This is a genomic window from Streptomyces sp. NBC_00203, from assembly GCF_045206325.1.
Classification (GTDB): domain Bacteria; phylum Actinomycetota; class Actinomycetes; order Streptomycetales; family Streptomycetaceae; genus Streptomyces; species Streptomyces lutosisoli.
In genome coordinates, this window is record NZ_CP108126.1 from 1,486,951 (window position 1) to 1,938,947 (window position 451,997).

At 70.2% G+C, this 451,997-nt stretch carries 405 protein-coding genes, 7 tRNA genes, 3 rRNA genes, 6 pseudogenes and 3 riboswitches (2 of these 424 only partly in view); of the genes and pseudogenes, 175 read left to right on the top strand and 246 right to left on the bottom strand.

Annotated features, from left to right (window positions below):
- Nucleotides 1-414, bottom strand: partial view of an FAD-dependent monooxygenase gene (locus tag OG975_RS06915; RefSeq protein WP_406328178.1) — the 5' end (the start) only. Its footprint begins 1,179 nt before the window's first position; only the first 414 of its 1,593 coding nucleotides appear in the window; its start codon is at nt 412-414; its stop codon lies off the left edge, out of view.
- A gap of 196 nt (nt 415-610) precedes the next feature.
- Between OG975_RS06915 and OG975_RS06920 the strand changes: the two genes are divergently transcribed.
- The 3 genes from OG975_RS06920 to OG975_RS06930 all read left to right on the top strand — a co-directional run bounded on the left by OG975_RS06920 (nt 611) and on the right by OG975_RS06930 (nt 3,521).
- Entirely contained in the window at nt 611-1,717 is a 1,107-nt protein-coding gene (locus tag OG975_RS06920) for a serine hydrolase domain-containing protein (protein ID WP_406328179.1), read from the top strand.
- Between the two features lie 136 nt (nt 1,718-1,853).
- The gene (locus tag OG975_RS06925; RefSeq protein WP_406328180.1) at nt 1,854-2,210 is read left to right on the top strand and encodes a DUF779 domain-containing protein; all 357 of its coding nucleotides are present in this window, start codon (nt 1,854-1,856) and stop codon (nt 2,208-2,210) included.
- 75 nt (nt 2,211-2,285) lie between these two features.
- A complete protein-coding gene (locus tag OG975_RS06930; protein ID WP_406328182.1) occupies nt 2,286-3,521 on the top strand; it encodes a phosphodiester glycosidase family protein in 1,236 nt (411 codons plus the stop codon).
- A gap of 18 nt (nt 3,522-3,539) precedes the next feature.
- Here the strand turns inward: OG975_RS06930 and OG975_RS06935 are convergent, their stop codons facing one another.
- The 6 genes from OG975_RS06935 to OG975_RS06960 form a co-directional block, all read right to left on the bottom strand.
- On the bottom strand, nt 3,540-3,734 hold the full coding sequence (locus tag OG975_RS06935) for a hypothetical protein (RefSeq protein ID WP_327426967.1): 195 nt from the start codon (nt 3,732-3,734) through the stop codon (nt 3,540-3,542).
- 124 nt (nt 3,735-3,858) lie between these two features.
- Complete coding sequence (locus tag OG975_RS06940; protein ID WP_406328183.1) at nt 3,859-4,722, bottom strand: phosphatidylinositol-specific phospholipase C/glycerophosphodiester phosphodiesterase family protein; 864 nt, start codon at nt 4,720-4,722, stop codon at nt 3,859-3,861.
- A 194-nt stretch (nt 4,723-4,916) separates the two neighbouring features.
- On the bottom strand, nt 4,917-6,002 hold the full coding sequence (locus OG975_RS06945) for an acyl-CoA dehydrogenase family protein (RefSeq protein WP_406328184.1): 1,086 nt from the start codon (nt 6,000-6,002) through the stop codon (nt 4,917-4,919).
- Nucleotides 5,999-7,180, bottom strand: a complete 1,182-nt coding sequence (locus OG975_RS06950; RefSeq protein WP_406328186.1) for an acyl-CoA dehydrogenase family protein — start codon at nt 7,178-7,180, stop codon at nt 5,999-6,001. The genes OG975_RS06945 and OG975_RS06950 overlap by 4 nt, the downstream gene beginning before the upstream one ends.
- Nucleotides 7,177-8,154, bottom strand: coding sequence for an NADPH:quinone oxidoreductase family protein (locus OG975_RS06955; RefSeq protein WP_406328189.1), 978 nt, complete (start codon nt 8,152-8,154; stop codon nt 7,177-7,179). Before OG975_RS06955 ends, OG975_RS06950 begins: the two co-directional genes overlap by 4 nt.
- A 93-nt stretch (nt 8,155-8,247) precedes the next feature.
- Nucleotides 8,248-8,844, bottom strand: a complete 597-nt coding sequence (locus OG975_RS06960; protein WP_406328191.1) for a helix-turn-helix domain-containing protein — start codon at nt 8,842-8,844, stop codon at nt 8,248-8,250.
- Between the two features lie 104 nt (nt 8,845-8,948).
- Here OG975_RS06960 and OG975_RS06965 point away from each other — a divergent pair, with 104 nt between their 5' ends.
- The 5 genes from OG975_RS06965 to OG975_RS06985 all read left to right on the top strand — a co-directional run bounded on the left by OG975_RS06965 (nt 8,949) and on the right by OG975_RS06985 (nt 13,711).
- A complete protein-coding gene (locus OG975_RS06965) occupies nt 8,949-9,893 on the top strand; it encodes an NAD(P)/FAD-dependent oxidoreductase (protein ID WP_406328192.1) in 945 nt (314 codons plus the stop codon).
- Nucleotides 9,894-9,966: 73 nt separating this feature from the next.
- Nucleotides 9,967-11,505 carry an ATP-dependent DNA ligase gene (locus OG975_RS06970; protein ID WP_406328194.1) on the top strand — a complete coding sequence of 513 codons (1,539 nt, stop codon included), beginning with the start codon at nt 9,967-9,969 and terminating at the stop codon, nt 11,503-11,505.
- A complete protein-coding gene (locus tag OG975_RS06975; RefSeq protein ID WP_406328196.1) occupies nt 11,502-11,966 on the top strand; it encodes an NUDIX domain-containing protein in 465 nt (154 codons plus the stop codon). Before OG975_RS06970 ends, OG975_RS06975 begins: the two co-directional genes overlap by 4 nt.
- 76 nt (nt 11,967-12,042) lie before the next feature.
- Nucleotides 12,043-13,437, top strand: a complete 1,395-nt coding sequence (locus OG975_RS06980; protein ID WP_406328197.1) for an NADP-dependent succinic semialdehyde dehydrogenase — start codon at nt 12,043-12,045, stop codon at nt 13,435-13,437.
- 25 nt (nt 13,438-13,462) lie between these two features.
- Nucleotides 13,463-13,711: a DUF6213 family protein gene (locus tag OG975_RS06985; RefSeq protein WP_406328199.1), complete on the top strand. Its 249-nt coding sequence runs from the start codon at nt 13,463-13,465 to the stop codon at nt 13,709-13,711.
- On the opposite strand, the gene OG975_RS06990 is transcribed toward OG975_RS06985, so the two are convergent.
- Nucleotides 13,708-14,382, bottom strand: a complete 675-nt coding sequence (locus tag OG975_RS06990) for a transcriptional regulator (RefSeq protein ID WP_406328200.1) — start codon at nt 14,380-14,382, stop codon at nt 13,708-13,710. The genes OG975_RS06985 and OG975_RS06990 overlap by 4 nt on opposite strands.
- A gap of 198 nt (nt 14,383-14,580) precedes the next feature.
- Here OG975_RS06990 and OG975_RS06995 point away from each other — a divergent pair.
- The 3 genes and pseudogenes from OG975_RS06995 to OG975_RS07005 all read left to right on the top strand — a co-directional run.
- Nucleotides 14,581-15,660, top strand: a pseudogene (locus tag OG975_RS06995) (type III polyketide synthase); the annotation flags it as partial.
- Complete coding sequence (locus OG975_RS07000; RefSeq protein ID WP_406328201.1) at nt 15,657-16,871, top strand: cytochrome P450; 1,215 nt, start codon at nt 15,657-15,659, stop codon at nt 16,869-16,871. The pseudogene OG975_RS06995 and the gene OG975_RS07000, both read left to right, overlap by 4 nt.
- Before the next feature lie 7 nt (nt 16,872-16,878).
- On the top strand, nt 16,879-17,400 hold the full coding sequence (locus OG975_RS07005) for a cupin domain-containing protein (RefSeq protein ID WP_406328203.1): 522 nt from the start codon (nt 16,879-16,881) through the stop codon (nt 17,398-17,400).
- Between the two features lie 98 nt (nt 17,401-17,498).
- Here the strand turns inward: OG975_RS07005 and OG975_RS07010 are convergent, their stop codons facing one another.
- The gene (locus tag OG975_RS07010) at nt 17,499-18,728 is read right to left on the bottom strand and encodes an acyl-CoA dehydrogenase family protein (protein ID WP_406328205.1); all 1,230 of its coding nucleotides are present in this window, start codon (nt 18,726-18,728) and stop codon (nt 17,499-17,501) included.
- Between the two features lie 169 nt (nt 18,729-18,897).
- On the opposite strand from OG975_RS07010, the gene OG975_RS07015 reads away from it, so the two are divergent.
- On the top strand, nt 18,898-19,542 hold the full coding sequence (locus OG975_RS07015) for a TetR family transcriptional regulator (protein ID WP_406328207.1): 645 nt from the start codon (nt 18,898-18,900) through the stop codon (nt 19,540-19,542).
- Nucleotides 19,543-19,686: 144 nt separating this feature from the next.
- Here OG975_RS07015 and def read toward each other — a convergent pair whose 3' ends face one another.
- The gene (def, locus tag OG975_RS07020) at nt 19,687-20,226 is read right to left on the bottom strand and encodes a peptide deformylase (RefSeq protein WP_406328208.1); all 540 of its coding nucleotides are present in this window, start codon (nt 20,224-20,226) and stop codon (nt 19,687-19,689) included.
- Nucleotides 20,227-20,380: 154 nt separating this feature from the next.
- On the opposite strand from def, the gene OG975_RS07025 reads away from it, so the two are divergent.
- The 7 genes from OG975_RS07025 (at nt 20,381) to OG975_RS07055 (ending at nt 28,851) form a co-directional block, all read left to right on the top strand.
- Entirely contained in the window at nt 20,381-21,619 is a 1,239-nt protein-coding gene (locus OG975_RS07025; protein WP_327426985.1) for a MurT ligase domain-containing protein, read from the top strand.
- Between the two features lie 19 nt (nt 21,620-21,638).
- The gene (locus OG975_RS07030; RefSeq protein ID WP_327426986.1) at nt 21,639-22,367 is read left to right on the top strand and encodes a glutamine amidotransferase; all 729 of its coding nucleotides are present in this window, start codon (nt 21,639-21,641) and stop codon (nt 22,365-22,367) included.
- A 189-nt stretch (nt 22,368-22,556) separates the two neighbouring features.
- Nucleotides 22,557-23,582 (top strand): 6-phosphofructokinase, encoded by a 1,026-nt coding sequence (locus OG975_RS07035; protein ID WP_381253791.1) that lies wholly within the window; start codon nt 22,557-22,559, stop codon nt 23,580-23,582.
- Nucleotides 23,583-23,737: 155 nt separating this feature from the next.
- A complete protein-coding gene (locus tag OG975_RS07040) occupies nt 23,738-24,691 on the top strand; it encodes a cytochrome c oxidase assembly protein (RefSeq protein WP_406328209.1) in 954 nt (317 codons plus the stop codon).
- A 278-nt stretch (nt 24,692-24,969) separates the two neighbouring features.
- Nucleotides 24,970-26,445: a DUF6777 domain-containing protein gene (locus OG975_RS07045; RefSeq protein ID WP_406328210.1), complete on the top strand. Its 1,476-nt coding sequence runs from the start codon at nt 24,970-24,972 to the stop codon at nt 26,443-26,445.
- A gap of 39 nt (nt 26,446-26,484) precedes the next feature.
- Nucleotides 26,485-28,599 carry a protein kinase domain-containing protein gene (locus OG975_RS07050; protein ID WP_406328211.1) on the top strand — a complete coding sequence of 705 codons (2,115 nt, stop codon included), beginning with the start codon at nt 26,485-26,487 and terminating at the stop codon, nt 28,597-28,599.
- A gap of 93 nt (nt 28,600-28,692) precedes the next feature.
- Nucleotides 28,693-28,851, top strand: coding sequence for a hypothetical protein (locus tag OG975_RS07055; protein WP_406328213.1), 159 nt, complete (start codon nt 28,693-28,695; stop codon nt 28,849-28,851).
- Between the two features lie 13 nt (nt 28,852-28,864).
- Here the strand turns inward: OG975_RS07055 and OG975_RS07060 are convergent, their stop codons facing one another.
- Genes OG975_RS07060 through OG975_RS07075 form a run of 4 tightly spaced genes read right to left on the bottom strand, consistent with a single transcriptional unit; the run spans nt 28,865 to nt 32,981 of the window.
- A complete protein-coding gene (locus OG975_RS07060) occupies nt 28,865-30,070 on the bottom strand; it encodes a sensor histidine kinase (protein ID WP_406328214.1) in 1,206 nt (401 codons plus the stop codon).
- Nucleotides 30,067-31,809: a cation acetate symporter gene (locus tag OG975_RS07065; RefSeq protein ID WP_406328215.1), complete on the bottom strand. Its 1,743-nt coding sequence runs from the start codon at nt 31,807-31,809 to the stop codon at nt 30,067-30,069. The genes OG975_RS07060 and OG975_RS07065 overlap by 4 nt, the downstream gene beginning before the upstream one ends.
- A 45-nt stretch (nt 31,810-31,854) precedes the next feature.
- Nucleotides 31,855-32,214, bottom strand: a complete 360-nt coding sequence (locus OG975_RS07070) for a hypothetical protein (RefSeq protein ID WP_406328216.1) — start codon at nt 32,212-32,214, stop codon at nt 31,855-31,857.
- A gap of 11 nt (nt 32,215-32,225) precedes the next feature.
- Complete coding sequence (locus OG975_RS07075) at nt 32,226-32,981, bottom strand: LytR/AlgR family response regulator transcription factor (protein WP_406328218.1); 756 nt, start codon at nt 32,979-32,981, stop codon at nt 32,226-32,228.
- 120 nt (nt 32,982-33,101) lie between these two features.
- On the opposite strand from OG975_RS07075, the gene OG975_RS07080 reads away from it, so the two are divergent.
- The 4 genes from OG975_RS07080 to OG975_RS07095 all read left to right on the top strand — a co-directional run bounded on the left by OG975_RS07080 (nt 33,102) and on the right by OG975_RS07095 (nt 36,748).
- Nucleotides 33,102-33,605, top strand: coding sequence for an Lrp/AsnC family transcriptional regulator (locus OG975_RS07080; RefSeq protein ID WP_327426996.1), 504 nt, complete (start codon nt 33,102-33,104; stop codon nt 33,603-33,605).
- A 124-nt stretch (nt 33,606-33,729) separates the two neighbouring features.
- Entirely contained in the window at nt 33,730-34,551 is an 822-nt protein-coding gene (gene ddaH, locus OG975_RS07085; RefSeq protein WP_406328219.1) for a dimethylargininase, read from the top strand.
- Nucleotides 34,548-35,786 carry an ornithine--oxo-acid transaminase gene (gene rocD / locus OG975_RS07090; RefSeq protein WP_406328220.1) on the top strand — a complete coding sequence of 413 codons (1,239 nt, stop codon included), beginning with the start codon at nt 34,548-34,550 and terminating at the stop codon, nt 35,784-35,786. The genes ddaH and rocD overlap by 4 nt, the downstream gene beginning before the upstream one ends.
- A 236-nt stretch (nt 35,787-36,022) precedes the next feature.
- The gene (locus OG975_RS07095; protein WP_406328222.1) at nt 36,023-36,748 is read left to right on the top strand and encodes a lysophospholipid acyltransferase family protein; all 726 of its coding nucleotides are present in this window, start codon (nt 36,023-36,025) and stop codon (nt 36,746-36,748) included.
- 82 nt (nt 36,749-36,830) lie between these two features.
- On the opposite strand, the gene OG975_RS07100 is transcribed toward OG975_RS07095, so the two are convergent.
- The 8 genes from OG975_RS07100 to OG975_RS07135 all read right to left on the bottom strand — a co-directional run bounded on the left by OG975_RS07100 (nt 36,831) and on the right by OG975_RS07135 (nt 44,150).
- Nucleotides 36,831-38,426 carry an alpha/beta hydrolase gene (locus tag OG975_RS07100; RefSeq protein ID WP_406328223.1) on the bottom strand — a complete coding sequence of 532 codons (1,596 nt, stop codon included), beginning with the start codon at nt 38,424-38,426 and terminating at the stop codon, nt 36,831-36,833.
- A gap of 138 nt (nt 38,427-38,564) precedes the next feature.
- Entirely contained in the window at nt 38,565-39,323 is a 759-nt protein-coding gene (locus OG975_RS07105) for an urease accessory protein UreD (RefSeq protein WP_406328225.1), read from the bottom strand.
- Nucleotides 39,320-40,003 carry an urease accessory protein UreG gene (gene ureG, locus OG975_RS07110; protein ID WP_327427005.1) on the bottom strand — a complete coding sequence of 228 codons (684 nt, stop codon included), beginning with the start codon at nt 40,001-40,003 and terminating at the stop codon, nt 39,320-39,322. The genes OG975_RS07105 and ureG overlap by 4 nt, the downstream gene beginning before the upstream one ends.
- Before the next feature lie 367 nt (nt 40,004-40,370).
- Entirely contained in the window at nt 40,371-41,045 is a 675-nt protein-coding gene (locus OG975_RS07115) for an urease accessory protein UreF (RefSeq protein WP_406328226.1), read from the bottom strand.
- Nucleotides 41,045-42,766: an urease subunit alpha gene (locus OG975_RS07120; RefSeq protein WP_406328227.1), complete on the bottom strand. Its 1,722-nt coding sequence runs from the start codon at nt 42,764-42,766 to the stop codon at nt 41,045-41,047. The genes OG975_RS07115 and OG975_RS07120 overlap by 1 nt, the downstream gene beginning before the upstream one ends.
- Nucleotides 42,759-43,070, bottom strand: coding sequence for an urease subunit beta (locus OG975_RS07125; protein ID WP_054228979.1), 312 nt, complete (start codon nt 43,068-43,070; stop codon nt 42,759-42,761). The genes OG975_RS07120 and OG975_RS07125 overlap by 8 nt, the downstream gene beginning before the upstream one ends.
- Nucleotides 43,071-43,086: 16 nt before the next feature.
- Complete coding sequence (locus OG975_RS07130; RefSeq protein ID WP_121416835.1) at nt 43,087-43,389, bottom strand: urease subunit gamma; 303 nt, start codon at nt 43,387-43,389, stop codon at nt 43,087-43,089.
- A gap of 125 nt (nt 43,390-43,514) precedes the next feature.
- Nucleotides 43,515-44,150, bottom strand: a complete 636-nt coding sequence (locus OG975_RS07135; RefSeq protein WP_406328228.1) for a TetR/AcrR family transcriptional regulator — start codon at nt 44,148-44,150, stop codon at nt 43,515-43,517.
- Between the two features lie 186 nt (nt 44,151-44,336).
- Here OG975_RS07135 and OG975_RS07140 point away from each other — a divergent pair, with 186 nt between their 5' ends.
- On the top strand, nt 44,337-45,302 hold the full coding sequence (locus OG975_RS07140) for an ABC transporter permease (RefSeq protein ID WP_406336180.1): 966 nt from the start codon (nt 44,337-44,339) through the stop codon (nt 45,300-45,302).
- Between the two features lie 120 nt (nt 45,303-45,422).
- Here OG975_RS07140 and OG975_RS07145 read toward each other — a convergent pair whose 3' ends face one another.
- Nucleotides 45,423-45,701: a type II toxin-antitoxin system Phd/YefM family antitoxin gene (locus OG975_RS07145; protein WP_406328229.1), complete on the bottom strand. Its 279-nt coding sequence runs from the start codon at nt 45,699-45,701 to the stop codon at nt 45,423-45,425.
- A 113-nt stretch (nt 45,702-45,814) separates the two neighbouring features.
- On the opposite strand from OG975_RS07145, the gene OG975_RS07150 reads away from it, so the two are divergent.
- From OG975_RS07150 to OG975_RS07170, 5 genes are all read left to right on the top strand, one after another.
- Nucleotides 45,815-46,174, top strand: coding sequence for a twin-arginine translocation signal domain-containing protein (locus OG975_RS07150; RefSeq protein ID WP_406328230.1), 360 nt, complete (start codon nt 45,815-45,817; stop codon nt 46,172-46,174).
- Nucleotides 46,175-46,325: 151 nt separating this feature from the next.
- A complete protein-coding gene (locus OG975_RS07155) occupies nt 46,326-46,961 on the top strand; it encodes an ATP-dependent Clp protease proteolytic subunit (RefSeq protein WP_406328232.1) in 636 nt (211 codons plus the stop codon).
- A gap of 7 nt (nt 46,962-46,968) precedes the next feature.
- Complete coding sequence (locus OG975_RS07160) at nt 46,969-47,274, top strand: hypothetical protein (RefSeq protein WP_369256331.1); 306 nt, start codon at nt 46,969-46,971, stop codon at nt 47,272-47,274.
- A 347-nt stretch (nt 47,275-47,621) separates the two neighbouring features.
- A riboswitch (cyclic di-AMP (ydaO/yuaA leader) is annotated at nt 47,622-47,808 on the top strand.
- A gap of 3 nt (nt 47,809-47,811) precedes the next feature.
- Complete coding sequence (locus tag OG975_RS07165) at nt 47,812-48,285, top strand: C40 family peptidase (protein ID WP_406328234.1); 474 nt, start codon at nt 47,812-47,814, stop codon at nt 48,283-48,285.
- Nucleotides 48,286-48,365: 80 nt separating this feature from the next.
- Nucleotides 48,366-48,884 carry a DUF6328 family protein gene (locus OG975_RS07170; protein WP_406328235.1) on the top strand — a complete coding sequence of 173 codons (519 nt, stop codon included), beginning with the start codon at nt 48,366-48,368 and terminating at the stop codon, nt 48,882-48,884.
- 108 nt (nt 48,885-48,992) lie between these two features.
- Here the strand turns inward: OG975_RS07170 and OG975_RS07175 are convergent, their stop codons facing one another.
- Nucleotides 48,993-49,451, bottom strand: a complete 459-nt coding sequence (locus OG975_RS07175) for an ATP-binding protein (protein WP_381253854.1) — start codon at nt 49,449-49,451, stop codon at nt 48,993-48,995.
- 212 nt (nt 49,452-49,663) lie between these two features.
- Between OG975_RS07175 and OG975_RS07180 the strand changes: the two genes are divergently transcribed.
- Together OG975_RS07180 and OG975_RS07185 are read left to right on the top strand one after the other, a co-directional pair.
- Nucleotides 49,664-50,521, top strand: a complete 858-nt coding sequence (locus OG975_RS07180) for a helix-turn-helix domain-containing protein (protein ID WP_406328236.1) — start codon at nt 49,664-49,666, stop codon at nt 50,519-50,521.
- A 12-nt stretch (nt 50,522-50,533) separates the two neighbouring features.
- Nucleotides 50,534-50,758, top strand: coding sequence for a DUF397 domain-containing protein (locus tag OG975_RS07185; RefSeq protein ID WP_327427017.1), 225 nt, complete (start codon nt 50,534-50,536; stop codon nt 50,756-50,758).
- 12 nt (nt 50,759-50,770) lie between these two features.
- Here OG975_RS07185 and OG975_RS07190 read toward each other — a convergent pair whose 3' ends face one another.
- Nucleotides 50,771-51,895 carry an 8-amino-7-oxononanoate synthase gene (locus OG975_RS07190; RefSeq protein WP_381253861.1) on the bottom strand — a complete coding sequence of 375 codons (1,125 nt, stop codon included), beginning with the start codon at nt 51,893-51,895 and terminating at the stop codon, nt 50,771-50,773.
- Between the two features lie 161 nt (nt 51,896-52,056).
- On the opposite strand from OG975_RS07190, the gene bioB reads away from it, so the two are divergent.
- From bioB to bioD, 3 genes are read left to right on the top strand one after another with little or no spacing between them, the layout of a single operon-like run.
- Nucleotides 52,057-53,310 (top strand): biotin synthase BioB, encoded by a 1,254-nt coding sequence (gene bioB / locus OG975_RS07195; RefSeq protein ID WP_406328238.1) that lies wholly within the window; start codon nt 52,057-52,059, stop codon nt 53,308-53,310.
- Nucleotides 53,303-54,601, top strand: a complete 1,299-nt coding sequence (locus OG975_RS07200; protein WP_406328239.1) for an adenosylmethionine--8-amino-7-oxononanoate transaminase — start codon at nt 53,303-53,305, stop codon at nt 54,599-54,601. The genes bioB and OG975_RS07200 overlap by 8 nt, the downstream gene beginning before the upstream one ends.
- Before the next feature lies 1 nt (nt 54,602).
- The gene (gene bioD / locus OG975_RS07205) at nt 54,603-55,319 is read left to right on the top strand and encodes a dethiobiotin synthase (RefSeq protein WP_406328240.1); all 717 of its coding nucleotides are present in this window, start codon (nt 54,603-54,605) and stop codon (nt 55,317-55,319) included.
- A 112-nt stretch (nt 55,320-55,431) separates the two neighbouring features.
- Here bioD and OG975_RS07210 read toward each other — a convergent pair whose 3' ends face one another.
- Complete coding sequence (locus OG975_RS07210; protein ID WP_406336181.1) at nt 55,432-57,648, bottom strand: LuxR C-terminal-related transcriptional regulator; 2,217 nt, start codon at nt 57,646-57,648, stop codon at nt 55,432-55,434.
- Nucleotides 57,649-57,765: 117 nt separating this feature from the next.
- On the opposite strand from OG975_RS07210, the gene OG975_RS07215 reads away from it, so the two are divergent.
- Together OG975_RS07215 and OG975_RS07220 are read left to right on the top strand one after the other, a co-directional pair.
- Entirely contained in the window at nt 57,766-58,452 is a 687-nt protein-coding gene (locus OG975_RS07215; RefSeq protein WP_406328242.1) for an esterase/lipase family protein, read from the top strand.
- 79 nt (nt 58,453-58,531) lie between these two features.
- The gene (locus tag OG975_RS07220) at nt 58,532-59,218 is read left to right on the top strand and encodes a class I SAM-dependent methyltransferase (protein ID WP_406336183.1); all 687 of its coding nucleotides are present in this window, start codon (nt 58,532-58,534) and stop codon (nt 59,216-59,218) included.
- On the opposite strand, the gene OG975_RS07225 is transcribed toward OG975_RS07220, so the two are convergent.
- Together OG975_RS07225 and OG975_RS07230 are read right to left on the bottom strand one after the other, a co-directional pair.
- Nucleotides 59,219-59,593 carry a fic family toxin-antitoxin system, toxin component gene (locus OG975_RS07225; protein WP_327427024.1) on the bottom strand — a complete coding sequence of 125 codons (375 nt, stop codon included), beginning with the start codon at nt 59,591-59,593 and terminating at the stop codon, nt 59,219-59,221.
- Between the two features lie 4 nt (nt 59,594-59,597).
- Complete coding sequence (locus OG975_RS07230) at nt 59,598-59,837, bottom strand: toxin-antitoxin system HicB family antitoxin (RefSeq protein WP_327427025.1); 240 nt, start codon at nt 59,835-59,837, stop codon at nt 59,598-59,600.
- Between the two features lie 218 nt (nt 59,838-60,055).
- Here OG975_RS07230 and OG975_RS07235 point away from each other — a divergent pair, with 218 nt between their 5' ends.
- The 14 genes from OG975_RS07235 to mug all read left to right on the top strand — a co-directional run bounded on the left by OG975_RS07235 (nt 60,056) and on the right by mug (nt 74,667).
- A complete protein-coding gene (locus OG975_RS07235; RefSeq protein WP_406328243.1) occupies nt 60,056-60,937 on the top strand; it encodes an ABC transporter ATP-binding protein in 882 nt (293 codons plus the stop codon).
- Nucleotides 60,938-60,944: 7 nt separating this feature from the next.
- Nucleotides 60,945-63,512, top strand: coding sequence for an ABC transporter permease (locus OG975_RS07240; RefSeq protein WP_406328245.1), 2,568 nt, complete (start codon nt 60,945-60,947; stop codon nt 63,510-63,512).
- Nucleotides 63,513-63,592: 80 nt separating this feature from the next.
- A complete protein-coding gene (locus OG975_RS07245; RefSeq protein ID WP_406328247.1) occupies nt 63,593-64,483 on the top strand; it encodes an LLM class F420-dependent oxidoreductase in 891 nt (296 codons plus the stop codon).
- Nucleotides 64,484-64,561: 78 nt separating this feature from the next.
- On the top strand, nt 64,562-64,987 hold the full coding sequence (locus OG975_RS07250; RefSeq protein ID WP_406328249.1) for a GNAT family N-acetyltransferase: 426 nt from the start codon (nt 64,562-64,564) through the stop codon (nt 64,985-64,987).
- Nucleotides 64,988-65,147: 160 nt separating this feature from the next.
- A complete protein-coding gene (locus OG975_RS07255) occupies nt 65,148-66,491 on the top strand; it encodes a hemolysin family protein (RefSeq protein WP_406328250.1) in 1,344 nt (447 codons plus the stop codon).
- The gene (locus OG975_RS07260; RefSeq protein ID WP_406328252.1) at nt 66,488-67,501 is read left to right on the top strand and encodes a hemolysin family protein; all 1,014 of its coding nucleotides are present in this window, start codon (nt 66,488-66,490) and stop codon (nt 67,499-67,501) included. Before OG975_RS07255 ends, OG975_RS07260 begins: the two co-directional genes overlap by 4 nt.
- 153 nt (nt 67,502-67,654) lie before the next feature.
- The gene (locus tag OG975_RS07265) at nt 67,655-68,437 is read left to right on the top strand and encodes an SGNH/GDSL hydrolase family protein (protein WP_406328253.1); all 783 of its coding nucleotides are present in this window, start codon (nt 67,655-67,657) and stop codon (nt 68,435-68,437) included.
- Nucleotides 68,438-68,496: 59 nt separating this feature from the next.
- Nucleotides 68,497-68,835, top strand: coding sequence for a DUF4326 domain-containing protein (locus OG975_RS07270; protein WP_406328254.1), 339 nt, complete (start codon nt 68,497-68,499; stop codon nt 68,833-68,835).
- Between the two features lie 102 nt (nt 68,836-68,937).
- Nucleotides 68,938-69,570, top strand: coding sequence for a hypothetical protein (locus tag OG975_RS07275; RefSeq protein WP_406328255.1), 633 nt, complete (start codon nt 68,938-68,940; stop codon nt 69,568-69,570).
- 100 nt (nt 69,571-69,670) lie between these two features.
- Nucleotides 69,671-69,910 carry a ferredoxin gene (locus OG975_RS07280; RefSeq protein WP_406328257.1) on the top strand — a complete coding sequence of 80 codons (240 nt, stop codon included), beginning with the start codon at nt 69,671-69,673 and terminating at the stop codon, nt 69,908-69,910.
- The gene (locus OG975_RS07285; RefSeq protein ID WP_406328258.1) at nt 69,900-71,294 is read left to right on the top strand and encodes an NAD(P)/FAD-dependent oxidoreductase; all 1,395 of its coding nucleotides are present in this window, start codon (nt 69,900-69,902) and stop codon (nt 71,292-71,294) included. Before OG975_RS07280 ends, OG975_RS07285 begins: the two co-directional genes overlap by 11 nt.
- A 24-nt stretch (nt 71,295-71,318) precedes the next feature.
- Nucleotides 71,319-72,554 (top strand): cytochrome P450, encoded by a 1,236-nt coding sequence (locus tag OG975_RS07290; protein WP_406328259.1) that lies wholly within the window; start codon nt 71,319-71,321, stop codon nt 72,552-72,554.
- 125 nt (nt 72,555-72,679) lie between these two features.
- Entirely contained in the window at nt 72,680-74,122 is a 1,443-nt protein-coding gene (purB, locus tag OG975_RS07295) for an adenylosuccinate lyase (RefSeq protein WP_406328261.1), read from the top strand.
- Nucleotides 74,123-74,166: 44 nt separating this feature from the next.
- The gene (mug, locus tag OG975_RS07300; protein ID WP_330302975.1) at nt 74,167-74,667 is read left to right on the top strand and encodes a G/U mismatch-specific DNA glycosylase; all 501 of its coding nucleotides are present in this window, start codon (nt 74,167-74,169) and stop codon (nt 74,665-74,667) included.
- Between the two features lies 1 nt (nt 74,668).
- On the opposite strand, the gene OG975_RS07305 is transcribed toward mug, so the two are convergent.
- The 3 genes from OG975_RS07305 to OG975_RS07315 form a co-directional block, all read right to left on the bottom strand.
- Nucleotides 74,669-75,112 carry a hypothetical protein gene (locus OG975_RS07305; RefSeq protein ID WP_406328263.1) on the bottom strand — a complete coding sequence of 148 codons (444 nt, stop codon included), beginning with the start codon at nt 75,110-75,112 and terminating at the stop codon, nt 74,669-74,671.
- Between the two features lie 118 nt (nt 75,113-75,230).
- Nucleotides 75,231-75,956 carry an ABC transporter permease subunit gene (locus tag OG975_RS07310; RefSeq protein WP_406328264.1) on the bottom strand — a complete coding sequence of 242 codons (726 nt, stop codon included), beginning with the start codon at nt 75,954-75,956 and terminating at the stop codon, nt 75,231-75,233.
- 2 nt (nt 75,957-75,958) lie between these two features.
- Nucleotides 75,959-76,894 carry an ABC transporter ATP-binding protein gene (locus OG975_RS07315; RefSeq protein ID WP_406328265.1) on the bottom strand — a complete coding sequence of 312 codons (936 nt, stop codon included), beginning with the start codon at nt 76,892-76,894 and terminating at the stop codon, nt 75,959-75,961.
- 107 nt (nt 76,895-77,001) lie between these two features.
- On the opposite strand from OG975_RS07315, the gene OG975_RS07320 reads away from it, so the two are divergent.
- The 3 genes from OG975_RS07320 (at nt 77,002) to OG975_RS07330 (ending at nt 80,131) form a co-directional block, all read left to right on the top strand.
- A complete protein-coding gene (locus tag OG975_RS07320; protein WP_406328267.1) occupies nt 77,002-78,168 on the top strand; it encodes a sensor histidine kinase in 1,167 nt (388 codons plus the stop codon).
- A gap of 14 nt (nt 78,169-78,182) precedes the next feature.
- Nucleotides 78,183-78,851 carry a response regulator transcription factor gene (locus tag OG975_RS07325; RefSeq protein ID WP_327427044.1) on the top strand — a complete coding sequence of 223 codons (669 nt, stop codon included), beginning with the start codon at nt 78,183-78,185 and terminating at the stop codon, nt 78,849-78,851.
- A 122-nt stretch (nt 78,852-78,973) separates the two neighbouring features.
- Entirely contained in the window at nt 78,974-80,131 is a 1,158-nt protein-coding gene (locus tag OG975_RS07330; RefSeq protein WP_406328268.1) for an ROK family transcriptional regulator, read from the top strand.
- Nucleotides 80,132-80,215: 84 nt separating this feature from the next.
- Here the strand turns inward: OG975_RS07330 and OG975_RS07335 are convergent, their stop codons facing one another.
- The 3 genes from OG975_RS07335 to OG975_RS07345 all read right to left on the bottom strand — a co-directional run bounded on the left by OG975_RS07335 (nt 80,216) and on the right by OG975_RS07345 (nt 83,471).
- Complete coding sequence (locus OG975_RS07335) at nt 80,216-80,977, bottom strand: GntR family transcriptional regulator (protein WP_406328269.1); 762 nt, start codon at nt 80,975-80,977, stop codon at nt 80,216-80,218.
- 255 nt (nt 80,978-81,232) lie between these two features.
- Nucleotides 81,233-82,381 carry an IS30 family transposase gene (locus tag OG975_RS07340; protein ID WP_406336184.1) on the bottom strand — a complete coding sequence of 383 codons (1,149 nt, stop codon included), beginning with the start codon at nt 82,379-82,381 and terminating at the stop codon, nt 81,233-81,235.
- Between the two features lie 205 nt (nt 82,382-82,586).
- Complete coding sequence (locus OG975_RS07345) at nt 82,587-83,471, bottom strand: RNA polymerase sigma-70 factor (RefSeq protein ID WP_406328270.1); 885 nt, start codon at nt 83,469-83,471, stop codon at nt 82,587-82,589.
- A 113-nt stretch (nt 83,472-83,584) separates the two neighbouring features.
- Between OG975_RS07345 and OG975_RS07350 the strand changes: the two genes are divergently transcribed.
- Together OG975_RS07350 and OG975_RS07355 are read left to right on the top strand one after the other, a co-directional pair.
- Complete coding sequence (locus tag OG975_RS07350) at nt 83,585-84,238, top strand: NADPH-dependent F420 reductase (protein ID WP_406328272.1); 654 nt, start codon at nt 83,585-83,587, stop codon at nt 84,236-84,238.
- A 180-nt stretch (nt 84,239-84,418) separates the two neighbouring features.
- Nucleotides 84,419-85,249: an alpha/beta fold hydrolase gene (locus OG975_RS07355; RefSeq protein WP_406328273.1), complete on the top strand. Its 831-nt coding sequence runs from the start codon at nt 84,419-84,421 to the stop codon at nt 85,247-85,249.
- A 93-nt stretch (nt 85,250-85,342) separates the two neighbouring features.
- On the opposite strand, the pseudogene OG975_RS07360 reads toward OG975_RS07355, so the two are convergent.
- Nucleotides 85,343-86,242 (bottom strand): annotated as a pseudogene (locus OG975_RS07360) (DMT family transporter); the annotation flags it as partial.
- Here OG975_RS07360 and OG975_RS07365 point away from each other — a divergent pair.
- From OG975_RS07365 to OG975_RS07385, 5 genes are all read left to right on the top strand, one after another.
- Nucleotides 86,179-87,630, top strand: a complete 1,452-nt coding sequence (locus OG975_RS07365; RefSeq protein WP_406328274.1) for a PLP-dependent aminotransferase family protein — start codon at nt 86,179-86,181, stop codon at nt 87,628-87,630. The pseudogene OG975_RS07360 and the gene OG975_RS07365 sit on opposite strands and share 64 nt — an antisense overlap.
- Before the next feature lie 157 nt (nt 87,631-87,787).
- The gene (locus OG975_RS07370) at nt 87,788-89,383 is read left to right on the top strand and encodes an alkaline phosphatase D family protein (RefSeq protein ID WP_406328275.1); all 1,596 of its coding nucleotides are present in this window, start codon (nt 87,788-87,790) and stop codon (nt 89,381-89,383) included.
- Between the two features lie 215 nt (nt 89,384-89,598).
- Nucleotides 89,599-91,005, top strand: a complete 1,407-nt coding sequence (locus OG975_RS07375; protein ID WP_406328276.1) for an SWIM zinc finger family protein — start codon at nt 89,599-89,601, stop codon at nt 91,003-91,005.
- Nucleotides 91,002-93,647: a DUF6493 family protein gene (locus OG975_RS07380; protein ID WP_406328277.1), complete on the top strand. Its 2,646-nt coding sequence runs from the start codon at nt 91,002-91,004 to the stop codon at nt 93,645-93,647. The genes OG975_RS07375 and OG975_RS07380 overlap by 4 nt, the downstream gene beginning before the upstream one ends.
- 148 nt (nt 93,648-93,795) lie before the next feature.
- Nucleotides 93,796-95,217, top strand: a complete 1,422-nt coding sequence (locus OG975_RS07385) for a GNAT family N-acetyltransferase (RefSeq protein ID WP_406328278.1) — start codon at nt 93,796-93,798, stop codon at nt 95,215-95,217.
- Nucleotides 95,218-95,333: 116 nt separating this feature from the next.
- On the opposite strand, the gene OG975_RS07390 is transcribed toward OG975_RS07385, so the two are convergent.
- Nucleotides 95,334-96,458: a trans-sulfuration enzyme family protein gene (locus tag OG975_RS07390; RefSeq protein WP_406336186.1), complete on the bottom strand. Its 1,125-nt coding sequence runs from the start codon at nt 96,456-96,458 to the stop codon at nt 95,334-95,336.
- Nucleotides 96,459-96,602: 144 nt separating this feature from the next.
- Between OG975_RS07390 and OG975_RS07395 the strand changes: the two genes are divergently transcribed.
- Together OG975_RS07395 and OG975_RS07400 are read left to right on the top strand one after the other, a co-directional pair.
- On the top strand, nt 96,603-97,154 hold the full coding sequence (locus OG975_RS07395; protein WP_406328279.1) for an Lrp/AsnC family transcriptional regulator: 552 nt from the start codon (nt 96,603-96,605) through the stop codon (nt 97,152-97,154).
- Between the two features lie 32 nt (nt 97,155-97,186).
- Nucleotides 97,187-98,878 (top strand): DUF885 domain-containing protein, encoded by a 1,692-nt coding sequence (locus tag OG975_RS07400; RefSeq protein WP_406328280.1) that lies wholly within the window; start codon nt 97,187-97,189, stop codon nt 98,876-98,878.
- A gap of 107 nt (nt 98,879-98,985) precedes the next feature.
- Here OG975_RS07400 and OG975_RS07405 read toward each other — a convergent pair whose 3' ends face one another.
- Nucleotides 98,986-99,501, bottom strand: coding sequence for an immunity 21 family protein (locus tag OG975_RS07405; RefSeq protein ID WP_327427057.1), 516 nt, complete (start codon nt 99,499-99,501; stop codon nt 98,986-98,988).
- Nucleotides 99,502-99,602: 101 nt separating this feature from the next.
- Entirely contained in the window at nt 99,603-100,109 is a 507-nt protein-coding gene (locus OG975_RS07410; protein WP_406328282.1) for a rhodanese-like domain-containing protein, read from the bottom strand.
- A 183-nt stretch (nt 100,110-100,292) separates the two neighbouring features.
- Between OG975_RS07410 and OG975_RS07415 the strand changes: the two genes are divergently transcribed.
- Complete coding sequence (locus tag OG975_RS07415; protein ID WP_330302995.1) at nt 100,293-100,739, top strand: Lrp/AsnC family transcriptional regulator; 447 nt, start codon at nt 100,293-100,295, stop codon at nt 100,737-100,739.
- A gap of 97 nt (nt 100,740-100,836) precedes the next feature.
- Here the strand turns inward: OG975_RS07415 and OG975_RS07420 are convergent, their stop codons facing one another.
- The 3 genes from OG975_RS07420 to OG975_RS07430 form a co-directional block, all read right to left on the bottom strand.
- Nucleotides 100,837-103,839: an AAA family ATPase gene (locus tag OG975_RS07420; protein WP_406328284.1), complete on the bottom strand. Its 3,003-nt coding sequence runs from the start codon at nt 103,837-103,839 to the stop codon at nt 100,837-100,839.
- A 76-nt stretch (nt 103,840-103,915) separates the two neighbouring features.
- A complete protein-coding gene (locus OG975_RS07425; RefSeq protein ID WP_406328285.1) occupies nt 103,916-105,079 on the bottom strand; it encodes an exonuclease SbcCD subunit D in 1,164 nt (387 codons plus the stop codon).
- A 166-nt stretch (nt 105,080-105,245) separates the two neighbouring features.
- A complete protein-coding gene (locus tag OG975_RS07430) occupies nt 105,246-105,872 on the bottom strand; it encodes a YigZ family protein (RefSeq protein WP_406328286.1) in 627 nt (208 codons plus the stop codon).
- Between the two features lie 209 nt (nt 105,873-106,081).
- Between OG975_RS07430 and OG975_RS07435 the strand changes: the two genes are divergently transcribed.
- The gene (locus tag OG975_RS07435) at nt 106,082-108,073 is read left to right on the top strand and encodes an amino acid transporter (protein ID WP_406328287.1); all 1,992 of its coding nucleotides are present in this window, start codon (nt 106,082-106,084) and stop codon (nt 108,071-108,073) included.
- Nucleotides 108,074-108,106: 33 nt separating this feature from the next.
- On the opposite strand, the gene OG975_RS07440 is transcribed toward OG975_RS07435, so the two are convergent.
- Together OG975_RS07440 and OG975_RS07445 are read right to left on the bottom strand one after the other, a co-directional pair.
- Nucleotides 108,107-108,649: a SixA phosphatase family protein gene (locus tag OG975_RS07440; RefSeq protein ID WP_406328288.1), complete on the bottom strand. Its 543-nt coding sequence runs from the start codon at nt 108,647-108,649 to the stop codon at nt 108,107-108,109.
- Nucleotides 108,646-109,371 (bottom strand): hypothetical protein, encoded by a 726-nt coding sequence (locus OG975_RS07445; RefSeq protein WP_406328289.1) that lies wholly within the window; start codon nt 109,369-109,371, stop codon nt 108,646-108,648. The genes OG975_RS07440 and OG975_RS07445 overlap by 4 nt, the downstream gene beginning before the upstream one ends.
- Nucleotides 109,372-109,626: 255 nt before the next feature.
- On the opposite strand from OG975_RS07445, the gene OG975_RS07450 reads away from it, so the two are divergent.
- The 3 genes from OG975_RS07450 to OG975_RS07460 all read left to right on the top strand — a co-directional run bounded on the left by OG975_RS07450 (nt 109,627) and on the right by OG975_RS07460 (nt 112,423).
- Nucleotides 109,627-111,456 carry a TIGR03767 family metallophosphoesterase gene (locus OG975_RS07450; protein ID WP_406328290.1) on the top strand — a complete coding sequence of 610 codons (1,830 nt, stop codon included), beginning with the start codon at nt 109,627-109,629 and terminating at the stop codon, nt 111,454-111,456.
- Between the two features lie 53 nt (nt 111,457-111,509).
- Complete coding sequence (locus OG975_RS07455) at nt 111,510-111,917, top strand: CoA-binding protein (RefSeq protein ID WP_406328291.1); 408 nt, start codon at nt 111,510-111,512, stop codon at nt 111,915-111,917.
- Between the two features lie 65 nt (nt 111,918-111,982).
- Complete coding sequence (locus tag OG975_RS07460) at nt 111,983-112,423, top strand: GNAT family N-acetyltransferase (protein WP_406328292.1); 441 nt, start codon at nt 111,983-111,985, stop codon at nt 112,421-112,423.
- Between the two features lie 47 nt (nt 112,424-112,470).
- Here the strand turns inward: OG975_RS07460 and OG975_RS07465 are convergent, their stop codons facing one another.
- On the bottom strand, nt 112,471-113,319 hold the full coding sequence (locus OG975_RS07465; RefSeq protein WP_406328293.1) for an alpha/beta fold hydrolase: 849 nt from the start codon (nt 113,317-113,319) through the stop codon (nt 112,471-112,473).
- Nucleotides 113,320-113,494: 175 nt separating this feature from the next.
- Here OG975_RS07465 and ppk2 point away from each other — a divergent pair, with 175 nt between their 5' ends.
- Nucleotides 113,495-114,379 (top strand): polyphosphate kinase 2, encoded by an 885-nt coding sequence (gene ppk2, locus OG975_RS07470; RefSeq protein ID WP_406328294.1) that lies wholly within the window; start codon nt 113,495-113,497, stop codon nt 114,377-114,379.
- A 42-nt stretch (nt 114,380-114,421) separates the two neighbouring features.
- Here ppk2 and OG975_RS07475 read toward each other — a convergent pair whose 3' ends face one another.
- Complete coding sequence (locus OG975_RS07475) at nt 114,422-114,781, bottom strand: metalloregulator ArsR/SmtB family transcription factor (protein ID WP_327427070.1); 360 nt, start codon at nt 114,779-114,781, stop codon at nt 114,422-114,424.
- 62 nt (nt 114,782-114,843) lie between these two features.
- Here OG975_RS07475 and OG975_RS07480 point away from each other — a divergent pair, with 62 nt between their 5' ends.
- Nucleotides 114,844-116,019: a cation diffusion facilitator family transporter gene (locus tag OG975_RS07480; protein WP_406328295.1), complete on the top strand. Its 1,176-nt coding sequence runs from the start codon at nt 114,844-114,846 to the stop codon at nt 116,017-116,019.
- An 84-nt stretch (nt 116,020-116,103) separates the two neighbouring features.
- Here OG975_RS07480 and OG975_RS07485 read toward each other — a convergent pair whose 3' ends face one another.
- Together OG975_RS07485 and OG975_RS07490 are read right to left on the bottom strand one after the other, a co-directional pair.
- On the bottom strand, nt 116,104-116,661 hold the full coding sequence (locus tag OG975_RS07485) for a YbaK/EbsC family protein (protein ID WP_406328296.1): 558 nt from the start codon (nt 116,659-116,661) through the stop codon (nt 116,104-116,106).
- A 43-nt stretch (nt 116,662-116,704) separates the two neighbouring features.
- Nucleotides 116,705-117,277, bottom strand: coding sequence for a helix-turn-helix domain-containing protein (locus OG975_RS07490; protein WP_406328297.1), 573 nt, complete (start codon nt 117,275-117,277; stop codon nt 116,705-116,707).
- A gap of 93 nt (nt 117,278-117,370) precedes the next feature.
- Here OG975_RS07490 and OG975_RS07495 point away from each other — a divergent pair, with 93 nt between their 5' ends.
- Nucleotides 117,371-118,228 carry an EamA family transporter gene (locus OG975_RS07495; RefSeq protein WP_406328298.1) on the top strand — a complete coding sequence of 286 codons (858 nt, stop codon included), beginning with the start codon at nt 117,371-117,373 and terminating at the stop codon, nt 118,226-118,228.
- Nucleotide 118,229: 1 nt separating this feature from the next.
- Here the strand turns inward: OG975_RS07495 and OG975_RS07500 are convergent, their stop codons facing one another.
- Nucleotides 118,230-119,069 (bottom strand): acyltransferase, encoded by an 840-nt coding sequence (locus OG975_RS07500; protein WP_406336187.1) that lies wholly within the window; start codon nt 119,067-119,069, stop codon nt 118,230-118,232.
- A 94-nt stretch (nt 119,070-119,163) separates the two neighbouring features.
- Here OG975_RS07500 and OG975_RS07505 point away from each other — a divergent pair, with 94 nt between their 5' ends.
- Nucleotides 119,164-119,691 (top strand): gamma carbonic anhydrase family protein, encoded by a 528-nt coding sequence (locus tag OG975_RS07505; RefSeq protein ID WP_406328299.1) that lies wholly within the window; start codon nt 119,164-119,166, stop codon nt 119,689-119,691.
- A 90-nt stretch (nt 119,692-119,781) separates the two neighbouring features.
- Here the strand turns inward: OG975_RS07505 and OG975_RS07510 are convergent, their stop codons facing one another.
- The 4 genes from OG975_RS07510 to OG975_RS07525 form a co-directional block, all read right to left on the bottom strand.
- Entirely contained in the window at nt 119,782-120,432 is a 651-nt protein-coding gene (locus tag OG975_RS07510) for a DedA family protein (RefSeq protein ID WP_406328300.1), read from the bottom strand.
- Nucleotides 120,433-120,541: 109 nt separating this feature from the next.
- Complete coding sequence (locus tag OG975_RS07515) at nt 120,542-122,116, bottom strand: carboxylesterase/lipase family protein (RefSeq protein ID WP_406328301.1); 1,575 nt, start codon at nt 122,114-122,116, stop codon at nt 120,542-120,544.
- Nucleotides 122,113-124,581: a beta-glucosidase gene (locus OG975_RS07520; RefSeq protein WP_406328302.1), complete on the bottom strand. Its 2,469-nt coding sequence runs from the start codon at nt 124,579-124,581 to the stop codon at nt 122,113-122,115. Before OG975_RS07520 ends, OG975_RS07515 begins: the two co-directional genes overlap by 4 nt.
- Nucleotides 124,582-125,031: 450 nt before the next feature.
- Nucleotides 125,032-125,469 (bottom strand): DUF4442 domain-containing protein, encoded by a 438-nt coding sequence (locus OG975_RS07525; RefSeq protein WP_406336189.1) that lies wholly within the window; start codon nt 125,467-125,469, stop codon nt 125,032-125,034.
- Nucleotides 125,470-125,554: 85 nt separating this feature from the next.
- Between OG975_RS07525 and OG975_RS07530 the strand changes: the two genes are divergently transcribed.
- The 4 genes from OG975_RS07530 (at nt 125,555) to OG975_RS07545 (ending at nt 130,134) form a co-directional block, all read left to right on the top strand.
- A complete protein-coding gene (locus OG975_RS07530) occupies nt 125,555-126,544 on the top strand; it encodes a hypothetical protein (RefSeq protein WP_406328304.1) in 990 nt (329 codons plus the stop codon).
- Nucleotides 126,545-126,609: 65 nt separating this feature from the next.
- Nucleotides 126,610-127,647, top strand: a complete 1,038-nt coding sequence (locus tag OG975_RS07535; protein ID WP_406328305.1) for a hypothetical protein — start codon at nt 126,610-126,612, stop codon at nt 127,645-127,647.
- Nucleotides 127,648-127,723: 76 nt separating this feature from the next.
- Nucleotides 127,724-128,761 (top strand): hypothetical protein, encoded by a 1,038-nt coding sequence (locus tag OG975_RS07540; RefSeq protein ID WP_406328306.1) that lies wholly within the window; start codon nt 127,724-127,726, stop codon nt 128,759-128,761.
- Between the two features lie 251 nt (nt 128,762-129,012).
- A complete protein-coding gene (locus OG975_RS07545; protein ID WP_406328307.1) occupies nt 129,013-130,134 on the top strand; it encodes an MFS transporter in 1,122 nt (373 codons plus the stop codon).
- Between the two features lie 140 nt (nt 130,135-130,274).
- On the opposite strand, the gene fxsT is transcribed toward OG975_RS07545, so the two are convergent.
- The gene (fxsT, locus tag OG975_RS07550; RefSeq protein ID WP_406336190.1) at nt 130,275-132,653 is read right to left on the bottom strand and encodes an FxSxx-COOH system tetratricopeptide repeat protein; all 2,379 of its coding nucleotides are present in this window, start codon (nt 132,651-132,653) and stop codon (nt 130,275-130,277) included.
- Between the two features lie 1,570 nt (nt 132,654-134,223).
- On the opposite strand from fxsT, the gene OG975_RS07555 reads away from it, so the two are divergent.
- The gene (locus OG975_RS07555) at nt 134,224-134,679 is read left to right on the top strand and encodes a TRADD-N-associated membrane domain-containing protein (RefSeq protein WP_406328308.1); all 456 of its coding nucleotides are present in this window, start codon (nt 134,224-134,226) and stop codon (nt 134,677-134,679) included.
- Between the two features lie 376 nt (nt 134,680-135,055).
- Here OG975_RS07555 and OG975_RS07560 read toward each other — a convergent pair whose 3' ends face one another.
- The 4 genes and pseudogenes from OG975_RS07560 to OG975_RS07575 form a co-directional block, all read right to left on the bottom strand.
- Nucleotides 135,056-135,553 carry a hypothetical protein gene (locus OG975_RS07560; RefSeq protein WP_406328309.1) on the bottom strand — a complete coding sequence of 166 codons (498 nt, stop codon included), beginning with the start codon at nt 135,551-135,553 and terminating at the stop codon, nt 135,056-135,058.
- 712 nt (nt 135,554-136,265) lie between these two features.
- Nucleotides 136,266-138,851: an NACHT domain-containing protein gene (locus OG975_RS07565; protein ID WP_406336191.1), complete on the bottom strand. Its 2,586-nt coding sequence runs from the start codon at nt 138,849-138,851 to the stop codon at nt 136,266-136,268.
- A gap of 36 nt (nt 138,852-138,887) precedes the next feature.
- Nucleotides 138,888-139,358, bottom strand: a pseudogene (locus OG975_RS07570) (trypsin-like peptidase domain-containing protein); the annotation flags it as partial.
- A gap of 75 nt (nt 139,359-139,433) precedes the next feature.
- Complete coding sequence (locus tag OG975_RS07575; protein ID WP_406328310.1) at nt 139,434-139,769, bottom strand: trypco2 family protein; 336 nt, start codon at nt 139,767-139,769, stop codon at nt 139,434-139,436.
- Between the two features lie 226 nt (nt 139,770-139,995).
- Here OG975_RS07575 and OG975_RS07580 point away from each other — a divergent pair, with 226 nt between their 5' ends.
- On the top strand, nt 139,996-140,910 hold the full coding sequence (locus tag OG975_RS07580) for a phosphotransferase enzyme family protein (protein WP_406328311.1): 915 nt from the start codon (nt 139,996-139,998) through the stop codon (nt 140,908-140,910).
- 3 nt (nt 140,911-140,913) lie between these two features.
- On the opposite strand, the gene OG975_RS07585 is transcribed toward OG975_RS07580, so the two are convergent.
- Nucleotides 140,914-142,287 (bottom strand): sporulation protein, encoded by a 1,374-nt coding sequence (locus OG975_RS07585; protein WP_406328313.1) that lies wholly within the window; start codon nt 142,285-142,287, stop codon nt 140,914-140,916.
- Nucleotides 142,288-142,495: 208 nt separating this feature from the next.
- Between OG975_RS07585 and OG975_RS07590 the strand changes: the two genes are divergently transcribed.
- Both OG975_RS07590 and OG975_RS07595 read left to right on the top strand, forming a co-directional pair.
- Complete coding sequence (locus OG975_RS07590; protein WP_406328314.1) at nt 142,496-143,035, top strand: ATP-binding protein; 540 nt, start codon at nt 142,496-142,498, stop codon at nt 143,033-143,035.
- Between the two features lie 325 nt (nt 143,036-143,360).
- On the top strand, nt 143,361-143,657 hold the full coding sequence (locus tag OG975_RS07595; protein WP_406328315.1) for a hypothetical protein: 297 nt from the start codon (nt 143,361-143,363) through the stop codon (nt 143,655-143,657).
- 143 nt (nt 143,658-143,800) lie between these two features.
- Here OG975_RS07595 and OG975_RS07600 read toward each other — a convergent pair whose 3' ends face one another.
- Together OG975_RS07600 and OG975_RS07605 are read right to left on the bottom strand one after the other, a co-directional pair.
- Nucleotides 143,801-145,321, bottom strand: a complete 1,521-nt coding sequence (locus OG975_RS07600) for an IS4 family transposase (protein ID WP_406328317.1) — start codon at nt 145,319-145,321, stop codon at nt 143,801-143,803.
- A gap of 405 nt (nt 145,322-145,726) precedes the next feature.
- Nucleotides 145,727-146,506: a GntR family transcriptional regulator gene (locus tag OG975_RS07605; RefSeq protein WP_406328318.1), complete on the bottom strand. Its 780-nt coding sequence runs from the start codon at nt 146,504-146,506 to the stop codon at nt 145,727-145,729.
- Nucleotides 146,507-146,669: 163 nt separating this feature from the next.
- Between OG975_RS07605 and OG975_RS07610 the strand changes: the two genes are divergently transcribed.
- The 5 genes from OG975_RS07610 to OG975_RS07630 all read left to right on the top strand — a co-directional run bounded on the left by OG975_RS07610 (nt 146,670) and on the right by OG975_RS07630 (nt 151,044).
- The gene (locus OG975_RS07610) at nt 146,670-147,017 is read left to right on the top strand and encodes a hypothetical protein (protein ID WP_406328319.1); all 348 of its coding nucleotides are present in this window, start codon (nt 146,670-146,672) and stop codon (nt 147,015-147,017) included.
- Nucleotides 147,017-148,318: an FtsK/SpoIIIE domain-containing protein gene (locus OG975_RS07615; protein ID WP_406328320.1), complete on the top strand. Its 1,302-nt coding sequence runs from the start codon at nt 147,017-147,019 to the stop codon at nt 148,316-148,318. The genes OG975_RS07610 and OG975_RS07615 overlap by 1 nt, the downstream gene beginning before the upstream one ends.
- On the top strand, nt 148,315-148,512 hold the full coding sequence (locus OG975_RS07620; protein ID WP_217574491.1) for a hypothetical protein: 198 nt from the start codon (nt 148,315-148,317) through the stop codon (nt 148,510-148,512). Before OG975_RS07615 ends, OG975_RS07620 begins: the two co-directional genes overlap by 4 nt.
- Nucleotides 148,513-148,810: 298 nt before the next feature.
- Nucleotides 148,811-150,190 (top strand): replication initiator, encoded by a 1,380-nt coding sequence (locus OG975_RS07625; protein WP_406336192.1) that lies wholly within the window; start codon nt 148,811-148,813, stop codon nt 150,188-150,190.
- Nucleotides 150,191-150,513: 323 nt separating this feature from the next.
- The gene (locus tag OG975_RS07630; RefSeq protein ID WP_406328321.1) at nt 150,514-151,044 is read left to right on the top strand and encodes a hypothetical protein; all 531 of its coding nucleotides are present in this window, start codon (nt 150,514-150,516) and stop codon (nt 151,042-151,044) included.
- Between the two features lie 44 nt (nt 151,045-151,088).
- On the opposite strand, the gene OG975_RS07635 is transcribed toward OG975_RS07630, so the two are convergent.
- Nucleotides 151,089-152,720 carry a recombinase family protein gene (locus tag OG975_RS07635; protein WP_406328322.1) on the bottom strand — a complete coding sequence of 544 codons (1,632 nt, stop codon included), beginning with the start codon at nt 152,718-152,720 and terminating at the stop codon, nt 151,089-151,091.
- A 30-nt stretch (nt 152,721-152,750) separates the two neighbouring features.
- Between OG975_RS07635 and OG975_RS07640 the strand changes: the two are divergent.
- Nucleotides 152,751-153,107 (top strand): annotated as a pseudogene (locus tag OG975_RS07640) (MFS transporter); the annotation flags it as partial.
- Here OG975_RS07640 and OG975_RS07645 read toward each other — a convergent pair.
- The 4 genes from OG975_RS07645 to OG975_RS07660 all read right to left on the bottom strand — a co-directional run bounded on the left by OG975_RS07645 (nt 153,069) and on the right by OG975_RS07660 (nt 157,244).
- The gene (locus OG975_RS07645) at nt 153,069-153,914 is read right to left on the bottom strand and encodes a spermidine synthase (protein WP_406328323.1); all 846 of its coding nucleotides are present in this window, start codon (nt 153,912-153,914) and stop codon (nt 153,069-153,071) included. The pseudogene OG975_RS07640 and the gene OG975_RS07645 sit on opposite strands and share 39 nt — an antisense overlap.
- A 120-nt stretch (nt 153,915-154,034) precedes the next feature.
- On the bottom strand, nt 154,035-154,877 hold the full coding sequence (locus OG975_RS07650) for a patatin-like phospholipase family protein (protein ID WP_406328324.1): 843 nt from the start codon (nt 154,875-154,877) through the stop codon (nt 154,035-154,037).
- A 113-nt stretch (nt 154,878-154,990) separates the two neighbouring features.
- The gene (gene tuf / locus OG975_RS07655) at nt 154,991-156,160 is read right to left on the bottom strand and encodes an elongation factor Tu (protein ID WP_369256460.1); all 1,170 of its coding nucleotides are present in this window, start codon (nt 156,158-156,160) and stop codon (nt 154,991-154,993) included.
- Between the two features lie 349 nt (nt 156,161-156,509).
- Nucleotides 156,510-157,244: a DNA alkylation repair protein gene (locus OG975_RS07660; RefSeq protein ID WP_406328325.1), complete on the bottom strand. Its 735-nt coding sequence runs from the start codon at nt 157,242-157,244 to the stop codon at nt 156,510-156,512.
- A gap of 50 nt (nt 157,245-157,294) precedes the next feature.
- On the opposite strand from OG975_RS07660, the gene OG975_RS07665 reads away from it, so the two are divergent.
- Nucleotides 157,295-158,125, top strand: coding sequence for a TVP38/TMEM64 family protein (locus tag OG975_RS07665; protein WP_406328326.1), 831 nt, complete (start codon nt 157,295-157,297; stop codon nt 158,123-158,125).
- A 58-nt stretch (nt 158,126-158,183) separates the two neighbouring features.
- Here OG975_RS07665 and OG975_RS07670 read toward each other — a convergent pair whose 3' ends face one another.
- A complete protein-coding gene (locus OG975_RS07670) occupies nt 158,184-159,353 on the bottom strand; it encodes a thiolase family protein (RefSeq protein ID WP_406328328.1) in 1,170 nt (389 codons plus the stop codon).
- Nucleotides 159,354-159,455: 102 nt separating this feature from the next.
- Between OG975_RS07670 and OG975_RS07675 the strand changes: the two genes are divergently transcribed.
- Nucleotides 159,456-159,917: a winged helix-turn-helix transcriptional regulator gene (locus tag OG975_RS07675; RefSeq protein ID WP_406328329.1), complete on the top strand. Its 462-nt coding sequence runs from the start codon at nt 159,456-159,458 to the stop codon at nt 159,915-159,917.
- Between the two features lie 53 nt (nt 159,918-159,970).
- Here OG975_RS07675 and OG975_RS07680 read toward each other — a convergent pair whose 3' ends face one another.
- The 3 genes from OG975_RS07680 to OG975_RS07690 are packed head-to-tail and all read right to left on the bottom strand — an operon-like array spanning nt 159,971 to nt 162,863.
- Complete coding sequence (locus tag OG975_RS07680) at nt 159,971-160,696, bottom strand: cupin domain-containing protein (RefSeq protein ID WP_406328330.1); 726 nt, start codon at nt 160,694-160,696, stop codon at nt 159,971-159,973.
- Nucleotides 160,693-161,634: a PmoA family protein gene (locus OG975_RS07685; protein WP_406328331.1), complete on the bottom strand. Its 942-nt coding sequence runs from the start codon at nt 161,632-161,634 to the stop codon at nt 160,693-160,695. The genes OG975_RS07680 and OG975_RS07685 overlap by 4 nt, the downstream gene beginning before the upstream one ends.
- A complete protein-coding gene (locus OG975_RS07690; protein WP_406328332.1) occupies nt 161,631-162,863 on the bottom strand; it encodes a Gfo/Idh/MocA family protein in 1,233 nt (410 codons plus the stop codon). The genes OG975_RS07685 and OG975_RS07690 overlap by 4 nt, the downstream gene beginning before the upstream one ends.
- 379 nt (nt 162,864-163,242) lie before the next feature.
- Between OG975_RS07690 and OG975_RS07695 the strand changes: the two genes are divergently transcribed.
- Nucleotides 163,243-164,118 carry an undecaprenyl-diphosphate phosphatase gene (locus tag OG975_RS07695; RefSeq protein WP_406328333.1) on the top strand — a complete coding sequence of 292 codons (876 nt, stop codon included), beginning with the start codon at nt 163,243-163,245 and terminating at the stop codon, nt 164,116-164,118.
- A 60-nt stretch (nt 164,119-164,178) separates the two neighbouring features.
- Here OG975_RS07695 and OG975_RS07700 read toward each other — a convergent pair whose 3' ends face one another.
- Nucleotides 164,179-164,766, bottom strand: coding sequence for a carboxymuconolactone decarboxylase family protein (locus OG975_RS07700; RefSeq protein ID WP_406328335.1), 588 nt, complete (start codon nt 164,764-164,766; stop codon nt 164,179-164,181).
- Between the two features lie 209 nt (nt 164,767-164,975).
- Here OG975_RS07700 and OG975_RS07705 point away from each other — a divergent pair, with 209 nt between their 5' ends.
- Complete coding sequence (locus OG975_RS07705; protein WP_406336194.1) at nt 164,976-165,260, top strand: winged helix-turn-helix transcriptional regulator; 285 nt, start codon at nt 164,976-164,978, stop codon at nt 165,258-165,260.
- A gap of 196 nt (nt 165,261-165,456) precedes the next feature.
- Entirely contained in the window at nt 165,457-165,636 is a 180-nt protein-coding gene (locus OG975_RS07710; protein WP_406328336.1) for a hypothetical protein, read from the top strand.
- Nucleotides 165,637-165,898: 262 nt separating this feature from the next.
- Here the strand turns inward: OG975_RS07710 and OG975_RS07715 are convergent, their stop codons facing one another.
- On the bottom strand, nt 165,899-166,264 hold the full coding sequence (locus OG975_RS07715) for a MerR family transcriptional regulator (protein ID WP_406328337.1): 366 nt from the start codon (nt 166,262-166,264) through the stop codon (nt 165,899-165,901).
- Between the two features lie 91 nt (nt 166,265-166,355).
- Between OG975_RS07715 and OG975_RS07720 the strand changes: the two genes are divergently transcribed.
- From OG975_RS07720 to OG975_RS07730, 3 genes are all read left to right on the top strand, one after another.
- Entirely contained in the window at nt 166,356-166,835 is a 480-nt protein-coding gene (locus OG975_RS07720; RefSeq protein WP_406328338.1) for a hypothetical protein, read from the top strand.
- 368 nt (nt 166,836-167,203) lie between these two features.
- Nucleotides 167,204-167,797, top strand: a complete 594-nt coding sequence (locus tag OG975_RS07725) for a hypothetical protein (RefSeq protein WP_406328340.1) — start codon at nt 167,204-167,206, stop codon at nt 167,795-167,797.
- A 155-nt stretch (nt 167,798-167,952) separates the two neighbouring features.
- Entirely contained in the window at nt 167,953-168,339 is a 387-nt protein-coding gene (locus OG975_RS07730) for a hypothetical protein (RefSeq protein ID WP_406328341.1), read from the top strand.
- Between the two features lie 124 nt (nt 168,340-168,463).
- Here OG975_RS07730 and OG975_RS07735 read toward each other — a convergent pair whose 3' ends face one another.
- Nucleotides 168,464-169,111 carry a hypothetical protein gene (locus OG975_RS07735; protein ID WP_406328342.1) on the bottom strand — a complete coding sequence of 216 codons (648 nt, stop codon included), beginning with the start codon at nt 169,109-169,111 and terminating at the stop codon, nt 168,464-168,466.
- Between the two features lie 212 nt (nt 169,112-169,323).
- On the opposite strand from OG975_RS07735, the pseudogene OG975_RS07740 reads away from it, so the two are divergent.
- Both OG975_RS07740 and OG975_RS07745 read left to right on the top strand, forming a co-directional pair.
- A pseudogene (locus tag OG975_RS07740) lies at nt 169,324-169,932 on the top strand (TerD family protein); the annotation flags it as partial.
- Between the two features lie 179 nt (nt 169,933-170,111).
- Complete coding sequence (locus OG975_RS07745) at nt 170,112-171,125, top strand: hypothetical protein (RefSeq protein ID WP_406328344.1); 1,014 nt, start codon at nt 170,112-170,114, stop codon at nt 171,123-171,125.
- A 47-nt stretch (nt 171,126-171,172) separates the two neighbouring features.
- On the opposite strand, the gene OG975_RS07750 is transcribed toward OG975_RS07745, so the two are convergent.
- Nucleotides 171,173-171,457: a hypothetical protein gene (locus tag OG975_RS07750; RefSeq protein ID WP_406328345.1), complete on the bottom strand. Its 285-nt coding sequence runs from the start codon at nt 171,455-171,457 to the stop codon at nt 171,173-171,175.
- Between the two features lie 414 nt (nt 171,458-171,871).
- Between OG975_RS07750 and OG975_RS07755 the strand changes: the two genes are divergently transcribed.
- Nucleotides 171,872-172,357 carry a nuclear transport factor 2 family protein gene (locus OG975_RS07755; RefSeq protein ID WP_406328346.1) on the top strand — a complete coding sequence of 162 codons (486 nt, stop codon included), beginning with the start codon at nt 171,872-171,874 and terminating at the stop codon, nt 172,355-172,357.
- Nucleotides 172,358-172,485: 128 nt separating this feature from the next.
- Nucleotides 172,486-174,060, top strand: coding sequence for an apolipoprotein N-acyltransferase (gene lnt / locus OG975_RS07760; RefSeq protein ID WP_406328347.1), 1,575 nt, complete (start codon nt 172,486-172,488; stop codon nt 174,058-174,060).
- On the opposite strand, the gene OG975_RS07765 is transcribed toward lnt, so the two are convergent.
- Together OG975_RS07765 and OG975_RS07770 are read right to left on the bottom strand one after the other, a co-directional pair.
- Nucleotides 173,978-174,889: a Gfo/Idh/MocA family protein gene (locus tag OG975_RS07765; protein ID WP_406328348.1), complete on the bottom strand. Its 912-nt coding sequence runs from the start codon at nt 174,887-174,889 to the stop codon at nt 173,978-173,980. The genes lnt and OG975_RS07765 overlap by 83 nt on opposite strands.
- A gap of 10 nt (nt 174,890-174,899) precedes the next feature.
- Nucleotides 174,900-175,313 carry a hypothetical protein gene (locus tag OG975_RS07770; protein WP_406328349.1) on the bottom strand — a complete coding sequence of 138 codons (414 nt, stop codon included), beginning with the start codon at nt 175,311-175,313 and terminating at the stop codon, nt 174,900-174,902.
- A 170-nt stretch (nt 175,314-175,483) separates the two neighbouring features.
- Between OG975_RS07770 and OG975_RS07775 the strand changes: the two genes are divergently transcribed.
- Nucleotides 175,484-175,942 (top strand): hypothetical protein, encoded by a 459-nt coding sequence (locus OG975_RS07775; protein WP_406328351.1) that lies wholly within the window; start codon nt 175,484-175,486, stop codon nt 175,940-175,942.
- A 160-nt stretch (nt 175,943-176,102) separates the two neighbouring features.
- Here the strand turns inward: OG975_RS07775 and OG975_RS07780 are convergent, their stop codons facing one another.
- The 7 genes from OG975_RS07780 to OG975_RS07810 form a co-directional block, all read right to left on the bottom strand.
- On the bottom strand, nt 176,103-176,660 hold the full coding sequence (locus OG975_RS07780; protein ID WP_406328352.1) for a hypothetical protein: 558 nt from the start codon (nt 176,658-176,660) through the stop codon (nt 176,103-176,105).
- Nucleotides 176,661-176,802: 142 nt separating this feature from the next.
- On the bottom strand, nt 176,803-177,486 hold the full coding sequence (gene ung, locus OG975_RS07785; RefSeq protein ID WP_406328354.1) for a uracil-DNA glycosylase: 684 nt from the start codon (nt 177,484-177,486) through the stop codon (nt 176,803-176,805).
- A gap of 126 nt (nt 177,487-177,612) precedes the next feature.
- On the bottom strand, nt 177,613-179,193 hold the full coding sequence (locus OG975_RS07790; protein ID WP_406328356.1) for an ABC transporter substrate-binding protein: 1,581 nt from the start codon (nt 179,191-179,193) through the stop codon (nt 177,613-177,615).
- A gap of 244 nt (nt 179,194-179,437) precedes the next feature.
- On the bottom strand, nt 179,438-180,199 hold the full coding sequence (locus tag OG975_RS07795; protein WP_330303044.1) for an SDR family oxidoreductase: 762 nt from the start codon (nt 180,197-180,199) through the stop codon (nt 179,438-179,440).
- A 17-nt stretch (nt 180,200-180,216) separates the two neighbouring features.
- Nucleotides 180,217-180,978 (bottom strand): 3-oxoacyl-ACP reductase FabG, encoded by a 762-nt coding sequence (fabG, locus tag OG975_RS07800; RefSeq protein ID WP_406328357.1) that lies wholly within the window; start codon nt 180,976-180,978, stop codon nt 180,217-180,219.
- A 159-nt stretch (nt 180,979-181,137) separates the two neighbouring features.
- Nucleotides 181,138-181,521 carry a DUF3037 domain-containing protein gene (locus OG975_RS07805; protein ID WP_327427110.1) on the bottom strand — a complete coding sequence of 128 codons (384 nt, stop codon included), beginning with the start codon at nt 181,519-181,521 and terminating at the stop codon, nt 181,138-181,140.
- Entirely contained in the window at nt 181,518-182,282 is a 765-nt protein-coding gene (locus tag OG975_RS07810; RefSeq protein WP_406328359.1) for a HipA family kinase, read from the bottom strand. Before OG975_RS07810 ends, OG975_RS07805 begins: the two co-directional genes overlap by 4 nt.
- Before the next feature lie 231 nt (nt 182,283-182,513).
- Between OG975_RS07810 and OG975_RS07815 the strand changes: the two genes are divergently transcribed.
- The gene (locus OG975_RS07815) at nt 182,514-182,969 is read left to right on the top strand and encodes a Rieske (2Fe-2S) protein (RefSeq protein WP_406328360.1); all 456 of its coding nucleotides are present in this window, start codon (nt 182,514-182,516) and stop codon (nt 182,967-182,969) included.
- 10 nt (nt 182,970-182,979) lie between these two features.
- Here the strand turns inward: OG975_RS07815 and OG975_RS07820 are convergent, their stop codons facing one another.
- A complete protein-coding gene (locus OG975_RS07820) occupies nt 182,980-183,618 on the bottom strand; it encodes a cysteine hydrolase (RefSeq protein ID WP_406328361.1) in 639 nt (212 codons plus the stop codon).
- A gap of 144 nt (nt 183,619-183,762) precedes the next feature.
- On the opposite strand from OG975_RS07820, the gene OG975_RS07825 reads away from it, so the two are divergent.
- Entirely contained in the window at nt 183,763-184,230 is a 468-nt protein-coding gene (locus tag OG975_RS07825; RefSeq protein WP_406328363.1) for a pyridoxamine 5'-phosphate oxidase family protein, read from the top strand.
- Between the two features lie 76 nt (nt 184,231-184,306).
- Here OG975_RS07825 and OG975_RS07830 read toward each other — a convergent pair whose 3' ends face one another.
- Nucleotides 184,307-185,209 (bottom strand): LysR family transcriptional regulator, encoded by a 903-nt coding sequence (locus tag OG975_RS07830; protein ID WP_406328364.1) that lies wholly within the window; start codon nt 185,207-185,209, stop codon nt 184,307-184,309.
- A gap of 75 nt (nt 185,210-185,284) precedes the next feature.
- On the opposite strand from OG975_RS07830, the gene OG975_RS07835 reads away from it, so the two are divergent.
- Nucleotides 185,285-186,220 (top strand): DMT family transporter, encoded by a 936-nt coding sequence (locus OG975_RS07835; RefSeq protein WP_406328365.1) that lies wholly within the window; start codon nt 185,285-185,287, stop codon nt 186,218-186,220.
- A gap of 53 nt (nt 186,221-186,273) precedes the next feature.
- On the opposite strand, the gene OG975_RS07840 is transcribed toward OG975_RS07835, so the two are convergent.
- Nucleotides 186,274-187,605 carry an aminotransferase class I/II-fold pyridoxal phosphate-dependent enzyme gene (locus OG975_RS07840; RefSeq protein ID WP_406328366.1) on the bottom strand — a complete coding sequence of 444 codons (1,332 nt, stop codon included), beginning with the start codon at nt 187,603-187,605 and terminating at the stop codon, nt 186,274-186,276.
- A 47-nt stretch (nt 187,606-187,652) separates the two neighbouring features.
- Between OG975_RS07840 and OG975_RS07845 the strand changes: the two genes are divergently transcribed.
- Together OG975_RS07845 and OG975_RS07850 are read left to right on the top strand one after the other, a co-directional pair.
- On the top strand, nt 187,653-188,354 hold the full coding sequence (locus tag OG975_RS07845) for a pyridoxamine 5'-phosphate oxidase family protein (protein WP_406328367.1): 702 nt from the start codon (nt 187,653-187,655) through the stop codon (nt 188,352-188,354).
- Nucleotides 188,354-188,983 (top strand): FMN-binding negative transcriptional regulator, encoded by a 630-nt coding sequence (locus OG975_RS07850; RefSeq protein ID WP_406328368.1) that lies wholly within the window; start codon nt 188,354-188,356, stop codon nt 188,981-188,983. The genes OG975_RS07845 and OG975_RS07850 overlap by 1 nt, the downstream gene beginning before the upstream one ends.
- Nucleotides 188,984-189,097: 114 nt before the next feature.
- Here the strand turns inward: OG975_RS07850 and OG975_RS07855 are convergent, their stop codons facing one another.
- From OG975_RS07855 to OG975_RS07865, 3 genes are all read right to left on the bottom strand, one after another.
- Nucleotides 189,098-190,066, bottom strand: a complete 969-nt coding sequence (locus tag OG975_RS07855) for a DMT family transporter (RefSeq protein WP_406328369.1) — start codon at nt 190,064-190,066, stop codon at nt 189,098-189,100.
- 204 nt (nt 190,067-190,270) lie between these two features.
- Nucleotides 190,271-191,281, bottom strand: coding sequence for an EamA family transporter (locus OG975_RS07860; protein WP_406328371.1), 1,011 nt, complete (start codon nt 191,279-191,281; stop codon nt 190,271-190,273).
- Between the two features lie 84 nt (nt 191,282-191,365).
- On the bottom strand, nt 191,366-191,950 hold the full coding sequence (locus OG975_RS07865) for a Clp protease N-terminal domain-containing protein (protein ID WP_406328372.1): 585 nt from the start codon (nt 191,948-191,950) through the stop codon (nt 191,366-191,368).
- A 161-nt stretch (nt 191,951-192,111) separates the two neighbouring features.
- Between OG975_RS07865 and OG975_RS07870 the strand changes: the two genes are divergently transcribed.
- Both OG975_RS07870 and OG975_RS07875 read left to right on the top strand, forming a co-directional pair.
- Complete coding sequence (locus OG975_RS07870; protein WP_406328373.1) at nt 192,112-192,300, top strand: hypothetical protein; 189 nt, start codon at nt 192,112-192,114, stop codon at nt 192,298-192,300.
- 190 nt (nt 192,301-192,490) lie between these two features.
- Nucleotides 192,491-192,919, top strand: coding sequence for an SRPBCC family protein (locus tag OG975_RS07875; RefSeq protein WP_406328374.1), 429 nt, complete (start codon nt 192,491-192,493; stop codon nt 192,917-192,919).
- Nucleotides 192,920-193,001: 82 nt separating this feature from the next.
- On the opposite strand, the gene OG975_RS07880 is transcribed toward OG975_RS07875, so the two are convergent.
- Nucleotides 193,002-193,649 (bottom strand): PadR family transcriptional regulator, encoded by a 648-nt coding sequence (locus tag OG975_RS07880; RefSeq protein ID WP_406328375.1) that lies wholly within the window; start codon nt 193,647-193,649, stop codon nt 193,002-193,004.
- Between the two features lie 212 nt (nt 193,650-193,861).
- Between OG975_RS07880 and OG975_RS07885 the strand changes: the two genes are divergently transcribed.
- The 4 genes from OG975_RS07885 to OG975_RS07900 all read left to right on the top strand — a co-directional run bounded on the left by OG975_RS07885 (nt 193,862) and on the right by OG975_RS07900 (nt 198,026).
- Complete coding sequence (locus tag OG975_RS07885; protein ID WP_406336195.1) at nt 193,862-194,329, top strand: hypothetical protein; 468 nt, start codon at nt 193,862-193,864, stop codon at nt 194,327-194,329.
- Between the two features lie 117 nt (nt 194,330-194,446).
- On the top strand, nt 194,447-196,561 hold the full coding sequence (locus OG975_RS07890; protein WP_406328377.1) for a SpoIIE family protein phosphatase: 2,115 nt from the start codon (nt 194,447-194,449) through the stop codon (nt 196,559-196,561).
- A gap of 180 nt (nt 196,562-196,741) precedes the next feature.
- Nucleotides 196,742-196,951: a transcription antiterminator/RNA stability regulator CspE gene (gene cspE, locus OG975_RS07895; protein WP_280696269.1), complete on the top strand. Its 210-nt coding sequence runs from the start codon at nt 196,742-196,744 to the stop codon at nt 196,949-196,951.
- 265 nt (nt 196,952-197,216) lie between these two features.
- On the top strand, nt 197,217-198,026 hold the full coding sequence (locus OG975_RS07900; protein WP_406328378.1) for a PhzF family phenazine biosynthesis protein: 810 nt from the start codon (nt 197,217-197,219) through the stop codon (nt 198,024-198,026).
- A 72-nt stretch (nt 198,027-198,098) separates the two neighbouring features.
- Here OG975_RS07900 and OG975_RS07905 read toward each other — a convergent pair whose 3' ends face one another.
- Complete coding sequence (locus OG975_RS07905) at nt 198,099-198,899, bottom strand: CPBP family intramembrane glutamic endopeptidase (protein ID WP_406328380.1); 801 nt, start codon at nt 198,897-198,899, stop codon at nt 198,099-198,101.
- A 186-nt stretch (nt 198,900-199,085) separates the two neighbouring features.
- Between OG975_RS07905 and OG975_RS07910 the strand changes: the two genes are divergently transcribed.
- Nucleotides 199,086-200,849: a substrate-binding and VWA domain-containing protein gene (locus OG975_RS07910; protein ID WP_406328381.1), complete on the top strand. Its 1,764-nt coding sequence runs from the start codon at nt 199,086-199,088 to the stop codon at nt 200,847-200,849.
- Nucleotides 200,850-200,861: 12 nt separating this feature from the next.
- On the opposite strand, the gene OG975_RS07915 is transcribed toward OG975_RS07910, so the two are convergent.
- Nucleotides 200,862-202,379, bottom strand: coding sequence for a glutamate-cysteine ligase family protein (locus OG975_RS07915; RefSeq protein WP_406328382.1), 1,518 nt, complete (start codon nt 202,377-202,379; stop codon nt 200,862-200,864).
- A 543-nt stretch (nt 202,380-202,922) separates the two neighbouring features.
- Between OG975_RS07915 and OG975_RS07920 the strand changes: the two genes are divergently transcribed.
- Together OG975_RS07920 and OG975_RS07925 are read left to right on the top strand one after the other, a co-directional pair.
- On the top strand, nt 202,923-203,507 hold the full coding sequence (locus tag OG975_RS07920; protein ID WP_406328383.1) for a hypothetical protein: 585 nt from the start codon (nt 202,923-202,925) through the stop codon (nt 203,505-203,507).
- Between the two features lie 351 nt (nt 203,508-203,858).
- Entirely contained in the window at nt 203,859-204,065 is a 207-nt protein-coding gene (locus OG975_RS07925) for a DUF5999 family protein (protein ID WP_327427132.1), read from the top strand.
- Nucleotides 204,066-204,197: 132 nt separating this feature from the next.
- Here OG975_RS07925 and gcvP read toward each other — a convergent pair whose 3' ends face one another.
- The gene (gcvP, locus tag OG975_RS07930) at nt 204,198-207,080 is read right to left on the bottom strand and encodes an aminomethyl-transferring glycine dehydrogenase (RefSeq protein ID WP_406328385.1); all 2,883 of its coding nucleotides are present in this window, start codon (nt 207,078-207,080) and stop codon (nt 204,198-204,200) included.
- A 178-nt stretch (nt 207,081-207,258) separates the two neighbouring features.
- A riboswitch (glycine riboswitch) is annotated at nt 207,259-207,354 on the bottom strand.
- 114 nt (nt 207,355-207,468) lie between these two features.
- On the opposite strand from gcvP, the gene OG975_RS07935 reads away from it, so the two are divergent.
- A complete protein-coding gene (locus OG975_RS07935) occupies nt 207,469-207,840 on the top strand; it encodes a PRC-barrel domain-containing protein (RefSeq protein WP_406328386.1) in 372 nt (123 codons plus the stop codon).
- Nucleotides 207,841-207,955: 115 nt separating this feature from the next.
- On the opposite strand, the gene OG975_RS07940 is transcribed toward OG975_RS07935, so the two are convergent.
- The 13 genes from OG975_RS07940 to OG975_RS08000 form a co-directional block, all read right to left on the bottom strand.
- A complete protein-coding gene (locus OG975_RS07940) occupies nt 207,956-209,335 on the bottom strand; it encodes a DNA polymerase IV (protein WP_406328387.1) in 1,380 nt (459 codons plus the stop codon).
- Between the two features lie 100 nt (nt 209,336-209,435).
- Nucleotides 209,436-210,071 carry a MerR family transcriptional regulator gene (locus OG975_RS07945; protein ID WP_406328388.1) on the bottom strand — a complete coding sequence of 212 codons (636 nt, stop codon included), beginning with the start codon at nt 210,069-210,071 and terminating at the stop codon, nt 209,436-209,438.
- Between the two features lie 218 nt (nt 210,072-210,289).
- Nucleotides 210,290-210,763, bottom strand: coding sequence for a bifunctional nuclease family protein (locus OG975_RS07950; protein ID WP_153291781.1), 474 nt, complete (start codon nt 210,761-210,763; stop codon nt 210,290-210,292).
- 86 nt (nt 210,764-210,849) lie between these two features.
- Nucleotides 210,850-211,605, bottom strand: a complete 756-nt coding sequence (locus OG975_RS07955; RefSeq protein ID WP_406328389.1) for a MerR family transcriptional regulator — start codon at nt 211,603-211,605, stop codon at nt 210,850-210,852.
- A gap of 43 nt (nt 211,606-211,648) precedes the next feature.
- On the bottom strand, nt 211,649-212,608 hold the full coding sequence (locus OG975_RS07960) for an FHA domain-containing protein (RefSeq protein WP_369256552.1): 960 nt from the start codon (nt 212,606-212,608) through the stop codon (nt 211,649-211,651).
- A 61-nt stretch (nt 212,609-212,669) separates the two neighbouring features.
- A complete protein-coding gene (locus OG975_RS07965) occupies nt 212,670-213,548 on the bottom strand; it encodes a DUF881 domain-containing protein (RefSeq protein ID WP_406328390.1) in 879 nt (292 codons plus the stop codon).
- A 5-nt stretch (nt 213,549-213,553) separates the two neighbouring features.
- Nucleotides 213,554-213,886: a small basic family protein gene (locus tag OG975_RS07970; protein ID WP_003988855.1), complete on the bottom strand. Its 333-nt coding sequence runs from the start codon at nt 213,884-213,886 to the stop codon at nt 213,554-213,556.
- Entirely contained in the window at nt 213,883-214,791 is a 909-nt protein-coding gene (locus OG975_RS07975) for a DUF881 domain-containing protein (protein ID WP_406328391.1), read from the bottom strand. Before OG975_RS07975 ends, OG975_RS07970 begins: the two co-directional genes overlap by 4 nt.
- Before the next feature lie 98 nt (nt 214,792-214,889).
- Nucleotides 214,890-217,385, bottom strand: a complete 2,496-nt coding sequence (locus tag OG975_RS07980; RefSeq protein ID WP_406328392.1) for a sugar phosphate nucleotidyltransferase — start codon at nt 217,383-217,385, stop codon at nt 214,890-214,892.
- Between the two features lie 111 nt (nt 217,386-217,496).
- Nucleotides 217,497-218,105: a CDP-alcohol phosphatidyltransferase family protein gene (locus OG975_RS07985; protein WP_406328394.1), complete on the bottom strand. Its 609-nt coding sequence runs from the start codon at nt 218,103-218,105 to the stop codon at nt 217,497-217,499.
- Nucleotides 218,106-218,270: 165 nt separating this feature from the next.
- Nucleotides 218,271-218,387, bottom strand: a 5S ribosomal RNA gene (gene rrf, locus OG975_RS07990).
- Between the two features lie 86 nt (nt 218,388-218,473).
- Nucleotides 218,474-221,596 (bottom strand): 23S ribosomal RNA (locus OG975_RS07995).
- A gap of 315 nt (nt 221,597-221,911) precedes the next feature.
- Nucleotides 221,912-223,437: ribosomal RNA gene (locus OG975_RS08000) — 16S ribosomal RNA — on the bottom strand.
- Together the 16S, 23S and 5S rRNA genes form the textbook arrangement of a ribosomal RNA operon.
- A 690-nt stretch (nt 223,438-224,127) precedes the next feature.
- Here OG975_RS08000 and OG975_RS08005 point away from each other — a divergent pair.
- The gene (locus tag OG975_RS08005; protein ID WP_406328396.1) at nt 224,128-224,577 is read left to right on the top strand and encodes a PTS glucose transporter subunit IIA; all 450 of its coding nucleotides are present in this window, start codon (nt 224,128-224,130) and stop codon (nt 224,575-224,577) included.
- A gap of 77 nt (nt 224,578-224,654) precedes the next feature.
- Nucleotides 224,655-226,325, top strand: coding sequence for a phosphoenolpyruvate--protein phosphotransferase (ptsP, locus tag OG975_RS08010; protein WP_406328397.1), 1,671 nt, complete (start codon nt 224,655-224,657; stop codon nt 226,323-226,325).
- Nucleotides 226,326-226,394: 69 nt separating this feature from the next.
- Here ptsP and OG975_RS08015 read toward each other — a convergent pair whose 3' ends face one another.
- Both OG975_RS08015 and OG975_RS08020 read right to left on the bottom strand, forming a co-directional pair.
- Entirely contained in the window at nt 226,395-227,288 is an 894-nt protein-coding gene (locus OG975_RS08015) for a hypothetical protein (RefSeq protein WP_406328399.1), read from the bottom strand.
- Between the two features lie 596 nt (nt 227,289-227,884).
- Entirely contained in the window at nt 227,885-229,852 is a 1,968-nt protein-coding gene (locus OG975_RS08020; RefSeq protein ID WP_406328401.1) for an acetoacetate--CoA ligase, read from the bottom strand.
- Nucleotides 229,853-230,065: 213 nt separating this feature from the next.
- Between OG975_RS08020 and OG975_RS08025 the strand changes: the two genes are divergently transcribed.
- Nucleotides 230,066-232,432, top strand: coding sequence for a TIM-barrel domain-containing protein (locus OG975_RS08025; RefSeq protein ID WP_406328402.1), 2,367 nt, complete (start codon nt 230,066-230,068; stop codon nt 232,430-232,432).
- Nucleotides 232,433-232,525: 93 nt separating this feature from the next.
- Here the strand turns inward: OG975_RS08025 and OG975_RS08030 are convergent, their stop codons facing one another.
- Nucleotides 232,526-233,062, bottom strand: a complete 537-nt coding sequence (locus OG975_RS08030; RefSeq protein ID WP_406328404.1) for an NUDIX domain-containing protein — start codon at nt 233,060-233,062, stop codon at nt 232,526-232,528.
- Between the two features lie 199 nt (nt 233,063-233,261).
- On the opposite strand from OG975_RS08030, the gene OG975_RS08035 reads away from it, so the two are divergent.
- From OG975_RS08035 to glpK, 5 genes are all read left to right on the top strand, one after another.
- Nucleotides 233,262-233,687, top strand: a complete 426-nt coding sequence (locus OG975_RS08035; protein WP_406336196.1) for a Zn-ribbon domain-containing OB-fold protein — start codon at nt 233,262-233,264, stop codon at nt 233,685-233,687.
- Nucleotides 233,688-233,733: 46 nt separating this feature from the next.
- Entirely contained in the window at nt 233,734-234,924 is a 1,191-nt protein-coding gene (locus tag OG975_RS08040) for a lipid-transfer protein (RefSeq protein WP_406328406.1), read from the top strand.
- 147 nt (nt 234,925-235,071) lie between these two features.
- Complete coding sequence (locus OG975_RS08045) at nt 235,072-236,715, top strand: EAL domain-containing protein (RefSeq protein ID WP_406328408.1); 1,644 nt, start codon at nt 235,072-235,074, stop codon at nt 236,713-236,715.
- A 725-nt stretch (nt 236,716-237,440) separates the two neighbouring features.
- Nucleotides 237,441-238,181: an MIP/aquaporin family protein gene (locus OG975_RS08050; RefSeq protein WP_327427152.1), complete on the top strand. Its 741-nt coding sequence runs from the start codon at nt 237,441-237,443 to the stop codon at nt 238,179-238,181.
- A 13-nt stretch (nt 238,182-238,194) separates the two neighbouring features.
- Nucleotides 238,195-239,715 carry a glycerol kinase GlpK gene (gene glpK, locus OG975_RS08055; protein WP_406328409.1) on the top strand — a complete coding sequence of 507 codons (1,521 nt, stop codon included), beginning with the start codon at nt 238,195-238,197 and terminating at the stop codon, nt 239,713-239,715.
- Nucleotides 239,716-239,816: 101 nt separating this feature from the next.
- Here the strand turns inward: glpK and OG975_RS08060 are convergent, their stop codons facing one another.
- Genes OG975_RS08060 through OG975_RS08080 form a run of 5 tightly spaced genes read right to left on the bottom strand, consistent with a single transcriptional unit; the run spans nt 239,817 to nt 247,907 of the window.
- A complete protein-coding gene (locus tag OG975_RS08060) occupies nt 239,817-240,422 on the bottom strand; it encodes an ATP/GTP-binding protein (RefSeq protein ID WP_330303086.1) in 606 nt (201 codons plus the stop codon).
- The gene (locus OG975_RS08065; RefSeq protein WP_406328411.1) at nt 240,403-244,083 is read right to left on the bottom strand and encodes a hydantoinase B/oxoprolinase family protein; all 3,681 of its coding nucleotides are present in this window, start codon (nt 244,081-244,083) and stop codon (nt 240,403-240,405) included. Before OG975_RS08065 ends, OG975_RS08060 begins: the two co-directional genes overlap by 20 nt.
- Before the next feature lie 24 nt (nt 244,084-244,107).
- Entirely contained in the window at nt 244,108-244,503 is a 396-nt protein-coding gene (locus tag OG975_RS08070; protein WP_327434910.1) for a DUF742 domain-containing protein, read from the bottom strand.
- Nucleotides 244,504-244,518: 15 nt separating this feature from the next.
- Entirely contained in the window at nt 244,519-244,959 is a 441-nt protein-coding gene (locus OG975_RS08075; RefSeq protein WP_327427156.1) for a roadblock/LC7 domain-containing protein, read from the bottom strand.
- On the bottom strand, nt 244,956-247,907 hold the full coding sequence (locus OG975_RS08080; protein ID WP_406328413.1) for a nitrate- and nitrite sensing domain-containing protein: 2,952 nt from the start codon (nt 247,905-247,907) through the stop codon (nt 244,956-244,958). Before OG975_RS08080 ends, OG975_RS08075 begins: the two co-directional genes overlap by 4 nt.
- A 375-nt stretch (nt 247,908-248,282) precedes the next feature.
- Between OG975_RS08080 and OG975_RS08085 the strand changes: the two genes are divergently transcribed.
- Entirely contained in the window at nt 248,283-248,963 is a 681-nt protein-coding gene (locus OG975_RS08085; RefSeq protein ID WP_406328415.1) for a hypothetical protein, read from the top strand.
- 156 nt (nt 248,964-249,119) lie between these two features.
- Here the strand turns inward: OG975_RS08085 and OG975_RS08090 are convergent, their stop codons facing one another.
- The 4 genes from OG975_RS08090 to OG975_RS08105 form a co-directional block, all read right to left on the bottom strand.
- Nucleotides 249,120-253,757, bottom strand: a complete 4,638-nt coding sequence (locus tag OG975_RS08090; RefSeq protein ID WP_406328416.1) for a hypothetical protein — start codon at nt 253,755-253,757, stop codon at nt 249,120-249,122.
- 39 nt (nt 253,758-253,796) lie between these two features.
- Nucleotides 253,797-254,675: a hypothetical protein gene (locus OG975_RS08095; RefSeq protein ID WP_406328418.1), complete on the bottom strand. Its 879-nt coding sequence runs from the start codon at nt 254,673-254,675 to the stop codon at nt 253,797-253,799.
- Between the two features lie 133 nt (nt 254,676-254,808).
- On the bottom strand, nt 254,809-256,326 hold the full coding sequence (locus OG975_RS08100; RefSeq protein ID WP_406328420.1) for a hypothetical protein: 1,518 nt from the start codon (nt 256,324-256,326) through the stop codon (nt 254,809-254,811).
- Nucleotides 256,327-256,406: 80 nt separating this feature from the next.
- On the bottom strand, nt 256,407-257,114 hold the full coding sequence (locus OG975_RS08105; RefSeq protein ID WP_406328422.1) for a GntR family transcriptional regulator: 708 nt from the start codon (nt 257,112-257,114) through the stop codon (nt 256,407-256,409).
- A gap of 170 nt (nt 257,115-257,284) precedes the next feature.
- Between OG975_RS08105 and OG975_RS08110 the strand changes: the two genes are divergently transcribed.
- The 5 genes from OG975_RS08110 to OG975_RS08130 all read left to right on the top strand — a co-directional run bounded on the left by OG975_RS08110 (nt 257,285) and on the right by OG975_RS08130 (nt 261,834).
- Entirely contained in the window at nt 257,285-258,604 is a 1,320-nt protein-coding gene (locus OG975_RS08110; protein ID WP_406328424.1) for an MFS transporter, read from the top strand.
- Nucleotides 258,601-259,455 (top strand): putative hydro-lyase, encoded by an 855-nt coding sequence (locus tag OG975_RS08115; protein WP_406328425.1) that lies wholly within the window; start codon nt 258,601-258,603, stop codon nt 259,453-259,455. Before OG975_RS08110 ends, OG975_RS08115 begins: the two co-directional genes overlap by 4 nt.
- A 59-nt stretch (nt 259,456-259,514) precedes the next feature.
- Nucleotides 259,515-260,273 (top strand): LamB/YcsF family protein, encoded by a 759-nt coding sequence (locus OG975_RS08120; RefSeq protein WP_406328426.1) that lies wholly within the window; start codon nt 259,515-259,517, stop codon nt 260,271-260,273.
- 77 nt (nt 260,274-260,350) lie between these two features.
- A complete protein-coding gene (locus OG975_RS08125) occupies nt 260,351-260,968 on the top strand; it encodes an allophanate hydrolase subunit 1 (RefSeq protein WP_330310015.1) in 618 nt (205 codons plus the stop codon).
- Nucleotides 260,965-261,834: a biotin-dependent carboxyltransferase family protein gene (locus OG975_RS08130; protein ID WP_406328427.1), complete on the top strand. Its 870-nt coding sequence runs from the start codon at nt 260,965-260,967 to the stop codon at nt 261,832-261,834. Before OG975_RS08125 ends, OG975_RS08130 begins: the two co-directional genes overlap by 4 nt.
- A gap of 55 nt (nt 261,835-261,889) precedes the next feature.
- Here OG975_RS08130 and OG975_RS08135 read toward each other — a convergent pair whose 3' ends face one another.
- The 5 genes from OG975_RS08135 to OG975_RS08155 all read right to left on the bottom strand — a co-directional run bounded on the left by OG975_RS08135 (nt 261,890) and on the right by OG975_RS08155 (nt 267,276).
- On the bottom strand, nt 261,890-262,753 hold the full coding sequence (locus OG975_RS08135) for an SGNH/GDSL hydrolase family protein (protein WP_406328428.1): 864 nt from the start codon (nt 262,751-262,753) through the stop codon (nt 261,890-261,892).
- Nucleotides 262,750-263,904 carry a glycosyltransferase gene (locus OG975_RS08140; RefSeq protein WP_406328430.1) on the bottom strand — a complete coding sequence of 385 codons (1,155 nt, stop codon included), beginning with the start codon at nt 263,902-263,904 and terminating at the stop codon, nt 262,750-262,752. The genes OG975_RS08135 and OG975_RS08140 overlap by 4 nt, the downstream gene beginning before the upstream one ends.
- Nucleotides 263,901-265,025, bottom strand: a complete 1,125-nt coding sequence (locus OG975_RS08145; protein WP_406328432.1) for a glycosyltransferase family 4 protein — start codon at nt 265,023-265,025, stop codon at nt 263,901-263,903. The genes OG975_RS08140 and OG975_RS08145 overlap by 4 nt, the downstream gene beginning before the upstream one ends.
- Before the next feature lie 139 nt (nt 265,026-265,164).
- On the bottom strand, nt 265,165-266,583 hold the full coding sequence (locus OG975_RS08150) for a HEAT repeat domain-containing protein (RefSeq protein WP_406328434.1): 1,419 nt from the start codon (nt 266,581-266,583) through the stop codon (nt 265,165-265,167).
- Between the two features lie 300 nt (nt 266,584-266,883).
- Nucleotides 266,884-267,276 (bottom strand): ankyrin repeat domain-containing protein, encoded by a 393-nt coding sequence (locus tag OG975_RS08155; RefSeq protein ID WP_406328436.1) that lies wholly within the window; start codon nt 267,274-267,276, stop codon nt 266,884-266,886.
- 259 nt (nt 267,277-267,535) lie between these two features.
- Between OG975_RS08155 and OG975_RS08160 the strand changes: the two genes are divergently transcribed.
- Together OG975_RS08160 and OG975_RS08165 are read left to right on the top strand one after the other, a co-directional pair.
- Complete coding sequence (locus OG975_RS08160) at nt 267,536-267,730, top strand: hypothetical protein (protein WP_189188106.1); 195 nt, start codon at nt 267,536-267,538, stop codon at nt 267,728-267,730.
- Between the two features lie 40 nt (nt 267,731-267,770).
- Nucleotides 267,771-269,330 (top strand): hypothetical protein, encoded by a 1,560-nt coding sequence (locus OG975_RS08165; RefSeq protein ID WP_406328437.1) that lies wholly within the window; start codon nt 267,771-267,773, stop codon nt 269,328-269,330.
- Nucleotides 269,331-269,610: 280 nt separating this feature from the next.
- Here the strand turns inward: OG975_RS08165 and OG975_RS08170 are convergent, their stop codons facing one another.
- Entirely contained in the window at nt 269,611-271,110 is a 1,500-nt protein-coding gene (locus tag OG975_RS08170; protein ID WP_330303103.1) for a PLP-dependent aminotransferase family protein, read from the bottom strand.
- A gap of 100 nt (nt 271,111-271,210) precedes the next feature.
- Here OG975_RS08170 and OG975_RS08175 point away from each other — a divergent pair, with 100 nt between their 5' ends.
- The 4 genes from OG975_RS08175 (at nt 271,211) to OG975_RS08190 (ending at nt 274,749) form a co-directional block, all read left to right on the top strand.
- Nucleotides 271,211-271,954: a YitT family protein gene (locus OG975_RS08175; RefSeq protein WP_406328439.1), complete on the top strand. Its 744-nt coding sequence runs from the start codon at nt 271,211-271,213 to the stop codon at nt 271,952-271,954.
- The gene (locus OG975_RS08180) at nt 271,951-272,718 is read left to right on the top strand and encodes a glycerophosphodiester phosphodiesterase (RefSeq protein WP_406328440.1); all 768 of its coding nucleotides are present in this window, start codon (nt 271,951-271,953) and stop codon (nt 272,716-272,718) included. Before OG975_RS08175 ends, OG975_RS08180 begins: the two co-directional genes overlap by 4 nt.
- Before the next feature lie 42 nt (nt 272,719-272,760).
- The gene (locus OG975_RS08185) at nt 272,761-274,119 is read left to right on the top strand and encodes an MFS transporter (RefSeq protein ID WP_406328441.1); all 1,359 of its coding nucleotides are present in this window, start codon (nt 272,761-272,763) and stop codon (nt 274,117-274,119) included.
- Nucleotides 274,120-274,374: 255 nt separating this feature from the next.
- Nucleotides 274,375-274,749, top strand: coding sequence for an RNA polymerase-binding protein RbpA (locus tag OG975_RS08190; protein WP_003977404.1), 375 nt, complete (start codon nt 274,375-274,377; stop codon nt 274,747-274,749).
- Nucleotides 274,750-275,046: 297 nt separating this feature from the next.
- Here the strand turns inward: OG975_RS08190 and fxsA are convergent, their stop codons facing one another.
- The 4 genes from fxsA to OG975_RS08210 form a co-directional block, all read right to left on the bottom strand.
- Nucleotides 275,047-275,631 carry an FxsA family membrane protein gene (fxsA, locus tag OG975_RS08195; protein WP_406328442.1) on the bottom strand — a complete coding sequence of 195 codons (585 nt, stop codon included), beginning with the start codon at nt 275,629-275,631 and terminating at the stop codon, nt 275,047-275,049.
- Between the two features lie 142 nt (nt 275,632-275,773).
- Entirely contained in the window at nt 275,774-276,568 is a 795-nt protein-coding gene (locus OG975_RS08200; protein WP_406328443.1) for a polyprenol monophosphomannose synthase, read from the bottom strand.
- 541 nt (nt 276,569-277,109) lie between these two features.
- Complete coding sequence (locus tag OG975_RS08205; RefSeq protein WP_406328444.1) at nt 277,110-278,735, bottom strand: amidohydrolase; 1,626 nt, start codon at nt 278,733-278,735, stop codon at nt 277,110-277,112.
- Nucleotides 278,736-278,802: 67 nt separating this feature from the next.
- A complete protein-coding gene (locus OG975_RS08210) occupies nt 278,803-279,243 on the bottom strand; it encodes an Lrp/AsnC family transcriptional regulator (RefSeq protein ID WP_327427179.1) in 441 nt (146 codons plus the stop codon).
- A 266-nt stretch (nt 279,244-279,509) separates the two neighbouring features.
- Here OG975_RS08210 and OG975_RS08215 point away from each other — a divergent pair, with 266 nt between their 5' ends.
- Nucleotides 279,510-279,947 carry a hypothetical protein gene (locus OG975_RS08215; RefSeq protein ID WP_406328446.1) on the top strand — a complete coding sequence of 146 codons (438 nt, stop codon included), beginning with the start codon at nt 279,510-279,512 and terminating at the stop codon, nt 279,945-279,947.
- Nucleotides 279,948-279,972: 25 nt separating this feature from the next.
- Here the strand turns inward: OG975_RS08215 and OG975_RS08220 are convergent, their stop codons facing one another.
- From OG975_RS08220 to OG975_RS08230, 3 genes are all read right to left on the bottom strand, one after another.
- On the bottom strand, nt 279,973-281,085 hold the full coding sequence (locus tag OG975_RS08220; RefSeq protein ID WP_406328448.1) for a phosphotransferase family protein: 1,113 nt from the start codon (nt 281,083-281,085) through the stop codon (nt 279,973-279,975).
- 13 nt (nt 281,086-281,098) lie between these two features.
- A complete protein-coding gene (locus OG975_RS08225; RefSeq protein ID WP_406328450.1) occupies nt 281,099-282,211 on the bottom strand; it encodes a hypothetical protein in 1,113 nt (370 codons plus the stop codon).
- 524 nt (nt 282,212-282,735) lie between these two features.
- A complete protein-coding gene (locus OG975_RS08230; RefSeq protein ID WP_406328451.1) occupies nt 282,736-283,908 on the bottom strand; it encodes an acyl-CoA dehydrogenase family protein in 1,173 nt (390 codons plus the stop codon).
- 321 nt (nt 283,909-284,229) lie between these two features.
- Between OG975_RS08230 and OG975_RS08235 the strand changes: the two genes are divergently transcribed.
- Complete coding sequence (locus OG975_RS08235; protein ID WP_406328453.1) at nt 284,230-285,468, top strand: glycoside hydrolase family 18 protein; 1,239 nt, start codon at nt 284,230-284,232, stop codon at nt 285,466-285,468.
- Between the two features lie 52 nt (nt 285,469-285,520).
- Here OG975_RS08235 and OG975_RS08240 read toward each other — a convergent pair whose 3' ends face one another.
- Together OG975_RS08240 and OG975_RS08245 are read right to left on the bottom strand one after the other, a co-directional pair.
- Complete coding sequence (locus OG975_RS08240; RefSeq protein WP_406328454.1) at nt 285,521-286,180, bottom strand: TetR/AcrR family transcriptional regulator; 660 nt, start codon at nt 286,178-286,180, stop codon at nt 285,521-285,523.
- A gap of 147 nt (nt 286,181-286,327) precedes the next feature.
- Entirely contained in the window at nt 286,328-286,474 is a 147-nt protein-coding gene (locus OG975_RS08245) for an SCO1431 family membrane protein (protein WP_327427187.1), read from the bottom strand.
- A 364-nt stretch (nt 286,475-286,838) separates the two neighbouring features.
- Between OG975_RS08245 and OG975_RS08250 the strand changes: the two genes are divergently transcribed.
- A complete protein-coding gene (locus OG975_RS08250; RefSeq protein WP_406328455.1) occupies nt 286,839-288,170 on the top strand; it encodes a M1 family metallopeptidase in 1,332 nt (443 codons plus the stop codon).
- 52 nt (nt 288,171-288,222) lie between these two features.
- Here OG975_RS08250 and OG975_RS08255 read toward each other — a convergent pair whose 3' ends face one another.
- The 3 genes from OG975_RS08255 to OG975_RS08265 form a co-directional block, all read right to left on the bottom strand.
- Nucleotides 288,223-289,575 (bottom strand): peptidase C39 family protein, encoded by a 1,353-nt coding sequence (locus OG975_RS08255; protein ID WP_406328457.1) that lies wholly within the window; start codon nt 289,573-289,575, stop codon nt 288,223-288,225.
- 242 nt (nt 289,576-289,817) lie between these two features.
- Nucleotides 289,818-291,359 (bottom strand): amino acid permease, encoded by a 1,542-nt coding sequence (locus tag OG975_RS08260; protein ID WP_406328459.1) that lies wholly within the window; start codon nt 291,357-291,359, stop codon nt 289,818-289,820.
- Nucleotides 291,360-291,442: 83 nt separating this feature from the next.
- A complete protein-coding gene (locus OG975_RS08265) occupies nt 291,443-292,399 on the bottom strand; it encodes a hypothetical protein (RefSeq protein ID WP_406328460.1) in 957 nt (318 codons plus the stop codon).
- Between the two features lie 231 nt (nt 292,400-292,630).
- Here OG975_RS08265 and OG975_RS08270 point away from each other — a divergent pair, with 231 nt between their 5' ends.
- Together OG975_RS08270 and OG975_RS08275 are read left to right on the top strand one after the other, a co-directional pair.
- Nucleotides 292,631-293,284: a uridine kinase gene (locus OG975_RS08270; RefSeq protein ID WP_406328461.1), complete on the top strand. Its 654-nt coding sequence runs from the start codon at nt 292,631-292,633 to the stop codon at nt 293,282-293,284.
- 428 nt (nt 293,285-293,712) lie between these two features.
- A complete protein-coding gene (locus OG975_RS08275) occupies nt 293,713-295,578 on the top strand; it encodes an AAA family ATPase (protein WP_406328462.1) in 1,866 nt (621 codons plus the stop codon).
- 263 nt (nt 295,579-295,841) lie between these two features.
- Here OG975_RS08275 and OG975_RS08280 read toward each other — a convergent pair whose 3' ends face one another.
- The 9 genes from OG975_RS08280 to OG975_RS08320 all read right to left on the bottom strand — a co-directional run bounded on the left by OG975_RS08280 (nt 295,842) and on the right by OG975_RS08320 (nt 303,250).
- The gene (locus tag OG975_RS08280) at nt 295,842-296,930 is read right to left on the bottom strand and encodes a hemolysin family protein (RefSeq protein ID WP_406328464.1); all 1,089 of its coding nucleotides are present in this window, start codon (nt 296,928-296,930) and stop codon (nt 295,842-295,844) included.
- Nucleotides 296,927-298,264 carry a hemolysin family protein gene (locus OG975_RS08285; RefSeq protein ID WP_406328465.1) on the bottom strand — a complete coding sequence of 446 codons (1,338 nt, stop codon included), beginning with the start codon at nt 298,262-298,264 and terminating at the stop codon, nt 296,927-296,929. Before OG975_RS08285 ends, OG975_RS08280 begins: the two co-directional genes overlap by 4 nt.
- Before the next feature lie 199 nt (nt 298,265-298,463).
- On the bottom strand, nt 298,464-298,928 hold the full coding sequence (locus OG975_RS08290; protein ID WP_406328467.1) for a PH domain-containing protein: 465 nt from the start codon (nt 298,926-298,928) through the stop codon (nt 298,464-298,466).
- Nucleotides 298,929-298,942: 14 nt separating this feature from the next.
- Nucleotides 298,943-299,803, bottom strand: coding sequence for an ATP phosphoribosyltransferase (gene hisG / locus OG975_RS08295; protein ID WP_406328468.1), 861 nt, complete (start codon nt 299,801-299,803; stop codon nt 298,943-298,945).
- A gap of 50 nt (nt 299,804-299,853) precedes the next feature.
- Nucleotides 299,854-300,126 (bottom strand): phosphoribosyl-ATP diphosphatase, encoded by a 273-nt coding sequence (locus OG975_RS08300; protein ID WP_327427198.1) that lies wholly within the window; start codon nt 300,124-300,126, stop codon nt 299,854-299,856.
- Between the two features lie 34 nt (nt 300,127-300,160).
- Nucleotides 300,161-300,646: a 6,7-dimethyl-8-ribityllumazine synthase gene (gene ribH / locus OG975_RS08305; protein ID WP_330303127.1), complete on the bottom strand. Its 486-nt coding sequence runs from the start codon at nt 300,644-300,646 to the stop codon at nt 300,161-300,163.
- 59 nt (nt 300,647-300,705) lie between these two features.
- On the bottom strand, nt 300,706-302,004 hold the full coding sequence (locus OG975_RS08310; protein WP_406328470.1) for a bifunctional 3,4-dihydroxy-2-butanone-4-phosphate synthase/GTP cyclohydrolase II: 1,299 nt from the start codon (nt 302,002-302,004) through the stop codon (nt 300,706-300,708).
- Nucleotides 302,001-302,639, bottom strand: coding sequence for a nicotinamide riboside transporter PnuC (locus tag OG975_RS08315; RefSeq protein ID WP_406328472.1), 639 nt, complete (start codon nt 302,637-302,639; stop codon nt 302,001-302,003). Before OG975_RS08315 ends, OG975_RS08310 begins: the two co-directional genes overlap by 4 nt.
- Entirely contained in the window at nt 302,636-303,250 is a 615-nt protein-coding gene (locus OG975_RS08320; protein WP_406328473.1) for a riboflavin synthase, read from the bottom strand. The genes OG975_RS08315 and OG975_RS08320 overlap by 4 nt, the downstream gene beginning before the upstream one ends.
- 152 nt (nt 303,251-303,402) lie before the next feature.
- Nucleotides 303,403-303,533: riboswitch (FMN riboswitch) on the bottom strand.
- Nucleotides 303,534-303,886: 353 nt separating this feature from the next.
- Between OG975_RS08320 and OG975_RS08325 the strand changes: the two genes are divergently transcribed.
- Entirely contained in the window at nt 303,887-304,777 is an 891-nt protein-coding gene (locus OG975_RS08325; RefSeq protein WP_406328474.1) for an RNA polymerase sigma-70 factor, read from the top strand.
- Nucleotides 304,778-304,925: 148 nt separating this feature from the next.
- The gene (locus tag OG975_RS08330; protein ID WP_406328475.1) at nt 304,926-305,681 is read left to right on the top strand and encodes an SDR family oxidoreductase; all 756 of its coding nucleotides are present in this window, start codon (nt 304,926-304,928) and stop codon (nt 305,679-305,681) included.
- Nucleotides 305,682-305,904: 223 nt separating this feature from the next.
- Here OG975_RS08330 and OG975_RS08335 read toward each other — a convergent pair whose 3' ends face one another.
- Nucleotides 305,905-307,095 (bottom strand): ROK family transcriptional regulator, encoded by a 1,191-nt coding sequence (locus OG975_RS08335; RefSeq protein WP_406328477.1) that lies wholly within the window; start codon nt 307,093-307,095, stop codon nt 305,905-305,907.
- A 122-nt stretch (nt 307,096-307,217) separates the two neighbouring features.
- Here OG975_RS08335 and OG975_RS08340 point away from each other — a divergent pair, with 122 nt between their 5' ends.
- Nucleotides 307,218-308,429, top strand: coding sequence for an MFS transporter (locus tag OG975_RS08340; protein WP_406328478.1), 1,212 nt, complete (start codon nt 307,218-307,220; stop codon nt 308,427-308,429).
- Here the strand turns inward: OG975_RS08340 and OG975_RS08345 are convergent.
- Nucleotides 308,389-308,847: an acyl-CoA thioesterase gene (locus tag OG975_RS08345; RefSeq protein WP_406328479.1), complete on the bottom strand. Its 459-nt coding sequence runs from the start codon at nt 308,845-308,847 to the stop codon at nt 308,389-308,391. The genes OG975_RS08340 and OG975_RS08345 overlap by 41 nt on opposite strands.
- 118 nt (nt 308,848-308,965) lie before the next feature.
- Nucleotides 308,966-310,240 (bottom strand): alginate lyase family protein, encoded by a 1,275-nt coding sequence (locus OG975_RS08350; RefSeq protein ID WP_406328481.1) that lies wholly within the window; start codon nt 310,238-310,240, stop codon nt 308,966-308,968.
- Nucleotides 310,241-310,373: 133 nt separating this feature from the next.
- Here OG975_RS08350 and OG975_RS08355 point away from each other — a divergent pair, with 133 nt between their 5' ends.
- Nucleotides 310,374-311,768 carry a uracil-xanthine permease family protein gene (locus OG975_RS08355; protein WP_406328482.1) on the top strand — a complete coding sequence of 465 codons (1,395 nt, stop codon included), beginning with the start codon at nt 310,374-310,376 and terminating at the stop codon, nt 311,766-311,768.
- Here the strand turns inward: OG975_RS08355 and OG975_RS08360 are convergent.
- The gene (locus OG975_RS08360) at nt 311,750-312,865 is read right to left on the bottom strand and encodes a glycoside hydrolase family 6 protein (protein WP_406336198.1); all 1,116 of its coding nucleotides are present in this window, start codon (nt 312,863-312,865) and stop codon (nt 311,750-311,752) included. The two genes, OG975_RS08355 and OG975_RS08360, sit on opposite strands and share 19 nt — an antisense overlap.
- Before the next feature lie 173 nt (nt 312,866-313,038).
- Between OG975_RS08360 and OG975_RS08365 the strand changes: the two genes are divergently transcribed.
- On the top strand, nt 313,039-313,722 hold the full coding sequence (locus OG975_RS08365) for a DUF5995 family protein (RefSeq protein WP_330303137.1): 684 nt from the start codon (nt 313,039-313,041) through the stop codon (nt 313,720-313,722).
- 89 nt (nt 313,723-313,811) lie between these two features.
- On the top strand, nt 313,812-314,741 hold the full coding sequence (locus OG975_RS08370) for an LLM class F420-dependent oxidoreductase (RefSeq protein WP_406328484.1): 930 nt from the start codon (nt 313,812-313,814) through the stop codon (nt 314,739-314,741).
- 16 nt (nt 314,742-314,757) lie between these two features.
- Here OG975_RS08370 and OG975_RS08375 read toward each other — a convergent pair whose 3' ends face one another.
- The 7 genes from OG975_RS08375 to OG975_RS08405 form a co-directional block, all read right to left on the bottom strand.
- The gene (locus OG975_RS08375) at nt 314,758-316,452 is read right to left on the bottom strand and encodes a flavin monoamine oxidase family protein (protein WP_406328485.1); all 1,695 of its coding nucleotides are present in this window, start codon (nt 316,450-316,452) and stop codon (nt 314,758-314,760) included.
- A gap of 58 nt (nt 316,453-316,510) precedes the next feature.
- A complete protein-coding gene (locus tag OG975_RS08380) occupies nt 316,511-317,299 on the bottom strand; it encodes a carbon-nitrogen hydrolase family protein (RefSeq protein WP_406328487.1) in 789 nt (262 codons plus the stop codon).
- Nucleotides 317,300-317,572: 273 nt separating this feature from the next.
- Nucleotides 317,573-319,054: an HAD-IA family hydrolase gene (locus OG975_RS08385; protein ID WP_406328488.1), complete on the bottom strand. Its 1,482-nt coding sequence runs from the start codon at nt 319,052-319,054 to the stop codon at nt 317,573-317,575.
- A gap of 27 nt (nt 319,055-319,081) precedes the next feature.
- Nucleotides 319,082-320,158, bottom strand: coding sequence for an ABC transporter ATP-binding protein (locus OG975_RS08390; RefSeq protein WP_406328490.1), 1,077 nt, complete (start codon nt 320,156-320,158; stop codon nt 319,082-319,084).
- A 3-nt stretch (nt 320,159-320,161) separates the two neighbouring features.
- Nucleotides 320,162-320,974: an ABC transporter permease subunit gene (locus OG975_RS08395; protein WP_330303146.1), complete on the bottom strand. Its 813-nt coding sequence runs from the start codon at nt 320,972-320,974 to the stop codon at nt 320,162-320,164.
- Complete coding sequence (locus tag OG975_RS08400) at nt 320,962-321,870, bottom strand: ABC transporter permease (protein WP_327427216.1); 909 nt, start codon at nt 321,868-321,870, stop codon at nt 320,962-320,964. The genes OG975_RS08395 and OG975_RS08400 overlap by 13 nt, the downstream gene beginning before the upstream one ends.
- Nucleotides 321,867-323,024, bottom strand: coding sequence for an ABC transporter substrate-binding protein (locus tag OG975_RS08405; protein ID WP_406336199.1), 1,158 nt, complete (start codon nt 323,022-323,024; stop codon nt 321,867-321,869). The genes OG975_RS08400 and OG975_RS08405 overlap by 4 nt, the downstream gene beginning before the upstream one ends.
- A gap of 211 nt (nt 323,025-323,235) precedes the next feature.
- Here OG975_RS08405 and OG975_RS08410 point away from each other — a divergent pair, with 211 nt between their 5' ends.
- Nucleotides 323,236-323,976 (top strand): GntR family transcriptional regulator, encoded by a 741-nt coding sequence (locus OG975_RS08410; RefSeq protein WP_406328492.1) that lies wholly within the window; start codon nt 323,236-323,238, stop codon nt 323,974-323,976.
- 161 nt (nt 323,977-324,137) lie between these two features.
- Here the strand turns inward: OG975_RS08410 and OG975_RS08415 are convergent, their stop codons facing one another.
- On the bottom strand, nt 324,138-324,590 hold the full coding sequence (locus OG975_RS08415; protein ID WP_037621108.1) for an Lrp/AsnC family transcriptional regulator: 453 nt from the start codon (nt 324,588-324,590) through the stop codon (nt 324,138-324,140).
- A 10-nt stretch (nt 324,591-324,600) separates the two neighbouring features.
- Complete coding sequence (locus tag OG975_RS08420) at nt 324,601-326,067, bottom strand: amino acid permease (protein ID WP_406328493.1); 1,467 nt, start codon at nt 326,065-326,067, stop codon at nt 324,601-324,603.
- A gap of 328 nt (nt 326,068-326,395) precedes the next feature.
- Between OG975_RS08420 and OG975_RS08425 the strand changes: the two genes are divergently transcribed.
- Genes OG975_RS08425 through OG975_RS08435 form a run of 3 tightly spaced genes read left to right on the top strand, consistent with a single transcriptional unit; the run spans nt 326,396 to nt 329,249 of the window.
- Nucleotides 326,396-327,508: an LLM class flavin-dependent oxidoreductase gene (locus tag OG975_RS08425; RefSeq protein WP_406328495.1), complete on the top strand. Its 1,113-nt coding sequence runs from the start codon at nt 326,396-326,398 to the stop codon at nt 327,506-327,508.
- Nucleotides 327,505-328,308 carry an SDR family NAD(P)-dependent oxidoreductase gene (locus tag OG975_RS08430; RefSeq protein ID WP_406328496.1) on the top strand — a complete coding sequence of 268 codons (804 nt, stop codon included), beginning with the start codon at nt 327,505-327,507 and terminating at the stop codon, nt 328,306-328,308. Before OG975_RS08425 ends, OG975_RS08430 begins: the two co-directional genes overlap by 4 nt.
- Nucleotides 328,305-329,249 carry a GDSL-type esterase/lipase family protein gene (locus OG975_RS08435; protein WP_406328498.1) on the top strand — a complete coding sequence of 315 codons (945 nt, stop codon included), beginning with the start codon at nt 328,305-328,307 and terminating at the stop codon, nt 329,247-329,249. Before OG975_RS08430 ends, OG975_RS08435 begins: the two co-directional genes overlap by 4 nt.
- Nucleotides 329,250-329,264: 15 nt before the next feature.
- Here the strand turns inward: OG975_RS08435 and OG975_RS08440 are convergent, their stop codons facing one another.
- From OG975_RS08440 to rpe, 6 genes are all read right to left on the bottom strand, one after another.
- Nucleotides 329,265-329,660: a hypothetical protein gene (locus OG975_RS08440; RefSeq protein WP_327427222.1), complete on the bottom strand. Its 396-nt coding sequence runs from the start codon at nt 329,658-329,660 to the stop codon at nt 329,265-329,267.
- Nucleotides 329,661-329,803: 143 nt separating this feature from the next.
- On the bottom strand, nt 329,804-331,246 hold the full coding sequence (locus OG975_RS08445; protein WP_406328500.1) for a GuaB1 family IMP dehydrogenase-related protein: 1,443 nt from the start codon (nt 331,244-331,246) through the stop codon (nt 329,804-329,806).
- A gap of 106 nt (nt 331,247-331,352) precedes the next feature.
- Complete coding sequence (locus OG975_RS08450; protein WP_406328501.1) at nt 331,353-331,730, bottom strand: barstar family protein; 378 nt, start codon at nt 331,728-331,730, stop codon at nt 331,353-331,355.
- Entirely contained in the window at nt 331,727-332,173 is a 447-nt protein-coding gene (locus tag OG975_RS08455; protein ID WP_406328502.1) for a ribonuclease domain-containing protein, read from the bottom strand. The genes OG975_RS08450 and OG975_RS08455 overlap by 4 nt, the downstream gene beginning before the upstream one ends.
- A 276-nt stretch (nt 332,174-332,449) precedes the next feature.
- Nucleotides 332,450-333,463, bottom strand: coding sequence for a sugar-binding domain-containing protein (locus tag OG975_RS08460; protein WP_327434917.1), 1,014 nt, complete (start codon nt 333,461-333,463; stop codon nt 332,450-332,452).
- A gap of 111 nt (nt 333,464-333,574) precedes the next feature.
- Nucleotides 333,575-334,261, bottom strand: coding sequence for a ribulose-phosphate 3-epimerase (gene rpe, locus OG975_RS08465; protein WP_327427226.1), 687 nt, complete (start codon nt 334,259-334,261; stop codon nt 333,575-333,577).
- A gap of 134 nt (nt 334,262-334,395) precedes the next feature.
- Here rpe and OG975_RS08470 point away from each other — a divergent pair, with 134 nt between their 5' ends.
- Nucleotides 334,396-336,582, top strand: a complete 2,187-nt coding sequence (locus tag OG975_RS08470) for an MMPL family transporter (protein WP_406328503.1) — start codon at nt 334,396-334,398, stop codon at nt 336,580-336,582.
- Between the two features lie 66 nt (nt 336,583-336,648).
- On the opposite strand, the gene OG975_RS08475 is transcribed toward OG975_RS08470, so the two are convergent.
- Together OG975_RS08475 and fmt are read right to left on the bottom strand one after the other, a co-directional pair.
- Nucleotides 336,649-338,082 (bottom strand): RsmB/NOP family class I SAM-dependent RNA methyltransferase, encoded by a 1,434-nt coding sequence (locus OG975_RS08475; RefSeq protein ID WP_406328504.1) that lies wholly within the window; start codon nt 338,080-338,082, stop codon nt 336,649-336,651.
- Between the two features lie 407 nt (nt 338,083-338,489).
- Nucleotides 338,490-339,422 carry a methionyl-tRNA formyltransferase gene (gene fmt, locus OG975_RS08480; protein ID WP_327427229.1) on the bottom strand — a complete coding sequence of 311 codons (933 nt, stop codon included), beginning with the start codon at nt 339,420-339,422 and terminating at the stop codon, nt 338,490-338,492.
- Nucleotides 339,423-339,811: 389 nt separating this feature from the next.
- On the opposite strand from fmt, the gene OG975_RS08485 reads away from it, so the two are divergent.
- Entirely contained in the window at nt 339,812-340,354 is a 543-nt protein-coding gene (locus OG975_RS08485; protein WP_362516374.1) for a hypothetical protein, read from the top strand.
- A 155-nt stretch (nt 340,355-340,509) separates the two neighbouring features.
- Here the strand turns inward: OG975_RS08485 and OG975_RS08490 are convergent, their stop codons facing one another.
- The 14 genes from OG975_RS08490 to pyrR form a co-directional block, all read right to left on the bottom strand.
- Nucleotides 340,510-342,657 (bottom strand): primosomal protein N', encoded by a 2,148-nt coding sequence (locus OG975_RS08490; protein ID WP_406328506.1) that lies wholly within the window; start codon nt 342,655-342,657, stop codon nt 340,510-340,512.
- A 226-nt stretch (nt 342,658-342,883) separates the two neighbouring features.
- On the bottom strand, nt 342,884-344,092 hold the full coding sequence (gene metK, locus OG975_RS08495; protein WP_330303162.1) for a methionine adenosyltransferase: 1,209 nt from the start codon (nt 344,090-344,092) through the stop codon (nt 342,884-342,886).
- A 239-nt stretch (nt 344,093-344,331) separates the two neighbouring features.
- Nucleotides 344,332-345,534 carry a bifunctional phosphopantothenoylcysteine decarboxylase/phosphopantothenate--cysteine ligase CoaBC gene (coaBC, locus tag OG975_RS08500; RefSeq protein WP_406336201.1) on the bottom strand — a complete coding sequence of 401 codons (1,203 nt, stop codon included), beginning with the start codon at nt 345,532-345,534 and terminating at the stop codon, nt 344,332-344,334.
- A 116-nt stretch (nt 345,535-345,650) separates the two neighbouring features.
- Complete coding sequence (gene rpoZ / locus OG975_RS08505) at nt 345,651-345,923, bottom strand: DNA-directed RNA polymerase subunit omega (protein ID WP_003982715.1); 273 nt, start codon at nt 345,921-345,923, stop codon at nt 345,651-345,653.
- A 37-nt stretch (nt 345,924-345,960) separates the two neighbouring features.
- Complete coding sequence (gene gmk / locus OG975_RS08510; protein WP_406328508.1) at nt 345,961-346,518, bottom strand: guanylate kinase; 558 nt, start codon at nt 346,516-346,518, stop codon at nt 345,961-345,963.
- A gap of 37 nt (nt 346,519-346,555) precedes the next feature.
- The gene (locus tag OG975_RS08515; protein WP_016638838.1) at nt 346,556-346,879 is read right to left on the bottom strand and encodes an integration host factor; all 324 of its coding nucleotides are present in this window, start codon (nt 346,877-346,879) and stop codon (nt 346,556-346,558) included.
- Nucleotides 346,880-347,157: 278 nt separating this feature from the next.
- Complete coding sequence (gene pyrF / locus OG975_RS08520) at nt 347,158-348,000, bottom strand: orotidine-5'-phosphate decarboxylase (RefSeq protein WP_406328509.1); 843 nt, start codon at nt 347,998-348,000, stop codon at nt 347,158-347,160.
- Nucleotides 347,997-349,103, bottom strand: a complete 1,107-nt coding sequence (locus OG975_RS08525) for a quinone-dependent dihydroorotate dehydrogenase (RefSeq protein WP_406336202.1) — start codon at nt 349,101-349,103, stop codon at nt 347,997-347,999. Before OG975_RS08525 ends, pyrF begins: the two co-directional genes overlap by 4 nt.
- A gap of 99 nt (nt 349,104-349,202) precedes the next feature.
- The gene (carB, locus tag OG975_RS08530; RefSeq protein ID WP_406328510.1) at nt 349,203-352,511 is read right to left on the bottom strand and encodes a carbamoyl-phosphate synthase large subunit; all 3,309 of its coding nucleotides are present in this window, start codon (nt 352,509-352,511) and stop codon (nt 349,203-349,205) included.
- On the bottom strand, nt 352,504-353,661 hold the full coding sequence (gene carA / locus OG975_RS08535; protein ID WP_406328512.1) for a glutamine-hydrolyzing carbamoyl-phosphate synthase small subunit: 1,158 nt from the start codon (nt 353,659-353,661) through the stop codon (nt 352,504-352,506). The genes carB and carA overlap by 8 nt, the downstream gene beginning before the upstream one ends.
- A complete protein-coding gene (locus tag OG975_RS08540; RefSeq protein WP_406336203.1) occupies nt 353,658-354,206 on the bottom strand; it encodes a hypothetical protein in 549 nt (182 codons plus the stop codon). Before OG975_RS08540 ends, carA begins: the two co-directional genes overlap by 4 nt.
- A gap of 14 nt (nt 354,207-354,220) precedes the next feature.
- Nucleotides 354,221-355,516 (bottom strand): dihydroorotase, encoded by a 1,296-nt coding sequence (locus OG975_RS08545; protein WP_406328513.1) that lies wholly within the window; start codon nt 355,514-355,516, stop codon nt 354,221-354,223.
- Nucleotides 355,517-355,520: 4 nt separating this feature from the next.
- Entirely contained in the window at nt 355,521-356,498 is a 978-nt protein-coding gene (locus OG975_RS08550; protein ID WP_406328515.1) for an aspartate carbamoyltransferase catalytic subunit, read from the bottom strand.
- An 88-nt stretch (nt 356,499-356,586) separates the two neighbouring features.
- On the bottom strand, nt 356,587-357,177 hold the full coding sequence (gene pyrR, locus OG975_RS08555) for a bifunctional pyr operon transcriptional regulator/uracil phosphoribosyltransferase PyrR (RefSeq protein WP_406328517.1): 591 nt from the start codon (nt 357,175-357,177) through the stop codon (nt 356,587-356,589).
- 254 nt (nt 357,178-357,431) lie between these two features.
- Between pyrR and bldD the strand changes: the two genes are divergently transcribed.
- Nucleotides 357,432-357,932, top strand: a complete 501-nt coding sequence (gene bldD, locus OG975_RS08560; RefSeq protein ID WP_067366005.1) for a transcriptional regulator BldD — start codon at nt 357,432-357,434, stop codon at nt 357,930-357,932.
- 241 nt (nt 357,933-358,173) lie between these two features.
- Here the strand turns inward: bldD and nusB are convergent, their stop codons facing one another.
- From nusB to OG975_RS08635, 15 genes are all read right to left on the bottom strand, one after another.
- Nucleotides 358,174-358,608, bottom strand: a complete 435-nt coding sequence (nusB, locus tag OG975_RS08565) for a transcription antitermination factor NusB (RefSeq protein WP_406328519.1) — start codon at nt 358,606-358,608, stop codon at nt 358,174-358,176.
- A gap of 2 nt (nt 358,609-358,610) precedes the next feature.
- On the bottom strand, nt 358,611-359,177 hold the full coding sequence (gene efp, locus OG975_RS08570; protein ID WP_330303171.1) for an elongation factor P: 567 nt from the start codon (nt 359,175-359,177) through the stop codon (nt 358,611-358,613).
- 59 nt (nt 359,178-359,236) lie between these two features.
- Nucleotides 359,237-360,343 carry a M24 family metallopeptidase gene (locus tag OG975_RS08575; RefSeq protein WP_369256700.1) on the bottom strand — a complete coding sequence of 369 codons (1,107 nt, stop codon included), beginning with the start codon at nt 360,341-360,343 and terminating at the stop codon, nt 359,237-359,239.
- 91 nt (nt 360,344-360,434) lie between these two features.
- The gene (locus OG975_RS08580) at nt 360,435-361,340 is read right to left on the bottom strand and encodes a Pro-rich N-terminal domain-containing protein (RefSeq protein ID WP_406328522.1); all 906 of its coding nucleotides are present in this window, start codon (nt 361,338-361,340) and stop codon (nt 360,435-360,437) included.
- 194 nt (nt 361,341-361,534) lie between these two features.
- Nucleotides 361,535-362,626, bottom strand: coding sequence for a 3-dehydroquinate synthase (gene aroB / locus OG975_RS08585; RefSeq protein WP_330303174.1), 1,092 nt, complete (start codon nt 362,624-362,626; stop codon nt 361,535-361,537).
- Nucleotides 362,623-363,105 (bottom strand): shikimate kinase, encoded by a 483-nt coding sequence (locus OG975_RS08590; protein WP_406336205.1) that lies wholly within the window; start codon nt 363,103-363,105, stop codon nt 362,623-362,625. Before OG975_RS08590 ends, aroB begins: the two co-directional genes overlap by 4 nt.
- A 29-nt stretch (nt 363,106-363,134) precedes the next feature.
- Nucleotides 363,135-364,319 carry a chorismate synthase gene (gene aroC, locus OG975_RS08595; protein WP_406328523.1) on the bottom strand — a complete coding sequence of 395 codons (1,185 nt, stop codon included), beginning with the start codon at nt 364,317-364,319 and terminating at the stop codon, nt 363,135-363,137.
- Nucleotides 364,320-364,538: 219 nt separating this feature from the next.
- Nucleotides 364,539-364,997 (bottom strand): (2Fe-2S)-binding protein, encoded by a 459-nt coding sequence (locus OG975_RS08600; RefSeq protein WP_330303176.1) that lies wholly within the window; start codon nt 364,995-364,997, stop codon nt 364,539-364,541.
- Nucleotides 364,998-365,022: 25 nt separating this feature from the next.
- Nucleotides 365,023-367,230 (bottom strand): molybdopterin cofactor-binding domain-containing protein, encoded by a 2,208-nt coding sequence (locus tag OG975_RS08605; protein WP_406328525.1) that lies wholly within the window; start codon nt 367,228-367,230, stop codon nt 365,023-365,025.
- A 137-nt stretch (nt 367,231-367,367) separates the two neighbouring features.
- Nucleotides 367,368-368,210 (bottom strand): shikimate dehydrogenase, encoded by an 843-nt coding sequence (locus tag OG975_RS08610; RefSeq protein WP_406328527.1) that lies wholly within the window; start codon nt 368,208-368,210, stop codon nt 367,368-367,370.
- On the bottom strand, nt 368,188-369,996 hold the full coding sequence (gene mltG, locus OG975_RS08615) for an endolytic transglycosylase MltG (RefSeq protein WP_406328529.1): 1,809 nt from the start codon (nt 369,994-369,996) through the stop codon (nt 368,188-368,190). Before mltG ends, OG975_RS08610 begins: the two co-directional genes overlap by 23 nt.
- A 122-nt stretch (nt 369,997-370,118) precedes the next feature.
- Nucleotides 370,119-370,583 (bottom strand): Holliday junction resolvase RuvX, encoded by a 465-nt coding sequence (ruvX, locus tag OG975_RS08620; protein WP_406328530.1) that lies wholly within the window; start codon nt 370,581-370,583, stop codon nt 370,119-370,121.
- Nucleotides 370,584-370,599: 16 nt separating this feature from the next.
- Nucleotides 370,600-373,272, bottom strand: coding sequence for an alanine--tRNA ligase (gene alaS, locus OG975_RS08625; protein WP_406328532.1), 2,673 nt, complete (start codon nt 373,270-373,272; stop codon nt 370,600-370,602).
- The gene (locus tag OG975_RS08630) at nt 373,272-373,631 is read right to left on the bottom strand and encodes a DUF6167 family protein (RefSeq protein ID WP_406328534.1); all 360 of its coding nucleotides are present in this window, start codon (nt 373,629-373,631) and stop codon (nt 373,272-373,274) included. The genes alaS and OG975_RS08630 overlap by 1 nt, the downstream gene beginning before the upstream one ends.
- 7 nt (nt 373,632-373,638) lie before the next feature.
- The gene (locus tag OG975_RS08635) at nt 373,639-374,073 is read right to left on the bottom strand and encodes a DUF948 domain-containing protein (RefSeq protein WP_406328535.1); all 435 of its coding nucleotides are present in this window, start codon (nt 374,071-374,073) and stop codon (nt 373,639-373,641) included.
- A gap of 169 nt (nt 374,074-374,242) precedes the next feature.
- On the opposite strand from OG975_RS08635, the gene OG975_RS08640 reads away from it, so the two are divergent.
- Nucleotides 374,243-376,420: an ATP-binding protein gene (locus OG975_RS08640; protein ID WP_406328537.1), complete on the top strand. Its 2,178-nt coding sequence runs from the start codon at nt 374,243-374,245 to the stop codon at nt 376,418-376,420.
- 39 nt (nt 376,421-376,459) lie between these two features.
- Here OG975_RS08640 and rpsD read toward each other — a convergent pair whose 3' ends face one another.
- The 3 genes from rpsD to OG975_RS08655 form a co-directional block, all read right to left on the bottom strand.
- Entirely contained in the window at nt 376,460-377,074 is a 615-nt protein-coding gene (gene rpsD, locus OG975_RS08645) for a 30S ribosomal protein S4 (protein WP_019066381.1), read from the bottom strand.
- A 318-nt stretch (nt 377,075-377,392) separates the two neighbouring features.
- Nucleotides 377,393-378,748, bottom strand: coding sequence for a replication-associated recombination protein A (locus OG975_RS08650; protein WP_406328539.1), 1,356 nt, complete (start codon nt 378,746-378,748; stop codon nt 377,393-377,395).
- 68 nt (nt 378,749-378,816) lie between these two features.
- On the bottom strand, nt 378,817-379,452 hold the full coding sequence (locus OG975_RS08655) for a vitamin K epoxide reductase family protein (RefSeq protein ID WP_406328540.1): 636 nt from the start codon (nt 379,450-379,452) through the stop codon (nt 378,817-378,819).
- A gap of 139 nt (nt 379,453-379,591) precedes the next feature.
- Here OG975_RS08655 and OG975_RS08660 point away from each other — a divergent pair, with 139 nt between their 5' ends.
- Genes OG975_RS08660 through OG975_RS08675 form a run of 4 tightly spaced genes read left to right on the top strand, consistent with a single transcriptional unit; the run spans nt 379,592 to nt 383,122 of the window.
- A complete protein-coding gene (locus OG975_RS08660; RefSeq protein ID WP_406328542.1) occupies nt 379,592-380,455 on the top strand; it encodes an ABC transporter ATP-binding protein in 864 nt (287 codons plus the stop codon).
- Nucleotides 380,455-381,300, top strand: a complete 846-nt coding sequence (locus OG975_RS08665; protein WP_406328543.1) for an ABC transporter permease — start codon at nt 380,455-380,457, stop codon at nt 381,298-381,300. Before OG975_RS08660 ends, OG975_RS08665 begins: the two co-directional genes overlap by 1 nt.
- An 8-nt stretch (nt 381,301-381,308) precedes the next feature.
- On the top strand, nt 381,309-382,502 hold the full coding sequence (locus OG975_RS08670; protein ID WP_406336207.1) for a sensor histidine kinase: 1,194 nt from the start codon (nt 381,309-381,311) through the stop codon (nt 382,500-382,502).
- Entirely contained in the window at nt 382,499-383,122 is a 624-nt protein-coding gene (locus tag OG975_RS08675) for a response regulator (protein WP_406328544.1), read from the top strand. The genes OG975_RS08670 and OG975_RS08675 overlap by 4 nt, the downstream gene beginning before the upstream one ends.
- A 165-nt stretch (nt 383,123-383,287) precedes the next feature.
- Here the strand turns inward: OG975_RS08675 and hisS are convergent, their stop codons facing one another.
- Both hisS and OG975_RS08685 read right to left on the bottom strand, forming a co-directional pair.
- The gene (gene hisS, locus OG975_RS08680; protein WP_406328545.1) at nt 383,288-384,550 is read right to left on the bottom strand and encodes a histidine--tRNA ligase; all 1,263 of its coding nucleotides are present in this window, start codon (nt 384,548-384,550) and stop codon (nt 383,288-383,290) included.
- A 12-nt stretch (nt 384,551-384,562) separates the two neighbouring features.
- Nucleotides 384,563-385,276 (bottom strand): MBL fold metallo-hydrolase, encoded by a 714-nt coding sequence (locus tag OG975_RS08685; RefSeq protein ID WP_406328546.1) that lies wholly within the window; start codon nt 385,274-385,276, stop codon nt 384,563-384,565.
- Nucleotides 385,277-385,467: 191 nt separating this feature from the next.
- Between OG975_RS08685 and OG975_RS08690 the strand changes: the two genes are divergently transcribed.
- The 5 genes from OG975_RS08690 to OG975_RS08710 all read left to right on the top strand — a co-directional run bounded on the left by OG975_RS08690 (nt 385,468) and on the right by OG975_RS08710 (nt 390,783).
- Nucleotides 385,468-386,304 carry a peptidylprolyl isomerase gene (locus OG975_RS08690; RefSeq protein ID WP_406328547.1) on the top strand — a complete coding sequence of 279 codons (837 nt, stop codon included), beginning with the start codon at nt 385,468-385,470 and terminating at the stop codon, nt 386,302-386,304.
- A gap of 134 nt (nt 386,305-386,438) precedes the next feature.
- On the top strand, nt 386,439-387,668 hold the full coding sequence (locus OG975_RS08695; RefSeq protein ID WP_406328548.1) for a DUF349 domain-containing protein: 1,230 nt from the start codon (nt 386,439-386,441) through the stop codon (nt 387,666-387,668).
- Nucleotides 387,669-387,822: 154 nt separating this feature from the next.
- On the top strand, nt 387,823-389,220 hold the full coding sequence (locus OG975_RS08700; RefSeq protein ID WP_406328549.1) for a protein kinase domain-containing protein: 1,398 nt from the start codon (nt 387,823-387,825) through the stop codon (nt 389,218-389,220).
- 1 nt (nt 389,221) lies between these two features.
- A complete protein-coding gene (locus tag OG975_RS08705) occupies nt 389,222-389,617 on the top strand; it encodes an effector-associated constant component EACC1 (RefSeq protein ID WP_406328550.1) in 396 nt (131 codons plus the stop codon).
- Entirely contained in the window at nt 389,614-390,783 is a 1,170-nt protein-coding gene (locus tag OG975_RS08710) for a caspase, EACC1-associated type (RefSeq protein WP_406328552.1), read from the top strand. Before OG975_RS08705 ends, OG975_RS08710 begins: the two co-directional genes overlap by 4 nt.
- Here OG975_RS08710 and OG975_RS08715 read toward each other — a convergent pair.
- From OG975_RS08715 to pgsA, 16 genes and pseudogenes are all read right to left on the bottom strand, one after another.
- The gene (locus tag OG975_RS08715; RefSeq protein WP_406328553.1) at nt 390,761-393,283 is read right to left on the bottom strand and encodes a RelA/SpoT family protein; all 2,523 of its coding nucleotides are present in this window, start codon (nt 393,281-393,283) and stop codon (nt 390,761-390,763) included. The two genes, OG975_RS08710 and OG975_RS08715, sit on opposite strands and share 23 nt — an antisense overlap.
- A gap of 229 nt (nt 393,284-393,512) precedes the next feature.
- Complete coding sequence (locus tag OG975_RS08720; RefSeq protein WP_406328554.1) at nt 393,513-394,061, bottom strand: adenine phosphoribosyltransferase; 549 nt, start codon at nt 394,059-394,061, stop codon at nt 393,513-393,515.
- Nucleotides 394,058-395,176, bottom strand: coding sequence for a protein translocase subunit SecF (secF, locus tag OG975_RS08725; RefSeq protein WP_406328556.1), 1,119 nt, complete (start codon nt 395,174-395,176; stop codon nt 394,058-394,060). Before secF ends, OG975_RS08720 begins: the two co-directional genes overlap by 4 nt.
- Before the next feature lies 1 nt (nt 395,177).
- The gene (gene secD, locus OG975_RS08730) at nt 395,178-396,953 is read right to left on the bottom strand and encodes a protein translocase subunit SecD (RefSeq protein WP_406328558.1); all 1,776 of its coding nucleotides are present in this window, start codon (nt 396,951-396,953) and stop codon (nt 395,178-395,180) included.
- A gap of 141 nt (nt 396,954-397,094) precedes the next feature.
- Nucleotides 397,095-397,610 (bottom strand): preprotein translocase subunit YajC, encoded by a 516-nt coding sequence (gene yajC / locus OG975_RS08735; protein ID WP_406328560.1) that lies wholly within the window; start codon nt 397,608-397,610, stop codon nt 397,095-397,097.
- 231 nt (nt 397,611-397,841) lie between these two features.
- A complete protein-coding gene (gene ruvB / locus OG975_RS08740; RefSeq protein WP_327427276.1) occupies nt 397,842-398,912 on the bottom strand; it encodes a Holliday junction branch migration DNA helicase RuvB in 1,071 nt (356 codons plus the stop codon).
- An 86-nt stretch (nt 398,913-398,998) separates the two neighbouring features.
- Entirely contained in the window at nt 398,999-399,610 is a 612-nt protein-coding gene (gene ruvA / locus OG975_RS08745; protein ID WP_406328562.1) for a Holliday junction branch migration protein RuvA, read from the bottom strand.
- Between the two features lie 158 nt (nt 399,611-399,768).
- Nucleotides 399,769-400,269: pseudogene (gene ruvC / locus OG975_RS08750) on the bottom strand (crossover junction endodeoxyribonuclease RuvC); the annotation flags it as partial.
- Nucleotides 400,270-400,422: 153 nt separating this feature from the next.
- Nucleotides 400,423-401,175 carry a YebC/PmpR family DNA-binding transcriptional regulator gene (locus OG975_RS08755; protein ID WP_330303206.1) on the bottom strand — a complete coding sequence of 251 codons (753 nt, stop codon included), beginning with the start codon at nt 401,173-401,175 and terminating at the stop codon, nt 400,423-400,425.
- 48 nt (nt 401,176-401,223) lie between these two features.
- A complete protein-coding gene (pdxT, locus tag OG975_RS08760) occupies nt 401,224-401,829 on the bottom strand; it encodes a pyridoxal 5'-phosphate synthase glutaminase subunit PdxT (protein WP_327427280.1) in 606 nt (201 codons plus the stop codon).
- A 12-nt stretch (nt 401,830-401,841) separates the two neighbouring features.
- On the bottom strand, nt 401,842-402,765 hold the full coding sequence (pdxS, locus tag OG975_RS08765) for a pyridoxal 5'-phosphate synthase lyase subunit PdxS (RefSeq protein ID WP_327427281.1): 924 nt from the start codon (nt 402,763-402,765) through the stop codon (nt 401,842-401,844).
- Nucleotides 402,766-402,972: 207 nt separating this feature from the next.
- Entirely contained in the window at nt 402,973-403,518 is a 546-nt protein-coding gene (locus tag OG975_RS08770) for a hypothetical protein (protein WP_327427282.1), read from the bottom strand.
- A 25-nt stretch (nt 403,519-403,543) separates the two neighbouring features.
- The gene (locus tag OG975_RS08775; protein ID WP_406328564.1) at nt 403,544-404,479 is read right to left on the bottom strand and encodes a formylglycine-generating enzyme family protein; all 936 of its coding nucleotides are present in this window, start codon (nt 404,477-404,479) and stop codon (nt 403,544-403,546) included.
- A 2-nt stretch (nt 404,480-404,481) separates the two neighbouring features.
- Complete coding sequence (locus tag OG975_RS08780; RefSeq protein WP_406328565.1) at nt 404,482-405,642, bottom strand: glycosyltransferase family 4 protein; 1,161 nt, start codon at nt 405,640-405,642, stop codon at nt 404,482-404,484.
- Complete coding sequence (locus OG975_RS08785; RefSeq protein WP_406328567.1) at nt 405,639-406,586, bottom strand: phosphatidylinositol mannoside acyltransferase; 948 nt, start codon at nt 406,584-406,586, stop codon at nt 405,639-405,641. Before OG975_RS08785 ends, OG975_RS08780 begins: the two co-directional genes overlap by 4 nt.
- Nucleotides 406,583-407,305, bottom strand: coding sequence for a phosphatidylinositol phosphate synthase (pgsA, locus tag OG975_RS08790; protein WP_406336209.1), 723 nt, complete (start codon nt 407,303-407,305; stop codon nt 406,583-406,585). Before pgsA ends, OG975_RS08785 begins: the two co-directional genes overlap by 4 nt.
- A 218-nt stretch (nt 407,306-407,523) precedes the next feature.
- Between pgsA and OG975_RS08795 the strand changes: the two genes are divergently transcribed.
- Both OG975_RS08795 and OG975_RS08800 read left to right on the top strand, forming a co-directional pair.
- Nucleotides 407,524-409,719 (top strand): elongation factor G-like protein EF-G2, encoded by a 2,196-nt coding sequence (locus OG975_RS08795; protein ID WP_406336210.1) that lies wholly within the window; start codon nt 407,524-407,526, stop codon nt 409,717-409,719.
- A gap of 167 nt (nt 409,720-409,886) precedes the next feature.
- Entirely contained in the window at nt 409,887-411,542 is a 1,656-nt protein-coding gene (locus OG975_RS08800) for a hypothetical protein (RefSeq protein WP_381262969.1), read from the top strand.
- A gap of 138 nt (nt 411,543-411,680) precedes the next feature.
- On the opposite strand, the gene OG975_RS08805 is transcribed toward OG975_RS08800, so the two are convergent.
- Nucleotides 411,681-412,241 (bottom strand): HIT domain-containing protein, encoded by a 561-nt coding sequence (locus OG975_RS08805; protein ID WP_327427286.1) that lies wholly within the window; start codon nt 412,239-412,241, stop codon nt 411,681-411,683.
- Between the two features lie 67 nt (nt 412,242-412,308).
- Here OG975_RS08805 and OG975_RS08810 point away from each other — a divergent pair, with 67 nt between their 5' ends.
- Nucleotides 412,309-412,965, top strand: a complete 657-nt coding sequence (locus OG975_RS08810; protein WP_406328568.1) for a potassium channel family protein — start codon at nt 412,309-412,311, stop codon at nt 412,963-412,965.
- A 31-nt stretch (nt 412,966-412,996) separates the two neighbouring features.
- Here OG975_RS08810 and thrS read toward each other — a convergent pair whose 3' ends face one another.
- The 3 genes from thrS to OG975_RS08825 form a co-directional block, all read right to left on the bottom strand.
- Nucleotides 412,997-414,976, bottom strand: a complete 1,980-nt coding sequence (thrS, locus tag OG975_RS08815) for a threonine--tRNA ligase (protein ID WP_406328569.1) — start codon at nt 414,974-414,976, stop codon at nt 412,997-412,999.
- A 118-nt stretch (nt 414,977-415,094) separates the two neighbouring features.
- Nucleotides 415,095-416,312, bottom strand: coding sequence for a hypothetical protein (locus OG975_RS08820; RefSeq protein ID WP_406328570.1), 1,218 nt, complete (start codon nt 416,310-416,312; stop codon nt 415,095-415,097).
- The gene (locus OG975_RS08825; RefSeq protein WP_327427290.1) at nt 416,309-416,875 is read right to left on the bottom strand and encodes a DUF4365 domain-containing protein; all 567 of its coding nucleotides are present in this window, start codon (nt 416,873-416,875) and stop codon (nt 416,309-416,311) included. Before OG975_RS08825 ends, OG975_RS08820 begins: the two co-directional genes overlap by 4 nt.
- A 170-nt stretch (nt 416,876-417,045) precedes the next feature.
- Here OG975_RS08825 and OG975_RS08830 point away from each other — a divergent pair, with 170 nt between their 5' ends.
- Nucleotides 417,046-417,771 carry a 3'-5' exonuclease gene (locus tag OG975_RS08830; protein WP_381262983.1) on the top strand — a complete coding sequence of 242 codons (726 nt, stop codon included), beginning with the start codon at nt 417,046-417,048 and terminating at the stop codon, nt 417,769-417,771.
- 47 nt (nt 417,772-417,818) lie between these two features.
- Here the strand turns inward: OG975_RS08830 and OG975_RS08835 are convergent.
- Together OG975_RS08835 and OG975_RS08840 are read right to left on the bottom strand one after the other, a co-directional pair.
- Nucleotides 417,819-417,890: transfer RNA gene (locus tag OG975_RS08835), tRNA-Val, on the bottom strand.
- Between the two features lie 39 nt (nt 417,891-417,929).
- Nucleotides 417,930-418,376, bottom strand: coding sequence for an SRPBCC family protein (locus tag OG975_RS08840; protein ID WP_406328571.1), 447 nt, complete (start codon nt 418,374-418,376; stop codon nt 417,930-417,932).
- A 52-nt stretch (nt 418,377-418,428) separates the two neighbouring features.
- On the opposite strand from OG975_RS08840, the gene OG975_RS08845 reads away from it, so the two are divergent.
- Nucleotides 418,429-420,903: an SCO7613 C-terminal domain-containing membrane protein gene (locus OG975_RS08845; protein WP_406328572.1), complete on the top strand. Its 2,475-nt coding sequence runs from the start codon at nt 418,429-418,431 to the stop codon at nt 420,901-420,903.
- A 22-nt stretch (nt 420,904-420,925) separates the two neighbouring features.
- Here the strand turns inward: OG975_RS08845 and OG975_RS08850 are convergent, their stop codons facing one another.
- From OG975_RS08850 to OG975_RS08880, 7 genes are all read right to left on the bottom strand, one after another.
- Nucleotides 420,926-423,661, bottom strand: coding sequence for a Tat pathway signal sequence domain protein (locus OG975_RS08850; RefSeq protein ID WP_406328573.1), 2,736 nt, complete (start codon nt 423,659-423,661; stop codon nt 420,926-420,928).
- Nucleotides 423,662-423,766: 105 nt separating this feature from the next.
- Nucleotides 423,767-424,390 carry a hypothetical protein gene (locus OG975_RS08855; protein WP_406328575.1) on the bottom strand — a complete coding sequence of 208 codons (624 nt, stop codon included), beginning with the start codon at nt 424,388-424,390 and terminating at the stop codon, nt 423,767-423,769.
- 1 nt (nt 424,391) lies between these two features.
- Complete coding sequence (locus tag OG975_RS08860) at nt 424,392-425,261, bottom strand: carbohydrate ABC transporter permease (RefSeq protein WP_406328577.1); 870 nt, start codon at nt 425,259-425,261, stop codon at nt 424,392-424,394.
- Nucleotides 425,258-426,229 (bottom strand): carbohydrate ABC transporter permease, encoded by a 972-nt coding sequence (locus tag OG975_RS08865; RefSeq protein ID WP_406328578.1) that lies wholly within the window; start codon nt 426,227-426,229, stop codon nt 425,258-425,260. The genes OG975_RS08860 and OG975_RS08865 overlap by 4 nt, the downstream gene beginning before the upstream one ends.
- Entirely contained in the window at nt 426,229-427,518 is a 1,290-nt protein-coding gene (locus OG975_RS08870) for an ABC transporter substrate-binding protein (protein WP_406328580.1), read from the bottom strand. The genes OG975_RS08865 and OG975_RS08870 overlap by 1 nt, the downstream gene beginning before the upstream one ends.
- A 1,512-nt stretch (nt 427,519-429,030) precedes the next feature.
- Nucleotides 429,031-429,105, bottom strand: a tRNA-Val gene (locus OG975_RS08875).
- An 82-nt stretch (nt 429,106-429,187) separates the two neighbouring features.
- A complete protein-coding gene (locus OG975_RS08880; protein ID WP_406328582.1) occupies nt 429,188-429,622 on the bottom strand; it encodes a TIGR02611 family protein in 435 nt (144 codons plus the stop codon).
- Nucleotides 429,623-429,813: 191 nt separating this feature from the next.
- Here OG975_RS08880 and OG975_RS08885 point away from each other — a divergent pair, with 191 nt between their 5' ends.
- Nucleotides 429,814-430,227 carry an SsgA family sporulation/cell division regulator gene (locus OG975_RS08885; RefSeq protein WP_003959770.1) on the top strand — a complete coding sequence of 138 codons (414 nt, stop codon included), beginning with the start codon at nt 429,814-429,816 and terminating at the stop codon, nt 430,225-430,227.
- A 320-nt stretch (nt 430,228-430,547) separates the two neighbouring features.
- Nucleotides 430,548-431,105, top strand: coding sequence for a CGNR zinc finger domain-containing protein (locus OG975_RS08890; protein ID WP_406328584.1), 558 nt, complete (start codon nt 430,548-430,550; stop codon nt 431,103-431,105).
- 161 nt (nt 431,106-431,266) lie between these two features.
- Here the strand turns inward: OG975_RS08890 and OG975_RS08895 are convergent, their stop codons facing one another.
- Nucleotides 431,267-431,419 (bottom strand): hypothetical protein, encoded by a 153-nt coding sequence (locus OG975_RS08895; RefSeq protein ID WP_167459210.1) that lies wholly within the window; start codon nt 431,417-431,419, stop codon nt 431,267-431,269.
- Between the two features lie 154 nt (nt 431,420-431,573).
- The gene (locus OG975_RS08900) at nt 431,574-432,020 is read right to left on the bottom strand and encodes a hypothetical protein (RefSeq protein WP_406328586.1); all 447 of its coding nucleotides are present in this window, start codon (nt 432,018-432,020) and stop codon (nt 431,574-431,576) included.
- Between the two features lie 171 nt (nt 432,021-432,191).
- Between OG975_RS08900 and OG975_RS08905 the strand changes: the two genes are divergently transcribed.
- On the top strand, nt 432,192-432,719 hold the full coding sequence (locus OG975_RS08905) for a DsbA family protein (RefSeq protein ID WP_406328588.1): 528 nt from the start codon (nt 432,192-432,194) through the stop codon (nt 432,717-432,719).
- A 28-nt stretch (nt 432,720-432,747) separates the two neighbouring features.
- On the opposite strand, the gene OG975_RS08910 is transcribed toward OG975_RS08905, so the two are convergent.
- From OG975_RS08910 to OG975_RS08920, 3 genes are all read right to left on the bottom strand, one after another.
- On the bottom strand, nt 432,748-433,572 hold the full coding sequence (locus tag OG975_RS08910; RefSeq protein WP_406328590.1) for a GNAT family N-acetyltransferase: 825 nt from the start codon (nt 433,570-433,572) through the stop codon (nt 432,748-432,750).
- 63 nt (nt 433,573-433,635) lie between these two features.
- Nucleotides 433,636-434,457 carry an aminotransferase class IV gene (locus tag OG975_RS08915; protein WP_406328591.1) on the bottom strand — a complete coding sequence of 274 codons (822 nt, stop codon included), beginning with the start codon at nt 434,455-434,457 and terminating at the stop codon, nt 433,636-433,638.
- Nucleotides 434,454-435,497 carry a chorismate-binding protein gene (locus tag OG975_RS08920; RefSeq protein ID WP_406328593.1) on the bottom strand — a complete coding sequence of 348 codons (1,044 nt, stop codon included), beginning with the start codon at nt 435,495-435,497 and terminating at the stop codon, nt 434,454-434,456. The genes OG975_RS08915 and OG975_RS08920 overlap by 4 nt, the downstream gene beginning before the upstream one ends.
- A gap of 157 nt (nt 435,498-435,654) precedes the next feature.
- Between OG975_RS08920 and OG975_RS08925 the strand changes: the two genes are divergently transcribed.
- The 5 genes from OG975_RS08925 (at nt 435,655) to OG975_RS08945 (ending at nt 436,127) form a co-directional block, all read left to right on the top strand.
- Nucleotides 435,655-435,727: transfer RNA gene (locus OG975_RS08925), tRNA-Gly, on the top strand.
- Nucleotides 435,728-435,766: 39 nt separating this feature from the next.
- Nucleotides 435,767-435,840, top strand: a tRNA-Cys gene (locus OG975_RS08930).
- Nucleotide 435,841: 1 nt separating this feature from the next.
- Nucleotides 435,842-435,913: transfer RNA gene (locus OG975_RS08935), tRNA-Val, on the top strand.
- Nucleotides 435,914-435,940: 27 nt separating this feature from the next.
- A tRNA-Val gene (locus OG975_RS08940) sits at nt 435,941-436,012 on the top strand.
- Nucleotides 436,013-436,052: 40 nt separating this feature from the next.
- Nucleotides 436,053-436,127: transfer RNA gene (locus OG975_RS08945), tRNA-Val, on the top strand.
- Nucleotides 436,128-436,252: 125 nt separating this feature from the next.
- On the opposite strand, the gene OG975_RS08950 is transcribed toward OG975_RS08945, so the two are convergent.
- From OG975_RS08950 to OG975_RS08965, 4 genes are all read right to left on the bottom strand, one after another.
- Nucleotides 436,253-436,552 carry a zf-TFIIB domain-containing protein gene (locus OG975_RS08950; RefSeq protein WP_406328594.1) on the bottom strand — a complete coding sequence of 100 codons (300 nt, stop codon included), beginning with the start codon at nt 436,550-436,552 and terminating at the stop codon, nt 436,253-436,255.
- Nucleotides 436,553-436,626: 74 nt separating this feature from the next.
- Nucleotides 436,627-437,562 carry a phosphotransferase family protein gene (locus OG975_RS08955; RefSeq protein ID WP_406328595.1) on the bottom strand — a complete coding sequence of 312 codons (936 nt, stop codon included), beginning with the start codon at nt 437,560-437,562 and terminating at the stop codon, nt 436,627-436,629.
- A 366-nt stretch (nt 437,563-437,928) separates the two neighbouring features.
- On the bottom strand, nt 437,929-438,138 hold the full coding sequence (locus OG975_RS08960; protein ID WP_406328596.1) for a hypothetical protein: 210 nt from the start codon (nt 438,136-438,138) through the stop codon (nt 437,929-437,931).
- A gap of 199 nt (nt 438,139-438,337) precedes the next feature.
- Nucleotides 438,338-438,613, bottom strand: a complete 276-nt coding sequence (locus tag OG975_RS08965; protein WP_060902353.1) for a hypothetical protein — start codon at nt 438,611-438,613, stop codon at nt 438,338-438,340.
- Nucleotides 438,614-438,809: 196 nt separating this feature from the next.
- On the opposite strand from OG975_RS08965, the gene OG975_RS08970 reads away from it, so the two are divergent.
- A complete protein-coding gene (locus OG975_RS08970) occupies nt 438,810-440,126 on the top strand; it encodes a serine/threonine-protein kinase (RefSeq protein ID WP_406328599.1) in 1,317 nt (438 codons plus the stop codon).
- Between the two features lie 28 nt (nt 440,127-440,154).
- Here the strand turns inward: OG975_RS08970 and OG975_RS08975 are convergent, their stop codons facing one another.
- From OG975_RS08975 to OG975_RS09015, 9 genes are all read right to left on the bottom strand, one after another.
- A complete protein-coding gene (locus OG975_RS08975; RefSeq protein WP_330303234.1) occupies nt 440,155-440,973 on the bottom strand; it encodes an RNA methyltransferase in 819 nt (272 codons plus the stop codon).
- 64 nt (nt 440,974-441,037) lie between these two features.
- Nucleotides 441,038-442,282, bottom strand: coding sequence for a uroporphyrinogen-III C-methyltransferase (gene cobA, locus OG975_RS08980; protein WP_406328600.1), 1,245 nt, complete (start codon nt 442,280-442,282; stop codon nt 441,038-441,040).
- A gap of 244 nt (nt 442,283-442,526) precedes the next feature.
- The gene (gene cobT / locus OG975_RS08985; RefSeq protein WP_406328602.1) at nt 442,527-446,300 is read right to left on the bottom strand and encodes a nicotinate-nucleotide--dimethylbenzimidazole phosphoribosyltransferase; all 3,774 of its coding nucleotides are present in this window, start codon (nt 446,298-446,300) and stop codon (nt 442,527-442,529) included.
- A 345-nt stretch (nt 446,301-446,645) separates the two neighbouring features.
- The gene (cbiE, locus tag OG975_RS08990) at nt 446,646-447,857 is read right to left on the bottom strand and encodes a precorrin-6y C5,15-methyltransferase (decarboxylating) subunit CbiE (protein ID WP_406328603.1); all 1,212 of its coding nucleotides are present in this window, start codon (nt 447,855-447,857) and stop codon (nt 446,646-446,648) included.
- A 206-nt stretch (nt 447,858-448,063) separates the two neighbouring features.
- Entirely contained in the window at nt 448,064-448,702 is a 639-nt protein-coding gene (locus OG975_RS08995) for a GNAT family N-acetyltransferase (RefSeq protein ID WP_330303238.1), read from the bottom strand.
- Nucleotides 448,703-448,881: 179 nt separating this feature from the next.
- On the bottom strand, nt 448,882-449,715 hold the full coding sequence (locus OG975_RS09000; protein WP_406328604.1) for a MetQ/NlpA family ABC transporter substrate-binding protein: 834 nt from the start codon (nt 449,713-449,715) through the stop codon (nt 448,882-448,884).
- 38 nt (nt 449,716-449,753) lie between these two features.
- Nucleotides 449,754-450,584 carry a MetQ/NlpA family ABC transporter substrate-binding protein gene (locus OG975_RS09005; RefSeq protein ID WP_406328606.1) on the bottom strand — a complete coding sequence of 277 codons (831 nt, stop codon included), beginning with the start codon at nt 450,582-450,584 and terminating at the stop codon, nt 449,754-449,756.
- 98 nt (nt 450,585-450,682) lie between these two features.
- Nucleotides 450,683-451,432 (bottom strand): methionine ABC transporter permease, encoded by a 750-nt coding sequence (locus OG975_RS09010; protein ID WP_406328608.1) that lies wholly within the window; start codon nt 451,430-451,432, stop codon nt 450,683-450,685.
- Nucleotides 451,429-451,997 carry the 3' portion of an ATP-binding cassette domain-containing protein gene (locus OG975_RS09015; RefSeq protein WP_330303242.1) on the bottom strand. 466 nt of this gene lie beyond the right edge of the window, so only the last 569 of its 1,035 coding nucleotides appear in the window; its start codon lies beyond the right edge, outside the window; the stop codon is at nt 451,429-451,431. The genes OG975_RS09010 and OG975_RS09015 overlap by 4 nt, the downstream gene beginning before the upstream one ends.

A 451,997-nucleotide genomic window follows, 5' to 3' on the forward strand; every position in this document is an offset into this window, starting at 1 on the left:
GTCGATGAGCTCGACCCCGTACCGCACCTCCGCGTCCGCTGCGGCCAGCAGGGTGGGTTCCAACCGGTCCTGTGAGGTGACCACGCCGATCACAGGGCTTTCGGGGATCGGCGCGTTGATCCCGACCATCACCGCTGTGGCGAAGTCACGGTCGTACAGGGTGTCGCGGAAGCGAATGCGGCCGTATTGCGGTGCGAACGCGTCGGCCGAGATCTTGTCGGCGAGTCCGAGCTGGCGGTAAATCTCCATGGTGCGCGCGTTGACCAGCCGGGACCGTGGAAAGGGTGACAGCTCGGCGTGTTTCTCGACCAGCAGTGTCCGCACGCCCCAGCGTTCCAGTAGCGCTCGGGCGGTGAGCCCGACCGGCCCACCACCGACGATCAAGACCTCCACCTCGGCGTCTGCTCCAGGCATGTCGGGCTCCTCCAGCTGAACCGCCATGAAATCAATCATCCCCACCCGGCGACCGACCGCAATCTCCACGCGGGCGGCGCATCGGGGTGAGGAACGAAACGATGGCCGATATCAGTGCCCAGCACGCATTTCCCGCGTGGCCTCGCGCCGCAAATTCGGTTGACCGCGACGGTGCGGTGCGGGCTACGTTCCGGGCATGGCGGAGATTCAGGGTTCATACGATGTTCTGTTCACCGCGGTGCCCGAGGCGCTGGCCGCGCTGCTGGACGCCGGGGACGCGGGCGCCTCGGTGGCGGTCTTCGTGGACGGCGAGCCGGTGGTGGACGTCTGGGGCGGATTCGCCGACGCGGACCGCACGATGCCGTGGCAGCGCGACACGATCGCTGGCGTCTGGTCCGTCACCAAGACGATGACGGCCCTGTCCGCCCTCATCCTGGCGGACCGTGGCGAGCTCGACCTGGACGCGCCGGTCGCCCGGTACTGGCCGGAGTTCGCCGCGAAGGGCAAGGACAGGGTGCTGGTGCGGCACCTGCTCTCGCACACCGCGGGCCTGCCCGACTGGGACGGGACGGTCGAGGAGCTCTACGACTGGCCGTCCGCCACGGCGCGGCTCGCCGGGCTGGCGCCGCAGTGGGAGCCGGGCACCGCGGCCGGATACCACTCGCTCACCCAGGGATACCTCGTGGGCGAGGTCGTACGCCGGATCACCGGTCGCAGTGTGGGCGAGTTCTTCGCCGACGAGGTGGCCGGGCCGCTGGGGGCGGACTTCCACATGGGGCTGACCGCAGAGCATGACCACCGGGTCGCGCTCGCGGTCCCGCCGCCGTCGCGGGACGAGGACTACCTCGCGAGCGCGCCCAGCCCCACCGCGGCTCCCGCCGGCGGGACCAGGATCCGGGTCCGTGACGGAAACAGCGTCGCCTGGCGCCGCGCGCAGATCCCCGCGGCGAGCGGATTCGGCAACGCCCGCTCGGTCGCGCTCGTGCAGTCGGTCATGGCCTGCGGGGGAACGGTGCGGGGTGTGCGGCTGCTGTCGCAGGCGGGCTGCGACCGGGCGTGGGAGGAGCAGTTCAGCGGCGAGGACCGCATCCTGGGCATGCCGATGCGTTGGGGCCTCGGCTACGGCCTGTTCGGCAGCACCTACGGCTGGGGCGGTTGGGGCGGCTCGATGGTCATGATCGAGCCCGACGCCCGCATGGCGGTGGCGTACGTGCCGAACCAGATGCGCGAGCCCGGGAACGACAACCGGGGACTCGAGATCGTGATGGCCGCCTACGACGGGCTCACGGCCCTGCGCGCCTGACCCGCCCGTCGACGCGCACCAGGATCCTGTGTGTGCAACGCTCTCGCAACGTGCGGGATGGTCGGCTGGGTGGCCCCTGCCGACGGCTCACCGTCGGCGGGGGCCACCTCATTCGTGACACCCGACGGGAGAGCCGATGGACGTCGTCCCGCGCGTGGAGCTGACCCCCGCGGCCACCGAACTGCTGCGGCGGCTGCGGGAGGCCCACGGCCCGCTGATGTTCCATCAGTCCGGCGGCTGCTGCGACGGCAGCGCGCCCATGTGTTACCCGGACGGCGAGTTCCGTACCGGCGGCTCCGACGTGCTGCTCGCCGAGCTGGAGGTCGAGGGGGTCGAGGAGCCGGTGACGTTCTGGATGTCGAGGAGTCAGTACGAGCTGTGGAGTCACACCCGGCTGATCGTCGATGTCGTGCCGGGCCGCGGCAGCGGCTTCTCGCTCGAAGCACCCGAAGGAGTGCGTTTTCTCATCCGTTCGCGCATAGTCGGCGCCTAGCCATCGGCACGGTCATCGCCGTCTGGTGAACTCCCCTTGAGTCCTGGGAAAGTTGACGAGACATCAGGGGATACGGTGACGGGTCGAGGCGGACGGTTAAGAACAGCACTGACGGTTGTCGCGGCATGGAGTGCGCTGGCCGGTACCGCCCTGCTGGGGGCGGCACCGGCCAGCGGCGTGGAGGACGCCAGGGACACGGCGATCGCCCCCGGCGTCGAGTACACGGAGTTGGACATCCCGGCCGCCAAGGGTGTGGCTCACGCACATGTGCTGAGCGTCGATCTGCGCAATCCACGGGTGCGGGTCGACCTCCTGTACCCCGGAGCCGTGGCGTCCCGGGCGCCCGTCTCCCAAATGGCCGACTCCCGGGGTGCCGTCGCAGGTGTCAACGGCGACTTCTTCAACATCGCGGAGACCCAGCATCCGGGGGTCGCGGCGACGGGCGCGACCGTGGGCCCGGCGATCGCGAGCGGGCACGAACTCAAGGCGGCGGTGCCGAACGGTCAGCGCTTCGGGCCCGCCATGCCGCCCGGCACGACCACCGAGGACGTGCTCGGCGTGGGCGTCGACCGCAGGGCCCGGCTGGACAGCATGGCCCTCGATGGTTCCGTAGGCAGTCGCGAGGGGCGGTGGCCGCTCGGCGGGCTCAATCAGTACGCGCTGCCGGAGGGGTCGATCGGCGCGTTCACCGCGGACTGGGGCAGTGTCTCCCGGGTGCGCGCCACCTGTGGCACGGACACCAACCGGGCCGCGCCATGTAGTTCCGACACCTATGAGGTGACGGTCGAGCGCGGTCGGGTCGTAGCGGCGGACAACACACCCGGCAGCGGTGCCATCGCCCCCGGCACCACGGTCCTGGTGGGCCGCGAGGCGGGCGCCCAACAGCTGCGGAAACTGTCCATGGGCGAGCCGGTCGTCGTACGGCACCGTCTGGTCGCGGAGGCCACCAGGATCCCGTACCGCTTCGCACTCGGCGGCTACCCGATGCTCGTGGACGGCTCGCCGCTTCCCGGCCTGGACAACACCACCTCGGCCGTACGGACCGCCGTGGGCATCGCGCACGACGGACGCCGCCTGCTGCTCCTCGCGCTCGACGGCGCGCCCGAGTTCCGCAGCGGCCTCACCATCGCCGAAGTGGCCGAGACCATGCGGCAGTTGGGCTCCGACGACGCCTTCAGCCTGGACGGCGGGGGCTCCACCACAATGGTCGCCCGCGAGCCGGGGGCGCCCGCCGTCAGCGTCCTCAACCACCCCAGCGGAGGCGCCGAACGCCCCGTCCCGAACGGCATCGGCGTGTTCTCACGACCGTGACGTCAGGACATCGAGGCCTCAGGGCCTCAGGCTGCTCACGATGTCCGCCGTCGCGGTGAGCCCGCTGTGGATGGTCGGCGCCATGCTCGTGCTCGCCAGGTAGAAGCCGAGCAGTACGCAGACCAGGGCGTGCGACAGCTTCAACGCGCCATTGCGCAGGAAGACCACCGCCAGGATCAGGAGCAACAGCACCACAGAGATGGAAATGGCCATCGTCAACCTCCTCCGCCACGTCCGCTTCGCGGCGTTCGGCCGCAAGTGTGGCGTAGCGGAGGGTTCGTCCGGGCAGCTGACGTGTCCTCCGAACGAGTGGTGTTACGGCCGCTCCACGCCCGCGCTACCTCCGCTCGTGGGCGTCGAGGAACGCTTCCAGGCCCGCGAGGTCGTCGGTGTTGAAGTAGTCGACGTCCGCGGCGAGCAGTTCGCCCCACAGCGCGTCACGGGCCGGGCCCGCCAGATCGGGTGTCGCCCAGAACCGGACCTTCTGCCGGCGCGCGTGGGCCGCCGCGATGATGCCGCGCAGCTTCTCGCGCTCGGCGTCGGGGAACAGGCCGTCACCCAGCCAGGTGAAGTTGAGCGTCCAGTTGTCCGAGATCAGCGGGATGAACGAAGCGGGGGCCGCGCTGCCGAGGTCGGCGAGCCGCCCGTCGTAGAAGGCGCGGCGCACACTCTGCGCCTCCATGGGCGTACGGGCGGCCCGGTCGCCGGAGATCACGGCCGTGACCGGGCCGGGGTGCACGCGGCCGTCCGCGTAGGTCGTGAACAGGTGCCGGTAACGGCGCAGATGGCGGTCGAGTTCGAGATACGTCGACGAGCCCTCGGTCTTGATGTCGATGAGGAGTTGCAGGGGTGTGCGGTAACCCCGGTACACCGAGCCGCGGTTGGCCTTGACCCGGGCGGCGAGGGGTTCGAGATAGAGGGATTCCAGGGTGCGCGCCGGGTCGAGCTCGACCGGGTCGTGGGCGACGAGGAGCTGGTCGCCCACGAGGTAGATGTCGGCCTCGACGCTGCCGAAACGGTGGTCGAGGGCGTCGAACAGGGGGCGCGGGTGCTCGTAGTCGTTGTGGGCGTGGGCGCGCCACAGCGGACGCGGGCCGTGCTTCCGTTCACTCGCCCGCGCGTACGTGGCGGGCAGCGCGACGGAGCCCGCGAGGGCGGCGCCGAGGGTGGTGAGGGCTCTGCGTCGGGTGGTAAGGGCCATGCTCTGCCTCCCTGGAAGTGCCGTACGGACTCAGCGAGTATGCGGTCCCGAGGGGGGCAAGTAGCAGTGCCGTGCGGGGAGTTGGCCGGTCTGCCTCTCTCTGTTCACTTCACCGGAGCAGCCCGCGCGGAGCAGCCCACACAAAGAAGCCCGCCCCACGATGGGGCGGGCTTCTCTCAACCGGAAGAGAGGGGTCAGGGCGCCTGGAGATCCACCAGTCCGGCCAGCGCCTCACGGTGGGCGCCCGCCGTGCCGTACGCGATCGAGTCCGCCTTGGCCCGCTTCAGGTACAGATGCACCGGGTGCTCCCACGTCATACCGAGGCCGCCGTGCAGTTGCAGCGCCTCCTCGGCGGCGTGCACGGCGACGGGCGCCGCGTACGCCTGGGCGACGGCGACCGACACGTCGGTGTCGTCGCTTCCGGTGGCGAGCGCGTCGGCCGCGGCCCGGGCCGCGGCGCGGGTGTTGACGACCTCCAGCCACAGCTGGGCCAGCCGGTGCTTGAGCGCCTGGAAGCCGCCGACGGGCCGGTTGAACTGCTTGCGCTCCTTCAGGTAACGGACCGTCTCCGTCAACGACCAGTCGGCGAGGCCGAGTTGCTCGGATGCGAGGAGTCCGGCGCCGGCGCGCAGGGCCCGGCGTACAGCGGGTTCGGCGGCGCCCACCCGGTGCGCCCGCACCCCGTCGAGGGTGACGGTCGCGACCGGCCGGGTGAGGTCGAAGGACACCTGCGGAGTGATCGTCACAGCGTCCGCGTCCACCGCGTACAGCCCACCGTCCTCCGCCGGAACCAGCAGCACATCGGCGGCCGCCGCATCCGCGATTCCCGTCAACTCCCCGTACAGGAAGCCGTCTTCGTTGCGTACGGCCTTGTAGTGGCCGCCCGGCCCCACGGACAGCGCGACAGCGAGCGCGCCCACCGTCCGGCCGGAGGCCAGCCCGGCCAGCAGCTTGGCGGTCTCGTCACCCTCGCACGCGAGCAGCGCCTCGGTCGCGACGACGGCACTCGTCAGATACGGCAGCGGAGCGACGGCGCGCCCCAACTCCTCCAGGACCACGGCGACTTCGCGATGTGTGGCGCCCTGGCCGCCCTGCGACTCGGGCACGAGCAGGCCCGCCAGGCCCATCCCCTCCGAGAGCGCCTTCCACAGCTCGGGGTCGTACGGAGTGTCCGACTCCGTACGGGCGATGACGCCCGCCGCGTCGCAGTGGTCCGTGAGGAGGTCGCGGACGGCGGCGCGCAGCGCCTCTTCCTCCTCCGAGTACAGAAGGTCAGTCATCGGGCGAGGTCCTTCCAGGCGACGTCCTTGTCGGTGCGCGGCTCGGACGGGAGTCCCAGGACGCGTTCGGCGACGATGTTGAGCAGGACCTCGCTGGTCCCGCCCTCGATGCTGTTGCCCTTGGAGCGGAGGTAGCGGTATCCCGCGTCGCGGCCGGTGAAGTCGACCAGTTCGGGCCGGCGCATCGTCCAGTCGTCGTACAGCAGGCCTTCCTCACCGAGGAGTTCGACCTCCAGGCCGCTGATCTCCTGGTTGAGGCGGGCGAATCCGAGCTTCATCCCGGAGCCCTCGTGGCCGGGCTGGCCCGCCACGAGCTGCTGGCGCAGCCGCTCGCCGGAGAGCCGGGCGACCTCGGCCTCGACCCAGAGCTTCAGGAGCCGCTGGTGCAGGTCGTGGGTGCGCAGTTCGGGGCGCTCGCGCCAGGTCTTGGAGACCGGGCCGATCATGCCGCCCTCGCGCGGGATACGCATACCGCCGATGGACACGCGCTCGTTCATGAGTGTGGTCTGGGCGACCCGCCAGCCATCGCCGATCTCACCCAGCCGGTGTGCGTCGGGGATGCGTACGTCGGTGAGGAAGACCTCGTTGAACTCGGCCTCGCCGGTGACCTGTCGCAGCGGCCGCACCTCGACACCGGGGTCGGTCATGTCACAGATGAAGTAGGTGATGCCGCGGTGCTTGGGCACGTCCGGGTCGGTGCGGGCGATGAGGATCGCCCAGCGGGCCACGTGGGCGCTGGACGTCCACACCTTCTGCCCGTTGATCACCCAGTCGTCGCCCGCACGGACGGCGCGCGTGCCGAGCGCGGCGAGGTCGGACCCGGCGCCCGGCTCGCTGAAGAGCTGGCACCAGACCTCCTCGCCGACCCACAGAGGCCTGAGGAAATCCCGCTTCTGCTCCTCCGTGCCGAAGCCGAGGATCGTCGGCGCGGCCATGCCGAGGCCGATGCCGATGCGCCGCGGGTCGTTGTCCGGCGCGCCCGCGGCCTCCAGCTCGGCGTCCACGACCGCCTGGAGGGTACGCGGGGCACCGAGGCCGCCGAGGCCCTCGGGGTAGTGCACCCAGGCCAGGCCCGCGTCGAAACGGGCCTTCAGGAAGTCCACCCGCTCGGTCGTCGCCGGCGGATGGGCCGCCAGCAACTCCTGCGTACGGCGGCGCAGTTCAGCGGCGTCGGTCATGCGGCTGCTCCGTTCTCAAGTGAGGGCACCACGGCGACGCGCCCCGTGGTGACACCGTCGGCGACCCGCTGCACGGCCGCGGCGGCACCGCTCAGCGGCACCCGCTCACTCACCAGCGGCTTGATCGCGCCCCGCGCGGCCAGGTCGGTGAGCTGCTCGTGGCAGTGCTGGATCAGCTTCGGGTTCTTGGTGTTGTACAGGCCCCAGTGCAGGCCGAGGATCGAGTAGTTCTTCACCAGGGCGTGGTTCAGCGCCGGGCTGGGGATCGACCCGCTCGCGAAGCCCACGACGACGATCCGGCCCTCGAAGGCGACGACCTTGGTCGACTGGGTGTAGGCCTCGCCGCCGACCGGGTCGTAGATCACGTCGGCGCCGCGGCCGCTGGTGGCCTCCTTCACGGCGGCGATGACGTCCTGCGTACGCCGGTCGATGACGACGTCGCAGCCCAGCTCCCGTGCCACGGCGGCCTTGTCGGCTCCGCCGACGACACCGATGACGGTGGCTCCGGCCGCCTTGCCGAGCTGTACGGCGGCACTGCCGACCCCTCCGGCGGCGGCGTGGACGAGCAGCGTCTCGCCGGCCTCCAGATGAGCGCGCCGGTGCAGTCCGAACCAGCCCGTCTGGTAGCCGATGTGCAGGGCGGCCGCCTCGGCGTCGTCGAGGGCGTCGGGCGCGGGCAGCAGGGCGGCGGCGTCCGCGACGACGTACTCGGCGAAGCCGCCGTACGGCAGTGCGGGGTTGGCGAGCACCCGGCGCCCGTCCTCCGTCTCGCCGCAGATCTCCACGCCGGGCGTGAACGGCAGCGGGGGCCTGACCTGGTAGTGCCCCCGGCACATCAGCGCGTCCGGGAAGTTGATGTTCGCCGCGCGCACCTTGAGCAGGACCTGGCCGTCACCGGGCTGCGGACGCTCCACTTCCTGGAGCTGCATCACCTCACTCGGCTCGCCGAGCTGGTGCACTTGCCATGCCTGCATGCGGGGCCTCCAGGGGGCTGTGTCGGACTGCGTCGTCTGACCGGGGTCGATCGCATACTAAGCGGTCGCTTGCCCACCTGGGAACAGCTGACGTCAGTCGTCTTCGCCACGCCGCGCGGGCCGCGCCCGTACGTGCATCCGCTCCCCCTGCGGCCCGAACAGACTCAGGAACTCCACGGGCCCCTCCCCCGTCGATCCGAACCAGTGCGGCACCCGGGTGTCGAACTCGGCAGCCTCCCCCGAGCCGAGCACCACGTCGTGCTCGCCGAGCACCAGCCGCAGCCGCCCGGAGAGCACGTACAACCACTCGTATCCCTCGTGGGTGCGTGGGTCCGGTTCCATCCTCCGCTGCGGTTCGAGCACCTTGAAAGCCTGGAGTCCGCCAGGTTGACGGGTCAGCGGCCAGTGGGTGCGCCCGTGCCGCACGATCGGCTCGGCCCGCACCCGCGGGTCGCCGACCGGCGGGGCACCCACCAGCTCGTCCAGCGGTACCTGATGGGCTCGCGCGATCGGCAGCAGCAGCTCCAGGCTGGGCTTGCGCAGCCCGGACTCCAGGCGCGAGAGCGTGCTCACGGAGATGCCCGTCGCCTCGGACAACCCGGCCAGGGTCGCCCCGCGCTCCTTGCGGATCCGTCGCAGTCGCGGCCCGACTTCGGCCAGCACCTCATCCGTCTGCGCGTTCCCACTCATGCCATCCACGCCACTCACACCGCTCATGGCCTTATTGCAGAATCGGCAAAGCCATTTGTCAATCCCGCCACGGTCGGGCGACCTTCTCCGTGGAGGTGGTCACCATGACCGAGACATACGAAGTGGTTGTCATCGGCGGCGGAACGGCGGGCCTGTCCGCGGCGCTGGTCCTCGGCCGCGCCCGGCGCCGCACCCTGGTCGTCGACGCGGGCGAACCCCGCAACGCGCCCGCCGCGCACATGCAGGGCTATCTGTCGCGGGACGGCATGCCGCCCGCCGAGTTCCTCGCCGAGGGTCGGCGCGAGATCGAGGGGTACGGGGTCCAGCTCGTCCGGGACCGTGCGGTGGACGTGGTCCGGGACGGTGCCGGGGAGTTCGACGTCACGCTGGCCGCCAGGGGCACGGTGCACGCGCGCCGGCTGCTCGTCACCACCGGCCTGGCCGACGAGCTGCCGCCGGTGCCGGGCGTCGCCGAGCGCTTCGGACGGGACGTGATCCACTGCCCGTACTGCCACGGCTGGGAGGTGCGTGACCAGGCCTTCGGCGTGCTGGCCAGTACGCCGTTGAGCGTGCACCAGGCGCTGATGGTGAGCCAGTGGTCGAAGGACGTGACGCTGTTCCTGCACACGGTCGGCGAGGCCGAGCTCTCCGAGGAGGACCTGCGCCGGCTCGCCGCGGCCGGAGTCGTCGTGGTGCCCGGCGAGGTCGCCGGGCTGGTGGTCGACGACGACCGGCTCACCGGGGTGCGTCTCGCGGACGGCACGACGCACGACCGCTCGGTGCTGTTCGTCGCGCCCCGCGCGGTTCCGCGGACGGGTCTGCTGGAGCGGCTGGGCGCGGAACTGCTGGAGACGCCGTTCGGCACGTATCCGGTGGTCGACGCCACGGGACTGACGACCGTGCCCGGTGTCTGGGCGGCGGGCAACGCGATGGGGTTCGCCGAGCAGGTCGTGAACGCGGCGAGCGGCGGCTACCGCGCGGCGGCCACGCTCAACGGGGAACTGCTCTTCGCGGACCTCGACGCGGCAGTCGCGCGCGAGCGGAGCTGAGACCCGCGCCGGGACAGCACGAAAACGTCGGCGTACGGGTGTGGACCCGCCGTCTCCGTTGCACCATGGCTGCATGCTGCTGACCCGGCTGGCGCGTGTGTCCCAGGAGGTCGCCGCCACCTCGGCGCGGTCCCGGAAGATCGCTCTGCTCGCGGAGCTGTTCCGGGACGCGGAGGCGGACGACGTCCCGATCGTCATCCCGTATCTGGCGGGCCGCCTGCCGCAGGGGCGGCTCGGCATCGGCTGGAAGATCCTCAGCAAGCCGGTCCCGCCCGCGTCCGAGGCCTCGCTCACGGTGCGGGAGGTGGACGCCCGCCTGACCGAGCTGGGCGCGGTGACCGGCACCGGCTCGCAGGCCGAACGGGCGCGGCTGGTCGGGGAGTTGATGGGTGCGTCCACCGAGGACGAGCAGCGCTTCCTGTTCGGGCTGATCAGCGGCGAGGTCCGGCAGGGCGCGCTGGACGCGGTCGCCGTGGAGGGGCTGGCCGAGGCCACCGGCGCGCCCGGCGCGGACGTACGCCGGGCGGTGATGCTCGCCGGTTCGCTGCAGACGGTGGCGCAAGCGCTGCTGTCCCGAGGCCCGGAGGCACTCGACGGCTTCCGGCTCACCGTCGGCCGCCCGGTGCTGCCGATGCTGGCACACACGGCGGGGTCCGTGCCGGAAGCCGTCGAGAAGCTGGGCGCGTGTGCCGTCGAGGAGAAGCTCGACGGCATCCGCGTGCAGCTTCACCGCGACGGCGACGACGTACGCGTCTACACCCGCACCCTCGACGACATCACCGACCGCCTGCCCGAACTCACCTCTGCGGGGCTGGAGTTGAAGGGTGAGCGCTTCATCCTGGACGGTGAGGTGATCGCGCTGGACCAGGACGGGCGGCCCCGCTCCTTCCAGGAGACGGCCGGACGCGTCGGCTCGCGCGTGGACGTGGCGACGGCCGCGAGGACCGTGCCCGTCTCCCCCGTCTTCTTCGACGCGCTGTCCGTCGACGGCCAGGACCTGTTGGATCTGCCGCTCACCGAGCGGCACGCGGAGCTGGCCCGGCTGGTGCCCGAGCCGATGCGGGTGCGGCGCGCGCTCGTCGACGGCCCCCAGGACATCCCCGCGGCGCAGCGGTTCCTCGCCGACACCCTGGCACGCGGCCACGAAGGCGTCGTGGTCAAGGCCCTCGACGCCCCCTACAGCGCGGGCCGGCGCGGCGCCTCCTGGCTGAAGGTCAAGCCCGTGCACACCCTCGACCTGGTGGTCCTCGCGGCGGAGTGGGGCCACGGACGGCGTACCGGCAAGCTGTCCAACCTTCACCTCGGCGCCCGGAACGAGGACGGGTCCTTCGCGATGCTCGGCAAGACGTTCAAGGGCATGACCGACGCGATGCTGACCTGGCAGACCGAGCGGCTCCAGGAGCTGGCCGTCGAGGACAACGGCCACGTGGTGACCGTACGGCCGGAACTCGTCGTCGAGATCGCGTACGACGGTCTCCAGCGGTCCACCCGCTATCCGGCCGGCGTCACTCTCCGTTTCGCCCGTGTGGTGCGCTATCGCGAGGACAAGACGCCCGCCGAGGCCGACACGGTCGCGACCCTGCTCGCCGCGCACCCGGAGGTGACTCCGTGAGCGGGAAGCGCAGCGCCGGACTGCTGTTGTTCCGGCACACCGACCACGGTCTGGAGGTGTTGCTCGGCCATATGGGCGGCCCCTTCTTCGCCCGCCGGACCGCTGGGGCCTGGACCGTGCCCAAGGGCGAGTACGAGCCCGACGAGACCGCCTGGGACGCGGCGCGCCGCGAATTCCAGGAGGAGCTGGGGCTGCCGCCGCCCGACGGCGAGGCCATCCCGCTGGGCGAGGTCACCCAGACCAACGGCAAGGTCGTCACGGTCTGGGCGATCGGGGCGGACCTCGACCCGGCGACCGTGGTCCCCGGCACCTTCGAGATGGAGTGGCCGCCGAAGTCGGGGCAGCGGCAGGCGTTCCCCGAGCTGGACCGGGTGGAGTGGTGCGACCTGGACCGGGGCCGGGCGCTGATCGTGAAGGCCCAGGCGGAGTTCCTCGACCGGCTCGCGGAGCACTTGGGCTGACCGGCGCCTGCCACGTTGCGCTGTCGTGCGCCGCGCGGGAGGGTCGAGGAACAGCCCGCTCTTCAGGAGGTCGGCCATGCCCATCGCGACGGTGAACCCGGCGAACGGCGAGACGCTCAAGACGTACGACGCCCTGGGCGCCGAGGAGATCGAGCGCAGGCTCGCGGCCGCCGAGGCCGCGTTCCGCAGCCATCGCACCACGTCCTTCGCCGAGCGGGCGCGGCTGCTCCACCGGGCCGCCGACCTGCTCGAAGAGGACCAGCAGGACATCGGCCGGGTGATGACCCTGGAGATGGGCAAGCCGGTGAAGCAGGCGCGCGCGGAGGCCGCGAAGTGCGCGAGGGCGATGCGCTGGTACGCCGACCACGCCCAGGGGCTTCTCGCCGACGAGGAGCCCGCCGAGTCCGACATCAAGGACTCCGGGGCCTCCCGCGTCCTGGTGCGCTACCGGCCGCTGGGTCCGGTGCTGGCCGTCATGCCGTGGAACTTCCCTCTCTGGCAGGTGATCCGGTTCGCCGCGCCCGCGCTGATGGCGGGCAACGTGGGGCTGCTCAAGCACGCCTCGAACGTGCCGCAGACCGCCCTCTACCTGGAGGAACTGTTCCGCCGGGCGGGCTTCCCCGAGGGCTGCTTCCAGACGCTGCTGATCGGCTCCGGTGCCGTCGAGGCCATCCTGCGCGATCCGCGCGTCAAGGCGGCAACCCTCACCGGGAGTGAACCCGCGGGCCGGGCCGTCGCCTCGGTCACGGGGGACGAGGTCAAGAAGACGGTCCTGGAGCTGGGCGGCAGCGACCCGTTCGTCGTCATGCCGTCGGCGGACCTCGACCGGGCCGCGAAGGTCGCCGTGACGGCACGCGTGCAGAACAACGGGCAGTCGTGCATCGCCGCCAAGCGGTTCATCGTGCACACCGACGTGTTCGATGCCTTCGCGGAGCGGTTCACGGCGGGCATGAAGGCCCTGAAGGTCGGCGATCCGCTGGACGAGGACACGGACGTCGGCCCGCTCTCCACCGAGCAGGGCCGCGGCGACCTGGAGGAGCTGGTCGACGACGCGGTGGAGAGCGGCGCGACCGTCCTGTGCGGCGGCGAGCGCCCCGAGGGTTTCAAGGACCACGGCTGGTTCTACGCGCCGACCATCCTCGCCGACATCACCCCCGCGATGCGCATCCATCACGAGGAGGCCTTCGGGCCCGTCGCCACGCTCTACCGCGCGGCCGATCTGGACGAGGCGGTGGCCCTGGCCAACGACACTCCGTTCGGGCTGAGTTCGAACGTCTGGACGCGCGACGGGACCGACGTGGACCGGTTCGTCCGTGATCTGGAGGCGGGTGGCGTGTACGTCAACGGGATGACGGCGTCCCATCCGGCGTTCCCGTTCGGCGGGGTCAAGCGGTCCGGCTACGGGCGTGAGCTGTCGGAGCACGGAATCCGCGAGTTCTGCAACATCACCACCGTATGGCACGGAGCGTGAGCGTTCCGCAGCTACGATCCCCTCTGTGAACCGCGAAGTGACCCTGCCTCTGATCGTCGACGACCGCGGCACGTTGCAGGTGGCGGCCGCCGACGTCAGCAAGCTGCTGCGCACGGTGGGCGGCCGGTGGCTGCATCTGGTGGAGGCCGGCCAGGAGGGGCTCGACGAGGACACGGTCGCCGCGCTCACGATCGAGCTCGCCAAGCTCGCCGATCGCATCGACGTGGCGTGCATCGCGCACAGCAGTGGGCCGGCCTCCGGCCAACGCCCTTAGATGACGCGCTGGTCCAGCTCCCACAAGGCGTGCCAGAACTTCGCCTCGTAGCTCTGAAGCAGACGGCCGTACCCGTACACCTCGCCCTCGTCCACCCGTCCCGCGTCGAGCCCGGCCTGGATGGCGCCCAGGGCCCGTTGTTCCAGCTCGGGCGCGGGTTCGGCGAAGAAGTCGAAGAAGCCGCAGGCCTCGTCGTCGAGGCCGTAGTGGCGGCGCAGCGCCTGGGCGATCGTGGCGCAATAGCCGCCCCACGCTGCGAAGTTGGCGCTCAGCGCGAGAACCACGTCCACCGGTGAGCCGTTCAGGGCGAGCCAGGCGACGTACGCGGGATACGTCCGGCAGTCCGCGAGCGGCTCGTACGCCGCCGCCTCCGCGTCGTCGGCCCCGACCGCGGCGGCGTACACACCGAGCCGATCCTGGGCCATGGCCTCACCCTCCGCGAGCATGGCGAAGAAGGCGGCGCTCTCGGCCTCGGCCGCCGACCGTTCGGCCAGATGCAGGAACGCCCGACGGTCCGCGGCGATCACATGACGCTGTTCCAGGGCGAGCACGGCGAGCGTGGAGCGCTGCGCCGCGCCCCGCGCGATCAGGGGCAGCAGCCGGTTGGCGTGCGGGTCGGGGGCGAGCCTCCCGACCGTGCTGACCAGCAGTTCCCTGGCTGTCCGCGTCATCCCGTACTCCTTCGGTTCGGCTGTCCCGGGGCCCCTTCCCCGAGGGTCCCACGCCCTCCCGAAATTCGCCGGAATGGAGTAATCCGGCGCGATATCCACACGCTTCCGGGTGATCGTGGATGAACCACCCGTTCGCATCGTGGGTGAACCACTCCTTCCGCCGGGGGACGAGAGTTCCCCGGAAGGCGAAAGAAGGCGCGCTCCATGGCGACTTTGTGCAGACCCTCGGTCTCGGTTCCGGAATACGTGATCACAATGGAGGAGACGCTGGAACTGGCGCGCTCCCGTCACGAAGACCACCCCCAGCTGCCGTTGGCACTCCGGCTGATCGAGAACACCGGCGTGCAGACACGGCACATCGTCCAGCCCATCGCGGAGACGCTGAAACACCCGGGCTTCGAGGAGCGCAACAAGGTCTACGAGAGCGAGGCGAAGGCCCGCGTTCCCGCGGTCGTGCAGCGGGCGCTGGACGACGCCGAGCTGCTCACCACCGACATCGACATGATCATCTATGTGTCGTGCACCGGGTTCATGATGCCCTCGCTCACGGCCTGGCTGATCAACTCGATGGACTTCAACAGCGACACCCGCCAGATACCCATAGCCCAGCTGGGCTGTGCGGCCGGCGGCGCCGCGATCAACCGGGCACACGACTTCTGCACGGCCTACCCCGACGCCAACGCGCTCATCGTGGCCTGCGAGTTCTGCTCGCTCTGCTACCAGCCGACCGACCTCGGCGTCGGCTCGCTCCTGTGCAACGGCCTGTTCGGGGACGGCATCGCCGCGGCCGTCGTCCGCGGCCAGGGCGGCACCGGCATCCACCTGGAGCGCAACGGCTCGTACCTGGTCCCCAAGACCGAGGACTGGATCATGTACGACGTCCGGGCCACCGGCTTCCACTTCCTGCTGGACAAGCGGGTGCCGGGGACGATGGAACCGCTCGCTCCCGCGCTGCACGCCCTCGCGCGTCAGCACGGCTGGGACGCCTCCGACCTGGACTTCTACATCATCCACGCGGGCGGTCCCAGGATCCTGGACGACCTCAGCAAGTTCCTCGAGGTCCCGCCGGACGCCTTCCGGTTCAGCCGGGCCACCCTCACCGAGTACGGCAACATCGCCAGCGCCGTCGTCCTGGACGCGCTGCGCCGGCTGTTCGACGAGGGCGGCGCCGAGCACTCCGCACGCGGACTGCTCGCGGGCTTCGGCCCCGGCATCACCGCGGAGATGGCCCTGGGCCGCTGGCACGACTCGAGCGAGGGGAAGGCGAGCCGGACATGACCGAGGACACGATCACCGAGGCACTGCCTCCCGTCCGCCACTGGCCCGCCCTCGATCTGACGGGCGTGGACTTCGACCCGGTCCTCACCCGGCTGATGCGGGAGGGCCCGGTCACCCGGATCCAGCTGCCCAACGGCGAGGGCTGGGCGTGGCTGGTGACGCGGTACGACGACGTCCGCATGGTGACCAATGACCCCCGGTTCAGCCGTGAGGCGGTCATGGACCGGCCGGTCACCCGGCTCGCCCCGCACTTCATCCCGGCCCGCGGCGCGGTGGGGTTCCTCGACCCGCCCGACCACACGCGGCTGCGCCGCTCGGTGGCCGCCGCGTTCACGGCCCGCGGTGTGGAGCGGGTGCGCGAGAAATCCCGGCGCATGCTCGACGAGCTGGTCGACGAGATGCTCCAGGACGGCCCGCCCGCGGACCTCACCGAGGCGGTCCTCAGCCCCTTCCCCATCGCGGTCATCTGCGAGCTGATGGGCGTCCCGGCCGTCGACCGGCAGAGCATGCACACCTGGACGCAGCTGATCCTGTCCTCCTCGCACGGCGCCGAGGTCAGCGAGAAGGCCAAGGAAGAGATGGGCGCGTACTTCACGAAGCTCATCGGCGACCGGCGCGGCAGCACCGACGAGGACGTCACCTCGCTGCTGGGCGCCGCCGTGGGCCAGGACGAGATCACACTGGAGGAGGCCGTCGGGCTCGCCGTCCTCCTCCAGATCGGCGGCGAGGCGGTCACGAACAACAGCGGGCAGCTGTTCTACATCCTGATGACCCGCCCCGACCTGGCCGAACGGCTGCGGGCCGAGCCGGAGATCCGCCCCCAGGCCATCGACGAGCTGATCCGCTACATCCCGCACCGCAGCGCGGTCGGGCTGTCGCGGATCGCGATGGAGGACGTGGAGATCAAGGGCGTACGGATCCGGGCGGGCGACGCGATCTACGTGTCGTACATGGCCGCGAACCGCGACCCGGACGTCTTCCCGGACCCGGAGACCATCGATTTCTCCCGCAGCCCCAATCCGCATGTGGCGTTCGGCTTCGGCCCGCACTACTGCCCGGGCGGGATGCTGGCCAGGCTGGAGTCCGAGCTCATGGTCGACGCGCTGCTCGACCGGATGCCGGGGCTGCGGCTGGCCGTACCGCCGGATCAAGTCCCCTTCAGAAAGGGCGCGTTGATCCGTGGCCCCGAGGCCCTGCCCGTGACGTGGTGAGCGGCCGATGACGGCAACCGAAGGGCTGCTCGTGCCCCCGGGTCACGGCCGCGTGGTCCAGACACCCGCCCAGCACGTGACGTTCAAGGTGACCGGCTCGCACTCGCGCACCGCCTCCACCTTCGAGGTGCTGGTACCGCCCGGCTTCGACGTCGGCGCCCATGTGCACACGCGCAGCGAGGAGTTGTTCTACGTGCTCGAAGGCGAGCTGGACGTGCTCGCCTTCGAGCCGCGGGTACGGACCCCCGACAACTGGCAGAAGTGGGAGTCCAGTTCGGGCACCCGCGTGGTCCGGGCCACACCGGGCACGGTCATCGTCGTACCCCCGGGCTGTCCCCACGCCTTCTCCAACCCCACGGAGACCTCGGCAAAGATGTTCTTCCAGGCGTCCCCGCCCCCGGACCACGAGCGCTACTTCGAAGAGCTGCTGGAGATCCTGGGGACGGGCGGCCCCCCAGACGTCGCGGCGATCGAGGAGCTGCGGGCGAGGTACGACATCAAGCAGCTGACACCCTTGAAACACCGCTAGCTGGAGCGCCCCTTTCAGGGGCGCGGGGCTGTGACATTGTGCGGCTCCGCCGCGTGGGCGCGACCAGCCACACACGGCCCGCAGCCCGCATAACCGCTCTAGCGAATCGGCATCCCGGACAACGTCCGCGCGATCACCAGTCGCTGGATCTCACTCGTCCCCTCGAAGATGGTGTAAATGGCCGCATCCCTGTGCATACGCTCCACCGGGTACTCCCGCGTATAGCCATTGCCACCCAGAATCTGAATCGCCTGCCCAGTGACCTTCTTCGCGGTCTCACTGGCGAACAGCTTCGACATGGACCCTTCGGCCGCCGTGAACTGCTTACCGCTGATCGCCATCCAGGACGCACGCCACACCAGCAGCCGAGCCGCATCGATGGACGTCCGCATGTCCGCGAGCTGGAAGGCAACCCCCTGGTTGTCGATGATCGGCCGCCCGAACTGCTCACGCGTCTTCGCGTAGTCGAGGGCCACCTCGTACGCGGCCCGGGCGGTACCCACCGCCATCGCACCCACCGCGGGGCGGCTCGCCTCGAACGTCGCCATCGCCGCGTTCTTCACCCGCTCACCGCCACCCGCCTTGGCCCGCTCCCGCGCACGGGCGAGGCGCTCGTCGAGCTTCCCCTTGCCGCCGAGGAGGCAGGAGCCGGGGATGCGCACGTTCTCCAGGACGACCTCGGCGGTGTGCGAGGCGCGGATGCCGTGCTTCTTGAACTTCTGGCCCTGGGAGAGACCCGGCGTGTTCGGCGGGACGATGAAGGAGGCGTGGCCCTTGGAGCCCAGCTCGGCATCGACGACCGCGACCACGACGTGGACGTTGGCGATGCCGCCGTTGGTCGCCCAGGTCTTGGTGCCGTTGAGGACCCACTCGTCCTTGGCCTCGTCATAGACGGCACGCGTGCGCATGGAGGCGACGTCGGAGCCGGCGTCGGGCTCGGAGGAGCAGAAGGCCGCGACCTTGACGTCGTTCGCGTCGCCGTACATCTGGGGGATCCAGGTGCCGATCTGCTCCTCGGTGCCGTTGGCGAGTACGCCCACGGCGGCGAGGCCGGTGCCGACGATGGAGAGGGCTATGCCCGCGTCGCCCCAGAACAGCTCCTCCATGGCCATCGGTATGCCGAGGCCGGTGGGGTCGAAGTACTGCTGGGCGTAGAAGTCCAGGGAGTAGATGCCGACCTTCGCGGCCTCCTGGATGACCGGCCAGGGAGTCTCTTCGCGCTCGTCCCATTCGGCGGCCGCGGGGCGGATGACGTCGGCGGCGAAGCCGTGCAGCCAGTCCCGGACCTCCTTCTGTTCGTCGTTGAGCTCCATGGTGAACTCGGCCATGTCCCCTCCAGCGCTGCACTAAAGTGTTACTTGCGGTAACTGGAGTGTGTTACTGACCAGTAGGAAAAGTCAACTCCCGAACCGCGCTCGGCAGCCCGTTCGATAGCCATACGCCGATGAGTGTTATTTTGCGCAGGCGTCACCGAATCACCACGGGTGGGGAGAGCACATGGACACCACACAGCGGACCGATCAGCAGAGGTCCGCCGACCGCCGCCGGCGCGAGCTGCTGGAAGCCGCCGACCGGGTAGTGCTCCGCGACGGCCCCGGGGCCTCGATGAACGCCATCGCCGCCGAGGCGGGCATCACCAAGCCGATCCTCTACCGCCACTTCGGCGACAAGGGCGGACTCTACGCCGCGCTCGCCAAGCGGCACACTGATGCGCTGCTGGGGGCGCTGCGGGCCGCGCTGGACGCTCCGGCCGAGCGCCGGGAGCGGGTGGAGGCCACGCTCGACACCTATCTGGCGGCCATCGAGGCGCACCCTCAGGTCTACCGTTTCCTGATGCACCCCACGGAGGGTGTGCAGCCGGGCGACCCGGGCTTCGACGTGGGCAAGCACTCCGCGCCGTTGCTGCGCCGCATGGGCGAGGAACTGGCCGAGGTCATCGAGGAGCGGGTCGATCTCGGGCCCGGCAGCCAGCAGCTCGCGCGGGTGTGGGGGCACGGGATCGTTGGCATGATGCATGCCGCCGGGGACTGGTGGCTGGGGGAACGGCCCTGTTCGCGGGCCGAGTTGGTACGTAGTTTGGCTGACCTTTTGTGGGGTCGGCTCGCTGCGGCGGGTGACAGGGTGGGCGGTCCGGGGTTCTGAGGTTGTGGGTCGGCTGCGGATCCGTCGTGGCTGGTCGCGCAGTTCCCCGCGCCCCTAAAAACGGGGCGCTCAGGTCGGCGCCCCTTCAGGGGCGCGGGGAACTGCGCGCTCAGCCACGAACAACCCGCAGCCGACCCACCGGACTCAGCGCCCCCAAGATGCCCGCGCCACCTGCCTCATCACCCGGCGCCGGCGCCACCCGGAAACCCGGTCCACATACACCCCGCCGTCAAGGTGGTCGCACTCGTGCTGAAGGCATCGCGCGAACCAGCCGGTGCCATGCACGCGCACCGGTTCACCGGTCACCGTAACGCCCTCGACGACCGCGTGGTCGTACCGCTCGGTGCCCGCTTCCAGACCCGGCAGCGACAGACAGCCCTCCGGCCCACGCAGGACCAGACCGTCGGCCTGGACGAGCCGTGGGTTCACCACATGTCCCAGATGCCGGACATCCTCGTCGTCCGGGCAGTCGTACACGAAGACCCTGAGCGCCTCGCCGACCTGGTTCGCGGCGAGGCCCACCCCCTCGCTGGCGTACATCGTCGCGAACATGTCCTCGACGAGCCGGGCGAGTTGGGGACCGAAGTCCGTGACTTCTTCACACGGTGTACGCAGGACGGGGTCGCCGAGCAGGGTGAGAGGCCGGACGCGCCCGTGGGTGCCCGGGATGGAGCCGTGTCGCATGGCGGCAAGGGTACGGTCCTCAAGGGCGCGCGCAGGTCGCGCGGGCACCGTGATGGTGCCGCGATTCGGGCACGTGAGTGGATCTCGATAGGCTGAGGCCCACACGGTGCCGGGGGCAGAGGCGCGGCGCGTACGCAAGGAGGATCGAGAAACGATGTCAGGCAACTCGGACCCGCTGACGCCGCGGGCCAAGCTGGCCGTGACGGCGGGCAAGGCGGCGGCGGCCGTCTCGCGGGCCGCCGGACGCGGCAGCGGATCGGTGATCGGCGGCCGGGTGGCACTCAAGCTCGACCCCGACCTGCTGGCCAGGCTGGCCACACACCTGGACGTCATCCTGGTGTCGGCGACCAACGGCAAGACCACCACGACCAGGCTGATCGCGGAGGCGCTGGGCGCCGCGGGCCCCGTCGTGTCCAACGCGCTCGGCGCCAACATGCCGGCCGGTATCACCTCGGCGCTCGCCGGGGGTTCGGACGCCAAGTACGCGGTCATCGAGGTCGACGAGAAGTACCTCTCCGGTGTCGCGCGCGACACCGACCCGAAGTGCATCGCGCTGCTCAACCTCTCGCGCGACCAGCTCGACCGGGCCGCCGAGACCCGGATGATGGCCGAGCACTGGCGCGAGGGCCTGGCCGGTTCCAAGGCCGTCGTGGTCGCCAACGCCGACGACCCGCTCGTCGTGTGGGCCGCGTCCTCCTCGGCGAATGTGATGTGGGTCGCCGCCGGGCAGATGTGGAAGGACGACGCCTGGTCGTGCCCGTCCTGCGGCGGTGTGATGCAGCGCCCCGGTGACGACTGGTTCTGCGGCGAGTGCGGCTTCCGCCGTCCGACGCCGACCTGGGTGCTGTCCGGGGACCACGTCCTCGACCCGCACGGCTCCGCCTGGCCGATCCACCTCCAGCTGCCGGGCCGCGCCAACAAGGCGAACGCCGCCTCGTCGGCCGCCGTCGCCGCCGTCTTCGGGGTACCGCCGCAGGTCGCCCTGGAACGCATGTACCAGGTGCAGGCGGTGGCCGGGCGCTACGACGTGGTGCAGTTCATGCAGCGCGACCTGCGTCTGCTGCTCGCCAAGAACCCCGCGGGCTGGCTGGAGACGTTCTCCCTGATCGACCCGCCGCCGACGCCGGTGATCCTCTCGGTGAACGCGCGCGGCGCCGACGGCACCGACACCTCCTGGCTGTGGGACGTCGACTACACGCGGCTGACCGGGCACCCGATCTTCGTTCTCGGCGACCGGAAGCTTGACCTCGCCGTGCGCCTGGAAGTCGCGAACCAGCACTTCCAGGTCTGCGAGAACCTCGACCAGGCCGTGCAGCTGGCACCGCCCGGACGCATCGAGGTCATCGCGAACTACACCGCTTTCCAGGACTTGAGGCGTCGTGTCGGCAACTGAGCCACGGAGGACGAAGAGAATGAGTGACAACAGCTTGCGTCTGGTGTGGATCTACCCGGACCTGCTGAGCACCTACGGCGACCAGGGCAACGCCCTCGTCGTAGAGCGCCGGGCCCGCCAGCGCGGCCTCGACGTGGCCCGTCTCGACGTGCGCAGCGACCAGCCGATCCCGACCTCCGGCGACATCTACCTGATCGGCGGCGGCGAGGACCGTCCGCAGCGGCTCGCCGCGGAGCGCCTGCGCCGCGACGGCGGACTGCACCGCGCGGTCAGCAACGGCGCGATCGTGTTCTCGGTGTGCGCGGGCTACCAGATCCTCGGCCACGAGTTCATCAACGACCTCGGGCAGCGCGAGCCGGGCCTCGGTCTGCTCGACGTGGTCTCGGTGCGCGGCGAGGGCGAGCGGTGCGTCGGCGACGTCCTCGCGGACATCGACCCACGCCTGGGCCTGCCCCAGCTGACAGGCTTCGAGAACCACCAGGGCGTCACCCACCTCGGCCCCACCGCCCGTCCCTTCGCGAACGTGCGGCTCGGCAAGGGCAACGGCACGGGCGACGGCACCGAGGGCGCGTACAACGACACCGTCTTCGGTACGTACATGCACGGGCCCGTGCTCGCCCGCAACCCGCAGATCGCGGACCTGCTGCTGAAGCTGGCGCTGGACGTGAACGCGCTGCCGCCGATCGACGACCGGTGGTACGAGGCACTGCGCAATGAGCGCATCGCCTCAGCTCAGCAGCCCGCCTGACCTGCTTGAGAAACGGTTCCGCAGGGCCCCGGCGAGGGCCCGTCTGACAGGACTTCCGCTCACGTGTGCGGGGACGTCCAGCAGGCGGACGCACGATGCGGACCCGCCCCCTGCCGCCGGTAGGGTGGCGGGGTCCAGCCGGACAGCGTGGTCCGGTCTCCGGCCCACGTTGAGAAGGTATTTCGGGCTATGCGCATTGGTGTCCTCACGTCCGGCGGCGACTGCCCCGGCCTGAACGCCGTCATCCGGTCCGTCGTGCACCGTGCCGTCGTCGACCACGGCGACGAGGTCATCGGCTTCCGGGACGGCTGGAAAGGCCTTCTGGAGTGCGACTACCTCAAGCTCGACCTCGACGCGGTGAGCGGCATCCTGGCTCGCGGCGGCACCATGCTCGGCTCCTCCCGGGTCCAGCCTGCGCATCTGCGTGACGGCGTGGAGCGGGCCAAGGGGCATGTCGCGGAGCTCGGCCTCGACGCCATCATCCCGATCGGCGGCGAGGGCACGCTCAAGGCGGCCCGTCTCCTTTCGGACAGCGGCCTGCCGATCGTCGGCGTGCCGAAGACCATCGACAACGACATCGCGGTCACGGACGTCACCTTCGGCTTCGACACGGCCGTCGGCGTCGCGACCGAGGCCCTGGACCGGCTGAAGACCACCGCCGAGTCCCACCAGCGTGTCCTGATCGTGGAGGTCATGGGCCGCCACACCGGCTGGATCGCGCTGCACTCCGGCATGGCGGCCGGCGCCCACGCCATCGTCGTACCGGAACGCCCCTTCGACATCGAGGAGCTGGCCGCGAAGGTCGGCGAGCGGTTCGAGGCGGGGAAGCGGTTCGCCATCGTCGTGGCCGCAGAGGGGGCGAAGCCTCGCGCGGGAACCATGGAGTTCGACGAGGGTGGCAAGGACGTCTACGGGCATGAGCGGTTCGCGGGGATTGCCCGGCAGCTCTCCCTTGAGCTGGAGGAGCGGCTCGGCAAGGAGGCGCGGCCGGTGATTCTCGGTCATGTGCAGCGGGGCGGGACGCCTACCGCGTACGACCGGGTGCTCGCGACGCGGTTCGGCTGGCATGCCGTGGAGGCTGTGCACCGCGGGGAGTTCGGTCGGATGACGGCGCTGCGAGGGACCGACATCGTCATGGTCTCGCTTGCTGAGGCCGTTGAGACACTGAAGACGGTGCCGGACGAGCGGTACGCGGAAGCGGAGTGCGTGCTCTGAGGGGTTCGCGACTGCGAGTTCGTCGTGGCTTGTCGCGCAGTTCCCCGCGCCCCTTTCAGGGGCGCTCATGCTGACCCCGGTCATAGGCGTGGCCGGGGGCAGTTCTAGTCTGGTTCGGACAGACAGCACAACCCGTACGAATCAGGAGCCGGCGGATGGATCACAGCGGGCACGGCATGACCATGGATCTGCCGCCGTTCACGCTGGGGCGGGGGCTCGAATGGTCCGCGGACCCGTTCTTCCTCGTCGCCTGCCTGGTGGGGCTCGGCCTGTACGGATGGGGGGTCGTGCGGCTCGCGCGGCGCGGCGACAAGTGGTCGTGGGGCCGGACCTCCGCGTTCGTCATCGGTGTGCTGACCGTGATGCTCGTGATGTGCACGAAGCTGAACGACTACGGCATGGTCATGTTCAGCGTCCACATGGTGCAGCACATGGTGATCAGCATGCTGTCGCCGATCCTGATCCTGCTCGGGGCGCCGATCACGCTGGCGCTGCGCGCTCTGCCGGTCGCGTCGACGCGGGGCAGCAAGGGGCCTCGTGAGCTGCTGCTGATGTTCCTGCACAGCCGGTACATGCGGATCATCACGCACCCGGCGTTCACCATCCCGCTGTTCATCGCGAGCCTGTACGCGCTGTACTTCTCGCCGATCTTCGACTCCCTGATGGGCTCCAAGGCGGGACACGTCGCGATGATGTGCCACTTCCTCGCCGTCGGCCTGGTCTTCTTCTGGCCGATCATGGGCGTCGACCCCGGTCCGCACCGACCCGGCTATCTGATGCGGATGCTGGAGCTGTTCGCGGGCATGCCGTTCCACGCGTTCTTCGGCATCGCGTTGATGATGGCGTCCGAGCCGATGATCAACACGTACAAGAACCCGCCCGCCTCCCTCGGCATCGACGCACTCGCCGACCAGAACGCGGCGGGCGGCATCGCCTGGGCGTTCAGCGAGATCCCCTCCGTCCTCGTGCTGATCGCGCTGCTGTTCCAGTGGTACGGCTCCGAGCAGCGGCAGGCCAAGCGCTCGGACCGGGCCGCGGACCGCGACGGCGACAAGGAACTCGAGGCGTACAACGCCTATCTGGCCTCACTCAACGCACGCGGTCGCTGAATTCCCTTTCGGCCGCCAGGTCATCTTCCGGTCGCTCAATTATCTCTTTTCTATTCGCCTTGCGTGAAAGCCGTCGGCATTCAGTAGCATGGAATGTGAAGCCTCCGCGTCCGGTCCTCCGGTGCGCGGGGTCCACGGGGGAAACCGCAGGGGGAGCGGTCATGACATTTCGTGCGTCCATGCAAAGGGTTGGGATTTCGGCAGCCCGCAGGATCGCTCTACTGCTGGTTTCCGTGCTGATAGTCAGCGGGTGCAGCAAATCCGATCAATTGTTCGTAGTGCGTGCCGTGGCCTCGGGGATTTCGCAGGTCAATCCCTTCTTCAAGGAGGACGGCAAGCTGGGCAAGGACACCCGCGTTCCCGAGGCACGGGCGACCGGCGGGGTGCAGGCCAGCAACAGCCCGGGGCTGTACGGGGGCACGCCCGGAAGCGGGAACGCCACAGGTGGAGACGGTACAGGTGGGGACGGTACGGGTGGGGACACCGAGGGCGGCGCCACCGGTGAGTTCGGCGGGTCCACGAAGCCCGGCACCTGCGTCGTGGCGCAGCTGAAGAAGTTCCTCACCGCTCCTGAGAACTCGGCCAAGGCGCATGAATGGGCGCGAGTGCTGCACATCAACCCGGGCGAAATCTCGGGTTATATCGATCAACTCACACCCGTCGTGTTGCGCCACGACACCCTCGTGACGAATCACGAGTACAAGCACGGCAAGGCCGTCCCCTTCAACGCCTTGTTGCAGGCCGGAATCGCGATTCTGGTCGACCAGCAGGGGCTGCCCGCTGTGAAGTGCTCGTGCGGTAATCCGCTGCGGCCCTTCAAGGGAAACATCAAAGAGACTTCGGTGCAGTTCAAGGACGGAAACAAGAAGTGGTCCGGCTATCACCAGGATCACATCGTGCTCGTCGAGCCGCCGCCCGGGAATCCTGACATCGACCGGCTCCAGCTCGTCGATGTCGAGAACCCCGATGTCGGGATCGCCCGTCGGCTCGGCACCGAGGGTGAGGACGACCAGTCCTTCGACACCCGCACGGAACACGCCGTTCCGACGGTCACCGGGAAGACGTTCGCCGAGGCGAGCCAGGCACTCGCCGACGCGGGGCTCGCCATGACGTACGACGGCGCCTCCCTGCCGCCCGACGACGCCCAGGTCACCGCCTCCGAGCCCGTCGAGGGCAGCACGCTGGAGTGGGGCGCGGCCGTGACGCTGTTCGTGCGGTCCGAGGAGGGCGGCGGCCAGAGCACTCCCCCGGACTCCGGTGGAGTGACCACGGGCCCGGACGACTCGAGCACGGGTCCGGGCGAATCGAGTACGGGTCCCGGCGAATCCAGCACCGGCCCGGACGAGTCCACCACCGGGCCAGGCGAATCCACGACCGGTCCGGGCGAGTCCAGCACGGGTCCCGGCGAATCCAGCACGGGCCCGGACGAGTCCACCACTGGACCTGGCGAATCCAGCACCGGCCCCGACACGACGCCGCCAACGCCGACGCTGACGCCGACGTCCGGCGGGACGGACCTGCCGCCCGCGTCGAGCAGTTCCCCGCCCGTCACCACGACGAGCGCGGCAGCCACCCCCTCGCAGCCCGTGACGAGCGACCCGGCGTCCACGGAGCCGACGGCGAGCACCGCACCGGCCTCCAGCGACCCGGCCTCGGCCGACCCCGGTGTCAGAGACTCCGCGACCGGTGCGGTCTACGCGACCTCTGTGCACCGTACGACCGACTCCGGTGGGCTCACCGAAGGCACGTCCTGATCCGCGTACGAACCAGCGCAGAACCCGGGGAGCAACCGGATGGCACCAGGATCACCGAAGTCGGGAGTGGGCCGGATCATCGCCGGCCGGTATCGGCTGCTGGACCAGGTCGGCTCGGGTGGGATGGGCCATGTGTGGCTCGCCCACGACCAGCGGCTCGACTGCGATGTGGCGCTCAAGGAGATCAGGTTCCGCAACCTGCCGGACGGCGGTGAGGAGCACGAGTCCCGCATCGCGCGCGCCCGTGCCGAGGCGCGGCACGCGGCGGTGCTGCGCGGGCACCCGCATGTGGTCACCGTGCACGACGTCCTGGAACACGAGGGCCTGCCGTGGATCGTGATGGAGTACGTGGCGGGCGCGGAGGATCTGCGCGACTGGCTCGCCCGGCGCGGTCCGCTGGCGCCCGCCGAATGTGCCCGTATGGGCCTCGCGGTCCTTGACGCCCTGACCGCCGGGCATGAGCGCGGCATCATGCACCGGGACGTCAAACCCGCCAACATCCTGCTCGCTCCGGACCGCACGGGCATGCCGGGTGCCCGGATCCTGCTCACCGACTACGGCATCTCCGTCCAGCCGGACTCCCCCGAGACCCGCTGGACCCTGACGTCCATTCTGGTGGGCACGGCCGGATATCTGGCGCCGGAGCGGACCACCGGCGGGCCGGCGACGGCGGCGGCCGATCTGTTCTCGTTGGGCTGCACCCTGTATTTCGGTGTGGAGGGCTTCGGGCCGTTCGACCGCGGCACCGATCTCGCCGCGATCACCGCCGTGGTCCTGGAGGAGGCGCCGCCGCCACGGCGGGCCGGGGCGCTGTGGCCGGTCGTCGAGGCGCTGCTGATCAAGGATCCCGCCCGGCGGATCTCCGCGGAGGACGCGGCGGCGGCGCTGGCCCGGATCATCACGCCCGAGCCGCATCCGCCGACCCAGGTCGACACGGGCTCGCAGCCGCCCTGGGCGAGGCTCGTCACGTCCGACGGGGCTTCGGGCCCGGGCATGGCTCCACCGGACGAACGCTTCGGCGGCCCCGCACAGAACCGGAGCACCGGCAACCCCGCACGGAACCAGAGCACCAGCGGTCCCGCGCAGGACCAAGGCCTCGCCACACCGGCCGCGTACGCGCCGGGTGCCCAGGCACCGGGCTCGTACACCCCCACCGCTCAGGCGCCGGGCCCGTACGCCCCCACCGCCCAGGCACCCGGCGCGTACGCCCCGCGGCCGGGGCAGGAACTCGGCCGGTCGGCGCCGAGCGCCGCACCACAGCCGGGGCCGGGCTTCGGCCCGCCCTGGTACGGAGCGCCGCCCGGCCCGGTCACCGGCCCCTCGGGCCGGCGTCGGCGCAAGCGCCCGCGCGTCCTGCAAGCGCTGGCGGCGGTGCTCCTCGCGCTGGGGCTGACGGCCGGCGGGGTCTGGTACGCGATGGCGCACAAGGTCGTCCTGCCGTACGGGGACACGATCGGGCTCTCCGAACCGCTCCGGAAGGGCGACTGCGTCGTGGGCGACCCGTCCCCCGGCTCCGTGGCGGGTGTCCCGCGTCTGACGCTGGATCCCAGCTGCGGGAACGCCGTTCCCGACGGGCAGGTGATGGCCCTGTACAAGGCCCCCTCGTTCGAGGTCGCCGATCGCCAGGGAGCGGACCGGTGCGAGGAGTTGACGAAGGGGACCGCTGAAAAGCTCGCGTGGAACGTGCGCAGCATGGCGGTCGTGCCCGCCCGCGAGGCCTTCCACGCCACCGGCGGCAACGTCGCGTGCCTGCTGGTCGGAAAGCACGGCCCGATGTACGGCCCGCTCGGAAAACTCCGCCCGTACGGGATGACGTTCAAGGACGCGACCCAGATACAGCGCGGCGACTGCCTCGGCCACGAGGACGGGGACGCGCTCGTCTACACGCACTACCAGCTGGTCGCCTGCGACAAGAACCATGTGGGGCTCGTCATTCAGATCACGCATCTCAAGACCGTCGCGTCCGGCAAGGATGCCGATGCCCAGGCGAACGACCAGTGCGCGGCGGACGCCCCGCCGGAGGATTTCGACCGCAGTTCCGCCGTCTTCTGGAGTCATGGCCTGCGCAGCACAGGACTGTGGGCCAAGGGCTATTACCTGGTGGTCTGCAGTCTGGAACACCGGGACAAAAGCCCGTTGCAGGGGAACGAGTAGACCGCCCGGCCCTGGCGAACCGCCTCCCTCCGGGTGAAAATGGGCCCAAGGCCACGGCCCGCGTCGCGGACCCGCCTGGAGGAGGGTGTTGCGATGCCCGGTACGACGAAGACGATGGGGGTGATCACCGTGGGCGGGCTCGTCATGGTGACGGCCTACACGGTGGCGCTCGGCAGCAACGGCTGGCTGTGGTTCGGCTGGGTCGTACTCGGCCTGATCACGGTGGGGATGGTTGCGTCGCGCAGTACGTAAGGGTGCACAGGGGTCACTCCCGGGGCAGCCGTCCCGCCGAGTGCACGCCCGGCTGGTACTTGGGCAGCCGGGCGGTGATCTTCATTCCCGCGCCCACCGCGGTCTCGATGACGAGGCCGTGGTCGTCCCCGTAGACCTGGCGCAGACGTTCGTCGACGTTGGACAGCCCGATGCCGCCGGAGGGGCTGACCTCTCCGGCCAGGATGCGGCGCAGCCGGTCCGGGTCCATTCCGGCGCCGTTGTCCTCGATGACGACCAGCGCCTCGGCGCCCGCGTCCTGCGCGGTGATGCTGATGTGGCTCTTGTCGGTCTTGCCCTCCAGGCCGTGTTTGACGGCGTTCTCCACGAGGGGCTGGAGGCAGAGGAAGGGCAGCGCGACCGGCAGCACCTCGGGCGCGATCTGCAGCGTGACCGAGAGGCGCTCCCCGAAGCGGGCCCTGACCAGTGCCAAGTAGTGGTCGATGGCGTGGAGTTCGTCGGCGAGCGTGGTGAAGTCGCCGTGCCTGCGGAACGAGTAGCGGGTGAAGTCGGCGAATTCCAGGAGCAGTTCGCGGGCACGCTCGGGGTCGGTGCGGACGAACGAGGCGATCACCGCGAGCGAGTTGAAGATGAAGTGCGGTGATATCTGGGCGCGCAGTGCCTTGATCTCCGCCTCGATCAGACGCGTACGGGACTGGTCGAGGTCGGCGAGTTCCAGCTGGACCGAGACCCAGCGGGCGACCTCGCCCGCCGCCCGTACGAGGACGGCGGACTCGCGGGGCGCACAGGCCACGAGTGCGCCGTGCACCCGTTCATCGACGGTGAGCGGGGCGACGACGGCCCAGCGCAGCGGGCAGTCGGGTTCGTCGCACGTCAGCCGGAAGGCCTCGCCGCGGCCGGTGTCCAGCGGGCCGCCGAGCCGTTCCATGATCTCGGCGCGGTGGTGGGCCCCGACGCCGTCCCAGGCGAGGACCGTCTCCTGGTCGGTGAGGCACAGCGCGTCCGTGCCGAGCAGGGTGCGCAGCCGGCGCGCGGACCGGCCCGCCGTCTCCTCCGTGAGGCCCGCGCGCAGCGGGGGTGCGGCGAGCGAGGCGGTGTGCAGGGTCTGGAAGGTGGCATGCTCGACGGGCGTGCCGAGTCCGCCGAGGCTCTGAGGCCGCGCGGTGCGTCTGCCGAGCCAGAATCCGGCGGCGAGCAGCGGGAGTACGGCGACGCAGAGCCCGGCGAGGAATCCGCTCATGCCTCGGCCCCTTTCGCGTTCACGGCCGCGCGCACCTGACCGTCGGAGAGTTCCTCCGGCAGATGGAACCGGGCCAGGATCGCCGCCGTCCCGGCCGGAACCCGCCCCGAAGTGGCCAGCGACACCAGCACCATCGTCACGAAGCCGAGCGGCACCGACCACAGCGCGGGCCAGGCGAGCAGCGCGTGCAGTGAACCCGAGCCCGGATAGCCCGCCATGGTCGCGCCGACCGCGACCAGCGCCGAGCCGCCCCCGACGACCATCCCGGCGGCCGCGCCCGGCGGGGTCAGCCGCCGCCACCAGATACCCAGCATCAGCAGGGGGCAGAAGGAGGACGCGGACACGGCGAACGCGAGCCCCACCGCGTCGGCGACCGGCAGTCCGCCCACCAGCACGCTCGCCGCCAGCGGCACCGCCATCGCGAGCACGGTGCCGAGCCTGAAGTGCCGTACTCCGCGCGTGGGCAGCACATCCTGGGTGAGCACGCCCGCCACCGCCATGGTCAGCCCGGACGCGGTCGACAGGAACGCCGCGAAGGCACCGCCCGCCACCAGCGCGCCCAGCAGATCCGCGCCGAGCCCGCCGATCATCCGGTCGGGCAACAGGAGTACGGCGGCGTCCGCGTCCCCCGTGAGGCTGAGCTCGGGGGCGTACAGGCGGGCCAACGCGCCATAGAGGGGCGGGAGGAGATAGAAGGCGCCGATCAGGCCGAGCACGGCGACCGTGGTGCGTCGGGCGGCGACTCCGTGCGGGCTGGTGTAGAAGCGGACGACCACGTGCGGCAGTCCCATCGTGCCGAGGAAGGTGGCGAGGATCAGTCCGTACGTGGCGTACAGCGGGCGTTCCTCGCGCCCGGCGGCCAGCGAGGTCGACATGCCGCCGTTGGTGCCGCGGTCGGCCAGCGGGACCGGATCGCCCTTGGTGAAGGTGAGCCGGGTGCCGCGCTCGATGTGGTGGACGCCCGCGGGGAGTTCGACGCGTTCGCCCTCGTAGCGCTGTCCGTCGACGCTGCCCGTGGCGGTGACGCCGAGGGGTCGTGAGAGCTTCAGGTCGAGGCTGTCGTCGACGCGTACGACCCGCTGCTCGCGGAAGGTCGCCGGTTCGTCGAAGGCGTCGCGGGGTGCGCCGTCGGCCTGCCAGGCGAGGACCAGGAACAAGGCCGGGACCAGCAGGGCGGTGAGCTTGAGCCAGTACTGGAAGGCCTGGACGAAGGTGATGCTGCGCATGCCGCCCGCGGCGACGGTGGCGACCACGACGACCGCGACCAGCACTCCGCCGAACCAGTCGGGTGCGTCGGTCAGCACGGCCAACGTCAGCCCCGCGCCCTGTAGTTGGGGCAGCAGATACAGCCAGCCCACGCCGACGACGAAGGCACCGGCCAGGCGGCGCACCGCCTGGGAGCCGAGCCGCGCCTCCGCGAAGTCGGGCAGCGTGTACGCGCCGGAGCGGCGCAGCGGCGCCGCGACGAAGAGGAGCAGTACGAGATAGCCGGCCGTGTAGCCGACCGGGTACCAGAGCATGTCGGGGCCCTGGACCAGCACGAGGCCCGCGATGCCCAGGAAGGAGGCGGCGGAGAGGTATTCGCCGCTGATCGCCGCCGCGTTGAGCCGGGGACCCACGGTGCGCGAGGCGACGTAGAAGTCGGAGGTGGTCCGGGATATGCGCAGGCCGAACGCGCCGACCAGGACGGTCGCCACGACGACCAGGGCGACAGCGGGGACGGAGTAGTTCTGGTTCACGGCTCAGCGGTCCTCGTCCATGGCTCGGCGATCGTCGGGCACGGCTCAGCGGTCCTCGACCAGCCGCACGAAGTCCTTCTCGTTGCGCTCCGCCCGGCGTACGTACCAGCGGGCGAGCAGCACCAGCGGCGGGTACACGCAGAATCCGAGCACGGCCCATTCCAGGCTCGCGCCGTCCGGCATCGCGGCGAAGACGAGGGGCAGCGGGCCGACGAGCAGCACGAGAACGGCGAACACCGCGAGGCCGACGCGGAGTTGACTGCGCATCAGGGAGCGGACGTAGGTGTGGCCGAGTGTGGTCTGTTCGTCGATCTCGGTCCTGGGCCGATAGTAGCCGGACGTTCGCCGGGTGCGCCGGGGCACTCCGGTGACGACCACGCGGCGTTCGGTCGGGTCCTGGGGCATGCCCGTACTCCTCAGCTCGTGGTCCGGCGCAGCAGCAGGTCGCGCAGTTCGCGCGCGTGCCGGCGGCTGACCTGGAGTTCGACGGAGTCGACGAGGACGCTCACCGTGCCCGCGTCCAGGCGGAGTTCGCCGATGTGGCGCAGCGCGACGAGGTGGCGCCGGTGGATGCGGACGAAGCCGCGGGAGCGCCAGCGCTCTTCGAGGGTGGACAGCGGGATGCGGACGAGGTGGCTGCCCTGCGCGGTGTGCAGGCGGGCGTAGTCGCCGTGCGCCTCGACATGGGTGATGTCCTCGACGGCCACGAAGCGGGTGACGCCGCCGAGTTCGACGGAGATGTGGTCGGGGTCGGGCTCGTGCACGGGAATCAGCGGTGCGGTGTCCCTGAGCTGGGCCGCCCGCCGTACGGCCTCGGCGAGCCGTTCCCGCCGTACCGGCTTCAGTACGTAGTCGACGGCCTTGAGGTCGAAGGCCTGCACGGCGAAGCCCTCGTGGGCGGTGACGAACACGACGAGCGGCGGCTGGGCGAACCCGGTGAGCAGCCGGGCGAGGTCGAGGCCGTCGAGGCCGGGCATGTGGATGTCGAGGAAGACGACGTCGATCGCCTCGGGCCCGTCGGGTCCGGATTCCAGGGCGCGGTTGATCCGGCGCAGTGCCTCGGTCGCGTCGCTCGCGCCCTCGGCGCTGCTGACGCGTGGATCGGCGTTCAGCAGATAGAGGAGTTCCTCAAGGGACGGTTGTTCGTCGTCGACGGCGAGCGCGCGCAGCATGAGAGTGGAGTGTAAGAGCGATTCGTACGACTGGACATCTGCGGGACGTGGACGTTGTCGGCGCCGGCGTGGACGTTGTCGCTGGATGGCGTGCACGTTGTCGCTGGATACAGTGCCGCCATGAACAGCAAGCCCGCGGGGTTCGACGAGCTCGACCGCAAGATCATCACGGCCCTGATGGCGAACGCGAGGACCAGCTTCGCGGAGATCGGCACGGAGATCGGGCTGTCCGCGACCGCGGTCAAGCGCCGCGTGGACCGGCTGCGCGAGACCGGCGTGATCACCGGTTTCACGGCCACGGTGAAGCCCACCGCACTCGGCTGGCGTACGGAGGCGTACGTCGAGGTGTACTGCGAGGGCGCGGCCCCGCCCCGGCGGCTCGCGGAGGTCGTGCGCAACCATCCGGAGATCACCGCGGCGATGACCGTGACCGGGGGCGCGGACGCGCTGCTCCATGTGCGGGCCACGGACGTGGAGCACTTCGAGGAAGTCCTGGAGCGCATCCGCGCCGAGCCCTTCATCCGGAAGACCATCAGCTACATGGTGCTGTCCCACCTGCTGCCGGAGGCCCCGGAGGCCGGCGCGACCCACGCCGCCCCCGAGGACGCAGCAAACGTGCGCTGACCTGCCACGAGACGCAGCAATGCTGCGCACATGCGCAGCTCTCGTCGCTTGTCGCCCGTATCCCCCGTTTCCTACCGTGGAGGTACCCCCAGCCGACACCGCAGGAAAGCGGAGGGACCCCTCTGTGCCCGACAGCCGTGTGCCGCGCCCCCGGCGCTTCCTCGTCTGCGAACCCAGACACTTCGCCGTGCAGTACGCGATCAATCCCTGGATGCATCCCGACACACCCGTGGACGTCGATCTCGCCCGAGGTCAGTGGGAGGCGCTGATCCGCGCCTACCGCGCCCACGGCCACACCGTCGACTCCGTCGAGCCGGTCGCCGGCCTCCCGGACATGGTGTTCGCGGCGAACTCCGCGCTCGTCCTGGCGGGCCGCGTCTTCGGCTCGCTCTTCCACGCGCCGCAGCGCCGCCCCGAGTCCACCGCGTACGAGACCTGGTTCAAGGCGGCCGGTTTCGACGTCTACCGCCCCGAGTCGGTGTGCGAGGGCGAGGGTGATCTGGTCCCGGCGGGCCGGTACGTCCTGGCGGGCACCGGATTCCGTACGACCCCCGAGGCCCATCGCGAGGTGCAGGAGTTCTTCGGAGTCCCGGTGATCGGCCTCCAGCTGGTGGACCCGCGCTTCTACCACCTGGACACGGCGCTCTTCGTCCTCGACGACGGGCACGAAGCCAACATCGTGTACTACCCGGAGGCCTTCTCCCCCGGCAGCCGCGAGGTGCTCGCCCGTCTGTTCCCGGACGCGGTTCTCGCGACCCGCGAGGACGCGATGGCCTTCGGCCTCAACTCCGTCTCCGACGGCCGCCACGTCTTCATCGCGCCGGGGGCGACGGCCCTCGCCGACCAGCTCGCGCGCCGCGGTTACGTCCCCGTCCCCGTCGACCTCTCGGAGTTCCAGAAGGCCGGCGGCGGCATCAAGTGCTGCACTCAGGAGATCCGTTCATGACGGCACCCACTCGTATTCCTGCCCGTACGCGCACCTCCGCCGACCTGATCCGCGCCGAGGCGCCCGTCCTCGCGCACAACTACCACCCGCTGCCGGTGGTCGCCGCCCGCGCCGAGGGCACCTGGGTCGAGGACGTCGAGGGCCGCCGCTATCTCGACATGCTGGCGGGCTACTCGGCCCTCAACTTCGGCCACCGCAACCCCGAGCTGATCGAAGCGGCGCACCGCCAGCTCGACCGCCTGACACTCACCTCGCGCGCCTTCCACAACGACCAGCTGGCCCAATTCGCCGAGTCCCTCGCGGAGTTGACGGGTCTCGACATGGTCCTGCCCATGAACACGGGTGCGGAGGCGGTGGAGAGCGCCATCAAGGTGGCCCGCAAATGGGCGTACGAGGTGAAGGGCGTCGCTCCCGACCAGGCGACGATCATCGTGGCCGCCGACAACTTCCACGGCCGTACGACGACCATCGTCAGCTTCTCCACGGACGAGACGGCCCGGGCGGGCTTCGGCCCCTTCACGCCCGGCTTCCGTGTCGTTCCGTACAACGACCTCGCCGCGCTCGAAGCCGCCGTCGACGAGACGACCGCGGCCGTGCTGATCGAGCCCATCCAGGGCGAGGCGGGCGTGGTCATCCCCGACGACGGCTACCTCACCGGCGTACGCGAACTGACCCGCCGTACCGGATGCCTGTTCATCGCGGACGAGATCCAGTCGGGCCTCGGCCGCACGGGCACCACCCTCGCCGTCGAGCACGAGGGCGTCGTCCCTGACCTGCTCCTCCTCGGCAAGGCGCTCGGCGGCGGCATCGTGCCGGTGTCGGCGGTGGTCGGCCGCCGGGATGTACTCGGAGTGCTGCGCCCCGGGGAGCACGGTTCGACGTTCGGCGGCAATCCGCTCGCCGCGGCGGTCGGTTCCGCCGTCGTCGGGCTGCTGGAGACCGGTGAATTCCAGCGCAGGGCCGCCGAGTTGGGCGTCGTCCTGCGGGGCGGCCTCGCGGCACTCGTGGGCAAGGGCGTCGAGGGCTTCCGCTCACGCGGCCTCTGGGCGGGCGTCGACATCGACCCCGCCATCGGCACGGGCCGCGAGATCAGCGAGGGCCTCATGCGCGAGGGCGTCCTCGTCAAGGACACCCACGGTTCGACCATCCGGCTGGCCCCGCCGCTGACCATCACGGGCGAGGAACTCCAGTCCGCCCTCGGAGCGCTGGAGAAGGTTCTGACGCACGGGGTCTGACACACCGAAGAGAGTTGCTTCCACACCGCAGCAGGCGGCCATCGGCCGCCTGCTGCGGTGTACCCGCTTTCCGGTCTTCTGGTTTCTGGTCTCCGACATCGAACGCAGCCGGCCTGTGGCCCGTCAGGCACGGTTACGCGCGACCGCACGACCACCTAAACTGACGAACCGCGATTGCCCGGTGACCTGCTGGAACACGGCGGTTGAGCCGATCCGTCCGAGCGAGGAGCGACTCCATGTTCTACTACGTGCTCAAATACGTCCTTCTCGGACCGCTATTGAGGCTGGTCTTCCGGCCTCGGATCGAGGGGCTGGAGCACATACCGTCGTCGGGCGCGGCCATCGTCGCCGGGAACCATCTGTCGTTCTCCGACCATTTCCTGATGCCGGCGATCCTCAAACGGCGGATCACCTTCCTCGCGAAGGCCGAGTACTTCACGGGACCGGGTATCAAGGGCCGGCTGACGGCCACCTTCTTCCGCAGCGCGGGACAGATCCCGGTGGACCGATCCGGCAAGGACGCGGGCCAGGCCGCGATCCGCGAGGGGCTCGGGGTGCTGCGCAAGAACGAGTTGCTCGGCATCTACCCGGAGGGCACCCGCTCGCACGACGGCCGGCTCTACAAGGGCAAGGTCGGCGTCGCCGTGATGGCCCTCAAGGCCCAGGTCCCGGTCATCCCCTGCGCGATGATCGGCACCTTCGAGGCCCAGCCGCCGGGCAAGGTCATCCCGAACATCCACCCCGTCGTCATCCGCTTCGGCAAGCCCCTCGACTTCTCCCGCTACGCCGGGATGGAGAACGAGAAGGCCATCCTGCGGGCGATCACCGATGAGATCATGTACGCCATCCTCACCCTCTCCGAGCAGGAGTACGTCGACCGGTACGCGGCCGTCGTCAAGGCCGAGGAGGCCGCCGAGAGCGCGGCGAACGCCCGTAAGTTCCCGCGGATGCCGCTGAGTTGACCCAGTCGACGAATAGGGACGAGTGAGGGGCGGCCGGAGAACCCGGCCGCCCCTCTCACGCGCAGGAATCACCCACGGGAGACTACGGCTTCGGCGTGGCGTGCGGGGTGCACGTCACATCGGCCGCGTCCGTCGTGCCGGTGAGCAGGTAGGTGTCCACCCGCTCGTTGATGCACGGGTTGACCAGGCCGGTCACGCCGTGCGAGCCCGCGTCCTGCTCGGTGATCAGGCGGGAGCCCTTGAAGCGCTTGTGCAGTTCGACGGCGCCCGGGTACGGGGTCGCGGCGTCCCGCGTGGACTGCACGATGAGCACGGCCGGCAGGCCCTTGTGGGTCTTCACGTTCACGGGGGTCTGCTGCTTGGCCGGCCAGGTGGCACACGGCAGGTTCATCCACGCGTTGGCCCACGTCATGAACGGGTAGTCCTTGTTGAGCCGCGTGTTGTCCCGGTCCCACTTCTTCCAGCTGGTGGGCCACTGGGCGTCGGCGCACTCGACGGCCGTGTAGACGGCGTTGCCGTTCTCCGAGGCGATATTGCCCGCGGTGTCCGACAGGTCGGGGGAGGCCGCATCGACGAGCGCCTGGGTGTCACCGGCGACGTACTTGCTGAACACCGTGGCGACCGGCACCCACGAGGAGTCGTAGTACGGGGCGCTCTGGAAGAAGGAGATGAGTTCGGCCGGGCCGACGACGCCGCCGAGCGGGTTCGCCTTGGCGGTGGCGCGCAGCTTCAGCCACTGGTCCTGCACCTTGGCGCGGGTGTCGCCGAGGTGGAAGGCCGCGTCGTTCTTGGCGACCCAGTCCTCCCAGTCCTTCCAGCGGCCCTCGAAGGCGATGTCCTGCTCCAGGTTGGCCTGGTACCAGATGTTCTCGCGCGACGGGTCGACGACGCTGTCGACGACCATGCGGCGGACGTGCCCCGGGAAGAGCGTGCCGTAGACGGCGCCGAGGTACGTGCCGTACGAGACACCCAGGTAGTTCAGCTTCTTCTCGCCGAGGGCGGCGCGGATGACGTCGAGGTCGCGCGCGGTGTTCGGCGTGGTCATCTGCGGCAGCATGTCGCCGCTGCGCTCGGCGCAGCCGTCCGCGTACTCGGCGGCCAGCTTGCGCTGGGCCTGCTTGTCCGCCTCCGTGTCCGGAACCGGGTCGGCCTTGGGCGCCTTCACGAACTCCTGAGGGTCAATGCAGGAGATGGGCGCCGAGTGGCCGACACCGCGCGGGTCGAAGCCCACGAAGTCGTACGCCTTGGCGGCGTTGGCCCAGACGGGGTTCTTGGTGGTCACACGGCGCGGGAAGCGCATGCCCGAGGCACCGGGTCCGCCCGGGTTGTAGACGAGGGCGCCCTGGCGCTCGTCCGCGGTGCCCGTGTTCCCGATGCGGTCCACGGCCAGCTTGATCTGCTTGCCGTTCGGGTGGGCGTAGTCGAGCGGGACGCTGACATAGCCGCACTGGATCGGCTTCTCGAAGCCCCAGTCCGCGGGACAGTCCTGCCAGTCGATCCCGGCCTTGGCGGCCCGTTCCGCGGCGATCGCCGCCCCGCGCTGCTCGCGGTCCTGACCGTGGCGCGAGTCGGCGGTGGCCGACGGGGCCGCCACGGCTCCGGCTATCAGGGTCGCCGTGACGAGCGCTCCGGCCGAACCCAGCACTGTCACCCGTCTTGTCGGTCTCTTGGACCTCAAGTGGGACCTCCCCGTACATCGTTGCGATTGGTACGGCGATCCTTTCGGCTGTGAGGTCCCTGAGAACAGACGTAAACAGCTTTTCTTTACCAATCCGATAACCGGTGCACGGCGTCCCGTTGAGCGGAGACGTTTCCCTCAGCCGAGCACCCGCAGCGCCTCGTCCAACACGCGCCGCAGCCGCAGCGCGTCGGGCGCGAGCGAGGTCACGAGCACGGCGGGCCCGGCGAGCGGGGTGAGAGCGGCGTACTCCCCCAGCAGTCGCGCCTTCGGCGGCTCCTTCTCGAACTCCGGTCGTACGACGACGAGTTGCCCCAGAGCGCGATGCCCCGCGAGGACGGCGGGCCCGTCCCAGCCGCCGGGCGCACCGGGTCCGCATGCCAACTCCTGGTCCAGCAGCGGCCGACCGCCGAGCCGCACGGTAAGACGGCTGGTGAGCCGCCCGGGTTCCTCACCGGCCCGCCCGAGTACCTGCTCCTCCCGGAAGACGAGCCGAGCGCCCGCCGCCAGCTCGACGCGCGAGGAGACGTACAGCTCACTGCCACCCGCGGAGATCAACTGCTCGGGCAGCCAGCACAGTTCGCCCCCTTCGGCGACGTCGAGACGCACGTCGTAGCGCGCCTCCCCCTTGGCCTGCCCCGGCAGCGCGATGGTCGCGGCGGCCGACCCGACATGCAGTCGCGCGCCCTCGCCCACCTCCGCCTCGACGGTGAAGTGATCCCCGCCGAGCGGACCGCTCATCGCGCCGACCAGCATGACGCGCGCCTCGGAGCCACTGGCCCGCGTACGGCGCAGGGCGAGCGGCCCCTGCCCGTCCAGCACGGGCAGCGAGGTCCCGCCCCGTCCGTCGTCCCGGGCCGAGATCCGCGCGGTGGCCCGTACTCCCGCTGTCGTCATGCCGTCCACGCGGCGAGCTGCCCGCGCACCCACATCGCGACATCCGTGACTCCGCCCTCGGCCCGGAGCGACTGGAAGACGACGGGTAGCTCGGCCCGCTGCGCCTTGGCGTCCGCCGCCATACGCCCGAGGTCGGACCCGACGTACGGCGCGAGGTCGGTCTTGTTGACGACGAGCAGATCGGCGGTGGTGACACCGGGTCCGCCCTTGCGCGGAATGTCGTCCCCGCCGGCCACGTCAATGACGAAGATCTGCGCGTCGACCAGCCCCTTGGAGAAGGTCGCGGTGAGATTGTCTCCCCCGGACTCGACGAGGATCAGATCGAGCGGCCCGATCTCGTCCTCCAGGTCCTCCACCGCTTCGAGGTTGGCGGAGATGTCGTCCCGGATGGCGGTGTGCGGGCAGGCCCCCGTCTCGACGGCGGTGATCCGCTCGGGCGGCAGCACGGCCTCCCGCAGCAGGAACTCCGCGTCCTCACGCGTATAGATGTCATTCGTGACCACGGCGAGCGACAACTCGTCCCGCAGCGCCTTGCACAGCGCGGCGACGGTGGCCGTCTTGCCGGAACCGACGGGACCGCCGAGCCCTATGCGCAGCGCACGGCGCGAGCCGTCCGGACGGTGGGCATCGGCACTGATGGCGGAGGGCCCGTCGTGAGAGTGATCGTGATCGAGGTGCATGATTGCGGCTCCATTTCGCGGCCGAGGGCGGCATCCTGCGGCTTCGGCGGACCTTCAGCTCCGGCCGGGGCTTGGTCATTCGGCTCCCGGCCGGGGCTTGGTCTCTTCAGCCCGGTCGGGGCTTGGTCATTCGGCTCCCGGCCGGGGCTTGGTCTCTTCAGCTCCGGCCGGGACTTGGTCTCTTCAGCTCCGGTCGAGGCTTGGTCTCTTCAGCTCCGGCCGGGACTTGGTCTCTTCAGCCCGGTCGGGGCTTGGTCTTTCAGCCCGTCCGGCGTTTGAGGACGAGGCCGTTCAGGCCGATGCGGGGGTCTGGGGGCGGCAGCCCCCAGGGATGGGACGGGTAGGGGCGGCGGGGGCGAGAAACCCCTCACGACGCGAACAGCCGTACAGCCCAAGCGGCATGCGCCTCCGCACTGATCTCCAGCAACGGAGCCGAAGCCGCAGGCAACACCTCGACCCCGTCGTCGAGAGCACGCCGCGCGGCGGACACCGCCTGATGAGCAACGACGTCCAGCTCGGGCGCCAGCCGCGCCAAAGCCGCCGTCGCGTCGAACGGATCAAGACTCAGCAACCGCACCGTCGCCGTCGCCGGCCCACTGACGCACTCGTACGCCGAGCAGTACGCGGCGTCCTCCGCACCGAGCCCCGCGGCCCGCGCCGCCAGCCCCAGCACGACCGGCTGATGCGCCCCCTTGGGAAACTCCCGCGCCAGCGCGTCGAGTTCCGCCGAAGGCCACGTCGCCCGGGCCGCCCGCATCAACTGCCGCCCGAGCCTGCGCGCGGCGACCCGCAGTGCCGGCGACGGCGTACGGGCGTCGGCGGCCGTGTCCAACGCCACCGGATCGATCCCGAGCGCGCTCGCGGCGGCCAGCGAGGCCGAGACGAGACCGGCGGTGTGCAGCCGCCCCCGGCAGAAGTCCTCCAGGCTCGCCGCCCCGGTGATCCGCCCGGCCTTGACGGCCGCCTCCGCCCCGCCGGAGTGGGCATGCCCTCCGGCGGGAAAGCGGCCGTCGGCCAGGACGAGTAGTGCTGCGCGGGTCATCAGAAGAGGAAGTAGCGCTGGGCCATGGGCAGTTCGGCGGCCGGAGTCGCCTCGACGAGCTCGCCGTCGATGTGCACGGCGAAGCTGTCGGGATCGACCCGCACCTGCGGCCGCGCGTCGTTCTCGCGCATGTCGGCCTTGGTCACCCCACGCGTCGAGTCGATGGCGACGAACCGCTTCCCGAGCGAGAGCCGCTCCGGCAGCCCGTCCTCGATGGCGAGCGGCGCCACGAAGTTGAACGAGTTAGAGGCCGGGGCCCGCCCGATCGCGCCGTACATCGGCCGGGGCAGAATCGGCTGCGGCGTCGGGATCGACGCGTTGGCGTCGCCCATCTGCGCGTACGCGATCTGTCCGCCCTTGATGACGAGATGCGGCTTGACCCCGAAGAACGCGGGCTCCCACAGCACCAGGTCGGCGAGCTTGCCGGTCTCGACGGAGCCGACCTCGCGGGCGAGGCCCTGCGCGAGCGCCGGGTTGATCGTGTACTTGGCGACATAGCGACGTACGCGGTGGTTGTCCGCGCGGCCGTCACCCGGGAGGGCGCCCCGCCGCCGCTTCATCACATGCGCGGTCTGCCAGGTCCGCATGATGACCTCGCCGACCCGCCCCATGGCCTGCGCGTCGGACGAGATGATCGAGATGGCACCCAGGTCGTGCAGGATGTCCTCGGCCCCGATGGTCGACGGCCGAATACGCGACTCGGCGAACGCCAGGTCCTCCGGAACGGCCGCGTTGAGGTGGTGGCACACCATCAGCATGTCGAGGTGTTCCTCGGCGGTGTTGACGGTGTACGGCCGGGTCGGGTTGGTGGAGCTGGGCAGTACGTGCGGCTCGGAGACCACGGTCATGATGTCCGGCGCGTGCCCGCCGCCCGCACCCTCCGTGTGGTACGCATGGATGCCGCGTCCGCCGATCGCGGCGAGCGTGTCGCCGACGAACCCGGCCTCGTTGAGGGTGTCCGTGTGGATGGCGATCTGGATGCCGGTGCGGTCGGCGACGGTCAGTGCGGCGTCGATGACGGCGGGCGTGGTGCCCCAGTCCTCGTGCAGCTTGAGGCCGAGTGCACCGCCGCGGATCTGCGACAGCATCGCGTCGTGCGAGACGGTGTTGCCCTTGCCGAGCAGACCGAAGTTGAGGGGGTACTCCTCCATCGCCTCCAGCATCCGGGCCAGATGCCAGGGGCCGGGGGTGACCGTCGTCGCCTTCGAGCCCTCGGCGGGACCCGTGCCGCCACCGACCAGCGTCGTGATGCCGGCGGCGAGCGCCTCGTCGGCGATCTGCGGACAGATCAGGTGGACGTGCGCGTCGATGGCGCCCGCGGTCAGGATGCGCCCGTTGCCCGCGATGATCTCCGTCTCCGGACCGATCACCAGGTCGGGGTGCACACCGTCCATGGTGTCCGGGTTGCCGGCCTTGCCGATGCCGGTGATCCGGCCGTCGCGGATACCGACGTCGGCCTTGACGATCCCCCAGTGGTCGATGATCACGACACCCGTGATGACCGTGTCCGGAGTGCCATCTGCGCGCGTAGCGCGCGACTGGCCCATGGATTCGCGGATGACCTTGCCACCGCCGAACACCGCCTCGTCACCGGCGAGTCCGGGCCCGCCGGAACGATCCTCCTCGATCTCGACGAGCAGATCGGTGTCGGCGAGCCGGATGCGGTCGCCGGTGGTGGGGCCGAACAGATCGGCGTACGCGGCACGCGAGATCTCAGGCATCGAGGGCACCTCCGGTCTCACCGCGCAGGCCGGGCACCACGCGGGCGCCGGTGAGCGGAACGAGTTCGACGTCGACGGGGATCCCGGGCTCGAAGCGCACGGCGGTGCCGGCGGCGACGTTGAGCCGCTTGCCGCGCGCGGCGGCACGGTCGAAGTCCAGACCGGGGTTGGCCTCGGCGAAGTGGTAGTGGGAGCCGACCTGGACGGGCCGGTCGGCGGCGTTGAGGACGGTCAGCCGGGTGACCTCGCGGCCTTCGTTGAAGGCGACGGGTCCGTCGGCGAACAGGATCTCTCCGGGAATCATGGCTCTCGCTCCCCCGTCAGACGATCGGGTCGTGGACGGTGACGAGCTTGGTGCCGTCCGGGAAGGTCGCCTCGACCTGGACGTCGTGGATCATCTCGGGGATGCCCTCCATGACGTCGTCCCGGGTGAGGATCTTGCGTCCGGAGGACATCAGTTCCGCGACGGTACGGCCGTCACGGGCGCCTTCGAGGATGTGCGACGTGATGAGCGCGATGGCCTCGGGGTGGTTCAGTTTCAGCCCGCGGGCCCGCCGCTTCTCGGCCACGTCGGCGGCCACATGAATCAGCAGCCTCTCTTGCTCGTGCGGGGTCAGTTGCACGGCGTCCCACCTCAGTCCTCGCTCCGGACCGTGCGGGGTCCGGTGGCCGCAGCCACCAAAACCCCTGGTGGCGTGGATGGGCACGCTAGTTGGCCGGAGTTTCAAGGACGTTAACCAGCCTGTGATCAATTCACCGCCGCGCGCTGGACGCCCCCCATGCTCATCAGGGCCCGCAGCCCGTCCTGGAGAGTCTTTGTGGGTACGGTGCCGAACACGGCCTGCTGCGCCGCGAACCCCTGCGCGAGCGCGATCATCGTCCGGGCCATGGCGTCGGCATCGGCGTCCTCGGGCATCAGCCCCGCGTCCTTGTAGCGCTCGACGACCTTCGCCCAGGCGGCGCGCACCTTGTCGTACCCCGTGGTCATGGCGACCGCCAGCCCGTGATTGCGCAGGGTCTCGGTCCACACCTGGATCATCAGCCGGGGGAAGACCCACTCACCGCCGTCCAGCACGCCCGGCCGCACCGCCTTCAACTGCTCCAGGACCCTGGGGATCAGCACGTCCGGCAGCGGGGGCGGGCTCTCAAGGGCCGCGCGCTCATAGGTGTCGCGCACCGTATCCAGCACCTCGGTGACGATCGCTCCGATCAGCTCTTCCTTGCCGCTGAAGTAGCGGTAGACGGCCCCCGCGGAGAGGTCGACCTCTTTGAGCACGTCCTGCATCGACGTGGCGTGGAACCCGTTGCGAGCGAAGCAGAGGGCGGCGCCGTCGAGGATCTGCCGGCGGCGGGCGTCTAGGTGTTCCTGGGATACGCGGGCCATGGCACCCAACGTAAAACGAACATTCATTCTTGACAAGGCGACGAGGCCGGCAGGACAGTGTGGGCAGTTCCTAAAACGAACGATCCTTCTTTTTGAATCGGCGAAACGAGGAAGATCATGTCCGCCACCTCCGCTACGCCCGCCGGCACCGCCGCACCCCCACCGCCGCTGCCACACGGCCGCCGCATGGTCGCCGTGATCGTGCTCATCCCGGCGCTGGTGGCACTGGCACTCTGGGCCTTCGCCTGGCCCGCCGCCCGCACCGCACCCCGCGATCTTCCGCTCGGCGTGGCGGGCTCCGCGACCGCGACCGCGCAGATACAGAAGCAGCTGGCGCAGAACCGAGGCGCCTTCGAGATCCACCGCTATGCCGACGAGGCCGCCGCCCGGGACGCCATCGAGAACCGGACCGTATACGGCGCGGTCGTCGCCACCGCGCAGGGACCCAAACTGCTGACCGCCTCCGCCGCGAGCCCACTGGTCGCCCAGCTGCTCCAGCAGGCGGTTGCCCAGCAGGCCCCCGAGGGCACGAAGGTGCCGACCGATGATGTCGTGCCCGCCTCCGCCAAGGACCCGCGCGGCGCGGCCCTGAGCGCGAGCGTGCTGCCGCTCGCCCTGGTCGGCATCGCCGCGGGAGCCGTCGTGACGCTGCTGGGCCTGCGCGGCACACGCGCCGCCGCCGCGCTGGTCGGCGCGGCGGCGCTGGTCGGCATGGTCGCGGCCGCGATCGCGCACAGCTGGCTGGGGGTCTTCACCGGCGACTGGTGGACGGAGGCCGCGGCGCTCGGCCTGTCGACCCTGGCCGTGGGCGCCGCCGTCGCCGGACTCGCGGCACTGATCGGCACTCCCGGGATCGGGCTCGGCGGCTTCGTGGTCATGCTGCTCGGCAACCCGTTCTCCGGAGCGGCCTCGGCCCCGGAGATGCTGCCCGAGCCCGTCGGGACGATCGGCCAGTGGCTGCCGCCGGGCGCGGGGGCGTCACTGCTGCGCTCGGTGTCGTTCTTCGACGGCGCCGCCGCTACCGGCCCGGCGCTGACCCTGGCCTGGTGGGCCGTGCTCGGCCTCGGCGCGATCCTGTTGGGCAGCGCGCTCAAGCAGCGCGGGACGGCCGCGGAGACGGTCACCGAGCGGGAGCCCGCACTGGTGAACTGACCGCCCGCTGACAACCTACTGACCAGCCACGGAGCGGACCGTGCGCCCCCGCTGTAGCGGACGGGGACGCACGGTCTCCGTGTTTCCGCATCCCCAGGCGTCCGCTGAACCGTCTTGTGCCTACGAGGCGTTGGGCCCCCGGTGCTCCGCCGCGATGCCGAACCGCTGTCGCTCGCGCGGCGCGGACGCGACCTCGCGGACGCTGGAGAGGGCGCTGATCACCTGCTCGTCCGCGGGCTCCTGGAGCTCTTCGAGGCGCTCCAGGTCGGCGGCGGAGACCAGGGCGACGAGGGGCTTCCCGTGCCGCGTCACTACGACGCGCTCACCGCCGTACACCACGCGGTTGATCAGGTCGGCGAGCTCAGCCCTGGCTTGCGTCACCGGAATCTCGTAGGCCATGCCCCCAGCTTAGACCGGTCCCCTGACACCGCCGGAGAGCGGAAGATCGCGTTCTGCCCCACCGCCATCGCCCCGTCCATACGATCAAGCGTCAGCTTCCGAAGGAGGCGTTCATGACAGCCAAGGAGGGGATCATGTCCAGCATTTCCAGGCGCTCATTGCTGGGATATTCAGGGACAGCGGCGGCGGGGGCTGCGCTCGCCACGGCCGGAACGACGCAGGACGCCGCAGCCGAGGACAGCAGCACGGCGGAGGTCACGTTCCCGCCCGACACGGAGTTCACCGGAGGCGTCAGCATCGCCGACATCGACGCGATGCTCCGCATATCCTTCACCGTCCAGTTGGACACGGCTCCCGCGGAAAACACCATCAGGCCCGCCGACGTGGCGAACGCGCTCTCCGAACTCGCCGTCTCCCGCGGCTGGCCACCCATCCACTTCAGCGGAAGACCCGCACCGGTCGCCATCAACTGACACCCGCAGACTCACACACACGCGCGCACGGCGCCCCGGACCGACTCCCGCTCCGGGGCGCCGCCGTTTTTCGCTCTCAGCATGCCCCCCTTCCCCGGAGACGTACGTCCTGTACATTTTTTACAGACGTCGATCCGAGGAGGCGCGCACCATGCACAGCCCGTCCGCCCGCTATGTCCTGCCCACGTTCACGGAACGGACCAGCGCGGGGCACCAGACCCTGGATCCGTACTCGAAGCTGCTCGAAGAGCGGATCGTGTTCCTCGGGACGCCGATCGACGACACGTCGGCGAACGATGTGATGGCGCAGTTCATGCACCTTGAGTACCTGGCACCGGACCGGGACATCTCGCTGTACATCAACTCCCCCGGCGGCTCGTTCAGCGCGATGTCGGCGGTCTACGACACGATGCAGTTCGTCACGTGCGACGTGGAGACGATCTGCCTGGGGCAGGCGGCGTCGGCCGCGGCCGTGCTGCTGGCCGGGGGCACGCCGGGCAAGCGGTTCGCGCTGCCGGGTGCCCGTGTGCTCATCCACCAGCCGTCGGTCTCCGAGCCGATCCAGGGTCAGGCGAGCGATCTGGCCATCCAGGCCGAGGAGTTGGTGCGCACCCGGAAGCTGCTGGAGGAACTGCTCGTGCGGCACACGGGGCAGAGTCCGGAGCAAGTCGCCGCGGACATCGAGCGGGACAAGATCCTGGACGCGCCGGCGGCGTTGGCGTACGGACTGATCGACCGGATCGTCCCGAGCCGCAAGGTCTCGCGCACCGCGCCCGGCGCGAGGTGATCGCCCGATGGTTCCCGAACTGCCCCCGCTGCCCGCGCTGACGCGCGCCGAGGCCGAGTTGATCGACCGTTACCTCGACGTGGTCGATCTGCTCGGACGCATCAACCCGGCCCGCCCCGGGGACACCTACCGCGGACTGCGGGCCGCTCAGGCGCTGGTCGGCAAGGCGACGGCGCTGCGTGACGCCCTCACGCTGATGCATCAGCGGGGTGAGAGCGAGGTGCACGCGCCGACCCTGGCACAGGCCCTGCGCGTCCTCGACGGGGAGCGGCGGGCGGCCCGGGTCACCCTGCCTCCCGACTCCCACAGTTGACGCACGCACACCCGGGCCGCGGCACGCGCCGAGCCGGCGAAGCGTCCGGCCCGGGTTTCAAACGGACCAAATGGTGTACCCCCCGATGGAGTAGACGCTGCTCCTTCCCAGAGCGCGGAAAAGTTGCGCAACGCGCGTAGCGGAGAGGCGGAACGAGTCGTTCCGATGCAGGTACGGGCATCGTCGGCTCCCTCAACACCCCCTCGAACGGAGGGGTGTCCACCCGAACGGGTGAGTGGTGAGTAACCCCACAAATCACCGGTTCCGCTCGGTTTTTCGGACACTCATGCGTGAAGATCCCTTTCGACGACAAGCCCCCGCCACAACGGCGGGGCGGTCCGGGCGGACGCCGAGTCCTGCCGCTGCCCGGATGACCGGTCGACAGAAGTGCATCGGCAGGAGTGGAGGACCCAGCACGACGGGCCGCCGGAGAGATTCCGGGCGGTCCTTGGGGTGAAGCCGCGTAAGCGGCCGGGCTACTTCGCCAGCCCGAATCCGACAGGTCATCCTTCACAGGCGGCTGACGAAGGGTTGCGCATGACTGCGCTCAATCGTGTCCCGTCGCTGTGGACCAGGGCCGGTACGGCCTCGGCTCTCACCATTGCCGCCGTGGGCGGCAGCCTCGTGGTCCCAGGCGTCGCACCCGACGCCGCTGCGGCCACTCCTGCGACGAAGGCACTTCAGGTCGCGGCTTCCAAGAAGGGCTCCCCGTACCAGTGGGGCGCCACGGGGCCGCGCCGTTTCGACTGCTCCGGGTTCACGCTCTACTCGTACAAGAAGGCGGGCAAGAAGCTGCCTCGTACGGCCGCGGCGCAGTACAACAAGACGCAGCATGTCTCCGCCTCGCATCGCAAGGCCGGAGACCTCGTGTTCTTCCACTCGGGCCGGAGCGTGTACCACGTCGGCATCTATGCCGGGAAGGGAAAGATCTGGCACTCCCCGAAGACCGGGGAGGTCGTGAAGCTCCAGAAGATCTGGACGAAGAGCGTCTGGTACGGCCGGGTCAGCTGACCCGCCCGAGGGGGTGACGGCGCACACCGCCGTCACCCCCTCGGGGCGTGAAAACGGGTCGGACCGGTTACTCGTCCACCATGGCCGAGCAACGTCCCCTCCCGACACGCCACGAGACGCCTCTCGAACGCGCCGACCGCAACTTCAGCGAGCTGCTCCAGGAGCTGCGCGTCACCCAGACAGGGGTGCAGATCCTCTTCGCCTTCCTGCTGACCCTGGCCTTCACACAGCGCTTCCCCTCGCTCGACACCGTCCAGCGCGCCACCTACGTCACCACGCTGCTGCTCTCGGTGCTGGCCGCCGCCCTGTTCACAGCCCCCGCGGCGCTGCACCGGTCGCTGTTCCAGGAGAACGTCAAGCCCGCCATCGTGCGGGTCTCCTCCCGGCTGGCCGGCATCGGTCTGTTCGTGCTGATGCTGGCGTTCACCGGATCGGTGCTCCTCGTCGTGGACGTGTCGCTGGGGCGTGCCGCCGGGATCGCGGCGGGAGCGGGCACACTGGCCGTCTACGTGGCGTTGTGGGGCGTGCTGCCCCGGCTGGTCCACCGTGCCCTCAGGCCCGCAGAGGTTCCACCGGCAGCACCGGACCGAGGCCCATGACCGCGCCGGACGACGGACATCCGTCTGCTGCCGCCCGTACGCCTTCGGGCGGGCCGGGCAGCACAGGCACACCCCCGGGTCGTCGGGACACGCCAACTGAGCCGCCTCCTACGGCTCTTGAGGTCCCCCGGCCGCCACCGGCTGGACCGGTGCCGTCCACGGCAGTTCGATGGAGACCGTCTTGCCGCCTTCCCTGGTGGGCCGGACGGCGAGTCTGCCGCCGCATTCCGCGGTCAGCCAGCGGATGATCACCATGCCGCGGCCGTTGTCCTGTTGGACGGCTGCGGGCAGCCGTTTCGGAAAGCGTGGGTGGCTGTCGGTGACGCCGAGGCGCAGGTGTTCGTCTCGGTCGAGCCGGACGTCCACCGTGAAGGTGGGCGACTGCCCGAAAGTGTGCTGGACGGCGTTGGTGGCTAGTTCGGACACGATCAGGCGTACGGTGTCCGCGACTTCGGAGTCGCACGGCAGGCCCCATTCGGCCAACACGTCGGCGACGAATTTCCGGGCCGCGGAGACCGAGGCGGGATCGCTCGGCAGAGTGACGGATGCTTCCTGGTGATCTGCCATGGCGACGTCGACCCTTTCCCACGGGACCGGAGTCCGACACGGAGCGGATGGTTCGAGTACGGTCCCGGACTGGTGCTTCGCGACAGACTGCCATTACCGGGCCGGTCACGGGTGCGATCCACCGAGATATGCATATATCTGTCGCTCGAAGCGGTGAACTCTGCGACGGCGGAGCGTATTTGGGCGGCTCGGAAGGAGTAAGGAGTACGGCCATGCAGCACGGTCCCGCGGTACGCCGCCGCAAGCTCGGTGCCGAACTGCGCGCGCTGCGCGCCGATGCGGGCCTCACCAGTGGTGAGGCGGCCCGCCTCTTGGGCTGGCACCAGTCGAAAGTGAGCCGGATCGAGACCGGCACCAGCGGGGTGAAGCCCTCGGACGTAGCACGGCTGCTGGACGCGTACGCCGTCGAGGATCCCGACTTACGGGATCTCCTGGTCGTGTTGGCGGGCTCCGAGGGCAACGGACGGCACCACTGGTGGCACGCCTATCGTGGGGTGCTGCCGTCGACGTACCGCGACTTCATCAGTCTGGAGTCGCAGGCCAGCGGGATGCGCACGCTGGAGACGTCCGTCGTGCCGGGGCTGCTGCAGACGCCCGAGTACGCCCGTGCGGTGACGCGGGCCGCCGTGGACGGTCTGGAGGACGGCAAGCTGGACGCCCTCGTCGAGGTGCGCCTCGCCCGCCAGGACGTGCTGCGTTCGAATCCACCGCTGGAGCTGAGCGCCGTTCTGGACGAAGCGGTGTTACGGCGTGAGGTCGGCGGACCGGAGGTCATGGCAAGGCAGTTGGAGCGGCTGCGAGAGGCTGCCGCCCTGCCTCAAGTGCGGCTTCAGGTCCTGCCGTTCACCGCCGGAGCACACATCGGAGTCACAGGTCCTTTCGTTATCTTCTCATTTCCGAACACAACTGATCTGGATGTGGTTGTTCTCGACCACTTGACGAGTAGCCTCTACCTCGAACGGAAAGAAGACCTTCAGGCCTACAGCGAGGCTTTCAACGCCCTTCAGTTCCACGCCCTTTCGCCCGAGGACTCGTTGGACTACATCGCCGGGATAGGTGACGGCGCGTAAGGAGGCACCCCCATGTCTGCACTGCCTCGGTACGTACCATCCAGCACTTCGCTGCACGACGTGCGATGGCTGCGCAGCAGCCGCAGCACGGGAATGAACAACTGCGTCGAGACAGCACGCCCCGGCCCGGGACCCTGGGCCGAACTGGTGGCCGTGCGCGATTCCAAGAACACGGCGGGGCCCGCCCTGCTCTTCGCTCCTGCCGCCTGGGAGGGATTCATCGCCGGACTGAGCTGACCGCCACCACACTCATCGCTTCTGGCTGATCACGCGTACGGCGTGCTCGATCTGCGCGTCGGTGAGGTCCGCGCGGGCGGTCAGCCTCAGCCGTGAGATGCCGTCGGGCACGGACGGGGGACGGAAGCAGCCGACGGCGAGTCCCGCCTCACGGCAGTCGGCCGCCCACCGCACGGCCCGCTCGGGGGACGGCGCGCGCACGGAGACGACGGCGGCGTCCGGTCGTACCGCTTCGAGGCCCTCGGCCGTGAGGCGGGTGTGCAGCGCCGTCGCCACCGCGCGCGCCCGTGCGGCACGCTCCGGCTCGCGGCGCAGCAGCCTGAGCGCCGCCAGGGCCGCGCCCGCCGCCGCGGGCGCGAGACCCGTGTCGAAGATGAAGGTGCGCGCCGCGTTGACCAGGTGGTCGATGACCGGAGCGGGGCCGAGGACGGCGCCGCCCTGGCTGCCGAACGACTTGGAGAGCGTGACGGTCACGACGACGTCCGGGGCGCCCGCGAGCCCCGCCGCGTGCGGCGCGCCCCTGCCACCGTCGCCCAGCACGCCGAGTCCGTGTGCGTCGTCGACGATCAGTCCTGCCCCGTACTCCCGGCAGGCGACGGCCAGTTCGGCCAGCGGCGCCGCGTCCCCGTCCACCGAGAAGACCGTGTCGGACACGGCGACGGCGGGCCCCTCGTGGGTGCCGAGCGCCTTGCGTACGGCGTCGGGGTCGGCGTGCGCGACGACCTGCGTGGTGCCGCGGGCCAGCCGGCAGCCGTCGATCAGCGAGGCGTGGTTGCCCGCGTCCGAGACGACGAGCGAGCCGTGCGGCGCGAGCGCGGTGACGGCGGCGAGATTGGCCGCGTATCCGGAGGAGAAGACGAGCGCGGACTCGAAGCCGCAGAAATCGGCCAGCTCGCGTTCCAGTTCGCCGTGCAGTTCGGTGGTGCCCGTGACGAGCCGGGAGCCGGTCGCGCCGCCGCCCCACCGGCGCGCGGCCTGAGCCGCTGCCCCGGTGATCTCCGGATGGCGTGCGAGCCCGAGGTAGTCGTTGCTCGCGAGATCGAGGAGCGGCGAGTCCGCGGGGCGCGGGCGCAGAGTGCGGACGAGTCCGGCCCGGCGGCGCGCCTCAGCCTGCTCGTCGATCCAGCCGAACGCCATGTGTCCTCCGGGCCGTGGGTGGCGGGTGTTTTGTAGGCAGCGCACAGACCCTAGCGGCCGGGCCAGTCGGGCAGGATGTGGCAATACCCACACGTCGAACCGTGTCTCTTGTGCAAAGTCTCCTTGGCCGGGAGCGGTCGCATAGGCAAGGATCGGATCTCATGGACCTGCTGAACACGCTGGTGGACAAGGGGCTTCGGCGCGAGCTGCCGACCCGCGACGAGGCGCTGGCCGTACTGGCCACCTCCGACGACGACGTGCTCGACGTGGTGGCCGCGGCCGGCAAGGTACGCCGCCACTGGTTCGGCCGACGGGTGAAACTGAACTATCTCGTCAACCTGAAGTCGGGCCTGTGCCCCGAGGACTGCTCGTACTGTTCGCAGCGGCTCGGCTCCAAGGCCGAGATCCTGAAGTACACCTGGCTCAAGCCGGACGAGGCCTCGCAGGCCGCGGCGGCCGGGCTCGCCGGGGGCGCCAAGCGGGTCTGCCTGGTGGCCAGCGGGCGCGGTCCGACGGACCGTGACGTGGCCCGGGTGTCCGACACCATCAAGGCGATCAAGGACCAGAACGAGAACGTCGAGGTGTGCGCCTGCCTCGGCCTGCTCTCCGACGGCCAGGCCGAGCGGCTGCGCGAGGCGGGCGCGGACGCGTACAACCACAACCTGAACACGTCCGAGGGGACGTACGGGGACATCACGACCACGCACACGTACGCCGACCGGGTGGACACGGTCCAGAAGGCGCACGCGGCGGGTCTGTCCGCCTGCTCGGGCCTGATCGCGGGCATGGGCGAGTCGGACGAGGACCTGGTCGACGTCGTCTACTCGCTCCGCGAGCTCGACCCCGACTCCGTCCCGGTGAACTTCCTGATCCCCTTCGAGGGCACCCCGCTCGCCAAGGAGTGGAACCTCACCCCGCAGCGCTGTCTGCGCATCCTCGCGATGGTCCGTTTCGTCTGCCCGGACGTCGAGGTCCGCATCGCGGGCGGCCGCGAGGTCCATCTGCGCACCATGCAGCCGCTGGCCCTGAACCTGGCCAACTCGATCTTCCTCGGGGACTACCTCACCAGTGAGGGCCAGGCCGGCAAGGCGGACCTCGACATGATCGCGGACGCCGGCTTCGAGGTGGAGGGCGCGGGCGAGGTGACGCTGCCGGAGCACCGGGTTCCGGTGGGTGGGGGCTGCGGCTCGCACGCGGAGTCCGGGTGCGGCTCGCACGAGGGTGCCGGCTGCGGTTCGCACGAGGGTGCGGGATGCGGGTCCCACGCGGGGGGCGGTGTGTGCGGTTCCGCTTCGGTGGCCGCCTCGGCTGCCGCAGTTCCCGTGGCTTCCGCGGAGAAGCCCTCCGAGGCGCGCACCGACCTCGTCGCCGTACGCCGCCGAGGTGCCGGAACGGATCTCGCGCCCAATGCCTGAGCCGTCCGGGCTGTCGGTGCGTGAGCTGCTCGACCTCGACCGTCGGCACGTCTGGCATCCGTACGGCCCCATGCCCGGCCGCCAGGAGCCGCTCGTCGTGGAGTCGGCGAACGGCGTACGTCTGAAGCTGCGCACGGCGGACGGAGCCGGGGACGAAGTCGTGGACGGCATGTCGTCCTGGTGGTCGGCCATCCACGGCTACAACCACCCGGTGCTCAACGACGCGGCGCGCGGCCAGCTGGAGCGCATGAGCCATGTGATGTTCGGCGGGCTCACGCACGAGCCCGCCGTTCAGCTGGCGAAGCGTCTTGTCGACATGTCACCCGCAGGACTGGAGCATGTCTTCCTCGCCGACTCCGGCTCGGTCTCCGTCGAGGTCGCCGTCAAGATGTGCCTCCAGCACTGGCGCTCGCTCGGCCGACCCGGCAAGCAGCGGCTGCTGACCTGGCGCGGCGGCTACCACGGCGACACCTGGCAGCCGATGTCGGTGTGCGACCCCGAGGGCGGGATGCACGAGCTGTGGCAGGGCGTGCTGCAACAACAGGTGTTCGCCGACGCGCCGCCGGTCGCGTACGAGGAGTCGTACGCCGATCAGCTGCGCAAGCTGATCGAGCGGCACGCCGACGAACTGGCCGCGGTGATCGTGGAGCCGGTGGTGCAGGGCGCGGGCGGGATGCGGTTCCACTCCCCCGACTACCTGCGGGTGCTGCGCGAGGCGTGCGACGCGCACGACGTGCTGCTGGTCTTCGACGAGATCGCGACCGGCTTCGGCCGCACGGGAGCGCTGTTCGCGGCGGACCACGCGGGCGTGACGCCGGACGTGATGTGCGTGGGCAAGGCGCTGACCGGCGGCTATATGACGATGGCGGCGACGCTGTGCACCGCGCGCGTGGCCGACGGCATCTCGCGCGGCGAGGTCCCGGTCCTCGCTCACGGCCCGACCTTCATGGGCAACCCGCTCGCCGCCGCGGTGGCCTGCGCCTCGATCGACCTGCTGCTCGGCCAGGACTGGCAGGCCGAGGTCAAGCGCATCGAGGCGGGGCTGCTGGAAGGACTGTCGGAGGCCGCGTCCTTGCCCGGTGTCCGGGACGTACGCGTCCTCGGCGCCATCGGTGTCGTCCAGCTCGACCACGAGGTGGACATGAAGGCGGCGACGGCAGCCGCCGTGCGCGAAGGCGTGTGGCTGCGGCCGTTCCGCGACCTCGTCTACACAATGCCGCCGTACGTCACGGGCGACACGGACGTCGCACGGATCACGCGCGCGGTGTGCGCGGCGGCGCGGGAGGGATGACATGCGGGTACTGGTGATCACGGGGACGGGCACGGAGGTCGGCAAGACGGTCACGACCGCCGCCGTCGCCGCGGCGGCCGTCGCCGCCGGGCGGTCCGTGGCCGTGCTCAAGCCCGCACAGACCGGTGTACGTCCGGACGAGCGCGGCGACGCCGACGAGGTGGCCCGGCTCGCGGGCCCCGTCACCACGCTCGAACTCGCCCGCTATCCCGAGCCGTTGGCCCCCGCGACGGCTGCCCGCCGAGCGGGTATGACGGCCGTGCGCCCGCAGCAGGTGGCGGAGGCCGCGGCCAAGCTCGCCACCGAGCACGACCTGGTACTGGTCGAGGGCGCGGGCGGCCTGCTCGTACGCTTCGACGACGAGGGCGGCACACTGGCGGACGCGGCGCGGCTCCTCGACGCACCCGTCCTGGTGGTCGCGTCGGCGGGCCTGGGCACGCTGAACACCACGGAACTGACGGCTCATGAACTGCGGCTCCGGGGGCTGGACTTCATCGGCGTAGTCATCGGCAGCTGGCCCAACGACGCGGACCTGGCGTCCCGTTGCAACCTCGCGGACCTCCCGGAGGTGTCCGCCGCCCCCCTGCTCGGCGCGGTGCCCTCGGGCGCGGGTGCCTACACCCCGGCCGACTTCCGCGCGGGGTCACCGAATTGGCTCGCCCCCCAACTGGGCGGCACCTGGAACGCGAACACGTTCACTTCGGCACAGGCCGTCTGAGGGAGAGGGGACCTCTCCGCTGGGCTCCCGCCAAGACGCGCCCCATCAGGGGCGCGGGGAACTGCGCGACCAGCCACAGTCGACCGGCAGCCAACGAACCACCCAAGAGCCCTCACCCCTCCCCCAGCAACCTCACCAACTCGATCCGCGACCGAATCCCCAACCGCGCGAAAACCCCCCGCAGATGGTGGTCAATGGTCCGCGGACTCAACGCGAGCCGAGCCGCGATCTCCCGGTTGGTCGCCCCGTCCGCAGCCATCCGCGCCACCATCAACTGCTGCGCGGTCAGCAGCCCCGCCAGATCACCGGCGCCCCCCGCAATGGCAGCCGGCTCCCCCAGCACCCGAAGTTCCCCCCGAGCCTGCGCAGCCCATGCCGGCGCCCCGAAGTACTCGAACGCTTCGAGCGCGCTGTGCAACCGGTCACGCGCCTCCGTACGGCGCCGCAGTCGCCGCAGCGCCCCGCCGAACAGCAGCTCCGTACGGGCGCGTTCGAAGTCGCGGGTTCCGGAGGCGTGCAGGTCGAGGGCCGTGCGGTAGTGCTCCACGGCTTCGTCGCCGCCCGCGAGGAGGGCGTGGCAGCGCGCGCTGAGGGCCAGGTCGTCCGCGCTGCGCACGGTGCGCGCCCAGTGGTCGTAGTCGGCGTGGGCGGCCCGGGCGACCCGGGTGTCGCCGGTGCGGACGGCGGCCTCGACGTAGAGCGGGGTCGCGAGATGCCGGATGGCCCGGTGTCCGTGGCCGGGGCCGAACCCGGCGAGGGCGCGCAGCCGGGCCGCGGAGGCGGCGAAGCGGCCGGCGCCGAGGTCGAGGAGGGCGAGCGCGAACAGGGCCAGCGCGGCGGGGAGGCCGAGCCCGCGCTCCAGGGCGTAGGAGCGGGCGGCCTCGGCACGCTCCCGGCAGACGTCCTCGTCGCCGGTGACGGCGGCGAACATCGCGAGGGCGGCCTGGAGATGACAGGCCCCGTTGTCCTGACCCGTGGCGTACGCCTGGTGCAGTGCCTCCAGGGTGGCGGCCTCGGCGGCCCGTGGGCGCCCGGTCCAGAAGTCGGCGTAGGCACGGAACTCCATGGCCTGCGGCACGGTGGCCGCCTCTCCCCTGGCCTTGGCCGCGGCGGCTGCCCGGACGGCCGCGGTGGCGGCTCCGGTGTGGTCGCCGAGCAGCAGGGCCGCGATCCCGGAGTGGATCAGCAGGGTGGGGTCGCCACCGGGACCGCACCGTCCGGCGGCGGCCTTCAGCACGTCGCGCGCGTCGTCGTAGCGGCCCTCGAAGGCGGCGGCGAGGCCGCCCAGTGTGCCCGGCGGCACGATCCCGAGCCGGTCGGCGACGGCGGCCGCCTCCCGGCAGCGCCGCAAGTCGCCGGTGTAGATGGCGGCTTCGGTGGCCCGGGCGAGGAGGTGGGCGGGGGCGTCGGGGGCATGGGACGCCGCCGCGTCGCCGCCGGCGTACCGCACCGCGGCCGTGAGCAGCGCATCGAACGCGTCGGTCGCGTCGCCCGCGCGCAGAGCGAGCAGGCCGCTCAGTGCCTCGTCCGGGGTGTATACGGCGAGGCGGCGGGCGCGGTCGCCGTCGCCGGACCGCCAGGCGTCGGCGGCGGCGCGGGACAGCAGCCGGCTCCGCTCCTGCGGGTCGGGTGACAGTGTGGCGGCGCGTTCGACGAGGGCGCAGGCCAGGGCGTGTTCACCCGCGCCGCGCGCCGTCTGTGCGGCGGCGCGGAGTTCCGCCGCGAGCCGTCGGCTGGGCCCGAGGGCGGCGGCACCCCGGTGCCAGGACCGCCGGGGTGACTCGCCCTCTCCGCGCAGGACGCGGGCGAGCAGTTGATGGACGGCGCGCCGGTCCGTCGCGGAGGCGGTCTCGTAGGCGGCGATCCGCGTCCAGTGATCGCGGAAGACGAGTCCGCCGGCGGTGGTGTGGGCGAGCCCGGCCACATCGGCGACGTCGAGCGGCCGGGTGTCGAGCCGGGCCGCGGTGACGGCGCGCAGGAAGGCGTGGGTGGGGACCGGGTACTGGTCGGCTGCCGCGAGGAGCAGCAGGAGGCGGGTGCCGTCGGGCAGGGCGCGGACTTCCTGCCGGCTGCTGCGCAGGAGCGCCGGTGGTTGCGCGGGAAGCGGGTCCAGACCGGCGCGTTGACGCTCGGTCAGTACCGAGGCGAGCTCGGCGGCAGCACGGGCGTCTCCGTGGGCGGCGCGCAGGATCCGTACGCGTACGCCCTCCGGAAGTCCTTCGGGACGTTGTTGGACGCCTTCAGGAAGTGGGGTGCCGACACGCTGCCACGCGCGCGGGAGCTGCGGTGGCGAAGCGTGCGGGAGAGGCGGGGGGTTCACCGAAGTCACCACACGTAAGACGTTACTGGCGAGTTAACTGGCAAGTAAAGACCGGCGATTTCACCGATGCGGCGCGCGTAGACCCGCCTGACACTCCAGGCAACCCCACCCGTTCCAGGAGGCACCATGCAACGCCGCATGCGCCGTATGGCCACGTTCTTCTCCGCCGTGGCCGCAGCGCTCCTTCTGTCGCTCTCCCTCTCCGCCTCGCCCGCCCAGGCCGCCACCCACAACCCCGTGGTCTTCGTGCACGGCCTCAGTAGTTCGTCGAGCAGTTGGGACGACTGGATCGCCGACTTCGAGGCCGACGGCTACTCCTCTTCCGAGCTGTTCGCCTGGTCCTACGACTGGTCGCAGTCGAACGTGACCACCGCCCAGCAACTGGCCACCGAGGTCAAGAGCGTGCTCGCGCAGACCGGCGCCTCGAAGGTCGACCTGGTCGTGCACTCCATGGGCGCGCTCAGCGCGCGCTACTACCTCAAGAACCTCGGCGGGACGTCGTACGTCGACGACTTCGTCTCCTCCGCGGGGGTGAACCATGGGACGACCGTCGCCTCGTGGTGCAAGTGGCTGTATACATCCTGTGCCGAGATGTACACCGGCAGCTCGTTCCTGACGTCGCTGAACTCCGGTGACGAGACGCCGGGCAGTGTCTCGTACGCCAGCTACTGGTCGAACTGCGACGACGCGCTCACCCCGGACACCACCGCGATCCTGTCCGGCGCCACCAATGTGGAGGTCGGCTGCATCTCGCACACCGACATGAACAACGATTACGGCGTCTACGAACAGGTGCGCGACTTCATCGCCTGACGCGCGACGCGTGGGGCGGGCGTCCTGGGGGGACAATCACGGTAAGGCCCGTCCTCCCGGGAGGTCCGCCATGCCGCTCATGCCGCTCGGATCAGCCGCCTCCGGCAAGGTGACACGGGACGCCGTGCACCATCCGCTGTTCGCCCGCTACTACGCCCGCATCAGTGTGACCGCCGAGACCCGGTGGGGCGTGGGCGGCGTACGCGAGAGGCTCCTCGCCGGGCTGTCCGGGCGGGTCATCGAGATCGGCGCGGGCAACGGCCTGAACTTTGCACACTATCCGGGCACCGTCTCGGAGGTCGTCGCCATCGAACCCGAGCGGCTGCTGCGGCAGTTGGCGGTGGAGGCCGCCCTCCGCTCCGGCGTCCCCGTCGACGTGGTGCCGGGCGCGGCGGAGGCCCTGCCGGTCAAGAGCGAGGCGTTCGACGCGGCCGTGGTCTCGCTGGTGCTGTGCAGCGTCCGCGATGTGCCGCGCGCCCTCGCCGAACTGCGGCGCGTGCTGCGACCCGGCGGCACCCTGCGGTTCTTCGAGCACGGCAAGGGCGGCGGGCGCGCGATGACCTACACGCAGCGCGGCCTGGACCGCACGGTGTGGCCGCGGCTGAACGGCGGCTGCCATCTGTCCCGCGACCCGGTCGCCGCGCTGCGCGACGCCGGGTTCGAACTCGGCCCGTACCGGCGGATGCTGATGCCGGAGAAGGGGCCCCGGCTGCCCACCTCGTACTGCGTACTGGGCACCGCGCGCCGCCCCGAGGCCGACGCGTAGTCACAGACTCCATTGCCGCAGGACGTGTGCGATGTCCTGCACCGTTGCCTCGCCGCCCTTCACCAGGCGGGCGAGTTCGCGCACCTGCTCGGGGGAGGTGACGACCTTGAGGCCGCTGGCGACGAGATAGGCGTACGCGACGGCCGAGGCGAACATCGCGTTGGAGCGTTCGAGCGCCGGTACGTGCAGCAGGAGCTGGAGCAGCGCGGCGGCGCGGGCGTGCGGGCTGTCGTAGACGGGAATGCCGAATATCTCCGCCTCGTGCCGGCTGACGGCGGCGACGAGGGCTCCCCAGTCGGTGACCTGGGGGTCTCCGGGTGTGTTCCGTTCGGCGATCATGAGAAGCCAGGCAAGGTCGACTCTGAGACTGCTCAAGGGATCAACGACGACCTTCGCGCGTGCCTTCTCGGTCCGCGCCGAATTCCTCGGCGAAGACGTTCTCGTACTGCTTCATGAAATCGGCGGCGGCCTCCACGAAGGTGTGGCCCACCTCCCCGGTGTCCTGTCTGACCAGCTCTTCGATGTAGCGGTTCACACTCATCCCGCGCTCCAGGGCTCGCTCGCGGGCGGCGCGGGCCGTGCCCTCGTCCACCCGTACGTTCAGCTGAGTCTTCGCCATGCTTTCAAGCTAGCGCCGGATTGCTAGCACCGACAAGAGGACCCCGGTGGATGCGAGGGTGGAGAGCGCCGGTGGAGAGTGCCCCCTACACGGGTATCGGGGGCACGACCTGGGGCGGAGACCGCCCGACACCTCGGGGGGATACCAAGTGTGCCCCCGATCACATTAGGCTCGGCCGCGACGAGGGAGTCGGGACGTCCATCACCAGGGAGGCGGCCTTGTCCACACCTGCTGCGGAGCACGCCGTCGGCCGCGCGGAGGCGGACGGAATCGCCGCCCGCGCACGCGGCCTGACGAAGGCGTACGGCTCGGGCGAGACGGCGGTGCTCGCCCTCGACTCGGTCGATGTGGACATCGCGCGTGGCCGCTTCACCGCGGTCATGGGCCCGTCGGGCTCGGGAAAGTCCACCCTCATGCACTGTCTGGCGGGGCTCGACACCGTCTCGGCCGGACAGGTGTGGCTGGGCGACACCGAGATCACCGGACTGAAGGACCGCGAGCTGACCCGGCTGCGGCGGGACCGGATCGGCTTCATGTTCCAGTCGTTCAACCTGATCCCGACGCTGAACGCGGCCGAGAACATCACGCTGCCCATGGACATCGCGGGCCAGAAACCCGACCAGAAGTGGCTGGACCAGGTCATCGACACGCTCGGTCTGCGCGACCGGCTGAGGCACCGGCCCTCGCAGCTGTCCGGCGGCCAGCAGCAGCGCGTCGCCTGCGCCCGGGCGCTCGCCTCGCGCCCCGAGCTGATCTTCGCCGACGAGCCGACCGGCAACCTCGACTCCCGCGCGGGGCTCGAAGTCCTCGGCTTCCTGCGCGAGGCGGTCGACGAACTGGGCCAGACCGTCGTCATGGTCACCCACGATCCCGGCGCGGCCGCCCACTCCGACCTGGTGCTCTTCCTCGGGGACGGGCGGATCGTGGACGAGATGGAGCGGCCCACGGCGGAGGCGGTGCTGGAGAGATTGAAGCGGTTCGACACGATCCGGGTGACCTTCGACGGCGTGGGCAGCCAGAGTGAGGCGACTTCCGACAGCGCGTCCGGTGCCGTATCGCCTGACGGCGGCTCCGGCGACGTAACCCTCGACAAGGACTGATGCGGACGTGCTCAAGGCGACTCTGCGGAGCTTTCTCGCGCACAAGGGGCGGCTCCTGCTCTCGGCGCTGGCCGTCGTGCTGTCGGTGGCGTTCGTCGCGGGCAGTCTCATCTTCTCTGACACGGTGACGCGCACCTTCGACCGGCTGTTCGCCTCCACCGCGGCCGATGTGACCGTGGAGCCGAAGAACGACCTCACCTCGCAGATCCCGACCGGCGCCACCCAGACCGTGCCCGCCGCGCTCGCGGACCGGCTGACGAAGGTCGACGGCGTCGCCGCCACCCATGTGGACGTCGATGTCGAGAACGCCACGGTCGTGGACAGCAAGCACAAATCGGTCGGACCGACGACGGGCGCGCCGACCATCGTCACCAACTGGGAGGTCACCAAACGCAGTCCGGTCAAACTGACCTCCGGGCACGAGCCGAGGGGAGACGGCGAGGCACTCCTGGACGCGGACACCGCCAAGAAGAAGCACGTCCGTATCGGTGACACCCTGACGGTGCAGGCGCAGCCCGGCCAGTTCAAGGCGCGGATCGTCGGCATCGCCACCTTCACCACCACCAACCCCGGCGCCGCGCTGATCTTCCTCGACACCCCGACCGCACAGACCAGACTGCTGGGCAGCCCGGACGCCGCCACGAGCATCTCCGTGGACGCGGCGCCGGGTGTCAGCGATGCCCAGCTCAAGCAGCGCATCGCCGCCGAACTCGACACGAAGACCTACGACTTGAAGACGGCCTCCGAGCAGGCCAAGTCCGCCGCCGCCCAGCTCGGCGGATTCCTCGACGTGATCAAGTACGTGATGCTCGGCTTCGCCGGGATCGCCGTGCTCGTGGGTGTCTTCCTCATCGTCAACACCTTCTCGATGCTCATCGCCCAACGCACCCGGGAGCTGGGCCTGTTGCGGGCGCTCGGCGCCGACCGGCGCCAGGTGCGCCGGTCCGTGCTCACCGAGGCGCTGCTGCTCGGCCTGGTCGGTTCCACGCTGGGACTCGCCGCGGGGATCGGGCTCGCGGTGGGGCTGATCAAGCTCATGACCGCGTTCGGCATGAACCTCAAGTCCACCGAGATGGTGATCGGTTGGGCGACACCCGTGTCGGCGTACGTCGTCGGGGTCGGCGTCACCTTCGTGGCGGCGTACCTCCCGGCCAGGCGCGCGGCGGGCGTCTCCCCCATGGCGGCCCTCGCGGACGCGGAAGTCGCCGGTGTGGGACGGCCGTTGCGGGTGCGCGCCGTGGTGGGCTCGGTCGTCGGAGCGGCCGGTGTCGCCGCGCTCGCGGGGTGCGTCGCCTCGTCGAAGACGTCGACGGCCGCCTCCCTGCTGGGACTTGGGGTCGTTCTGACGCTCATCGCGACAGTGATCGCGGGGCCGCTCCTGGTCAGGCCGGTGATCCGGGTCCTGGGCGGGGCCTTCCCCGCGCTCTTCGGCTCGGTCGGCCGGATGAGCCAGCGCAACGCGCTGCGCAATCCACGGCGCACGGGCGCCACCGCGGCCGCCCTGATGGTGGGACTCGCCCTGGTCGGCGGGATGTCCGTGGCCAGCGCGTCCATGAGCAAGTCCTTCGACCAGCAGATCGACAAGACGCTGGGCGCCGACTTCGTGATCCAGAACAGCAACTTCGTGCCGTTCACGCAGGAGCTCACCGACAAGGTGCGCGGCACGGAGGGCGCCGGGCTCGTGGTCCGCCAGCGGTTCACGCCGGTCGCCGTGCGGCTGCCGGACGGCAAGAGGATCGAGACGACCGCCGCCGCCTACGATCCACGGCTCGACGAGGTCGCCCGCATCACGTATGCCCAGGGGGACACGGCGGCGGCGCTCGCCGACGGGCACATCGCCATGGACGTGAAGTTCGCGCGGAAGCACGGCGTGCGCGTCGGCAGCACGATCCCGGTCGAGTTCCCCGCCGGACGGAAGACCGAGCTGACCGTGGGGGCGCTCAGCGATCAGGACGCCGCCGAGGGCTTCGGCATGCAGGGCGGCCTGTACGTCGGCTTCGGCACGATCGAGAAGTACCTGCCCGGCGGACAGGACTCCGCGCTGTACGTGAACGCCGCCTCGGGCACCAGCGCCGATCAGTTGCGCGCGCATCTGAAGAAGACGCTGGCCCCGTATCCGCAGGTGCGGGCCCTCGACCAGGCCGACTACAAGAAGCTGATCCACGATCAGATCGCCGTGCTGCTCTACCTCGTGTACGCACTGCTCGGGCTCGCGATCGTCATCGCGGTGCTCGGCGTCGTGAACACCCTGGCCCTGTCGGTCGTCGAGCGCACCCGGGAGATCGGGCTGCTGCGCGCCATCGGGCTCGCCCGGCGGCAGCTGCGCCGGATGATCCGTCTGGAGTCGGTGGTGATCGCCGTGTTCGGCGCGGTCCTCGGCCTGGCGCTGGGGCTGGTCTGGGGCGTGTGTGTGCAGCAAGTGCTGGCGCTGCAAGGCATGAAGGCGTTCGCCGTCCCCTGGACGACGCTCATCGCGGTCGTGGTCGGTTCGGCGGTCGTGGGCATCGTGGCGGCGTTGCTGCCGGCGTTGCGTGCATCCCGCATGAATGTGCTGGCGGCGATCGCGCACGAGTGATGTACTCGCGCCAGGTCCGTTGACGCACTCGCGTCCTGTCCGCCCCTCGCGCGCAAGTCGCTTGTGAATGAGGAGAGTTCATGCCGCAGCCCTTACGTCCCTTCCGTTTCGGCGTCAACATGCTCGCCCCCGCGCCCGCCGACGAGTGGCGTGCGAAGTGCCGCCGGGCCGAGGAGCTCGGCTACGACGTGATCACGGTGGCCGACCATCTCGGCATGCCCGCCCCGTTCCCCGCCCTGGTCGCCGCCGCCGAGGCGACCGAGCGGCCCCGCCTCGGCACGTTCGTGCTCAACGCGGGCTTCTGGAACCCCGCACTGCTGGCCCGCGAGGTGGCCACCACGGACGCGCTGACGGGCGGCCGCCTCGAACTCGGCCTGGGGACCGGCTACGTACAGGCGGAGCACGAGACGGCGGGTCTGCCCTGGGGTTCGCCGCGTGAGCGGGTCGACCATCTCCGGCATACGGTCGAGGAGTTGGACCGGCTCCTCGGCTCGGAAGAACAGCAACCGCAGGCCGTGCAGAAGCCTCGCGTTCCGCTGCTGATCGGCGCCAAGGGCGACCGGATGCTGCGGCTCACCGCCGAGCACGCGGACATCGCCGCGTTCACCGGCGCGCGCACCAATCCGAGCGGCGGGCTGGAGCCGCTCACGGCCGAGGAGCTCGACGAACGCGTCGCCACGTACCGGCGGTTCGCCGCGGGACGCACCGAGCCCGCCGAGATCAACCTGCTGATCCAGATCGTGATCGTCACCGACGACCGCGGCGCGGCCATTCAGGAGTGGCTGCCCCGCATCCCCCAGCTGACCGAACAACAGGTCCTGGATCTGCCGATCGTCCTGGTGGGGACCCTGGAACAGATCGTCGAGCGGGTGCGAGCGCAGCGGGAACGGTACGGCATCTCGTATCTGACCGTCCTGGAACCGAACATGGAAGCGTTCGCTCCCGTCGTCGAGGCACTGAGCGGCGAGTGACCGTCGGCCGCCCGCGGCGATGGTGTCCGGATCGTGGAATTCCGTGTCGCCAACCGGATCGAGTGATGGGATCGGCACATGAATGACCTGGGCATACGGGCCGCGACGCCCGACGACCTCGACACCGTGCTGGCTTTCTGGAAGGTGGCCGCCGAGGGCACGAGCATCAGTGACGACCGGAACGGCGTGGAGCGGCTCGTCGCCCGCGATCCCGAGGCGCTGATCCTCGCCGAGCACGACGGAGAGCTGGTGGGCACGGTGATCGCCGGCTTCGACGGCTGGCGGTGCCATCTCTACCGGCTCGCGGTGCACCCCGGACGGCGGCGCCTCGGCATCGGCTCGGCGCTCCTCGCCGCCGCCGAGGATCGTTTCGTACGGCTGGGAGGGCGTCGCGGGGACGCGATGGTGCTCCAGCGGAACGAGACCGCGCAGCACGCGTGGCGGGCCGCCGGGTACGCGCCCGAGGAGCACTGGCGCCGCTGGGTGAAGCCGCTCACCGACTAGGCCCACCACCCCACGAGAACCCTTTGCCGATCCTTTACTATTGGTGGATCATTCGTTCCTCCAATGAAAGGTGTGAGCGTCCGCCCATGGGCGAGCCCCCCAGTACCCGACATCGCGCGATCCCCCCGCCCCTGGCCGATCATGGGACGGAGGTGACCCGATGACCGAAGTGCTCCTCCTCCTGGTGGCGGTTCTGCTCTCACTGGCCTGCGGCGGCTTCGTCGCGGCGGAGTTCTCGCTGACCACGGTCGAGCGCAGCGAGCTGGAGCGTGCCGTGGAACGCGGTGAGCGCGGTGCGGCGGGCGCCCTCAAGGCCGTACGGAATCTGACCTTCCAGCTCTCCGGCGCCCAGCTCGGCATCACCGTCACCAACCTGGTCGTCGGCATGCTCTCCGAGGCGTCCATCGCCAAGCTGATCGCCGGCCCGCTGGAGTCGATCGGCGTCTCGCCCTCGGCATCGCGGTCGGTGGCGCTGGTCATCGGTACGGGCCTGTCGACGGTGTTCCTGATGGTGGTCGGCGAGCTCGTGCCCAAGAACTGGGCGATCTCCTCACCGCTCGCCGTGGCCAAACACGTGGCCACGCCGCAGCGCTGGTTCAGCGCCGCGTTCCGCCCGTTCATCACGCATCTCAACAACACGGCGAACCATGTCGTACGACGCTTCGGCCTGGAACCCGCCGAGGAGCTGGCCTCCGCGCGCGGACCCCAGGAACTGGTGGCCCTGGCCCGGCACTCCGCCAAGGAGGGCGCCCTGGAGGCGGACACCGCCGAGCTGTTCGTACGCACACTGAACCTCGCCGACCTGAGCGCCGAGAACGTGATGACCCCGCGCGTGCAGGTCATGGCGCTGGACGTCCAGGCGACCTGCGAGGACGTGGCGAACGCGACGCGGGCGACAGGGCTGTCCCGTTTCCCCGTCTACCGCGGCAATCTCGACTCGGTCGTCGGCGTCGCCCACGTCAAGGACGTGCTGACCGTGCCCGCCGAGCGCCGGGCCCAGACACCCGTCGCCCAGATCCTGCGCGAGCCGCTGCTCGTCCCGGAGTCCCTGACCGTCGACCGGCTGCTCGACCGGCTGGCCGGCAAGCGCACCATGGCCGTGGTCATCGACGAGTACGGCGGTACGGCCGGCGTCGCCACCCTGGAGGACATCGTCGAGGAGGTCGTCGGCGAGGTGCGGGACGAGCACGACCCGCACGAGACGCCCGATCTGGCCCCGGTCGGCACGGACGACGAGGGCCGCGCGCTGTACTCGGCCGACGGGTCGGCCCGCACCGACCAGCTCGCACGCGTCGGGCTGCGGGTGCCCGACGGACCGTACGAGACGCTGGCCGGTCTCATGGCGACCGAGCTCGGCCGCATTCCCGCCGTCGGGGACACCGTCGAGGCCGCCGGATGGCGGCTCGACGTGGTGGACGCCTCGGGGCGGCGGGCCGCGCGGGTGCTGCTGCACGCACCGCGTGAGGACGAGCAGCCGCGCGACGAGGGGAAGAGTGCGCGATGACCGCCGTACAACTGCTGATCGGCCTCGCGACCCTGGTCGTGAACGCCTTCTTCGTGGGCGCCGAGTTCGCGCTGATCTCGGTGCGCCGCAGCCAGATTGAGCCGCACGCCGAGCAGGGCGACCGGCGGGCGCGCAGCGTGCTGTGGGGTCTGGAGCATGTGTCCGCGCTGCTGGCGGCCGCGCAGCTGGGCATCACCCTGTGCACCCTGGTCCTCGGCATCGTGGCCGAGCCCGCGATCGCGCACCTTCTGGAGCCGGTGTTCCACGCGGTGGGCATCTCGCAGAGCGCGGGCCACGCGGTCTCGTTCGTCATCGCGCTCGCCCTGGCGACGTATCTGCACATGCTGCTCGGCGAGATGGTGCCGAAGAACATCGCCCTCGCGGAGCCGGTGCGTACCGCGCTGACGCTCGGCCCGCCGCTGGTCGCACTCTCGCGCGCGCTGCGTCCGGTCATCTTCACGATCAACGCCTTCGCGAACGGGCTGCTCAAGCTGCTCAAGGTCGATGTGAAGGACGAGGTCGCGGCGACCTTCACGGACGACGAACTGGCCCGGCTGGTGAAGGACTCCGGCGCCGCCGGGCTCATCGACGTCCGCGCCCAGGAGCGGCTGCACGACGCGTTGGAGCTGGGGCGCCGGCCCGTGCAGGACGTCGTCCTCCCGCTGGAAAGCGTCGTCTACGCGAGCGTGGGCGTCACTCCTGACGAGCTGGAGCGGCTGTCCGCCGAGGCCGGCTTCTCGCGCTTCCCCGTCGTCGACGACGGCCGCCGGATCGTCGGCTATCTGCATGTCAAGGACGCGCTCGACGCCGCGCCGCGCGACGTGCCGTTCCGGGTGGAGGACATGCGGCCCATCGCCCGCGTCCGGGAGAGCACTCCGCTGGACGACGTGCTGACGGCGATGCGGCGCAGTCGTACGCATCTGGCGGCCGTCATGGGCAGCGACGGGCGGCTGGCGGGGCTTGTGACGATGGAGGACGTGCTGAGGGAGCTGTTCGGGCAGCCGGTGTGAGGAACCTGGGGTTGGCGGTCGGCCTGAGTCGGCCGGCCGCCGACCGGAGAGTTGATGGCCGCTGACCGCCGGCCGGAGACTTGATGGCCGCTGACCGCAGTTGGTGGCCCGACCGACCGATGGGTATGCGTGCGGGTTACCATCTTTTCCGCCATGCAGACGAATGCCACTTACACCAGTCTTGTCGCGGTCGGCGACTCCTTCACCGAGGGCATGTCGGACCTGTTGCCCGACGGCTCGTACCGCGGCTGGGCCGATCTCCTCGCGGGCCGGATGGCCGCGCGGACACCCGGATTCCGGTACGCCAACCTCGCGGTGCGCGGCAAGCTCATCAGGCAGATCGTCGACGAGCAGGTGGACGTGGCGGCCTCGATGCGGCCCGACGTGATCACGCTGGTCGGCGGGCTCAACGACACGCTGCGGCCCAAGGTCGACATGGGACGCGTCCGCGGTCTCCTGGAGGAGGCCGTGGAGCGCCTGGCCCCCGCCTGCGAGCAGCTCGTCCTGATGCGCAGCCCGGGCCGCAACGGCCCGGTGCTCGAACGCTTCAGGCCCCGCATGGAGGAGCTCTTCACCGTCGTCGACGCCCTCGCGGAGCGGCACGGCGCGCTCGTGGTCGACCTGTACGGGGCGCCCTCGCTCGCCGACCCCCGTCTCTGGGACGTGGACCGGCTGCACCTGACGCCGGAGGGGCACCGTCGCGTCGCCGAGGCGGTGTGGCAGACGCTCGGCTACGAACCGCAGGACGCTCAGTGGCGTACGCCGATGGCGGCCACCGCGCCGCCCGGCTGGGTCGCCCGCCGGACCGCCGACGCCCGGTTCGCCAAGCAGCACCTGCTGCCGTGGATCGGACGGCGGCTGACGGGCCGCTCGTCGGGTGACGGGCTCCCGGCCAAGCGGCCGGAACTGCTGCCGTACGAGGGGCCTGTGGGGTAGGCACAACGGCTGGGAGGGCTGGTGGGGTAGACAGGAGACGTCGGGCTGAAGGGAGCCACATGCCCACCACCGTGATCAATCTCAAGGGCCGCATCCACGACTTCGGCCCCCGGCTGGAGAACGCGCCCGCGGACCTCGTCTACATCGGCCGCCGCTGGACCATGGGTCACTGGGATCTCCCGCAGCACGCGCTCTACAACCCGTTCGCGTACGACACCCCCACCAAGAAGCGCGACGGCACCCGCGCCGAGATCATGGCCAAGTACCGGGCGTATCTCCTCGAACGCCCCGAGCTGCTCGCCCAGGTGCCCGCCCTGCGCGGCAGGACGCTGGCGTGCTGGTGCGCGCCCGAGCTGTGTCACGGCGACATCCTGGCGGAGCTGGCCGACGCCTCGTAGGTCACCCCCGCAGGTCACCCCCGTGGGTGTCCCCGGTGGCGGGGGCACGCCCGTGCCTGCTTGCTGGACCGAGAGGGGAATCGGGACAGAGAGCGGGCATCGATGGAGCCGAGGGAAGAGCGGCTGCGGACGCCGCGGGCCGCCGGTATGGCGGGGGCGGTGTTCGCCGTGCTGCTGGCGCTGGCCATCGTGCTGATCCGGATCGCCATCCCCTCGGGGAACGCCGCCGACGCGGCGGTCGATCCGGACAATCGGTGGGCGGTGAGCACGGCACTGGAGATCCTGCCGTTCGCGGGGATCTTCTTCCTGTGGTTCATGGGCGCACTGCGCGCACACGTCGGCGATGCCGAGGACAGATTCATCGCCACCGTGTTCCTGGGCAGCGGACTGGTCTTCGTCGCCACCATGTTCGGGGCGGGCGCCGCGGCCGGCACCGTACTCAGCGAGACTCAGCCCTCGGGCTTCGGCCGCCACTTCGCGTACACCCTGATGACGACGTACGGGCTCCGGATGGCGGCCGTGTTCATCCTCACGACCTCGACCATCGGTCACCGCCTCGGCGTCTTCCCCCGTCCGCTCGCCGCCTTCGGGTACCTCGCGGCCCTTGTCCTGCTCGTCCTGGCGTCCAGCCTGCCCTGGTCCGAGCTGGTGTTCCCGGCCTGGGCGCTGGTCGTCAGCATCCACATCCTCCGCGTCGGTCTTCGCGAGCCACCCCCTTCCGGGGGCACGGAGTGAGTTCGCCGTCCCGTCGGGCGGCTCGGCGCGCATCTCCACGCCCTCACGCGCATCCTGGAAAGGAGGGGGCGCGAAGGGGACACGGAAAGGCTGATCCTCGGTGAGGCTTGTCGTCGATCTCAACCGCTGCCAGGGATACGCGCAGTGCGCGTTCCTCGCTCCCGATATTTTCGTCATGCACGGAGACGAATCCCTGCTCTACAACCCGCAGGCCGCGCAGGAGCGGCGCGACGAAGTGGCGCGAGCCGTCGCCGCATGTCCCGTCCAGGCCATCCTCCTGGAGGCGGACGCCGCGGAAGAGGCCCCCGGACCCGACCGGGAGGCGACCAGTGACCGTTGACGGATCTCTGGACCGGCTCAAGCGCGAAGGGCACATCGTCGTCGTCGGCGCCTCGCTGGCGGGTCTCCGCGCCGCGGAGACCTTGCGCGACGAGGGGTTCGCCGGCTCGCTCACGATGATCGGGGACGAGCCGTACGAGCCGTACGACCGGCCGCCGCTGTCCAAGCAGGTCCTGCTGGGCATGGCGACGGCGGACCGCACCGATCTCCCCCGGCGCCGGACGCTCGACGCGCAGTGGCGCCTCGGGGTCCCGGCCACAGGGCTCGACATGGCGGCCAGGCGGGTACGGCTGGCCGACGGCGACGAGGTGGAATACGACAGGCTGCTCATCGCCACCGGGGTACGGGCCCGACCCTGGCCGAAGGAGGACGAGGCGGAGCTCGACGGGGTGTTCGTCCTGCGGACCCGCGACGACGCCGACGCGCTGGAGCGCTCGCTCGCGCAGGCCCCCCGCCGCGTGCTCGTCATCGGCGCCGGGTTCACCGGCTCGGAGATCGCCTCCGCCTGCCGGGAACGCGGGATCGCGGTCACCGTGGCCGAACGGGCTGACGCGCCCCTGGTCGGAGCGCTCGGCGGAGTCATCGGCGAGGTCGCGGCCGCGATGCACCGCGAGCACGGCGTCGACCTGCGCTGCGGTGTCATGGTGACCAGCCTGGAGGGCGACTCCTCGGGACGTGTCCGCGCCGCCCATCTCTCCGACGGGAACACCGTCGAGACCGACGTGGTGATCGTGTCCCTCGGCGCCATGCGCAACACCGAATGGCTCGCCGGATCGGGACTCGGAGCGGGCCCCCGGGGCATCGCCTGTGACGCCGGCTGCCGGGCCTTCGACATCCGGGGCATCGTGACCGACGACATCTATGTCGCCGGCGATGTCGCCCGATCGCCGCATCCGCTGTTCGGCTACCAGTTCCTGTCCCTGGAGCACTGGGGCAACGCCGTCTCCCAGGCCGAGACCGCGGCGCACAACATGCTGAGCGAGAGCACGGACCGCCGCCCCCACATCTGGGTGCCCGCCTTCTGGTCCTCCCAGTTCGGCGTGAACATCAAGTCCGTCGGGGTGCCGACGATGGGGACGGAGATCCTCATCGCACAGGGCTCCCTCAGCGAGCGCCGATTCACCGGCGTCTACGGATATCAGGACCGCGTGATCGGCGCCGTCACCTTCGACCAGTCGAAGTGGCTGCAGTTCTACCAGCAGCTCATCGAGACCACGGCGCCGTTCCCGCCGACCTTCCCCACCGTGGACCGCCGCCCCGAGGGGCAGCAGCCGGTGGACGCGGACTTCCCCGACCCGTCAGTGCCCACGCACGGCCCGACCGTCACCGTCAGCGGATATGCGCCGGACGACCGACGGCTGACGTTCACCCCCGCCAGGCACTGATCCGACGCTCACGAGGACGCACTCATGACGCAAGCCATCCTGCGGCAGATCACCGACTACGCCCACCGTGCCGATCCGTATCCGCTGTACGAGGAGCTCCGTAAGACGCCGGTGTACCACGACGCGGACGGGCCGTACGTCGTCAGCGGGTACTACGACATCCAGAGCCTTCTCCACGATCCGCGGATCAGCTCCGACGCCCGCAATCTGAAGGCGGCGGCGGGCGATCCGCTGGCCGCCGACACGCAGGAGGAGTCGGCCCTGCCGCCGAGCTTCCTACGGCTCGACCCCCCGGAGCACGACCGGCTGCGGCGCATGACCAACCGATCCTTCGGGCCCCCGCACTCCCCGCGGCGTGTCTACGACATGCACGGCGACCTGCGGGACATCGTCACCGGGCTCATCGACGGGATCGACACCCCGGACCGGATCGATCTGGTCGACCAGTTCTCGTACCCCTTCCCCGTGTCGGTGATCTGCCGGCTGCTGGGGGTGCCGCGCGAGGACGAATCACGCTTCCACAGCTGGGCGGACACCATCGCCGCCAGCCTTGACCCCGACCCTGACGCCGATCCCGAGGAGCACGCCAAGATCTCGCACAGCGCCCGCACGGAGCTGGGCATGTACCTGGCAGGACTCATCGAGGAGCGCCGCAAGAAGCCCGGCGACGACATGCTGTCGGAGCTGGCCACCGCGCAGGGGCCGGACGGTGCGATGACGACGATGGAGGTGCTGAGCACCGCGGCACTCCTGCTGATCGCAGGCCATGAGACGACGGTCAACCTCATCACCAACGGCATGCTGACCCTGCTGCGCAACCCCGACGTCCTCGGACGGCTGCGCGAGGACCCGAAGCTGGCCGTCCCGATCGTCGAGGAGTTGCTGCGTTTCGAACCGCCGGTGCAGCTGGTGCCGCAGCGCACCACGCTCGCCGACATCGAGGTCCGCGGCGTCACCATCCCCAAGGGCGCGTCGCTGTGGCTGGTGCTGGCGGCGGGGAACCGCGACCCCGAACGCTTCAAGGACCCGGAGCGGTTCGACCCGGACCGCGAGAACATCGAGCACCTGGGCTTCGGCAGCGGCATCCACGGCTGCTTCGGCGCCCCGCTGGCCCGGCTGGAAGCCCAGCTCGCGCTGAGCGAGCTGGCCCGCAGGCTGGAGAACCCCCGGCTGCTGGAGGACCCGCCGCCCTACCGCCAGAACGCGGTCCTGCGCGGCCCACGCCATCTGCCGATCACCTGCGACGGCATCCGCCCTTAGAGCCGACGGCATCCGCCTGAGAGCCTCCGACCAGAGTCTCTGACTGGAGCCACCACCGCTGACCTGGGCTCCGGACCGCGCGGGCGTTCCGGAGCCCTTCCGCACGACGGGTAAACTCCGTCCACGTGACTGCCGCGCCTGCAAAGCCCCGTATCCCCAACGTCCTCGCCGGACGCTACGCCTCCGCCGAGCTCGCCACGCTCTGGTCCCCCGAGCAGAAGGTGAAGCTGGAGCGTCAGCTCTGGCTCGCCGTGCTGCGAGCCCAGAAGGACCTCGGGATCGAGGTGCCGGACGCCGCCATCGCCGACTACGAGCGCGTCCTCGACCAGGTCGACCTGGCCTCGATCGCCGAGCGCGAGAAGGTCACGCGGCACGATGTGAAGGCGCGGATCGAGGAGTTCAACGACCTCGCCGGGCACGAGCAGGTGCACAAGGGCATGACGTCCCGGGACCTCACCGAGAACGTCGAGCAGCTGCAGATCCGGCTCTCGCTGGAGCTGATGCGCGACCGCACGGTCGCCGTCCTGGCGCGTCTCGGCAAGCTCGCGGGTGAGTACGCCGAGCTGGTCATGGCCGGTCGCTCGCACAATGTGGCCGCCCAGGCCACCACCCTCGGCAAGCGCTTCGCGACCGCCGCCGACGAGCTGCTCGTCGCGTACGGCCGGGTCGAGGAACTGCTCGGCCGCTACCCTCTGCGCGGTATCAAGGGCCCCGTCGGCACGGCGCAGGACATGCTGGACCTGCTGGGCGGTGACGCGGCGAAGCTCGCCGAGCTGGAGCAGCGCATCGCCGGGCACCTCGGCTTCTCGCAGGCCTTCACCTCGGTCGGCCAGGTCTACCCGCGCTCGCTGGACTACGAGGTCGTCACCGCGCTGGTGCAGCTGGCGGCCGCGCCGTCCTCGACGGCCAAGACGATCCGGCTGATGGCCGGGCACGAGCTGGTCACCGAGGGCTTCAAGCCCGGTCAGGTCGGCTCCTCCGCGATGCCGCACAAGATGAACACCCGCTCCTGCGAACGCGTCAACGGCCTGATGGTCATCCTGCGCGGCTACGCCTCGATGACCGGCGAGCTGGCGGGCGACCAGTGGAACGAGGGCGATGTGTCGTGCTCGGTCGTCCGCCGCGTCGCGCTGCCGGACGCGTTCTTCGCGCTGGACGGTCTGCTGGAGACCTTCCTGACCGTCCTCGACGAGTTCGGCGCCTTCCCGGCCGTCGTCGCGCGCGAGCTGGACCGCTACCTGCCGTTCCTCGCGACGACCAAGGTCCTGATGGGCGCGGTGCGCGCGGGCGTCGGCCGCGAGGTCGCGCACGAGGCCATCAAGGAGAACGCGGTCGCCTCCGCGCTCGCCATGCGTGAGCAGGGCGCCGAGCGCAACGAACTGCTCGACAAGCTCGCCGCGGACGAGCGCATCCCGCTGGACCGCGCCCAGCTCGACGAGCTGATGGCCGACAAGCTCTCCTTCACCGGTGCCGCGGCCGACCAGGTCGCCGTCGTCGTCGGCCGCATCGAGGAGATCGCCAAGCAGCACCCGGAGGCCGCCGGCTACACGCCGGGGGCGATCCTCTGACGCGGCTCACTCCCGCGGACCTGGAGGCCGCCCGCGACCGGCTCGTGCCGGATGTCGTCGCGGACGGCCTCCATGTTCTGTTCTGCGGCATCAACCCGGGTCTGATGACGGCCGCGACCGGGCATCACTTCGCCCGGCCCGGCAACCGCTTCTGGCCGGTGCTGCACCTGTCCGGGTTCACACCCCGGCTGATGAAGCCTTCGGAGCAGGGCGAGTTGCTCTCGTACGGGCTCGGCATCACGAACGTGGTGGCGCGCGCGACCGCTCGGGCCGACGAGCTCAGCGCCGAGGAGTACGTCGAGGGCGGGCGGCTGCTGAGCGCCAAGGTGGAGCGGCTGCGGCCGCGCTGGCTGGCGGTGGTGGGCGTGACCGCGTACCGGGCGGCCTTCGGCGACCGCAAGGCCCAAATCGGCCCGCAGGAGCGGACGATCGGGGCGAGCCGGGTATGGGCGCTGCCCAATCCCAGTGGGCTCAACGCGCATTGGACGGCGGCGACGATGGCCGAGGAGTTCGGGCGGCTCCGGGAGGCGGCGCAGGCTCAGTAGGTCAGGGCGGGTCGATCTCCGTGACCACGGCCAGCAGCTGGAACGGCAGTTCCTTGTCCCACTGCGAGACGCCGAGGGCAACCCATCGGTCGTGCCCGTCCGCCCTCCAGAGGTGCACGTCCGGTACATGCGAACTCAGGGTGCCCCACGGCTCGGGTATGTCCTCGCCGTCCGCCGACCGCTCGAACGTGCTCGCCAGACTGAAGATCTGGGGGCGTCCCCAGTGGTTGCTGAGCAGCTCCGAGAGTCCGTCCCGATCAGCCTCGTACTGTTCCTCCGTCTCCTCCCGTGCCGTGCCGTCGTCCTCCCAGAATTCCTCGCTCGTCGCTAACTCGGCAATGTGATAGCCGGGTCCCGCGTCGCCGACGCCCGATCGGCCGTGCTCCAGGGGGAAGTCCTCGGAGCACAGCCGCAGGACGGTGGCGAGTTGTCGCGCGCTGGTCATGAGATCCAGTAAAGCGGCTGCCACTGACAATTGGCGCGCCGTCAGTGCCGTCAGTACGGTCCTGTGCCGTCGGTGCCGTTCCGTGCCGCTCTATGCCGTTGCATGCCGCTCTGCGCCGTCAGGCGTCGCGGCGGCGCAGGCTCCACGCGCCGGCCGTCAGGGCCGCCGCCGCCCAGGCCGCGGTCACGGCGAGCCCCGTCCACGGTCCCAGGGAGCCGTCCCATGTCTCGTGCAGCACCACTTGCCCCGCCTTGTCCGGCAGGAAGTCGGCCACGGTGCCCGACGCGTTCCCGACGACGAAGGAGACGATCAGGAGAAACGGGATCAGGATGCTCAGCGTAGCGACCCCGCTGCGCAGGACAGTCGCGAGTCCTGCCGCGAGCAGGGCCATGAGCGTCAGATAGATCCCGCAGCCGATCACTGCGCCCAGCTCGTCGCCCCAGGTGAGCCCGCTCGCCCGGTCCCCGAGGACGGCCTCGCCGACGACCAGGCTCACGCCTCCGGTGAACAGCCCGACGGCGAAGGCCGGTACGCCGATCGCCACCGCCTTGGCCGCGAACCACCGCATCCGGTCGGGTACCGCGGTGAGTGAGACGCGCAGGGCGCCGCCCTGGAACTCCGCCGAGACCGCCTGTGCTCCGAAGGTGATCGCCGCGATCTGCCCGAAGCTGACGCCGAAGAACGCCGAGAACAGCGGGTCGAACTCCGGGTCCCCGGAGTCGTCGAGGCTGGCGAGCGCGGAGAACGCCGCTGTGGCGAGGAGGATGGCGAGCAGTCCCCACATGAGTGACCGCAGGGTACGGATCTTGATCCACTCCGAGCGGAGTGCGGGTGCGAACGTCATGGTCAGGCCTCCTGAGGCTGCGTCGGGGCCGGCGTGGCGGCGAACTCGGTCTCGGTTGCGGTCAGATCCAGGTAGGCCTGCTCCAAGGTGCCTACCTCCGCGGCGAGTTCGAGGATCGGCAGGCCCGCGGCGGACGTGAGGCGCCCGATGTCCTCCACGCGCGCGTCGAGCGCGGTCCAGCGTCCGTCCTCGCCCTCGACGGCCTCGACACCGTGCCGCGTGAGCAGGTCGCTCAGGGCGCCGCCGTCCGTGGTGCGCACTCGTACGCGGGGCTGCACGCGTGCGTGGATGAACTCCCGCATGGGCATGTCGGCGAGGAGTCGGCCCTTGCCGAGGACGACGAGGTGGTCGGCGAAGGACGCGGTCTCGTTCATGAGGTGGCTGGAGACGAGGACGGTCCGGCCTTCCTGAGCCAGCCGGCGCATCAACTCCCGGATCCAGATGATGCCTTCGGGGTCGAGTCCGTTCGACGGTTCGTCGAGCAGCACCACGGGCGGGTCGCCGAGGAGCGCGGCCGCGATGCCCAGGCGCTGGCGCATGCCCAAGGAGTACGTCTTCACCCTGCGGCGCGCGACGGAGGCGAGTCCCGCCTCCTCCAGCACCTCGTCCACGCGCCGCTCCGGGATGCGGTTGCTCGCGGCGAGCGCCCGCAGATGGTCGCGGGCGGTGCGCGATCCGTGCGCGGCCCCCGCGTCGAGCAGCGCACCCACCTCGCGCAGCGGTTCGTGGAGGGTGGCGTAGGCGCGCCCGCCGAGGGTGGCCGTGCCGGACGTGGGCCGGTCCAGGCCCAGCACGAGCCGCATGGTGGTGGACTTCCCGGCGCCGTTGGGGCCCAGGAAGCCGGTGACACGGCCGGGCAGGACGCTGAAGGTGAGGTGGTCCACGGCTCGCTTGCTGCCGTACTCCTTGGTCAGGTCTTGGACGTCGATGCTGGTCATGTCCTCAGACTGGCCGCCGTTGGGGGTCGTCACCTCCCCCACGCGTGGAGATCGTCTCCCCCGCTCGGGGGAGGCCCGTTGTCAGTGCCGCCTGTCACGATGACGCAATGGCCCGCTTTCTGCGCCCGCTGGTCCGGGGGACGACGTACACACGCTGGTTGCACCTGTGGGTGCCGATGCTGTTCGAAAGCGTGTGGCTGTTCATCGACATGTCGAAGCCGTGGGTGCCCGCGGTGCTGCTGATTCCGCTGGGGCTGATTCCGGCCGTGCGGCGGGGCGAGGGTGTGCAGGCGCGGGTCATGCTGTCGCCGGGCGAGGGGGGCGGCCCGGCCGCGGAGATCTCGGTCGCTCCTTCGGTCAGCTGGCGGGACCGGATGCGGACCGTCCTCTGGCTGGAAGTACGGATGGTCCTCGGGTGGGTGGCGGGTCCCCTCACCGTCTGGTTGCCGGCGGCAGCCGTCATCCTGATTCAGGCGGCGTTCGGCCCAGCATCTGTCGAAACTCCGCTCGTGACGTTCACCGTGCAGCCGCACTGGGCGTACGCGCTGCTCGTCCCGCTGCCGTTGCTCGCCTTCTACGGTGCGGTGGTCGGCCTCGGTGAGCTGATCACGGCGATCGCGCGCCGTCTCCTGGGCCCCTCCCCCGCCGAGCGGCTCGCCGCCCTGGAGGAGCGCACCGAGCAACTCCTGGAGCGCAGCCGCATCGCCCGTGAGCTGCACGACTCGATCGGTCACGCGCTGACGGTCGCGGTGGTGCAGGCGGGCGCGGCACGGGCGGCCGGCGACCCTGCGTTCACCGCCCGTGCTCTGGTGGCCATCGAGGACACCGGCCGGGCCGCCCTGGAAGACCTGGACCGGGTGCTGGGCATCCTGCGCGAGTCGGAGCGCCCCGCGAGCAGTCGCCCCACCTTGGGCGAGGCCGACCGGCTTCTGGAGTCGGCGCGGGGCTCCGGTGCCAAGGTCGACGCGGAGGTGACGGGTCCGGTGGAGACCGTGCCGGGACCGGTGTCCCGCGAGGGCTACCGCATTCTCCAGGAGTCCCTCACCAATGTGCTGCGGCATGCGGGGAGCGTCCCGGTCCGGGTCCGTATCGAGGTCGCGGACGGCACGCTCGGTCTGGAGGTCCGCAATCCGCTGACGGCCGACATACCCGGGCCCGGCCGGGGCAGCGGTCTGCGCGGCATACGGGAGCGTGCGGCGCTGCTCGGCGGTCGCGCGCGGACGGGCCCCGACCAAGGTGACTGGCAGGTGCATGTAGAGCTGCCGTTGCGCTGATCTACGCTGGCCGGATGCCGGTCACCGTTCTCCTCGTCGACGACGAACCCCTCGTACGCGCGGGTCTGCGCGCCGTCCTGGAGGCCCAGCCCGACATCACGGTCGTCGGGGAGGCGGCCGACGGTGCGGCGGTGATCCCCCTGGTGCGGCAGCTGCGTCCCGACGTGGTCGCCATGGACGTACGCATGCCCCTCCTGGACGGCATCGAGGCCACGCGCGCGGTGCTGCGCACGGTGAGCGATCCGCCGAAGATCCTCGTGGTGACGACGTTCGAGAACGACGAGTACGTCTACGAGGCGTTGCGGGCGGGTGCCGACGGGTTTCTGCTGAAACGGGCGCGGCCCGCCGAGATCGTGCACGCGGTGCGGCTGGTCGCCGAGGGCGAGTCGCTGCTGTTTCCCGCCTCCGTACGGCAGTTGGCCGCCGAGTACGGGGACGGGGACGGCGCCGGGAATCCGGTGGCGCGGGCGGCCATGGAGCGGGCGGCGCTGACCGAGCGGGAGGCGGAGGTGCTGCGGCTGATGGCCCGGGGGCTGTCGAACGCGGAGATCGCCGCGCGGCTGATCGTCGGGACCGAGACGGTGAAGTCCCACGTCAGCGCCGTACTGGCGAAGCTGGGTGCCCGGGATCGTACGCAGGCGGTCATCGCGGCGTACGAGTCGGGGTTCGTGGCGCCGGGCTGAGCGGGCCCGTCGGCAGGTGACGATTCCGACCCGTCGGTAGGTTGGGGGTCCCCGGCACTCGCCGGGGTGCGCGACGCCGAGTACGATCCGGCCAACACGCGCACGAGCTGGGAGGACGGACGTTGGGGCAGTTGACCGGCGGGGACCCCTCTCTGCTGCGAAGGATCAATTCCGCGGTGGTGCTGCACGCGTTGCGTGCCACGGACTGCGCGACCCTCACCGAGATCACCCGGGTGACGGGGTTGTCCCGGCCTACGGTCGAGGGCGTCGTCGAAGGGCTGATCGAGAACGGGCTCGTCGTCGAGAAGGCGGCCGAGGAGGGCGCTGCCCGGCGCCAGGGGCGTCCGGCGCGCAGGTTCCGGTTCCGGGCCGAGGCGGGGCATCTGCTGGGCCTGGAGATCGGTCCGCACCGCGTCGCCGCGCTGCTGGCCGATCTGGACGGCCGCGTGATGGGTGCCATGGCCAAGGACGTGGACGAGACGGCGTCGGCGGACGAGCGGCTGGAACGGCTGCGTATGGCGGTCGCCGAGCTGCTGCGCAGGGCGGGTGTCGCCCGCAGCTCCCTGCGCGCGGTCGGCGTGGGCAGCCCCGGCATCGTGGAGGCCGACGGCACCGTACGCCTGGGCACGGCGCTGCCCGAGTGGACGGGCCTGCGGCTCGGCGAACGGCTCAGTCGTTCCTTCAAGTGCCCGGTGCTGGTCGAGAACGACGCCAACGCGGCGGCGGTCGCCGAGCACTGGAAGGGCGCGGCCACCGAGTCCGACGACGTCGTGTTCGTGCTGGCGGGGTTGAGCCCGGGCGCCGGTTCCCTGATCGGCGGGCGGCTGCACCGTGGCTACGGGGGCGCGGCCGGCGAGATCGGCGCACTGCATCTGCTGGGCCGCGAGGTCACTCCCGAGACGCTGCTCTCCACCACCGACGAGCCACTGCACCCGCTCGACGAGCAGGCCGTCGCCGAGGTCTTCGCGTTCGCCAAGGGCGGCGACCTGCGGGCCCGGGCGGCGGTCGACCGCTTCATCCAGCGTCTCGTGCACGACGTCGCGGCGCTCGTCCTCGCCCTTGACCCCGAACTGGTCGTCATCGGCGGCTGGGCGGCCGGTCTGGACGGCGTACTGGAGCCGTTGCGCCGCGAGTTGGCGCGCTACTGTCTGCGCCCGCCCAAGGTGACCCTCTCGCTCCTGGGCGAGGCGGCGGTGGCGACGGGGGCGCTGCGGCTGGCTCTCGACCATGTCGACGAGCAGCTGTTCGCGGTGGAGGGGACCGTGACGGCGCGGCGCTGAGCGAGCGCACCGTGAGACGACGTCGCGCCCCGGAGTTCTCCGGGGCGCGACGGGTGCGGTTCGGCGGACTGCCTGGCGCGTGGCTCAGGAAGCGCGGCGCTCCGGGTCGTGGTGGATCTCCACACCGCCGGAGTCGCCGAAGGTCAGCCGGCAGGTGTCGGCGCGGTACGTAGCCACGGAGACCGCCGCGGTGCGACCCGCCGCGAAGAAGCGGGTCGTGACGACGAGGACGGGCGCTCCGGGAAGCCGGTCGAGTTCCTTGGCGTCGTCCGCGCGGGCCGAGCCGAGCTCCACGGCGCGGTCCTGCCCTTCCAGCTCCAGGCGCTGCAGCTCGCGCAGCACCGCACGCGCGCGTGCCGCACCCGAGGGCGCGTCGATCGCGGACAGGTCGGGCACCGAGGACGCCGGGATGTAGAGCAGCTCGGCGGCGACCGGCTGGCCGTGCGTCACGCGGGAGCGGCGCACGGTGTGCACCTGCTCGCCGTGGACGGTCTCCAGGATGCCGGCCACCGACGCGGGCGGGACCGCCACCGCGCAGTCCGCGGGGTGCCAGGCGTCGCCGGCCGCGCCCGGCCACGCGTGCTGCTCGGATCCGACGGCCACACCCATACGCGGCGGGGCGACGGTGGTGCCCACTCCGCGGCGGCGCTGCAGGCGTCCCTCCAGCTCAAGCTGTTCGAGAGCCTGGCGCAGCGTGGCCCGGGCGACACCGAACCGGGCCGCCAGGTCGCGTTCGTTGGGCAGGATCTCGCCCACGGAGAACTCGGAGTCCAGTGCCTCACTGAGCACGGTCTTGAGATGCCAGTACTTAGGTTCCGGCACCGATTCCAACTGCGTGGTCCCCACCCTGTCCTCCGCAATCGCCGTGGCCCGGCGGCGTTTTAGCGCCCTTGTTTATTAAAGGTTCTTGCACTATCCCTGCGACCATAGGGCTGCCCCCACCCTTGGTCAAGACCAATCCTCGATCCCTTACGGATTGCACAGGCGTGTTGCCGCAGAGCGTTCACAGGACGTTCGTGCTGGGCGATGTTCGTGACACGACGCCGAAAGCCCCCGTCCAGAGGCGAATTCCAGGGGTCGTTGCAACACGTGGTGAGTTGATCAAGCCGCGAGGAGCTTAGCGAGGCGCTCGGCTGGGGTTTCCCAGCCGAGCGTTTTGCGTGGGCGGCTGTTGAGTTCGGCGGCGACGGCGTCGAGGTGCTCGCGACTGTGGCGGGACAGGTCGGTGCCCTTGGGGAGGTACTGCCGAAGCAGGCCGTTGGTGTTCTCGTTCGAGCCGCGCTGCCAGGGACTGCCGGGGTCGCAGAAGTAGACCGGGATGTCCGTGGCAACGGTGAACGCCTTGTGCGAGGCCATCTCCGAGCCCTGGTCCCAGGTCAGAGACCGCTTGAGTTGCGGCGGCAGCGACTTGACCGCCTCGACCAGGGCGTCCCGTGTGCTGCCCGCGCTGTGGTCGCCGGGCAGCGGCGCGAGCAGCACGTAGCGGGTGCTGCGTTCGACGAGGGTGGCGATCGCGGACTTGCCTTCCTTGCCGATGATGAGGTCGCCTTCCCAGTGGCCGGGGACGGCCCGGTCGGCGGCTTCGGCCGGGCGCTCGCTGATCATCACCATGTCCTTGATCGCGCGGGGCTGGCGCTTGTTGGACTGCCGGTGCGGCCGGCGCATGGCCCGTCCGGTCCGCAGGGCCCGGGTCAGCTCACGGCGTAGCTCACCGCGGCCCTGGACGTAGAGCGCCTGGTAGATGGTCTCGTGGACCACGTGCGTCTCCGGCCGCCCGGGAAAGGCAGTCCGCAGAGCCTGGCAGATCTGCTCCGGGCTCCAGCGCAGGGCGAGGTGGTGCTGGATGAAGTTCCGCAACTCGGGGTTCTGGCCGATCTTGCCGGGCTTGGGGCGCGGGCGGCGCTGCTCGGCTCGGCGCTGGGCGGCGTGCGGCCGGTAGGCCCAGCAGGAGGCGCCCCCGCGCGACGGCATGCCGTTGCGGCGTATCTCCCGGCTGATTGTGGACGGGCTGCGGCCCAGCTCGGCGGCTATCTGCCGGACCGAGGCGTTTTCCCGCAGCCGGTCGGCGATATGGATGCGGTCGGTCTCGCGGAGGTACCGCGAGGGGCCGGAAGCCGGAGCCTCCACAGTGATGGGAGGCTTCGGCTTCCCCGTCGGCGGCGAGTGCCAGCCGTTGCGCCACCGCTTGCCGGTCCGCACGTTGATGCCGACGATCCGGCATGCCTCTGTGCTGCTGTAACCCTGCTGCATGAGCTGGAGATATACCTCCCGCTCACGCAGCAGACGGCCACCGCCCCCCGGACCCCGGTTCTCCCGGATCTCAAAGTCCATCGCACCCCTTGAGCTGGGGTGTTGCGACGACCACTAGAACTCAAGAGAAGACGGGGGCTTTCGGCGTCGTACAGGCAGGGACGGCCGGCAGGGACGGCTGAAGAGCCGATGCCGGCCTGAGTGGCTATCCGGCGGACAGGGACACCAGTTTCTCGGGGTTGCGCAGGATGTAGACGCATTGGATGCGGCCGTCCACGACGTCCAACTGGAAGACGCTGTCCGGCTTGCCCGCGGAGAGGGCGAGCGCCGCGAAGCCTCCGTTGATCTCCAGAAAGCGGAACGAGATGTCGGGGACGCCCTTCTTGGCCGCGCCGATGAGGAACCGTCCGACCTTGTCGGCGGAATCGAGGACCCGCAGCGGCGCCTGGGACAGGCCGCCGCTGTCGCCGACCAGCCGTGCGTCCGGCGCCAGCAGGGACATGAGCCCCTCCAGGTCGCCCTCGGCGGCCGCGGCGAGGAACCGCTCGGTCAGATCGCGGCGTTGGGCCGGGTCGACCTCGTAGCGCGGCCGCCGTTCGTCGACGTGCTTGCGCGCCCGCCCGGCGAGCTGGCGCACCGCGGGCTCGCCCCGGTCGAGGACGGCGGCGATGTCCGCGTACGGGTAGCCGAACGCCTCCCTGAGGACGAACACCGCGCGCTCCAGGGGTGACAGGGACTCCAGGACGACGAGGACGGCGAGCGAGACGGTCTCGGCGAGCACGGCGCGCTCCGCCGTGTCGGGGACGGTGTCCCCGAAGTCGGTGATGTACGGCTCAGGGAGCCAGGGTCCTACGTACGCCTCGTTGCGCGACTGCACATGGCGCAGTCGGTCGATGGCGAGGCGGGTGGTGACGCGGACCAGATAGCCGCGCGGTTCGCGCACGTCGGTCCGGTCGGCGCCGGACCAGCGCAGCCAGGCTTCCTGGACCACGTCCTCCGCGTCGGCCACCCGCCCCAGCATGCGGTAGGCGACGCCCATCAGGACGGGACGGTGCTCTTCGAAGACATCGGTCGCGGTATCGATTGCCACCGTTCCATCCCACCCGACGCGTCTCGTCGTGTCCAGGCGGAAGGGGCGCCCGCCGGAGCACAATGACCCGCGGGCCGTCGGTGGCCGGCGGCCTCACCACGGGAGGAGCGACGATGCGGTACGCGGTTCTGGGCACGGGCGAAGTGGGGCGCACCCTCGGCGGCAAGCTGGTCGAACTGGGTCACGAGGTGTCGTTGGGTTCGCGCACGAAGGACAATCCGGCCGCTGTGGAGTGGGCCGACAGCGCGGGGCCCGGGGCGGGCCACGGTACGTTCGCGGAGGCGGCGGCGTTCGGTGAGGTGGTCGTGAACGCGGTGGGCGGGCGGGTGGCTGTCACCGTGCTGCAAACGGCGGGCGCGGAGAATCTGGACGGCAAGGTCGTCCTCGACGTCTCCAACCCCATCGCGTTCGAGGAAGGTCAGGTGCGTCTTTCGCCCGTCGAGTCGGACAGCGTGGGCGAGCAGATCCAGCGCGCCTTCCCGCACGCGCGCGTGGTGAAGAGCCTGAACACCATCAACTGCTATCTGATGGTCGACCCCGCGCTGGTGCCGGGCGAGCACCAGATCTTCGTCTCCGGGGAGGACCAGAGCGCGAAGGAGCAGGTGACGGCGCTGCTCGGCGAGTTCGGCTGGCCGCCGCACCGCGTGCTCGACCTGGGCGGGATCCGGACGGCGCGTGCCACGGAGATGTACCTGCCGCTGTGGCTGACCCTGATGCAGAACGTCGGGCACCCGGAGTTCAACGTGGAGATCCGCAGGGCGCGTTGAGGAACGCACGCGCGCGTGGAGTACGACGCGGGGCGCGCGGGGGTACCACGCCGGGCGTGCGCGCGTCGTGCGGCTCGTGGCTCCTGGCTCGTGGCAGCCAGGGGCTACCCGTCGGTAGCAGTTGCTGACAAGCTGTCTACAAGACTGTCCGTCAGCGTGTCCCAGACGAGGAGCAGCCCCATGTCCGCCACGGTCTCCTTCAGCCTCCCCTCTTCGCGCGGCCCGAGGACCGTGACCATGTCCTACGCGCGCGTGGGCACCGGTGAACCGCTGCTCCTACTGCACGGCATCGGCCACCACCGGCAGGCCTGGGACCCGGTCATCCACATCCTGGCGGCCGAGCGCGAGGTCATCGCGGTCGACCTTCCCGGCTTCGGCGAGTCACCGGCGCTGCCCGAAGGGCTGACGCACGACCTGTCGACGGTGGTGCCCGCGCTCGGCGCGCTGTGCGAGGCCCTGGAGATCGAACGGCCGCATGTGGCCGGAAACTCGCTGGGCGGGCTGCTGGCCCTGGAGCTGGGCCGCGAGAAGCTCGTACGGTCCGTCACCGCGCTCTCGCCCGCCGGTTTCTGGTCGCCGGTCGAGCGGCGGTACGCCTTCGGGGTGCTGATCGCCATGCGGCAGGCGGCGCGGCAGCTGCCGCTCCCGGTGGTCGAGCGGCTCTCCCGCACGGCGGCCGGGCGGACGGTGCTGACCAGCACCATCTACGCCCGTCCCGGCCGCCGTTCACCCGAGGCCGTCGTCGCCGAGACCCTTGCGCTGGCCCACGCCGAGGGATTCACCGAGACCCTCCGGGCGGGCACCTCCGTCCAGTTCACGGACGACATCCCCGGGCTTCCCGTCACCGTGGCCTGGGGTACCCGCGACCGGCTGCTGGTACGCCGCCAGGGGATCCGCGCCAAGCAGATCATTCCCCGGGCGCGGCTGGTGCGGCTGCCCGGCTGCGGGCACGTCCCGATGAACGACGACCCGGCGCTCGTCGCCCGCGTCATCCTCGACGGCAGCCGCTGACCGGCGCGTCACAAGGCCCAACGCACCGGATCCGAGGGCGACTCCCGCGCCGACCAGGACGCTCCCCACGGCCTGCGCGGCACCGTACGCGCCCGTGCCGACGAACGGCGCGGTGCAGGCGGCCGCGACGGGGATGAGCCCGGAGAAGAGCGTGGCGCGCTCCGCGCCGATGCGCTGCATGCCCATGTACCAGCACACGAAGCCGACCACCGTGACGACCGCCGCCTGCCACAGCAGCGCGGTCGCCTCGGTGGCGTCCGGCATCCGCAGCCACGCCGCGCCGCCGGTGAGCAGGCCGGCCACCGCCGACTCGACCGCGGCGATCCCGCAGACGGTGGCCGACAGCAGCCGTGGCCCGAGGGGCCGCAGGACGGGCACGGCCAGGACCGCGAAGCCGACCTCTCCGGCCAGCGCGCACACGGAGTACCCGATCCCGGCCGCGTCCGTGCGCCCCCACCCCTGGACGGTGAACGCGCCCAGCGCGACGAGCGACGCCCCGTACAGGACACGGCGTTGCGGACGACGGCCCTCCTGAAGGGGTACGACAACGGCCACGACGACCGGGGCGCAGCCCACGAAGACGCCCGGAACGGCCGGTTCCGCCGTGCGTTCGGCGGCGATCACCGCGAGGTTGAACCCGACCATGCCGACAGCCGCGAGCAGCGCGAGGCGCCCCCACTGACGCACCGGGAGCCGCCGCAGCGGGCCCGCGCCACCCCGGCCGACCAGCGGCAGGAGCAGTACAAAGGCGAGGCCGTAGCGCAGGAACTGGCCGCCCGCGTACGGGTATTGGCCCAGCAGGCTGTTGGCGGTGAAGGAGCCTCCGACGAGGACGCAGGCGAGGGCGGCGAACAGCGCGCCCCGGGTGGTGGTGGCGTTCATGACGGTGACGCTATGAAGGGACGTGGTCCGGATTAAGGTCCACTTCCATGACGCCATCGGGGACCAATCGCGACCGGCCGCCGGGAACCGCCCCGTCCAGTGCCGCGCCATGGGCCGCCGCCTGGGAGCTGCTCCTGCCGGCCGCCTCGGCCCCGGCACGCGCGCGTGGCCGCACGCTTCAGGCGGCACTGCGCGAGGCGGTCCGCTCAGGGCGCCTCACCCCGGGCACCCGGCTGCCGTCCAGCCGTGAGCTCGCCGCAGACCTCGGAGTGTCGCGCGGGCTGGTCACCGAGGCGTACGAGCAGTTGACGGCCGAGGGGTATCTGCGCAGTGACCGAGGTGCCGGGACCTGGGTCGGCGGCGCGGCGCGGGCGGCGCGCCCGCGCGCGCGTGATCTCGCCCCGCGGCCCGCCGGCGCCCGGGCCGACTTCGTTCCCGGGACGCCGGACCTGTCGCTGTTCCCGCGCTCCACGTGGGCCGCCGCGCAGCGCGGGGTATTGGCCGAACTCCCCCACCACGCACTGGGGTACCCGGATCCGCGGGGGCTGCCCCGGCTGCGTACCGCCCTCGCCGAGCTGCTCTCCCGACGCCGGGGCGTGGTCGCGGACCCGGAGCGGATCGTCGTGGTCTCCGGAGTCGCGCAGGCGATGGCGCTGCTCGGATTCGTGCTCCACGCGCGCGGGGTGCGCGATGTCGGGGTCGAGGATCCGGGAAGCCCTGAGCACGGTGCCCTGTATGCCTCGGCCGGCGTCGGCACCGTACCGCTGTCCCTCGACGAGGAAGGGCTGGCCACCGGTCCGCTGGAGGCGTCGGGGGTACGCGCGGTGGTAACGACGCCCGCGCACCAGTTCCCGTCCGGGATCGCGTACTCGGCGCGGCGTCGCGCGGAACTCCTCGACTGGGCGCGCTCGGTGGACGGGCTGGTGATCGAGGACGACTACGACGGGGACTTCCGCTATGACCGTGCCCCTGTGGGCGCCCTGCAAGGTCTCGACCCCGAACACGTCGCCTACACGGGGTCGGTCAGCAAGTCCCTGGCACCGGGACTGCGGCTCGGCTGGCTGCTCGTCCCCGCGCCCCTCTCCGAGGAGGTCGTCGAGCGCAAGCGGACCATGGATCTCGGGAACCCGGTCGTCGACCAGGCACTCCTCGCCCGCTTCGTGGAGCGAGGCGACTACGACCGGCAGCTGCGCCGCTGCCAGCGCGCCTACCGGGAACGACGCGACGCCCTCGTGGCCGCGCTGGAGCAGCACTTTCCGGGCACGGAGGTGTCCGGAATCGCGGCGGGTCTGCATGTCATCGCCGCGTTGCCCGACCGGTTCGGGCCGCTGGACCACTACCTGGCACGGACCGCCGCGGCCGGGGTGGCCGTGCGTCCGCTGGCACACTACGGGGAGGCGGTCGAGGACGGCGTACGGCTGGTACTGGGGTACGCGCATCTGTCGCCCGGGCGGATCCGCGACGGTGTACGGCTGATGGCGGACGCCGTCCGCGACTGAGCCGCCGCCTTCACGTTCCGGTGCCGCCCGGCCGGAGTCGCACACCGGTTCCCTTGTCCCTGGGGTCAGTTGTTCACTTGTGGTTTCCGTGTGCGCTGCGGCGCACCAGTAGTTGTGGCATTGCACACTGGCCGGATCCGTCCCCGGAGGCGCATTCATGTCACACCGTCCGCAGAGCCCCTTCCCCGGTCGCCGCAGCGTTCTGCGCGGCTCGCTCGCCGCGTCCGCGGCGCTGTCCCTGCCCACCGCCCTCGGCGCGGCGCCGGCGTTCGCCCTGTCCGGGCGGCCGAAGGCGGGGTGGGGTGTCCAGGCCGGAGACGTGACCGCCGACTCGGGCCTGGTATGGGTCCGGTCCGACAGCCCGGCCCGGATGATCGTCGAGACGTCCGCGACGGAGTCGTTCCGCAATCCCCGCAGATGGCACGGTCCGCTGCTCGGCGCGGACACGGACTTCACGGGGACGACACGGCTGCGCGGACTGCCCGCGGGCGAGCAGATCCACTACCGCGTGCTGCTCGCCGACCCCGACGATTACCGGCGCACCGGCGAACCGGTGAGCGGCACCTTCCGTACGACGCCGGCCGGGCGGCGCGACGGAGTGCGCTTCCTGTGGTCGGGCGACCTGGCGGGGCAGGGCTGGGGCATCAACCCGGACATCGGCGGCTACCGGATCTACGACGCCATGGCCAAGCTCGACCCGGACTTCTTCCTGTGCAGCGGTGACAACATCTACGCCGACGGGCCGATCGCGGCGACCGCCGCGCTCCCCGACGGCAGCACCTGGCGGAACATCACGACTGAGGAGAAGTCCAAGGTCGCCGAGACGCTCGCCGAGTTCCGCGGCAACTTCCGCTACAACCTGCTGGACGAGAACCTGAAGCGCTTCAACGCCCAGGTACCGTCCATCATCCAGTGGGACGACCACGAGGTGCGCAACAACTGGTACCCGGGCGAGGTGATCGCGTCCACGGACACGCGGTACGCCGAGAAGAGCGTCGACGTGCTGGCCTCCCGGGCCCGTCGCGCGTTCAGCGAGTACTTCCCCGTCTCGACGCTGCGGCCGGGCAACGAGGACGGCCGTGTGTACCGGGTCATGCGTCACGGCCCGCTCCTGGACGTCTTCGTGCTCGACATGCGCACGTACCGCAACGCGAACTCGCCCGACGACCAGACCACCGACCCGCAGGGCATCCTCGGCGCCGAGCAGCTGGAGTGGCTCAAGCGGGAACTGTCGCGGTCGCGTGCCGTGTGGAAGGTGATCGCCGCGGACATGCCGCTCGGCCTGGTCGTGCCGGACACGACCGAGGGGAAGCCGAACATCGAGGCCGTGGCGCAGGGCGACCCGGGCGCGCCGCTCGGGCGCGAGCTGCAGATCGCCGAGCTGCTGCGGTTCATCAAGCACCGGAAGATCACTGGCACCCTCTGGCTGACCGCCGATGTGCACCACACCTCGGCCCAGCACTACCAGCCGTCGCGGGCCGCCTTCACCGACTTCGAGCCGTTCTGGGAGTTCGTCTCGGGCCCGCTCAACGCCGGCGCGTTCCCGGCGAACGCGCTGGACAACACGTTCGGTCCGGAGCGGGTGTTCGTGAAGGCGCCGACCGCCGCGAACGTCTCACCCGCCGGCGGCTACCAGTTCTTCGGCGAGGTCGACATCGACGGCGACAGCGGCGAGCTGACGGTGCGGCTGCGCGAGCAGGACGGGACCGTGCTGTTCACGCAGGTGTTGCAGCCGGGGCGCGTGGGGCAGTAGCGCTGGGCGGGAGCGGCAGCGCGGGCCCGGGAGGCGGTAGCGCGGGGCGTGGGCGGCCGTATCGTCCGTCCGACTCCCGTACCCTCGAAGCGCTGGGCCGCGCACCGGAGTCATCCCCCGGTGCGCGGCTCCGTCCGCCGTCCGCCAAAACCGGCTCGCGAGCAAGTTCCGGCAGGTCAGAGCCGATTGTCAGTGGTCGCCTCTACGGTTTTTCCATGACGCGATCTTTGCAGGCCGTGGCCTACACCCGACCCTCCGTGCTGGAATCCGCGCCGGGCGGACGGCGCCTGGGACTTGAGACCTCGCGGGGTGCGACTCCCACGGGGTTCGAGGACCATCCTCGGTTCTTCGCGGGCTTTTTGACGTCACCTCAGATCGCGGCCGCCGGGCTGCTCGCGGTCGCGGACGTGGCGGCGGCCCGCTACTACCAGCGGCAGCTGCGCGCCTCGCTGGACCCGGTGGTCACGGGCAACGGCGACCGGCTCCGCTTCGAGTCGTTCTCCGGCTGCGGCGGGGTGTACGCGCGCCTGGACGTGCTGACAGCGGGCCTCGACGGCGGCGAGGTGGGCCACGGAACGACCAATGTCGACGTCAACAACCCTCTGCGCGAGGCTCTTTCGCGGATCGGCACGGACGATCCGCTGCACCTGCGGGTCGGCCCCGACGAGATGGCCGTGACCACCCTCGACGGCCCGGTGGTGGAGAAGAAGGTGCCGTTGCCCGACCGCTGGTTGCGCGGTTTCGCCGAGGCCCAGGTGACAGCGGCGGGCTTCGACCTGCGGGCCGAGTTGCCGGCGGCCGAGGCCGTGCGGTTCCTGCGCTCGCTTCCGCGCGGCACCGCCCGGGGGGCCTCGCGCGGCGCGCAGTGGGTGATACCCGCCGGGCGCGGCCTGCGGCCGACGACCCGTCCGGTGCCCGGGGCGGTGTGCCTGCCCGGTCCGGAGCGGCTGATCGCCCTGCAGCGGGTGCTGCGCCATGCGACGGCCCTGCGGGTGTACGGCCCTGCGGTCACCGGTGATGCCACCGCCGCCGGAGCCTGGGAGGCCGTCCTGCCCGGCATGCGGCTGACGCTCACGTTGTCGCCGGACGCCTCGCGCGGGTTCTCCGGGGAGGGCGGTGTGCTGGACGCCCTCGCCACCGACGAGGCCGCCGAGGACGCGGAGTTGATCGCCGTACTCCTGGCCTGGGAGCCGCGCGTCGACGTCGGCGAGCTGGCCGCCGCCTCCGGCCTGCCGGCCGAGCGGGTACGGGCCGCCCTGGTCCGGCTGGGCACGTCGGGGCGCGTGGGGTACGACACGGCGGAGGCGGCCTACTTCCACCGCGAACTGCCCTACGACGCCGAGCGCGTGGAGCGCCACAATCCACGGCTGCGTTCGGCCCGTGCCCTGGTCGCCGCGGGGGCGGTCGCTCTGGACGGCTCCCTGGGGACGGTGACCGCCGATGACGGGCATGTGCACCGGGTCCGCGACGACGCGGGGACGCTGAGCTGCTCCTGCCTGTGGTGGGCGAAGTACCGGGGAGGGCGCGGGCCCTGCAAGCACGCGCTGGCCGTGCGCATGGTGCGGCGGGGAACGCGGACACAACACGAAGAGGTTCTGGTCGACGGGGGCGATGTGCGATGAGCGGTGAAGCGCTGTTGAAGGCCGTACGGGCGGGGCAGACGGTCGAGGCCGCGGGTCTCCTGGACGGGATGACCGATGCCGAACGCCGGGCCTGTTTGCCCGGGCTGAGGGAGCTCCGCAAGGAGTTGCGCGCCGCGCGGTGGAGCGAGTCGTCCCGCATGGCCGGTCCCGCGCTGCACGCGGCAGGAGCCGCGTGTCACACGGGCGCCGCGGGGGCGGCAAACTGGATCGCGGCAGCCGACTTGCGCTGGTCCCAGGCCTCCCCCGGTGTATTCCTCCATGTGCTGGGCGACCGGGAGCCGGACTGGCTCGGCGATGTGGCACACCGGCTCGCCGAGCGGCCGGTCAGCTCCCGGATCCCGTACCTGCTGTTGTCCGGGCTCGTGCGACTGGCCGGTTGCGAGGTACCCACCACCGACGCCTATGTGGAGGGCTGGTTCGAACACATCGGCAGCACGTGGCACCACGGGGGAACCGTGGTGGAGCGCCTTCGTCAGGATCCGCACCTGGACCGGATGATCGCCGCGCTCTTCGACTCCCTGGAAGTGTCCGGCCGGGTCGCCTGGTTGTTCGGCGACGGGCCGGGCAGTTGGTACCACGCGCTCGCGCAGCTGACCGGGGAAGGCACCCTGGACCGCAAGGTGATCGTCGACGCCTGCGTGGCCCGGCTGCTGCGCGGCGGCGTCCCCGCCGATCAGCGGGTCTTCCTGAAGCTGCTGACGTGCCTCGATCTGACACGGGACGAGCAGCGGGAGCGCTCGGCCGACTGGACGGCGCTCGCCTCCGAGGCGACATCGACGGTGGCGTGGCACGCCCAGTCCGTGCTCGCCTCCCTCTCGCTGGACGACGAGTTGACGCCGCGCCGGCTCGCCGAGATGTCGTCCGGCGTGCTCTTCCGCACCGAGAAGAAGCTCGTCCGCGCGCAGCTCATCCTGTTGGGCAAGGTACTCAAACGCGATCCGTCCACCGCGGCCGAGCTGCTGCCCGCCGTGGCGCAGGCCTTCGGGCACGAGGACACCGAGGTGCAGGAGCGTGCGCTGAAGCTCATGGAGCGGCATGTCGCCGCGCTCAGTGGCTCGGACGGTGTCCGAGAGCAACTCGTCGAGGCAGCGGCCGAGTTGAGCCCAGGAGTGCGGATCCGCGCGGAGCGGCTGCTCGGCGCCGGGGCGCTGGACTCCGCGCCGGCGGTCCACCAGGAGGTACTGCCGCCCGTGCCGGAGCGGACGCGGCTCGCGCCGGCGCCGGTTTCGGCGGCCGAACTGGCGGAGGAGGTCGGCGCCCTGCTGGCGTCCGGCGGCGATGTGGCCGCGTTCGAGCGCACCTTGGATGGTCTCGTCCGCCATGCGTACGGCGATCGCGACGGTCTGGTGGAGGCGCTGCGGCCCGTGGTCGCCCGACGCTGGTGGGCCGACGCCGATCCGGAATACGCCCACGTGCACGAGTACTTCCGCGAGGCCCCGTACGGGGTGGAGGTCATCCTCGCGACCCTGCTCGGGCATGTCCCCATGGAGACACTTCACTCGGCGGTCCAGCAGGGCCCGACAAGAGGCAACTGCCGGCACGATGCCCTCTCGCGCGCCTTCGACGCGCGCCTGTGGGAGGTGGCCTACCGGGTCCGGGCCGAGCCGCTGCCGTTCCTGCTGGCCACACCCACCTGGGACACGGGGCTGCTGGAGCCGGAGGAGTTGGTGGACCGCCTCACCGCGTACCGACGGCTCGAAGCCCGGCCGGGGACGGCCGATTTCGCGCAGGCGCTGCTTCGGGTCAGGCGCGACGACCGCGCGACGGCGGCGGCGGTGCGGGCCCGCACCCTCGGCTCTCCCGAGGGGTACCGGCTGGCCCAGTGGCTCACCGCCGAGGGGCCGGACCTGCCCACGACCCGGCGGCGGACCTCGGGCGTCCGTATCCTGCTGGAGTTCGGCGAACTCGAAGAGATACAGGGGCAGTTCCCGCCGGAGTTCCGCCGGCTGGGGCGTCCGCTGTCCGTCTTCAAGGACCGCTGGTACTGCCCGCACTGGGACGAGGCGGACCGGCAGCACTGGTCGGCCGTCGTGCCCGGACGGCGGGAGCTGGTGGCGGCCCGTGTGCTGGGTGACCTCTCCTCGGTCGCCGTGGACGACAGCCGCAGAGGCGCCGCGATTCTGCCGTTCCTCGCCGAAGCGGACGGCGAGGCGGGCGAGGCCGTGCACCTGTGCGTGGCGTACGGGCTCGGGGCACGCCATACGGAGGACCGGCTCTCCGCCGTGGACGCGCTGCTGGTCCTGGCCGCGCGCGGGCAGTTGGACGCGGAGCGGCTCGGCGGCGACCTCGGGCAGTTGGTGCGCCGGGGGGCCGTGAAGCCGCTGCGGCTCGCCGAGGCGATACGGACGGCGGCGGCCACGGGCGCGTACGCCACCGTCTGGTCGGTGCTCCGCAACGCGCTGCCGGTCCTGCTGGCCGATCTCGCGACGGACGCGTCGAGCGGTACACCCGCCCGCGGGCTGGGGGATCTGCTGACGGTCGCCGCCGACTGCGCCGAACGGTCCGGGGCGCGGGGCGATCTCTCGCATCTCGCGCAAGCCGCCGAGCGGCGCGGCTCGTCCAAGTTGGTGACCCAGGCCCGTCGGCTGCGGACGGCGCTGACCCAGGGGGTGGCCGCCTGATCAGGGGTTTGACTCATCCCGTCCGTTCGAAGCAAAAGGCCCGTAAAAAGAACTACAAAAGGGGCAGAAAGACACTTAACCGATCAGTCACAAACCGTTCGTGATCACGCAACACCCTTCCGCCACAGTGGGCTGCATGACTCCAGACATGACTGATGTGACGCGTGCAAGGCACGGTCGCCCCGTCCACCACTGGCGGCGGGACGTCGTCGAACTCGCCGCGCTGTTCACGGCCGTCGCGGTCGCGGACGCCGTGGCCAACCTGATCGGGCACGGGCCGGACGGGCCCGCCCTGCTGGTGATCTCGGCGATGATCCTGGTCGCCACGGCCGGATTCCACACATGGTGGGCACGCCGCCACGGTCACGCACCGCCGGCGGACGATACCGGCGCCCGGCCGCTCGCCAACGGGCGACGGGCCGGGCCCTCCGAGGAATCCGCCGCGACGCCGGAGGCCGTCGCCGGGGCGACCGTGCTCTGGCGGATGCGGACGACGGTGAAGGACACGCCGGGCTCGCTGGCCGCGCTGTGCACGGCGCTGGCGCAGCGGCAGGTCGACATCCTGAGCCTGCAGACACACCCGCTGGCCGAGGGCACGGTGGACGAGTTCCTGCTGCGCGCCCCCGCGGAAGTGGAGGCGTCGGAGATCACCCGCGCCGTGGCACAGGCGGGCGGCACCGAGACCTGGATCGAGCGGGCCGACGCCCACGACCTGGTGGACGCGCCGACCCGAGTGCTGGGCCTGGCGACCCGCACGGCCCTGGACGCCGCGGAACTGCCGCTCGCGCTACGGCAGTTGCTCGGCCGCTGCACCATCCGCTCACTGCCCGCCAAGTCCCCGGGTTCCGGGCGGGCGCAGGAGGGTGCTCCCGTGGAGGGGGTGCTCGAGGGCACGGTGATGCGGCTGCGGGCCCCGGAGGGTGGGGTGATCACGGTGGAGCGGCCGTATCTGCCGTTCACGCCGACCGAGTTCGCGCGGGCGCGGGCGCTGGTGGAGCTGGACACGCGGCTCGGTCCGCGGATCCCGCACAGCCAGGACATCCTGACGCTGCCGCAGGGCAACGCCATCACGGTGCGGCGCGCCGACGTCTCGGACGTCGAGGCCGCCAAGGCGATGCACGAGCGCTGCTCGTCCCGCACGCTGGGCATGCGCTACCACGGCCCGGTCGGTGACGCGGACCGCTACCTCAACCACCTGCTCAGCCCCCGCTTCGGACGCACTCTCGCCGTGCAGACGGCATCCGGACGGATCGTCGGGCTCGGTCACCTGCTCTGGGACGGCGACGAGACGGAGATCGCGCTTCTCGTCGAGGACGACTGGCAGCGGCGCGGCGTGGGCAGCGAACTGCTCGGCCGTCTCGTGACGATGGCCGTCGAGGCCGGCTGCGAGAGCGTATACGTCGTCACGCAGGCCTCCAACACGGGCATGGTCGCCGCCATGCGCGGCCTCGGCCTCCCCCTCGACTACCAGATCGAGGAGGGCACCCTGGTCATCACCGCCCGCCTGGACACGACTCCGGTTGCTTCGCGGCTGCCGTATGACGAGGGGCAGCGGGTGGCGCGGGACTAGTCCGGCAGGGGGCGGGGCCGGGCGGCGGGGGCCACCCGCCGGGCCCCGCCCCCTCGACCGCCGTCGAGCCCGGCCTCTCCGCTGCCCCGCGACCGCCGTCGGGCCCCGCCCTTCCTCTACCCCGCGACCCCCAACGCCCCGTCCAGGTCGGCCCAAAGGTCCTCCACGTCCTCCAGCCCCACAGACAGCCGGAGCAGCCGGTCGCCGACCCCCGCGTCGTGGCGGTCCTCCGCGGGCACGATGCGGTGGCTGATGGAAGCCGGGTGCTGGATGAGGGTGTCGACGCTGCCGAGGCTCACGGCGGGGGTGATGAGGCGGACCGCGGCGATGACATCGTGCGGGTCGCCGTGGACCTCGAAGGCGATCATGGCGCCGCCGATGCGCGGATAGTGGACGCGGGCCACGCGCGGGTCGGCGGCGAGACGGCGGGCGAGTTCCGCGGCGTTCGAGGACGCGGCCCGGACCCGTATCGGCAAGGTCGACAGGCCGCGCAGCAGCAGATAGCCGGCCAGCGGATGCAGGACACCGCCCGTCGCGAACCGCACTTGGCGCAGCCGCCGGGCGAACTCCTCGTCGCAGGCCACCACTCCGGCCATCACATCGCCGTGCCCGCCCAGGTACTTGGTCGCGCTGTGCAGGATGAGGCGCGCACCTTGTTCGGCGGGGCGTTGCAGTACAGGTGTCGCGAAGGTGTTGTCCGCGAGGAGCGGAACGGAGCCGCAGGCGTGCGCGACCGCCCGGAGGTCGAGTTCGGCGAGCGTCGGATTGGCCGGGGACTCCACCATCACCAGGCCCGTGTCGGGGCGCAGGGCGTCCGCGATGCCCGCCGGGTCGACCCAGGTCACCTCGGAGCCCAGCAGCCCGGCGGTGAGCAGATGGTCGCTGCAGCCGTACAGGGGGCGAACGGCGACGACATGGCGCAGACCCATCGCGTTCCGTACGAGCAGTACGGCGCTCAGCGCGGCCATGCCGCTCGCGAACGCGACCGCGCTCTCGGTGCCTTCGAGGCGGGCGAGGGCGGTCTCGAAGCGGGCGACGGTCGGGTTGCCGAGACGGCCGTAGACGGGCGGGCCCTCCGGTTCGGCGCCGTCGGCCGCGAACGCGTCGATCCGGGCGGCCTCACCACGGCTGTCGTACGAGGGATAGGTGGTGGACAGATCGATCGGCACCGCGTGCAACCCCTGCCCGGCGAGATCCTCGCGCCCGGCGTGCACCGCCTCGGTGGCGAGCGCCCGGGCCATGGGCGCGAGCGCGACCTGGCCAGTTCTGTTCAGTCGGTCCTGAGCCTCGTAGGCGTCGTACGTGTCGTACACAACGGAATCCATGGCCGGAAGCCTGAACAGCGACCGGGGTCAGAGCGCAGAATCCCGTGTTACGTTCGCGCCATGGCCGATTCTGTCGTACTCGATCCGGTGGATCTCCATCTGCTGCGGCTGTTGCAGAACGACGCCCGGACCACGTACCGCGATCTCGCGGCGCAGGTCGGTGTCGCGCCCTCGACCTGCCTGGACCGGGTGACGAGGCTGCGCCGGGCGGGAGTGATTCTCGGCCATCAGCTGCGGCTGGACCCGGCGAAGCTGGGACGAGGCCTGGAGGCATTGCTGTCCGTGCAGGTCAGGCCGCATCGGCGGGAGTTGGTGGGGCCCTTCGTGGAGCGGATCAGGGTGCTGCCGGAGTCCCGTACCGTCTTCCATCTCACCGGGCCCGACGACTACCTCGTTCATGTGGCGGTCGCGGACATGGCGGATCTGCAGCGGCTGGTGCTCGACGAGTTCACCTCGCAGCGTGAAGTGGCGCGGGTCGAGACGCGGTTGATCTTCCAGCAGTGGGACTGCGGCCCGTTGCTGCCACCTCAGCGGGACCCCCATCGGGAGCTTCAGCGGGAGGTGCACCCGGTCAAGCCGCCCGCGGCCAAGCCCTCAGCGGAATCCTGCTGACGCCGACCGCATCCCCGTATGAGGATGTCCGCATGTCAGAGACGAAAAGCCCGCTGCCCCGCGAGGTCGCCGACGCCTATGTCGACGACCTCATCGCCCTCGACCCGGTCCTCGGTACGTACCTCGGTGTGAAGGAGAGTTACAGCAGGCTCCCCGACACCTCGCCCGCCGGCCAGGAGGCCGTCGCGGAGCTGGCGCGGGTGACGCTCGCCCGGCTGGACGAGGCGGAGCGGCAGCCCGGCGCGGACCATGACATCGAGCGCCGCTGTGCCCGGCTGCTGCGTGAGCGCCTCACCGCGGAACTCGCCGTCCACGAGTCCGGCGAGGGGCTGCGGTCGGTCGGCAATCTGCACACGGCCGCGCATGCGGTGCGCCAGGTGTTCACCCTCACGCCGACCGAGACGGACGAGGACTGGGCCGCGGTCGCCGAGCGGCTGCGCGCGGTGCCGGCCGCGCTGGAGGGATACCGCGCGTCCCTCGCCGAGGGCCTGGAGCGCAAGCTGTACGCGGCCCCGCGCCCGACCGAGACCTTCGTCGGGCAGCTCACCGAGTGGTCGGACGCGGACGGGCAGGGCCGCGGCTGGTTCGAGGACTTCGCGTCGACGGGCCCCGACGCACTGCGCGAGGAGCTGGATGCGGCCGCCCGCGCCGCCACCGGGGCACTCGTCGCCCTGCGGGACTGGATGCGCGATGTGTACGCGCCGACGATCGAGGGCGCGCCCAACACGGTGGGCCGCGAGCGGTACGCGCGTCTGGCGCGCTACTTCAACGGTACGGATCTGGACCTCGACGAGGCGTACGCGTACGGCTGGGCCGAGTACCACCGGCTGCTCGCCGAGATGAAGGCCGAGGCCGAGAAGATCCTGCCCGGCGCCGAGACCCCGTGGGTGGCGCTCGCGCACCTCGACGAGCACGGCAGGCACATCGAGGGTGTCGACGAGGTCCAGGCCTGGCTCCAGGGTCTGATGGACGAGGCGATCGAGGCCCTGGACGGCACCCACTTCGAACTCGCCGAACCGGTACGGAAGGTGGAGTCCCGCATCGCTCCGCCGGGCAGCGCGGCGGCCCCGTACTACACCTCGCCGTCGGCGGACTTCTCACGGCCGGGACGTACGTGGCTGCCGACGATGGGGCAGACCCGTTTCCCCGTCTACGACCTCGTCTCGACCTGGTACCACGAGGGCGTCCCCGGGCATCATCTCCAGCTCGCGCAGTGGGTGTACGTCGTCGAGGACCTCTCCCGCTACCAGGCCACGGTCGGCCGGGTCAGCGCCAACTGCGAGGGCTGGGCGCTGTACGCGGAGCGCCTGATGGACGAGTTGGGCTTCCTCACCGACGCCGAGCAGCGGCTCGGTTACCTCGACGCGCAGATGATGCGTGCCGCCCGGGTCATCGTCGATATCGGCATGCACCTGGAACTGGAGATTCCGGCCGACTCGCCCTTCCACCCGGGCGAGCGGTGGACCCCTGAGCTGGCACAGGAGTTCTTCGGCGCGCACAGCAGCCGTCCGGCCGACTTCGTGGAGAGCGAGCTCACCCGCTACCTCACCATTCCCGGTCAGGCCATCGGCTACAAGCTCGGCGAGCGTGCCTGGCTGCTGGGCCGCGAGAACGCGAAGAAGCGGCACGGCGACGCCTTCGACGCGAAGGCCTGGCACATGGCTGCCCTCTCGCAGGGTTCCCTGGGCCTGGACGATCTGGTGGACGAGCTGTCCCAGCTCTGACGGCCGGCGACGGCGGCCGGGCTTGGACTCACAGCGCGAGACAGCGCGAGTCCGGGCCCGGCCGCCGGGCGACGCGCCCCCGGCGTATCGGGCCGCCGGCCCGTGGCCTACTGCGTGAGCCGGCGCAGTTGCACAAGGCCGAGCCACGTCTCGGGCCCCGGCTCCGCGTAGGCCGCGCGCACCGCGTACCGCCCCGGCTCCAGCGGGACCCTCAGGTGGTCCGTGCGGCCCGTCGCGGTTCCCGGCCAGGCCGCGTCGAAGAGGACCACGGGACCGGGCACGCTCCACTGCACCTCCGGTTCCCACACGGCCGCTTCGAGCGCCGCCGGGACGCCTGCGAGGAGTTCCTCCTCGGACTCGGCGGCGCACCACCGTACGAAGGTGCCGTGTTCGGGGAGGTAGGAGGTCGAGGCGGGTTCGTCGCCGAGGACCAGGGCCCTGGTGTCGCCCACGGGCACGAGGCCGATGAACCCGTCCACGTCACAGGCGCGGTCGTAGTCGGAGGACATGTCGTCGCCGTCCGCGCCCGCCCAGAACGGCAGCACGACTTCCGGGATCGCTATGAGCGGCCCGCCGCCCGACTCCACCCACTCGACCGCACCTGGGTCCGCGTATCTGGCCATGCGCAGAAGCTACACGGCAGGGATCCGGGCGAAATCCGGTGTCCCCTCCGCTGTCCGATACGCGGCCCTCGCCCCCGATGAGCAGCACGGTCCGAGACGGCTCAGCAGCCGCAGTTCTCCGCGTCCAGCGGCGCCGTCAGCGGGTCCGCGTCGCGCCGCTCGCGGCCCTCCCAGGTCTCGAACTCGAAGCCCTCGCGCGCCCAGTACTCGAAGCCCCCGAGCATCTCCTTGACCTGGAAGCCGAGTTCGGCGAGGGCGAGGGCGGCGCGGGTCGCGCCGTTGCAGCCGGGGCCCCAGCAGTAGGTGACGACGGGCACCGACTTGTCGAGGAGCTGTTCGGCCTGCTCGGGGATGAGCGCGGTGGGCAGGTGGATCGCGCCGGGGATGTGTCCCTGGTCCCACGACTCGGTGGAGCGGGAGTCGAGGACGACGAAGCCGGGGTCGCCACCGGCGGCGAGGGCGGCGGCGACGTCGGACACGTCGGCGTGAAAGGCGAGGCTCGCGCCGAAGTAGGCGGCGGCCGCGGCCGGGGAGGCCGGCGCCACGCGCAGAACGGGGTTCGTCACGGTCGCGGTGCCGGTCACCGTGGTGTCAGCGGTCACAGTCATGGTCTGGCCTTCCCTCCCGAGTCCCGTCGAACCGGTGCCGTTTCCGGCACCCCCGGTGCTTCCTCCGCACCGGCCCCGCGGGACTTCCTGGCCAAAAATCTACGTCGAGTGATCCACTTCCTGAAGTGACGATCCACGGCATCACTCTTGATCGGCCGGGGTTTTCCCTGCTATCCATCGCACATGACCGCGTATTCCCCGGACGCCACCGACTGGCGCATCCTCGATGTCCTCCAGCGCGAGGGCCGGTCCAGCTTCGCCGAGCTGGCCCGGGCCGTCTCCATGTCCGCGAGCGCGGTCACCGAGCGGGTGCGCCGCCTGGAGGAGGCCGGCGTCATCCAGGGGTACGCGGCCGTCGTCGACCCGGAGAGCCTGGGCCTGCCGATCCTCGCGTTCGTCCGGCTCAGGTACCCCAACGGCAACTACAAGCCGTTCCATGACCTCGTCGAGGCGACCCCGGAGATCCTGGAGGCGCACCATGTCACGGGCGACGACTGCTTCGTGATCAAGGTCGCGGCGCGCTCGATGAGCCATCTGGAGGAGGTGTCGGGCAAGATCGGCACCCTCGGTTCGGTGACCACGAGCGTCGTCTACTCGTCACCGCTGCCGCGGCGACCGCTCGGCCACTGACCCAGGCCCGCATCGGGCCACGGGCCGCGAGAGCACCGGGCCACCGGGTCACCGGGTCACCAGGCCGCGAGAGCGCCGGGCCACAGGGACCACAGCCTCAGTCCTGGGCGCCCCGCTGCCGTACGACCGACCCCGTTCTCCCCTTCACCACTTCCAGCTGGGCGTGGATGCGCCGCCGCAGGTCCGCGACGTGGCTGACGATGCCGACGCTGCGGTCGCGCTCCCGCAGCGAGTCGAGGACGTCGAGGACCTCGTCGAGGGTCTGGTCGTCGAGGCTGCCGAAGCCCTCGTCGATGAAGAGCGTGTCGAGCCGCACCCCGCCGGCCTCGTCCGTGACGACGTCCGCGAGGCCGAGGGCCAGGGCGAGGGAGGCGAAGAACGTCTCACCCCCGGACAGCGTCGCCGTGTCGCGCTCCCGCCCCGTCCAGGCGTCGACGACGTGCAGCCCGAGCCCGCTGCGGCCACGTCCCGCACGGTCGTCGGAGTGCACGAGGGTGTAGCGCCCGGAGGACATCCGCTCCAGCCGTACGGTCGCGGCGGCGGCGACCTGTTCCAGGCGTGCAGCGAGGACGTACGCCTCCAGGCGCATCTTGCGCTCGTTGTCCGCCGATGTGCCCGCCGCGAGGCCGGCCAGTCGGGCCACCCGGTCGTATTCCTCGCGCAACGGTGCCAGACGGCGTACGCCTCTGGTCGCGCGCGCGGAGAGCCCGTCGAGCTGCGCGCAGCGCCGCGCGGCCGCGTCCTGCGCGGAGGCGGCGTGCCGCAGGCCCCGGGCGGCGGACTCGGCGGCCTGTTCCGCGGCCCGCAGATCGGCGGGCGGCTGCTGGGCGGCGGCAGCCGTGTCGGCCTCGGCGAGTACGGCACGCACCGCGGCCTCCTCCGACTGCCAGACGTCGAGCCGCCGTTGGAGTTCCCGGTGGGCCGCGTCGTCGAGCAGCGCGGCGGCCGCCGCCCGCGGTGTGTCGAACCCGGCGCGGAAGGCCGCGTCGGCGAGTCGCGCGTCGGCGTCCTTGAGGCGCTGCGCGGTGTCCTCGGCCCCGCGAACGGCGTCCGCGGCCTCGGTGAGCAGCGCGACCTGCCGCTCCAGCTGCGCGGCGCGCGCCGATACGCTCCCGGTGGCGCCGCGCGCCTGCTCCAACTCCCCCTCCAGACCGGCCTTTTCGCGGTCCAGGGCATCCCTGGTCGAGGCGCGTGACGCGACGCCGCGGGCGGCCTCCTGCTGGGCGGCCAGCCGCCGCTGGTGCTCGCGCTCGGCCTGTTCCCGCGCCTCACGCGCGGCGTGCAGTCCGGACGCCACGGCGCGGGCCTCGGCGTGTTGCCGTTCCAACGCCTCGGCCTGCTCGGCGAGTTGTGCCGTGGGCGCGTCGCCCGCCTCCGCGGTCGCGGCGGCCAGCGCCTCGCGGACGACGCCGAGCCGCCGCTCGTCCTCGGTGCGCTGCTCGTCGGCGCGCCGATGGGCGGCGAGGGCCCGCTCCTCCGCGTCCTGGTCGACGTGTCCGGCGATCTTCCGTGCGGGCGCGGGGTGTTCGGAGGCGCCGCAGACGGCGCAGGGCTCGCCGTCGACCAGGCCCGCGGCGAGTTCCGCGGCGATGCCCTTGAGGCGCTGTTCCTTCAGGTCGAGCCAGCGGTCGCGGGCCTCCGTGGCGCGTTCGCGTGAGGCGAGGGCCTGTGCGTGGGCGTCGTCGGTGTCCTGGGCGAGCTGGTCGCGCTGCCGGGCCGCGCCCAGCCGCTTGAGCGCCGGTTCGCGTTGGACGGCGAGCTGTTCGGCGCGGGTCGTGGCCTCCTGCGCGGACTCGATCCGTGCCTCGATGCCGGTGCGGGTCGCCTCCCACGTGGCCAGCCAGCTCTCGGCCTCCTGGAGGATGTCCTCGTCGGCGCGCTCCTGCCGGTCCAGGTCGGCGCGTTCCATGGCGAGTTCGGCCAGTCGGCGTTCGGCCCGGCGTGCCGATTCCAGGCCGCCGAGCTCCTCGGCCGCCTTGCGGGCCGCTGCCGCGAGCCCGGGTGCACCGGCGCCGGCGAAGGTCTCCGGCAGGGTGGCACACGCGCGTGCCTCTTCGGCGGCCGCGCGCCGGTGCTCGGCCTCGGCGGCTTCGCGCAGGTCGAGTGCGGGGGCCACCGCCTCGGCCTTGCGGGCCCGCTCCATCCGCGCCTGGGCCTCCCGGTGGGCGTCGGCCCGCTCGTCCAGGCGCGCGGCACGCTCCCGCGCCTCCGTGAACCGGCGTTGCAGCCGGGCCACTTCACGGACATCGCCGAGTACGCGGTCCGCCGCGGCCTGCGCGGATTCGGCGGCCACGCGCGCGCAGTGGGCGATCGTGAGGCGTTCGCGGGCAGTGCAGCGGGCGACGGCGGCCCAGGCCAGCACGGACTCGGCGAGGCCCGGATCGCCGGGTGCGAGGTCGGGCAGCGGCATCTCGACGCTGTCCCCGGCCTCCTGCTGCATCCGGTGCGCGTCGGCCAGCATGGCCGTGTCGCCGGCGCGCACTTCGGCTTCGGCCGCGCGCCGTCGCTCGGCGAGGCGCTTTTCGACCTCGGCGAAGCGGTGGGTGTCGAAGAGGCGGCCGAGCAGCTTGCCGCGGGCCTCGGCATCGGCCCGCAGGAAGCGCGCGAAGTCGCCCTGGGGCAACAGCACGACCTGGCAGAACTGCTCGCGGCTCATGCCGAGCAGCTGGGTGATCTCTTCGCCGATCTCCTGGTGGGAGCGGCTGAGGTCCTTCCAGGAGCCCGCCGACGCGTCGTACTCACGCAGCCAGCTCTGTGCCTTTTCGGTCGTCGTGCCGGCACCGCGCTTCTTGGGGCGTTCCCAGGGCGGCTGCCGGGTGATCTCCAACCGGCGTCCGGCGACGGTGAGTTCGAGGCGGATCTCGGTGCGTGTGGCGGGTTCCGCGTGGTCGCTGCGCAGGCCGAGGCCCTGGCCGCTCTGGCGGGCGCCGGGCACCGCTCCGTACAGCGCGTAGCAGACGGCGTCCAGGACAGACGTCTTGCCCGCGCCCGTCGGCCCGTGCAGCAGGAAGAGCCCGGCGGCCGACAGCTCGTCGAAGTCGACCTTCTGGGCGCCGCCGAAGGGCCCGAAGGCGGTGATGTCCAGGCGGTGCAGCCTCATCGGGCCACCTCGAAGCCGCGTCGGCACGCAAGCCGATCGGTGTCCGGGGCTGCTGTGAAGTCCAGCGGACGTGATGTCACCGGGCGACCTCCCGCACGGCCTCGTCGGCGTGGACGGCGTCGAACGCGTCCCGCAGCACGACCTGTTCGTCCACGTCGGGGCCCGCGCCGCGCACATGGGCCACGAAGTCCTCCGCGATCTGCTGTTCGCTGCGGCCCGCCAGCCGCCGGGCGTAGGAGATGTCCGGGTCCTCGGGGGCCCGCTCCGGGTCGAACGTGAGGCTGAGCGTGTGCGGGAAGCGCTCGGTCAGCCGCGCCATGGGATCGGCCGGGCGGACCGGGTCGGTGAGGGTCGCCTCGACCCACGCCTCCTCGTGGCGCTCCAGCTCCGGATCGGCGAGCAGGTCCTCCAGGTGCCCCCGGATGCGGGCGAGCGCCCGGGGGACGGGGCAGTCGATCCGCTCCGCGCTCAGGGAGCCCTCGGCACCCAGATCCACGAGCCACATGCTCTTGCGGTGGTCGGCCTCCGAGAACGAGTACGGCAGCGGGGAGCCCGAGTAGCGCACGCGCTCGGTGATGGTCTGGCTGCCGTGCAGATGCCCGAGCGCGGTGTAGTCGACGCCGTCGAAGACCCCGGCCGGCACGGAGGCGACCCCGCCGACGGTGATGTCCCGCTCGCTGTCGCTGGCCTCGCCGCCGGTGACGAAGGCGTGGGCGAGGACGACGGACCGGGTGCCCGGCGCGCGCGTGGCGAGGTCGGCGCGGACCCGGTCCATGGCGGCGGCGAGCACCGCCTCGTGCCCGGCCTTCTCGACGCCGAACTCGTCCTTCACCAACGCCGGTTCGAGATAGGGCAGGCCATAGAAGGCGACGTCGCCGTGGGCGTCGGGGAGCACCACGGGGGTGCCGCACGCCGAGGCCTCGGTACGCAGGTGGACGCCGGCACGCCCGATGAGGCCCGCGCCGACACCGAGCCGGCGCGCCGAGTCGTGATTCCCCGAGATCATCACCGTGGGCACACCGAGGTCGGCCAGCCGGTGCAGGGCGTCGTCGAAGAGCTCGACGGCGGCGAGCGGCGGCACCGCCCGGTCGTACACATCCCCCGACACGACCACCGCGTCCACGTCGCGCTCACGCGCGGTCGTGACGAGATGGCCGATGAATTCGGCCTGGGCACCGAGCATGTTCACCCGGTGGAACGCCCGGCCGAGATGCCAGTCGGAAGTGTGCAGAAGCCTCATGATCCCCGAGACTAACGGGCGGGTCGGACATCACGGGCGGCTACTCCCGTATCGGCCCTCAGCAGGTCACGCCGCGCATGCTCCACGCGCGCGTACCTCACTCGGCCCCGTCCTCGCGCGCGTGCCCCACGTCACGCCGCGGGACAGCCGGACCCACCGCCCCCGCTCACGCGTCCCCGTACGCCTCTCCCCCGAGTTCGAACCCCGCCGTGCCCGCTGTCGCGTCCGCGAGCCACGCCCGGAAGGTCTCCACGTCGGAGTCCGGCAGCCCGATCTCGATGGTGACCGCCTCGGCGTACCGCACGTCCCGCACCTCGCGCCCGGTGGACCGCAGGTCGTTCTGCACCTTGCCGGCGCGCTGGTGGTCGACAGTCACCGTGGCCAGCCGGAATCTCCGGCGCGTGAGGGTGCCCAGCGTGTCCAGCGCCTCGCCCACTGAGCCGCCGTACGCCCTGATCAGTCCGCCCGCGCCCAGCTTGACCCCGCCGTAGTAGCGGGTGACGACGGCGACGACGTAGCGCATGTCGCGGCGCAGCAGCATCTGGAGCATGGGGACGCCCGCGGTGCCGCCCGGTTCGCCGTCGTCGCTCGCCTTCTGCACGGCCGCGTCGGCGCCGATGACGTACGCGTAGCAGTTGTGCGTGGCGTCGGCGTGCTCCTTGCGGACTCCGGCGATGAAGTCCTGGGCCTCCTGCTCGGTGGCGGCCGGGGCGAGAGCGCACAGGAACCGGGAGCGGTTGACCTCGGTCTCGTGCACGCCCGCGCGGGCCACTGTGCGGTACTCGTCCTGCATCACGCCAGCGTATGTGGTGCACGCGCGCGTGGAGCACGTCCCGTCCCCCCGCGGTTGCCCCGGGAGCGGGGCGGACAGCGAAGTGGTGGATACTCGCTCCTCGTTGCCCGGAGCCCCTGGGCGACGCCGAAGACCCCAGGCCGCACCGAGGACCGCGGGCCTTACCGACGGCCCGACCGTGGCCCGACCGATCGCAGGGAGATCGCAGCATGACCGGCACTCAGGTGGAGAGCGCGGACTCGGACACGCCCGGCCATCCGGAGCCCTCCGTTTCCACGCCCCGCTGGCGGGCGTGGCTCCTGGAGGGCCTGAGCGAGCAGTCGGCCCGTCACCCGGGCCCGCACGCCACCCCGGACGCCGAGCACCGGGGCCACAAGTGGTGGCGGGTCATGTGTCTCACCGGCGTGGACTACTTCTCCACGCTCGGCTACCAGCCGGGTATCGCCGCGCTCGCCGCCGGGCTGCTCTCCCCGCTCGCGACACTCGTGCTGATCGCGCTGACCCTGCTCGGCGCGCTGCCGGTCTACCGCCGGGTCGCGCACGAGAGCCCGCACGGCGAGGGTTCGATCGCGATGCTGGAGCGGCTGCTGCCCTGGTGGTCGGGGAAGATCTTCGTTCTCGTGCTGCTCGGCTTCGCGGCCACCGACTTCCTGATCACGATCACCCTGTCGGCGGCGGACGCCTCCGCGCACGTCGTGGAGAACCCTTTCGCCCCGCACTGGATGCACGGCGGGAACACCTGGATCACCCTCGTCCTGGTCGCCGCGCTGGGCGCGGTCTTCCTGAAGGGCTTCAAGGAGGCCATCGGCATCGCGGTGGCGCTCGTGGCGACGTATCTCACACTTAATGTCGTCGTTCTGGCCGTCGCCGCCTGGGAGGTGCTGAGCCACCCGGTCAGGATCGGCAACTGGACCGACGCGATGACCGCCGAGCACTCCTCGCCGCTCGCGATGATCGCCGTGGCACTCCTCGTCTTCCCCAAGCTGGCGCTCGGCATGTCCGGCTTCGAGACGGGTGCGGCGGTGATGCCGCAGGTCGAGGGCGACCCGACGGACACGTACGCGAAGCCGACGGGCCGGATCCGGGAGACCCGCAAGCTGCTCACCACGGCCGCCGTGATCATGAGCGGCTTCCTGCTGCTGTCCAGCCTCGCGACGACGATCCTGATCCCGCAGGACGCGTTCGAGAGCGGCGGCCCGGCGAACGGGCGCGCGCTCGCGTATCTCGCGCACGAGCACCTGGGCGAGGCGTTCGGCACGGTCTACGACATCTCGACCATCGCCATCCTCTGGTTCGCGGGCGCCTCCGCGCTCGCCGGGCTCCTCAACCTCGTACCGCGCTATCTGCCCCGCTACGGCATGGCCCCGGAGTGGACCCGTGCGGTGCGCCCGCTGGTCCTGGTGTTCATGGCGGCCGCGGTCTTCATCACGCTGTGGTTCAACGCGAACGTCGACGACCAGAGCGGCGCGTACGCGACCGGTGTGCTGGTCCTGATGCTCTCCGCGTCTTTCGCCTCGACGGTCGCCGTACACAGGAAGGGCCGTCGCGCCGCCGCGCTCGGCTTCGGCACGATCACCGCGGTCTTCGGGTACACGCTGGTCACCAATGTCATCGAGCGCCCCGACGGCATCAAGATCGCGCTGATCTTCATCCTCGCGATCCTGACCACGTCGTTCGCCTCACGCGTCCGTCGTGCCTTCGAGCTGCGTGCCGCGGCCGTCACGTTCGACGAGGCCGCGGCCCGGTTCATCGACGAGGCCGCGGCGAGCGGACCGCTCCAGCTGATCGCCAACGAGCCGCAGGAGCACAGCACCACGGCGTACCGCGCCAAGGAGTACAACCAGCGCGACCACACCCACATCCCCGACGGCCGCCCCGTGCTGTTCCTGGAGGTCTTCGTGACGGATTCCTCGGACTTCACGGCCGACCTCGCGGTGCACGGCGACGAGAAGCACGGTGTGCGCAGGCTGCGGGTGGAAGGCGCGACGGTGCCCAACACCATCGCCGCCGTCCTCATGCAACTGCGCGACCGCACCGGCCAGGTCCCGAACGCCTACTTCAACTGGACCGAGGGCAATCCGCTGAGCCACCTCGTGCGCTTCCTCGTCTTCGGCGAGGGCGAGGTCGCGCCGGTCACCCGCGAGGTACTCCGCCGCGCCGAGCCCGACCCCGATCGCAGGCCCCGGGTCCACGTCGGCTGAGCGGCCGTGCCGAGGGGCACGAAGGCCGGCCGGTCAGTGCTTCTTGCCTCTCGGCACCGTCACGTCCGTCAACAGGGCGGTACCGGGGGCGAGTTCCTGCCAGCTGCCGCCGTGCCAGGCGAGGATCGCGACGGCCGAGGTCGGGAACTTCGTCCGTACCTCGTCCAGCGCGTCGTCGAGGCCGTCCCCCGCCAGTTCGAGGACCAGCTCCTCAAGGCCCGGGTTGTGCCCGATCAGCAGCAACGTCCGCACTTGGTCCGGGACTTCGCGCACGGCGTCCAGCAACTCCGGTACGTCCGCCCCGTACAGCCGCTCGTCGAGCCGTACGGGTGGCGGGGTGCCCCACTGCTCCGCGGCCAGCTCCCAGGTCTGGCGGGCGCGTACGGCGGTGGAGCACAGGGCGAGGTCCGGCAGACAGTCGGCCTCGGCGAGGGCGCGCCCGGCCGCCGGGGCGTCGCGGCGGCCACGCGGCGCGAGCGGCCGCTCGTGGTCGGGCACGCCCGTGGGCCAGGCGGACTTGGCGTGCCGCAGGACGACGAGTCTGCGCAGCGGGCCGGCTCCGGCGCGCGCCATCACAGCGCCGCCCCGATCTCCCGGGTGAGTTCGAGCCCGAGGAGCCGGTCCGCGTAGGCGTACGTCTCGAAGCGGGCGCCCTCCGGCACGTCGGACGTCTCCACCCACCGCAGCACGCTCAGGACTCCGGGGACGTCCAGGTCGTCCTCCCAGGCCGCGCGCAGCCGTTGGCGTACGTCATCGGGGACGGGACGGGACGGCCGGGTCGCCCAGCCGGCGACCGCGGCGCGCCACCGCGTGAGTGTGTCGTCGGCGTCCTCCAGGACGGCCGCGTCGAGCCGCAGGGGGGCGTCCCTGCGGTGCGCGAGCAGGGCGAAGCGCAGGACGGTGGGATCCACGGAACCGCTGCCGGGTTCCACGGGGGCGACCTGGACACGGACGTCGCCGGCCGCCGTGCCGACTGCCGCGTCCCGGTCCGGGCCCACCACATGGATGGTCCGCGCGTCCCCCGGCCCGGGCGCGGTGTCGTGGTGGTCCTCGAACTGCCGGATACCGAGCGTCGCGGCACTCGCCAGGAGTTCCGCCTGGTCCGCCGGGCCGCTCAAGGTCGCCCAGACCGGTGTTCCGCCGATTTCCAGGGCCCGTACGAGGACGTCGGCGACGAGGAGCACCCGTAGACCCGTGGTGTCGGACCCGGACGCGCGTGCGTGGACGCGGACCAGACTCCGGCGGGCGCGGGCGGCGTCAGTGGGCTCGCCCGTTCGGGCGTCGATGATACGGAGCACGAGGTGAGCGTAGGCGGGCCGAAGGCCGTGCGCAGGGAGGTGGGACCGATTCCGGTCATGCGCAGGCGCACGGCGGCCTCAGCCGAACGTCCCCAGGTACCGTGCATACGGGCGATCGGTCGGTCGAGGAGGAGTTCCCGACTGGCTTCGGCAAGCCATCACGCGGCGTTCATGGCAGGGCCACGCAGGTGCCCCCGAGGCCTGAATGAGTGGTTCCGTTCAGTGCGTCACTCGGAGGCACCGGAGGGCTGCCCCATGGCCGGGACCGAACCCGCGTCCGCGATCAACCGCCGTCGTTTTCTGCTCGCCTCGGGCGCCGCCGTGGCAGCCGGGGCGTCCGGGACGGCGGGGGCGCTCCTGCCTGGGCAGCGCGCACATCCCTCCGTAAGGGATGCCGCCGTAAGGGATGCCGCCCGCCGGCCGGCCCGCACCGCCAGGCGCCCCGCACCGTACGGGACGACCACCCTGGAGACGACGGCCCGCCTCGGCGGCGCCCCGGACACCGGCACCTACCGGCGGCTGGTCGCGGGCCCCGGCTGGCCCCTCGTCGTACGGGGAGAACTCGCCCCTCCCCGGGCCGGCCGCGAGGACCGGCGTACGGCGCTCGCGTGCTTCGTGCAGTTCACCGACCTGCACCTCGCCGACGTACAGAACCCGCTGCGCACGGAGTTCCTGCGGTCCCGCACGGCCACCGCGTGGCGGGCGCAGGAGGCGCTGACCGTCGCGGGCGCGGTCGCGCTCGTGGAGCAGGTGAACGCGCTCGGCGGGGGCCCGCACACCCATCTGCCGCCCGCGTTCGTGATGACGACGGGCGACAACGTCGACAACAACTCCGCGATCGAGCTGGAGTGGTTCCTCACGCTGATGAGCGGCGGCCGGATCACCCCCAACACTGGTGACCCGACGGCCTACGAGGGCATCCAGAACTCCGGGCTTCCTCTGTACTGGCACCCCGGCGACGCGGCCCTGCGCGACCTGGACAAGCGGCGCGGGCTGCCCCTGATCCCGGGATTCCTCGACGCCGTGACCCGGCCGGTGAGCAGCCCGGGACTCCGTATCCCCTGGTACTCCACGGTCGGCAACCACGACGATCTGCCCGGCGGCTGTCTCTCCCCCGCGCTCGGCGACTTCGCGGTCGGCTCCCGCAAACTGCTGTCGGTGCCCGCCGCCGACGCGGCCGCCTACGCCAGGGCGCTCGGGTCGGGCGACGACCCCAAGAGCGAGGTGCTCAAGGCGATCCTGAGCAGACACGCGGCCTCGGCGCGGACCGTGACGGCCGACGAGCGACGACGGCTGTGCACCCCGCAGGACTATCTGGCAGCGCATCTCGACCCCGCCCACGCAGGCGCCGGTCCGGTCGGCCACGGCTATACCGAGGACCATCTCGACGGCGAGCGGATGTACTACAGCTTCCGGATCGCCGAGAACGTCATCGGCATCAGCATCGACACGACGTACCGCAGCGGCCACTACGAGGGCTCGCTCGGCACCGGCCAACTCCGCTGGCTGGAACGGACACTGGCCGCGCACAGTTCCCGGTCCTACGACGCGGACGGCCGTCTCGTACGCAATACGAGCGCCGACGACGCCCGCATCCTGGTCTTCAGCCACCACCACAGCCCGAGCATGACCCGCCGCCCCGACGCCGCCCGCACGGACGAACCGCGCCACGACGGCGCCGAGGTCATCGCCCTGCTCGGCCGGTTCCCGAACGTGGTCGCCTGGATCAACGGCCACAGTCACGTCAACCGGATCACGCCCCACGCGCACGCGACGCCCGCCCGCTCCTTCTGGGAGGTCAACACCGCCTCCCACGTGGACTATCCGCACCACGCCCGGCTGTTCGAACTGGCCGACAACGGGGACGGCACGGTGTCCCTGTTCACCACGCTCATCGAGTCGGCCGCCCCGCACCGCACCGCCCCCGGCTTCGACGACCTCTCGGCGGTGGGCCTCGCCTCCCTGTACCGGGAGCTGGCGTACAACGCTCCGGGCCTCGCCGCCGGCGCGCGGGCCGGCGTTCAGGAGGGCTGGGCGGGCGGGGCGGGCGACCGCAACACGGAGCTGGTGGGAATCAGTCCGTGACGCCCGCTGTTTCTCCCTGAGCAGCCATGACAGGGACCCTTAGGAGGCCGACCATGTACGGCGACCCGGCAACGATCCGCAAGATCCTCACCGAGCTCGGTGACACCTGGGCGATCGTCGGCCTGTCCTCGAACCAGCGCCGCGCGGCATACGGCGTCGCCGACGTCCTCCAGCGCTACGGCAAGCGCATCGTGCCGGTACACCCGAAGGCCGAGACCGTCCACGGGGAGAAGGGATACGCCTCCTTGGCGGACATCCCCTTCGAGATCGATGTGGTGGACGTCTTCGTGAACAGCGATCTCGCGGGACCCGTCGCCGACGAGGCGGTCGCCAAGGGCGTCAAGGCCGTCTGGTTCCAGCTCGACGTCATCGACGAGGCCGCGTACGACCGGGCCCGGGCCGCCGGACTCGACATGGTCATGGACTTCTGCCCGGCTATCGAGATCCCCCGACTCGGCTGACCCTCTAACCGCCCCGCGTCCAAATGCGGTTGACGCCCCGGGGGCCGCACCGGTTTCCTGCTCTGGTGCCCACCCTTCGTATCGAACAGCCGGACGACGAAGCCCGTCTCAACGACTGGCAGCATGTCCACAATGTGATCGTCCCGGCCGCCGCCATGTCGCTCGCCGAGGTGCGCGAGCGTGTCCGGCGCAACCACCTGGAGGTCGCGTATCTCGGCGACGTCCTGGTGGGCTGCACGACCGTGCGTCCGCCCACGGACGACACCGCCACGGCCACGGTGATCGCGCGCGTGCTCGCCGAGCACCGCGGTCAGGGGTTCGGCGAGGAGTTGTACGTACGCGGGCTGAAGCAGGCGCGCGAGGTGGGCGCCGAGGTGATCGAGACCGTCGTGCTGGCCGCCAACGAGGACGGACTGCGGTTCGCGCGGAAGCACGGGTTCATCGAGATCGAACGCTATGTGCTTCCGGGCGAGACCGCCGAGTGGGTCGACCTGCGGCTGGCCTGAGCCGGTCCGGACGGGTCGGCCCGCGGCTCGCGGCCCGCCCGAGCCGGTCACTTCCCCCGGTCGAGGAAGTCGGCGACGGTCTCGCTGAAGGCACGTGGGTCGTCGAGCCACGGGAAGTGGCCGGCATCCGGCTGCACGGTCAGCTCGGCCCGGGGAAACAGTTCCGCGACGGCGGCGGCGACGCGTGGCAGCGGGCCGCTGTCCAGCGCGCCCGCGATGAGCAGCACCCGCGCGTCCCACGAGGCGACGGCCGCGCGGGCCTGGTCGGGATCGAAGGCTCCGGGGCCCGGGTAGAGCTCCGCCGCCTCCTCGTTGCTCTGCTCGGCGTCGGTCGAGGCGTGCGCCTGGGCGGCCGCGTCCCAACGGCCGTAGAAGAACGGGGTGATGGTGTCCCAGTCGGCGTCGCTCGCGGAACCCGCCCAGACACGTTCGTACGCCTCGTACGCGGTCTCGAACCACGGCTCGGCCTTGCGCAGCTCGGCCGCCTCTCTGCGGTGTTCCTCGGTGAAGTCGACGCCGAGGGCCCGCGCCCGGCTGGTGACCAGCGTGAGGGAGCGGATGCGCCCCGGATGCCGGGCCGCGTACAGGAGGGCGAGGTCGCCGCCCGCCGAGTGAGCGAGCAGATCGACGCGCTCCAGGCCGAGGTGCGCGCGGAGTGCCTCGACGTCGCCGGCCTGACGGTCGCAGCGGTAGGTCGCCGAGTCGGCCGGGACGCCGGAGTCGCCGGTGCCCCGCAGGTCGAGCAGGATCAGCCGGCGGTGCCGCGCCAGCCCGCCGAGGTCGCCGAGGTAGGCGGAGGCGCGCATCGGCCCACCGGGCAGGCAGAGCAGCGGCTCGCCCTCGCCCCGTACGTGGTAGGCGAGTTGGGTTCCATCAGGGGCGGTGAAGGTCGGCATGACGCCATCCTCATCAGCGCCCGACGATCACGGCAAGCGGTTTACTTCCCCTGTACTGCGGCTCACCGGGACTCCGTCCGACACTTCGCTGATCGTGCCCCACTTCCACTGACACCGTCACGGGCACGTATACGTAGACGGACGGACACGGCATCGCGGAGACGGGGAGGGCCGGATGACGGAACTGCTGACAGGCATGCGGGTCGACTACAGCGATCACGACGACCCGGTGCTGATCCGGCCGGATGGCAGCCCGGTGGAGACCTGGCGGGAGAACTACCCGTACCCGCAGCGTATGGAGCGCAAGGAATACGAGTGGCACAAGCGGCTCCAGCAGATCGAGCTGCTGAAGTTGCAGAGCTGGATCAAGGAGACCGGCCGGCGTCTCGTCATCGTCTTCGAAGGACGGGACGCGGCCGGCAAGGGCGGCACGATCAAGCGGTTCACCGAGCACCTCAACCCGCGCGGCGCCCGGGTGGTGGCCCTGGAGAAGCCGACCGAACGCGAGCGCGGGCAGTGGTACTTCCAGCGGTATGTGGAGCATCTGCCGACCGCGGGCGAGATCGTGATGTTCGACCGGTCCTGGTACAACCGCGCGGGCGTGGAGCGCGTGATGGGCTTCTGCACGGACGACGAGTACCGGCGCTTCATGCGGCAGGCGCCCGCCTTCGAGCGGATGCTCGTCGACGACGGGGTGGACCTGATCAAGTACTGGTTCTCGGTGTCGCAGGGCGAGCAGCGCACCCGCTTCACGATCCGTCAGGTCGATCCCGTACGGCAGTGGAAGCTGAGCCCGATGGACCTGGCCTCCCTGGACCGCTGGGACGACTACACGGCGGCCAAGGTCGCCATGTTCCGCGAGACGGACACCGAACAGGCGCCCTGGACCGTCGTGAAGAGCAACGACAAGAAGCGGGCCCGCGTCGAGGCCATGCGCAGTGTCCTGGCCCGCTTCGACTACGCCGACAAGGACGAGGAGGTCGTCGGCAGCCCGGACCCGAGCGTCGTGGGCGCGGCGGTGAACCTGCTGGAGGCGGGCGAGGACGACACCGACGACTGAGGGGTACGACGACCACGGGGGCGTACGGCCTCCAGGTCGCCCTCAGTCGTGCGCGGGCCGGTCGCTGATGCGGTGGTCGGCCAGGCTCAGCGCCTCGTCGACCACCCGGCGCAGATGGCCGTCGCCGAGCGAGTAGATCACCCGGCGGCCTTCCTTCCGGGTGTTCACGAGCCCGGCGAGACGGAGCCGCGCCAGATGCTGACTGACGGCCGGACGTGCGGCGCCGCACGCCTCCGTGAGGGTGGTGACGTCGGCCTCGCCGCCGGTCAGGGCGTGGAGCAGCGCGAGACGGGTGCGGTCGCCCAGGAGGGCGAGGAGTTCGGCGGCGAGCGCGAACTGTTCCTCGCCGGGGGTGCGCGGGTGCGCATCATGCGCAGATGATAGGTGCATGCGTGCGCTCATACGCACATAATGGCCCTGTGGACGCCGACACGTCCACTCCCGCGCACCGGAAGGGGCCCCACGTGAGCGACCGGCACCACCACGAGCACGGCCTGGAGCACGACCACTCGGAGGGTCACCAGCACGGCCACGACCACTCGTACGGTCACGAGCACGGCCGCGACGCGCACGGCGACGCCCATCAGTACGGTCACACCCACCCGCACGCTCAGGACCGCACACCCGAGCACCCGCACGGGCACTCCCACCCGCACACCCTCGCGAGTCGCTTGCGCCACCTCCTCACCCCCCACTCCCACGAAACCGCCGACAAACTCGACTCCGCCCTGGAGTCGTCGGCCCGGGGCATGCGGGCGCTCTGGCTCTCCCTGGCCGTCCTCGGCGCAACGGCCTTGGCGCAGGCGGCCGTTGTCGTGGTCTCGGGTTCGGTCGCGCTGCTCGGCGACACCGTGCACAACGCCGCCGACGCGCTGACGGCCGTGCCGCTCGGGATCGCCTTCGTGCTGGGCCGGCGCGCGGCGACGCGACGCTTCACCTACGGCTACGGGCGGGCGGAGGACCTGGCGGGCATCGTGATCGTGCTGACGATCGCCGCGTCCGGGACCTTCGCGGCCTGGACGGCGGTCGAGCGGCTGCTCGACCCGCAGCCCATGCGGCACGTCCCGATCGTCGCGGCGGCCGCGCTCATCGGCTTCCTCGGCAACGAGTGGGTCGCCCGGCACCGCATCCGCGTCGGCCGCGAGATCGGCTCCGCCGCGCTCGTCGCGGACGGACTCCACGCGCGTACGGACGGGTTCACCTCACTCGCCGTACTGGTGGGCGCGGGCGGCGCGGCGCTCGGCTGGCAACTCGCCGACCCGCTGGTGGGGTTGGCGATCACGGCCGCGATCCTGCTCGTGCTGCGCGATGCCGCCCGCGAGGTGTTCCGGCGCGTGATGGACGCCGTGGACCCGGAGTTGGTGGACCGGGCCGAGCAGGCGCTGCGGGAGGTGCCCGGCGTACGCGAGGTGGGGGAACTGCGGCTGCGCTGGATCGGGCACCGGCTGCGCGCCGAGGTGGCGGTCGTCGTCGACGGCGAGGTGAGCGTGCGTGAGGCCCACCACATCGCGGTCGAGGCGGAACACGCGCTGCTGCACGCCGTACCGAAGCTCACCGCGGCCCTGGTGCACGCAGATCCGACGCCCGCGCCCGGAGAAACGGACCCGCACCTGACGCTGGCCCATCACACGGCCGCCTGACCAGGCCCGCGGGACGTGCGGCCACCTCCCCGCGACACGGCAGACGGGCAGACAGACGCCCAACTCCCCTGTCCGTGAAGGGGCTCAGGCCACCCCCAGCCCCTCCAGCACCACCACGTTCGGCAGCTCCGCGAACACCTTTCCCGGCACCAGCAGCTTCCCGCGCCGCCGACCACTGCCCACCAGCACATACGGCAGCTCTACGACGGCCGAGTCCACCAGCACGGGCCAGTGGACGGGGAGTCCGAGCGGAGTGATGCCGCCGTACTCCATGCCGGTCTCCCCGGTCGCCGTGTCCATCGGTGCGAACGAGGCCTTTCGCGCGCCGAGTTGGCGACGCACGGCGCCGTTGACGTCCACGCGGGTGGTGGACAGGACGACACACGCGGCGAGCGTGGTGTCGGCGCCGCGTCTGCCCGCGACGACCACGCAGTTCGCGGACTGGTCGAGCAGTTCCTGACCGTAGTGCTCGACGAAGGTGGCCGTGTCGGCCCACTCGGGGTCCGTGTCCACGTAGACGATCTGGTCGGCGGGGATGCTGCCCCGCCAGTCGCGTACGGCGTCGGCGACCGGGCGGGTGAGGTCGTCGAGGCAGTCGGGGGCGGGCATGGCGTGGCCGAAGTGTCCGAGGGGTGCGCGCATGACGGCACGCTAACAGCCGCGTCCGTGCGGCCCGTCGGGTGTCTCAGTGCACGAGTGGGACCGACACGGCCATGACCATCTCCACCGGCGCATCGCCCTTGTTGGCGTACGTGTGAGGGGTGTTGGCCTCGAACGACACGCTCGCGCCCTCGGGCACGAGGTACTCGACCCCGTCGACCGTGAGGGTCATCTCGCCCGCCATGACATGGACGAGTTCGACGGTGCCGGCGGGGTGCGGGTCCGAGGGGCTGCCGTCGCCGGGCATGAGCCGCCAGTCCCACATCTCCAGCGGCCCGGGCGCCTCGGTGCCCGCGAGCAGCCGGTTGTAACTGCCCGCGTCGGTGTGCCACAGCCGTACGGCCTGGTCGGCCGGGACGATCCGGACCTTGGGGCCCTGCTCGTAGTCGAGGAGGGTGGTGATGCTGACGCCGAGCGCGTCACCGATCTTGACGATGGTGCCGATGCTGGGGTTGGTCCTGGCCTGCTCGATCTGGATGAGCATGCCGCGGCTGACTCCGGCGCGCGCGGCGAGTGCGTCCAGAGTGAAGCCGCGCTCGGTGCGCCAGCGCTTCACGTTGCGCGCCAGGGACTGAGTCAGCAGGTCGAGGTCCGACACATTCCGTCCAATATTCTGGATGACAGAGTTCAATCAGGTGAACTATGGTGTGGTGCACCTGATCGTTCACCGAACTGTACTGCGAGGCATCCCGTGACAGCACTCTTCGCCCTGGCCACCAGCCTCCTGTGGGGCCTGGCCGACTTCGGCGGAGGACTGCTGACCCGGCGTACGCCCGCCCTCACGGTGGTCGTCGTCTCCCAGGCGATCGCGGCGGCGGTCCTCGGCGCCATTGTGGTCGCCACCGGCGGCTGGAGCGCGGCCGGACCGCAGCTGTGGTTCGCGTTCGCCGCCGGACTGGTGGGCCCGGTCGCCCTGCTCTCCTTCTACAAGGCGCTCGCCCTGGGCCCGATGGGAGTCGTCTCCCCTCTCGGTTCGCTCGCCGTGGCCGTCCCGATCACCGTGGGACTCGTCCTGGGCGAGCGTCCTGGGCTGCTGCAGATCGCGGGCATCGCGGTCGCCGTGTCGGGTGTGGTGCTCGCGGGCGGGCCTCAGCTGCGCGGCGCGCCCGTGCAGCGGCAGGCGATCCTCCTCACCCTGGTCGCGGCGCTCGGTTTCGGCACGGTGTTCGCGCTGATCGCGGAGGCGTCGTCGTCGGTCACCGGGCTGTTCCTCGCGCTGTTCGTCCAGCGCGTGACCAACGTGGCGGTAGGCGGCACGGCCCTCTTCGTCTCGGTGAGGCGTGGCGCCCGGGCCGTCCCCGAGGGCGGTTTCCCCTGGAACTCCCTGCCCGCGCTCGCCTTCGTCGGCCTCGCCGATGTCGCGGCCAACGGCACCTACTCGGTCGCCGCCCAGCACGGCCCGGTCACCGTGGCCGCCGTCCTCGCCTCGCTCTACCCGGTGGTCACCGCCCTTGCGGCGCGCGGCATCCTCAGCGAGCGGCTGCGCGGAGTGCAGGCGGCGGGAGCGGGCCTGGCTCTGGTCGGGACGGTGCTGCTGGCGACGGGCTGAGTCAGGACTCCGCCCGTGCGTCCCGTACATCCCCGGAGGCGCCCTCGGCATCGAGGTCCAGCTCGGCCAGGCGCGCCGCGGCCTCCTCGTCCAGCCCCGACAGCGCCAGCAGCTGCTCCGGCGTCACTCCGTCGGGAATCGGCACCGGCGCCGGGGTCCGCAGCGGCGGCTGCCACCCCTCCACCGGATCCCAGCGCCGCACGACGCGCGCGGGAGCGCCCGCCACGACCGAGTGGTCCGGCACCGCACCACGTACCACCGCACCCGCCGCCACCACGACGTTCCGCCCGATCCGCGCCCCCGGCAGGATCACGGCCCCGGTCCCGATCCAGCAGCCCGGCCCGATCTCCACCGGTTCCATCCGGGGCCACTGCTTGCCGATGGGCTGGTGCGGATCGTCGTACGAGTGGTTCGTCGACGTGACGTACACGTACGGCCCGAAGTAGCAGTCGCTGCCGATGGTGACCGTCGTGTCGGCGATGACGTGGCTCCCGCGGCCGAGCACGACGCCGTCGCCGATGCGCAGGATCGGGTCGGCGCCGAGGTCGAGGTCGGGCATCAGACCGGCGGTCAGCGTGACCTGTTCGGCGACGATGCAGTGGGAGCCGAGGTGGATCCAGGGTTCGCCGAAGACCGTGCCCAGCGGGAAGGCCAGCCTGGTATGTGTTCCGATGGCCCCGAAGCGGAGCCGTCCCGGGTGCTCGGCCGTGACCGCACCCGTGCGCTGCACCCAAGCCCAGCCCGCGTGGACGGCGCGCTGCGCGAGGCGGCGCCGCCATGATGAGAACGTGTTCTTGCTCTTGGGCACCCGCTCACGGTACTCAGCGCGAGGTGCGCCGATGAGCTCGTACGGCTGTGATCTTCACCCCACCGGGGCAGGGAACGATGGCATACGGTGCCGGTGTACCGAACGACGACGAGACACGGAGACGGTGATGACGCATCAGGCGCTGATCATGGGGATCGGCGGCAAGGATCCGCAGGTGGACCCGGAGGCCTTCGCGGCGCCCACGTCCGTGGTCATCGGGGACGTCACGCTGCACGAGGGCGCGAGCGTCTGGTACGGCGCGGTGCTGCGCGCCGATTGCGGTCCGATCGTCATCGGCGCCAGCAGCAATGTGCAAGACAATTGCAGCCTTCATGTGGACCCCGGCTTCCCCATCACCGTCGGCGAGCGCGTCTCCATCGGCCACAACGCCGTGCTGCACGGCGCCACCGTCGAAGACGACTGCCTGATCGGCATGGGCGCCACAGTCCTGAACGGCGCGGTGATCGGCGCCGGCTCCCTGGTGGCCGCCCAGGCACTCGTCCCGCAGGGCATGCAGGTCCCCCCGGGCTCCCTGGTCGCAGGCGTCCCCGCCAAGGTCAAGCGCCAGCTGACGGCCGAGGAACGCGAGGGCATCTCACTGAACGGCACGTTGTACGTGGACCTGGCAAAGGCCCACAAAGAGGCTCACGAGTAAAGACGCCGGGAGGGGAGAACGCGCCCCGTAAGGGGCGCGGGGAACTGCGCGAGCAACCACAAACGGCCCGCAGTCACGAACCGGCGGAACCTACTCGGCGGCTGCAACGGGCTCTCGCTCCGCCGCCTCCCGCTCGGCAGCAACCTTCTTCGCCTTCCGCCTGACGACCAGCATCGAAGCGAGCCCGATGAGCAGCGCCACCACAAGGCCGAGGTACGAGAACCGCTTGAGCCACGACTCGGCGACCACACCCACGTAGTAGATGACCGCGGTCGTCCCCCCGGCCCAGATGATCCCGCCGAGCACGTTGGCGATCAGGAACTTCCAGTACGGCATCCGCAGCACACCCGCGAGCGGCCCCGCGAAGATCCGCAGCAGGGCGACGAAGCGGCCGAAGAAGACGGCCCACATCCCCCACTTCTCGAAGGACTTCTCGGCCGTGGCGATATGGCCCTCGCTGAAGTGCTTGGGGAACTTCCCGCCGAGCCAGGCGAGGAGCGGGCGTCCGCCCTTGCGGCCGATGGCATAGCCGATGGAGTCGCCGACGATCGCGCCGAGGCTGGCGCACGCGCCGAGGATGACCGGGTTGATGCCGTCGTGCTGCGAGGAGAGCAGCGCCGCCGAGATCAGGATGATCTCGCCGGGCAACGGGATGCCCAGGCTCTCCAGGCCGATGACCAGGCCCACCAGCGCGTAGATGCTGACCGCGGGCACCGTCTCGAGCCACTCCTGGACGTGCAACGCCGGTTCCTCCCGTTTCGCTGTGCGTGATCCGGGCACCTGCGCTGCGCATGATCACCCGGCGTGCGCTCCCCCCTGAGCGCACGCCGGGCAGCCTACCTGGTCGGCCTCACGAGGCGGAGTCCCAGAGGTCGCACCGGTGCTCGCTGTGGACGGTGGCGCTGAGGATGTTCCCGCCCGCGGAGGCAGTCCGCAGCGAGAGCACCCGCCCGGTTCCCGCGGGCATCGCGGGCTGACCGTCCGCCCGCGGCACACCGCCGCGAATGAAGGATCCCCAGTACCGCACCATCTGCCGCGAGAGCACCCGCTGCTCCGCGTTCAGCGGTGATTCCAGCCCGAAGTGCTTGAAGAGGTACTGCACCTCATTGACGTGGGTCGCGCCGAAGTCGAAGTCCGTGTGCAGATTGCGCAGCGAGGCGAAGGGCGGTGAGGTGCGGTCGGCGAACTCGTACGAGTAGACAGGACCGCGGGCCGCGAGGGCGCCGTCGAGCCGGAGCGCCGGGCAGGCCATCAGATAGTCGCCGAAGGCGGTGCCATAGGCGATGGTCGGGGAGGGGTAGTCCGACAGCGGGTAGCGCGCGAGCACCCGCTTGCCCCGGTCCGCGCCGAAGACGGCCTTCACGACCACCGGATACAGCTCGGCGGTGAGCGGCGTGCCACTCGCGTCGAACTGACCGAAGGCGAAGAGACGCCCCTCGTCCTGGTTCGCCCCGTTCAGCACGGGGACCCGGGCGGCAGCCCCCTTCGCGTACGCCTCGAAGGGCTGCACGGGCAGGAAGTCACCGCCCACGACGGGTCCCCAGTCGAAGCCGGCCTGGGCCGCGAGGATCTCCTCGGGGGACTTGCCCCGCAGACAGGCGAGTGAGAGATCGGCGCAGCCCGCCTTCTTCGCGAAGGCCGCGCCGGCCGCTACGGCCGTGTCGTGCGCGCGTGCCGCACAGTTCCCGTACGCGCCGCTCTCGACAATTCCCGCCCGGTACAAGCCCTTTGAGGTCGGCGAGGCCATCTGGGTGCAGACCGAACGGCCGCCCGCCGACTCGCCCGCGATGGTGACGCGGCCCGGATCGCCGCCGAAGCGGCCGATGTTGGCGCGCACCCAGCGCAGCGCGGCCTGCTGGTCGAGCATCCCGAAGTTGCCGGAGACCCCGTCGCGCGCCTCGCCGTCGAGTCCGGCCGTGGCGAGGAAACCCATCGCGCCCAGGCGGTAGTTGACGGTCACGACGACCTCGCCGGTCTGCCGGGCGAAGGTGTCGGGCACGATGTCCGCGCCCGCGCCCGCGGTGAGCCCGCCGCCGTGCAGCCAGACCATCACCGGTCGCCGTCCGGCGCCGTCGGGGACGTACACATTGAGGTCGAGGCAGTCCTCGGTGTGGGTGGGCTGTTCGTACCCCGGGTCCCAACTCGCCGTCTGTACACAGCGGTTGCCGAAGTCCTGTGCGGTGCGTACGCCTTTCCAGGGTTCGACGGGCCGCGGGTTCTTCCAGCGGAGGTCGCCGACGGGCGGCTGGGCGTACGGGATGCCGAGGAACTGCCGTCCCTCGGTGGTGGTTTCGCCGCGGACCCAGCCCGCCTCCGTACGCACGACGGCGTGCCGGGTGGCGGATTCGGACGCGGACTGGGCCGGTGCCGGGGCGACGAGGACGGTGGCGAGGGCGGTGAGCCCGATGGCCAGGCGGCGTATCACGCGCTCACCTCCGCGGTCGTCCGCAGTCGCAGATCACGCGAGGACGCACCCGCCCACACCTTGCGGCGCCCGGTGCCGAGCACCCAGTCGTGCCGCTTCGCGTCCCAGGAGGAGAGCGTGCCCTTCTCGACGACCACGGTGACCCGGCGCCGCTCCCCCGCCCGCAGCGCGAGCCGCCGGTAGCCGCCCAACACCCGTACGGCCTGATCGAGTCGGAGATCCGGCGACGGACCGACGTAGACCTGCGCGACCTCGATGCCGTCGCGCCGCCCGGTGTTGCGCACGGTGAAGCTCACTTCGAGGCCGTGGCGGGCCCGGCGGACATGCAGGTCGTCGTACGTGAAGGAGGTGTATGACAATCCGTGACCGAAGGGGAACAGTGGGCGCACACCGTCGGCGTCGTACCAGCGGTAGCCGGCGTGGATGCCCTCCGAGTACTCCTCGGTGCCGTCGACGCCCGGGTAGCGGCGTGGGTCCCCGGCGACCGGGTGGTGGCCGTCGTCGACCGCGAAGGACTGGGTGAGCCGGCCGCCCGGATCGCAGTCGCCGAACAGGACGGCGGCGGTGGCGGCGGCGCCCTCCTGACCCGGGTAGTACATCTGGAGCACGGCGGCCGTGCTCCGCAGCCACGGCATGGAGGTCGAGGAGGAGGTGTTGAGGACGACGGTCGTACGGGGATTCACCGCCGTCACCGCCTCGATCAGCTCGCTCTGGTGACCGGGCAGCGCGATGGTCGTGCGGTCCAGGCCCTCGGTCGCGTCCTCGTAGGCGAAGAGGACGACACTGTGCGCGGCGCGCGCGGCCTCGACCGCCTCGGCGACGTCCTGCGCGCGGGTCGCCCCGGTGATGCGCCGCAGCCGGAACAGCTCCCCGCCGGTGCCGCCCTGCGCGGTGATCTGGAGCTTGTGCGCACCCGTGGTGAGGCTGAGCGCCTTGCGGCGCACCGACAGGCCGTCTGGTGCGGCGGAGACGAGTCCGCCCGAGAAGTACTCGCCGTAGCCGGGCGCCACCGGGAAGAGGTCCTCGCCGTCGAGGAGCACCTTGGGCCGCACGCCCGAGTAGTGGATGACGAAGGTCCACTCGTCGTCGTCGGCGGCGGTGAGCATCCCCTCGTAGGTCCAGGTCTGCCCGGCGGCGACGGCTTGGGCCTCGGTGTTGAAGCCCGGGCTCAGCGCGCTCGCGGGGATGGGCTTCCCGAAGAGGTCCTCACCGAGGGAGTACGAGACGTGAGCGCCGCGTCCCGCGCGGGACTTGATGGCGTCGAGCGGGCTGTCGGCGTGGTCGGGGACGACATGTGCGCTGCCGCCGCCGCTGACGAACGGGAGCGATCCGGTGGGTCCGACGACGGCGATGCTGCGGGCGGCGGCTCCGGTCAGGGGCAGCGCGTGGTCTTCGTTGCGCAGGAGGGTCGCCCCGGCCTTGGCCACCTCCAGGGCGACGGCGGCGCCCGCCTCGGGGTCACGGGCCGGGCGGGGCGGGACACTCCCGTCGAGCAGCCCGAAGCGGTCCGTCACCGCGAGGATGCGGCGCACGGCACGGTCGACGTACGTCTCGGAGACGCTGCCGTTCTGGACGGCCGTCTTCAGGGCGTCGCCGAAGTAGATGCCGCCGGGCATCTCCATGTCGAGGCCCGCGGTGATCGCGGCGTCGGTGCTGTGGGCTGCGAACCAGTCGGTCATCACCCAGCCCTCGAAGCCCCATTGGTCACGCAGGACATCGGTGAGCAGCGTCTTGTTCTCGCAAGCGAAGGTGCCGTTGACCTTGTTGTACGCGCCCATGACGGCGCCGGTGCGGGCGGCGACGGCCGCCTCGAAACCGCGCAGCTCGACCTCGTGCATGGTCTGCTCGTCGACCCGCACATCGATGGAGTTGCGGTCCTTCTCCTGGTTGTTCATCGCGAAGTGCTTGACGGTGGCGATGAGTCCCTCGCCCTGGATGCCGCGGATCTCCGCCGCGACCAGGTCGCCGGCCAGCAGCGGATCCTCGCTGAAGGTCTCGAAGTTGCGGCCCGCGTACGGGGTGCGGATGAGGTTGACCATCGGGGAGAGCAGCACGTCCTGGCCCAGGGCGCGGCCTTCCCGCCCGATGACCTGGCCGTAGCTGCGGGCAAGGCCGGGGTCGAAGGCCGAGGCGAGCAGGACGGGGGCGGGCAGAGCCGTCGCGTGCTGGGTGACGCGGACGCCGGCCGGGCCGTCGGCGAGGCGGAGCGGGGGGATGCCGAGGCGCGGGACTCCGGGCACGTATCCGGCCTGGCCGAGCGAGTTGGGGTCGGTGGCGCCGTGCAGCAGGGAGATCTTCTCGTCAAGGGTGAGTTTGCCGATCAAACCCTCTACGCGAGGGCCGGCGCCGGATCTGGACTCCGCATGGGCGAGCGGGGCGGGACCGGCAGTGGTGGCCGCCGCGGCGACCGCGATGGCGCCGCCCAGAAGCCGCAGGGTCGATCGCCGGGAAAAGGTGTGGGACATGAGCCGTCACTCCTTCGGTGTGCGGGCACGTCGTTGTGAACCGCGTGTACACGTGCCAACGGCAGTCGCATTCGCCCTTTGAACACACTCTGCGACAGAGGCGACTTGACGTGCCGTCAGGCACCACGGGTACGGCGCGAAAACTATGACTGGAGGTGACTCGTGTCAATGAAGTGAACAGAAACGGCTGCCACTCCGACAAGAACCGAAGCGACGACCGGCGGAACACCCGCCTGCGCGAGGCGCGCAGCGACCGTCAGCGTGAGGCGCGGGCCGGCAGCCCCGCGAGCACTACTGCGGTCCGGGCGGCCGCTTCGGCCTGGCCGGCCCCACACCCAGAGACGGCGTTGGTCGCTGGGCCCTGGGCCCCCGTCACACGCCCCCGCCCCACAACAAAGGGCCCCGACCAGGGCGTACTCCCCGGTCAAGGCCCCGTGTCGGGTACTCGGCTCAGCTGTTCGGGCGCAGCGTCCAGACGACCGTCATCTCGCCGGTCACGGCACCGTCACCGCGCTGGATGGAGATGGCGACGGGGAACTCGGGGCGCTGGCCGGCATCGAGCTCGGCGACGACCTCGGCGGCGGGGCGGCCGAGCGTCGCGGTGGCGGTGACCGGGCCCATCGCGAGCTTCTTGTACGCGATGTCGGCGCTGACCGCGAGCGGCACGGCGCGCGACAGCTGGTCCCCGAACGCGGCGAGGACGATCGCCCCGCTCGCCGACTCCCCCAGCGTGAACATCGCTCCGGCGTGCGGCCCGCCGACGTGGTTGTGGAAGTCGCCCTGGTCCGGCAGCGCCACCACGGCCTTCTCCGGGGTGGTCTCCCGGAACTCGAGGTTCAGGGTCCGGGCCATCGGCACGGTGGCGGCGAGCATCTCGCCGATCGTCATCTGGTCTGCGCTCATGCCACCATGTTACCCGCGAGTAGCAATTCTTGACCAGCGCCCGCCGATGGTCGCCGTATCGTTACGCCTCATGTGGCCAGCAGAGCAGCCGCCAGGGGGCGCGCAGAATTCGCAGCAGAACGCCGGGAGCGGGCAGCCGTACGGGGGCGGTGGGGAGCCGAATCCGTACCAGCAGCCGGGATATCAGCAGCCCAACCCGTATCAACAGCCGCCGGGGCCCTGGAACGCCCCGACGGTCACGGCGGGCCCCGCGGCACCTCCGCCGACGGGCGGCGACGGCAACAGGACCAAGGTCATCGCGATCGTCGCGGCGGCGGCCGTGGTCGTGGCCGCCGGTGTCACCGGATTCGTCCTGCTCGGCGGCGGCAAGGACGACAGGACCGACCCCGAGCCGACCAAGTCCCCGTCCCAGCAGTCGAGTCCGGCGAGCGATCCGCGGGGCACCGACGACGCCGGGAAGCCGACCGTGGCCGGCTGGAAGGCCGTGGTGAACCCCAAGCGCGGCATCGCCTTCGACGTGCCCGCGGAGTGGGGGCTCAAGTCGACCAGCTGGGTCACGTACGTCTCGAAGAACGACGACCCCGAGGACAAGCCCCTCATCGGTATCGCGGCCCCCGCCCTCCTCAAGGAACAGTGGTGCGGCTCCGACGAGGACAAGGACGGCACCAAGGAGTACTCGATGCTCGCGGGCGCCGGAACCAAGGGCAACAACGGGGCGAAGAGCCCCGAGGAGGCCGCCCGCGCCGACGCGGCGATGTGGGTCTACGGCGTCTTCACCCAGCCCGACAAGAAACTCGTCACGTCCACTGCCGTGGAGTCGTACACGACGAAGTCCGGCATCACGGGCAGCCTGGCCACCGCCTCGTCGTCGGGTGTGAAGAAAACGAAAAAGTGCGCCACCGACGGAAAGGCCACCGTCTTCTCCTTCAAGGACCCTTCGGGCGACATCGTGTCGTGGGAGTTCTTCGGCGCCAAGGGGGTGTCCGAGGAGGTACCGGACGCGACGGTGCGGCAAATCGTCGCCACCGTACGGCTCTTCAAGGCCCCCTCCGACTCCTGACCGGTACATGGCTGAAGATTCACGGTGACCGAAACGTGTCACAGGCGGCACTAGGGTTACCGCACATGTGGCCAGGACAGCAGCCGCCCGGGGGCGAGCAGAACCAGCAGGACCAGAACCCCTATCAGCAGCCGGGGTACCAGCAGCCGAATCCGTACCAGCAGCCCGGATATCAGCAGACCGGGCAGCCCGGACAGCCCGGGTATCAGCAGCCCAACGCGTACGGGCAGCAGCCCGGGCAGGGGCAGTGGGGCGCTCCCTCTCCCATGGGAGCGCCCGAACCCCCGAGCGGTGGCGGGAACCGGACGAAGGTCATCGCGATCGTGGCGGCCACGGCCGTGGTCGTGGCCGCGGGTGTGACCGGCCTCCTGGTCCTCGGCGGGGGCAAGGACGACAAGGCCGACGGCGGCAAGGACTCGAAGCCGTCGGTCAGCCCGTCGCAGGACCCGAGCGCGTCGGCCTCGGACGACAACCCGCGCGGCGGCGACGACGAGAAGCCGACCATCGCCGGCTGGAAGGTCGTCGTCAATCCCAAGTGGGGTACGGCGTTCGACGTTCCGGCGGACTGGGAGGTCGAGTCGCCGGGCACGTCGATCGGCTTCGAGAAGCACAACGCCAAGGCCGGCGACAAGCCCATCATCATGATGTCGGCGCCCGCCTACTTCAAGTCCAAGTGGTGCACTTCCGACGACGACAAGGACGGCACCACGGAGGACACCCCCCTCGGCGCGGTGGGCACCAAGGGCGCGAGCGGCGCCAAGAACGCCGACGAGGTCGCCGTGAACCAGGTGCCCTGGTGGGTGTACGGCGGCTACACACAGCCCGACAAGAAGAGCATCACCTTCGACAAGAAGGCCAAGCCGTACACGACGACATCGGGCGTCGAGGGCAGCATCGCCTGGGCCAGGTCCAAGAACACGCCCCAGAAGGGGAAGTGCGCGAGCGACGGCAAGGCCATCACGTTCGGGTTCAAGAACTCCGCGGGCGACTACGTGGCGTGGAATCTGTACGGAGCCACCGGCGTGGACCAAGAGATCCCCGACGCGACCATCCTGAAGATCCTCAGCACCGTACGGCTGCACGGGGATCCGACGTCGTCCTGAGCCAACTCCCCGGGTGCCCGGCCCTTTTGGGACCGCCTTGGCACCCGGGTTCCGGGCCCCTCTATCGTTACCGGCCATGTGGCCAGAACAGCAGCCGCCCGGGGGCGAGCAGAACCAGCAGGACCAGAACCCGTACCAGCAGCCGGGGTACCAGCAGCCGAATCCGTACCAGCAGCCCGGATATCAACAAGCCGGATACCAGCAGCCCAACCAGTACGGGCAGCCGCAGTGGGGAGCTCCGCCGGAGCCCCTCGGCGCGCCGCAAGCACACGGCGTCGGTGGCGGTGGCGGTGGCGGTGGCGACAACAAGACCAAGATCACCGCGATAGTCGCGGCCTCGGCCGTCGTGATCGCGGCCGGGGTCACGGGCTTCCTCGTCCTGGGCGGCGGCGGCAAGGACGACAACGCGGGCGGCGATCCGTCCAAGTCGCCCAAGGCGTCCGCCTCCACGTCGCCGAGCGCGAGCGGTGGTGACGACAACCCGCGCGGCGGCGACGCGGAGAAGGCGACGATCGCGGGCTGGAAGGTCGTGGTGAACCCGAAGTGGGGCACCGCCTTCGACGTTCCGGCGGACTGGCAGGTCGAGACTCCCAGTACCTTCATCAGCTTCGACGACAAGGAGAAGGGCGACGGCTCCTCGCTGATCGGCATGTCCGCGCCCGCCTTCCTCAAGGAACAGTGGTGCACGTCCGACGACGACAAGGACGGGTACGAGGACGACGTGGCGCTGGCCGCCGCGGGCACCAAGGGCCAGAGCGGCGCCAAGAACACCGACGACCCCGCGCGCAACGACTCGGCGTGGTGGGTCTTCGGCGGCTACACCGACCAGAAGAGCGCCTCCAAGAAGCTGCTCACCATCGGCAAGCCCAAGCCGTACACGACGACGTCGGGCGTCAAGGGCAGCGTCGCGACGACGTACTCGTCCGGGGTCCCCAAGAAGGGCAAGTGCAACTCCGACGGCAAGGCGACCACGTTCGCCTTCAAGAACTCGGCGGGCGACATCGTGTCCTGGACCTTCTACGGCGCCAAGGGTGTGTCGGAGGAGGTGTCGGACGCGACCGTGCGGAAGATCCTCAGCACGGTACGGCTGCACGGTGATCCGACGGATTCCTGAGCGGCGTACGGCGGACTGAGCCAGGTACGGCGGGACGGAGCCGGGAAGGGCGGACTGAGCGGGTACGGGTGTACAGGGCCGGCCACGGGTGTACAGGGCCGGCTACGGCGGTGGGGTTTCCGCATCGCCGCTCGCCACCCTTCACGCACCGCTCGCCTCTTGCCGCTCGCCGCGCAAAGGGCCTCTGACCTGTGTCCGGTACTCGTAGAACTGGTTTGGCAAGTCGGGGCTCCGGCGGCGATAGTCGCTCGGTGACCTCTGCCGCCGACTTCCCCCGACGCTCGCGCCGCCCCTCCTGGGCGGGCCGGAACTACACCCTGCTGACCGCCGCCGCGGTCGTCACCAACCTGGGCAGCCAGGGCGCGCTGATCGCCGCGGCGTTCGCGGTACTCGACGCGGGCGGCGACGGGGGTGACGTCGGCCTGGCGGCGGCGGCGCGGACGCTGCCCCTGGTGCTCTTCCTGCTCATCGGGGGTGCGGTCGCGGACCGGCTGCCACGGCATCGCGTGATGGTCGCGGCCAACGCCCTCAACTGCGTGTCGCAGGCGGCGTTCGCGGTCCTGGTCATCGCCGGTGACGCGCGGCTGTGGCAGATGATGCTGCTGTCCGCGCTCGGCGGCACGGGACAGGCGTTCTTCAACCCGGCGGCCGAGGGCATGCTGATGTCCTCGGTCGCCGGCGAACAGGCGAGCCGCGCCTTCGCGATGTTCCGGATGGCGATGCAGGGCGCGGGCCTCGGCGGCGCGGCCCTCGGCGGGGCCCTGGTGGCCGTGATCGGGCCGGGCTGGGTGCTCGCCGTGGACGCGGTGGCATTCGCGGTCGCCGGGGCGCTGCGTTCGTTCCTCGACGTCAGCCACATACCGCCGCGCGAGCCCGGCGGCGGCCTGCTCGCCGATCTCCGCGAAGGCTGGCGCGAGTTCATCGGGCGGCCGTGGCTGTGGACGATCGTCGCGCAGTTCTCCGTGGTGGTCGCGGTCGTCGGCGCCGCCGACGCGGTGTACGGCCCGCTGGTCGCCCGGGACAGCCTCGGCGGGCCGGGGCCGTGGGGGCTAGCCCTCGGCGCGTTCGGCGCCGGAACCGTCGGCGGCGCCCTGCTCATGACCCGCTGGAAGCCCCGCCGGCTCCTGCTCGCGGGCACCCTCTGCGTCTTCCCGCTCGCCGCCCCCGCCGCCGCGCTCGCGGTACCGGTGCCGGTGGGCCCCCTCTGCGCCGTCATGTTCGTCAGCGGTCTGGCGATCGAGGTGTTCGGGGTCTCGTGGATGACCGCGCAACGCCTGGGTGAATGTAACTTCTCCGTGTCCTTGCCTATCCTCCGGCTTTGCCTCAATTCCCACCGACGCTGGAGCCTCATCGCGGAGTCCCAGAGCCTGTAGCCGAGTGTCGGGACGCACTACCGATCTAGTCGATCCCACAGACGGTGGGTCGCATCCCTGACACTCGCTGGTAGACACCGCGCTCACCGGAGAGAGCCAGAGTGGTTGGGGCCAGGGATGCGGTGGCCTGCATGGAGGGCCTAGTGGTCGAGTTCGGCGGCCTGCTCGTACTCACCCAGGGCACGCAGGTCGACGGCGAGGTTGTTGGCCGAGCGCAGTGTGTCGGGGTGGTCGGGGCCCAGGATGCGGCGGCGCGCGTCGAGGGTTTGCCGGCCGAGTTCGGAGGCTTGCTCGTACTCACCCAGGGCACGCAGGTCGACGGCGAGGTTGTTGGCCGAGGTCAGTGTGTCGGGGTGGTCGGGGCCCAGGATGCGGCGGCGCGCGTCGAGGGTTTGCCGGCCGAGTTCGGAGGCTTGCTCGTACTCACCCAGGGCATACAGATCGATGCCGAGGTTGTAGGCCGAGGTCAGCGTGTCGGGGTGGTCGGGGCCCAGGATGCGGCGGCGCGCGTCGAGGGTTTGATGGTCGAGTTCGCGGGCCTGCTCGTACTCGTCCAGGCCACGCAGATCGGCGGCGAGGTTGTAGGCCGAAGTCAGCGTGTCGGGGTGGTCGGGGCCCAGGATGCGGCGGCGCGCGTCGAGGGTTTGATGGTCGAGTTCGCGGGCCTGCTCGTACTCGTCCAGGCCACGCAGATCGGCGGCGAGGTTGTAGGCCGAAGTCAGCGTGTCGGGGTGGTCGGGGCCGAGGGCGCGGCGGCGCGCGTCGAGGGTTTGATGGTCGAGTTCGCGGGCCTGCTCGTACTCGTCCAGGCCACGCAGATCGGCGGCGAGGTTGTTGGCCGAGCCCAGTGTGTCGGGGTGGTCGGGGCCGAGGACGCGGTGGCGCGCGTCGAGGGTTTGCTGGTTGAGTTCGCGGGCCTGCTCGTACTTGTCTGCGAAATTCAGGCCGACAGCGAGATTGTTGGCTGAGCGCAGTGTGTCGGGGTGGTCGGGGCCGAGGACGCGGTGGCGAGCGTCGAGGGTTTGTTGATCGAGTTCGCGGGCCTGCTCGTGTTTGCCGAGTTTGTACAGGCTCACGGCAAGTGTGTGTGCCGAACGAAGAGCGTCGGGATGATCAGCGCCGAGAGTCTGGTCCCAGCGAGTGCGGATTCTATCGGCGAGGTCGTGGGCTGCTTGGTACTGACCTGAGGTGTAGAGGTAGCGCAGCGTATTGCAGCAGAGGTCGCGGAATCGTGGGGTCTCGAGAGTGTCGATGTGCTTGGTCGAGTGTTCGGTGAGCGTCTGGGCGTGGGGGGTGAGTTGGCTGTAATTGGGCCAGCTATGAGGGTCGTCGGGATCACCGGGTGCGGAGGTGGCGAGTAGATTCTGTGCGCTGTGCACAGTGGAGGATTGTTCCGTTTGAGGCAGGTGCGTCCGGAGGAGGGCTTGGACGAGCCGGTGGAGTTGGAGCGTGTGGTTGGCATGGCGTGCCAGGCCGAGGCCGACGAGGCGTCGGACCGCGAGGGCGGTGGTAGCTGAGTTGCCAAGCAGGACGCCGAATCGGCCAGGTCTATCGCTCACTGGTTGGGAGCCGAGAGGGATGGGCTCGGGGGCCAGGAAGGCCAGTTGGTTGAATAGGTTCAGAACATGGGGGTCTTCTGCCGCGAGGCGTGCGCGGGTGGCGGCGACGGCGGCGGCCAGACCGGGGTGTTCAGCGACGGTCGGATCGTCCATGCCCGCTTGGCCCGGGTGCGTATCTAGGAAGTCGAGATATTCGTCAGTGGACAAGCCTGTGTCCTGCAGGAAGCAGCCAGCTTGCTCCACTGCCAAAGGCAGGTCCCCGACTGCGGCGGCGACTTGATCGGCCTCCTCGCTGGCCAGGCTTGGGCAGCGGGTAAGAAGGAGTTGACGGGACTCAGCCCGCGTGAAGTCGCCGATGTCAACTTGGGCGCCGAAGCGTGCAAGACGTGGATCACGACCGGTGATCAGTATGTGGCCGCCGCCGGTCGTAGCCAACAGTCCATGAAGGGTTTCCAGGTCGTCGACGTTGTCGTAGACAAGCAGCCAGTCCGAGCGGGCCGATAGTTCCACCCGCAGCGCCTGTACGGCCTCTGCTGGAGTGGAATTGGGTCGTCCCAAGTGACAGGCGAGGTCCATTAAGCCCTGCGAGAGCGTGGTGGGCTGGTCGGCGTCAAGCCACCAGACGACCGCATATCTATTGGCGTGACGGTGGGCGTATTCCAGGACGACCTGAGTTTTGCCGATACCGCCGATACCCACTAAGGAAACCAAGGAGACTTGGAGGTCGGTAGAGCTGCTGCCGTTGTCGGGTCGAACTGCTCGATGGAGTTTGACGTGCAGGGCCCTCAGCAAGAGCCCGCGTCCAGTGAAGGCGGGATTGCGTGGTGGCAGACCTCGAACTGTCTTCTGCCTCCTGTCGTCTGGCTGAGGTGAGGTATAGACGACAAGTTGTCCGACGTTCTCGGTGGTGATTCCCCCGTGCGACGCAGACCGGTGAGCGAAAATGCCGGCCCGGTTCAGGTCTCCGAGGCCGGCTGTGTAGGGCCCACACTGCCATCCCCGTGTTGGGCCTCTGCTGGGGTCGCATTCGGGGGTGTGACAGTGATGGGGCCATGAACATCAGCGGTGATGACTCCACCGGTCTCGGCATGCTGGTGCACATCGTGCCCAGCATGAACGCCACCACTTGTGGACTGTGCCATAGCCTGCGATGCCTCGTAACTCTGAAGCTGGCCCACTAGTGCTTTGAGTTGCCGAGCGAACTCGGGGTCGTCATCGAGCGCGTCAGCGACTGCGTCAGCGGCCCTGCGAACGGTTCGCTCGATCTCGGAGCCGTCCGCGGCCTGCTCGCGCAGTCGTTCCAGTGCCTGGTCCCGGCCCAATTTCCGGGCGACCAAGTCATCGACCGCGTCCGCGCCTTGGTCGATGACTTGGTCCACTACCACGTCGGCACGCCCACCGACCCTGCGCAGCTTGCGCAAAACGTAAGAGATGGCGGCTCCCGCCAACAGCTCAACTCCCGGTACCGGCACAACGCCCTCCCCGAACACCACTACCGAACTGGCAGCCCATCAACCGCGCGTCCAACGGGCCCGTCGCGAGGGCCCGTTGATGCATTGACACGCCGCGTGAAGGCGTCGTAGACACATCATGCACTGCGGGCCTTCCCATAAGCGGATACGTTAAAGAAACCTACCCAACCTGTGACAAGGTACTGCCATCATGTGTGGTCAACGTTGGGATCAGCCGACTCGGCGGCGGGTGCCCATAGACGTGCGCCGGGTCGTCGCACGCGGCTAGGGGAGTTTGGTTCAGGCATAGCGGTGGGTGTCGCTGGAGGTTCAGAAGGAGTCACATGGGCGGGTGGTGCGGGCGATGGTCGCCGCGTGCCAGGTCGCGGGCTCGTCGACAGGCGCAGAGTTGATCGGTCTCGGAGAGATCCCCGTCGCTCCGGCAACCATCCGCTCGCGCCCCGGAAATCGTATTCCGCCACGCGCCAGCGTCCGCTGGTTGACCGCACAACACCTTGGCGAAAGTAGCCTCTCTCCCTTCGCTCCGATCTCCGTCTTCTCTGGGTGTCAGTCGGCACGGTCGGGTCGGGTCCGCCGGGCATCGGGTTGGCCCCGACATCACTGTCGCGCATCTGTGGCTCGGTGGCCTGAGCGGTACACGGTGGCCCTGGCTACACCTCCACCAGGGCGCACCGCCTGAATCGGACCTCGCTCCGGTTCGCCATCGCTGCCTGACAACCTTTTCTGGCGCTACCCTGAATGAATTCGTGTATCGCCAATGGGCATGTACGGGGGCGGATGTGACTGCTGATCAGAACGACGACGCTCCTGAGCACAGTCAGGACGAGCACCCTGATGGTGGTCGAGACGCAGAGGCTCAAGGGGCTGGCTCAGTGATAGGTGCCGAGGCACCAGGCCCTAGCATCGGCTCTGTTGCTGGTGGGTCTATCGCTGTTGGATCAGGTGGCAATGTCTACATCGGCCAGTATGGATACCCGCAACAACCCGCACCCACCCCTGCGTGGTCACCCCCACAGGGGAGCCTGGCTGAGCAACGGCAAGGCTTCTACTTCGACTTCTTGAACCACGCACTGAAGCAGGCCGAGTGGACCTTCCGCCTCAGTGTGTGGTTCATGTCGGGTGGCGCGGCTGTGATCCTGGCCGGAGGAATCCTTGCCTTGGTGCATGCAGGGAATCCGGACCTGAGTTACCTGCCGCTGGTCACGAGCCTGACAGGTGCTTTAATCACGGTCGGCGGTGGGGCACTTGCGATCCATGCACGGCGTGCAAGGGCACACGTCACAGAGCAAGCCGATCGTATTGACGAGAAAATCGATCTTGATCACAAGCTCGAAACGGCCACCACTCTGATTGATCGGATCGACAATCAGACGGCCCGTGATCGCCTCAACGCAGCTGCGGCGATGAAGGCGTTGGACATGCAGCCGAGCCCAGAGATCATGGTCAACCGCCTACTACCCGAACAGCAAGGGCGCTCGGCTGGCGAGATCGAGCCGGGCGACGGTACCCCCTGACGGCAACAATCGCGGGCCGTGACACAGACTCGGCTCTCTCCCGCCGTGGGGCACTGCCGAGCGCAGGGAGTCGAAGGGCACCCGTGCCGTGATGACCAGTCGGACGGTACGGGAGTGCTCCATCTACAGCCGGCGAGAATTCCCCGGTTGCGGCCTGACTGTAGCTAACGCACGCAGAGCTCATCCCGCGCGGGTGTCCGCTGATCGACAGCGCAATACCTTGACGAACGCAACCTTCCAACACGTATGAAGGTCTGGGGTGTCACCGCCCCCGGGTGGCAAACGACCATCGGTGGGCCGACCCAGCTGCGTTACGCGACGTAGAGAGCCGGGCACACGTTGGGGCGCCCGCTGGGCTGGGTCCGTGCGGCCGTCGTTACTGCGAGGCAGCTTTGAGCTGAGTGGTGATCTTGGCCAGAGCCTTTTCGGCAGGGTGCTGTTTGATGAGCCCTTCACGACCTGCGGCCCGGAGCTCCACCACCGCTACGCCTTCGGGACCTGCGGCCACAACAGCGGTCACAACAGCGGGGTTCAGGCCCCCAATCCCTACACCGACCATCGCTCGTACGGCGAAGCCCCCGTTGTCTCGGGCCTCCGCGCCTATCAGATTCCCTATGTCGGCCAGAGTCGTGTGGACCAGCTGGGAGACTGCCGTCACCGTTCCGGACAACTCGACAAGAGTGGTACTGACGTCCTTCTTTGTCCATTTGAAACCTCGCGCGGCTCCACGAGCACCGCCCCGCGCCCCTGCTCTGCCCAAACCGTGCGTTCCGGTAGCGGCCCCTCCAGCGGCAGCTCCTATCGAGCCGCCCTTCGCACCGAGCTGCATCATCGCGGCGAGCAGGAGCTCGTTCTCGCTGGCCTCATCGAACATGCCCGCCTCCTCAGCACCAAACAAGACATGGTTCTACAACCAAAGTCACCCAGTCTTACCACTGGCCAGCAGCCTCCTCTAGATCGGCTGCCGCATGTGGTCCGGCGGCTGAGCTCCATCGCCGGCCCGCAGGTCACCTCTCTGACACAGCACCGCCGGGCAGCTCTGCTTGCGGACACCCGCCCCTCTCGCTCACAGACCGTTTCCAACAGCCCTCGGCATGTCCTGATGGCTGCGCGCAACACCTCGACGAATGTCACCTCCAAATTGCCCCGCGAAAAGGTGCCTCACCACCTCGGACCACGAGCAAACCGCTCCAAAGAAGGTCGAGACCTCTAGTCATCCAAGCCACCAGCGCTACCTCTCAAGCAGCAAAGACCCCAACGGTCACCGCGCATTGGGCAGCACCAGCGTGGCTAGGGCGGATGACTGAAGGCTCTCTCGACGAACCTCTCATGCGCTTGAGCGCGCTACTAGCCAGCTACGCCTCGGGTGAGTAACTCCCTGCGTGCCCAGCCCAGACCCAGCACGCCCGCGCGATGGCAATTGCGGCTTGTGGGTGCGTACTGTTCACTGACTATGGACCGCGAGGCGGTGACTCGGCTCAAGCAGATGGGAACCAGCCCGCGGACGTGTGGTACGTCGTACCAGCCGACGTCAGGCCGCCGCGTTCACGGAGGGCGGGTATCCCTGTCGTTGACATACGGTGGTTCTACTTGCGTACACGAATCTCAAGATTTTCCGGGGCGAAGAGGTGCTTGCCGCGAATTGTAGGCTTCTCGTCGCAGCGAATATCTACCGTGAAATTACGCCTATCTGCAAAAGACGACAAATCGATCACTCTGCCACGCTCGCTGTGAGCTAGAAATAGGGTGAGGTGTCGCATTCCAGGAAACAGGTGGGCGACATGCCTGAGTGTTGCAACTCCTCGCTCCGGATACCACAATTTTAGGTCAGAGATTTGCGGGAACCGGCATGCAGGGTCCAAAAGCTCCAATTCCGGCGCGCCAAGCCCAATCTCTCGTATCTCATCTTGAGAAGACAGGATATCGGCTAGTTGACTAGCAGTCGTTCTGCTGTGGATCACATCGACAAGATCGAGAGCGCGAAGCTGAAGGCTGCGAATAGATGAAAGATCCTCAAGGCCCCAACATCCAAAGATCTCTAGAAGTACAATCTCCTCCATATCCCGCAGAAAGTCTAGATTGCGGAGGTTAGTTCCATTGAATATAGCGATGTCCTTCGTCTTCAGATTCCGAAGTAGATCAGCAGCTTCGCTCCAATCCCGTATACCGTCGACGGTCAGGCTGCCCACAGGAACCAGCCCGCGTAGCTCCTTTAGCTGCTCATTCGTATAGACCCAAAAGGAGACTTTAGAGCAGTCGACTTTAGCAAGAAGCTGTTTTGCGAATTTTTCGGTGTCGAACGAATTCCAGACGCTCGCAATCTGATTCAGAATGCTCACGTTAGCGGATTCTGATATCACCTTAAGGGCCTCAAAGGCGTGCTCGCTGCGAATTTCTCCAAGAACAGCGATAACCCAAGGCTTGGCATCTGCGCTGGGTAGTATTGAAATGAGGTCATCGCCAACCGAGGCTAGTTTATTCACATCCGTTTGTACGTCATCTTTGGGCAGGTGCTGGCAAACCCGATCCAATACCAGATTGCGGATATTCGTGTCCAGTCTCGTCGAGTAAGGAAGGCAACTACCCGCCACCAGGTGAACGGAACGTCGTGTACTTTCGTCCGGGGCACTATCACCTGCGCCGACAATCTCTCTCAGCAGCATTGCACGATCTCTGTGATCGCAGTGTCCCACGGCCATACGAATGACATCTTCCCACTGCTCCTCGTGCGCCCGACTTGCTAGCATCCTGAAGTTGCGCGCTTCCTTAAACTCCTGAGCTGCAAGGTAGTCCTGAAAGGTGCGATGGATGAACTCGAAGGTCTCAGTGGTAGTCTCTGTCAACAGCCCGCTTCGCTCGACAATGTGATCGTAAAGTTGCTCTGCACTGAACTTCCTGTTGATCCGATAGAGACTTGGAAGCATTCTCTGAATCTGGTTGACTGCGTCAGCCTTACCGCCTTGCACCAACCCTTCGCCGACAAGCCAGGCTGCAATCTCTTGGAGAAGGGCACGATGCTCATCCTCTTCCAGCTCTAGCTCAACCTTCCGTTGCTGATCTCGACGGGCAAGTAGCATCCCTAGCGCAGCTCTGTAGATCTCCATTCGACCGCTCGGAAGAGCACCGTTTCGGTCCCTGTGCAGCGCACAGATCATCGCGCACAACAATGGACTATCCGTTAGGGCTGCTAGTTGAGGTGTCACTTCCAGAGTCCTGAGCAAATTCTCGTGCAGCTCTCGCAATTCACGATTTGCGCGTTCGCGCTCCGGGGAAGCTGCACCGAAGTGAGAAGAAGACTCCACTACCGCTGCCTCGTGCCATTTCTTGATGAAAACTGAGCGGTCTCGCCGGCTCATAGGCAACAACGCCAGCTCGTCGAACCCATAATCGCGTAGCCAGGAGCGGGGAACGGCTGACGGCCGGACAGTTACAAGAACCCAAGCTCCGGGGTAGTGATCCAATATCCAACCAAGCCACTCTTTAGCTTCATCGCGCTTCTCGTCTGGTATTTCATCCATGCCATCGACTAGAAGCAGTGCACGTCCTTCACGAAGTACCCGATCGGCCCAGCCCGTTGGTTGTTCATTTGCTACAGGAATATTCCCAATTTCAAGGAATTGGTCGGGGCTAGGGCGAAGGTTGTCGAGTCGATACATCGCCCTCAATCGAAGCATAAAAGGAACTCGATTATTGAGAGCGGATAATTCCTCCGAAAGAGAGCCCGAGATCGACTTGATCGCAATCCACTGCATGAGTGTCGATTTGCCAGATCCGGCGTGCCCGCGAAGGAGTATACGGCGCTTCCCTTCGAGTATCGTCTCTACTCTCGCTGATTTCGATATAGCCTCTACTTCTCTTTGGTATTCGTTGGGGGAGGAAAGTGCCTCCAGGCTGAGATATGCTGTTTCAAGATCCAAGCCTCGGCCGTGAGAACGTGAGAGATCGAGCCCGAAGATTCTAATCTTCCCGTGCTCGACCCTCATCGCTTCCGCGTACTTTCCTTCGAATTCCGCGTCGATGATTTCCTGCTCAGTGATCCCGGTGAGCGACACCGCACGCCCGAGGTGGTCCCTGAGCGTCTCGATAAATGAGTCGTCTTCAAACAACTTGGCTATTGCCAGGACGCCGACGCGCGAATGTTGCCAACGCTTGGGTCTATCGTCTTCAATCACCACTCCAATAAGAAACCTCCGAAAAAATACTGCCGCACCGGAAAGGCCAGCCCAAGGTGAACTTTCTCCTGGAGATGCAAGGGGTGGATTGCCCTCGCTGCTCAGGACCAATTTTCCGTCCCCGGAATCCGTTCCTGGAGCTAGCGTCCCCCAAAACTGCTCCGGCCTAGGAGGCGATCCAGGGTCCTTTCCCACTCTGGGAAAACCCGTCGCAAAGCAGCCCGACCGAGGTTCGAGACTTCTAAGTTCACCCCATACGATCGGATCAAATGTCTCGTATATATCTGGGGGGACTAAATCCTTCTGAGCGGAGAGTAGAACTACGTCCAAATCGGTGTCCCCCAGTGGTGGAGACCACACTACGGAGCAATCAACCGCTCCTACGCGACTATTTGCGTAAGCCTGAATAGGTGCTCCACCGGAGCCCAACAGTCCTGCTGCTCCTACGACGTGGGCCGCCGTGAGGATGAGTCGCGGCGATATGAGAAAACCGCTACCTGATTGCATAGAACGAATAGCAACAACTCTGTTCCGGCCCAAGGACACGATCGGACTCCCCTCAAAAATCAACAAATTTAGAGTCTAGGAAAACGGGAACCCTTCACTTCCGTCAGCGGATTGTTCATCGCCCACCTTAACGCTCTCGCCGGTTATTCGCGTTCGGGGCTTAAGGGATATCTTGACTCTGTGTGTTCCGCTGGTGGCAATGCCCGCCTCAACATCAGTGCTTATAACCCATGCCTTCACGCCGCCTTTAGCCTTCAAATCACGTCTCACTTCGACTGTGAACTCAAGCTCGAGAGTGTCCACATCCATCTGAATCTCATCATCTCGGGCGCTTAGTGAGGCCTGCTTGAGTTGCAGTCGCACTGCCTTAATAGCCTCGACAAGATCGATCGGTTCCGACTCACTGGGCATGCCAGTCTCCCAACAATTAGGTGAAGTGCACATGCTAGGGCACAGAGCGTCAACTCCGCCGAGAGATGGGCAAATTGGAGGCGCAGCCAGTTGCGGCACCCCGTGCGAGGCTGCTCAGTCGGCCTTGGACTGGGTACCGTCTGAAGTCGTGTCTGGCGTGCGTCGGGTTGGTCCCCCGTAGACGTGCGCTAGTTGATTGCGCGCGACTAGGGGAGCTGGTACGGGCATGGCGGTTGACGCTGCTCGATCGGAAGAGGGGTTCACGTCAGTGGGGGCAACGCGGGTGATGGTTGCCGCGTGCCGGGCTGCGGGGCTCGACGACAGAGGCGCGGAGTTGATCCGCCTTGGAGAGAACGCGTTGTTCCGGCTGGCCTCGGTGCCGGTGATCGTGCGTGTAGCGCGCGGGGAAGAGTGGCTGCCACCGGCGCGAACCGAAGTGGCCGTCTCGCGGTGGCTGACGGGTGAGGGGTTCCCGGCCGCTCGTGTCGTTGAGGACTTGGAGCAACCGTTTTTGATTGACGGTCATCCCGTGACCTTCTGGCATCTGGTCGTTGAGGGCGACCGGAAGGCTACGTACGGGGAGTTGGGGGGCGTCCTGCGGGATCTGCACTCGCTGTCGCTCCCAGATGGTCTTGAGCTCCCGTCGTTCGACCCCTTCGACAAGCAAGAGCTGCGGCTCAACCGTGCCGTGATCCCGGAGGATGACAAGGTCTTCCTGCGGAAGCGGTGGCGGGAGCTGCGCGACAAGTATGCCGAGTTGCGGTTCGAGACTCCGAAGGGTCCGGTGCACGGTGACGCTCACGTGCAGAACCTCATGGTCGACGATCAGGGGCAAGTGATCCTGATCGACTTCGAAGCCTTCTGCTTCGATCACCCAGAATGGGACCTCATGGTCACCGCTGTGGAGCACCACAGTCTTGGGTGGCAGACCGACGAGCAGTACGCCGACTTTGTGGCCGCGTATGGGCGGGATCTGTACGACTGGCATGGGTACGAGACGCTGCGTGGGCTGCAAGAGTTCGGTATGACGACGTGGCTTATGCAGAACGTGCAGGAAGACGAGCAGACGGCGGCTGAGTACCGCCGGCGTATCGCTGGGCTGCGGGACGACAATGGGCCTCGGAATTGGCGTCCCTGGTAGCCGTTAGTCGTCGTCCTCCAGGCGGGCGAGTGCGTCGTGTACCTGGTCGTTGAAGGCGGCCACAGTGGGGTTCGCTGAGTGGGTGCTGACCTCGCTCTGGAAGTCGGTGACGTAGCGCTGGAAGCGGGCGGACTGGAGGGAGTCACCGCCGTCGACTGCGAGGCTTGCGGTGGTGACGGCGGCTTCCAACTCTCCGTTCAGTAGCTGGCTTTGGGCGAGCACCATGCGGCAGAACCCAAGGGTTCGGGCGTACTTCGGGTCCGTGTCGTTGACGGCGCGCTGCGCGTGCTCGACGGACTCGCGGCGCATCCTGAGGTCGCGGAAGCAGTGGCACAACTCGCCCATGAGTTCCGCTGAGTCGAAGTAGCTGAGCCATTCGGGATCGGCGCCTGTTTCGGCGCGCTCGAAGTGGCGTTCAGCATCGTTCATCGCGTGGCCTGCGCCGATGGAGTCGCCTGCGTTGGCAAGGGCGCGGGCTTCCATGGCTGAGTAATTCGCCATGGCGCGCGGGGTTGCTCGGCCCTTCGCGCCCTCGACAGCGGCGCGAGCGAGTTGGATGGCTTGGGCGTGGTTGCCGAGATAGTTGGCCTGGTGGCTGAGGTTGCCGAGGATGCGCGCGCCGAACATACGATCGCCGATGACCTGAGACAGGCGCAGCGTGGACGTCAGATAGCGGTGAGCGAGCTGGTGGTTTCCGCAGTCGTACGCAGTCCACGCCAGCAACTGGGAGATCTCGGCGGCGGCGCCGAATAACGCTGTGCCGACCCGCTCGCTGTAGCTGGCGCTGAGCAACGGTAGGACCTCGTGTCGGAAGTAGTGCCGTAGGGCCTTGTGGCCGTGTCCTCCGCCGAACTTGAAGTCGAGCTGCATGAACATGTCCGCGGCTGCTCGGATGGCCTTGACGTCCCGCATGCCGACGCGTTGGGAAGTGGGCCTGTCGGCCTGGACACCGTCGGGCCGGGCCACCATCCATGACAGGACGGCGGAGCTGAGATCGGTGTCCGCGACGACCAGTTGCCCGCCTGATGGGGTTTCGGCTCGCTCCTCGGCGAGTCCGTCGAGCATCGACAGCACATCGGGCACGGTGCCCGGGTAGCCGACCGGCTGCGGTGTGGTCTGCTGGAGCTGTCGGAAGAAGCCGAGATCGCTGGGAGTGATACGGCGGTTCAGCTTGGCGCCGAGCACCTCCGCCATGATCGCCGCTGTCTGGGGCTGGATGCCTGCGCCGTCTCGCCAACGCTGCACGGCGACGTGCGTTGTTCCGAGACTCATGCCCCTGCGCGCGGCGGCATCCTGCATGCGTTTCGCGAGGCCCTTGTTCGAGACCTTCGCTTCGTCCATGACGGCAATTAACTGCGCGTTCGGCTCTCGGCTCATGCTCCCCTGCCAACCCGAGAATGACAGCGAGTGTTCATCGTGTCACAGCGCACTGACATTGGGAGGGTTCATCGGTGAACCCCCTTTGCAGTTGCCGGTGTTCACGTGAACCCCCTAGTGAACGCTCCCGGTTGATCGGCTCGCGCCGTTCACTGTTCGGCACGGAGCGACGGGCTATGGAGCCCGTCTACAGTCGGGAACGGACGCCATGAATGCTCAACAGAGCAAACACAGAGCGAACACCCTTGGGGCGGTCTCGGCGCGCGAAGCGGCGCAAGATCCCTCGACTGGCCACTTCCGAGCGCTGACGCTCTTCGACGAGTCGACAAGCACCGTGTGCGCCGCGCGCAACATGGTGGGCGGCTGCCTCCAGGACTGGGGACTTGGCCACATGGTCGACGATGCCCGGCTCGTCGTCTCGGAGCTGGTCGGCAACGTCGTGCACCACGTAGTGCCGGACGACTGCCTGACGCGGCCTGGTGCCGCACGGCGGATTGACGTGCTTGTGAAGGCGTGGCCCGGATGGCTTTTCATCGGCGTCGCTGACGAGGACTCGACTCCGCCTGATCTTCCGGCGCGTGAGTTCCTATCGCCGGAGCTGGCGGGCGACTTCTCCGAGGCGCTGGTGCCGGACCGGGGGCGTGGGCTGCTGATCATTCAGCGGCTGGCCGACGCGGTGTGGTGGTCGCCGAAGGAGTCGGGCGGCAAGACCGTGTGGTGCCGCTTCGATCTCGACGGCACGACGTAGATCTCCGGGCCGTCGTCTCCTCGTTACTCCCACGCGATCGGGAGTGGACGGCGGCCCGGATGCCGGTCGGAGTCTGACCATTCCGGCCGCAAGGGGCGCGGCTCCTCGGATGACCCGGGGGCTCCCCTCCCGAAATGAGGGGCCGCGCTTCACAACCTCATACCGAGACCGGACCACCCCCGCGCCTGGCAGCAACTGGGGTGGTCCGGGAGGGGACGCGACGGTCCCCGGTGCCTGATGGTACCGGGGCCGTTGCGCTGCGCATCTGCCCTGAGCCAAAGAGAGTTGATGATCCGTTACCTAGATCGGGGCAGAGGTGGGCAAGGTGACTGGCGCGGGTGAGGACTGGCTGAACGATGGTCTCGATGTCGCGGGCGCGGACTGCGGTCTGTGGGTGCCTGGTGTCGACTACATGGCGGGCTGGCGCGGTGCGCGGGAGGCTGCGGACCGGCTGAACCGGGCGCTGCTCGGCGCCGGGTTCGAGCTGTCGCAGGTGCGTGCCGTCGCCTCGACGGATGAGAGTGGACGCGGCGTCGTACGCGTGGCGGGCTGGCCGGACGCGGCGGACCGGCTTGCCGGGCTCCTGGAGGCGGTCGCGGATGGCGACGGCGATGCGGCATGAGGTGCGTTCTCCCTGGTGAGCGCCGCGCGTGGGCACGTCGCCGGCCGCAGAGACTTTGGACGGTAGCTGCCATGGGGCGAGTGAACAGGGGGCCCTACGCTGGCCCGGCGAATCGGGCAGGTACTGGACCTAACGTCGCGTCGCTATTTGGCTGGTGGTTGAGGTGTGACGCGCGGGGTCTGGTCTCGGCAGCAGATGGTGATCGTGTAGGTGACGTTGCCGGTCGGCACGGGTCCGGGTGCTCGCATGCGGTGATTGGGTGCCTGTCTGGCGCGTGGTCTGGTGCGGTGGGCTCTGCGGGGGATGAGCTGGGCCAGGGCCTCCGCCTGGACGATGGTGATCAGCGAGGGCTGTCCTGCGGCGGGTTGGTAGTGCAGGTGGCGGCGGATCACGCGGAGAACTGCGGTGAAGGAGATGCGGTCGGGGTCCAGCATGTGGCCGGTCACGGGATCCCGGCTGGTCTGGGCGGCGCGGGCGCGCTGGGACTGCAGGTATTGGTGGGTGATGAGCAGTCCGTAGATCTCCTGGGTGACGCCGTCGGGGCTCTTGGAGCGCAGCAGGGGCCGGTGGTCGCGTTGGAGGATCTTGGCCTCGAAGAGGCTGGTCTCGCTGTTCCAGCGTTCCGCGTAGGTGGCGGCGACCTGCTCGGCCGGGGCTTCGCCGGGGTCCAGCAGGCTGGTGATGACGCGCAGGGGGCGGGTGCGGGGCAGGCCGTGTTCGGGGGTGGCGGTGATGTCGGCGTCCACGACCCGTACCGGGACGCCGTGCGGGTGGCCTGGGGGCATGCGCCGGTTGCAGAAGCGGGAGGCGGCCTGGCGTTGGCTGGAGGCCCGGTCCGGGACGCAGGACAGGAAGCTTCCGTCCGCGAGTTCGCGCAGGTGGGGCAGCCAGTGGTGGGCGTGGGCCCGGACGATGAAGTCGGTGCCGCAGGCGGTGATCCGGGCGAGGATGTCGTGGCCGTGGAAGGCCCGGTCCATCAGCACCAGTTGTCCGTCCGACAGTGTCGAGGCGGTGGTCAGGTGCTTGGCCAGGGTGACTTCGTTGTCCCGGCGCGGTCCGAAGCGGGCATCGAGGATGCCACGGGTGCCGCAGGCGATCAGCAGGACGAGTTTGACCTGTGGGTGGCGTCCGGGTTTATGACTGCCGCCCGGGGGCGGGCCGAACGCCTTGATATTGGCCGGTGTGGGTGCGACATCGATGACGGTGCCGTCCAGCGAGAGCATCAGCAGGCGCCGGCCGAAGGCGAAGGCACCGGGCGACTGCGGTGTGGTCAGCGGTCCGCGGACCTGCTCGAACAGGGCTCTCAGCGGTTCAGGTCCCAGCCGGGCGCGGGCCTTGGAGATGGCAGAGGTGCCCGCCACCCGCAGGGCTCCCGCATGGACCGCCCCGCGCAGGCCGTCGGTCAGTTTGCGCAGGATCTCCGCGTAACTCTCGCTGAAGTGCAGGCACATGGCCAGCACGAAGTAGACCACCGCACCAGCCGGCAGACATGCGCACCATCGTTTGTCCCGGCGTCCGCAGGATCGGATGACTTCCTCCACCGCCTGCGGGGTGACGAACTCATCCAGGGCCTCCAGCCGCATCCCGGCCGCCACCCGCGCCGCCGCAACCCGCTGCCCGGCCCTGGAATTCGCTCCCGCTGCGGTGACACGATGACCAGACATCGAGGCTCCACAGGTCAGATCTCTCACCGCTATCCGACCTGCCAGGGGCCTCGATGGCCGTCAACCCCCTCAACGCACAACACGCCCCAACCACACCTTGAAGACGCGACGTTAGGTACTGGACCTGCCCGCTGATGCGCCCGATGGGCCCCCTGTTCTTCGAGGCTCGCCCCATGGGAGCTGTCTAAAGTCTCGGAGGCCGTCGACCCCCAGCCCCGCGGGCCCCGGCCCGGGTCGTCCGGTCGATGCCCGTCGACTTCAGGCATGCTGCGGTGCGGGCAGTGGGCCGACCGGCCGGGACCGGCGGTCACGCCGCACGCCCGGCCGGGGCGGCCGGGCTGCCCGGCGCGCCGCAGGCGCGCCCTTGAGGAAGTGAAGGCTGTTTCGACCGATCGCCGTTCGCTCTCAGGCGCGTGTCCGTCGCGCGGGCTGCTTGTCGGCGGTGATCCGGTAGGCGAGTTCGGCACGGTCCGCCCCGACGCGAAGCTCTTCGAGAATCAGCGGGCGGTCGTCGGTTCCATGGGTGACGCGGGACAGGTGCAGGATCGGTGTCGCGTCCGGGAGTTGGAGGGCGGTGCGCTCGTCGGGCAGTGGCATGTGGGCGCGGACCGTCTCCGACCACCACAGCTTGTGTCCAGCCTGGGTGAGAAGCCAGTAGACCGAGGCTGGGCGCCGGTCGGGGGCTTCGGCAAGCATCGGGATGCCCTCGGTCACCTCGAACGGGATCAACGTGCGGTGCATCGCCCGTGTGCCGTTGGCGGGGTCGATGAGCAGCCGGTCACAGCCGAAGAGGGCTTCCTCCTCGCCGAGTTCGAGGAGTTGGCCGGTGACCTTCGTGGTGTGCGAGCGGTACGGGGTGGGCTCTTCGGCCTCGTCCCAGACGGCGCCGTTGGGCATCACGAAACGCCCCTCCGACGTGCGGCTGACGCGGCGTTCGAGGGTGACGGTGGGCTGGCCGTCGGAGCGTACGAAGCTGCCCTTGCCGTGCCGGACCTCGATCAGTCCCTCGGCTCGCAGGGCGGCGACGGCGTTGCGGACGGTGGGGCGCGAGACCTTGTAGCGCTCGATGAGCTGGGCCTCGGAGGGGAGCGGGGCGCCGGGGGCGAACTCGCCCTTCAGGATCGCTTCCCGGATCGCGGCGGCGACCTGCTGGTAGAGGGCTCCGGGGCGTTGGATCTCCGTCATCTCGGCACCTTCGGGTCGGAGTCATAGGCACGTCGCACGCGCGACATCACTCGTCATCATAAGTAGTTGACCCCTCGCCGTACAGAGCCACATAGTCATCACTCGTAAGGACAAGTGACGTCTGAATATGTCAGGCGTCCCGACTGGCCAGGGAGGCCAAGCAATGCAGTCCATACCCGTGGACACGGCGCGACTGGGCGTACTGCGGTGCGCCATCGCGCCCGAAGCAAAGATCAGCAACTTCGAAACGCAGGAGGTTAAGAAGGACCGCGACGGCAACACGATCTACACCGTCGCCGTCACCGTGCGGCAAGACGGACGGCGTATCTCCGTCATCGAGATCGCCGTAGCCGGTGAGCCGAAGGGCATCGAGGAAGGACAGATCCTCAAGGTCACCGGACTGACCGCGTTCTCCTGGGCCATGGGCGACCGGCACGGAATCAGCTTCCGCGCCGACGCCATCACCCCGGTGCACGGTGCTCCCGCGCATGCCAAGGGCGGTGGTGCGTGATGGGTTCGGTCGTGCTCGCCTTCGGGCTCGCCGCGCTGGCGTGGGTGCTCGTCCTCGGTGACCTGTTGCGGCGGCACCGTCCGGCCTGTCACTGGTACCTCGCCGGATACCCGGCCACCGCGTGCCGGGTGGTGTTCACCTGGCGCAAGGTTGCCACGCTCAACGACCTCGCCGTATCCAGCCGTCCGCCGCGCGGGCTGCTCGGAGATCTGGTCGTGAAGGGTGATCCGCTGCGGCCGGTCGCACCCCGGCTCTCCTTCCCGCGGGCCAACCGCATGGGTCTGACGACGACCGTGCGCCTCCATGCGGGCCAGACCCCCGCGACCTACATGAAAGCGGCGGACGCCTTGGTGCATGCCTGGAAGGTGCACGCCGTACGGGTCACCTCGCCGGAACGCGGCCTCGTGCTGCTGACCGCAACCGCCAGTGATCCGCTGGCGCGGCCCGGCTTAGCCTCCGCGCCGGCCGCGCTGCTGTCCGCGCTCATCGGCGTACTGGAGAGCGGCGGCGCCTGGGTCATGGACCTGCGGCTCGTGCCGCACTGGCTCATCGCCGGGGCCACACGCTCGGGCAAGTCGACGTTGCTAGCCCGGCTGATCACCCAACTCGCCCCGCAGCCCGTCGCCCTGGTCGGCATCGACTGCAAGGGCGGAATGGAACTCGGCCTCTTCGCCGCCCGGCTGAGCGCACTGACCACCTGTCGGCGTGAGGCGGTCGCCGTGCTGGCCGCGCTGGTCGACGACATGCAGGACCGCATGCGTGCCTGCCGTACGGCAGGAGTCCGCTCCATCTGGGAACTGCCGGAGAAGTTGCGGCCGGTGCCGGTCGTGGTGATCGTCGACGAGATCGCGGAGCTGTACCTCTCCGATGGCAGGCGCGAGAGCAAGGCGGAAGCCGAACAGTGCTCCACCCTTCTGCTCCGGCTGGCCCAGCTCGGTGCCGCGCTCGGCATGCACCTGGTCGTCGCCGGCCAACGCGTCGGCTCCGACCTCGGCCCCGGTGTTACCGCCCTGCGGGCCCAGCTCGGCGGCCGGATCTGCCACCGGGTCAACGACCCCGGCACGGCAGAGATGACCCTCGGGGACCTCAACAAGGACGCCGTCGTCGTCGCTCAGTCGATCACCCCGGACGAGAAGGGGGTCGCCGTCTGCACCGGGCCTGAGGGCGGCTGGAGCCGGGCCCGCTCCCACCTCACCTCGACCGAAGAGGCCTCGGCAACGGCACAGAAGTGCGCGGCCATGACCCCCGAACTGCCCGCCATAGACCGCGCCCTCGCGGCGCTCGAAGGAGATGACAAGTGATCAGCACAGGTACCGCCGTGTCCCTCGTGGTGGTCTTCGGGATCATCACCTTCCTCCTCGTGCGCTCCCGGGACGTCCGCGCCTGGGAAGCGGTCTGCATCGCCCTCTTCGGCATGTACCTCGGCCAGACCCCCGTCAGCCTCACCATCAACGGCCTTCTGACCTGGGTCCTGAGCGGCTTCTCCCACTTCTAGACCGGCAGGAAGGACCAACGCCATGCCCATGCCTCGCGTGAGGTGCCCCCACTGCAAGGGCGACGGAGCCCGCAGGACCTGGACCGGACGGCTTCGCCGCTGCCGCGTCTGCCGTGGCACCGGAACCATCCGCTGACCACCCACAACACCCGACCACGCAAGGAGTGATCCCCATGGACGACTGCGCGCCACCAACCATCACCCGTGCCGCCTCGGCGGCCCACCCCGGAAGGTCACCACCATCACCCCGGAGTTCACCCCGGCTGACAGGCGCGCCGCCCTCGACCGCGCGGCGCGCCTGCGTCAGCTCCCCGAAACAGACCGCGACGCCATCCGCATCGCCCAAGATCCCCAGTTCACCCGCTGGCTGGAGCAGATCACCGCAACCGGCGGCTGCTCCCACCCCATCCACCTCTCCGGTTCGACCACCACCCTGGACGGCGCAACCGGCGAGATCATTCAGCACTACGACACCCGCGACGAACCCGGCGAACGGCTCCTCGTCCGCTGCCGCAACAGACGCGCGACCGTCTGCCCGGCCTGCTCCCGACTCCACGCCGGAGACACCTTCCACCTCGTCCGCGCGGGCCTCCTGGGCGGCAAGAACGTCCCCGCCAACGTCCGCCACCGGCCCCGGCTCTTCGTCACCCTGACCGCCCCGTCCTTCGGGCCCGTGCACGGTGCCGGGGAGCGCTGCCGCCCCCGTCGCGACAGGGCCGAGTGCGATCACGGGCGGCCTCTCGGCTGCGGGGCCGTCCACGATGTGACTGATCCCCTTGTTGGCCAACCGCTGTGCGCCGACTGCTACGACTACACGGGCCACGTGCTGTGGCACGCACATGCGTCCAAGCTGTGGGACCGGTTCGTCATCGACGTCCGGCGGCGGCTGGCCTCCTCGGTCGGCCTCGTACAGTCCCGATTCGCCCAGCACGCCCGGCTGTCCTTCGCCCGCGTCGCCGAGTACCAGAAGCGCGCGGCGGTCCACGTGCACTCCGTCGTCCGCCTCGACGGCCCGAACGGGCCCGATGATGAACCCCCGGCCTGGGGCACCGCGGAGCTGCTCATCGACGCCGTGCGCGCCTCTGCCCGGCGGGTCCTCGTCCGCACGTCCTACGGCCTGGCCGTGGGTGAGCTGGCCCTGCGCTGGGGTGCCCAGATCGACGTCCGGCCACTGCGCATCGATGGCGATGGATCCGACGATGACGCGGTCGCCGCGTATGTGGCCAAGTACGTCACGAAGGGAGCGAGCGAGACAGGCGCCGGCACCGACCACCCGCTCACCAACTGGGGCGATATCGAATCGGCACCCGTGAGCGAACATGTCCGCACTCTCATGCGCACCTGTTGGCGTCTCGGCGGCATCCCCGGGTACGAGCCGCTCCGCCTCCGGGCCTGGGCTCACACGCTCGGCTACCGCGGCCACATCCTCACCAAATCCCGCGCCTACTCGACAACGTACGCAGCACTCCGCGCCGAACGGGCTCACCACATGGGCCATGCCGACATGCCCGACGCGGTCACCGAACGGCACTGGCGCTACGTCGGCTCCGGCCACACCCCCGGCGCTGCCCTGCTGGCTGCTGGCGTCGCCGAAGACCTCGCAACCAACCGAGAGATCGCCCGAGAGGAGCGGGCCGTTCAGGGGAGGGGGTTGGATGCCGGGACAGCGTCAGGCTGAAGAAGATCAGGACATGGCTTGGGCTCGGGCGCATGCGCGCAAATCGCCCGGCTGGTCTGAAGCCCAATGGAGACGCATGAACGCTGCTCTGGGCATCGAGGTCTCCACACATGATGGCGCCCGCCGCCATCGCCGTACGAGGTGACGGGCTCCCGCCCCTCCTGGTGTTGATGACGATGTGGGCCACGTCCGTGAAGAGGGGGTCGCCCTGCCCTTGCTCGTCGAGCATGGCGTACGCCATGCTGCGCCCCTTTCACTGGCCGGAGGGGCTCCGCGTGCGTAGAGGGTGAGCAACTCCGGTGTCGAGGCTCGACTCTGGAGACGTGGTGCTCGGACAATGCCGACCATACGGCGTCTATCTCTTCCTCACGGGGGCGGCAGTGACCGACCAAAGCGATGTACTCGTTGTTCCAGCGTGGCTTGGACCGGACAAGATGTTTGTTATGTCCAAGGGCAAGGCATACACCTTCGGACTTTTTGCTGTGGCGTCGGAGCGTGTCAGTTTTGCTGCCGATGATCAGATGCCCATTGATGAGCTGCGGGCAGGAATAATCTTCGAATGGCCCTGGTTTCTCGGGGGTGGCGGATGTCGACTGCGTGGACGCTCGCAATCTTGGATCGTTGCCTTTGGGCGCCCTTATCCCGATGCCCCAGCTCCGGGGCGCGAGACCATCGAGGCTTCAGCCAATCTGCTCGTATCAGCGGGATCTTGGGCCGGCGTTGTTCCCGACTCACTGGATCTCGGGTTGGGCATACTGTCTGACTTGTTCGCCTTGGCGCAAACGGTTGGCGACATCAAGAAAGGGCGACACACTGCAGAGCAGGTTAAGGGCGCATTGACCCTGGAGCATTAGGCCACGGTCCATGCGACCTAGCGTGAAAGCATGGTGAGGAGCTGCTACGCCTCGGCGTAGACCGGAACCAGTCGGTCACGCAGCGGTACTCGTCGCCCGCTCCCGACAGGCTGAACGACCAGAGCCGTCAGAGTTCGGGCGACGTACGACCGACGCTCGGCGAGGGTGATCCCCTTTCGTTTCCACTCTTCGGCCATGTCGACGGGTTCACCCTCGGCTGCGAGAGTCTGACGGCGCCACGCGTTGCGTTCCCTCTTCAGGCGTTGTTCCTCAGCCTCGTACTCCGCAAGATCGGCGTAGTAGCGCTCAGCGCTGATCTTCCGTGCCCTGCGGGCCGACTTGAGATCAGCGATGTCCTCGCCAATGATCTTCCACTCGGCTTCCTTCGGCCACTCCTGCGGCACCTTCACGGCCTGCCGCTCGCTGGCCTCCTCCTCGTACTTCGTGATCACCAACTTGCGGATCAGCTCGTCCGTCTCCGGGCCCGGGATCTTGACCCCGCCACATCCCCTACCTGTGGTCTTCGCCGGGCACACGTAGTAGAAGTACCCTTCCGGCTTTCCCCGGCTCGGCGCTGCCTTCATCGCGCGCAGTAGGGAACCGCAGTCCTCCTTGCCACAGCGCAGAGTGCCGGTGGCCAGATAGACGCGGGCATTGCGGCCGCCTCCGCGCATCGGGCCGTCACCGATGATCTCTTGGATTGCCTCCCACTCGGACACCTCCAAGATCGGCGTCCACTGCCCTTTGACGGGCTTGCCCTCGTCGTCGTGAGCGATCGTCAGATGCCGGATCTCTCGGCCCGACTCCGGATCGAACTCGATCACGACGTGTGATCGATACCCGCACAGGCGTGGATTGCGCATCATGTCCCTGAGCGCGATCCACGTCCACGGGTTGCCCTTCGAGGTGGTGATCCCCTCGCGGTTCCAGTCGGCAACGACCGCGTGCCACTCGGCACCGAGGATGAGTCGCTTGGCGGCGTCGCGGATGTGCTTCGCCTCCGTCGGGTTCAGGGTGCGCTTGTCGTCCTGCCACCCGAAGGGGCGCGTCCCGCCTACGGGGATGCCCCGATCCCGTCGGGCCTTGTGATTGCGGCGGACGCGGCGGGCGGTGTCGGCCGACTGCTTGTTGGCCATGGCGACGACCACACGGGCCATTGCCCGCCCGTTGTCGGTCAACAGGTCCAGAGTGCCCGTGATATCGATGATCGGCCGGTGGTGGTGCTCTACGGTCTCGATCGCGTCTTCAAGGTGCCGGGGGTCGCGGGTCAGACGATCGATGTCGTAGACGATCAGTCCGTCAATGCGCTCGCCGTTGGGCGCCTTACCCTGCTTGAGGTCTTCCAACGCCCCTTCGTACACGGGCCGTACGACGCGGTAGCCGACGCTGCCATCCGGCAGACGTACGCGCCTGCGCTTCCATGCTGAGGTGTCCGGCTCCATGTACGTGTACACGTACCGTCCGCCTCGGCTCTCAACGAATCCGCGGCCGTCCCTCTCCTGCTCCTCAGTGCTCTTGATGTCCCTGCCGGTCATGAACCGGGGCCGGGACTCATCTAATGTGCCGTCAGAAGACAGTTCGCCCTCTGCCTCTTCGGTCGACAGCCGGGCCAGTCCAGCCCAGTTCTGCCCCTCCAGGTTTCCCCAGTGCGCGCGCTGTACCAAGTCATCGGCCATGCAAAGAGGTTACGTTCGTAGAGGCGCTGTGCGCTGCACCAGGAGATCCCCGAGGACAAGCTCTCGCGTGTCTCGGCGTACGACTGGTTCGGCTCGATCGCGATGGTCCCGCTGGCCACGGCCCTGGCGGGCCCGGCGGAGGAGGCCCTCGGGCGCACGACCGCGCTGTGGGGCTGCGCGACGCTGGTCGTCGTGGTCACGGCGGCGGTGCTGTGTGTACCGGACGTACGGAATCTGACGCGACGGACGAAGGCGCTGGCTCAGGGGGCGCCCGTGCCGGGCGCGTCGGCCGCACGAGGTGGGGCGGCCGGGCAGGGTGGCTCGCCCGCGGCGGCCGTCGTGCCCGGGTCAGCCGATGCTGAAGGCTCCGTCGGGCGGCTCGGGTGAGGGAACCGCGTTCTCGTCGCGTACGGGTTCGGCGGCACCGATGAACTCCCGCAGCGCGAGGCCGTGTTCGACCCGCGCCGGGAAGGCGTCGGAGGCGGTGCGGCGGGCGAGGGCGGCCGTGTCGAGGGGGCGGTGGGATGCCACGAGTACCGCGTTGCCGAAGCGGCGGCCGCGCAGGACGCCCGGTTCGGCGATGAGTGCCAGCTCCTCGAACACCGTCGAGAACGTGGCGAGTTGGGACCGGAGGAAGGCGAAGGGCGCGGCGTCGGCGAGGTTGGCCAGGTAGACACCGTCGGCGCGCAGCACACGCTCGGCGGCCAGCGCGTACGCGGTGGACGTCAGGTGCGCCGGTACGCGTGCGCCGCCGAAGACGTCCGCGATGAGGATGTCGGCGGAGTCGGCCGGGGCGGCTTCGAGCCAGGCGCGGGCGTCCGCGCCGTGCAGGGTGATGCCCGCGTCGCCGGGTACGGGCAGATACTCGCCGACCAGGGACAGCAGGCCCCGGTCGGCCTCCACCACGTCCTGCCGCGAACCGGGCCGGGTCGCGGCGACATAGCGGGGCAGGGTGAGCGCCCCTCCGCCGAGGTGCAGCACGTCCAGGGCCGCCTCCGGCTCCGCCACCGTGTCCAGCACATGCCCGAGCCGTCGCGCGTACTCGAACTCCAGATGCGTCGGCGCGTCCAGGTCGACGTACGACTGCGGCGCCCCGTCCACCGTCAGCAGCCAGGCCCGCTTCCGGTCGACGTCCGGCATCAGCTTGGCGGTCCCGTGATCCACGGCCCGTGTCACGGGTATCGGCTCGTCCACGGGTCCATTGTGCCGGTGTGCCGACCCTGTTTGTGTCTGGCCGCGGGTCGCAGGTGGCTGGTCGCGCAGTTCGCCGCGCCCCTTCGGGGCGCTGTAGCCAGGTCGGCTACGGGGGCGCTGTCAGTGCTGCCAGGCCCCTGCGACCTCCTCGGCGTGGGCCACCGCCTGGGTCCGGCCGGCGTGGGCGGCGGCCGCTCTGACCTGGGGGTCCAGCGGGTTTCGGCCGAAGGCCTGCTTGGCGGCCCTGTCAGGGGTGACGACGGTGACCCGGGCACCCGCCTCGGCGAGCTTGCGGCCCTGGTCGGCGGCTGAGACGAGCGGACCGCCGCCCGCGCCGACGGGTGCCAGGACGACGACCTGTCCGTACCCGGCGGCGAGGTGGGCGTTGGCCGGTGAGTGGGTGCCGCCGTCCATCCAGCGGCGGCCGTCGATGGTGACCGGCGGCCAGGCGCCCGGGACGGCGCAGCTCGCGGCCATGGCGTCCACGAGCCGCACTCCGCTGTCCTTGTCGAAGACGCGCAGCTCGCCGGTGGCCGTGTCGACGGCGGGCATGCGCAGCGGCCGTACCGGCCATTCGTGTGAGGCGAGCCGGCTCTCGATCGCGTAGCGACGTGCCGCCTCGTCCTGGGTGTAGGCCGCCAGTGCCATCCGGCCGATCTTGCGGCCGTAGTCCTCGGGAGTGCGCGAGGTCAGCGTCGCCCAGGCGTAGCGAACGTAGGCGCCCGGGCCCAGGCGTCCGGCAGGCTCCGCGCTCTGCGGCAGCAGCTGACGCTGGTACAGCTCCAGCAAGGTCAATCTGCCCGAGGCGAGTTGAGCGCCCACGGACGAGCCGGCCGACGTACCGATCACGACGTCGGCGTCGCTCAGATCAACGCCCGCTTCGAAGAGCCCGTACAGCATTCCGGAGAGCCAGCCGATCCCTCCGCTGCCCCCGCCGCCGAGCACAAGTGCCTTGTCCGCCATGGCTTTCCCCTCCACGACCTTTGCCTGTGATCAGTCTCGCGCACGGCACTGACATCGGTACGAGCGGGTGCCCGCTCCCCTCGGAGCGGGCACCCGCGTCCTGCCCCCGGCCGTCAGCCGACCGAGGTCACCGTCCCGGCGCCGACCGTCCGGCCGCCCTCGCGGATCGCGAAGCCCAGACCGGGCTCCAGCGGCACCTCGCGGCCGAGCTCGACCGCCATGGTGACGGTGTCGCCGGGCCGGGCGACGGCCGTCTCGCCGAGGTCGACGTCGCCGACCACGTCCGCGGTGCGGATGTAGAACTGCGGCCGGTACCCGGTGGAGACGGGGGTCGTACGGCCGCCCTCGCGCGTCGACAGGACGTACACCCGCGCCGTGAAACGGCTACTGGGTACGACGCTGCCGGGCGCGGAGACGATGTGCCCGCGGCGGACGGCGTCGCGGGGCACGCCGCGCAGCAGCAGCGCCACGTTGTCCCCGGCCTGCGCCTCCTCCATGGGCTTGCCGAAGGTCTCCAGACCTGTGACCACCGTGTCGACGGCGGCACCGAGCACTTCGACACGGTCGCCGACGCGGATGGTGCCGCGCTCGACCGCCCCGGTGACGACGGTCCCGCGCCCGGTGATCGTGAGCACGTTCTCCACCGGCAACAGGAACGGCGCGTCGAGATACCGCTCGGGCATCGGCACATAGGTGTCCACCGCGTCGAGCAGCGCGTCGATCGCCGCGGTCCAACGGGGGTCCCCCTCAAGGGCCTTGAGGCCGGACACCCGTACGACGGGTACGGAGTCGCCTCCGTAGCCGTGCGCGGACAGCAGTTCGCGAACCTCCAGCTCCACGAGGTCGGTGAGCTCCTCGTCGCCCGCGTCGGCCTTGTTGAGGGCGACGACGATGTGGTCGACACCCACCTGCCGGGCGAGCAGCACGTGTTCGGCGGTCTGCGGCATGATCCCGTCGAGCGCGGAGACCACGAGGATCGCCCCGTCGAGCTGGGCCGCGCCCGTGACCATGTTCTTGACGTAGTCGGCGTGACCCGGCATGTCCACGTGCGCGTAGTGCCGGGTGTCGGTCTCGTACTCGACGTGCGCGATGTTGATGGTGATGCCGCGGGCGGCCTCCTCCGGGGCGCGGTCGATCCGGTCGAACGGGACGAACGTGCCGGAGCCGCGCTCGGCGAGGACCTTGGTGATGGCGGCGGTCAGGGTGGTCTTGCCGTGGTCGACGTGACCCATCGTGCCGATGTTCAGGTGCGGTTTGGTGCGCACGTAAGCCGTCTTGGGCATGGCTGTACCTCGAAGCCTCTTCAGTGTCAGCGGAACTGAGTGATGGCCCCGGCGCATACGGGCCGGGACGGGGACCCCAAGGGACTTGCCGACCCTCCCCCTGCGGGGTCCGCCGGACGATCCGGGAAGGGTCAGCTTCGGGCGCCGTCGACGGCGGCCACGATGATCGGGACGGCAGCCTTCGGCGCATCCGCGACTGCGGATGCTGCGAGGAGGAAGGCGTACCGGAACATGAGGAGATCATTGCCCACGCGTCTGCCCGCGTCGAATGGTTTTCCGTGATCGCGAGCAGGGGTGTTTCGGGCGGGGCGGCGGGGGTTCAGGGGGCTGAAGGGACCTTCCTGGTACCTCAGGAGCCGATGTTCTTGAGCGCCTCGCGCACCGACAGCGGCGCGAGCCTCCCCCGCTCCCGGGCGACGAAGTCCCGTACGGCCTGCGGGTCTGTCTTCGCGTACTCGCGCAGACACCACCCGATCGCCTTCCTGATGAAGAAGTCGGGGTGTCCGGACTGCCGGACGCAGTATCCGAAGAGGCGTTCCGTGTCGGTGGCGTCCTTGTAGCGGAGCTGGTGGAGCAGGGCCGTACGCGCGACCCACAGGTCGTCGTCCTCGCTCCACGCGTCCATGTCGGTCTTCAGCTTCGGGTCGGCGGCCACCAGGCCTCCCACTACGTGGGAGGCGAGTGCGTCGACGGTGTCCCACCAGGGGACCGTGCCGACGAGGTGGCGGGCCACGGGCAGGAAGCCCGACGACAGACGCCGCACATGGCGGTGCAGGTAGTCGACGGCGAAGTAGTGGTACTCGCGCTCCGGCAGCTCCCAGCAGCGCAGCGCGAGCGCGGTGCAGTCGGCCTCGTCGGGGCGGGCGGTGTCCTGGAGGACGGTCCGCGACAGGGCGCGGCGCTCGGGCGTGGTCAGGCCGAGGAAGGGCGCGATGTCCTTCATATAGGCACGCATCGACGCGGCCCGTTCCGGATCGGCGGCAGCGGCGTATGTGGCGGTGAGCCGTTCCAGCACCGTGTCCGCGAGGGCGCTGTTCGGCACCTCGAACTGTGCACCCGACGTTCCGGAGGCTGTGACGCCCATGAGACGAACCATACGGCGATCACACACACTGGTCGGTTAGTGTCACCGGAATGCTCGATGCCACCATCCGCTCTGGGGGCACCGCCACGGCCACTCCCCGCGCCACAGCCATGGAGCTCGTCATCGCCTCTGACCTCGCCATCGCACCGGACCTCACCGTCGCGGCACACGCTGCCGACGCCCTGGAGGCCGCCACCGCTCCCGTGAGCCTGGCCGCCCGGTGCACGAGAGTCCTGCTGTCGCCCTGGTCGCGCCTCTCCCTGCTCGTGGTGCTGCTGGCGGCGGCCGCGTCGAGCGTGCTGCTCTTCGAACCGCAGCGACTGCTCGCCGACGGCTGGCCGCCGCAGCTCGGCGGCGCCGCGGCGGCCGTCGCGTTCGCCGTGGCGTACGGGCTGTGCACGGTCGCGTTCGTGCCCCGGCCGCTGCTCAACCTCGCGGCGGGCGCCCTCTTCGGCTCCGAACTGGGCCTGGGCACCGCGCTCGCGGGCACGGTGCTCGGTGCCGGTGTCGCCTTCGGGCTCGGCCGGATCCTCGGGCAGGACGCGCTGCGCCCGCTGCTGCGCGCCCGCTGGCTGAAGGCGGCGGACGGACAGCTCAGCCGTCATGGCTTCCGCTCGATGATGGTGGCCCGGCTGTTCCCCGGGGTGCCGTTCTGGGTCGCCAACTACTGCGCGGCCGTCTCCCGCATGGGCTGGCTGCCCTTCCTCGTCGCGACGGCGCTCGGCTCCATCCCGAACACCGCCGCGTACGCCGTCGCCGGCGCCCGTGCCTCGTCGCCGACGTCGCCCGCCTTCCTGATCGCGATGGGCTTCATCGCCGTACCGGCGCTGGTCGGAACGGTGGTCGCCTGGCGCAAGCGCCACCACCTGCGCGGCCACTGAGGCGCTGGACCGCCCCGAAGCACAACACCGCCCTGAACCAGTACGCCGCCTCGACGCACTACACCGCTTCCAGCACCATCGCGTTGGCGAGCCCGCCCGCCTCGCACATCGTCTGGAGCGCGTAGCGGGCTCCGCGGGCCCGCATCGCGTGGACGAGGGTGGTCGTCAGACGGGTGCCGCTCGCGCCGAGCGGGTGGCCGATCGCGATCGCTCCGCCGTGCACATTGACCTTGGACAGATCGGCGCCCGTCTCCTGCTGCCAGGCGAGGACGACGGCCGCGAAGGCCTCGTTCACCTCGAAGAGGTCGATGTCGCCGAGGGCCAGGCCGGCCTTGCGCAGCACCTTCTCGGTGGCGGGGATGACGCCGGTGAGCATCAGCAGCGGGTCGGAGCCGGTGACGGCGAAGCTGTGCAGCCGGGCGATGGGGCGCAGGCCGAGGCGGGCCGCGGTCTCGCTCGACGTGATGAGGACGGCGGAGGCCCCGTCATTGATGGGGCTCGCGTTGCCCGCCGTGACGGACCAGTCGATCTGCGGGAAGCGTTCACCGAAGGTGGCGTCGTAGTAGGCGGGCTTGAGCCCGGCGAGTATCTGCGTGCTGCTGGCGGGCCGGACGCACTCGTCGCGGGTGACCCCCTCCAGGGGCGCGACCTCGGCCTCGAACAGACCGTTGCTCCAGGCCGCGGCCGCCTTCTGGTGCGAGCCAACCGCGAAGGTGTCCATCTCCTCGCGTGAGATGCCCCACTTGGCGGCGATGAGTTCCGCGCTGATGCCCTGCGGCACCAGGCCTTCCGGGTAGCGCTCGGCGACCCCGGGCCCGAAGGGGTCCTTGCCCGCCGGCACGTTCGACCACATCGGTACGCGGCTCATCGATTCCACACCGCAGGCGACGACCATGTCGTACGCGCCCGACATGACGCCCTGCGCCGCGAAGTGCACGGCCTGCTGGGACGAGCCGCACTGGCGGTCCACCGTGGTCGCGGGCACCGTCTCGGGGAATCCCGCGGAGAGCACGGCGTACCGGGTGGTGTTCATGGCCTGCTCACCGACCTGGTCGACGGTGCCGCCTATGACGTCGTCGATCAGCGCGGGGTCGACGCCGGAACGCTCGACGAGGGTGCGCAGCGTATGGGCGAGGAGTTCCACGGGGTGGACATGGGCGAGGGAGCCGTTCGGCTTGCCCTTGCCGACGGGGGTGCGTACGGCTTCGACGATCACGGCGTCACGCATGTTTGATCTCCAAACTCACTGAGTTTGCTTTCCAAACCCGCTAAGTGACTCAAGAGTAGCTCAGTGGGTTGGAACAACCAACCCACCCCGTAGACTGATGCCATGAAGGACGCCCGCCCTTGCTCGATCGCCGACACGCTCGCTCTCGTCGGCGAGAAGTACTCCCTGCTGGTGCTGCGCGAGGTGTCGCTCGGCGCCACCCGCTTCGACCAGCTGGTACGCAACATCGGCGCCCCGCGCGACGTGCTGACGACACGGCTCAAGCGGCTCGTCGACGTCGGCGTACTGGAGAAGGTGGAGTACAGCGACCGCCCCAAGCGCTACGAGTACCGGCCCACGCAGGCCGGGCTGGAGCTGGAGCCGGTCCTGATGACGCTCATGGCGTGGGGCGACCGGCATCTCCAGGAGGGCGGCTTCCGCCCGATGGTGCTGGAGCACATCTGCGGCAATGAGCTGGTCCCGCAGGTCGTCTGCAGGGAGTGCGGCAAGGAGGTCGAGCACGACGACCTGACGGCCCATCCGCAGTCCCCGGGCTGGACGGCGACGGGACCCGCTGCGGCGTAACCGTCAGCGACCGTCTTCACCGGTACGCACCGAAGCGACCGACGCGGTACTCCCTAGACAGTGCCCTTGTAGACGTCGAGCCGCCCGCACATCCCGAACTTGCCGTAGGCGGAAGGCTGTTCGGCCCGAACGACGGCGTCGCCGAGGTGGGACGTGTCCCCCCGCTCCAGCCGGTCGAGCTGGTCCCCCGTCGCCGAGGCGGCCGCCTCGGCGCCGCGCCGCCATCGTTCGCGCCACTCGGCGAGGCGGGGCCGCACCAGCGCGGCGGCGGCGCGGTGGAACGCGGCGAGCGGCTCGGGCCCGTCCGCGGCGCGCAGCGCCCGGTAGCCCTCCAGGGCGAGGTCGCGCCGGGCCCGGGCAACCCGCGACTGCTCCTCCTCGGACGCGTCCGCCGGGATCACGGTCGCGGCCGCGTACGTCTCCGGGTCGTTCAGGTACTCCGGGGGCAGCGTGAGGACCGCGTCGCCCGCCTCCGGCAGACCGTTGTTCTGCATGAGGACGGTGATGCGCAGGTCGTCCTCGTTGACGAGCCGGTGGATCGTGCCGGGCGTGAACCACGCGACGGTGCCGGGCACGAGCGGTGTGACCTCGTACCCGGACGTCGTCAGTGTCTGAACGGCACCGCGCCCGCCGGTGACGACGTACGCCTCCGAACAGGTCAGGTGCAGATGGGGGGTTCCGCCGGACACGCCGTCGGCCGCCGGCCAGTCGTACACGCACAGGTGCGAGACGGCGACCGCTCCCGGAAGTCCGGTGAACCCGGTGACGGGGTCGCTCACCAGGGATGCGCCTCCAGATACTTGGTGACCTCCGCGCGCTCCCAGGCCCCCTCGGCGACGACCACCCGGTAGCGGCGGGTGAGGGTGTCGCCGGGCGCGAGTTCCAGTTCGTCGTGGAAGGCGAGCGACGGGGCGACGGCGGCGAAGGGTTCGTTGCGGACGAACCAGTGGGCCGGGTGCGCGCCTCGGGAGCCGGAGTGGTCGTTCTCGGGAGCGTGCGCGAAGACGAGGGTCGCGTGTCCGTCGGAGCCGTCGTGCTCCCCCGAGTACGCGAGCCACGGCGCCTGCCGCCCCATGAGCTCGGGTCCTTCGGAGTCGGGCCCGATCACCCGCCCGTCCCTGAAGGCGCGCGGTCCGCGCCAGAACAGGCCCGTGTAGCCCGCCATCTCCCGCCCGGCGGTGGTGGGGCTGCCGAAGCGCAGCGGCTCGTCGCGGCGGTTGGTGACCGCGGTGGTCCAGGTCAGCGCCCAGGAGCCCGCCCCGGGATCGACGTCGTGCACCTCGATGCGGCGCTCCTCGTCGGCCCACAGATCACCGTCGTACGGGTGCCACGTGAGGCGCTCGGCGATGACCGCGCGGCCACCGGACGAGGTGACCTCGTCGAAGGTGACGTGCGCCATCGATCCGACGCGCTCTGGGAGTTCGAGATATCCCTTTCCGTGGACGTATGTGTTGCCGCCCCACAGGTTCTGGCCGGAGAGGTGGGAGGCCGTCATCTGGAGGCCCTTGTGCCAGCGGTGGTCGTTGGGCCGGTAGTCCGTGACGACGTTGTTCGCCAGCGTCCGGAGCGGATGCAGATACGGCTTCGGGGACTCCCAGGCGGCCTCGGTCCGGTAGACGTAGCTCAACAGCTCGACGCCGGTGGCGACTTCACTGATCGTGATGCGCTCGCCGTGTGTGTGAACGACCCGCAGCCCGCCGCCCGACGACGTACTCATGCCGGCACCTCCTGGCCCGCGGCGGACGCGGACACCTGGGGGACCACGGCGGACCCCTCGGGGACCGCGGGAGCCCAGCCCGGCGCACCCCCGTGCAGCGCCGCGTAGTACGGATCTCCCGGGCCGATCTCCCCCGCCCGCACGGTCGTGTCCGTGAACGCCGACTTATAGAGCGCGGTGATCAGCTCCAGGCTGGTCCGCCCGTCGGCGCCGCTGCTGCGCGGCCGCTCGCCCGCGCGCATGCTCGCGACCAGCTCCTGCAGCTGCGCGAGGTGCGAACTCGGCACGTCCGCGCCGAAGTCCCGCCAGGCCGCGGCCTCGGCCTCCGGCACGTCCGGTGCCGGGGTGATGCGCCAGTTGTCGTTGCTGTGCCCGTACAGATGGGTGAGCTCGACGGTGGCACGCTCGCAGTCGATGCGGATACGGCTCACCTCGTCCGGGCTCAGGACGCTGTTGACCACGGTGGCCATCGCGCCGCTCGTGAAGCGGACGAGGGCGGTCGAGACGTCCTCCGTCTCCACGTCGTGCACCAGACGTCCGGCCATCGCCCGCACCTCGCTCCACGGCCCCAGCAGGTCGAGCAGCAGATCCATCTGATGGATGCCGTGCCCCATCGCGGGCCCGCCGCCCTCGGTCGCCCAGCGCCCGCGCCAGGGCACGGCGTAGTAGTCGGCATTGCGGTACCAGGTGGTCTGGCAGTGCGCGACCAGCGGACGTCCCATGGCCTGCTCGGCGATCAGCCGCCGTACATGCCGCGCGCCCGAGCCGAAGCGGTGCTGGAAGACGATCGAGGCGTACGGGCCCCCGTCCGTCCCCTCCTCCGCCTCGACGGCGTCGAAGTCGGCGAGCGTCGGTACGGGCGGCTTCTCGCACCAGACCCAGGCGCCGGCGCGCAGCGCGGCGACGGTCTGCTCGCGGTGCAGGGTCGGCGGGGTGCAGATGGCGACCAGGTCGGGCCGCTGCTCTTCGAGCATCCGGTCCAGATCGGTGTACGCGTGCGGGATGCCCGCCTCGTCACAGAACTCCCGGACCGCGCCCTCGGCGATGTCGACCGCGGCGACGATCTCCGTCTCGCCCTCCTCGGCGAGCCGCGCGAGCGCCGGATAGTGGCTTCCGCGCGCGATGGCACCGGCGCCGATGATGGCGGCTTTGATGCGGCGGCCGTCGAACGGGTCCACCGGACGGTTCGGGGAGGTCTCGGGGCTGCTTGCGGTGCGGGATGTGCTCATGTACGTGATCAGCGCTCCACCGGACGTGACGTCAGACGTTGGCCAACGCATGATGACACCGAGCGGACCCTGGCGGCAGCAAGCGCTTTCTCCTCCACTGCAACGTATGCGGCGGTCCAGCGGCCGGTCAACACCCCGGTCACACGATGGACAACGTTGCCTCGCACGCGGGGGCGCGATCACCCTCGTACGGCTCCTCGCGCACGCTCGTGCGCCTTCTCACACCCGCTCGTACATCTGCCCGCACGCCTGCGAAACCCCTGTGGCCGGGCTGTCACAGGGGGGCGCTACGCTGCCACCAACACCCGTGATCACCGCCGACGGCGGCACGGTGTGCCCGTCGCCCCTCCCACGATCAGCACTTGGACCACGTAACTTCATGTCTTGGTTTGAATCCCTCATCCTCGGACTTGTCCAGGGGCTGACCGAGTTCCTTCCCGTCTCCTCCAGCGCGCATCTGCGGCTGACCGCCGCCTTCGCGGGCTGGGAGGACCCGGGCGCCGCGTTCACCGCGATCACGCAGCTCGGTACGGAGGCCGCGGTACTGATCTACTTCCGCAAGGACGTCGGACGGATTCTCGCGGCGTGGTTCCGCTCGCTCACGAACAAGGCAATGCGCGGGAACCACGACGCGCAGATGGGCTGGCTCGTGATCGTCGGCTCGATTCCGATCGGCGTGCTCGGGGTGACGCTCAAGGACCAGATCGAGGGGCCGTTCCGCGACCTGCGGATCACCGCGACCATGCTGATCGTGATGGGCATCGTCATAGGCGTCGCCGACCGGCTCGCGGCGCGCGACGAGACGGGCGGGAAGCACCGGGCGGCCAAGCAGCGCAAGACACTTGAGGACCTGAACGTCAAGGACGGCCTGCTCTACGGCGCCTGCCAGGCGATGGCGCTGGTCCCCGGCGTGTCCCGGTCGGGCGCGACCATCAGCGGCGGCCTGTTCATGGGCTACACACGCGAGGCGGCGGCCCGTTACTCCTTCCTCCTCGCCATGCCGGCCGTCCTCGCCTCCGGCACCTTCGAACTCAAGGACGCGGCGGCGGAAGGCAATGTCTCCTGGGGCCCGACGATCTTCGCCACGATCATCGCGTTCGCCGTCGGTTACGCAGTCATCGCATGGTTCATGAAGTTCATCTCCCACAAGAGCTTCATGCCATTCGTCTGGTACCGGATCGCGCTCGGCATCGTCATCATCGCGCTGGTCGCGACGGGAGGACTGAGCCCACACGCGGCGGAGTCGGCGGGCTGACGGCTGGCGCCGCGCAGTCGGCGGGGCGACGGCTGACGCGCCGGGCGTCCCCGACACCCTTCACGCTCTTGGCGTCCCCGACGTCCCCGACGTCCCCGGCAGGGCGAGAGCCCAGGGTTCCCCCTCGATCCGCGCCCCGTTGGCGACGTACGCGATCGTCCGGTACCAGCCCGCGAGGACCAGCAGCTCCAGGACCTCCTGTTCGTCGAGATACTCGCGCAGCCCGCTCCACACCGCGTCGCTCACGCGCGCGGTGGCGTGGAGTTCGTCGACGGCCCTGAGCAGGGCGGTCTGCCGAGCGGACCAGGCGGGTTCGTCGGGTGTACCGGTCGCGGTGAGGGTGACCTGTTCCGGGGTGAGACCGGCAGTCTCCGCGTACGTCGCCATGTGGACGCCCCACTCGTACGCGCAGCCGGAGCGGGCGGCGACGCGGGCGATCACCAACTCGCGGTCGGCGTCGCCCAGTCGGCCGTGGACAAGCAGGCCCGCACCCAACGCCCGCATGCGCGAGGCCAGTTCGGGATGGCGCTCCAGGACCTTGAACAGCATGAGGGGCTCACGCGCGACGCCGGGCGGCATCCACCGGTGCAACGCGCGGTCGGTCTCGGGCTCATAGGGCGGCGTGACGCCGTCGATGCGCTGTTTCATGTCCCGCAGCCTTGCGCTTCGGAAATCGAAGCGCAAGGCTGCGGGGTGAGCAACTGCCATGGAGAGGTACTCACTTGGGCACGATCCCTGAGCCGGAGCGGTCCGCCACCGACAGCGGTGCGCCGGACCACACCGCCCACGACAACCCGGCGCCGGGCACCCCCGCCCCCGGCCGCCCGGTGCGCGGTTCGGCCACCGGCCGTCCCGTCATGGCCGCCCTGGACCTCCTCGGCCGGCGCTGGACGCTGCGCGTCATCTGGGAACTCCACCGCGGCGGCGCCCCGATCGGCTTCCGCGACCTCCAGCGCCGCTGCGACGGCATGTCCTCCAGCGTGCTGTCCACCCGTCTCGGGGAACTCCGCGAGGCGGGCATCGCCGCGTCGACAATCCAGTCGGCCTGGCATCTCACCCCGCTGGGCGACGACTTGGTGACCGCGATGGGGCCTCTGCTGGACTGGTCCCACGCCTGGGCCGCGAGAGCCGCGAGACAGTGACCCGCACCGCTGCCGACTGGGCGTTGTCGGCCCCACTTGGGATTGCCTCAAGACAGCCGCCCGCTCGCACCTGGCCCCGCGACTGCTCGACGTGTTGGGTCGACCGAGCCCGACCCGGTCGGCCGTGACGAACCACATACGGGATGAGTAGCCGACTGGTAGCGCAGTGTCAGTCCTTGCCCCTAGGCTTGTGCGCATGTCCCCCGATTTCACTTCCCCTGGTTCCGTGCGGTCCGCTGCGGCGTTAAACGAGCAGATCCGCGCCCTGTGGATGCGCGCGGGCGGTTCCCTGTCCGCCCAGGAGCGGGCGGAGTACGAACTGCTGGTCGTGAAGTGGGCGGAAGCGATACGGGGAGAGGTCGTCGAGGCGGCATGAGAGCCGCGAGGTAGCCGCCCACCGGGCCTGCCGACCGGGCCTCCGACCGGCAGTTGAAGCCGGCGCCCCGTCACCGCCCCCGGACACCCGAAGCACCACCCCATCGTGCACGACGAGTTGCGTGCACCCCGGTGTCGACCATCCCGGGTGCGTCCGTGTCGACGCGGACGGAATCACCGACAACAGCGCCGCCGCGCCCAGTCGAGGCCCTCGCGGCAGGGGGCAGTCACGGGTCGGGCCCGCGACGCCCCCGACCTCGTAGTCAGCTCGGTTGGCCAACCGCCCGCAACGGGCACCCGGTGTCGACTCGCGTAGCGAGTTCAGCCCGCAAGTTGGTGAGTTCGGCCATGCGGGCGTCGATGACCTGGATCTTCTGCTCGAACAGCATGGACAGTGCTCCCGCGGCGTCCGGCGCCTCCCGCAGTTCCTCGCCGTGCCGCGCGATCTCCGCCAGAGAGAATCCAAGCGTCTGCGCAGTGCGGACGTACTGCAGCCAGGGCACCGCCTCTGGTGGGAAGTCGCGATAACCGTTGGCCAGCCGTCGACCCGTGACGAGTCCGATCTTCTCGTAGAACCGAATGGCGTCTCTGCTCATGCCCGCCTGCGCGGCCAGCTCTCCGATACGCATGACCCTCCGTCGGATGGTGGGCTTGACCTTGGACCGTACTCCACTGTTTAGCGTGAGGCGTCGCTCTCCCGAGACCAGTTGGAGCCTCACCGTGATCCGATCCATCGCCCCCGAACGCCCGGCCTATCTTCGCGCCGTACGCGCAAGCGCCTGGTACGACCTCGTCGTCACTGCGGGCTTCGCGACACCGTGGACCTACAGGCTGGTGCACGATGCGCTGTCGTCGTCGGGCAACGCACTCGGGCTGGGCGCCCTGCCCGAACTCGACCCGGTGCAGATCCTGTACGCGAATCTGATGGGCTCGGTCGTGGTGGTCTGGGCTGTCCTGCGCATCGTCCGGCCGCTGGCGGTGCACGGACTGCTCGACGGCATCGCGCGCACGCTGTTCGCGGCGTGGCAGGCGTACGCGCTGGCCCACGGTGCCACACGGCTGCTGTGGATGTTCTTCGGCGTCGAGGTGATGTTCGGCCTCGTCCAGCTTGTGCCGTGGTGGCGAAACCGGAACACGAACCTGTCGCACACCGAAGCCGGCCCGGCCGTTGGGCATCCAGTCAACGCGGAGGGCCGGTGACACCCGGATCCAAGTGAAGACACGTTCACGGCCCTCCCCTCGCTGACACACCCCACCGCGCCTCAGCCTCGACCTCGACCTCGGCCTCGGCCTCAAAACCGATCCCGCTTCCCAAGCGGACGATCTACCATGCTGCTCAATGCTTTGAGCCGGGGCGGATGGTTCGAGCAAAGCTTCCTGAGCCGGCGGACACCTGCGCGCGCTCAACAATCAAGCGGGTGGGGAAGACAGTGGTTCGCTCATCACGAGTCGGCACTGCAATTGCCATGCTCATGACATTCTCGGCCCTCGCGGCATGCACATCCGGACAGGACTCCCGGGCAGGCGCGTCGGAAGAGGCCACGACGGCCGGTGTACAGGACAAACCGTTGAGCAAGGCGGACCTGGAGCGGGCGGCGATCACGGACAAGGATCTCGACGGCTACGAAATCAACCGGATCCTGGCCGCTCCCTCGGCGTCTCGCAGGACGGCGGATCCTGCCAGCTGCGGGCCCGTCGTTCAGGCACTGGGCGGAAGCAGCGGCTTCACAGCCACCGCACGCGTCGGCCGGGTGATCTTTTCGAAGAAGCACGGCCCCGGAGCATCCATGATCCTGTCGTCACACGGCGCCGGGGATGCCGCGCGGGTGATCGACGCGTTCCGCGCGGCCGCCAAGCGGTGCAAAACCTTCAAGGACATCCGGGCGGACTTCCGCTACAGCGACGCCGAACTCCAGCCCGACCCCGGCTACGGCGATGAATCAGTGTCCCTACGGCTCACACAGCTCGCGGCGGACAGCGAGGACGAGGAGCCCATCCGGGTTCCCTACACGGTCGTGGCCGTTCGGCAGGGCGCGACGGTCGCCATGTTCTACGAGTTCAACCTCCCCCGAGGGCCAAGGGGCAAGGACCCGGCCGTCGTACCGGAAGCGATCATCAGGACACAGCTGACCAAGCTCAGCAAGCTGGGGTTCTCCAAGTGATCGTGCCTTGCCTGCACTGTCCCTCCTCAGGCAGACCGGGTACTGAGCAAGCGCCCTCCCGCCCCGTCCGTTGAAGTCCCGATCGTTTGACCGCCCCGCTGACGTACACCGCAACCCGCGCCGAATCCGCCCGACTACTGCCCGGAGTGACGCCCATGAGACTGGTCTCCGACCCCACGTACGGCGAAGTGGATCTCTCGGCATCGGCGGAAGAACTGACGCGGTTGGCAACCGCGGTGGCCCAGGGCGAGGGGCTGGTCAGCTCCACCTCTTCGCCGGGCAGCGACGCCCTGGCCGGGGTCGAGGTCAAAGAGACTTCAGGCCCTGGCGTCCTCATCCACCGGGACGCAGAGCGGCAGATCCTTGTGATCAGCGGTGACTCCGCCAGCAGGGCAGTACTCGCGGAGAACCTGCGGGACATGGCCACTGCCGAGGACGGCGGTCACCTCCACATCGACTACTTCCCTGGGCACTTCTACCTCGCCGAAGGGTCACTGCCCCTGGTGGTCAACAGCCCGCACGGGGGCATGCCAAGCCGGTGAGCGGGCAGTTGGTCGCTGCAATCAGTGATCGTAGGCGACCAGCGACCAGCGCCTGGAACGCACGCCGCACCTACGCGCCCAGCACGCACTCGGGCGTCACGGCTCATACGGATGTTCCGTGCCGTCAGTACCACCGGACGTGGCCAGCCGCGCCCTGGCCTGTGCGGGCGGCGTGGCGCAGAACGCTTAGCGGGCCGTCGAGGAGCTCGTCGGCGTCATGGTCAGGATCGTCACCCACGCCGGTCATCCACGCGTGGATCCGCTCGAGCGCGCTGCGCCGCTGGGCTCCGGTCAGGGCAAGGGTTTCTTCGGCCTCGGACAGTTGGACGCGGACTTGCTCGGCGTCGAGGAGGAAGTCCCCGAACCAGCCCGGCAGCCGCAACACCGCGTCGGCACCGAGCGCGTAGGCCAAAGCCGAGAACGGGCTGGCCTTGCGCGCCACGGCCACGAACAGGCCCTCCTCGGCATCGGGCGGAAACTGGTCCATAACGGCGTCGCGCAGGGCCTCCACATGGTCGGAGTCGTCACGGCAGGCGTCGAAGAATGCGCTCAGCCGGAAGGCTTCCTCGTCAGCGCTCCAACGGCCAGGAGAGGCCATCGACGCGCTGAACAGGGACTGCTGCGCCTTGCCTCGCCACCAGGCCAGCTCCCCGGGCACGTCACAGCGCGCCGACACCGGTGTCGGCGGCGAGTCCTGAACCGCAGCGCGCAGCAGGTCCCCTACCTTCTCGTCAGGCACCGCGCCGACAACCCACATACCCGTGACGCTCAACCCTGCCTCCCACGGCTACTCCAACCCCAGCAACCAGATCGTGCACGACTCCGTGCACCTCGATTTCGTTGGGTTGTGAACGCGGCTTGGTGACCCATGTCAAGCCCGCGTCCACAGACCCATTTCGCGGCATACGCGACAGGAACGGCCCTCGGAGTGCGCCAGTTCGGCTACTGCGGACAGTTACGGCCTTGGTTACCGGATCTTTCCCCCTGGTCTCGGGCACAGAACTCGTCGACCTGCTGCATCGTCATGGGCTGCGTGGGCGCCTGGGTGAGGGTGGCCGTCAACCTGCGGCACAGCCGACGCCATCGGGTCCGGACACTCGATTGCCTGACGACTACAACGTCTTGGGCATGTCGTGGAGGGGCAGCGTCGGCTTGGACGTGTGTGCTCTCGTCTGTCGTGGCAACCGCGTCCTCTGCGACGATCATTTCGTCTTCTTCAATAACCCGCAGACAGCGGACGGTTCCGTGCGCACTCTTACCGCCACTGCACCTGACAAGGCCGCGATTTGCGTCTCCTTCGACGGGTTGCCGGCTGAGGCTGACCGGTTCGTCCTCGTGGCCGCAATCGACCCAGAGGTCAACCCGGACGCCGACCTCTCCGGTTTCACGGACGCCCGCATCCGTCTGCTCGACCCACGGCTGACCGAGCTGGGACAACTTGAGGTTTCCGACGGCCGGTCACGCGAAACCGCCTTGGTACTCGGCTCCTTCCGGCGACGGCCAAACGGGGACTGGGGGTTCGTCCTGGGCGGCAAGGGCTACACAGGCGGCTTGGGGGAGCTCGTGCAGGACTTCGGCATCGAGGTGGAGTAAATCTGCTTGGCGTCCAGATGCTGCTGCGTCGGGTTAAGGCTGTGAGCGAGGCTTGATGGTCCATGTCAGGCGGTGTTCACAGCTCTGGCATTTCGCACCTCCCACTGCGCAATGCGCTACGCCGACGCCATCATGGGGAGCCACGGCCTCGCTCGTCGTGCCGGGGATGGAGGCTCATCGTGAGCAAGAGGCGATGGAGGTTGACTCTCCTGTCGTGCATCAGTCTGCTCGGTGCGGCTGTTCTGCCCGCGTTGCTTCTGCACCACCGAGTCCTCGGCACGGGCGATTCCTCTCAGCTCGCGGCCGTCCTCACCTACGTCGGAGTACTGGTCACTGCATCAGTGTCCTTGATCGGATACAGAATCAGCCTCCAGACGGAACAGCGGCTGGGGAAGGAACAGGAAGAGCGGCAACAGCAGTTGCAGCTCGACGCGGCGATGCGCGCCGGACAGCTTGTTTCTCCTCGCGATTCAGGGCCTGCGCACCCTGCTGCGCTGGCCTCGGGGCTACTGGCGCTCACGAGGCTCAATCACGCGGAACTCGCTGTAGTACTCCTTGTGGACCTGTGGTCCGACGAACGGAGCGCAAGCCAGGCCGGACCCCGCGGTGGAGACGACAGTTGGCCCAAGGTCTCGCACGAAACAGCCATCCTCGTGATCGATGCGGCCCTCAGATCGACGTCCTCCAGCGCACGGCTCGTCGCGGCGGAACTGCTCTGCCGCAATGCGACGAGACTTGACGCCTGCCAATCCCTGCACTGGCCCAGTGCGGTGGACGGCTGTTGGGATCCCACGTTCAGCCCGAGAACGAAACTATTGATCGTCGAGGCTCTCGTGAGGATGACCATGGCCAGCCCCGCCGAGGAGGGCGCTCTGCGATCCGTGGCCGTGCGCCTCTACGGGATCTGGGACGGGGACGACACCCCGGAAGTGAGGGGATGCATCGGCAAGTTCATCGCAAGGATCATCGGGCGGCTGCACGACTTCGGTGTCAAACAATTCGTCCACGGACCGAAGATGGTGACAATCGAAAACTTGCAAGCGGCAACGACGAGTGCCGCCGACAACCCCGACGACTACCTGGCCAAGCTCTCGAACGACCTGGGAAATGATCTGGGCGAGTGGGCGGCCTCCTGCCAGACACAGCCGACCGGTCCCGGAGCGTTGGCCACAGCTGCGATCCTGCCTCGATAGGTCGGTACAGCCTTGGAGGCCGTCTCATGTGGCTGCTCCGAGCGCTGTCACGCGGATGCCACCACCTCGCCGGCCATGACCTGGGGAGGGTTGGGGAGCAGCGACGCAAGGTTGTCCCGCACGAAGTCCGCAGCCCTCGCGATCGATTCCTCGACACCGACCTGGTCCTGGAAAACGCTGGTGGAGATCATCACTCCGTCCCCGGCATCGATCCAGTAGTAGGCCACAAAGCCGGAGACCTGGCGCATGAGCGCCACGAACCCCTCGTTCACCAGACGTGCCGCCTCGGCCGAATCAGTCACCCCTTCGTACCGCCGCACTGCTGCGTACATCGCCAAGCTCCTCACGGTGTTCCGGGTTCGTCCTCTGCTGAGACGTCGTACCCCTGCGACGGCTGCCTGGCTCATGAGGCGTCCGGCAATCACCTGAAGGGCCGCCTTGGGTGATCCGAACGGCGGCCGCCGGCCCGGACACACGGCCCTGCGCACGTCTGCCACGAGACGGCATCGACGTGGAGTCGAGCAGCCTCGGCCGGTGGCTGCCCGCAGCGCGGAAGAGGCTGTGAACGCGACTGCGAAGTCTGTGCGCTCCGCGCTCTCCGAGCTCACCGCGCTCTCCGCAAGCGATTGATCATTCATGGGCAACAGGGGTCCATCGAGTGAACCCACGGCGGCCACCGAATATCAGACGCCGAATATCACCGCACGGCCCTTGGCGTGGCTCGCCCCGTGGCCAACACTGAGCCGATGACGCAGCGTGTGGAGCTCGCGACCGTGATGGACCGGTTTGCCGTGGATGGACTCGTCACCGAGTACGCGGTGGCGGTGGACGACGGCGACTGGGAGGCGTACCGGGGGCTGTTCGCGCCGGACGGACGGGCGGACTACCGCTCGGCCGGCGGCATCGAGGGGGACGCGGCCCAGGTCGCGGGGTGGCTCGCGCAGAGTATGCAGCTGTTCCCGATGCGCCAGCATCTGATCGTCAACCGGCGGGTGCGGTTCGAGGTCCTTGAGCAGGACACCGGCGACACGGCCCGGGTCCAGGCGGACTACATCAATCCGATGAGGTTCGCGGGACACGACGGCGGATCCACCGCGCCCGACTTCGTGTGCGGCGGCCGTTACGGCTTCGGACTGGTGCGTACGGACGACGGCTGGCGGCTGCGCCATGTGGTCGTCCAGGAGAAGTGGCGCCGCACCCCACAGACACATCACGAGCCCGCTGCCACCTGAGCCGACCGTCTCACGACGAAGCCCGCCGGCGACGCCCGAACGCCGGAACGGGCCCCTTCCGATGCCCTCTGTCGGAGATCGTCCACGACGCGCACACTGGAAGCACGCACAGGGGAGGGAGGCGCTGCATGACGAGGCCCGAAGACTGGCTGGTCTCCCCCTGGCGACGCGGGGTCGTCGCCGCGCTGGCGGGCGCGCTGCCCGTGTTCACCTTCCCCGCCCCGTCGTGGTGGTGGTTCGCCTACATCGCCCTCGTGCCCTGGATCCTGCTGGTCCGCTCGGCCCCGACGGGCAGGCGGGCCGCGTACGACGGCTGGCTCGGTGGGCTGGGCTTCATGCTGGCCGTGCACCACTGGCTGCTGCCGAGCCTGCATGTGTTCACCGTGGTCATAGCGGCGCTGCTCGGTGCGCTGTGGGCCCCTTGGGGCTGGCTCGTCCGGCGGTTCCTCGCCGGTGTGCCCTCACCGGGACGGGTCGGTGCCGGGCTCCTGGTGCTGCCGTCCGGCTGGCTGATGGTCGAACTCGTCCGGTCCTGGCAGGGGTTGGGCGGCCCGTGGGGTCTGCTCGGGTCGAGCCAGTGGCAGGTGGCGCCCGCGCTGCGGCTGGCCTCGGTCGGCGGGGTGTGGCTGCTGAGCTTCCTGGTGGTCGCGGTCAATGTCGCGGTCGCCGTACTGGTCTCGGTGCGTGAGTCCCGTATGCCCGCCGTGGCCGGGCTGGTCGCGACGGCCGCCGCGACCTCGGCGGCGTGGGTGTGGTCGCCGCGCCCGGAGGTCGACGGCCGGGTCCGGATCGCCGTCGTACAGCCCGGTGTGGTGGACGGCATCGGCAGCGGCGACAAGCGCTTCGCGCGCGAGGAGGCGCTCACCCGCACGCTCGCCGGGCGCCACCTCGACCTGGTCGTCTGGGGCGAGAGCAGCGTCGGCTTCGATCTGGCCGACCGGCCCGACCTGGCGAAGCGGCTCGCCGCGCTGTCCCGGCTGACCGGCGCCGACATCATGGTGAACGTCGACGCGCGCCGCTCCGACCGGCCCGGCATCTACAAGAGTTCGGTCCTGGTGGGACCACAGGGCCCGACCGGCGCCCGCTACGACAAGATGCGGCTCGTGCCCTTCGGCGAGTACATACCCGCGCGTTCCCTGCTCGGCTGGGCGACCTCGGTGGGCAAGGCCGCGGGTGAGGACCGCAGGAAGGGCACCGAACAGGTCGTGATGAACGTCGGGCACGGGCTGCGCGTCGGCCCGATGGTCTGCTTCGAGACGGCCTTCCCCGACATGAGCCGCCATCTGGCCCAGGACGGCGCCGAGGTCCTTCTCGCGCAGTCGTCGACGTCGACTTTCCAGCAGAGCTGGGCGCCGGAGCAGCACGCCTCGCTCGCCGCCCTGCGGGCCGCCGAGACCGGCCGCCCGATGGTGCACGCGACGCTGACCGGCGTCTCCGCCGTCTACGGCCCGAGCGGCGAACGCATCGGCTCCTGGCTCGGCACGGACGCGAGCACGACGATGGTGTACGACGTGCCGCTGGCCCGGGGTGTCACGCCGTACGTCCGGTTCGGCGACTGGCCGGTGCACGGGGCCCTGCTGGTGCTGGCGGCGCTCTGCGCGATGGAGGGCACCCGCGCGTTCAGACTGCGGCGATCCGCTCCTGCACCGCACGCACCACGCGCTCGCACAGCTCATGGGTCGCCAGCGCGTCCCGGGCGCTGAGCACCTTGCCCGCGCGGACGGCGTCGAGGAACGCGAGTACCGCCTGCTCGATGCCGCGCTGCCGGGCCACCGGCACCCAGTCCCCGCGCCGTCGCACGGTCGGCTGCCCCTTGTGGTCGATCACCTCGGCGAGGTTGACCACCTGACGCTTGGTGTCCTGGCCCGAGACCTCGAGGATCTCCTCGTTCGAGCCGCTGAGCCGGTTCATCACACCGAGCGCCGTGAAGCCCTCCCCGGCCAGTTGCAGCACGACATGGTGCAGCAGTCCGTCCTCGACGCGGGCCCGCACGGTCACGTCGTCGACCGGGCCCGGCGCCAGGAACCGCAGGGTGTCCACGACATGGATGAAGTCGTCGAGGACCATCGTGCGGGCCTCCTCGGGCAGCCCTATGCGGTTCTTCTGCATCAGGATCAGCTCACGGGGGTGATCTGCGCACTGCGCGTACCCGGGGGCGTAACGCCGGTTGAAGCCGACGGCGAGGCCGACGTTCCGCTCCTCCGCGAGCCGCACGAGCCGCTCCGAGTCGGCGAGTTCGTACGCCAGCGGCTTGTCCACGTACGTCGGTACGCCCGCCTCCAGCAGGCGAGTGACGATCTCGGGGTGCGCGACGGTGGCCGCGTGCACGAACGCCGCGTCGAGATTCTGCGCCAGCAGCTCCGCCAGGTCCGTATGACGCTGCCCCTCCGGAAGGTGGAGGCTGTCGCCGACCTGGGCGAGCGTCGCCGGCGTCCGCGTCTGAAGATGCAGCTCGACCCCCGGCTGTACACCGAGCACCGGCAGATACGCCTTCTGCGCGATGTCACCGAGTCCGATGCAGCCGACCTTCACAGGGGTCTCCTCAAGGGGTGCGTTCCGGGTACGTGACCTCGTCGGAAGCATACGGCTGCCCGGGCGGCCACCAGTCCCGCATGCCGTACAAGCTGCGCAGGAAGAGCGCGGGTGCGGCCCTGGACTGCACAGCGATCACGGTGTCGCGTACGGCGACGCCCACACGATTGCTCATCAGGTCGACCCGGGCGATCTGGACGGCCGTCCGGGCGATGGCGGTCGTACGGGGCAGGCGGTCCGCCGTGTACGCGGTCAGGCTCGTACCAGTCACCGGACCGGCGCAGGAGCTCCCGCTTCTCGTCGTCGGCGGCCCGCTGCCCTGCGGGGGCGACGGCGGCGGCAGCGCCTCCGGGCCGGCGGACCCCGTCAGCCTGCGTCGGCTGACACCCACATGCTCAAGGAGTACGCCCGCCGCATCGGCCACGCGGCTCTGATCCGGGAGCGGATCGACGGCGCCACCAGCGAGTGAGGCGCCCGGCGCCGGGTCACCCTGCCGACGGCACAACCCACCGGAGGAGCGGAAGGATCACCCGTGTGGGGCATCCTGCGCTCGTCCGCTCCCCAAAGAGGGCCGGACACAGCAGAGTTGCGCGGGTGCATCGAACGACGACGACCGCAACGCTCCTGGTCACCGTGGCTGTCACCGCCCTCACCGGGTGTGTGACCGTCCAGCGACCGCCCGCCTCCGGCCCGCCGACCGCGCCGTCCCGGCCCTCCACCCCGCGCACGGACGGCAAGGCCGAGCCACAGATCGTGCAGGCACCGGCGCGGGAGGCGCTGGAGCTCATCGGGCCGTCCCGCAAGCCCTCACCGAGCGCGGCGACGCCGCACCGCGCGGCTCCCCCACCGACCGCCGCCGCACCGGTGATCCCTCCGCGCCGCCACCCCACCCCGCATCCCGAGCCCCGGCGCCCGGAGCGCCGCGTCGCCGTCCCGCCCGTCTCCCCCGAGGTACCGAAGAACCCGGATGTGTGCGCCCTCGGCAGAACGTACGGGGGCTGGAAGGCGGACAGCCCGGAGGCGGTCATCTGCAAGGGGGCGTACGGGAATTGACGGAGCCGGTGCCTGCCCAGAGCGGGTGCGTGGCCGCGAGGTCGCGCCGCGCTGCCCGTGAAGCCCGCACCGAACCCTCGTGAGGGGCGAGCCCGCACCGGACCTCCGTGAGGAGGCGACGGTGACGGACCGGCGCCGCAGCTGCAGGGGCATGGGCACCCTAAGGCCGCTGTCTCGGTGGCCCCAGCGTCTCCCCTCCGGGTCCCCCGAAGCGATCGGGACTGCCGCCCTCCCCCGATGTCCCGTCCCCGTCGAGTCTCAGCTCCAGGCGGCCGATCGCCGCGCGGACACCGTCCCCGTAGCTGTCGTCCCCGAGGGCGCCGACCGCGCCGCGGGCCCGGCGCAGATGGCTGCGGGCGGCCTCGGAGCGGCCGAGCTTCACATAGTCGGCGGCCAGGTTCAGATGCAGCGACGGGTAGAACGCCCGCACCGCGAGCGACTGGTGGTGCTCGGCGACCCGCCCGTCGCCGAGTTCGTCGGCCGCCGACAACGCCCTGAGGTCCCAGGCGAGTTCGTCCGAAGGGTCGTCCTGCGTGTCGGCCATGTAGTGCGCCAGTGTGCAGCGGTGCAGGGGGTCGCCGTCCTCGCCGATCTCGGCCCACAGGTCGAGGAAGCGGCAGCGAGCCTCCTCGCGGTCACCGCCGTGGTGCAGCATGACGACCTGCCCGATCCGGGTCATCATGGCGTCCGGCGCCGCCTGCTCCTGTTGCTCCGCCACCGCGTCCTCCAGGCTCGTCACTGTCCCTCACGACGCTAACCGGAGCCACTGACAATCACGCTCAGGCGCCCCCGTACGCCGCTGGGCCAGGCCGGTGACGGCCGGACCGGCCCCCGCCCGGCCCAGCCGCCCCGCGGCCGTGTCAGCCCAGGTCGGGAATCCGCCAGTCGATCGGCTCGTGGCCCTGCCGGGCCACCGCCTCGTCGATCTGCGTGAACGGATGCGAGCCGAAGAACTTCTTCGCGGACAGCGGTGAGGGGTGCGCCCCCTTCACCACCACGTGCCGCTCCTCGTCGATCAGCGGGAGCTTCTTCTGCGCGTAGTTGCCCCACAGCACGAAGACCGCCGGGTCGGACCGGTCGGCGACGGCGCGGATCACCGCGTCCGTGAACTTCTCCCAGCCCTTGCCCTTGTGCGAGTTGGCCTCACCGGAGCGCACGGTCAGCACCGCGTTGAGCAGCAGCACGCCCTGCTCGGCCCACGGCATCAGATAGCCGTTGTCCGGGATCGGGGTGCCCAGCTCCTCCTTCATCTCCTTGTAGATGTTGCGGAGCGAAGGCGGGGTCTTCACGCCCGGGCGGACCGAGAAGCACAGACCGTGCCCCTGGCCCTCGCCGTGGTACGGGTCCTGACCGAGGATCAGCACCTTCACCTTCTCGTACGGCGTCGCGTCGAGGGCGGCGAAGACCTCCTCCCGCGGAGGGTAGACGGGACCCTTCGCGCGCTCCTCCTCGACGAACTCGGTGAGTTCCTTGAAGTAGGGCTGCTGCAGCTCCTCGCCCAGGACGCCGCGCCAGGACTCGGGCAGCATGGCGATATCGGTCACGTCAACTTCCTCCGATGTGCGGTCACTTCCAGACCACAGAACCTACCGTCGCCCACTGACAATCGGCTCCGGCCCCCGGTCCACCACGTGGTCTCGCAGTCCGCCACCGGCTCGCCCCGCCGTGCGCTACCAGCTGGTTTTGCGGTGCAGCTCCCACATCGTCATGATCGTCGAGGGGTCCAGGGCCCGCTCGCCGCCCGAGATGTCCTCGCTCGCGGCGACGTACTGCTTGCCCTGCCACAGCGGCAGCAGCCGGGCGTCGTCGACGAGGATCTGCTGGGCCTCCTCGAACTCCTTCACCACGGCGCCGCGGTCGCTCTCGCCGCGCGACTCGGGCAGCAGGGTGTTGGTGATCCGCGGGGCCGGATAGGGCGTACCGAGCGCGTTCTGCTCGCCTACGAAGGGGGCGATGAAGTTCTCGGCGTCCGGGAAGTCGGGGAACCAGCCGCGCCCGAACACCGGGTACTCGCCCTTGCGGTAGCCCGCTTCGTACGTCTTCCAGGGGCGGCTCCGGAGCGTGACACGGAACAGGCCGGAGCCTTCGAGCTGGCTCTTGAGCTCCTGGAACTCCGGGGCGGTCTCGGAGCCGTAGCGGTCGGTCGTGTACCAGAGGGTCAGCGGGACGCGTTCGTTGATGCCCGCCTCCAGGAGGATCTTGCGGGCCTTGGACGAACTGGGGTCTCCGTAGTCGTCGAAAAAGCCGGTGGTGTGCCCGGTCAGGCCCGCGGGGACCATGGAGTACAGCGGATCGACGGTGTCCTTGTAGACCTTGTGCGCGATCGCGGGCCGGTCGACGACCTGGGCGATCGCCTTGCGGACCGCGAGCTTCCTGGCCCACGGGTCCTTCGGGTTGAACACCAGGTAGCTGATCTCGGTGCCGGCGCCTTCGAGGAGCTCAATGCCCTTCCGGGAGTCGGGCCCCTTGAGGGCGACGATGTCCGAGGCCGCGAGACCGCGGTAGGTGACGTCGATCTTCTTGTCCTTGAGGGCCTTGACCATCTGGGCCGAGTCCGGGAAGTAGCGGATGGTGACCGCGTCGTTCTTGCGCTGGGCGAAGCCGTCGTAGTGGTCGTTCCTGACGAGTTCGGCCCGCTTGCCCTCCTCGTAGGACCGGAGGCTGTACGGCCCGGACCCGAAGACCTTGCCGTCCTTGCGCAGGGCGTCGGCGGGGTAGTCGTCGGGGTCGACGATCGACATGGCGGGGGTGGCCAGGACGAACGGGAAGGTGGCGTCGGGCTTGTTGAGGTGGAAGACGATCTCGCGGTCGCCCAGCACCTGGACCCGGTCGAGACTGCCGAGCAGGCCCGCCGGACCGCCGGGTACGGCGATCTTCCTGATCCGGTCGATCGAGTGCTTGACGGCCCGCGCGTCGAGCGAATCCCCGTCGGAGAACTTCATGTTCGGGCGCAGTACACAGCGGTACGTGCGATTGGACGCGTTCGTGAACGCGCAGCTCTCGGCCGCGTCGGGCTGAGGCGTGACGGCGCCGTCGGGGTAGCCGAGCAGCGTCTGGTAGATGTTGCGGAACAGCTCCCAGGAGCCGTCCCAGGAGGCGGCCGGGTCCAGCGTGCTCGGGGCGCTGGTGGTGCCCACCACGATCGGTCCCTTGTCGTCGGACGACCCCGAGGAGAGAACGCCACACCCGGCCACCAGGGTTATGGACGTGATCGCCGCCAGCTGTCGTAGACATCGGTTCCGGTTGAACACGCGCACGCTCCTCGATCTGCCGTACCAAGGGTCGGCAGACCATACCGCAGTGCCCTGCCGGTGGAACCGTGTTCCGGGCAGGGCACTTGATCAGCGCGGATGTGACTACGTTGTCAGGCTTCTGTGGACCCCTTGTCGAAGCCTTCGTCGAATCGGTGCTAGGTCGACGTCGTCGTAGTTTTTGTCAACCCTCTACAAGTTGAGGGGTGCTCGACGCCACACGGACCGCTGGACGGCGCGTGGGCTACTCCACTCCGGCGTTGAGGAACATGCCGCCGTCGACCACGAGCGTCTGGCCGGTGACCCAGTCCGACTGCTGCGAGGTCAGGAACGCGGCGGCGCCGCCGATGTCGGAGGGCACCCCGAGCCGGCCGAGCGGGTAGGCCGCGGCCGCCTCCGCCTCACGGCCCTCGTACAGGGCCGCGGCGAACTTGGTCTTCACCACTGCGGGCGCGATCGCGTTGACCCGCACCTTGGGCGCGAACTCGTGCGCCAGCTGCACGGTCAGGTTGATCATGGCGGCCTTGCTGATGCCGTACGCACCGATGAACGGCGAGGGGGCGAGGCCGGCGACGGAGGCGATGTTGACGATCGCGCCGCCGTTCTCGCTCTGCCAGGCCTTCCAGGTCTGCTGGGCGAAGCCGAGCGCCGAGACGACGTTGGTCTCGAAGACCTTGCGCGCCACATTGAGGTCCAGGTCGGCGATCGGCCCGAACACCGGGTTCGTACCGGCGTTGTTGACCAGGAAGTCGACGCGCCCGAAGGCCTCCATGGTGCGCTCGACGGCGTGGGCCTGGTGGGCTTCGTCGTGGGCCTTGCCGGCGACGCCGATGACGCGGTCGGAGCCGAGCGCCTCGACGGCCTCCTTCAGGGCGTCCTCGTTGCGGCCGGTGATGCAGATCCGGTCGCCGCGGGCGACCATGGCCTCCGCGACGCCGTAGCCGATGCCGCGGCTCGCGCCCGTGATGAGCGCGACCTTGCCCGAGAGTTCGGGAAGTGTGGTCATGTCCGTGCCTCCCGGCCTTAGTTGAGCGGCCCGCCGGCCACGTACAGCACCTGGCCGGAGACGAATCCGGCGGCCTCGCCGGTGAAGAAGGCGATGGCGTTGGCGATGTCGTCGGGGTTGCCGACGCGCTGGACCGGGATCTGGGTGGCGGCGGCGGCCTGGAAGTCCTCGAAGTCCATCCCGACGCGGGCGGCGGTGGCGGCGGTCATGTCGGTGACGATGAAGCCGGGCGCGACGGCGTTCGCGGTGACGCCGAACTTGCCGAGCTCGATGGCGAGGGTCTTGGTGAGGCCCTGGAGACCGGCCTTGGCGGTGGAGTAGTTGGCCTGGCCGCGGTTGCCCAGCGCCGAGGACGAGGAGAGGTTGACGATCCGGCCGAACTTGGCGTCCACCATGTGCTTCTGGCAGGTCTTCGCCATCAGGAAGGCGCCGCGCAGGTGCACGTTCATGACCGTGTCCCAGTCGGACGCGCTCATCTTGAACAGCAGGTTGTCGCGGAGCACGCCCGCGTTGTTCACCAGGATCGTCGGCGCACCGAGCTCCTCGGCGATCCGCGCGACGGCGGCCTCGACCTGGGCCTCGTCGGAGACGTCACAGCCGACGGCGATGGCCTTGCCGCCGGCGGCGGTGATCTTCTCGACGGTGTCCTTGCACGCGGCCTCGTCGAGGTCGATCACCGCGACGGCGCGGCCCTCCGCGGCCAGTCGTACGGCGGTCGCGGCACCGATGCCGCGCGCGGCACCGGTGACTACGGCGACGCGCTGCTCAGTGGTGGACATTGCTGGTTCTCCTCGCCCTTGAAAAGCCCTGCGGCCTGACATGCCCTGCGGCTCACACGGTACGCCCCTGCGGTGAGCGACCGCTTAGTACCTTCAGCAGACGTGACGCTAGAAGCCCTGGCACTCGGTGTCAACGGCACACCACGCCGGTGTGATCCATTACCTGACCAGCAACTGGAGCAACCGCTCCGTCTCGGCCTCCGGATCGGCGGTCAGTCCGGTGTGCACGGGCCCCGGCTGGACGACCGTCGAGCGCGGAGCGATCAGCCAGCGAAACCGCCGCCCGGCGTCGTCGCGCGCCGCCTGACCTGCCGCTTCACCGCCCGCACAGACCCCCTCGACAGCACGCAGCGCGGCCCGTACGCCCGCCACGTCCGCCTCCGGGTCGAGTGCCCGCAGCTTGGTCTCGTCCAGATGTGTACGCACCCCGACGTAGGACTTGGCGCGGCAGTACACCAGCACGCCCGCGTTGAAGCACTCGCCGCGCTCGACCCGCGGCACCACACGCAGCAGCGCGTACTCGAAGACGTCCCGCTCGCTCACTTGTCCCCCTCGATGCCCTTGATCCGCTCGTGGATGACGGCGGCGCGCGCCAGAAGCGGCCGCGCGTAGGCGCGGCGCAGCGCGTCGGCCGAGTCGAAGCCGGGCTCGTCCGCGAGCCACGCGTCGGGGATCTCGGCGGTCACCTCCGCGAGCAGCTCCTCGGTGACCAGCGGCGCCAGCTCGGCGGCGGCGGAGGCGATGTCCGGCCCGAAGGACACGAGCGCGTGGTCGGAGACGTCGTACGGCTTGGCGGCGGAGGCCTCCGCGCCGGGCCAGTGGTGGTGCCAGATCATCGTGGCACCGTGGTCGATGAGCCACAGATCGCCGTGCCACATCAGCAGGTTGGGGTTGCGCCAGGAGCGGTCGACGTTGTTGACGAGCGCGTCGAACCAGACGATCCGCCCGGCCTCCTCGGGACTCACACGGAAGGCCAGCGGATCGAAGCCGATCGCGCGGGTGAGGAAGTCCATCCCGAGGTTCAGCCCGCCGCTCGACTTCAGCAGCCCCTGAACCTCCTGGTCCGGCTCGCCGAGTCCCATCACCGGGTCGAGGCCGATCGTCACCAGGCCGGGCACCCGCAGGCCGAGCCGGCGGGCGAGTTCACCGCAGACGACCTCCGCCACGAGCGTCTTGCGCCCCTGTCCGGCGCCGGTGAACTTCATGACGTACGTCCCGAGATCGTCGGCCTCGACGAGCCCCGGCAGCGAGCCACCCTCACGCAGCGGCGTGATGTAGCGGGTCGCGATGACTTCCTTGAGCATCGCCCCAGGCTACTGGTGTGGTCACGGGCATCGGACGCGACCCGAGGGTGCCCGCTGCGCCCTGCATCCCCATGGGGTCGCCCAGGCTGTCGACCCGCTGTCGACGAGGGCCGAACAGCTGTCGACCCGCTGTCGATTGGGCCAAGAAGTCCCCAACCCCCTGAACAGGGCACACGGGCGGACCGTACTTCTGTACAGATCACCATCACGTCCGTTGAAGGGAAAGTCAGCATGACCAGCGAATCGCTTCACCCCGTTCCGGCACCGGCACGCCGCACCGTCGTGGCGGCGGTCGGCGCGGCGGGGCTCGCCGTCGCGCTGACCGCGTGCGGATCGGACGACAAGTCGTCCAGCTCGTCCAATTCATCCAGTTCGTCCACGGCACAGGGTGCCGCCGCCGGAACCGAGATCGCCAAGACCTCCGACATCCCCGAGGGCGGCGGCAAGATCTTCAAGGACCAGGGCGTGGTGGTCACGCAGCCCACGGCGGGCACCTTCAAGGCGTTCTCGTCCAAGTGCACCCACCTGGGCTGCGCGGTGACGGGTGTCACCGACGGGGTGATCACCTGCCCGTGCCACAAGAGCGAGTTCTCCGTCACCGACGGCAGCGTGAAGAAGGGCCCCGCGACCAAGGCGCTGCCCGCCGAGAACATCACCGTGAGCGGGGACTCGATCAAGCTCGCGTGATCCCGGGACTTCAGCGGCGCGGTCGCTTGAAGCAGGCCAGCACATCGTCGGTCGCCGTGATGGTGGCGACCAGGGCGAGCGTGTTGCGGATCATCGCGGGGGTGTAGTCGGAGGGCACCCCCGCGATGGCGTCCGCGGGCACCACGGCGGTGTAGCCGCGGTTGACGGCATCGAACACGGCATTGGGGATGGCCACGTTGGCCGAGACACCGGTCACCACGAGGGTGCGGCAGCCCAGGTTGCGCAGCAGCGGGTCGACATCGGTGCCCGCGATCGGCGAAAGGCCGTGTAGCCGGCGTACGACGAAGTCCTCCTCGGCGACCTCGATGGGTGGCGCGACCCGCACGGCCGTGGTTCCCGTCAACTGCCGCACGGGCAGCCGCTCGGCCGCGCGGAACAACCGGGCGTTGTGGTTGGCGCCCCGGCCGTCCGGGCGCCGCTCGGCGATCGCATGGATCACCTGCACCCCGCTCTCGTGCGCGGCGGCCACCAGCCGGGCGACATTGGCGAGCGCACCCGAGGACCGCACCTCCTTGGCGAGTTCGGGCAGCGCGCTGTCCTGGCCCACGACACCCTGCTGGCACTCGACGGTGAGCAGCACCGTGGTGGCGGGCGCGAGGAGTTCGCTGAGCTGTTCGTACGACGGCATGGCTCCCCTTGTTGCCGGAGGTCGGAGCGGGCGAGCGTAACGACCATTGCGTGGGGACGGAAGACGGCCCATGCTTTTCTGACGAGATGTCAGAAGATCTCTGTCGGCCCGGAAGAAGGCCGACGCGGAAGAAGAGGGGACCGCATGGCCGTCACTCAGCGCAGAGGCCGGAAGATCATGATGACTCCCGGCGAACTGGACGAGTTCCTCACCACCCAGCGCACCTGCCGCGTCGCGACCGTGTCGAAGGACGGCGCGCCGCATGTGAGCGCCCTCTGGTTCGCCTGGGACGGGACCTCACTGTGGCTGTACTCCGTGGTACGCAGCAAGCGCTGGACGGAGCTGCGCCGCGACCCGCGGATCGCCGTGGTGATCGACTCCGGCGAGGACTACGGGGAGCTGCGGGGCGTCGAGCTGTCCGGCACCGTGGAGTTCGTGGGCGAGGTCCCCCGCACCGGAGATCTGTGCGCCGAACTCGACGTCCCGGAGACGCTGTTCGCGCGCAAGAACTTCGGCCTGGAGGAGATGCCGCACGACGGCCGCCACGCGTGGGCGCGGCTGACGCCGGAGGCGATCGCTTCGTGGGACTTCCGGAAACTGCCGCCTATCTAGCCCACTTCGACGCGACTCACGTCGGCGCAACTCGCTTCCGTGCCGCTCACATCCGTGCAGATCGCTTCCGTCCGGCTCACTTGACGGCCTCCCCGGCCCTGCGCAAGGCGTCCACCGCCGCCCTGATCGACGGCCGGCGGTCGGCGTCGGCCCGCCACACGACGTACACATGGCGGCGCACACGCTGCCGCACCGGCACGGTGACGACTCCCTCGGGCATCGGATTGCGGCCGAGGAGGGGGGCCACGCACACGCCGAGCCCCGCGGCGACCAGGCCGAGCTGGGTGTGCGTCTCCGCCGCGCGATGGCCGATGTGCGGCTCGATGCCCTGGGAGCGCAGCGTGAACATCAGCCACTCGTGGCAGAACTCGCCCTCGCCCCAGGTGATCCACTCGTCTTCGGCGAAGTCGCCGAGGTCCACCTCCGCGCGGCCCGCGTGCCGGTGCCCGACCGGCATCGCCACATCGGCCGGGTCGTCGAGGATCGCCGCCTTCACCAGGCCGTCGGGCAGCGGCATCGGCTTGTTGTACCAGTCGAGCACCACCGCCAGGTCGAGATCGCCGCGTACCACCCCGGCGACCCCGGCCTCCGGTTCCAGCTCGCTGGAGCGCACCCGCAGCCCCGGGTGGTCGGCGCGGAGAGCGGCGAGCGCGGCCGGGAACAGCCCGCGCGCGGCGGTAGGGAACGCCGAGAGCCGCAGCTCACCCACCACCTGACCGCGCTGCGCCTCCAGGTCGGACTGAGCGAGCTCGACCTGGGACAGGATGCGCGCGGCATGCTCGGCGAGCAGTCTCCCGGCGTCGGTGAGGCGCACGCCCCGCCCGTTCTTGGCGAGCAGCTGCTGCCCCACCTCGCGCTCCAGCTTGGACATCTGCTGGGAGACGGCCGACGTCGTGACGTGCAGCCCCTCGGCAGCGCCGCTCACCGAGCCGTGCCGGGCGAGGGCGTCGAGGGTGCGCAGGCGCTCCAGATTCAACATATAAGCAATGCTACGAGATACTGCTCGAAAAATCTCGCTTGTGCTACGAGATCACCCTGCCTCATCGTTGTGTCCATGAGCGCCGTGACCACTCCTCGAACCGACACCCCGACCGCCACGATCCCCCGCCGCCGCACCGCCCTCGACTGGCGGATCCGCTTCGGCGTCCTCTCCGTGATCTGGGGTTTCAGCTTCCTGCTCATCAAGGTCGGCACGGAGGGCTACGCGCCGTTCCAAGTCACCTTCGGGCGGCTGCTGTTCGGCACGGCGGTGCTCGCGGCGGCGATGGCGGTGAAGCGGGAGCGGCTGCCGCGCGGGGCCCGGACCTGGGGGCATCTCGCGGTCGCGGCCCTCCTGCTCAACGCGCTGCCGTTCTCGCTCTTCGCCTACTCCGAGCTGACGATCCCGTCCACGCTCGCGGGCATCTGCAACGCGACCTCGCCTTTGTGGGGCATGACCCTGTCCCTGGTCGCCCTCTCCGAGGACCGGCCGACCCGGCGCAGGGTGGCGGGTCTCGGCATCGGCTTCCTCGGCGTCCTGACGGTCCTCGGTGTCTGGCAGGGCTTCCACGGCCTGGACGCCACGGGCACGGCGATGGCCCTGCTGGCCTCGCTGAGCTACCCGATCGGCTGGATCTACGTCCGCCGCACACTGGCCGGCACCGGCCACTCGCACCTGTCGATGACCGGCGCCCAGCTGCTGCTCGCCACCGCCCAACTGGCCCTCGTCACCCCGCTGTTCACCACCCTGCCGAGCCACTTCCCGATGGTCCCGCTGCTCGCGATCGTCGCCCTGGGAGCCCTCGGCACGGGCCTGGCCATGCTCGTCCAGTACGGCATCGTCGCCGAGGTCGGCCCGACGACGGCCCAGATGGTCACGTACTTCATCCCGGTGATAGCCACCGCGGCGGGCGTCGCGATCCTCGGCGAGTCGCTGACCTGGTCGACTCCGGTCGGCGCGGTGATCGTGCTCGCGGGCGCGGCGCTCACCCAGGCCAAGCCGCGCCGATGACCCGCGCATAGCGGCGTACGGTCCGGCTGAGGTCGGACAGCGTACGAGCCGGGTCACATGTAACGGCGCGCGGGCGCCGGGCCCACGGCCGACGCGACGGCGTCCGCCAGCGGCTCGATGTCGTCCGGGGTCAGAGTCGAGACGGTGATCCGGATCCCGGGCGGCGCGCTCATCCGGAAACGCGCCCCGGGCGCGACCGCCCAGCCGGAGTGCAGCAACCGCGCGACCGCCCCTGTCTCGTCCGGGACGGGGATCCACACGTTCATCCCGCTGCGCCCGTACGCCTCGATGCCCCGCTCCTTGAGGGCGTCGATCAGCGCGTCGCGGCGCCGTCCGTACGCGGCCGCCACGGCCTTGGCGTCCACCGCGCCGCCGGCCCACAGGTGGACGACGGCCCGCTGGAGCAGATGGCTCACCCAGCCGGGCCCCAGCCGCTGCCGCCCGTGCACACGATCGACGGTGACGGGGTCCCCGGTGAGGACGGCGAGCCGCAGGTCGGGGCCGTACGCCTTGGCGACGGAGCGCACGAAGGCCCAGCTGCGCGTCACCCCGGCCAGCGGGTGCAGGGGCAGGTCGACGATCCGATGCCCGTGGTCGTCCTCGATGAGCAGGGTCTCCGGGTACTCCGCGAGCACGGAACGCAGGGCACGCGCGCGCGTGGCGCTCACCGCGGCGCCGGTCGGGTTCTGCGCCCGGTCCGTGACGATCAGGGCCCGCGCTCCGGCCTCCAGCGCACGGCGTACGTCGTCGGGAAGCGGGCCCTCGTCATCCACACCGACACCGACCGTGCGCAGCCCGAGAGCCGGGGCGAGGTCGAGCAGGCTGCCCCAGCCGGGGTCCTCGACGGCGACGGCGTCCCCGGGCTTGAGATGGACCGCGAGGACGCGCTCGATGGCGTCGAGCGATCCGGAGGTGACGACGACGGGCCCGCCGGGCACCCCGTCCGCGTCCAGGTCGGCGCGCGCGAGCCGCGCGAGCTCCGGTTCGACCGCCGCCGCCCCGTACATCACGGCCTCGCGGTCCGACCGCTCGGCGGCGGCCGCGAACGGCTCGGCGAGACCGGGCAGCAGTCCGCGGTCGGGGTTGCCGTCGGCCACGTCCCGCACACCGTCCGGCACCTCGACCCGGATGTACTCGCGCCCCGTGGTGGCGGGCTTCGAGCGCACCCGGCTGCCTCGGCGGCCCGCGGTCTCGATGACCCCCCGCTCGCGCAGCGTTCGATAGGCGGCCGCGACGGTATTGGGATTCACCCCGAGCCGCTCGGCCAACTCCCGCATCGGCGGCAGCAGTTGACCCGGCTCCAGGTCTCCCGACCCCACCGCACGCTCGACGCTCGCGGCAATCTCGGCTGCGCGACGCCCTTCGATCCGATACTCTCCTAGCACAAAGCAGATTATGCACTAGTGCATTACGAAAGGCAATGGAGAACGCCATGTCGGAGACGACGCAGGAGACGAGCACCCGGCCCGGGACGACGCGGCCCGCTGCCTACACCCCGACCGACCGCACCGTCCCCACCCGTTCCAGGGACCGCGCCGCGTACGACCACGAGCTGGTGCACGCGATACTCGACGAGGGATACGTCTGCCACCTCGGCTTCGTCCGCGACGGCGCCCCGGTCGTCCTCCCCACTCTCTACGGGCGGGTCGGCCGGCGCCTCTACGTGCACGGCTCGACGGGCTCGCGCCCGCTGCGGATGACGGGCCAGGCCGATCCCGGGCTGCCGGTCTGCCTGACCGTGACCCATGTCGACGGCCTGGTGCTGGCCCGCTCGGCCTTCCACCACTCGATCAACTACCGCTCCGTGGTGGTCCACGGCATCGCCCACCAGGTGACGGACCCGGACGAGAAGCGCACGGCCCTCGACGCGCTGGTCGACCATGTCGTCCCCGGCCGCTCCTACGACTCGCGCCCCGCCAACGCCAAGGAACTCGCGGCCACCGCCGTGATCAGCCTCGACCTGGACGAGGTCTCCGCGAAGCTGCGCACCGGCGGCCCGAACGACGAGCCCGAGGACCTCTCGCTCCCCCACTGGACCGGAGTCCTCCCGCTGGCCAAGGGGTACGGCGCCCCGATCCCGGCCGACGACCTGGCCCCCGGTATCGAACTCCCCGACTACCTGACGACCCTCTGATGCTGATCCACCCCTGGGACGCGCCCCGCGACGAGGCCGAGTGGCAACGGTGGCTCGCCACCCACGACTTCGGGCAGCTCGCGGTGAACGGCCTGCCCGGCGAGCCGCCGCACGTGCAGCCACTGCACTTCGCGTACGACGCCCAACGGGGAGAGGCCCTGACCCACTTGGCGCGCCCGAACCCGCTGTGGCCCGCGCTCGAAGCGAACCCGGTCGTGCTGCTGAGCGTGGTGGACGACTACGCCTTCATCCCCGGCCCCTGGCAGGCCCCGCCGGACGCGCCGCCCGAGCACGGCACGCCGACGAGCTTCTACACGGCCGTCCAACTCCGCTGCACCGCCCACGTCGTGGACGACCCACAGGAGAAGGCCGATCTGCTGAACCGCCAGGTCGGCCACTTCCAGCCGGACGGCGGCTCGGCGACCGCCGCCGTCGGCGAGGCTCCGTACGGCCGTCTCCTCGCCGGCATCCGCGGCCTCCGCCTCGAAGTGACCGACGTACGGGCGAAGTTCAAGTACGCGAGCCACAAACCGGAGGAGGTTCAGGAGCGGATCGCGGCCGGGCTGGCCGCGCGGGGCGGACCGGGGGACGCGGCGGCCCGGGAGCATCAGATGCGCAGGCGGGGCTGATTCTCAGCCCGTCCGGCGTTTGAGGACGAGGCCGCTCAGGCCGATACGGGGGGTCTGGAGGCGGGGGGCCTGGGGGCACAGGCCCGAGCGAGCCCGCGCCCCACGCCCCACGCCTCAGACGAGCACCGCTTCCTCCTCGGGCTCCGTGTGCCCACCGACCCCCGCGCCCCGCGTCTCCGCCACCGCGAGCCCCGCGACCGAGCCCAGCATCAGCAGGGTGCCCGCGACGGTCGCCAGGGTGAGTCGTTCACCCAGCAGCCCGACGGCCAGTGCTGCCGCGCTCACCGGCTCCAGGAGCATGATCACGGAGACGGTCGCGGCACGGACGACGGCGGCGCCCGCGAAGAACAGGGCGTAGGCCAGCGCGGTGGGAATGGCGGCGATGTACGCCAACAGGGCCAGGACATGCACCGGTTGGGCAGCGTGCGGGACCAGACCCTCGGCCAGGCCGAACGGCAGCAGGCAGACGGTGGTGACGGCGAACATCCACGCCGTCGCGCCGGACCCGTCGGCTCGGCCGTCGCGGCCCCACCACCGGGTGAGCAGCGTCATCGTCGAGTACCCGGCCGCGGACACGACCGCGAGCACGACGCCCGCGGGGCGCACCGTCGCACCCCCGCTGCCCAGCACCAGCACCCCGAGCCCGGCGAGTGCCCCGGCGACGGCGGCGGTCCCGCCGCGCCCGAGCCGCTCCCCCATGGTCAGCCGCGCGCCGAGCGCGATGAGCACGGGCCCGGCGCCGAGCGTGACGACGGTCGCCACGGCGAGGCCGGTCGCCTCGACGGCGGCGAAGTAGGCGGTCTGGAAAACGGCGAGCCCGAGGCCCGTGACGCCGATCCGCAGGGCCTTGCGGCCGAGCGGCTCACGGACGGCGGGCGCGACCGGCCGGCGCCGCCGCAGCCGTACGGCGAGCAGCAGCACGAGTCCGCCGGCGCAGCGCCAGAAGGAGAGGGCGATCGGCCCCATGTCGCTGGCCCGGTAGACCAGCGACGCGGCCGCACCCGCGGTGCCCCAGGCGGCACCGGCGACGATCAGATAGAGGAGGCCTCGCCCGATGGGCAGGCCTGAAGCAGTATTCGACACGTGTTCTCTCCGCAGATACGCAGAAGTTCAGGAAGGGACCACGTCGCCGCCCATGCCGCGAGGGCAGGGACGTACGGAAAGGTCCTCGGACTTCTTCTGCGGGCAGCACCGTTCCGCCCGGCACCAGGCCGGGCGTGGATTCCGGAGGGCCCGCCTCAGGCGGCCGGAGGCGGAAGAACGAGCGTCGAAGGCATGATCAGCACCCTAGGCGGCGGTTCCCTGGGCCGACAACTCTCTTTCGGCGTCGCTCCCACCGCTGGCGACCGGCCCGTCCGAGGGCTTCGCGGGCGCCGACGACTGCGCGATGAACGCGCCGAGCAGCACCACCGAGCCGCCGATGATCTGCGGTGCCGAGAGGTGCTCGCCGAGCAGCACCCAGGCGAGGACGGTCGCGATCACCGCTTCGAGACAGGCCACGACGCCCGCGACCTGCGGGGAGAGCCGGCGCACGGAGACCACTCCGGTGACGTAGGCGACGACGGTCGCGATCAGCACGATCCAGCTGAGGAGCAGCGCGGCGGGCACGGACGTCCCGTTCATGTCCGCGCTGCCCCCGAGTACGGACCAGTCCATCGTCCAGGGGCGCGCTACGACGGTCAGCACGAGCGTGCCGACGATCAGCCCGTACGCGATCACGCCGAGCGGGTCCGGTGCCTCGTCGCCGGCGTCGCTGCCCTGGTCGGACAGGACGAAGTAGCCGACCTGGCAGCAGGCGGCGCCCAGTGCGAGCAGCAGTCCGACGAGGTCGAAGCTCAGCCCGGACCACACCTCGACCACGCAGGCGAGTCCGCCGACCGCGAGGACGACCCCGAGGGCCGCGGCGCGTGTCACGGGCCGGCGCTGCACAAAGCGCACCCAGCCGAGCACGAGCGCGGGCGCGAGGTACTCGACGAGCAGGGCGACGCCGACGGGGACACGGGAGATCGCGGCGAAGTAGAAGGCCTGGACGCCGGCCACGCCGAGCAGTCCGAAGCCGGCGAGCAGCGCGGGGCGCAGTCGCAGCAGCGCCCGGTGGCGTACGGCCAGCGGCAGCATCACCAGCGCGGCGCCCGTGACGCGCAGCCACACCACGTGGAGCGGGTCGAGCCCCGCTTCGATCAGCGGCTTGGCCGCGACACCCGATCCACCGAAGGCGACCGCCGACGCGAGCGCGAGGCCCAGGCCGACGCCCCTTCCGCGGTTGCCCTGACTGCCTTGAGACGTATGCACCGGCACATGATGACAGGCGGCGACATGAGCGTCATCCCCAATGACACCTGTCTCAACGACTGGGACTCGGCGGCCGGCCCGCCGCCGGGCTCAGCAGTCGGCGTCGCCCCCGCCGACGCACTCCTCCAAGCCCGCCTCGATCCGCCGCAGCACCACGCGTGCGTCGGCTCCCGCACGCCCGAGGACCTCGACGGCCCGTGACTGGGGATCGGCGACGAGCGCCGCGAGGAGGTCAAGACCGCGAGCTTGTTCGTCGCCCCGCAGTACGGCGCGCTCGTACGCGTCCTCCATGGCGCCTGCCGCCACCGGGGACCAGCCCGCCTCGGCCACCACCGGCACGGCGCCGGAGTCCTCGACGGTGCTCTGCCAGCGCAGTCCGTAGCCGATGCTGCGCTGCACGAGATAGCCGAGCAGCCGGGCGACCTGCGGCCCGCCGTCGAAGACCGCGCGCACTTCCGGGTCGGACTCCAGCAGCGAGTGCAGCAGATGGGCGGTGTCGATCTGCCGGTCCCCGTCCCGCAGCGCCCTCCTGCGCGCACCGGAGACCACCGACGTCAGCTCGGCACTGAGCCCGACATCGATGTCCGTACGGTTCGAGCCGCTCTCGGCGGCGGACTGCTGGGGAATACGGGATGGCACAACCCCTACCCCATCAGTCTCTCCGAGCCGGGTCATCCGCGGCGGGCAGCATTTTCGCGTCCGACACAGGGTGGGCAACCATGAGCGGGTTCTCCTCCTTACGGATGACTTCGCGCCGATTTCCCCCTGGGGGCGCGCGCCGCCTTGCTTCGCGCCCCACTCGCAACCGTGCCGCTCCGGCGCTCGTCCCCCGGAACATGGAGAGCAGGTGCTGGCTGGTGATCCTGCCGGCGGTCGACGGCAGGCAGTACGTATACCGGGTGTACGCCCCCGAGGACGCGCTGCTCGCCGACCTGTTCTGGGAGGCATGGCACTGTCACGACGAGGGTCCCCACCCGCGGGCGTGGGACCTGTTCGACGCGGCGGTGATACGACGGGTGGGCTGACCGCCCGTCACCGCGCGACCGCTCGACACCGCTGCTCGCTGCCACTGTTCGACGCCACGCTTCGACGCCGCTGTTCGACCCTCCACAATTCCTGACGGTTCATCAGTATTGAATGTTCCAGGGCCTGCGGCTACGTTCCGCGACACCGTAGCTGCGCCGGGCGCAGCGCCCGACACGAAGGGGTGGTCGCATGGCCGAAGTCAGCGCGGAGGCACGTATCGAGGCACCCGCCGAGAAGGTCTGGGCGCAGCTCACGGACTTCTCCTCGTACGGCGAGTGGAACTCGACCCACACCAGTTTCCCGAAGGGCGGCCCCGCGTCACTCGAGGTCGGCGGCACCTTCGAGGAGAACATGAAGCTCATGGGCTTCCCGGCCGAGGTCAACTGGACCATCGAGGAGCTGGAGACGGCCCGCACCCTGGCCATCCGCGGCAAGGGCCCGATGGCCGTGAACGTCGCCACCCGCTACACCCTGACCCCCGACGGCGACGCCACGACGGTGCGGATCGACGGGGAGTTCACCGGCGCGGCCGTCTCCCTGATGGCCGGCAAGCTCAAGGACTCGGCGACGGCCGCCCTCAACGAGTCGCTGCGCAAGCTGGCCGGACTGGTGGGCTGAGCCCAGCGCGCCGCACCCGTACGCGGAAAGGCGCCCCGCGGAAACACTTCCGCGGGGCGCCGTCAGGTACCACAGCACGCCGTCAGTCCTCGTCGGCGAGGATCAGGTACAGCTTCTTGCGGGCTTCGTTGATGACCGCCACCGCCTTGTCGCGCTGGTCCTTGCTGCCGGTCTTCCAGACCTGACCGAAGGCCTCCATGAGGCCGAAGCCGGCCTGCCGGATCTCGTGCAGCGTCTCCCAGTCGACCCCGCGCCCGGCCTCTTCCCAAGGCGCGTCGGGACCCTCGTCGGCCGCGCTGCGGCCGGACTCGGTGAGCGAGAACAGCTTCTTGCCGCCCTCGGCCTCGCTGGTGATCAGGCCCTCGTCCTCCAGCAGCTGAAGGGTCGGGTACACCGAACCCGGGCTGGGCTTCCACGCCCCGCCGCTGCGCTCGGCGATCTCCTGGATCATCTCGTAACCATGCATGGGCCGGTCCTTGAGCAGGGCCAGGATCGACGCGCGCACGTCGCCGCGCCGCGCCCTCCCCCGGGGCCCGCCCCGACCGCCACGCCCGCCCCAGGGGCCCGGGCCGAAGCCGGGTCCACCGAAGCCGGGGCCACCGGGTCCACCCGGCCCGAAGGGCCCGAAAGCCCCACGCCGCCCCTCGAAGCCGCCCCGACCACGAGGACCGGGTCCGCCGTGGTGTCCATGTCCGTGTTCGTATCCGAAGTCTTCTCCACGGGAACGCATCGCAATCACTCCATTCCATCGTTGATCGGTCGCGATGCGTCAACGATATATCGGAAGCGTTCGGATGACAACCCCCAAGGTCGCCGCACCGGTTTCACCAACGCCGGCACCCCTGAGAACGCTCTGAAACCGCGCTGAATGCGTGCTCGGCCACGCTCCGCGGCATGACGACGACGACCCCGCCAGGGGCAGCGGAGCGGGAGGGGATCACCATGAACGGCCTGCGACTGATCCGTCGGCACGCGGCGGCCTTCGGACGCTTCGCCGGGCTGGGCAGCGGGGTCACCCTGGCGGCCTCGGCGGCCCTGGTCCTGCTTTCGCAGTGGATCCCGTGGATGGCGGCGAACGCGCTGACCACCGTCGCCTCCACCGTGGTCGCCACCGAGCTGCACGCCCGCGTCTCGTTCGGCCACGGACGGCCCGGTCTGGCCGGCCACCTGAAGAGCGCGGCCACCATGGCCGCCGGCTGGCTGGTCACGTCCGCCGCGGTCGGCTCGCTGGCCGCGCTCCGTCCCGGCGCCGGACTCGTCCTGCAACAGACGGTGTATCTGTCTGCCACCGCGCTCGTCGGGATCGGCCGCTATCTCGTGCTGCGTCTGGCTGTGTTCGCGGAGCGCGCCCCGCGGCCCCGGACCGGCGGCGGCGTCCGGTTGCGCGCTGCGTATGACGCTGCGGCGTGAGGGCCGGCGGGGTGGGCCTTCAGAGGCGTGAGGCCAAGGCGCGGCGCGGCTGATCCACATGCCGTCAAGACCGTACGGGCTTAGCGTTCTGAGCATGGGCATGAGGTGCTGCGCCGAATGACCGGGTCCGGCGAGCAGCCAGATGCAGTCGATCCGCTCGGTGCGGCCTTGGCGGCGGCCGTGCGCCGGACGGGTGCCGGGCTCGGGGGCGTCTATCTGGTGGATCCGGATGAATCGGTGGTGGGTCTGGTCGCGCTGTGCGGTATGTCGGTCGACGCCTTCGCGCCATGGTGGCGGAGCGCCTTCGCCCGGCCCGGTCCGGTGCAGGATTCGATACGCAGCGAGCGGCTTGTCTGGGTGAGTTCCCTGGAAGAGCTGGCGCGCCTCTACCCGCGCGCAGCGGCGAACCTCCCTTATCAACTCGCGTTCGCGGTCGCCCCGTTCAGACATGTCCGACACTGCCGGGGTGCGCTGCTGCTCGCGTGGCCTCCCGGTCGTACGCCTCTTCTCAGCCGCGGTGAGCGTGGACGCATCGCCTTCAGCGCCCGGCGCATCGCGCGCGTGCTGAACGCGGCTGTCCGCCCGCCGGTGATTCCGGAGCGGCCCCGTTTCGTCCCTCCGCGTCCCGAAGAGCCGACGCCGCAATCCGCGTCGGCGGCGGCCGGCCTGATCGAACGCCTTCCCCTCGGCACCCTCGCCCTCGACCTCGCGGGGCACATCACCTACGTGAACAACGCCGCCGCCGGACTGCTCGGCAAACCCGCGGAGCAGCTGCTGGGCAGCCAACCGTCGCAGTCACTGCCCTGGCTCGACAACATCACGTACATGGACGCGTACCGCACTGCTCTGAGCAGCCGCGAGAATGTCGCCCTGACCGTCCTCCGGCCGCCGGACCAGTGGCTGGACCTCCACCTCCACGCGGACGACAGCGGCACGAGCATCCTCGTCACACCCCACCGCTCGTCGAGGGCTCGCGGCACACAGCCCTCCACCGAAGCCGCGGCCTCGCCGGAGAGCCGCATCCATCTTCTGATGGTTCTGGCAGCCGCACTGACCGAAACCGTCGGCGTCCAAGACGTCGTCGACCTGGTCGCCGACCAGGTCCTGCCTGCCTTCGGCGCCCAGGGCATGATCATGTCCGCTGCCGATCCCGACCGTATTCGGATCATCGGGTACCGCGGGTACGCGCCTGACGTCATCGAGCGATTGGACGGCCTGCCCGCGGACGCCGATCCGACCCCCGCCGGCCGCGCGATGGCCACCGGCGTGTCCTTGTTCTTCGCCGACCGGGAAGAGCTTGCCCGCCCTTACCCCACGGCGCCGCAACTCACCGACAAACAGGCATGGGCCTTCCTGCCGCTGCTCAGTTCCGGACGCCCGATCGGCGCTCTGCTGCTCGCCTACAACGCCCCCCACCGATTCACCGCCGCCGAGCGTTCCATCCTCACGCCGCTCGCCGGTCTCATCGCCCAGGCCCTGGACCGCGCACGCCTCTACGACGCCAAGCACGGCCTCGCCCACGCCCTCCAGCAGACCCTCCTGCCCCACGCCCTGCCCACGGTGACCGGACTCGACGTGGCCGCCCGCTACCTCCCCGCCAGCCACGGCGTGAACCTCGGCGGCGACTTCTACGACCTCATCCGCCTCACCGACACCACCGCCGCAGCCGTCATCGGGGACGTGCAAGGCCATGACATGTCGGCAGCCGCACTCATGGGCCTGGTACGCATGGCCGTCCACTCCCACGCCACGGCTGGGGCCACGCCCGAGCAGGTCCTCACACGCACCGACCGCGACCTCGCCGACCTGAACGCCAGCCGCTTCGTCTCCTGCCTCTACGCCCACCTCGACCTCGCCCACCACCAGGTGACCCTCGCCAGCGCCGGACACCCGCCCCCGGTCCTTCGACACCCCGACAACCGGGCCCATCCCGTCGCCATTCACCCCGGCCCGCCCCTCGGCGTGGGTCTCGGCACCCACTCCTACCCGCTCACCACGCTGCCGCTGGGCCCGGGGGCGCTCCTCGCCCTCTACACCGACGGCCTCGTGGAGATCCCCGGCATGGACATCGCCCAGACCATCGCCGACCTCGCGGACCGCCTCGGTGAGTGGAGCCGGCTTCCCCTGCACCAACTCGTGGACAACCTCGTCCACCACACTCGCCAAGCCAGTCAGCACACCGACGACATCGCCCTGCTCCTGCTTCAGCCCAACCGCACTGCCGAGCTGTGATCAAACGTCAATCACGGAAGCTTGATGTTCGATGTCACGGGACATCCGGCTTCCGTGCTGTGGCTGGATGCGGTGGGAAAGTTCGCGCGATTTAGAGCTTCGATGATCCACTCCGTGGGCACGACGTAGAAGTCCCAGCGCCACACGGCCGGGTCAGGGCTCGAACAAGGGGAGCGACAGATGTCGAAGCTCAAGGGACAGGTCAAGTGGTTCAACGAGAGCAAGGGGTTCGGCTTCATCACCCCCGCAGACGGCAGCAAGGACGTGTTCGTCCACTTCTCGGCGATCCAGGGCAACGGCTTCAAGACCCTCGCCGAGGGCCAGAATGTCGAGTTTGAGATCCAAGACGGTCAGAAGGGTCCCTCCGCCGTCAACGTCACCGCTATCTGACCGCACCCGACCGACGAACCGGCCCGGTCGAAGCGATGACCGCAGTACCTCAAGGCGTCTGTGCGGCTGCTGGGTCCGGCAGCCGCACAGACGCCCACTGCCGCACCGGGCCGGCGGGCTGATCCTGTGGTACCCGTCCACCAGCCGCAACTGCCTGGGGTTCATCGACGGGCGCATGTTCCTGACGCCGCATGAGCCCACAATCGGTCCACCTCCCCCGAATTGGCCTTGGTCCGCCACTCCACGTGACGGCTAGCGTCGGCCCATGCGGATTCGTATCGTCGACGCCTTCACCGACCGCCCCTTCGCCGGTAACCCGGCCGGGGTCCTCCTCCTCGACACCTTCCCGGACGACGCCTGGCTCCAGAACGTGGCCCTGGAGGTCAACCACGCCGAGACGGCGTTCGCCCGCCGGCTTCCCGAGGGCGGCGAGGCCGACTGGGCGCTGCGCTGGTTCACCCCCGCCACCGAGGTCGCGATGTGCGGGCACGCGACGCTGGCGACCGCGCACGTGCTGCACACCACAGGCGCCCACGAGGGGCCCGTACGGTTCGCCACGCTCAGCGGCGTGCTCATCGCCACGCCCCATGACGACGGTTCGATCACGCTGGACTTCCCGACCGCGCCCCTCACCCCGGTCGCGGTCCCGGACGGCGTCGCCGAGGCGCTGGGCGCGGAGCCGCTCACCGCCTTCGACACCGGGCCGAACATCGGCGACCTGGTGATCGAAGTCGCCGACGAGAAGACGGTCCTGGGCCTCGCCCCGGACCACAAGGCGCTCGCCCGTTACTCCACGCGCGGCATCATCGCGACCGCCCGCGCCGAAGACCCTTCCCGGGGCTACGACTTCGTCTCCCGCTGCTTCTTCCCGAACGTCGGCATCGACGAGGACCCGGTCACCGGCAGCGCCCACACGGCCCTCGCCCCCTACTGGTCCGAGCGCCTCGGCCGCCCCGGTCTCACCGGTCTCCAGGCCTCCCCGCGCTCCGGTCTCGTCCGCACCGAACTGCGCGGCGACCGCACTCTCCTCACGGGCCGCGCGGTCACGGTCATCGAGGGCGAGCTGCTCGCGTAGCGGCTCACGAGAGTCGGGGCACGGCACACGAAAGGGGCGTACGGCAGTCTCGTACGCCCCTTAAGGCCCTGCTCACGCCGTGGGCAGCCACCCCACCTTCCCCGCCAGCAGCGCATAGCCCACGAACGCCCCGATATCGAGCAACGAGTGCGCCACCACGAGCGGCCCGACCCGGCCCCAACGCCGGTACAAATAGGCGAAGACCACACCCATCGCCATGTTGCCGACGAAGCCGCCGATGCCCTGGTAGAGGTGGTACGAGCCGCGCAGCACCGCGCTCGCCATCAGCGCGGTACCCGGCGTCCAGCCCAACTGGCCGAGCCGGCGCAGCAGATACCCGACGACGATGACCTCCTCCAGCACGGCGTTCTGCACGGCCGAGAGGATCAGCACCGGGAACTTCCACCACACATCGGGCAGCGCCTCCGGCACCACGGTGAGGTTGAAGCCGAGCCCACGGGCCGCCAGATAGAAGGCGATGCCCGTGCTGCCGATCACCGACGCGATCGCCGCCCCGCGCCCGAGGTCCGGCCAGGGGCGCGTGCGGTCGAAACCGATGACGCGCAGCCCCACGCCCTCCCGCAGCAGGAGGTGCGCGACCAGCGCGACCGGCACCAGAGCCGACGCGATGCCGAACAACTGCCAGGCCAGATCAAGCCAGGGGCGCCCTGGCGCGGCCGAGGCGTTGAGGGTGGCCGCCTGGTCCTTGAGACCTCCCGGTTTGGTGACCGATCCGACAAAGCTGATCAGCGCGGACACCCCGCTCGCACCGAGCGAGAGCGCCAGGACGAGCAGCGTCTCGTCCCGGAGAATCCGTCGTGTCAGCACCTCCTTCGGAAAAGAATCGGCCACCGACCCCGCCTCCACCTGCACTCCCGCCTCCAGTTGAGTAATCCCGCCTCATCCCCATCTTCGCCCCGCTAGGGTCTCGAAAGAAGTTACGAAGATCGTGCGCGACAGGCCGTTGGGGGGACGGGCGCCGTACGGGGCGTACCTCCCCTTTGTCTGTCTTACGGCTGTCTCACGGCTCAGGGCTCAACAGGGAGAGGCACCACCGTCATGGGACGTCACAGCTTGCCCGACGAGTACGGGGCGGGCGCCGCCGACCCCCGACCTCGCGCGCGCCGCCGCAATGTGGCCATCGCGACGGTGCTCGTGCTCACCGTCGCGGCGGGCACTGCGGCCGCGGTCCGCGGTGGCCTGCTCTCCTTCGGCGCCTCCTGCCAGGACGACGCCGTCCATCTCGAGGTCGCCGCGTCGCCGGATGTGGCGCCCGCGCTCAGGGCCACCGCCGACCACGCCCGCAAGAACAACATCACCTCCGACGGCCGCTGCCTCGACGTCAGCGTGACCGCGCGCGAGTCGTACAAGTTCGCCGACTCGCTGAGGTCGGGCAAGCAGTCCGACGTCCAGGTATGGGTACCGGACTCCGACATCTGGGTGCAGCGCCTCACCGCGGACAGCACCGCGACCAAGGTGACCAACGCGGGCAACGTCGCCTACTCGCCGGTCGGCGTCGCCATGGTCCCGTCGGCCGCGAAGACGCTCGGGTGGCCCGACAAGACGTACACCTGGACCGAGTTGGCCGGCGCCACCATGACGAGCGATCAGCTCAAGCTCGGCGCGGCCGACCCGACGCGCAGCGCGACCGGTCTGCTCGCGCTGACACAGCTCAGCACCGCCGCGGCGCGGACCAAGGGAGGGGACACCCAGGCGGCCGCGATGGCGAAGGCCCTCTCGCAGCGCACCTCCGACAGCGACAGCCAGGTCCTGGACACGCTCCCCCGTGACTCGTCCGGCGCCGAGCAGGGCAACCCGAAGCGCAACCAGGCGCTGATCCTGTCCGAGCAGGCGTCGTTCACGTACAACACCTCCGCCGACGACGGCAACGGGCTCGACCTCTTCTACCCCAAGGACGGATCGCCCCAGCTCGACTACCCGTTCACTCTGGTCGACGAGGAGCGGATGAGTACCGACGAGAGTCGCGCCGCCCTGCGGTTCATGACGCTGCTGGGCGAGTCGGAGCCGCAGAAGATCCTGGAGGAGCACGGCTTCCGCACGAACGACGAGAAACCTTCGGACGGGCTGGTCACCGAGGCCGGCGGCCGCTCCCCGCAGCCGTACGCCCAGGCCTCGGCCGAACCCACGTCGGCGAAGGCTCTCCAGGAGGCGCTCGGCATGTGGACGATCACGGTGCAGAGCGCCCGGATCACCACGGTCGTCGACGCTTCCGCGTCCATGTCCGAGCCGGTACCCGGCACCGACCAGTCCCGCATGGACGTCACCAAGGCGTCCTTGCTGCAGGCCCTCGCCACCTTCACGCCCGAGGACGAGATCGGGCTGTGGAAGTTCTCCACGAAACTCGACGGCGACAAGGACTACCGCGTGCTCGTGCCGACCGAGCGGCTCGGCGACAGCAAGGGCAGCGGCACCCAGCGGGACAAGCTGTCGGCGGCCTTCAGCGCCCTGACGCCCGTCCCCGGCGGGGCGACCGGCCTGTACGACACCACGCTGGCCGCGTACAAGGCGGCCACCTCCTCGTATGTGAAGGGCAAGTTCAACGCGCTGGTCCTGCTCACCGACGGCGTCAACCAGGACCCGGGCAGCATCTCGCGCTCCAGCCTCGTCGCCGAACTGCAGAAGCTCACCGACCCTCAGCGTCCGGTGCCGCTGATCGCGATCGCGGTGGGCCCGGACGCCGACAAGGAGGAGATCGAGCAGATCGCCAAGGCGACCGGCGGCTCGGGCCATCAGGTCAACGACCCTTCGCAGATCCACTCGGTGATCCTCAAGGCGATCGTGGAGGCGGGCAGCCAGAGCTGACCCTCCCGCCGCTCACCCCAGCGGCACCGGCTCCGGCAGTCCCACCGGCCAGGTGTGCACCGGCTCCCCGAGGTGCATCAACTCTCCGTACCGCCTGGTCGTCGCGGCCAGCGCCGTATCCCGCCCGAGCCCCTTCTCCAGGGCCCGGTGGAAGGTGGCCGCCTGCCACGTCGCGCCGTTGACGCGCAGTCGGCACCGGTCCTCGATCACGCCCAGGTACAGGTCCCGGTCGGCGGGCTCGACACCCCATGCGTCCAGCCCGGCGGCGGCCAGCGGCAACAGCTCGTCGCGGACCAGGTTCACGGCGTCCAGCCGCGTGGTCCCGCCGTACCGCCCGCGCCGCGGCCACTCCAGGCGCGCGTCGATGCCGTGCCGGCAGGCGGCGTCGAAGTTGGCGGCGGCGGCCTCGAAGGACAGCCGGGTCCACACGGGCCGCGCTTCCTCGGCGAGCGCGCGCACGAGCCCGTAGTAGAAGGCCGCGTTGGCGATGACATCGGTGACGGTGGGGCCCGCGGGCAGCACCCGGTTCTCCACGCGCAGATGCGGGACGCCGTCGGCGATGCCGTACACGGGCCGGTTCCACCGGTACACGGTGCCGTTGTGCAGCACGAGTTCGGCGAGCTTGGGGATGCCTCCCTCGTCGAGGACCGCGAGCGGGTCCTCCTCGTCGCAGATCGGCAGCAGGGGCGGGAAGAAGCGCAGGTTCTCCTCGAAGAGGTCGTACGCCGACGAGATCCACCGCTCGCCGAACCAGGTTCGCGGCCTGACGCCCTGCGCCTGCAACTCGGGCGGCCGGGTGTCGGTGGACTGCTGGAACAGCGGGGGCCGCGACTCGCGCCACAGCTCGTGGCCGAACAGGAACGGCGAGTTGGCACCCACCGCGACCTGCACGGCGGCCACCGCCTGCGCCGCGTTCCACACGTCCGCGAACCGGCCCGGGGTGACCTGGAGGTGCAACTGCACGGAGGTACAGGCGGCTTCGGGCGCGATGGACTTCGACGTACAGACGAGGCGCTCCACGCCGTCGATGTCGAGGGCGAAATCCTCGCCGCGGGCGGCCACGATCTGGTCGTTGAGCAGGGTGTAGCGGTCGACGTCCGACAGGTTCGAGGAGACCAGGTCGTCCTGGCCGAGCGTCGGCAGAATGCCGATCATGACGATTCCGGCGTCGACTTCGCTCGCTTTCCGATGGGCATACCCGAGCGAGGTGCGCAGCTCCTCGGCGAGCCGGTCGAATACCCGGCCGCCCAATCGATGGGGGGCTATGTTGACTTCCAGGTTGAACATGGCGAGTTCTGTTTGGAAATCGCGGCTCGCAATCCTTTCGAGAACTTGCGCATTCATCATTCTGGGCATGCCGTCGGGTCCCGCGAGATTCAACTCGATCTCCAGACCCATGAGATTCTTCGGGCGATCGAACCGCTTCTCCTCCAGCAGCCGCTCCAGCCCCGTCAGACACTGCCGGAGCTTTCCCCGGTAGTGCTGGCGATCGGACAGGTCGAACGGCCCTGCCACGACCTTCTCCCCCATCGAAGTGTCCCTCCTCGGATGGGCAGGCCGATGCTCCGGCCCCTGGCGTCCCGGGTCACCGGGGATGATGCCCAGGCAACGCGATCGATAACGCCCTGCGCAAGGGCGCCGCCCGCTACCCTGGATCCAGGTCTGCGGCACATTCACCGGGCAAGGTACATTGCGCAAGTTACCGCCCGACATGATCTCGTGAAAAACGCCGACGAGAATCGGCCGACCGCTCCGGCGAAGTATTCCGAGGTCATCGCGGCGCCTCCTCCCAGAACCGGGATGAACCTCGCGTTTCACCGGCCGAATAGTGCCTTGCTCTTCATATTCGGTACGACTAGACGAAACACCGTCTGAACACGTGTCGTATAAACTCCGCAAACGAGGCAGAGAGTTGGCGCTCGCGGTCCTAGGTCCTGTCGTCCAGGTGATGTACGGCAGGCGACACCCTGTCGGCAGATCCAGACCCCCTCGCCCCTCCGACCCCGAGAGCTGACAGCGCCGTCCGCCCCGGCCCTCGCGCCACCGTGCCTGTCGAATGAGAGGCGACCCACCATGCCGCTGCACGTACCCCCGGCTCCCGCGCCCGCCCTGCGCTCCGTCCTCACGGCACTCGGTTCCCCCACCGCCGTCCGCGAGGCCCGTACTCCGTCCCTCCGCATGGCCCAGGGACCCGCCACACCCGAACTCCCGTTGCCCGTACACGTCCTGGACCGGATCACCCCCGCGGGCGCCTCCGCCACGCGGCTCGCCGGGTGGCGCTTCCTGATCCGCTGCGGCGACCGCGCGGTGGCCGCGGCCGAGACCATGCTGACCCCCGACGGCTGGGCCTTCTCGCACTTCTTCGAGGGCCCGTACATCGCCGCCACCGAACGCGCCCTGCGCCAGGCGGAGAGCATGAAGCAGTCGTACCAGGCACGCCTGCTGTCCGTGCCCGAGCTGTACATGCTCACGCTCTGGCTGCACGGCGACACCGCCGCGGACGGCAGCACCGGTCACCCGGCCGCCACCGACCTCCTGGTGCCACTGGCGCCCGCCCCGCCCGGCATCGCCGCGCACCGCCCACACCGCGTCGCCGAACTGCTGCCCGTCCTCACCCACCGGGTCACGCCGGCCCCGCTGCTGAGCTCCCCCGCGTAAGCGAAAGCAACCGTGCCCCGCCGCCGTTCATCCGGCCGCGGGGCACTTTGCTCGTTAGGGCCGCACCCCGCTCGTACGAGGGGAAACGCGCCCGTCGGCCCGACCGGACTAGCCCCATTCGGCCACGTCAAACCACCCGAAGTGACAGTGCAGTTGGAATGAACCGTCCGCACGGGTGATGCGTCATCAACCTGTGAGAAGCGGTGCCGCTAAATCCCTGCGGATTGACGCCCGTAGGGCAACACTGGGTTCCAGACCACACACCAACGGGGGGCGGCCATGACCACATCGAGCCGCGGGACAGACACCACAGCCATCACTCACCTCTCAACCCAGCGAAAGATCCCATCAATGTGCCAGCACCAGCCACCGTGTCCGTCAGCCGAATCAGCCGACCGGGAGTCCGCCCGCCTTGTGGCGCACCACCCGGAGCAGGGATGGAGCCTGCTGTGCAACGGCGTTCTGCTCTTCGAGGACACCGGTGAGCTCCTGCCCGACGGCCAGATCATCGCCCCGCACCGCCCACGAGGCAGCGAATACGCGATGACGGCCGCCTGAGCCGCACAACCGGGTGGCCACACAGCCATCCAGACACATGAGGGGCCGGCCCGGAGACGTACTCTCCGAACCGGCCCCGACGCATGTCCGAGGGTGACTACTCCCCGTAGGCGTTCAAGTCCCGAGCGCTGATCAGTCCTCGTAGGCGTCCAGCGGCGGGCAGGAGCAGACCAGGTTCCGGTCGCCGTACGCCTGGTCGATACGGCGCACCGGCGGCCAGTACTTGTCCGCCGAGACTCCGGCCGGGAACACGGCCTCCTCACGCGTGTACGCGTGCTCCCACTCCCCGCCGAGCGCGGCGGCGGTGTGCGGCGCGCCCCGCAGCGGGTTGTCGTCGGCTGCCCACTCGCCCGAGCCGACCTTCTCGATCTCCGCGCGGATGGCGATCATCGCCTCGCAGAACCGGTCGATCTCGCCGAGGTCCTCGGACTCGGTCGGCTCGATCATCAGCGTGCCTGCCACCGGGAAGGACATCGTCGGCGCGTGGAAGCCGTAGTCGATCAGCCGCTTGGCGATGTCGTCGACGGTGACGCCGGTCGCCTTGGTCAGCGGACGCAGATCGATGATGCACTCGTGCGCGACGAGCCCGCCCGGGCCGGTGTAGAGCACCGGGAAGTGCGGCTCCAGACGCTTGGCGATGTAGTTCGCCGACAGCACCGCCACCTGCGTGGCGCGCTTGAGGCCCTCGCCGCCCATCAGGCGGACGTACGCCCACGAGATGGGCAGGATGCCCGCGGAACCCCACGGAGCGGCCGAGATCGGGCCGACGCCGGTCTCGGGACCGGCCGCGGGCTGCAGCGGGTGGTTCGGCAGGTACGGCGCCAGGTGCGCGCGCACACCGACCGGGCCGACGCCCGGGCCGCCGCCGCCGTGCGGGATGCAGAACGTCTTGTGCAGGTTGAGGTGCGAGACGTCACCGCCGAAGTGACCCGGCTTGGCGAGGCCCACCAGCGCGTTGAGGTTGGCGCCGTCGACGTAGACCTGGCCGCCCGCCTCGTGCACCTGCGCGCAGATGTCGGCGACATGCTCCTCGAACACTCCGTGCGTCGAGGGATACGTGATCATCAGCACCGACAGTTCGTCGCGGTGCTGCTCGATCTTGGCGCGCAGGTCCTCGACGTCGATCTCGCCGTCGTCCGCGGTCTTCACCACGACGACCTTCATGCCGGCCATCACGGCGCTCGCGGCGTTCGTGCCGTGCGCGGAGGACGGGATCAGGCAGACGGTGCGCTGCTCGTCGCCGTTGGCCCGGTGGTAGCCGCGCACGGCGAGCAGACCGGCCAGTTCGCCCTGCGAACCAGCGTTGGGCTGCAGCGACACGTTGTCGTACCCGGTGACCTCGGCGAGCCGCTCCTCCAGCTCACGGATGAGCGTGAGGTAGCCCTGGGCCTGCTCGGCGGGCACGAAGGGGTGCAGCTGGCCGAACTCGGGCCAGGTGACCGGCTCCATCTCCGTGGTCGCGTTGAGCTTCATCGTGCAGGAGCCCAGCGGGATCATGCCGCGGTCGAGCGCGTAGTCACGGTCGGAGAGCTTGCGCAGGTAGCGCAGCATCGCGGTCTCGGAGCGGTGCTGGTGGAAGACCGGGTGCGTGAGGTAGTCGTCGCCGCGCAGCAGGGCGGCCGGCAGTGTGTCCTGTGCCGTCGCGTCCAGCGCCTCGACATCGCCCTCGACACCGAACGCGGCCCACACGGCGCTCAGTTGCCTGCGCGTGGTGGTCTCGTCGCAGGACATCGACACATGGTCGGCATCGACGAGGTGCAGGTTGACCCCGCCCTCGCGCGCGGCGGCCACGGCGTCGGCGGCCTTGCCCGGCACCCGCACGGTCAGCGTGTCGAAGTACGCGCCGTGCACGACCTCGACCCCGCCCGCCCGCAGGCCCGCGGCGAGGATCGTGGCGTAGCGGTGCGTACGCCGCGCGATGGTCTTCAGGCCCTCGGGACCGTGGTAGACGGCGTACATACCGGCCATCACGGCGAGCAGCACCTGAGCCGTACAGATATTGCTGGTCGCCTTCTCGCGGCGGATGTGCTGCTCACGCGTCTGCAGGGCGAGCCGGTACGCCTTGTGCCCGTCCGCGTCGACGGACACACCCACGAGCCGGCCCGGCAGGCTGCGCGCGAACTTCTCGCGCACCGCCATGTATCCGGCGTGCGGCCCGCCGAAGCCCATCGGCACACCGAAGCGCTGCGTCGTACCGACGGCGATGTCGGCGTCGAGCTCGCCCGGCGAGGTGAGCAGCGTCAGGGCGAGCAGATCGGCGGCGACGGTGACGACCGCGCCCAGCTCGTGCGCCTGCTCGACGATCGCCTTGAGGTCGCGTACGGCACCGGAGGCGCCGGGGTACTGGATGAGTACGCCGTTGATCTCGCGCTCGGCGATCCCGGCCGGGATGCCCTCGCTTAGGTCGGCGACGACGACCTCGACGCCGGTCGGCTCGGCGCGGGTCTCGATGACGGCGATGGTCTGCGGCAGCGCGTCCGCGTCGACCAGGAAGAGACCCTTCTTGTTCTTGCCCATGCGCCGGGACAGCGCCATCGCCTCGGCGGCGGCGGTTCCCTCGTCGAGCAGCGAGGCGCCGGAGGTCGGCAGCCCGGTCAGCTCGGCGACCACGGTCTGGAAGTTGAGCAGCGCCTCGAGACGGCCCTGCGAGATCTCCGGCTGGTACGGCGTGTACGCGGTGTACCAGGCCGGGTTCTCCATGACGTTGCGCAGGATCACCGGCGGCGTGAAGGTGCCGTAGTAACCGAGGCCGATCATCGGGTCGAGCACCTGGTTGCGGTCCGCGAGGGAGCGCAGCTCGGCCAGTACCTCGGCCTCGGTGCGCGCGCCCGGCAGCTTCAGCGCCTCGGCGTTCTTGATGACGTCCGGCACCGCGGTGGCCGTCAGCTCGTCGAGCGAGCCGTATCCGACCTGTGCGAGCATCTTGGCCCGCGCCTCGGAGTCGGGCCCGATGTGGCGCTGCTCGAAGGGGATTCCCTGTTCGAGCTCGGAGAGCGGAATGCGACTGGCGGTCATTGCGGAGGCCTCCTGGTCTGACGCGACCTTCGAGGGGCACCCCGGACACGGGTACCCCGACGGCCTCCCCCTCTGTCATCTCAACCTGAGAGCTTCACCGGCTCGTCCGCTGACGACCCGGTTTTCACCGTCGGTGAGGGCAGGCGCCATCGACACCCGCCCTGCTTTCCAGAGTGACCTCGTCCGTGCGGTACGTGAGCCTGAGAGATTCCGGGGAGGATTTGCTCCTTCGGCGCCTCCGATGAAGTCTGGAGGACTCTCCCGCACGGGGTCAGCAGCCGCCTGCCAGCCTACCAGCGAGGACAAGACCCAAGCCTTCGAGTGGCCGCCTTCCCGAATGTGCTCTTTTGTAGTGCTAACGGATGAGTTGCGACCAAGTGGAGGGACCGTGCAGACCGACATCGATCCGCGCAACCTGATCGGCCGCAAGGCGTTCGACCGCAATGGCACCAAGATCGGCACGATCGACGAGGTCTACCTCGACGACGCGACCGGGGCCCCGGAGTGGGCGGCCATACGCACAGGCCTGTTCAGCAGGGACGCCTTCGTGCCCCTGGAGCCCAGTGAACTCGTCGAGGGCGCCCTGCGCATCCCCTTCGACCGAGCCCTGATCAAGGACGCCCCCGACTTCGGCGTCGGCCGCCACCTCTCCCCCGAACAGGAACTCCAGCTCTACCACCACTACGGCCTGGACGTGGCAGCCCCGCCTCCGCCCCCGGACCGGGATTTCGGCCACTTGGCGGGAACGGACGAGGGGTGATGAAACTGCTCGACCCCCGCTCAAGCGCCCCGTGAGGGGCGCGGGGCTCTGACGTCATGCGGCTCCGCCGCGTGGGCGCGACCAGCCACAGACAACCCGCTCGACCAGACCGACCTCACCCCCCACGGCGATCGCACACGACCCCCACCACCAACGGCAACGGATCCGCCAACTCCAACGCCGAGTCATCCGTACGGAAGGTCCGCACACGCCCCGGCTCGGAGTAGGGCGTCTCGAACCGCACCGTCACCCTCCCCAGCCCACTCCCCTGCACCCACCCATGCCCGAACTCGGCATGCCGCACGTCATGCCCCGCGGGCCACCGCCGCTCGGCGGGCGGCACATGCTCGGCGCCGGCCTCCTCCGACGCCTCCTCCGTCTCCGCTTGATCCGCCGATTCCCCCGCGGCGGCCTCGGCCTGCGCCCGTGCCTGCGCGAACAGATCCTCCTGCGTGTAATCGGCGAGCCCCGACACACCCACCCCCAACAACCGCACACCCCCGGTCGTGTCCACCCCCTCCAGCAGCCGCGCGGCAGCCTCCCGCACCACCGCCGGATCGTCCGTGGGCCCCCGCAGCGTCTCGGACCGGGTCAGCGTCGAGAAGTCGTAGCGCCGAACCTTCAAGACGATGGTCCGCCCGGACAGCCCGGCCCCCCGCAACCGCCGCACACACCGGTCCGCGAGCCGCTGCACCTCCAGGCCGACCCGCACCCGGTCATGGATGTCCACGTCGTACGTGTCCTCGACCGACACCGACTTGGTCTCCCGCTCGGCCACCACGGGCCGCTCGTCGTGCGCCAGCGCCATGGCGTGAAGCGCATGCCCGTGCGCTTTCCCCAGCAGCCGTACGAGCTCGTCCTCGCCCGCCTCGGCGAGCTCCTCCACGGTGGTGATCCCGGCCCGCCGCAGATGGTCCCCGGTCGCGGGCCCCACGCCCGGCAGCGTCCGCACCGACATCGGTCCCAGCAGCGCGCGCTCGGTCCCCGGCTCTATCAGCACCAGCCCGTCGGGCTTGGCCTGCTCCGAGGCGATCTTCGCGAGCATCTTGGAGGCGGCGAGCCCCACCGACCCGGTGAGCCCCGTGACGGCCCGGATGTCCGCGCGCAGCTTCTCCCCGGCCAGCCGTGCCGAGCCCTCGTCCCAGGCCGTCTCACCCGCCTCCAGGTCCACGAAGGCCTCGTCCAGGCTCAACGGCTCCACCAGGGGTGACAGGGCCCGCAGCAGCCCCATCACCTGCTCGCTGACCTCTCGGTACAGCCCGAAGCGCGGCACGAGATACGCGGCGTTCGGCGCGAGCCGGCGGGCCTGGGCCATGGGCATCGCCGAGTGCACTCCGAAGACGCGTGCCTCGTACGAGGCGGTGGCGACGACTCCGCGTGGTCCGAGCCCGCCCACCACGACGGCTTTCCCGCGCAGGCTCGGCTTGGACGCCTGCTCCGCCGAGGCGAAGAAGGCATCCATGTCGAGATGCAGGATCGTGGGCGCGGTTCTCACATGTCCGATGCTGCCCTACGCCACTGACAATGCCCCGGTACGGCCCGCTCCCCTTGGGCCTCGCCCGTACGACAGACTCCCGTGCGGCCCCGCCAGGCCCTCAGACGGCCCGGTTGCGCCGCCGAGCCAGCTCGTCCGTGGGGTTGTGTCCGACGAGCGTCTCTCCCGTGTCCACGCGCTCCCCGTGCAGCTGTGAGAGGGCGCTCTCCACGTCCCTCCACACCACGCCGACGGCGATCCCGAAGACCCCCTGGCCGCCCTGGAGCAGGGCGTGGACGTCGTCGGGGGACGTGCATTCGTAGACCGTCGCGCCGTCGCTCATCAGCGTCATCCGCTCCAGATCCCGGAAGCCGCGCTCCCTGAGGTGCTGGACGGTGGTGCGGATGTTCTGCAGCGAGACCCCGGTGTCGAGGAACCGCTTGACGATCTTCAGGACGACGACGTCCCGGAAGCTGTAGAGACGCTGCGTCCCCGAGCCATAGGCGGGCCGCACGCTCGGCTCGACCAGACCGGTCCTCGCCCAGTAGTCCAGCTGCCGGTAGGTGATGCCCGCGGCCGCGCACGCCGTGGGACCGCGGTAACCGATCTCCTCGGAAACCGCCCCTCCCTCGCCCGGCACTGCCGTCGGCCGCCGCGGAACGTGATCGGCCGCGCTGCCGTGAAGCGGGTACGGGCCGCTCTCCCCCAGACCGCGTCCGGGGGCACCCCCAGCCGTACCGTCGCCGCTGCTTCTCACGCCGACCTCCGTCCTTGACCTGCCTTCTCGACGGTAGGCAGTCACCAGGGGTGCGTCAACGATCGCCACACTCGGCACGCCGAGTGATAATCACCCTAGGAGTGGTTTCCCGTGCCCCACCGCGGGGAAAGGCTAGCCGAATGCTCTCGGGGCGGACCGCGGCGCACCACACGCGCCGCAGGCAATTGCCGCCCGCAGCTGCCCGACGCTCCAGGGCGTCACTGGCTGTTGGTACCGAAGTCCTCGGGCGAGATCTGGTCGAGGAACTCGCGGAACTTCTCCACCTCGTCCTCCTGCTCGTCCGGGATCGCGATGCCGGCGTCGTCGAGCACGCCGTCGCTGCCGTAGATCGGCGTGCCGGTGCGCAGGGCCAGCGCTATGGCGTCGGAGGGCCGCGCACTCACCTCGATCCCGCTGGCGAACACCAGTTCCGCGTAGAAGACACCCTCACGCAGGTCCGTGATGCGCACTTCGGTGAGCTCCTGGCCGACGGCCTCCAGCACGTCCTTGAACAGGTCGTGGGTCAGCGGTCGTGCGGGGGCCATGCCCTGCTGGGCGAAGGCGATCGCCGTCGCCTCCCCCGGTCCGATCCAGATGGGGAGGTAGCGGTCGCCTCCCACTTCACGCAGAAGCACGATCGGTTGGTTGGAGGGCATTTCGACCCGGACACCTACGACATCGAGCTCGTTCACACAGCAACCCTAGGCCGTGCCCGGGACGTTTGGGTAGTCGGGCACAGAACGGGTGGACGATCCACAGCCTGGGCGGGCGCCCCGGGTCAGGGCAGTCGCACGCCCAGCGCGGTCTGCACCAGTGCCGCGTGCAGCTTCACCGTGAGCCCCGCCAGCTCCTTCGTACGGGCCTCCGCGTGCGCCCTGGTCTGCGGGTTGCGGTGACGCCGCAGCGGGGCCACCACCTGGTCCACAAGGCCCGCGTCACGCTCGGCCGCGGCCTTCATCGCACGCAGATGGCGCGGCTCGATCCCGAACCGCCCCAGCTCGACCACGAGCGCGGCGACGGTCACGGCCTCGGCGTCGTACACACCGTCGGGCAGGGCCGCGATCAGCCCGTACGACTCCCACTCCTCGAGCTCCTGCTCACCGATCTCGGCGGCCGCCAGCAGCTCGGCACGGCCCACCCGGGCCGCTGTGGGCGCCTCCAGCTCCCCGAAGAGGTCCCCGAGCGGTTCTCCCTCGCCGGGGTCGCGCTGACGCCCCACGGACGGCAGCCGCACCGGCTCACCGCGCTCCAGGGCCTCCAGATGCTCGCGGATCACCTTCAGCGGCAGATAGTGGTCCCGCTGCATCCTCAGAACGTGGCCGAGGCGCTCGACGTCGTGCGCGCTGAACTTGCGATACCCCGAAGGGGTTCGCTGCGGCTCGATGAGCCCCTCCGACTCCAGGAACCTGATCTTGGAGATGGTGACTTCGGGGAACTCGTCACGCAGCGCGTTCAGCACCACGCCGATGCTCATCAGCCCACTGTCCGCGGCGGCGGCACCGCTGCCGGCACCGCCGCTCGATGTTTGAAGCATGGACATTCCCTGGGAGTCCCCCCGGACGGAGTCTGGGGGAGGGTCAGATGCCCCGCTGGCTCGCGTAGAAGACCAGCCGGTACTTGCCGATCTGCACCTCGTCGCCGTTCGACAGAGCGACCTGGTCGATCCGCTCACGGTTGACGTACGTGCCGTTCAGGCTGCCGACGTCGGCGACCGTGAACGAGCCGTCCGCGACACGACGGAACTCCACATGGCGGCGCGACACGGTCACGTCGTCCAGGAAGATGTCGCTCTGCGGATGACGCCCGGCCGTGGTCAGCTCGCCGTCCAGCAGGAAGCGGCTGCCCGAGTTCGGGCCACGGCGCACCACCAGCAGCGCCGAGCCGAGCGGCAGCGCGTCGACGGCCGCCTGCGCCTCCGGGGAGAGCATCGGCGACAGCGTCTGGCCCGTCACCTCGGCGTCATAGGCCTCAAGGCCCGAAATGGAGATCGTGGACGTCGTCTCGGACGGACGCTCCGCCCCGCCCCGCAGCGGCGCACCGCAGTTGGAACAGAAGCGGCTGTTCTCCGCGTTGCGGTTACCGCACCTCGTACACACCAGGGCCGACATGGACGGATCCTCCTGCCGCGGCTGCCCCCCAGGGGCATGGGACGCGTACGGATCGGAGGCGAACCCTCCACCCGTACTTGAGGTTGACGGTTCCCCGAAACCTATGCGGCCGGACTGGGCAGGGTCAACAGACGGCGCGCCCTGACCACCGGAAATGTCACCGACCTGGTCCCGGAACAGCGGGCGGTCGCCGCCCTGGCCCTCCGCGTCTCCATGGCGTGGTGCACGGTGCCGGGCAGTCGCATTGTCGCCGCTGCCCTCTCGCGCGCTCTTGCCGAACAACTTCGCAAACAACTTCACGGGCGATTCCCCTTGACCGAAACAGACCCGCCCGTGGGGCAGGACGAACCCTGATTGAACACACCGGTCGACCCGGACATCCTCACAACGTCCGTAACCACCAGACAGTTTCCACCACGCACCACCCATTCGGTGCGCCGACCCCCCGCAACCTCATGCCCTGGCCGGGCGCCCCCCATGCGGCGCCGGCTCACTGCGAGGACGACCGAGCGTAGTCAGGCCGCTTCGCCGGTCGCAAGGCGTCCACAACGATCTTCGTCGAGCGGTCCACCGTGACGGTGGCCTGCTCCTTCTCCAGTGTCTGCACCACGCCTCCGGGGATGTTGAGCGCCGGTTCCAGGTCCTGCGGCTTGCCGATGACCTTGAAACGATAGGGCTGGGTGATCTTGTTCCCGTCGACCTTCACTCCGCTGCCGGAGTCCGTCAGATAGGTGCTGGCGACCACGCGTACGCCGTTCACCTGGATCGCCTCCGCGCCGGCCGCGCGCAGTTCCTGGATCGCGTCGAGCAGCATGTCCGCCTTGACCGTCCCCTTCGTGTCGTTGATCGTCAGGTTGATGCCGGGTCCCTGCGCCGCCACGGTGCCCGCCAGAATGCCGAGTTGCTTCTCCTTCTCGACCGTCTGCTTGCGAGCCTCCTCGGCCTGGTTCGAGCTGTTCTCCAGCTCGGTGCGCTGATCTTCGAGACCCTGCTTCTCGTCTTCAAGACGCTGCGTACGGTTGTCGAGTTCATCGAGGATGCGTACGAGATCTTCTTGACGCGCGCCGCGGAGGGCGCTGCCGCTGTCGCTGTTGGACGCGACCTGCACGGCCAGACCGAAACCGAGGCCGAACAGCAGCACGGCGACGATGAGTTGCGCGCGCGTGACACGCGGCGGCCACACGCCCTTGACCAGTCGCTGACGGCCGGTCAGTGACGGTCCGGTGTCCGCACCGTCCTTCTCCCCCGCGGAACTCTCGCGAGCCGCGGCGGGCACCTCATCGGGCAGTTCCTTGCGCAGCCGGTTCTCCGGGGTCCCGGAGGGCTGAGGGCTCTCGGAGGGCTGAGGTGTCTCGTCCTCGTTGCTCATCGGCCTCACGCCCGGAACACGTGACGGCGGATCGCCGCGGCGTTGGAGAAGATGCGGATGCCGAGCACGACCACGACACCCGTCGAGAGTTGGGCGCCCACGCCCAACTTGTCGCCCAGGAAGACGATCAGCGCGGCCACGACCACGTTCGACAGGAACGACACCACGAAGACCTTGTCGTCGAAGATGCCGTCGAGCATCGCGCGCAGCCCTCCGAACACGGCGTCGAGCGCCGCCACGACGGCGATCGGGAGATAAGGCTCGACGACCGCTGGAACCTCGGGCCGGACCAACAATCCAGCCACGACTCCCACGACGAGGCCCAGTACGGCGATCACGATGTGCCCTTCTCTGTGCTCGGCTGTGCTGTACGTACGATCACACTCGGTGCGGCGGACAACCGGACGTCGTCCTCGGCGGAAATGCTGGTCCGGATGCCGTAGTTCTCTTGCAAGGCATGCAGATAGAGCCCGTCGGCACTGTTCTGGAACCTGGTGCTGAGCCGCTGGCCGTCCCCCACCGCGAGCACCGTGTACGGCGGCACCAGCGGCTTGTTGTCGACCAGTATCGCGTCACCCGCGGCCCGGATCGCCGACAGGGCTGTCAGCCGCTGTCCGTTGATCGCGATGGCCTCGGCGCCCGACTCCCAGAGCCCGTTGACGACGCGCTGCATGTCACGGTCGCGAACTCGTCCGGTGTCGGAGAACCCGGAGGTCTCCCGCGGATTGCTGCCGTCACCGCCCGTGCTGGCTTCCTTGGAGTCGTTCACAACGAGCTTCACGCCGGGGCCGTGCACAGCGGTGGCACCCGACAGAATGCTCACCAGGTCGGCCTGCTCGCCGCCCCCGTCCTTCTTGAGCGCCGCACGCTGCCGCGCGCTCACATCGGCACGCAGGGTGTCCACATTGCTTTCGAGCTTGTCGGCGGCCGTGGTCTCGTGCTCGATGCGGTCGATGAGCTCCTGGCGCTCCTTCGCGACTACAGGCGCCGCTATCCGCGCGTTCGCCGCTCCCACGGTCACCACGAGGGCCGCGAGTACGAGACCGGCCGCGAGACCGAGCTTCGCCCGCACCGTCTTCGGCATGCCACCGGCGCCCTCGGCCTTCTTACGGGCGGCCGCCTCGGCGTATCCGTCGTCGAGGCTGTGGTCCATGACGTTGGTGAGCAGCGACATGGAGGCGTCCGGGCGCGAGGGGCGCGGAGGACTGCTCCGAACGGGGGGCTGCTGCGGCATGCCGCACATCGTCGCACGTCGCGGGCACTACCTCCGAATGGCCCCACCGGCGTGCCGGACAGGCCCCTTTGGGGGCACTTGTCCGGCACGCACGCGTGCGTGGTGTTTCAGCGACCGGCGCTGTCCACGACGGCCGCCCACTCATCGAGCAAGGCCTCCGCGGACGCGTCGTCCGGGCCTTCGGCCCACAGATGCGTGACCGCTTCGGCGGGGTCCGGCAGCACCATCACCCAGCGCCCGTCGGTCTCCACGACCCGTACGCCATCGGTCGTGTCCACGAACCGGTCTCCGGCCTCTTCCACGACCCGGCGCATCACAAGTCCCTTGACGGCCCAGGGAGTCGCGAGATCGCGCTTGAGGACGTGCGCCCGCGGAATCCGCGCGTCGATCTGGCTGAGGGTGAGCTGCGTCCGTGCCACCAGCCCGATAAGTCGTACGAAGGCGGCCGCACCGTCGAACACGCCGCTGAACTCGGGAATGATGAACCCACCACGGCCATCACCACCGAAGATCGTCGACTCGTCGCGCCCTACCCGCGTCAGATCGTCCGGAGACGTGGTCGTCCATTCCACCTGCGTCCCGTGGTACGCCGCCACCTGCTCGGCGATCCGCGTGGTGGTCACCGGCAGCGCCACCCGCCCACTGCGCCGCTCCGCGGCCACCAGGTCGAGCATCACGAGCAGGGCCCGGTCGTCCTCGACGATCCGCCCCTTCTCGTCGACGAGCGAGAGCCGCTCACCCACCGGGTCGAAGCGCACGCCGAACGCTGCCCGCGCGGACGCGACGATCTCACCGAGCCGCACCAGACCGGCCCGCCGCGTGTCCGCCGTCTCCGTCGGCCTGGACTCGTCGAGACCGGGATTGATGGTCAGCGAGTCGACCCCGAGCTTGCCCAACAGGCTGGGCAGCACGAGCCCGGCGCTGCCGTTCGAGGCATCCACGACCACCTTCAGCCCGGATTCGGCGATCCCGGTGGTGTCGACATTCCTCAGCAGCGAACCCGTGTACGAGTCGAAGACGCTGGCCGGGAAGTGCAGATCCCCGATCTCTCCGGGGAACGCGCGCCGGTACTCCTGCCGCGCGAACACCCGGTCGAGCTTCCGCTGCCCTCCCTGCGACAGATCGGCGCCCTGCTCGTCGAAGAACATGATGTCGACGGAGTCCGGCACACCGGGCGTCGTCCTGATCATGATCCCGCCCGCACTGCCCCTGGCTGTCTGCTGCCGGGCCACCGGCAGCGGTACGTTCTCCAGGTCGCGTACCTCGATGGCACTGGCCTGCAGCGCCGAGATGACCGCCCGCTTCAGCGCACGAGCGCCTCGGGAGTGGTCGCGGGCCGTGGTGACGGTGGAGCCCTTCTTGAGCGTCGTCGCGTACGCCCCCGCGAGGCGCACGGCGAGTTCCGGGGTGATCTCCACGTTCAGGATGCCGGACACGCCACGGGCGCCGAAGAGATGCGCCTGGCCCCGCGACTCCCAGATCACCGAGGTGTTGACGAAGGCGCCGGCCTCGATGGTCTTGAACGGGTAGACGCGTACGTTGCCCTGGATGATCGATTCTTCGCCGACGAGGCATTCGTCGCCGATGACGGCGCCGTCCTCGATACGGGCCGCTCGCATGATGTCGGTGTTCTTCCCGACGACGCAGCCACGCAGATTGCTGTGCTGGCCGATGTACACGTTGTCGTGTACGACGGCCCTGTGCAGGAATGCGCCACTCTTGACGACGACATTGGAGCCGACGACGGTGTGCTCGCGGATTTCGGCGCCCGCCTCGACCTTGGCGTAGTCCCCGATATAGAGAGGCCCACGCAGTACGGCGTCGGGGTGCACTTCGGCGCCCTCGGCGACCCATACGCCCGGGGAAATCTCGAAGCCGTCGATCTCGACGTCGACCTTGCCCTCCAGGACGTCGGCCTGCGCCTTCACATAGCTCTCATGGGTGCCGACGTCCTCCCAGTAGCCCTCGGCGACATAGCCGTAGATCGGCTTGCCCTCCTTCATCAGCTGAGGGAAGACATCGCCGGACCAGTCGACGGAGACATCGGCTTCGACGTAGTCGAAGACTTCGGGTTCCATGACGTAGATACCCGTGTTCACCGTGTCCGAGAAGACCTGGCCCCAGGTCGGCTTCTCCAGGAAGCGCTCGACCTTGCCCTCTTCGTCCACGATGGTGATACCGAATTCGAGAGGGTTCGGTACGCGCGTCAGGCAGACGGTAACCAGCGCGCCTTTTTCCTTGTGGAAATTGATGAGGTCGGTGAGATCGAAGTCGGTCAGGGCATCACCGGAGATCACAAGGAAGGTGTCGTCCTTCAACGCCTCCTCGGCGTTCTTGACACTCCCAGCAGTACCGAGTGGCTTCTCCTCATTGGCATAGGTGAGCTCCATCCCGAGCTCCTCGCCATCACCGAAGTAGTTCTTGACCAGCGATGCCAAGAACTGGACAGTAACGACGGTCTCGTTGAGCCCATGCCTTTTGAGCAGCCTGAGCACGTGCTCCATGATCGGGCGGTTGACCACCGGCAGGAGCGGCTTGGGCATGCTTGAGGTCATGGGACGAAGGCGTGTGCCTTCGCCTCCGGCCATCACGACGGCCTTCATGTCGGAAGCGTCCTCCTTGAAGAGACGGTCTAGCCGACTTCACCCGTCCAGATTGTCCCGCACTTTTCGTCCGCGGGCCATCGAGCCACTACAGCCGCGCAATCGGCGAGCTCAATCGGCCATGGCGTCCGCCCTGAGAAGACGGCGGACCTGAACCACGTAGAGGATTCCTGCCCACCAGTAGAGCGTTGTACCCCATCCGGCGAACGCCCATCCGAAAATAGCAGCGGGTGTCGCGATCCATCCGCTTGCGTCACTGAGCAGCAGCAACGGGAAGGCATACATCAGGTTGAAGGTGGCCGCCTTCCCCAGGAAGTTCACCTGGAGGGGCGGATAGCCGTTACGCCGGAGGACAGCCACGACCACCAGCAGAACCAGCTCACGCGCCAGAAGTGCAGCCGTCAACCACAGCGGAAGAATCTCGCGCCAGGTGAGGCCCACGAGAGTGGACAGAATGTAGAGCCGGTCGGCTGCGGGATCGAGAAGCCGGCCGAGGCTGCTGATCTGGTTCCAGCGCCGCGCGAGCTTCCCGTCCAGATAGTCGCTGATACCACTCAGCATCAGTACGAGCAGCGCCCAACCGTCGCTCTTGGGACCGCCGAACTCCGGCCTGAGGATCAGCCACAGGAAGATGGGCACGCCAACAAGGCGCGCCATGCTGAGGATGTTCGGGATGGTGAGGACCCGGTCCGTCTGGACGCGGGTCTCCTGGACCTCCACCCGGGGGCCTCCTGTGGGAAATGAGCCAACGATGCCCCCTGACCCTACCCGCAGCCTTCACGCTGCGATGCGGAGGGGGGAGACACCGTCGGGAGGACTCTCTCTGGAAAACAAAAAAGCTCCGGCTCTTGGGTGATATGCCCAAGAGCCGGAGCTCTAAAAGGAGTTCGGCGGCGTCCTACTCTCCCACAGGGTCCCCCCTGCAGTACCATCGGCGCTGTGAGGCTTAGCTTCCGGGTTCGGAATGTAACCGGGCGTTTCCCTCACGCTATGACCACCGAAACACTATGAAACTGTCAACCGGAGCCGTGGCATAGCTACGACGGTTGTTCGTGGTTTCAGAACCAACACAGTGGACGCGAGCAACTGAGGACAAGCCCTCGGCCTATTAGTACCAGTCACCTCCACCCGTTACCGGGCTTCCAGATCTGGCCTATCAACCCAGTCGTCTACTGGGAGCCTTACCCTCTCAAGGAGGTGGGAATACTCATCTCGAAGCAGGCTTCCCGCTTAGATGCTTTCAGCGGTTATCCCTCCCGAACGTAGCCAACCAGCCATGCCCTTGGCAGGACAACTGGCACACCAGAGGTTCGTCCGTCCCGGTCCTCTCGTACTAGGGACAGCCCTTCTCAATATTCCTACGCGCACAGCGGATAGGGACCGAACTGTCTCACGACGTTCTAAACCCAGCTCGCGTACCGCTTTAATGGGCGAACAGCCCAACCCTTGGGACCGACTCCAGCCCCAGGATGCGACGAGCCGACATCGAGGTGCCAAACCATCCCGTCGATATGGACTCTTGGGGAAGATCAGCCTGTTATCCCCGGGGTACCTTTTATCCGTTGAGCGACGGCGCTTCCACAAGCCACCGCCGGATCACTAGTCCCGACTTTCGTCCCTGCTCGACCCGTCGGTCTCACAGTCAAGCTCCCTTGTGCACTTACACTCAACACCTGATTACCAACCAGGCTGAGGGAACCTTTGGGCGCCTCCGTTACTCTTTAGGAGGCAACCGCCCCAGTTAAACTACCCATCAGACACTGTCCCTGATCCGGATCACGGACCCAGGTTAGACATCCAGCACGACCAGACTGGTATTTCAACGACGACTCCACAAACACTGGCGTGCCTGCTTCAAAGTCTCCCAGCTATCCTACACAAGCCGAACCGAACACCAATATCAAACTGTAGTAAAGGTCCCGGGGTCTTTCCGTCCTGCTGCGCGAAACGAGCATCTTTACTCGTAGTGCAATTTCACCGGGCCTATGGTTGAGACAGTCGAGAAGTCGTTACGCCATTCGTGCAGGTCGGAACTTACCCGACAAGGAATTTCGCTACCTTAGGATGGTTATAGTTACCACCGCCGTTTACTGGCGCTTAAGTTCTCAGCTTCGCCACCCCGAAGAGTGACTAACCGGTCCCCTTAACGTTCCAGCACCGGGCAGGCGTCAGTCCGTATACATCGCCTTACGGCTTCGCACGGACCTGTGTTTTTAGTAAACAGTCGCTTCTCGCTGGTCTCTGCGGCCACCCCCAGCTCATGAAGTAAATTCAATCACCGGTGATGGCCCCCCTTCTCCCGAAGTTACGGGGGCATTTTGCCGAGTTCCTTAACCATAGTTCACCCGAACGCCTCGGTATTCTCTACCTGACCACCTGAGTCGGTTTAGGGTACGGGCCGCCATGAAACTCGCTAGAGGCTTTTCTCGACAGCATAGGATCATCCACTTCACCACAATCGGCTCGGCATCAGGTCTCAGCCTTAATGTGCGACGGATTTGCCTATCGCACGGCCTACACCCTTACCCCGGGACAACCACCGCCCGGGATGGACTACCTTCCTGCGTCACCCCATCACTCACCTACTGCAGGTCTGGTCCGTCGGCTCCACCACTCCCCTTTGCCCGAAGGCTCCGGGGCGGCTTCACGGACTTAGCATCGCCTGGTTCAATGTTTGACGCTTCACAGCGGGTACCGGAATATCAACCGGTTATCCATCGACTACGCCTGTCGGCCTCGCCTTAGGTCCCGACTTACCCTGGGCAGATCAGCTTGACCCAGGAACCCTTAGTCAATCGGCGCACACGTTTCTCACGTGTGTATCGCTACTCATGCCTGCATTCTCACTCGTGAACCGTCCACCACTGCCTTCCGGCGCGGCTTCACCCGGCACACGACGCTCCCCTACCCATCACAGCGGGCGTTGGCCCTATTGCTGCAATGACACGACTTCGGCGGTACGCTTGAGCCCCGCTACATTGTCGGCGCGGAATCACTAGACCAGTGAGCTATTACGCACTCTTTCAAGGGTGGCTGCTTCTAAGCCAACCTCCTGGTTGTCTCTGCGACTCCACATCCTTTCCCACTTAGCGTACGCTTAGGGGCCTTAGTCGATGCTCTGGGCTGTTTCCCTCTCGACCATGGAGCTTATCCCCCACAGTCTCACTGCCGCGCTCTCACTTACCGGCATTCGGAGTTTGGCTAAGGTCAGTAACCCGGTAGGGCCCATCGCCTATCCAGTGCTCTACCTCCGGCAAGAAACACACGACGCTGCACCTAAATGCATTTCGGGGAGAACCAGCTATCACGGAGTTTGATTGGCCTTTCACCCCTAACCACAGGTCATCCCCCAGGTTTTCAACCCTGGTGGGTTCGGTCCTCCACGACCTCTTACAGCCGCTTCAACCTGCCCATGGCTAGATCACTCCGCTTCGGGTCTTGAGCGCGCTACTGAATCGCCCTATTCGGACTCGCTTTCGCTACGGCTTCCCCACACGGGTTAACCTCGCAACACACCGCAAACTCGCAGGCTCATTCTTCAAAAGGCACGCAGTCACGAGAGTGCATGCAAGCATGCACTCCGACGCTCCCACGGCTTGTAGGCACACGGTTTCAGGTACTATTTCACTCCGCTCCCGCGGTACTTTTCACCATTCCCTCACGGTACTATCCGCTATCGGTCACCAGGGAATATTTAGGCTTAGCGGGTGGTCCCGCCAGATTCACACGGGATTTCTCGGGCCCCGTGCTACTTGGGTGTCTCTCAAACGAGCCGTTGATGTTTCGACTACGGGGGTCTTACCCTCTACGCCGGACCTTTCGCATGTCCTTCGCCTACATCAACGGTTTCTGACTCGCCTCACAGCCGGCAGACTGTGAAAGAGAGATCCCACAACCCCACATGCGCAACCCCTGCCGGGTCTCACACGCATATGGTTTGGCCTCATCCAGTTTCGCTCGCCACTACTCCCGGAATCACGGTTGTTTTCTCTTCCTGCGGGTACTGAGATGTTTCACTTCCCCGCGTTCCCTCCACATACCCTATGTGTTCAGGTATGGGTGACAGCCCATGACGACTGCCGGGTTTCCCCATTCGGAAACCCCCGGATCAAAGCCTGGTTGACGGCTCCCCGGGGACTATCGTGGCCTCCCACGTCCTTCATCGGTTCCTGGTGCCAAGGCATCCACCGTGCGCCCTTAAAAACTTGGCCACAGATGCTCGCGTCCACTGTGCAGTTCTCAAACAACGACCAACCACCCATCACCCCCGGTTACCACCGGAGTTCACTGGGGCCGGCACTGAAGGCAGCCGTAATCGGCCGTACCTTCAGACACCCAACAGCGTGCCCGACACCCTCGCCACTCATGATCAGCTTTCCACGCCCCGAAGGACAGTACTCACAGCCCGAGATGACTGACGGTGCCGAATAATCAACGTTCCACCCATGAGCAACCACCGTCGGACGTGTGCCGACGTAATGGCCCTGGACCACCAAGCAAAGCTCGGCGGCCTAGATGCTCCTTAGAAAGGAGGTGATCCAGCCGCACCTTCCGGTACGGCTACCTTGTTACGACTTCGTCCCAATCGCCAGTCCCACCTTCGACAGCTCCCTCCCACAAGGGGTTGGGCCACCGGCTTCGGGTGTTACCGACTTTCGTGACGTGACGGGCGGTGTGTACAAGGCCCGGGAACGTATTCACCGCAGCAATGCTGATCTGCGATTACTAGCAACTCCGACTTCATGGGGTCGAGTTGCAGACCCCAATCCGAACTGAGACAGGCTTTTTGAGATTCGCTCCGCCTCGCGGCTTCGCAGCTCTTTGTACCTGCCATTGTAGCACGTGTGCAGCCCAAGACATAAGGGGCATGATGACTTGACGTCGTCCCCACCTTCCTCCGAGTTGACCCCGGCAGTCTCCTGTGAGTCCCCATCACCCCGAAGGGCATGCTGGCAACACAGAACAAGGGTTGCGCTCGTTGCGGGACTTAACCCAACATCTCACGACACGAGCTGACGACAGCCATGCACCACCTGTACACCGACCACAAGGGGGCGACCATCTCTGGCCGTTTCCGGTGTATGTCAAGCCTTGGTAAGGTTCTTCGCGTTGCGTCGAATTAAGCCACATGCTCCGCTGCTTGTGCGGGCCCCCGTCAATTCCTTTGAGTTTTAGCCTTGCGGCCGTACTCCCCAGGCGGGGAACTTAATGCGTTAGCTGCGGCACCGACGACGTGGAATGTCGCCAACACCTAGTTCCCACCGTTTACGGCGTGGACTACCAGGGTATCTAATCCTGTTCGCTCCCCACGCTTTCGCTCCTCAGCGTCAGTAATGGCCCAGAGATCCGCCTTCGCCACCGGTGTTCCTCCTGATATCTGCGCATTTCACCGCTACACCAGGAATTCCGATCTCCCCTACCACACTCTAGCTAGCCCGTATCGAATGCAGACCCGGGGTTAAGCCCCGGGCTTTCACACCCGACGTGACAAGCCGCCTACGAGCTCTTTACGCCCAATAATTCCGGACAACGCTTGCGCCCTACGTATTACCGCGGCTGCTGGCACGTAGTTAGCCGGCGCTTCTTCTGCAGGTACCGTCACTTTCGCTTCTTCCCTGCTGAAAGAGGTTTACAACCCGAAGGCCGTCATCCCTCACGCGGCGTCGCTGCATCAGGCTTTCGCCCATTGTGCAATATTCCCCACTGCTGCCTCCCGTAGGAGTCTGGGCCGTGTCTCAGTCCCAGTGTGGCCGGTCGCCCTCTCAGGCCGGCTACCCGTCGTCGCCTTGGTGAGCCACTACCTCACCAACAAGCTGATAGGCCGCGGGCTCATCCTTCACCGCCGGAGCTTTTAACCCCCACCCATGCGGGCAGAAGTATTATCCGGTATTAGACCCCGTTTCCAGGGCTTGTCCCAGAGTGAAGGGCAGATTGCCCACGTGTTACTCACCCGTTCGCCACTAATCCACCCCGAAGGGCTTCATCGTTCGACTTGCATGTGTTAAGCACGCCGCCAGCGTTCGTCCTGAGCCAGGATCAAACTCTCCGTGAATGTTTACCCGTAATCGGGTGGACACCACGAGAGCGGAACCAAGGGGAGGAATAATCCCCTCGGTTCACAGCGTCCTCGCTGTGCGCCTACCGAACATTGTCCGGCAGGACTTTTTCAAAGGAACCTCGTCCCAGCCGATCGGCCGGAGACGGGGTATCAACATATCTGGCGTTGATTTTTGGCACGCTGTTGAGTTCTCAAGGAACGGACGCTTCCTTTGTACTCACCCTCTCGGGCTTTCCTCCGGGCGCTTCCCTTCGGTCTTGCTTTGTTTTTATTTCGTTCTTGCGTTTCCGACTCTATCAGATCGTTTCCGGTCCGATTTCCCTCGGTGCTTTCCAGGTTTCCGCTTCCGCGTTTCCCTTTCCGGCGGTTCCAAACTCTACCAGTGTTTTTCCGTCTCTCTGACCACGGTCCTGCAGACATGCAGAACCAGACCCCGAGATAGGATCTGACAAGTTGGGTGCTGCCAGGCAAGGACGCTTGGTCGCGTCACTCGGCCTCAAGCAGGAGTACGACTGTACATGCGGGCCTGGAGCGGGCGCAAATCGTTTGCGCTGTGCTCTACGGCCGCCAACCGGTACCTCTCATGCGGAACCGGCACTTCATATGACATACCCTGCTGAACAGTGCGCCGTCCGGGACAGGCAGTGACGGCCCATATAAATCTCCACCCCTGGGAGGCTTCCCATGACCACCGTGACGTCCCCTATTGCAGGACGCGCCATCGGACTCGCCGCGGTACCGGATCCCGTGTTCTCCGGGGCGATGGTCGGCCCCGGCATGGCGATCGACCCTGTGCGTGAGCCCTCGGAGGCTGTCGCCCCCGTGGACGGAGTCATTGTCTCGCTTCACCCGCATGCCTTCGTCGTCGTCGACAGCGAGGGCCACGGTGTCCTCACGCACCTGGGCATCGACACCGTGCAGCTCAACGGCGAGGGCTTCGAGCTGCTCGTGAACAAGGGGGACACCGTGGCGCGCGGCCAGGGCGTCGTGCGCTGGAACCCGGCCGCCGTCGAGGTGGCCGGCAAGTCCCCGGTGTGCCCGATCGTGGCACTCGAGGCCACGGGCGACTCTCTCTCCGATGTCCGCGAAGACGGCGATGTGAAGGCCGGCGACGTCCTTTTCGGCTGGCAGTGACATCGATGCCGTCGTAGACGGCGAGTTCGACAACCACCGCGGCGGCGGGACGCGCCGCACTATCGGAGACGGGTGAGATGGAGACAACGCTGCGAGGCGTCGGCGTGAGCCACGGTGTGGCGATCGGCGAGGTTCGGCACATGGGAACGGCGGTTCTTGAGCCGCCTGCCAAGCAGATCCCTGCGGAGGACGCGGAGCGCGAACAGGGGCGCGCCCGCAAGGCCGTGGAGGCTGTGGCAGCCGACCTGATTGCGCGCGGCAATCTGGCGGGGGGCGAAGCCCAGGCAGTACTCGAGGCTCAGGCCATGATGGCTCAGGACCCCGAGCTGATGGCTGATGTGGATCGACGTATCGCGGTCGGCAGCACGGCCGAGCGGGCGGTCTATGACGCGTTCGCCTCGTATCGCGCGCTGCTGGCCGGCGCCGGTGAGTACCTCGCCGGTCGCGTGGCCGACCTCGACGACGTGCGGAACCGTATCGTCGCCAGGTTGCTCGGGGTGCCCATGCCGGGTGTCCCGGACAGCGACGAGCCGTACGTCCTTATTGCTCGTGACCTCGCGCCCGCGGACACCGCGCTGCTCGACCCCACTCTTGTGCTCGGCTTTGTCACCGAGGAGGGCGGGCCGACCAGTCACAGCGCGATCCTGGCCCGTGCTCTCGGCGTTCCCGCCGTGGTCGCGCTTCCTGGTGCCGGTGAGCTCGCCGAAGGCACCATGATCGCCGTGGACGGCAGCACCGGTGAGATCTTCGTGGAGCCGAGCGCTGAGAAGAAGGCGCAGCTGGAGGCCGCGGCGGCGGCGCGCAAGGCGGCGCTGTCCGCGTCGACGGGTCCGGGTGCCACCTCTGACGGTCACAAGGTGCCGCTGCTGGCGAACGTCGGCGGTCCCGCGGACGTGCCGGCTGCTGTCGAGGCCGGTGCCGAGGGTGTCGGTCTGTTCCGTACCGAGTTCCTCTTCCTGGACGACAGCAAGAAGGCGCCGTCCGAGGAGAAGCAGGTCGAGGCGTACCGGCAAGTACTTGAGGCCTTCCCCGAGGGCCGTGTCGTGGTGCGCGTGCTCGACGCGGGCGCGGACAAGCCGCTCGACTTCCTGACTCCGGCCGACGAGCCCAACCCGGCGCTGGGTGTGCGGGGTCTGCGGTCGCTGCTCGACCACCCCGACGTGCTGCGTACGCAGCTGACGGCGCTCGCGAAGGCTTCGGAGGGCCTGCCGGTCTACCTCGAAGTGATGGCTCCGATGGTCGCGGACCGCACCGACGCCAAGGCGTTCGCGGACGCGTGCCGTGCGGCCGGGCTGCAGGCGAAGTTCGGCGCGATGGTGGAGATTCCCTCGGCCGCGCTGCGGGCGCGGTCGATCCTGCAGGAGGTCGAGTTCCTGTCATTGGGGACCAACGACCTCGCGCAGTACACCTTCGCCGCCGACCGGCAGGTGGGTGCGGTGTCCCGTCTGCAGGACCCGTGGCAGCCCGCCCTGCTCGACCTGGTCGCGCTGTCCGCCGAGGCGGCGAAGGCCGAGGGCAAGAGCTGTGGTGTCTGCGGTGAGGCCGCATCGGACCCGCTGCTCGCGTGTGTGCTGACCGGTCTGGGTGTCACCTCCCTGTCGATGGGTGCCGCGTCGATTCCTTATGTCCGGGCGACGCTCGCCAAGTACACGCTGGCCCAGTGCGAGCGTGCCGCCGCGGCCGCGCGTGCCGCGGACACGGCCGAAGAGGCGCGTACGGCGGCACAGGCGGTGCTGTCCGGCGAGTGACCGGGCAAGGTCGTTGAATCGACCGTGTCCAGGGGTGCGCCACCTGCGGGTGGCGCACCCCTTTCGCGTTCAGTGCGTGTGGCCCGTCCTTTCTCCTTCTTCTCCGAGGTCGGGCGGCACGCAGTAGTCGACACCCGATTCCGGGGAGACGAGGTCTCCGGAGTCGGCGTCCGTGCAGTAGGCGTCGAAGACCTCCGCGGCGGTCAGGGGTTCCAGGTCGTCCTCGCGCAGGCGCCATCCGTAGACACGGTCGGTGGCGTCGGGCGCGGTGGTGCGCATGACCAGTCCCCCGGCGCTCCCTGTCGCGATGCCCAGGGCCAGCACGGTGGTGAATTCCAGAGCCTCTGACGCGTCGAGGCACTTGGTGCCCGCCGGGTCGTCATCGGCGTGGAGTACGGCGACGAGCGTCTCGGGCGCTGCTGAGACGCTGCATACGAGGTGCAGGTGGCCGTGCCCCGCGGTGTCGATGATGCGGGAGAGCAGGTGGGAGGCGCGGGCGAAGGACGCTCGGCCGATGTCCTCGCCGCAGGATGCGCAGTTGCCGATGCGGGCCAGGAGTGTGGTCGCGTACTCCCATGTGGCCTTGCGGACGGCCTCGTCGACCAGGGCCGGGACGAGTTCGTCGAGGGGCTGTCCGTCGTACAGAACCGTGGAGCCCGTGGCCGCCAGTTCAGCGGTGAAGCGTGAGCGGCTGGCGGGGGCGTCGGGTTCCAGGCCGCTTTCGGCGCAGAATTCGGCGTACTCCTCGGGGTCGAAGAGTGCCACGGTGGTGTGGCTGCCCTGGGCTGCGAGGGTCCTGAGCAGGGATTCCACTTGCTGGAGGTAGGTCGTGTGGTCGTCGAAGGCGAAGGTGCGGTAGCGCCGCATCGCCGAGAAGTCCTGTTCGTCGGTCAACAGGCCGATGGTGCCGGCGATTTCGCGGCGCAGGACGCGTCGCATCGTCTGGTGCTGGATGTGCGCCATGTTTCCCCCTGTGCGCAGTCGATCAATGCTCACTCAGAGTAACTGGCGGCACTGACAATGCCGGGCGGACGAGGCGATCACGCACGACGCGATGCTGAAACAAGCAGGTCACGGCTATGGTCGCACTGAATGCGGTGCTGCCGAGGGGGCCGGTGGCGATGACCGCGGTGACGGCCAGTGGCCCGATGCTGCGTTGCGCGGAGTTGCCAGGGGACGGTGGCGGGGAGAATCTCGGTGCCGGTGAAGACGGCGGCCGCGGCGGTGAGGAACGGAATCGCGGTGGCGGCCCCGCCCAGACACGAGACGCGGGTGGCATACAGCTCGGTGAGGACGTTGGCGGCGCGGTCACCAAGGTTGCCGATGGCAGAACAGGCCAGGTGTAAGGCGTAGTTGTCGGGGGTCAGCGGTGCGGAGGAGGCCAGGGCCCGCAGGAGCTGGAGGGCTGTCAGGAACTGGGTGAGCGGCAGCCGGTCGGCGATCCGGAGCCTGGTGTGTGCCTCTCGATCACGGAGTTCGAACCCGCCGACGCGGTGCGCCTGGCCTCGGACTTCGCTGCGCTGCTCGGCGAGTCCGAGGCCACCTACCGGGGGGATTGATCAGGCGCGCTTGCGGGCCAGGTCTTCGTAGAAGTGCAGCAGTTCGACGTTGTCCACGGAGCCGATGTTGACCGCCTTCTCCAAGGTGGCGCCCTGAAGGAGGCGTTTGACCGGGACCTCGATGCGCTTGCCCGTGAGGGTGTGGGGTACTCCGGGGACCTCGATGACCTCGTCGGGAACGTGGCGCGGGGAGAGCTGTTCGCGGATGGTCTGCTTGATGCGGTTCAGGAGGGCATCGTCGAGTGTGGCTCCGGGGGCGAGATGCACGAAGAGAGGCATCCAGTAGCCGCCGTCGGGCTGTTCGATGCCGATGACGAGCGACTCCTTGATCTCCGGGAGGCGTTCGACGGCTTCGTAGATGTCGGCCGACCCCATGCGCACGCCCTGGCGGTTGAGCGTGGAGTCGGAGCGGCCGTGGATGACGACGGAGCCGCGTGAGGTGACGGTGATCCAGTCGCCGTGGCGCCACACTCCGGGGTAGGTGTCGAAGTAGCTGTCGTGGTAGCGGCTGCCGTCGGGGTCGTTCCAGAAACGGATGGGCATGGACGGCATCGGGTTGGTGACCACGAGTTCACCGACTTCGTCGGTGAGGGGCTTTCCGCTGGGGTCCCAGGACTGGAGATCGGTGCCGAGACCGGGGGCTTGGAGTTCGCCGATGTACACCGGGAGTGTGGGTACGGCTCCTGCGAAGCAGGAGCACACGTCGGTGCCACCGCTGACGGAGGCGATCCACAGATCCTCGCGGACCTCGTCGTGCAGCCAGCGGAAGCCGTCGGGCGGCAGGGGCGAGCCGGTGGTGGCGACGCACTGCACGCGCGCGAGGTCGAAGTCGCGGGAGGGGTGGACGCCCGCCTTGCGGCACGCCATCACGTACGCGGCGGAGGTGCCGAAGAGGGTCGCTCCCGTTCGTTCGGCGATACGCCACTGGGCGCCCGTGTCCGGGTAGCCGGGGCTGCCGTCGTACAGGACGATCGTGGTGCCCGTGAGGAGGCCGGAGACGAGGAAGTTCCACATCATCCAGCCGGTGGACGTGTACCAGAAGAAGCGGTCCTCGGGGCCCAGGTCGCAGTGCAGCCCGAGCTGTTTGAGGTGCTCGACGAGGATGCCGCCCTGGGACTGGACGATGGCCTTGGGGAGGCCGGTCGTGCCGGAGGAGTAGAGCACCCACAAGGGGTGGTCGAAGGGAACCGCCTCGAAAAGGGGCGCCACGTCGGCGGAGGTCAGGGAGGACCATTCCAGGGCGCCCTCGGGTGCCTCGGTGCCGAGCAGCGAGATGTGGACGACGGCGCGCAGGGTGGGCAGTTCGCGGCGCAGTTCGGCGACGGTGTCGCGGCGGTCGTGCTCCTTGCCGCCGTAGCGGTAGCCGTCGACCGTGAAGAGCACGACGGGTTCGACCTGCTGGAAGCGGTCGAGGACGCTGCGGGCGCCGAAGTCGGGGGCACAGGACGTCCAGACGCCCCCCACAGCGGCTGTGGCGAGCAGGGCGACCACGGCCTGCGGAATGTTCGGGAGATAGCCGCTGACGCGGTCTCCCGGGCGTACGCCGAGGGCGCGCAGTTCGGCGGCCAGGGAGCCGACCTGGCGACGCAGCTCGGACCAGCTCACCGGGGTCGCCTCGTGGGTCTCGTCCACATACAGGAGGGCCGGTTCGTCCGCACGGGTCTCGGCCGCCCGCAGGGCGTGTTCGGCGTAGTTGAGGGTCGCCTCGGGGAACCACTCGGCGCCTGGCATGGAGCGGTCGCCGAGCACGCGCGCGTAGGGGGTCGAGAACCGTACGTCGAACCACTCGGTGACGGCTTTCCAGAACGTGTCCAGTTCGTCCACCGACCAGCGGTGCAGCGCCGCGTACCCGCCGTCGGACGGGGCTCCGTGGTGCTCGGCCGCCCAGGCCTGGAACTTCGTGATCTGTGCCTGGGCGATGCGTTCCTCAGTGGGCTGCCAGAGCGGTGAGGGGTTCGCGGTGGACATGGGGCGGCTCCCGGACTGTGCGCGTCGTGTGCGTCTGTCGCGCACGAGCAGGGGTGTGCGCGTCACGCGGCTGACACGGACGATGCCATGTGATCGACTTCTGCACCAGGGTGCGCCACACATAGTCGACGACGTGAAGATGTGGCGTCGCCACGGGTGAACGGGAGTTGAACGACTCACCCATATGGCGTCGGCAATGGCAGGGTGAGCAGCATGGACGGTCGTGACCTGGTGCGTTCGGTGAAGGCAGTCGGCTCGGGGGGTGCCACTCAAGGGTTGCGCACCGTGCGGGCCGCGTGGCGCAGGAGGCGTGCCGACGCCACCGGGTTGCCGCAGCGGGGCGCCGAGCGCGCCCGGGTGCCCGGGCCGGTGCGAGATGTGGAGCCGGAGCCCGGCGGCGGAGTCGTCCGGTTCGCGCGGTCCGAGCTGCGGATCACGGTCGCGGTGAGCGGGGCGGTCTTCTGGGGCTGGGACGGGGTCGGCCCGGAGCCGTCGTACGCGCTCGCGGGCCGCTGCCCGGAGCCGGACCCGCGGGTCGTCCTGGAGCCCGACAAGGACGGTGGCTGGCGGGTCGTGGCCGAACGCGTGACGGTCGTGGTCTCGCGGCACGGCGCGGTCGAGGTGCGTACGCCCGGTGGTGTGATCCTGCGCCGTGATCTGCCGCCCCGTTGGTGGGAGCCCGTCGACGGCGGCACGGCCCGCTGGATGCAGCGCTCCGAAGTGGCGGCCGACGCGCGGTTCTTCGGCCTGGGCGGGCGCGCGGCGGGACCCCGGCTGCGCGACGGGATGTACCGGCTGTGGAACACGGATCCCGGCCAGGCCTTCGGGCCGGGTGACGATCCGCTGTACATCACCATGCCCGTGCAGATGGTGGTCGCCGACGCGGCCACGCATCTCGTGTTCCACGACACGTCGTGGGACGGCACGGTGACGTTGCGTGAGGGTGAGGAGGGGGCCGGCTCCGGGCACGACCGGGCCGGGACATGCGAGCTGCGGATGGACGGCGGGCCGTTGCGCTGCTGGGTGATGGTGGGCACCCCCGCGCGCGTGCTGCACGCGTGGGCCTCGCTCACCGGGGCGCCCGCGCTGCCGCCCGCGTGGGCGCTGGGGCACCATCACGCGCGGTGGGGCTTCGGCAGCGAGCAGGAGGTGCGGCGGATCGTCGCGGGCTACCAGGATCGCGGTCTTCCGCTCGACGCGGTCCACCTGGACATCGACCACTACGACGCGCACCAAGTGTTCACGGTCGACCGGGAGCACTTCCCCAAGCTGCCCGTGCTCGCCGAGGAGTTGCGCCGCGACGGCATCCGCCTGGTGTCGATCGTCGACCCGGCGGTCAAGGCCGAGCCGGGCAACGCCGTGTACGACAGCGGCCTCGCCGAAGACGCCTTCGTACGGGATGCCTCGGGGCGGCTCGTGCGGGGTGTCGTATGGCCTGGGGAGTCGGTCTATCCGGATTTCACGCACGCGCGCGTGCGGCGCTGGTGGGGCGGGCTGTACGAGGAGCGGCTCGCGCAGGGCTTCGCCGGGTTCTGGCACGACATGAACGAGCCGACGTCGTTCACGGCGTTCGGGGAGTCGACGCTGCCGCGTTCGGCCCGGCACTCCTTGGAGGGGCACGGCGGAGACCATCGCGAGGCGCACAACGTGTACGCGCTGGGCATGGCGCGGGCCGGGTACGACGGTCTGCGTGAACTTGCCCCCCAGGAGCGGCCGTTCCTCTTCTCGCGCTCCGGGTGGGCCGGAATGCAGCGCTACGGAGGGACCTGGTCCGGGGATGTGGCGACGGGCTGGCCCGGGTTGCGGGCGTCGCTGTCGCTGGTGATGGGGCTCGGGCTGTGCGGGGTGCCGTATTCGGGACCCGATGTGGGCGGCTTCGACGGGAGCCCGTCGCCCGAGCTGTATCTGCGGTGGTTCCAGCTGGGCGCGTACCTGCCGCTGTTCCGTACGCACGCCAGTCTGCGGGCGGGGCGCAGAGAGCCCTGGGAGTTCGGTGACGACGTCCTGGAGCACGCGCGCGTGGCGCTCGTCGAGCGGCGACGTCTGCTCCCGTACTTCATGACGCTGGCACATCTGGCGCGCCGCACCGGTGCGCCGTATGTGCGGCCGGTGTGGTGGGGTGCGCCCGAGGACCGGGCGCTGCGCGACTGCGAGGACGTCTTTTTGCTCGGCGACTGTCTCCTGGTGGCGCCCGTACTGGACCACGGGGCCGACCGGCGGGCCGTGCAGTTGCCGCGGGGGCGTTGGTACGACACGGTCACCGAGGCGGCGTACGAGGGGCCGGCGCAGGTGCTGGTCGATGCCCCCTTGTCGCGGATTCCGGTGCTGGCGCGCGCGGGTGCCGTCATGCCCGTACGGGGAGCCGACGGCGGTCTGGAGCTGGAGGTGTGGGCTCCCGCGCGCGGACGCAGCGGAGGCGGGCTCGTCGTGCCGGACGCGGGCGACGGGTGGGACGAACCGGAGATCGAGCGCTATGTGACGCGCTGGGAGGGGCGGCACGTGGTGGTGTACCGGGAGGGAGAGGGCGGCCTGAGCGAGCCGTCGTATCCCGTGCGTGTACGAGGGCTCGGGGCCGGTTGACGGATCCCTGAGCATCCCGGGTGAGCCTTGCGGCGTACGGGTGGCAAGCGATGACGCACGGATCTTGAGCGCGTCTTCAGGACCACGGGCCCGTCAGACGTACCGCCCCTCGAACCATGCCTGTACCACCAAGGTGTGCAACGGGAAGGCGAGTTCAGCCGGCCTGCGCAGCAGGTGCCAGCCCTCCGTCTCGTCCGTGGAGGCGGACGGCGGCAGTTCGGCGGCCGGGCGCTCCGGGAGGAGTCCGAAGAGCAGCAGATGCCCGGCGGGAGAACTCATCGCGTCGGCGAGCCGCACTTCCCGGCTCGCCGCGTCGATGCCCGTCTCCTCCTTGAGCTCGCGGACGACGGCGTGCCGCCAGTCCTCACGGTGGTCGATGAACCCTCCGGGCAGGGCGATCCCCCCGCGCGCGGGGGCAATGGTCCGGGTGATGACGACCAGAGCGGTTCCCCGGGCGTCGTACACGGGCTGCAGGGCCACCGCGACCGGCAGCGGATTGCGGTAGGCCACGGTGCCGCAGGCGGCGCAGGTGCGGGGCCAGCCGGAGATGCCCTCTCCGTAGGGTGCGCCGCAGCTCGAACAGTGCGAGTCCGGTGCGAAGTGGGCGGGCGGGTGCGGGGTTGCGGACACGCCGCGGACTGTATCCGATCACTTGGGGACGGCCGGATCCACCCCCGTGGGCCCCGGCCGTCCCCACAGGTACTCCGACGCCCGAGCGGCCCCTGTGGTTCACCACGACGCCTGCCCAATTCCCGCTGCCCGTGGCACACTTCTGACGTCCCGTCAGATCCAGTGCCATGGAGGGGTCTTGTCGCGTACACGCACACCTGTGGTCGCCGGGTGGTTCGCCGGGGAAGGCGACGAATTCCGCCTCCTCGGTACGCGCTGCTCGGCGTGCGCCTCCGTCTTCTTCCCCCGCGAGGACGCCTTCTGCCGCAATCCGGGATGCCAGGGCGGCGAACTGGCCGAGGTGCCGCTGTCCCGGCGCGGCCGCGTCTGGTCGTACACGGACAGCCAGTACCGGCCGCCGTCACCCTATGTGACCGATCCGGAACTCTCCTGGGAGCCCTACGCGTTGATCGCTGTGGAGCTGGAATCCGAGCGCATTGTGGTACTCGGCCAGGCAGTTCCCGGGATCACCGTCGCCGACCTGACGGTGGGCATGGAGGTGGAGGTCGTCCCGGGTGTGCTGAACGAGGACGAGGAGACGACCTGGACGACGTGGCACTGGCGGCCGACGGGGGTGACGGCTTGAGGAGCGTGACGAGCTTGAGGGCTCTGCGGCATGCGGGGGTGAGCGCATGACCGGTGACGTGGCGGTGATCGGCGCGGGCATGCACCCCTGGGGCAAATGGGGGCGCGGATTCGTCGAGTACGGGGTCGTGGCGGCACGGGCGGCGCTGGCCGACGCGGGGGTCGACTGGCGGGACATCGGCTCGATCGTGGGCGCGGACACCGTGCGCGGCGGCTATCCCGGATACGTGGCGGGGGCGACGTTCGCCAAGGCGCTGGGCTGGCAGGGGGCGCGGGTCGCGAGCGTGTACGCGGCGTGCGCGTCGGGAGCGCAGGCCCTCAACACGGCGCGGGCGCAGATCCTTTCGGGCCTTGCGGACGTCGTGCTCGTGGTGGGTGCCGACGCGGCGCCCAAGGGGTTCTTCCGCCCGGCGGGCGGAGACAGGCAGGACGATCCGGACTGGCTGCGGTTCCGCGTCCTCGGGGCGACGAATCCGACGTACTTCGGGCTGTACGCACGACGGCGGATGGCGGTGCACGGGGACACCCTGGAGGACTTCGCACAGGTCAAGGTGAAGAACGCCGCCCTGGGGGCACTGAATCCCCATGCGCGCTACCGCAAGAGGGTCACCGCCGAGGAGGTCGCCGGTTCCGCGGTCGTCGCCGATCCGCTGCGGTTGCTCGACATCTGCGCGACCTCTGACGGCGGCGCGGCCGTGGTGCTGTCCAGCATGGAGTTCGCGCGTCGGCACGGACAGGCGGACCCCGTGCGGATCCGCGCGGTGTCCACAGTGACGCCGCGCTTTCCCAACACGGTGCTGGACCTGCCGGACATCGCCACGGACTCCGCGGTGGCGGCGGACCCCGCTGCCGACTCCTTCCGTGCATCCATCGCACGCGCGGCGTACGAGGAGGCGGGCATCGGTCCCGAGGATCTCTCCCTGGCCGAGGTGTACGACCTGTCCACCGCCCTGGAGTTGCAGTGGTATGAGGATCTGCGGCTGTGCGGAGAGGGCGAGGCGGCCAAGCTGCTGCGGGAGGGCGCGACGGCGCTGGGCGGACGCATACCGGTGAACGTGAGCGGCGGGCTCGCCTCCTTCGGAGAGGCCGTTCCGGCGCAGGCCATCGCCCAGGTGTGCGAGCTGACATGGCAGCTGCGGGGCAGCGCGGGCGACCGGCAGGTCGCCGGGGCACGGGTGGGGATCACCGCGAACCAGGGGCTGTTCGGACATGGGTCGTCAGTCATCGCCGTACGGTGATCCCGGCTGCCGTGCGCGTGCCCTGGTCGTCGTCGTCCGCGTGGCTCGTACCGCGGTCGTCCGCACTCGGTGTGACGACCTCGGAATGCTGCGTGAACAGCTCATGAATCGCGCCCGGGCGTGCACGGGCGGCGCCATTATGCTGCCGTGCCCTCCTGGACGGATACTGTCCGCTTTGCCTTCCAGCCCGTCGTCAATCTGACGACCGGAGGGGTCGCGGCGCTGGAGATACTCGCCCGTCCGGAGGCCGGCGACGTCCTGGCGCAGGCCCGCCGTGACCCCGAGCTCGACGGCCGCCTGGCCGCGTTGGCGATCCGGGCGGCGGCCCACAAGGAGACGCTGCTGCCGTTGCACGTCAACGTGTTCGCCGGAACCCTGGCCGATCTCGGCGGGCTCGCGGCGCTGCGCGAGGCGGTGCGCGAGGCCGGGCGGCTGCCGTGGGAGGTGACGATCGACATCGGACCGCCGTACACACACGTGCCCCAGCACGCCCTGCTGGAGACGGTGACCGCGCTGCGGGGCGAGGGCTTCCGGATCTGTGCGGACGGGGTGGGCGACGGCGACGTACCCCTGCGTCTGCTCACGGACCTCGCGCCCGAGCTGATGAAGCTCGACGTGTCCCTGCTGACGCGGCCGGCGGCCGTGCGGGCGATGCGGACGCTGTGCGAGCAGTTGGGCGCGCTGCTGTCCGTCGAGGGGGTCGAGACGGAGGCGCAGTGCGCTGCCGCGGTGTCGGCGGGCGCTCAGTTGGCGCAGGGCGAGCTGTTCGCGCCGCCCGCCCGGCTGCCCTCAGCGGACGTATACGTTCCGGCCCTCTCCCCCGGCGTCGCGTCGACGCCGCGGTCGGGGCCGTCCGTACGGCAGTTCGTACGGCCGGCGGCGCTGCTGCCCGCCACGGCGTCCGCGGGCCGGGTGCGCGCGCTGCTCACCGGCTCGCCCGACGTGTCCGGGGTACTGCTCGTGGATCCCTCCGGTATTCCGGTCCGCTCAGTGCACCGGTCGCGGTTCCTGCTGTCGTTGTCGGGGCGCTACGGGCATGCGCTGTACGCCGACCGGCCTGCCGCCAAGCTCGGCGATCCGCCGCGCACGGTCGGCGTCGACGCCACCGCGTGGGAAGTGCTCGACGTGGTGGCGGACGGAGAGCGGGACCGTACGTCCGACGATGTCGCGGTCGTCGACCGGTACGGGCGATGCGTGGGCGTCGTACGGCTGGCGGACCTCGTACGGGCGCTGGCCGAGAGCCGGGTGGAGGAGGCGGCGGGGCTCAACCCGCTGACGCGGCTGCCCGGTTCGGACGCGATCACCGGCGAGGTGGACCGGCGAATCGCGGACGGCAGGATGTTCGCGCTGAGCTGGCTGGACGTCGACCACTTCAAACAGGTCAACGACGGAGCGGGGTTCGCGGCGGGCGACGAGCTGATCCGGTCGGTCGGGCGGGCGTTGCAGAACGCGGCGTCCGGGGCGACGCATGTGGGGCACATCGGCGGGGACGACTTCCTGGTGCTGGCGGACCCGGACACCCTCGGCCCGCTGGCCACCTCGGTGCTCGACACGCCCTGGTCGGCGGGCGGGCGTACCGTCACGCTGTCGCTGGCGACGGTGCTGTGCGCCCCCGGCAGTGTGGCCGACCACCGGCAGGCGGCGGCATGCCTGGCGCCCCTCAAGCAGGCCGCGAAGGCCCTGAACGGGGCGAGTTGGGTGCTGGGGCGCGCGGGACTTCCTGGCCACGAGATCCGCCGCGGTTCGGGCGCGGCACCGGCGCAGCCGTTCGGGCAGACGCTGACCGGCTGACCCACTGGAGGCCTGACCCGGCGGCTGACAGGCGTGCGCACGACCCGGCGACGGCCGATCCGGGACGTCGACGCCAGTCCGCGGGCCTCCGCTGTCACAGGAGGCGGGATCGCACGTTGCTGCTGCCGGGTGGCTTCGGCGAACGGCCAGCTCCGCAGATGAGACTCTGATCCCCGTAGCGTCCGCGGACGAGGCATCGGAACCCCTACCGGGGCGAGGCGCGGATGCCGGTCCCCGGGCGCAGAACGCATTCCGATCCAGGCGAAGCACCGATTTCCGTCCCGTGCTGAGCGGCTTCCCGTCCCAGACCGAGCGCGGCCGCCGGGCCGCCGCGGGCGAGGCAAGGGCCGCCAGGCCACGGGCGCGTGGATCACCGTCCGCAGGCCCACCCCGTGCTCGCCCCCGGCAACCCACCCCAACGCGCGTCCTATTCGTGGCCTTCGAACCGTTGCAGTCCGCGACCTTGACGCCCCCTGGGCACCGGTGAACACTTCCGGGTGTCAGTCGGCATCGCCGCATTCGGGCGTCTACAGGCACCGCACCGCTCGGGTTTCCGACCTGTACCACGGGCCGTCCCCACGGGCGATTCCGCTGCGACGGCACGCTCGTCACGGACGCCGGGCGGGGCGCGGGACCTCCCTGCCTTCGGCTGAAGTAGCCATGGGAAACGCACCCTGCACGGTGGCCCGGGGCGGATCGCCTCGGGCGAGGGCCTAGGAGCCGCCATGAGCAACGGAGACATCTTTGTCGGCGAGTTGATCGGCACAGCGATTCTGATCCTGTTCGGCGCGGGAGTGTGTGCCGCGGTCACCCTCAACAAGTCCAAAGCGCAGGGAGCGGGGTGGGTGGTCATCGCCTTCGGGTGGGGCTTCGGCGTGCTCGCCGGCGCGTACACCTCGGCACCGCTGTCCGGCGGGCAGATCAACCCCGCCGTGACGATCGGTTTCGCGATCGAGGGCTCCACGAAGTGGGAGGACGTGCCCTTCTACATCCTCGGGCAGTTCGCCGGAGCCATGATCGGGGCCACGCTCTGCTGGCTGCTCTACCTCGGCCAGTTCAACCTCAACGCCGAAGAGGACAAGGCCATCGAGACGCTGGGGATCTTCTCGACACGGCCCGAGATCAACAACCCCGTACAGAACCTGATCACCGAGATCATCGCCACCGCCGCCCTGATGCTGCCCATCCTCGGGCTGGTCGGCGGGGACAAGCACGTCGCGGGCATCGGCGACGCGGGCCTGCCCGTCCTGCTCATCTCCCTCCTCGTCGTCGGCATCGGCCTCTCACTGGGCGGCCCCACCGGGTACGCCATCAACCCGGCCCGCGACCTGGGACCGCGCCTCACCCACGCGCTGCTGCCGATTCCCAACAAGGGCACCTCGGAGTGGAGTTACTCCTGGATCCCGGTGGTCGGCCCGATCGCGGGTGCCGCCATCGGGGCCGCGATCTACAACGCAGCCTTCTGACGAAGGGGACGTCATGACGGATCATGCCGAGAAGTACGTCGCCGCAATCGACCAGGGCACCACCTCAAGCCGTTGCATCATCTTCAACCATGACGGCGCGATCGTCGCCGTCGACCAGCGCGAGCATCGCCAGATCTTCCCGAAGCCGGGCTGGGTGGAGCACGACGCCACCGAGATCTGGTCCAAGGTGCAGGCGGTGGTCGCGGGCGCCATCGCCAAGGCCGGGCTGCGCGCCGACCAGGTCAGCGCGCTCGGCATCACCAACCAGCGCGAGACGACGGTCCTGTGGGACCGCGCCACCGGCAAGCCCGTGCACAACGCGATCGTCTGGCAGGACACCCGTACGTCCGCGCTCTGCAACGAACTGGGCGGCTCGGACGGGCAGGACCGCTTCCGCGAGCAGACCGGTCTGCCGCTGGCCAGCTACTTCTCGGGGCCCAAGGCGGCCTGGCTGCTCGACAATGTTCCGGGCCTGCGCGCGCGTGCCGAGCGCGGTGAGATCGCCTTCGGCACCATCGACTCGTGGCTGATCTGGAATCTGACCGGCGGCACGGACGGCGGGCAGCACGTCACCGACGTGACCAACGCCGGGCGCACCATGCTGATGAACCTGGAGACGCTCCAGTGGGACCAGTCCATCCTCTCCGCGATGAACGTCCCCGAAGCGGTCCTCCCCGAGATCAGGTCCTCCGCAGAGGTGTACGGCACCGCCGTGGGCCAGCTCGCGGGCGTCCCCGTCGCGTCGGCCCTCGGCGACCAGCAGGCGGCGGTGTTCGGGCAGGCCTGCTACGACGTGGGGACGGCGAAGAACACCTACGGCACGGGAAGCTTCCTGCTGCTCAACACCGGTAACCGGCCAGTTCCTTCGAAGAACGGGCTGCTGACGACCATGGGGTACAAGATCGGCACCGAGGCGCCGGTCTACTGCCTCGAAGGGTCGATCGCGATCACCGGGGCGCTGGTGCAGTGGTTCCGCGATCAGCTCGGCATCATCCGCAGCGCCGACGAGATCGAGACGCTGGCGGCGAGCGTCGAGGACAACGGCGGCGCGTACATCGTGCCCGCGTTCTCGGGCCTGTTCGCCCCGTACTGGCGCTCCGACGCGCGCGGTGTCGTCACCGGGCTCACGCGGTACGTCACGAAGGCGCACCTCGCCCGCGCGGTTCTGGAGGCGACCAGCTGGCAGACGCGCGAGGTCGTCGACGCCATGTACCAGGACTCCGGGGTGCAGATCACCACCCTGAAGGTGGACGGCGGCATGACCAAGAACAATCTGCTGATGCAGCACCAGGCGGACGTTCTCGGGGTGCCGGTGATCCGTCCGAAGGTGTCCGAGACGACATGCCTGGGCGCGGCGTACGCCGCCGGGCTCGCGACCGGTGTGTGGAACGACCTCGACGAGCTGAAGTCGCACTGGCAGAAGGACGTCGAGTGGACACCGGCCATGGAGTCCTCCGTGCGCGACCGTGAGTACCAGAACTGGCGCAAGGCAGTGGAGAAGAGCTTCGGCTGGCACGAGGAGGACGTCAGCTGAAACAGGGGTCCACGCGTGCGTGCGTCTCGCGTGAGCCACGCGCGCGTGCATGACTGCGGCCCGTACCCCGGTCGGCGGGGGTACGGGCCGTACCCGTTGCGTCAGGTGGTGACGGTCTGGCGGCGGTCGGCCGCGTACGCCATCGCGTGCTGGACGACTCCGATGAGGACCTCCTTGACCGACTCCCGGTCCCGCGCGTCACAGATGACGACCGGCACGGCGGGGTCGAGGTCGAGGGCCTGGCGGACGTCGTCGGCGGGATAACGGGCCGCGCCCTCGAAGCAGTTGACGCCGACCACGAACGGTATGGAACGCCGCTCGAAGTAGTCGACGGCGGCGAAGCAGTCCTCCAGGCGGCGGGTGTCGGCGAGTACGACGGCGCCCAGCGAGCCGGTGGCAAGCTCGTCCCACAGGAACCAGAAGCGGTCCTGCCCGGGCGTCCCGAAGAGGTAGAGCACCAGGTCCTCGCGGAGCGTGATGCGGCCGAAGTCCATGGCGACGGTGGTGGTGTGCTTGCCCTCCACCCCACTGGTGTCGTCGATGGGCCGGCCCGCCTCGGTGAGCACCTCCTCGGTCCGCAGTGGCTTGATCTCGCTGACCGCGCCGACGAGGGTCGTCTTGCCCACGCCGAAGCCGCCGGCCACCAGGATCTTGAGCGTGACGGGCTCGACCGGGGGCTTGCCGCGCTCAGAACGCCCGAAGATCATCGATCTCTTCTCCTGCTTGATGGGGGTCGTGCGGCGGTGGACCGTAGCCCCCGCCGCCGGGGGTTTCGATGACGAGTACGTCGCCGGGGCCGACGTCTGTCGAGCCACTTCCGCCAAGTTCGGTGACCGTGCCGTCCGCGCGCTCCACCCGGTTGGCGCCGAGCGCTCCGGGCGCGCCGCCCGCCATGCCGTAGGGCGGCACCCGGCGGTGCTGGGAGAGCGTGGAGACGGTCATCGGCTCGAGGAACCGGAGGCGGCGCACGGCGCCGTCTCCGCCGCGCCGGCGCCCTGCGCCACCGCTTCCGCGCCGGACCGCGAACTCGTCGAGCCGGACCGGCAGACGCCACTCCAGGACCTCGGGGTCGGTGAGCCGCGAATTGGTCATGTGGGTCTGCACGACGGGCGCGCCGGGGAAGCCGTCGCCCGCGCCCGATCCGGAAGCCACGGTCTCGTAGTACTGGTACCGCTCATTGCCGAAGGTGACGTTGTTCATCGTGCCGGAGCCCTCGGCCTGCACGCGCAGGGCCGCGTACAGGGCCCCGGTGATCGCCTGGGAGGTCTCCACGTTGCCCGCGACGACTGCGGCCGGAGGCTCGGGGGCGAGCATCGATCCCGGCGGCACCACGATGTCCAGGGGGCGCAGACAGCCGTCGTTGAGCGGAATGTCGTCGGCGACGAGCGTGCGGAAGACGTACAGGACGGCGGCGTTGACCACCGCGAACGGGGCATTGAAGTTGGTGGTGAGCTGCGGAGAGGTACCCGTGAAGTCGACGGTGGCGGAGCGTTTTTCGCGGTCTACGGAGACGCGGACTCTGATGACCGCCCCGGAGTCGGTCTCGTAAGCGAACTCACCGTCTTCAAGAGAGTCGATAACGCGCCGCACCGCCTCTTCCGCGTTGTCCTGGACGTGCTTCATGTACGCCTGGACGACATCGAGCCCGAAGTCCTCGATCATGCGGGCGACTTCGTCGACGCCCTTCTGGTTGGCGGCGATCTGGGCGCGCAGGTCGGCGAGGTTGGTCTTCGGGTTGCGCGAGGGGTAGGGCGCCGCGGTGAGCAGGGCCAGGGTCTCGGCCTCGCGGAAGCGGCCGTTCTCGGCCAGCAGCCAGTTGTCGAAGAGGATGCCCTCCTCGTCGATGGTGCGGCTGTTCGCGGGCATGGAGCCCGGCGCGATGCCGCCGATCTCGGCGTGGTGACCCCGCGAGGCGACGTAGAAGAGGATTCGCTCACCCTCCGTGTCGAAGACCGGGGTGATCACGGTGACGTCGGGGAGGTGGGTGCCGCCGTGGTACGGGTCGTTCACCGCGTAGGTGTCGCCCGGCCGCATGCTGTCGCCGCGCCGCCTGATGACTTCCTTGACGCTCGTACCCATCGAGCCCAAGTGGACAGGGATATGCGGGGCGTTGGCGACAAGGCTGCCGTCGGGATCGAAGAGGGCGCAGGAGAAGTCCAGGCGCTCCTTGATGTTGACCGACTGGGCGGTGGACTCCAGGCGGGCGCCCATCTGTTCGGCGATGGACATGAAGAGGTTGTTGAAGACCTCCAGGAGAACCGGGTCCGCTTCCGTGCCGAGATCGGAACTCTGCGTAACCGCGACGCGTTCCATGACCAGATGCCCGTCATCGGTCGTCGCGGCCCGCCAGCCGTCGTCGACGACGGTCGTCGCACCGGCCTCGGTGATGATCGCGGGTCCGGTCACGGTGTCGCCGGGTGGGAGTTCCTCGCGGCGGTGCAGGGGTACGTCGCGCCAGGCGCCGCCCGTGTGGAGGCTCACCGTCTCCGGGGCGGCGGAGGGGCCTTGCGCAGCGGAGCTGCCTTCGAGCGCGGCTTCATAGGGAGCGAGGGCAGAGAGATCGGGGGGTTCGGTGAGACCGGTGGCTTCTACGGAGAGGGCTTCCACGACGACCGGGCGGTCGAGGGTGAAGGAGTAGGTGGCGCGATGGCGTTCTTCGAAAGCGTGGGTCATGGTGTCGGGCTCGCTGAGCTCGACGGTGAGCGCCGTGTCCGTGCCGTCATAGCGGAGCTGAGCGCGGCGGGTGACCTGGATGCGGTCTTCGGGCACGTCCTCGGCGAGCAGTTCGGCGCGGGCGGCGCCCTCCAGGTCGTCGGCGGTCTTGAGCACGCCGGGCATCGAGGAGGCTTCCAGGGGCGCTTCCACGGACTGTTCACGCATGGCCGTCGTGTCGGCGAGTCCGATTCCGAGGGCGGAGAGGACACCGGCCATGGGCGGAACGAGGACGGTACGGATGCCGAGCGAGTCGGCGACCATGCACGCGTGCTGGCCGCCCGCGCCGCCGAAGGTGGTCAGCACGTACCGGGTGACGTCGTGGCCCTTCTGCACCGAGATCCGCTTGACGGCGTTGGCGATGTTGGCCACGGCGATCTGGAGGTAGCCCTCGGCGACCTGCTCAGGGGTACGGTCGTCGCCGGTCTGCTCCCGGATCTCGCGCGCGAGGGCGGTGAACCGGCCGCGGACCAGGGTGTCGTCGAGGGGCTGGTCGCCATGGGGGCCGAACACCGCGGGGAAGTGGGCGGGTTGGATGCGGCCGAGTGTGACGTTGGCGTCGGTGACGGTGAGCGGGCCGCCGCCGCGGTAGCAGGCAGGCCCTGGGGCGGCGCCCGCCGAATCGGGGCCCACACGGTAGCGGGAGCCGTCGAAGTGCAGTACCGAGCCGCCGCCCGCGGCGACGGTGTGGATGTCCAGCATGGGCGCGCGCAGCCGGACCCCGGCGATCTGGGTGGTAAAGACCCGCTCGTACTCGCCCGCGAAGTGCGAGACGTCCGTGGACGTGCCACCCATGTCGAAGCCGATGACGCGGTCGAAGCCGGCGAGCTGCGACATCCGGGCCATGCCGACGATGCCGCCGGCGGGCCCGGACAGGATGGCGTCCTTGCCCCGGAACTGGCCCGCTTCGGCGAGCCCCCCGTTGGACTGCATGAACATCAGCCGCACGCCCTGGAGTTCGTCGGCGACGCGCTGGACGTAGCGGCGCAGCACGGGCGACAGATAGGCGTCGACGACGGCCGTGTCACCGCGTGGGACGAGCTTCATCAGCGGGCTGACCTCGCTGGAGAGCGAGATCTGTGGGAACCCGGTGCGGGCGGCCAGCTCGCCGACGGCTTGTTCGTGGGCGGGGTGGAGGTGGCTGTGCATGCAGACGACGGCGACGGCGCGGATCCCGGAGTCGTAGGCCTCCTGGAGGGGCCCTGCGAGTGCCTCCAGATCGGGGGCGCGCAGCACCGTACCGTCGGCGGCGATCCGCTCGTCGACCTCGACGACACGCTCGTACAGCAGCTCGGGCAGTTCGATCGCCCGGGCGAAGATGCGGGGCCTGTTCTGGTAGGCGATGCGCAGGGCGTCACGGAAGCCGCGGGTGACGACGAGGAGGGTGCGCTCGCCCTTGCGTTCCAGGAGGGCGTTGGTGGCGACGGTGGTGCCCATACGGACGGCTTCGATGTGCGCGCCCGCGGCGCCCTTGCCATCACCGCCCGCACCACCGTCGCCATCGAGGAGCTCGCGCACGCCCGCGACCGCCGCATCGGCGTATCTGGCGGGATTCTCGGAGAGCAGCTTGTGTGTGAGCAGGCGGCCGTCCGGGCGGCGCGCGACGATATCGGTGAAGGTGCCGCCTCGATCGACCCAGAACTGCCAGCCTGTCACGTCTGTTCCCCGCTTCCGCCCTGCTCAGAGCGCCCGGAGGCCGTTGATCACGTCGCGCAGAATACTCTCGTCCGGCAGTTCGGCAGGGGGTACGGGACGTGTCACATGGACCATTTCGTCGTCCACCAGGTCCCCGATGAGGACCCGGACCACTCCAATGGGCAGGTCGAGTTCGGCGGCGAGTTCGGCGACCGACTGAGGGGCGTCGCGGCAGAGTTCGACGATGTCCACGTGTTCCGGGGACAGTGTCTGGTCCGCTTCGGGGTCGTCGGCGTGCGGTTCGGTGACGACCACCGCGATCAGATCGAGGCGGTGCTGGGCCGGACTGGTGGTGCGGCCCCGTGTCATGGCGTACGGACGGACCACCGGTCCGGCCTCGTCGTCGAACCAGTGGCGTCTTCCCTGACCGTCTCCGCTCACGCTCATGTCATCCCACTACCCGCCCGAAGGCAGATCGGTGCGTGGAGCGGCGGCCAGATGTACGCCGACCCGCTTGACCAGGAGCGTCATTTCGTACGCGACCTGCCCGACGTCGGAGTCGGCGTCCGAGAGGACGGCAAGGCAGCTGCCGTCACCGGCGGCCGTGACGAACAGGAAGGCCTCGTCGAGTTCGACGACGGTCTGCCGGACGCTGCCCGCCTCGAAGTGGCGGCCGACGCCCTTGGCGAGGCTGTGGAAGCCGGACGCGACGGCGGCCAGGTGCTCGCTGTCCTCCCGGGTCAGGTCCTTGGAGGCCCCGGTGGGAAGGCCGTCGCCGGAGAGCACGATCGCCTTGCGGATGCTGGCGACGCGGTCCACCAGTTCGTCGAGAAGCCAGTTCAGCTCGCCTGTCGCCTTGCTGGTCGTGGTGGGCCCTGCGGCCTTCGGTGCGGTCATCGACCGTCCCCCTTTGTCGTTCCTCTTGCTGTGCCGTCCTGGGCCTCGTCGCCCGCGGCGTTCTCCTCGCGGCCGCGCTGCCAGCCCCTCTGGAGCGAGGCCATCCGGTTGCGCACCTCGTCCGCGTCGCGCTCGGTGAGGTCCGCTCCTGTGCCGGTGCGGTCCTTGTCGCGCTCGGTGCGCCGCTCGGGGCCGTCCTTCAACTGCGGGGCCAGATTGGCCTGTCGGACGCGGCGGGGCAGCGGGCCCATGCCTGATTCTGCCTCTCCCGTCGTGGCGTCGGAGCGCGGGGTGGTCTCGTCCGTGCTCGGCGACGCGGTGGTGCGACGGGTGCGCCTGGGGAGGGCGGGGGCGTCTCCATGGCCGCGCGCCTCACGGAGAGCGGGCGCCTCGCGAAGGCCGGCAGCTTCTCGCACTCCGGAAGCGTCGCGAAGGCCCGAGGCCTCGGGGCGCTCGCCGCTACGCCGGGCCGGGGTCTCACCGCGCTCACCGCGCCTGGCCGGCAGCGGCTTCGCGCCGCCGAGTTCCACCGCGCCGCGCTCCACCGGCTCCGGGCTCCCCACGGGTCCCAGGTTCTGCACCGGCTCCAGGCTCTGCAGCGAGTCGAAGTCCTCGGCGAACTCCCCGTCCGCCTCGTCGCGCCGGGACCTCGTCTGGGTCACAGGGCGCCCGTGCGAGCTGACGAGCTTGGGAGTCCGGCGCCTCGGCAGCGGGACCGGCGCGACACCCGGAAGGTCGTCGTCACCGGAGCGGGCGGGCTCGCCAAGGCCGTCGTGGGCCTGCTGCAGCTCGCCCGGAACACCGGCTATGGAGCGACGGGGCCGGAACAGACCGCCGCGCTCGCTGTCCTCGTCGTCGAGGGCGCCCGGGAAACCGGTGAGGGTGTCCAGGTCGACCGGCGCCTCCAGTTCGACCGGACCGTCCAGGATCGAGGCGGGCAGGCCCGGGAGCCGTACCGGCACCTGGGAGAGCGCCGCCTTGCGGCCCTCCTCGGTCTCGCCCTCCTTCGTGGGCAGCGTGCGGTCGAGGCGGAAGCCTATGCCGTTGGTGTCCGGGACGTCGTCGGTGAGGAGCACGTCGGGGATGAACACGACCGCGGTGGTACCGCCGTACGGGGAGGGCTGGAGGGAGACGCGGACGTTCTGCCGCTGGGCGAGCCGACTGACCACGAAGAGGCCGAGCCTGTCGGTGTCGGAGAGTTCGAACTCGGGGGTCTCGGCGAGCCGCAGGTTGGCGTCGAGGAGCGCCTCGGCGGCCATGCCCAGGCCGCGGTCGTGGATCTCCAGGGTGAAGCCGTTGGCAACGCGCTCACCGAGGACCTGAACGGCCGTGTGCGGTGGCGAGAACACCGTGGCGTTCTCCAGGAGTTCGGCCACGAGGTGGGTGAGGTCGGCGACCGCGGGTCCCGTGACGGCGACTCGCGGCAGCCGTCGTACCTCGATGCGCTCGTAGTCCTCGACCTCCGCGACGGCGGCGCGGACGATGTCCATGAGTTGTACGGGCTTGCGCCACTGCCGGGACGGGGCGGCGCCGGAGAGGATGACCAGGCCCTCGGCATGGCGGCGCATGCGGGTGGTCAGGTGGTCGAGGCGGAACAGGTCGGCGAGTTCGTCGGTGTCCTCGGTCCTGCGCTCCATGGTGTCGAGCAGGGTGAGCTGCTTGTGGAGCAGAACCTGACTGCGGCGTGCGAGGTTGACGAAGACCTCGGAGACGCCGTCGCGCAGTTCGGACTGCTTGACCGCGGCCTCGACGGCGGCGCGTTGGAGGGTGTTGAGGGCCTGGCCGACCTCGCCGATCTCGTTCTTGTCGTATTCCAGGCGCGGCACTTCGGTCTCGACGTCGACCTGTTCGCCGGCGGACAGGCGGCGCATCACGCTGGGCAGCCGGACACCGGACGCCTCGTGGGCCTCCAGTCGCAGTCGGCGCAGGTCGCGGATGAGGCTCCGGCCGATGCGTACGGACATCACGAGCGAGACCAGCAGAGCGATGAGCCCGATGACGCCCGCGACGACCGCCTTGACGATGACGCCCATGGCCACGGGCTGGACCCGGTCCTGGTAGCGGTCGCCCGCCTTGTCGTCGAGCCTGCCGAGGTCGTCGAGCACATGTCCGGCCGCGTTGTCCCAGCTCTTCGCGGTGACGCCGCGCGGCGAGCCGGCGGCGGAGTTGACGACGGACTGCTCGGCGACGCGCAGGGGCGCCGTGTCGGCGTTCTTCCAGTAGCGCTGGAAGCGTTCGCGTTCCGAGGAGGGCAGCAGCGGCAGGCTGATGTCGTAGAGCAGCGTGCGCTGGGCCACGAGGTCGGAGATGTCGCGGATCTCGTCGCGGGTGATGCGGCCCGCGACAAGTGCGGAGCCGAGGAGGGCGTCCTCGCGGGAGAGCAGCTCGCGGGCTCGGGCGACGTTGACGAGGGCGCGGCCCTGCTTGTCCATCTCCACGTCGTCGAGCACATGAAGGTTGGCCATCAGGACGTAACAGGGGTCGATCAGACGGTTGTACTGGTAGAGGGCCTGGGACCGGTTGACGGTGCCGTCCTCGACGCTGTGGCGCAGCGAGTCGATTCCGTCGACGGCGTCCAGGATGGCGGTGAGGCGCTCCGAGGTGCCCCCGCCCATCTCCTCGCGCAGGTCCTCGTCCTGGGAGTTCTTGCGGACCTTCGCCACGACGCTGTCAGTGGCGGTCCGGCTGCGCTTGAGCGCCGCGAGCGCGTCGGAGGCGCGCGGATCGGCCAGATAGACGAGAGTCTGGCGGCGTTCCTGCTGGAGGACCCGGACGGCGTCCTCGGTGGGATAGCCGATCTTCTCCACGATGTCGGCCACGTTGAACAGTTGGTTGGCCGCGCGCCCCGTGAGCACGGTCGCGAAGGCCCAGATCGCGGTCAAGGACACCAGCGGCACGAGGAGCAGCGCCACGATCTTCCGGCGGATGGACTTCCCGCGAAAGCGCATGGCCTCCCCCAGCTCAACCCCCTCCGGCCCGGGGGTACACATGTGCGTCAACAAACGGCGTGAGCCTACTACCGACGCACAGGTAACTCGAAGCGCTGTCCGGACGCAGCTCCGGCGGGATGGGAACGAGACATGGGCAGTTGTCCGTTCATTGGGGGAGATTGCCTCCCCGAAACCGGCTCTTGAGGCCGGATCCCATCGGAGCGGTGAACTTGGTCAGTTGGCCGGATTTTTTCGCTCGTTGGGAATCTTCGAGGCACGCCGTTCGTCTTTCTGTACGGGAAATGGGGGCGGAATCGGCCACAGGGGCCGCATGCCGCGTCCAGGCGGCGTAAAACAGTGCAAGCCGGGCAGCCACTGGGGAGCCGGTGTCGCATGACACCAGTGCGAGGGGCCTGCTGGGCGGTGGGGAGTGACGAGTTGATGGGCACGGCGGAGCGGCACGGGGCGCTCGGGACAGGGGTGGCGACGCCCGAGGTGGCACGACCGGCCACTCAGGCACCGGATCGCGACATTCCGGCGGACGGACGCGGTCAGTTGGACGAGCGGCGCGACGCGACGCGCGGTCGCGGCGAGCCGGACGGTCAGGGCGCTGCCATGAGCGAGCGCGGCCGGGCTCCTGAGCAAGGCGTCGCGGCGGAAGGGTACGAAGAGGAGGGTTACTACCGGCCGTTGTGGATCGAGGAGCCCGCACGCAGACGGCGGTTGCCCGATCCGGTGCGTACGGCGGCCGTGCGGGCGGTGATCATCATCGCCGTGACGCTCACGCAGGCGGTGGTGGCCTTCCTGTGCACCGTCGCGGGATCGTGGCTGGCCTTCCCCATGGTCCTGAGCAGCGTGGCCAGCACGGTTGTGGCCACCTGGGCCGCCCTCGACGTCTGGGTCACACGACAGGTGTGGAACCAGCGGAACGGAGTGGTGTCGGAACCGAGCAGCACCGCGCGGACCCTGCGACGCGAGCGACGCAAGGCCAAGCGACAGACGCGGGCCGCGGAGCGCGCGCAGGAGCGGATACGTCGCCAGGGCGGCGGGGCCGGTCAGTTGTCGCACTCCTAGGCACGACCTGGGGGCGCCCCTCTTGACCACGACCTGGAGCTGCCGCTCTCGTCACGGCCAAGGAGGCGTCCCTGGTTACGTCGTCACAGTGCCGCCGGCTCCACCGGGCCTGCCCTGCGGGCCGCTTGCGGCTGGGCTGGCGACTCCCCGCGCCCCCTATGGGGCGCTGGGCGCGGGCCTTTTGAACATCCTCGTCGCCGTGATCTCGCTGTGTACCGAATCATCCTCCCCGGCTGAGGTCTGCTGCGGCAGTCCCGGTCGGAGGTGTTCCTCGACGCTGATGTATTTCAGCCCGGCGCGCAGGTCTGCGTCGTTGCGCAGCCGGATGACGAGGGGGAACTCGGCGAGCGCGGTCGTGTCGAACAGGCCTGTGGTGTAGAGGAGTTGGACGCCGAGCGCGTCGGACACGGCCCTCTGCAACTCCAGCAGGTACGTCGCGTTGGCGCGCCCGATGGGGTTGTCGAGGAAGAGCGTGCCGGCATGGCGGTGCTTGTCGCGGCCCCGGTCGTTGCTGCGCAGCGCGGCCATCGTGCAGTACAGCGCGATGGCCGCGGTGAGCAGCTGGCCGCCGGAGAAAACGTCGCCCATCTGCCCGACCGGGACGCGCTCGGCACGCAGTACGGCGTCCGGCTTCAAGATCTCCACGGCGATGCCCTTCGGCTGCAACGCGGCGCTGACCCCTCGCAGCAGCAACGACATCCCGTCACGCCGCATGTCGGAGTTCTTCTTGACCGCCGCGCGGGTGGCCTCGTCGACGACCTCGCCGAGCCGCTCGGTGAGCGTCGCCTGGTCGGGCTCCTCGAAGCGGATGCGCAGGAACTCCTGCCCGGACCACTCGCCGAGCCCCTCGGGAAGCCGGGAGAGCCGCTGAGCGGACCGCAGCGTGGCGAGAGCCGATTCCACGAGCCCGCGCAGCCGGTCCACGATCGAGTCCCGGTTGCGCTCCAGCTGCTCCAACTCGTCCGTCAGCACCCGCAGTCGGGGCGCGAACGCGTCCGCCCACTTCTGGGCGTGCTCGGGCAGCGCGGAGGCGGGCAGCTCACGGATCTGCTGCCGCGCGGGGGTGCGCACCTGCTCGTAGCGCGTGGAGTTGGCATGCCGGACGAGGATGTCGCTCGCCTCGCGCACGGAGCCCTCGGCGGCGGAGAGGTCGGCGGCGCAGCCGCGCAGCGAGCGGCGGGCCTCGGCTGCGGAGTGCCGGGCCTCTTCGAGGGTGCCGGGATAGGGCTCCGGCTCCTCGTGCTCCTCGTCGGCGTGCTCCCGCAGCAGGTCCCTGAGCAGGGCGGCCGTCTCGTCGAAGCCACCGGCGGCGTCCTCGGCGGCGCGGTGGGCGTCGAGCAGTTCGGCGTGGGCCTCGCGCGCCTGGCTCAACGCCTCGGTACGGGAGGCGAGTTCGGCGGTGGCGGTACGCAGCAGGCTCTGCGCGTGCTCGGCATCGCGCGGAAGCAGCTCCTCCGGAAGCTCGGTGTGGGTCTCGCCGTCCTCGGGTGCGTGGCGCTCGGCCTCGCCGCGCAGGCGTCCGAGCTGCTCGCTCGCGGTGGACATGCGGGTCTCCAGGAGCTGCACGAGCTCCTCCGCACGCGCGGCGGCGGCCTGCCGGGAGGGCCCGTCGGAACCGTCCGGCGACTCCAGGAGCTGCGCCGCCCGTGTCCGCACCTTGTTGCTGAGCCGGTCCCACTCGGCCAGCGCCGCGCTCGCGTCGCTCTCGGACCGCGCCTGCTCGGCCCGCAGGTCGGCGCCGACGCCGACCTTCTCGTACAGCTGGGAGGCGGCCCGGTAGGCCTCACGCAGGGCGGGCAGCGACGACTTCGACGCGCCTGTCTCGTCCTCCGGTACGTCGTCAGGGGCGCCCGCGATCTCCGCGCGCTCGGCACGCAGCGCGCGGGCCGTGCGGCGGGCGTCGTCGGCGGCGCGCTGAGCGGCCCGGCGGTCCTCGTCGGCGGCGCGGGCGCGCTCCAGGCAGACCTGGGCGCGGGCCTCCGACTCCGTTGCCTCATCGGCTAGTTCGCGGACCTTGACCTGCCAGCCTGCGCGCTCGCGCAGCCGGTAGGCGAGTCCGGCGAGCGCGTCGGCGGCACGCCGGGCCCGCTGGGCGGCCTCCTGCCGCTCGTCCCGTACGTGGGCCGCCTCGGCGGCCGACTCGTCGGCCTCCGCCCGGACGGTACGCGCCTCGGCGAGCTCGGCCTCGGCCTCCTCGGCGAACGCGCGTGCGTCCCGGGCGGCCGTGGCGAGCTCGACGAGCCGCCCCGCCGGACAGCCGGTCCGCCAGGACGCCAGCCGCGCCGCCAGCTCACGGTCCTTGCCGAGCCGTGCCGCGAGAGTGCGGATCTCCTCGTCCCGCTGGGTCGCGCGGGTGCGCAGCGCCTGCCGTTCCTCGTCGGCGGCGTGCTCGTCGTGCATGGCGGGGTTCGGCGGTACGAGGAACACGTCGCCGCCGCCCGCATCGGGGGCCGGAGTCGGGGCGAGCAGCGCGGCGGCGGTGCCCACGGCCACGGCGGACCGCGGCAGCAGTGCCGCGTCGCTGAGCACCTCGCGGGCCCGTGCGTGCGTGTCCGGGTCGGTGATGATCACACCGTCGACCAGCTCCGGCCTCGCGGCCAGCACGCGCGCGTGGTCGACGGGGTCGACGGCCTGCGCGAGGTAGCGCCATCCCGGCAGTGCGGGGATCCCGTGCTCGCCGAGGTACTCGACGGTGGCCAGCACGTCCGGCCCGGGGGGTAGCAGCCCTCCGTCACCGAGCGCCCCGAGGATGCGCGCGTCATCGGCCGCTGCGGTGCGCAGTTCGAAGAGCTGACGTTCGGCGGAGGCTACGCCGTCGTCGAGGAGCTCGCGGAGTTCGTCGGCGTAGTGGTCCAGCTCTTCGGGAGTGAACGGGGCGCCACCGGGACCGGCGGAACTGTCGGCTTCCTCATCACGCCGCGGCTGCGGAACACCGTGGCGAACGCCGCTGCCGGGGAGGCTCAGCAGTTCCGCGAGCCGTTCCTCCCCCGCCAACGCCTCGGCCGTACGCCGCTCCCCGTCGTACGCCAGCTCCGCCGCGGTCGCCGCGTCCGCCGCGCGCGCCGCCGTGAGCTCGGCGCGCGACTCGGCGGACGCAGCCTCCCGAGCATGCTCCGAAGCGCGCCGCGAGGCCTCCCGCGCGGTGTCCCAGGCAGCGACGGCCGTCTTCTCGGCATCGCTGGCGGCGAGAGCGGCGCGGGCCGGGTCGGCGTCGGGGGCGCTGTCGTCGAGCCAGCCGGCGCGGACCGCCTCGGCGGTCTCCTGCTCGACCTCGCTCAGACGCTGGCGCAGATGCCCGACCTCACTTCGGGCGCGCTGCGCTGCGGTGGCCGCGGCGGTCGAATCCGCGTACGCCGTCTCGCCGATCTCCTGGAGCCCGGCGGACCGCTCCTCCTCCTCGTTGGCGAGCGCCTCGGCGCCTTCGGCGGCGCGGTGCAGGGCGCGTACGAGGTCGACGGCGGCCCTCGCGCGCGCGGCGAGCGCGGGCGCGGCGTCCCGCTCGGCCTCCAGGATCGCGGCGGCCACGCGCGCGGAGCGGTCGGCGGCGGCGCGGTGCCGCAGTACGGCCTCGGCGGCCTGCCAGGCCAAGTGCAGTGTGCGCGCGTCGGCCAGCTCGCGCTTCTGCGCGGCTGCGGACTTCTCCGCCCCGGCGAGTGCCAACGAGGCGTGCCGGTAGGCGAGTTCGGCGGCGATCAGGGAGCTGCGCTCGCGTGCGCCTTCCGCATGGGTCACGGCGTACGCGGCGGCCGTCACCCGCTGCGCGAGTTCACCGGCGCGCACGCGCTCCTGTACGGCCCGCGCGGTCAGCCGCCGCGCCAGCGTCCGCGTACGCCGCTCGGCGCCCGCGTGGATGTCACGCGCGCGTGCCCGCGCCTCGGCGGCCTCGACGATCCGGCCGAGCAGATCCACGGACCCGGCCGTGAAGTCCCGCTCGGCGATGAGCTCGGCGCGCCGCCCCAGCTTGTTGCCGAAGCCGCCGACCAGATCGGCGAGTCCGTCCGTGTCCCGGGTGTCGGTGACCGCGCGCAGCAGCAGGTCGGTGAAGTCGGAGTCCTTCTTGACCGCGAAGAGACCGGCGGCCTCGCCCTCGTCGGCGTTCATCTCCCGCTGGTAGCGGAAGAGTTCGGGATCCAGGCCGAGATCCGTCAAATGCTCGTTCCAGCGGTCGTGGATCTCCTCCCAGTGCACTTCGAGGTGCGGATACGCCTTGCCCGCCTCGGTGATCGCGTCCCGGAAGCCCTTCATGGTGCGCCGCCGCCCCTGCGCGCCGGACGCGCCCTCGACGGACGGCCGTACGGCGGTGGCCTCGGCGACGGGCAGGTTGTCCAGGCTCAGCCCGGGACCGGGCCGGAACGAATACCAGGCTTCCGCGAACTTCCGCGGGTCGTTGGAGACCTGCCGCCCCCGCCACTCGCTCACCTTGCCGACCACGACGCACTCGCCGGTCAGCGTGTGCTGCCACTCCAGCGCGACATGCCCGCAGTCGTCGGCGAGCAGGAACTTGCGCAGCACACCGGAGCTGGCGCCGCCCAGCGTGTTGCGGTGGCCCGGCAGCATCACCGAGAAGATCAGCTTGAGCAGCACCGACTTGCCGCCGCCGTTCTCCAGGAAGAGCACACCCGCGGGCGCGGGCCGGCGCGGCGGCCCGACGGGCTCCTCCTCGAAGAACTCCGCCTGGGTGGGCGCGGGGTCGGGCACGGGCTCGCCGACACCCCGCAGGTCAAGCACGGTGTCGGCATAGCGCGCACCGGCAGGCCCGATGGAGTAGAGGCGGACCCGGGACAGCTCGTACATGGCGGCGGACTCTCGTAGTCGTAAACGAAGTTCAGGCGGTCAGGAGTGGAACGGCAGTCCGGCGTCGGCCGCCAGCTCCAGGTCGTCGGTGTCCTCGGCGGGCAGCAGAGTCGCGGTGCCGTCGGTCACCGGGACGATGCCCAGCTCAAGGAGCTCGGCCATCGCCGCACTGCCCGCCATGTCACGGACCTGGAGCTGATAGCGGGCCGTCGTCCGGTATGTCCCCCCGGAGTCGTCCCCGGTGCGCTGCAGGAACCCGGAGTCGGTGAGGAACGCGACGGCCTTGCCGACGATGCCGGTGGTCGAGCCGGCCAGTCTTCGCGCGTCCTTGGTGGCCCCGGTGGAGCTGCGCCGCGCCCAGATCCGCCAGGCCGACTCAAGCCCGGGCGCCTCGGTCGCCGGGTCGGTGTTCTCGCCCTGCTCCTCGGCCCGCTCCTCAAGGCGATGGCAGGCCTGCCGTACGAAGGCATCGACGCCGTTGACCGAGACGCGCCCGATGTACCCGTCGTCCGCGAGGTCCTCGGGGCGCGGGAACGCCATGGCGGCGACGGCGAGATGCGCGAGCCCGTGCAGGAAACGGTCCCCCGAGTCGGCCGACGCGCGACGCGCGTAGTCGCCCATACGCACGGCGAACACCGAGTCCTCGGCGGCGGTCACCGCCATCCCCGCGCGCGGCGACACCTCCAGGACGACCAGCCCGAGCCCGGCAGCCACAGCGTCGGCAAGCCGCGCGAAGGGCGGGTCCTCCCGGTAGCGCCGCAACAGTTCCGCGTACTCCTGATCCCGCGCGGGCTGCAATTTGGGCTGCAGCCCAAAGGCGACGAGCCGCGCCGCGTCGGCGGCGTCGGCAGGCGTGACGGGCGCGTTCGCCGGCACGGCGGCGGCTTCCGGTTCACTCCACTCGACGTGCTCGGTCACAGCAGGGGCTCCTTGTTCAGACGTACGGCGGGAAAGGCGCCCCCGTCAGGGGCGCGGGGAACTGCGCGAGCAACCACGGACAACCCGCAGGCCACAAACAACCCTCGGCTGCCCGACGCGTCCAGCGAAAGGGTCATGTCCGATCCGCCGCCATCCCCGCCGCGTCCAGCAGCGCCATCCCCACGATCAGATCGGCCCCACCGAACTCCGGATCATCCAGCTCGACCCCGTCGTCCACGGCGAACAACAGCTTCTCCTCGCCCTGCCGATACGCGGTGCCGACCGGCGGACTGGCCGCGTGAACAGCCAACAGGGCTACCAGGTAGGGAAGTTCGGGATCCCGGCGGCGCGCCTCCGCGAGCAGCCCCGACAACCGCCGCGGCGCGTCCGAAGGCAGGTCCAGCAGTTCCATCGCGGAAGCGAGCTGCTCCTCGCTGAACCGGCTGTCGTCCGGCGTGGCAATGAGGTCCGGCTCGGGCATCTCCGCCCCGAGGTGCTCCCGCTCCACGGGCGGCGTCAGCAGTATGTCGACCAGGTCCCCCACGCGTACGGCCACCGGCGTGCGCAGACCGGTCCCGCGCGCGAAGAACGCGTCCGTCACGCGCAGCGCCTGCTCCACGGGCAGCGGCAGCACGGGCGCGACGAGATGCCCGTAGAGGTCGATCCCCGAGGTCGTCATGGGCGTGGCGAAGGCCTGCCGGTCCTGCTCGGCGCGGAAGAGCGGGCCCGCCTCCAGGAGGCGGGACTGCAGCTGCGTATGCCTGCGGATGCAGTCCTTCACGATGTCGACGAGCTCGGCGGCGCGGCGCTTCTGCTCGGGGTCCTCGGACTCGTCGCGGGCCTTGCGGATGTTGGTGAGGATCGCGTTCTCGTGCCGGTAGCGGTCGGCGACGTGGTCCAGGGCCTCGGCGATCATGTCGGGCACCGCCTGGAGCCAGTCGACGGCCCGCACATTGCGCCGGGTCGCGTCCAGCGCTCTGCGGAGCGTCTCCGAGTACTGCACCGTCCGGTAGCGGGCCTGCTCGGCGGCGAGCTGCGCGTCGGCGAGCCGGCCGCGGCTGATCAGCACCTCCAGCTTGACCTCGGCGGCGATCTGCGCGCTGGTGACGTCGGTGTCGAGGGCGCCGACGAGGACGTTGACCGCTTCGTCGGTCGTACGGAGATAGACGCTCCCCCCGTAGCCGGGCACCTCCTCGATCAGCTTGAAGTCGTAGTCGCGGCGCACATAGGAGCCGTCGGGCGCGAAGGTGCCGTATACGGCCCGGAAGCCGCGGTCGACGCTGCCGACGTTGATCAGGTTCTCGAGGACCCAGCGGGCCACGCGCTCGTGCTCGGCGACGGGCCGCCGCGGGGCCTGGGCGGCGATGCGCGGAATGAGCCTGGCCACTATCTGGTCGTGGTCGGCGCCCGTGTCGAAGTCCATGTTCAGTGTGACCAGGTCGATGGCGGCGAGGGCGACCTCCGCCATCCCGTACACCGTGTACTCACCCGCGAGGTTCGCCTTGCGTACATCGAGGTCGTGCAGCGGCGCCGTGCAGGCGAGCGCGCGCAGCCGCCGCGCCAGGCCCTCGTCGGCGGCCGGGCCCGGCGCGGGGCGCGGCCCCGCGCTGAGCTGGGGCGGAACGCTGTCCGTCGATGCAGGCGAAGTCACGGTGCACAGACTAGGTCCTCGGTCTGACAACGACCCAAACGACGCAGAAGCGACTACCGTCACACCAGCGCGAGAGGGGCTCAGCCGAGGCCCTGGCCGCCTTGGGCCACCCGTCGCCGGTACACCTCGACGACCCTCTCCAGCGAGTCGCCCAGGTAGACCGCGAGCAGCCTCTCGGCCTCATCCCGGTCCCCCGCCTGCAACGCCTGGAGGATCTGGCGGTTGCGCGCGAGGTACGGCTCGTGCAGCCGCCTCGGGTCGTCCACGAGGTGGAAGGCGAGTCGCAGTTCGGCGAAGACGCTGCGCATCAGCTCGTCGGTCCGGGCGCTGCCGGCCAGCGCCACCAGCTCCCGGTGGAAGTGGATATTGGCCGTACCCAGACTTTTCCAGTCATTCTCGACGGCCGCCAGCTGCCCTGCGGTGACCGCGGCGGCGAGGCCTTCCAGTGCGTACGGCGGCTCGCCGAGGCCGCGTACGACGGCGCACTCGACGAGGCCGCGGGTGCGGTAGATGTCCTCGACGTCCTCGACGGTCAGCACCCGTACGAAGACGCCCCGGTTCAGTTCATGGACGAGCAGACGTTCGTGCGTGAGCAGCCGGAACGCCTCGCGCAGCGTGTTGCGCGAGACGCCGAGCGCCCCGCCGATGCTGTCCTCGGACAGCCGTGTACCGGGAGGGAAGTACCCCTCGGCGATACGGCTCCGAAGGATGTCCGAGACCCGTTCGGCGGTGCTGGTGCGGCCCAGCAGGGCGCGGTCGTCGGCCAGTCCCGTCAGCTGCTCTGCCATGCCCGGAATTCAATCGCAGATACAAGAACGAAACAACATGGGTATTGAGGGATCGTTCAACGATCCTCTACCTTGCTCCTCATGGCGCCATCCGCTCCCCCGGCGCCGACCGCTTCCGCACGGCACGGCTCAGTCCTCAAGCACCCTCCGTCCCTCACTGTGAGGTGCCCATGAGCACGACCCCTCCATCCCAGGCCCTGGCGGCCGACGCCCGGCCCGGCACGGAACAACTCACCACCCAGGAAGGCGCGTTCGCCTGGCTGCACGCGCTCGGTCCGCGCGGCCGCCGCGCCTTCGCCGGCGCGTTCGGCGGCTATGCCCTCGACTCGTACGACTACTTCACGCTGCCGCTGAGCATGGTCGCGCTGGCGGCGTACTTCGGCCTGGACAGCGGCCAGACCGGCCTGTTCACGACGGTCACGCTGGTCGTCTCGGCGATCGGCGGCGCCGTCGCCGGCGTGGCCGCGGACCGGTTCGGGCGCGTCAAGGCGTTGATGATCACCGTGATCACCTACGCGGTGTTTACCGTCGCCTGCGGTTTCGCGCCCAACTACGAGACTCTGCTGGTGTTCCGCGCCCTTCAGGGCCTCGGTTTCGGCGGCGAGTGGGCGGTCGGCGCGATCCTGGTCGCCGAGTACGCGAGCGCGAAGCACCGGGGCCGCACGCTCGGCGCGGTCCAGAGTTCCTGGGCCGTCGGCTGGGGCCTGGCGGTGGTCGTCTACACGCTGGTCTTCCAGTTCGTCGGCGCCGACCTGGCCTGGCGCGTGATGTTCTGGACCGGCGCGCTGCCCGCGCTGCTCGTCGTCTGGGTACGGCGTCGGGTGCAGGACGCTCCCGAGGCGGCCGCCGAGCGCGAGAAGAGCGGCCAGAAGGGTTCGTTCGCGGCGATCTTCAAGCCGGGTACGGCCGAGGCTCCCGGTCTCCTGCGCACCACGTTCTTCGCGGTCCTGCTCTCCACCGGTGTCCAGGGCGGCTACTACACGCTGGCCACCTGGGTGCCCACGTACCTGAAGACGGAGCGCGGCCTGTCCGTCGTCGGCACCGGCGGCTACCTCACGTTCCTGATCTCCGGAGCCTTCATCGGCTACCTCACGGGCGGCTACCTCACCGACAAACTGGGCCGCAAGCGCAACATCCTGCTCTTCGCGATCCTCTCGGCGGCCTGCATCCTCACGTACGCGAACATCCCCAGCGGCGCCAACACTCTTCTCCTTGTGCTCGGTTTCCCGCTCGGCTTCTGTATGTCGGCGATCTTCAGCGGCTTCGGCTCGTTCCTGAGCGAGCTGTATCCGGCGGCGGTGCGCGGCACGGGGCAGGGCTTCACGTACAACACGGGGCGCGCCGTGGGCGCCGCCTTTCCCACCACGGTCGGCTTCCTGGCGGACAGCTGGGGTGTCGGCGGCGCGCTGGTCTTCGGTGCGATCGGCTACGCCCTCGCCGCGCTGGCACTGATCGGACTCCCCGAGACCCGTGGCAAGGAGCTCCTGTGAACGACACCGTCCAGGACCGGCCGTCGAACCTCACCCAGGACCGCCCGTCGCCCCTGCTGGAAATCGACGGCCACGCGCACGCGTGGACCCCCAAGAAGGCGCGTGCCCGGTTCCGTTCGGGCGTGTCGGGCCCCACCGCCGGAGTCGCCGCGGGTCACACCCAGGCGAACCTGATCTCGGTGCCCGCCGACTGGGCGTACGACATGCTGCTGTTCTGCCAGCGCAACCCGAAACCGTGCCCGGTCCTCGACGTCACCGACGCCGGTTCCTGGACCACTCCGCTGGCTCAGGGCGCGGACCTGCGCACCGATCTGCCGCGCTACCGGGTGTGGGAGAACGGCGAGTTGACCGACGAACCCACGGACGTGACCGACCGCTGGCGCAACGACCTGGTGTCGTTCCTCATCGGGTGCAGCTTCACCTTCGAGTGGGCGCTGAGCGAGGCGGGCGTCCCCATGCGCCACATCGAGCAGGGGCGCAACGTCTCCATGTACGTGACGGGGCGCCAGTGCCGTCCGGCCGGGCGGCTGCACGGCCCGATGGTGGTGTCGATGCGCCCGGTCCCGCCCGAGCACCTGGCCGCGGCGATCAGGGAGAGCAGTCTGCTGCCCGCCGTGCACGGCAGCCCGGTGCACTGCGGTGAGCCGTCGGGGCTGGGCATCGAGGATCTCTCGCGTCCCGACTTCGGCGATCCGGTGGACGCGGCGCCGGACGACATCCCGGTGTTCTGGGCCTGCGGAGTGACACCCCAGGCCGCCGTAGTGGCGTCCCGCCCACCGTTCGCGATCACCCACGCGCCCGGCCAGATGTTCCTCACGGACACCCGTGACGAGCAGTACCGCGTGGCCTGAACAGGAAAAGACCTGACCGGGAAGGTCCCGGTCAGGAGATACAGGAGAGACCGCATCTCATGACCCCGATCGATCTCAACGCCGACCTCGGCGAGGGCTTCGGCCGCTGGCGTCTGACCGACGACGAACAGCTGCTGTCCGTCGTCACCAGCGCCAATGTGGCCTGCGGTTTCCACGCCGGGGACGCGGCCACCATGCGGCGGGTGTGCGAGCTGGCGGCCGAGCGCGGCGTACGGATCGGCGCCCAGGTCTCCTACCGGGACCTGGCGGGGTTCGGGCGGCGCGCGATGGACGTACCGGCCGACGAGCTGGCCGCCGAAGTGGCGTACCAGATCGGCGCCTTGGAGGTCTTCGCCCGCGCGGCCGGCACGCGTGTGTCGTACGTGAAACCGCACGGCGCGCTCTACAACCGCGTCGTGCACGACGAGGAGCAGGCGGGGGCGGTCGTCGAGGGCGTACGGCTGGCGGACGCCACCCTGCCCGTCCTCGGCCTGCCCTCCTCCCGCTTCCTGAAGCTGGCCGAGCAGGCCGGACTGCCCACCGTCACCGAGGCGTTCGCGGACCGCGCGTACACCGAGGAGGGCACCCTGGTGCCGCGCACCCAGGCCGGCGCGGTGATCACGGACGCGGACACGGTCGTCGAACGCTCGGTGGGCCTCGCCCGCTTCGGCGTGGTGACCTCGTACTCCGGGGAGCGCATCCCGGTCCGCGCCCGCTCCCTGTGCCTGCACGGGGACACGCCGGGCGCGGTGGAGCTGGCCCGCAGGGTGCGCGACCGGCTGGAGCACTCGGGCGTCCGCGTGGAGGCGTTCGCATGAGGGTACTGCCAGTTGGCGACGACTTGGGCGCGCTGCCGCCCGGCGACGGCACGCGGGCGCTCTCGGTCGGCGAGGACATCCGGGCGCTGCCCGTCGGCGACCGGGCCCTGCTCGTCGAGGTCTCCTCGGGCGACGCGGCGCAGGCCCTGCACGCCGAACTGCTGCGCCGCCGCGCGGAGGGTTCCCTGTCCGTGCGCGAGATCGTCCCCGCGGCGCGCACGGTCCTCCTGGACGGCCTGGACGACCCCGGGCGTCTGGCGGAGCGGCTTCCCACGTGGGACATCCCGCCGCTGCCCGCGCGGGCGGGCGGGGCGATCGAGATCCCCGTACGGTACGACGGTCCCGACCTGGCGGATGTGGCGGCCCTGTGGGGTGTGGCCGAGCGCGAGGTGCCCGAGATCCACGCGGCGGCCGAGTTCCGGGTCGCCTTCTGCGGGTTCGCGCCCGGCTTCGGTTACCTCACGGGGCTGCCGTCGCACTACGACGTGCCTCGCCGGGCGACCCCGCGGACGGCGGTTCCCGCGGGTTCCGTGGCGCTCGCGGGCCCGTACACCGGTGTGTACCCGCGCTCGTCACCGGGCGGCTGGCAGCTGATCGGCACGACGGACGTGGTGCTGTGGGACCACGCGCGCGTGCCGGCCGCGCTGCTGGCTCCGGGCGCGCGGGTCCGCTTCGTACCGGCGCGGCGCTCATGACCGACCGGGCCCTCTCCGTCGTCCGCTCCGGGGCGCTGACCACCGTCCAGGACCAGGGCCGCCCCGGCCACGCGCACCTCGGCGTACCGCGCTCCGGCGCGCTCGACGCGCCCGCGGCGGCGCTGGCCAACCGGCTGGTCGGCAACCCTTCCGAAGTGGCTGTCCTGGAGACGACGCTCAACGGCTGCGCCCTGCGCCCGCGTTCGGCGATCACCGTGGCGGTGGCGGGAGCGCCCTGCCCTGTCACCGTCGACGGCCGTCCGGCCGCCTGGGGTGCGCCCGTTCGTGTGCCGGCCGGGGCGCTGCTGGACGTCGGCCACGCGCGCGCGGGGCTGCGCAGCTATGTGGCCGTCTCCGGTGGAGTGGCCGTGGACCCGGTCCTCGGCAGCCGCTCCACCGATCTTCTCTCGGGCCTGGGCCCCCCGCCGCTCACGGACGGCATGGTGCTGCCCCTGGGACGCCCCGCCGCGCTCCACGCGCGCGTGGATGTCGTCCCGCACGCCGCCCCGCCCGCCGAGCTGGTCCTGCGGGTGACGCTGGGGCCGCGCGACGACTGGTTCACGGCGTCGGCCGTACGCGTCCTCACCACCCGCGCCTACCGGGTGTCGTCCGCGAGCAACCGCATCGGCCTGCGGACGGAAGGGCCCTCACTGGAGAGGGCCGTTTCCGGTGAACTCCCCAGTGAGGGCATGGTCCTGGGCGCCGTCCAGGTACCGCCCGACGGCCGGCCGGTCGTCTTCCTCGCCGATCATCCGACCACCGGCGGGTACCCGGTGATCGCGGTCGTCCGCCCCACCGACCTTCCCGCGGCGGCTCAGGCCGTCCCGGGCACGCCGGTGCGCTTCGTGGCCGTACGCCGCCGCTGAAGCCGGCAAGCGCCCGCACGCTGCCGCCGAGCGCCCCTGCGCCCCCGCCGAACCGTCATGCCGCGTCCGGCTGTTCGGCCACCGACAGCGCGGCCAGCGCGGCCAGCGCGGACGAGACGGCGTGCGAGGCGCTCAGGTCGAGGCGCGCGCTGGTGCCGCGCGCCCGGTGGCGTAGTTCGGCGGCGGCGAGGGTGAGCAGCTGCGGGAGCAGGTCCGTGCAGCGCCGGGCCACCCATCCCGTTCCCGCGGTGGCCAGCCACCACAGGCTGGCCGATCGCGTGGGCACGGGAAACTCGGGCTCGGCCGAGGGCGCCGTCCCCCTGGCGATGTCCTGCTCGGCGAGCAGCGCGTGGAAGCGCAGGGCGAGTTGCCGGTGCCCCTGCTCTCCCGGGTGCAGCCGGTCCGCGCTCCACATCGCGCGGTCCGTCAGCCACTCCTCCTCCGCGGCGTGCAGGTGCATCGCCCCGTGCCGCTCGGAGAGCGCGTGCACGACCGTGTTGACGGCCCGCTGTCGCCGGGCCAGCGGTCGCGCCAACGCCCCCGGCAGTCCAAGCATGGAGCCGGGATCCGGGAGACAGGCCGTCATCACCACCGCGTCCTGAGCGCGGAACGCCGCGTACACCTTGTCGAGCCGCTCGGCCACCGAGTGGATGTCGAAGGTGCACCGCAGGGTGTCGTTGACGCCGATCACCACGGAGACGATGTCAGGCTCCAGGGCCAGCGCGGCCGGGGTCTGCCGCTCCAGCACATCCCGGGTCTGCGCCCCGCTGACCGCGAGGTTGGTGAACTCCACGGGTGCGTCCGCCGGGGCGAGCCCCTGCGCGAGCAGTGCGGCCCATCCCCGCCACGCGTCTCCGACGGGATCACCCATGCCTTCCGTCAACGAGTCCCCGAGGGCCACGAACCGAAGGGGTCTCATCCGACGCCTTCCTGCAAGCGCGGGCGCGCCTGGACCACCGCGTCGTGCGCGGCGAGAAAGCCCTCTACGGCGGCATCCCATCCGAAACACTCCGCACGCGCGCGTGCGGCCTCCCTGCGCTCGCTCTCGGGGCGCCCGAGCAGCAGCCGCACGGCGTCCGCGAAGGAGTCCCCGCGGTCCGCCACGGTGGCCCCTGCCGACCCGACGATCTCCGGCAGGGCGGACAGCGCGCTGGCCACCACGGGCGTGCCGCAGGCCATCGCCTCCAGGGCGGCGAGCCCGAACGTCTCGGCGGGCCCTGGGGCCAGGCACACGTCGGCGGAGGCCTGCAGCGCGCCGAGCACGGCACGGTCGGAGACGTGCCCGAGGAAGGTGACGGGCAGCCTCCGCTCCCGGGCGCGCAGTTCGAGCCGGGCCCTCAGCGGTCCGTCCCCGGCCACGACGAGCACGGCACGCTGTCCGCGCCGCAGCAGGGCCTCCAGCGCGTCGAGTGCCGTGCCGGGCCGCTTCTCGACGGACAGCCGGGAGCACATCACGAGCAGCGCCTCTCCCCCGCGCGCGTACTGGGCGCGCACGCCCGGATCGCGCAACGCGGGGTGGCGCCCCACAAGGTCGACGCCCAGGGGGGCGCGTACGACATTGCGTGCGCCGATGCGGACGAACTCACGCTCGGCGAACTCCGTGGTGCACACCACACGCGCATAGGTGTGCGCCGTACGGATGTTGAGGGCGTCGGCGGTCCGCCGGGCCATCCCCTCGGAGAGCCCCCAGGTCCGCAGCACTCCGTCGGCGGTCTCGTGGGAGACCATCACGGCGGGCACCCGGGCCCGCCGTGCCCATACGCCGGTCCAGCGCAGGGTGGTCCGGTCGGAGACTTCGAGGCGGTCGGGGGCGAGGGACTCCAGGAGTCGGGCCACCCGCCGCTTGTCCGTGAGCACGCGATAGCCGCCGGTCCCGGGGAGCAGCGGACCGGGCAGCGTGATCACCCGCCCCTGCTCGGTCTCGCGGTCGCTCGCGCGCTCACCGGGGATGATGAGCACCGGCTCGTGCCCGGCCGCCCGGTAGCCGGAGCCGAGCTCCCGCAGCGCGGTGCGCAGACCGCCGGAGGCGGGGGCGACGAAGTTGGCGAGCCGGACGATGCGCAGGCTCATGCCGCCACCAGCTTCCGCGCGGAGAGCACATCGGCGTAGTGCCCGATGAGCTGATCGCCCACGGCGGCCCAGGTGCGGCCCTCGACCGTGGCCCGCCCCGCGGCGCCGTAGGCGGCCCGCAGCGCGGGATCGGCGGCCAGCGCCCACACCGCGTCCCGTACGGCGGCCCCGTCACGCGGCGGCACCAGCAGCCCCGTACGTCCGTGGGCCACCAGATCGAGCGGTCCGCCCGCGGCGGGCGCGACGACGGGCACCCCGCTGGCCATGGCCTCCTGCACGGTCTGGCAGAAGGTCTCGAAGGGACCGGTGTGCGCGAAGACGTCCAGCGAGGCGAAGATCCGGGCGAGTTCGTCGCCGGTGCGACGCCCGAGGAAGACGGCGCCGGGCAGCGCCTCGGTGAGCGTGTGCTGACTCGGCCCGTCGCCCACGATCACGACGCGCACGCCGTTCAGGCCGCAGACTCCGGCGAGGAGCTCGACCTGCTTCTCGGGGGCGAGCCGGCCGACGTAGCCGACGATCAGCTCGCCGTTCGGCGCGAGTTCGCGGCGCAGTGCCTCGTCCCGGCGGTCGGGACGGAAGCGGACGGTGTCCACGCCGCGCGGCCACAGCCGTACCCGGGGCACTCCGTGTGTCTCCAGGTCGTGCAGGGCCGCGCTGGACGGAGCGAGCGTCCGGTCGGCGGCGGCGTGCACGGAGCGTATGCGCCGCCACGCGGTGGCCTCACCCGCACTGATGTACGTACGGGCGTATCCGGCGAGGTCGGTCTGGTAGACGGCCACGGCGGGGATGCCGAGCCGGGCGGCGGCCGCCATGCCGCGGACGCCGAGGACGAAGGGGCTGGCCAGGTGGACGATGTCGGCGCGGTGTTCGGTGATCGCCGCGGCGACGCGTCGGCTGGGGAGGGCGACGCGGACCTGGGGGTAGCCCGGGAGCGGTAGGGAGGGGACACGGACGACGGGGCACGGCGCGAGGGCGTCGGGCCCGTTTCCGGCCGCTGTGGCAGGGGCGACGACAAGGGGAGCGTGACCGCGATCGACGAGGTGCCGGGCGGTCTGGAGCGCGCAGTGGGCCACGCCGTTCACATCGGGGGGAAAGGATTCGGTCACGATGACGACACGCATACCCGTGTTGTCGCCGGGCTGGACGTGGCCGCGTCAACGTGGATCTTTCCTGACGAGGAACGTCCCATGAGCGTTGCGCTCCACACCCGTCCAGGTCAGCCCGCGTCCACGCCCTCCTGACTCCCGGGTCACCGAACGTTCATACGGCGGGCATGTCGGGCCCTATCCGGCTGCGTACCGCGGTCTGGACGTCCGCCTCCTCGGCCGGATCCGCCGCCAGCCGCCGGAGCTGGTCCACCACGCGCGCGTCGCCGGTCTCGGCGTGCCGTGCGGCGACCTCCCGGGTGGTCTCCTCGCAGTCCCACAGGCATTCGACGGCGAAGCCCGCGGGGAAGGAGGGATCGGTGGCGGCCAGGGCACGGGCGGCGCGCCCGCGCAGATGGGACGAGGCCGTCTCGCGGTAGACATGGCGCAGCACGGGTGCGGCACAGACGATGCCGAGCCGTCCGGTGCCGTCGACGAGGGTCCACAGGGTCGGCGCGTCGGGGCCTTCGCCGCGTACCGCTTCCCGCAGCGCCCCGAGGACCAGTTCGCTGTCCTGGGCTCCGCCCCGGCAGGCGAGCATCCGTCCCGCGGCGGCGCCCAGGGCGTCGGGCCGGTGCGCCCAGTTTCGCGCCCGGTCGACGGCGGCCACGCTGCGCATCCGTTCGAAGGCGTCGACGGCGGCCTCGGCAGCGGCCGTCGAACCATTGGCCAGGGCTGTCTCGATCAGATCGAGGGCGTCCGGATCATTGCCGTCGGCGAGATAGCGCAAGGCGGTGCAGCGGGCTCCGTCGCCGCCGCTCCGGGCGGCCTCGACGATCTCGGGCCGGTCCTCGGGGCCCGCGACGGCGGTCAGACAGCGGGCGGCCGGCACATGGAGCGCGGCTCCGCGTTCGATGCCCTGCTGGGCCCACTCGAAGACGGCCTGCACGCTCCACCCCGGGCGGGGCCCGGACGGTCGCATCTGCCGCTGCCAGCGGTCGAAGGAACCGGCTTCCTGGGCGGCACGCACGCGTGTGCCGATGGATTCGCGCGGATCGTCGGCCCACAGCCGCCAGGGCCGGGGCTCGAAGGCGTCGCGCACGGCGGCGGCGAGTTCGGCCTCGCCCTCCGCGTCCGACGGGAAGCGGGCGAGTACGGGCACGGCGAGGGCCCGCAGACCCGCGTCGTCGTCACGCAGGGCCAGCTCGTCGAGAGCCCAGGCCCAGTTGGTGCCGGAGGCGGCGTACCTGCGCAGCAGTTCGAGCGCGTCGTGCCTGCCGTACGAGGCGAGGTGCCCGAGGACCGCGAGGGCGAGCCCCGTGCGTGACTCGCACGTGTCGAGGACGTCCTCGGCCTCGAAGAGATGCCGCTCGATCTCGTCGAGCTCACCGCTCAGATCGAGGTAGAGACGGGCGTAGTACAGGGAGCGGTTCTCCACCTGCCAGTCGTGGCGGGGGTCGCGCAGCACACAGTGGTTCAGCGCCGCGAGCGCTTCGGCGCGCGGTGCGGTGAGCGCGTGCAGCGTGCCGTCGCCGCGGCCCCTCTGGAGCAGGCCGAGCAGCGTTCCGCTGGGCGCTATGACCGGATCGAACATGGGAAACAGCCTCACATCAAGCGTCGACGCAACCGGGATCCTGCATTACCTGGCCGCGTGACAACACGTCGGAGCGCCCGCCGTTTCTTGCTTGCTGTAGACCATCTTCCTCTGCCTCTCGTCGGTGGCCCATGCGGGCCGCATCACGGCCCGCGCGGTGCGGCAACATCTGCCCAGCCATCGCGTCCGTGAATCACGACGTCATGATGACTCGGCAGTTCTTCCTGCCGCGACCGTATTTCCGGCGGCCCCGTTCCGCCTCCCCTTTTTCTTGCGTTTCGCCTGGTCAGAGCGTTCGAGTCAGTGTGCGCCGAACAATTCGAGCAGTTCCGTCTTGCCGAACATGCGCGCCGTGTCGACGGCCGAGGGCGTACCGGCGGCCGGATCGGCACCGGCGTCCAGCAGCACCCGGATCACGGCCGCCTCACCCTTGAAGACGGCCCCGGCGAGCGGCGTCTGACCCCGGTCGTTGATCCGATCCGCCTCGGCGCCGCGCTCCAGCAGGGCGCGTACCGCGTCGGCGTGACCGTGGTAGGCGGCGAGCATCACGAGCGAGTCACCGCGGTCGTTGGTGAGGTTGGCCGGAACGCCCGCGTCCACATACGCCACGAGTGCCTCGGTCTCGCCACGGCGGGCCAGATCGAAGATCTTGGTCGCCAGCTCCACGACCTCGGGGTCGGGGGCTTCACTCATCGGCCGGACCGCCTCTCACTACAACCGTTCGGGTGAATCGACAGCGTACTGGCTCCACCGGGACATGACCGGCACCGTCCACGGCAAAGATCACAGCAGACCCGCCCGACACAACAGACCCGCTCAGGTAGCCCCAGACGGCTCCGCCACTTGGGTGAAATTTGCCAAAATTCACCCAGTTGCACCTTTTATCGTATGGATACATGCTGTGATCCTGGAAGTACTCATGGTGACTGTCCCCACGAACCAGGAGACTCAAATGATCCTGTCCATGTCAGGTGTGGTCCTGCTCGGCGTCGTCGTATTCCTCTTCTTCCGCAAGGACGGCCTCAAGGCGTCGCACTGCCTGGTGTCGACCCTGTTCGGCTTCTACCTGGCCAGTACGGCCATCGCTCCGAGCATCAAGGCCGGCGGCGAGAGCCTGGCGAGCCTGCTCGGCGGGATCAAGTTCTGACCTCGTCCGCCCCTCTCGCACGCACCATCAGGAGACAGCAGTGGCCCGGCGCCCTCTCCCCCGCATTCTCAGCAACGGCAGCGCACAGATCGCCCGAAGCCGGGAGCTGGCCCGGACGGCAGCCGACAGCGCCACCGACGTCCTCCACCCACTGATCACGGTCTCCCGAGGACTGCGCCGGCTGGCAGGAGCCGGACGGCGCAAGTGGGCCGACACCCCCAAGGACCGGCGCGGACCGCTGCTGTTCCTGGTGGCCTCGGTGATCCTGGTCGTGGCACTGGTGCCGTACGGGCCACTGCTCGCCGCCATCAGCCTGATGGCGGCGGCAGCGTGGACCGGCCGCGACCTGACCCCGTCGGCGCCGACAGGCCCCGACGAGGCGCAGACCGGGCGCCTCCAGTCGCTGTACGACGCCCTGGTCCCGTACTTCTCGGCGGCCGAGGACCCCGATCCCCTGTACGCCCACAGCGGCGACTGGGAGAAGGCGTTCTCCTCGTACGACTTCGACGACGACGGACGCGTGTCCCGGCTCCTCATCCGCTATCCGGCGTACTTCACGGACGGCGAGGCGGAGTCCCGCGCCCGCATCGAGCAACTCCTGCACGCGAAGTCGGGGCGCGGCCGCGAGTACCACTTCGACTGGGACGAGGAGGGCAACGAACTCACCGTCACGGTCCTCCCGCCCCTCCCCACCGACATCGCCGCCCAGCGCTTCGTCACCGCCCCCGGCGAGACCGTCCTCGGCTTCACCGACCCGGCCGACGTCCAGCGCACGCTCCCCCTCACCTACGGTGAGGAACAGCGCGACGTCCCACCGGTCGTCTGGCGCACGGGAATCCGCTCGACCGAGCCACACCTGCTGGTGGTGGGCGAACCCGGCAGCGGAACGACCACACTGATGCGCTCCATCGCCCTGCAGACCCTCCAGTACGGCGATGTCGTCATCGTCGAGGGGGGCGGCACCGGCGAGTACGCGTGCCTGACCGGGCGGGCCGGTGTGCTGGCCGTCGAGTGCGGGCTTGCGGGAGCCCTCGCCAGCCTGGAATGGGTCGCGCACGAGACGGAGCGGCGGTTGATCGCCGCGAACCGTGCACGTCAGGCGGGGCATCCCGCTCCGGACGACATCAAGAACCCTCTGTGGATCCTGCTGGACCGGCCCAGCGCGCTGGGCCACCTGGCCGCCGCCGACGGCCGCAAGGACCCGCAGGCCCTCCTTCAGGTGCCCCTCCGGCACGGGCGTGCGGCGGGCGTGACGGTCGTCGTGGCCGAGCACTTCGACAGCCTCGACGTCCTGAGCGAGGCGGTGCGGCAGCACACTCGCGCGCGTGTGGTGCTCGGTCCCGCGTCCTCCGCCCAACTGGAAGCCGTCCTGGGCGCGCCTCCGCACACCACTCCCACCCGTGACGTGCCAGCCGGGCGCGGTTACGCCCGCCTTGGGACCGGGCCCGTCCTTCGGCTCCAAGTGCCCGCCACGCCTGATCCGTACGACGATGCGACGAGCGAGGCCCAGCGGCGGGCGGTCCTTGAACTTCTGCCGGAGCGTACGACTCCGGCGGACGCGGGGGCCCTGCCGGCGACGGCCGCGGTGGCGGAAACCTGAGCTTTCTCGCCCCCGCCGCCCCTACCCGTCCCATCCCTGGGGGCTGCGCCCCCAGACCCCCGCTTAAAAGATTGCGCAGTTCCCCGCGCCCCTAAAAGGGGCGCGGGGAACTGCGCAATCTTTTAGACCAGCCCCCACCCACCCGCAGCCGACGAACCAGGGCGGGCGTGGGATCGCGGGGCGCAGCCCCGCGCCTTCAGGGGCGCGGGGAACTGCGCGACCAGCCCCCACCCACCCGCACCCGACACACAAGCGAACGGGGTCGAAGGGGCGAAGCCCCTTACGCCACGAACGTTCGCGGGGCCTCGTTCCCCCCGCTCGCCCCCGTCTCGACCAACCGCGCCGCCGCAGCCAACCGCACCGCCGCCTCCTCGGCCACCGCACCGCCCACGGTGAACGGCAGCCGTACGTACCCCTCGAAGGCCCCGTCCACCCCGAACCGGGGCCCGGAGGGGACGCGGACGCCCACGCGCTCGCCCACCTCGGCGAGACGGGACCCGGACAGCCCGCCGGTGCGCACCCACAGCGTGAGCCCGCCCTTCGGTACCGAGAACTCCCACCCGGGCAGCTCCCGCCGCACGGCGGCGACGAGGGCGTCGCGGTTCTCGCGGGCCTGGCCCCGCCGGATGTCGACGGCCTGTTCCCAGCCCCCGGTGCTGAGCAGCCAGTTCACAGCCAGCTGCTCCAGCACGGGCGTACCCAGATCGGCGTACGCGCGCGCCGAGACCAGGCTGCGGATCACATCCGGCGCGGCCCGCACCCAGCCGATCCGCATGCCCGCCCAGAAGGCCTTGCTCGCTGATCCGACGGTGATGACGGTCGACCCGGCGGGGTCGAAGCTGCACACGGGGCGCGGCATCTCCACGTCCTCGTCCAGATGCAGTTCGCTCATCGTCTCGTCGACGACGAGCACGGTGCCCGCGGAACGCGCCGCGTCCACGAGCCCGCGCCGCTGGTGTTCGTCGGCGAGGGCGCCGGTCGGGTTGTGGAAGTCGGCGACCACGTAGGCGAGACGGGGCGCGGCGTCGCGCAGGACCTGGCGCCAGCGGTCCAGGTCCCACCCGGCGAGCCCCTCGGCCATGGCGACGGGAACCAGCCGGGCCCCTGCCTCGCGCATCAGTTGAAGGATGTTGGCGTAGGAAGGCGACTCGACGGCGATGCGCTCGCCGCGCCCGGCGAAGAGATGGCAGATCGCGTCGATCGCGCCCATCGCCCCGGTGGTCACCATGATCTGCTCGGGCATGGTCGGAATACCGCGCGCGGTGTACCGCTCGGCGAGCATCGAGCGCAGCGCGGGCAGCCCGGCGGGATAGTCGCCGTGCGTGTGCGCGTACGGCGGCAGCTCCTCCAGCGCGCCCCGCACGCTGCGGGTGAGCCATGGCTCGGGCGCGGGCAGCGCCGCGCACCCGAGGTCGATCATGGACCCGAGGGCCTCGGGCGGCAGGGGTTCCAGGCCGCGCGCGGGCAACGGGTTCCCGGCCGGCACCGCGGTCCAGCTGCCCGCTCCCCGGCGGGACTCCAGGAACCCCTCGGCTCGCAGCGCCTCGTAGGCGGCGGCGACGGTCGTACGGCTGACGGACAGGGACAGCGCGAGCTCCCGCTCGGCGGGCAGCCGCGCGGCCACCGGGACCCGGCCTTCGAGCACCAGCAGCCGGATGCCGTCGGCGAGCGCGCGATAGGCGGGCGGACGGCGGGTGCCCGGCCCCGCGGGGCGCTCCTGCTGGGAGTTGAGGAGCCGGGCGAGCTGTGCGGCACCTACCGCCGAAGTCCACTGCGCCATGATTCCCAGTCCACCTTCCCCGAATTGGCCTTGGATGAGATCTCCAACCAAGCCACAGAATGTCATGCGCCAGGCCACTACCACCACAGGGGGGCATCTCTTGTCCACATGCGCCGAGAGCTCCGAACACTCCGCGGGCTCACCGCTCTCCGGAAACTCCACCCTCCCCGAGGGCTCCGCGGACTCCGTCCACTCAGGGTCCCGACGGCTCCCGCGCCGCCTCGTCCAGCTGTACGCGGGCCTTGCCTTGTACGGCGCGAGTTCGGCCCTGCTCCTGGATTCCGGCCTCGGTCTGGAGCCCTGGAACGTGCTGCACCAGGGCCTCGCCGAGCTGACCGGTCTGACGATCGGCGTGGTGTCGATCATCGTGGGTGCGGCGGTGCTGCTCCTGTGGATCCCGCTGCGCCAGCGCCCCGGCCTCGGCACGGTCTCCAACGTCTTCGTGGTCGGCATCGCCATGGACGGCACGCTCGCGCTGGTGCCGGAAGCACACACCTTGACCGTACGGATTCCGCTGCTCGTGGCGGGCATCGTGCTGAACGGCGTGGCGACCGGCCTCTACATCTCGGCCCGCTTCGGTCCCGGTCCGCGCGACGGCCTCATGACGGGTCTGCACCGGCGTACGGGACGCTCGATCCGTCTGGTGCGCACCGTCCTGGAGGTGGCGGTCGTCGCGACCGGCTTCGCGCTGGGCGGCACGGTCGGCATCGGCACGGTGCTGTACGCCGTCGCGATCGGCCCCCTCGCCCAGCTCTTCCTGCGGGTGTTCGCCGTTCGCACGGCACCGGGCGGCAGCACCGTCGTTGCTGCCGGTCAACCGGAGGGCGCGATACTGCCCCGGTGAGCATGCGCATACGCCATCCCTACCTCGACCATCCGGGCCCGATCGCCTTCGCGCACCGGGGCGGGGCGGCGGACGGTCTGGAGAACACGCTGGCCCAGTTCCGGCGCGCGGTGGCGGCGGGCTACCGCTACATCGAGACGGACGTGCACGCGACGGCGGACGGCAGGCTTGTCGCCTTCCACGACTCGACGCTCGACCGGGTGACGGACGGGGCGGGCCGGATAGCCGACCTCCCCTGGGAAGATGTGCGCCACGCGCGCGTGGGGGGCAAGGAACCGGTCCCCCTCTTCGAAGAGCTCCTCGAAGTCTTCCCCGAGGTGCGCTGGAACATCGACGTCAAGGCCGAGCCCGCCCTCCTGCCGCTGCTCGACCTGATCGACCGCACCGACGCCTGGGACCGCATCTGCGTCGGCTCCTTCTCCGAGGCGCGCGTCGCCCGCGCCCAGCGTCTGGCCGGGCCGCGCCTGGCGACGTCGTACGGCATACGCGGTGTGCTCGGCCTGCGGCTGCGGTCGTGGGGCATACCGGCCCCGCTGCGGCGGTCGGCCGTCGCCGCCCAGGTGCCGGAGTCCCAGTCGGGCGTGCCAGTGGTCGACCGCCGCTTCGTGCGGGCCGCCCACGCGCGCGGGCTTCAGGTGCACGTGTGGACCGTGAACGAACCGGAACGCATGCACCGGCTCCTGGACCTGGGAGTCGATGGCATCATGACCGATCACATCGACACGCTGCGCAAGGTCCTGGAGGACCGGGACACCTGGGTCTGAGCTCCCTGGCGCGGTTCGTTCACGGGGAAGCGAGGGGCGCGGGTGGGCACTGACACCGTGCGGGCACAGCAGGCCGCCGAGCAGATAGCGGTCGCCGAGCGGCGGCGCGAACAACGCGGCTGGTACTTCTACGACTGGGCGTGCTCCGTCTATTCGACGAGCGTGCTGACCGTCTTCCTGGGCCCCTATCTGACGTCGGTCGCCAAGCACGCGGCGGACGCGGACGGTTTTGTGCACCCCCTGGGGATCCCGATCCGCGCCGGTTCCTTCTTCGCGTACACGGTCTCCGCCTCCGTCATCATGTCGATCTTCGTGATGCCGATGGCGGGCGCGGCCGCCGACCGCACGGGCCGCAAGAAGCCGTTGCTCGCGGCCGCCGCCTATGTGGGCGCCGCGGCCACCACCGGCATGTTCTTCCTGGACGGCGACCGCTATCTGCTCGGCGGCCTGCTGCTGATCGTCGCGAACGCCTCGGTGGCGGTGTCGATGGTCCTCTACAACTCCTACCTGCCGCAGATCGCCCCGCCGGAGGAGCGTGACGCCGTCTCGTCCCGGGGCTGGGCCTTCGGTTATGCGGCGGGCTCACTGGTGCTGGTCGCGAACCTCATCCTGTTCACGGCCCACGACACCTTCGGTGTCTCCGAGTCGACGGCCGTCCGCATCTGTCTGGCCTCGGCGGGCATCTGGTGGGGCGCCTTCACCCTCGTACCGCTCAAGCGCCTGCGCGACCGCCCGACGGACTCCACGGGGACGGCCACCGTGCACGGCTGGCGGCAATTGGCGGCCACCGTGCGGGACATGCGGGGCAAACCGCTCACACTCGCCTTCCTGCTCGCCTACCTCGTCTACAACGACGGCATCCAGACCGTCATCTCGCAGGCCTCGGTGTACGGGTCGGAGGAGCTGGGCCTGAGCCAGTCGACCCTGATCGTGGCCGTGCTGCTGGTCCAGGTGCTCGCGGTCGGGGGCGCCCTGGGCATGGGGCGGCTGGCGCGCACGTACGGCGCGAAACGTACGATCCTCGGCTCGCTCGTCGCCTGGACCGTGACGCTCGGCGCCGGGTACTTTCTGCCCGCCGGCGCGCCCGTCTGGTTCTTCGTCCTCGCCGCCGGTATCGGTCTCGTCCTGGGCGGCAGCCAGGCACTGTCCCGCTCCCTGTTCTCCCACCTCGTGCCGAGCGGCAAGGAGGCCGAGTACTTCTCGGCGTACGAGATGAGCGACCGCGGCATGAGCTGGCTGGGCCCGCTGCTGTTCGGGTTGACCTACCAGCTGACGGGAAGTTATCGGGACGCGATCATCTCGCTCGTGGCCTTCTTCGTCATCGGATTCGTGCTGCTCGCGCGGGTCCCGGTGCGGCAGGCGGTGCGCGACGCGGGCAATCCCGTACCGGACAGGATTTAGCGCCCGGGGCCAAAGGCCGGTAGTGTACGCGTTTGGCCTGCCAGGCGTACCGTTACTGCGCGTCAAAGATGCCGAAACGGTGGGTGACATCTGCTGCCAGATGTGACAAACCGGGCGCTGGTGGGTACAACAAGGGGCGGCTACGACGGCGACGCATGACCCGGAACGGGAATCTTTACCGCCGACCGGACGTTGACCGGATGACGACGACAGCGACACCTGTCCTGTGGGCGACAAGCCCGGGAGGCACGATTCATGAGTGAGCGAGCTCTTCGCGGCACACGCCTCGTAGTGACCAGCTATGAGACGGACCGCGGGATCGACCTGGCTCCGCGCCAGGCCGTGGAGTACGCATGCGAGAAGGGACATCGCTTTGAGATGCCCTTCTCGGTGGAGGCCGAAATTCCGCCGGAGTGGGAGTGCAAGGTCTGCGGGGCCCAGGCACTTCTCGTGGACGGCGACGGCCCTGAGGAAAAGAAGGCGAAGCCCGCGCGTACGCACTGGGACATGCTGATGGAGCGGCGCACTCGCGAGGAGCTCGAAGAGGTCCTCGAGGAGCGCCTGGCCGTTCTGCGCTCCGGTGCGATGAACATCGCGGTGCATCCGCGGGACAGTCGCAAGTCCGCGTAGTCCCTCCGGGGGTTGAGCGGCATACCACGCACGCCGAGACCGTGGGCACCGTACGTTTTTGTACGGGGCCTGCGGTTTCGTGCGTTCTGATGGGGCGCGGGGGTCAGTGCGGCCCAGTGGGGGTGGCCGGCCCTGGGGGCTGCGCCCCCAGACCCCCCTTCGCCTTGACGGCTCGTCCTCAAACGCCGGACGGGCTGGATGATGCCGGGCCGCGCCTCAAAGTTCGGCCATCAGCGCTCGGCCATCGGCTCTCAGCCCCAGCCCAAGCCCAAGCCCCCAACCGTCAGCTGTCAGCCGTCAGCGACTGAGCGGCGGGCGTGGGCCCTGCCCCGAGGCCGGTCCCCGCACGTCCTCGTCCCTGATGACCTCGCCCTGGACCACCTTGCCGTCGGGGCGGTGGATGCGGGCCTGCTGGAAGGCGTCGCCGAGGGTGCCTGGGGCGGCCGCGCGCATCTTGCGGTCGAGGGTGCGCTCCGCGTAGCGGCTGAGGGCCTTCTGGACGGGCGGGATGAGCAGGAGCAGGCCGACGGCGTCGGAGATCAGGCCGGGGATCATCAGGAGGAGGCCGCCGAGCATCATCAGCCCGTTGCCATTGCCGTTGCCGCCGCCGGTCGTCGGGGCGGCGCCGCTCTGCTGCTGTTGAAGGGTCTCGCTGAGGTTCTTGAAGGCCCGGCGTCCGGCCCGCTTGATGACCACGGCGCCGAGGACGAAACCGGCGAGCAGCAGCAGGAAGACGGTGAAGCCGCTCGACGCGCCCGCGACCACCGTCAGCAGCCAGATCTCCAGCACCAGCCACGCGGCGATGCCGAGCGGCAGGAAGGTGCGCAGCCGCGAGCGCCGCGGGCGGGCGGGGTACGTGGGAGTCGGAGCGCCAGTCGTCATGTTCCCAGTGTGCCTGGGCCCGGCTCAGTACGGGATAAGCGGATGATCAACCGCGGCTGTGGATCGGCGACCGGGGCTGTGCGCCGGCACCGCGGCTTTGCGTATGGCCCCGACTGCGTACCGAGCGCCCGGCCGGCGCCGCTCAGGAGGAGGACTTGCGGCCCTTGATCCGCGCGACCCGCTCGCCCACGCCCCACGTGGTGACCCGCCACAGGGCCTCCACGAGGATGTCGCGGCTCATCTTGGAGTCGCCGAGTTCCCGTTCGACGAAGGTGATGGGCACCTCGACGACGTGGAAGCCCGCCTTGACGGCGCGGCGGGCCAGGTCGACCTGGAAGCAGTACCCCTGCGAGGCGACCTCGCCGAGGCCGAGGCCTTCGAGGGTCTCGCGGCGGAAGGCGCGGTAGCCGCCCGTGACGTCGCGGATCGGCACGTCGAGCAGGACACGGGAGTACAGGCTGCCGCCGCGGGAGATGAACTCGCGGGACTTGGGCCAGTTCACGACCCGCCCGCCCGGCACCCAGCGCGAGCCGAGCACGAGGTCGGCGCCCTTGAGGGCGGTCAGCAGACGGGGCAGCTCCTCGGGCTGGTGCGAGCCGTCGGCGTCCATTTCGACGAGTACGCCGTAGCCGTGCTCCATGCCCCAGCGGAAGCCCGCGAGGTAGGCGGCGCCGAGGCCTTCCTTGCCCTTGCGGTGCAGCACCTGGACGTGGTCGTCCTCGACGGCCAGCTCGTCGGCGAGCTTGCCCGTGCCGTCGGGGCTGTTGTCGTCGGCCACCAGGACATGCGCCTCGGGCACGGCGGCACGTACCCGGCCGACGATCTTCTTGATGTTCTCCGCCTCGTTGTAGGTCGGAATGATCACCAAGGCCTCGCCGAGCGGGCCGAACTGCCTCCCCTGGGCTCCTACCGCGAGGGTCCCGTCGCCGTCGTTCACTGCTGCCCCTTCGTGTCCGTACGCAGGGGTCCACCATAGTGCGCTCAACCTGCGCTGTTGCCTCGCCGCGTTAGTACGGGGGTGTCGATTCGACAAGAGGCGGGTAAGAGCCGACGCCCTGGGGCGGAAACTCGTGTGCTGCGGATCGGGGCCCGGCGCCCTTCGGGCCGACCAGGGACCCGCTGGCTGCGGGTCGACCGAAAGCCGTTGTCTACTGAACGTCCGGGCCCCACCCGGGTCACACCTGCCGACTTGTCGGAACGTTCCCTCGCCTCGTTGCACGGGCGCTGGGCCTGGCTCCCAGTGGTGGTGCGCCGGTGCGGCACACCACCCCTGACCCAGCGGCGCTTCGAGGCCGCGCGGAAGTTCCCCGGTCGGACGTCCGGTGGTGGACCCGGCCGAACCTACCGGCCACCTGCGGCCAGCTGTCAACAGCCGTTTGACCTGCGGTTTTTCCCTCAATCGCCTGGTCAGCGCGGAGGATGCGCAGGTCGCGAGACGGAGTGGCGGGCGATGATCAAGGGCGCGCCACCCCGGGACATCACTCGTTAGGCCGTACGAATACCGTCCGTCCGGCCACCACGGTGCGCAGGCAGACGGGCAGGTCGTTCCCGGGGGTCAGATCAGGCAGTCCGGGGGTGCCTGAGCGGGGGTCGGTGGACCAGCGCGCGACCCGGTCGTCGGGGGCCTGCACGACGAGCTCGGCGGTGCGCCACACGGCGTAGTCGGCGGGCGCGCCCGGCACCAGGACTCCCGCGTCGTCCCGTCCGATGGCCCGCCAGCCGCCCCGCGTATGCGCCGTGAACGCGGCGCGTACGGACACCCGGTGCTCCGGCGTGCGGTGGAAGGCCGCGGCGCGGACGGTGCCCCACGGGTCGAGGGGCGTGACCGGGCTGTCGGAGCCGAAGGCGAGCGGCACGCCGGTGCGCAGCAGGGCCGCGAAGGGGTTGAGGCTCCGGGCCCGTTCGGCGCCCAGGCGCTGGGCGTACATGCCGTCCTCGCCGCCCCACAGCGCGTCGAAGGTGGGCTGCACGGAGGCGGTGAGGCCGAGCTCGGCGAAGCCGGCGATCGTTTCCGGGGTGAGCATCTCGGCGTGCTCGACGCGGTGCCGGGCGGCGCGCACGCGGGCCAGGCCGACCTTCTCCGCCGCCGCGCGCACCCCTTCGACCACGGAGGTCACCGCGGCGTCCCCGATGGCGTGGAAGCCCGCCTGGAGGCCCGCCTCGGTGCAGGCCACCACATGCGCGGCGACCGCGGCGGTGTCGAGATAGGCCGTGCCGGTGTGCTCGGCGTCGGCGTACGGCTGGTGCAGGCAGGCGGTGTGCGAGCCGAGCGAGCCGTCGATGAAGAGGTCGCCCGCGGCGCCGATCGCGCCCAGTGCCCGCGCCTTCGCCACGCCCTCTTCGGCCCACTCGGCCCAGTAGCCGACGACCCGGGGGCCGGGCTCCTCGGCGGCGAGCCGCAGCAGCCCGGTGAAGTCGTCCTCGGAGGAGATCTCCGGGCCCGCGCACTCGTGCACGGAGCCGATGCCGAGCGAGGCGGCGTGGGCGAGCGCGGCGCGCTGGGCCTCGATGCGCTGCCCTTCCGTGATGGCACCGAGGGCAGCGGCGCGGAGCGCGTGGTGGGCGTCGCGGATCAGCGGGCCGTCGGGCGAGTACCCGGCGCGTGCCGTGACACCCGGGACCAGGTCCAGGAGCGCGGTGGTGACCACGGCGGAATGCACGTCGATACGGGAGAGGTAGAGCGGGCGCCCGCCGGTCGCGGCGTCGAGTTCGGTGCGCGCCGGAGGACGTCCGCCGGGCCAGCGGGCCGCGTCCCAGCCGTGGCCGAGCAGGACCCGGTCGGCGGGGCGGGCGGCCGCGAAGTCCCGTACGAGAGCGAGCGCCGCCTCCAGGGACGGGGCGTCGGACAGGTCGAGGCCGGTGAGCGCGAGCCCGGTGGCGGTGGTGTGCACATGCGCGTCGGTGAACGCCGGGGTGACCAGGGCGCCTTTGAGGTCCACGACCTCGTCGACGCCGTCCGCGAAGGCGTCGGCCGCGCCTTCGGAGCCGACCCACGCGACGTGCCCGTGTTCGACGACCATCGCGGTGGCGAAGGGGTCGGCGGGGCTGTGGACTTCTCCACCGCGCAACAGCACGGTGTCCGACGAGGCGGTGCTCTCACTCATGGGGAACAGTCTCGCGCCTGTGAGCGCCCGCCCCGCGCGCGGGGGCCGCGAAAAGCCGCAAACCCCGTCAGATGCGGGGCGGTCGCGCCTCGTACGGCGTCGACAGCACCACCGTCGTCCGTGTCGACACGCCGGCGAGCGTGCGCAGCCGCGCGAGGAGCTCCTCCAGTTCGTGCGGGGTGGATACCCGCACCTTGAGGATGTAGTTCTCGTCGCCCGCGACGCTGTGGCAGGCCTCGATCTCGGGGACGCCGGCGAGGCGTTCCGCGATGTCGTCCGGGGCGCTGGGGTCGAACGGCTTCACCGAGATGAAAGCGGTCAGGGGCAGCCCTACGCTCTCCGGGTCCACGACCGCGGCATAGCCGCGGATGACGCCGCGCTGCTCCAGCCGGCGCACCCGCTGATGCACGGCAGACGTGGACAGGCCCGTGGCCTTGCCCAGGTCGGTGTAACTCATCCGCCCGTCTGCGACGAGCAGCTGCACAATTTGTCGGTCCAGCTCCTCCATGACGCAAGAACCTACAGGGCCCTTGATCCCCCCGGATACTCAGCGGCGCAGGTCATACCCGGTTTGTGATGTGGCTTAGAGTCAGGTGTACGCCACCCGGGGGACAAATCCACCGGGCCAGGCACCTGCGGGCGGCATGTGACGAACGCCACATGGCCGCAACCGGGTCCGTGATGTTCTCGTGATTACCGCAGAGACGGGACGGGAAGTGCTTGCTGTGGTCGAGGCCGCAGTGCCTTGTCGGCCCACCCGAGGGGGAGAAACCCATGCAGAGTCTTAAGCGCCCAGGTCGTACCGCGTCCAAGCGGCAGCAGCCCGTTCTCGAGCCCGAGCCGGAGGGCGTCGAACCCGACGCCCTGGACGGCGAGGAGTTCGACGCGTACGACACTTTCGAGATGTACCGGGTGATCTGCCCGGACTGCGCGCAGTCCATCGCGCTCCTGGCCGACGAGGAGGCCTTGCCCGAGCACGCGCTGTGCGCCTCGCCGTGGAACCCCTTCGGGCTCACGGTCTGCTCCGGTACGGGCCGCGCGGCGGCCGACGCACGGCCCGCGGACGAGTCCGCCGAACTCCAGGAGCAGGACACCGCCCTCCTGTTGACGCTCCCTCAGGGCCTCGACTGGCGGACGCAGCCGTTCTCCCACGTGGGTGGTCCGGGCTCGCGCCCGATGCGGGTCCCCGAGATGCGGCGCCAGGCCGCCTGACCGTCCTCGCACCCGGCGAGCGCGTTCAGCGGACGACGCCCGGTCCTTGCCAGTAGCTGCCCTGCACCATGGCTCGCAGGCTGCCGTGGTGCAGGATCAGTGTGTCCGGGTCCGGGGGTACGGCGACCTCACCGAAGTGCACCTGGCGGTAGGCGACGCGGAGCATGACGATCGCGTGCCGCAGAGCGGCGTACAGCGTGTAGAACTCCATGTCCCGCGGTGTGTGGCCGGTGAGTTCGGCATAGCGTCGCTCCACGCGGTCACGGCGCAGGAAGTCGGGCAGCCCGCTCTGCCCGAAGCTCACGGTGAGGTCCTGGAAGAAGCGGTGCAGATAGACGGTCCAGCCGAGGTCGACCTCGCGCGGGGCCAGGGCCGCCATCTCCCAGTCGAGGACGGCGGCGGGTTCGAAGCCGTCGTAGATGACGTTCCCGATGCGCGCGTCACCCCAGTTGAGCACCGCCTCGCCCTCGTCGCGCGGCCACAACTCGTCGAGCCGGTCGAAGGCGCTCTCGATCAGCGGCGATCGTGACAGTCCGTCAACCACCCATGCGTAGTACGTGCGTTGGGCTCGCACATGACGGCGCAAGGGACTGCCGTCACCCGGCAGAGCCAGGAAGTCGGCTTCCTTCAGCGGGACTTGGTCGTGCAGCCGCGCGAGGAGCCCCGTCGAGGCCGCCTCCAGGCGCTCACGCTCCTCGTCGCTCGCCGCGTGCAGCCAATTCCCCTCGTACGTATAGGGCATGACGTCCGGGGGCACGCGCCCCTCGATCCGGTCCATGACGAAGAACGGCGCCCCGAGCGGCCCGGAGTCCTCCTCCAGCCACAGCACCCGGGGCACCGGCAGATCGGTGCGCTCCGCGACCAGGCGCATCGTGCGGTACTGCCGCGGCATGTCGTAGACGGGGAAGACGGTGTACGCCGCCGGGTCCGCCGCCAGCCTCAACGCGCAGGAACGCAAGGGCGGTTCGGGGTGCTCGATGTCGAAGAGCAGGGTCTCGCTGGACATGCCGTTGGACTCGGGGACGGTCATGTTCACCGCCCTGGCGCCGGGCAGCCGCGTGGCGAGCCAGGCCGTCAGCCGGTGTGCCAGTTCCTCCGGGTCACGCGTGGTCGTACGGGGACGCGGTGCCGTGGCCATCTCACCACTCCAATCAGGGCGCGACCGAGTCGAATCCGGTGAAGCCGCTCGGATCGTGGCGGCCGAACGAGCCGTGCTCGAAGATCCCGTAGCCGACCTGCCCGTCCAGCGTGAAGCGGGCGGCGTGGTCGATCACCCCGTACACGGCGAGGGGGTGCGCGGCCGGGTCGGCGAGGTCGTAGACGCGCCGGTCGGTCCAGTCACGGCCGCGCCAGGTGCCGTGCTGCCAGTCGTCGGCGGGCGGATAGCCCGCCCCGACGGCGAGCGGCGACGAGGTCAGCACCTCCACGCCCAGTTCGAGGGGCTTGCGGTCCACCGGATCCGTGAGGTGGACGACGGCGGAGAAGGGGTGGCGGGTACCGGAGCGATAGCTGATGTCGGCCTGGGGCCACCCGAGTTGGAGGTCGCGCCGCCCCTCACGTACGAGCGTCGCGTCGTTGAGTGAGCGGTGGCCGTCGGCGTCCTCCTGGGCGATGACCATCAGGAAACGGTCGTCGAACCGGACCGGACACCAGAGCCAGTGGAACCCCTCGGTCGGGTTGTCGTCCGCGAGCCGGCCGCCTTCCTCCCCCGGGATCGGGCGCACTCCCCAGCTGCGGTCACGGGTGCCGGTCCACTCGCCCGCCGAGACGGGTATCTCCTCGCCGTCGACGCGGATGATCCCCCGGGCGCCGCCCGCCTGCACGAAGCGGCGCCCCTCCAGGGTGAGCCGGCCGCCGCGGCGCTGGATGTGGTGCGGTTCCCAGATGGCCGGAAAGTCGGCGGTCCAGGTGATGTCGTACGACAGGGAGTCGTCGTCCGACTGGAGGCGCAGCCGGCGCAGCGGCTCCTCGACGGTGATCCGCAGGGGTCCCACGGCGAGGTTCATGCGGTCGTCGCCGAGCGCGTCCGACGCCCGTACCGCGTGCAGGCGGTCACCGAGGCGCAGGGTGGCGTAGGCGTCGATCACTCCGACGTTCGGATAGACGCCGAGGCCCAGGATCAGCAGCGCCCGCCCCTGGTGGTCGAGGACGTGGAAGATACAGCGGTCGTACGCGTTCCGGTCGCTGGTCGCGACATGCTTCATGGACAGGGGCACCTGGTGTACGGGGTACTCGTCGAGTGCTACGGGGCGGTCGTCGGGCACGGCAAGCCTCCCTGGGCGCACGGCAGTTGACGTCGCCCGGAGGGGTGCGGCCCCCGGCGGCGTAGTTGACGGTACGTCAGATAAAGGCCCGGGACCAGATCTCGCGTCACGGACGGAACCCCCCGTACGGGCTCCTCGCGAACTCACGCTCGATTCCCCGGGCGGGTGACCTGTCCGCCCGCCCGCGCGTTGCCCTCGTATGACCCCCACATATTCCGCGACCGGGCGTCGGCACCGGATCCTCGTCCCGGCTCCGGCAGAATCGGTTCGGCAGACACCTCCGCCGGCCCAGGATCCCCCCATCTACCGCGCCCTGATCCGCACCTGGGCCGATCGCGGGCGCACGCTGCCGGGGTGCCACGACCCGGAGTGGGTCCGACTCGCGGCACCGTCGGCGATGTACGGATACGCCCAGTTCAGCGCGATGCTGGACGCACGGGACGAGGGACAGTTCAGCGCGAGCCGGGAGCCACGGGGGGACGGGCAGGTCAGCGCGAGTCCGGCCCCGCGAGGTGACGGGCCGCTCAGCGCGAGTCCGGCCCCGCGAGGTGACGGGCGATGACCATCCGCTGGATCTGATTGGTGCCCTCGACGATCTGGAGGACTTTGGCCTCGCGCATATAGCGCTCTACCGGGAAGTCGGCGGTGTAGCCGTACCCGCCGAGCACCTGGACGGCGTCCGTGGTGACCTTCATCGCGGTGTCCGTGCACAGCAGCTTGGCCATGGCCGCCTGCTTGGAGAACGGCCGGCCCGCGTCACGCAGCCGGGCCGCGGCCAGGTAGAGCGCCCGGCCCGCCTCGATCTGTGTCGCCATGTCCGCGAGCATGAAGCGCAGCCCCTGGAAGTCCGAGATCGGCCGCCCGAACTGCTGCCGGCCGGTCGCGTAGGCCACGGCCTCGTCAAGGGCCGCCTGGGCGACACCTACGGCACAGGCCGCGATGCCGAGCCGCCCGGAGTCGAGCGCGGACAGGGCGATCGCGAAGCCCTGACCCTCGTCACCGATACGCCGGTCGTCGCGGACCCGCACCCCGTCGAAGTGGACCTGGGCGGTGGGCGAGCCCTTCATGCCCATCTTCTTCTCGGGCGGCGCGGCGCTCAGCCCCTCGGCGTCACCGGGCACCAGGTAGGCGGTGATGCCACGGGGACCCTCCCCGCCACTGCGCGCGAGCACGGTGTAGAAGTCGGCGATGCCGCCGTGCGTGATCCAGGCCTTGGTGCCGGTGATCACCCAGTGGTCACCGTCTCTCGCCGCCTTGGTCCGCAGCGAGGCGGCGTCAGAACCGGAGGAAGGCTCGGAGAGGCAGTACGCGCCGAGGAGGCCGCCACCGAGCATCGCGGGCAGATGTTCGGCCTGCTGCTCCTTGGTGCCGTAGTTCGCGAGGGCGTGGCAGGCGAGCGAGTGCACGCTCACGCCGAGGGCGACGGTGAGGCGGGCCGCGGCCAGCTCTTCGAGGACCTGGAGGTAGACCTCGTACGGCTGGTCTCCCCCGCCGTACTCGGAGTCGTAGGGCAGTCCGAGCAGTCCCGACTCGGAGAGCAGGCGGAAGACGTCACGCGGGAAGCGCCCGGCATCCTCCTCCTCGGCCACCTTGGGAGCGATCTCGCGCTGCGCGATGTCGCGGACGAGCGAGATCAGATCCCGGGCCTCGTCCGTGGGCAGTTGACGGTCCACCGGCTGCGGGGCGCGGTCAGGCATGGCGACGCTCTCCTCCCTGTCGGGCACCTCGGCGAAAGCGCCTTGGGTGGGGCGGCTCCGCCGGTCTCACCGAGTGCCGGCCGATGCTCGCACTCCCGGGTCTCGGAAGCTGCTGACCAGCGGCTCTGCGCTGTGAGTATGCCCGTTCGAAGGCATCCCGTCACCAGTTAACGACCGCTCACTCCAAGAAAAGTTCCCTCACCCGAAATTGGTCCGAACCATTGACGCACTGGTCTAGTCCTCCTACTGTTTCGGACCATCACTTCATCGCGTTCATGCCAATCGGCGCACGCTCCCCTCTCCCCCACGAGGAGACACCCGATGCACATTTCGCACCGTCCCCGCTCCCGGTTCCGGGCGCTCGTGTCCGCCGCGTGTTGCGCCGTCCTCGGCGCCGGACTGCTCGCCGGCGCGGGCACCGCCACCGCGTCCTCCGCCGTTGTGACGCCGAAGGCGGCCGGGTCCAAGGTCGTCGGCTACTTCACCGAATGGGGCGTCTACGACCGGAACTACCACGTCAAGAACGTCGAGACCTCCGGTTCGGCCGCCAAGCTGACCCACATCAACTACGCCTTCGGCAACGTCACCGGCGGCAAGTGCGCCATGGGCGACTCGTACGCGGCGACCGACAAGGCCTACACCGCCGACCAGTCCGTCGACGGTGTCGCCGACACCTGGGACCAGCCCCTGCGCGGCAACTTCAACCAGCTGCGCAAGCTGAAGAAGAAACACCCGAACCTCAAGGTCCTCTGGTCGTTCGGCGGTTGGACCTGGTCGAGCGGTTTCGGCGAGGCCGCGAGGAACCCGGCCGCGTTCGCCCAGTCCTGCTACGACCTGGTGGAGAACTCCAAGTGGGCGGACGTCTTCGACGGCATCGACATCGACTGGGAGTACCCCAACGCCTGCGGCAACAGCTGTGACACCAGCGGCAAGGCAGCGTTCATGAACCTGATGTCGGCGCTGCGTTCGAAGTTCGGCTCCAGCAATCTGGTCACCGCGGCGATCACGGCCGACGCCACCGCGGGCGGCAAGATCGACGCGGCGGACTACGCGGGAGCGGCGCAGTACGTCGACTGGTACAACCCGATGACGTACGACTTCTTCGGCGCCTGGGACGCGACCGGGCCGACCGCCCCGCACTCGCCGCTGAACTCGTACACCGGCATCCCGAAGGCGGGTTACTACACCTCCGCGACCATCGCCAAGCTCAAGGGCCTCGGCATCCCGGCCTCGAAGCTGCTGCTCGGTATCGGCTTCTACGGGCGCGGCTGGACCGGCGTCACCCAGGCGGCGCCGGGCGGCACGGCGACCGGCCCGGCGACGGGAACGTACGAGCAGGGCATCGACGACTACAAGGTGCTCAAGACGAAGTGCCCGGCGACCGGCACGGTCGGCGGCACCGCGTACGCCAAGTGCGGGACCAACTGGTGGAGTTATGACACTCCGTCGACCATCGCGGGCAAGATGAGCTACAAGAACGCGCAGGGCCTGGGCGGCACCTTCTTCTGGGAGCTGAGCGGCGACACCTCGAACGGCGAACTGATCAAGTCGATCAACTAGCCCTGGCAGTACGGGACTTGGGGCGGGGGCCCATGCGGCCCCCGCCCCTCGCTCATGTGTCCCGGCGTGCGGCCGGCGGAGCCTGATAGGAGGGGTCGAGCTCCTCGACGGCGCGCAGGGCGCCGCCCAGCATCTTCACCAGCAGCTCGCGCATGGTGTCGCGCGGCAGCCCCTGGTGGCCTATCCATTCGAGGGTGGCGCCCTCCACGCTGCAGAGCCAGCCGAGCAGCGCCATGCGGGGCAGCGGCGCGATCTTGCGCCTGCCGTACGCGCCTTCGGCGATGGTCTGGACGATGACCTCGCGCACGCCCTGGCGTATGGCCTGCACCTCGGTGTCGAAACCGACGCCGCCGGTGATGATCGTGCGGTACGCGGCCTGGTTGTGCTCGGCATAGCGCAGATAGCCGTCGATGGTGCGGTGCACCCGCTCCGCCGGGGGGAGTTCGAGGCCGCCTGCCGCCCGGGAGACCAGATCCGCGACCGAGTCCTCGACGATGGCGAGGTAGTAGCCGCGCTTGGATTTGAAGTAGTAGTAGATCAGCCCTTTGGCGACATGTGCCTGCCGTGCGATGTCGTCCATCGACAGCGCGTCGTACGACGTGTCGGCGAACAACTTCCGTCCGATGGCGATGAGTTCGGCGCGGCGCGCCAGTGAGCGATCGGTGCCGCGCGCCCGGGGGCGGTCGACGCCGTGCTGTTGACTATGATTCAATTTGAGCCCTGGTCTCCAACTGCCAGCGGGACGTTGGCAGTATGGCAGACCGATGCCACCTGCTCGTTCGACTCTGATCGACCGGGGGCACGGTCTCGCGGCGGGCTGTCTCGCGAGACCTCGGCCCATGAACCCGAGGGGCTCAGCTCACAGCAGGCCGAGCTGGGTGACGAGCATCGCGAGGACCACCACGAAGGTCCAGCCCGCGATGTGTTCGAGGATCTTGGGGCCGTCTTCCTTGGGGCCTCCGGTGCGGGCACGGAGACGGGCGGCGGTGGCGGAGCTCGCGGTCATGGCATCTCGCTGACGTAGTGGTGCGGTGGTGTCCCCCGCCCCCGTCGGCTCCCCACCGACTCGACCACCTTGCCACCGAAGCGGGTTTCAGCGGTAGAGACCTTGGTCACGCCGAACACTTCGACGAGCTTCGAATGCCGCCGGATTCCACAACGATGTGAGAAGTCTGTGCGTCTCATCACACGACAGTGGTCAGCCAACCGAAAGGTCCCTGATGAGCACGTTCCGGACGCCTCGCCGCAGAGCCCGCCTGGCCCTGGCGGCGGCGATCACCGTGGCGGCGGCCTTAACGGGTCCGGTCTCACAAGCCGCTCCTTCGCCGCACAGCGCCCCGTCCCCCGGTGCGGCAGGTCTCGGCGACCCGATGTTCCCGCTCGACGGCAACGGCGGATACAAGGTCAGCCGCTACCTTCTCGACTTCGACTGGCAGGCACCGAAGACGCCCTTCGAGGCGGCCACGACGATCAAGGCGACCGCCACCCAGGCCTTGTCCCGCTTCGACCTGGACTTCGCGGGCAACACCCTGCACACGGTGACCGTCAACGGGAAGGCGGCCACCGCCGTACGCGACGGCGACGAGCTGGCGATCACCCCGGCCGAGCCCCTCGCCCAGGGCAAGGCCTTCACCGTCAAGGTCACCTACACCGCCGACCCGACGCAGATCCGCCACCGCGACGACGCCATCGAGGACTACGGCTGGATCCCGACACCGGACGGCACGGTGCTCTATCCGCAGCCCAACGGCGCCAAGATGATCTTCCCGTCGAACGACCATCCGAGCCGGCGCGCGCCCATCACCTTCCACATCACCACCCCGCCGGGCCTCACCGCCGTCGCCAACGGCAAGCTCACCGACCGCGCCGAACAGGCCGACGGACGCGTGCGGTGGACGTACGACTCGGAGCAGCCGCTGGCCACGCAGCTCGCCCAGCTGGCGATCGGCAAGTTCACCCTCGTCGACAGCACGGGACCGCACGGGCTGCCGATCCGCGACGTGGTCCCTGACGACCTGGTCGCGTCGACCGAGCAGTACCGCAAGCTCACCGCCGACCACATCGCCTGGCTGGAGGAGCGGCTCGGCCCGTACCCCTTCAACCGGTACGGCCTCCTCGTCGGCGACACCGACCTGGGCGTGGCCCTGGAGACGAACACGCTCTCCCTGATCCCGAAGGCCGACCTGCTCGGCGACCAGGTCAGCGCCGAGCGGAACCTGGTGCACGAGCTGACCCACCAGTGGACCGGCGACAGCGTCGGCATCAAGACCTGGTCCGACCTGTGGCTGAGCGAGGGCCACGCCCGCTTCTACGAGCGGCTGTACTCGGAGGCACACGGCGGCGTGGTCTTCGAGGACACCATGAAGACGGCGTACGCGAACCACGACCAGTGGCGCCACGACTACGGCGCCCCGGCCGAGCCGACCGAACCGAACCTCTTCAAGCGGATGCGCTACGACGGTTCGGCGCTCGTCCTGTACGCGCTGCGCGAGAAGGTCGGCCAGGAGACGTTCGGGAAGATCGAGCGGGCCTGGGTCACCAAGTACCGTGGAAAGACCGCGAGTACGCAGAACTACATCGACCTGGCGTCGAAGGTCGCGGGCGAGGACCTCGACGGCTTCCTGCACCCGTGGCTGTACGGGGCGAAGACCCCGCCGATGCCGAACCACCCGGACTGGGTGGTCAATCCGGTCCAGAGCTGAACGCCGCGGGGCGGCCCTTCCTCATATGAAGAGGGGCCGCCCCGCGCGGAGTTCAGCGAATGCCGACCGCCGCGAGCGCCTTGCACTGCCGTGCCGACGGATGTGCCGGGAAGTACAGATAGCAGACCCCGCCCGTACCGGAGACGACCTTCCCGGAGGCGTTGTACCTCTTGGTACGGAGCCAGATCGTCTCCCACTCGGACCGCTTGTAGACCCGGCGCACCGCCTCGTCGCCCGGCGACGCCGGGTCGTTGGCGATCACGTCGCCGTCCGCCGTGAACCCTATGACGGTCATGAGGTGCCCCGAAGTGCCGTAGCCCGCCCCCGTCAGCTCGGACTTGAGGAACGACTGGGACGTTATGGCCGGGATGCCCGCGGCGATCAGCGTCTCCAGGTCGGTGAGGGAGCCGAGTCGGGTCACCACGCCTTGCAGGTCCTTGTACGTCGACGCGTAGGCGGCGTTGAACGGCCAGTTGCCGCAGCCGCCGTACTGGTAGTCGTAGGTGAAGCGGGCCGCGTGGCACACCTGCGGGTCGGAGTAGTCCGGGTTGACCCAGGCCAGCTGCTCCGCCGTCGGCTTGCGGCCCCAGTACTCGATGATCATCTGCGAGGAGGTGGGGCTGCACCAGGCCTCGCCGCCGTTGTCGTACTCGGGGTACTGGCCCGCGTGGATCTCCTGCGAGTAGCGCGGGACGCTCAGCTCCTGGGCGAGGCCGGGTGTGGTGGCCGGGACGGTGAAGCGGTCGGGGATGTCGGAGCCCATCGCGCCGAGCCGCCACACCATGGGCGTGATCCTGGCGCCGGGGGTGCGGTAGAGGGTGAGCCGCAGCCGGTACGAGAGAAGCCGCAGGCCCGAGGCGGCGTCGTCGATGGAGAAGGTGTCCGTCCAGATGGTGCTCTTGCCGTCGCTCTGGTCGTCCACGGAGGTCCGCCTGATGTCCTGGTCGCCGGCCGCCCAGCGGCCCATCACATACCAGGGAGTGTCCGTGCCGTCGGAGTACGTGCCCGTCAGCTCGACCTGGAGCCAGGTGCCCGCCGGGGTGCGCGCGTTCCAGGAGGCGATGACCTCGGTGGAGGGGACGGCGAGCCGGTGGACCGGGGCGGTCCAGGTCGCGTACTCCCACGTGGAGGTCTTGCCGGTGTGCGGGTCCGTGTAGTCGGCGGTGCCGGCCGGGGCGGCGATCACCAGACCGGGACGGACGCCCGGCACGGCCCGCGTGCCCTGCGCGCTACCGCTCCGCCAGTCGGTGTACGAGGTCCAGGCACGGTTGTCGACGAGGCGGGCGGGGGCTTCGGCCGGCCCCGCGGGGGTGGCCGCGGCCGCGGGGCCCGCGGCACCTGTGGCTGCCGCGGCGACGGCCACGGCCAGGATGGCTCTGCGGGACGGCTCTGAAGCTCTGGTCATGGGTGGGTGACCCCCAGTTCGTCCGGAAGCGACGGTTCAGACGCACGGCATGGAGCGGCGGGTGCAGACGTGGTACCAGTGCACGGCTGTGGGCCAACTATGGACGCCGGAAGCCGACTTCTGCCAGCACTTCGGCCTCCGGCGCGCCCACCAATATTGGTCGGGACCACTGGCATGACCTGCGACGCCCTCGGCCCCGGCGGACACCGGGGCCGAGGGCGTGCGGGTCAAGGGCGTGCGGGTCAGATGAGGTCCATCGCCGCGACCTCGTCGGGCCGTCCGTAGCTGACCGGCCCCTGGAAGCGGCGGCGGGCCGTGGCGAACCACCACACCGTGGCGATGATCAGCACCACGGCGAGGGCGATCCCCGCGTAGTTGAAGGTGTCGCCGGTGATCGGCGAGACCTGCGGCAGCATGAACAGCACGCTGCTGGCGAGGATCCAGATCACGGCCACCCAGCCGACGGGCTTGCTCCAGCGGCCCAGGTTCCACGGGCCGGTCTGGAACTCGTCACCGAGCCGCAGCCGCAGGAAGATCGGCACGGCGTAGGCGAGGAAGAGTCCGACGACGTTGACGCTGACGATGGCGGTGAAGGCCGTGTGCGACCACCAGCCGGGGATGACCAGGGCCACCGAGCAGGCAACCGCCAGCCACACGGCCTTGACGGGGGTACGGGTGCGCGGCGAGACCGAGTGCCACCAGTGGGAGCCCGGCATCGCGCCGTCCCGGGAGAAGGCGAAGATCTGCCGGGTGTTGCTGGTGAGATTGGCCAGACCGCAGAAGAGCATGGCCCCGATCACGATCAGCAGGATCACCTTAGCCATGCCCATGCCAAGGCCATCGATGAGAATCTGCACAGGCGGCGCCGAGGAGCTCGCCACCTGGTCATAATCATGAATGCTGTACACAAGGGCGAGCATGAGGATCAGTCCGGTGATCGCCGAATAGCCGATCGCCCGCGTGATCCCCCGGGGCGCGTTGACCGTGGCCCGCACCGTTTCCTCGGACATGTGGAAGCTGCCGTCGAAGCCCGTGAAGGTCCAACTGGTGACCAGCAGGCCGAGCATCCCCCCGTAAAGGCCGTTCGTGAAACCCGTGTTGTTCACGAAATGCGTGACGAACGACGCCGACTGGTGATCGTCGGGCATCACGATCAGTGTGCTCACGATCACGAGGAGCCCGATCAGCAGCCACCACACGGAGATCCGGTTGATCAGGGCGACCAGCTGGACGGTGTAGGTATTGGCCAGACCCTGGATCACGATGATGAGCGCCGTGATCAGGACCGTCTGCTGGGCCGTCGGCTCGTACGAGTGCCACTGCAGGGCGATGAAGGCCTGGATGAAGGTGGCGGCCGCGTACCCGGTGGCGGCCGTGCCGCCCACCTGACCAACGAAATTCAGCCAGCCCGTGTACCAGGACCAGGCACCCTTGTGGCGCTTGGCGAGCTTTCCGGCGGAGAAATAGAGCGCTCCACTGGTCGGATAGGCGGAGGCGACCTCCGCCATCGCGGCGCCGATGAACAGCACCATGACGGAGACGCCGATCCAGCCGAACACGAGAATGCGCGGACCGCCGGCATTCATACCGAATCCGAAGGCCGAGAAAATTCCCGAGACGATGTTGATGATGGTGAAGGAGATCGCGAAATTGTCGAACGCCTGGAATCGGCGCGTGAGCTTTCTCGGATATCCCATCGCATGAAGTATCGCGTCGTCGTCGAGCTCGGCGGATTCCTCGCCGGCGCGGCCTCTCGCGCGTGGGGCCGATATCCGTTCTGACACAACTGACCTTTCTCTGGGGGTTGACCGGAAGACTGGAGGGTGGCCGGGTTGGGGGGGCCGGAGAACTGGTCCGGGCTGCCGGGTCAGGCGCCTCCCGGCACGGGCAGGCCGCAGGAGCGGCGGGCGCGGGAGAGCTGCTCCTCGGGCTCGCCGAACACGCTCCAGGGCATACGGCAGGCGTACGGCCCCATGGCCATGAAGACCGCGCGCGCCTCGAACTCGCGCTGGGACATGAACAGCGCGTGCGCCAGATACGCCAGGTCGAGCACCGGTGTGAACCGGTATCCCGGCAGCTGCGGCAGCCAGTTCTGGTAGATCGCGAGCGCCGTGGCGCGCCACTGGGGCTGCTCCCAGGTGCGGTCGACGAGGAGTTGCGAGGGGTTGTAGCTCTCCACCAGGGCCACCAGCGGAAGCAGCCGCAGCGGCGAGGAGGCGGGGGCCCGCTGGCTCAGGAAGGCGGCGACGTCCCAGGCGGCGTTCACCGAGCCGCCGTACCGCGTGAAGAAGAACGTCAGGAAGCGGTGGTGGCCCTCACGGTTCCAGGGATCGAGGCGGAGGATGTGCGAGAACAGCCGCCAGGGGCCGGGCGGCTGGGTGAGCAGGCCCTGCGGGGCGGAGTCGCGCAGATCGTGCAGCCGGGCCATGGCCAGTTTGGCGACCCAGGGCGTGGGATCGGCGGGGTCCGTCGCCGCGGCCCGGTCGCACGCGGTCAGCGCTATGCGCTCCAGGGCCTCGGCCCGGTCGTCCTTGGCGTCCGCCGCGCGCAGCGCCCGCAGGACGGCCACGCGGGCCCACATCAGGGCGGCCTCGGGGGTCGGCTCCTCGGCCAGCCAGCGCTCGGCGAGGTCGGAGTCGGCGGCCTCGGAGGCCAGGACCAGGGAGCGGTGGGCACGCAGTCCGAAGTCGCCGCGCGTCTCCGCCAGGGCTTCATGGGCGCTCAGATAGCGGCCGGCCCGGACATCCACGCAGACGCTCGCGAGTCTGCGGTCGTCGGCCGCCGGATGCCACACATACTGCCCCTCGAATAACCCCGCGGCCATCTTCCCCTGTCCATCCCCGTACGACGCTTCACAGTTGCGCAACAGGCACCCTACTCAGCATCAGGGGGAACCGGAACGGCGTTTCCGAAATACCTGCTTCCGTGACGTCCACGGCTTATGGAAGGAGTGAAATGAGTACTTGAGGAATGTTCAATGAGTGGTTCAATACGGCACTATTCGGTACCCATGACTCCGCTGTGAACGCCAGCCGATAGAATGTTCCACAGGAATATGCCAACACCTCATCGCACTCCGGGAAGCCCCATTCACGACCTCGCCTCACACCTGCGCCGGCTGCCGCCCTCCTGCGGCCCCGTCCGGCTGATCGGCGTCGACGGGCACGCGGGCTCGGGAAAGACCACATTCGCCGGGCAGTTGGCAGCGGCACTGGACGGCGCACCCGTGCTGCACCTCGACGACATCGCGACGCACGAGGAGCTCTTCGCATGGACGGAGCGACTGCTGCGCCAGGTGGTCGAACCACTGCGGCGCGGCGAGACGGCGCGCTACACCCCCTACGACTGGATCGCCCGGAGTTTCGGGCCGGTCCATGAGCTGCCGCCCGCACCCGTCATCCTTCTGGAGGGCGTCGGGGCGGGCCGCCGCGCGATGCGCCCGTTCCTCGCGCGACTGCTGTGGATGGAGTTGCCGCACGACGAGGCCTGGGCGCGAGGGCAGCGGCGGGACGGGGAGGCGCAGAGCGAGTTCTGGGCCGGATGGGTCCGCGCCGAGCGCCAACACTTCACCAAGGACCCCTCAAGACCGTTCGCCGATCTTCTGGTGCGGCAGTGTTCCGAGGGATACGAGGTGCTGCCGGGGCCCGTTGAGACCTCTGGACCGGACCAGTTCATCACTCACGGTGACGGACCATCCGCAGTGTGCTGAACTTGTGAAGACCCTTGCGTGAGAAGTTCTCTCAGTGCTTCAACTCGGCTTGACCGGGGGGCCGTACAGGACTTACGTTCTGAATGTGCGGTCTTTCGAAGCCGCCCGCAGTCGCGAAGCCCCCGGTTGTTCCCCCGTGATCGGGGGCTTCGTTCTGCCCACACCCCCTCTTTCCGGACGCTGCGCGCCGCGATTTGCTCACCCTCGGTCACCGTGCGAAGTGCGCCCCATCTGCTCCCACCTCGTGGAACGGGGTGTGCGGCACCCTTCGGCCCGCGTACGTACCGCAGGTACGATGCCCTCGGTGCGACCTTCGGACGGCTGCTCTGCGCACCGGTGCAACTCCCGTCCGCGGCACAGCGGTTAGGCTGCCGACGGGCACCGGCCCGCTCGGAGAACCATCGGGGGCACGGTTTGTGGGGGACGTGATGGACTTCGGCACGCAGGGCCCCGAGGCCCCGGCCGACCTCGCCTGGATGCGAGGCGTGGACGCCTACACGATGGGCGCCTATCCGCAGGCGGAGGAGGAGTTCCGCACCGCGGTCCGGATGGACCCGGGCATGGCGGACGGCTGGCTCGGACTGCACGCGCTGCGGGTGGACACGACGACCGCGCTGCTGCGGATGTTCCGGCACCGGGACCGCTTCGGGGAGCAGCGCACCCGTCACCGGCGCACCCTCAACTCCTGGTACTGGCTGGGCTGGTGGGTGCAGCCGGTGCTGGAGAGCCCGCGCGATCTGCTGCTCGCGCACGCCTCGCACTGGCTCGACGGACGCCATGTCCCGGAGCTGGACCGGGCGTTGGCCGGCCTGCCCCCCGTCGACACGGACCCCCAGGTGCGGTTCCTGCACGCGTGCCGCGCCTATCTGGTCAAGGACTGGGAGCAGTTGGTCCGGCACACCGATCCGCTGATCGACGATCCCATGCTGGGCATAGAGGCCGGCCTCTTCGGCGGGATGGCCCGGGTCCGCCTGGAGATGTTCGGCCAGGCCGAGCCCCTCCTCGCCTCCGCCCTGATGCGCTGCCGCAGCGAGCAGCCGCAGCGCAAGGAGCTGCGGTACTGGCTGGCGCGGGCGCACGAGGGCACGGGGCGGTCCGCCGCCGCGCTGCCCCTGTACCGGGCGGTACACCGGGTCGACCCCTCCTTCATGGACACCTCGGCGCGGCTCGCGGCCATCTCCGAGGGCGACGGGTACGACGATGCCGCCGCCGACCTGGCGGCGATCACGCTCGCCGGTGTCGGGCAGGACGTGATGGAGGGCCCGGACGGCGTGGATCCGCTGTTCGGCGGCGAGGGACGGGACCTGAAGCTCTCGGAGCCCGACTTCGCACCACCGGGGGCGCTGCCTCCCGAGACCGATGCGGTGCGCGAGAAGGCCGTGGTCCCGGTGCAGCCGCTGCCCGCGGGGCCGACCGACCCCGCGTTACTCGAAGACGCGCTCAACGAGCTGGAGCGCATGGTGGGCCTGGAGCCCGTGAAGCGCCAAGTCAAGGCGCTGTCGGCGCAGTTGAACATGGCGAGACTGCGCGCCGGGCAGGGCCTCCCGGTCCAGCCGCCCAAGCGGCACTTCGTCTTCTCCGGCCCCTCCGGCACCGGCAAGACCACCGTGGCCCGCATCCTCGGCCGGGTCTTCTACGCGCTCGGGCTGCTCGGCGGCGACCACCTGGTCGAGGCCCAGCGGGCCGACCTGGTCGGCGAGTACCTCGGCCAAACGGCCGTGAAGGCCAACGAGTTGATCGACTCGGCGATCGGTGGAGTCCTCTTCGTGGACGAGGCGTACTCCCTGTCCAACTCCGGGTACGGCAAGGGCGACGCGTACGGCGACGAGGCCCTGCAAGTCCTGCTGAAGCGGGCCGAGGACAACCGGGACCACCTCGTCGTCATCCTCGCCGGCTACCCGGAGGGCATGGACCGCCTGCTCGCCGCCAACCCCGGCCTCTCCTCCCGCTTCACCACCCGCGTCGACTTCCCCTCCTACCGCCCCCTCGAACTCACCTCCATCGGCGAGGTGCTGGCCGCCGAGAACGGTGACATCTGGGACGAGGAGGCGTTGGACGAGCTGCGCTCTATTGCCGGGCACGTCGTCGACCAGGGCTGGATCGACGAGCTCGGCAACGGGCGCTTTCTGCGCACCCTGTACGAGAAGAGCTGCGCGTACCGGGATCTGCGGCTCTCGGGCTATCCGGGCACCCTGTCGCGCGACGACCTGTCCACGCTTCGGCTGCCGGATCTTATGCAGGCGTACGGGGAGGTTCTGTCGGGCCGGGGGCCACAGGATCCGTCGGCGATGTGACGACGGATTTCGCCCCCGCCGCCCCTACCCGTCCCATCCCTGGGGGCTCCGCCCCCAGACCCCCGCTAAAAGATTGCGCAGTTCCCCGCGCCCCTTTCAGGGGCGCGGGGAACTGCGCGACAAGCCCCCACCCACCCGCAGCCGAACGAACCAGGGCGGGCGGGGGATCGCGGGGCGAAGCCCCGCGCCTTCAGGGGCGCGGGGAACTGCGCGAACGGCCCCCACCGGCCCGCAGCCGACGCACAACCCACGGGGCCGGTGGGTCAGCTGGCCAGGGCCTCCTCCGCCGCCTCGCTGGGGCGTGGGTCCGAGACGCGTACCGGTGGGACCTCGCGGTGGGCCGGGTCGCGTACCTCGCCGACCAGCAGCTCCAGTACGTCCTCCAGGGCCACAAGACCCAGCACCTTGCCGGACGCGTCGGCGACCTGCGCGAGGTGCGTCGCCGCGCGGCGCATCACCGTGAGGGCGTCGTCCAGCGGGAGTTCGGAGCGCAGGGTCGTCATCGGGCGCCAGATCTGCTGGGGTACCGCCCGCTCGGACTCCTCCAGGTCGAGCACGTCCTTCACATGCAGGTAGCAGCTCATGAAGGCGCCGTTCTCGGCGACCACCGGAAAGCGGGAGTACCCGGTGCGCGCGGTGAGCGCGACGATCTGGCCCGGGGTGACCGAGGGGCCCACGGTCACCAGGGAGTCGCGGTCCAGGAGGACGTCGGTGACCGGGCGGGAGCCCAGCTCCAGGGCGTCTTCGAGGCGCTCCTGCTCCTCGGGGTCGAGGAGGCCCGCCTGACCGGAGTCCTCGACGAGACGGTTGAGCTGTTCGCTCGTGAAGACCGCCTCGACCTCGTCCTTGGGCTCCACACCGAACAGCTTCAGGATGAGCCGCGCGCACGCGCCGAGGGCCACCGTGACCGGCCGGCACAGCCGCGCGAAGGCGACAAGGCCGGGGCTGAGCCACAGCGCCGTCTTCTCGGGCGCGGCCATCGCCAGGTTCTTCGGCACCATCTCGCCGATGACGAGGTGGAAGAAGACGACGAGGGCGAGCGCGATGACGTATCCGAGCGGGTGGATCAACCCCTCGGGCAGACGGACCGCCTCGAAGCCCGGCTCCAGCAGATGGGCGACGGTCGGCTCGGCGACCGCGCCGAGCGTCAACGAGCAGACGGTGATGCCGAACTGGGCCGCGGCCATCATCTGCGGCAGCCGCTCCAGGCCGTACAGGACCTGTCGGGCCCGCGCGGTCCCCAGCGGTTCGATCTGGCTGCGCCGCACGGAGACGAGCGCGAACTCGGCGCCGACGAAGAAGCCGTTGGCGAGCACCAGCAGGGCGGCGAAGAGAAGTTGGAGCACGCTCATCGGACAGCCTCCGCAATGGGCTCCGCGACGGGCGCGGTCCGCACCAGGCGGACGCGTTCGGCGCGGTAGTGCCCGACCTGGCGCACCGACAGGCGCCAGCCGGGCAGTTCGGCCCTGTCGCCGGGGGCGGGGATCCGGCCGAGCAGATCGGCGACGAGGCCGGCGACGGTCTCGTACGGACCCTCGGGCACGTCGAGGCCTATGCGCTGCAGGATGTCGACCCGGCAGCTGCCGTCGGCGTCCCAGGCGGGCCGGCCGTCCTCGGGCGGCGCGGCGGCGAGTTCGGGCAGGTCCTGCCCGTCGTGCTCGTCGCGGACCTCGCCGACCAGCTCCTCGACGATGTCCTCCAGGGTGACCACGCCCGCCGTACCGCCGTACTCGTCGACGACGACGGCGATCGGCTGCTCGCTGCGCAGCTGTTCCAGCAGGGGCTGCACGGGCAGCGTCTCCGGGACGAGCAGCGGGGCCTGGGCGATCCGGCCGACCGGGGTACGCAGCCGGTCGTGCGAGGGGATCGCGAGGGCGTCCTTGAGGTGCACCATGCCGACGATCTCGTCGATCCGCTCCCGGTAGACGGGGAAGCGGGACAGGCCGGTGGCGCGGGTGAGGTTGACGACGTCCTCGGCGGTCGCGGAGGACTGGAGGGCGCTGACCTTCACGCGCGGGGTCATGACGTGCTGCGCGGTCAGGTCGGCGAGCGAGATGGTCCGTACGAAGAGATCCGCGGTGTCCTGCTCCAGGGCGCCGGCCTGCGCGGAGTGCCGGGCCAGGGAGACGAGTTCGCCGGGGGTGCGGGCGGAGGCCAGCTCCTCGGCGGGCTCGACGCCCAGGGCGCGTACGAGCCGGTTGGCGACCGCGTTGAGCGCGGCGATCACCGGACGGAACAGGCGGGAGAAGACACGCTGCGGGCCCGCGACGAAGCGGGCGACCTGCAGGGGCTTGGACACCGCCCAGTTCTTGGGCACGAGTTCGCCGATGACCATTTGCACGGCCGCGGCGAGCAGCATGCCGACCACCACGGCGACGCCGGACACGGCGCCCGCGGGCAGCCCGATCGCGGCGAAGGGTCCGTGCAGCAGTTCGGCGAGCGCCGGTTCGGCGAGCATGCCGACGACGAGCGAGGTGATGGTGATGCCGAGCTGGGTGCCGGAGAGCTGGAAGGACAGCTCCTTGAGCGATTCGACGACCGTACGGGCCCGTCGGTCGCCGTCGGCCGCGGCCTTCTCGGCGTCGGGGCGCTCGACCGTGACCAGGCCGAACTCCGCCGCGACGAAGAAGCCGTTGGCCAGAATCAGCAGAAACGCCGCCCCAAGGAGCAGCAGGGGGATGGTCATGCCGCCGCCTCGATATGTCGGGAGGGGGCGGCGCAGGTACTACAGGACGATCCGTCCATCGCTGGAGGGAGTCACTCCTCGGATAGCAGGGGGCCTCTGAATGCCGGGCGGCACATCAGAGGCGGAGGCGCAACGAAAACGCCTCCGCCAACAGATTAATCAAGACATGGGCCCGCAGGGCAGGGTGGAAGGCTGAGAGTCAGCCCTGATGTTGCTCGGGGTCGCGGATGGACCGCGCCTCGGCGAGGGCACGCAGGGCGCGAGCGTCCTCGATCGCGCGCTGCTTGGCGATGCCCGGCTGGATGCCGAGCGCGGGCAGGCTGGTGCCGTCGCTGAGGTTGAGGAACACCCAGGGGTCGCCGGGGCGGAGGTTGACCTGAAGGATTTCAGCCCAGTCCAGGTGTCGCTTGCTGGCGATGTTGACGACGGTGACGCCGGTCTCGTCGGCGACGACCTTGGGCCGGGAGAGCAGCAGGAGCACCGCGAAGAGCAACGCCGCCGTGAAGACGAAGCTGACGCGCTCCCCCGGGCTGAGCTGCTCCAGGAGCATCGCGACCGTCGCGATGACCACGAAGATCGCCGCACCGGCGGTGAGCAGGACGGCCCGGGTGCGGGACGGCCGGAATGTGACGGGAAGGGCGGGGGTCTGGTGGGAGTCCGACATGGCTCGCGGTCCCGTCAGAGCCGGCAGGCGTGGATGGCCGTGGTCAGGATGGCCCGCGCGCCGAGCGCGTACAGATCGTCCATGATCCGCTGGGCCTCCTTGGCGGGGACCATGGCGCGCACGGCGACCCAGCCCTCGTTGTGCAGCGGCGAGATGGTCGGCGACTCCAGGCCGGGCGTGAGGGCGACGGCCTTCTCCAGGTGCTCGGCACGGCAGTCGTAGTCCATCATCACGTACGTCCGGGCCACCAGGACGCCCTGGAGGCGGCGCAGGAACTGCTGCACCTTGGGCTCGGCGTCCTCGTCCGAGGTGTCGGCTCCGACACGGCGGATGACGACGGCCTCGGACTTCATGATCGGGTCGCCGAAGACCTCCAGGCCCGCGTTGCGCAGCGAGGTGCCGGTCTCGACGACGTCGGCGATGACTTCGGCGACACCCAGCTCGATGGCGGTCTCGACGGCGCCGTCGAGGTGGACGACGGAGGCGTCGATGCCGTGGTCGGCGAGGTGCCCCGCGACGATGCCCTCGTACGAGGTGGCGACCGTCATGCCCGCGAGGTCCTCGACGCCCTTGGCTGTGCCGGGCTTGGTGGCGAAGCGGAAGGTCGAGCGGGCGAAGCCGAGCGGGAGGATCTCCTCCGCCTTGGCGCCCGAGTCGATGAGCAGGTCACGGCCGGTGATGCCGATGTCGAGACGGCCGGAGGAGACGTAGATCGCGATGTCGCGGGGGCGGAGGTAGAAGAACTCGACCTCGTTCTCCGGGTCGACGATCCGCAGTTCCTTGGACTCCCGGCGCTGCTGGTAGCCGGCCTCATGCAGCATCTCCGCCGCAGGGCCTGACAGGGAACCCTTGTTGGGGACGGCGATGCGCAGCATGAGGTCGGCTTCCTTTGCGTGAAGGGGATGTGTCTGCGGAACAGGGGGATTTACAGGTGGGCGTACACGTCGTCGAGGGAGATGCCGCGCGCGACCATCATCACCTGGACGTGGTAGAGCAGCTGCGAGATCTCCTCGGCGGCGGCGTCCTTGCCCTCGTACTCGGCGGCCATCCAGACCTCGGCGGCCTCTTCGACGACCTTCTTGCCGATGGCATGGACGCCCTTGCCAACCAGCTCGGCGGTGCGCGAAGTGGCGGGGTCGCCGTTGGCGGCCTTCTGCTGGAGCTCGGTGAACAGCTCCTCGAACGTCTTCTTGGACATGATGCCGCCCACCCTACGCGCTACCGCCCCTGCCTCAGCGCCAGGGTTCAGATACTGAGCGCAGCGTGGCCGCGGTCGCCACGGCGGCGGTCACCGCCTCGTGTCCCTTGTCCTCGTTGGAGCCCTCGATGCCCGCGCGGTCGAGGGCCTGCTCCTCGGTATCGCAGGTCAGCACGCCGAAGCCGACGGGGACACCGGTGTCGATGGAGACCTGGGTGAGGCCGTTGGTGACGCCCTGGCACACGTACTCGAAGTGCGGGGTGCCGCCGCGGATGACGACGCCGAGCGCGACAATCGCGTCGTAGCCGCGGCCCGCGAGGACCTTGGCGACGACCGGGAGCTCGAAGCTGCCCGGGACCCTGAGCAGGGTCGGCTCGTCGATTCCCAGCTCGTGCAGGGCGCGCAGCGCGCCGTCGACGAGGCCGTCCATCACCTTTTCGTGCCACTGTGCCGCGATGACCGCGACGCGCAGGTCGCCGCAGTTGCGTACGGACAGTTCAGGTGCACCCTTGCCGCTCACGTCTCTCCTCAGTGCCGCTTGCTGTGTTGCCGATAGTGCCGTTTGTTGTGGATTGCCTGTTACTGGTTGCCGCAGGCGGACACGGTGGTCGTGTCCAGCCAGGGCAGGTCGTGACCCATCCGGTCCCGCTTGGTGCGCAGGTACCGGAGGTTGTGCTCGCCCGCCTGTACGGGCATCGGCTCCCGGCCGCTGACCTTGAGGCCGTGCCGGACGAGCGCGTCGGTCTTGTCGGGGTTGTTGGTCATCAGGCGCAGGCTGCGCACGCCGAGGTCCTCCAGGATCTGCGCGCTGGCGCCGTAGTCCCGGGCGTCGGCGGGCAGGCCGAGTTCCAGGTTGGCGTCGAGCGTGTCGCGGCCGCGCTCCTGGAGCTCGTACGCGCGCAGCTTGGAGAGCAGCCCGATGCCGCGTCCCTCGTGGCCGCGCAGATAGACCACGATGCCCCGGCCCTCGGTCTGGATGCGCTCCATGGACGTCTGGAGCTGGGGGCCGCAGTCGCAGCGCAGCGAGTGGAAGATGTCGCCGGTGAGGCATTCGGAGTGGACGCGGACGAGGACGTCCTCGCCGTCGCCGATCTCGCCGTGCACGAGGGCGACATGCTCGACGCCGTCGACGATGGAGCGGTAGCCGTACGCCGTGAACTCACCGAAGGCGGTGGGCAGCTGGGTCTTCGCCTCGCGCCGGACCGTGGGTTCGGCGGTACGGCGGTAGGCGATCAGGTCCTCGATGGAGATGATCGTGAGGCCGTGCTTGCGGGCGAAGGGGATCAGCTCGGGCAGCCGGAGCATGCGGCCGTCCTCGCCCGCGATCTCGACGATCGCTCCGGCCGGGCGCAGACCCGCGAGGCGGGCCAGGTCGACGGCGGCCTCGGTGTGGCCGTTGCGGACCAGGACGCCGCCGGGCTTGGCGCGCAGCGGGAAGATGTGGCCGGGGCGGACGAAGTCGTCGGCCTGGGCGGTGCCGTCGGCGAGGAGCTGAAGCGTGGTGGCACGGTCGGACGCCGAGATGCCGGTGGTCACACCGTGAGCGGCGGACGCGTCCACCGACACCGTGAACGCGGTCTTCATCGACTCGGTGTTGTCGTCGACCATCTGCGGGAGCCGGAGCCGCTCCAGTTCGTCGCCCTCCATGGGCGCGCAGATCAGCCCGCGGCACTCGCTCATCATGAAGGCGACGATCTCGGGGGTCGCCTTCTCGGCGGCGATGACGAGGTCGCCCTCGTTCTCCCGGTCCTCGTCGTCGACGACCACGACCGGGCGGCCCGCCGCGATGTCGGCGATGGCCTGCTCGACCGGATCGAGCGCGAAGTCCGAGGCATCAAGATCGTGCCCGGTGCTGTACCAAACCGGCGCCGTAGTCATGCCGGGGCTCCTTCCAGGACGGGCTGCCCGGCCTTGCGGGAGCGCAGCCACCAGTCGCGCATGCCCCACAGGACGAGCGCGCCGTACAGGACGTAGACGAAACCGGAGAAGGCGAAGCCGTTGGCGAAGTTGAGTGGCACGCCCACCAGGTCGACCAGCAGCCAGGCGAACCAGAACTCGACCATGCCGCGCGCCTGGGCGTACATCGCGACGATGGTGCCGACGAAGATGTACGCGTCCGGCCAGGGGTCCCAGGAGAGGGACGGGTACGCGAAGAACAGCGCGGCGACCGCGACGGTGCCGATGGCCGCGGCACCGGCCATCGCGGCACGCTCACGCCAGGTGGCGAACCGCACCGCGATGGAGCCGTCCTGGCCCTTTCCGCGGTTCCACTGCCACCAGCCGTACACCGCGACGACCATGACGACGACCTGCTTGCCGGCGCTGCCGGAGAGGTGGGCGGTCGCGAACGCCGCGAAGAGGATGACGCCGGAGAGGAACTGGACGGGCCAGCTCCAGATGGAGCGCCGCCAGCCGAGCGCGAGGGCGATCAGACCGATCACGTTGCCGATCATGTCCGACCATTTGATGTGCTGGCCGAACAGCGTGAAGGCCTCGGAGTTGAGCCAGTTCACTTGCCGGCCCCCTCGGCGGTGGCGCGGTCGCCGAGCAGCCGCTCGACGTACTTGGCGATGACGTCGACTTCGAGGTTGACCGGGTCGCCGGGCTTCTTGAGGCCGAGCGTGGTCAGGTCGAGGGTGGTGGGGATGAGGCTGACGGTGAAGTAGTCAGGGCCCGCGTCGACCACCGTCAGGCTGATGCCGTCGACGGTGATGGAGCCCTTCTCGACCACGTAGCGGGAGAGGTCCGCGGGGAGCGAGATCTTCACGATCTCCCAGTTCTCGGACGGCTTGCGCTCGATGACCGTGCCCGTGCCGTCGACGTGTCCCTGCACGATGTGCCCGCCGAGGCGCTCGCCCACGGCCATGGGGCGTTCGAGGTTGACGCGGGAGCCGACGGTCAGGGCGCCGAGGCTGGAGCGGTCCAGGGTTTCCGCCATGACGTCGGCGGTGAACTCGTCGCCCTCGTGTTCGACGACCGTGAGACAGACTCCGTTGACGGCGATGGAGTCGCCGTGCTGCGCGCCCTGCGTGACGACGGGGCCACGCAGCCGGAAACGCGAGGCGTCGTCGAGAATCTCGACGGCGGTGACCTCACCCAGCTCTTCGACGATTCCGGTGAACACTTCCCGGGTCCTCCTGCCTCATAGGGCACGGACTCCGGGGCCTGTCGATGACGACAGAATGAGCGGACAGCGACACCGGGAGCGACGCCGAAAGGAGACTCGTCCCACAGGACAAGTCGCAACAAACGGCAGCGCGCACGAATGCCCGCCCGCCGCGCACTGCCTCCCATCCGGACTTTAACCGTCGGTCCAGGAATTTCACCTGGTCAACCGGCCGCTGGAAGCGGCCGGGTCGCGGACTGTAACCGCCGGTTCGGAATTTCACCGACCCCGGAGTGCGCTGCTTCTGGTACAGGGCCAGTGTGCCACGCCTGATCGACGCCCATGCGGGCGAACGCCTGTGGGCTGGCTCACAGGCCATACGGATGGACTTCTGCGGCGACGCGCGAGTGGCCAACTTCCTTCCGGCCACACACCCTTGAGACTGGTCCATACCTATTGACGCTCTGGTCTAGTCCATTTAAAGTCGGCGATCACCGTGATCTTCACGATCACCGCTTCGTCGACATCACCACTTCATCGAACAGGTTTGTCGACACCCTGACTTGTCGCCACCCCCCGATCGGCCCGGCGGCGGTGACGGAGGCCCTTGCCCCGCCGCCGGGTCTCCAACCCGGGCTCTGCCAGGGTGGGGGCGTGACAACGAGCCTCGCCGACGACTTCGAGACGTATCGCCCGCGGCTGTTCGGGCTGGCCTACCGCATGCTCGGTTCCGCCGCGGACGCGGAGGACATCGTGCAGGACGCGTATCTGCGCTTCAGCGGCGCCGACCACGCGGCGGTCGAGCGCCTCGGCGCCTGGCTCGCCAAGGTCGTCACCAATCTCTGTCTCAACCGGCTGGCCTCGGCCCGCGCGCGGCGCGAACAGTACGCAGGGCCGTGGCTGCCCGAGCCGGTGATCACCTCGGACGGCACGCTCGGCCCCCTGGAGTCGGCCGAGCAGCGCGACGCCGTGTCCCTGGCCCTGCTGGTCCTCCTGGAGCGGCTCACCCCGACCGAACGCGCGGTGTACGTCCTTCGGGAGGCCTTCGCGTACGGCCATCGGGAGATCGCCGGCGTACTGGAGCTGAGCGAGGCCAACTGCCGTCAGCTGTACCGGCGGGCGGTGCAGCGGGTCGCCGCGCCGGAGGCCCGCTTCAAGGCCGCACCCGAGCAACAGGCCGGGCTCGTCGAATCGTTCCTCACGGCGGCCCGCGAGGGCGATCTGGCCGGTCTGGAGAGCCTGTTCTCGGCGGAGGTGACCTGGTGGTCCGACGGCGGCGGCAAGGTCTCCGCGGCACGGCGGCCGATCGAGGGGCGCGAGAAGGTTCTGCGGTTCCTGGCGGGCCTCCTGGGCAGGCACGTGTCGGGCGACGTCGACTTCGTGGTGGCGGAGGTCAACGGACACGCCGCGCTGGTCGCCCGGGCCGACGACCGGCTGCTGAGCGTCGTGACATTCGAGTTCCACGAGGGCGTGTGCACGGAGGTGCGGGCGGTGGTGAACCCCGACAAGCTGGAGTTCGCGGGCCGCCAGCTGGCACGGGTGTAGGGCCATCCACCGGTCCCGGGTGGAGCACGGCCCCACCGCCCCACCACATCAACGCCCGGCGTTGTCACATTCTCCGCGGCTGTCCGGTCTCAGCTGACGAAGGGCGCTCCACCCGGGAGCCGTCCGACGTCCGAAAGGGCTGAACAGCATGACCACGATCCTGGTGACCGGCGGTACCGGAACCCTTGGCCGGCTCGTCGTCGAGCGGCTGAGGGCGGACGGGCACGAGGTGCGGGTGCTGAGCCGGCACGCTCAGCCGTACGCCGTCGATCTGCGCGAGGGTGGTGCCGGGCTGGACGCCGCGGTCGAGGGTGTGGATGCGATCGTCCACTGCGCGACGTCGCCGCGCGGAGGCGACGAGCAGGCCGCCGCGCATCTGATCGCGGCCGCGCGCCGGGCCGGTGTACCGCACCTGGTCTACATCTCCATCGTCGGCGTCGATGTGGTGCCGCTCGGCTACTACAAGGCCAAGCTCGCCGTGGAGAAGCTGATCGAGGAGTCGGGGCTCGGCTGGACGATCCTGCGCACCACCCAGTTCCACGATCTCGTGGTCCAGCTGCTCGCGGCCCTCACCAAGCTGCCGGTCCTGCTGGTCCCCGCGGGTGTCAGCGATCAGCCGATCGAGGTCGCCGAGGTCGCCGGCCGGCTGGCCGAGCTGGCGGTCGGCTCCCCCGCGGGGCGCGTCGAGGACATGGGCGGGCCGGAGGTCCGTACGTTTCCCTCGCTGGCCGGTGCCTATCTGCGCGCCACGGGCAAGCGGCGCCCGCTCGCCAGGCTGCGGCTTGCGGGGAAGGCGTATCGGGCGTTCCGGGACGGGGGGCACCTGACGCCGCGGCGTGCGGTGGGGAAGGGCACGTTCGAGGACTACCTGGCGGGCCGGTTCGGGAGCGAGTCGAAGCGGTGACCCGGGGGGTTCCTCGCCCCCGCCGCCCCTACCCGTCCCATCCCTGGGGGCTGCGCCCCCAGACCCCCCTAAAAGATTGCGCAGTTCCCCGCGCCCCTAAAAGGGGCGCGGGGAACTGCGCAATCTTTTGGACCAGCCCCCACCCACCCGCACCCGGGGTCGAAGGGGCGGAGCCCCTGGGGATGGGACGGGTAGGGGCGGCGGGGGCGAAGAACCCCCGGGGCTACCGGGCCGGCGGCGGGGCGAACAGTTCGTCCTGGGCGCCGTCGCGGGCGGTCAGCAGGGCGCCGCGCAACACCGCACCACCGCCCAACACGCTCGCCCGCACCAACGTCGGCAACGGCGACATCCGCACCAGCCGCTCCTCGACCCGCGCAGCGAGCACGTCACCCCCCGCCTGCCCGACCTCACCCCCCAGAACCACACACCCGGGATCCAGCACGGCGATCACGGACGCGGCCCCGATGGCGAGACGGTCGGCAAGGGCGTCGAGGAAGCCGGCGGAGTCCGGGTCGTCGGGGGTGGCCACCGCCCGCCTCACCAGCGCCGCCGCATACGGTTCGTGCGGAGTGGGGTCCGCCACGACCCCGTACCGCTCCGCCAGCGCGGCCACAGCCGCCGCCCCGGCCAGGGAGTGGAATCCGCCCTCGCAGTCCGTCGCCGAGGGAAGCGCCGAGGTACCGGGCACAGGGAGGAAGCCGATCTCGCCGGTGCCGCCGGAGGCACCGCGACGGAGCCGCCCGTCGAGCATCACCGCGGCACCGGTGCCATGGCCCAGCCACAGCAGCACGAACGTGTCGCGGTCGCGCGCGGCGCCGTCGCGCTGTTCGGCGAGGGCGGCGAGGTTCGTCTCGTTCTCGACCAGGACGCGGGCGGGCAGGCGTTCCTGGAGGGCGGCGACCAGCCGGCGGTGCCACTCGGGAAGGCCGGAGGAGTCGCGGAGTTCGCCGGTCGCCGGGTCGATGAGGCCGGGTGCCCCGATGCCGACTGTGTGCAGCCGCTCCGCCCCCGCCTCCTTGGCCGCGCGTTCCACCAGCGTGACCGCCTGCTCGACGGCGGGCCCCGTGCCGATGTCGTCCGCGATGGGCACCGACGCCCGCGCGAGCTCCGCGCCGAGGAGGTCGGAGACGACGACGGAGACGCCCTCGGTGCGTACGTCGAGGGCGGCGAGATGGGCTTGGTCGGCGACGATCCCGTACACGCGGGCGTTGGGGCCACGGCGCTGCTCCCCGGACTCCCCGACGATCGAGATCAGTCCGGCGGCCGTCAGCCGTTCGACCAGGTCGGCGACGGTGGGCCGGGACAGTCCGGTGAGCTGCTTCAACTGCCCTGCCGTCAACGGGCCTTCCTGCTGCAACAGCCGCAGGGCGAGCCGGTCGTTGATGGCCCGGGCGGTGCTCGGTGATGCGGGCATGCCGGGATCCTCCCAGATCAGCCGCCGTCCCTGGACGGCCGGTATATCGCCTATCTATCAGGCAGGCTTCCTGATAGTTTACGGCGGCAGCACGGGGAGCAGAGCCGGGAGGGGCGGAGAAAATGAGTGACGTGGTCCACGACCTGGGCGAGGTGAAGCGCGCCCGGTACGCCGTCGCCGCCGTGTTCGCGGTGCACGGCGCCGTGACGGGCTCGTTCGCGACCCGCGTCCCCTGGATCCAGGACCACGCCTCGGTCGGGGCGGGCCAGCTGGGCTTCGCGCTCGCCTTCACGGCGTTCGGGGCCTCCTGCTCGATGCCGCTGGCGGGACGGATCACCCATCGCTTCGGGTCCCGGGCGGCGCTGCGCGGGCTGATCGCCCTGTGGACGATGGCCCTGATCCTCCCGTCGCTGGCGCCGAACCTCCTCACCCTGTGTCTGGCGATGTTCGCCTACGGCGCCACGGCGGGGATGGCCGATGTCGCCATGAACGCGCTGGGCGTCGAGGTCGAGCGCCTCCTCGACAAGTCGATCATGTCCGGGCTGCACGGCATGTGGAGCGCGGGCGCCCTGATCGGCTCGGCCGCGGGCACGCTCGCCGCGCACCTGGGCTCCGACGCGCGTCTGCACCACGCGCTGGCGGCGGCGGTCCTCACGCTCCTCGGCGTGACCGCCTGCCGCTGGGTGCTCGATCTTCAGCCCGCCGAGGACGAGGAGCCGCCGCCGAGGTTCGCGCTGCCGCCCAAGTCCGCCCTGCTCATCGGCGCGGTCGGCTTCTGCGCGGTGTTCGCGGAGGGCGCGAGCCTGGACTGGTCGGCGGTCTATCTGCGGGACCAGCTGGGCACCTCGGCCGGTCTCGCGGCGGCGTCGACGACCGGTTTCATGCTGACCATGGCGATCGCCCGGCTGGTGGGCGACGCGGTGGTGAACCGCTTCGGGGCGGTGCGCACCGTACGGGCGGGCGGCGCGCTGGCCGTGGTGGGCGGACTGCTGATCGTCGTCGCGGACGACGCGGCGGTGGCGATGGGCGGCTTCGCGCTGCTCGGCCTCGGTATCGCGGTCGTCGTCCCGCTCTGCTTCGCGGCGGCAGGGCGCAGTGGCCCCAACCCCAGCCAGGCCATCGCGGGCGTCGCCACCATCACGTACACCTCGGGTCTGATCGCGCCGAGTCTGATCGGCACGGTGGCGCAGGCGACGAGTCTGGTGGTGTCGTTCGGGCTGGTCACGGTGCTGGCGTGCGGGCTCGCCGTGCTCGCGGGCGTGCTGCGTGCGGGCGACCGTGACCGTCCGAAGGTCAGTCCTGCGAGCGCAGCAGTTCCTGACCCAAGGCCCTGAACCGGTCGCTCCACGGCGTCGGGCGCAGCGTCCCGGCGTCGAGCCGGACGAGGACCCTGGTGCCGTGCGCGTACGTCACCGCGCCATCGGCCGAGCAGAAGCGGAAGCCGTAGGTCAGTCCGGTGTTCCCGAGCCGTTCCAGCCAGATGTGGACGGCGTACGCGCCCGGCCGGTTCACCGGAGCGTCGTAGCTGATCCGGAGCTCCTTGACGGCGTTGCAGAAGTCGCCCGCCGCCTCCCAGTCGCCCGCGAAGCCGAAGCCGCGCTCGCTCCACAGGGCCGTCCAGGCGCGCTCGGCCATCACCGGGTAGCGGGCGTTGTGCAGCAGCCCGAGTGCGTCCAGGTCGTCGAAGTGGACGGTGACGGGGAGAAGCTGCCCGTATGAGAGGGCTGGGGCGACGGGGGCTTCGGCGGTCACGGGCGGGGCTCCTGAGACGTACGGGATGCGAGCCGATCCGGCGGACGCGATCGGCTGGACGTGGCTGAAAAGGACACCTCATCCTAAGCAAACGCTCAGAAGCCCCGGCCGGGAGGGTTCAGCCCGCGATCGAGTCCAGCTGCTCCGCCGCAGGGCGCAGAGCCCACAGGTCACCGCCGGGCGGCGTTTCGAGCTTCGGCACGGCGGCCTGTGCGGCCCGGTCCCCCGCGTCGGCGGCCGCGTGCACGATGTCGCTCGCCGCGAACCGGTGGAACTCCAGCTCCGGGTGGGCCCACGGCTCGGCGCCCGTCGCCGCGGGCAGCAGATAGTCGACCGCCTTGAACAGGCTCTGGCCGTCCGGTCCTTCGTACGACCAGAGGTTCACGCCGACATGCCGGCCGATGGCCGCGAGCCGGGTGTAGGCGACCAGGTCGAAGGTCGAGTAGTGCCAGCTGCGGGTGCGGGCCAGCTCCTGGGGCTGGCTGCCGTCGGCGGCGATCTGCGGGTCGATCCGCAGGGCGCGTGCGTCGAGGACGGTCCGGCGGGCGAGGTCCCGGTCGCCGATCGCGTACGCCAGCGCGGCGAGCTGCATGTCGTAGAAGGTGCCGTGGTTGTTCTTGGCGGCGCCCTCCTCCTTGCCGAAGGCGCTGTTCGCCAGCCAGTCGCGGAAGTCGGTGTTCCAGGCGCGCATCGCGGTGCGGTCGCCCTTGGACCAGCCGGGGGCGCCCGTGTCCAGGATCGCGATGGCGTCCAGGACGCTGGTGTAGGACTGCGAGAAGTCGATGATGCCGATCGCCCGGCCGTCGTACTTGCAGGGGATGAACTGCCCGTGGTTCAGGTTCGGATTCATCCGGGTGTCCGGGGCGAGGAACCAGGTGCGCAGGACGGTGGCGGCCTTCTCGGCGTACTGCTTCTTGCCGGTGTAGTACCAGGCGAGCGAGAGGTCGTACGTCGAGTCGAAGACCTTCTCGACGTCCTGGCGGTCGGTGCCGGTGTCGACCTCGGGATTGCGCTGGCCGTCGCGCTGGACGTAGGGGCAACCCCAGGGGTTGTCGGCGGTCTTGGGCTGCGAGGGCCACCAGTACGGCGCCTGGCTGAGGTAGTCGTGGACGTCGCCGCCTGGGGCGGGCTTCGGCTTGTCGACGACTGTCCAGGGGCCCTGGTCCAGCCAGTTGTCGGCGCGGGCCGTCAAGTCCTTCAGAGCGCGGCCGAGTTGGGGGTCACCGTGGTCCAGGCGCATCCGGGTCTGCTGGAGCCGGCTGCCGTCGAGGACGGCGGTCTTGGGGACCTGTGGAGCCGCGTGCGCCGCGGCGGAGGGAACGGCGACGGTCGCCACGGTGGCCACGACCGCCAGCAGGATGCCCAGACGGGATCGTGCGGGTCTTGCACTCATTGAGCACTCCGATCAGCAAAGAGATCAGGTATGTGAACGCAGTTCATGAGTAGGACCGTGCGAGCGTAGGACCGCCGGTTAGCCGTGACAATGGTCCGGACAGATTCACGTACAGAGAAAGCGAAGCCTCACCATGGACCTCGGCGTGCGCTGGAAACTGCACGGCGACGGGCGGACGCCCGCCCCCGGAGCGGTCGTCCGCCCCGATGAACGCCTCTCCTGGCCCCGCACCTTCGGGCTCGGGGCCCAGCATGTGGTGGCCATGTTCGGGGCGTCCTTCGTCGCGCCCGTTCTCATGGGCCTGGACCCGAACCTCGCGATCATGATGTCCGGCGTCGCGACGGTCATCTTCCTGCTCGCGACGCGCGGCCGTGTGCCCAGCTACCTCGGCTGCTCGCTCTCCTTCGTGGGCGTCGCCGCCGTGATCCGCGCGCAGGGCGGCACCAGCGCGACCGTGACGGGCGCGGTGTTCGTCGTGGGCATCGCCCTGTTCCTGGTGGGACTCGCGGTGCAGCGCTTCGGGGCGCGGATCATCCACGCCACGATGCCGCCGATCGTGACCGGCGCCGTCGTCATGCTGATCGGCTTCAATCTCGCGCCGGTGACCGCGTCCACGTACTGGCCGCAGGACCAGTGGACCGCGCTGCTCACCATGCTCTTCACCGGTCTGGCCGTCGTCTGCCTGCGCGGTTTCTGGTCACGGATCGCGATCTTCCTGGGGCTGCTCTTCGGGTACGGGATCTCCTGGGCCTTCGACCGGATCTTCGGCAGGATCCACTCGGTGGACGCGAGCGGCAAGGTCACCGACCACTGGCGGCTCGACCTCTCCGGCGTCGGCAAGGCGGACTGGATCGGGCTGCCGTCCTTCCACGGCCCCACCTTCCAGTGGTCGGCGATCCTCGTCGCGCTGCCGGTCGTGATCGCGCTGGTCGCCGAGAACGCCGGTCACGTCAAGGCCGTCGGCGAGATGACCGGCGACCGGCTGGACGACAAGCTGGGCACCGCGATCTCCGCGGACGGCGTCGCCTCGATGCTCTCCACCGCGGTCGGCGGCCCGCCCAACACCACGTACTCCGAGAACATCGGCGTGATGGCCGCGACCCGCGTCTACTCGACCGCCGCCTACTGGGCCGCCGCGGGCTTCGCCCTCCTCTTCGGCCTCTGCCCCAAATTCGGCGCGATCGTGGCGGCGATCCCGGGCGGCGTCCTCGGCGGCATCACCGTCATCCTGTACGGCATGATCGGCCTGCTCGGCGCCCAGATCTGGCTCAACGCCAGGGTCGACCTGCGCAACCCGCTGAACCTGGTGCCGGCCGCCGCGGGCATCATCATCGGCGTCGGCGGCGTCACGCTGAAGTTCACGGACAACTTCTCCCTGAACGGCATCGCCCTTGGCACCCTCGTCGTGATCACCGGCTACCACGCGCTGCGGGCGATGGCTCCGGCCCACCTCAAGACGCAGGAGCCGCTGCTGGACGAGGGCACCTCCTCGTACGACGAGGCCGAGGATCAGCGCGCCAGCTCATAGGCGTACTCCGCCGAGAAGGTCCCCGGCGTGCCCTTGCACCCGTCGGACTCCCCCGGCAGCTTCACCCACAGATAGGCGTCGATCCCGGCCTCCCCGGTGTTCAGGGTCGGCGCCTGTCCGATCTTGCGGCCCGCCGGATCGCACCACTCGCCGTCGGGCGGGGCGCCGTTGCCGTTCCGGCTGGTGTCGATGACGGCGCCCAGGCTCGCCGGGCCGCCGAGCGCGGACAGCACATGCCGGGCGTACGCGATCTCGTCGCTCGTACGGTGGAAATTGGACACGTTGGTGAAGATGCCGTCGGAGGAGGCGGGTGAGGCGGCGCCCGCCTGGTCGAGCAGCGAGGCCTGTTTGTCGACGGGGTTCCAGTCGGAGTGGCCGGCGTCGTAGTAGACACGGGCTTTGGGGTTCGCGGCCTTGAAGACGCGGCCGGCGCGGGCCAGCGAGGCGAACCGGTCGGCCTGTTGGCCCTCGGTGAGGCAGTCGGACTGGGCGATCGAGTCGGGCTCCAGGATGACGATGACCTCGCCGGAGCCGAGACCCGCCGCGAACTTGTCGATCCAGCCGTCGTACGCGGCGAGGTCGGGCGCCCCGCCCTCCGAGGCACCGCCGCAGTCGCGCTGCGGGATCGCGTACGGCACGACGACCGGGACCCGGCCCTGCGCGGCGGCCGCCGAGGTGACCGCCCTGACCCGCGCGGTGATGGTGGCCGGTGTGAAGTCCGCGAACCAGACGGCGGCCGGGCGGTCGGCTATCCGGGACTCGATGACGTCGCGACGCGAGTCGCCGGGATGGGCCGCGACCCAGTCGAGGACCTGGGAGTCGGGGTGGCGGTAGAGCAGGGCGGGTGCGGCCACGGTCACCGGCTTCTTCTTGCTCGGGGAGGGCTTCGGGGCCGGCTTCGGCGACGGGGATGCGGAGGGGGCCTGGGACGGCGAGGCCGACGTGCGCGACGGCGTCGGTACGGCAGGCAGCGGCTGGAGGCTCGGCGAGCGGGTGACCAGCGGTCTGGCGTCGTCGGAGGGGCGGTTGCCGTCGAGCGCGGACATCATCCCCGTGGCGCTGCCGACCGCGACCACGACCGAGGCCGCCGCGACCATGGCGCCGCGCCGGGCGGCCCGCCTGCGCTCGGCCCTGCGCGCGGCCAGCCGCTGGGCACGTAAGCCTGACAATTACTGCTCCCCCCACTTCCGCCACGCACCTGTTCCCCCGTTCTGGGGAAGCGTCCGGCCCGGCGGCACTCCGGCCAGCCTAGGACTGGGACGCTGCCCCCATGGCGCAGTTGGCACAGTTCAGCAATCCCGTAAGCGCGGTGGACACCGTCGTCTCCCGTATGCGCACCCTGGAGGCGGTCCTGCCCGAGCGGGACGGGGTCGCGGTCTTCAACCGTGTCTACCTCGCCGTCACCGAGGAGGTCGACCGGCGCCTGGACGCCGGGGAGTTCGCGGATCCCGGGGCCGCGATCACGCTGGACGTGCGGTTCGCGGAGCGCTATCTGACGGTGGCCGAGGAGGGCTGGGCGCCCGCCTGCTGGCGGCCCGTGCTCCAGTTCCGGCGCCATCCCGGGGTACGTCCGCTGCAGTTCGCGCTCGCGGGCATCAACGCGCACATCGGGCACGATCTGGCGCTGGCCGTCGTGGACACCTGTCGTACGCTCGGCTGCGAACCGGCCGATCTGGAGGACGAGTTCGACCGCGTGGGCGACCTCCTCGTCTCGCTGGAGGAACGCGTCCGCGAAGATCTGATGCCGGGTCCCGACCTGCTCCAGATCGCCGATCCGCTCACCCATCTGCTCGGCTCGTGGAGCCTGGAGCGGGCACGCGACGCCACCTGGTCGGCCGCGCGGGCCCTGTGGGCGCTGCGCGGACTCCCCGACCTGGCCGAGGAGTTCGCGCACCGCCTCGACGCGGCGGTGGGCTTCGCGGGCCGGATGCTGCTCACTCCGCTGCCGGACTGATCCGGCCACACCACCGCGTATGGGCGCGAAACGCGACGCGATGAGCGATACGTTGCCGAGCGATACGCCTGTTGCAAAGGAGCACGACCATGGCCACTCGGCTCGGGCTGAGTCTTCCGCAGACACACCAGTACGACATCGGACGCGACGTGCCGGACGTGGCGCGCGCGGCCGAGGAGATCGGCTTCGAGAGCCTGTGGGTGTTCGAGCGCGCCCTGTTCCCGGAGCCCGCGACACAGGGGCTGTACGGGATGCCGGGAGTGCCCTGGCCCGCTTCGTACCGTGGTCTCGCCGAACCACTGGTGACGCTGACCCTGGCCGCCTCGGCCACGCGGCGGGCGCGGCTCGGCACGAGTGTCCTGGTCGCCCCGCTGCACGGCCCGTTCCAGCTGGCCAGGGCCCTCGGCACGTTGGACGCGGCCAGCGGTGGCCGGGTCGTGGCGGGCCTCGGCACGGGCTGGTCGCTCGACGAGTACGCGGCCGCGGGAGTGGCCCCGTTCGAGGAGCGCGGCCAGGTTCTGGACGAGGTCCTCGACGTGTGCCGCGCGGTGTGGGGCCCCGACCCGGTGCACTACGAGGGCCGGCTGACCAAGATCGCGTCGGCCGTGGTCGCCCCCAAGCCCGCCCGGCCGATCCCGGTCCTGCTGCCCGCCTTCAGCAAGAAGTCGCTGTCCCGGCTCATCGAGCGCGGCGACGGCTGGATGCCGGTGGCCATGGGGGCCGAGCAGCTCGCCGCCGAGTGGCAGAAGGTGCGGGACCTCGCGGCCGAGCGGGGGCGGACGGAGCCGATCGAGTCGGTGGCGCGGATCAACCTCCGGTACACGGCCAAGTCGTACGACGCCGCGGACCGCGCCCCCTTCCAGGGCAATATCGACCAGATCGTGACGGACCTCGCGGCCCACACCGAGGTCGGCCTCGACGAGTACTTCCTCGACTTCGGCGACGCCCCGCGGGACGCCGGGGAGCTCAAGGACCTCGCCGCCGAGGTGTACTCGGCGGCGCGGGCGGCCGGGGTCTGACCGGCCTGGTGAGAACTCAGTCCTCCGGCAGCTCGACGGGCGCGATCTCGTCGTAGACGTCACCGGGCCCGGGGTTGGTCGAGTCGGTCGCCCCGCCCAGCTGGTGCATGACGCCCCAGACCGCGTTCAGCGCGGTCTGCACGGCGCCCTCGGCCCAGCCGGCCGTCCAGGAGATGTCGTCGCCGGCGAGGAAGATGCCCCGCTTGTCCTCGGGCAGCGCCTCCTGCATGAAGTGCGTGAACAGGCGGCGCTGGTAGCGGTAGTGGCCCGGCAGGTTGGCCTTGAACGCGCCCATGAAGTAGGGCTCGTTCTCCCAGGACACGGTCACCGGGTTGCCGATGATGTGCTTCCTGATGTCGACCTTCGGGTAGATCTCGCCGAGCGACTTCAGCATGACCTCCATCCGCTCGTTCGCGGACAGCGGCAGCCACTTCAGGCTGTCGTCGCACCACGTGTACGAGAGGCAGATGACGGCGGGCTTGTCCGGCCCCTCGTCGAGGAGGTAGGTGCCACGGGTCATCCGGTCGGTGAGCGTCATGGACATCACGTCACGGCCGGTCTCCTCGTCCTTGTCGAGCCAGAACGGCCGGTCGACGGGCACGAAGAGCTTGGAGGACTCCATGTAGTGGGTCCGCTCGATGGCGGTCCAGTGGTCGATCGGGAAGAGCGAGTCGTCGCAGGCGATCTTCGACAGCAGCATCCAGGACTGGGCGGTGAAGATGGCCGCCTTGAAGGTGCGGATGTCGCCGTTCGCGTCGGTGACGGTGATCTGGTTGCCCGCGGTGCGGTGCAGCCGGGTCACGGCCGGGCGCGGGGTGCCGTCGTGCAGCGTCGACAGCGAGGTGCCGTACGCCCAGTGGACGATCTTCTCCGGCTCGCGCTCCCACAGGCGCAGCGGCAGCTGCTGGGAGCCGCCGACGATGCCGCGGTGGTGGTCGTCGGCCTCGGTGTAGACGACGCGCAGGATCTCCAGGATGGAGTTCGGGAAGTCGGTGTCCCAGCCGCCGGTGCCGAAGCCGACCTGGCCGAAGATCTCGCGGTGCCGGAAGGACTTGAAGGAGTCCGAGTCGCAGAGGAAGCCGTAGAAGGTCTGGTTGTCGAGCTTCTCGACGAGCTTCGCCCAGATCTCACGGATGCGCGGGACGTCGCGCTCGCGCATGGCCTGGTTCATGTCGGAGAAGTCGGCGCCGTCTTCGAGACAGGCGTTCCAGGCGTTCATCACGTCGCGGTAGACCTGCGGCAGGTCGTCGACGGTGGTCGCGTAGTGCGACTCGCCCTTGAGGTCGACGACCGTCGAGGGCGTGGACTCGGCGAGGGGGTTGGGGAACGCCTTGGTCTCCAGGCCCACCAGGTCGATGTAGTGCTGGAGGGCCGTGGAGGACGGCGGGAAGCGCATGGCGCCCATCTCGGCGGTGAGGGACGGGTCGCATCCCTCGAAGCCCACGGTCCGCAGCCGTCCGCCGATCTCGTCGGCCTCGTAGACGACGGGCTTGAGGCCCATCTTCATCAGTTCGTACGCGGCCACGATGCCGGACAGGCCGCCGCCGATGACCGCGACCTCGGTGCCGTGCTCGGTCGCGGGTATCTGGCCGAGGCCCGCGGGGTGCGCGAGGAAGTCGTCGTACGCGTACGGGAAGTCCGGGCCGAACATGGTGATCGGCGGCTGCTGCACGTCGGCGTGCTGGACGGCGTTGGGCACGGTGGACGTCATGGGGTACGGACTCCTTGCACGAAAGCTTGTGAGGGGAAGCGCTGGGGGCGGCCGAGGTTCAGATGAGCGACCCGTAGAGGCCGGGGCGGCGGTCCTTCAGATACGGGTTCGTCTCGCGCGAGGCCGCGAGGAAGACGGGGTCGGCGTCGGCGAAGACGAGTTCCTCGCCGCGTCCGGCCCGGGCCCGGGCGACCCCGTCGGGCCCGGCCAGCGTGGACAGTCCGACGAACTCGAACTCCCCCTCCGGACCGACCCGGTTGACGTACGCGACGTACATCTGGTTCTCGAAGGCACGCACCGGGACGACGGACTCGGCGACGAACTGGAACGGATGCATCTGCGCGGTCGGTACGACGAGGAGGTCGGTGCCGGCGAGGGCGTGCGCGCGCACGTTCTCCGGGAACTCGACGTCATAGCAGATCATGAGGCCGACGCGGAGGCCGTTCAGCTCCGCCTGCACGACGGGCTGCTCGCCGGGCGTGAAGTGGTTGCGCTCGAAGCAGCCGAAGAGATGGGTCTTGCGGTAGTTCGCAAGACGGGTGCCGTCGGCGGAGATCAGCTGCGCGGAGTTGAAGACCCGCTCGCCGTCGCGTTCGGGGTAGCCGTAGGCGACGGCCACGCCGTGCCGGGCGGCGATCTCGGCGATCGCGTCGGCGGAGTCGCCGTCGGCGGGCTCCGCGAGGCGGGCGATGTCGTCGCCGATCGCGTATCCGGTGAGGAACATCTCCGGCGCCGCCACCAGCCCGGCGCCGGCTGCGGCGGCACGGCCTGCGGTCTCGTCGAGAACCTTGAGGTTCTCCACGACCGAGCCGGGGCGGCCGGAGCTCTGGAGCAGGGCTGTGCGCATGCGTGATCCTCACCGGTACGGAGGGGTTTGGGGGGCCAGATAGACGGTACGGGTGGGGGGCTCGGCCGGACAAGGAGGAGCCGTTGCGCGCCGGTGAACGAATCGTTGCGTACGTGGGGGGCTCCGCGGCGATTCGTTGCGCACCCCTCACCGGCCCAGGGGTGGGTTCTTTGGCTGCGGGTGGGTGGGGGGCTGGTCCAAAAGATTGCGGGTCTGGGGGCGCAGCCCCCAGGGATGGGACGGGTAGGGGCGGCGGGGGCGAGGGAAATCGGGCTAACGGAGGGTGAACGTGGTGATGACTGCCGCGTGGTCCGACGGCCAGTCGTTGCCGGCGACGTCGGGCCAGGGGCGGGGGGTACCGGTGACGACGGTGCGGGAGTCGATCACGCGGAGACCTTTCCCGTTGTGGAGGACGAAGTCGATACGGTCCTGCGGCTCGGGGCGCCCGCTGCCGTCCTCATGCTCGACGTGAACCGGTGACCACGTGTGCCCGGGATCCCGTACCGCATCGGGGTGCACCTCACGGTAGGAGTCCCGCAGCCCCGCATCCTCCGCGGCCTTCGTCACGGGCCACTCGACACCCGGCCAGTCCAGATGCGAGGGCGCGTTGAAGTCACCGACCAGCACCACGGGGGTGGCGTCGACGGTGGAATCGGCGATCTGTCGCAGGATCGACCGCATCTGCTCCAGCCGCCCCGCCTCGTGGGCGACCAGCCCGGCCGCCGGAACCCCGTCGAAACGGGCCTCGTACGGCCCGTACGGCGTGTAGTCGAGGTGGGCGCTCCAGACGTCCACCTCCTGCCCGCCGTCGACCCGGATCCGTACCCCGGTCCCCCCGTAGAAGCCGACGTCCGGGTCGCCGAGACGCGCGGTGATCGGATAGCGGCTGATGACGCCGAGGTTCTCGCCCGCCCGATGGTGGTGCCAGCCGAGCGCTTCGGCGAGCTCCCGCGCCGAGTTCCCGTACGTCTCCTGGAGGCCGACCACGTCCGCGCCCGTCTCGGCGATGACCTTGAGCTGCTTCTCCCGGTGGTCGTCGACCTTGGTGCCGCCGTACCAGAGGTTCCAGCTCATCACCCGCAGCTCACAGGGCGCGATCATGGCGCGCAGCCGTGCCGGGGTCACCTCCTCCAGGCTGGCGAGGACGGTGCGGCCGGCCGCGGGGGCGATCGGTGCGAGTGAGGGCACCGCGAGCACGGCACAGCCCGCCGCCTCGGCGGAGGTGACACCCGTCTCGGTGTCCTCCACGGCGACGCACGCGGCGGGCTCGACGCCGAGGGCGCGGCAGGCGGCGAGGTACGGGTCGGGAGCGGGCTTGGTGTCCTCGGTGTCGTCGGCGGTGACGGACACGGCGAAGTGTCCGGCACCGAGGGCTGCCAGGACGGTGTCGGCGACGGCTCGCGGCGATGCCGTCACCAGGGCGGTGGGGACACCCTCGCGGGCCAGTTCACCGAGGAGCCGCAGCGCCCCCGGGCGGGGCACGATGCCGGTGCGGACACGGTCGGCGAACTCCCGGTGCAGTTCGGCGGCGATCTCCTCCGCCCCCGCGCCCGTGACCCCGCCCAGCCAGTCGGCGGTGTACTCGACGGGCCGCCCGAGCACCTCCGGCTGGTCGGCCCCGGTCAGCCGGCGCCCGAGACCGTCGGCCACCTGCTCGACCGCCTCCCACCACAGCCGCTCGGTGTCCACGAGCGTGCCGTCCATGTCGAACAGCACGGCCTGGAGGGTGGAGTGGGGGGTGGTGCGGTGGGTCACGGTGCTCTCTTTCGTCAGTGGGGGGGTTCAGTTGGCGCGCTCGGCGACCAGCACCGGCCGCTCCGGCAGGCTCACCGTCACGGCGGCACCCGATCCGAGCGCGGCGGCCTCGTGGGTGGGCAGGTCGGCCTTCACCTCGGTGCCGTCCGGGAGCCGGACGGTGACGCGGGTGGCGGCCCCGAGGAACGCGGTGGCGACGACCCGGGCGGCTCCGGCGTCGTCCGCCCGCACCCGCACCGCCTCGGGCCGTACGAGCACATCCACCTCCGTCGCGGAGGGCGCGTCTCCGTCGACTGGCAGCCGCTGTCCGAGTACCTCGACCACGCCGGAGTCCAGCTGTCCCGGAATCCGGCTCATCGTGCCGACGAACTCGGCGACGAAGGCGGTGGCGGGACGCCCGTACAACTCGGCGGGCGCGGCGCACTGTTCGAGACGCCCGGCCCGCATGACCGCGACCCGGTCCGCCATGGACAACGCTTCTTCCTGGTCGTGCGTCACGAACAGGGTGGTGATGCCGAGTTCCTGCTGAAGACGGCGGATCTCCTCGCGGAGTGTGAGCCGCACCTTGGCGTCCAGTGCGGAGAGCGGTTCGTCGAGCAGCAGCACGCGCGGCCGCAGAGCGAGCGCGCGGGCCAGCGCGATGCGCTGCTGCTGGCCGCCGGAGAGCTGGTGCGGGAAACGCTCGCCCTTGTCGGCGAGACCCACGAGGTCCAGCAACTCGGCGGCACGGGCCCGCCGTTCGGCCGTACGCACCTTGCGCATCCGCAGTCCGAAGGCCACGTTGTCGAGGGCGCTGAGGTGCGGGAAGAGGCTGTAGGACTGGAAGACCATCCCGGCGTCGCGGCGGTGCGCCGGGACCCGTGTGACGTCCTCGCCGTCGACCAGCACCTCACCGGAGTCGGGGTGTTCGAACCCGGCGAGCATGCGCAGCGCGGTGGTCTTGCCGCAGCCGGACGGGCCGAGCAGGGCGAGGAGTTCACCGGGCTGGACGGTCAGGTCCAGCCCGTCGAGGGCGACGGTCGGGCCGAACTCCCGGCGCAGACCCCGGAATTCGACGGTGGCGGCCTTGGCGTCGGCGGCCTTCTCAAGCGTGGTGACGGTCATGGTTCATCCCCGGGGAGCGGTACGGGAGCGCCCGCCGAGCCCGGCGAGCGAGAGGAGCAGTGCCCAGGTGACGAGCAGGCTGAGCACGGAGACGGCGACGGACAGCTGGGCCTGCGACCCGCCGACGCTGTAGATCCACACGGCGAACGGCTGGAAGCCGAGCAGCTGGGCGACCGTGAACTCGCCGAGGACCAGCGCCAGCGTGAGGAAGGAGGCGTTGAGCAGCGCCCCTCGCAGATTGGGCAGCACGACCCTGACCAGCGCCTGCGGCCAGCCCGCGCCGCAGCTGCGCGCGGCCTCGACGAGGGTGCGTACGTCGATCGCGCGCAGCCCGGCGTCCAGGGCCCGGTACACGAACGGCAGCGCCATCACGACGTACGCGAGGACGAGGACCACAGGGAAGTCGGGGTTCTGGATGGCCACGAACGTCTGGAACAGCGGCGTACGGGAAAGGTGTTCGGGGCCCCACTTCAGCACCGTGGCGATCCCGGCGACGAAGGCGATCGGCGGGACGACCAGCGGCAGCGAGCAGATCACCTCGACGACGGGCCGCAGCTTCGGCGCACCGAGCCGCAGCGCGACCATGGCGGGCACCATCAGCAGCAGCACGACGGCGATGGTGGCGGCGGCCAGTTCCAGCGAGAGCAGCAGGCTGGAGACGAAGCCGTCGGTGGAGACGATCTGGCTGTACGCGTCGAAGGTGATGCCCTGGTTCGGCACATCGACCGTGAAGATCACCGACGCGGCGAGCGGGACCAGGAAGTACAGCGCGGCGCAGCCGAGGACGACCCAGCGCCACAGGTTCAGGCGAGCCATCGCGCACTCCGTCGTTGCAGGGGCAGGTACACGGCCATGACCAGGCCCGCGATGAGGACCATGTCGAGGCTGAGGGCGAGCGCCACGTTCTCCTGGCCGACCAGGACGTTGCCGGAGATGGCGTCGGCGATCTGCAGGGTGACCAGCGGGACCGCGCTGCCCACCATCGCGGCGGCGGTGGCGTACGCGGCGAACGCGCTGCCGAAGAGCAGCACGAAGCCGCCGAGCAGCGAGGGCGCGAGGACGGGCAGCGCCACGTGCCGCCAGTACTGGACGGAGGTGGCGCCGTTGTTCTGCGCGGCCTCGCGCCACTGGGAGCGGAGGCCGTCGAGGGCGGGCGTGATGGTGAGGACCATCAGCGGGATCAGGAAGTACAGGTAGACGATGACCAGACCCCAGAAGCTGTAGAGGTTCCAGCCCTTGTCGGTCAGGCCCAGGTGCTTGGTCAGCACACCGGCGTTGCCGAGCGTGGCGACGAACGCGAAGGCCAGCGGGACGCCGCCGAAGTTGGCGAGAACCCCGGACGCGGTGAGCACGGCCTCGCGCAGGGCGCGGAAGCGGGAGGTCACCACGGCCTGGGCGAGCGGCAGTCCGAGGACGGTCGCGATGCCCGCGGAGACGGCGGACAGCTTGACGCTGCCGATCAGGGCGGTGAGATACGCGCCCTTCAGCGATCCGGTCAGATTGGCCGTGGTGTACGAAGTGGCCCCGGTGGCCTGGTCCTTGACGGTGAAGGCGCCGTTCAGCATGGCCAGGGCGGGGATCCCGAAGGCGATCGCCACGAAGACGAGCAGCGGGAGGACGGCGAGCCAGCCGGGGGCACGGCGCCGCCGCTGCTGTCCAGCAGCAGCGGCGGGCGCCACATCGGTCCCGGCCTCGGTGAGGACGGTCGTCATCCGGAGACGGCCTTGCCCCAGCCCTGCGCCAGGACCGTCTTGGCCTTGGCCTGCTGGTCCTCGGTCGGGAAGCTCGGCGTGCCCTCGACCTTGGGGAGCTTGGCGGCGGCGGTCTTGTCGAGCGTGCCGGCCTTCTCCATGGCGGTCATCAGGGCCGGGCGGGCGTAGCCCTTGAGCCAGAGGTTCTGGCCCTCGGCGCTGTACAGGTACTCCTGCCACAGGCGGGCGGCCGCCGGGTGGGGGGCGTCCTTGTTGATGGCCTGGGAGTAGAACATGGCGTACTGGCCGTCGGAGGGGATGGAGACCGTCCAGTCGACGCCCTTGGACTTGAACTCGTCGGCGTAACCGGCGTTCAGGTAGTCCCAGTCGATGCTGATGGGCGTCTCGCCCTTCTCGACGGTGGCCGGAGTCGACTCGACGGGCGTGTAGTTGCCGTTCTTCTTCAGCTTGGCGAAGAAGTCGAGGCCGGGCTGGATGTCGTCGAAGGAGCCGCCGTTCGCGAGCGAGGCCGCGTACACGCCGCCGAAGGCCGAACCCGACTTGGTGGGGTTGCCGTTGAGGGCGACCTGGCCCTTGTACTGCGGCTTCAGCAGGTCCTTGAAGGTCGTCGGACACACCTTGACCCTCTTGGCGTCGCACCCGATGGAGATGTAGCCGCCGTAGTCGTTGTACCAGCGGCCGTCCGTGTCCTTCTGACCCTCGGGGATGTCACCGAATCCGGCCACCTTGTACGGGGCGAGCAGCCCCTGCTGAGCGGCGCTCAGCGCGAACGAACTGCCGAGGTCGAGCACGTCGGGGGCACGGTCCTGGCCCTTGCGCGACGTGACGGCGTTGATCTCGTCCTGGCTGGCGCCGTCCGGGTTCTCGACCTCGATCTTGATGCCGTACTTCTTCTTGAAACCGTCGATCAGGGCACCGTAGTTGGCCCAGTCGCGGGGCAGCGCGATCGCGTGCAGCGTGCCCTCCTTCTTGGCGGCCTTGACCAGGGCGTCGAGGCCTCCGAAGTCCGCGGCGGAGGTCGCGGTGGCCGCGCTCTTGCCGTCGGCGGTGGTCGCCTTGTCGTCGGGAGCGGCGCCACAGGCGCTCAGGGCGAGTGCGGCGGCGACGGCGAGGCCGCCGGTGAGGACGGCTGTTCTCGGCAGGAACACGGTCACGGTCTCTCCAGGAGTACGCACGAGGGTGTGGTGGGACGGAGAACTTGTCTGAACAAGTTGGCCCCAGTAGGCCCGTCGATGGTGTCCTGTTCGTAAACATTGGCGAAACCGTGACCTCCGATTCCCTGCACAATCCCGGCGGACACGGATCACCGTCCGATCTCGACTAGGCTGGTCACGCTGTGCACAGCAGCCGAATCAGAGGGGAAGCATGGCGGCGCGACACGAGGAGATCGCCGACGAGCTGCGGCGGGCGATCGACCGCGAGGAGTACACAGTGGGCAGTCTGCTGCCCGCGGAGACGGATCTCGCGGCCCACTACGGCGTCTCGCGCGGCACGGTCCGTCAGGCCGTCGCGGCCCTCACGGCCGAGGGACTGATCGGCTCACGCCAGGGCGCCCGCCGCGTGATCCTGGCCAGCCGCCGCAGCCAGAGCTTCGCCGAGCTGCGCAGCTTCGCCCAGTGGGCGCGCGCGATGGGGCGCGAGGCGACGGGGCACGTGGTGGAACAGGAGTACCGGCCGGCGACCACCGAGGACGCCGTACGCCTCCAACTCCCCGAAAAGACAGCCGTGTTGCACGTCCTGCGCGTCCGCGGCCTGGACGGCGAACCGGTACTCCTGGAGCGGACCGTGTACGCCGACTGGATCTCCCCCGCCGTCGAGGCCATCGAGCCTGAGTGCCCATCAGTCACCCAGCGGCTCTTCGAGGACACCGGCCTGGTCTTCGCCTACGGCGAGCACGTCATCGACGCGGTCGCAGCCGGCGCCCAGGACGCCGACCTCCTCACCGTCCGCCGCACCAGCCCCCTCCTCCGCGTCCGCCGCGTCACCACCACACGCGAAGGCCGCCCGGTGGAGTGGTCGGACGACCGCTACCGCTCGGACGCCGTGAGCTTCAGCGTCCACAACTCCATAGGCAACAACGCGCTGGCAAGGAAGACAGCGGAGTAAGGGCGCTTTGGAGCGGGCGCCGGAGGGAGCCCCCTTCTTCGTGGCGAGCGCAGACCCGAACCGTTTCACCGCTGGCCGCGACCAGCGCCCCTTCAGGGGCGCGGGGAACTGCGCGACCAGCCACGAACAACCCGCACCCGCCAACGAATCCGCACAGGCACCTACGTAGGCGACCCGGAAGAGAATCTCCGCAGCAACGGCGACAACACCAGCACCGACTTCGTACGCTCCACAAACGACTCGCCGGCAATCCGCTCCAACACCCGCTCAAAGTGCCGCATGTCAGAAGCGAAAACCTGCACGACCGCATCCGCCTCCCCGGTGACGGTAGACGCGGCCACAACCTCCTGGTACCGCTCAAGCCCCCGCTGAATCGTCTCCGGCGAGGTATTCCGTCGGCAGTAGATCTCGACGAACCCCTCCGTCTCCCACCCCAGCGCCGCCGGATCCACCCGCACGGTGAACCCGGTGATGGCCCCGGTCGCCCGCAACCGGTCCACCCGCCTCTTCACGGCAGGCGCGGACAGCCCGACAAGTTGCCCGATGTCGGCGTAGGAGCGACGCGCGTCCTCGGCGAGGGCGTGCACGATGCGTTCGTCGAGATCGTTCAGCACTGCGGGTGGTTCACTTTTCTACGGTGGCGATACGGGACCGGCGGTAGCCGTAACTGAAGTAGAACACGAGCCCGACGGCCATCCAGACCCCGAAGACCACCCAGGTGACGGTCGACAGGCTGCCCATCATCCACACGCACAGCGCGAAGCCGATCGCGGGCAGCACCGGCGACAGCGGGACCCGGAAAGTGCGCCGCATGTCCGGGCGCGTCCGGCGCAACACCACGACGGCGACATTGACCAGCGCGAAGGCGAAGAGCGTACCGATGCTGGTGGCGTCGGCGAGCTGGCCGAGCGGGATCGCGGCGGCGAGGGCACCGCAGAACAGCGAGACGATCACCGTGTTGGCGCGGGGTGTGCCCGTCTTGGGGTGGACCCGGGAGAAGACCTTGGGCACGAGCCCGTCACGGGACATGGCGAACAGGATGCGGGTCTGGCCGTACAGCACGGTCAGGACGACGCTCGCGATGGCGATGACGGCGCAGGCGGCCAGCAGGGTGCCCCAGAAGGTCTGCCCGGTGACGTTCTTCATGATCTCGGCGAGCGCGGCCTCGGAGTCGTTGAACCGCTGCCAGGGCTTGGCGCCGACCGCGACGGCCGCGACGACGACGTACAGCGCGGTGACGATGACCAGCGAGAGCATGATCGCGCGCGGCAGGTCGCGCTGCGCGTCCTTGGCCTCCTCACCTGCGGTGGAGGCGGCGTCGAAGCCGATGTAGGAGAAGAAGAGCGTGGCACCGGCGGCGCTGACGCCCGCCATGCCGAGCGGCATGAAGTGCTCGTAGTTGCCGGAGCGGAAGCCCTGGATGCCGATCGCGCAGAACAGCACCAGCGCCGCGATCTTCACCATCACCATGATGGTGTTGGCGCGCGCGGACTCCTTGGCACCGCCGAGCAGGAACGCCATCGCGAGCAGCACGACGATCAGCGCGGGCAGGTTGAAGATGCCTCCGTCGCCGGGCGGCGCGGACAGGGCGTCCGGGATGGTGACGCCGATGGTGCCGTCGAGCAGCTCGTTCAGGTACTCGCCCCAGCCGACCGCGACCGCGGCCACCGACACGCCGTACTCCAGGACCAGACACCAGCCGCAGATCCAGGCGATCAGCTCACCCATCGTTGCGTACGCATACGAGTACGAGGACCCGGCGACCGGGATGGTGCCCGCCAGCTCGGCGTACGAGAGGGCGGAGAAGAGCGCCGTGAGACCGGCGATCACGAAGGACAGGGTGACCGCGGGTCCGGCCTTGGGGACGGCCTCCCCGAGGACGACGAAGATGCCGGTGCCGAGCGTGGCACCGATGCTGATCATGGTCAGCTGCCACAGGCCGAGGGAGCGCCGGAGCGAGCCTCCCTCGCCCTGGCCACCCTCGGCGACCAGGCGTTCGACGGGCTTGCGGCGCATGAGGCGCGCGGCGATCCCCGGGGACGGTGGGGCGGATGTGGTGCGGGACTGCGGGGGTGCGCCTTGATCGAGCACGCGCTGGCTCCTTCATCGCTGCCGGTCGGAATCGACGGGGACCGGCAGCACCCCTGACAGGAGGGACCCACCGAGCGGGGTCCCCGCCACGCCTGTGTACAGCGCTTGACCCTATGAGTCCGGCCTTCACGGGCGTAATGGAGCAACCTTGCGCATCTCCGCAAGATCGTTGCGTTCATCGCATCTCGGCGCGTGTTCGTTGCGCGGGGCCTTTCGATGGTTGCGTGAGGCGTCTTTCAGCGGGTCGGCGCGGTTGTCGAGGCCGTATGGATTGACACCTCGTCAGGTCTGCTTCATGGTGCTCGCCACTCGATACGGGAGGCACGGCATGGACCTGGATGTCCTGTACGAGATCGACGTACCGAAGCCCTGGAAGGGATCGCACCCCTACGGTCAGCGCGCGGCCGAGCAACGGGCGTACCGCGAGGCCGTCGAGCAGATCCGGCTCGCGGACCGGGTGGGCTTCCGCACGGTGTGGGCGGTCGAGCACCACTTCCGCGAGGGCCGCTCGCACTGCCCTGCGCCCGAAGTCCTGCTCGGCCATCTCGCGGCGCTGACCGAGCGCATCCGGCTGGGATTCGGCGTGACGCTCACCCCCTTCGGCTTCACTCCCCCGCAGCGGATCGCGGAGAAGGTCGCCGCCGTCGACGTACTGTCCGACGGACGCGTGGAGTGGGGCACGGGCCGCTCGACGCCGATGGAGCAGACGGCGTTCGGCGTGGACCGCGCACGCTCGCGCGACGACTGGCGCGAGGCGATCGAGATCGTCACCGGGATGTGGCGCGAGGAGTACTTCGCGTACGAGTCGCCGCGGTTCACCTTCCCCCGCCGCATGGTCACCCCGAAGCCGGTGCAGGACCCGCATCCGCCCTGCTGGATGGCGGCGACCTCGCCGGGGTCGGCGGAGGTCGCGGGCGCGAACGGCCTGGGCCTGCTCTCGTTCTCGATCATGCAGCCACTGGAGGCGATGGCCCGCCAGGTCACCGCCTACCGCGAGGCGGCCCGCACGCCGGCCCCGATCACGGACGTCACGACGAACCGCGTCGCCGCGTACACCCTCGTCCACGTGGCCGACCGCCCGGGCAGGCGCGTCTGGGACTCGGTCGCCTGGTGGTACGAGAACCTCGCGCAGTTCACGCTGGAGTGGGAGCTGCCGCACCTCTCCCCGGACCAGCGCGAGAAGGTCTTCCCGCTGCTCGGCCCGATCCTCCAAGGAACCGTCCCCGTAAGGGAGTTCAACGACGGCGACATGATCCTCATCGGTGACGCGGAGACGATCGTCCGCAAGGCGAAGCACTACGCGGACCTCGGCATCGACCAGCTCATCTGTTACGTCCAGTGGGGGTATCTGGAGCACCGGGAGATCCTGCGCACGATCGAGATCCTGGGGAAGGAAGTCGTCCCGGAGCTGGCGGGATACCGGCCCAGGGCGGCGTCATGACCCTGGACACCACTCCCGTCCCCGACTATGCCTCCCTCCACCGTCTCGACGGCCGGTCGTTCGTCCTCCTCGGCGCCGGCAACGGCATCGGCCGGCAGACCGCGCACGCGCTCACCTCGGTGGGAGCCCGGGTGCTCTGCGTCGACGTGGACAAGGAACGCGCGGAGGCCGTCGCGGCCGAGACAGGCGGTGTGCCGTACGTCGCCGACGTGACGGCGCGGGAAGCGGTGCGGGATCTCTTCGCTTACGCCGTACGGGAGTTGGGCCCGGTCGGCGGAGTCGTCGACATCGTCGGCATGGCCCAGTACGGCCCCGTGGACGCGATCGACGACCAGAGCTGGGACTGGCACTTCGACATGGTGCTGCGGCACGCCTGGCTCGCGGTCCAGTACGGCGGCCCGGCGGTCGCCGAATCCGGCGGCGGTCCCCTCGTGTTCGTCGCCTCCGTCTCGGGCCTGACCTCGGCACCGCTGCACGCCGCTTACGGCGCCGCGAAGGCCGGCCTGGTCTCGCTGGTCCGCTCGGCGGCGGTGGAGTTCGGGCCGCGCGGGGTGCGGGTCAACGCGGTCGCGCCCGGGGCGGTGTGGACTCCTCGGGTGGCCGGGCTGCTCGGCGAGGAGGGGCGCCGCCGCAACGCCGACAACGCCCCGCTCGGCCGGATGGCCGAACCCGCCGACATCGCCTCGGCCCTGCTCTTCCTGGCGTCCCCGCTCGCCTCGTACGTCACCGGTCAGACCCTCGTCGTGGACGGCGGCGTCACGGTCAAGTTCCCGTACCCGACGATCGGCGGCCCACGATGAAGGACCTCTTGCGCGGCATCGCCTGGCGGTCGGACGACGGCCGCCCGCTGCGCGCCGACCCGGCCGACCGGGACCGGCTGCCCGCCGACACCTGGTCACGGGCGCTCGTACCGGCGGGCGTACGCCTGGAGTTGAGGTGTCACGGGGTGTCGACGCTCAGGATCCGGTACGCGGCGACGGAACCGTCCCTCGCGGACGCCTACCGCGCCACCACACCCGTCTTCACGCTGCTGTCCGGCGAGGAGGTGGCGGCCGAGGCCCCGGCACATCCGACATCCGACGGCACGGCGGTGCTGGAACTCCCTTACTCCGATGGGGAATTCACGGTCCACCTGCCAGAGGCGCTGTGCCCGGTGATCCGCGAGGTCGACGCCGGCGCGGGCACCGTCGAGCCCGCTCCCGCCCGCCCGCGCTGGCTCGTCTACGGCGACTCGATCGTCGAGGGCTGGGCCGCCTCCCGCCCGCATCTCACCTGGCCCGCGCTCGCCGGGCGGGCGCTGGGCGTCGACACGGTGAACCTCGGATACGCGGGCACGGCACGCGGCGAACTCGCCTCGGCCGAGCAACTCGCCGCACTGGACGCCGACTTGATCACCGTCGCCTTCGGCACCAACTGCTGGACCCGGCCCCCGCATTCGGCCGCGCTGCTGCACGAGGTGGTGCGGGCATTCCTGGCTGTCGTCCGCCAAGGCCATCCGAACGCACCGCTGTTGGTCGTCTCGCCCGTCGTACGCCCCGACGCGGAATCGACGGCGAACCGCCTCGGCGCCACCCTGAGCGACCTGCGCGAGGCGGTGGAGCGGGCGGCGGGTGACGTACCTCTGCTCCCGGGAGGCCGGCTCCTGGACGCGGCCCACCTGGTGGACGGCGTACACCCGGGTGACGAGGGGCACGCCCGGCTGGCGGAGGAGGTGGTGGAGGCGATGCGAAAGGCGGGGTGACGTCGGGCTCCTGCGTCAGCCCTCGTCCGGCTCCCCCGCGAGGGCCCGAGCCTGGGCCACGTCCTCCTCGTCGAACCCCATGTGCCCGGGCCGGCCGTAGACCGCCGCCTGCGCGTCGATCCAGCGGGTGTGGGCCTCCCAGGCGGCCTGCTTGCTGGTGCCGAGGGCCGCGCCGATCTGGGACCAGGAGGCGCCGGACTCGCGCGCGGCACGGACGGTGAGCTGACGCCCGTACGCCGCCTTGCGGGCGACCACCTCACTCAGCGCGAGAAGCTCCAGGAGCCCGGCCCGGTCGAGCGCCTCGGCGTCACTCCCGGCCCCGGCGAGCGACTCCCGCACGCGCAGCTCGTCGAGGCGGGCCACGGCGGTCAGCAGGGTGTACTGCGGCTCGATGCTCTGCGGTGTCGTCATGACTCCAGCGTCACGTCAAGAGAGCTTGACGTCAAGAGGGCCTGACGCGCGGCCCCGCCGCCCGCTCCGAGGGAGCCACAGCAACGCGTACGGCCCCTCTCCCCAGGGGCGGGAAGAGGGGCCGTACGGCAGGAGAAAGCGGGTCAGCTCCAGCTGGCGTGCAGCGGCTTGCCCTCGGCGTAGCCGGCGGCGCTCTGGATGCCGACGATGGCGTTCTCGGCGAACTCCTCCAGGGAGTTGGCGCCCGCGTAGGTGCAGGAGGAGCGCACGCCCGCGATGATCGAGTCGATCAGGTCCTCGACGCCCGGGCGGGACGGGTCGAGGAACATGCGCGAGGTGGAGATGCCCTCCTCGAACAGGCCCTTGCGGGCACGGTCGTACGCCGACTCGTCGCTGGTGCGGTTCTTGACGGCGCGGGCCGAGGCCATGCCGAACGACTCCTTGTACAGGCGCCCGTTGGCGTCCTGCTGGAGGTCGCCCGGGGACTCGTACGTACCGGCAAACCAGGAACCGATCATCACGTTCGACGCGCCCGCGGCCAGCGCCATGGCGACGTCACGCGGGTGGCGGACACCGCCGTCGGCCCACACGTGCTTGCCGTACTTCTTGGCCTCGGCGGCGCACTCCAGGACGGCGGAGAACTGCGGCCGGCCGACGCCGGTCATCATGCGGGTGGTGCACATGGCGCCGGGGCCCACACCCACCTTGATGATGTCGGCGCCCGCGTCGATGAGGTCCTTGACGCCCTCGGCCGCGACGATGTTGCCCGCGGCGATCGGGACCTGCGGGTCCAGCGCGCGGACCGTCCTGATCGCGGCGATCATCGACTCCTGGTGGCCGTGCGCCGTGTCGATGACGAGCGTGTCGACGCCCGCGTCGAGCAGCTGCTTGGCCTTGCCCGCGACATCGCCGTTGATGCCGACGGCGGCGGCTATGCGCAGCTTGCCGTTCGCGTCGGTGGCCGGTGTGTAGAGCGTGGCGCGCAGGGCGCCCTTGCGGGTGAGGATGCCGGCGAGCTTGCCGTCCGCGTCCACGGCGGGGGCGTAGCGGCGGTTGGCGTGGTCGAGCTTGTGGAAGGCCTCGCGCGGGTCGATGTCCGCGTCGAGCAGCAGCAGGTCGCGCGACATGACCTCGTTCAGCTGTGTGAAGCGGTCCACGCCGGAGAGGTCGGCGTCGGTGACCACGCCGACCGGGCGGCCGTCCTCGTCCACGACGACGCCCGCGTTGTGGGCGCGCTTGTTCAGCAGCGCCAGCGCGTCGGCGACGGTCTGGTGGGGGGCGAGGACGATCGGGGTGTCGAGCACCAGGTGGCGTCCCTTGACCCAGGAGACGACCTCGGTGACGACCTCGATCGGGATGTCCTGCGGGATGACGACGAGGCCACCGCGGCGGGCGACGGTCTCGGCCATCCGGCGGCCCGCGATCGCCGTCATGTTGGCGACGACGAGCGGGATCGTGGTGCCCGAGCCGTCCGGGGAGGTGAGGTCCACGCCCTGACGCGAGCCGACCGCGGAGCGGCTCGGCACCATGAAGACGTCGTCGTACGTCAGGTCGTACGGGGGCTGGATGTCATTGAGGAAACGCACGTGCTGCACATCCCAGTCGTTCGAGGTGACCCCCGGACAGGTCAGCCAGGGGGAAGAGCACGTACTTCATTGTCCCATGTCGGCCGGTATGCGGTGCCCGGACAGATCATCCAGGCTGGTCAGGGGGCAGTTGGTCGGATCCTCCAAGAGCGAGGACGACCGAAAGCGTGGCGTCGAACTGCTGGTAGTGCCCGGCGGCCGACTCCAGGACCTCCTGGGCGGTCTCCCACTCATCGGGCCGCGCCTTCGCGTACTGCCGCCAGCCGCTCACCACGAGCAGTCTGCCCGGGCTGGCGGGCCCCCAGTCGGGGTCGCCCAGCACGTCGGCGAGGGCGTCCCAGTTGCGCCCGAACCACTCCGGCAGGTCGAGGGCGCGGACACAGCGCGCCATGAAGCCGGCCTTGTCCGAGACCCCGGTGAGGTCGAGGACGCTGACCTGCCACCCGGCCGCGCGGCACACCCCCGCGAGAGGACCGTGGGTCATCTCAACACCGCCCTGAACGACTTGTAGTGATCATCGGTGTAGTAGATCTCACCGCCTTGCCCCGTGACAATGCGCCGGGCTCCGCGGTCGCGCTCGCCGGGGGTTTTGACCGTGTACTCGTGGTAATAGCCGCGCTGCTGCTTCGGCAGCAGCCTCTCGAAGTTCCCGAAGACGACGCCGTCCTTGGCGTACGGGAAGGGGCCGCCCTGGTCGATCAGGACGAGGGTCGCGCGGGCCTCGGCGGGGAGCTGGGCCGCGGTGACGGTCCGCATGCCGCCGGCCCAGGACGGAGTCGAGCCGACCGCGGAGCCGGCCGTGGAGTCGGCCGCCGGCGTCCGGCTGCCGGTCGACGTCTGGGTGCCGGTCGACGAGCAGCCCGTCAGCAGCACTCCGAGGCACAGGAACAGGCCCACGAACACGCGGGGGACGGACCGCAGCAGCATGACGTCGATGCTGCCACGGCCGCCCCCTGGCGGCGCGCCGATGGGCCTAGGCCCTGTCGTCAAATTCCCGTCTGCCGGGCGACGCCTGGCACGCTCCCCCACTGCCTCAAGGGCGTGGGAGGTACCCCCAACTCGCCGCACCGGGCGAAAGCCCAAGTACGTCCAGTACGAGGGCTTCCGCCCGGCACGCCGAGAGCACGCACCAGACGCCGCCCGGCCCGCCCTCCGGGCGGACGACGGGAATTTGACGACAGGGCCTAGCGGGCCCCTAAAAGGTCACGGCCCGTCCGGGTCCGCCCGGTTGAGGGCCGGACGCGGCGGTGTCCCCGCCGTCATCAGATAGTCCGCGGCCGACGTGTCCGTCACCAGGCTGGTGACGAGCCCGGAGCGCAGCACCGCGTCGATCGCGGCCGCCTTCCGCTGTCCGCCCGCGATGGCGACGACCTCGGGGATGCGCCGCAGCCGGTCGGCCTCGACCGTGATGCAGCGCTCGCCCAGGTCGCGCCCGACCCGGCGCCCCTCGGCGTCGAAGAGGTGCGCGGACATCTCGGCGGCGACGCCGAGCGACGCGTAATGGGCGCGCTCCTCGTCGCTGAGCATGTCGTGCACCGTGGAGATGCCCGGCTCCCAGGAGCCGATGGAGACACAGGCGACCGTGACCTTGTCGAAGTACTCGAAGGCGCGGGCGATCCCGGTCTGGTTGCGCAGCGCGGCCGCGGTGGCCGCGTCGGGCAGCAGCATCGGCGCGTAGATGGGGTGGGCGTCCCCGCCCGACACCTGGGCGGCGCGCCGCACCGCCTCCACCGAGCCGCGCTCGGCGGTCCCGGCGTCGTAGACGCCCGTCAGCTGCACCACGGTGCACGGCGGGAGCCGGTCGAGCGCGGCCGCCATGTGGATCGTGGAGCGGCCCCAGGCGAGGCCGAGGACATCGCCCTCGTTGACGAGCTCGCCGAGCAGGTCGGCGGCCACTTCTCCGAGGTTCTCGGGATCGGGCGACGACTCCTCGGCCTCGGCCGGGGACTCGACCACGACGGCGTGCCTGAGGCCGTAGCGGGCGCGCAGCGCGTCGGAGCGCTCCGCGTCCAGCTCGGCCGGCACACGGATCTCGATCCTCACCAGATCCCGTTCGAGAGCGGTCTCCAGGACCCGGGCCACCTTGAAGCGGCTGACGCCGAACTCCTCCGCGATCTGGATCTTGGACTTGCCCTCGAGGTAGAAGCGGCGGGCCATGGCCGCCGCCTGCACCAGCTCAGCGGGTCCCATCCGCATGGCTGACCGGCCCGCCGACATACCCGACACGGCGATCTCCTCTTCTGCTGTTCACACTCTCGGTTCGCCGTTCATCCTCGCAGATCCGGCGTACTTGATCAGCCCTGATGGGCGCGTTCACGTTCCCTTGGTTCAGTGGTCGCACGCCCATGCCGCCTGGGCCGTTGCGGCCTGGGCCTGGGTGCGCAATGCACGTACCGCCTGGGCCGGGTCCGATGCCCCGTAAACCGCCGAACCGGCGACGAAGACGTCGGCTCCCGCCTCCGCGCACCGCTCGATGGTGGACGCCGACACACCGCCGTCGACCTGGAGCCACAGTTCGAGGCCGTGCTTGCTGATCAACTCCCGGGTGCGGCGGATCTTGGGGAGCATGATGTCAAGGAAGGCCTGGCCGCCGAAACCCGGCTCGACCGTCATGATCAGCAGCATGTCGAGTTCCGGGAGCAGGTCCTCGTACGGCTCGATGGGGGTCGCGGGCTTGAGCGCCATGGACGCCCGGGCGCCCTTGGCCCGGATCTCGCGGGCGAGCCGCACCGGAGCGGCGGCGGCCTCGGCGTGGAAGGTGACGGAACCGGCACCCGCTTCCACGTACTGGGGCGCCCACCGATCGGCGTCCTGAATCATCAGATGGCAGTCCAGCGGGGTGTCCGTCGCACGTGCCAGAGACTCTACGATCGGCACACCGAGCGTGAGGTTCGGTACGAAGTGGTTGTCCATGACGTCGACGTGGAGCCAGTCGGCTCCTTCCACCGCCTTTGCCTCCTGGGCAAGTCGGGAGAAGTCGGCGGACAGGATGCTGGGGTTGATCTGCACGGCCATGCCCCAAGACTGCCATGCCTCGGGCCGGTTGCTCGCCTCGGTCCAGACCTGGGCCGTTCTGCGGATGTTCTACGACGACCGGGCGTGCCATGCTGGACGGCCGACCGGGACCAGCGGCGGCTACGGGGGTGGCCATGACGGACGGGAATCAGCGCCACGTGCGCCAGGGACTCATCGGGTTCGTGTGCGGGCGGCGCGGCAAGTGGCTGATCGTCGGCCTGTGGCTGGTGGCGCTCGTGGTGGCGGCACCGCTCGCCTCCAAGCTCACCGACGCCCAGGACAACGACGCGGCCTCCTGGCTGCCCGGATCCGCCGAGTCCACCCAAGTCCTCGACACGTCCAACAGGTTCCGGCCGGAGCAGATCCCGGCGGTCGTCGTGTACGCCCGCGAGGGCGGGCTGACCGCCCAGGACAAACAGCGGATCGTCCAGGACGTCCAGCAGATCAAGGGGCTCACGGCCCACGGCGTACGCGGCGCGGAGACGCGCGGCCCTGTCTACGACCAGCCGTCCGCACCGAAGGCCGCCCAGATCTACGTGCCGATCACGATGGAGAAGACGGGCTGGCAGGAGCTCGCGCCCGCGGTCGACTCGCTGCGCGACCAGGTCGGCAAGGGCGGTGGCGGGCTCGCGGTGCACATCACCGGGCCCGGCGGCACCTCCGCCGACTTCTCCAAGGCCTTCGAGGGCATCGACTCGACCCTGCTGTTCTCGGCGATGGGCGTCGTGATCGTGATGCTGCTGCTCACCTATCGCAGCCTGGCCCTGATCTTCGTCCCGCTGATCGGTGTGGTCGCCGCGCTCTTCACCTCCCAGGCGCTGATCTATCTCCTCGCGAAACACGCGGGTCTGACCGTCAACGGGCAGAGCGCGGGCATCCTCACAGTCCTCGTCTTCGGCGCGGGCACGGACTACGCGCTGCTCCTGGTCGCCCGCTACCGCGAAGAGCTGCGCCGCCACGAGGACCGCCACGAGGCGATGGCCCTCGCCCTGAACCGGGCGGGCCCGGCGGTGCTGGCGTCCGGCGCGACGGTCGTCCTGAGCATGCTGGTGCTGCTCGCCGCCGAGATGAACTCGACGCGGGGCCTCGGCCCGGTGGCCGCGATCGGCGTGGCCATCGCCCTCCTCGCCATGCTCACGCTCTTCCCGGCCCTGCTGCTGGTCTTCGGCCGCTGGATCTTCTGGCCGGCGATCCCGCACCTCGGCTCGTCCGACCCGACTGCGAGCGGCGTCTGGGCCCGTATGGGCAGCCGTATCGCCGTCCGCCCGCGCGCCGTCTGGGGCGCCACCGCCCTCGCCCTGGCGGCCCTCTCCTTCGGCCTGCTGCAGCTCCACGCCCAGGGCATCGGCAACGCGGACGCGTTCACCGGCAAGCCGGACTCGATCGTCGGGCAGGAGGTGTCCGCGCGGTACTTCCCGGCGGGCAGCGGTGATCCCCTGGTCATCGTCGCCGGCCAGGCCCAGGGCGACCGGGTCAAGAGCGCGGTGGCCGGTACGAAGGGTGTGGTGCCGGACAGCATCGCCGTGCCGGAGGGCACGAAATCCTCGTACGACGGCAAGGTGCTGTTCGAGGCCACGATGACCGCCCCGTCCGACAGCGAGGCCGCCAAACGGACGGTCGAGCGCGTACGGGACGCGGTGCACGCCGTGCCGGACGCCGACGCCAAGGTGGGCGGCGGCACCGCGGCCCTGCTCGACATGGACGCGGCGACCACCCACGACAACATCCTGATCATCCCAGCGGTGCTGCTGGTCGTCCTGCTGATCCTGGGCCTGCTCCTGCGCGCCCTGGTGGCCCCGCTGCTGCTGATCGGGACGGTCGTCCTGTCCTTCGCGGCGGCCCTCGGCGCCAGCGCGCTCGCTTTCAGGCACCTCTTCGACTACGCGGGCGAGCAGACGGACTTCCCGCTGTTCGTCTTCGTGTTCCTGGTCGCCCTCGGCATCGACTACAACATCTTCCTGAGCACCCGGATCCGCGAGGAGGCGGGCCACCAGGGCACCCGCGCGGGCGTGGTGACGGGCCTGTCGGCGACGGGCGCGGTCATCACCTCCGCGGGCCTGGTCCTGGCGGGCACCTTCGCCGCCCTCGCCACCCTCCCGATGGTCGCCTTCGCCGAGATCGGCTTCGCCGTCGCCCTGGGCGTACTGCTGGACACCTTCATCGTCCGGTCGATCCTGGTGACGTCCCTGTTCCTGGACGTCGGACCGAAGGTGTGGTGGCCGCACCGCCTGTCGCACGAGGACACGGCGGCACGGCCCACGGTGACTCCGTCGGCGACTCCGGAACCGGCGGCACGGCCGGGCGGGCCCTCGGCGGACTAGACGGGCAGGACTGGCAGGACTGCCCCAGACGCTCTCGGCCGACCGGGAAGTCGGGCGGTCAGACGGTCAGGCGGTCCGCCGGATCAGAGCCAGATACATGGCGTCCGTCCCGTGCAGATGCGGCCACAGCTGTACGTCGGGGCCGTCGCCCAGGGCCGGTACGCCCGGCAGCAGCGGGCGGGCGTCGAGCAGCTCCGCGGAGCCGCCGTCGTAGTGCTTGAGCACGTCGTCGACGACCGCGCGGGTCTCGGCGAGGTGCGGCGAGCAGGTCGCGTACCCGACGACGCCGCCGACACGTACGGAGTCGAGCGCCGTGCGCAGCAGCCCGCGCTGGAGCGGCGCGAAGCCGTCCAGGTCCTCGGGGCGGCGCCGCCAGCGGGCCTCGGGACGGCGGCGCAGGGCGCCCAGGCCCGTGCAGGGCACGTCCATGAGCACGCGGTCGAAGGTGCCGGGCAGCCACGGCGGACGGGTGCCGTCGGCGGCGATGACCTGGTAGGGGCCGGGGTTGCCCGCGAGCGCCTTCGCCACCAGGCCGGCCCGGTGCGGCTGCTTCTCGGAGGCGAGCAGCAGGGCACCGCGTTCGGCGGCGAGCCCGGCGAGCATGGCGGCCTTGCCGCCGGGTCCTGCGCAGCCGTCCAGCCAGGCCTTGTCGGGTCCGTCGAGGGGTGCGTTGGCGAGGGCGACCGCGACCAGCTGGCTGCCCTCGTCCTGGACGCCCGCACGGCCCTCGCGCACGGCGTCGATGGCGCCCGGCTCACCGCCCTCGGTGAGCCGCACGGCGTAAGGAGACCAGCGCCCCGGCAGCCCGGACTCGTCCCCGAGGGCGTCGAGAAGCTCGTCGGCGGTGGAGCGCCCGGGCCGGGCGACGAGCGTGACCTCGGGCCGCTCGTTGTCGGCTTCGAGCAGATCCTCGATCCCGGCGCGGCCACCGCCGAGGGAGTCCCACAGCGCGGAGACGACCCAGCGCGGGTGGGAGTGCACGACCGCGAGATGCTCCTCGGGGTCCTCGTCGTAGGGCGGCGCGACCTGCTCCAGCCAGCCGTCGAGATCCTGCTGCGCGACCTTGCGCAGTACGGCGTTGACGAACTTGGCCCGCCCGTCGCCGAGCACGACCCGGGCGAGCTCGACGGAGGCCGACACCGCGGCGTGCGTGGGAATGCGCGTGCCGAGCAGCTGATGCACGCCGAGGCTCAGCACATCGAGCACGGGCGGATCGACTTCCCTGAGCGGCCGGTCGACACAGGCCGCGATGACAGCGTCGTACGTCCCCTGCCGGCGCAGCGTCCCGTACACCAGCTCGGTGGCCAGCGCCGCGTCCCGCCCGTCGAAGTCACCCTTCTCGCGCGCCTTCCGCAGCAGCGGCGGCAGAACGAGGTTCGCGTACGCGTCCCGCTCGTCCACGGCCCGCAGCGCCTCGAAGGCGAGCATACGGACCGGGTCCTTCTGGGGACGGCGGTAGGGCTTGCCGGGCTTGTGCGGCCGACGGGACTGCTCACTCACGAAAAATGTGCTCCGGATCCGGGAAAAGGTGCGTCTATCAGCGTACGCCGAGGGGTTCGTGCCGGGGCGGCGCCGGGGTCGTAACCGAGGCCGACCCCGGCCGAGGCCGAGGCGGTGGGTCGTGGCCGGGTACCGAGCCGGGCCGTGGCATCAAGCGGTGGGGCGTGGCTGGGACGGTGGGTTGTGGCCAGGGCGGTGAGTCGTGGCCGAGGCGGTGGCCAGGCCAGACGCCGGGGCCTCGGCCGGGGCCGGCCCGAGGCCGGGCCGAAGCCGGGACCAGCCCGGGGCCGGGGCCGAAGGGGTGGGGAGGCCGGACTCGGCTCCAACCGGGGCCGAAGGGGTGCGGCGGCCCGGACTCGGCTCCAGCCCTGAGCCGACCCCGGAGCAGGCTCCAGCCCGGGCCGAGGTCAGACCCCGAGCCGCTCCCCGGAGGGAATCCGCACCCCGCGCGCCCAGTCCGCGGCGCGCATCGGCTTCTTGCCCTGGGCCTGGACCCAGAGCAGCTCGACGGCGTACGAACCGGTACCGACGTACACGTTGTTCTTGCCGACGGACAGCTCGCCCGGGGCGAGGTCCGTGCGGTCGGGCACGGACGCGACCTGGATGAGCTTGAGCCGCTCGCCACGGAAAACGGTCCAGGCACCCGGCGCGGGGGTGCACCCCCGCACGACCCGGTCGACGCGCAGTGCCGGGGCGGACCAGTCGATGTGGGCGTTCTCGACGGCGATCTTCGGCGCCATGGTGATGCCGTCGGCGGGCTGCGGCACGGCCTTGAGGCTGCCGTCCTCGATCCCGTCCATCGTCGCGGCGAGCAGCCCGGACCCGGCGAAGGCGAGCCGGGTGAGCAGGTCCCCGCTGGTGTCGGTGGGCCGGACCTCCTCGGTCACGGTTCCGTACACGGGCCCCGAGTCGAGCCCTTCCTCGATGAGGAAGGTGGAGGCACCGGTGATCTCGTCGCCGGCCATGATCGCGTGCTGCACGGGGGCGGCGCCGCGCCACGCGGGCAGCAGCGAGAAGTGCAGATTGACCCAGCCGTGGGCGGGGATGTCGAGGGCGACGCGGGGCAGCAGCGCCCCGTACGCGACGACGGGGCAGCAATCGGGCGCGATCTCCCTGAGCCGGGCCAGGAACTCCTCGTCCCGCGGCTTCACCGGCTTCAGCACCTCGATCCCGGCCTCCTCCGCCCGCTGGGCGACCGGACTCGCGACAAGGTGTCGCCCCCGCCCGGCCGGCGCGTCGGGCCGCGTGACGACAGCGGCCACCTCGTGCCGCCCGGAGGCGATCAGGGCGTCCAGAGCGGGAACGGCGACCTCGGGGGTACCTGCGAAGACGAGCTTCATGGGTGGCGGTTGGCCTCTCGGGCGGGAGTTCGTTACCCCCCGCACACGTGCCGACTGGGCCGGAGTACGGGGCAGCGCACCAGTCTATGCGGCACGCGGGCTTGGGGGCTCGGGAGTTCCGCGCGTGCCCTCCCCGGCCCGCAGCCGCCGACGGCGGCCCGCCCCCGCGGGAGACCCACACGTGACACCTGACCCGCGCCGGCGGTGCGCGGGTGGGAGAAGAAACGACTCACCGGGGGCGTACGCCTCAAGACGCGCCCCGTGCATATGCCCTTACGCCCCCAATGCGTGACCAGCGGAGCGTAAACGCGTTGGTCAAGAAAGAGTTGACCACAACGGGCCGCAGTCGCGGCCCGATCCTTTTCAACGCCGGTTCGAGAGGCTTGTTCATGGCCGACCACGCAACCCACGACGCCCAGGCTCGGGCCAGCCTGCACTTGCTGGTGCGGGACATCGAGCGGGTCCGCCGGCAGGTGGACGCACTGCGCACGCTCACCGCCCAACTGGGCAACGTCTACCGCCCGCGCCGCTCCGGCCCCTCCACGGGCTTCGTCGTCTACGGACGCGCTCCCGCCCCGACCGTCCGCCTCGCCCAGGAGCTGCGGGACAGCGTCGAGACCCTGGTCACGGCCGCCGTGGACTTCGACCGCTCACTCGGTTTCTCGTGGGACGCGGTGGGCTCGGCGCTCGGGGTCACCAAACAGGCGGTGCACCGCCGTTACGGCGCCCGCCGCGCCGCCGCCCAGGCAGCCGCCGAGGCCGAGCGGGCCACGGAGACATCGGGCACCCGCACGGTAGCCGTCAACACCGGCATCCCCACGGTGCCGACGGTCCCCGCCGCCCGCTCCATGCCGACCCAGCCGACGGCGGGCAGTCCCACCCTCCGCGACGAGGTCAGGCCCACGGCATTCCCGGGCCCGCGCAACGGCTGACCGCAACAGGCTGACCCACTCCCCGTCTGCCTCCCGGAGCCAACAGCCCCGGGAGGCAGCCCTATGGACATACCGTCATCCGATGTTCATGACCGCCATACCGGCACCCGATGTTTCATGGTCACAGCCGTCACCCGACGTTCATGGTCACACCGTCACCCGATGTCCGGCGGATCGACCCGAATCCGTACGGGCTCACTCCCCCCACGCGCCATCCGCGCCGCCTGCGCGGTCTTCAGCGCGGCCGCGAGCGCGGCTCCGCTCCCCGGCGGCACCCGAATGAGCGCACGCTCCCAATGCTCCCCGGGCGGCGGCCCGCCAACCCGCCGCGGACGCCCGGCCTCCGTGACGGCCATCGGCACGGGCCCCAACATCTCCGCGTCGCCAGGCAGTTCGGCCGCGGCGAGAAACCCGGCGAGGGCCTCCGGCGTACCGGAGACGGCCGCCATCCGTGAGACAGGCGGAAACCCCAGCTCGGCCCGCTCGGCGAGCTCACGCACCGCGTGCCCGACCGGGTCCCACCGTACGAGCGCCTGAACGGGCCGCAGGGTCGGCTCGGCGACGACCACCACCGTGCCCCCGGCCCCCTGTGGACGTACGAGCGACGCAGCCGCCATCCACCGCCGCAACGCGTCCTCACCGGCCCGCAGATCGGGCCGCCCGAGCATCGCCCAGCCGTCGAGCAGCAACGCTGCGGCATAGCCGCCCTCGGCCACGGGCTCGGCCCCGGGCGTACTGACGACGAGGGCGGGCGCCTCGGACACCGTGTCCAACACCTGCTCCCGCCCGGACGTCCGCACCGCCACGGCCGGAAACGCCCGCCCCAGCTCCTCGGCGGTACGCCGCGCCCCGACGATCTGGGCCCGCAGCCGGAACCCGCCACACTCGGGGCAGTGCCAGGCCGCCTCGTCCCGCCCGCACCACGCGCACCGCAGCACCCCGGCGTCCTGCCCCTCCAACGGCCCGGCGCAGTGCCGGCACCGCGCGGGCGCCCGGCATTGCGCACACGCCATCCGGGGCACATACCCCCGCCGGGGGACCTGCACGAGCACGGGCCCCTGCCGCAGCCCCTCTCTGACGATCTGCCAGGCGAGCGTGGGCAGCCGCGCGGCCCGAGCGGCCTCGTCCCGCGCGAGATCCCCGTCTCCCACGGTCCGCACGAGCGGCGCGGTCCCCCGCACCTGCTCCCGCTCCGCGACCAACGGCAGCGCCCATCCGCTCTCGACGAGCTGTGCCGCCTCGACGGTGCAGCTCCAACTGCCCAGCAGAAAGGCGCACTTGTCATGGGCGGCCCTCAGCAGCAGCACTTCCCGCGCATGCGGCTGGGGCGCGTGCGGCTCGCTGTGGCTGCCGTCCCCGTCGTCCCAGATGACGACGAGCCCCAGATCCCGCACAGGCGCGAACATGGCGGCCCGGGTCCCGACAACGGCCCGTACGGACCCACGCCGCACGGCCAGCCACTCCCGATACCGCTTCTCGGGCCCGGCCTCGGCGGTGAGCACCGCATGCCGCCCTTCCCCCAGCAACGAGGAGAGCGCGGCGTCCACACGCGCCACGGCCCGCCCGTCCGGTACGACGACGAGCGCGCCCCGCCCCGAGGCGAGCGTCGCGCCCACGGCCCTGGCGATTTCCTCGGCCCAGCCGGGCCCTGGCAACGCGTTCCACACGGCCCGCGGTGCCCCGCCCGCGGCGAGCGATTCCAGGAAGGCCGCCCCCCGCCCGTACCGCACCCAGGACCCGACCGCGGGCACACCGGGAGCCGGCAGCGGCGCGGGCGAGGGCTTCTGTTCGGCCCGCGCGTTCCTCGGCGGCACCGCGAGTTGCAGCACATCGGCGAGGCTGCCCGCATACCGGTCGGCGACGGCCCGTGCGAGCCCCAGCAGCTCGGGCCCGAGCACAGGCTCGGGAGACACCACCTGGGCCAGCGCGGCGAGCGGCCCGGAGTAGTCGGACTCGGCGAGCCGCTCGACGAGAAACCCGTCGATCAGCCCGCCCCCCTCACGTCGCCCGCCGCGCACATTGCGTCCCCCGGCGCCGAAGCGCACCCGGACCCGCACCCCCGGCCGAGCGGTCTCGTCCAGCTCCTCGGGCACCGCGTAGTCGAAGTACCGGTCGAGATGCAGGACACCCTTGTCGACCAGCACGCGCGCGACGGGCTGCTCCTTGGCAAGCGCGGCCCCCCGCCACGTCCGCGGCTTCGCCTTGGGCTCCCTGGCCTTGCGCACACCCTCACGAATCAGCGCAAGCTGCTCGGGCGGCGCACCCTCCGCGCCACCCTCACCCCGCCCATTCGCGCTGCTCACAGCAACATTCCTACCAGACGGCACTGACACCGCCGCCCGCCCGAGATCAACCCGGCCGCGGATCACGAACGCCTGAGGGAGCGTCTGCCATGAGCCACTCGGCCATACCGGTCCAGGACCGGCAGCAGGATTCGAACCTGCCCGGAACACCACCCGACGAACCGACACATGAAACGGCGAGGCCCGGCGCCCCCAAAGGGCACCGGGCCTCGCCGAACAGCTGGTTCTACAGGCCGGCGGCCTTGCGCAGCGCGTCCACCCGGTCCGTGCGCTCCCACGTGAAGTCGGGCAGCTCGCGACCGAAGTGGCCGTACGCGGCGGTCTGGGAGTAGATCGGGCGCAGCAGGTCGAGGTCGCGGATGATGGCCGCCGGGCGGAGGTCGAAGACCTCCGTGATGGCGGTCTCGATCTTCTCGGCGTCGACCTTGGCGGTGCCGAAGGTCTCGACGAAGAGGCCGACGGGCTCGGCCTTGCCGATGGCGTAGGCGACCTGGACCTCGCAGCGGGAGGCGAGGCCAGCGGCGACGACGTTCTTGGCGACCCAGCGCATCGCGTACGCCGCCGAGCGGTCGACCTTGGACGGGTCCTTGCCGGAGAAGGCGCCGCCGCCGTGGCGGGCCATGCCGCCGTACGTGTCGATGATGATCTTGCGGCCGGTCAGGCCGGCGTCGCCCATCGGGCCACCGATCTCGAAGCGGCCGGTGGGGTTGACCAGGAGGCGGTAGCCCTCGGTCTCCAGCTTGATGCCGTCGTCGAGGAGGGCCTTCAGCTCCGGCTCGACCACGAACTCGCGGATGTCGGGCGCGAGGAGGGAGTCCAGGTCGATGTCGCTCGCGTGCTGCGAGGAGACGACGACCGTGTCCAGGCGGACCGCCTTGTCACCGTCGTACTCGATGGTGACCTGGGTCTTTCCGTCGGGACGGAGGTAGGGGATCGTGCCGTTCTTGCGGACCTCGGACAGCCGCTTGGACAGCTTGTGCGCCAGGTGGATCGGCAGCGGCATCAGATTCGGCGTCTCGTCCGTCGCGTACCCGAACATCAGGCCCTGGTCGCCGGCGCCCTGCTTGTCCAGCTCGTCCTCGTCGCCCTCGACACGCTGCTCGTACGCCGTGTCGACGCCCTGCGCGATGTCCGGGGACTGGGAGCCGATCGACACCGACACGCCACAGGAAGCGCCGTCGAAGCCCTTCTTCGACGAGTCGTAGCCGATCTCCAGGATCTTGTCCCGGACCAGCTGGGCGATCGGCGCGTACGCCTTGGTCGTGACCTCGCCGGCCACATGCACCAGGCCGGTCGTGATCAGCGTCTCCACGGCGACCCGGGACGTCGGGTCCTCGCGCAGAAGCGCATCGAGAATGGTGTCGCTGATCTGGTCAGCGATCTTGTCGGGGTGTCCCTCGGTAACAGACTCCGAGGTGAACAGGCGACGGGACACAACGCTCCCTGAGGTTGCAGCGGCTGCTGGCTGATCATTGGCGGACGGGACGAGAGCTGCGCTCGGCGTCGTCCGGGGACAGTTTATCGGTCGCGCTCGCCCGCGGCCCCCCTGTCTCGCTTCTCGGAAGCGCTGTGACCTGCGGCACGGGCATTCTGCGCCATGGCGCTCGGTCTCCACCAGAGTCGCCGCAGCGGTTTTCGCGCGGATGGAGGCGTCTGTTGAGGTGAATGAGACATTCACCTCAGACGGCGTGTCACCAGGTCCCAGACGGTATCGGCCAGAGCTTCCTTGGGTCCGTACGGCACCGGGGTCTCACTGCCGTCGGCTCCCAGCACCACGGCCTCGTTCTCCTCGGAACCGAAGGTCTTGCGCTCCCCCACCTCGTTCACGACGAGGAGGTCGCATCCCTTGCGCTCCAGTTTCGTACGACCGTTGGCGAGGACGTCGTCCGTCTCGGCGGCGAAGCCGACGACCACCTGGCCGGGGCGCGGACGGTCCGCCGATATCTCCGCGAGGACGTCCGGATTACGGATCAGAACGACCGGCTCCGGTTCCTGGCCGTCCTTCTTCTTGATTTTCCCGGCCGCGTACGCCGCCGGGCGGAAGTCCGCCACCGCCGCGGCCATCACCACGGCGTCGGCGTCCGAGGCCGCCTTCAGCACCGCCTCGCGCAGCTGCACGGCGGTCCCCACCTGGACGACGTCCACGCCCGCCGGGTCCGGCAGCCCGGTGTTCGCGGCGATCAGCGTGACCCGGGCGCCCCGCGCGGCCGCGGTGCGGGCGAGGGCGTACCCCTGCTTGCCGGAGGAGCGGTTGCCGAGGAAGCGGACCGGGTCGAGCGGCTCGCGCGTGCCGCCCGCGCTGACGACGACGTGACGGCCGGCGAGATCCGGCTCGGTGACGCCGCGTGCGAGGACGCGGCGACAGATCTCGAAGATCTCCCCCGGGTCGGGCAGCCGGCCCTTGCCGGTGTCCACGCCGGTCAGACGCCCCACCGCGGGCTCGATGACGACGGCGCCGCGGCGGCGCAGCGTCGCCACGTTCTCCTGAGTGGCCGGGTGTTCCCACATCTCGGTGTGCATGGCGGGCGCGAAGACGACCGGACAGCGAGCGGTGAGCAGGGTGTTCGTGAGGAGGTCGTCGGCCAGGCCGTGGGCCGCCTTGGCCAGCATGTCGGCGGTCGCGGGGGCCACGACCACCAGGTCGGCGTGCTGTCCGATGCGGACGTGCGGGACCTCGTGGACGTCCGACCAGACCTCGGTGGAGACGGGATTGCCGGAGAGCGCGGACCAGGTGGCGGCGCCGACGAAGTGCAGCGCGGACTCGGTGGGGACGACCCGTACGTCGTGGCCCGACTCCGTCAGCCTGCGCAGCAGCTCACAGGCCTTGTACGCGGCGATGCCACCGCTGACCCCCAGAACGACCTTCGGCTTGCCCACCAGGGCCTCCCCGCACTCGAGACACGCACGCCCCGGCTCGAAGACGTACGACTCCATGACACACCACAGGCCCGACAGTCGCGCCGCCGGGCCTGGGATGAGGAAATAAACAGTGACTACTGAGCGGGGCCCTCAACGGCCTCGGACGTCAGCAGACCCGCGTTGATCTCACGCAGGGCGATGGAGAGCGGCTTCTCGTGGACGTGGGTGTCCACGAGCGGACCGACGTACTCGAGGAGGCCCTCGCCGAGCTGGGAGTAGTACGCGTTGATCTGACGGGCGCGCTTGGCGGCGTAGATCACGAGGCTGTACTTCGAGTCGGTGGCCTCAAGAAGCTCGTCGATCGGAGGGTTGATGATGCCCTCGGGCGCGGTGATGGAAGAGGACACGCTCTGCCTTCCGAAAGGTGGAAAAAGACCTGAAAGATCAAACAACTTCCATCAAGGCTAGCAGCTCGCGTGCTACGTCCTCGACGGAGGTGTTGACCAGGGTGACATCGAACTCCGGCTCGGCCGCCAGCTCGATCTTGGCCGCCTCCAGGCGGCGCTCGATCACCTCGGGCGGCTCGGTGCCCCGCCCGGTGAGCCTGCGCACCAGCTCCTCCCAGGAGGGAGGAGCCAGGAACACGAGCTGGGCCTCGGGCATGGACTCACGGACCAGCCGGGCGCCCTGGAGGTCGATCTCCAGGAGGACCGGCTCACCCGCCTCCAGCCGCTCCAGGACGGCCGCACGCGGTGTCCCGTAACGGTTGCCGGCGAATTCGGCCCACTCCAGGAGCTCGCCGTTGGCGATCAGCTTGTCCATCTCCTCGTCGGTGACGAAGAAGTAGTGGACTCCATGCTTCTCACCGGGGCGCGGCTTGCGGGTCGTCGCCGACACCGAGAGCCAGACCTCGGGGTGTTCCTTGCGCATATGGGCGACGACCGTGCTCTTGCCGACCCCTGAGGGGCCGGAGAGCACGGTCAGCCGCGGACGTTCACTCATGCGGCGATTATTCCAGCAATCCTGGTATGCCCAGGACTCAGGCGCCGGAGCCGCCGAACTCACGCTCCAAGGAGGCGATCTGGTTCGAGCCGAGGCCACGCACGCGGCGGCTCTCGGAGATCCCGAGTCGCTCCATGATCTGCTTGGCGCGGACCTTGCCCACGCCCGGCAGGGACTCGAGGAGAGCGGAGACCTTCATCTTGCCGATGACGTCATTCTCCTGGCCCTGCTTGATGACCTCGTGAAGGGAGGCGCCGGAGTGCTTGAGTCGATTCTTGACCTCGGCCCGCTCCCGGCGAGCCGCGGCGGCCTTTTCGAGCGCGGCTGCGCGCTGTTCAGGGGTAAGGGGCGGAAGAGCCACGCCTACGTCACCTCGGATGTCGATCTGTCGGATACGGACCGGTGAGGAACCTAGTCGCCCCACACCTGGGGAGCCACGAGCAACACGCTTGCCCGTTCACCCTGCGTCGGAGACTAGCGGGCAAGTCCGCCAGAGTCAGCGAGAACAGCGGAAAAGTCCTGGTCAGCCTCCCTGGAGCCCGACATTTCCGACATACTGCCCCGGATTTGAGGATGTATTCAGACTCAAGGCGCTCCGAAGACACTCATCGGAGGACTGCCGAGCGGCCGTCGGAGGACTCAGGCGGCCGTCACAGCCGCCCGGATCTCCTCCGCGAAGCGTTCCGCGGACTCCCGCAGCGCGACCACGTCGGGACCGTGACGCAGAACACCCCGGCTGACGTTCGGGACGACATTGCGCACCGCCGCCCCGAAGACACCCGCCAGATCGGCCGCCGTGGCCCCCTGGGCGCCGATTCCGGGCGCGAGGAGAGGTCCGTTGATGTCCAGGTCGTAGGAGGAGAGGTCGCCCAGTGTGGCGCCGACGACCGCGCCGAAGGAGCCCAGGGGCGTCTCCCCCGCGTTCTCGGCGGCCAGGTGCGCGAGCATCGTCGCTCCGACGTTCCGGCCGTCCCCGCGGACCGCGTGCTGCACCTCGCCGCCCTCCGGGTTGGAGGTGAGCGCGAGCACGAAGAGCCCGGCCCCGCTCTCGCGCGCCAGCTCCACCGCGGGCTTCAGCGAGCCGTAGCCCAGATACGGCGACACGGTCAGCGCGTCCGAGAAGAGCGGCGCGTCCTTGCGCAGGAAGGTCTCCGCGTACGCGGCCATGGTCGAGCCGATGTCGCCGCGCTTGGCGTCCATCACGACCAGCGCCCCGGCCGCCCGCGCCTCCTCGACCGACTTCTCCAGGACGGCGATCCCGCGCGACCCGAAGCGCTCGAAGAACGCGCTCTGCGGCTTGAGGACGGCGACCCGGTCGGCCAGCGCCTCGACGACCGTGCGGCTGAAGCGCTCCAGGCCCGCGATGTCGTCGTTCAGACCCCAGTCGGCGAGCAGGGAGGCGTGCGGGTCGATGCCCACGCACAGCGGGCCGCGCTCCTCCATGGCACGGCGAAGACGTGCGCCAAAAGGTTCCAGGCTCATGCGGACTTCCTCACGTCGGCGCCGACCGCGTCGGCGAGGGTGGCGTACGGGCTCGTACGGAGGCGCGCGGCGAGCCCCTTGTGGATGGCGCGACCCCAGAAGGGGCCCTCGTAGATGAAGGCGCTGTAGCCCTGGACCAGCGTGGCGCCGGCCAGGATGCGCTGCCAGGCGTCCTCGGCGTTCTCGATGCCGCCGACGCCCACCAGGGTGATCCGGTCGCCCACGCGCGCGTAGAGGCGGCGCAGCACCTCCAGGGAGCGTGCCTTCAGCGGGGCGCCGGAGAGTCCGCCGGTCTCCTTGACCAGGGAGGGCCCGGACTTCAAACCGAGTCCCTCGCGCGCGATGGTGGTGTTCGTGGCGATGATCCCGTCCAGGCCGAGCTCGACGGCCAGGTCGGCGACCGCGTCGACGTCCTCGTCGGCGAGGTCGGGCGCGATCTTGACGAGGAGCGGCACACGCCGGTCGGTGACCGCGCGGTCGGCGGCCTCGCGGACGGCGCTCAGGAGGGGCCGCAGCGCCTCCGTGGCCTGCAGATTGCGCAGGCCCGGCGTGTTCGGCGAGCTCACATTGACCACGAGATAGTCGGCGTGCCGGGCGAGCCGCTCGGTCGACTTCACGTAGTCGCCGACGGCCTCCTCCTCGGGGACGACCTTGGTCTTGCCGATGTTGACGCCCACGACGGTCCTGAAGACGGGCGTACGAGCCCCCAGGCGCTCGCTGACGGCCGCGGAACCCTCGTTGTTGAACCCCATGCGGTTGATCAGCGCCCGGTCCGGCACAAGGCGGAACAGCCGCTTCTTGGGGTTGCCGGGCTGCGGCTCCCCCGTCACGGTGCCGATCTCGATGTGGTCGAAGCCGAGCATCGACATCCCGTCGACGGCGACCGCGTTCTTGTCGAAGCCGGCCGCGAGCCCGAACGGGCCGTGCATCCGCAGCCCGAACGCCTCGGTCCGCAGTTCCTTGAACCGGGGCGCGAGCGCGGCGGCGATGAAGGTGCGCAGCACGGGGATGCGGACGGCGAGCCGGATCCAGCGGAAGGCCAGATAGTGGGCCTGCTCCGGGTCCATCCGCTTGAAGACGAGGTTGAAGAAGAGCTTGTACATGGTCATGTCCTCGGAAGAGCCCGGTGAAGGGGTCTGAAGAACCCGGTGAGGGGTCTCATGAAGAGGGGGACACCGTTTCCGGTGTCCCCCTCAGGGCTGCTAGTCGCGGGCCGCGGTCAGATGTTCGGCGTGTTCCTGGAGTGAACGCACGCCCACGTCACCGTGGTTGAGCGCGTCGATGCCCTGGACGGCGGCGGCGAGCGCCTGGACCGTCGTCAGACATGGCACGGACCGGGCCACGGCGGCCGTACGGATCTCGTAGCCGTCGAGGCGGCCACCGGTGCCGTACGGCGTGTTGACGATGAGGTCGACCTGGCCGTCGTGGATGAGCTGGACGATGGTCTTCTCGCCGTTCGGGCCCTCGCCCTCGCTCTGCTTCCGCACGACCGTGGCGTTGAGGCCGTTGCGCTTGAGCACCTCGGCCGTGCCGGACGTGGCGAGCAACTCGAAGCCGTGGGCGACGAGTTCACGCGCCGGGAAGATCATCGAGCGCTTGTCGCGGTTGGCGACCGAGATGAAGGCGCGGCCCTTGGTCGGCAGCGGACCGTACGCGCCCGCCTGGGACTTGGCGTACGCCGTGCCGAACACCGAGTCGATGCCCATGACTTCACCGGTGGAGCGCATCTCCGGGCCGAGCACCGTGTCGACGCCGCGCCCGTGGATGTCGCGGAACCGCGACCACGGCATGACGGCTTCCTTGACGGAGATCGGCGCGTCCAGCGGGAGCGTGCCGCCGTCACCGTTGGCGGGGAGCAGCCCCTCGGCGCGCAGTTCTGCGACGGTCGCGCCCAGCGAGATCCGGGCGGCGGCCTTCGCCAGCGGCACCGCGGTCGCCTTCGAGGTGAAGGGGACGGTGCGCGAGGCACGCGGGTTGGCTTCGAGGACGTACAGGATGTCGCCCGCCATGGCGAACTGGATGTTGATCAGTCCGCGGACCCCGACACCCTTCGCGATGGCCTCGGTGGAGGCCCGCAGGCGCTTGATGTCGAACCCGCCGAGCGTGATCGGGGGCAGCGCGCACGCCGAGTCGCCGGAGTGGATACCGGCCTCCTCGATGTGCTCCATGACGCCGCCGAGGTACAGCTCCTCACCGTCGTACAGCGCGTCGACGTCGATCTCGATCGCGTCGTCGAGGAACCGGTCGACCAGGACGGGCCGGGAGGGGCTGATCTCGGTCGACTCGGCGATGTAGGAGGACAGCCGCGTCTCGTCGTACACGATCTCCATGCCGCGCCCGCCGAGCACGTACGACGGCCGTACGAGGACGGGGTAGCCGATCTCGTCGGCGATGGCCTTGGCCCCGGCGAACGTGGTGGCCGTGCCGTGCTTGGGGGCCGGGAGACCGGCCTCCGCGAGGACCTGCCCGAAGGCGCCGCGGTCCTCGGCGGCGTGGATCGCCTCGGGGGGCGTACCGACGATCGGCACGCCGTTGTCCTTCAGCGCCTGCGCCAGGCCCAGCGGGGTCTGGCCGCCGAGCTGCACGATCACGCCCGCGACCGGACCGGCCAGCGTCTCCGCGTGGACGATCTCCAGCACGTCTTCGAGCGTCAGCGGCTCGAAGTACAGGCGGTCGGAGGTGTCGTAGTCCGTGGAGACGGTCTCGGGGTTGCAGTTGACCATCACGGTCTCGTAGCCGGCGTCGCTGAGCGCGAAGGAGGCGTGGACGCAGGAGTAGTCGAACTCGATGCCCTGGCCGATGCGGTTCGGGCCGGAGCCCAGGATGATGACGGCCGGCTTCTCGCGGGAGGCGACCTCCGTCTCCTCGTCGTAGGAGGAGTAGAAGTACGGCGTATTGGCCGCGAACTCGGCGGCGCAGGTGTCGACCGTTTTGTACACCGGGCGCACGCCCAGCGCGTGCCGCACCTCGCGTACGACGTCCTCGCGGAGCCCGCGGATCTCGGCGATCTGCGCGTCGGAGAAGCCGTGCCGCTTGGCCTCGGCGAGCAGTTCCGGTTCCAGCTTGTCGGCGGCGGCGAGCTCGTCCGCGATCTCCTTGATCAGGAACAGCTGGTCGACGAACCACGGGTCGATCTTCGTCGCCTCGAAGACCTCCTCGGGCGTGGCGCCCGCGCGGATGGCCTGCATGACGGAGTTGATGCGCCCGTCGGTCGGCCGCACGGCCTCCGCCAGCAGCTCGCCCTTGTCGCCGGGCTCGCCGACGAAGGTGAACTGGCTGCCCTTCTTCTCCAGCGAGCGCAGCGCCTTCTGCAGCGCCTCGGTGAAGTTGCGGCCGATCGCCATGGCCTCGCCGACCGACTTCATGGTCGTGGTGAGGGTGGAGTCGGCGCTCGGGAACTTCTCGAAGGCGAAGCGCGGGGCCTTGACCACGACGTAGTCGAGCGTCGGCTCGAAGGACGCCGGGGTCTTCTCGGTGATGTCGTTCGGGATCTCGTCCAGCGTGTAGCCGACGGCGAGCTTCGCGGCGATCTTGGCGATCGGGAAGCCGGTCGCCTTGGAGGCGAGGGCCGAGGAGCGGGACACGCGCGGGTTCATCTCGATGACGATGACCCGGCCGTCCTCGGGGTTCACCGCGAACTGGATGTTGCAGCCGCCGGTGTCGACGCCGACCTCGCGGATGACCGCGATGCCGATGTCGCGCAGGATCTGGTACTCGCGGTCGGTGAGCGTCATCGACGGGGCGACGGTGATCGAGTCACCGGTGTGCACGCCCATGGGGTCGAAGTTCTCGATGGAGCAGACGACCACGACGTTGTCGTGCTTGTCGCGCATCAGCTCCAGCTCGTACTCCTTCCAGCCGAGGATGGACTCCTCCAGGAGCACCTCGGTGGTCGGGGAGAGCGTCAGGCCCTGACCGGCGATGCGGCGCAGCTCCTCCTCGTCGTGCGCGAAGCCGGAGCCGGCGCCGCCCATGGTGAAGGAGGGGCGGACGACGACGGGGTAGCCGCCGAGGGTCTCGACGCCCCCGAGCACGTCGTCCATGGAGTGGCAGATCACGGACCGGGCGGACTCGCCGTACCCGATCTTCGCGTTCACCGCCTCCACGACGCCCTTGAAGAGGTCGCGGTCCTCGCCCTTGTTGATCGCCTCGACGTTGGCGCCGATGAGCTCGACGCCGTACTTCTCGAGGGTCCCGGACTCGTGCAGCGAGATGGCGGTGTTGAGCGCCGTCTGACCGCCGAGGGTGGGCAGCAGGGCGTCCGGCCGCTCCTTGGCGATGATCTTCTCGACGAACTCCGGGGTGATCGGCTCGACGTACGTGGCGTCGGCGATCTCCGGGTCGGTCATGATCGTCGCCGGGTTGGAGTTGACCAGGATGACCCTGAGCCCCTCGGCGCGCAGGATGCGGCACGCCTGGGTGCCGGAGTAGTCGAACTCGGCGGCCTGGCCGATGACGATCGGGCCGGAGCCGATGACCAGGACGGACTGGATATCGGTGCGCTTAGGCACGCTGGCCCTCCATCAGGGATACGAAGCGGTCGAACAGGTAGGCGGCGTCGTGCGGGCCCGCTGCCGCTTCGGGGTGGTACTGGACGCTGAAGGCCGGCTGGTCGAGGAGGTGAAGCCCCTCGACGACCTGGTCGTTCAGGCAGACGTGGGAGACCTCGGCGCGGCCGTAGGGGGTCTCGGAGACCTTGTCGAGCGGGGCGTCGACGGCGAAGCCGTGGTTGTGCGCGGTGACCTCGACCTTGCCGGTCGTGCGGTCCTGCACGGGCTGGTTGATGCCGCGGTGGCCGTACTTCAGCTTGTAGGTGCCGAAGCCGAGCGCGCGGCCCAGGATCTGGTTGCCGAAGCAGATGCCGAAGAGCGGCGTCTTGCGGGCGAGCACTTCCTGCATGACGGCCACCGGGCCGTCGGCGGTCGCCGGGTCGCCGGGGCCGTTGGAAAAGAAGACACCGTCGGGGTTCACGGCGTACACGTCCTCGGCCGTGGCCGTCGCGGGCAGCACGTGCACCTCGATGCCGCGCTCGGCCATACGGTGCGGAGTCATGCCCTTGATGCCCAGGTCGACGGCGGCGACGGTGAAGCGCTTCTCGCCGATCGCGGGGACGACGTACGTCTCCTTGGTGGCGACCTCGGCGGCGAGGTTCGCGCCCTGCATCTCGGGCGCCTGGCGGACCTCGGCGAGCATCGTGCCCTCGTCGGGCAGCGCGTTGCCGGAGAAGATGCCGACCCGCATGGCGCCGCGCTCGCGCAGGTGGCGGGTGAGCGCACGCGTGTCGATGCCGCTGATGCCGACGACGCCCTGCTTGCGGAGCTCCTCGTCCAGCGAGCGCCGGGAGCGCCAGTTGGAGGGCACGCGCGCGGGGTCGCGTACGACGTAGCCCGCGACCCAGATCCGCTGCGACTCGGGGTCCTCGTCGTTGACGCCGGTGTTGCCGATGTGCGGGGCGGTCATCACGACGACCTGGCGGTGGTACGACGGGTCGGTGAGGGTCTCCTGGTAGCCGGTCATGCCGGTGGAGAACACCGCTTCGCCGAAGGTCTCCCCCACGGCCCCGTAGGCGCGGCCACGGAACATCCGGCCGTCCTCCAGGACGAGTACGGCGGGAGCTGCCTTGTGCCTCTGCGAGGCGACTCCCTGGATGGAGGTCGTCATCGTGCGCCTTCCGTTTCCGTCTTGTTGATCATGTTGGTCAGGGTCTCGACCCACTCGTTGTGCTCGGCCGCGCGGTCCGAGCGGAACCCGGAGTCGATCAGCTTGTCACCGTGCGCCCATGTGACGATGAGCAGTCCGCCCTCGCTGAGGACCTTGCCGGCGATTCCCTTGCCGAGCAGGGCCTCGCGCAGCGCCTCGGCCGGGATGAAGAAGTCGGTGGCCCCGGGGCGTACGACGTCCAGTCCCGCGTCCGTCAGCGTGAGCTCGACCAGGCTGCGGGTGCCCAGGCCGTGCGCCACGATACGGTCGAGCCACTGCCCGGCGGTGGTGGAACCGTGGTAGCGGCCGCTCATGTTCAGTCTCGCCGGGCCCGCATCTTCCGGCGCGGTGGGGAGCTCGGGCAGGTCACCTTGGAGGGTGCCGCGCCACTTCCAGCCCTCGCGCATCAGCCAGTAGACGAGGGCGACGAAGAGGGCCAGGCCGACGAGCCAGCCGGCCCGGGCGGCCCAGTCGGTCACTTCCGCCGACTTCTGTTCGGCGGCCATCGAGATGAGAGGTGTCACGCGAGCTTCCCGTCGACGAGGGTGGCCTTGCCCCGCAGCCAGGTGTGCGTGACCCGGCCCGGCAGCTCACGGCCCTCGTAGGGAGTGTTGCGGCTGCGCGAGGCGAAGCCCGCGGGGTCCACGGCCCCACGGTATTCCGTGTCGACCAGCGTGAGGTTGGCGGGCTCACCTGCCGAGACGGGGCGGCCGTGGCCCTGCGCCTGGCCGATCCGCGCGGGCTTGACGGACATGCGGTCGGCGACGCCGGCCCAGTCGAGCAGTCCGGTCTCGATCATCGTCTGCTGCACGACGGACAGGGCGGTCTCGAGCCCCACCATGCCCATGGCGGCGGCGGCCCACTCGCAGTCCTTGTCCTCGTGCGGGTGCGGCGCGTGGTCGGTGGCGACGATGTCGATCGTGCCGTCGGCGAGCGCCTCGCGCAGGGCCATGACGTCACGCTCGGTGCGCAGCGGCGGGTTGACCTTGTAGACCGGGTTGTACGTGCGGGCCAGCTCGTCGGTGAGGAGCAGGTGGTGCGGGGTGACCTCGGCGGTGACGTCGATGCCGCGGGACTTGGCCCAGCGCACGATCTCGACGCTGCCGGCGGTCGACAGGTGGCAGATGTGGACGCGGGAGCCGACGTGCTCGGCGAGCAGGACGTCCCGGGCGATGATCGATTCCTCGGCCACCGCCGGCCAGCCGCCGAGCCCCAGCTCGGCGGAGACGACGCCCTCGTTCATCTGGGCGCCCTCGGTGAGGCGGGGCTCCTGCGCGTGCTGCGCGACCACGCCGCCGAAGGCCTTCACGTATTCGAGCGCCCGGCGCATGATCACGGCGTCGTCCACGCACTTGCCGTCGTCGGAGAAGACGGTCACCCCGGCCGCGGACTCGTGCATCGCGCCCAGCTCGGCGAGCTTCTTGCCCTCCAGGCCGACCGTGACGGCGCCGATGGGCTGCACATCGCAGTAGCCGTGCTCCTGGCCGAGCCGGTAGACCTGCTCGACCACACCGGCGGTGTCGGCGACCGGGAAGGTGTTGGCCATGGCGAACACGGCGGTGTAGCCGCCGCTCGCCGCCGCCCGGGTACCGGTCAGCACGGTCTCGGAGTCCTCGCGGCCCGGCTCGCGCAGATGGGTGTGCAGGTCGACGAGACCGGGGAGCAGCACCTTGCCGTCGGCCTCGACTACCTCGGCGCCCTCGACGGCCTCGTCGGGGAGACCGGTACCGACCGCCTCGATGACAGCTCCGTCGATCAGCACGTCCTGCGGCTCGCCGCCGAGCACCTTCGCACCGCGGATCAGGATCTTGCTCATGGTCTTACTTCTCCTCGGTACGGGTGTGGGTGACGGCGGGCTCGTTGCCGCCAAGGAGCAGGTACAGCACGGCCATCCGGATCGAGACTCCGTTGGCGACCTGCTCGACGACGGTGCAGCGCTCGGAGTCGGCAACCTCGGCGGTGATCTCCATGCCGCGGACCATCGGGCCGGGGTGCATCACGATGGCGTGCTCGGGCATCTTGGCCATGCGCTCGCCGTCGAGGCCGTAGCGCCGCGAGTACTCGCGCTCGGTCGGGAAGAACGCCGCGTTCATCCGCTCGCGCTGGACGCGCAGCATCATCACCGCGTCGGACTTGGAGAGGGTGCTGTCGAGGTCGTACGAGATCTCGCAGGGCCAGGTCTCGACGCCGACCGGCACCAGGGTGGGCGGGGCGACGAGGGTGACCTCGGCGCCGAGGGTGTGCAGCAGATCGACGTTCGAGCGGGCGACCCGGCTGTGCAGGACGTCGCCGACGATCGTGATGCGCTTGCCGGACAGGTCCTGGCCGATCCCGGCGTCGCGGCCGACCAGCCGGCGGCGCATGGTGAAGGCGTCGAGCAGTGCCTGCGTGGGGTGCTGGTGGGTGCCGTCGCCCGCGTTGATGACGGCGGCGTCGATCCAGCCGGAGGTGGCGAGCCGGTAGGGGGCACCGGAGGCGCCGTGCCGGATGACGACGGCGTCGACGCCCATGGCTTCGAGGGTCTGGGCGGTGTCCTTGAGGGACTCGCCCTTGGAGACGCTCGACCCCTTGGCGGTGAAGTTGATGACGTCCGCGGAGAGGCGCTTCTCGGCGGCCTCGAAGGAGATCCGGGTGCGGGTCGAGTCCTCGAAGAAGAGGTTGACGACGGTGCGGCCGCGCAGGGTCGGCAGCTTCTTGATCGGCCGGTCGGCGACCCGGGCCATCTCCTCGGCGGTGTCGAGGATCAGGACGGCGTCGTCGCGGGTGAGGTCGGCGGCCGAGATGAGATGACGCTGCATCTGTCAGGCTCCGTAAGGCAGTTCAGTTCGGGAGGATTCGGGCAGGCAGGGCGCGCAGGGGCGTACGACAGCGGCGTACGCCCGAGGGCTACTGCGGTGCGTCCGCGGAGGTCCGCTTCGCACCGAGCAGCACGGTGTCGCGACCGTCCTCCTCGGCGAGCTGGACCTTGACCGTCTCCCGCAACGACGTGGGGAGGTTCTTGCCGACGTAGTCGGCGCGGATGGGCAGTTCGCGGTGGCCGCGGTCGACGAGGACCGCGAGCTGCACGGCGCGCGGGCGGCCGATGTCGTTCAGCGCGTCGAGCGCCGCGCGAATCGTGCGGCCGGAGAAGAGCACGTCGTCGACGAGGACGACGAGACGGCCGTCGATGCCGTCGCCGGGGATCTCGGTGCGGGCCAGCGCACGCGGCGGGTGCATGCGCAGGTCGTCGCGGTACATGGTGATGTCGAGGGATCCGACCGGGATCTTGCGATCGGTGATTTCTTCGAGCTTGTCGGCCAGCCTGCGGGCCAGGAAGACGCCTCGGGTCGGAATGCCGAGGAGCACCACGTCGTCGGCGCCCTTGGCGCGTTCGACGATCTCGTGGGCGATGCGGGTCAGCACCCGCGCGATGTCGGGGGCTTCCAGCACGGGCCGTGCGCCGGCCTCGTACTGCTGCTTGTCGTGCTCTGTGTCCATACGAAACGGACCTCCTTCTCCGCCTCACGGGACGGATCATTAAAGGACGTCGGAATTGCGCCATCCACGGTACCAGCCCGGCAACGTCCCTGATCACCACCCATTCGAGCCACCGCGGGTGACTCCCACGGAAGGGTCGGTCCGGACCATTCGGCTTGACGGGGAAGAGTAACGCTGCGTAACCTCACTGTGAGTCACAAGAGTCACCAGCCGCGCGGCGGAGCCGCACGTTGATACAGCGTCCGGGGAGCTATATGTCCAGCGAATACGCCAAACAGCTCGGGGCCAAGCTCCGGGCCATCCGCACCCAGCAGGGCCTTTCCCTCCACGGCGTCGAGGAGAAGTCCCAGGGACGCTGGAAGGCGGTCGTGGTCGGTTCGTACGAGCGCGGCGACCGCGCCGTCACCGTGCAGCGCCTCGCGGAGCTGGCGGACTTCTACGGGGTTCCGGTGCAGGAGCTGCTGCCGGGCACCACGCCGGGCGGGGCCGCCGAGCCGCCGCCGAAGCTGGTTCTCGACCTTGAGCGCCTTGCCCACGTGCCGGCCGAGAAGGCGGGCCCCCTGCAGCGCTACGCGGCGACGATCCAGTCGCAGCGCGGTGACTACAACGGCAAGGTGCTGTCGATCCGCCAGGACGACCTGCGCACGCTCGCCGTCATCTACGACCAGTCGCCCTCGGTCCTGACCGAGCAGCTGATCAGCTGGGGCGTCCTGGACGCGGACGCGCGTCGCGCGGTCTCCCACGACGAGGGCTGATCCCTTCGCACAGCTGAGCAGAAACGTGCCGCCGGGGTGGCCGGAACATCGCGTTCCGGCCACCCCGGCGGCTTTCTGCGAGCCTCGGGAGCCTCACGGGTACGGGAACGCCGGAGGGCCCGCAGCAGACGCGCTGCGGGCCCTCCGGCGTTTTTCGTACCTCCGCGTACCTCGGCATACCCCGGCGTACCTCTCGTACGGCCGTGTACGCCTCGTACGTCTAAGCGGTGCCGGGCACCGCTCAGTCCTCGTCGCGGCGGAGCGACGGCTTCAGGTCCTTCAGCCGGCCCAGCAGGCCGTTCACGAACGAGGGCGACTCGTCCGTGGAGAACTCCTTGGCCAGCTGCACCGCCTCGTCGAGCACCACGGCGTCCGGGGTCTCGTCGACCCAGATCAGCTCGTAGGCACCGAGGCGCAGGATGTTGCGGTCGACGACCGGCATCCTGTCCAGCGTCCAGCCGACGGCATACTGCGCGATGAGGTCGTCGATCCGGCGCACCTTGGTGGCGTACCCCTCGACCAGCTGCATCGTGTACTCGCTCACCGGCGGCTGCCGGGTGTCGGACCGGGAGTGCCGGATCCAGTCCGCGAGGACCGTCAGGACGTCCACGCCGCGCTGGTCGCCCTCGAAGAGGATCTGGAAGGCGCGCTTGCGGGCCGTGTTGCGGGCAGCCACGGTTAGCTGTTCACCCGGCCGAGGTAGTCGCTGGTGCGGGTGTCGACCTTGATCTTCTCACCGGTGGTGATGAAGAGCGGGACCTGGATCTGGTGGCCGGTCTCCAGGATGGCGGGCTTGGTGCCACCGGTGGAGCGGTCGCCCTGGACGCCCGGCTCGGTCTCCTGGATGACCAGCTCGACGGCGGCGGGCAGCTCGACGAAGAGCACCTCGCCCTCGTGCTGGGCGACGGTGGCCGTGAAGCCCTCGATCAGGAAGTTGGCGGCATCGCCGACGGACTTGCGGTCGACCATCAGCTGGTCGTACGTGTCCATGTCCATGAAGACGAAGTACTCGCCGTCCATGTACGAGAACTGCATGTCGCGCTTGTCGATCGTGGCCGTCTCGACCTTGACGCCGGCGTTGAACGTCTTGTCGACGACCTTGCCGGAGAGCACGTTCTTCAGCTTGGTGCGCACGAAGGCCGGGCCCTTGCCGGGCTTGACGTGCTGGAACTCGACGACGGACCAGAGCTGGCCTCCGTCGAGCTTGAGCACCAGGCCGTTCTTGAGGTCGTTCGTGGAAGCCACGGTTGCGGAATCTCCTGGACTGACGTGGACGACCCCGGGGCACGCGCATAGCTCGAAGGCTAGAGCGCGAGCAGTTCCTTGGTCGTGATGGTGAGTAGCTCGGGTCCGCCGTCCGCCTCGGGGCGTACGACGAGCGTGTCATCGATCCGGACACCGCCCCGGCCCGGGAGGTGGACCCCCGGTTCGACGGTGACCGGCACGCAAGCGTCCAGTTTACCCATGGCTGCGGGGGCCAGCTGCGGGTCCTCGTCGATTTCGAGCCCCACACCGTGCCCGGTCAGCGGTGGAAGGCCTTCCGCATACCCCGCGGAGTCCAGTACCTGGCGGGCCGCGCGGTCCACGTCACGGTAGGAGGCCCCGGGCGCCAGCGCCTCCCGTCCGGCGCGCTGGGCGGCGAAGACGAGGTCGTACAGCTCGATCTGCCAGTCGGCGGGCGAGGTGCCGATCACGAACGTACGGCCGATCTCGCAGCGGTAGCCGCGATACGTCGCGCCGAGGCAGACGGAGAGGAAGTCACCCTCCTCGACGCGCCGGTCGGTGGGCCGGTGGCCGCGCCGCCCCGAGTTCGGCCCGGTGCCGACCGAGGTCGCGAAGGCCGGGCCGTCGGCGCCGTGGTCGACCAGACGGCGCTCCAGCTCCAGGGCGAGATGGCGTTCGGTACGGCCGACCAGGATGGATTCGAGGAGCTCGCCCAGCGCCTGGTCGGCGATCTCGGCGCCGATCCGCAGACAGGAGATCTCCTCCTCGTCCTTGATGACCCGCAGCTGTTCCACCGCACCGCCCAGGTCACCGAGGCGCAGCCGGGGCGCCACCGAGCCGATGGCCCGGTGCCGGGTCACCGTCAGATGGTGTTCCTCGACCGCGAGGGACTCGGCGCCCTGACCGGCGGCGACATCGGCGGCGGCCACGGCGGGGTCGCCGCCCGCGCGCGGCAGCACCTGCACCCGCAGTGCCTCGTCTGGACGTCCTTCATCGGCCTCGCCGCTCGGCGGGCCGCCGCAGAGCAGCAGATCCTCACCCCTGCCGAGCAGGAGCACGGCACCTCGCGGGGCCGCGCCGGCGAGATACCTCACATTGGCCGGGCGGGTGACGAGGGCCGTCGCACTGCCCCCCGCCGTACAGCGTTCCCGGATCCGCTCTCTGCGCGCCGCGTACACCTCTGACATGAACCGAGCGTACGAGCGGTGGCCAGATGTCGCCGGTTGTGCGGGGCCGGACGTGTGCACAGTGGTGTCCGTGCAGGAGGTTTCTGTGGGTTCACCACTGCGGCGGGCTGGCGATCGACCGGGCGAGCACGTCGTCCAGGACGCGCGCCGTGGCCGGTACGTCGAGCTGCGAGTTGTCGATGATGGGGAGCCCGGAGCCGTACCAGCCGGCCATCCGGCCGTGGATGCGGGCGACTTCCTCGTCGGTGAGGCGGCGGTTGCCGGAGCGCTCGGCGTTGCGCTCCAGGACTATCTCCAGCCCTGGGAGCAGGACGACGGGCAGCAGGCCCGGCCCTACATGCCGCTTCCAGCCGCCGAGGCCGACGACCGGGCGGTCCGGGAACACGGCGTCGTCGAGGATGCAGGAGATGCCGTTGGCCAGGAAGTTCCGCGCCGCGAAGCCGCAGGTGCGGCGGGCGAGACGATACTGCGCCTCAGAATGATCGTTCCATCCCGACTGCGGGTCCGCGAAGCCCGAGCGCACCCATTCGCGTACGTCGTCGAGGCTGATGTGGGCGGTGGGGACCCGGCGGTGGTCCGCCCAGTACTTGGCGACGCTGGTCTTTCCGGCGCCCGCGGGGCCGATGAGGAGCACCGCGAGCGTGGTGGCCGTGAGGTCGGGCGTGCCCGCGGCGGGCGGCGCGCTCGGTATGGCGACGGGGCCGCCCGGGGGCAGCTGCACATGCCCGGTGGTGTCCGGCGTGGGCGGCACGGGCGCGTGGTGTGCGGGCTGGGCCGGAGCGTGGTGCGGGGGCTGCGCGGGAGCGTGGTGCGGAGGCACGTGATGCTGCGGGGCCTGAACTGGAGGAACCCCGGGCGGCATGGGCGCCCCGGTGAAACCCGGAGCGGGTGCGGGACCCGGGTGCCCCGGGTGCTGTCCGGCCGGCGACCAGCCGGCGGCCGGTCCCTGCCCCGGCTGGTGGGGCGGCGGCAGCGGGGCCCCCACTGCGTGCTGCATCCGGGCCACTCCGTCTCGTGCAGGCAATTGGCGCTGGCGAACGGGGTGTCGATCCCGTCCGCTACCGAACGGTACCTTCCCCGGCCGCCGTTGTGTGAACGGCCGGGGAACGTGCGAAGTGCCCATAGTCGAGGGGCAAAACGGGCCAAGTGCGGGCCCGTTGGACGTTACGTCCGCCGTGGGCCCGCCGCTTGCTACTCCCCGACCTCGCCGTACGCGGCGAGCAGGACGGCCGGGTCCGGGCCCTCCAGGACCGTCGGCTTGGCGAGGCCGTCGAGGACGATGAAGCGCAGCAGGTCGCCGCGGGACTTCTTGTCGACCTTCATGTTCTCCAGGAGCTTGGGCCACTGGTCGTAGCGGTAGCTCAGCGGGAGGCCGACGGACTCCAGGATCGTGCGGTGGCGGTCGGCGGTCTCGTCGTCCAGCCGGCCCGCCAGACGGCCGAGTTCGGCGGCGAAGTGCATACCGACGGCGACGGCCGCGCCGTGCCGCCACTTGTAGCGCTCGTTCTTCTCGATGGCGTGCGCGAGGGTGTGCCCGTAGTTGAGGATCTCGCGCAGCCCGGACTCCTTGAGGTCGCCGGAGACGACCTCGGCCTTGACCTTGATGGAGCGCTCGATGAGCTCGGCGGTGTGCGGGCCCGTGGGCGTACGGGCCGCCTCGGGGTCGGACTCGATGAGTTCCAGGATCACCGGGTCGGCGATGAAACCGGCCTTGATGATCTCCGCGAGCCCGGAGACGAAGTCGTTGACCGGCAGCGAGTCGAGCGCGGCCAGGTCGCAGAGCACGCCCGCGGGCGGGTGGAAGGAGCCCACCAGGTTCTTGCCCTCGGCGGTGTTGATGCCGGTCTTGCCGCCGACCGCCGCGTCCACCATGGCGAGCACGGTGGTGGGGACGGCGATCCAGCGCACCCCGCGCAGCCAGGTCGCCGCCACGAAGCCGGCCAGGTCGGTGGTGGAGCCGCCGCCCACGCCGACGATGACGTCGGTGCGGGTGAAGCCGGACTGGCCGAGCGCCTTCCAGCAGTAGGCGGCGACCTCGGCGGTCTTGGCCTCCTCCGCGTTCGGCACCTGGATGGCGACGGCCTCGAAGCCCTGCCCGGCCAGGTCGGCACGGAGCGCGTCACCGGTCTCGGCGAGCGCCTCGGGGTGGATGACCGCGACACGCTTGGCCTTGTCGCCGACCAACGCGCCGAGCTCACCGAGGAGTTGACGGCCGACGAGGACCTCGTAGGGGTCGGTGCCCGCGGTGCCGCCGACCTGGATACGGGTCACTGCCTCGCTCATGCTTCCTTCAACTCCAGTGCGTCGAGGACCGCCTGGGCGACCTCTTCGGGGGTACGGCCGTCGGTGGCCACGACCGCGCGGGCTACTTCGGTGTAGAGGTGACGGCGCGCGTCCATCAGCTCGCGCCACTGCCGGCGCGGGTTGACGGCGAGCAGCGGCCGGGCCGCGTTCAGGCCGGTGCGCTGGACCGCCTCCTCGACGTCCATCGAGAGATAGACGACCCGGTGTCCGGCGAGCAGTGCGCGGGTGTCCTCGTCGAGGATCGCGCCACCGCCGAGCGCCAGGACGCCGTCGTGCTCGGCGAGCGCCTTGTGAACGGCCTGCTTCTCGATGGCGCGGAAGACGGGCTCGCCCTCGTCGACGAAGATGTCGGCGATGGCGCGGCCCTGCTCGGCCACGATGTCGTCGTCCGTGTCCCGGTAGACGCAGCCGAGCCGCTCGGCGACCAGCGCGCCCACCGTGGACTTGCCGACACCCATCGGGCCGACGAGGACGAGGCGCGGAGCGGTCACCGCACGACCAGGTTGTCGAGGTAGGACCGCACGTTGCGGCGGGTCTCCGGGACGCTGTCGCCGCCGAACTTCTCGGCGACCGCGTCCGCCAGGACGAGGGCGACCATGGCCTCGGCGACGATGCCGGCGGCCGGGACCGCGCAGACGTCGGAGCGCTGGTGGTGGGCCTTGGCGGCCTCGCCGGTGGCCACGTCGATGGTGGCGAGCGCGCGCGGCACGGTCGCGATCGGCTTCATCGCGGCACGGACGCGCAGCAGCTCACCGGTGGTCAGACCGCCCTCGGTGCCGCCGGAGCGGCCGGAGGTGCGCCGGATGCCGTCCTCGGTGTGGACGATCTCGTCGTGCGCCTTGGAGCCGGGCACGCGCGCCAGCTCGAAGCCGTCGCCGACCTCGACGCCCTTGATGGCCTGGATGCCCATGAGCGCGGCCGCGAGCCGGGCGTCGAGACGCCGGTCCCAGTGCACGTGCGAGCCGAGGCCCACCGGCACGCCGTACGCCAGCACCTCGACCACGCCGCCGAGCGTGTCGCCGTCCTTGTGGGCCTGGTCGATCTCCGCGACCATCGCCTTCGACGCGTCGGCGTCGAGGCAGCGCACCGGGTCGGCGTCGAGCTTCTCGACGTCCGAGGGCTTGGGGTAGACGCCGTACGGCGCCTTGGCGGCGGCGAGTTCGACGACGTGCGAGACGATCTCGATCCCGGCCGTCTCCTTCAGGTACGAACGGGCCACCGCGCCGAGCGCCACACGGGCGGCGGTCTCACGGGCGGAGGCGCGCTCCAGGATCGGGCGGGCCTCGTCGAAGCCGTACTTCTGCATGCCCGCGAGGTCGGCGTGACCGGGCCGGGGCCGGGTCAGCGGGGCGTTGCGGGCCAGGTCGGCGAGGATCTCCGGGGCGACCGGGTCGGCCGCCATGACCTGCTCCCACTTGGGCCACTCGGTGTTGCCGACCATGATGGCGACCGGGGAGCCCATGGTGAGACCGTGGCGTACGCCACCCAGGAAGGTGACCTCGTCGCGCTCGAACTTCATCCGGGCACCGCGTCCATAGCCCAGGCGCCGCCGGGCAAGGTGGTCCGCCACCATCTGCGTGGTGATCGGCACGCCGGCGGGAAGACCCTCCAGCGTCGCGACAAGTGCGGGACCGTGGGACTCCCCCGCGGTCAGCCAGCGCAACCTGCTCAACGGTGCTCCTCATGCTCGCGCCCTGGTACTGCTGCTGCGTACGCGCGTCCTCGCGTACGGCGACGGCGCGACCGGGTGCGCGGCCCTGGCCCGCCACCTCCGATCCTCCCACGTCTCGGCCCGGGATTCGGCCGCAGGTCCATCAGGCGGACGGACCTCGTCAGGTACCGCGGCCCGCGTACGCCCCATCCGGGTCGCGGCCCGCGTACCTCCCCGACATCACGCCATCCGTGCCGCCGCACTCTTGATCGCCTCGCGGATGCGGAAGTACGTGCCACAGCGGCAGACGTTCGCGATCTCGTCGATGTCGGCGTCCGTGGGGTTCTTCGTGCGCTTCAGCAGGGCGACGGCCGCCATGATCTGGCCGGGCTGGCAGTAGCCGCACTGGGCCACGTCCTGCTCCAGCCAGGCCTCCTGGACCGGATGCAGCTTGTCCCCGTCCGCGAGCCCCTCGATGGTGGTGACCTCCCGGCCCGCGGCCTCGGCGACCGGAACCACGCAGGGCCGCACGGCCTCGCCGTCGAGGTGGCTCGTGCAGGCCTTGCAGACGTCGATGCCACAGCCGTACTTGGGTCCGCGGACGCCGAGCAGATCGCGCAGCGCCCAGAGCAGGGGCAGGTCGTCGGGGGCGTCGACGGTGACGGTCTTCCCGTTGACGGTGAAGGTGTGGGAGGGCATGTACGGGCTCCTGGTACGCGAGGTCTCAGCGCGGGAAGGGGGTGAAGTCGACGTCGAAGTTCACCGGGAAGCTGCGCGGCTTGGTGCCGGTGGCCCGCGCGTAGGCGTTGGCGATGGCGCCCACGGCGGCGGGAACGCCCAGCTCACCCGCTCCGCCGGGATCGTGGTCCGTCGGCAGGACGAAGATCCGTACGTCCTTCGGGGAGTCCTTCTGGCGCGCGTAGTGGAACTGCGAGTAGCTGCCTTCCAGCGGAAGCCCCTTGTCGATGTGGAGCCCGGCCCGCAGCGTGGTGGAGATCGCGTCCGTGAGTCCGCCGAGCAGCTGTGCCTCAAGGCCGCGCGGATTGATGGGCCGCCCGACGTCCGCCGCGATCACCGCCTTCGTGACCCGGGGCTTCGCGGGATCGGTGGCGTCGATCTCCACCAGGCAGGCGGTGCAGGACTTGTACTCCTCGTGGAAGCCGACTCCCTGCGCCCAGCCCGAGGGCAGCGTCCGGCCCCAGTCGCCTTCCTCGGCGACCTTGTCGAGGACGGCGCGCTGCCGGTCGGTCTTGAGGAAGGAGCGCCGGAAAGCGACTGGATCCTTACCGAGCTTCGCCGCCAGCTCGTCGACGACGATCTCCTCGGCGCCTCTGGTGTTGGCGGAGTACACCGAGCGCCACGACCCGGTGTGCATCTTCAACGGCACTTCGGTGAGCGCCTGGGTGGTGACGCCGAAGTTGTACGGGGACTTCACCGTGGTCAGGAACAGGGTCTGCGCGAAGGTGGCGTTGCCGAGGCCGGTGGGCAGCGAGGCCGCGGCGGCGGTGATCGCGTCCCCGAGACCGTGCCGGAAGTCGGTCTCCACGGCGGCCACCTGGTGGACGAAGGTGAGGACCTGGCCGGCGGCGTAGGTGGCGCGGATCCTGTGGTGTGTCGCGGGCCGCATCCGGCCGTGCCGCATGTCGTCGACGCGCGACCACATCAGCCGCACCGGGCGGCCGCTCTTCTTGGACACGACGGCCGCCTCCAGGGCGGCGTCGTAGAACAGCCGGCGCCCGAAGGAGCCGCCCGACTGCACCACATGCACCTTGACCTTGCCCACCGGCAGTCCGACGGCCTGCGCGATCGCGGCCTGGGCGACGACCGGCGACTTCATGCCCGACCAGATCTCGGCCCCGTCCGCCCGTACGTCGGCCACGGCGGAGTTGGTCTCCATCGGCGCGTGACTGGCGAACGCGAAGTCGAACTCGGCGTCCACCTTCTTGACCAGCAGCCCGAGCAGATCGAGGGACGGCGTCGCCGCCTTCAGCTTCGCGCGGATGTCGTCGTCGGAGAGGGCGTCGACCGTGCCACCGCCCCAGACGACGTCCAGGGCGTTCTTGGCATCGAGGGCCTGACCGAAGGTCTCGGCGATCACGGCGACGCCGGTGTCGATGGTGACCACGTCGAGGACGCCGGGCATGGCGCGAACGACGGCCTCGTTGTTCACCGCCTTCACGGTGCCGTTGACGGTCGGCGGGCGGCGCACCATGCAGGGCTTGGCGCCGGGGATGTCGAGGTCGAGCGTGTAGACCTGTCCGCCGGTGACCAGCGCCCTGGCGTCGATACGGGAGGTGGGGGTGCCGACGAGGGTGTGCTCGGACTCCTTCTTCGGCGTGACGGCCGGCGAGCCGAGGTCGAAGGAGGCGGCGGCCGCCGAGAGTGCCCCGTAGGAGGCGGTGCGGCCGTCGGGTGCGCTCACCACCCCTTGACGGACCGTCAAGTCCCCTGCGCTCACGCCCCATTGCTTGGCCGCCGCGCCAACCATGCGTGCGCGCGCGGCGGCAGCGGTGTGCCGTACGGGGTCGTACAGCGAGCGGATGGAGTTGGAGCTGCCGGTCAGCTGATTGAAGAGCAACTCGGGCCGGGCATCGTCCAGTTGGACACGTACCCGGTCGAGCGGCGTGTCCAACTCCTCAGCCACCAGCATGGCCACCGCGGTGGTCAGGCCCTGCCCGACCTCTTCCCTCGGCAGCCGGAAATGGACGATGCCGTCCTCGTCGACGCTCAGGACCAGCATGCCCGAGGTGGGCTTGCCCGCCAGGATCAGCAGATCACCGAGGTCGACCAGATCGGCGGGCGCGGGCAGGGTGGGGATGGCCGCCTCGGCGGTGCCGGGTTCATAGACGTCCAGACCGATCTTGGTGGCAACGGCCAAGGTGGGCGCGGCCACCAGGTAGGTGAGAAACCTGCGCCTGCCGTGTCCAGTCATGGGGGCTCCGTTCACGCGCCCGCCGCCGTCGCCGGGCCGTCCGGAGATCATTACCGGAGGTAAGCCTGGCGTTCAAGAGCGCACACATGATCGGACCATCAGCCGCCAACCCCTCACAGACACCCGCCGCCGAATCCCTACCGGGCGGCGAGCGCGTGCTCCCCCGCCTTCCGCATGGCGTCGAGCGGCGCGGGCGAACGGCCTGTCATCTGCTCGACCTGGAGCACCGCCTGGTGCACCAGCAGATCGAGTCCGCTCACCACGGCACCGCCGTACGCGGACCAGCGCGCCGCGAGGTCCGTGGGCCACGGCTCGTACAGCACATCGAAGAGGGTCGCGGGCCGCTCGGGGACGGCAGCGGCGAGCGCGTCCGTGGTACCGGCCGGGGTCGTGGCGATCACCAGCGGAGCCCGCAGCGCCTGCTCGGCATCCGCCCAGTCCGCGATCCGCACCTCGACGTCCAGCCGCTCGCCCCACTGCCGCATCTCGGCGGCGCGCGCCTCACTGCGGACGTACGCGACGACCTCGCCGGTGCAGACCCGCGCGAGCGCGGCCAGCGCGGAAGACGCGGTGGCGCCCGCGCCGAGGATGGCGGCGGAGTCCACCTCCTCGATCCCCCGCTCACGCAGGGCGGCGACCATCCCGGGGATGTCCGTGTTGTCGCCGACGCGTCGGCCGTCCTCCGTGAACACGACGGTGTTGACCGCCTCGACGGATGCGGCCGTCTCACTGATCTCGTCGACCAGCGGAATCACGGCCCGCTTGAGCGGCATGGTCAACGACAACCCCGCCCACTCCGGCCCGAGCCCCTCGAAGAACCCTGGCAGCCCGTCCTCGTCGACATCGAAACGGTCGTACGACCAGTCGCTGAGCCCCAGCTCCTTGTACGCGGCTCGGTGCAGCACCGGGGAGAGGGAGTGGGCGATGGGGGAACCGAGTACAGCGGCTCGGCGGGCGTTAGTTCTTGCCCGAGCTGTCATTGAATTTTTCCTTGAGCTTCTGGAAATCGGCGTAGGTCTTGGCGAATTCGGTGTTCTCCTGGCCGTCGGTCGCCACGAAGTAGATCCAGCCGTCGTCCGTCGGGTTGAGTGCGGCCCGCAACGCTTCTTCACCCGGGTTCCCGATCGGACCGGGCGGCAGACCCTTGCGCGTGTACGTGTTGTACGGGTCCTTGTTGCTGTTGATCTCCGACTCACTGATGTTGATGTTGCTCTGCTTCTTCAGGTAGTTGAAGGTCGAGTCGAATTGCAGCAGCTGGTTGGTCTCGGTGTTGGTCGGCTTCAGGCGGTTGTAGACGACCTCGGCCATCTTGCGGAAGTCATCGTGCGTCTTGCCCTCGGCCTGAACCAGGCTCGCGACCGTGACCAGCTGGAACGGGCTGTCCAGGTTGAGAGCCTTGGCCTTCCCCTTGAGGTTCAGCTCCGTGTACTTCTGGTTGGCCTGGCCCACCATCTTCTTCAGGACGTCCACGGGCTTCATGCCCTTGGCAGCCGGATACGTGGCCGGGTAGAGGAAACCTTCCAGCGGATCCTTGACGTCCTTATTGGCGCTCGCCCAGTCCGGCAGTCCGAGGTTCTTGTATTCCTTCTGGGCCACCTTGCTGGTGGTGCCGCTGGGGAGTTCGAGTTTCTTGTCGATGGCCGCGTAGATTACGGAGTTGCGCTGTCCCTCACTGATGGTCAGGTTGTTCTGACTCTTGGGATCGAGCATCCACTTCACGGCGCTCGCGGCGGACATCTCCTTCTTCATGGTGTACGCGCCGGCCTGAATGGAACCCGAATGGGAATTCTGGGTGAACGCCGACACGAACGCGTCGACGCTCTTGACGACGCCGGCGTCCCTCATGAGGCGCCCGATCTCCGCGCCGCCCGCCCCCTTGGGAACCTGGACGTTCACGTCCTCGCTGCTGCCGTCGCCTGCGAAGTCCGGCGCCGGGCCGAAACGATTCTGGTAGAACTGGTACCCGAAATATCCGACTCCGCTGAGCCCGCCTCCGAACACCAGCACGACCACCAGGCAGGCGCAGCCGCTGCGGCGCTTCTTGCCCTTGCCGCCGCCCTTGCCCCGGCGGTCACCGCGACCGCGCCCGCTCTTGGGGTCGTCGTCCTCGAAGTCGTCGTCATCGTCGCCACCACCGGCGAAGAAGGCGTGCTCGCCCTGGTCCGGACCGGGGTCCCAGTCGACCTGCGGCTCGGGTTCGGCGCGCCGACGAGCCGGCGGCTCCGGCGGCGGGTAGGCGTCGGGGGTGCCGTAGTAGTCGGGCTGCTCACCGCTGTACTGGCCCGCGTACGGGTCGGCCGGATCAGCCGCGTACGGGACATGTGGGTGCGCCCCGGTGTTCCAGCCGCCGTCGTTGTACTGCTGCTGACCCTGACCGCCGTACTGCTGTTGCCCCTGGTCGACGTACTGCTGCTGCCCTTGGCCGTTGTACGGGTGCTGCGTCTGGTCCGCGTACTGCTGCGGGTGCCCCTGACCGGGGAAGTGCTGCTGGTTCTGGTCGTGGAACTGCTGCTGTCCCTGGTTGTGATACTGCTGCTGGCCCTGGTCGACGTACTGCTGCTGGTTCTGGCCGTACGCGTCCTGCTGGCCCGCGGCCCACTCGCCGTACTGGGCCTGTTGCTGCGGCTGCTGCGGATAGTGCTGCGGCTGGCCGCCGTCGTAGGCGGACTGGCCGTCAGCGGCCTGTCCGCCCCATCCGCCGTCCCCGTACAACGGGTCCTCCGGATGCCACGGTTCGGAGCCTGGGCCCCGGCCATACTCAGTCATCGATCCCCTACGAGCCGCGAGGCGGCGGCTGCTGGCGCTTGTGGCACGGCTCCCGTCCGCCTCTTGCTGTGCGGCGGCTGTTCGAACACCACCGCATCGCGCGGAACGTTACCGTATCGCGATCAGATGACCACTTCGACGCCCTCGCCGGGAGATTTACCTGACACCCGTTCGGATTCCAGAGCCTGCTGCAGGATGATGACGGCGGCGGCCTGGTCGATCACGGACCTGCCCTTTTTGGACTTCACGCCCGAGGCGCGCAGGCCCTGACTGGCCGTCACTGTGGTCATCCTCTCGTCCACGAGCCGCACCCCGATGGGGGCGATCCCCCGGGCGAGCTCCTGGGCGAAGGCGCGGACCTTGACCGCGGCCGGGCCCTCGCCCCCCTTGAGGGAGCGAGGGAGTCCGACGACGACCTCGATCGGCTCGTACTCCTCGACGAGTTGCTTCAGCCGGCGGTGGGCGGCCGGGACGTCACGTCCCGGGACCGTTTCCACCGGTGTCGCGAGGATCCCGTCGGGGTCGCACGAGGCGACCCCGATGCGGGCGTCCCCGACGTCGATGGCGAGCCGACGGCCTCTGCGCATTTTTCTTGGCCGTTTCTTACTTGGCGGTCTCGGCGACGAGTCGCTCGACCGCGTCGATGGCCTCGCCGATGGCGGCCGGGTTCTGGCCGCCGCCCTGGGCGACGTCCGGCTTGCCGCCACCGCCGCCGCCGAGGGTCTTGGCGGCCGTACGGACCAGGTCGCCGGCCTTGAAACCGCGCTCGCGGGCGGCGTCATTGGTGGCGATGACCGTCAGCGGCTTGCCGCCCGCCACGGTGAACAGGGCGACCACGGCGGCCCTGCCACCCTGGATACGGCCCCGCACATCGAGGACCAGCTTGCGCAGGTCGTCGGCGGTGGTGCCGTCCGGGACCTGGCCGGTGACCAGCGCGACGCCGTTGACGTCCTTGGCGGACTCGACGAGACCGCCGGCGGCCTGGAGGACCTTCTCGGCGCGGAACTTCTCGATCTCCTTCTCGGCGTCCTTCAGCTTGCCGAGCATGGCGGAGACCTTCTCCGGAAGCTCCTCGGGACGGCCCTTGATCAGCTCCTGGATCTGGGCGACGACCGTGTGCTCGCGGGCGAGGAAGTTGTACGCGTCGACGCCGACCAGGGCCTCGATACGTCGTACGCCGGAGCCGATCGACGACTCGCCGAGCAGCTTGACCAGGCCGAGCTGCGAGGTGTTGTGGACGTGCGTGCCGCCGCACAGCTCCTTGGAGAAGTCGCCGATGGTGACGACGCGGACGCGCTCGCCGTACTTCTCGCCGAACTCGGCGATGGCGCCCTGCTTCTTGGCCTCGTCGAGGCTCAGGATCTCGGCGTGCACGTCCAGGTCGCGGGCGAGCACCTCGTTGATCTGCTGCTCGACGTCCGTCATCACGGTCGTGGGCACGGCCGACGGGGAGCCGAAGTCGAAGCGGAAGCGGCCGGGCTGGTTCTCGGAACCGGCCTGGGCGGCTGTCGGGCCGAGGGCGTCGCGCAGGGCCTGGTGCGTGAGGTGCGTGGCCGAGTGGGCGCGGGCGATGGCCGTACGACGGCGGACGTCGATGGAGGCCTGGGCCTTGGCGCCGACGGTGACCTCGCCGACCTGGACGACGCCCTTGTGGACGTACACACCCGGGACCGGCTTTTGGCAGTCGCGGACCTCGATGATGGCGCCGGTGTCGACCTTGATGCGGCCGGTGTCGCCGATCTGGCCGCCGCCCTCGGCGTAGAAGGGGGTGCGGTCGAGGACGATCTCGACCTCGTCGCCCTCGGTGGCGGCCGGGGAGGAGGCCCCGTCGACGAGGATGCCGACGATCGTCGACTCGCCCTCGGTGCGGTCGTAGCCGACGAATTCGGTCTCGCCCGCGGCGTCGGCGATCTGGCGGTAGGCGCCGAGGTCGGCGTGGCCGGTCTTCTTGGCCCGGGCGTCGGCCTTGGCCTGATCCCGCTGCTGCTTCATCAGGCGGCGGAAGCCGTCCTCGTCCACGGAAAGGCCCTGTTCGGCGGCCATTTCCAGGGTGAGGTCGATCGGGAAGCCCCAGGTGTCGTGGAGCAGGAAGGCCTTGTCGCCGGCGAGGACCTTGCCGCCGGAACCCTTGGTCTCGGTGATGGCGGTGTCGAGGATGTTCGTGCCGGCCTTCAGCGTCTTGAGGAAGGCGGCCTCCTCGGCGAGGGCCACGGTCTCGATGCGCTGCCGGTCGGTGACGAGCTCCGGGTACTGCTGGCCCATCATCGCGATGACGACGTCGATGAGGTCCTTGACGACCGGGCCGGTGGCGCCGAGCAGGCGCATGTTGCGGATGGCGCGGCGCATGATGCGGCGCAGGACATAGCCGCGGCCCTCGTTGCCGGGGCTCACGCCGTCGCCGATGAGCATCACGGAGGTGCGCATGTGGTCGGTGACCACGCGCAGCGAGACGTCGGACTCGTGGGCGGCGCCGTACTCCACGCCCGTCAGCTCGGTGGCCTTCTTGATGACGGCCATGGAGGTGTCGATCTCGTACATGTTCTGCACGCCCTGCAGAATCATGGCGAGGCGTTCCATGCCGAGGCCGGTGTCGATGTTCTTGCTGGGCAGCTCGCCGAGGATCTCGAAGTCGTCCTTCGAGATGCCCTCACCGCGCTCGTACTGCATGAAGACCAGGTTCCAGATCTCCACGTACCGCTCGTCGTTGACGGCCGGGCCGCCCTCGACGCCGAACTCCGGGCCACGGTCGTAGTTGATCTCGGAACACGGACCACAGGGGCCGGGGACGCCCATGGACCAGTAGTTGTCCTTCTTGCCGAGGCGCTGGATGCGCTCGGCGGGGACACCGATCTTGTCGCGCCAGATGGACTCGGCCTCGTCGTCGTCGAGGTAGACCGTGATCCACAGGCGCTCGGGGTCGAGGCCGTAACCACCCTTGTCCTGGGGCGAGGTGAGCAGCTCCCAGGCGTAGGTGATGGCACCTTCCTTGAAGTAGTCACCGAAGGAGAAGTTGCCGCACATCTGGAAGAACGTGCCGTGCCGGGTGGTCTTGCCGACCTCTTCGATGTCGGGCGTGCGCACGCACTTCTGCACGCTGGTGGCGCGCGACCACGGCGCCTTGACCTCGCCGAGGAAGTACGGCTTGAAGGGGACCATGCCGGCGGGGACCAGGAGCAGAGTCGGGTCGTCCGCGATGAGCGACGCCGAAGGGACGACGGTGTGACCGCGCTCCTCGTAGAAGCTCAACCAGCGGCGGCGGATTTCAGCCGACTCCATCAGTGGTCCTCATTCCGGTTGTACGAGTACGTCGTGTTCTCGATGTACTTGATCTGCTTGTCGTTGCCGACGATCTGCTTGCTGTCGCCGATCGCGGCGCGGCGCCGCTGTGCGGGGAGTCCGGGGTCCGGGCGGTCGTTCAGACCGAGCACCTCGCCGAGTTCGGCCTCCCGCTGGGCCATGCCGTCGCGGACGTCGAGCGCGAAGTCCTTGAGCCGGTGACCCGCGTCGATCGCCTTGTTGGTGGCCTGGGCCGCGAGGCTCTCGGGGGTCAGCTGCTTGAGCTTACGGTTGACCTTGGTGGTGGCCCACACACCCGCGGCTGCGCCGGCGGTGAACCAGAACGTACGGCGGAACATCGCTGCGTCAGTCCTTCTTCCGCTTTCCCCGTCGCGCGGACGGGACGGTGCGGCCCACGATCACGGTACGCCGGGACGCCTTGTCGGGCACATTCTCACGACGGCCTCCGATGGCCTGGCGCACGCCGTAGCCGAACGCCGCGACCTTCACCAGGGGGCCGCCGAAGGTGGAGGCGACGGTCGTCGACAGCGCCGACGCGTTCGACGTGACCTCCTGGACGTCCGACGCGATGGCGTCGACCCGGTCGATCTGCGTCTGTGCGGAGCGCACTGCCGCGGATGCGTCGGCGAGGAGCGGGACGGCCTGGTCGGTCACGTCCGCGACAAGCTTGGTGGTCGCCCTGAGCGTCTGGGCCAGCCTCACCAGCGCGACGGCGAGGAAGGAGACCAGGATCGCCCAGAACACGGCCACCAGGATCCCGGCCACCTCTCCACCGGACACTGTGCACCCGCTCCCTTACTGCATGCCTGAACATCGAAAACCAAAAAAATCAGTCCCCCGAGCCTATCGCGCCGGGGGCGCCGCTCCGCACCGCATTAACGGCTCCCCGCGGCGGAGTTGTGCGAAGCGATTGTACGGACTGCTTACGGGTCAGTACGCTCCGTATTCCATGCAGCGTTCTCACCGTTCCCACCGCTCCGACGGCTTGGTGCCCGGCAATCTGCCCCTGGAACTCAACGCGTTCGTGGGGCGTGCCGCCGAACTCACGCGGCTGGCCGGGGCACTGGAGACAGCCCGCCTGGTGACCGTGACCGGTATGGGAGGCGTCGGCAAGTCGCGCTTCGCGGCGCACGCCGCGGCGCGGACGGAGGTGTGCGACGGGGCGTGGCGTGTGGAGCTGTCCGCGGTGCGTGATCCGGACCTCGTCGAGTACGCGGTCGTCGAGGCCCTCGGTCTGACGGATCAGACCTCGCGGCCGCCGCGCCGGGTGCTGCTCGACCATCTCGCCGAGCGTCAACTCCTCCTCGTCCTCGACGGGTTCGAGCATCTGGTGGAGGTGTGCGCCTCGCTGGTGGGCGAGCTGCTGCGGCACGTGCCCGGGCTGCGGGTGCTCGCCGTGGGGCGCCGGCCGCTGGATGTCGGGGGCGAGCGGCTGTTCCCGCTGGCGCCGTTGACCGAACCGGAGGCCGCGGAGCTGTTCGCGGACCGGGCGGCGGCCCGGGTGCCCGGGTTCGTGCTGGACGACGGCAACCGGTCGGACGTACAGGAGCTGTGCCGGCGCCTGGACGGGATCCCGCTCGCGGTCGAGCTGGCGGCGGGGCGGCTGAGTGCCCTCTCCCCCGCGCAGTTGCTGTCCCGGCTGGAGGACCGCTTCCGGCTGCTGACCGGCGGCGCCCGCGACGCGCTGCCTCGCCACCAGACCCTGCGTACGGCGATCGGCTGGAGCCATGAGCTGTGCACGCCCGAGGAGCGGCTGCTGTGGTCGCGTCTTTCGGTGTTCGCGGGGCAGTTCGACCTGGAGGCCGCGGAGTACGTGTGCAGCGGTGACGGGCTGCACTGCGACGACGTTCTCGACGTGCTGGGCGAGCTGCTCGCGCAGTCCGTGCTGTTCCGCGAGGAGACGACGGCGGGCGTGCGCTACCGGATGCTGGACACGGTCCGGGCGTACGGCGCGGACTGGCTGGAGGCGACGGGCGACGCGGACCGGCTGCGGCGCCGGCACCGCGACTGGTACATGGGCCTGGCCACCTGGTGCGAGCTGGACTGGTTCTCGCCGCGGCAGGGCGAGGTCGCCGCGCGCGTCGACACGGAGCTGCCGAATCTGCGCTGCGCCCTGGAGCACTGTCTGACCGAGCCGGGCGAGGCGCATCTGGGCCAGTATCTGGCGGGCACCCTGTGGTTCTCCTGGGTCGGCTGCGGCCGGCTGTCGGAGGGCCGGCACTGGCTGGAGCGCAGCGTGGAACTGTGCGCGGAGGACGGGACGCAGGAGCAGTCGCGGCTGAAGGCACTGTGGGTGCTCGGCTATGTGGCGGTCCTGCAGGGCGACACGGTGCCCGCGCTGTCCGCGCTCCAGGAGTGCCGCGATGAGGCGGAGCGTACCGGCAACGCCATCGCGGTCGCGTACGCCGAGCATCGCACCGGCTGTCTCGCGTTGGTCACGGACGACATGGCGCGTGCGGAAGCCTTGCTGCGCTCGGCTCTGGACCGCTATCACGAGATCGGCGAGCTCAACAGCAATGTGCTGATGGGCCAGGTCGAGCTGGCGATGACCCTGGCGTTCCAGGGCGATCTGCCGGGCGCGGTGAAACTCTGCGAGGACGTCCGCCGGGTCTGCGAGGACCACGGGGAGCGCTGGGCGATGGCGTACGCGCTGTACGTCCTGGCGTACGAGGCCTTGACCGGGGGCGATGCGGCCGGCGCCCGGGATCTCCTGGAGGAGTGCCTCGGCATCGCGCACACCTTCCACGATCTGCTCGGCACGGTCCTGTCGGTCGAGCTGCTCGCGCTGGTCACGGCGGTGGAGGGCGATCCGGCCGAGGCCGCGGCGCTGCAAGGGGCGACGGCCCGGATGTGGCCGTCGGTGGGTCTGCCGCTGTTCGGCTCGGCGTACTACAACGCGCCGCACGAGCGGTGCGAGGCCCTGGCCCGGGAGCGGCTGGGCGACGAGCGGTACGAGGAGTGCTTACGGGCGGGGGCGCTGCTCGGACAGGAGTCGGCGGTGGCCCGGGCGCTGGGGCGGGGCGAGGCCCGGCCGCTGGGTGCGGTGCCGTCGCCGCGGAAGCTGCCCCCGGACATGCGAAAGCCCGCCGTCTCGCCCACCTCGAAGGGCGGGGAGACGACGGGCTGACGCTGACGCGCAGGTGGTGCTACGTCCGCTGAAGGATGATCAGCGGGCGTAGTACTCGACGACGAGCTGCTCGTCGCAGATCACCGGGATCTCCTTGCGGTTCGGCTCGCGGTCCAGGCGGAACGCCAGGGCGCCGAGGTTCACCTGGAGGTAGCGCGGGGTCTCGCCGTCGGGGGCGAAGCCACCGGCGCGGGAAACCTCGAACAGCGTCTTGCTGCGGCTGCGCTCGCGGACCATCACGACGTCGTCGGGCTTGACGCGGAAGGACGGCTTGTCGACCTTCTGGCCGTTGACCTCGATGTGGCCGTGGACGACCATCTGGCGGGCCTGGTAGATCGTGCGGGCGATGCCCGAACGCAGGACCAGCGCGTCGAGACGACGCTCCAGCTCGATGATCAGGGCCTCACCGGTCTTGCCCTGGACCTTGGAGGCACGCTCGTAGGCGCGGACGAGCTGACGCTCGGACACGTCGTACTGCGCGCGCAGACGCTGCTTCTCAAGCAGACGGACCTTGTAGTCCGAGTTCTGCTTGCGGCCGCGGCCGTGCTCGCCCGGCGGGTAGGGGCGGGCCTCGAAGTACTTGACGGCCTTCGGGGTCAGCGCGATGCCGAGGGCACGCGACTTCTTGACCTTGGGGCGGGACTGATTCGCCACTTTTTCTCTTTCCTTGATTTCGGCTCACCAGAGTTAAGGGAGGTCGCATCCGCAGCCCGGGAAACCCTGCGGGTCCTTGATGGACCTGCTGGGCAGCCGCTCCTGGGTCTGGGCACATACGTGCAGCACGCGAGTGGCCCACCGACCGTTCCCGGAACCCGGGTGGTGGTGGGCTGCCCGCGACACCTTCGACGGTGCGCGACGCTCCTGGATCCCCGTAGCCTTGCGGCGCGGGGGTTCCGGCTGGATGTCCCGTTCTGGTGGTGCCGACCGGAGCCGGACACGGGACGCAGCGCTTCGCGCCATGGTACAGGGTGCTCAGGACCGCCCTCTACCGAGGTGCTTCCTGGTCCACTCCACCGCGTCCGCGTAGCGCGCCTCGGCGCCGTGCCGGGTGGGCGTGTAGTACTCCCGGTCCTTGAGCTCCTCCGGGGCGTACTGCTGGGCGGCGATGCCTTCGGGCAGATCGTGCGGATACACATACCCCTGGGCGTGCCCCAGCTTGGCCGCGCCCTTGTAGTGCCCGTCGCGCAGATGCATGGGCACCGGGCCCGCGTGCCCCTTGCGTACGTCCTCCATGGCGGCGCCGATCGCCGTCGTCGCGGCGTTGGACTTCGGGGCCAGGGCGAGGGCGATGGTGGCATGGCTGAGAGTGAGCGCGGCCTCGGGGAAACCGATCATCGCGACGGCCTGGGCGGCGGCCACGGCTATCGGCAGCGCGTTCGGATCGGCGAGGCCGATGTCCTCGCTGGCGGAGATCATCAGCCGGCGGGCGATGAACCGGGGGTCCTCGCCGGCCTCGATCATCCGGGCCAGATAGTGCAGCGCCGCGTCCACGTCCGAGCCGCGGATGGACTTGATGAGCGCGCTCGCCACGTCGTAGTGCTGGTCGCCGTCGCGGTCGTACTTCACGGCCGCGCGGTCGACGGTCTCCTCCAGGGTCTGGAGGCTGATCTCCCCCTCGCCCTTGTCGAGCGCGGCGCCGGCCGCGGCTTCCAGGGCGGTCAGGGCGCGGCGGGCGTCACCGCCGGCGATCCGCAGCAGGTGTTCCTCGGAGTCCTCGGGGAGGGTGACGGCTTCCTTGAGGCCGCGCTCGTCGCTGAGCGCGCGCTTGATGAGGCCGCGCAGGTCGTCGTCCGTGAGCGGTTCGAGGGTCAGCAGGAGCGAGCGGGAGAGCAGGGGCGAGATCACCGAGAAGTACGGGTTCTCGGTGGTCGCCGCGATCAGCGTCACCCAGCGGTTCTCGACGGCCGGGAGCAGGGAGTCCTGCTGGGCCTTGCTGAAGCGGTGGATCTCGTCGAGGAAGAGGACGGTCTCCTTGCCGAAGCCTCCGGTGGCGCGGCGGGCGCCGTCGATGACCGCGCGGACTTCCTTGACGCCCGCGGTGATCGCGGACAACTCCACGAAGCGCTTGTTGGTGGCCTTGGAGACGACATACGCGAGCGTGGTCTTGCCGGTGCCGGGCGGGCCCCAAAGGATCACCGAGGACGGTCCGGCCGGGCCGCCGCTCCCCTCGCCGACGAGTCTGCGCAGGGGCGAGCCGGGCTTCAGCAGATGCTGCTGGCCCACGACTTCGTCGAGGGTGCGCGGACGCATCCGTACCGCCAGGGGGCTGGAGGACGGATCCTTCTCCTGGCGTTCTTCTGCTGCGGCGGTGAACAGGTCGGGCTCCACGGACAAAACCCTATGTCACCGCACTGACAACGCCGTCCGGCCCGGGAAATCCCCGGGATCGGCGGGGGTCAGCTGGTCCAGAAGTCCCACCAGCGGGTCAGGATCAGCATCCCGATGATGCCGATGTGCAGTGCCGGTAGGACCCAGGTGAACTCGCCGAAGAAGCTCTTGAGCCAGCGCGGGGCGGGCAGGAAGCCGTGGCGGATGTTGGACGAGGTCACGTACCAGAACATGATGATCGTGGCGACCCAGGCGAGGGAGCACCACAGGCACAGCGAGTTGATGCGGTAGAGCGACTGGAACTGCAGCCAGGTGCAGAATCCGACGCCGAAGAGCGTGCCCGCGTTGAAGGTCAGCCAGTACCAGCGCGGGAAGGTGGCCCGGGCGAGCAGGCTCACGCCGACGCAGATGACGATGCCGTAGGCGACGAGTCCCAGCATCGGGTTGGGGAACCCGAAGGCCGAGGCCTGGTCGCTCTTCATGATGTTGCCGCAGGAGACGACCGGGTTCAGGCTGCACCCGGGCACGAAGTTCGAGTTCTCCAGCAGCTTGAACTTGTCGATCGTGATGACCCACGCGGCAAGGAGACCGGCCGCACCGGTGATCACCAGCAGCAGGGCGAGGGCACGGCTGCCGCCGACCGTCCGGGGAGCGGTGACGCGTTCCTGGTCGGCCGGGACGTCCTTGACTGTCGTCTTGCTCATCACGCCGTTTCCGTAGCTTCGAAGGGGCCTGCGGGCACGGTCATTGTGCCGCACGCGCCCGTGTGTCCACCGTTCGATGGACATAAGGAGGTACGCACGGTCGTCCCGGAGCGTTCGGTTCAGGGGGAGGCTCGTCGGCATGACACCAGATGCGAACCAACTCGCTGTGGACGTACGCGGACTGCGCAAGCGGTACGGGGACGTGACCGCCGTCGACGGCATCGATCTCGGCATCCGGCAGGGCGAGGTGTTCGGCCTGCTCGGACCCAACGGAGCGGGCAAGAGCACCACGGTGGAGATCCTCCAGGGCAACCGCGGCCGGGACTCGGGCGAGGTCTCCGTGCTCGGCGCCGACCCGGCGACGGGCACGCGCGCGTGGCGCTCGCGGGTCGGCATCGTCTGGCAGGACGAATCCGCGCCCGCCGAGTTGACGGTGCGCGAGACCGTGCGGCACTTCGCCCGCTACTACCCGAGGCCCCGCGACCCCGAGGAAGTCATCGGCCTGGTCGGCCTGGAGGAGAAGGCGGGCAGCCGCGTCAAGGCGCTCTCGGGCGGCCAGCGCAGGCGGCTCGATGTGGCGCTGGGTGTGATCGGCGGTCCGGAGCTGCTGCTCCTGGACGAGCCGACGACCGGCTTCGACCCGGCCGCCCGCAGGCAGTTCTGGGACCTGATCCGGAAACTGGCCGACGAGGGCACGACCATCCTCCTCACCACGCACTATCTGGAGGAGGCGGAGGCGCTCGCGCACCGGCTCGCGGTGATCGCGAAGGGCCGGGTCGTCGCCGAGGGCGAGCCGTCCACGCTGCGCGAGCGCTTCGGTACCGAGGCCACCGTGGAGTGGACGGAGTCCGACGGCACCCCGCGCAGCGAGCGCACGGACACCCCCACCAGGACAGTCGCCGAGCTCATCCACCGCTTCGACGGCGAGATCCCGGGCCTGCGGGTGAGCCGCCCCACCCTGGAGGACGTCTACCTCCGGCTGACCGGACAGGAGGACGCGTGATGAGCACGACCGCCGTACGCGCAGACCGTCAGACCGCTTCCGGCAGGCTGCCCGGAGCCTGGGGGCTCGGCCTCCAGCGGGGCGCCCTGGAGATCAGGCAGTTCTTCCGCCAGCGCGACCAGGTGGTGTTCACCTTCGCCTTCCCGGTCGTCTTCCTCTTCCTCTTCGCGTCGATCTTCAGCGACGACGTGCGGGGAGCGGGCATCACCGCCTCCCAGCTGTACGTCCCCGCGATGATGGCCGCGGGCATCATGTCCACCAGTTTCCAGTCCCTGGGCATCTCGATCGCGATCGAGCGGGACGAGAAGGTGCTGCGCCGGCTGCGCGGCACACCGATGCCGCCGGCCTCGTACTTCCTCGGCAAGATCTGGCTGGTGCTGGTGACCGGCGCCCTGGAGACGGCGATCCTGCTCCTCGTCGGCACGACGCTGTACGACGTGAAGCTGCCCTCGGACCTCGGCAAGTGGGCGGACTTCGGCTGGATCTTCGTCCTGGGACTCACGGCCTGTGCCCTGCTCGGCATCGCGATCAGCTCGGTCCCCAAGTCCGGCAAGAGCGCCACGTCGGTGGTCGTCCTGCCCTTCCTCGTCCTCCAGTTCATCTCCGGGGTGTACATCGCCATCGACACCATCCCGGACTGGATGCTGAACATCGGCGCGCTGTTCCCGCTGAAGTGGATGTGCCAGGGGCTGCGCGGGGTGTTCCTGCCCGAGTCGGCGAAGGTCCTGGAACAGGCGGGCGACTGGGAGTTCGGGCGGATCGCCCTGGTGCTCGGGGCGTGGTGCGTCGGAGGATTGCTGCTGTGTCTGCTGACCTTCCGGTGGAAGAACCGGCGCCGCGGATGACCGAGCGGATGACCGGTCCCGGCGGCGCGAAGAGCGCGTACACCTGGGACCGGTCGTTCCGGCTCTGGGACTCGTACTTCGCGATCGTGTGGGTGGCCACCCTGGTGTTCGTGCTCGGTACAGGGCACCCGGGGTGGTCCCTGCGCTTCGTCGCGGCCTCGCTGCTCGTGCCGCTGATCCCCTGGTACGTGGCGGTGGGACGCCCCATCCTCAACGGCGATCCCCCCGACGAACGGCGGGCCCTTGGCTACCTCACGGGAGCGATGATGCTGTTCCTGCCGTCGGCGGTCCTCGTCGGTGAGACGCGTCTGATGACCTTCGCGCTCGTCCCCCAGTGCTTCATGGCGCTGCGCCTGCACTGGGCTCTGACAGCCGTGACGGTCATCAACATCGCGCCGGTGGTGGGCTGGGCGCTGCTGTGGTGGCCGAGCGACCAGGACGTCTTCTTCAACGTGCTCTTCTCCGTGGTGACCCTCGTCTTCTCCGTGGCCGTCGGCAGCTGGATCATCCGCATCATCGAGCAGAGCCGGGAACGGGCGGAGTTGATCGCCGAGTTGGACGTCAGCCGCCATGAGATCTCCCGCCTGTCGGCCGCACACGGCGCCCTGGCCGAACGGGAACGACTCACCCGGGAAATCCACGACACCCTCGCGCAGGGCTTCACCAGCCTGCTGATGCTGGTCCAGGCCGTCGAAGCCGAGGTGGACCACGATCTGCCACGGGCCCGCCGCCATCTGACCCTGATGGCCGAGACGGCCCGGCAGAACCTCGCCGAGGCGCGAGCCCTGGTCGCCGGAGGCGCACCGGCCGACCTCGACGGTGCCTCACTGCCCGACGCGCTGCGTCGGCTCGCCGCCCGCCACGACGCGACCATCGACGTGACAGGTCCGGTGCGCGCGCTGCCCGCCGGGCCCGAAGTGGTCGCCCTGCGCTCCTGCCAGGAGTCACTGGCCAACGCCCGTAAGCACGCGGGGAGTTCGGCCATGGTCGCGGTCGTCCTGGCCTACACCGAGGATTCCCTCGCCGTCTCCGTACGCGACGACGGCCGCGGCTTCGACCCGGTCGCGCCGGTCGACGGCTACGGTCTTGCGGGGCTGCGAGCGCGGGCCGCCGAAGTGGGCGGTACGGCTCAGGTACGCAGTGCGCCCGGTGACGGGACGACCGTCACCGTGCGTCTGCCGGTCCCCAGGAGTGGCTCGTGATCCGGATCATCCTCGCCGACGACCATCCCGTCGTACGTGAAGGGCTGCGCGCGATGCTCAGCGCCGAGCCCGACCTCGATGTGATCGCCGACGCCTCCAGCGGGCCGCAGGCGGAGGCGTTGGCCGCCGAGCTCCGGCCCGACATCGTGCTGATGGATCTGCGGATGCCGGGGGGTGGGGGCGTCGACTCGATCGCGCGGATGACGGAGGCGGGGTTGTCGTGCCGGGTCATCGTACTGACGACGTACGAGACGGACCGGGACATTCTGCGGGCCGTGGAGGCCGGGGCGGCGGGGTATCTGCTGAAGGATCTGCCTCGGGGGGAGCTCGCGGACGCGGTGCGGGCCGCTGCGCGGGGCGAGACCGTGCTGGCGCCGTCCGTCGCCGCCCGCCTTGTCGACCAGCTCCGTACCAAGCCGGAGCGGCCCCGTCTGTCCGAGCGCGAGACGGCGGTTCTCCGCCTGGTCGCCGAGGGCTGCACCAACGCCGAGATCGGCCGTCGGCTCTTCATCGGCGAGTCCACCGTGAAGACCCATCTCCTGCGGGTCTTCGGAAAACTGGGGGTGGATGACCGGACGGCCGCGGTGACCAGTGCGATGCGGTTCGGCTTGCTGGAGTGACCCCTGGGGGCTGCGCCCCCACACCCCAATCTTTTAGGGGCGCGGGGAACTGCGCGACCAGCCCCCACCCACCCGCACCCGACACACAACCGAACGGGGTCTGGGGCGGAGCCCCAGGAACGGGATGGGACGGGTAGGGGCGGCGGGGGCGAAACCCCTCGGGCCTCAGCCCAGGCGGGACTTCAGCTCGGTCACAATGGCGTCGACCGGTACCGCGACCTGCTCACCGGACTCCATGTCCTTGAGCTGCACGACGCCCTCGGCAAGATCGCGCTCACCGGCGACGACGGTGTACCGCGCACCCGACCGGTTCGCGTTCTTCATCGCGCCCTTGAGCCCCTTGGCCCCATAGGAGAAGTCCGCCGCGACCCCGTCCTTGCGCAGCGCGGTGACCACGCCGAAGAGCACACGCCGGGCCTCCTCCCCCAACGGCACCGCGAACACACTGGTGGACGAGGGGAGTTCGAGCTCCACGCCCTCCGCCTCCAGCGCCAGCACCGTACGGTCGACCCCGAGCGCCCACCCGACAGACGGCAGCGCGGGCCCGCCGATCATCTCGGAGAGGCCGTCGTAACGGCCGCCGCCGCCCACCGCGGACTGGGAACCGAGACCGTCGTGGATGAACTCGAAGGTCGTACGGGTGTAGTAGTCCAGACCCCGGACGAGCTTCGGGTCGTCCTCGAAGGAGACACCCGCGGCCGTGATCAGCTCGCGCACCTCCTCGTGGTACGCCTTGCACGCGTCGCAGAGGTAGTCACGCAGGAGCGGCGCCCCGACCAGCTTCTTCTGGACGTCGTCCCGCTTGTCGTCGAGGACACGCAGCGGGTTGATCTCCGCGCGGCGGAGGGTCTCCTCGTCGAGGTCCAGGCCCCGCAGGAAGTCCTGGAGGGCGGCGCGGTAGACCGGGCGGCACTCCTTGTCGCCGAGCGAGTTCAGCAGGATGCGGAAGTCGCGCAGTCCCAGCGACCGGTACGCCTGGTCCGCCAGGATGATCAACTCGGCGTCCAGCGCCGGGTCCTCGGCTCCGATCGCCTCGGCGCCCACCTGGGAGAAGTGCCTGTAACGGCCCTTCTGAGGACGCTCGTAACGGTAGTAGGAGCCCGAGTACCAGAGCTTGACGGGGAGGTTGCCCGCCTTGTGCAGGTTGGCCTCCAGCGCCGCGCGCAGGACGGAGGCCGTGCCCTCGGGACGCAGGGCCAGCTTGTCGCCGCCCTTGGTCTCGAAGGCGTACATCTCCTTGCTCACGATGTCGGTGGACTCACCGACCCCGCGCGAGAACAGCTCGACGTTCTCGAAGCCGGGCGTCTCGATGTAGCCGTAGCCGGAGTTGCGGAGCGGCGCGGCGATCGCCTCGCGGACAGCGAGGTACTTCGCGCTGTCCGGCGGAGTCAGGTCGTACGTGCCCTTGGGGGCCTTGAAGGTGCTCACGGAAGTCTCTCGTCACATTCCTCGTCGAGGAGCGGAGGTCGGGTCCACTCCCAGGCCGGCGGCCACCTCCCGCAGATACGGGTTGGTGGCGCGCTCCTGGCCGATGGTCGTCTGGGGGCCGTGGCCGGACAGCACCACGGTCGAGTCGTCGAGCGGCAGGCACACGCGGGCCAGCGAGTCGAGGATCTCGGCGTGGGAGCCGCCGGGCAGGTCGGTGCGTCCGATGGAGCCGGCGAACAGCAGGTCCCCGGAGAAGAACACGGACGGGATTTCCGTGGTCTCGGGCATCTGGAAGGTCACCGACCCCCTGGTATGGCCGGGCGCGTGCGCGACGGACAGCTCCAGGCCGGCCAGCTCCAGCTTCGCGCCGTCGGTGAGCGTCTTCACGTCGTCCGGCTCCCCCACGGTCAGCTCGCCCATCAGCGGCATCCCGATGGACCGGCCGAGCGCCTTCTCCGGGTCGCTCATCATGAAGCGGTCCTCGGGGTGGATCCAGGCCGGTACGTCGTGCGCTCCGCACACCGGGACGACCGAGGCGACATGGTCGATGTGACCATGGGTGAGGATGACCGCGACGGGCTTGAGCCGATGCTTCTTGAGTGCGTCCTCGACTCCCTGGGCGGCCTGATGGCCCGGGTCGATGATCACGCACTCCTCACCCGCGGCGGGGGCGACCAGGTAACAGTTGGTCCCCCAGGCCCCGGCGGGGAACCCGGCAATGAGCACGATCGTCCTTCGCTGTGTCGCGTTGTTTCGTACGCGGTTGTCTCGTACGCGGTGGGTGGCTGTGGATCAGAGCCTACCGGCGCTGCCGATTCCTCAGCGAACCCATATACGGTACGGGGCACACGCAGGCGGTCGGCTCACAAGACGCACGCGTCCCACTTGACGTACGAGACGCATGAGGAGAAAACCCGGTGGTCAGCCAGGAACAGCGGCGACGTCAGCTCGCCCGGGAGAAGTTCTTGCGACAGCAGCAGCGGCGCACGGCCGCGCGACGCAAGACACACGCACGCAACGCGGTCGTCGCCTCGGTGCTCGGCGTCATCGTGGTCGGCAGTGTCGTGTCGTACGCGACCGGGGTCTTCAAGAACGACGACAAGAAGGCCAACGCGGGCGCGGAGGTCTCCCCGAGCCCTTCGGCGTCCAAGGCGCCGGACCCGTGCAAGAAGGCCGCGGCGGGCAAGGTGAAGTCGCTGAGCTGGAAGAAGGAGCCGGCGATCACCATCGACAAGTCCGCGGACTACACGATGAAGATGGCGACGACGTGCGGTGACATAGGCATCGCGCTGAAGACGGCCGCGGCCCCGCACACCGTGAACTCGTTCAACTTCCTCGCGGCCAAGGGCTACTTCGACCACACCAAGTGCCACCGGCTCGTCACGAACGGCATCTACGTGCTGCAGTGCGGTGACCCGACGGCCCTCGGCTCCGGCACTCCCGGCTACACGATCCCGGACGAGAACCTGAAGGACACCACCCTGAAGGGCGGGGTGTACCCGGCGGGGACGGTGGCGATGGCCAACACGTACGACGCCTCGACGAAGAAGGGCCGCAACACCGGTGGCAGCCAGTTCTTCCTCGTGTACCAGGACAGTCAGCTGCCGGCCAATTACACACCGTTCGGAACTATTTCCAAGTCCGGCATGAAGGTCCTCACGAAGATCGCCGCGGCCGGAGAGAGCACGGGCGCGGGTGACGGCGCCCCCAACGCGACCGTCGTGATCAACAAGATGACCGTGACGAAATCCTGACCGCCAGCAGCCAATTTCGGTCGCGCGGGATGCGGACAGCCGCCCCGCCGGTCGCCTATGTTGGCCGTGACGAAACTGTGGACGATGCCAGGGGGCAGTGACGCCCCTCACAGGCATCATGTGGAGGAGGCGCTGTGAGCAGCGACCCGTGGGGCCGCGTCGACGAGACGGGGACCGTGTACGTGCGTACGGCCGACGGCGAGCAGGTCGTCGGTTCCTGGCAGGCCGGCTCTCCTGATGAGGCGCTGGCCTACTTCGAGCGCAAGTACGAGGGCCTGGTTGTCGAGATCGGCCTCCTCGAGAAGCGAGTGAAGACCACCGACCTGTCGGCGAAGGACGCCCAGACCGCCATCGACCATATCCGCGAGCAGGTGGTCGCCCACCACGCGGTCGGTGACCTGGACGCGCTGAAGGTGCGGCTGGACAAGCTCGTCGAGACGGTCGACGCGCGCCGCGAGGAGCGCAAGGTCCAGCGGGCGAAGCAGTCCGACGAGGCGCGGCACTCCAAGGAGGCGCTGGTCGTCGAGGCCGAGGAGCTGGCGCAGAGCGACCAGTGGCGGGCGGCCGGTGAGCGGCTGCGCGCGCTGGTGGACACGTGGAAGGGGCTGCCTCGGCTCGACCGCAAGTCGGACGACGAGCTGTGGCACCGCTTCTCGCACGCCCGCTCGGCGTTCTCCAAGCGCCGCAAGGCGCACTTCGCCTCGCTGGACGCGCAGCGCGAGGAGGCCCGCAAGACCAAGGAGAAGCTGGTCGCGGAGGCCGAGTCGCTGTCCTCCTCGGCCGACTGGGGTCCGACGGCCGCGCGCTACCGCGAGCTGATGGCCGACTGGAAGGCCGCGGGCCGCGCCCAGCGCGAGCACGAGGACGACCTGTGGAACCGCTTCCGCGGCGCCCAGGACGTGTTCTTCGCGGCGCGCAGCTCCGTGTTCGCCGAGCGTGACGCGGAGCAGTCGGAGAACCTGAAGCTCAAGGAGGAGCTGGCCGAGGAGGCCGAGAAGCTCGTCCCGGTGCAGGACCTGAAGGCGGCCCGCGCCACCTTCCGCTCCATCAACGAGCGCTGGGAGGCCATCGGCCATGTGCCGCGCGACGCCCGCCCGAAGGTCGAGGGCCGGATGCACGCGGTGGAGCGGGCTCTCCAGGAGTCCGAGGAGGCCGAGTGGCGCCGGACCAACCCTGAGGCACGCGCGCGTGCCGAGGGTCTGACCGGTCAGCTCCAGGCCGCCGTGGACAAGCTCCAGGGCCAGATCGAGTCGGCCCGCTCCGCGGGCAACGCCTCGAAGGCCGACAAGCTCCAGAAGGAGCTCGACGGCCGCCAGGCGCTGCTGGACCAGGCCCTGAAGGGTCTGCAGGAGTTCGGCGGCTGACGCACGCCGCCCTTGTCAGTGGTCCCGCTTCACAGAAGCGGGACCACTGCTCTTTTGCCCCGGCGACGGCGACGGCCCTCGCCGAATCGGTTGCGCGTGCCCAGGTACCGGCGGGACGATTGGCGCCGAGAGCCGAACGGCGGGGTGGGCATCCATGGGGGACCTCCGGATTCTGGCAAGCAGGTACCGGCTGGACCGGTGCCTGGGCCGAGGCGGTATGGGCGAGGTGTACGAGGGGCGTGACACGATCCTCGACCGCTCGGTGGCGGTGAAACTACTGTCGGGCTACGCGCCGGAGAGTCCGGTGGCGGCGGAGCGCTTCTTGCAGGAGGCGCGGGCGGCCGCCCGGATCAGCAGTCGCAACGCGGTCGCGGTCTACGACGTAGGGGTCGAGGACGGCCAGCCCTATCTGGTGATGGAGTGCCTCGACGGCGTTCCGCTGAGCCGCATCCTGGCCGCCACTCCGGGCCCTCTGCCCGAGGAGACCGTACGGGCCGTCGCGACGGGCATGTGCGAGGGGCTGGCGGCCGCGCACGGCGTCGGAATCGTCCATCGGGACGTCAAGCCCGGCAATGTGTTCCTCTGCCGTGACGGACGGGTCGTCCTGATGGACTTCGGCATCGCCCGCCTCGTCGAGTCCGCGGTGCAGACCCAGACCGGCATTCTCGTGGGAACACCCGTGTACATGGCGCCGGAGGCGGTGCGGGGACAGCGGGTCGGCCCGGCGGCCGACCTCTACGGCCTCGGCTGCGTCATGTACCGCATGCTCTCCGGGGACGAGCCGTACGTCAGCGACGGCTCCACGCTGGGGATCCTGTTCGCCAAGGTCAACCAGCCTCCACCCACCTTGCGCGGACGGCCGGGTCTGCCGGCGGCCCTGGTCTCGACGGTGGACGATCTGCTGGAGCGCGAGCCGCACCTCAGGCCGGTCAACGCCGCCGATCTGGCTTCCTTCATCGGTGCTCCCGACCGGGCCGAGGACATCCTGATCGAGGTGGTCGCCCGGCATCTGCGGCAGAGCGCCGCACAGTGGGCCCGGTCGACACCCGAGCCGGGAGCCTCCGCGACGCCACCGACGTCGTACCGGCTCCCCAGGCCCCAGACGGCGCCCGGCAGCGCATCACCGTGGGCTGGGCAGATCCCGCCCACGCCCGGTTATCCGCCCGACTCCCACGCTCCCGGGCCGGACTTCGCGGCGCCCTCCGTCGAGGCCACCCTCCAGCGGGACACCCGGCAGCTCATCCGGCAGGGCATGTCCACCGACGGCATGGAGGGCAAACACCGCGAGGCCGTGCTCATGGTGACCCGGGGCAAGTACAGCGACGCGCTGGAGGTGCACGGCTATCTGATTCAGGTCCGCACCGCCGAGCTCGGCGCGGGGCACCCCCTCACTCTCGTCAGCCAGTTCTGGGCCGCGGTCTGCCTGGCCCGGCTCGGTGCCGCGCCCGAGGCACTGAACCGGCTGTCGATGATCAGCGATGCCTGCAGCCGATACGGGGAGGAAACGCTCTCCGTGGCGTGGCCGGCCCCGCCTCGATCCTTCGGAGCCTGACATGGCCCTTCAGCTGGAGATCGCTGCCCTGGGCCGCGACGCGGAGAACGACCTGCGCTCGCTGACCCGCTGGATAGCCGAGGACGAGACGCTCATGAGCGCCTGCTCGGGCACCCTGCGCTCCTCCGGCCCGCCGCGCTCCGACCACATGGGCCTGGGATTCGACATCCTTCAGCTGGCGCTCGCCTCCGGCTTCAGCGCGGGAAGTCTCGCCGTCTCGATCGCGGCCTGGATGGATGCGCGCAGGGGCAGCCCCCGGCTGCGTCTGAGGCGGGGTTCGATCACCGTCGAGCTGTCCGCGGAGACCTCTGACGACACTCTCGCCGCCGTCTGGCGACTTCTTGGCGAGGAGGGGGCGGAGCAGGATCACGCCGACCGGAGCGGTGATGCCCCGTGAACGGTGACCTGCCCGACCCCTCCGCCTCCCGGGTCGTACTCATCGGAGGCAGCGAGTACCGGAGCCTGGTGCCCCTTCCCCCCGTCTCCTCGAACCTGCAGAGCCTGTGCACGACGCTCCAGGACCCCACCATCTGCGGTATTCCGGAGGCCAACTGCACCGTCGTCAAGGATCCCCAGCTGCCGTCCGAGTTCCTCGACCCGGTGGCGAACGCGGCGGCCACCGCACGGGACACGCTGCTGGTCTACTACAGCGGCCACGGCCTGCGGGACACCGACGACCCCGACCTGTACATGGCGCTGCGCGACTCCCAGGAGGGCCGGGGGTACACGGCGGTCGCGTACAACCATCTCCGTTCCGTCGTACGCATGTCTCCGGCGCGGCGCAGGATCGTCATCCTCGACTGCTGCTTCAGCGGCCGGGCGGCACGTGCGATGAGTGCCGACGTACAGAACCTGGCGGCGCAGGCGAAGGTCGAGGGTACGTACGTCCTCGCGGCCTCGCCCGGTGACCGGCCCGCGCTCGCGCCCGAGGGGGAGGTGTACACGACCTTCACCGGAGAGCTGCTCGACCTGCTGCGCGGCGGCATCCCCGACGGTCCCGAGCTGATCGATCTCGAGACCATCTACCGCACGCTGGAGGACCGGCTGCGTGCCAAGAACAAACCGCTGCCGCAGCGCACCTTCGAGAACCAGGCCGGTCTGCTGCCGATCGCCCGGAACAGGGCGTGTGCCCCGGCCAGAGGCGTCGGGGGTCCGGTCCTCGACCTCCAGGTGACATCGGCGATCACCACCACCGGTCTCCGGCTCGCCCGCAGGCTGCGTGCTGTCGGCCGGACGCGCGACGCCCTGCCCGTGCTCCGGCTGATCCTGGGACAGCCCGGCACCACGGAAGGCGGCGACGAGATCCTCGTACGCCTTGAGCTGGCGGACATCCTCACCGAACTCGATCACGGACGGGAGGCGATCGAGGTTCTGGAGACCGCCTTCGTCGCCGTCCACAACCGCGCGGGCCCCGAGGTACTGACGGTGTGCCGACGGCTCGCCGCGCTCCTGCGTGAGATGGGCAGCCACGCGGAGGCCTGCGACGTGCTCGAACACGCGCTGAAGCTCAGTTTCCCGGCCGAAGCGCCGCTTCCCCCGCCTACCGCTGGCGGGCTGATGTAACCCGGTACACGTCGTACACGCCTTCCACTCCCCTGACCGCCTTCAGCACGTGCCCCAGGTGCTTGGGGTCGCCCATCTCGAAGGTGAAGCGGGAGGTGGCGACGCGGTCACGGGAGGTCTGGACGGCGGCGGAGAGGATGTTGACGTGCTGGTCGGACAGGACCCGGGTGACGTCCGAGAGGAGCCGGGAGCGGTCCAGTGCCTCGACCTGGATGGCGACCAGGAAGACCGAGGACTGGGTGGGCGCCCATTCGACCTCGAGGATGCGCTCGGGCTCGCGGGACAGCGACTCCACGTTGACGCAGTCGCTGCGGTGAACCGATACGCCGCTGCCACGGGTGACGAAGCCGATGATCGGGTCGCCGGGGACGGGCGTACAACAGCGGGCCAGCTTGACCCATACGTCCTCGACGCCCTTGACGACCACACCCGGGTCCTGGTTGCTGCGCCGCTTGCGGCCACGGGTGCGGGACGGCGGAACCGCCTCGTCGATCTCCTCGGTGGCCGCCTCCTCGCCGCCGAGCGCCTGCACGAGCTTCTGCACGACGCTCTGCGCGGCGACATGGCCCTCGCCGATCGCCGCGTACAGGGACGAGATGTCGGGGTAGCGCATCTCGTGCGCGAGGGTGACCAGGGAGTCGCCGGTGAGGATGCGCTGGATCGGCAGGTTCTGTTTGCGCATCGCGCGGGCGATGGCGTCCTTGCCCTGCTCGATCGCCTCGTCGCGGCGCTCCTTGGAGAACCAGGCGCGGATCTTGTTGCGGGCGCGCGGGGACTTCACGAAGCCCAGCCAGTCGCGGGAGGGGCCCGCGCCGGCCGCCTTGGAGGTGAAGACCTCCACCAAGTCGCCGTTGTCCAGGGTGGATTCGAGCGGGACGAGGCGTCCGTTGACCCGTGCGCCTATCGTGCGGTGGCCGACCTCCGTGTGGACCGCGTACGCGAAGTCCACCGGCGTCGCGCCCGCCGGGAGCGCTATGACGTCGCCCTTGGGCGTGAAGACGAAGACCTCGTTGCGGGACAGGTCGAAGCGCAGGGACTCCAGGAACTCGCTGGGGTCCTCGGTCTCCTTCTGCCAGTCGAGCAACTGGCGCAGCCACGCCATGTCGTTGACGGCGTCCTTGTCCTTGCCCGCGCTTCTCGGGGCGTCGGTGCGCACCTTGGAGGCGCCGGCGGAGGGCTCCTGCTTGTACTTCCAGTGCGCGGCGATGCCGTACTCGGCGCGGCGGTGCATGTCGAACGTACGGATCTGGAGCTCGACGGGCTTGCCGTTGGGGCCTATCACCGTCGTGTGCAGCGACTGGTACATGTTGAACTTGGGCATCGCGATGTAGTCCTTGAACCGGCCGGGGACCGGGTTCCATCGCGCGTGCACGGTGCCGAGGGCCGCGTAGCAGTCTCGTACGGTGTCCACGAGGACGCGGATGCCCACCAGGTCGTAGATCTCCGCGAAGTCACGGCCGCGGACGATCATCTTCTGGTAGACGGAGTAGTAGTGCTTCGGGCGGCCGGTGACGGTCGCCTTGATGCGGGCGGCGCGCAGGTCGGACTGGACCTCGTCGGTCACTATGGCGAGGTACTCGTCGCGCTTGGGGGCGCGCTCGGCGACCAGGCGCACGATCTCGTCGTACATCTTGGGGTAGAGGATCGCGAAGGCGAGGTCCTCCAGCTCCCACTTGATGGTGTTCATGCCCAGGCGGTGGGCGAGCGGCGCGTAGATCTCGAGGGTCTCGCGCGCCTTCTTCTCCTGCTTCTCGCGCTTGAGGTAGCGCATGGTGCGCATGTTGTGCAGGCGGTCGGCGAGCTTGATGACCAGGACGCGCGGGTCCTTGGCCATCGCGACGACCATCTTGCGCACGGTCTCGGCCTGCGCGGCCTCGCCGAACTTGACCTTGTCGAGCTTGGTGACGCCGTCGACGAGGAGGGCGACCTGATCGCCGAAGTCCTTGCGCAGGGTGTCGAGGCCGTACTCGGTGTCCTCGACGGTGTCATGCAGCAGGCCCGCCATCAGCGTGGCCGGGTCCATGCCCAGCTCGGCCAGGATGGTGGTCACGGCGAGCGGGTGGGTGATGTACGGGTCGCCGCTCTTGCGCTTCTGGCCGCGGTGCCAGCGCTCGGCGACCTGGTAGGCCTTCTCGACCTGGCGGAGCGTGGCGGTCTCGATCTTGGGGTCGTTGCTGCGCACTATCCGCAGCAACGGCTCCAGGACCGGGTTGTACGGGTTGGAGCGCTGCACGCCGAGACGGGCGAGCCGGGCGCGGACGCGGTTGGAGGAGCCGCCGCCGGTGCGGGCGGGCTGGCCGGCCGCGGGGCGGACCGCCGGGGTGATCGCGGGACGCGCGGCGGGGGCCGGCTTGGGGCGTGGCTCCTCGGCCGCCTTGTCGTCCGGCGCGGACTGGGCGTGCTCGACCGGCCCGCTCGTGGCGTTCTTGGCGGGCTTCTCCGCGGGGGCCGAGGCGGGCTCGGGCTTGGCGGTGGCGAGTGGCTGGGCCTCGTCTGGCAAGAGGGCTCCTCGTGCGCGTTCCGGGTCCCCCGGTCAGGCTCCGGAGACCCCATGGTAGCGATCCTGAGCGTCGGACTCGCTTTCGGCCGTGGGGACGGCCTCTTACAGAAGGAACGCGAGAGGCGGGCGCCGGATTCCTCCGGGCCCGCCTCCGCGGTGTCCTACGGGTGTCTCAGGGCTTTCCGTGGCCTTGCCCGGGACTTTCCCCGGGGGGCCTCGGCGCCGGTCCTCAGACCTGGAGGAGCGCCTCCAGCGGGGCGCCCGCCAGGGCCGGCTCCAGACGGCCGCGGCCGCCCAGGAAGCCGAGCTCCATCAGTACGGCGACGCCCGCGACCTCGGCGCCCGCCCGGCGGATGAGCTGGAGCGAGGCCTCGGCGGTGCCGCCGGTGGCGAGGACGTCGTCGACGACCAGGACGCGGTCGCCCACGGCCAGGTCCTCGGCGTGCACCTCGATCTCGGCGGAGCCGTACTCCAGGTCGTACGCCTGCGACAGGGTCGCTCCGGGGAGCTTGCCCGCCTTGCGTACGGGGATGAAGCCGAGCCCGGCGCGGACGGCGACCGGGGCGCCGAGGATGAAGCCGCGGGCCTCCAGGCCGACGATCTTCGTCGCCTCGTTGCGCACCGCGATGTCCGCCAGCGCGTCGGTGAGCGCCGTGAAGGCACCCGGGTCCGCCAGGAGCGGGGTGATGTCCTTGAACATCACGCCCGGCTCCGGGTAATCGGCCACATCGCGGATACGGCTGAGGAGCAGCGTCGAGATGTCTGCGAGCTCGGTCATCGGCGCTTCCCCGAGGGGCGGCCGCGGCCCCGGGCGCGGGACGCGGGCTGGTTGCGCGGGCCGACGACCGCCGGGGCGGCGTCCTCCGGCTCGTCGTCGTCCAGCGGCCCGTCGGAGACCTGGGGCTCCAGGGACTCGCCCTTGGCGGCGGCCTGAGCCCGCTTGGCGAGGACGCGCTTGCGCAGCGCCTTCATCTGCGGCTCGCGCTCCTTGAGGTCGGCGACGAGCGGCGTGGCGATGAAGATCGAGGAGTACGCACCGGCCGCGAGGCCGACGAACAGCGACAGGGAGATGTCGTTGAGCATGCCCGCGCCGAGCACGCCACCACCGATGAACAGCAGGCCCGCGACCGGCAGCAGCGCGACCACCGTGGTGTTGATGGAGCGGACCAGGGTGCCGTTGATCGAACGGTCGGCGACGTCGCTGTAGGTCCAGCGGGTCTGCTTGGTGATGTCCTTCGTCTGCTCCTTGAGGCTGTCGAAGACGACCACCGTGTCGTAGAGCGAGTAACCAAGGATCGTCAGCAGACCGATCACGGTGCCCGGGGTGACCTCGAAGCCGACCAGGGCGTAGATGCCGACCGTGATGGTGATGTCGTGGATCAGTGCGACCAGCGCCGCCGCGGCCATGCGCCACTCGAAGGCGATCGCCAGGTAGATCACGACGAGGACCATGAAGATCGCCAGGCCCTCCCAGGCCTTGTTGGCGATCTGGTCACCCCAGCTGGGGCCGACCAGGTCGGCGTTGATCGTCTCCGGGTCGACCTTCAGGTCCTTGGCCAGCTCGGTCTTGATCTGGTCGGACTTGTCGGTGTCGATGCCGGCGATCTGGATGCGCAGCGTGCCGTTGCCGAGCTTCTGGACGACCGCGTCGTGGCCGGAGGAGTCTTCCGCGTACTTCTCCGCCTGCGTCACCGAGGTGCTGGTCTTGGCGGTGGTGAAGACGGCGCCGCCCTGGAACTCGATGCCCATGTTCAGGCCCCGCACCGTCAGGCCGAGGATGGCCGTGATGGTGATCAGGATCGAGATGCCGTACCAGATCTTGCGCTTGCCGACGAAGTCGTAGCCGATCTCGCCGCGGTGGAGCCGGGCGCCGAGGGTGCCGAGTTTCGACATCTCACGCCTCCTTCGTGTCGACGGGGGCGGACGCGCGACGGGTGCGGCGGAGCGGCGGCTTGGCGCCCAGTCGCTTCGGGTCGAGACCGGACCAGCTGTGACCGCTCGCGAAGAACTTCTTGCGGGCGAGGATCGTCATCAGCGGCTTGGTGAAGAAGAACACGACGACCACGTCGAGCACGGTGGTCAGGCCGAGCGTGAACGCGAAGCCCTGGACCTTGCCGACGGTGACGATGAAGAGCACTGCGGCGGCGAGGAACGACACGAAGTCGGAGACCAGGATGGTGCGCCGGGCGCGCGGCCAGGCGCGCTCGACGGCGGGCCGCAGCGTGCGGCCCTCACGGATCTCGTCCCGGATGCGTTCGAAGAACACGATGAACGAGTCCGCCGTGATACCGATCGCGACGATGGCGCCACAGACGGCCGGCAGGTTCAGCGCGAACCCGATGGCCGGGCCGAGCAGGGCCATGAGCACGTACGTGAGGGCGGCGGAGACCAGCAGGGAGGCGATGGCGATGACCGACAGGCCCCGGTAGTAGACCACCAGGTAGATGATGACCAGGCCCAGGCCGATCGCGCCGGCGATCAGACCGGCGTGCAGCTGCTCGCCACCGAGGGCGGCGGTCACCGTGGTGACGCTCGCCTCCTTGAAGGTGAGCGGCAAGGCGCCGTACTTCAGCATGTTGGCCAGGTCCTGCGCCTCGGCCTGCGTGAAGCTGCCGGTGATCTCGACGCTGCCGCTGAGCGACTGGGTGACGGACGGGGCGGAGACGACCTCACCGTCGAGGACGATGCCGAACTGGTTCTGCGGAGTGGTGTTCTTCGCGAGCTGGCCCGTGATGGTGGCGAACTTCTTGGACCCGCTGGACGTGAAGTCCATCGTGACCTTCCAGCCGGCGCCGCTCGTGGTGTCGAGGACGGCCGCGGCCTTCTTGATGTCCGTACCCGAGACGGCGGCGGGGCCGAGCACGTACTTGTACCAGACGCCGGCGTTCTCACCGCAGGCCACGGTGTAGTCGGTGGGCTTGGCGCCGTCACCGGCCTTGGCGCGGGCCGCCTTGTCGGTGCAGTCGAGCGCGGCGTACTCGGCCTGGAGCTTGGCGGTCGCGGGGTCGACGCTGGCGCTCGCGGACGGCGAGGCGCTGGCGGAGGCCGAGGAAGTCGCCGAGGCCGAGCTGCTCGCGGACGGCGTGGAGTCGGCCTTCAGGGCGTCGGTGACCGCACGGCCCTGGGAGGTGGCGGTGGCCGAGGGGGTAGCGGAGCCCGACGAGGTGGCCTTGTCCGTGGCCGTCGTGGAGGCACTGCTGGACGGGCTGCTGGAGGCGCTGCCGGTCGCGCTCGGCGACGGGCTGGCCGAGGCGGCGGAGCCGGAGGCCTCGGTGGCCAGGACCGGACGGAAGTAGAGCTTGGCGGTGGTGCCGACCTGCTTCCGGGCCTGCTCGGAGTTCGTGCCCTTGGGGATGTTGACGATGATGTTCTTGTCGCCCTGGGTCTGCACCTCCGCCTCGGACACGCCGAGACCGTTGACACGGCGGTTCATGATGTCGACCGCGGTGTTCATGTTGGTCTTGTTGATCGCGTTGGGCTGGCCCGGCTCGTTCTTCGCCTCAAGCGTGATGCTCGTGCCGCCGGCGAGGTCGATGCCGAGACGCGGGGTGGGGTGCCCGGAGACGAACATCCCCCCGGTGAGCGCCGCGATGGCGATCAGGATGAGGGCCAGCGAGCGCCCCGGCCTGCTCTGGGCGCTCGCGCTCCGGCCCTTCTTCGGTGCTGCCACCTTCTCGTACTCCCTCTCGGGCCGCCTTGCGCCGGGTCAGCGCGCGGGCGGCCATGACATGGTGTCGGGACTCCGTGCGAGAACAGCACGTCCCGGAAAGCGCGGGGCGCGAGCGGGTCGCGCCGCGCTCCCGGGGCGTGACTACTTCGCGTCGGGCTCGCCGTCGTCGGACTTCTTCGGCTCTGCTTCGCCGGCCTCGTCGGCCTTCGCCTCGGCGGGCTCGTCGGACGGCTCGTCCGCCGCGTCCTTCTTGCCGAGGTCGATGGGCTTGTCGTCGGAGGCGTCGGAAGAGGCGTCGGCGGCGGGCTCGTCGGTCTCGGTGAGGGAGGAGGCGTCGTCCGGGACGACGGCGGCGTCGGTCTTCAGGTCGTGCTCGATGCCGTGGACGATGCGGTTGTACTCGTCGTCGGACAGGACGGCGCCGATCGAGTTCTTGGCGAAGACGAGGTCGACGCCCGGTCCCGCGTCAAGGAGGACCGTCTCTTCGTTGACCTCCTTCACCGTCGCGTACATGCCCCCGATCGTGCGGACGCCAGTGCCGGGCTGCATTTCATTACGCATCTGCGCGGCCTGCGACTGCTTGCGCTTGGCCGACCGGGTCATCAGGAACATGGCCCCGATGAGCACGATGAACGGGAGGAGGGTCACGAGACTCACGGGTCGGAACTTCCTTCTTCGACCGCAGATGGTGAGCGGCCTGCTGGATGGGGGTATGTATGCCGCCGACAAGCGCGGCATCGGCGGAGTCTAAGCGAGTCCGCGCTCATGGAACAACGCTCAGCATGGCACCGGGGTTCCTGACCCGCACGTACCCTCGCCCACTCTCGGCTTCTCCCCCGGTGCCTCAAGGGCCGGGGAGGTACCCACAAAGCGGAGGGACCCCCGCCGTCACGCCCCGAACAGGTCCTGTTGTCCGTTTCCGCCCGTCGGCCGGCCGGGCGGGGTGAGACCCAGATGCGCCCATGCCGCCGGTGTGGCCACCCGGCCACGGGGAGTACGGGCGAGCAGTCCTTCCCGTACGAGGAAGGGCTCGGCGACCTCCTCGACGGTCTCGCGCTCCTCCCCCACCGCGACGGCGAGCGTGGACAGGCCGACCGGGCCGCCGCCGAAGAGCTTGAGCAGGGCTTCGAGGACGCCGCGGTCGAGGCGGTCGAGGCCGCGGGCGTCGACCTCGTAGACCTTCAGCGCGGCTGCCGCGATGTCGCGGGTGATGATGCCGTCGGCCTTGACCTGGGCGTAGTCGCGTACGCGGCGCAGCAGGCGGTTGGCGATACGGGGCGTGCCGCGGGAGCGCCCCGCGATCTCGGCGGCGCCTTCGGAGCCGATTTCGACGTCGAGCAGGTTGGCCGAGCGGTGGATGACGCGCTCCAGCTCGGCGGGCTCGTAGAACTCCATGTGCGCGGTGAAGCCGAAGCGGTCGCGCAGCGGGGGCGGCAGCAGGCCCGCGCGCGTAGTGGCGCCGACCAGGGTGAACGGCGGCAGTTCGAGGGGGATGGCGGTGGCGCCGGGGCCCTTGCCGACGATGACGTCGACGCGGAAGTCCTCCATCGCCATGTAGAGCATCTCCTCGGCGGGCCGGGACATGCGGTGGATCTCGTCGAGGAACAGCACCTCCCCCTCCTGGAGGGAGGAAAGGATCGCGGCGAGGTCTCCGGCGTGCTGGATGGCGGGGCCGCTGGTGATGCGGATCGGGGCGCCCATCTCGGCCGCGATGATCATCGACAGGGTGGTCTTGCCGAGGCCGGGGGCGCCGGAGAGGAGCACGTGGTCGGCGGTGGCGCCACGCGCGCGTGCGGCACGCAGGACGAGGTCGAGCTGCTCGCGGACCTTCTCCTGGCCGATGAACTCGTCCAGGTCCTTGGGACGCAGGGCGGCCTCGACGGCCTGGTCCTCACGGTCGGCGACAGAGCCCACCAGCCGCTCCGCGGCGGCTTCGTCGGTCGTGTCGTCCCAGTTCATTGCGTGTGCCTCGCGGTGTGGTGGTCGGGCGGCCGGTGGTTCGGCTGCGGGCGCGGTTCAGCGGCCCGGAGGGGAGGGCCGGTGGTTCAGCGGGCGCGGTTCAGGGTCTGCAGGGCGGCCTTCAACAGCTGGCCCACCTGGGGGGTGCCCTCGGCGGCCTCGGCCTGCGGGGCGACCGCGGAGACCGCCTCTTCGGCCTCGCGGGTGGCATACCCGAGGCCGATGAGCGCCGCGTGCAGCTGGTCGCGCCAGCCGGTGGTGACCGCCCTGCCGATGGCCGGGCCGCCGGCGCCGAGGGGTGCGCCGAGGCGGTCCTTGAGCTCCAGGAGGAGCTTCTGGGCGCCCCTCTTGCCGATGCCGGGGACGGCGGTGAGCGCCTTCTCGTCACCGGTGGAGATCGCGCGGCGCAGGCCGTCGGGCGTGTGCGTGGCGAGCATGGCCTGGGCGAGGCGCGGGCCGACACCGCTCGCGGTCTGCAGCAGCTCGAAGGTCTGCCGCTCGTCGTCGTCCGCGAAGCCGTACAGGGTCAGCGAGTCCTCGCGTACGACGAGGGAGGTGGCGAGCTTGGTCTGCTGTCCCATGCGCAACCCGGAGAGGGTGTTCGGCGAGCACTGGACGGCGATACCGATACCGCCGACCTCGACGACCGCGGAGTCGGGGGCGAGGGCGGCGACCGGGCCGCTGACGAAGGCGATCATGCGGTACGGCCTTTCGAAGCGTGGTGCGAGGCGTTTTTCGATGCGGGCGGGGCGGCTGCCTGCGGGAGCCCGGTCCGTGCGGCTGCCTGCTGGAGTCTGTTCTCGGCGGCGGCCTGCTGGAGCCGGTTCTGGGCAGCGGCCTGTTGAAGGCGGTTCTGGGCGGCTGCCTGCTGGAGCCGGTTCTGGGCGGGGGCGCGCCAGATGTGGCAGATGGCGAGGGCGAGGGCGTCGGCGGCGTCGGCGGGCTTGGGGGGCGCGTCGAGGCGGAGCAGGCGGGTGACCATCGCGCCGACCTGGGCCTTGTCGGCGCGTCCGTTGCCGGTGACGGCGGCCTTGACCTCGCTCGGGGTGTGCAGGGCGACGGGGATGCCGCGCCGGGCGGCGCAGAGCATGGCGACGGCGCTGGCCTGGGCCGTGCCCATCACCGTACGGACGTTGTGCTGGCTGAACACCCGCTCCACGGCGACGAATTCGGGCGCGTACTCGTCGAGCCACTGCTCGATGCCCTGCTCGATGGCGACGAGGCGCAGGCCCAACTCGCCGTCCACGGGGGTGCGTACGACACCGACGCCGCGCATGGTCAGGGGCCGGCCCGCGACACCTTCGACCACCCCGACGCCGCACCGGGTCAGCCCGGGGTCGACACCCAGTACCCGCACCCTGCCCCCTCCTTCGATCTCTCCCCCAGCTACCGCTGGGAGGTGCCCCCAGTTTGTGCAGGCTATCGGGTGCCACTGACAACAGCCGACAAAGCGACGGGCCGACGGGGTGTGTCCCGTCGGCCCGTTGAGCCCGTTCAGCTCGCGGCAGCGCTACGCGTCGACCTTCTCCATGACCTCGTCGCTGACGTCGAAGTTGGCGAAGACGTTCTGCACGTCGTCGCTGTCCTCCAGGGCGTCGATCAGCTTGAAGATCTTCCGGGCGCCCTCCTCGTCAAGCTCGACCTGCATGGTCGGGACGAAGTTGGCGTCGGCGGAGTCGTAGTCGATTCCGGCCTCCTGGAGCGCGGTGCGCACCGCGACCAGGTCGGTGGCCTCGGAGATGACCTCGAAGGACTCACCGAGGTCGTTGACCTCTTCGGCACCCGCGTCGAGCACGGCACCCAGGACGTCGTCCTCGGCCAGCTCGCCCTTGGGGACGATCACGACGCCCTTGCGGTTGAACAGGTACGAGACGGAGCCCGGGTCGGCCATGTTGCCGCCGTTGCGGGTCATGGCGACGCGGACGTCCGAGGCGGCACGGTTGCGGTTGTCGGTGAGGCACTCGATGAGCACCGCGACACCGTTCGGACCGTAACCCTCGTACATGATCGTCTCGTAGTCGGCGCCACCGGCCTCGAGACCGGCGCCACGCTTGACCGCGGAGTCGATGTTCTTGTTCGGGACCGAACTCTTCTTGGCCTTCTGGATGGCGTCGAACAGCGTCGGGTTGCCGGCCGGGTCAGCGCCACCCGTCCGCGCCGCGACCTCGATGTTCTTGATCATCTTCGCGAAGAGCTTGCCGCGCTTGGCGTCGATCACGGCCTTCTTGTGCTTCGTCGTAGCCCATTTAGAGTGGCCGGACATCTGCCTGTCTCCTTCGCGTAACCCAACTCTTTACGAACCCCAGAGATCCTACAAGGACTCTGGAGTCCGGTTCGCGCGCACCATGTCGACGAACAGGGCGTGCACGCGGTGGTCGCCGGTCAGTTCCGGGTGGAACGACGTGGCGAGCGCGTTGCCCTGGCGGACCGCGACGATGTGGCCGTCGTGCTCGGCGAGCACCTCGGTCTCGGCGCCGACGGACTCGACCCAGGGGGCGCGGATGAAGACGCCCTCTACAGGATCGCCCGCGATGCCCCGGACGTCGACAGCCGCTTCGAACGACTCGTTCTGCCGTCCGAAGGCGTTGCGGCGCACGATCATGTCGATACCGCCGATCGTCTCCTGGCCCGAGCGCGGGTCGAGGATCTTGTCGGCGAGCATGATCAGGCCGGCGCAGGTGCCGTAGACGGGCATTCCGGCCCGCACGCGCGCGCGGAGGGGTTCCATCACTCCGAAGAGGACGGCCAGCTTGGAGATGGTGGTGGACTCACCGCCGGGGATGACCAGGCCATCCACCTCGGCGAGCTCCTCGGGGCGCCGCACCGGCCTGGCCACGGCGTCAGCCGCGGCCAGAGCGATGAGGTGCTCCCGTACGTCGCCCTGGAGAGCCAGGACGCCTATGACGGGGGTGTTCATGAGTGGTGTGCCTTACCAGCCGCGGTTGGCGTAGCGCTCGGCCTCGGGGAGGGTGTCGCAGTTGATGCCGACCATGGCCTCGCCCAGGTTGCGGGACGCGTCCGCGATGATCTTGGGGTCGTCGTAGAAGGTGGTCGCCTTCACGATGGCGGCGGCACGCTTGGCCGGGTCGCCGGACTTGAAGATGCCGGAGCCGACGAAGACGCCCTCGGCGCCGAGCTGGCGCATCAGCGCGGCGTCGGCCGGGGTGGCGACGCCACCGGCGGAGAACAGCACGACCGGCAGCTTGCCGAGCTCGGCGACCTCCTTGACGATCTCGTACGGGGCGCGGAGCTCCTTGGCGGCGGCGTACAGCTCGTTGTTGTCGAAGCCGCGCAGCTTGGCGATCTCGTTCTTGATCTGGCGCAGGTGGCGGACGGCCTCGACGACGTTGCCGGTGCCGGCCTCGCCCTTGGAGCGGATCATGGCCGCGCCCTCGGCGATGCGGCGCAGGGCCTCACCGAGGTTGGTGGCGCCACAGACGAAGGGGGTCGTGAACGCCCACTTGTCGGAGTGGTTGACCTCGTCGGCCGGGGTGAGGACCTCGGACTCGTCGATGTAGTCGACGCCGAGGGACTGGAGGACCTGGGCCTCGACGAAGTGGCCGATACGCGACTTGGCCATGACCGGGATCGAGACCGCGTCGATGATCTCCTCGATCATGGTCGGGTCCGACATACGGGCCACGCCACCGTCCTTGCGGATGTCGGCGGGGACCCGCTCCAGGGCCATGACGGCCACGGCGCCGGCGTCCTCGGCGATCTTCGCCTGCTCGGCGTTGACCACGTCCATGATCACGCCGCCCTTGAGCTGCTCGGCCATGCCGCGCTTTACGCGGGCGGTGCCGATCGCGGTGTTTTCAGCGGGCTGGGCGGAGTTGGAGAGCGTGCTGGACACGGGTTGACCTCACTCGGTGAAAGAGGATTTCTGCTTGACCGAGGAAACGCGAGGGGACCAGTCCACTACAAGGGCCAATGGGGAGCCGGTGGATTTTTTTCGCGATTGCGCAGTTCCCCGCGCCCCTTTTAGGGGCGCGGGGAACTGCGCGATCTTTTGGACCAGCCCCCACCCACCCGCAGCCGACACACAACCGAACATCGCAGGTCAGCTGGTGGGGCGGTCTGCCAGGGCTACCGGGGGTTCGTCGTCCATTTCGAAGGCCATGGGGAACGGGGCGTGGCCGGCGAGGCGGAACCAGCGGACCTTGCGGTGGCGGCGGAGCGCACGCGCGGCGCGCACGGAGTCATTGTGGAAGCGCCGAGCCATCGGCACCCGCCGCACCGCCTGCGCCAGCTCACTCGCCGCCTCCTCCCCGCCCGGAACGGCGCGCACCGCCTCCACCTGCTGCACCTCCCCGAACACGGCCCTGAGCGCCTGGCTCAACTCGCTCTCGGCCACCTCCCGCTGCTCCTCCTCGGCCTGCCGGGCCGCGTGCGCGGCCTCGTACAGCACGATCGAGGCGGCCGGATCGAGAACGCCCGACGTGGCCAACTCCTGTGCCACGGAGGCACGGCGCAGCAACTGCGCGTCGAGGGCGGCGCGGGCGGCGTCGATGCGGGCATGCAGCCGGTCCAGCCGCCCGGCGGTCCAGCTCAGGTAGAGGCCGATCGCGACGAGGCCGACGAGGATCCAGATGAGGGTTGCGGTCACGGGCGGCAAGGCTACCCGGGTACGGTCACCGCTCTTGAAGGTCCCAGGCGCAGCGGAAACCGCCGTGCCCGGTCGAGGAGTCGGGCGTGTTCTTGGAGCGGGCGGCGACCCGGTAGCGGTTGCAGTACGAGGCGTGGCAGAGGTAGGAGCCGCCCCGGATGACGCGCTGGTCCGCGTCCTCCTCGGAGAAGAGGTCCGCGCACCACTCCCACACGTTGCCCGACGTGTTGTGCAGCCCGAAGCCGTTGGGCTCGTACGCGTCGACGGGCACGGTCCCGGTCGCGCCGCCCGGACGCCCGCTGACCCGGGGGAACTCCCCCTGCCAGGTGTTCATCCGCTCCCGGCCGCCCGGCGCGAACTCGTCGCCCCAGGGATAGCGGCACCCTTCGAGGCCGCCGCGGGCCGCGTACTCCCACTCGTTCTCGGTGGGCAGCAGGGCGCCCGCCCAGGAGCAGTACGCGAGCGCGTCGTGGTACGAGACATGCACGACGGGGTGGTCCGAGCGGCCTTCGAGATCCGAGCCGGGTCCCTCGGGCGCACTCCAGGAGGCGTCCTCGACGCCCAGCCACCAGGGTGCCGCCGCGACGGCGCCCAGCACGGCGTCCCGCGCACCGGGGTTCAGCAGCAGGTGGAACACGAACGAGCTGCCGTACTGCTCCGCCTCCGTCCGGTACCCGGTCTCCCTCACGAAGTCGGCGAACCGGGCGTTGGAGACGGCGGTCGCGTCGATCCGGAACGGTGCCACGGTCACCGTACGGACGGGTCCCTCGGCGTCGTCCGGATACCCCTCGCCGAAGGCGTCTCCCCTGCGGAACTCGCCGCCCGGCAAGGTGATGGCCGCGGCATCGTGCGCGCGACGCTCGCCCCTCCGTGGACCGGGTGCGGCCAGTTGGAAAAGTGAACTGGCCTCCCCGCGCGCGGGTGCGCAGCACGACGCTCCCCCACCCGAGGTGTCCGGCATGTTCAGTCCCGGGCCAGTCCGAACCGCGCCCGCAGCCCGGTCCGTTCGTCGGCGGCGACGGCCGCCGCTCCGTCCGTCACCGTCTCGTACACGGACAGGATGTCCGCGCCGACCGTCGACCAGTCGAAGCGCCGCACATGGGCGCTCCCGCGCTTACGCAGTTCGGCCCGGCGCGCCGGATCGCCCAGGAGCCGCAGCGCGGCGGCGGCCAGCGCGTCCGCGTCCTCGTTGGCGAACAGCTCGCCCGCCGCGCCCTGGTCGAGGACCTGGGCGAACGCGTCGAGGTCGGAGGCCAGCACGGGCGCTCCCGCCGACATCGCCTCCACGAGGATTATCCCGAAGCTCTCGCCGCCGGTGTTGGGCGCCACGTACACGTCGACGCTGCGCAGGAAGCGGGCCTTGTCCTCGTCGCTGATCATGCCGAGGAACTGGACGCGTGAGCGCATCTCGGCGGGCAGGGACTCCACCGCCTCCTCCTCGTCACCGCGCCCGGCCACCAGGAGCCTGGTCCCCGGGCGCTCGGCGAGGATCTTGGGCAGTGCCTTCATGAGCACCGGCAGGCCCTTGCGGGGCTCGTCGATGCGGCCGATGAAGCCGAGGGTGTCGCCCTGCCACTCGGACTTGGGCTTGGCCCGGGCGAAGAAGTCGACGTCGACACCGTTCGGGATGACGACGGCGTCGCCGCCCAGGTGCTCGACGAGGGTGCGGCGCGCGTACTCGCTCACCGCGATCCGCGCGCTGATCTTCTCCAGGGCGGCCTGGAGGATCGAGTACGCGGCGACCATCGCCCGGGAGCGCGGGTTCGAGGTGTGGAAGGTGGCCACGATGGGGCCCTGCGCGGCCCAGCAGGCCAGCAGTCCGAGCGACGGCGAGGCCGGCTCATGGATGTGGATCACGTCGAAGGTGCCGTCGTGCAGCCAGCGCCGCACCCGGGCCGCCGACAGGAAGCCGAAGTTCAGGCGCGCCACGGAGCCGTTGTACGGCACCGGGACGGCGCGGCCGGCCGAGACGACGTACGGCGGCAGGGGTGTCTCGTCGTCCGCGGGGGCGAGGACGGAGACCTCGTGCCCGAGTCGGATGAGGTGTTCGGCCAGGTCGCGGATGTGGAACTGGACGCCGCCCGGCACGTCCCAGGAGTACGGGCAGACGATGCCGATCCTCACGGGGTCCCCTTCTCGGGATCGTTCTCGGGGTCCTTCTCGGGGCCCTTCGCAGGATCGAGGTCCTTGAGCCACAAGCGCTGCAGCATGTGCCAGTCCTCCGGGTGGTCGGCGATCCCCGTGGCGAAGGCGTCGGCCAACGCCTGTGTCATGGCAGACGTCTTTTCGGCCCGGGTGCCTGTCTCCGGGACTTCGACGGGGGGATGCACGCGGCCCTGCATCACGGGCGATTCGTCGTACCAGAGGGTCACCGGCAGGAGGGTGGCGCCTGTCTGCTGGGCGAGCAGGGCCGGTCCCGCGGGCATCCGGGTGGCCTCGCCGAAGAACTGCACCTCGACGCCCGACGCGGACAGGTCGCGTTCGGCGACCAGGCAGACCAGGCCGCCGTCGCGCAGCCGCCGGGCCAGCGTGCCGAACGCGGTGCCACCGCTGTGCGGCAGAACCTCCATGCCCAGGCCCTCGCGATAGGCGACGAAACGGTCGTACAGCGATTCGGGCTTGAGACGCTCGGCGACGGTCGTGAAGGGCGTTTCGAGTTTGGTGGTGACCCAGGCGCCCGCGAGATCCCAGTTGCCCATGTGCGGGAGGGCGAGGATGAGGCCCTTGTCGGAAGCGATCCCGTCGGTGAGGTAGTGCGCGTCCTTCGGGTCGAAGCCCGTCTTCATGCGCTCCTCGCTCCACGCCGGGAGCCGGAAGGACTCCATCCAGTAGCGCAGGTACGAGCGCATGCCCGCCCTGGAGAGCTCGGCGAGCCGCTCCGGGGTCGCGTCGGGCACCACGCGCGCGTAGTTGCTCTCCAGGCGCTGTACGCCCTTGCCGCGCTTCTTCCAGGCGAGATCGGCGATGGTCCGGCCGAGCCGCACGGCGACCGGCTCGGGAAGCTTCTTGACCGTGCTCCAGCCGAGCGCGTACGCCCCGTCCACCAGCCTGTCCTGGAGGCTGGTCACGACGTCGCCTCGCTGTTCTGGGAGTCCGCGGCGGCGTCCGCCTCCGCGGACTCCCTGCGCACCGTCACGACGCGCTGGATCAGCGTGACGAGGCTGCCGACGGCGACGATCCACAGCGCGATGGGCAGCAGGACCTGGATGCCGGGAACCCCGAACTTGTGCAGGCCCGCGAGTCCGGCCGCGACCAGCGAGATCACCAGGCGCTCGGCACGCTCGACCAGGCCGTTGACCGCGACCGGAAGGCCGATGGATTCACCGCGGGCCTTGGTGTACGAGACCACCTGGCCGCTGGCCAGGCAGAAGATCGAGACGGCGCACAGGACGTTGTTGTCGCCGTTGCCCGCATACCAGAGCGCGAAGCCGCCGAAGATCGCGCCGTCGGCGACCCGGTCGAGCGTCGAATCCAGGAACGCGCCCCAACGGCTGGAGCGGCCGAGCTGGCGCGCCATATTGCCGTCGACCAGGTCCGAGAACACGAAGAGCGTGATGACGATCGTGCCCCAGAAGAACTCCCCCCGGGGGTAGAAGACCAGCGCGCCCGCCATGACTCCGGCCGTGCCCAGGAGGGTGACCGTGTCGGGGCTTACCCCCCGACGGATGAGAAACGCGGCGAACGGTGTGAGGACACGCGTGAAGAATGCACGCGCGTACTTGTTCAGCATGGCCTTCCCGAGGGTCGGTGTGGCCGCGCGGCCCCTGCTGGCCACCGGCTGGCCCATCGTAGCCACGCGCGCGCTTGTGCGACGGTCGGGCACCCGCACCCCCGTGTCACGAGGGGCTGCCGCCGGCGTTGGGGCGCGATCGCGTCCGCCGTATGGACGCACCGTGACGCGAGTGCAAAGCTCGAAGACACCGCGGGCGTCATCGGAGCCGCACCGCACGCGGATCCGTCATGCCCGCGCCCACAGTGACCTCACCGTGCACGGGAGGCAAGGCCATGGGCGACAAGGCGAACGCACACCCCGGAGCCGCCGGCAGGGCTACAGCGGCCGACCACCCCGCGTCCGTACGGAATGTGGTGCTGGTCGGCCACAGCGGATCGGGCAAGACGACATTGGTGGAAGCTCTCGCGCTGACAGCGGGAGCGGTGAACCGGGCGGGCCGCGTGGAGGACGGCGGCACCGTCTCCGACTACGACGAGATCGAGCACCGCCAGCAGCGGTCGGTGCAGCTCTCCCTGGTACCCGTCGACTGGGACGGATACAAGATCAACATTCTGGACACCCCCGGATACGCCGACTTCGTCGGGGAACTGCGGGCCGGTCTGCGAGCGGCGGACGCGGCCCTTTTCGTCGTCTCGGCCTCGGACGGCGTGGACGGCTCGACCCGGATGGTGTGGGAGGAGTGCGCGGCCGTCGGCATGCCCCGGGCCATCGTGATCACCCACCTCGAGTCCGCCCGGGCCAACTTCGAGGAGATGACGCGGACCTGCGCGGACGCCTTCGGCGCGGACGACCCCGACGCCGTACTGCCGCTGTATCTGCCACTGCGCGGCGAGGAGGGTCCCGACGGACACGCGCCCGTGACGGGCCTGACCGGGCTGCTGTCCCAGCGGCTGTTCGACTACTCCTCCGGGGAGCGCAAGGAGGCGGAGCCGGGGCCCGACCAGCTGCCGCTCATCGAGGAGGCCCGCAACCGGCTGATCGAGGGGATCATCGCCGAGAGCGAGGACGAGACCCTCATGGACCGCTACATCGACGGGGAGGAGATCGACCTCAAGACGCTCGTGGACGACCTGGAGAGGGCTGTGGCGCGCGGGACCTTCTTCCCGGTGCTGGCCGCCGCCCCGGCCGCCGAGGGGGCCCGTCAGGGGCTGGGCACGGTCGAGCTCCTGGAGCTCGTCACGGGGGGCTTCCCGACCCCGCTGGAGCGCGAGGCGCCCACGGTGACCACACCGGACGGCGCGGCGCGCGAGGTGAAGGTGTGCGACCCGAACGGGCCGCTGGTCGCGGAGGTCGTGAAGACGGCCAGCGACCCCTACGTGGGCCGGGTCTCGCTCGTACGCGTCTTCTCCGGCACCCTGCGCCCCGACGAGACGGTGCACGTCTCCGGACACGGGCTGGCCGACCGCGGCCACGAGGACCATGACGTGGACGAGCGCATCGGTGCCCTGTCCACGCCGTTCGGCAAGCAGCAGCGCGCCCTCACGCACTGCATCGCGGGCGACCTGGCGTGCGTGGCGAAACTGAACCGCGCCGAGACCGGCGACACCCTCTCGGCCAAGGACGACCCGCTGCTCATGGAGCCGTGGCAGATGCCCGACCCGCTGCTGCCGCTCGCCATCCAGGCGCACAGCAAGGCCGACGAGGACAAGCTCTCGCAGGGCCTCGGCCGGCTGGTCGCCGAGGACCCCACGATGCGCCTGGAGCAGAACCAGAACACCCACCAGGTCGTCCTGTGGTGCCTGGGCGAGGCCCACGCGGACGTCGCCCTGGAGCGGCTGCGCAACCGCTACGGCGTCCAGGTCGACGTGATCCCGTACAAGGTCTCCCTACGGGAGACGTTCGCGGGCAAGTCCGCCGGGCGCGGCCGCCATGTGAAGCAGTCGGGCGGGCACGGCCAGTTCGCGATCTGCGAGATCGAGGTCGAACCGCTGCCGAACGGCTCGGGCATCGAGTTCGTGGACAAGGTCGTCGGCGGCGCCGTGCCACGGCAGTTCATCCCGTCCGTCGAGAAGGGGGTGCGCACCCAGGCCGCCAAGGGCGTGGCCGCGGGCTATCCCCTCATCGACGTACGGATCACGCTGCTCGACGGCAAGGCGCACTCGGTGGACTCCTCCGACGCCGCGTTCCAGACGGCGGGCGCGCTCGCCCTGCGCGAGGCGGCCGCCGACGCCAGGATCCATCTGCTGGAGCCGGTGGCCGAGGTGACGGTCCTGGTCGGCGACGGCTACGTGGGCGCTGTGATGAGCGACCTGTCCGGGCGCCGCGGCCGGGTCGTCGGCACCGAGCAGGCGGGCTCCGGGCGCACGCTCGTACGGGCCGAGGTCCCGGAGATCGAGATCGGGCGGTACGCCGTCGATCTGCGCTCCCTCTCGCACGGCACCGCCCGCTTCAACCGCAGTTACGCGCGACACGAGCCGATGCCGCCCCAGGTCGCGGAGAGGATTCGAGAACAGACGCAGGACGCCTAGCAGTTGAGCGCACCCTGTCGGCGGGCGGCTTCGGCCGTCCGCCGACGAATGTCGGTCGCGGCCGATACTCTGAGAACCTGATCAAGACGATGACCTGATCAACAGGTGTGCGGAGCAGGGAAGTCGGGAAAGCCGCAGGTGCGGGTGCGGCGGCGAGGGGGGCGGAAGTGGCGTTCGACGGTTTCGATTTCACTCCCGGGGCGCAGGTGCCGCTCTCGGGTTCCGCGGGCCAGACGGCGGCGACCTTCGCGCTCGCCTCGGCGGCGTACCGGGACAACGGCGTCGAGGAGATCCTCAAGGCCGACAACGACTGGCACAAGTCCACCGTCAAGGCCGGAAAGATCAAGCTGTTCGCGCCGAACCTGGGCGAGGCCTTCGCGCGGGCCGTGCAGGACCGCATGCTGGGCGCCGGACGCAAGCCGCTCATCCAGTCCTTCGGCACCGAGCCGCAGGTCGTCGTGGAGCACTGCCTGGCGGCCAACCGCATCCGCAGGGAGCGGGACAACTGGCTGTCGGCCGTGATGGTGCTGTGCGGGCTGCTCTTCCTGCCCGGCCTCGTGGTCTGGCTGCTGGTCTTCCAGATCCGCACGCAGATCGCCAAGCGTGAGGACAAACGCGCCTCCGCCCTGGCGACCACGCTTCTCGTCGCCGTCGGCGCCCTCGCCGTGCTCTTCCTCATCCGCATGCCGTTCACCGGCTTCTGGGCCTGGTACGCGCGCGCGTCGGTCGTCCTCCCGGTCGTCGGCTGGCTCTGGGCGAAGCAGATCTGCGAGCGCACGGCCAAGGACCTGCGCGACCGCTGGGACAGCCTCCTGTCCGGCGGCGGCATCGGCCCCAAGATCCCCGAGGCCGTGCCCGGCAGCCCCGGTGAGACGGCAGCCGAGCGGCTGCGCCAGGCCCTCGCCCGTCTCACCGCCGAGCAGCAGTCCAACTCGGTCTTCTACGCGGGCCCCAAGGGCATACTCGGCATGGGCACCCGCTGGGGCAGCTGGCAGCTCGCCGAGGACCTGGTGGCGCGTGACGAGGGCAAGGAGATCCACCCGTTCCGCAGCTGGGACGTCATACGGTCCATCCACGACAAGCTGCGGATGCTGGAGCGCGGTCCGCTCAACACCGGTGGTTTTCCGGCCCCTTCGATAAAGCACTGGGTCGTCACGCCGATCGGTGAGAACGCGAAGGCGGTGTCCCGGCCGGACGGCACGGACGTGGACGCGTACACGATCAAGACCCACGCGATACAGGACATCTGCAACAAGCAGCAGTTCGGCAGCGGGAACCGGCACTACCTGGGGGTCCAATGGACGCTCTGGGACGGCCAGTTGATCATCACCATGCTGATCACCGTGACCGTGCTGCACGAGACGCTGCGCATCGAGGTGACCGGGCATGCGCTGGGTCCGGTGAACCCGCTCTTCACGACGAAGCCGGAGGCTCCGACGAAGGAGGTCGCGAAGGCGGTCAAGTTCTGGGAGACCCGGAAGGTGAATCTGCCGCTGGTCACCACGGACGAGGTTGTACGGCTCGCCGCGCGGGCGCCCTTCACCTGGTATCCGCCGCTGCTCAACTGGATGGGCGGGACCCTGACGCTGCCCGAGCCCTTCGGGCTGCGGCACGCGTGGGCCGATCAGCCGTGGCGGCACCGGTTCATGGCCGACGACGCGCTGCGGGCTGCTACGCCGGTACTGCGGGTGGTCCACGCGGCGGCGATCAAGGTCCTGGAGGAGAACGGGGTCGACACCGAGAAGTTCGGCAACCGGTCCGCGTTCCTCAGTACGGCGGTGCAGGATCCTATGCCGCGGAAGGCCGACCTCTACGATGCGTGAGCCTCCGGCGGTTGGGCGGGGAATCTGCCGGTCCGGTTCACCACGTGCGGGTTTGTGGGGGCTGGCCGCGCAGTTCCCCGCGCCCCTTTCAGGGGCGCGCTGAACCTCGCGCCCGTGACAGGACGCCCCCTGCCCCCATTACTGCGTCGGCCAGGCCTCTGCCAGCATCTTCCGGGTGTCTGCCAGGAGCTGGGGCAGGACCTTGGTGTGGCCGACTACCGGCATGAAGTTGGTGTCGCCGCCCCAGCGGGGGACGATGTGCTGGTGGAGGTGGGCGGCGATGCCGGCGCCGGCGACCGTGCCCTGGTTCATGCCGATGTTGAAGCCGTGGGCGCCGGAGGCGGTGCGCAGGGCGGTCATGGCCTGCTTGGTCAGTGCGCCGAGTTCGGCGGTCTCCGGGTCCGTCAGGTCCGTGTAGTCGGCGACGTGACGATAGGGCACGACCATGAGGTGGCCGCCGTTGTACGGGTAGAGGTTGAGCACGGCGTACACCTGCTCGCCGCGCCGCACGATCAGCCCGTCCTCGTCCGACTTGGCCGGGATCGAGCAGAAGGGGCAGCCGTCATCGGCCCCCGGTCCGGTGGGCTTGTTCTCGCCCTGGATGTAAGCCATCCGGTGGGGCGTCCACAAGCGCTGGAACGCGTCCTGCGTTCCCACTCCGATCTGCTGCTCCGGCTCACTCGTCATGTGTTGCAGCATATTGCTTCGCCCGTTCGCGGCGTGTCGGCGGGGGCCGTACTAAAGGGCCTGCGGCCAAGCTGGGGCGATGGACGACGACAGCCCACTGTCCCGCTGGGAGCGGCGCAGCGAACTCCCGCTCGGCGTGGCGTCACTGCTGTTTCTCTTCTTCTACGCGGTCCTGGTTCTGGCCTACGACCTGCCCGAGGAGTGGAGGGACGCCTGCCTGGGGGCGCTGTTCGCCACCTGGGCGCTGTTCGCCGTCGACTACGCCGTGCGCTGGCGGTGGAGCGAGCAGCGCCTGGGTTTCGTACGGACGCACTGGTTGGACTCACTGGTGCTCGCGCTGCCCCTGCTGCGCCCGCTGCGGATCGTCAAGGTCTACGACGCCGTGCAGCGCCGGCACGGTCAGCCCCGGTTCAGCCTGCACGCGCGGGTGATCATGTACGCCACCCTGTCCGTGACACTTCTCGGGTTCGCCGGTTCCCTCGCCGTCTACCAGCAGGAGCGCGATGCCCCGAATGCGACGATCCTCACCTTCGGGGACTCATTGTGGTGGGCCTGCTCCACACTGTCGACGGTCGGCTACGGCGATGTCACTCCGGTGACGCCCTTGGGGCGGCTGATCGCCGTGGGGCTCATGGCCTGCGGGCTGGCCTTGCTGGGCGCGGTGACCGGCTCGTTCTCGTCCTGGCTGATCCAGGTGTTCTCGCGTGAAGGCGACGAGAGGCCCCCGGGGAGCTGAGCTTCCCGGGGGCCTCGTCACGGTGTGGGCGTCAGACCTGCGCGCGCTCCTCGACGATCTTCACGATCTTGGCGATCGCCTCGTCGACGGGGATGCCGTTCTCCTGCGAGCCGTCGCGGTAGCGGAAGGAGACGGCGCCGGCCGTCATGTCCTCGTCGCCCGCGATGACCATGAAGGGCACCTTCTGCTTCTGCGCGTTGCGGATCTTCTTCTGCATGCGGTCCGAGGACGCGTCGACCTCGACGCGCAGCCCGGCCGCCTTCGCCTTCTTGGCGAACTCCGCCAGGTACGGCACATGCGCGTCGCCGATCGGGATGCCGATCGCCTGCACGGGCGCCAGCCAGGCCGGGAACGCGCCCGCGTAGTGCTCCAGGAGCACCGCGAAGAAGCGCTCGATCGAACCGAACAGCGCGCGGTGGATCATGACCGGCTGCTGCTTCGAGCCGTCCGCGGCGGTGTACTCCAGGTTGAACCGCTTGGGCTGCTGGAAGTCGACCTGGACCGTGGACATCTGCCAGGAGCGGCCGATGGCGTCCTTGGCCTGGACGGAGATCTTCGGGCCGTAGTACGCGGCGCCGCCCGGGTCGGGAACGAGCGGGAGGCCCTGCTTCTCGGCGGCCTGGCGCAGCGCGTCGGTGGCCTCCTCCCACTCCGCGTCCTCGCCGATGAACTTCGGGGAGTCGTCGCGGGTGGACAGCTCCAGCTCGAAGTCGTGCAGGCCGTAGTCGCGCAGCAGGTCCAGGACGAAGGTGAGCAGCGAGTCCAGCTCGCCCGCCATCTGCTCCTTGGTGCAGTAGATGTGCGAGTCGTCCTGCGTGAAGCCGCGGGCGCGGGTAAGGCCGTGCACGACGCCCGACTTCTCGTAGCGGTAGACCGTGCCGAACTCGAAGAGCCGCAGCGGCAGTTCACGGTACGAACGACCGCGCGCCTTGAAGATCAGGTTGTGCATGGGGCAGTTCATCGCCTTGAGGCGGTAGTTCTGCCCGTCGAACTCCAGCGGCGGGAACATCGCGTCCCCGTAGTTCGGCAGGTGCCCCGAGGTCACGAAGAGCTGTTCCTTCGAGATGTGCGGGGTGTTCACGAACTCGTAGTCCGCGTCCTCGTGGCGCTTGCGCGAGTAGGACTCCATCTCCCGGCGGATGATGCCGCCCTTGGGGTGGAAGACCGCGAGGCCGGAGCCCAGCTCCTCCGGGATGGAGAAGAGGTCCAGCTCGGCGCCGAGCTTGCGGTGGTCGCGCTTCTCGGCCTCGACGAGGAAGTCCAGGTACGCCTTCAGCTCTTCCTTGGACGGCCAGGCGGTGCCGTAGATGCGCTGGAGCTGCGGGTTCTTCTCGCTGCCGCGCCAGTAGGCGGCGGCCGAGCGCATCAGCTTGAACGCCGGGATGTTCCGGGTGGTGGGCAGGTGGGGACCGCGGCAGAGGTCCTTCCAGCACAGCTCGCCGGTCTTGGCGTCGAGGTTGTCGTAGATCGTCAGCTCGCCGCCGCCGACCTCGGCGTCGGCACCCTCGGCGGCCTGCGCGGCGTTGCCCTTGAGGCCGATGAGCTCCAGCTTGTACGGCTCGTCGGCCAGCTCCTCGCGGGCGGCCTCGTCGGTGGTGATCCGGCGCGCGAACCGCTGTCCGCGCTTCTGGATCTCCTGCATCTTCTTCTCGACACGCTTGATGTCGTCGGGCGTGAACGGCTCGGCGACGTCGAAGTCGTAGTAGAAGCCGTCCTTGACCGGCGGGCCGATGCCCAGCTTGGCCTCGGGGAAGAGCTCCTGCACGGCCTGGGCCATGACGTGCGCGGTGGAGTGGCGCAGGATGCCCAGGCCGTCCTCGGAGGAGATCTCGACGGGCTCGACCTCCTCGCCGTCCTTCACCTCGTACGCGAGGTCCTTCAGTTCGCCGCCGACACGGGCCGCGACGATGGTGCGCTCACCGGCGAAGAGGTCGGCGGCCGTAGTGCCCGTCGTCACCACACGCTCGTCCCGCTCGGAATCGCGTTGGATGATCACACGGACGTCTGACACCGGTCTCTCCTGACGGAAGGGGACGCGCGCATCTTCTATTACGCGCGCAATACAAGCGATCGTACCGAGCCCCGGGGCTCCTTCGCGAAACGGTTCCCGTCAGCGCCTCTCGAACCCATCAGTCCCCGCTGCACGCCTCTTCGAAGAAGTCCAGGTTCTCCTGGAGCGACTTCATCAGGCGGTCCCGCTCGGCCTCGTCCACCTGCACGGGTACGACCCCGGAAGCGTCCGTGAGCCTGCGGAAACCGCCACGGCTCTCCAGCCGCCCGTGCACCCGCACCGGCAGCCCGACCAGGTGGGCATGGCCCGCTATCCGGTACGCCTCCTCGTCGAGCGTCATACGGACGTGCGGGACCTCGGCGCCCGCGATGACCCGCAGCCGTACGGTGCCCTCGCCGCGCGGTCCCGACCTGCGCATCCGCACCACGGCACCAGTGAGGCGGACCGGCACGGACGGCTCCTCGCGCAGATAGCGGGCGCCGGCCTCGCGCAGCACGGGCAGGTCGCCGGGCGAGAACTCGACGGGCTCGGCGGGCGTCGCGCAGCCCTCGGGGACACCGTCCGAGGGCGCCCATTCGACGGCGATCCGGGCGCCCTCGGTGCCGCGGACGAGGGCCACCAGGGCTTCCAGGAGCTCGTGGCTGACGCCCGCCTCGACGGCCGCGTCGAAGGCGTCCATGCCACCGGTGGCCCGCTGGTAGTCGATGGCCTCGCGGGCGGCGTACAGCGCCTGGTGCAGGCGGATGGCGAGCGGCCGTCCGGTGGCGACGGGCACGAAGGCGGTGAGCCGGCGTCCGCCGGGTTCGGCGCCGACCAGGACGTTCTCCAGGGATGTGGCGGCGGACCGGCGGTGCCGGGCGCCGTAATAGCCCGCACGCGCGCGTGTGGCCAGCGCGCCCGCGAGCAGCATCTGACGGGCGGCCGCGCGCAACTGCTCCTCGACGGTCCAGGGCGCGGCGCCCACAGGTCCCGTCGGGACGTCCCGCCACCAACGGATCTCGTCGCTGGGCACGGCGAGCGCGACCAGTACGTCGCGTGCGGAGGGCGAACCGCTGCGGGCGAGCGCGACGAGCGCCTCGCCGAGCAGGTCGTCGCTGTCGGGGAAGGCCCGGTTCTCCGGCACCAGCAGGCTGGTGCCGCCGCCACCGGGCCCGGGTGGGGTCCACCGGCCGTACCGTCCTGCCGCGCCTCCGCGCCGCTGCCAGCCGTGCCGGTGCAGCAGGGCGCTGAGTACGGCGGGGTCGACCTGGCCGGGCTCGGGCGGCTGGCTCCAGAAGGCCTCGGCCGGGTGCGGCCGCACCGGCCGCAGGGCTTCGTCGATCGGGCGGTGCGTCATGGTCTGCCTCCCGTCCCGACCCGCGTCATGATCTCGCAGAGCGCACGGTCGTCGAAGATCCGCGAGGTCGGTATGCGGACGGTGGTCCTGCGCCGGCCGGTGATGGCGTGCCCGGCGAGGTTGATCCAGTAGCAGCAGTGCCGCAGGTCGAGGCGGTCGTGGCTGGCGCGCAGCCAGTCGTCCTGAGACCTGGGCACGAGCATCACGACCAGGATCTTGTGCACCGAGACCGGGGTCCGGGCGAGCTTCGCCAGGTGCTCGTTGTCGAGCGTGAAGGAGAAGGCGGGCCCCGGCGGGTTCGGCGGGATCTGGTACGTGCACTTGAGCTGCACCTTGATGGTGACTTCGTCGTCGACCGTGTGCCCGGGGGCGCTGTGGCTGACGTGCCAGTCGATGCCGTTGTCGGGAAAGGGCTGGGACAGCGAGCAGCCGGCGGCCGCCGCGACGGCGTGCAGATAGCCGACCTGCAAGGTCTCCATGCAGGCGGTGGTGGCGAGCGTGCCGCGATGGGGTGCCGTCCGCTGGGGCAGCAGCCCGCCCCGCTCGGGCTGCGCGAGTGCCATGAGTCCAACAGCCTTCCAAGCCAAGTAAATCCCCGCTGCGGGCCGCTGAACTGCAAAGACCCGTACCTCTGTTGTCTCCTTCCGGCGTACGGCGCAAACAGCCCGGGTATCACCAAACGGGCAGAAGACGGTGCGTCAGCTGCCGTGGGTGAACGAGGAGTTGTGTACGTATGACGTGCTGGTACGAGGGCCCCTTGGCCGCGTTCGACACGGAGACCACGGGCGTGGACGTCGAGACCGACCGGATCGTGTCGGCCGCCGTCGTCGTCCAGGACGCCCCGGGTTCCCGTCCGCGGGTGACCCGATGGCTGGTGAACCCGGGAGTGCCGGTGCCCGCGGGGGCGACGGCGGTGCACGGGCTCACGGACGAACATCTGCAGCGCAACGGCCGCTGGCCGTCGCCGGTGATGGAGGAGATAGCCCTGGAACTGGGCGAACAGGCCGCGGCGGGCCGCCCGCTCGTGGTGATGAACGCGCCCTTCGATCTGACCCTGCTGGACCGGGAGTTGCGCCGCCATCGTGCCTCCTCCCTCGACCACTGGTTCGAGTCGACGCCGCTGCGCGTGCTCGATCCCCGGGTTCTGGACAAGCACCTGGACCGCTACCGCAAGGGCCGCCGCACCCTCACCGACCTGTGCGCGCACTACGACGTGGTGCTGGAGGGCGCGCACGACGCGGCGGCCGACGCGCTGGCCTCGATGGATGTCGTACGGGCGGTGGGGCGCCGTTTCGCGGCCCGTCTGGAGCGGCTCTCGCCCGCCGAGCTGCACACACTGCAGGCGGTGTGGCATGCGGCACAGGCGCGCGGGCTGCAGGCCTGGTTCGCGCGCAGCGGCTCGGACGAGGCGGTGGATCCGGCGTGGCCGCTGCGTCCCGAACTGCGCGAGGCAGCGTGAGCACACAGAAAAACCGGTCCGTCTGTGACGGACCGGCTTTCTCCGGGTGGGCGATACTGGGTTCGAACCAGTGACCTCTTCGGTGTGAACGAAGCGCTCTCCCACTGAGCTAATCGCCCGGGAACGGACTGAACAATACAGGTCCCGGCGGGTGTGGTTCAAACCGCTTCGAGGTAAGCCGTGAGTCCTCGCTGTCCCGCGCGCATCATCAGGGCGTGGTTGGCGCGGAAGACCGGCCGCCCCGGCACCGCGAGCCGCCGCAGCAGAGGCTTGCTGACGTCGACCTCCTGGTCGTACCGGGCGCGGGTACCGGGCCCGTCGGAGGTGAGCGTCCAGCGTGCCCAGCCTTCGAGGTCACCGGCCATCGCGATCTCCAGGACCCCGGCCATGGGGTCCCGCCGGACCTCCCGGGCGGTGAACACCAGGTCGTAGGGCAGGAGTGCGCGGATCCGGATGGTGCCGCTGCGCTCGTCGATCGGGTTGACCTCACGGACCTGGGGCCACCAGCGCGGGTAGTCCTCGGCCTGTTCGAGGGCGGTGTAGACGGCGGCCCGGGGCGCGCGCAGGGCCCAGAGGCTGCGGAAGCGGTAGTGACTCCAGTCCATGTACGGAGTGTGCCCTTACGGGGATCTGAGTACGGCCTGAGTACGCGCACTCATGTCAGCGAACGTGACCGGGACCACACTCCGGAGCATGACCCACATCCCGCCCCCGGCCGAGGAGTTGCGGCTCCTCGACACCGAGCTGCGGCAACTCGATGCGCGCCGGGCCCTGTTGCTGGCCCGCCGCGTCTGGCTGATCGCCGCCCTTCAGCCGCCCGCCGCGCCGCACGCGCCGTTCGCGCCGCAGGCAGCCCCTGCCCGCCGGCCCGAGACCACGGCACCCGGCGTCCAGAACGTGCTCCTGCTGCTCGGCGGCATCCTGCTGACCGTGGCCGCCGTCGCGTTCACGGTCGTCAGCTGGGGGCATCTGGGGATCGCCGGCCGGGCGCTGGTCCTCGGCGCGGTGACGCTGGCCGCTCTTGGCGCGCCGGTGCCGCTGCTCCGCCGCGGACTGCGTTCGACGGCCGAGTCGGTGGCGGGGCTCGGCCTCGCGCTGACGGTGCTGGACGCCTACGCGCTGCACGAGGTCGCGCTGCCGGACACCGACGGCCTCGGGTACGCGGCGCTCGCGTCGGCGGTACTGGCCACGCTGTGGGCGGCGTACAGTCTCGCCCTCGGCGCGCTGCACCGCCCGGCCGGACAGCCGACGGACACCACCGGCGCCGGACAGCAGCCGGCCACCGCCGTTGTACGTCTGCCCTTGCGGCTCCCCCTTCCCACCGCCGTGGCCACGGCCCAGCTCCCGCTGCTGCTCTGGGCGGCCGCGGCCGGCGCGGGCGCCCATGCCCTCACGGCCGCGCTGCTGGTGACGGCCGCGTTCGACACGCTGGTCGCGCTCCGGGTCCCCGTGAAGTCCGTACGTGTGGTCGCCGCCGTCGGCGCGTACGGCATGGGCGGCTGGGGCACCCTTGCCGCCGGTTGGCTGTCCTGGACGGCCTCCGGCCCGAGCGCCGCCGCCCGTGCGGCGGCGCTCCTCCTCCTTGCCGCGGCGACCGCCTTCGCGGCGGCGTGGCACGCCCCCAAGCCGGGCGTCGCGACCGGCACCGCGCTGGCCGGCGGTCTGATCACCGTCGTCGGACTCGGCGGCGTCCTGCGCTCGTCGCTGCCCGACGACTGGACGGTTCCCGGCTATCTGGCGTGCGGTGTCGCCCTGTTGGCGGTCGTGCGCACGCGCCTGGCCGAGCCGCTGCGGCGCGGACTCGCCTGGGCCTCCGGCTGCGTGCAGGCCGTCGCCGTGGTGTGGGCGCTTCCTCTGGTCGGCATCACCCTTCTGGGCCCCGTCGGCTGGGCGGAGAGGGCATGGTCCGGTTCGCCTGCGACCGCCCGCGACGCGGTGACTCTCGACGTCCCCTGGCCTCCGCACGCGGCCACGGCGCCGCTCGTCCTCGCGCTCGTCGCCGGAGTCCTGGTGGTGGCGGTCCGCGCCTCGGAATGGCGTCAGCAGGCCCTGACGTGCGCGCTGACGCTGAGCTGGGCGACGGTACTCGTCCTCCCGGCGGCTCTCGAACTCCCCTACACGGTGGCGCTGTTGACGCAGGGGCTCACGACGGCGGCCGCCCTGGCGTACGCCCGCCCCACACAGCCGCGGACACCCCCGCTGCTGCTGGCCCTCCTCTCCTCCCTCGGCCTCGCGTTCCTCTCGCTGGCCTCCGAGGGCGCCACCCTCACCGTCCTCGCCTCGCTGACCGTCCTGTTCGCTGCCGCCGCCTGGCGACCGGGCCTCGGCCCGGCCGCGGCGCCCGCCTCCCTCGCGTACGCCACTGCCCTGGCCTGTGCCGTGGGGGCGTCCCTCGGCTGGCAGCCGCAGCAGACCGCGCTGCTCGTCCTCGTGGTGCCGGCCGGCGCGGCCCTCCTCGCCGCGCGTCTGGGCGACTCGTCCATGACCGTCCCGGTGGAGGTGACCGGAGCCGCCGCGGCTCTGCCGGCGATCGCTCTCACGGTCGCCGATCCGCCGATGCTGGCCCTGGTCCTGTCGCTCTGCGGAGTGATCGCCGCGGGCACGGCGATACGGGAGGACCGGCGCTCCGTCGGATACGCGGCCGCCGCCCTGTTCGTCCTGGCCACCTGGGTCCGCCTGGCGGCCTGGAACGTGGGCTCCCCGGAGGCGTACACGCTTCCGGTGACCCTCCCGGCGTTGCTCGTGGGGGCGGTCAGGCGCCGCAAGGTCATGGCCGTCTCGTCGTGGGCGGCGTACGGTCCGGGGCTGTCCGTCACACTCGTGCCGAGCCTGTTCACGGCGTGGGGCGACACCCACTGGCTTCGCCCGCTGCTGCTCGGCGCGGCGGCGCTCCTGGTCGTCCTCGTGGGCGCCCGGCACCGTCTCCAGGCGCCGCTCGTGGTGGGCGGCACGGTGCTCGTCCTGGACGCGCTGCACGAACTCGCCCCGTACCTCGTGCAGGTGGTCGACGCGCTCCCCCGTTGGGTGCCTCCCGCACTCGCCGGTCTGCTGCTGCTCGCGCTGGGTGCCACCTACGAGCAGCGGATGCGCGACGCACGGCGAGTGCGGGAGGTGCTGGGGAGGATGAGCTGACACATCCTCAACCGGCGTACTGCTACGGCATCTTGTCGCCGAGCAGCGCCAGGTTCTCGATGGCGGCGAGGCCGTACAACGCTGTGTCGTTCGTGTAGACCCAGTTGGCCTCGCTGCCCGGTACCAGCGTGACCGGGCCGCTCACCTTCTCCGTCTTCCAGGGTGAGGACTCGGTATAGCCGTCGGAGCTGTAGAACTTGGTCCACGCGCGCGTGGCGAGCTTCGCGTCGCCGGTCTGTACGGCGGCGTACGCGTCGAGGCGCGAGTGGCCCTGGAACAGCAGCAGGGTGCCGAAGTTGGAGCCGTAACGGGCCGCCTGTTCGGTCTTGGTGGCGTTGAAGTAGCGGCAGTAGTCGAGGTACGCGTCCTTGAACTTGGGCATGTCGACGAGGTCGATGAGTTCGGCGCACAGTTCGTTGAGGCCGAAGACCGCGGAGAGGTGCGAGACGCCGACCACGGGCGTCGTGGCGATGGCGAACTTGCCGGTGTCGAGGTCGTACAGGCCGCTGCCCTGCACGAATCCGTTGGGCTGGCCGGCGATGGTCTCCATCGTCGACAGCACCCGCGCCTTGGCCTTCTCCCACTTCGGGCCCTTGCGCTCCCACTCGGTCAGCCACGCCGACACGAGCCCGCTCCAGTCCGTGCCGAAGCCGATCGACAGCGCGTGCCGGTCGGGCGTGTACGGCTCGGTGCGGATCTTGCGGATCGGGTCGAGGACCAGGAACGTCTCGTCGGAGTCGACGTTGGCGTGCATGAGGTCGCCGACGCGCTCGTCCGCGGTGAGGAAGTAGTAGTAGCGCCGGTACGTGGTGTTGGCGATGCGCTGCTGCTTGGCGCTGTCGGCGTAGTGCTGCACGCCGTGCCGGGTGCCGAGGCCCGCCCACTGGCCGAGGTGGTAGACGTCGACCTCGCCGGTGTGGCGGGTCATCGCCTCGGCGAAGCGGAAGATGTCCGCGCGGCCGGAGCGGATGTACGCGAACCACAGCCAAAGGTCCGGCGACAACTCGGAGTTGTCCCAGGCGTAACCGCCGACGTCGTAGCGCCACTGGTGCCTGACCGGGTCGTACGAGTGCATGATGTCGCCGTAGTCCCAGAAGCCGTACCAACGGCGCATCTCCACCTGGTCCTTGTAGTAGGTGAAGAGGAAGTCGAGGTGGTCCTCGATCTTGGCCTTGGCGGTCGTGGAGCGGTCGGGCTCGGAGTAGAGGCCGGGTCCGAAGACCTTGGCCTTGATGAGCTGCTTGGGCGGGGCGGCGAGCTGCGGCAGCACCCGTACGGCGTCGACCTGTTCGGCGAGCTTCTCGGGCGTGGGCGTCGACTCGTTGGCCCAGAAGAGGAGTTCGGAGGTACGGGCGATGCCGTAGGGGGTGCCGAAGCCCGGCTCGTAGTCCTCGTAGGTGATGTTGAGACCTTCGAGCTGTTCGGCGTACGTGTCCTGGCCCATACCGTCGTGGTAGAAGCGCAGGTCCATGGGCTGTGCCTCGGGCGACCAGAGCCAGAGGGTGACCTCGGCCTCGTCGGTGTGGGCGTCGCGGATGTCGAGCTGGGCCGGGAACTTCTCCCAGAAGTCCCGCAGCCCGAAGGAGAATCCGCCGCTCGGCCCGCCGACATAACCGAAGCCCGACGCGCGCTTGCCGCCGCCGGCGCCGATCCAGCCGTACCCCTTCTTCGTCCGCTTGCGCAGGGTGAAACCGTCGGCGGAGAGCTGGGCGAGGGTGTAGTCGCCCCACTCGGGGATGTACTGGAGCCGGGTCGTCACCCGCTGGTCCCAGGTCGACGGGTCGGGCAGCTTCTCGCCCGCGAACTGGGCCGCCTGCACGGCCGCGCCCGGGTCGCGCCGCAGCCCGGTGATGCCCTTGACCGCCTCCCGCAGCAGACCGGTCTCGTCGCCGCCGATGCGGATGTGCCGGTCGTACGACGCGTCGCGCATCGGCACGGTGAAGCGGACGCCGAGGCCGCGGATGAAGTCGCCGCTCGCCTTGCCCGGCTCCTGTGTCCCGTCGAAGGTGATGGTGTGCACCATGCGGAAGGAGTCGGCGCCCGCGTAGAAGTACAGCCGGATCGAGAAGGGCAGCCAACTCCGGCTGCCCTTGCGGTGCTTGCCGTCGATGCGGACGACGGCACGGACCGGGCCCTCCTGCTCGACCTCGACCTCGGAGATCGCGCTCTCGAAGCGTTCGAACTTCTCGGCGCCCTGGTCCTCGTCCTCGATCTCCGGCTGGCGGATCAGGACCAGCCGGCCGTTCTTGGCGATCTCGGTCGAGCCGCGCGTCACGGACTTGACCAGCGTCGAGCCGCTCTTGCCGATCTTCGCGGTGATGACCCCGGTCGATATGTCGATGGTGCCGCCGCTCTTGTCGACGGTGACCTTCTTGTCAGGAGCGGCGGGTTCCCCGGTGCTGAGCGTGAGCTTCCCGGAATCCGAACTCACCGCGTGCGCGGTCCACTTGAGGGAGCCGTCCGGCCAGTACGCGATCGGCCAGGACTGCACGGGCACGGCCTTGCCGTCGGCGTCCGTCAGCGCGAAGGTCTGGTCCTCCTGATACGTGCCCTTCGGCCAGGGCACACCGACGGTGGATCCGGGAGCGGCACCGAGACCGCCGTCCTCCAGCCAGTCCAGGGTCACCGGATCCGCGTCGGCGGCCTCGGCGCTGACGGCGGCCTGCGCGTTCGTGCTGCCCAGGGCCCAGCTGAACTGGGCGGCGGCTCCGGCGACGGCGGCCGCCTTGAGAAGGGACCTGCGGGGGATGGGCGCCATGAGATTCAGCCTTTCCTTTCCGTGCGGGGAAGTCAGGGGCATGACAGAGGGAGGTACGGCGCTTCGCGTGGAGCACCGACCTTTCGTACGACTGCGGGGGCTGGGTCAGCGGCGCCGGTACCGCTCCTCCACGGCGACGGCCGCCGCCGCTACGGCCCCCAGGACGGGGACCGCCAGCGGCGCGACGAAGAAGGCGGAGGAGACCACCACGGCCAGTCCGCCGATGAGCAGAAAGGATCCGGCCGGGTCGAGCACCGTGCGGCGCCCGGCGTCCGCGAGCAGCTCGCGCCAGGCCGCCCCCGGCTCCCAGGCCGCCGCCGCGCGCAGTCCGGCGACGGCACCGCCGATCAGGGCAAAGAGGCCGACGGCCCCGACGAGCGGGCCGCCTGGTATTCCGGCGCGCACGGCCTGGACATCCACCCAGACCGCGGCCGCCGCCACCCAGCCGGCGAGCCCGGCGATCCACCCGCCCCGGACGGCCGCCCGGAAGTCGGCGACGAACTCCCGCCAGCCGCCCGCCACATGGGTCGTACGCCGCCGCAGATGCCGGGAGCCGGCCGCGAACGCCGCGGGATAGGTGACCAGCGGCAGCGAAGCCACCGCGATCCACACGCCGGTGAGCAGACACTCCGCGAACACGGCGAAGCGCTCGGCGAAGACGGATTCGCGGGGTGCCTTGCGGGCCTTCGGCCTCGCTCCGGCCTTTGCCCGCGGCTGGGTGGTGGCCATCTCAGCCCTTCAGTCCGGAGGTCGCCATACCGTCGATCAGATACCGCTGGAAGGCGAGGAAGAAGAGGAGCACGGGAAGCAGCGCGACCAACGACATCGCGATCATGCCGCCGTAGTTGGCGACTCCCTCTTGATCGCGGAACATCATCATGCCCAGCGAGACCGTGTACTTGCTGGGCTCGTTGAGGTAGATCAGCGGGCCCATGAAGTCGTTCCAGGCATTGATGAAGGTGAAGATCGCGCTGGTGATGAGGGCCGGGCGGCACAGCGGCAGCACGATCGACCAGTAGATCCGCAGATGCCCGCAGCCATCCAGCCGGGCGGCCTCGTCCAGTTCCCGGGGCAGGTTCCGCATGAACTGCACCATGAGGAAGACGAAGAACGCCTCGGTCGCCAGATACTTGCCGATCAGCAGCGGTACGTAGGTGTTGACCAGGTCCATCTTCTGGAACATCACGTACTGCGGGATGAGCAGCACGTGGTACGGCAGCAGGAGCGTGCCGATCATCAGCGAGAACAGTACGTTCCGTCCGGCAAACCGGATCTTGGCGAACGCGTACGCCGTCAGCGAGCAGGAGATGAGGATGCCGACGACGGAGCCGAACGCGTAGAAGAGGGAGTTCTGGAAGAAGGTCGCGATCGAGATGTCCGCGATGCCGTCGGCCAACCCCTTGAAGTTGCCGAGGATGGGACTGGTCGGGAACAGGTCCAGGCTGCCGATGATCTCCCGGCTGGGCTTGAACGAGGCTCCGAGGACCCAGATGACGGGATAGAGGACGACCGCGAGGACCAGCAGGGCACCGATGTGCCAGACGAGCGAGCCGGTGCGCTTACGGCTGAGGGCCAGGGGTTTCGTGGTGGTCGCGCTCATCGGGCGTCCTCCTCGTAGTGCACCCACCGCTTCTGCGACCAGAAGAGGACGGCCGTCACCAGCGCGACGGCGAGCAGCAGCATCCAGGCCATGGCGGACGCGAAGCCCATCTGGGACTCCTTGAAGCCCTTCTGGTACAGGTAACAGGTGTAGACGAGCGTGGCGTCGGCCGGTCCGCAGGTGGCGTTGGAGACCACGTAGGCCGAGCCGAAGATCTGGAAGGAGTGGATGGTCTCCAGGAGCACGTTGAAGAACAGCACCGGCGAAATCATCGGCAGCGTGATGTTCCAGAACCGCCGGAACGGTCCGGCGCCGTCCACCTCGGCCGCCTCGTACAGCTCCTTCGGCACCTGCTTGAGCCCGGCGAGGAAGATCACCATGGGCGCGCCGAACTGCCAGACGGTGAGTGCCACCAGGCTGTAGAGCACCCAGTTCGGGTCGCCGACCCAGCCTCCGGTGTGGAAGCCGAAGAACGACTGCGTACGGTCCACGATGGCGTCGTCGGAGAAGAGCGCGCGCCAGACGAAGCCGACCGAGACGCTCGCGCCGATCAGTGACGGGGCGTAGAACGCGGCCCGGTAGAAGGCCTGGCCGCGGCGGCTCTGCGCGAGCAGCAGGGCGACCCCGAGCGCCAGCAGCAGCTTCAGCGGCGTACCGATGATGACGTACTTGGCCGTCACCTCGACCGACCTCTGCCACCGGGGATCGTCGAACATCTTGGTGAAGTTGTCGAAGCCGATCCACTTCGGTGAATTGAAGAGGTTGTAGTCGGTGAACGCGAAGTAGAGCGAGGCGGCCATCGGGCCCGCGGTCAGCAGCAGGAAGCCCGCGATCCACGGGGACATGAAGAGATAGCCGGCGAGATTCTCCCGGCGCCCCCGCCGCTTTCCGGCGGCGGGGGCCACGGAGCGCATCTCCGGTGCGTCGGGCGGAGAGGAGTCCTTGACGAGCGTCACTGCGGTTCCCATCAGGAGGCGAGGGCGGTCTTCGCCTCGGAGAAGAACTGCTTCACCGCGTCGGAGACCTTGGTCGTGCCCTGCGACATGTCACCGCCGATACGCAGGAAAGCGGACTCGACGGTGTCGGCGCCGGCCGGGTGCGGAGTGATGGTGCCGAGGACTCCCGCCGCGGCGACATCCGTCTCGTACTTCGCGATCGCCTTGCTGGGGGCATCGGCCGGCTTGAACGCCTCGAACTGCTCGGTGGTCGCGAGGATGCCGCGGTCGTAGCCCATGATCTTGCCGACCTCGGGGTCGTGGACCATGAAGTTGATGAACTGGGCGACTTCCTTGGGGTGCTTGGTGCGGGCGGAGGCGCTGAGCATCAGGGAGGCGAGGTACTGGCCGGTCTGCTTGCCGTCGGTCGTGGGGATCGGCGCGAGGCCGTAGCTGCTGTCACCCTCCGCGGTGTAACGGACCGTGAAGTTGTCCCAGGTGAACTCGGAGGCGGCGTGCCCCGCCGACAGCGAGGACTTCGGCTTGTCCTGCTCGACCCGCTTGGGATCGGTGATGATGCCGGCCTTGACGCGGTTGTAGCCGTCCGTCCACCACTCCGTCAGGTCGGCCTCGTCGAAGCCAAGTCCGTCGCTGGTGAAGAACGCCTTGCCGTTCTGCCGGAGGTAGAGGTCGTACAAGTACATGATGCTGAAGTAGCCGGTGTCGCCGGCCACCTTCTGGGTGTCGTGGATCTTCTTGAGGGCGGCGAAATACTCGTCCCAGGTCCAGCCCTGCTTGGGCTTGATGCCCGCCTTCTCAAAGACCTTCTCGTCGATGACAAGTGACATGGTGTTGGATCCGACCGGAATGCCGAGCTGCTTTCCATCGACCTGGCCGACCTTCTCGACTCCGGCACGGAAGTTTTCGAGGCTCAGATTTCCGGCGTCTATCTGGGACTTGAGGTCGAGCAGAACGCCTCGCTTGTCGTACTTCCGAAGAAATCCGACGGCGTTCTGGAATACGTCCGGCGGATTTCCACCGGCGGCCTGGGTCTGGAACTTCTCCCAAAAGGCCACATAATCCTGGAAGTCCGTCTTCACCTTGATCTTGGGGTACTTCTTCTCGAAGAGCGCGATGGACTGGTTGATCCTCTTCGCCCGCTCGTCGGCACCCCACCAGGCATAACGGATCGTCACCGTCCCGTCCCCGGAGGTGCCACTGTCCCCACCGCAGCCCGTCGTAGCGGCCAGCCCCAGCGTGGCCAGCGAAGCTCCGGCCGCCTTGAGGACGGTCCGCCTCTCAACACTCCCGTTGTTTCCCACAGTCGGGCCTCCCCGCAACGTCGTCGCCGCCTGCATGAATCGTTTCAAGTAAGCGCTTGCTGGCACAAGGTACGGAGGGCTTTCGGGCGCGTCAATGATTCGGACAGGAATTGATGGGATGCGGTTTGGCCGCGCGCGGGCGTGGGTGGGGGTGCGGTTCGCTTGGGCGTGCGTGATTGTGCAGGTCGGGCGGGTGTGGTCGGCCTGTCGAACGTGATGCGGTGGGTTGGACGGGTTGGGGACGGGGCCGAAAAACAACTGCGGTTCGGGGGGGTGGCGGCGGTGGGGCGGGGGTTGGGGGGAGGTGGGGGAACTGAGCGTGAGGGGTGGGGGGTTGGGGGGTGGGTTGAGGTGGGGGCGGGTGTGGTGGGCTGCGGCGAGGTGGAGGAGTTTGGCTCGGGCGGGAGTCGGGGGGGCAGGGAAGGGCTGGGGTCGGGCGGGAGGCGGGGTGGCCGGAAGAGGCGACTTGGAGGGGGCGGGGCACTTGGCAGGGGTTGGCCTGAGCGGGGATAGGGAATGGGAAGGGGCTGAATCTGGGCGGGGGCGCGGAACCGGGAACGGCTGGACCTGGACGGGGTCAGGACCGGGAACGGCTGGACCTGGACGGGGTCAGGACCGGGAACGGCTGGACCTGGACGGGGTCAGGACCGGGAACGGCTGGACCTGGGCGGGGACCAGGACCGGGAACGGCTGAGCTCGGGCAGGAAACGGAGCACGGACAGGGGCTACTCGGGCAGGGCCCTGACCAGCGAGTACGGCTCCGCTCGGTCGGGAAGTCGTGCGTCGCGAACGCCGCCTCGGCCAGAAGCCAGAGCGCCGCCAACAGCTCGGCTCGGACACGACCCGGAGCCATGCCAAGAGCCCAGCCCGGACAGGAACCGCACCACCACCAACACCCCAGCCCGGACACGAACCGAGGCACCGCCAACGGCTCGGCTCGGCCCAGGCAGGAATCGCACGACCACCAACCACCAACAGCCCGACCCGCGCACAAACCCCAGGATCACCAACAACCGCGCGCTCGACTCGGGCTCAAGAGGCGGGCTGAGAAGGGCTATTCGTGGGAGGGGAGATTGCGTGCCGGGAGGCTGTTGGCCGGTGTCGGGACTTTTCGGATCGGTGCAGGTCAGCGGGGCATAGGCTTCGATGCCGTGGGGCAGCCCAGGGGTTCGAAGGAGGTGCGACGGTACCGACGACGGCGCGCCCGGGCGACGGTCCACCGACGTTGGCGCCCACGTCGGCAACAGGCCTTCGGCCCTGGCGTCTCAGCAAGCGTCGGTGGGCACCCGGGGGCCGCTGGACCCGTGGCCGGCAGAGTCCCTGGACGTGCCCGGCGTACGTCCGCTCCAGCGCTCCCGCAAGGCCGACGCCACCCCCGCCCCGGAGCCTCCTCCGGGGCAACGCCGACACTCCGGCCCGGCCGCAACGCACGCGGAGTGCGTGGAGCCGTCGCGTGGGAATGACGAAGGCGGCCCGGTCCACGTGTTCCGTGGACCAGGCCGCCTGTCGTGCTGGTGGGCGATACTGGGATCGAACCAGTGACCTCTTCGGTGTGAACGAAGCGCTCTCCCGCTGAGCTAATCGCCCGGGCGCAGGGAGAACATTACCCCATGTCAGGGGGTGGCTCCGACCAGCCGAGGGGCCTCAGGACGGCACCCGGAGGGGGTCGTCACTCCTTGATGTTCCAGGGCATCTCGAGGCCGAACTTCCAGACGTAGACGCCGACAAGGGCGGCGATGATCACGAGGCCGACCGTCGTGAGGATGATGTTGCGGCGCCGCACCTTGGGGTCGAGCGCCCGCTGCGTCGCCTCCGTGACCTTGCGCTTCGTCCAGCGGAGCACGAGCTGCGCCCAGACGAACTCGGTCGCCCAGATCGCCATGCCGCCGAAGATCACCAGCCAGCCGGGCCCCGGCAGCGGAAGCATGATCACGCCCGCGACGACCACCGCGAGCCCCACGATGAAAACGCCCACCTGCCAGCTCAGGTGCAGCGCGCGACGCGCCTTGATGAATTCCGGCGCCCGCGAACCGAGCGCCCGCTCACCCTTCACCCCGTCGTCAGCCATGGCGACCTCGCCCGGCTCGTCACTCCCCGTATTCATACGGCCAAACCCTACCCGAGAGAAACCAGTCACCGGAATGGCCCTATCCGGCGAACGGACTCTCGGCCGGATGAGTTACGTAAAGGCACGCAAAACACTCAGAGGGGTTTACAACGGCACCGTAGGTGGCATGTCGATTTCGCCGACGTGCGAATCCCCGAGCGCACACTGAGCGAAAGGCCCTGGCGCTTATGAACACCACGGTCAGCTGCGAGCTGCACCTGCGCCTCGTTGTGTCGAGCGAGTCCTCACTGCCTGTTCCCGCAGGACTGCGGTATGACACGGCCGATCCCTACGCCGTGCACGCCACCTTCCACACCGGAGCCGAGGAAACCGTCGAGTGGGTGTTCGCCCGCGACCTCCTCGCCGAGGGCCTGCACCGGCCCACCGGTACCGGCGACGTCCGAGTCTGGCCGTCCCGAAGCCATGGCCAGGGCGTCGTATGCATCGCCCTGAGCTCTCCGGAGGGTGAGGCACTACTCGAAGCCCCGGCGCGGGCCCTTGAGTCGTTCCTGAAGCGAACGGACGCCGCCGTGCCCCCAGGCACGGAACACCGGCACTTCGATCTCGACACGGAGCTCTCACACATCCTGGCCGAGAGCTAGCGAGTCACCACAGAGCCGCCCGGCGCCGTCCACTCGGGGAGACGGCTCGGGCCTAGACAACCGCATAGGGCACAACCACGTAGGGCACAACCGTATTAGGCACAACCGCATTGGGCACGAAAACCGGCGCCGTCGCCGCGGACTTCCGCGGGGGCGGCGCCGGTGCACGTGCCCCACGCCGGCTCCCCCACACCCGCCCCTCCGACTCCCCGTCGGCCTCCGCTCCGCTCCCCCTCGCCCACTCCGCACGCCGGGAAGCCACTACGATCGGCCAGCATCGGGCGGGCGCCCGCCCGACCCCCCAGGCCAGGGAGCGAAACGTGCTGATCACCCACGACACCCGGTGCGCCCTCGACGCCGTGGTGGATCTGGTGAACACCGCGCCGGAGGACCAGCCGACGGACGGGCTCGCGGATGTCGCGTCCCTCGCCGACTTCGTACGAAAGCACGAGATCAGCGATGTCGGCGTGCTGTCGGAGCCCGATCTCGCGGCCGTGCGCAAGGTGCGCGGCCGGTTCGCCGAGATCTTCAGCGCCGACGAGCCGCGGATCGCCGCCGCGCTCATCAACGACCTGGTCGCCGCGGCGGGCACCACCCCGCGGCTCACCGACCACGACGGCTACGACTGGCATGTGCACTACTTCGCCCCGGGCGCGTCCGTCGCCGACCATCTCGCGGCCGACTGCGGGATGGCGCTGGCCTTCTTCGTGGTCGCCGGGGAGCAGGAGCGGCTGCGCCGCTGCGAGGCCCCGGACTGCCGGCGCGCCTTCGTCGACCTCTCCCGCAATCGCTCCCGCCGCTACTGCGACAGCCGCACCTGCGGGAACCGCCTCCACGTGGCCGCGTACCGGGCACGGCGGAAGGAAGCGGCGGGCTGAGCGGCGTACCGGCGGCTCCGGACGCGGCACACGACGCTGCACAAGGACACGGGACTGGCGGACGCATCGGCTCGACGCTCCGCGCTCCGCGCTCGAACGCGGGGAGGTGGCGGACTGTGACGGAGCCCTCGGCGGGTGGCGCCAGGGGCTCCGTGTACGGCTCAGAGCAGCAGCAGGTCGTGCAGCGAAGCCATGAGCAGCAGACAGCCGATCACCGCAAGGAAGATCATCAGCGGTGGCTGGGAGAGCGCGAAGAGACAACCACGCCGCTCCTCGGACGGGGCGGCGGTGTCGCTCTGTGTTGTGTCCAGCATCTCGCGGCGATGATGGCGCAGCCGACCCCACTCGCGCGATCAACACGCCCGGAAAATGCGGGAGTTCGCCGGATCATGTGAGGAGCGCGCCAGAACATGAACACTTACGCGCACTCCATGAAGCCCCCGTGCAGCGTTGTGTCGTTTCAGCTGGTCATATGCCGTGCTTCTTCAGGATGGCCTCGATGTCGCTGAAGTCCTCCCCTGAGCCCGTGGCCCGGGGCTTTGCCGCGGGGCGGGCGGCCGGGCGGGAACCCTGGCTCAGCGAGGGCGCCGAGGCCGCGGGGGCGACAGCCTCGCGCTGGGCGGCCTCCGCCGCCTTGCGTTCCTTCCGCGTCCCGACGCCGCGGCGCCGCTCCACGGCCCGCGTGCTCAGGAACAGCAGCCAGGCGCCGCCGAGCACGACGAAGCCGGCCCACGCGGTCGGGCTGAACGCGGTGTCGGCCAGCCAGCCGACGACCCCGGTCATCACCAGACCGATCGGCACCAGCGAGTACGCGGCGATACGTGCGGCTGCCAGGAAGCGCTTGCGGTAGGCCGTGACCGCGGCGATGCCCAGGCCGGCCACGGAGACGGCGGAACAGACGGTCTCGGCAATCATCCGGTCCTCCAGGGCAGGGCTCGGTCGAGCAGGGGCGGTTCGTCCCTTCCATCCTGCACCTCCCCACGCCCGGTATGCCATGCTCCGGGCGGACCTCAGGGACATCTCCGGGTCGGCGTCCTCCCCAGGTCCCGGTTGGGCCGCCCCCACTGGGGCTGGGAGACTGGCTCCATGAACGACTCCTCCTCCGCCCGTCCTGCGGCCGCCGTCCTGGATGTCTGGTGCGAACTCCAGTGCCCCGACTGCCGCGGCGCTCTCGCCGACCTGAGCGCGCTGCGCGCCCGCTACGGCGACCGCCTGGAGCTGCGGCTGCGGCACTTCCCCCTGGAGAAGCACAAGCACGCCTTCGCCGCGGCGCAGGCCGCCGAGGAGGCCGCGGAGCAGGGCCAGGCGTGGCCGTACGTCGAGGCGGTGCTCGGCCGCGTCGAGGAGCTGGACCGTAAGGGGGAACCCTTCCTGGTCGAGGTCGCCCGTGAACTCGGCCTGGACGCCGAGGAGTTCGACACGGCCCTGATCGACGGCCGGCACATCCTGATCGTCGACGCCGACCAGGCCGAGGGCAAGGCCATCGGAGTGACCGGCACCCCGACGTATGTCATCGGCGGCGAACGCCTCGACGGCGGCAAGAGCCAGGAGGGCCTGCGCGAGCGCATCGAGGAGATCGCGGACCGGCTGCTGGCCACCGAGCAGGAGTCATGACGCCGTCACTCGGCGGAAGCCGTCGCTCCTAGAGCAGGTTCTTGTAGAGGTGGTACATCGTCGTCTCGTAGCCGAGTGACTCGTAGAGCCGCTCGGCGGGAGTGTTGCCGGCGAAGACGTTGAGGCCGATGCGGTTCATCCCGGCGGCCACGGCGTGGGCTTCAGCGAGCAGCATCAGCGTGCGGCCGTGCCCCCGGCCGCGGTGTGCGGCGTGGACCTCGACGTTGTAGACGAAGGCGCTTCCGCGGCGCTCCCCCAGCCACAGGTCTCCGACCGGGGTCCCTTCGTGTTCCAGGACACTGAACAGCATGTTCTCCGTGGCGAGACCCTGCGGCAGCAACTGGTCGTGGTCCTGGTTCGACTTGGCGTACGCCTCGGCCTCCGACACCCCGCGCTGGATCCAGTCCTGCGCGAAGTCCTCCCTGGCGTGCCGGTCCCAGGCGTCGTACTCGTCCTGCGTCATGGGACGGCCGACGCTCCCGGCGGGCAGTTCGGGCGGGGTGTCGCCGAGGGCCTTGTCCATGTGGCGATTGCGGGTCACGTACCCGAGCGCCGTGGTGAGCCGGAGCCCGGCCTCGGCGGCGCCGGGGACCGACGTCTCGATCCGCTTGCATCCCCAGCCGCGCGCCACCTCCTCGGCGGCGAGCGCGGCCACCGTGCCCCGGCCGCGTCCCCGGTCGGGCTCCTCGATGCGGAGTTCGCGGATCTGGGCGACGGAGGGCCCGAAGTGGACGTCCGTCGCGAGGTGTATCGCACCCACGGGACGGCTGTTCACGCACACCTGATAGCGGCGTGACAGGGTCCCGTCGGCGGCGTGCTGAAGCGGCTCGGTCGGCCGCAGGGTCGTGGTCATCAGTGGTGTTCTACCCGTCGTGCGGCCCGTGGTCATCCGGATATCCGCACCGCGAGCCACGTTCTACGGATCGAGGTCGTCCCCGGCCCGCTCGTCGAAGATCCGCATCGCCTTGGCGGTCACCGGGCCGGGCGCGCCCGGGAGTTCACGGGCGTCGACCCGGTGCACGGCCTGCACATCGCGCAGCGTGGACGTCAGGAAGACCTCCTCGGCGCTCTCCAGGACGTCCAGCGGCAGGTCGGTCTCCTTGGCGCCGGTCCACTCGACGGTGAGGGCGCGCGTGATGCCGGCGAGGCAGCCGGAGGCGACCGGCGGGGTGTGGATCTCGCCGTCGAGGACGACGAAGACGTTGGACCCCGTGCCCTCGCAGAGCTGACCAACCGTGTTGGCGAACAGCGCCTCGGTCGCGCCGTGTTCGCGCGCGCGGGCCAGGGCGACGACGTTCTCGGCGTACGAGGTGGTCTTGAGGCCTGTCAGGGCGCCACGCTCGTTGCGCGTCCAGGGGACGGTGACCGCGGCGGTGGAGTCGGGGCGCCGTGCGGACTCGCCGAGGGCGACGACCAGGGTCGGGCCGTGCTCGCCGCGGTCGGAGCCGAGCGGGCCGTGGCCGCCGGTGTAGGTGATGCGGAGCCGGCCGAGCGGCATCGGGTTGGCGTCCATGACCGCGGCGCATGCGCGGCGCACCTCGTCGAGGTCGGGCTCGGGCAGGCCGAGGCCGCGGGCCGAGCGGGCCAGCCGGTCGAGGTGGCGGGTCAGCGCGAACGGCCGCCCGTCGACCGCCTTCACGGTCTCGAAGATGCCGTCACCGACGGTCAGTCCGTGATCGAAGACGGAAACGCGGGCGGTCTCGATGTCCTGCAGCCCGCCGTCGAGCCAGATCTTCACCGAAGGGTCCCTTCACTCGCCTCGTACTCTCCCGACGCTACCGCGAGCAGCCGGGACGCCTTCAGCTCGGTCTCCCGCCACTCCCCCTCGGGGTCCGAACCCCAGGTGATGCCCGCGCCCGTACCGAAGCGCAGCACCCCCTCCTCCCGGTCGATCCAGAAGGTGCGGATGCCGACGGCGAGCTCTCCGGTGCCGCGGTCGGCGTCGACCCAGCCGATGCCTCCGCAGTACGGGCCGCGGGGCGCGGTCTCCAGGGCGTCGATGATCCGCAGGGCGCTGGACTTGGGGGCTCCGGTGACGGAGCCGGGCGGGAAGGCGGCGGCGAGGAGCTCGGGCCAGCCCGCGTCCTCGCGCAGTTCTCCATGGACGGTGGAGACGAGGTGGACGAGCCCCGGGTGCTTCTCGACGACGCACAGCTCGGGGACGGTCACGCTGCCGATGGCGCAGACGCGCCCGATGTCGTTGCGGACCAGGTCCACGATCATCACGTTCTCGGCGTAGTCCTTTTCCAGGAGATCCGCCTCGGTGCGTCCGGTGCCCTTGATCGGGCCCGACTCGACGACGCGCCCGGAGCGGCGCAGGAAGAGTTCGGGGGACGCGGTGGCGATCTCGACCCCGTGACCGGGCAGGCGAATCGTTCCGGCATACGGCGCCGGGTTGCCGCGCGCGAGCAGCGCGGTCAGCTCGTCGACATCGGCGTCGGGAGCGATGAACGCCCACAGGACGCGGCAGAGGTTGGCCTGGTAGACCTCGCCGGCCGCTATGTGCTCGCGGATACGGCGTACGCCCGCGGTGTACGCGGCGCGGTCGAGGGACGACTTCCAGTCACGGGCCGTGGGTCCCCGCCACCGCCCGGGCACCGGCGCGGGCACCGGCTCCTCTCGTACGTCCCTGAAGCGGGCGCAGGTCAGGCGCCCCTCGAAGTCGGCCGAGACGGCCCAGAAACCATTCGAGTCCAGGGCCGCGGGGTCGCTGGTGACGTCGAGGAGGCCGGTCGCGACGAGGCCACCGAAGCGGGCGAGAGGAGGGAGGTCGAGCACGCAGTCGAGTCTAGGGCGGGTGACCTGCGGGTGCCCCGGCCGTGTCCTTGGAGTGGACGTACCGCAGCACGCTGCACAAACGCGTTTTTGTGCTGGCCCCGGAATCCGCTAGAGTTCAACACGTCGCCGGGACGCGCAAGCCGAACGGAAACGACAAGCGGACGTAGCTCAGTTGGTAGAGCGCAACCTTGCCAAGGTTGAGGTCGCCAGTTCGAACCTGGTCGTCCGCTCGCAGGAAGTGGGGGATCTTCCCGAACCCCTACGCTCCTGGTGGAGTGGCCGAGAGGCGAGGCAACGGCCTGCAAAGCCGTCTACACGGGTTCAAATCCCGTCTCCACCTCCAAGGACGATTAGCTCAGCGGGAGAGCGCTTCCCTGACACGGAAGAGGTCACTGGTTCAATCCCAGTATCGTCCACTGGATCTTCTCGAAGGATCCGTACCCGCGCGATTAGCTCAGCGGGAGAGCGCTTCCCTGACACGGAAGAGGTCACTGGTTCAATCCCAGTATCGCGCACGCAGCACCAGCAGTAAGCGTGACTCCGGTCGCGTGACCTGCGCGATTAGCTCAGCGGGAGAGCGCTTCCCTGACACGGAAGAGGTCACTGGTTCAATCCCAGTATCGCGCACCAGCCGATGCCCTCGGCCGTCTCGTACGGTCGGGGGCATCGTCATGTCCGGCCGTATCCGTACGCACGACATCGGTACGTACGAGGAAGGGGCCCCTCCGCTTGGACGGAGGGGCCCCTTCCTCGGTTCAGGACGAGAAGAGCATGTGGCCGAAGCTCTTGTGGCGGTGGTGACCGCCGTGGCCGCCGTAGTGCCCGCCGCCATGGCCGCCGTGCTGCGGGGCACCCCAGGCGGGAGCGGGAGCCGACGGGTACGCCTGCGGGGCGGCCGGCGGCGGCGCGGGCTGGGACCACTGGCCCTCCAGCCGGGTCAGCGACTCCAGCTCGCCGTAGTCGAGAAATATCCCGCGGCAGCCGCTGCACTGCTCGATCTGTACACCATTGCGGTTGTACGTGTGCATCTGCGCATGGCACTTCGGACACTGCATGCTCGGCTCAACTCCTCGCCGGTCGGTACTGCTTCCGCCAGGACAGACTCCGCCCGGCTTCGGTCGGTTGCACCTTACGTCGCGAAACCGTGCGCCAACTCGGGCGGGGCGGTGCCCATTCGGTCACAGGCGTCGATCACGGCCTGCTGCACCTCGTCCAACGGCTGCCCGGCGGCAACGGATTTGGCGATCGCCAGGGCCGCGGTCTGCACGGTGAGGGCCCGGGCCGCGACGTCCAGGGCGGGCCAGGGGTCGCCGTCCGCGGGGACGGCCGGGCCGCCCGCGCGCTGGTAGGCGGTCAGGAAGCGCAGCCACTCCTCGGGCGGGAGCAGACCGCAGGCGTACCAGGCGGCCGGGCGGGCCAGGTCCCAGGCCGGGGTGCCGACGCCCAGGTCGTCGACGTCGATGAGGAGCCAGGGGCCGGAGGGTGCGGGGTGGCGGACGAGCTGGCCGAGGTGCAGGTCGCCGTGGCACAGGGTGCGCTCGGCCGGCGGCATGGGGGCCTCGGCGCGGGCCCAGGCCGGGAGGGCGGCCCAGGCGCGCAGGACCGGGGCGGTGGCGGGGTGCGGGCCGGCCGCGTGCATACGGGCAATCGCTCGGGCGGCCTTGGCGGGGCCTCGCATGGGCGGCAGGCCGTCCGGGGCGGGGGTTCGGTGGAGGCGGGCCAGCAGGGTGGCCGCGGCCTCCCAAGGGGCCGCGTCGGGGTTCTCCGGGTCCACGGGGCTGCCGTACGGCCACAACGTCACCAGGCGGCCGTGCAGGTCTGCGGGTGTGGGCCTGAGGGGGGCGAGGAGGGTGTCCGGGAGGTTGGCGGCGACGGTGAGGCGCAGGGAGAGTTCCGTGGGGTCCGTGCCGGGGGCGTGGGCCTTGGCCACGGTGTCGCCGTGCCGGACGACGGTGGCGTCCTGACGATCGGCGAGGACCGTGTCGAGGTGCGCGCAGGGCGTGGGCTCCGTATGGGCCGTGCGCCGCGCCTTGGCGGTCAGCGCCGGCAGCACGTCTGCGGTCACGGGTCCCCCTGGGGTGCGCGGTCGGTTCCGGGCGAGCGTACGTTCTTCGCCCCCGCCGCCCCTACCCGTCCCATCCCGGGGGGCTGCGCCCCCGGACCCCCTGGGTCGCTCGTCGGGTGCGGGACGGTGGGGGCTGGTCGCGCAGTTCCCCGCGCCCCTGAAGGCTCGGGGCTGCGCCCCGTCGCCACCGGCTCACAGACGACGAACCCGCCCGCTCGGCCCAGTCGGTTGGGTCAGTGCAAAAAAATGCCCGCGCAGCTCCCCAGCTGCGCGGGCATTTTGTGCCGTCCGCCGCACCCCCGTCCCCACGGGGTTTCATGGCCGGATGTCCCCGCCCGGACCGCTCTTCCGGGCCTGGGGCGCCGCTCAGCGCCCCAGCATCACGCCCACGGACGACGCTTGTGTGACCACTGCCTCCCAGCCGCCGAAGACGACTACGAGCAGGGCCGCCAGGGGAAGGACCATCGCTGTCGCCACCAATGGGTGGCGCTGACCCTGGCGGCGGGTGCCGAACGCTGCGCTGTACGCCCTGCGTCCCTGCGTGCGGAGTGCTGCCCGCGGTGCCGTGTGGGCCATGGTCCCTCTCCTGACCGAGCTTCTGTTGTGGTTGGCAGCGGCGGGTGTCTGACCTCGGGGGACGAGTGCTGCACCCGCCGCTTGACATCAAATCTAGGCGCGCGGCGCACGTGGGTCGTCATGCCCTCGTACCGATTGCCGGGCCTCCCGGAGGATGAGCGATGACCTGCGGTGTACTCCCCTGGGTGGAGATGAGGACCTAGGTCTCAGGGTCTTCCCGGAGGGGGCGCCCGGTGTGCCCCGACTGTTCCGAGCTGTCCTCCCTGGGGACCGGCTGCTCGACCAGCGCCAGCACCCGGGTCGCCATGAAGCGGGCGGTGCGCACCACTGATCCGCTTCGGGTGACTTCGCTCACTTCCACCACACCTCGCCGTACCGCCGTCTCCACCCGGCGGCCTGCCCTGCTCGCCACCACCTCGTACGTACGCGTTGTGTCCCCGGCGTCCACGACTATCTCCACACGGTCACCCTTCACGGGCCCAATCCCCCTTCTGCGACGGATGGTTGGGATCACAGGCAGCCCAAAGCCAGCCTGTTCACACGCTCCCTGACCACCTTTCAAGTTTCCCACCCGGCACTGACAATCGATCGGGGCGAGAGGGCGCGGCCTCTGCGCGCACTCGGCCGCGGAAACGTAAGCTGTGGCTCGTCAAACGGACCGGGCAGCGGGGATGGACATGGCGATGATGCGCCTGAGGCGCGAGGACCCGCGTGTCGTCGGCTCGTTCAGGCTTCACAGACGGCTCGGCGCGGGCGGGATGGGCGTTGTCTACCTGGGCTCCGACCGGCGTGGCCAGCGGGTCGCGCTGAAGGTGATCCGGCCGGATCTGGCGGAGGATCAGGAGTTCCGGTCGCGGTTCGCCCGTGAGGTCTCGGCGGCCCGGCGCATCAGGGGCGGCTGCACGGCGCGGCTCGTCGCCGCCGACCTGGAGGCGGACCGGCCGTGGTTCGCCACGCAGTACGTGCCCGGTCCCTCCCTGCACGACAAGGTCGCCGAGGAGGGACCACTGTCGGCCGCCGACGTGGCCGCCGTCGGTGCCGCCCTCTCCGAGGGGCTCGTCGCCGTGCACGAGGCCGGTGTCGTACACCGGGATCTCAAGCCGTCCAACATCCTGCTGTCCCCGAAGGGGCCGCGGATCATCGACTTCGGCATCGCCTGGGCGACGGGAGCGAGCACGCTCACACACGTCGGCACGGCGGTCGGGTCCCCCGGCTTCCTCGCGCCCGAGCAGGTGCGCGGCGCCACCGTCACGCCGGCCACGGACGTGTTCGCGCTCGGCGCCACGCTCGCGTACGCGGCGACCCAGGACTCGCCCTTCGGGCACGGCAGTTCCGAAGTGATGCTCTACAGGGTGGTGCACGAGGAGCCCCAACTGCACGGCGTTCCGGACGCCCTGGCTCCGCTCGTACGCGCGTGTCTGGCCAAGGACCCCGAGGAGCGGCCCAGCACGCTCCAACTGTCCCTGCGGCTCAAGGAGATCGCGGCCCGCGAGGCACAAGGCATGCCGGATGTACGGCCGCCTGCACCGCGTACCGATCCCGACCGGCCGACGGGACGCCTGGCCGAGCAGTACGCCGAGCAGCGCACCCAGCGGCGTCCGCAGGGCACACCCCCGCCGCGCACGGGCGGGACGAACGGCGGCTCGCGCACGGGTTCGCGCCCCGCGCCCGCCCGGAACACCGGCCGCTCCGGCAGCAGGCCCGCGCCCCGCAGCGGTACCGGGCGTCCCGCACCCCGGACCACCGGCACGGGCCGGCGGCCCGCCAACCCGCGGCTGCTGCGCCAGCGGCTCTTCGTGTTCGTCGTGGTGACGCTGCTCGTGGCACTGGGCATCGCGGCGGCGCAGGGGTGCCAGGGGCCGGCGCGCGGGCTGGACGACGGGGACGTACGGAAGGACGTACGCCAGGAGCAGTCGTCGTTCGCACCACTGCCCACCGGGGATCTGATGGCCGAGCAGTACCGGAGCGAGCTTCACCGCACCCCCTAGGGGTGCGGATGGCCGTCCGTCGGAGCGGTCAGTTCTCCGGGCGGCCCGTCGCCACCGCGTAGAAGGCGACCGCTGCCGCCGCGCCCACGTTGAGGGAGTCGACGCCGTGGGCCATGGGGATGCGGACCCATTCGTCCGCCGCCATCAGGGCCTGCGTGGAGAGGCCGTCGCCCTCCGCGCCGAGCATCAGCGCGACCCGGTCCATCCGGTGCGGGGCCGCGTCGTCCAGGGACCTCGCCTTCTCGTCCGGGGTGAGGGCGAGCAGGTTGAAACCGGCTTCACGGACCGACTCCAGGCCCTTGGGCCAGGTTTCGAGACGGGCGTAGGGGACCGAGAAGACCGCGCCCATCGAGACCTTCACCGAGCGGCGGTAGAGCGGGTCCGCGCAGTCCGGGGAGAGCAGTACCGCGTCCATGCCGAGGGCTGCGGCGGAGCGGAAGATCGCGCCGATGTTGGTGTGGTCGTTGACCGCCTCCATGACGACCACCCGGCGCGCGGACCGCAGCAGTTCCTCCGCCGTGGGCAGCGGCTTGCGCTGCATGGACGCGAGCGCGCCGCGGTGCACGTGGTAGCCGGTGACCTGCTCGGCGAGCTCCGGGCTGACCGCGTACACCGGGGCCGGGAGCTCGTCGATGACATCGCGCATGACGTCGACCCACTTGGCGGACAGGAGCATCGAGCGCATCTCGTACCCGGCGTCCTTGGCGCGTCTGATGACCTTCTCGCCCTCGGCGATGAACAGGCCCTCGACGGGTTCGCGCTTGCGGCGCAGCTCCACGTCGGTCAGGCCCGTGTAGTCGCGCAGACGCGGGTCGTCGGGGTTCTCAACGGTGATGAGATCGGCCACAGGGTGATACTGCCTTGTCCTGGGTGCGGTGCCAACGGCTGGGAACGGGTTCGGTTACCCGTGGTTACTCGGAAGTCTTCAGCGAGCTGTGCACGCCCACGTTCACGACTTCGCCGATGACGATCACCGCCGGGGGCTTCACGTCCTCGGCGCGTACGGTCTCGGCGACCGTCGCCAGGGTCGCGTCGACGCGGCGCTGGGCGGCGGTCGTACCCTCCTGGACCAGGGCGACGGGGGTGTCGGCCGGCTTGCCGTGCGCGACAAGGGTTTCGGCGATCTTGCCGATCTTGTCGACGCCCATGAGGACGACGAGGGTGCCACGCAGCTTCGCCAGCGACGGCCAGTCCACCAGGGAGCGCTCGTCGTCCGGGGCGACATGGCCGCTGACCACGGTGAACTCATGTGCGACACCCCGGTGGGTGACCGGGATACCAGCCGCGCCCGGGACCGAGATCGAGCTGGAGATGCCGGGAACCACCGTGCAGGCGATGCCCGCCTCGGCGAGCGCCTGGGCCTCCTCCATGCCACGGCCGAAGACGAACGGGTCGCCGCCCTTCAGCCGTACGACGGACTTGCCCTGCTTCGCGTGCTCGATCAGCGCGTTGTTGATGGCCTCCTGGGCCATGAAACGGCCGTACGGGATCTTCGCCGCGTCGATCACCTCGACGTGCGGCGGGAGTTCGGCGAGGAGGTCGCGCGGGCCGAGGCGGTCCGCGATGACCACGTCGGCCTCAGCGAGCAGACGGCGGCCACGGACCGTGATCAGGTCCGGGTCACCGGGGCCGCCGCCGACCAGGGCGACACCGGGGGTGCGGGTGCGGTGGTGCGGCGCCACCAGGGTGCCGTCGCGGAGGCCCTCCACCACGGCGTCGCGGATCGCGGCGGTGTGGCGGGGGTCGCGTCCCTTGGCGTTCGTGGTGAGGACAGCGACCGTCACGCCCTCGCTGTGGCCCGTCGCCGGGGTCCACGCCGTGGCCGCGTCGGCGTCGTCCGAGCGGACGCACCAGACGCGGTGGCGCTCCGCTTCGGCCGAGGCGTCCGTGTTCGCCTTGGAGTCGCTGGTCGCGATCAGGGCGTACCAGGCGTCGGCGAGGTCGCCGTCCTCGTACGGGCGCTTCGTCCAGGTGATCTCGCCCGCGTCGGCCATCGCCTCGACGGAGGGGGTGGCCTCCGGCGATACGAGATTGATGTCCGCGCCTGCCGCGATGAGGGACGGGAGGCGGCGCTGGGCTACCTGGCCGCCGCCGAGGACGACTACGCGGCGGCCGGTGAGGCGGAGGCCTACGGGGTAGGCGGGGTGTTCGGCCATGGAGGTGCGGCTCCTCGTGCGGGGCTTTGCTGGGCGGGGCCCCTACGGCTCTGGAGTGGCCCCTGACATGCGGATTTTAGGATGCGGGGCCGGTGGGGGGCTGGGGTGGGTGGGGTTTCTTTCCCCAAGCCCGCCCCTTCCCGAAACCGGGGGCTTTGCCCCCGGACCCCCGTTCGTCTGCGGGCCGTGGGCGGCTGTGCCCACCCGTTCCGCCCTGCGGAACGACTGCCCACAGCCCTCGGGCCTACTTTTCAGTTACCCCTGCCGAATCGAACGTCGCCACCTCGTGCATCGCCCTCGCCGCGCTCTGGACCACGGGCAGGGCCAGCAGCGCGCCCGTGCCCTCGCCGAGGCGGAGGTCCAGGTCGACCAGGGGGCGCAGGCCCAGCTTGTTCAGAGCGGCCACGTGGCCCGGTTCCGCGCTGCGGTGGCCCGCGATGCAGGCGGCCAGGACCTCGGGGGCGATGGCGCGGGCGACCAGGGCCGCGGCGCCGGCGCTCACGCCGTCCAGGATCACCGGCGTACGGAGGGAGGCGCCGCCGAGGAGGAGGCCGACCATGGCGGCGTGTTCGAGGCCGCCGATGGCCGCGAGGGCGCCGATGGGGTCGGCGGGGTCCGGCTGGTGGAGTTCGATGGCGCGGCGCACGACCTCGGTCTTGCGGGCCAGGGTCTCGTCGTTGATGCCGGTGCCGCGGCCCGTCACCTCGGACGGGTCGGTGTCCGTGAAGACGGAGATCAGGGCCGCCGACGCCGTGGTGTTGGCGATGCCCATCTCGCCGGTCAGGAGGGCCTTGTTGCCTGCCGCCACCAGGTCGCGGGCCGTCTCGATGCCCACCTCGATGGCCGCGATGACCTCCTCGCGGGACATCGCGGGACCCGTGGTCATGTCGGCGGTGCCCGCGCGGACCTTGCGCGGGAGGAGGCCCGGGGTCGCCGGGAGGTCGGAGGCGACGCCCACGTCGATGACGCAGACCTCGGCGCCCACCTGGTTGGCGAACGCGTTGCAGACCGCGCCGCCGCCCAGGAAGTTGGCCACCATCTGGGCGGTGACCTCCTGCGGCCACGGGGTGACGCCCTGGGCGTGCACGCCGTGGTCGCCCGCGAAGATCGCGACGGCCGCGGGCTCCGGGATCGGCGGCGGGCACATCCGCGACAGGCCCGACAGCTGCGCGGAGATGATCTCCAGCATGCCGAGCGCGCCCGCGGGCTTGGTCATCCGCTTCTGGCGCTCCCACGCCTCTCCGAGCGCCTTGGCGTCCAGCGGGCGGATGTTGGAGACCGTCTCGGCGAGCAGGTCGTGCGGCTCCTCGCCGGGCAGCGCGCGACGGCCGTACGTCTCCTCGTGCACGACCCACGACAGCGGGCGGCGCTTGGACCAGCCGGCCTGCATCAGCTCGGGCTCGTCCGGGAACTCGTCGACGTAACCGACACACAGGTAGGCGACCACTTCGAGGTGCTCGGGCAGGCCCAGGGCTCGGACCATCTCGCGCTCGTCGAAGAAGCTGACCCAGCCGACGCCGAGGCCCTCGGCACGGGCCGCGAGCCAGAGATTCTCGACCGCGAGCGCGGAGGAGTACGGCGCCATCTGCGGCTGGGTGTGACGGCCCAGGGTGTGACGGCCGCCGCGGGTCGGGTCGGCGGTGACGACGATGTTCACCGGGGTGTCGAGGATGGCCTCGATCTTCAGTTCCTTGAACTGCTTGGCACGGCCCTTGGGCAGCGACTTCGCGTACGCCTCACGCTGGCGGGCGGCCAGTTCGTGCATCGACCGCCGGGTGTCGGCGGAGCGGATGACGACGAAGTCCCAGGGCTGGGAGTGGCCGACGGACGGCGCGGTGTGCGCGGCCTCCAGGACACGGAGCAGCACGTCGTGCGGGATCGGGTCACTGCGGAAGCCGTTGCGGATGTCGCGGCGCTCGCGCATCACGCGCAGCACGGCCTCGCGCTCGGCGTCGTCGTAGCCGGGGGCCGCCGGGCCGGTGGACTCTCGTACGTCTTCCACTGCGGCCGTGCTCTCTTCCTGGTCGGCGACCTGGGTGTCCAGGTCCTCCGCTTGCTGTGCGACTACTACGGGCTCCGGCTCCGCGGCGAGCGGTTCCGGCACGGGCAGTGCCTCGGGGCTGGTTTCGGCTCGCGGTTCGGCTGCGGCTTCGGCTTCTCTGGGCGCCGGTACGACCGCTGGAGCGATCGGCTCCGCTTCCGCGGCGGGCGTCTCCGGAGATTCCTCGACGGTCTCCTCGGTGATCGCCTCGACGGTCTCCCCGGCGATCTCCTGAGTGGGGGCGGGTGCCACCACGATCATCTCGTCCGCGGGCTCCTCGGCCACGGGCTGCTCCTCCGCGGGGAGGGGCGGCACGATCATGGCGTGCGGCGGGGTCGGGGCCAGGTGCGGGGTCGTGGGCACCGTGCCCTCCACGGGCACGAACTCGCCGAGGGGCTGGTCCGCGTGGGGCTCCAGGGGGGTGCCCGGGAGTCCGGAGGCGCCGGTCGACCCAATGGCATCGGGGAAGTGCTGCTCGCCGTGGGGCCAGTCCGCGGATGCCTGGGGGGCCTCCTCGTGCGCGGCCACACTCACCGGGACGCTGTGCAGCGCCTCGGCGGCGCCGTTCTCGGCGAAAGCGGCCGGGGCCGCGAACTGCTGGGCCTGGAAGGCTTCGAGGCCGGGCACCGACTGGCCGTGCGAGGCATCCGCGGAGAGCGCGGGCTGCGCGGCCTCGGGAGCGGACGCGACGGCTGCCGCGAGCGACTGCGGGGCCTCCCCGTGAAATCCCGCGGATCCCACGTCCGCGAACTGGGCGGCCGGTTCCGGGATGTGGACACCGGGGTCCGCGAACTGGGCGGCCGGGGCGGCGACGTGAGCCGCCGGCTCGGCCGGGTCGACTCCGTACGCGCCCTGGTCGGCGAAGTGCGGCGGGGCCGCGTGCCCCGCCTGCGGGGCGTGTGCGGGCGCGAGGTCCGGAACCGGAGCGAGGTTCTGCGCGGGCGCCACGTGCTCGACGTCCGACAGGATCGGTGCCGGGGCGGCCTCGTGCGCGGATGCGTGGGCGCCGTCCGCATGCCCGGCGTGCCCGTTGCCCTCGGTGTCGTCCGTCGCCTGGAAGGCGTGCGGAACCTCCGGGGCCACCGGGAAGGGCGTCGCGTCCGGAGTCTGCGGGACCTGCGAGCCGTCCAGGACGATTGCGGTCTCGGGAGCCTGGGCGCCTGCCGGTTCCTGGGGGGCCGGCGAACTCTCCGCGACCTGGAGTGCCTGGGGTTCGGCAGCCGCCTCCGCGACCTGAGCCTGCGCCTCCTGACCCTGTGCCTGGGCAGCGGGCGCGAGTCCCGGGGCCTCGGCGGACTGGGCCGCCTCGGCGACCGGCGCGGCCTCGGCCGGCGTGATGGACTCGAGCGCCGGTCCCGGCTCCGGGACGACCGTTTCTGCAACCCCCGCGTCGGACTCCACGGGCGGTGCGCCCCGCGGGACCGCGCTCTGCGGCGGAATCTCACCGAGCTGCGGCACATCGAGGTACTCGGGCCCGATCGTCGGCGGACCCGCGTGCCGTACGGGAGTTACCGGGGCGGCGATCACGGGATCGGCCACGGGCGACGGGGTGACGGGAGCGGGGCTCACCGGGGCACCCGCCGGGCCGCGGTCGGCCAGCGAGCGCACCGGGCTCGCGGAGCCGTCCGGTGTCGGCGGGCCGAGGTGCAGCGGGCGGCGCGGCGTCATCGGCTGCGGGGCGGGCGCCAGGTTCGGCGCGCGGACGGAGCCGAGGTCGACCGCGCCGCTGTCGCGCCCGGCCATCTCGTGCGGGCCCGGCTCGTGGAGGAAGGGCATCGGGGCCGGCGGCGGCACCTCGTTGCCCCACGCGCCCTGGGCTCCCGGGGCGCCCGGCATCAGAAGCAGGTCGTCGTCCTCGGCGGGGTTCTCGGAGGGGTCGAGGAAGGTGTACGCGCCCGGCGCGGTGACGCCCGGCTGCTCCACCATGCCTGCGTTCTCCGGCAATCCCTCGCCCGGGACCTGGCCGGTGTCGGTCATGCGTACCCCTCGCCCATCGGTTAGTGCTTCCAAGTCCAGCTCGCCCGGAACGGCGCACCGACCGCCCCACTGTGAAGAACGAGCGTGCGTGCCCAGCGGCACGAACGACCCGCCAACAAAGACGACAAAGCCATTAACTGGCATTGTCCCGGTCGTCCCGCCCTCGCGACAGCTTGATCCGCGAGCGCCCGCTGTGGACTGCGCCACGTTGCGCGTCCTCCGGTTCTGCCGTACCACACACGCCTCAAAACGGGCGCGTTTTCCGGACATTGACCGACGAAAGGCCGATCACCCGGGAGCGGTACAACGATCGGCCAGCCTACCGCGCGCAGTACGACAACAGGATCACGGGGCGCGATCCGGCAAACGGCCGCTGAGCAGGAACGCGACGCTCCGTTCCTTCTCCGTCCAGGCCCTTGTATCGAGTTCGACGGACTGAATGAGCGCGCACTCGACCTGGTAGCCGTGCTCCGTCAGGTCCCGGCCGATGAGTTCGGCCGCGTCGCGGGTCGCGGCGTGCGTCACGATGCGCTGCGGACGGCGGTCGGCGACGGCCGAGACCACCTCCACTCCCCCGCCTCCGACGCGTACGACATCGGGTTCGGGGAGGTTCTCCAGGACGTGCGGCGCGGTGCCGTGCACGATCTGCATCTGGACGCCGAAGCGGCGGGCGGAGTCCTCGGTACGGGCGCAGCAGCCCGGGTTGCGGTCGACCGCGATGACGGCGGCGCCGGTGCGCGCGGCCTCGGTGGCGAAGGCGCCGCTGCCGGAGCCGATGTCCCAGACGAGGTCACCGACGCGCGGGCCCAGGCGGGCGAGTTGGGCGGCGCGCAGCAGATCCGTTTCGCCTTCGCCGAGCGCACCGCCGTACGCCTGGGCGGGCAGCGCCCAGCCGCGCGGTCCGGTGCCCGGGTCGCGGCCGGCGATCCAGCCGCCGTCCTCGGCCGTGGCCACGAAGCCGCCGATGACAATGACGACGTTGGGGTCGCGCCAGGTGTGGTCGGCGGCCTTGTCGGAGGTGAGGATCGTGACCCGCTCGGCCGCGGTGCCGAGTTCCTCGCAGATGACGAAGGTGCGGTGCACTCCTTCGAGGAGCAGACCGAGTTCGGCGGGGCCTGCCCCGGGCGAGGTGAGGACGGCGACCTTGGTGTGGGCGCGGCATACATTCACCGCGCGTCGCAGGGTGCGGCGATGTGCGACGACCACCTGTGCGTCGTCCCAGGGCATACCGGCGCGGGCGAAGGCGGCGGCCACCGAGGAGACCGCGGGCACCACTTCGACCTCCAGGCCGAACTCGCGGCTCCGCAGGGTGCGGACGACGCCGAAGAAGCCAGGGTCTCCGTCGGCGAGGACGACGGCGGTACCCCGGTGGCTCGCGATCCGGCGGGCGGCGAGGCCGACGCTGCCGAGGCGGATGCGTTCGGCGGTCGCGGGCACCTCGGGGAGTGCGAGGTGGTGGGCCGCGCCGGCCACCAGCGTGGCAGCACCGAGTGCGGAGCGCGCCGCGGCGGTCAGTGGCGAGCCGTCCCAGCCGATCACCGTGACCCGGTCGGCCATCGTCGTCAGTCTCCAGAAGGTTTTCGCAGGTCGTCAGGGGCAGCCCATGGGCGGGCTCCGTGAGGGTACCTGGTGCGGCCCGGGCGGCGCCGCGACGGGCTCCGGCGGGTGGGAGCGGTCCCGCGGGTTCCGTCACGGGGCTTCCGGGGCCCGTACCGAAGACTCCAGTGGCCCCTGGGGCGCCCTGTGTGAGGCTCCCGTGGTGCTCAGTTCCAGTCGGAGAACGACGTGAAACCGCCGCTGTCGGCGAACTGCTCACCGACGCCGTCGAGGTCCTCCGGCAGCAGGCTCCACACGATGAAGTCGGTGCGCAGGTCGACCCAGGTCCCGTCCTCGGTGCGGGTGCGCGCTATGCAGGCGTTGCGCAGCACTCCCTCGCTGATGCAGCCGATCTTCTGGGCGACCTGCTGCGAGGCGGTGTTGTCGGCCGCCGTACGCAGTTCGATGCGCTCGAACTTCTGGTCGCCGAAGAGCCATTGGGCGGTGGCGAGCGCCGCCTCGGAGGCGTAGCCCTCGCCGCGTGCCCAGGGGGCGATGATGTACGAGAGTTCGGTGGACCGCACATGCCAGTTCGTCTTGCCGAGCTGGATGATGCCGACCAGGCGCTGGGTGAGGAACTCGGTGACGGCGAGGTCGAGTCCGCGGCCCTCCGCGCGCTCCGTGGGCGCGTACTCGGTGATCCAGGTGCGGGCGCCGTCCTCGGTGAAGGGCTGGGGCACCGACGTCCAGGCCGCCACCATCTCGTCGTTCATCATCTCGGCCAGGGCGGGTACGTCGTCCTCGTCGAGCGCGCGCAGGACCAACCGCTCCGTACTGATGGAGATGTTGGGGAAGGTGCTCGTCATGCGCCGCTCCGTATCCGTCGGGGACTTCGGGCCCTCGGAAACCGTCGGGCCCGCTGAACTGCCCAGCATGCAGCATGAAACCACTGAACCGCACAACGGGGCCCTCCCCCACTGCCTTAAGGGCGTGGGGGACCCCCACCGGGTAATGGAGTGGACCCCGTGCGGTAACTGGGCGGCCGTCAGCCGGAGGTGACCGGCAGGACCGAGCCCTTGTACTTGTCCTCGATGAACTTCTTCACCTCGGACGAAGTGAGGAGCGTCGCGAGCTTCTTGACCCGCGGGTCGTCCTCGTTGCCCTTCTTGACGGCCAGGAGGTTCACGTAGGGGTTGTCCTTCGCGGACTCCAGGAGGATCGCGTCCTGGGCGGGGCTGAGGCCCGCGTCCTGGGCGTAGTTGTTGTTGATGACCGCGGCCGTCACGTCGTCGAGCGAGCGCGGCAGCTGAGCGGGATCCAGCTCCTTGAACTTCAGGTGCTTCGGGTTGGCCGTGATGTCCGCCGGGGACGCGGTCGTTCCCGCCCCCTCCTTGAGCGTGACCAGGCCCCTGGAGGCGAGGAGTTTGAGGGCGCGGCCCTCGTTGGTGGTCTCGTTCGGCACGGCGACGGTGGCTCCGTCGGCGAGCTTCGCGATGTCCGTGATCTTCTTCGAGTACACGCCCATGGGCGGCAGGTACGCCTTGACGACCGACACGAGATCGGTGCCCTTGGACTTGTTGAACTCGTCCAGGAACGGCTGGTTCTGGTACAGGTTCGCGTCGAGCGTGCCCTCCTGGAGCGCGGTGTTCGGCAGGACGTAGTCCGTGAACTCCTTGATCTCCAGCTTGAGGCCCGCCTTCTCGGCGAGGTCCTTCTTGATGTACGACAGGACCTCGCCGGCCGGGACGGCGGTGGCGCCGACGACCAGGGCGTCGTCGTCACCACCCCCGCCGCCGGAGCCCGAGCCCGAGCCGCAGGCGGTCACGCCGAGCCCGAGTGCCAGTGCGGCGGCCGCCGCGGACATGACGTGCATGCGCATCGCGTTCTCCCCCTCGGAACTTCTGGACCGACTGTCGACTAGAAGGACGGAATGACGGAGCCGGCGTACTTGTCCTCGATGAACTTCTTCACCTCGGGCGAGGTGAGGAGCTTGGCGAGCTTCTTGACGCGCGGGTCGTCCTCGTTGCCCTTCTTGACGGCGAGGAAGTTGCCGTACGGGTTGTTCGTCGCGGACTCCAGGACGAGGGCGTCCTTGGCGGGCTTGAGGTCGGCCTCGATGGCGTAGTTGCCGTTGATCACCGCGGCGTCGACGTCGTCCAGGGAGCGCGGGGTCTGGGCCGCCTCCAGCTCCTTGAACTTGAGGTTCTTCGGGTTCTTGGTGATGTCCGCGGGGGTCGCTTCGTTGCCCGCACCGTCCTTGAGCGTGATGATCCCGTTGGCGGCGAGCAGCTTGAGGGCACGGGCCTCGTTGACGCTGTCGTTCGGGACGGCGATCGTCGCGCCGCTCTTCAGGGCGTCGGCGCTCTTGACCTTGTGGGAGTAGAGGCCGAGCGGCTCCAGGTGCACCGTGACGACGGGCACGATGTGGGTGCCGTTCTTCTTGTTGAAGTCGTCGAGGTACGGCTGGTTCTGGAAGTAGTTGGCGCCCACGGAGCCGTCCTCGGTCGCCGTGTTCGGCGTCACGTAGTCCGTGAACTCCTTGACCTCCAGGTCGAGGCCCGCCTTCTTCGCCAGGTTCTTCTTGACGAAGTTCAGGATCTCGGCGTGCGGGGTCGGGCTCGCGGCGACGATCAGCGGACCGCTGGTGTCGGAGGAGGCGGAGTCCTTGTCCGAGCCGCAGGCGGTGAGCCCGAAGGTGAGGGCTCCGGCGGCGAGGACGGCAGTGGTGATCTTGGTGGTGTTACGCACGAAAAGTGCCTTTCCATGTGGTGGAGCGCCCCGCGTTGGGTGGTGCGGGGAAATCTGCGGGTGGGAAGCGGGTGGGAGACCGGGAGACCCGGTCAGGCTCAGGCGGCCTTGCTCACCTCGGCCGTGGCCGCTTCCGCGGCGGGGGCCTTGGCCTTGAGCAGCCTCAGCTTCGGCGCGGCACCGGAGTGCCCGCCGCGGCGGTGCAGCTCTCGGGCGGTGTAGTCGCCGGCGAACTGGATGACGGAGATGACCACGGCGAGGATGGCCACGGTGATCCACATCAGTCCGGTCTCGAAGCGCTGGTAGCCGTAGCGGATCGCGATGTCGCCGAGGCCGCCGGCGCCGACCGTGCCGGCCATCGCCGAGTAGCCGATGAGGGCGACGATCGTGGTGGTCGCGGAGGAGATCAGCGACGGCAGGGACTCGGGTACGAGAACCTTGCGGACGACGGTCCAGGTGTTGCCGCCCATCGACTGCACGGCCTCGACGAGCCCGCCGTCCACTTCGCGGACAGCCGTCTCAACGAGGCGTGCGAAGAAGGGGATTGCCCCGATCGCGAGCGGCACGATGGCGGCCTCGCGGCCGATCGTCGTACCTGTGATGGTGCGCGTGAAGTTCATCAGCGCGACCATCAGGATGATGAACGGCATCGAGCGGGCGATGTTCACGACCTGCCCGATCACCTTGTTCGCGAGGACGTTCTGGAGGAGTCCGCCGCGGTCGGTGAGGACCAGCAGGATGCCGAGCGGGAGACCGCCGACGATCGCGATGAGGGTGGACCAGCCGACCATGTAGAGCGTGTCCCAACACGCCTGGGACAGCAGCGGCTGCATCTCGGACCAGGTCACTTGGCACCTTCCTTGACCAGTACGGGCTCCTGGCCCTGAATGTCGATCTGCAGGCCCTGCTCGCGCAGGAATCCGATCGGCACGACGTTGTCCTCGTAGCGGCCGGGCAGTTCGATGCGCATCCGGCCGACCTGCTTGCCCGCGACGGTGTCCATCGCGGCGCCGAGGATCGAGATGTCGATGTTGTACGTGCGCGAGAGCTGCGAGATGACGGGCTGGGTCGCCGCCTCGCCGTGGAAGGTGACGTCGATGACGGTGCGGTCGTCGCCGGTGGCGTCGCCGCTGACCGGGAAGAGCGCGGAGGCCAGTTCGGAGCCGGGCGTCGCGAGCAGTTCGCTGACAGTGCCGGACTCGACGATCCGGCCGTTCTCCATGAGGGCGGCCGAGTCGCAGATGGTCTTGACGACGTCCATCTCGTGGGTGATGAGCAGGACGGTCAGGCCCAGCTGCCGGTTCAGGTCGCGCAGCAGCTGGAGGATGGAGCGGGTGGTCTCCGGGTCGAGGGCGCTGGTCGCCTCGTCGGAGAGCAGCACCTTCGGGTCGCCGGCGAGGGCGCGGGCGATGC

What these genes read in the sequence shown, in the direction of transcription:
- OG975_RS06920 (WP_406328179.1), top strand. Translation starts at nt 611, where the DNA reads ATGGCGGAGATTCAGGGTTCATACGATGTTCTGTTCACCGCGGTGCCC.
- OG975_RS06925 (WP_406328180.1), top strand. Translation starts at nt 1,854, where the DNA reads ATGGACGTCGTCCCGCGCGTGGAGCTGACCCCCGCGGCCACCGAACTG.
- OG975_RS06935 (WP_327426967.1), bottom strand. Translation starts at nt 3,734, where the DNA reads ATGGCCATTTCCATCTCTGTGGTGCTGTTGCTCCTGATCCTGGCGGTG.
- OG975_RS06940 (WP_406328183.1), bottom strand. Translation starts at nt 4,722, where the DNA reads ATGGCCCTTACCACCCGACGCAGAGCCCTCACCACCCTCGGCGCCGCC.
- OG975_RS06945 (WP_406328184.1), bottom strand. Translation starts at nt 6,002, where the DNA reads ATGACTGACCTTCTGTACTCGGAGGAGGAAGAGGCGCTGCGCGCCGCC.
- OG975_RS06950 (WP_406328186.1), bottom strand. Translation starts at nt 7,180, where the DNA reads ATGACCGACGCCGCTGAACTGCGCCGCCGTACGCAGGAGTTGCTGGCG.
- OG975_RS06955 (WP_406328189.1), bottom strand. Translation starts at nt 8,154, where the DNA reads ATGCAGGCATGGCAAGTGCACCAGCTCGGCGAGCCGAGTGAGGTGATG.
- OG975_RS06960 (WP_406328191.1), bottom strand. Translation starts at nt 8,844, where the DNA reads ATGAGTGGGAACGCGCAGACGGATGAGGTGCTGGCCGAAGTCGGGCCG.
- OG975_RS06965 (WP_406328192.1), top strand. Translation starts at nt 8,949, where the DNA reads ATGACCGAGACATACGAAGTGGTTGTCATCGGCGGCGGAACGGCGGGC.
- OG975_RS06970 (WP_406328194.1), top strand. Translation starts at nt 9,967, where the DNA reads ATGCTGCTGACCCGGCTGGCGCGTGTGTCCCAGGAGGTCGCCGCCACC.
- OG975_RS06980 (WP_406328197.1), top strand. Translation starts at nt 12,043, where the DNA reads ATGCCCATCGCGACGGTGAACCCGGCGAACGGCGAGACGCTCAAGACG.
- OG975_RS06990 (WP_406328200.1), bottom strand. Translation starts at nt 14,382, where the DNA reads ATGACGCGGACAGCCAGGGAACTGCTGGTCAGCACGGTCGGGAGGCTC.
- OG975_RS07000 (WP_406328201.1), top strand. Translation starts at nt 15,657, where the DNA reads ATGACCGAGGACACGATCACCGAGGCACTGCCTCCCGTCCGCCACTGG.
- OG975_RS07005 (WP_406328203.1), top strand. Translation starts at nt 16,879, where the DNA reads ATGACGGCAACCGAAGGGCTGCTCGTGCCCCCGGGTCACGGCCGCGTG.
- OG975_RS07010 (WP_406328205.1), bottom strand. Translation starts at nt 18,728, where the DNA reads ATGGCCGAGTTCACCATGGAGCTCAACGACGAACAGAAGGAGGTCCGG.
- OG975_RS07015 (WP_406328207.1), top strand. Translation starts at nt 18,898, where the DNA reads ATGGACACCACACAGCGGACCGATCAGCAGAGGTCCGCCGACCGCCGC.
- def (WP_406328208.1), bottom strand. Translation starts at nt 20,226, where the DNA reads ATGCGACACGGCTCCATCCCGGGCACCCACGGGCGCGTCCGGCCTCTC.
- OG975_RS07025 (WP_327426985.1), top strand. Translation starts at nt 20,381, where the DNA reads ATGTCAGGCAACTCGGACCCGCTGACGCCGCGGGCCAAGCTGGCCGTG.
- OG975_RS07030 (WP_327426986.1), top strand. Translation starts at nt 21,639, where the DNA reads ATGAGTGACAACAGCTTGCGTCTGGTGTGGATCTACCCGGACCTGCTG.
- OG975_RS07035 (WP_381253791.1), top strand. Translation starts at nt 22,557, where the DNA reads ATGCGCATTGGTGTCCTCACGTCCGGCGGCGACTGCCCCGGCCTGAAC.
- OG975_RS07040 (WP_406328209.1), top strand. Translation starts at nt 23,738, where the DNA reads ATGGATCACAGCGGGCACGGCATGACCATGGATCTGCCGCCGTTCACG.
- OG975_RS07050 (WP_406328211.1), top strand. Translation starts at nt 26,485, where the DNA reads ATGGCACCAGGATCACCGAAGTCGGGAGTGGGCCGGATCATCGCCGGC.
- OG975_RS07055 (WP_406328213.1), top strand. Translation starts at nt 28,693, where the DNA reads ATGCCCGGTACGACGAAGACGATGGGGGTGATCACCGTGGGCGGGCTC.
- OG975_RS07060 (WP_406328214.1), bottom strand. Translation starts at nt 30,070, where the DNA reads ATGAGCGGATTCCTCGCCGGGCTCTGCGTCGCCGTACTCCCGCTGCTC.
- OG975_RS07070 (WP_406328216.1), bottom strand. Translation starts at nt 32,214, where the DNA reads ATGCCCCAGGACCCGACCGAACGCCGCGTGGTCGTCACCGGAGTGCCC.
- OG975_RS07075 (WP_406328218.1), bottom strand. Translation starts at nt 32,981, where the DNA reads ATGCTGCGCGCGCTCGCCGTCGACGACGAACAACCGTCCCTTGAGGAA.
- OG975_RS07080 (WP_327426996.1), top strand. Translation starts at nt 33,102, where the DNA reads ATGAACAGCAAGCCCGCGGGGTTCGACGAGCTCGACCGCAAGATCATC.
- rocD (WP_406328220.1), top strand. Translation starts at nt 34,548, where the DNA reads ATGACGGCACCCACTCGTATTCCTGCCCGTACGCGCACCTCCGCCGAC.
- OG975_RS07095 (WP_406328222.1), top strand. Translation starts at nt 36,023, where the DNA reads ATGTTCTACTACGTGCTCAAATACGTCCTTCTCGGACCGCTATTGAGG.
- OG975_RS07105 (WP_406328225.1), bottom strand. Translation starts at nt 39,323, where the DNA reads ATGACGACAGCGGGAGTACGGGCCACCGCGCGGATCTCGGCCCGGGAC.
- ureG (WP_327427005.1), bottom strand. Translation starts at nt 40,003, where the DNA reads ATGCACCTCGATCACGATCACTCTCACGACGGGCCCTCCGCCATCAGT.
- OG975_RS07115 (WP_406328226.1), bottom strand. Translation starts at nt 41,045, where the DNA reads ATGACCCGCGCAGCACTACTCGTCCTGGCCGACGGCCGCTTTCCCGCC.
- OG975_RS07120 (WP_406328227.1), bottom strand. Translation starts at nt 42,766, where the DNA reads ATGCCTGAGATCTCGCGTGCCGCGTACGCCGATCTGTTCGGCCCCACC.
- OG975_RS07125 (WP_054228979.1), bottom strand. Translation starts at nt 43,070, where the DNA reads ATGATTCCCGGAGAGATCCTGTTCGCCGACGGACCCGTCGCCTTCAAC.
- OG975_RS07135 (WP_406328228.1), bottom strand. Translation starts at nt 44,150, where the DNA reads ATGGCCCGCGTATCCCAGGAACACCTAGACGCCCGCCGCCGGCAGATC.
- OG975_RS07140 (WP_406336180.1), top strand. Translation starts at nt 44,337, where the DNA reads ATGGTCGCCGTGATCGTGCTCATCCCGGCGCTGGTGGCACTGGCACTC.
- OG975_RS07145 (WP_406328229.1), bottom strand. Translation starts at nt 45,701, where the DNA reads ATGGCCTACGAGATTCCGGTGACGCAAGCCAGGGCTGAGCTCGCCGAC.
- OG975_RS07150 (WP_406328230.1), top strand. Translation starts at nt 45,815, where the DNA reads ATGACAGCCAAGGAGGGGATCATGTCCAGCATTTCCAGGCGCTCATTG.
- OG975_RS07155 (WP_406328232.1), top strand. Translation starts at nt 46,326, where the DNA reads ATGCACAGCCCGTCCGCCCGCTATGTCCTGCCCACGTTCACGGAACGG.
- OG975_RS07160 (WP_369256331.1), top strand. Translation starts at nt 46,969, where the DNA reads ATGGTTCCCGAACTGCCCCCGCTGCCCGCGCTGACGCGCGCCGAGGCC.
- OG975_RS07165 (WP_406328234.1), top strand. Translation starts at nt 47,812, where the DNA reads ATGACTGCGCTCAATCGTGTCCCGTCGCTGTGGACCAGGGCCGGTACG.
- OG975_RS07170 (WP_406328235.1), top strand. Translation starts at nt 48,366, where the DNA reads ATGGCCGAGCAACGTCCCCTCCCGACACGCCACGAGACGCCTCTCGAA.
- OG975_RS07175 (WP_381253854.1), bottom strand. Translation starts at nt 49,451, where the DNA reads ATGGCAGATCACCAGGAAGCATCCGTCACTCTGCCGAGCGATCCCGCC.
- OG975_RS07180 (WP_406328236.1), top strand. Translation starts at nt 49,664, where the DNA reads ATGCAGCACGGTCCCGCGGTACGCCGCCGCAAGCTCGGTGCCGAACTG.
- OG975_RS07185 (WP_327427017.1), top strand. Translation starts at nt 50,534, where the DNA reads ATGTCTGCACTGCCTCGGTACGTACCATCCAGCACTTCGCTGCACGAC.
- OG975_RS07190 (WP_381253861.1), bottom strand. Translation starts at nt 51,895, where the DNA reads ATGGCGTTCGGCTGGATCGACGAGCAGGCTGAGGCGCGCCGCCGGGCC.
- bioB (WP_406328238.1), top strand. Translation starts at nt 52,057, where the DNA reads ATGGACCTGCTGAACACGCTGGTGGACAAGGGGCTTCGGCGCGAGCTG.
- OG975_RS07200 (WP_406328239.1), top strand. Translation starts at nt 53,303, where the DNA reads ATGCCTGAGCCGTCCGGGCTGTCGGTGCGTGAGCTGCTCGACCTCGAC.
- bioD (WP_406328240.1), top strand. Translation starts at nt 54,603, where the DNA reads ATGCGGGTACTGGTGATCACGGGGACGGGCACGGAGGTCGGCAAGACG.
- OG975_RS07215 (WP_406328242.1), top strand. Translation starts at nt 57,766, where the DNA reads ATGCAACGCCGCATGCGCCGTATGGCCACGTTCTTCTCCGCCGTGGCC.
- OG975_RS07220 (WP_406336183.1), top strand. Translation starts at nt 58,532, where the DNA reads ATGCCGCTCGGATCAGCCGCCTCCGGCAAGGTGACACGGGACGCCGTG.
- OG975_RS07230 (WP_327427025.1), bottom strand. Translation starts at nt 59,837, where the DNA reads ATGGCGAAGACTCAGCTGAACGTACGGGTGGACGAGGGCACGGCCCGC.
- OG975_RS07245 (WP_406328247.1), top strand. Translation starts at nt 63,593, where the DNA reads ATGCCGCAGCCCTTACGTCCCTTCCGTTTCGGCGTCAACATGCTCGCC.
- OG975_RS07250 (WP_406328249.1), top strand. Translation starts at nt 64,562, where the DNA reads ATGAATGACCTGGGCATACGGGCCGCGACGCCCGACGACCTCGACACC.
- OG975_RS07255 (WP_406328250.1), top strand. Translation starts at nt 65,148, where the DNA reads ATGACCGAAGTGCTCCTCCTCCTGGTGGCGGTTCTGCTCTCACTGGCC.
- OG975_RS07260 (WP_406328252.1), top strand. Translation starts at nt 66,488, where the DNA reads ATGACCGCCGTACAACTGCTGATCGGCCTCGCGACCCTGGTCGTGAAC.
- OG975_RS07265 (WP_406328253.1), top strand. Translation starts at nt 67,655, where the DNA reads ATGCAGACGAATGCCACTTACACCAGTCTTGTCGCGGTCGGCGACTCC.
- OG975_RS07270 (WP_406328254.1), top strand. Translation starts at nt 68,497, where the DNA reads ATGCCCACCACCGTGATCAATCTCAAGGGCCGCATCCACGACTTCGGC.
- OG975_RS07275 (WP_406328255.1), top strand. Translation starts at nt 68,938, where the DNA reads ATGGAGCCGAGGGAAGAGCGGCTGCGGACGCCGCGGGCCGCCGGTATG.
- OG975_RS07290 (WP_406328259.1), top strand. Translation starts at nt 71,319, where the DNA reads ATGACGCAAGCCATCCTGCGGCAGATCACCGACTACGCCCACCGTGCC.
- OG975_RS07305 (WP_406328263.1), bottom strand. Translation starts at nt 75,112, where the DNA reads ATGACCAGCGCGCGACAACTCGCCACCGTCCTGCGGCTGTGCTCCGAG.
- OG975_RS07310 (WP_406328264.1), bottom strand. Translation starts at nt 75,956, where the DNA reads ATGACGTTCGCACCCGCACTCCGCTCGGAGTGGATCAAGATCCGTACC.
- OG975_RS07315 (WP_406328265.1), bottom strand. Translation starts at nt 76,894, where the DNA reads ATGACCAGCATCGACGTCCAAGACCTGACCAAGGAGTACGGCAGCAAG.
- OG975_RS07320 (WP_406328267.1), top strand. Translation starts at nt 77,002, where the DNA reads ATGGCCCGCTTTCTGCGCCCGCTGGTCCGGGGGACGACGTACACACGC.
- OG975_RS07325 (WP_327427044.1), top strand. Translation starts at nt 78,183, where the DNA reads ATGCCGGTCACCGTTCTCCTCGTCGACGACGAACCCCTCGTACGCGCG.
- OG975_RS07340 (WP_406336184.1), bottom strand. Translation starts at nt 82,381, where the DNA reads ATGCAGCAGGGTTACAGCAGCACAGAGGCATGCCGGATCGTCGGCATC.
- OG975_RS07350 (WP_406328272.1), top strand. Translation starts at nt 83,585, where the DNA reads ATGCGGTACGCGGTTCTGGGCACGGGCGAAGTGGGGCGCACCCTCGGC.
- OG975_RS07355 (WP_406328273.1), top strand. Translation starts at nt 84,419, where the DNA reads ATGTCCGCCACGGTCTCCTTCAGCCTCCCCTCTTCGCGCGGCCCGAGG.
- OG975_RS07365 (WP_406328274.1), top strand. Translation starts at nt 86,179, where the DNA reads ATGACGCCATCGGGGACCAATCGCGACCGGCCGCCGGGAACCGCCCCG.
- OG975_RS07370 (WP_406328275.1), top strand. Translation starts at nt 87,788, where the DNA reads ATGTCACACCGTCCGCAGAGCCCCTTCCCCGGTCGCCGCAGCGTTCTG.
- OG975_RS07375 (WP_406328276.1), top strand. Translation starts at nt 89,599, where the DNA reads ATGACGCGATCTTTGCAGGCCGTGGCCTACACCCGACCCTCCGTGCTG.
- OG975_RS07380 (WP_406328277.1), top strand. Translation starts at nt 91,002, where the DNA reads ATGAGCGGTGAAGCGCTGTTGAAGGCCGTACGGGCGGGGCAGACGGTC.
- OG975_RS07385 (WP_406328278.1), top strand. Translation starts at nt 93,796, where the DNA reads ATGACTGATGTGACGCGTGCAAGGCACGGTCGCCCCGTCCACCACTGG.
- OG975_RS07390 (WP_406336186.1), bottom strand. Translation starts at nt 96,458, where the DNA reads ATGGCCCGGGCGCTCGCCACCGAGGCGGTGCACGCCGGGCGCGAGGAT.
- OG975_RS07395 (WP_406328279.1), top strand. Translation starts at nt 96,603, where the DNA reads ATGGCCGATTCTGTCGTACTCGATCCGGTGGATCTCCATCTGCTGCGG.
- OG975_RS07400 (WP_406328280.1), top strand. Translation starts at nt 97,187, where the DNA reads ATGTCAGAGACGAAAAGCCCGCTGCCCCGCGAGGTCGCCGACGCCTAT.
- OG975_RS07405 (WP_327427057.1), bottom strand. Translation starts at nt 99,501, where the DNA reads ATGGCCAGATACGCGGACCCAGGTGCGGTCGAGTGGGTGGAGTCGGGC.
- OG975_RS07410 (WP_406328282.1), bottom strand. Translation starts at nt 100,109, where the DNA reads ATGACTGTGACCGCTGACACCACGGTGACCGGCACCGCGACCGTGACG.
- OG975_RS07415 (WP_330302995.1), top strand. Translation starts at nt 100,293, where the DNA reads ATGACCGCGTATTCCCCGGACGCCACCGACTGGCGCATCCTCGATGTC.
- OG975_RS07420 (WP_406328284.1), bottom strand. Translation starts at nt 103,839, where the DNA reads ATGAGGCTGCACCGCCTGGACATCACCGCCTTCGGGCCCTTCGGCGGC.
- OG975_RS07425 (WP_406328285.1), bottom strand. Translation starts at nt 105,079, where the DNA reads ATGAGGCTTCTGCACACTTCCGACTGGCATCTCGGCCGGGCGTTCCAC.
- OG975_RS07430 (WP_406328286.1), bottom strand. Translation starts at nt 105,872, where the DNA reads ATGCAGGACGAGTACCGCACAGTGGCCCGCGCGGGCGTGCACGAGACC.
- OG975_RS07435 (WP_406328287.1), top strand. Translation starts at nt 106,082, where the DNA reads ATGACCGGCACTCAGGTGGAGAGCGCGGACTCGGACACGCCCGGCCAT.
- OG975_RS07450 (WP_406328290.1), top strand. Translation starts at nt 109,627, where the DNA reads ATGGCCGGGACCGAACCCGCGTCCGCGATCAACCGCCGTCGTTTTCTG.
- OG975_RS07455 (WP_406328291.1), top strand. Translation starts at nt 111,510, where the DNA reads ATGTACGGCGACCCGGCAACGATCCGCAAGATCCTCACCGAGCTCGGT.
- OG975_RS07465 (WP_406328293.1), bottom strand. Translation starts at nt 113,319, where the DNA reads ATGCCGACCTTCACCGCCCCTGATGGAACCCAACTCGCCTACCACGTA.
- ppk2 (WP_406328294.1), top strand. Translation starts at nt 113,495, where the DNA reads ATGACGGAACTGCTGACAGGCATGCGGGTCGACTACAGCGATCACGAC.
- OG975_RS07475 (WP_327427070.1), bottom strand. Translation starts at nt 114,781, where the DNA reads ATGAGCGCACGCATGCACCTATCATCTGCGCATGATGCGCACCCGCGC.
- OG975_RS07485 (WP_406328296.1), bottom strand. Translation starts at nt 116,661, where the DNA reads ATGCGCGCACCCCTCGGACACTTCGGCCACGCCATGCCCGCCCCCGAC.
- OG975_RS07505 (WP_406328299.1), top strand. Translation starts at nt 119,164, where the DNA reads ATGACGCATCAGGCGCTGATCATGGGGATCGGCGGCAAGGATCCGCAG.
- OG975_RS07520 (WP_406328302.1), bottom strand. Translation starts at nt 124,581, where the DNA reads ATGTCCCACACCTTTTCCCGGCGATCGACCCTGCGGCTTCTGGGCGGC.
- OG975_RS07525 (WP_406336189.1), bottom strand. Translation starts at nt 125,469, where the DNA reads ATGACGATCGGCGAGATGCTCGCCGCCACCGTGCCGATGGCCCGGACC.
- OG975_RS07530 (WP_406328304.1), top strand. Translation starts at nt 125,555, where the DNA reads ATGTGGCCAGCAGAGCAGCCGCCAGGGGGCGCGCAGAATTCGCAGCAG.
- OG975_RS07535 (WP_406328305.1), top strand. Translation starts at nt 126,610, where the DNA reads ATGTGGCCAGGACAGCAGCCGCCCGGGGGCGAGCAGAACCAGCAGGAC.
- OG975_RS07540 (WP_406328306.1), top strand. Translation starts at nt 127,724, where the DNA reads ATGTGGCCAGAACAGCAGCCGCCCGGGGGCGAGCAGAACCAGCAGGAC.
- OG975_RS07560 (WP_406328309.1), bottom strand. Translation starts at nt 135,553, where the DNA reads ATGTTCGATGAGGCCAGCGAGAACGAGCTCCTGCTCGCCGCGATGATG.
- OG975_RS07575 (WP_406328310.1), bottom strand. Translation starts at nt 139,769, where the DNA reads ATGCCCAGTGAGTCGGAACCGATCGATCTTGTCGAGGCTATTAAGGCA.
- OG975_RS07580 (WP_406328311.1), top strand. Translation starts at nt 139,996, where the DNA reads ATGGCGGTTGACGCTGCTCGATCGGAAGAGGGGTTCACGTCAGTGGGG.
- OG975_RS07585 (WP_406328313.1), bottom strand. Translation starts at nt 142,287, where the DNA reads ATGAGCCGAGAGCCGAACGCGCAGTTAATTGCCGTCATGGACGAAGCG.
- OG975_RS07590 (WP_406328314.1), top strand. Translation starts at nt 142,496, where the DNA reads ATGAATGCTCAACAGAGCAAACACAGAGCGAACACCCTTGGGGCGGTC.
- OG975_RS07600 (WP_406328317.1), bottom strand. Translation starts at nt 145,321, where the DNA reads ATGTCTGGTCATCGTGTCACCGCAGCGGGAGCGAATTCCAGGGCCGGG.
- OG975_RS07605 (WP_406328318.1), bottom strand. Translation starts at nt 146,506, where the DNA reads ATGACGGAGATCCAACGCCCCGGAGCCCTCTACCAGCAGGTCGCCGCC.
- OG975_RS07610 (WP_406328319.1), top strand. Translation starts at nt 146,670, where the DNA reads ATGCAGTCCATACCCGTGGACACGGCGCGACTGGGCGTACTGCGGTGC.
- OG975_RS07615 (WP_406328320.1), top strand. Translation starts at nt 147,017, where the DNA reads ATGGGTTCGGTCGTGCTCGCCTTCGGGCTCGCCGCGCTGGCGTGGGTG.
- OG975_RS07635 (WP_406328322.1), bottom strand. Translation starts at nt 152,720, where the DNA reads ATGGCCGATGACTTGGTACAGCGCGCGCACTGGGGAAACCTGGAGGGG.
- OG975_RS07650 (WP_406328324.1), bottom strand. Translation starts at nt 154,877, where the DNA reads ATGGCGGACAAGGCACTTGTGCTCGGCGGCGGGGGCAGCGGAGGGATC.
- tuf (WP_369256460.1), bottom strand. Translation starts at nt 156,160, where the DNA reads ATGCCCAAGACGGCTTACGTGCGCACCAAACCGCACCTGAACATCGGC.
- OG975_RS07660 (WP_406328325.1), bottom strand. Translation starts at nt 157,244, where the DNA reads ATGGGCGTCACAGCCTCCGGAACGTCGGGTGCACAGTTCGAGGTGCCG.
- OG975_RS07665 (WP_406328326.1), top strand. Translation starts at nt 157,295, where the DNA reads ATGCTCGATGCCACCATCCGCTCTGGGGGCACCGCCACGGCCACTCCC.
- OG975_RS07670 (WP_406328328.1), bottom strand. Translation starts at nt 159,353, where the DNA reads ATGCGTGACGCCGTGATCGTCGAAGCCGTACGCACCCCCGTCGGCAAG.
- OG975_RS07675 (WP_406328329.1), top strand. Translation starts at nt 159,456, where the DNA reads ATGAAGGACGCCCGCCCTTGCTCGATCGCCGACACGCTCGCTCTCGTC.
- OG975_RS07685 (WP_406328331.1), bottom strand. Translation starts at nt 161,634, where the DNA reads ATGAGTACGTCGTCGGGCGGCGGGCTGCGGGTCGTTCACACACACGGC.
- OG975_RS07690 (WP_406328332.1), bottom strand. Translation starts at nt 162,863, where the DNA reads ATGAGCACATCCCGCACCGCAAGCAGCCCCGAGACCTCCCCGAACCGT.
- OG975_RS07695 (WP_406328333.1), top strand. Translation starts at nt 163,243, where the DNA reads ATGTCTTGGTTTGAATCCCTCATCCTCGGACTTGTCCAGGGGCTGACC.
- OG975_RS07700 (WP_406328335.1), bottom strand. Translation starts at nt 164,766, where the DNA reads ATGAAACAGCGCATCGACGGCGTCACGCCGCCCTATGAGCCCGAGACC.
- OG975_RS07705 (WP_406336194.1), top strand. Translation starts at nt 164,976, where the DNA reads ATGGCCGCCCTGGACCTCCTCGGCCGGCGCTGGACGCTGCGCGTCATC.
- OG975_RS07710 (WP_406328336.1), top strand. Translation starts at nt 165,457, where the DNA reads ATGTCCCCCGATTTCACTTCCCCTGGTTCCGTGCGGTCCGCTGCGGCG.
- OG975_RS07715 (WP_406328337.1), bottom strand. Translation starts at nt 166,264, where the DNA reads ATGCGTATCGGAGAGCTGGCCGCGCAGGCGGGCATGAGCAGAGACGCC.
- OG975_RS07730 (WP_406328341.1), top strand. Translation starts at nt 167,953, where the DNA reads ATGAGACTGGTCTCCGACCCCACGTACGGCGAAGTGGATCTCTCGGCA.
- OG975_RS07750 (WP_406328345.1), bottom strand. Translation starts at nt 171,457, where the DNA reads ATGTACGCAGCAGTGCGGCGGTACGAAGGGGTGACTGATTCGGCCGAG.
- OG975_RS07755 (WP_406328346.1), top strand. Translation starts at nt 171,872, where the DNA reads ATGACGCAGCGTGTGGAGCTCGCGACCGTGATGGACCGGTTTGCCGTG.
- lnt (WP_406328347.1), top strand. Translation starts at nt 172,486, where the DNA reads ATGACGAGGCCCGAAGACTGGCTGGTCTCCCCCTGGCGACGCGGGGTC.
- OG975_RS07795 (WP_330303044.1), bottom strand. Translation starts at nt 180,199, where the DNA reads ATGACCACACTTCCCGAACTCTCGGGCAAGGTCGCGCTCATCACGGGC.
- fabG (WP_406328357.1), bottom strand. Translation starts at nt 180,978, where the DNA reads ATGTCCACCACTGAGCAGCGCGTCGCCGTAGTCACCGGTGCCGCGCGC.
- OG975_RS07810 (WP_406328359.1), bottom strand. Translation starts at nt 182,282, where the DNA reads ATGCTCAAGGAAGTCATCGCGACCCGCTACATCACGCCGCTGCGTGAG.
- OG975_RS07815 (WP_406328360.1), top strand. Translation starts at nt 182,514, where the DNA reads ATGACCAGCGAATCGCTTCACCCCGTTCCGGCACCGGCACGCCGCACC.
- OG975_RS07820 (WP_406328361.1), bottom strand. Translation starts at nt 183,618, where the DNA reads ATGCCGTCGTACGAACAGCTCAGCGAACTCCTCGCGCCCGCCACCACG.
- OG975_RS07825 (WP_406328363.1), top strand. Translation starts at nt 183,763, where the DNA reads ATGGCCGTCACTCAGCGCAGAGGCCGGAAGATCATGATGACTCCCGGC.
- OG975_RS07830 (WP_406328364.1), bottom strand. Translation starts at nt 185,209, where the DNA reads ATGTTGAATCTGGAGCGCCTGCGCACCCTCGACGCCCTCGCCCGGCAC.
- OG975_RS07835 (WP_406328365.1), top strand. Translation starts at nt 185,285, where the DNA reads ATGAGCGCCGTGACCACTCCTCGAACCGACACCCCGACCGCCACGATC.
- OG975_RS07845 (WP_406328367.1), top strand. Translation starts at nt 187,653, where the DNA reads ATGTCGGAGACGACGCAGGAGACGAGCACCCGGCCCGGGACGACGCGG.
- OG975_RS07850 (WP_406328368.1), top strand. Translation starts at nt 188,354, where the DNA reads ATGCTGATCCACCCCTGGGACGCGCCCCGCGACGAGGCCGAGTGGCAA.
- OG975_RS07865 (WP_406328372.1), bottom strand. Translation starts at nt 191,950, where the DNA reads ATGACCCGGCTCGGAGAGACTGATGGGGTAGGGGTTGTGCCATCCCGT.
- OG975_RS07870 (WP_406328373.1), top strand. Translation starts at nt 192,112, where the DNA reads ATGGAGAGCAGGTGCTGGCTGGTGATCCTGCCGGCGGTCGACGGCAGG.
- OG975_RS07875 (WP_406328374.1), top strand. Translation starts at nt 192,491, where the DNA reads ATGGCCGAAGTCAGCGCGGAGGCACGTATCGAGGCACCCGCCGAGAAG.
- OG975_RS07880 (WP_406328375.1), bottom strand. Translation starts at nt 193,649, where the DNA reads ATGCGTTCCCGTGGAGAAGACTTCGGATACGAACACGGACATGGACAC.
- OG975_RS07885 (WP_406336195.1), top strand. Translation starts at nt 193,862, where the DNA reads ATGAACGGCCTGCGACTGATCCGTCGGCACGCGGCGGCCTTCGGACGC.
- OG975_RS07890 (WP_406328377.1), top strand. Translation starts at nt 194,447, where the DNA reads ATGACCGGGTCCGGCGAGCAGCCAGATGCAGTCGATCCGCTCGGTGCG.
- cspE (WP_280696269.1), top strand. Translation starts at nt 196,742, where the DNA reads ATGTCGAAGCTCAAGGGACAGGTCAAGTGGTTCAACGAGAGCAAGGGG.
- OG975_RS07900 (WP_406328378.1), top strand. Translation starts at nt 197,217, where the DNA reads ATGCGGATTCGTATCGTCGACGCCTTCACCGACCGCCCCTTCGCCGGT.
- OG975_RS07910 (WP_406328381.1), top strand. Translation starts at nt 199,086, where the DNA reads ATGGGACGTCACAGCTTGCCCGACGAGTACGGGGCGGGCGCCGCCGAC.
- OG975_RS07915 (WP_406328382.1), bottom strand. Translation starts at nt 202,379, where the DNA reads ATGGGGGAGAAGGTCGTGGCAGGGCCGTTCGACCTGTCCGATCGCCAG.
- OG975_RS07920 (WP_406328383.1), top strand. Translation starts at nt 202,923, where the DNA reads ATGCCGCTGCACGTACCCCCGGCTCCCGCGCCCGCCCTGCGCTCCGTC.
- OG975_RS07925 (WP_327427132.1), top strand. Translation starts at nt 203,859, where the DNA reads ATGTGCCAGCACCAGCCACCGTGTCCGTCAGCCGAATCAGCCGACCGG.
- gcvP (WP_406328385.1), bottom strand. Translation starts at nt 207,080, where the DNA reads ATGACCGCCAGTCGCATTCCGCTCTCCGAGCTCGAACAGGGAATCCCC.
- OG975_RS07955 (WP_406328389.1), bottom strand. Translation starts at nt 211,605, where the DNA reads ATGCTTCAAACATCGAGCGGCGGTGCCGGCAGCGGTGCCGCCGCCGCG.
- OG975_RS07960 (WP_369256552.1), bottom strand. Translation starts at nt 212,608, where the DNA reads ATGGGTGGTGCGTGGTGGAAACTGTCTGGTGGTTACGGACGTTGTGAG.
- OG975_RS07965 (WP_406328390.1), bottom strand. Translation starts at nt 213,548, where the DNA reads ATGAGCAACGAGGACGAGACACCTCAGCCCTCCGAGAGCCCTCAGCCC.
- OG975_RS07975 (WP_406328391.1), bottom strand. Translation starts at nt 214,791, where the DNA reads ATGTGCGGCATGCCGCAGCAGCCCCCCGTTCGGAGCAGTCCTCCGCGC.
- OG975_RS07980 (WP_406328392.1), bottom strand. Translation starts at nt 217,385, where the DNA reads ATGAAGGCCGTCGTGATGGCCGGAGGCGAAGGCACACGCCTTCGTCCC.
- OG975_RS08005 (WP_406328396.1), top strand. Translation starts at nt 224,128, where the DNA reads ATGACCACCGTGACGTCCCCTATTGCAGGACGCGCCATCGGACTCGCC.
- ptsP (WP_406328397.1), top strand. Translation starts at nt 224,655, where the DNA reads ATGGAGACAACGCTGCGAGGCGTCGGCGTGAGCCACGGTGTGGCGATC.
- OG975_RS08015 (WP_406328399.1), bottom strand. Translation starts at nt 227,288, where the DNA reads ATGGCGCACATCCAGCACCAGACGATGCGACGCGTCCTGCGCCGCGAA.
- OG975_RS08020 (WP_406328401.1), bottom strand. Translation starts at nt 229,852, where the DNA reads ATGTCCACCGCGAACCCCTCACCGCTCTGGCAGCCCACTGAGGAACGC.
- OG975_RS08025 (WP_406328402.1), top strand. Translation starts at nt 230,066, where the DNA reads ATGGACGGTCGTGACCTGGTGCGTTCGGTGAAGGCAGTCGGCTCGGGG.
- OG975_RS08040 (WP_406328406.1), top strand. Translation starts at nt 233,734, where the DNA reads ATGACCGGTGACGTGGCGGTGATCGGCGCGGGCATGCACCCCTGGGGC.
- OG975_RS08050 (WP_327427152.1), top strand. Translation starts at nt 237,441, where the DNA reads ATGAGCAACGGAGACATCTTTGTCGGCGAGTTGATCGGCACAGCGATT.
- glpK (WP_406328409.1), top strand. Translation starts at nt 238,195, where the DNA reads ATGACGGATCATGCCGAGAAGTACGTCGCCGCAATCGACCAGGGCACC.
- OG975_RS08060 (WP_330303086.1), bottom strand. Translation starts at nt 240,422, where the DNA reads ATGATCTTCGGGCGTTCTGAGCGCGGCAAGCCCCCGGTCGAGCCCGTC.
- OG975_RS08075 (WP_327427156.1), bottom strand. Translation starts at nt 244,959, where the DNA reads ATGACCGCACCGAAGGCCGCAGGGCCCACCACGACCAGCAAGGCGACA.
- OG975_RS08080 (WP_406328413.1), bottom strand. Translation starts at nt 247,907, where the DNA reads ATGCGCTTTCGCGGGAAGTCCATCCGCCGGAAGATCGTGGCGCTGCTC.
- OG975_RS08085 (WP_406328415.1), top strand. Translation starts at nt 248,283, where the DNA reads ATGACACCAGTGCGAGGGGCCTGCTGGGCGGTGGGGAGTGACGAGTTG.
- OG975_RS08090 (WP_406328416.1), bottom strand. Translation starts at nt 253,757, where the DNA reads ATGTACGAGCTGTCCCGGGTCCGCCTCTACTCCATCGGGCCTGCCGGT.
- OG975_RS08105 (WP_406328422.1), bottom strand. Translation starts at nt 257,114, where the DNA reads ATGGCAGAGCAGCTGACGGGACTGGCCGACGACCGCGCCCTGCTGGGC.
- OG975_RS08110 (WP_406328424.1), top strand. Translation starts at nt 257,285, where the DNA reads ATGAGCACGACCCCTCCATCCCAGGCCCTGGCGGCCGACGCCCGGCCC.
- OG975_RS08120 (WP_406328426.1), top strand. Translation starts at nt 259,515, where the DNA reads ATGACCCCGATCGATCTCAACGCCGACCTCGGCGAGGGCTTCGGCCGC.
- OG975_RS08130 (WP_406328427.1), top strand. Translation starts at nt 260,965, where the DNA reads ATGACCGACCGGGCCCTCTCCGTCGTCCGCTCCGGGGCGCTGACCACC.
- OG975_RS08135 (WP_406328428.1), bottom strand. Translation starts at nt 262,753, where the DNA reads ATGAGACCCCTTCGGTTCGTGGCCCTCGGGGACTCGTTGACGGAAGGC.
- OG975_RS08140 (WP_406328430.1), bottom strand. Translation starts at nt 263,904, where the DNA reads ATGAGCCTGCGCATCGTCCGGCTCGCCAACTTCGTCGCCCCCGCCTCC.
- OG975_RS08145 (WP_406328432.1), bottom strand. Translation starts at nt 265,025, where the DNA reads ATGCGTGTCGTCATCGTGACCGAATCCTTTCCCCCCGATGTGAACGGC.
- OG975_RS08150 (WP_406328434.1), bottom strand. Translation starts at nt 266,583, where the DNA reads ATGTTCGATCCGGTCATAGCGCCCAGCGGAACGCTGCTCGGCCTGCTC.
- OG975_RS08155 (WP_406328436.1), bottom strand. Translation starts at nt 267,276, where the DNA reads ATGAGTGAAGCCCCCGACCCCGAGGTCGTGGAGCTGGCGACCAAGATC.
- OG975_RS08160 (WP_189188106.1), top strand. Translation starts at nt 267,536, where the DNA reads ATGATCCTGTCCATGTCAGGTGTGGTCCTGCTCGGCGTCGTCGTATTC.
- OG975_RS08170 (WP_330303103.1), bottom strand. Translation starts at nt 271,110, where the DNA reads ATGGCGCAGTGGACTTCGGCGGTAGGTGCCGCACAGCTCGCCCGGCTC.
- OG975_RS08190 (WP_003977404.1), top strand. Translation starts at nt 274,375, where the DNA reads ATGAGTGAGCGAGCTCTTCGCGGCACACGCCTCGTAGTGACCAGCTAT.
- fxsA (WP_406328442.1), bottom strand. Translation starts at nt 275,631, where the DNA reads ATGACGACTGGCGCTCCGACTCCCACGTACCCCGCCCGCCCGCGGCGC.
- OG975_RS08205 (WP_406328444.1), bottom strand. Translation starts at nt 278,735, where the DNA reads ATGAGTGAGAGCACCGCCTCGTCGGACACCGTGCTGTTGCGCGGTGGA.
- OG975_RS08210 (WP_327427179.1), bottom strand. Translation starts at nt 279,243, where the DNA reads ATGGAGGAGCTGGACCGACAAATTGTGCAGCTGCTCGTCGCAGACGGG.
- OG975_RS08215 (WP_406328446.1), top strand. Translation starts at nt 279,510, where the DNA reads ATGCAGAGTCTTAAGCGCCCAGGTCGTACCGCGTCCAAGCGGCAGCAG.
- OG975_RS08220 (WP_406328448.1), bottom strand. Translation starts at nt 281,085, where the DNA reads ATGGCCACGGCACCGCGTCCCCGTACGACCACGCGTGACCCGGAGGAA.
- OG975_RS08230 (WP_406328451.1), bottom strand. Translation starts at nt 283,908, where the DNA reads ATGCCTGACCGCGCCCCGCAGCCGGTGGACCGTCAACTGCCCACGGAC.
- OG975_RS08235 (WP_406328453.1), top strand. Translation starts at nt 284,230, where the DNA reads ATGCACATTTCGCACCGTCCCCGCTCCCGGTTCCGGGCGCTCGTGTCC.
- OG975_RS08245 (WP_327427187.1), bottom strand. Translation starts at nt 286,474, where the DNA reads ATGACCGCGAGCTCCGCCACCGCCGCCCGTCTCCGTGCCCGCACCGGA.
- OG975_RS08250 (WP_406328455.1), top strand. Translation starts at nt 286,839, where the DNA reads ATGTTCCCGCTCGACGGCAACGGCGGATACAAGGTCAGCCGCTACCTT.
- OG975_RS08255 (WP_406328457.1), bottom strand. Translation starts at nt 289,575, where the DNA reads ATGACCAGAGCTTCAGAGCCGTCCCGCAGAGCCATCCTGGCCGTGGCC.
- OG975_RS08265 (WP_406328460.1), bottom strand. Translation starts at nt 292,399, where the DNA reads ATGGCCGCGGGGTTATTCGAGGGGCAGTATGTGTGGCATCCGGCGGCC.
- OG975_RS08270 (WP_406328461.1), top strand. Translation starts at nt 292,631, where the DNA reads ATGCCAACACCTCATCGCACTCCGGGAAGCCCCATTCACGACCTCGCC.
- OG975_RS08275 (WP_406328462.1), top strand. Translation starts at nt 293,713, where the DNA reads ATGGACTTCGGCACGCAGGGCCCCGAGGCCCCGGCCGACCTCGCCTGG.
- OG975_RS08280 (WP_406328464.1), bottom strand. Translation starts at nt 296,930, where the DNA reads ATGAGCGTGCTCCAACTTCTCTTCGCCGCCCTGCTGGTGCTCGCCAAC.
- OG975_RS08285 (WP_406328465.1), bottom strand. Translation starts at nt 298,264, where the DNA reads ATGACCATCCCCCTGCTGCTCCTTGGGGCGGCGTTTCTGCTGATTCTG.
- OG975_RS08290 (WP_406328467.1), bottom strand. Translation starts at nt 298,928, where the DNA reads ATGTCGGACTCCCACCAGACCCCCGCCCTTCCCGTCACATTCCGGCCG.
- hisG (WP_406328468.1), bottom strand. Translation starts at nt 299,803, where the DNA reads ATGCTGCGCATCGCCGTCCCCAACAAGGGTTCCCTGTCAGGCCCTGCG.
- OG975_RS08300 (WP_327427198.1), bottom strand. Translation starts at nt 300,126, where the DNA reads ATGTCCAAGAAGACGTTCGAGGAGCTGTTCACCGAGCTCCAGCAGAAG.
- OG975_RS08310 (WP_406328470.1), bottom strand. Translation starts at nt 302,004, where the DNA reads ATGACTACGGCGCCGGTTTGGTACAGCACCGGGCACGATCTTGATGCC.
- OG975_RS08330 (WP_406328475.1), top strand. Translation starts at nt 304,926, where the DNA reads ATGACCACGATCCTGGTGACCGGCGGTACCGGAACCCTTGGCCGGCTC.
- OG975_RS08335 (WP_406328477.1), bottom strand. Translation starts at nt 307,095, where the DNA reads ATGCCCGCATCACCGAGCACCGCCCGGGCCATCAACGACCGGCTCGCC.
- OG975_RS08340 (WP_406328478.1), top strand. Translation starts at nt 307,218, where the DNA reads ATGAGTGACGTGGTCCACGACCTGGGCGAGGTGAAGCGCGCCCGGTAC.
- OG975_RS08350 (WP_406328481.1), bottom strand. Translation starts at nt 310,240, where the DNA reads ATGAGTGCAAGACCCGCACGATCCCGTCTGGGCATCCTGCTGGCGGTC.
- OG975_RS08355 (WP_406328482.1), top strand. Translation starts at nt 310,374, where the DNA reads ATGGACCTCGGCGTGCGCTGGAAACTGCACGGCGACGGGCGGACGCCC.
- OG975_RS08360 (WP_406336198.1), bottom strand. Translation starts at nt 312,865, where the DNA reads ATGGTCGCGGCGGCCTCGGTCGTGGTCGCGGTCGGCAGCGCCACGGGG.
- OG975_RS08365 (WP_330303137.1), top strand. Translation starts at nt 313,039, where the DNA reads ATGGCGCAGTTGGCACAGTTCAGCAATCCCGTAAGCGCGGTGGACACC.
- OG975_RS08370 (WP_406328484.1), top strand. Translation starts at nt 313,812, where the DNA reads ATGGCCACTCGGCTCGGGCTGAGTCTTCCGCAGACACACCAGTACGAC.
- OG975_RS08375 (WP_406328485.1), bottom strand. Translation starts at nt 316,452, where the DNA reads ATGACGTCCACCGTGCCCAACGCCGTCCAGCACGCCGACGTGCAGCAG.
- OG975_RS08380 (WP_406328487.1), bottom strand. Translation starts at nt 317,299, where the DNA reads ATGCGCACAGCCCTGCTCCAGAGCTCCGGCCGCCCCGGCTCGGTCGTG.
- OG975_RS08390 (WP_406328490.1), bottom strand. Translation starts at nt 320,158, where the DNA reads ATGACCGTCACCACGCTTGAGAAGGCCGCCGACGCCAAGGCCGCCACC.
- OG975_RS08395 (WP_330303146.1), bottom strand. Translation starts at nt 320,974, where the DNA reads ATGGCTCGCCTGAACCTGTGGCGCTGGGTCGTCCTCGGCTGCGCCGCG.
- OG975_RS08400 (WP_327427216.1), bottom strand. Translation starts at nt 321,870, where the DNA reads ATGACGACCGTCCTCACCGAGGCCGGGACCGATGTGGCGCCCGCCGCT.
- OG975_RS08410 (WP_406328492.1), top strand. Translation starts at nt 323,236, where the DNA reads ATGGCGGCGCGACACGAGGAGATCGCCGACGAGCTGCGGCGGGCGATC.
- OG975_RS08425 (WP_406328495.1), top strand. Translation starts at nt 326,396, where the DNA reads ATGGACCTGGATGTCCTGTACGAGATCGACGTACCGAAGCCCTGGAAG.
- OG975_RS08430 (WP_406328496.1), top strand. Translation starts at nt 327,505, where the DNA reads ATGACCCTGGACACCACTCCCGTCCCCGACTATGCCTCCCTCCACCGT.
- OG975_RS08435 (WP_406328498.1), top strand. Translation starts at nt 328,305, where the DNA reads ATGAAGGACCTCTTGCGCGGCATCGCCTGGCGGTCGGACGACGGCCGC.
- OG975_RS08440 (WP_327427222.1), bottom strand. Translation starts at nt 329,660, where the DNA reads ATGACGACACCGCAGAGCATCGAGCCGCAGTACACCCTGCTGACCGCC.
- OG975_RS08450 (WP_406328501.1), bottom strand. Translation starts at nt 331,730, where the DNA reads ATGACCCACGGTCCTCTCGCGGGGGTGTGCCGCGCGGCCGGGTGGCAG.
- OG975_RS08455 (WP_406328502.1), bottom strand. Translation starts at nt 332,173, where the DNA reads ATGCTGCTGCGGTCCGTCCCCCGCGTGTTCGTGGGCCTGTTCCTGTGC.
- OG975_RS08460 (WP_327434917.1), bottom strand. Translation starts at nt 333,463, where the DNA reads ATGTCGGCGGGCCGGTCAGCCATGCGGATGGGACCCGCTGAGCTGGTG.
- rpe (WP_327427226.1), bottom strand. Translation starts at nt 334,261, where the DNA reads ATGGCCGTGCAGATCAACCCCAGCATCCTGTCCGCCGACTTCTCCCGA.
- OG975_RS08470 (WP_406328503.1), top strand. Translation starts at nt 334,396, where the DNA reads ATGACGGACGGGAATCAGCGCCACGTGCGCCAGGGACTCATCGGGTTC.
- fmt (WP_327427229.1), bottom strand. Translation starts at nt 339,422, where the DNA reads ATGAAGCTCGTCTTCGCAGGTACCCCCGAGGTCGCCGTTCCCGCTCTG.
- OG975_RS08485 (WP_362516374.1), top strand. Translation starts at nt 339,812, where the DNA reads ATGGCCGACCACGCAACCCACGACGCCCAGGCTCGGGCCAGCCTGCAC.
- gmk (WP_406328508.1), bottom strand. Translation starts at nt 346,518, where the DNA reads ATGAGTGAACGTCCGCGGCTGACCGTGCTCTCCGGCCCCTCAGGGGTC.
- pyrF (WP_406328509.1), bottom strand. Translation starts at nt 348,000, where the DNA reads ATGAGCCTGGAACCTTTTGGCGCACGTCTTCGCCGTGCCATGGAGGAG.
- OG975_RS08525 (WP_406336202.1), bottom strand. Translation starts at nt 349,103, where the DNA reads ATGTACAAGCTCTTCTTCAACCTCGTCTTCAAGCGGATGGACCCGGAG.
- carA (WP_406328512.1), bottom strand. Translation starts at nt 353,661, where the DNA reads ATGACGACCTCCATCCAGGGAGTCGCCTCGCAGAGGCACAAGGCAGCT.
- OG975_RS08540 (WP_406336203.1), bottom strand. Translation starts at nt 354,206, where the DNA reads ATGGCCGCCGAACAGAAGTCGGCGGAAGTGACCGACTGGGCCGCCCGG.
- OG975_RS08545 (WP_406328513.1), bottom strand. Translation starts at nt 355,516, where the DNA reads ATGAGCAAGATCCTGATCCGCGGTGCGAAGGTGCTCGGCGGCGAGCCG.
- OG975_RS08550 (WP_406328515.1), bottom strand. Translation starts at nt 356,498, where the DNA reads ATGCAGCGTCATCTCATCTCGGCCGCCGACCTCACCCGCGACGACGCC.
- pyrR (WP_406328517.1), bottom strand. Translation starts at nt 357,177, where the DNA reads ATGGACACAGAGCACGACAAGCAGCAGTACGAGGCCGGCGCACGGCCC.
- bldD (WP_067366005.1), top strand. Translation starts at nt 357,432, where the DNA reads ATGTCCAGCGAATACGCCAAACAGCTCGGGGCCAAGCTCCGGGCCATC.
- OG975_RS08575 (WP_369256700.1), bottom strand. Translation starts at nt 360,343, where the DNA reads ATGTCAGAGGTGTACGCGGCGCGCAGAGAGCGGATCCGGGAACGCTGT.
- OG975_RS08580 (WP_406328522.1), bottom strand. Translation starts at nt 361,340, where the DNA reads ATGCAGCACGCAGTGGGGGCCCCGCTGCCGCCGCCCCACCAGCCGGGG.
- aroB (WP_330303174.1), bottom strand. Translation starts at nt 362,626, where the DNA reads ATGAGCGAGGCAGTGACCCGTATCCAGGTCGGCGGCACCGCGGGCACC.
- OG975_RS08590 (WP_406336205.1), bottom strand. Translation starts at nt 363,105, where the DNA reads ATGGGTGTCGGCAAGTCCACGGTGGGCGCGCTGGTCGCCGAGCGGCTC.
- OG975_RS08600 (WP_330303176.1), bottom strand. Translation starts at nt 364,997, where the DNA reads ATGCCCTCCCACACCTTCACCGTCAACGGGAAGACCGTCACCGTCGAC.
- OG975_RS08605 (WP_406328525.1), bottom strand. Translation starts at nt 367,230, where the DNA reads ATGACTGGACACGGCAGGCGCAGGTTTCTCACCTACCTGGTGGCCGCG.
- OG975_RS08610 (WP_406328527.1), bottom strand. Translation starts at nt 368,210, where the DNA reads ATGACAGCTCGGGCAAGAACTAACGCCCGCCGAGCCGCTGTACTCGGT.
- mltG (WP_406328529.1), bottom strand. Translation starts at nt 369,996, where the DNA reads ATGACTGAGTATGGCCGGGGCCCAGGCTCCGAACCGTGGCATCCGGAG.
- ruvX (WP_406328530.1), bottom strand. Translation starts at nt 370,583, where the DNA reads ATGCGCAGAGGCCGTCGGCTCGCCATCGACGTCGGGGACGCCCGCATC.
- alaS (WP_406328532.1), bottom strand. Translation starts at nt 373,272, where the DNA reads ATGGAGTCGGCTGAAATCCGCCGCCGCTGGTTGAGCTTCTACGAGGAG.
- OG975_RS08630 (WP_406328534.1), bottom strand. Translation starts at nt 373,631, where the DNA reads ATGTTCCGCCGTACGTTCTGGTTCACCGCCGGCGCAGCCGCGGGTGTG.
- OG975_RS08640 (WP_406328537.1), top strand. Translation starts at nt 374,243, where the DNA reads ATGCAGCGTTCTCACCGTTCCCACCGCTCCGACGGCTTGGTGCCCGGC.
- OG975_RS08655 (WP_406328540.1), bottom strand. Translation starts at nt 379,452, where the DNA reads ATGAGCAAGACGACAGTCAAGGACGTCCCGGCCGACCAGGAACGCGTC.
- OG975_RS08660 (WP_406328542.1), top strand. Translation starts at nt 379,592, where the DNA reads ATGACACCAGATGCGAACCAACTCGCTGTGGACGTACGCGGACTGCGC.
- OG975_RS08665 (WP_406328543.1), top strand. Translation starts at nt 380,455, where the DNA reads ATGAGCACGACCGCCGTACGCGCAGACCGTCAGACCGCTTCCGGCAGG.
- OG975_RS08670 (WP_406336207.1), top strand. Translation starts at nt 381,309, where the DNA reads ATGACCGGTCCCGGCGGCGCGAAGAGCGCGTACACCTGGGACCGGTCG.
- OG975_RS08700 (WP_406328549.1), top strand. Translation starts at nt 387,823, where the DNA reads ATGGGGGACCTCCGGATTCTGGCAAGCAGGTACCGGCTGGACCGGTGC.
- OG975_RS08705 (WP_406328550.1), top strand. Translation starts at nt 389,222, where the DNA reads ATGGCCCTTCAGCTGGAGATCGCTGCCCTGGGCCGCGACGCGGAGAAC.
- OG975_RS08720 (WP_406328554.1), bottom strand. Translation starts at nt 394,061, where the DNA reads ATGACCGAGCTCGCAGACATCTCGACGCTGCTCCTCAGCCGTATCCGC.
- secF (WP_406328556.1), bottom strand. Translation starts at nt 395,176, where the DNA reads ATGTCGAAACTCGGCACCCTCGGCGCCCGGCTCCACCGCGGCGAGATC.
- ruvB (WP_327427276.1), bottom strand. Translation starts at nt 398,912, where the DNA reads ATGAACTGGGACGACACGACCGACGAAGCCGCCGCGGAGCGGCTGGTG.
- ruvA (WP_406328562.1), bottom strand. Translation starts at nt 399,610, where the DNA reads ATGATCGCCTTCGTCAGCGGCCCGGTCGCCGCCCTCGCCCCCGACTCC.
- OG975_RS08755 (WP_330303206.1), bottom strand. Translation starts at nt 401,175, where the DNA reads ATGTCCGGCCACTCTAAATGGGCTACGACGAAGCACAAGAAGGCCGTG.
- pdxT (WP_327427280.1), bottom strand. Translation starts at nt 401,829, where the DNA reads ATGAACACCCCCGTCATAGGCGTCCTGGCTCTCCAGGGCGACGTACGG.
- OG975_RS08775 (WP_406328564.1), bottom strand. Translation starts at nt 404,479, where the DNA reads ATGCCGGACACCTCGGGTGGGGGAGCGTCGTGCTGCGCACCCGCGCGC.
- pgsA (WP_406336209.1), bottom strand. Translation starts at nt 407,305, where the DNA reads ATGGGCCAGCCGGTGGCCAGCAGGGGCCGCGCGGCCACACCGACCCTC.
- OG975_RS08795 (WP_406336210.1), top strand. Translation starts at nt 407,524, where the DNA reads ATGGGCGACAAGGCGAACGCACACCCCGGAGCCGCCGGCAGGGCTACA.
- OG975_RS08805 (WP_327427286.1), bottom strand. Translation starts at nt 412,241, where the DNA reads ATGCTGCAACACATGACGAGTGAGCCGGAGCAGCAGATCGGAGTGGGA.
- OG975_RS08810 (WP_406328568.1), top strand. Translation starts at nt 412,309, where the DNA reads ATGGACGACGACAGCCCACTGTCCCGCTGGGAGCGGCGCAGCGAACTC.
- OG975_RS08820 (WP_406328570.1), bottom strand. Translation starts at nt 416,312, where the DNA reads ATGACGCACCGCCCGATCGACGAAGCCCTGCGGCCGGTGCGGCCGCAC.
- OG975_RS08825 (WP_327427290.1), bottom strand. Translation starts at nt 416,875, where the DNA reads ATGGCACTCGCGCAGCCCGAGCGGGGCGGGCTGCTGCCCCAGCGGACG.
- OG975_RS08830 (WP_381262983.1), top strand. Translation starts at nt 417,046, where the DNA reads ATGACGTGCTGGTACGAGGGCCCCTTGGCCGCGTTCGACACGGAGACC.
- OG975_RS08840 (WP_406328571.1), bottom strand. Translation starts at nt 418,376, where the DNA reads ATGGACTGGAGTCACTACCGCTTCCGCAGCCTCTGGGCCCTGCGCGCG.
- OG975_RS08845 (WP_406328572.1), top strand. Translation starts at nt 418,429, where the DNA reads ATGTCAGCGAACGTGACCGGGACCACACTCCGGAGCATGACCCACATC.
- OG975_RS08850 (WP_406328573.1), bottom strand. Translation starts at nt 423,661, where the DNA reads ATGGCGCCCATCCCCCGCAGGTCCCTTCTCAAGGCGGCCGCCGTCGCC.
- OG975_RS08855 (WP_406328575.1), bottom strand. Translation starts at nt 424,390, where the DNA reads ATGGCCACCACCCAGCCGCGGGCAAAGGCCGGAGCGAGGCCGAAGGCC.
- OG975_RS08860 (WP_406328577.1), bottom strand. Translation starts at nt 425,261, where the DNA reads ATGAGCGCGACCACCACGAAACCCCTGGCCCTCAGCCGTAAGCGCACC.
- OG975_RS08865 (WP_406328578.1), bottom strand. Translation starts at nt 426,229, where the DNA reads ATGGGAACCGCAGTGACGCTCGTCAAGGACTCCTCTCCGCCCGACGCA.
- OG975_RS08880 (WP_406328582.1), bottom strand. Translation starts at nt 429,622, where the DNA reads ATGAATACGGGGAGTGACGAGCCGGGCGAGGTCGCCATGGCTGACGAC.
- OG975_RS08885 (WP_003959770.1), top strand. Translation starts at nt 429,814, where the DNA reads ATGAACACCACGGTCAGCTGCGAGCTGCACCTGCGCCTCGTTGTGTCG.
- OG975_RS08895 (WP_167459210.1), bottom strand. Translation starts at nt 431,419, where the DNA reads ATGCTGGACACAACACAGAGCGACACCGCCGCCCCGTCCGAGGAGCGG.
- OG975_RS08900 (WP_406328586.1), bottom strand. Translation starts at nt 432,020, where the DNA reads ATGATTGCCGAGACCGTCTGTTCCGCCGTCTCCGTGGCCGGCCTGGGC.
- OG975_RS08905 (WP_406328588.1), top strand. Translation starts at nt 432,192, where the DNA reads ATGAACGACTCCTCCTCCGCCCGTCCTGCGGCCGCCGTCCTGGATGTC.
- OG975_RS08910 (WP_406328590.1), bottom strand. Translation starts at nt 433,572, where the DNA reads ATGACCACGACCCTGCGGCCGACCGAGCCGCTTCAGCACGCCGCCGAC.
- OG975_RS08950 (WP_406328594.1), bottom strand. Translation starts at nt 436,552, where the DNA reads ATGCAGTGTCCGAAGTGCCATGCGCAGATGCACACGTACAACCGCAAT.
- OG975_RS08960 (WP_406328596.1), bottom strand. Translation starts at nt 438,138, where the DNA reads ATGGCCCACACGGCACCGCGGGCAGCACTCCGCACGCAGGGACGCAGG.
- OG975_RS08970 (WP_406328599.1), top strand. Translation starts at nt 438,810, where the DNA reads ATGGACATGGCGATGATGCGCCTGAGGCGCGAGGACCCGCGTGTCGTC.
- cobA (WP_406328600.1), bottom strand. Translation starts at nt 442,282, where the DNA reads ATGGCCGAACACCCCGCCTACCCCGTAGGCCTCCGCCTCACCGGCCGC.
- cobT (WP_406328602.1), bottom strand. Translation starts at nt 446,300, where the DNA reads ATGACCGACACCGGCCAGGTCCCGGGCGAGGGATTGCCGGAGAACGCA.
- cbiE (WP_406328603.1), bottom strand. Translation starts at nt 447,857, where the DNA reads ATGGCCGACCGGGTCACGGTGATCGGCTGGGACGGCTCGCCACTGACC.
- OG975_RS08995 (WP_330303238.1), bottom strand. Translation starts at nt 448,702, where the DNA reads ATGACGAGCACCTTCCCCAACATCTCCATCAGTACGGAGCGGTTGGTC.
- OG975_RS09000 (WP_406328604.1), bottom strand. Translation starts at nt 449,715, where the DNA reads ATGCGCATGCACGTCATGTCCGCGGCGGCCGCCGCACTGGCACTCGGG.